The 461,373-nt window shown below is 50.9% G+C and carries 418 protein-coding genes, 7 pseudogenes, 4 riboswitches and 1 other annotated feature (1 of these 430 running past the window's edge); of the genes and pseudogenes, 74 read left to right on the top strand and 351 right to left on the bottom strand.

Annotated features, from left to right (window positions below; genetic code table 11):
* From B212_RS0107935 to B212_RS0107830, 22 genes are all read right to left on the bottom strand, one after another.
* Positions 1-319: the 5' end (the start) of a DnaD domain protein gene (locus B212_RS0107935; RefSeq protein ID WP_019910033.1), read on the bottom strand. Its footprint begins 452 nt before the window's first position; the window shows 319 of its 771 coding nt (coding positions 1-319); its start codon is at positions 317-319; its stop codon lies off the left edge, out of view.
* 20 nt (positions 320-339) lie between these two features.
* Positions 340-1,635 (bottom strand): asparagine--tRNA ligase, encoded by a 1,296-nt coding sequence (asnS, locus tag B212_RS0107930; protein WP_019910031.1) that lies wholly within the window; start codon positions 1,633-1,635, stop codon positions 340-342.
* A gap of 29 nt (positions 1,636-1,664) precedes the next feature.
* Positions 1,665-2,867 (bottom strand): acetate/propionate family kinase, encoded by a 1,203-nt coding sequence (locus B212_RS0107925; protein WP_019910030.1) that lies wholly within the window; start codon positions 2,865-2,867, stop codon positions 1,665-1,667.
* Positions 2,864-3,736 (bottom strand): 3-hydroxyacyl-CoA dehydrogenase family protein, encoded by an 873-nt coding sequence (locus tag B212_RS0107920; RefSeq protein WP_019910029.1) that lies wholly within the window; start codon positions 3,734-3,736, stop codon positions 2,864-2,866. Before B212_RS0107920 ends, B212_RS0107925 begins: the two co-directional genes overlap by 4 nt.
* A 132-nt stretch (positions 3,737-3,868) precedes the next feature.
* Positions 3,869-5,371 carry an AAA family ATPase gene (locus tag B212_RS0107915; RefSeq protein WP_019910028.1) on the bottom strand — a complete coding sequence of 501 codons (1,503 nt, stop codon included), beginning with the start codon at positions 5,369-5,371 and terminating at the stop codon, positions 3,869-3,871.
* On the bottom strand, positions 5,364-5,906 hold the full coding sequence (locus tag B212_RS0107910) for a hypothetical protein (RefSeq protein WP_028530682.1): 543 nt from the start codon (positions 5,904-5,906) through the stop codon (positions 5,364-5,366). The genes B212_RS0107915 and B212_RS0107910 overlap by 8 nt, the downstream gene beginning before the upstream one ends.
* 233 nt (positions 5,907-6,139) lie before the next feature.
* The gene (locus tag B212_RS0107905) at positions 6,140-6,658 is read right to left on the bottom strand and encodes a cell wall elongation regulator TseB-like domain-containing protein (protein ID WP_019910026.1); all 519 of its coding nucleotides are present in this window, start codon (positions 6,656-6,658) and stop codon (positions 6,140-6,142) included.
* Between the two features lie 42 nt (positions 6,659-6,700).
* Positions 6,701-8,002, bottom strand: a complete 1,302-nt coding sequence (locus B212_RS0107900) for an amidohydrolase (protein WP_019910025.1) — start codon at positions 8,000-8,002, stop codon at positions 6,701-6,703.
* A complete protein-coding gene (locus B212_RS0107895) occupies positions 7,989-8,642 on the bottom strand; it encodes a redox-sensing transcriptional repressor Rex (protein WP_019910024.1) in 654 nt (217 codons plus the stop codon). The genes B212_RS0107900 and B212_RS0107895 overlap by 14 nt, the downstream gene beginning before the upstream one ends.
* A 276-nt stretch (positions 8,643-8,918) precedes the next feature.
* Positions 8,919-11,780 carry an ATP-dependent DNA helicase DinG gene (dinG, locus tag B212_RS0107890; protein ID WP_019910023.1) on the bottom strand — a complete coding sequence of 954 codons (2,862 nt, stop codon included), beginning with the start codon at positions 11,778-11,780 and terminating at the stop codon, positions 8,919-8,921.
* 115 nt (positions 11,781-11,895) lie between these two features.
* The gene (locus tag B212_RS0107885; RefSeq protein ID WP_019910022.1) at positions 11,896-12,534 is read right to left on the bottom strand and encodes a hypothetical protein; all 639 of its coding nucleotides are present in this window, start codon (positions 12,532-12,534) and stop codon (positions 11,896-11,898) included.
* Positions 12,535-12,641: 107 nt separating this feature from the next.
* Entirely contained in the window at positions 12,642-13,025 is a 384-nt protein-coding gene (gene panD, locus B212_RS0107880) for an aspartate 1-decarboxylase (protein WP_019910020.1), read from the bottom strand.
* Entirely contained in the window at positions 13,018-13,908 is an 891-nt protein-coding gene (gene panC, locus B212_RS0107875) for a pantoate--beta-alanine ligase (RefSeq protein ID WP_019910018.1), read from the bottom strand. The genes panD and panC overlap by 8 nt, the downstream gene beginning before the upstream one ends.
* Before the next feature lies 1 nt (position 13,909).
* On the bottom strand, positions 13,910-14,776 hold the full coding sequence (gene panB / locus B212_RS0107870; protein ID WP_019910017.1) for a 3-methyl-2-oxobutanoate hydroxymethyltransferase: 867 nt from the start codon (positions 14,774-14,776) through the stop codon (positions 13,910-13,912).
* A gap of 808 nt (positions 14,777-15,584) precedes the next feature.
* The gene (locus B212_RS31020) at positions 15,585-16,385 is read right to left on the bottom strand and encodes a biotin--[acetyl-CoA-carboxylase] ligase (RefSeq protein ID WP_019910016.1); all 801 of its coding nucleotides are present in this window, start codon (positions 16,383-16,385) and stop codon (positions 15,585-15,587) included.
* Positions 16,372-17,790, bottom strand: a complete 1,419-nt coding sequence (locus B212_RS0107860) for a CCA tRNA nucleotidyltransferase (protein WP_019910015.1) — start codon at positions 17,788-17,790, stop codon at positions 16,372-16,374. Before B212_RS0107860 ends, B212_RS31020 begins: the two co-directional genes overlap by 14 nt.
* A gap of 14 nt (positions 17,791-17,804) precedes the next feature.
* A complete protein-coding gene (gene bshA / locus B212_RS0107855; protein ID WP_019910014.1) occupies positions 17,805-18,962 on the bottom strand; it encodes an N-acetyl-alpha-D-glucosaminyl L-malate synthase BshA in 1,158 nt (385 codons plus the stop codon).
* A gap of 67 nt (positions 18,963-19,029) precedes the next feature.
* Positions 19,030-19,731, bottom strand: a complete 702-nt coding sequence (gene bshB1 / locus B212_RS0107850; RefSeq protein ID WP_019910013.1) for a bacillithiol biosynthesis deacetylase BshB1 — start codon at positions 19,729-19,731, stop codon at positions 19,030-19,032.
* Positions 19,728-20,150 carry a methylglyoxal synthase gene (gene mgsA, locus B212_RS0107845; protein ID WP_019910012.1) on the bottom strand — a complete coding sequence of 141 codons (423 nt, stop codon included), beginning with the start codon at positions 20,148-20,150 and terminating at the stop codon, positions 19,728-19,730. The genes bshB1 and mgsA overlap by 4 nt, the downstream gene beginning before the upstream one ends.
* A gap of 17 nt (positions 20,151-20,167) precedes the next feature.
* Positions 20,168-20,971: a 4-hydroxy-tetrahydrodipicolinate reductase gene (gene dapB, locus B212_RS0107840; RefSeq protein ID WP_019910011.1), complete on the bottom strand. Its 804-nt coding sequence runs from the start codon at positions 20,969-20,971 to the stop codon at positions 20,168-20,170.
* Positions 20,972-21,003: 32 nt separating this feature from the next.
* A complete protein-coding gene (locus B212_RS0107835) occupies positions 21,004-21,525 on the bottom strand; it encodes a tetratricopeptide repeat protein (RefSeq protein WP_019910009.1) in 522 nt (173 codons plus the stop codon).
* A 59-nt stretch (positions 21,526-21,584) separates the two neighbouring features.
* Positions 21,585-21,914: a nucleotide pyrophosphohydrolase gene (locus B212_RS0107830; protein WP_019910008.1), complete on the bottom strand. Its 330-nt coding sequence runs from the start codon at positions 21,912-21,914 to the stop codon at positions 21,585-21,587.
* Between the two features lie 157 nt (positions 21,915-22,071).
* Between B212_RS0107830 and B212_RS0107825 the strand changes: the two genes are divergently transcribed.
* Entirely contained in the window at positions 22,072-22,944 is an 873-nt protein-coding gene (locus B212_RS0107825) for a YitT family protein (RefSeq protein WP_019910006.1), read from the top strand.
* Positions 22,945-23,111: 167 nt separating this feature from the next.
* Here B212_RS0107825 and B212_RS31015 read toward each other — a convergent pair whose 3' ends face one another.
* The 50 genes and pseudogenes from B212_RS31015 to ypeB form a co-directional block, all read right to left on the bottom strand.
* Positions 23,112-24,011, bottom strand: a complete 900-nt coding sequence (locus B212_RS31015; protein WP_019910005.1) for a sporulation protein YpjB — start codon at positions 24,009-24,011, stop codon at positions 23,112-23,114.
* A 56-nt stretch (positions 24,012-24,067) separates the two neighbouring features.
* Positions 24,068-24,703 carry a DUF1405 domain-containing protein gene (locus B212_RS0107815; RefSeq protein ID WP_019910004.1) on the bottom strand — a complete coding sequence of 212 codons (636 nt, stop codon included), beginning with the start codon at positions 24,701-24,703 and terminating at the stop codon, positions 24,068-24,070.
* 491 nt (positions 24,704-25,194) lie between these two features.
* Positions 25,195-25,569 carry a c-type cytochrome gene (locus tag B212_RS31010; RefSeq protein WP_019910003.1) on the bottom strand — a complete coding sequence of 125 codons (375 nt, stop codon included), beginning with the start codon at positions 25,567-25,569 and terminating at the stop codon, positions 25,195-25,197.
* Positions 25,570-25,988: 419 nt separating this feature from the next.
* On the bottom strand, positions 25,989-26,864 hold the full coding sequence (locus B212_RS0107805; protein ID WP_019910002.1) for a CPBP family intramembrane glutamic endopeptidase: 876 nt from the start codon (positions 26,862-26,864) through the stop codon (positions 25,989-25,991).
* A 197-nt stretch (positions 26,865-27,061) separates the two neighbouring features.
* Entirely contained in the window at positions 27,062-27,241 is a 180-nt protein-coding gene (locus tag B212_RS0107800; RefSeq protein WP_019910001.1) for an IDEAL domain-containing protein, read from the bottom strand.
* Between the two features lie 18 nt (positions 27,242-27,259).
* Positions 27,260-27,489 (bottom strand): annotated as a pseudogene (locus tag B212_RS35270) (gamma carbonic anhydrase family protein); the annotation flags it as partial.
* Positions 27,486-28,571: a hypothetical protein gene (locus B212_RS0107795; protein ID WP_019910000.1), complete on the bottom strand. Its 1,086-nt coding sequence runs from the start codon at positions 28,569-28,571 to the stop codon at positions 27,486-27,488. The gene B212_RS0107795 and the pseudogene B212_RS35270, both read right to left, overlap by 4 nt.
* A 91-nt stretch (positions 28,572-28,662) precedes the next feature.
* Positions 28,663-29,250, bottom strand: coding sequence for a histidine phosphatase family protein (locus B212_RS0107790; RefSeq protein ID WP_019909999.1), 588 nt, complete (start codon positions 29,248-29,250; stop codon positions 28,663-28,665).
* 157 nt (positions 29,251-29,407) lie between these two features.
* The gene (locus B212_RS0107785; RefSeq protein WP_019909997.1) at positions 29,408-30,001 is read right to left on the bottom strand and encodes an anti-sigma factor family protein; all 594 of its coding nucleotides are present in this window, start codon (positions 29,999-30,001) and stop codon (positions 29,408-29,410) included.
* A 5-nt stretch (positions 30,002-30,006) separates the two neighbouring features.
* Entirely contained in the window at positions 30,007-30,594 is a 588-nt protein-coding gene (locus B212_RS0107780) for an RNA polymerase sigma factor (protein WP_019909995.1), read from the bottom strand.
* A gap of 772 nt (positions 30,595-31,366) precedes the next feature.
* On the bottom strand, positions 31,367-32,107 hold the full coding sequence (locus B212_RS0107775) for an ABC transporter permease (RefSeq protein ID WP_019909994.1): 741 nt from the start codon (positions 32,105-32,107) through the stop codon (positions 31,367-31,369).
* Positions 32,108-32,124: 17 nt separating this feature from the next.
* Positions 32,125-32,832: an ABC transporter permease gene (locus tag B212_RS0107770; protein WP_019909993.1), complete on the bottom strand. Its 708-nt coding sequence runs from the start codon at positions 32,830-32,832 to the stop codon at positions 32,125-32,127.
* Positions 32,829-33,740, bottom strand: coding sequence for an ABC transporter ATP-binding protein (locus tag B212_RS0107765; protein ID WP_019909992.1), 912 nt, complete (start codon positions 33,738-33,740; stop codon positions 32,829-32,831). Before B212_RS0107765 ends, B212_RS0107770 begins: the two co-directional genes overlap by 4 nt.
* A gap of 125 nt (positions 33,741-33,865) precedes the next feature.
* Complete coding sequence (locus tag B212_RS0107760) at positions 33,866-34,978, bottom strand: sensor histidine kinase (protein WP_019909991.1); 1,113 nt, start codon at positions 34,976-34,978, stop codon at positions 33,866-33,868.
* Entirely contained in the window at positions 34,975-35,688 is a 714-nt protein-coding gene (locus tag B212_RS0107755; RefSeq protein WP_019909990.1) for a response regulator transcription factor, read from the bottom strand. Before B212_RS0107755 ends, B212_RS0107760 begins: the two co-directional genes overlap by 4 nt.
* A 106-nt stretch (positions 35,689-35,794) precedes the next feature.
* A complete protein-coding gene (locus B212_RS0107750; RefSeq protein ID WP_019909989.1) occupies positions 35,795-36,889 on the bottom strand; it encodes a prephenate dehydrogenase in 1,095 nt (364 codons plus the stop codon).
* Between the two features lie 46 nt (positions 36,890-36,935).
* Positions 36,936-38,033, bottom strand: coding sequence for a histidinol-phosphate transaminase (gene hisC / locus B212_RS0107745; protein ID WP_019909988.1), 1,098 nt, complete (start codon positions 38,031-38,033; stop codon positions 36,936-36,938).
* A gap of 56 nt (positions 38,034-38,089) precedes the next feature.
* Complete coding sequence (gene trpA / locus B212_RS0107740) at positions 38,090-38,911, bottom strand: tryptophan synthase subunit alpha (protein ID WP_019909987.1); 822 nt, start codon at positions 38,909-38,911, stop codon at positions 38,090-38,092.
* The gene (trpB, locus tag B212_RS0107735) at positions 38,911-40,107 is read right to left on the bottom strand and encodes a tryptophan synthase subunit beta (RefSeq protein WP_019909986.1); all 1,197 of its coding nucleotides are present in this window, start codon (positions 40,105-40,107) and stop codon (positions 38,911-38,913) included. The genes trpA and trpB overlap by 1 nt, the downstream gene beginning before the upstream one ends.
* Positions 40,104-40,784, bottom strand: a complete 681-nt coding sequence (locus B212_RS0107730; protein WP_019909984.1) for a phosphoribosylanthranilate isomerase — start codon at positions 40,782-40,784, stop codon at positions 40,104-40,106. The genes trpB and B212_RS0107730 overlap by 4 nt, the downstream gene beginning before the upstream one ends.
* Positions 40,777-41,607, bottom strand: a complete 831-nt coding sequence (gene trpC, locus B212_RS0107725; RefSeq protein ID WP_019909983.1) for an indole-3-glycerol phosphate synthase TrpC — start codon at positions 41,605-41,607, stop codon at positions 40,777-40,779. Before trpC ends, B212_RS0107730 begins: the two co-directional genes overlap by 8 nt.
* Positions 41,597-42,637, bottom strand: coding sequence for an anthranilate phosphoribosyltransferase (gene trpD, locus B212_RS0107720; protein WP_019909982.1), 1,041 nt, complete (start codon positions 42,635-42,637; stop codon positions 41,597-41,599). Before trpD ends, trpC begins: the two co-directional genes overlap by 11 nt.
* A 25-nt stretch (positions 42,638-42,662) precedes the next feature.
* A complete protein-coding gene (gene trpE / locus B212_RS0107715) occupies positions 42,663-44,216 on the bottom strand; it encodes an anthranilate synthase component I (RefSeq protein WP_019909980.1) in 1,554 nt (517 codons plus the stop codon).
* 349 nt (positions 44,217-44,565) lie between these two features.
* Positions 44,566-44,937 carry a chorismate mutase gene (gene aroH / locus B212_RS0107710; protein WP_019909979.1) on the bottom strand — a complete coding sequence of 124 codons (372 nt, stop codon included), beginning with the start codon at positions 44,935-44,937 and terminating at the stop codon, positions 44,566-44,568.
* On the bottom strand, positions 44,931-46,034 hold the full coding sequence (gene aroB, locus B212_RS0107705) for a 3-dehydroquinate synthase (protein WP_019909978.1): 1,104 nt from the start codon (positions 46,032-46,034) through the stop codon (positions 44,931-44,933). The genes aroH and aroB overlap by 7 nt, the downstream gene beginning before the upstream one ends.
* Before the next feature lie 2 nt (positions 46,035-46,036).
* Positions 46,037-47,206 (bottom strand): chorismate synthase, encoded by a 1,170-nt coding sequence (gene aroC / locus B212_RS0107700; RefSeq protein WP_019909977.1) that lies wholly within the window; start codon positions 47,204-47,206, stop codon positions 46,037-46,039.
* A gap of 198 nt (positions 47,207-47,404) precedes the next feature.
* A complete protein-coding gene (locus B212_RS34945; RefSeq protein WP_019909976.1) occupies positions 47,405-47,566 on the bottom strand; it encodes a hypothetical protein in 162 nt (53 codons plus the stop codon).
* Positions 47,567-47,680: 114 nt separating this feature from the next.
* Positions 47,681-48,487, bottom strand: coding sequence for a CheR family methyltransferase (locus tag B212_RS0107690; RefSeq protein ID WP_019909975.1), 807 nt, complete (start codon positions 48,485-48,487; stop codon positions 47,681-47,683).
* 27 nt (positions 48,488-48,514) lie between these two features.
* Entirely contained in the window at positions 48,515-48,958 is a 444-nt protein-coding gene (gene ndk / locus B212_RS0107685) for a nucleoside-diphosphate kinase (protein WP_019909974.1), read from the bottom strand.
* A gap of 208 nt (positions 48,959-49,166) precedes the next feature.
* The gene (locus B212_RS0107680) at positions 49,167-50,135 is read right to left on the bottom strand and encodes a polyprenyl synthetase family protein (protein WP_019909971.1); all 969 of its coding nucleotides are present in this window, start codon (positions 50,133-50,135) and stop codon (positions 49,167-49,169) included.
* Positions 50,132-50,992, bottom strand: a complete 861-nt coding sequence (locus B212_RS0107675; protein WP_019909970.1) for a menaquinone biosynthetic enzyme MqnA/MqnD family protein — start codon at positions 50,990-50,992, stop codon at positions 50,132-50,134. Before B212_RS0107675 ends, B212_RS0107680 begins: the two co-directional genes overlap by 4 nt.
* Positions 50,989-51,597, bottom strand: coding sequence for a UbiX family flavin prenyltransferase (locus tag B212_RS0107670; RefSeq protein WP_019909969.1), 609 nt, complete (start codon positions 51,595-51,597; stop codon positions 50,989-50,991). Before B212_RS0107670 ends, B212_RS0107675 begins: the two co-directional genes overlap by 4 nt.
* On the bottom strand, positions 51,594-52,469 hold the full coding sequence (locus B212_RS0107665; RefSeq protein ID WP_019909968.1) for a UbiA-like polyprenyltransferase: 876 nt from the start codon (positions 52,467-52,469) through the stop codon (positions 51,594-51,596). Before B212_RS0107665 ends, B212_RS0107670 begins: the two co-directional genes overlap by 4 nt.
* The gene (locus B212_RS0107660) at positions 52,462-53,214 is read right to left on the bottom strand and encodes a demethylmenaquinone methyltransferase (protein WP_019909967.1); all 753 of its coding nucleotides are present in this window, start codon (positions 53,212-53,214) and stop codon (positions 52,462-52,464) included. Before B212_RS0107660 ends, B212_RS0107665 begins: the two co-directional genes overlap by 8 nt.
* A 2-nt stretch (positions 53,215-53,216) precedes the next feature.
* Complete coding sequence (locus B212_RS0107655; RefSeq protein WP_019909966.1) at positions 53,217-54,086, bottom strand: heptaprenyl diphosphate synthase component 1; 870 nt, start codon at positions 54,084-54,086, stop codon at positions 53,217-53,219.
* Positions 54,087-54,200: 114 nt separating this feature from the next.
* Positions 54,201-54,740, bottom strand: coding sequence for a hypothetical protein (locus B212_RS0107650; protein ID WP_019909965.1), 540 nt, complete (start codon positions 54,738-54,740; stop codon positions 54,201-54,203).
* A 111-nt stretch (positions 54,741-54,851) separates the two neighbouring features.
* On the bottom strand, positions 54,852-55,100 hold the full coding sequence (mtrB, locus tag B212_RS0107645) for a trp RNA-binding attenuation protein MtrB (RefSeq protein WP_019909964.1): 249 nt from the start codon (positions 55,098-55,100) through the stop codon (positions 54,852-54,854).
* A gap of 212 nt (positions 55,101-55,312) precedes the next feature.
* Positions 55,313-55,585 (bottom strand): HU family DNA-binding protein, encoded by a 273-nt coding sequence (locus B212_RS0107640; protein WP_019909963.1) that lies wholly within the window; start codon positions 55,583-55,585, stop codon positions 55,313-55,315.
* A 284-nt stretch (positions 55,586-55,869) separates the two neighbouring features.
* Positions 55,870-57,348, bottom strand: a complete 1,479-nt coding sequence (spoIVA, locus tag B212_RS0107635) for a stage IV sporulation protein A (RefSeq protein WP_019909961.1) — start codon at positions 57,346-57,348, stop codon at positions 55,870-55,872.
* Between the two features lie 244 nt (positions 57,349-57,592).
* Positions 57,593-58,036, bottom strand: coding sequence for a hypothetical protein (locus tag B212_RS31005; protein ID WP_019909959.1), 444 nt, complete (start codon positions 58,034-58,036; stop codon positions 57,593-57,595).
* Between the two features lie 100 nt (positions 58,037-58,136).
* Positions 58,137-58,505, bottom strand: a complete 369-nt coding sequence (locus B212_RS0107620; RefSeq protein ID WP_019909957.1) for a 2Fe-2S iron-sulfur cluster-binding protein — start codon at positions 58,503-58,505, stop codon at positions 58,137-58,139.
* Between the two features lie 345 nt (positions 58,506-58,850).
* A complete protein-coding gene (locus tag B212_RS0107615; protein ID WP_019909956.1) occupies positions 58,851-59,126 on the bottom strand; it encodes a stage VI sporulation protein F in 276 nt (91 codons plus the stop codon).
* 66 nt (positions 59,127-59,192) lie between these two features.
* Positions 59,193-60,233 carry an NAD(P)H-dependent glycerol-3-phosphate dehydrogenase gene (locus B212_RS0107610; RefSeq protein ID WP_019909955.1) on the bottom strand — a complete coding sequence of 347 codons (1,041 nt, stop codon included), beginning with the start codon at positions 60,231-60,233 and terminating at the stop codon, positions 59,193-59,195.
* Positions 60,226-60,843 carry a glycerol-3-phosphate 1-O-acyltransferase PlsY gene (plsY, locus tag B212_RS0107605; protein WP_019909954.1) on the bottom strand — a complete coding sequence of 206 codons (618 nt, stop codon included), beginning with the start codon at positions 60,841-60,843 and terminating at the stop codon, positions 60,226-60,228. Before plsY ends, B212_RS0107610 begins: the two co-directional genes overlap by 8 nt.
* Positions 60,844-60,855: 12 nt before the next feature.
* Complete coding sequence (der, locus tag B212_RS0107600) at positions 60,856-62,181, bottom strand: ribosome biogenesis GTPase Der (RefSeq protein ID WP_019909953.1); 1,326 nt, start codon at positions 62,179-62,181, stop codon at positions 60,856-60,858.
* Between the two features lie 175 nt (positions 62,182-62,356).
* Positions 62,357-63,664: a 30S ribosomal protein S1 gene (gene rpsA / locus B212_RS0107595; protein WP_019909952.1), complete on the bottom strand. Its 1,308-nt coding sequence runs from the start codon at positions 63,662-63,664 to the stop codon at positions 62,357-62,359.
* Positions 63,665-63,832: 168 nt separating this feature from the next.
* Positions 63,833-64,420 carry a lysophospholipid acyltransferase family protein gene (locus B212_RS0107590; RefSeq protein WP_019909951.1) on the bottom strand — a complete coding sequence of 196 codons (588 nt, stop codon included), beginning with the start codon at positions 64,418-64,420 and terminating at the stop codon, positions 63,833-63,835.
* Complete coding sequence (gene cmk / locus B212_RS0107585; protein WP_019909950.1) at positions 64,417-65,127, bottom strand: (d)CMP kinase; 711 nt, start codon at positions 65,125-65,127, stop codon at positions 64,417-64,419. The genes B212_RS0107590 and cmk overlap by 4 nt, the downstream gene beginning before the upstream one ends.
* Positions 65,128-65,281: 154 nt before the next feature.
* The gene (locus B212_RS0107580; protein ID WP_019909948.1) at positions 65,282-65,935 is read right to left on the bottom strand and encodes a flagellar brake protein; all 654 of its coding nucleotides are present in this window, start codon (positions 65,933-65,935) and stop codon (positions 65,282-65,284) included.
* Positions 65,936-66,105: 170 nt separating this feature from the next.
* Complete coding sequence (ypeB, locus tag B212_RS0107575) at positions 66,106-67,464, bottom strand: germination protein YpeB (RefSeq protein WP_019909946.1); 1,359 nt, start codon at positions 67,462-67,464, stop codon at positions 66,106-66,108.
* Between the two features lie 62 nt (positions 67,465-67,526).
* Here ypeB and B212_RS34940 point away from each other — a divergent pair, with 62 nt between their 5' ends.
* Positions 67,527-67,784, top strand: a complete 258-nt coding sequence (locus B212_RS34940; protein WP_198015840.1) for a hypothetical protein — start codon at positions 67,527-67,529, stop codon at positions 67,782-67,784.
* 15 nt (positions 67,785-67,799) lie between these two features.
* Here B212_RS34940 and prsW read toward each other — a convergent pair whose 3' ends face one another.
* From prsW to B212_RS0107555, 3 genes are all read right to left on the bottom strand, one after another.
* Positions 67,800-68,495 (bottom strand): glutamic-type intramembrane protease PrsW, encoded by a 696-nt coding sequence (gene prsW, locus B212_RS0107565; RefSeq protein WP_019909944.1) that lies wholly within the window; start codon positions 68,493-68,495, stop codon positions 67,800-67,802.
* An 85-nt stretch (positions 68,496-68,580) separates the two neighbouring features.
* Entirely contained in the window at positions 68,581-69,195 is a 615-nt protein-coding gene (locus B212_RS0107560; protein ID WP_019909943.1) for a genetic competence negative regulator, read from the bottom strand.
* Positions 69,196-69,455: 260 nt separating this feature from the next.
* The gene (locus B212_RS0107555) at positions 69,456-69,827 is read right to left on the bottom strand and encodes a hypothetical protein (RefSeq protein WP_028530676.1); all 372 of its coding nucleotides are present in this window, start codon (positions 69,825-69,827) and stop codon (positions 69,456-69,458) included.
* A gap of 94 nt (positions 69,828-69,921) precedes the next feature.
* Between B212_RS0107555 and B212_RS0107550 the strand changes: the two genes are divergently transcribed.
* Positions 69,922-70,821 (top strand): polysaccharide deacetylase family protein, encoded by a 900-nt coding sequence (locus tag B212_RS0107550; protein WP_028530675.1) that lies wholly within the window; start codon positions 69,922-69,924, stop codon positions 70,819-70,821.
* 91 nt (positions 70,822-70,912) lie between these two features.
* Here B212_RS0107550 and B212_RS31000 read toward each other — a convergent pair whose 3' ends face one another.
* Genes B212_RS31000 through B212_RS0107535 form a run of 3 tightly spaced genes read right to left on the bottom strand, consistent with a single transcriptional unit; the run spans position 70,913 to position 72,731 of the window.
* Positions 70,913-71,761, bottom strand: coding sequence for a metallophosphoesterase (locus B212_RS31000; RefSeq protein WP_198015839.1), 849 nt, complete (start codon positions 71,759-71,761; stop codon positions 70,913-70,915).
* An 8-nt stretch (positions 71,762-71,769) separates the two neighbouring features.
* On the bottom strand, positions 71,770-72,141 hold the full coding sequence (locus tag B212_RS30995; protein WP_019909939.1) for a hypothetical protein: 372 nt from the start codon (positions 72,139-72,141) through the stop codon (positions 71,770-71,772).
* Positions 72,138-72,731, bottom strand: coding sequence for a CPBP family intramembrane glutamic endopeptidase (locus B212_RS0107535; protein WP_019909938.1), 594 nt, complete (start codon positions 72,729-72,731; stop codon positions 72,138-72,140). Before B212_RS0107535 ends, B212_RS30995 begins: the two co-directional genes overlap by 4 nt.
* Positions 72,732-72,796: 65 nt before the next feature.
* Between B212_RS0107535 and B212_RS0107530 the strand changes: the two genes are divergently transcribed.
* The 4 genes from B212_RS0107530 (at position 72,797) to B212_RS0107515 (ending at position 78,442) form a co-directional block, all read left to right on the top strand.
* Complete coding sequence (locus B212_RS0107530; RefSeq protein ID WP_019909936.1) at positions 72,797-73,702, top strand: hypothetical protein; 906 nt, start codon at positions 72,797-72,799, stop codon at positions 73,700-73,702.
* A 112-nt stretch (positions 73,703-73,814) separates the two neighbouring features.
* Positions 73,815-74,045 (top strand) — a binding site (T-box leader).
* Positions 74,046-74,267: 222 nt separating this feature from the next.
* Entirely contained in the window at positions 74,268-75,860 is a 1,593-nt protein-coding gene (gene serA, locus B212_RS0107525; protein ID WP_019909935.1) for a phosphoglycerate dehydrogenase, read from the top strand.
* A 184-nt stretch (positions 75,861-76,044) separates the two neighbouring features.
* Entirely contained in the window at positions 76,045-77,019 is a 975-nt protein-coding gene (locus B212_RS30990) for a helix-turn-helix transcriptional regulator (RefSeq protein ID WP_332258144.1), read from the top strand.
* Between the two features lie 202 nt (positions 77,020-77,221).
* Entirely contained in the window at positions 77,222-78,442 is a 1,221-nt protein-coding gene (locus B212_RS0107515) for an IS110 family transposase (RefSeq protein ID WP_019909933.1), read from the top strand.
* Between the two features lie 145 nt (positions 78,443-78,587).
* Here the strand turns inward: B212_RS0107515 and B212_RS0107510 are convergent, their stop codons facing one another.
* Complete coding sequence (locus tag B212_RS0107510; protein ID WP_019909810.1) at positions 78,588-79,829, bottom strand: ISL3 family transposase; 1,242 nt, start codon at positions 79,827-79,829, stop codon at positions 78,588-78,590.
* Between the two features lie 225 nt (positions 79,830-80,054).
* On the opposite strand from B212_RS0107510, the gene B212_RS0107505 reads away from it, so the two are divergent.
* The 5 genes from B212_RS0107505 (at position 80,055) to B212_RS0107485 (ending at position 85,599) form a co-directional block, all read left to right on the top strand.
* Complete coding sequence (locus tag B212_RS0107505; protein ID WP_028530674.1) at positions 80,055-81,305, top strand: methyl-accepting chemotaxis protein; 1,251 nt, start codon at positions 80,055-80,057, stop codon at positions 81,303-81,305.
* Between the two features lie 493 nt (positions 81,306-81,798).
* Positions 81,799-81,895: riboswitch (cyclic di-GMP riboswitch) on the top strand.
* 116 nt (positions 81,896-82,011) lie between these two features.
* Positions 82,012-83,655 (top strand): thiamine pyrophosphate-binding protein, encoded by a 1,644-nt coding sequence (locus B212_RS0107500; protein WP_019909931.1) that lies wholly within the window; start codon positions 82,012-82,014, stop codon positions 83,653-83,655.
* Positions 83,656-83,696: 41 nt separating this feature from the next.
* Complete coding sequence (locus B212_RS0107495) at positions 83,697-84,065, top strand: carboxymuconolactone decarboxylase family protein (protein ID WP_019909929.1); 369 nt, start codon at positions 83,697-83,699, stop codon at positions 84,063-84,065.
* A gap of 111 nt (positions 84,066-84,176) precedes the next feature.
* Positions 84,177-84,527: a hypothetical protein gene (locus tag B212_RS0107490; RefSeq protein WP_019909928.1), complete on the top strand. Its 351-nt coding sequence runs from the start codon at positions 84,177-84,179 to the stop codon at positions 84,525-84,527.
* 79 nt (positions 84,528-84,606) lie between these two features.
* Entirely contained in the window at positions 84,607-85,599 is a 993-nt protein-coding gene (locus B212_RS0107485) for a 3-oxoacyl-[acyl-carrier-protein] synthase III C-terminal domain-containing protein (protein ID WP_019909927.1), read from the top strand.
* A 96-nt stretch (positions 85,600-85,695) separates the two neighbouring features.
* Here B212_RS0107485 and glpK read toward each other — a convergent pair whose 3' ends face one another.
* From glpK to B212_RS0107435, 9 genes and pseudogenes are all read right to left on the bottom strand, one after another.
* A complete protein-coding gene (glpK, locus tag B212_RS0107475; RefSeq protein ID WP_019909925.1) occupies positions 85,696-87,189 on the bottom strand; it encodes a glycerol kinase GlpK in 1,494 nt (497 codons plus the stop codon).
* 125 nt (positions 87,190-87,314) lie between these two features.
* Complete coding sequence (locus tag B212_RS0107470) at positions 87,315-88,754, bottom strand: HAMP domain-containing sensor histidine kinase (protein ID WP_019909924.1); 1,440 nt, start codon at positions 88,752-88,754, stop codon at positions 87,315-87,317.
* Positions 88,755-89,471, bottom strand: coding sequence for a response regulator transcription factor (locus tag B212_RS0107465; RefSeq protein ID WP_019909923.1), 717 nt, complete (start codon positions 89,469-89,471; stop codon positions 88,755-88,757).
* A 77-nt stretch (positions 89,472-89,548) separates the two neighbouring features.
* Positions 89,549-90,668: pseudogene (gene ccsA / locus B212_RS33760) on the bottom strand (cytochrome c biogenesis protein CcsA); the annotation flags it as partial.
* Positions 90,565-90,789 (bottom strand): hypothetical protein, encoded by a 225-nt coding sequence (locus B212_RS34425; protein WP_019909922.1) that lies wholly within the window; start codon positions 90,787-90,789, stop codon positions 90,565-90,567. The gene B212_RS34425 and the pseudogene ccsA, both read right to left, overlap by 104 nt.
* Positions 90,790-90,966: 177 nt before the next feature.
* Positions 90,967-91,491: a thiol-disulfide oxidoreductase ResA gene (resA, locus tag B212_RS0107450; RefSeq protein ID WP_019909920.1), complete on the bottom strand. Its 525-nt coding sequence runs from the start codon at positions 91,489-91,491 to the stop codon at positions 90,967-90,969.
* A gap of 112 nt (positions 91,492-91,603) precedes the next feature.
* Positions 91,604-92,362 (bottom strand): pseudouridine synthase, encoded by a 759-nt coding sequence (locus tag B212_RS0107445; protein WP_019909919.1) that lies wholly within the window; start codon positions 92,360-92,362, stop codon positions 91,604-91,606.
* A 20-nt stretch (positions 92,363-92,382) separates the two neighbouring features.
* Positions 92,383-92,727, bottom strand: a complete 345-nt coding sequence (locus B212_RS0107440; protein ID WP_019909917.1) for a peptidoglycan recognition protein family protein — start codon at positions 92,725-92,727, stop codon at positions 92,383-92,385.
* Positions 92,728-92,795: 68 nt separating this feature from the next.
* Positions 92,796-93,905, bottom strand: a complete 1,110-nt coding sequence (locus tag B212_RS0107435) for a GerAB/ArcD/ProY family transporter (RefSeq protein WP_019909915.1) — start codon at positions 93,903-93,905, stop codon at positions 92,796-92,798.
* A gap of 170 nt (positions 93,906-94,075) precedes the next feature.
* Here B212_RS0107435 and B212_RS0107430 point away from each other — a divergent pair, with 170 nt between their 5' ends.
* Genes B212_RS0107430 through B212_RS0107420 form a run of 3 tightly spaced genes read left to right on the top strand, consistent with a single transcriptional unit; the run spans position 94,076 to position 97,044 of the window.
* Positions 94,076-95,587 carry a spore germination protein gene (locus B212_RS0107430; RefSeq protein WP_019909914.1) on the top strand — a complete coding sequence of 504 codons (1,512 nt, stop codon included), beginning with the start codon at positions 94,076-94,078 and terminating at the stop codon, positions 95,585-95,587.
* Entirely contained in the window at positions 95,584-96,807 is a 1,224-nt protein-coding gene (locus B212_RS0107425; RefSeq protein WP_019909913.1) for a Ger(x)C family spore germination protein, read from the top strand. The genes B212_RS0107430 and B212_RS0107425 overlap by 4 nt, the downstream gene beginning before the upstream one ends.
* Before the next feature lie 6 nt (positions 96,808-96,813).
* A complete protein-coding gene (locus B212_RS0107420; RefSeq protein WP_019909912.1) occupies positions 96,814-97,044 on the top strand; it encodes a hypothetical protein in 231 nt (76 codons plus the stop codon).
* Here B212_RS0107420 and B212_RS0107415 read toward each other — a convergent pair.
* The 4 genes from B212_RS0107415 to ytfJ form a co-directional block, all read right to left on the bottom strand.
* On the bottom strand, positions 97,041-97,529 hold the full coding sequence (locus tag B212_RS0107415) for a spore maturation protein (protein ID WP_051128262.1): 489 nt from the start codon (positions 97,527-97,529) through the stop codon (positions 97,041-97,043). The two genes, B212_RS0107420 and B212_RS0107415, sit on opposite strands and share 4 nt — an antisense overlap.
* A 52-nt stretch (positions 97,530-97,581) precedes the next feature.
* A complete protein-coding gene (locus B212_RS0107410) occupies positions 97,582-98,247 on the bottom strand; it encodes a nucleoside recognition domain-containing protein (RefSeq protein WP_019909910.1) in 666 nt (221 codons plus the stop codon).
* Entirely contained in the window at positions 98,244-99,437 is a 1,194-nt protein-coding gene (locus B212_RS0107405) for a D-alanyl-D-alanine carboxypeptidase family protein (RefSeq protein ID WP_028530672.1), read from the bottom strand. Before B212_RS0107405 ends, B212_RS0107410 begins: the two co-directional genes overlap by 4 nt.
* 201 nt (positions 99,438-99,638) lie before the next feature.
* Positions 99,639-100,133: a GerW family sporulation protein gene (ytfJ, locus tag B212_RS0107400; RefSeq protein WP_019909908.1), complete on the bottom strand. Its 495-nt coding sequence runs from the start codon at positions 100,131-100,133 to the stop codon at positions 99,639-99,641.
* A gap of 219 nt (positions 100,134-100,352) precedes the next feature.
* Between ytfJ and B212_RS0107395 the strand changes: the two genes are divergently transcribed.
* Entirely contained in the window at positions 100,353-101,231 is an 879-nt protein-coding gene (locus tag B212_RS0107395) for a hypothetical protein (protein ID WP_019909907.1), read from the top strand.
* 73 nt (positions 101,232-101,304) lie between these two features.
* On the opposite strand, the gene B212_RS30980 is transcribed toward B212_RS0107395, so the two are convergent.
* The 7 genes from B212_RS30980 to ribD all read right to left on the bottom strand — a co-directional run bounded on the left by B212_RS30980 (position 101,305) and on the right by ribD (position 107,333).
* Positions 101,305-102,027 (bottom strand): DUF2953 domain-containing protein, encoded by a 723-nt coding sequence (locus B212_RS30980; RefSeq protein ID WP_019909906.1) that lies wholly within the window; start codon positions 102,025-102,027, stop codon positions 101,305-101,307.
* 172 nt (positions 102,028-102,199) lie between these two features.
* Entirely contained in the window at positions 102,200-102,802 is a 603-nt protein-coding gene (gene scpB, locus B212_RS0107385) for an SMC-Scp complex subunit ScpB (protein ID WP_019909905.1), read from the bottom strand.
* Positions 102,771-103,562, bottom strand: a complete 792-nt coding sequence (locus B212_RS0107380) for a segregation and condensation protein A (protein WP_019909904.1) — start codon at positions 103,560-103,562, stop codon at positions 102,771-102,773. Before B212_RS0107380 ends, scpB begins: the two co-directional genes overlap by 32 nt.
* A 136-nt stretch (positions 103,563-103,698) precedes the next feature.
* Positions 103,699-104,166: a 6,7-dimethyl-8-ribityllumazine synthase gene (ribH, locus tag B212_RS0107375; RefSeq protein ID WP_028530671.1), complete on the bottom strand. Its 468-nt coding sequence runs from the start codon at positions 104,164-104,166 to the stop codon at positions 103,699-103,701.
* A 39-nt stretch (positions 104,167-104,205) separates the two neighbouring features.
* Entirely contained in the window at positions 104,206-105,459 is a 1,254-nt protein-coding gene (locus B212_RS0107370; RefSeq protein WP_019909902.1) for a bifunctional 3,4-dihydroxy-2-butanone-4-phosphate synthase/GTP cyclohydrolase II, read from the bottom strand.
* 62 nt (positions 105,460-105,521) lie between these two features.
* A complete protein-coding gene (locus tag B212_RS0107365; RefSeq protein ID WP_019909901.1) occupies positions 105,522-106,190 on the bottom strand; it encodes a riboflavin synthase in 669 nt (222 codons plus the stop codon).
* A 42-nt stretch (positions 106,191-106,232) separates the two neighbouring features.
* Entirely contained in the window at positions 106,233-107,333 is a 1,101-nt protein-coding gene (ribD, locus tag B212_RS0107360; protein ID WP_019909900.1) for a bifunctional diaminohydroxyphosphoribosylaminopyrimidine deaminase/5-amino-6-(5-phosphoribosylamino)uracil reductase RibD, read from the bottom strand.
* 219 nt (positions 107,334-107,552) lie between these two features.
* Positions 107,553-107,724: riboswitch (FMN riboswitch) on the bottom strand.
* A gap of 316 nt (positions 107,725-108,040) precedes the next feature.
* Here ribD and B212_RS33045 point away from each other — a divergent pair.
* On the top strand, positions 108,041-109,015 hold the full coding sequence (locus B212_RS33045) for an S-layer homology domain-containing protein (protein ID WP_019909898.1): 975 nt from the start codon (positions 108,041-108,043) through the stop codon (positions 109,013-109,015).
* Positions 109,016-109,259: 244 nt separating this feature from the next.
* Here B212_RS33045 and B212_RS0107345 read toward each other — a convergent pair whose 3' ends face one another.
* Complete coding sequence (locus B212_RS0107345; RefSeq protein WP_019909897.1) at positions 109,260-109,631, bottom strand: winged helix-turn-helix transcriptional regulator; 372 nt, start codon at positions 109,629-109,631, stop codon at positions 109,260-109,262.
* Between the two features lie 193 nt (positions 109,632-109,824).
* On the opposite strand from B212_RS0107345, the gene B212_RS0107340 reads away from it, so the two are divergent.
* Positions 109,825-110,400 (top strand): NAD(P)H oxidoreductase, encoded by a 576-nt coding sequence (locus B212_RS0107340; RefSeq protein WP_019909895.1) that lies wholly within the window; start codon positions 109,825-109,827, stop codon positions 110,398-110,400.
* A 155-nt stretch (positions 110,401-110,555) separates the two neighbouring features.
* Here B212_RS0107340 and B212_RS0107335 read toward each other — a convergent pair whose 3' ends face one another.
* From B212_RS0107335 to B212_RS0107285, 11 genes are all read right to left on the bottom strand, one after another.
* Entirely contained in the window at positions 110,556-112,172 is a 1,617-nt protein-coding gene (locus B212_RS0107335; RefSeq protein ID WP_019909894.1) for a gamma-glutamyltransferase family protein, read from the bottom strand.
* A gap of 22 nt (positions 112,173-112,194) precedes the next feature.
* The gene (cysK, locus tag B212_RS0107330) at positions 112,195-113,124 is read right to left on the bottom strand and encodes a cysteine synthase A (protein ID WP_019909893.1); all 930 of its coding nucleotides are present in this window, start codon (positions 113,122-113,124) and stop codon (positions 112,195-112,197) included.
* Between the two features lie 71 nt (positions 113,125-113,195).
* Positions 113,196-113,945, bottom strand: a complete 750-nt coding sequence (locus tag B212_RS0107325; RefSeq protein ID WP_019909892.1) for a class II aldolase/adducin family protein — start codon at positions 113,943-113,945, stop codon at positions 113,196-113,198.
* 41 nt (positions 113,946-113,986) lie between these two features.
* Positions 113,987-115,339 (bottom strand): LLM class flavin-dependent oxidoreductase, encoded by a 1,353-nt coding sequence (locus B212_RS0107320; protein WP_019909891.1) that lies wholly within the window; start codon positions 115,337-115,339, stop codon positions 113,987-113,989.
* Between the two features lie 15 nt (positions 115,340-115,354).
* Positions 115,355-116,410, bottom strand: a complete 1,056-nt coding sequence (locus tag B212_RS0107315; protein ID WP_019909889.1) for an ABC transporter substrate-binding protein — start codon at positions 116,408-116,410, stop codon at positions 115,355-115,357.
* Between the two features lie 40 nt (positions 116,411-116,450).
* Entirely contained in the window at positions 116,451-117,287 is an 837-nt protein-coding gene (locus tag B212_RS0107310; protein ID WP_019909887.1) for an ABC transporter permease, read from the bottom strand.
* A 19-nt stretch (positions 117,288-117,306) separates the two neighbouring features.
* A complete protein-coding gene (locus tag B212_RS0107305; protein WP_019909886.1) occupies positions 117,307-118,125 on the bottom strand; it encodes an ABC transporter permease in 819 nt (272 codons plus the stop codon).
* A complete protein-coding gene (locus B212_RS0107300; RefSeq protein WP_036669045.1) occupies positions 118,122-118,871 on the bottom strand; it encodes an ABC transporter ATP-binding protein in 750 nt (249 codons plus the stop codon). Before B212_RS0107300 ends, B212_RS0107305 begins: the two co-directional genes overlap by 4 nt.
* A 376-nt stretch (positions 118,872-119,247) precedes the next feature.
* The gene (locus B212_RS30970; RefSeq protein ID WP_019909884.1) at positions 119,248-120,459 is read right to left on the bottom strand and encodes an MFS transporter; all 1,212 of its coding nucleotides are present in this window, start codon (positions 120,457-120,459) and stop codon (positions 119,248-119,250) included.
* Between the two features lie 102 nt (positions 120,460-120,561).
* The gene (gene mscL / locus B212_RS0107290) at positions 120,562-120,966 is read right to left on the bottom strand and encodes a large conductance mechanosensitive channel protein MscL (RefSeq protein WP_019909883.1); all 405 of its coding nucleotides are present in this window, start codon (positions 120,964-120,966) and stop codon (positions 120,562-120,564) included.
* 78 nt (positions 120,967-121,044) lie between these two features.
* Positions 121,045-122,256 carry a helix-turn-helix domain-containing protein gene (locus tag B212_RS0107285; RefSeq protein ID WP_019909882.1) on the bottom strand — a complete coding sequence of 404 codons (1,212 nt, stop codon included), beginning with the start codon at positions 122,254-122,256 and terminating at the stop codon, positions 121,045-121,047.
* A gap of 161 nt (positions 122,257-122,417) precedes the next feature.
* On the opposite strand from B212_RS0107285, the gene B212_RS30965 reads away from it, so the two are divergent.
* Positions 122,418-123,758, top strand: a complete 1,341-nt coding sequence (locus tag B212_RS30965; RefSeq protein ID WP_019909881.1) for an MFS transporter — start codon at positions 122,418-122,420, stop codon at positions 123,756-123,758.
* 983 nt (positions 123,759-124,741) lie between these two features.
* Here the strand turns inward: B212_RS30965 and B212_RS0107275 are convergent.
* Positions 124,742-128,323: a collagen binding domain-containing protein gene (locus tag B212_RS0107275; RefSeq protein ID WP_019909879.1), complete on the bottom strand. Its 3,582-nt coding sequence runs from the start codon at positions 128,321-128,323 to the stop codon at positions 124,742-124,744.
* 347 nt (positions 128,324-128,670) lie between these two features.
* Here B212_RS0107275 and B212_RS0107270 point away from each other — a divergent pair, with 347 nt between their 5' ends.
* The gene (locus B212_RS0107270) at positions 128,671-129,426 is read left to right on the top strand and encodes a YwaF family protein (protein ID WP_019909878.1); all 756 of its coding nucleotides are present in this window, start codon (positions 128,671-128,673) and stop codon (positions 129,424-129,426) included.
* Positions 129,427-129,507: 81 nt separating this feature from the next.
* Here B212_RS0107270 and B212_RS0107265 read toward each other — a convergent pair whose 3' ends face one another.
* From B212_RS0107265 to B212_RS0107245, 5 genes are all read right to left on the bottom strand, one after another.
* Positions 129,508-129,939: a peptidylprolyl isomerase gene (locus tag B212_RS0107265; RefSeq protein ID WP_019909877.1), complete on the bottom strand. Its 432-nt coding sequence runs from the start codon at positions 129,937-129,939 to the stop codon at positions 129,508-129,510.
* 131 nt (positions 129,940-130,070) lie between these two features.
* The gene (lysA, locus tag B212_RS0107260; protein WP_019909876.1) at positions 130,071-131,405 is read right to left on the bottom strand and encodes a diaminopimelate decarboxylase; all 1,335 of its coding nucleotides are present in this window, start codon (positions 131,403-131,405) and stop codon (positions 130,071-130,073) included.
* Positions 131,406-131,586: 181 nt separating this feature from the next.
* Positions 131,587-133,293 carry a spore germination protein gene (locus B212_RS30960; protein WP_084673397.1) on the bottom strand — a complete coding sequence of 569 codons (1,707 nt, stop codon included), beginning with the start codon at positions 133,291-133,293 and terminating at the stop codon, positions 131,587-131,589.
* A 1,133-nt stretch (positions 133,294-134,426) separates the two neighbouring features.
* A complete protein-coding gene (locus B212_RS0107250) occupies positions 134,427-134,852 on the bottom strand; it encodes a stage V sporulation protein AB (protein ID WP_019909874.1) in 426 nt (141 codons plus the stop codon).
* The gene (locus B212_RS0107245; RefSeq protein WP_019909873.1) at positions 134,849-135,511 is read right to left on the bottom strand and encodes a stage V sporulation protein AA; all 663 of its coding nucleotides are present in this window, start codon (positions 135,509-135,511) and stop codon (positions 134,849-134,851) included. The genes B212_RS0107250 and B212_RS0107245 overlap by 4 nt, the downstream gene beginning before the upstream one ends.
* Positions 135,512-135,797: 286 nt before the next feature.
* Between B212_RS0107245 and B212_RS0107240 the strand changes: the two genes are divergently transcribed.
* Positions 135,798-136,832: a glycoside hydrolase family 53 protein gene (locus tag B212_RS0107240; protein WP_019909872.1), complete on the top strand. Its 1,035-nt coding sequence runs from the start codon at positions 135,798-135,800 to the stop codon at positions 136,830-136,832.
* Positions 136,833-136,937: 105 nt separating this feature from the next.
* Here the strand turns inward: B212_RS0107240 and B212_RS0107235 are convergent, their stop codons facing one another.
* From B212_RS0107235 to B212_RS0107220, 4 genes are all read right to left on the bottom strand, one after another.
* On the bottom strand, positions 136,938-138,659 hold the full coding sequence (locus B212_RS0107235) for an extracellular solute-binding protein (RefSeq protein WP_019909871.1): 1,722 nt from the start codon (positions 138,657-138,659) through the stop codon (positions 136,938-136,940).
* A 35-nt stretch (positions 138,660-138,694) separates the two neighbouring features.
* On the bottom strand, positions 138,695-140,335 hold the full coding sequence (locus tag B212_RS0107230) for a response regulator (protein WP_019909870.1): 1,641 nt from the start codon (positions 140,333-140,335) through the stop codon (positions 138,695-138,697).
* Positions 140,332-142,098 carry a sensor histidine kinase gene (locus B212_RS0107225; RefSeq protein WP_028530670.1) on the bottom strand — a complete coding sequence of 589 codons (1,767 nt, stop codon included), beginning with the start codon at positions 142,096-142,098 and terminating at the stop codon, positions 140,332-140,334. The genes B212_RS0107230 and B212_RS0107225 overlap by 4 nt, the downstream gene beginning before the upstream one ends.
* A gap of 195 nt (positions 142,099-142,293) precedes the next feature.
* Positions 142,294-143,283 (bottom strand): DMT family transporter, encoded by a 990-nt coding sequence (locus B212_RS0107220; protein WP_019909866.1) that lies wholly within the window; start codon positions 143,281-143,283, stop codon positions 142,294-142,296.
* A gap of 130 nt (positions 143,284-143,413) precedes the next feature.
* A riboswitch (FMN riboswitch) is annotated at positions 143,414-143,562 on the bottom strand.
* Positions 143,563-143,767: 205 nt separating this feature from the next.
* Here B212_RS0107220 and B212_RS0107215 point away from each other — a divergent pair.
* Positions 143,768-144,940, top strand: a complete 1,173-nt coding sequence (locus tag B212_RS0107215; RefSeq protein WP_019909865.1) for a PstS family phosphate ABC transporter substrate-binding protein — start codon at positions 143,768-143,770, stop codon at positions 144,938-144,940.
* A gap of 200 nt (positions 144,941-145,140) precedes the next feature.
* On the opposite strand, the gene B212_RS0107205 is transcribed toward B212_RS0107215, so the two are convergent.
* The 13 genes from B212_RS0107205 to B212_RS0107140 form a co-directional block, all read right to left on the bottom strand.
* Complete coding sequence (locus B212_RS0107205; RefSeq protein ID WP_019909864.1) at positions 145,141-146,649, bottom strand: carboxylesterase/lipase family protein; 1,509 nt, start codon at positions 146,647-146,649, stop codon at positions 145,141-145,143.
* Between the two features lie 19 nt (positions 146,650-146,668).
* Positions 146,669-147,823 (bottom strand): AI-2E family transporter, encoded by a 1,155-nt coding sequence (locus tag B212_RS0107200; RefSeq protein ID WP_019909863.1) that lies wholly within the window; start codon positions 147,821-147,823, stop codon positions 146,669-146,671.
* A gap of 88 nt (positions 147,824-147,911) precedes the next feature.
* Entirely contained in the window at positions 147,912-148,427 is a 516-nt protein-coding gene (locus B212_RS0107195; RefSeq protein ID WP_019909862.1) for a DNA topology modulation protein, read from the bottom strand.
* Positions 148,428-148,449: 22 nt separating this feature from the next.
* Positions 148,450-149,259, bottom strand: a complete 810-nt coding sequence (locus B212_RS0107190) for a GNAT family N-acetyltransferase (RefSeq protein ID WP_019909861.1) — start codon at positions 149,257-149,259, stop codon at positions 148,450-148,452.
* A gap of 130 nt (positions 149,260-149,389) precedes the next feature.
* Complete coding sequence (locus B212_RS0107180; RefSeq protein ID WP_019909857.1) at positions 149,390-151,273, bottom strand: DUF2264 domain-containing protein; 1,884 nt, start codon at positions 151,271-151,273, stop codon at positions 149,390-149,392.
* Between the two features lie 27 nt (positions 151,274-151,300).
* Positions 151,301-152,437, bottom strand: coding sequence for a glycoside hydrolase family 88 protein (locus B212_RS0107175; RefSeq protein WP_019909856.1), 1,137 nt, complete (start codon positions 152,435-152,437; stop codon positions 151,301-151,303).
* Between the two features lie 34 nt (positions 152,438-152,471).
* Positions 152,472-154,280 (bottom strand): heparinase II/III family protein, encoded by a 1,809-nt coding sequence (locus tag B212_RS0107170; protein ID WP_019909855.1) that lies wholly within the window; start codon positions 154,278-154,280, stop codon positions 152,472-152,474.
* A 27-nt stretch (positions 154,281-154,307) separates the two neighbouring features.
* Positions 154,308-155,915 (bottom strand): response regulator transcription factor, encoded by a 1,608-nt coding sequence (locus B212_RS0107165; protein ID WP_019909854.1) that lies wholly within the window; start codon positions 155,913-155,915, stop codon positions 154,308-154,310.
* Positions 155,908-157,716, bottom strand: a complete 1,809-nt coding sequence (locus B212_RS0107160; protein ID WP_019909853.1) for a sensor histidine kinase — start codon at positions 157,714-157,716, stop codon at positions 155,908-155,910. Before B212_RS0107160 ends, B212_RS0107165 begins: the two co-directional genes overlap by 8 nt.
* 97 nt (positions 157,717-157,813) lie before the next feature.
* Positions 157,814-159,223 carry an ABC transporter substrate-binding protein gene (locus B212_RS0107155; protein WP_019909852.1) on the bottom strand — a complete coding sequence of 470 codons (1,410 nt, stop codon included), beginning with the start codon at positions 159,221-159,223 and terminating at the stop codon, positions 157,814-157,816.
* A 351-nt stretch (positions 159,224-159,574) separates the two neighbouring features.
* Complete coding sequence (locus B212_RS0107150; protein ID WP_019909851.1) at positions 159,575-160,414, bottom strand: carbohydrate ABC transporter permease; 840 nt, start codon at positions 160,412-160,414, stop codon at positions 159,575-159,577.
* Positions 160,415-160,439: 25 nt separating this feature from the next.
* A complete protein-coding gene (locus B212_RS0107145) occupies positions 160,440-161,381 on the bottom strand; it encodes a carbohydrate ABC transporter permease (RefSeq protein WP_019909850.1) in 942 nt (313 codons plus the stop codon).
* A gap of 106 nt (positions 161,382-161,487) precedes the next feature.
* Positions 161,488-161,847 carry a (2Fe-2S) ferredoxin domain-containing protein gene (locus B212_RS0107140; protein WP_019909849.1) on the bottom strand — a complete coding sequence of 120 codons (360 nt, stop codon included), beginning with the start codon at positions 161,845-161,847 and terminating at the stop codon, positions 161,488-161,490.
* 149 nt (positions 161,848-161,996) lie between these two features.
* Between B212_RS0107140 and B212_RS0107135 the strand changes: the two genes are divergently transcribed.
* The 3 genes from B212_RS0107135 to B212_RS0107125 all read left to right on the top strand — a co-directional run bounded on the left by B212_RS0107135 (position 161,997) and on the right by B212_RS0107125 (position 165,107).
* Positions 161,997-163,586: an AraC family transcriptional regulator gene (locus B212_RS0107135; RefSeq protein WP_019909848.1), complete on the top strand. Its 1,590-nt coding sequence runs from the start codon at positions 161,997-161,999 to the stop codon at positions 163,584-163,586.
* Between the two features lie 102 nt (positions 163,587-163,688).
* Positions 163,689-164,696, top strand: coding sequence for an ABC transporter substrate-binding protein (locus tag B212_RS0107130; protein ID WP_019909845.1), 1,008 nt, complete (start codon positions 163,689-163,691; stop codon positions 164,694-164,696).
* A gap of 183 nt (positions 164,697-164,879) precedes the next feature.
* Entirely contained in the window at positions 164,880-165,107 is a 228-nt protein-coding gene (locus B212_RS0107125; RefSeq protein ID WP_019909843.1) for a hypothetical protein, read from the top strand.
* 1 nt (position 165,108) lies between these two features.
* Here the strand turns inward: B212_RS0107125 and B212_RS0107120 are convergent, their stop codons facing one another.
* The 9 genes from B212_RS0107120 to B212_RS0107080 all read right to left on the bottom strand — a co-directional run bounded on the left by B212_RS0107120 (position 165,109) and on the right by B212_RS0107080 (position 175,617).
* Entirely contained in the window at positions 165,109-166,206 is a 1,098-nt protein-coding gene (locus tag B212_RS0107120) for a GerAB/ArcD/ProY family transporter (protein ID WP_019909840.1), read from the bottom strand.
* Between the two features lie 46 nt (positions 166,207-166,252).
* On the bottom strand, positions 166,253-167,452 hold the full coding sequence (locus B212_RS0107115; protein ID WP_019909839.1) for a Ger(x)C family spore germination protein: 1,200 nt from the start codon (positions 167,450-167,452) through the stop codon (positions 166,253-166,255).
* Positions 167,442-169,019 (bottom strand): spore germination protein, encoded by a 1,578-nt coding sequence (locus tag B212_RS0107110; protein ID WP_019909838.1) that lies wholly within the window; start codon positions 169,017-169,019, stop codon positions 167,442-167,444. The genes B212_RS0107115 and B212_RS0107110 overlap by 11 nt, the downstream gene beginning before the upstream one ends.
* A gap of 158 nt (positions 169,020-169,177) precedes the next feature.
* A complete protein-coding gene (locus B212_RS0107105) occupies positions 169,178-170,218 on the bottom strand; it encodes an NAD(P)/FAD-dependent oxidoreductase (protein ID WP_019909837.1) in 1,041 nt (346 codons plus the stop codon).
* Between the two features lie 76 nt (positions 170,219-170,294).
* Positions 170,295-171,311 carry a FecCD family ABC transporter permease gene (locus B212_RS0107100; RefSeq protein ID WP_028530668.1) on the bottom strand — a complete coding sequence of 339 codons (1,017 nt, stop codon included), beginning with the start codon at positions 171,309-171,311 and terminating at the stop codon, positions 170,295-170,297.
* Positions 171,312-171,334: 23 nt separating this feature from the next.
* Positions 171,335-172,393 (bottom strand): FecCD family ABC transporter permease, encoded by a 1,059-nt coding sequence (locus tag B212_RS0107095; RefSeq protein ID WP_028530667.1) that lies wholly within the window; start codon positions 172,391-172,393, stop codon positions 171,335-171,337.
* A gap of 202 nt (positions 172,394-172,595) precedes the next feature.
* Positions 172,596-172,817: a hypothetical protein gene (locus B212_RS0107090; RefSeq protein ID WP_019909833.1), complete on the bottom strand. Its 222-nt coding sequence runs from the start codon at positions 172,815-172,817 to the stop codon at positions 172,596-172,598.
* A gap of 177 nt (positions 172,818-172,994) precedes the next feature.
* Positions 172,995-174,689 carry an oleate hydratase gene (locus B212_RS0107085; RefSeq protein ID WP_019909832.1) on the bottom strand — a complete coding sequence of 565 codons (1,695 nt, stop codon included), beginning with the start codon at positions 174,687-174,689 and terminating at the stop codon, positions 172,995-172,997.
* Between the two features lie 349 nt (positions 174,690-175,038).
* Positions 175,039-175,617 (bottom strand): TetR/AcrR family transcriptional regulator C-terminal domain-containing protein, encoded by a 579-nt coding sequence (locus B212_RS0107080; protein WP_019909831.1) that lies wholly within the window; start codon positions 175,615-175,617, stop codon positions 175,039-175,041.
* Between the two features lie 185 nt (positions 175,618-175,802).
* Here B212_RS0107080 and B212_RS33750 point away from each other — a divergent pair, with 185 nt between their 5' ends.
* Complete coding sequence (locus B212_RS33750; RefSeq protein WP_232231467.1) at positions 175,803-176,030, top strand: YdcF family protein; 228 nt, start codon at positions 175,803-175,805, stop codon at positions 176,028-176,030.
* Between the two features lie 40 nt (positions 176,031-176,070).
* Here the strand turns inward: B212_RS33750 and B212_RS0107075 are convergent, their stop codons facing one another.
* Positions 176,071-176,280 (bottom strand): zinc ribbon domain-containing protein, encoded by a 210-nt coding sequence (locus B212_RS0107075; RefSeq protein WP_019909830.1) that lies wholly within the window; start codon positions 176,278-176,280, stop codon positions 176,071-176,073.
* Positions 176,281-176,580: 300 nt separating this feature from the next.
* On the bottom strand, positions 176,581-177,594 hold the full coding sequence (locus B212_RS30955) for a DUF1835 domain-containing protein (protein WP_019909829.1): 1,014 nt from the start codon (positions 177,592-177,594) through the stop codon (positions 176,581-176,583).
* Between the two features lie 140 nt (positions 177,595-177,734).
* On the opposite strand from B212_RS30955, the gene B212_RS0107065 reads away from it, so the two are divergent.
* The 5 genes from B212_RS0107065 (at position 177,735) to B212_RS0107045 (ending at position 183,838) form a co-directional block, all read left to right on the top strand.
* Positions 177,735-178,403 (top strand): response regulator transcription factor, encoded by a 669-nt coding sequence (locus tag B212_RS0107065; RefSeq protein ID WP_019909828.1) that lies wholly within the window; start codon positions 177,735-177,737, stop codon positions 178,401-178,403.
* Positions 178,384-179,922: a sensor histidine kinase gene (locus tag B212_RS30950; RefSeq protein WP_019909827.1), complete on the top strand. Its 1,539-nt coding sequence runs from the start codon at positions 178,384-178,386 to the stop codon at positions 179,920-179,922. Before B212_RS0107065 ends, B212_RS30950 begins: the two co-directional genes overlap by 20 nt.
* Before the next feature lie 100 nt (positions 179,923-180,022).
* The gene (locus B212_RS0107055; RefSeq protein ID WP_019909826.1) at positions 180,023-180,889 is read left to right on the top strand and encodes an ATP-binding cassette domain-containing protein; all 867 of its coding nucleotides are present in this window, start codon (positions 180,023-180,025) and stop codon (positions 180,887-180,889) included.
* Positions 180,886-183,102, top strand: coding sequence for a M1 family aminopeptidase (locus B212_RS0107050; RefSeq protein ID WP_019909825.1), 2,217 nt, complete (start codon positions 180,886-180,888; stop codon positions 183,100-183,102). Before B212_RS0107055 ends, B212_RS0107050 begins: the two co-directional genes overlap by 4 nt.
* Positions 183,095-183,838 (top strand): hypothetical protein, encoded by a 744-nt coding sequence (locus B212_RS0107045; RefSeq protein WP_019909823.1) that lies wholly within the window; start codon positions 183,095-183,097, stop codon positions 183,836-183,838. The genes B212_RS0107050 and B212_RS0107045 overlap by 8 nt, the downstream gene beginning before the upstream one ends.
* 93 nt (positions 183,839-183,931) lie before the next feature.
* On the opposite strand, the gene B212_RS0107040 is transcribed toward B212_RS0107045, so the two are convergent.
* The 7 genes from B212_RS0107040 to B212_RS0107010 form a co-directional block, all read right to left on the bottom strand.
* Positions 183,932-184,690, bottom strand: a complete 759-nt coding sequence (locus B212_RS0107040; protein ID WP_019909822.1) for an ABC transporter ATP-binding protein — start codon at positions 184,688-184,690, stop codon at positions 183,932-183,934.
* Positions 184,691-184,694: 4 nt separating this feature from the next.
* Positions 184,695-187,025 (bottom strand): ABC transporter permease, encoded by a 2,331-nt coding sequence (locus B212_RS0107035; RefSeq protein WP_019909821.1) that lies wholly within the window; start codon positions 187,023-187,025, stop codon positions 184,695-184,697.
* Positions 187,000-187,941, bottom strand: coding sequence for a HAMP domain-containing sensor histidine kinase (locus tag B212_RS33040; protein WP_269637005.1), 942 nt, complete (start codon positions 187,939-187,941; stop codon positions 187,000-187,002). Before B212_RS33040 ends, B212_RS0107035 begins: the two co-directional genes overlap by 26 nt.
* Positions 187,942-188,165: 224 nt before the next feature.
* Positions 188,166-188,852: a response regulator transcription factor gene (locus B212_RS0107025; RefSeq protein ID WP_019909819.1), complete on the bottom strand. Its 687-nt coding sequence runs from the start codon at positions 188,850-188,852 to the stop codon at positions 188,166-188,168.
* Between the two features lie 287 nt (positions 188,853-189,139).
* Positions 189,140-190,954: an extracellular solute-binding protein gene (locus tag B212_RS0107020; RefSeq protein ID WP_028530666.1), complete on the bottom strand. Its 1,815-nt coding sequence runs from the start codon at positions 190,952-190,954 to the stop codon at positions 189,140-189,142.
* A 105-nt stretch (positions 190,955-191,059) separates the two neighbouring features.
* Positions 191,060-191,953, bottom strand: coding sequence for a carbohydrate ABC transporter permease (locus tag B212_RS0107015; protein ID WP_019909817.1), 894 nt, complete (start codon positions 191,951-191,953; stop codon positions 191,060-191,062).
* A 23-nt stretch (positions 191,954-191,976) separates the two neighbouring features.
* On the bottom strand, positions 191,977-192,936 hold the full coding sequence (locus B212_RS0107010; protein ID WP_019909816.1) for an ABC transporter permease: 960 nt from the start codon (positions 192,934-192,936) through the stop codon (positions 191,977-191,979).
* 261 nt (positions 192,937-193,197) lie between these two features.
* On the opposite strand from B212_RS0107010, the gene B212_RS0107005 reads away from it, so the two are divergent.
* Together B212_RS0107005 and B212_RS0107000 are read left to right on the top strand one after the other, a co-directional pair.
* The gene (locus tag B212_RS0107005) at positions 193,198-194,058 is read left to right on the top strand and encodes an AraC family transcriptional regulator (RefSeq protein ID WP_019909815.1); all 861 of its coding nucleotides are present in this window, start codon (positions 193,198-193,200) and stop codon (positions 194,056-194,058) included.
* A gap of 245 nt (positions 194,059-194,303) precedes the next feature.
* Positions 194,304-195,134: a nucleotidyltransferase domain-containing protein gene (locus B212_RS0107000; protein ID WP_019909813.1), complete on the top strand. Its 831-nt coding sequence runs from the start codon at positions 194,304-194,306 to the stop codon at positions 195,132-195,134.
* Between the two features lie 28 nt (positions 195,135-195,162).
* Here B212_RS0107000 and B212_RS30940 read toward each other — a convergent pair whose 3' ends face one another.
* From B212_RS30940 to B212_RS0106945, 9 genes are all read right to left on the bottom strand, one after another.
* Complete coding sequence (locus tag B212_RS30940) at positions 195,163-195,462, bottom strand: hypothetical protein (protein ID WP_019909811.1); 300 nt, start codon at positions 195,460-195,462, stop codon at positions 195,163-195,165.
* A gap of 106 nt (positions 195,463-195,568) precedes the next feature.
* Entirely contained in the window at positions 195,569-196,810 is a 1,242-nt protein-coding gene (locus tag B212_RS0106990; RefSeq protein ID WP_019909810.1) for an ISL3 family transposase, read from the bottom strand.
* Positions 196,811-196,877: 67 nt separating this feature from the next.
* On the bottom strand, positions 196,878-197,183 hold the full coding sequence (locus B212_RS0106985; protein ID WP_019909809.1) for a hypothetical protein: 306 nt from the start codon (positions 197,181-197,183) through the stop codon (positions 196,878-196,880).
* 213 nt (positions 197,184-197,396) lie between these two features.
* Positions 197,397-197,945: a CPCC family cysteine-rich protein gene (locus tag B212_RS30935; RefSeq protein ID WP_036669020.1), complete on the bottom strand. Its 549-nt coding sequence runs from the start codon at positions 197,943-197,945 to the stop codon at positions 197,397-197,399.
* Between the two features lie 357 nt (positions 197,946-198,302).
* Positions 198,303-198,887: a hypothetical protein gene (locus B212_RS0106970; protein ID WP_019909805.1), complete on the bottom strand. Its 585-nt coding sequence runs from the start codon at positions 198,885-198,887 to the stop codon at positions 198,303-198,305.
* 137 nt (positions 198,888-199,024) lie between these two features.
* Positions 199,025-199,447, bottom strand: a complete 423-nt coding sequence (locus B212_RS0106965) for a hypothetical protein (RefSeq protein ID WP_156830085.1) — start codon at positions 199,445-199,447, stop codon at positions 199,025-199,027.
* A gap of 205 nt (positions 199,448-199,652) precedes the next feature.
* Positions 199,653-200,168: a hypothetical protein gene (locus tag B212_RS0106960; protein ID WP_198015837.1), complete on the bottom strand. Its 516-nt coding sequence runs from the start codon at positions 200,166-200,168 to the stop codon at positions 199,653-199,655.
* Positions 200,169-200,524: 356 nt separating this feature from the next.
* A complete protein-coding gene (locus B212_RS0106950; RefSeq protein ID WP_019909800.1) occupies positions 200,525-200,995 on the bottom strand; it encodes a WapI family immunity protein in 471 nt (156 codons plus the stop codon).
* Between the two features lie 89 nt (positions 200,996-201,084).
* Positions 201,085-201,384: a polymorphic toxin-type HINT domain-containing protein gene (locus B212_RS0106945; RefSeq protein ID WP_019909799.1), complete on the bottom strand. Its 300-nt coding sequence runs from the start codon at positions 201,382-201,384 to the stop codon at positions 201,085-201,087.
* Between the two features lie 431 nt (positions 201,385-201,815).
* Between B212_RS0106945 and B212_RS0106940 the strand changes: the two genes are divergently transcribed.
* The gene (locus B212_RS0106940) at positions 201,816-203,036 is read left to right on the top strand and encodes an IS256 family transposase (protein WP_019909798.1); all 1,221 of its coding nucleotides are present in this window, start codon (positions 201,816-201,818) and stop codon (positions 203,034-203,036) included.
* 73 nt (positions 203,037-203,109) lie between these two features.
* On the opposite strand, the gene B212_RS0106935 is transcribed toward B212_RS0106940, so the two are convergent.
* The 9 genes from B212_RS0106935 to B212_RS34935 all read right to left on the bottom strand — a co-directional run bounded on the left by B212_RS0106935 (position 203,110) and on the right by B212_RS34935 (position 216,991).
* On the bottom strand, positions 203,110-203,427 hold the full coding sequence (locus B212_RS0106935) for a hypothetical protein (protein WP_019909797.1): 318 nt from the start codon (positions 203,425-203,427) through the stop codon (positions 203,110-203,112).
* 261 nt (positions 203,428-203,688) lie between these two features.
* Positions 203,689-204,069, bottom strand: a complete 381-nt coding sequence (locus tag B212_RS0106930) for a hypothetical protein (RefSeq protein ID WP_019909796.1) — start codon at positions 204,067-204,069, stop codon at positions 203,689-203,691.
* A gap of 539 nt (positions 204,070-204,608) precedes the next feature.
* A complete protein-coding gene (locus B212_RS0106915; RefSeq protein WP_019909790.1) occupies positions 204,609-204,971 on the bottom strand; it encodes a hypothetical protein in 363 nt (120 codons plus the stop codon).
* Positions 204,972-204,982: 11 nt separating this feature from the next.
* A complete protein-coding gene (locus tag B212_RS0106910) occupies positions 204,983-205,519 on the bottom strand; it encodes a hypothetical protein (RefSeq protein WP_019909789.1) in 537 nt (178 codons plus the stop codon).
* 529 nt (positions 205,520-206,048) lie between these two features.
* Positions 206,049-206,627, bottom strand: a complete 579-nt coding sequence (locus B212_RS0106900; protein WP_019909787.1) for a hypothetical protein — start codon at positions 206,625-206,627, stop codon at positions 206,049-206,051.
* Between the two features lie 14 nt (positions 206,628-206,641).
* Positions 206,642-213,586: a DUF6531 domain-containing protein gene (locus B212_RS0106895; protein WP_019909786.1), complete on the bottom strand. Its 6,945-nt coding sequence runs from the start codon at positions 213,584-213,586 to the stop codon at positions 206,642-206,644.
* Between the two features lie 25 nt (positions 213,587-213,611).
* Positions 213,612-215,675 (bottom strand): S-layer homology domain-containing protein, encoded by a 2,064-nt coding sequence (locus B212_RS0106890; RefSeq protein ID WP_019909785.1) that lies wholly within the window; start codon positions 215,673-215,675, stop codon positions 213,612-213,614.
* A gap of 51 nt (positions 215,676-215,726) precedes the next feature.
* A riboswitch (cyclic di-GMP riboswitch) is annotated at positions 215,727-215,819 on the bottom strand.
* A gap of 523 nt (positions 215,820-216,342) precedes the next feature.
* Positions 216,343-216,846 carry a hypothetical protein gene (locus B212_RS0106885; protein ID WP_028530665.1) on the bottom strand — a complete coding sequence of 168 codons (504 nt, stop codon included), beginning with the start codon at positions 216,844-216,846 and terminating at the stop codon, positions 216,343-216,345.
* Positions 216,836-216,991, bottom strand: coding sequence for a hypothetical protein (locus B212_RS34935; protein ID WP_198015836.1), 156 nt, complete (start codon positions 216,989-216,991; stop codon positions 216,836-216,838). Before B212_RS34935 ends, B212_RS0106885 begins: the two co-directional genes overlap by 11 nt.
* 414 nt (positions 216,992-217,405) lie before the next feature.
* On the opposite strand from B212_RS34935, the pseudogene B212_RS35895 reads away from it, so the two are divergent.
* Positions 217,406-217,684, top strand: a pseudogene (locus B212_RS35895) (transposase); the annotation flags it as partial.
* A 204-nt stretch (positions 217,685-217,888) separates the two neighbouring features.
* Here B212_RS35895 and B212_RS0106875 read toward each other — a convergent pair.
* The 3 genes from B212_RS0106875 to B212_RS34390 form a co-directional block, all read right to left on the bottom strand.
* Entirely contained in the window at positions 217,889-219,205 is a 1,317-nt protein-coding gene (locus B212_RS0106875; protein ID WP_019909784.1) for a hypothetical protein, read from the bottom strand.
* Positions 219,206-219,830: 625 nt separating this feature from the next.
* Complete coding sequence (locus B212_RS34395; protein WP_019909782.1) at positions 219,831-220,295, bottom strand: transposase; 465 nt, start codon at positions 220,293-220,295, stop codon at positions 219,831-219,833.
* 383 nt (positions 220,296-220,678) lie between these two features.
* Positions 220,679-220,840, bottom strand: coding sequence for a hypothetical protein (locus tag B212_RS34390; RefSeq protein ID WP_019909781.1), 162 nt, complete (start codon positions 220,838-220,840; stop codon positions 220,679-220,681).
* Positions 220,841-221,376: 536 nt separating this feature from the next.
* On the opposite strand from B212_RS34390, the gene B212_RS34385 reads away from it, so the two are divergent.
* Complete coding sequence (locus tag B212_RS34385; RefSeq protein ID WP_019909779.1) at positions 221,377-221,523, top strand: hypothetical protein; 147 nt, start codon at positions 221,377-221,379, stop codon at positions 221,521-221,523.
* A gap of 747 nt (positions 221,524-222,270) precedes the next feature.
* Here B212_RS34385 and B212_RS33035 read toward each other — a convergent pair.
* The 14 genes from B212_RS33035 to B212_RS0106790 all read right to left on the bottom strand — a co-directional run bounded on the left by B212_RS33035 (position 222,271) and on the right by B212_RS0106790 (position 242,702).
* The gene (locus tag B212_RS33035) at positions 222,271-222,894 is read right to left on the bottom strand and encodes a helix-turn-helix domain-containing protein (RefSeq protein WP_156830082.1); all 624 of its coding nucleotides are present in this window, start codon (positions 222,892-222,894) and stop codon (positions 222,271-222,273) included.
* A gap of 151 nt (positions 222,895-223,045) precedes the next feature.
* Positions 223,046-223,531 carry a hypothetical protein gene (locus B212_RS0106850; RefSeq protein ID WP_019909776.1) on the bottom strand — a complete coding sequence of 162 codons (486 nt, stop codon included), beginning with the start codon at positions 223,529-223,531 and terminating at the stop codon, positions 223,046-223,048.
* Between the two features lie 11 nt (positions 223,532-223,542).
* A complete protein-coding gene (locus B212_RS0106845) occupies positions 223,543-224,259 on the bottom strand; it encodes a hypothetical protein (protein WP_019909775.1) in 717 nt (238 codons plus the stop codon).
* Between the two features lie 112 nt (positions 224,260-224,371).
* Positions 224,372-225,610: an IS110 family transposase gene (locus B212_RS0106840; RefSeq protein WP_084673395.1), complete on the bottom strand. Its 1,239-nt coding sequence runs from the start codon at positions 225,608-225,610 to the stop codon at positions 224,372-224,374.
* A gap of 185 nt (positions 225,611-225,795) precedes the next feature.
* Positions 225,796-226,599 (bottom strand): recombinase family protein, encoded by an 804-nt coding sequence (locus B212_RS0106835; RefSeq protein ID WP_019909773.1) that lies wholly within the window; start codon positions 226,597-226,599, stop codon positions 225,796-225,798.
* Positions 226,600-226,920: 321 nt separating this feature from the next.
* A complete protein-coding gene (locus B212_RS0106830) occupies positions 226,921-227,718 on the bottom strand; it encodes a rolling circle replication-associated protein (protein ID WP_019909772.1) in 798 nt (265 codons plus the stop codon).
* Between the two features lie 1,522 nt (positions 227,719-229,240).
* Positions 229,241-229,933 carry a hypothetical protein gene (locus B212_RS0106825; RefSeq protein WP_019909771.1) on the bottom strand — a complete coding sequence of 231 codons (693 nt, stop codon included), beginning with the start codon at positions 229,931-229,933 and terminating at the stop codon, positions 229,241-229,243.
* A gap of 11 nt (positions 229,934-229,944) precedes the next feature.
* Positions 229,945-235,476 carry an RHS repeat-associated core domain-containing protein gene (locus tag B212_RS0106820; RefSeq protein WP_019909770.1) on the bottom strand — a complete coding sequence of 1,844 codons (5,532 nt, stop codon included), beginning with the start codon at positions 235,474-235,476 and terminating at the stop codon, positions 229,945-229,947.
* Positions 235,477-235,731: 255 nt separating this feature from the next.
* On the bottom strand, positions 235,732-237,282 hold the full coding sequence (locus B212_RS30910; protein WP_156830080.1) for a GBS Bsp-like repeat-containing protein: 1,551 nt from the start codon (positions 237,280-237,282) through the stop codon (positions 235,732-235,734).
* Between the two features lie 71 nt (positions 237,283-237,353).
* A complete protein-coding gene (locus tag B212_RS0106810; protein WP_198015835.1) occupies positions 237,354-238,031 on the bottom strand; it encodes a hypothetical protein in 678 nt (225 codons plus the stop codon).
* 119 nt (positions 238,032-238,150) lie between these two features.
* Complete coding sequence (locus tag B212_RS0106805; RefSeq protein ID WP_019909767.1) at positions 238,151-239,338, bottom strand: carbohydrate binding domain-containing protein; 1,188 nt, start codon at positions 239,336-239,338, stop codon at positions 238,151-238,153.
* 7 nt (positions 239,339-239,345) lie between these two features.
* Positions 239,346-241,340, bottom strand: a complete 1,995-nt coding sequence (locus tag B212_RS0106800) for an RHS repeat domain-containing protein (RefSeq protein ID WP_019909765.1) — start codon at positions 241,338-241,340, stop codon at positions 239,346-239,348.
* Positions 241,341-241,738: 398 nt separating this feature from the next.
* On the bottom strand, positions 241,739-242,209 hold the full coding sequence (locus B212_RS0106795; protein ID WP_028530662.1) for an FG-GAP repeat domain-containing protein: 471 nt from the start codon (positions 242,207-242,209) through the stop codon (positions 241,739-241,741).
* 40 nt (positions 242,210-242,249) lie between these two features.
* Complete coding sequence (locus B212_RS0106790) at positions 242,250-242,702, bottom strand: FG-GAP repeat domain-containing protein (protein WP_028530661.1); 453 nt, start codon at positions 242,700-242,702, stop codon at positions 242,250-242,252.
* Between the two features lie 594 nt (positions 242,703-243,296).
* Between B212_RS0106790 and B212_RS33030 the strand changes: the two genes are divergently transcribed.
* On the top strand, positions 243,297-243,494 hold the full coding sequence (locus tag B212_RS33030) for a hypothetical protein (protein ID WP_019909763.1): 198 nt from the start codon (positions 243,297-243,299) through the stop codon (positions 243,492-243,494).
* A 452-nt stretch (positions 243,495-243,946) separates the two neighbouring features.
* Here B212_RS33030 and B212_RS0106780 read toward each other — a convergent pair whose 3' ends face one another.
* The 8 genes from B212_RS0106780 to B212_RS0106755 form a co-directional block, all read right to left on the bottom strand.
* Entirely contained in the window at positions 243,947-244,189 is a 243-nt protein-coding gene (locus B212_RS0106780) for a hypothetical protein (RefSeq protein WP_019909762.1), read from the bottom strand.
* A 398-nt stretch (positions 244,190-244,587) separates the two neighbouring features.
* Positions 244,588-245,031, bottom strand: a complete 444-nt coding sequence (locus B212_RS33735) for an RHS repeat-associated core domain-containing protein (RefSeq protein ID WP_084673394.1) — start codon at positions 245,029-245,031, stop codon at positions 244,588-244,590.
* The gene (locus B212_RS0106770) at positions 244,965-249,542 is read right to left on the bottom strand and encodes an RHS repeat domain-containing protein (protein ID WP_156830078.1); all 4,578 of its coding nucleotides are present in this window, start codon (positions 249,540-249,542) and stop codon (positions 244,965-244,967) included. The genes B212_RS33735 and B212_RS0106770 overlap by 67 nt, the downstream gene beginning before the upstream one ends.
* Before the next feature lie 660 nt (positions 249,543-250,202).
* Entirely contained in the window at positions 250,203-251,474 is a 1,272-nt protein-coding gene (locus tag B212_RS0106765) for an NBR1-Ig-like domain-containing protein (RefSeq protein WP_019909759.1), read from the bottom strand.
* 74 nt (positions 251,475-251,548) lie between these two features.
* Positions 251,549-251,680 carry an RICIN domain-containing protein gene (locus B212_RS35890; protein ID WP_084673251.1) on the bottom strand — a complete coding sequence of 44 codons (132 nt, stop codon included), beginning with the start codon at positions 251,678-251,680 and terminating at the stop codon, positions 251,549-251,551.
* 21 nt (positions 251,681-251,701) lie between these two features.
* Complete coding sequence (locus B212_RS0106760; RefSeq protein WP_084673250.1) at positions 251,702-251,962, bottom strand: RICIN domain-containing protein; 261 nt, start codon at positions 251,960-251,962, stop codon at positions 251,702-251,704.
* Positions 251,963-252,043: 81 nt separating this feature from the next.
* Positions 252,044-252,136, bottom strand: coding sequence for an RICIN domain-containing protein (locus tag B212_RS35260; RefSeq protein WP_232231466.1), 93 nt, complete (start codon positions 252,134-252,136; stop codon positions 252,044-252,046).
* A gap of 294 nt (positions 252,137-252,430) precedes the next feature.
* Positions 252,431-252,646 (bottom strand): hypothetical protein, encoded by a 216-nt coding sequence (locus tag B212_RS0106755; protein ID WP_019909757.1) that lies wholly within the window; start codon positions 252,644-252,646, stop codon positions 252,431-252,433.
* Between the two features lie 323 nt (positions 252,647-252,969).
* Here B212_RS0106755 and B212_RS0106750 point away from each other — a divergent pair, with 323 nt between their 5' ends.
* On the top strand, positions 252,970-254,832 hold the full coding sequence (locus B212_RS0106750) for a discoidin domain-containing protein (RefSeq protein WP_019909756.1): 1,863 nt from the start codon (positions 252,970-252,972) through the stop codon (positions 254,830-254,832).
* Positions 254,833-255,336: 504 nt separating this feature from the next.
* Here the strand turns inward: B212_RS0106750 and sigF are convergent.
* The 15 genes from sigF to B212_RS0106665 form a co-directional block, all read right to left on the bottom strand.
* On the bottom strand, positions 255,337-256,092 hold the full coding sequence (gene sigF / locus B212_RS0106740) for an RNA polymerase sporulation sigma factor SigF (RefSeq protein WP_019909754.1): 756 nt from the start codon (positions 256,090-256,092) through the stop codon (positions 255,337-255,339).
* An 11-nt stretch (positions 256,093-256,103) separates the two neighbouring features.
* On the bottom strand, positions 256,104-256,559 hold the full coding sequence (gene spoIIAB / locus B212_RS0106735) for an anti-sigma F factor (protein WP_019909753.1): 456 nt from the start codon (positions 256,557-256,559) through the stop codon (positions 256,104-256,106).
* Positions 256,556-256,909, bottom strand: a complete 354-nt coding sequence (gene spoIIAA / locus B212_RS0106730; RefSeq protein WP_019909752.1) for an anti-sigma F factor antagonist — start codon at positions 256,907-256,909, stop codon at positions 256,556-256,558. Before spoIIAA ends, spoIIAB begins: the two co-directional genes overlap by 4 nt.
* A 173-nt stretch (positions 256,910-257,082) precedes the next feature.
* Complete coding sequence (locus tag B212_RS0106720; protein WP_028530660.1) at positions 257,083-258,276, bottom strand: D-alanyl-D-alanine carboxypeptidase family protein; 1,194 nt, start codon at positions 258,274-258,276, stop codon at positions 257,083-257,085.
* 459 nt (positions 258,277-258,735) lie between these two features.
* The gene (locus B212_RS0106715; protein WP_019909747.1) at positions 258,736-259,698 is read right to left on the bottom strand and encodes an ABC transporter ATP-binding protein; all 963 of its coding nucleotides are present in this window, start codon (positions 259,696-259,698) and stop codon (positions 258,736-258,738) included.
* Positions 259,695-260,672: an ABC transporter ATP-binding protein gene (locus B212_RS0106710; RefSeq protein WP_019909745.1), complete on the bottom strand. Its 978-nt coding sequence runs from the start codon at positions 260,670-260,672 to the stop codon at positions 259,695-259,697. Before B212_RS0106710 ends, B212_RS0106715 begins: the two co-directional genes overlap by 4 nt.
* Positions 260,673-260,990: 318 nt before the next feature.
* Positions 260,991-262,268 carry an ArgE/DapE family deacylase gene (locus B212_RS0106705; RefSeq protein ID WP_019909744.1) on the bottom strand — a complete coding sequence of 426 codons (1,278 nt, stop codon included), beginning with the start codon at positions 262,266-262,268 and terminating at the stop codon, positions 260,991-260,993.
* Positions 262,269-262,355: 87 nt separating this feature from the next.
* The gene (locus tag B212_RS0106700) at positions 262,356-263,957 is read right to left on the bottom strand and encodes an ABC transporter substrate-binding protein (protein ID WP_019909743.1); all 1,602 of its coding nucleotides are present in this window, start codon (positions 263,955-263,957) and stop codon (positions 262,356-262,358) included.
* A 104-nt stretch (positions 263,958-264,061) separates the two neighbouring features.
* Positions 264,062-265,006, bottom strand: a complete 945-nt coding sequence (locus B212_RS0106695; RefSeq protein WP_084673247.1) for an ABC transporter permease — start codon at positions 265,004-265,006, stop codon at positions 264,062-264,064.
* Positions 264,999-266,009, bottom strand: a complete 1,011-nt coding sequence (locus B212_RS0106690) for an ABC transporter permease (protein WP_019909741.1) — start codon at positions 266,007-266,009, stop codon at positions 264,999-265,001. Before B212_RS0106690 ends, B212_RS0106695 begins: the two co-directional genes overlap by 8 nt.
* A 243-nt stretch (positions 266,010-266,252) precedes the next feature.
* The gene (locus B212_RS0106685; protein WP_019909740.1) at positions 266,253-267,779 is read right to left on the bottom strand and encodes a PucR family transcriptional regulator; all 1,527 of its coding nucleotides are present in this window, start codon (positions 267,777-267,779) and stop codon (positions 266,253-266,255) included.
* Positions 267,780-268,055: 276 nt separating this feature from the next.
* Positions 268,056-268,712 (bottom strand): aspartate/glutamate racemase family protein, encoded by a 657-nt coding sequence (locus B212_RS0106680; protein ID WP_019909739.1) that lies wholly within the window; start codon positions 268,710-268,712, stop codon positions 268,056-268,058.
* 46 nt (positions 268,713-268,758) lie between these two features.
* Positions 268,759-269,703, bottom strand: coding sequence for an aminopeptidase (locus B212_RS0106675; protein WP_019909738.1), 945 nt, complete (start codon positions 269,701-269,703; stop codon positions 268,759-268,761).
* A gap of 16 nt (positions 269,704-269,719) precedes the next feature.
* A complete protein-coding gene (locus B212_RS0106670; protein ID WP_019909737.1) occupies positions 269,720-270,424 on the bottom strand; it encodes an AroM family protein in 705 nt (234 codons plus the stop codon).
* 63 nt (positions 270,425-270,487) lie between these two features.
* Positions 270,488-271,438, bottom strand: a complete 951-nt coding sequence (locus B212_RS0106665) for a DUF1177 domain-containing protein (RefSeq protein WP_019909733.1) — start codon at positions 271,436-271,438, stop codon at positions 270,488-270,490.
* A gap of 304 nt (positions 271,439-271,742) precedes the next feature.
* On the opposite strand from B212_RS0106665, the gene B212_RS0106660 reads away from it, so the two are divergent.
* Entirely contained in the window at positions 271,743-272,765 is a 1,023-nt protein-coding gene (locus tag B212_RS0106660) for a serine hydrolase domain-containing protein (protein WP_019909732.1), read from the top strand.
* 795 nt (positions 272,766-273,560) lie between these two features.
* Here B212_RS0106660 and B212_RS0106655 read toward each other — a convergent pair.
* From B212_RS0106655 to fur, 7 genes are all read right to left on the bottom strand, one after another.
* Complete coding sequence (locus tag B212_RS0106655) at positions 273,561-274,892, bottom strand: pyrimidine-nucleoside phosphorylase (RefSeq protein ID WP_019909731.1); 1,332 nt, start codon at positions 274,890-274,892, stop codon at positions 273,561-273,563.
* Positions 274,892-275,755 (bottom strand): purine-nucleoside phosphorylase, encoded by an 864-nt coding sequence (locus B212_RS0106650; RefSeq protein WP_019909729.1) that lies wholly within the window; start codon positions 275,753-275,755, stop codon positions 274,892-274,894. Before B212_RS0106650 ends, B212_RS0106655 begins: the two co-directional genes overlap by 1 nt.
* Before the next feature lie 199 nt (positions 275,756-275,954).
* On the bottom strand, positions 275,955-276,779 hold the full coding sequence (locus tag B212_RS0106645; RefSeq protein ID WP_019909728.1) for a purine-nucleoside phosphorylase: 825 nt from the start codon (positions 276,777-276,779) through the stop codon (positions 275,955-275,957).
* 26 nt (positions 276,780-276,805) lie between these two features.
* Positions 276,806-277,984, bottom strand: coding sequence for a phosphopentomutase (gene deoB, locus B212_RS0106640; protein WP_019909727.1), 1,179 nt, complete (start codon positions 277,982-277,984; stop codon positions 276,806-276,808).
* Between the two features lie 139 nt (positions 277,985-278,123).
* A complete protein-coding gene (gene xerD / locus B212_RS0106635) occupies positions 278,124-279,014 on the bottom strand; it encodes a site-specific tyrosine recombinase XerD (protein WP_019909726.1) in 891 nt (296 codons plus the stop codon).
* A gap of 155 nt (positions 279,015-279,169) precedes the next feature.
* Positions 279,170-279,403, bottom strand: coding sequence for a DUF4227 family protein (locus tag B212_RS0106630; RefSeq protein WP_019909725.1), 234 nt, complete (start codon positions 279,401-279,403; stop codon positions 279,170-279,172).
* 206 nt (positions 279,404-279,609) lie between these two features.
* Positions 279,610-280,077 carry a ferric iron uptake transcriptional regulator gene (fur, locus tag B212_RS0106625; protein ID WP_019909724.1) on the bottom strand — a complete coding sequence of 156 codons (468 nt, stop codon included), beginning with the start codon at positions 280,075-280,077 and terminating at the stop codon, positions 279,610-279,612.
* 175 nt (positions 280,078-280,252) lie between these two features.
* Between fur and B212_RS30900 the strand changes: the two genes are divergently transcribed.
* Positions 280,253-280,780 carry a hypothetical protein gene (locus B212_RS30900; RefSeq protein ID WP_019909723.1) on the top strand — a complete coding sequence of 176 codons (528 nt, stop codon included), beginning with the start codon at positions 280,253-280,255 and terminating at the stop codon, positions 280,778-280,780.
* Between the two features lie 29 nt (positions 280,781-280,809).
* On the opposite strand, the gene B212_RS0106615 is transcribed toward B212_RS30900, so the two are convergent.
* The 5 genes from B212_RS0106615 to B212_RS0106595 all read right to left on the bottom strand — a co-directional run bounded on the left by B212_RS0106615 (position 280,810) and on the right by B212_RS0106595 (position 284,036).
* Positions 280,810-281,025, bottom strand: a complete 216-nt coding sequence (locus B212_RS0106615) for a hypothetical protein (RefSeq protein WP_019909722.1) — start codon at positions 281,023-281,025, stop codon at positions 280,810-280,812.
* Positions 281,026-281,086: 61 nt separating this feature from the next.
* Positions 281,087-281,719: a stage II sporulation protein M gene (gene spoIIM / locus B212_RS0106610; RefSeq protein ID WP_019909721.1), complete on the bottom strand. Its 633-nt coding sequence runs from the start codon at positions 281,717-281,719 to the stop codon at positions 281,087-281,089.
* 54 nt (positions 281,720-281,773) lie between these two features.
* Positions 281,774-282,139 (bottom strand): hypothetical protein, encoded by a 366-nt coding sequence (locus B212_RS0106605; protein ID WP_019909720.1) that lies wholly within the window; start codon positions 282,137-282,139, stop codon positions 281,774-281,776.
* A gap of 110 nt (positions 282,140-282,249) precedes the next feature.
* Complete coding sequence (locus tag B212_RS30895; RefSeq protein WP_036668019.1) at positions 282,250-283,473, bottom strand: endonuclease Q family protein; 1,224 nt, start codon at positions 283,471-283,473, stop codon at positions 282,250-282,252.
* A complete protein-coding gene (locus tag B212_RS0106595; RefSeq protein ID WP_019909718.1) occupies positions 283,464-284,036 on the bottom strand; it encodes an NUDIX domain-containing protein in 573 nt (190 codons plus the stop codon). Before B212_RS0106595 ends, B212_RS30895 begins: the two co-directional genes overlap by 10 nt.
* 77 nt (positions 284,037-284,113) lie before the next feature.
* On the opposite strand from B212_RS0106595, the gene B212_RS33720 reads away from it, so the two are divergent.
* Entirely contained in the window at positions 284,114-284,287 is a 174-nt protein-coding gene (locus B212_RS33720) for a Z-ring formation inhibitor MciZ (RefSeq protein WP_019909717.1), read from the top strand.
* Positions 284,288-284,410: 123 nt separating this feature from the next.
* Here the strand turns inward: B212_RS33720 and B212_RS0106585 are convergent, their stop codons facing one another.
* Positions 284,411-285,538 (bottom strand): M20/M25/M40 family metallo-hydrolase, encoded by a 1,128-nt coding sequence (locus tag B212_RS0106585; RefSeq protein ID WP_019909715.1) that lies wholly within the window; start codon positions 285,536-285,538, stop codon positions 284,411-284,413.
* A 96-nt stretch (positions 285,539-285,634) separates the two neighbouring features.
* Between B212_RS0106585 and prli42 the strand changes: the two genes are divergently transcribed.
* Positions 285,635-285,736 (top strand): stressosome-associated protein Prli42, encoded by a 102-nt coding sequence (gene prli42 / locus B212_RS34370; RefSeq protein WP_019909714.1) that lies wholly within the window; start codon positions 285,635-285,637, stop codon positions 285,734-285,736.
* A 66-nt stretch (positions 285,737-285,802) separates the two neighbouring features.
* On the opposite strand, the gene lipB is transcribed toward prli42, so the two are convergent.
* The 5 genes from lipB to lpdA all read right to left on the bottom strand — a co-directional run bounded on the left by lipB (position 285,803) and on the right by lpdA (position 291,708).
* A complete protein-coding gene (lipB, locus tag B212_RS0106575; RefSeq protein ID WP_019909713.1) occupies positions 285,803-286,489 on the bottom strand; it encodes a lipoyl(octanoyl) transferase LipB in 687 nt (228 codons plus the stop codon).
* 55 nt (positions 286,490-286,544) lie between these two features.
* On the bottom strand, positions 286,545-287,963 hold the full coding sequence (locus B212_RS0106570) for a dihydrolipoamide acetyltransferase family protein (RefSeq protein WP_019909712.1): 1,419 nt from the start codon (positions 287,961-287,963) through the stop codon (positions 286,545-286,547).
* A 105-nt stretch (positions 287,964-288,068) separates the two neighbouring features.
* Positions 288,069-289,055, bottom strand: a complete 987-nt coding sequence (locus B212_RS0106565) for an alpha-ketoacid dehydrogenase subunit beta (RefSeq protein WP_019909710.1) — start codon at positions 289,053-289,055, stop codon at positions 288,069-288,071.
* A gap of 3 nt (positions 289,056-289,058) precedes the next feature.
* Positions 289,059-290,090, bottom strand: a complete 1,032-nt coding sequence (locus B212_RS0106560) for a thiamine pyrophosphate-dependent dehydrogenase E1 component subunit alpha (RefSeq protein WP_019909709.1) — start codon at positions 290,088-290,090, stop codon at positions 289,059-289,061.
* A 196-nt stretch (positions 290,091-290,286) separates the two neighbouring features.
* Positions 290,287-291,708 carry a dihydrolipoyl dehydrogenase gene (lpdA, locus tag B212_RS0106555; RefSeq protein ID WP_019909708.1) on the bottom strand — a complete coding sequence of 474 codons (1,422 nt, stop codon included), beginning with the start codon at positions 291,706-291,708 and terminating at the stop codon, positions 290,287-290,289.
* Between the two features lie 168 nt (positions 291,709-291,876).
* On the opposite strand from lpdA, the pseudogene B212_RS34365 reads away from it, so the two are divergent.
* A pseudogene (locus B212_RS34365) lies at positions 291,877-292,041 on the top strand (DUF2627 domain-containing protein); the annotation flags it as partial.
* Here B212_RS34365 and B212_RS0106550 read toward each other — a convergent pair.
* From B212_RS0106550 to B212_RS0106540, 3 genes are read right to left on the bottom strand one after another with little or no spacing between them, the layout of a single operon-like run.
* Complete coding sequence (locus B212_RS0106550) at positions 291,998-293,848, bottom strand: ABC transporter ATP-binding protein (protein WP_019909706.1); 1,851 nt, start codon at positions 293,846-293,848, stop codon at positions 291,998-292,000. The pseudogene B212_RS34365 and the gene B212_RS0106550 overlap by 44 nt on opposite strands.
* On the bottom strand, positions 293,829-295,574 hold the full coding sequence (locus B212_RS0106545) for an ABC transporter ATP-binding protein (RefSeq protein WP_019909705.1): 1,746 nt from the start codon (positions 295,572-295,574) through the stop codon (positions 293,829-293,831). Before B212_RS0106545 ends, B212_RS0106550 begins: the two co-directional genes overlap by 20 nt.
* An 18-nt stretch (positions 295,575-295,592) precedes the next feature.
* The gene (locus B212_RS0106540; protein WP_019909703.1) at positions 295,593-295,799 is read right to left on the bottom strand and encodes a hypothetical protein; all 207 of its coding nucleotides are present in this window, start codon (positions 295,797-295,799) and stop codon (positions 295,593-295,595) included.
* 184 nt (positions 295,800-295,983) lie between these two features.
* Here B212_RS0106540 and B212_RS0106535 point away from each other — a divergent pair, with 184 nt between their 5' ends.
* On the top strand, positions 295,984-296,553 hold the full coding sequence (locus B212_RS0106535) for a thymidine kinase (protein ID WP_019909702.1): 570 nt from the start codon (positions 295,984-295,986) through the stop codon (positions 296,551-296,553).
* A gap of 70 nt (positions 296,554-296,623) precedes the next feature.
* On the opposite strand, the gene B212_RS0106530 is transcribed toward B212_RS0106535, so the two are convergent.
* Positions 296,624-297,142: a DinB family protein gene (locus B212_RS0106530; protein WP_019909699.1), complete on the bottom strand. Its 519-nt coding sequence runs from the start codon at positions 297,140-297,142 to the stop codon at positions 296,624-296,626.
* Positions 297,143-297,279: 137 nt separating this feature from the next.
* On the opposite strand from B212_RS0106530, the gene B212_RS0106525 reads away from it, so the two are divergent.
* The 5 genes from B212_RS0106525 to B212_RS0106505 all read left to right on the top strand — a co-directional run bounded on the left by B212_RS0106525 (position 297,280) and on the right by B212_RS0106505 (position 299,350).
* Positions 297,280-297,945 (top strand): hypothetical protein, encoded by a 666-nt coding sequence (locus B212_RS0106525; RefSeq protein WP_019909698.1) that lies wholly within the window; start codon positions 297,280-297,282, stop codon positions 297,943-297,945.
* On the top strand, positions 297,926-298,444 hold the full coding sequence (locus tag B212_RS35885; protein WP_019909697.1) for an accessory gene regulator B family protein: 519 nt from the start codon (positions 297,926-297,928) through the stop codon (positions 298,442-298,444). The genes B212_RS0106525 and B212_RS35885 overlap by 20 nt, the downstream gene beginning before the upstream one ends.
* Before the next feature lie 2 nt (positions 298,445-298,446).
* Positions 298,447-298,566, top strand: coding sequence for a hypothetical protein (locus B212_RS34360; protein ID WP_019909696.1), 120 nt, complete (start codon positions 298,447-298,449; stop codon positions 298,564-298,566).
* 21 nt (positions 298,567-298,587) lie between these two features.
* Complete coding sequence (locus B212_RS0106510) at positions 298,588-298,932, top strand: LytTR family DNA-binding domain-containing protein (protein ID WP_019909695.1); 345 nt, start codon at positions 298,588-298,590, stop codon at positions 298,930-298,932.
* A 238-nt stretch (positions 298,933-299,170) separates the two neighbouring features.
* Positions 299,171-299,350, top strand: a complete 180-nt coding sequence (locus tag B212_RS0106505) for a sporulation histidine kinase inhibitor Sda (RefSeq protein ID WP_019909694.1) — start codon at positions 299,171-299,173, stop codon at positions 299,348-299,350.
* 90 nt (positions 299,351-299,440) lie between these two features.
* Here B212_RS0106505 and B212_RS0106500 read toward each other — a convergent pair whose 3' ends face one another.
* Entirely contained in the window at positions 299,441-300,532 is a 1,092-nt protein-coding gene (locus tag B212_RS0106500) for a hypothetical protein (RefSeq protein WP_019909693.1), read from the bottom strand.
* Between the two features lie 41 nt (positions 300,533-300,573).
* Positions 300,574-300,882 (bottom strand): hypothetical protein, encoded by a 309-nt coding sequence (locus B212_RS0106495; RefSeq protein ID WP_019909691.1) that lies wholly within the window; start codon positions 300,880-300,882, stop codon positions 300,574-300,576.
* 257 nt (positions 300,883-301,139) lie between these two features.
* Here B212_RS0106495 and B212_RS0106490 point away from each other — a divergent pair, with 257 nt between their 5' ends.
* Together B212_RS0106490 and B212_RS35255 are read left to right on the top strand one after the other, a co-directional pair.
* Positions 301,140-301,967, top strand: a complete 828-nt coding sequence (locus B212_RS0106490; RefSeq protein ID WP_198015833.1) for a FlxA-like family protein — start codon at positions 301,140-301,142, stop codon at positions 301,965-301,967.
* Positions 301,968-302,140: 173 nt separating this feature from the next.
* Positions 302,141-302,539, top strand: a complete 399-nt coding sequence (locus B212_RS35255; RefSeq protein WP_019909688.1) for a TM2 domain-containing protein — start codon at positions 302,141-302,143, stop codon at positions 302,537-302,539.
* A gap of 219 nt (positions 302,540-302,758) precedes the next feature.
* Here B212_RS35255 and spo0A read toward each other — a convergent pair whose 3' ends face one another.
* From spo0A to B212_RS0106355, 26 genes are all read right to left on the bottom strand, one after another.
* On the bottom strand, positions 302,759-303,574 hold the full coding sequence (gene spo0A / locus B212_RS0106480; RefSeq protein ID WP_019909687.1) for a sporulation transcription factor Spo0A: 816 nt from the start codon (positions 303,572-303,574) through the stop codon (positions 302,759-302,761).
* Positions 303,575-303,771: 197 nt separating this feature from the next.
* Positions 303,772-304,905 carry a SpoIVB peptidase gene (spoIVB, locus tag B212_RS0106475; RefSeq protein WP_019909686.1) on the bottom strand — a complete coding sequence of 378 codons (1,134 nt, stop codon included), beginning with the start codon at positions 304,903-304,905 and terminating at the stop codon, positions 303,772-303,774.
* Positions 304,906-305,019: 114 nt separating this feature from the next.
* Positions 305,020-306,747 carry a DNA repair protein RecN gene (gene recN / locus B212_RS0106470; protein ID WP_019909685.1) on the bottom strand — a complete coding sequence of 576 codons (1,728 nt, stop codon included), beginning with the start codon at positions 306,745-306,747 and terminating at the stop codon, positions 305,020-305,022.
* Positions 306,748-306,783: 36 nt separating this feature from the next.
* A complete protein-coding gene (ahrC, locus tag B212_RS0106465; RefSeq protein ID WP_019909684.1) occupies positions 306,784-307,233 on the bottom strand; it encodes a transcriptional regulator AhrC/ArgR in 450 nt (149 codons plus the stop codon).
* Between the two features lie 31 nt (positions 307,234-307,264).
* Complete coding sequence (locus tag B212_RS0106460) at positions 307,265-307,735, bottom strand: hypothetical protein (protein ID WP_019909682.1); 471 nt, start codon at positions 307,733-307,735, stop codon at positions 307,265-307,267.
* Between the two features lie 151 nt (positions 307,736-307,886).
* On the bottom strand, positions 307,887-308,777 hold the full coding sequence (locus B212_RS0106455; RefSeq protein WP_028530653.1) for a TlyA family RNA methyltransferase: 891 nt from the start codon (positions 308,775-308,777) through the stop codon (positions 307,887-307,889).
* Positions 308,778-308,823: 46 nt separating this feature from the next.
* Positions 308,824-310,728: a 1-deoxy-D-xylulose-5-phosphate synthase gene (gene dxs / locus B212_RS0106450; RefSeq protein ID WP_019909680.1), complete on the bottom strand. Its 1,905-nt coding sequence runs from the start codon at positions 310,726-310,728 to the stop codon at positions 308,824-308,826.
* A 99-nt stretch (positions 310,729-310,827) separates the two neighbouring features.
* Positions 310,828-311,679: a polyprenyl synthetase family protein gene (locus B212_RS0106445; protein ID WP_232231539.1), complete on the bottom strand. Its 852-nt coding sequence runs from the start codon at positions 311,677-311,679 to the stop codon at positions 310,828-310,830.
* 76 nt (positions 311,680-311,755) lie between these two features.
* Complete coding sequence (gene xseB, locus B212_RS0106440) at positions 311,756-312,013, bottom strand: exodeoxyribonuclease VII small subunit (protein ID WP_019909676.1); 258 nt, start codon at positions 312,011-312,013, stop codon at positions 311,756-311,758.
* The gene (xseA, locus tag B212_RS0106435; RefSeq protein ID WP_019909675.1) at positions 311,997-313,370 is read right to left on the bottom strand and encodes an exodeoxyribonuclease VII large subunit; all 1,374 of its coding nucleotides are present in this window, start codon (positions 313,368-313,370) and stop codon (positions 311,997-311,999) included. The genes xseB and xseA overlap by 17 nt, the downstream gene beginning before the upstream one ends.
* Positions 313,371-313,380: 10 nt before the next feature.
* Entirely contained in the window at positions 313,381-314,244 is an 864-nt protein-coding gene (folD, locus tag B212_RS0106430; protein WP_019909674.1) for a bifunctional methylenetetrahydrofolate dehydrogenase/methenyltetrahydrofolate cyclohydrolase FolD, read from the bottom strand.
* 309 nt (positions 314,245-314,553) lie between these two features.
* Positions 314,554-315,003: a transcription antitermination factor NusB gene (gene nusB, locus B212_RS0106425; RefSeq protein ID WP_019909673.1), complete on the bottom strand. Its 450-nt coding sequence runs from the start codon at positions 315,001-315,003 to the stop codon at positions 314,554-314,556.
* 457 nt (positions 315,004-315,460) lie between these two features.
* Positions 315,461-315,694, bottom strand: coding sequence for a DUF2273 domain-containing protein (locus B212_RS0106420; protein ID WP_019909672.1), 234 nt, complete (start codon positions 315,692-315,694; stop codon positions 315,461-315,463).
* Positions 315,695-315,709: 15 nt separating this feature from the next.
* Positions 315,710-316,249 carry an alkaline shock response membrane anchor protein AmaP gene (amaP, locus tag B212_RS0106415; protein WP_019909671.1) on the bottom strand — a complete coding sequence of 180 codons (540 nt, stop codon included), beginning with the start codon at positions 316,247-316,249 and terminating at the stop codon, positions 315,710-315,712.
* Between the two features lie 72 nt (positions 316,250-316,321).
* A complete protein-coding gene (locus B212_RS0106410) occupies positions 316,322-316,738 on the bottom strand; it encodes an Asp23/Gls24 family envelope stress response protein (RefSeq protein ID WP_019909669.1) in 417 nt (138 codons plus the stop codon).
* A 118-nt stretch (positions 316,739-316,856) separates the two neighbouring features.
* The gene (gene accC / locus B212_RS0106405; RefSeq protein WP_019909667.1) at positions 316,857-318,200 is read right to left on the bottom strand and encodes an acetyl-CoA carboxylase biotin carboxylase subunit; all 1,344 of its coding nucleotides are present in this window, start codon (positions 318,198-318,200) and stop codon (positions 316,857-316,859) included.
* Between the two features lie 56 nt (positions 318,201-318,256).
* The gene (gene accB, locus B212_RS0106400) at positions 318,257-318,766 is read right to left on the bottom strand and encodes an acetyl-CoA carboxylase biotin carboxyl carrier protein (protein WP_019909666.1); all 510 of its coding nucleotides are present in this window, start codon (positions 318,764-318,766) and stop codon (positions 318,257-318,259) included.
* A 207-nt stretch (positions 318,767-318,973) separates the two neighbouring features.
* Positions 318,974-319,849 (bottom strand): SpoIIIAH-like family protein, encoded by an 876-nt coding sequence (locus B212_RS0106395; protein WP_019909664.1) that lies wholly within the window; start codon positions 319,847-319,849, stop codon positions 318,974-318,976.
* A 174-nt stretch (positions 319,850-320,023) separates the two neighbouring features.
* Positions 320,024-320,665, bottom strand: coding sequence for a stage III sporulation protein AG (gene spoIIIAG, locus B212_RS0106390; RefSeq protein WP_019909663.1), 642 nt, complete (start codon positions 320,663-320,665; stop codon positions 320,024-320,026).
* 36 nt (positions 320,666-320,701) lie between these two features.
* Positions 320,702-321,496, bottom strand: a complete 795-nt coding sequence (locus tag B212_RS33020; RefSeq protein WP_019909662.1) for a stage III sporulation protein AF — start codon at positions 321,494-321,496, stop codon at positions 320,702-320,704.
* A 52-nt stretch (positions 321,497-321,548) separates the two neighbouring features.
* A complete protein-coding gene (spoIIIAE, locus tag B212_RS0106380) occupies positions 321,549-322,799 on the bottom strand; it encodes a stage III sporulation protein AE (protein ID WP_019909660.1) in 1,251 nt (416 codons plus the stop codon).
* A 49-nt stretch (positions 322,800-322,848) separates the two neighbouring features.
* On the bottom strand, positions 322,849-323,238 hold the full coding sequence (gene spoIIIAD / locus B212_RS0106375; RefSeq protein WP_028530650.1) for a stage III sporulation protein AD: 390 nt from the start codon (positions 323,236-323,238) through the stop codon (positions 322,849-322,851).
* A 9-nt stretch (positions 323,239-323,247) separates the two neighbouring features.
* Positions 323,248-323,451, bottom strand: coding sequence for a stage III sporulation protein AC (gene spoIIIAC / locus B212_RS0106370; protein ID WP_019909657.1), 204 nt, complete (start codon positions 323,449-323,451; stop codon positions 323,248-323,250).
* Between the two features lie 13 nt (positions 323,452-323,464).
* The gene (spoIIIAB, locus tag B212_RS0106365) at positions 323,465-323,983 is read right to left on the bottom strand and encodes a stage III sporulation protein SpoIIIAB (RefSeq protein ID WP_019909656.1); all 519 of its coding nucleotides are present in this window, start codon (positions 323,981-323,983) and stop codon (positions 323,465-323,467) included.
* On the bottom strand, positions 323,976-324,977 hold the full coding sequence (spoIIIAA, locus tag B212_RS0106360; RefSeq protein ID WP_019909655.1) for a stage III sporulation protein AA: 1,002 nt from the start codon (positions 324,975-324,977) through the stop codon (positions 323,976-323,978). The genes spoIIIAB and spoIIIAA overlap by 8 nt, the downstream gene beginning before the upstream one ends.
* An 84-nt stretch (positions 324,978-325,061) precedes the next feature.
* Positions 325,062-325,325 carry a DUF2619 domain-containing protein gene (locus tag B212_RS0106355; RefSeq protein WP_019909654.1) on the bottom strand — a complete coding sequence of 88 codons (264 nt, stop codon included), beginning with the start codon at positions 325,323-325,325 and terminating at the stop codon, positions 325,062-325,064.
* A gap of 290 nt (positions 325,326-325,615) precedes the next feature.
* Here B212_RS0106355 and B212_RS0106350 point away from each other — a divergent pair, with 290 nt between their 5' ends.
* Positions 325,616-326,482, top strand: a complete 867-nt coding sequence (locus B212_RS0106350) for a YitT family protein (protein ID WP_019909653.1) — start codon at positions 325,616-325,618, stop codon at positions 326,480-326,482.
* 85 nt (positions 326,483-326,567) lie between these two features.
* On the opposite strand, the gene B212_RS0106345 is transcribed toward B212_RS0106350, so the two are convergent.
* From B212_RS0106345 to B212_RS0106300, 9 genes are all read right to left on the bottom strand, one after another.
* Positions 326,568-328,799: a carboxylesterase/lipase family protein gene (locus B212_RS0106345; protein ID WP_019909652.1), complete on the bottom strand. Its 2,232-nt coding sequence runs from the start codon at positions 328,797-328,799 to the stop codon at positions 326,568-326,570.
* A gap of 248 nt (positions 328,800-329,047) precedes the next feature.
* Positions 329,048-330,301, bottom strand: a complete 1,254-nt coding sequence (locus B212_RS0106340; protein WP_019909651.1) for an aspartate kinase — start codon at positions 330,299-330,301, stop codon at positions 329,048-329,050.
* Positions 330,302-330,528: 227 nt separating this feature from the next.
* Positions 330,529-330,732 (bottom strand): hypothetical protein, encoded by a 204-nt coding sequence (locus B212_RS0106335; RefSeq protein ID WP_019909650.1) that lies wholly within the window; start codon positions 330,730-330,732, stop codon positions 330,529-330,531.
* A gap of 791 nt (positions 330,733-331,523) precedes the next feature.
* Positions 331,524-332,744, bottom strand: a complete 1,221-nt coding sequence (locus B212_RS0106330; protein WP_019909649.1) for an IS256 family transposase — start codon at positions 332,742-332,744, stop codon at positions 331,524-331,526.
* Between the two features lie 189 nt (positions 332,745-332,933).
* Positions 332,934-333,410: an antitoxin YezG family protein gene (locus tag B212_RS0106325; RefSeq protein ID WP_019909648.1), complete on the bottom strand. Its 477-nt coding sequence runs from the start codon at positions 333,408-333,410 to the stop codon at positions 332,934-332,936.
* A 7-nt stretch (positions 333,411-333,417) separates the two neighbouring features.
* Positions 333,418-337,818 (bottom strand): DNA/RNA non-specific endonuclease, encoded by a 4,401-nt coding sequence (locus tag B212_RS34925; protein ID WP_019909647.1) that lies wholly within the window; start codon positions 337,816-337,818, stop codon positions 333,418-333,420.
* 179 nt (positions 337,819-337,997) lie between these two features.
* Positions 337,998-338,555: an elongation factor P gene (efp, locus tag B212_RS0106310; protein ID WP_019909646.1), complete on the bottom strand. Its 558-nt coding sequence runs from the start codon at positions 338,553-338,555 to the stop codon at positions 337,998-338,000.
* Between the two features lie 45 nt (positions 338,556-338,600).
* On the bottom strand, positions 338,601-339,668 hold the full coding sequence (locus B212_RS0106305; RefSeq protein ID WP_019909645.1) for a M24 family metallopeptidase: 1,068 nt from the start codon (positions 339,666-339,668) through the stop codon (positions 338,601-338,603).
* 75 nt (positions 339,669-339,743) lie between these two features.
* Positions 339,744-340,235: a YqhR family membrane protein gene (locus B212_RS0106300; RefSeq protein ID WP_019909643.1), complete on the bottom strand. Its 492-nt coding sequence runs from the start codon at positions 340,233-340,235 to the stop codon at positions 339,744-339,746.
* 207 nt (positions 340,236-340,442) lie between these two features.
* Between B212_RS0106300 and B212_RS0106295 the strand changes: the two genes are divergently transcribed.
* Positions 340,443-341,390 (top strand): DUF1385 domain-containing protein, encoded by a 948-nt coding sequence (locus B212_RS0106295; protein ID WP_156830287.1) that lies wholly within the window; start codon positions 340,443-340,445, stop codon positions 341,388-341,390.
* A 7-nt stretch (positions 341,391-341,397) separates the two neighbouring features.
* Positions 341,398-341,736: a hypothetical protein gene (locus tag B212_RS0106290; protein WP_019909641.1), complete on the top strand. Its 339-nt coding sequence runs from the start codon at positions 341,398-341,400 to the stop codon at positions 341,734-341,736.
* A gap of 83 nt (positions 341,737-341,819) precedes the next feature.
* Here the strand turns inward: B212_RS0106290 and B212_RS0106285 are convergent, their stop codons facing one another.
* The 3 genes from B212_RS0106285 to mntR form a co-directional block, all read right to left on the bottom strand.
* A complete protein-coding gene (locus B212_RS0106285) occupies positions 341,820-342,767 on the bottom strand; it encodes a patatin-like phospholipase family protein (protein ID WP_019909640.1) in 948 nt (315 codons plus the stop codon).
* 59 nt (positions 342,768-342,826) lie between these two features.
* Complete coding sequence (locus tag B212_RS0106280; protein ID WP_019909639.1) at positions 342,827-344,494, bottom strand: family 10 glycosylhydrolase; 1,668 nt, start codon at positions 344,492-344,494, stop codon at positions 342,827-342,829.
* Positions 344,495-344,663: 169 nt separating this feature from the next.
* A complete protein-coding gene (gene mntR, locus B212_RS0106275) occupies positions 344,664-345,089 on the bottom strand; it encodes a transcriptional regulator MntR (RefSeq protein WP_019909637.1) in 426 nt (141 codons plus the stop codon).
* A gap of 194 nt (positions 345,090-345,283) precedes the next feature.
* Between mntR and splB the strand changes: the two genes are divergently transcribed.
* Positions 345,284-346,360 carry a spore photoproduct lyase gene (gene splB, locus B212_RS0106270; RefSeq protein WP_019909635.1) on the top strand — a complete coding sequence of 359 codons (1,077 nt, stop codon included), beginning with the start codon at positions 345,284-345,286 and terminating at the stop codon, positions 346,358-346,360.
* Between the two features lie 15 nt (positions 346,361-346,375).
* On the opposite strand, the gene B212_RS0106265 is transcribed toward splB, so the two are convergent.
* The 22 genes from B212_RS0106265 to B212_RS0106160 all read right to left on the bottom strand — a co-directional run bounded on the left by B212_RS0106265 (position 346,376) and on the right by B212_RS0106160 (position 372,290).
* Positions 346,376-347,089, bottom strand: a complete 714-nt coding sequence (locus tag B212_RS0106265) for a cytochrome c biogenesis CcdA family protein (protein WP_019909634.1) — start codon at positions 347,087-347,089, stop codon at positions 346,376-346,378.
* Between the two features lie 62 nt (positions 347,090-347,151).
* A complete protein-coding gene (locus B212_RS0106260) occupies positions 347,152-347,955 on the bottom strand; it encodes a metal ABC transporter permease (RefSeq protein WP_019909633.1) in 804 nt (267 codons plus the stop codon).
* A gap of 541 nt (positions 347,956-348,496) precedes the next feature.
* Positions 348,497-349,357: an IS3 family transposase gene (locus tag B212_RS0106255; protein ID WP_232231538.1), complete on the bottom strand. Its 861-nt coding sequence runs from the start codon at positions 349,355-349,357 to the stop codon at positions 348,497-348,499.
* An 11-nt stretch (positions 349,358-349,368) separates the two neighbouring features.
* Positions 349,369-349,686 (bottom strand): transposase, encoded by a 318-nt coding sequence (locus B212_RS0106250; protein WP_019909631.1) that lies wholly within the window; start codon positions 349,684-349,686, stop codon positions 349,369-349,371.
* Between the two features lie 354 nt (positions 349,687-350,040).
* Entirely contained in the window at positions 350,041-350,790 is a 750-nt protein-coding gene (locus B212_RS0106245) for a metal ABC transporter ATP-binding protein (RefSeq protein ID WP_019909630.1), read from the bottom strand.
* 33 nt (positions 350,791-350,823) lie between these two features.
* A complete protein-coding gene (locus B212_RS0106240) occupies positions 350,824-351,798 on the bottom strand; it encodes a metal ABC transporter solute-binding protein, Zn/Mn family (protein ID WP_019909628.1) in 975 nt (324 codons plus the stop codon).
* 576 nt (positions 351,799-352,374) lie between these two features.
* Positions 352,375-354,399 carry a methionine--tRNA ligase gene (gene metG, locus B212_RS0106235; RefSeq protein ID WP_019909627.1) on the bottom strand — a complete coding sequence of 675 codons (2,025 nt, stop codon included), beginning with the start codon at positions 354,397-354,399 and terminating at the stop codon, positions 352,375-352,377.
* A gap of 344 nt (positions 354,400-354,743) precedes the next feature.
* Positions 354,744-355,007, bottom strand: coding sequence for a membrane protein insertion efficiency factor YidD (yidD, locus tag B212_RS0106230; protein ID WP_019909626.1), 264 nt, complete (start codon positions 355,005-355,007; stop codon positions 354,744-354,746).
* A 2-nt stretch (positions 355,008-355,009) separates the two neighbouring features.
* The gene (locus B212_RS0106225; RefSeq protein ID WP_019909625.1) at positions 355,010-355,471 is read right to left on the bottom strand and encodes a Fur family transcriptional regulator; all 462 of its coding nucleotides are present in this window, start codon (positions 355,469-355,471) and stop codon (positions 355,010-355,012) included.
* Between the two features lie 156 nt (positions 355,472-355,627).
* Positions 355,628-357,868, bottom strand: a complete 2,241-nt coding sequence (locus B212_RS0106220; RefSeq protein WP_019909624.1) for a stalk domain-containing protein — start codon at positions 357,866-357,868, stop codon at positions 355,628-355,630.
* 275 nt (positions 357,869-358,143) lie between these two features.
* Positions 358,144-358,935 (bottom strand): response regulator transcription factor, encoded by a 792-nt coding sequence (locus B212_RS0106215; RefSeq protein WP_019909622.1) that lies wholly within the window; start codon positions 358,933-358,935, stop codon positions 358,144-358,146.
* On the bottom strand, positions 358,913-360,775 hold the full coding sequence (locus tag B212_RS0106210; RefSeq protein WP_019909621.1) for a cache domain-containing sensor histidine kinase: 1,863 nt from the start codon (positions 360,773-360,775) through the stop codon (positions 358,913-358,915). The genes B212_RS0106215 and B212_RS0106210 overlap by 23 nt, the downstream gene beginning before the upstream one ends.
* 27 nt (positions 360,776-360,802) lie before the next feature.
* Positions 360,803-361,633, bottom strand: coding sequence for a carbohydrate ABC transporter permease (locus B212_RS0106205; protein ID WP_019909620.1), 831 nt, complete (start codon positions 361,631-361,633; stop codon positions 360,803-360,805).
* Positions 361,633-362,517 (bottom strand): carbohydrate ABC transporter permease, encoded by an 885-nt coding sequence (locus B212_RS0106200; protein ID WP_019909619.1) that lies wholly within the window; start codon positions 362,515-362,517, stop codon positions 361,633-361,635. The genes B212_RS0106205 and B212_RS0106200 overlap by 1 nt, the downstream gene beginning before the upstream one ends.
* A gap of 95 nt (positions 362,518-362,612) precedes the next feature.
* Entirely contained in the window at positions 362,613-364,013 is a 1,401-nt protein-coding gene (locus B212_RS0106195) for an extracellular solute-binding protein (RefSeq protein WP_019909618.1), read from the bottom strand.
* A 319-nt stretch (positions 364,014-364,332) separates the two neighbouring features.
* Positions 364,333-365,070, bottom strand: a complete 738-nt coding sequence (gene pflA, locus B212_RS0106190; protein ID WP_019909617.1) for a pyruvate formate-lyase-activating protein — start codon at positions 365,068-365,070, stop codon at positions 364,333-364,335.
* A 130-nt stretch (positions 365,071-365,200) separates the two neighbouring features.
* On the bottom strand, positions 365,201-367,462 hold the full coding sequence (gene pflB / locus B212_RS0106185; protein WP_019909616.1) for a formate C-acetyltransferase: 2,262 nt from the start codon (positions 367,460-367,462) through the stop codon (positions 365,201-365,203).
* 264 nt (positions 367,463-367,726) lie between these two features.
* Entirely contained in the window at positions 367,727-370,348 is a 2,622-nt protein-coding gene (gene adhE, locus B212_RS0106180) for a bifunctional acetaldehyde-CoA/alcohol dehydrogenase (protein ID WP_019909615.1), read from the bottom strand.
* A 286-nt stretch (positions 370,349-370,634) separates the two neighbouring features.
* Positions 370,635-371,018 carry a LytTR family transcriptional regulator DNA-binding domain-containing protein gene (locus B212_RS0106175; protein WP_019909612.1) on the bottom strand — a complete coding sequence of 128 codons (384 nt, stop codon included), beginning with the start codon at positions 371,016-371,018 and terminating at the stop codon, positions 370,635-370,637.
* A gap of 21 nt (positions 371,019-371,039) precedes the next feature.
* A complete protein-coding gene (locus B212_RS33715; RefSeq protein WP_019909611.1) occupies positions 371,040-371,150 on the bottom strand; it encodes a cyclic lactone autoinducer peptide in 111 nt (36 codons plus the stop codon).
* Positions 371,147-371,671: an accessory gene regulator B family protein gene (locus B212_RS0106165; RefSeq protein WP_019909609.1), complete on the bottom strand. Its 525-nt coding sequence runs from the start codon at positions 371,669-371,671 to the stop codon at positions 371,147-371,149. The genes B212_RS33715 and B212_RS0106165 overlap by 4 nt, the downstream gene beginning before the upstream one ends.
* Positions 371,664-372,290, bottom strand: coding sequence for a hypothetical protein (locus B212_RS0106160; protein ID WP_019909608.1), 627 nt, complete (start codon positions 372,288-372,290; stop codon positions 371,664-371,666). Before B212_RS0106160 ends, B212_RS0106165 begins: the two co-directional genes overlap by 8 nt.
* A 479-nt stretch (positions 372,291-372,769) precedes the next feature.
* On the opposite strand from B212_RS0106160, the gene B212_RS0106155 reads away from it, so the two are divergent.
* Positions 372,770-373,489, top strand: coding sequence for a cyclic nucleotide-binding domain-containing protein (locus tag B212_RS0106155; protein ID WP_019909607.1), 720 nt, complete (start codon positions 372,770-372,772; stop codon positions 373,487-373,489).
* Between the two features lie 104 nt (positions 373,490-373,593).
* Here B212_RS0106155 and B212_RS0106150 read toward each other — a convergent pair whose 3' ends face one another.
* The 10 genes from B212_RS0106150 to B212_RS0106105 all read right to left on the bottom strand — a co-directional run bounded on the left by B212_RS0106150 (position 373,594) and on the right by B212_RS0106105 (position 382,608).
* Positions 373,594-374,085, bottom strand: coding sequence for an NUDIX hydrolase (locus tag B212_RS0106150; RefSeq protein ID WP_019909606.1), 492 nt, complete (start codon positions 374,083-374,085; stop codon positions 373,594-373,596).
* A 110-nt stretch (positions 374,086-374,195) separates the two neighbouring features.
* Positions 374,196-375,014 (bottom strand): formate/nitrite transporter family protein, encoded by an 819-nt coding sequence (locus tag B212_RS0106145; RefSeq protein ID WP_019909605.1) that lies wholly within the window; start codon positions 375,012-375,014, stop codon positions 374,196-374,198.
* 49 nt (positions 375,015-375,063) lie between these two features.
* Positions 375,064-375,384 (bottom strand): nitrite reductase small subunit NirD, encoded by a 321-nt coding sequence (gene nirD / locus B212_RS0106140; protein ID WP_019909604.1) that lies wholly within the window; start codon positions 375,382-375,384, stop codon positions 375,064-375,066.
* Between the two features lie 32 nt (positions 375,385-375,416).
* A complete protein-coding gene (gene nirB / locus B212_RS0106135; protein ID WP_019909603.1) occupies positions 375,417-377,828 on the bottom strand; it encodes a nitrite reductase large subunit NirB in 2,412 nt (803 codons plus the stop codon).
* Positions 377,829-378,042: 214 nt separating this feature from the next.
* A complete protein-coding gene (locus B212_RS0106130; protein WP_019909602.1) occupies positions 378,043-378,744 on the bottom strand; it encodes a hypothetical protein in 702 nt (233 codons plus the stop codon).
* A 173-nt stretch (positions 378,745-378,917) separates the two neighbouring features.
* Complete coding sequence (gene ric / locus B212_RS0106125; RefSeq protein WP_019909601.1) at positions 378,918-379,655, bottom strand: iron-sulfur cluster repair di-iron protein; 738 nt, start codon at positions 379,653-379,655, stop codon at positions 378,918-378,920.
* Positions 379,656-379,995: 340 nt separating this feature from the next.
* Complete coding sequence (locus tag B212_RS0106120; RefSeq protein ID WP_019909600.1) at positions 379,996-380,721, bottom strand: hypothetical protein; 726 nt, start codon at positions 380,719-380,721, stop codon at positions 379,996-379,998.
* A 156-nt stretch (positions 380,722-380,877) separates the two neighbouring features.
* Complete coding sequence (locus B212_RS0106115; RefSeq protein ID WP_019909599.1) at positions 380,878-381,195, bottom strand: winged helix-turn-helix transcriptional regulator; 318 nt, start codon at positions 381,193-381,195, stop codon at positions 380,878-380,880.
* Positions 381,196-381,321: 126 nt separating this feature from the next.
* The gene (locus B212_RS0106110; protein ID WP_019909597.1) at positions 381,322-381,645 is read right to left on the bottom strand and encodes a hypothetical protein; all 324 of its coding nucleotides are present in this window, start codon (positions 381,643-381,645) and stop codon (positions 381,322-381,324) included.
* A gap of 27 nt (positions 381,646-381,672) precedes the next feature.
* Positions 381,673-382,608, bottom strand: a complete 936-nt coding sequence (locus B212_RS0106105; RefSeq protein ID WP_019909596.1) for a Gfo/Idh/MocA family protein — start codon at positions 382,606-382,608, stop codon at positions 381,673-381,675.
* Between the two features lie 129 nt (positions 382,609-382,737).
* Between B212_RS0106105 and B212_RS0106100 the strand changes: the two genes are divergently transcribed.
* The gene (locus B212_RS0106100) at positions 382,738-383,415 is read left to right on the top strand and encodes a TVP38/TMEM64 family protein (protein WP_019909595.1); all 678 of its coding nucleotides are present in this window, start codon (positions 382,738-382,740) and stop codon (positions 383,413-383,415) included.
* Between the two features lie 95 nt (positions 383,416-383,510).
* On the top strand, positions 383,511-384,464 hold the full coding sequence (msrB, locus tag B212_RS0106095; protein WP_019909594.1) for a peptide-methionine (R)-S-oxide reductase MsrB: 954 nt from the start codon (positions 383,511-383,513) through the stop codon (positions 384,462-384,464).
* Positions 384,465-384,550: 86 nt separating this feature from the next.
* Here msrB and B212_RS30870 read toward each other — a convergent pair whose 3' ends face one another.
* On the bottom strand, positions 384,551-385,675 hold the full coding sequence (locus tag B212_RS30870; RefSeq protein WP_019909593.1) for a DUF4349 domain-containing protein: 1,125 nt from the start codon (positions 385,673-385,675) through the stop codon (positions 384,551-384,553).
* 348 nt (positions 385,676-386,023) lie between these two features.
* Here B212_RS30870 and B212_RS33710 point away from each other — a divergent pair, with 348 nt between their 5' ends.
* Positions 386,024-386,176 carry a DUF1540 domain-containing protein gene (locus tag B212_RS33710; RefSeq protein WP_019909592.1) on the top strand — a complete coding sequence of 51 codons (153 nt, stop codon included), beginning with the start codon at positions 386,024-386,026 and terminating at the stop codon, positions 386,174-386,176.
* 50 nt (positions 386,177-386,226) lie between these two features.
* Here the strand turns inward: B212_RS33710 and metE are convergent, their stop codons facing one another.
* The 5 genes from metE to B212_RS0106060 all read right to left on the bottom strand — a co-directional run bounded on the left by metE (position 386,227) and on the right by B212_RS0106060 (position 393,001).
* A complete protein-coding gene (gene metE, locus B212_RS0106080) occupies positions 386,227-388,536 on the bottom strand; it encodes a 5-methyltetrahydropteroyltriglutamate--homocysteine S-methyltransferase (protein ID WP_019909591.1) in 2,310 nt (769 codons plus the stop codon).
* A gap of 243 nt (positions 388,537-388,779) precedes the next feature.
* Positions 388,780-389,640 carry an undecaprenyl-diphosphate phosphatase gene (locus tag B212_RS0106075; protein WP_019909589.1) on the bottom strand — a complete coding sequence of 287 codons (861 nt, stop codon included), beginning with the start codon at positions 389,638-389,640 and terminating at the stop codon, positions 388,780-388,782.
* Positions 389,641-389,667: 27 nt separating this feature from the next.
* Positions 389,668-390,291 (bottom strand): DedA family protein, encoded by a 624-nt coding sequence (locus tag B212_RS0106070; protein WP_019909588.1) that lies wholly within the window; start codon positions 390,289-390,291, stop codon positions 389,668-389,670.
* 15 nt (positions 390,292-390,306) lie between these two features.
* Positions 390,307-392,256 (bottom strand): ABC transporter permease, encoded by a 1,950-nt coding sequence (locus B212_RS0106065; protein ID WP_019909587.1) that lies wholly within the window; start codon positions 392,254-392,256, stop codon positions 390,307-390,309.
* Positions 392,231-393,001 (bottom strand): ABC transporter ATP-binding protein, encoded by a 771-nt coding sequence (locus B212_RS0106060; protein WP_019909586.1) that lies wholly within the window; start codon positions 392,999-393,001, stop codon positions 392,231-392,233. Before B212_RS0106060 ends, B212_RS0106065 begins: the two co-directional genes overlap by 26 nt.
* 257 nt (positions 393,002-393,258) lie before the next feature.
* Here B212_RS0106060 and B212_RS0106050 point away from each other — a divergent pair, with 257 nt between their 5' ends.
* Entirely contained in the window at positions 393,259-393,528 is a 270-nt protein-coding gene (locus tag B212_RS0106050; RefSeq protein WP_019909584.1) for a PQ-loop domain-containing transporter, read from the top strand.
* Between the two features lie 11 nt (positions 393,529-393,539).
* Here the strand turns inward: B212_RS0106050 and B212_RS0106045 are convergent, their stop codons facing one another.
* The 8 genes from B212_RS0106045 to B212_RS0106010 all read right to left on the bottom strand — a co-directional run bounded on the left by B212_RS0106045 (position 393,540) and on the right by B212_RS0106010 (position 402,054).
* Positions 393,540-394,514, bottom strand: coding sequence for a sensor histidine kinase (locus B212_RS0106045; protein WP_019909583.1), 975 nt, complete (start codon positions 394,512-394,514; stop codon positions 393,540-393,542).
* 1 nt (position 394,515) lies between these two features.
* The gene (locus B212_RS0106040; protein WP_019909582.1) at positions 394,516-395,214 is read right to left on the bottom strand and encodes a response regulator transcription factor; all 699 of its coding nucleotides are present in this window, start codon (positions 395,212-395,214) and stop codon (positions 394,516-394,518) included.
* 519 nt (positions 395,215-395,733) lie between these two features.
* The gene (locus B212_RS0106035; RefSeq protein WP_019909581.1) at positions 395,734-396,525 is read right to left on the bottom strand and encodes a TIGR00266 family protein; all 792 of its coding nucleotides are present in this window, start codon (positions 396,523-396,525) and stop codon (positions 395,734-395,736) included.
* Positions 396,526-396,691: 166 nt separating this feature from the next.
* Positions 396,692-397,363 carry a YitT family protein gene (locus tag B212_RS0106030; protein ID WP_019909580.1) on the bottom strand — a complete coding sequence of 224 codons (672 nt, stop codon included), beginning with the start codon at positions 397,361-397,363 and terminating at the stop codon, positions 396,692-396,694.
* A gap of 339 nt (positions 397,364-397,702) precedes the next feature.
* Positions 397,703-398,203, bottom strand: coding sequence for a Crp/Fnr family transcriptional regulator (locus B212_RS0106025; RefSeq protein ID WP_019909579.1), 501 nt, complete (start codon positions 398,201-398,203; stop codon positions 397,703-397,705).
* Between the two features lie 171 nt (positions 398,204-398,374).
* Positions 398,375-400,300 carry a PTS fructose transporter subunit IIABC gene (locus tag B212_RS0106020; protein WP_019909578.1) on the bottom strand — a complete coding sequence of 642 codons (1,926 nt, stop codon included), beginning with the start codon at positions 400,298-400,300 and terminating at the stop codon, positions 398,375-398,377.
* Positions 400,301-400,348: 48 nt separating this feature from the next.
* On the bottom strand, positions 400,349-401,260 hold the full coding sequence (gene pfkB, locus B212_RS0106015) for a 1-phosphofructokinase (protein ID WP_019909577.1): 912 nt from the start codon (positions 401,258-401,260) through the stop codon (positions 400,349-400,351).
* A gap of 32 nt (positions 401,261-401,292) precedes the next feature.
* Positions 401,293-402,054, bottom strand: a complete 762-nt coding sequence (locus B212_RS0106010) for a DeoR/GlpR family DNA-binding transcription regulator (protein ID WP_019909576.1) — start codon at positions 402,052-402,054, stop codon at positions 401,293-401,295.
* A 320-nt stretch (positions 402,055-402,374) separates the two neighbouring features.
* On the opposite strand from B212_RS0106010, the gene B212_RS0106005 reads away from it, so the two are divergent.
* Positions 402,375-402,656, top strand: a complete 282-nt coding sequence (locus B212_RS0106005) for a hypothetical protein (RefSeq protein ID WP_019909575.1) — start codon at positions 402,375-402,377, stop codon at positions 402,654-402,656.
* Positions 402,657-402,929: 273 nt separating this feature from the next.
* Here B212_RS0106005 and B212_RS0106000 read toward each other — a convergent pair whose 3' ends face one another.
* The 3 genes from B212_RS0106000 to rnhA all read right to left on the bottom strand — a co-directional run bounded on the left by B212_RS0106000 (position 402,930) and on the right by rnhA (position 404,775).
* Positions 402,930-403,334, bottom strand: a complete 405-nt coding sequence (locus B212_RS0106000) for a hypothetical protein (protein WP_019909574.1) — start codon at positions 403,332-403,334, stop codon at positions 402,930-402,932.
* Positions 403,335-403,365: 31 nt separating this feature from the next.
* Positions 403,366-404,034, bottom strand: a complete 669-nt coding sequence (gene ung / locus B212_RS0105995) for a uracil-DNA glycosylase (RefSeq protein ID WP_019909572.1) — start codon at positions 404,032-404,034, stop codon at positions 403,366-403,368.
* A gap of 75 nt (positions 404,035-404,109) precedes the next feature.
* Positions 404,110-404,775 (bottom strand): ribonuclease H, encoded by a 666-nt coding sequence (rnhA, locus tag B212_RS0105990; RefSeq protein WP_019909570.1) that lies wholly within the window; start codon positions 404,773-404,775, stop codon positions 404,110-404,112.
* A 291-nt stretch (positions 404,776-405,066) separates the two neighbouring features.
* Between rnhA and B212_RS0105985 the strand changes: the two genes are divergently transcribed.
* A complete protein-coding gene (locus tag B212_RS0105985; RefSeq protein WP_019909569.1) occupies positions 405,067-405,612 on the top strand; it encodes a hypothetical protein in 546 nt (181 codons plus the stop codon).
* Between the two features lie 52 nt (positions 405,613-405,664).
* Here B212_RS0105985 and B212_RS0105980 read toward each other — a convergent pair whose 3' ends face one another.
* From B212_RS0105980 to B212_RS34350, 4 genes are all read right to left on the bottom strand, one after another.
* The gene (locus B212_RS0105980; protein WP_019909568.1) at positions 405,665-406,219 is read right to left on the bottom strand and encodes a hypothetical protein; all 555 of its coding nucleotides are present in this window, start codon (positions 406,217-406,219) and stop codon (positions 405,665-405,667) included.
* Positions 406,216-406,752, bottom strand: coding sequence for a GNAT family N-acetyltransferase (locus B212_RS0105975; RefSeq protein WP_019909567.1), 537 nt, complete (start codon positions 406,750-406,752; stop codon positions 406,216-406,218). Before B212_RS0105975 ends, B212_RS0105980 begins: the two co-directional genes overlap by 4 nt.
* 17 nt (positions 406,753-406,769) lie before the next feature.
* Complete coding sequence (locus B212_RS0105970; protein WP_019909566.1) at positions 406,770-407,891, bottom strand: hypothetical protein; 1,122 nt, start codon at positions 407,889-407,891, stop codon at positions 406,770-406,772.
* A 122-nt stretch (positions 407,892-408,013) separates the two neighbouring features.
* Positions 408,014-408,169, bottom strand: a complete 156-nt coding sequence (locus tag B212_RS34350) for a hypothetical protein (RefSeq protein ID WP_019909565.1) — start codon at positions 408,167-408,169, stop codon at positions 408,014-408,016.
* A gap of 162 nt (positions 408,170-408,331) precedes the next feature.
* Between B212_RS34350 and B212_RS0105960 the strand changes: the two genes are divergently transcribed.
* The 7 genes from B212_RS0105960 (at position 408,332) to B212_RS0105925 (ending at position 416,485) form a co-directional block, all read left to right on the top strand.
* Positions 408,332-408,550, top strand: coding sequence for a hypothetical protein (locus B212_RS0105960; protein ID WP_019909564.1), 219 nt, complete (start codon positions 408,332-408,334; stop codon positions 408,548-408,550).
* Positions 408,551-409,234: 684 nt separating this feature from the next.
* Positions 409,235-410,230: a LacI family DNA-binding transcriptional regulator gene (locus B212_RS0105950; protein ID WP_019909561.1), complete on the top strand. Its 996-nt coding sequence runs from the start codon at positions 409,235-409,237 to the stop codon at positions 410,228-410,230.
* A 130-nt stretch (positions 410,231-410,360) separates the two neighbouring features.
* On the top strand, positions 410,361-411,773 hold the full coding sequence (locus B212_RS0105945; protein ID WP_019909560.1) for a tagaturonate reductase: 1,413 nt from the start codon (positions 410,361-410,363) through the stop codon (positions 411,771-411,773).
* A 23-nt stretch (positions 411,774-411,796) separates the two neighbouring features.
* Positions 411,797-413,284 (top strand): UxaA family hydrolase, encoded by a 1,488-nt coding sequence (locus tag B212_RS0105940; protein ID WP_019909559.1) that lies wholly within the window; start codon positions 411,797-411,799, stop codon positions 413,282-413,284.
* 32 nt (positions 413,285-413,316) lie between these two features.
* On the top strand, positions 413,317-414,720 hold the full coding sequence (gene uxaC, locus B212_RS0105935) for a glucuronate isomerase (protein WP_019909558.1): 1,404 nt from the start codon (positions 413,317-413,319) through the stop codon (positions 414,718-414,720).
* A 75-nt stretch (positions 414,721-414,795) separates the two neighbouring features.
* Positions 414,796-415,482, top strand: a complete 687-nt coding sequence (locus B212_RS0105930; RefSeq protein ID WP_019909557.1) for a rhamnogalacturonan acetylesterase — start codon at positions 414,796-414,798, stop codon at positions 415,480-415,482.
* Positions 415,483-415,642: 160 nt separating this feature from the next.
* Entirely contained in the window at positions 415,643-416,485 is an 843-nt protein-coding gene (locus B212_RS0105925; protein WP_019909556.1) for a sugar phosphate isomerase/epimerase family protein, read from the top strand.
* Between the two features lie 186 nt (positions 416,486-416,671).
* On the opposite strand, the gene B212_RS0105920 is transcribed toward B212_RS0105925, so the two are convergent.
* The 3 genes from B212_RS0105920 to B212_RS0105910 all read right to left on the bottom strand — a co-directional run bounded on the left by B212_RS0105920 (position 416,672) and on the right by B212_RS0105910 (position 421,613).
* A complete protein-coding gene (locus B212_RS0105920; RefSeq protein WP_156830073.1) occupies positions 416,672-417,016 on the bottom strand; it encodes a hypothetical protein in 345 nt (114 codons plus the stop codon).
* Between the two features lie 80 nt (positions 417,017-417,096).
* Complete coding sequence (locus B212_RS0105915) at positions 417,097-420,333, bottom strand: alpha-mannosidase (RefSeq protein WP_019909554.1); 3,237 nt, start codon at positions 420,331-420,333, stop codon at positions 417,097-417,099.
* Between the two features lie 239 nt (positions 420,334-420,572).
* Complete coding sequence (locus tag B212_RS0105910) at positions 420,573-421,613, bottom strand: LacI family DNA-binding transcriptional regulator (protein WP_019909553.1); 1,041 nt, start codon at positions 421,611-421,613, stop codon at positions 420,573-420,575.
* Positions 421,614-421,749: 136 nt separating this feature from the next.
* Here B212_RS0105910 and B212_RS0105905 point away from each other — a divergent pair, with 136 nt between their 5' ends.
* Positions 421,750-423,687 carry an NAD(+) synthase gene (locus B212_RS0105905; RefSeq protein WP_019909551.1) on the top strand — a complete coding sequence of 646 codons (1,938 nt, stop codon included), beginning with the start codon at positions 421,750-421,752 and terminating at the stop codon, positions 423,685-423,687.
* Positions 423,688-423,793: 106 nt separating this feature from the next.
* On the opposite strand, the gene B212_RS0105900 is transcribed toward B212_RS0105905, so the two are convergent.
* The 7 genes and pseudogenes from B212_RS0105900 to B212_RS0105870 form a co-directional block, all read right to left on the bottom strand.
* Entirely contained in the window at positions 423,794-424,222 is a 429-nt protein-coding gene (locus tag B212_RS0105900; protein ID WP_019909550.1) for a GreA/GreB family elongation factor, read from the bottom strand.
* Between the two features lie 156 nt (positions 424,223-424,378).
* The gene (locus B212_RS0105895; RefSeq protein WP_019909549.1) at positions 424,379-425,287 is read right to left on the bottom strand and encodes a class I SAM-dependent methyltransferase; all 909 of its coding nucleotides are present in this window, start codon (positions 425,285-425,287) and stop codon (positions 424,379-424,381) included.
* Positions 425,288-425,309: 22 nt separating this feature from the next.
* A complete protein-coding gene (locus B212_RS0105890) occupies positions 425,310-425,708 on the bottom strand; it encodes an Rrf2 family transcriptional regulator (RefSeq protein ID WP_019909548.1) in 399 nt (132 codons plus the stop codon).
* A 135-nt stretch (positions 425,709-425,843) separates the two neighbouring features.
* Complete coding sequence (locus B212_RS33015) at positions 425,844-426,365, bottom strand: hypothetical protein (protein WP_019909547.1); 522 nt, start codon at positions 426,363-426,365, stop codon at positions 425,844-425,846.
* A 24-nt stretch (positions 426,366-426,389) separates the two neighbouring features.
* Positions 426,390-426,950, bottom strand: coding sequence for a PadR family transcriptional regulator (locus B212_RS0105880; protein WP_019909546.1), 561 nt, complete (start codon positions 426,948-426,950; stop codon positions 426,390-426,392).
* A gap of 23 nt (positions 426,951-426,973) precedes the next feature.
* Positions 426,974-427,267: pseudogene (tnpA, locus tag B212_RS30860) on the bottom strand (IS200/IS605 family transposase); the annotation flags it as partial.
* A 477-nt stretch (positions 427,268-427,744) separates the two neighbouring features.
* Positions 427,745-428,191 carry a hypothetical protein gene (locus B212_RS0105870; RefSeq protein ID WP_019909544.1) on the bottom strand — a complete coding sequence of 149 codons (447 nt, stop codon included), beginning with the start codon at positions 428,189-428,191 and terminating at the stop codon, positions 427,745-427,747.
* A 197-nt stretch (positions 428,192-428,388) separates the two neighbouring features.
* Between B212_RS0105870 and B212_RS0105865 the strand changes: the two genes are divergently transcribed.
* Both B212_RS0105865 and B212_RS0105860 read left to right on the top strand, forming a co-directional pair.
* Positions 428,389-429,540 (top strand): YhgE/Pip domain-containing protein, encoded by a 1,152-nt coding sequence (locus tag B212_RS0105865; RefSeq protein ID WP_019909543.1) that lies wholly within the window; start codon positions 428,389-428,391, stop codon positions 429,538-429,540.
* A gap of 68 nt (positions 429,541-429,608) precedes the next feature.
* A complete protein-coding gene (locus B212_RS0105860; protein WP_019909541.1) occupies positions 429,609-430,136 on the top strand; it encodes a PadR family transcriptional regulator in 528 nt (175 codons plus the stop codon).
* Positions 430,137-430,239: 103 nt separating this feature from the next.
* Here B212_RS0105860 and B212_RS0105855 read toward each other — a convergent pair whose 3' ends face one another.
* From B212_RS0105855 to B212_RS0105810, 9 genes are all read right to left on the bottom strand, one after another.
* Positions 430,240-431,853, bottom strand: a complete 1,614-nt coding sequence (locus B212_RS0105855) for a sensor domain-containing diguanylate cyclase (RefSeq protein WP_019909540.1) — start codon at positions 431,851-431,853, stop codon at positions 430,240-430,242.
* Positions 431,854-431,969: 116 nt separating this feature from the next.
* Entirely contained in the window at positions 431,970-433,802 is a 1,833-nt protein-coding gene (locus B212_RS0105850) for an acyltransferase family protein (RefSeq protein WP_084673243.1), read from the bottom strand.
* Positions 433,803-434,290: 488 nt separating this feature from the next.
* Positions 434,291-434,599 (bottom strand): DUF6809 family protein, encoded by a 309-nt coding sequence (locus B212_RS0105845; RefSeq protein WP_019909538.1) that lies wholly within the window; start codon positions 434,597-434,599, stop codon positions 434,291-434,293.
* A 1,132-nt stretch (positions 434,600-435,731) separates the two neighbouring features.
* Positions 435,732-439,172 (bottom strand): DUF5695 domain-containing protein, encoded by a 3,441-nt coding sequence (locus B212_RS0105835; protein WP_019909535.1) that lies wholly within the window; start codon positions 439,170-439,172, stop codon positions 435,732-435,734.
* A 483-nt stretch (positions 439,173-439,655) separates the two neighbouring features.
* Entirely contained in the window at positions 439,656-441,503 is a 1,848-nt protein-coding gene (locus B212_RS0105830; protein ID WP_019909534.1) for a histidine kinase, read from the bottom strand.
* Between the two features lie 571 nt (positions 441,504-442,074).
* Positions 442,075-443,622, bottom strand: coding sequence for a response regulator (locus B212_RS0105825; protein ID WP_019909533.1), 1,548 nt, complete (start codon positions 443,620-443,622; stop codon positions 442,075-442,077).
* Positions 443,623-443,637: 15 nt separating this feature from the next.
* Positions 443,638-444,471 carry a carbohydrate ABC transporter permease gene (locus B212_RS0105820; RefSeq protein WP_019909532.1) on the bottom strand — a complete coding sequence of 278 codons (834 nt, stop codon included), beginning with the start codon at positions 444,469-444,471 and terminating at the stop codon, positions 443,638-443,640.
* On the bottom strand, positions 444,468-445,430 hold the full coding sequence (locus B212_RS0105815; protein WP_019909530.1) for an ABC transporter permease subunit: 963 nt from the start codon (positions 445,428-445,430) through the stop codon (positions 444,468-444,470). Before B212_RS0105815 ends, B212_RS0105820 begins: the two co-directional genes overlap by 4 nt.
* Positions 445,417-446,844, bottom strand: coding sequence for an ABC transporter substrate-binding protein (locus B212_RS0105810; RefSeq protein WP_019909528.1), 1,428 nt, complete (start codon positions 446,842-446,844; stop codon positions 445,417-445,419). The genes B212_RS0105815 and B212_RS0105810 overlap by 14 nt, the downstream gene beginning before the upstream one ends.
* A 202-nt stretch (positions 446,845-447,046) precedes the next feature.
* Between B212_RS0105810 and B212_RS0105805 the strand changes: the two genes are divergently transcribed.
* Positions 447,047-447,802, top strand: a complete 756-nt coding sequence (locus B212_RS0105805; RefSeq protein ID WP_019909527.1) for a hypothetical protein — start codon at positions 447,047-447,049, stop codon at positions 447,800-447,802.
* 347 nt (positions 447,803-448,149) lie between these two features.
* Here the strand turns inward: B212_RS0105805 and B212_RS35880 are convergent, their stop codons facing one another.
* The 7 genes and pseudogenes from B212_RS35880 to B212_RS0105780 form a co-directional block, all read right to left on the bottom strand.
* Complete coding sequence (locus B212_RS35880) at positions 448,150-448,389, bottom strand: S-layer homology domain-containing protein (RefSeq protein WP_442950109.1); 240 nt, start codon at positions 448,387-448,389, stop codon at positions 448,150-448,152.
* A 6-nt stretch (positions 448,390-448,395) separates the two neighbouring features.
* Positions 448,396-450,534 (bottom strand): annotated as a pseudogene (locus B212_RS35250) (Ig-like domain-containing protein); the annotation flags it as partial.
* Between the two features lie 180 nt (positions 450,535-450,714).
* A pseudogene (locus B212_RS35245) lies at positions 450,715-454,635 on the bottom strand (DUF5695 domain-containing protein); the annotation flags it as partial.
* A gap of 312 nt (positions 454,636-454,947) precedes the next feature.
* Positions 454,948-456,909: a glycoside hydrolase family 127 protein gene (locus tag B212_RS0105795; protein WP_019909524.1), complete on the bottom strand. Its 1,962-nt coding sequence runs from the start codon at positions 456,907-456,909 to the stop codon at positions 454,948-454,950.
* 56 nt (positions 456,910-456,965) lie between these two features.
* Complete coding sequence (locus B212_RS0105790; RefSeq protein WP_019909523.1) at positions 456,966-457,823, bottom strand: carbohydrate ABC transporter permease; 858 nt, start codon at positions 457,821-457,823, stop codon at positions 456,966-456,968.
* A 3-nt stretch (positions 457,824-457,826) separates the two neighbouring features.
* Positions 457,827-458,750 carry a carbohydrate ABC transporter permease gene (locus tag B212_RS0105785; RefSeq protein WP_019909522.1) on the bottom strand — a complete coding sequence of 308 codons (924 nt, stop codon included), beginning with the start codon at positions 458,748-458,750 and terminating at the stop codon, positions 457,827-457,829.
* A 113-nt stretch (positions 458,751-458,863) separates the two neighbouring features.
* Entirely contained in the window at positions 458,864-460,222 is a 1,359-nt protein-coding gene (locus B212_RS0105780) for an ABC transporter substrate-binding protein (protein WP_019909521.1), read from the bottom strand.
* A gap of 224 nt (positions 460,223-460,446) precedes the next feature.
* On the opposite strand from B212_RS0105780, the gene B212_RS0105775 reads away from it, so the two are divergent.
* Positions 460,447-461,337 carry an AraC family transcriptional regulator gene (locus tag B212_RS0105775; protein WP_019909520.1) on the top strand — a complete coding sequence of 297 codons (891 nt, stop codon included), beginning with the start codon at positions 460,447-460,449 and terminating at the stop codon, positions 461,335-461,337.
* The last annotated feature ends 36 nt before the right edge of the window (positions 461,338-461,373 follow it).

Genomic DNA, 461,373 nt, shown 5'->3' with positions numbered 1-461,373 from the left:
TATAACGCTCATAGTGAATATCTCTCAGCTCGTCGTTATCTTCATCAATACCGATGAAGCCTTCCTTCATGAGCTTCTGCAGCTCTCCGGCGATAGCAGGTATGCTGCGTCCCGTTACAGCCTGCAGCTCCTCCAGTGAAGGAAACTCAATTCCCTCCACCTGGCGGAAGGAGAGCAAATGAATCAGCAGCATAGCTTCACTGCCGGACAGGTTCAACTGCCGGTAGTACTTCAAGAGTGCGTAAGGAATGACGGCCATTCCGTTCTGGAGGCCAAAAGCCACACCTTCGCCCCAGGTACTCCATACTTTGCCGTCCATGCGCGCCCTCCTTTATTTCCTTAAGGATACAGGCGGTACAACGTACGAGGGAACGGAATCGTTTCCCGCACATGATCCAGACCGCAAATCCAGGCCACAGTGCGCTCAAGGCCAAGACCGAAGCCGGAGTGAGGCACGGAACCATACGTGCGCAGGTCCATGTACCATTTATAGGTATCCAGCGAAAGATTATGTTCTTTGAACCGCTCTTCTAACAAAGCCGGATCGTCGATACGCTGTGAGCCGCCGATAATCTCTCCATAGCCTTCAGGAGCAATCATATCCGCACAGAGCACAACCTCAGGACGTTCAGGATGCGGCTTCATGTAGAAGGCCTTGAAGGAGGCCGGATAATGCGTAATGAATACCGGTTTGTCGCTCATTTCGGCAATCGCCGTTTCATGCGGCGCCCCGAAATCATCGCCCCAGGCAATGTCATAACCCTTTTCATTCAGGAATGTAATGGCATCATCATAGGTGATTCTTGGGAACGGAGCTTTGATATTCTCCAGCTTGGAGACATCGCGGCCCACAGCTTCCAGCTCCGCACGGCAGTTCGTAAGCACCGACTGCACCACAAAGCTGATGAAGTTCTCCTGGACGCGCAAGCTTTCCTCATGGTCCGTGAAGGCCATTTCCGGTTCAATCATCCAGAATTCAATCAAGTGGCGGCGGGTCTTCGATTTCTCGGCACGGAAGGTAGGACCGAAGGAATACACACGGCCAAGCGCCATTGCGGCGGCTTCCATGTAGAGCTGTCCGCTCTGCGTCAGATAGGCGTCCTCATCAAAATACTTGGTGTGGAACAGGTTCGTTGTGCCTTCTGCCGAGGTAGGCGTCAGAATCGGCGGATCTACCTTTGTGAAGTCGTTCTGGTTAAAAAATTGCTGAATCGCGCGGATAATCTCTGCACGAATGACCAGCACTGCCCGCTGCTTCGAGGAACGAAGCCAGAGGTGACGGTGATCCATCAGGAAGTCAACGCCATGCTCCTTCGGGGTAATTGGATAATTCTCTGTAAGGTGCAGGACTTCAATACCCGTAACAGTCATCTCGTATCCGGATTGACTGCGCGGCTCCTCACGGATGATGCCGGTCACGTACAGGGAGCTTTCCTGGGTAAGGCTCTTGGCATCTTCCCATACCTGCTCCGGCACTTCCGATTTCACCACAACACCCTGGATATATCCTGTACCATCGCGAAGCTGCAGGAACTGAATTTTACCGCTGGAGCGCTTGTTGTTGACCCAACAGCCGATCACAACGCTCTCTCCCACATGCTCATTCACGTTCTTGATTACACTCTTGTTAGACATTCCAACTAATCTCTCCTCTAATTTAGCCGTTAATTCCCTTGCACAATACGATACGTATCGCGTGCAATGACAAGCTCTTCGTTTGTCGGAACCACGAGCACCTGAACCTTGGAATCAGCCGTTGAGATACGGCGCGGATCACCGGAACGTACCTTGTTAGCTTCAGTGTCCAGTTCAATTCCGAGGAACGTAAGGTTATTCAGCACTTTGGCGCGCAGCACAGCCGCGTTCTCGCCTACACCGGCTGTAAATACAATTACGTCTACGCCGTTCATCGCTGCCGCATAAGAGCCGATATATTTCCGCAAACGGTACTCATACATATCAAAAGCAAGCGTAGAGTTAGGCTCGCCTTTCTCTGCACCATCAATAATATCACGCATGTCGCTGCTGACGCCAGAGATTGCCAAAAGGCCGCTGTGCTTGTTCAGCATGGAATTCACTTCACCAACGGACAGCTCTTCCTTGTTCATTACGTAAGGAACGATAGCCGGATCAAGATCACCGCTGCGGGTACCCATCATCAGTCCTTCAAGCGGTGTCATCCCCATCGAAGTGTCAACAGACAATCCGCCGTCAACAGCAGTTACGCTGGCACCGTTACCGATGTGGCAGGTGATAATCTTCAGATCTTCAAGCGGACGATCCAGATATTCGGCAGCAGCTTTGCTGACGAAATCATGTGAAGTACCGTGCGCGCCATAACGGCGGACCTTGTACTTGTTGTACAGCACTCTTGGGATAGCATACATGTAAGACTTCTCAGGCATTGTTTGGTGGAACGCAGTATCAAAAACAACGACCTGCGGTACGCCAGGCATATTCACTTCAGTTGCCGTAATCCCCATCACTGCAGCCGGGTTATGAAGCGGTGCAAGGTCGAACAACTGGCGGATTTTGTGTTTGGCATCACCGTCAACCAGTGCGGATGCTTTAAAGAATTCGCCCCCGTGAACCACGCGGTGTCCTACAGCATTGATCTCTTCGATGGAAGCAATAACCCCATGCTCCTTGTCGGTCAGACAGGCAAGCACTTTACGGATCGCAGTATTGTGCTCCAGAATTTCACTGACTTCCGTAACTTCCTGCTTGCCGGTAGGCTTATGGTTCAGAATGGAGGAATCCATCCCGATGCGCTCTACCAGACCTTTGGCAAGCACAGACTCATCCGTCATATTGTACAGTTGATATTTCAAAGAGGAACTTCCTGAGTTAATAACTAGAATATTCATACACGGTCACCATCCTTGTCGTACTTGAAGAAGCCTTCGCCCGATTTCATGCCCAGTTGTCCTGCACGCACCATTTTCTTAAGGATGGTAGACGGACGGTATTTCAGTTCGCCGTATTCACGGAACATATTCTCCAGAGCGGCAAGCACCGAATCCAGACCGAAACGGTCAGCCATTTCAAGCGGTCCATGCTGGAACTGGTAGCCGATACGCATCGCATCGTCGATATCCTCCGGGGAAGCGACGCCTTCTTGCAGCAAATGCATAGCTTCGTTAATGAACAGGCAAATGAGGCGTGAAGTTACAAACCCCGGGGATTCGTAAATCAAAACGCCTTTTTTCTCAACAATTTCATCAACAAAAGCTTTCGTATCTTCAAAAGTGCTGTCGGAGGTTTTCAGTCCGCGCACGATCTCAACAAGATTCACCTTCGCTACCGGATGTATGAAATGCATGCCGATGACGCGTTCCGGGTACATTGTAGAGCTGGCAAGCTCCGTCAAGCTTAGCGTGGACGTGTTGCTGGCCAGAATAATGTGGCTCGGACACACCTGATCGAGCTGATTAAATATCATTTGCTTTGCTTCCAGATCCTCGGTAATGGTCTCAATGACCATGTCGCAGGAGCTTAGTTCCGCGAAATGTGTCACTTTTTGGATACGGCTGAGAATCAGTTTCTTTTCTGCTTGGGTGATTGCCCATTTCTCGAGCTGTTTGTCGAGACTTGTCTCGATCATTTCGTAAGAGTAGTCCAGTCTTTCAGTGGTTTTCTCCACCAGCATAACATCCAGGCCTTTGGCTGCCAGCATTTCAGCAATACCTTGACCCATTGTGCCACCGCCGATGACGCCGATTTTCTTAAAATTCATGTAAAAGTCTCCATCCTTTCAGGTATCTATACTTTTGTATTGTACCTTTTCTGTCGTAAAAAATATGTAGCCCGACATATAATAATATCTTAGCATGTCTGAAAAGTAAAAAAAAATAACCGGCATAAATATTTATGCCGGTAAAAGGACGCTGTCACGAAATTGACAACGAAATTGTTCTCCGGACAGAACTTCCTCCTTCATCAAAATGTCAAGGGAGTAGTCAAATACATTCCGCTGCTTTCCGAGCAGCTCATGGGTGCGGAGCATCAAATCGTCCAAAATTTTGCTGTTTTCCTTCATTAATTCCTCTGTGGTAACCATTTGCAGATTGGCAATCCCCAGGGAGGTCAGCCCGGATTTCATCATCGTTTCGACAATATTCAGCGCCTGGTCAAAATCTCCGCGAGATCCGGTGCTTCTGCCGCCGTAGAACATTTCTTCAGCAACAGCTCCGCCTAAAGAAATCATGATCTGATTCTCCAGATAGTCTTTGGTATACAGGTACTGCTCAGTCTGCGGATTATGCCGCACATAACCCAGCGCTTGTCCGCGCGGCGTTAGCGTAACCTGACTGACGCTGCCAGGACGCAGAAGCTCGGCCATAATGGCATGCCCAAGCTCGTGGATAGCCACCCGTTTTTTCTCTTCGTGGTTGGTCTCACGGTCCGTCTTCTCACCCATCATCACCTTGTCGATAGCCATCGACAGATGACGCTGCTCCACTTCCGTCAGATTCTCGCGCATCATGTAGATGGCGGCTTCGTTCATGACGCTTTCGAGCTGGGCACCGGAGAAGCCGTAAGCCTCTTCAGCAATTTTGTCCAGATCCACTTCTTCATGCAGCGGCTTGTTCTGGGCATGCAGGTCGAGAATGGATTTGCGGCCCTTCTTATCCGGCATATCGACCTGGATGTGGCGGTCGAAGCGGCCCGGACGCAGCAGCGCTGAATCGAGCATTTCCTTACGGTTCGTAGCTGCTACAAGCAGAATACGCGGAGTGTCGTTGTTGTAGATCCCATCCATTTCGGTCAGAAGCTGATTGAGCGTCTGATCATATTCGCGCTGCTGTCCGCCTTCACGTTTGCCGCCAATGACGTCAATCTCATCTATGAAAATAATGGCGCTTTGTTTATTTTCTTTGAGTGCGCGGGCCCGGGCATCCTTGAACAGATCGCGGATACGTCCGGCACCGACACCAACGTACATCTCTACGAATTCACTGCCTGATGCGGCCACAAAGACGGAGTTGGTATAATGGGCCGCTGCTTTGGCCATCAGGGTCTTACCGGTCCCGGGAGGGCCTGTGAGCAGAATACCTTTTAGCGGGCGGATACCGAATTTGCTGATTTCTTCATGCCGGATCAGGAAGTCCAGCGCTTCACGCAGCTCCTGCTTCGCATTGTCCTGTCCGCCGATTTCTTCGAAGGTCAGCTTCGCGGGCCCGTTCTTCTTCCGATTCTTGTCGCCTCCGGCGCTGACCGTCATTCCGCCGCGCAGATGGGCAATAAGCAGCAGCGCGCCTACCATACCTGCCGCGATAATAACCGGGAATATATTAACCCCGATAAAAGCCATAAAAATCAGCAGTACAGGAACAAATCCGGCCAAGATCTCTTTCCAGAACTTAGGCATTATTCCACACTCCCATCGTTGCCGCAATGCGTGGCAGAATAATAAACTTGCTTTCTTTGCCATCGCTCAGGCTGACATAAACATTGTTGTCGTCGATTTCGGTTGTTGCCGTCACAGCGCTGTATTTGGAATACTGAACCTTAAGTCCATCCAGCTTAGCAGGTATCAAAGTATATTTATGGCTCTCCATCGCTTCAGCGACCGAGAACATCGCTTGATCCCAATATTCGTCCAGCAAGGGGTTTGAATGCTGCTCCACATCAAGCTTCAAGGTCCGGCCGTCAATAGCCGATTTACCTTCAGTAGATACATACTGCACCAGCTCACGCAATTTTGTACCCGGCTTGAGATCAAGCTTCAAAGTAACCTCGCTCCGATCTATCGAAATATGGGAATTCTTCACTCCCTCATAGGATGACACAATCTTTTGCAACGGCTCCTGAACAGCGAACTGACGATAGGCATACCAGCCGCCAAACAGAAGTGCTGCAGACAGCAAAGACGTTAGCAGTACAGGCATTAGACGTAGTTTCAAGAAACGTCCTCCTCTCAAGGTATGATAACGCGTCACAAGCCAATCCGAATCTTGCATACTATTAAGCTAGTCTGAATACATGAAGTAGTATATCACAGGTGTATATACGATTTCGCAGAAAAGTGTGAATATATTTAAAATTTTCGATACTAATTTCTGGACTTTCGTGTATATAGCAAAACAGCGGGCGGACAGAATACTGTCTCACCCGCTGTTCATATGTTCACGCCTCTCTATCTGTTCGGCAAGCTGTAGCCATCACCGATCGCATTGCCGTCGACAAAGCGGTAAAACTTGAAATAATAACGTCCATCTTGCTTATAAAAAAGCTGCCAGGCATATTCCCCGTTGTACACTCCCGGCAGCAGCCGCTTAATCGTACTCCCGGGAAGCTCCGAGGCTATAATCGAGCGGATCTGCTTCTCGGAGGTTCCTTTGTCCACCTCTTCAGCATACACATCGTTGTTGCCTCCGGCCGGTTTGCCGTCCACGGTAAACCGGACCCAGACCATAAGCTGCTTTCCGGCTTCATTTTTGCCCGTCAGCACCCAATACACCGAATTTTCATCCCAGACCGATTTTTGGGCCTTGGTTACCTCTGTCAAGCCCGCCCTCGCTTTGGCGATATCCTGGGCTGCGCTGCGTTCGTTCCACTGGTCCTTCATAATGTAAGCATAGAACTGGCTTAATCCGAACAGAAGGAGCAGAAACAGGAATATTCCCAGCAGAAGCCATTTTCTCCTCTTCTTCAAAGTACAGCTCCCTCTCCATATAAGTGCTTAAGTCGCGCTAATTTACCGTTTCAGGAGCCCTTCAAAGGTCTCTTGCGCTTTACGGCGGATTTGTTCCTCGTCCAGCGTCAGGCACTCTCCGTTCTTCACAACCTGCTTGCCGTTCACCCAGACATGCGCCACATCCTTCGCACTGGCCGAATACACAACATGCGAGAGCAGATCAGAATGCGGAAGCAAATGCGGCTGATCAATATCAACGGCAATGAAGTCGGCCTTCATCCCCGGGGCGAGCCGGCCTATATTGTTCAGGAAAATGGACTGTGCGCCGTATTCTGTCGCCATCATGAGCGCTTCCGGGGCCGGAACCGCAGTCGGATCACCGCTGACACCCTTGTGGATTAGTGCGGCCAGACGCATCTCCTCGAACATATCCAGATTGTTGTTGCTTGCTGCCCCATCGGTTCCGAGTGAGACCTTAACACCTGCACGCAGCAGCTCCGGTACGCGGGCAACCCCGCTGGCCAGCTTCAGGTTGCTGCCCGGATTATGGGATACACCGACGTTGTAGCGGGCAAGGATCTCGATCTCCTCATCATTCAAATGCACACCGTGAGCTACAAGGGACGGGCGTGTGAACATGCCGAGCTTCTCCAGATGCGCTACCGGACGCAGGCCGTAATCTGCAGCATTCTGTTCGACCTCGCGCCGTGTCTCGGACATATGCGTATGCATCGGCAGGTCCAGATCATGAGCCGCCTGCACGAATTTTACGAAAAAGTCCGGAGGGCAGGTGTAAGGCGCATGCGGCGAAATCATCGCCGTAATTCTTCCGTCAGCCTTGCCGTGCCAATTGCGGGCAAACTCAACCGCTTCCGCCAGCTTATGATTCTGCACCTCTTCCGGGCATAGGCCGATTACGCCGCGCATCAGCACAGCACGGATACCCGACAGCTCCGTAACCTCCGCGACCCGGTCCATATGATCATACATGTCCAGGAAGGTGGTTGTCCCGCCCTTAAGCATCTCCAGCACAGACAAGGAGGTTCCCCAGTAGACATCCTCTCCGGTGAATTTTTCTTCCATCGGCCACATTTTTTCCTGCAGCCAGCTCTGAAGAACCATATCATCCCCATAGCCGCGCAGCAGCGACATTGCCGTGTGTCCATGTGTATTCACAAGACCCGGCATGAACAGCAGACGGCTGCCGTCTATAGTGTGTGTATCAGCTTCAAGAGCAGGCTTCTCTTCCCCTATGTAAGTGATAAAATCATTTTCTATGGTCATATAACCGCTCAGCACCGGCTTAGCCGTTCCCGGAACCAGAAAACGTCCGTTGATAATAACTGTCTTATTGCTGCTCATCTTCCACTTCGTCCTTTCCATCATGCAAATAATAAGCCAGGCTCTGCAAATCAGTTGTAAAGTCAGCGGCATGAACGCGAATATTGGCCGGGGTCTTCAAAATGACCGGTGCAAAATTCAGGATCGCTTCAATGCCTGAGTCTATCAGGATGTCAGCCACGTTCTGAGCTTCGCTGTCAGGCACCGTGATAATTCCGATACGGATTCCCTGTTCACGGATCGTGCTGCCCAGCTCCTCCATGGGCTGTACGGTAAGGGAGTTAATCATCTGCCCCACCTTGGGTGCAAAGGAATCAAATACCGCGGTGATTTTCATGGTGTCCTTCAAATAAGCATTGTAATTGGATAAAGCGTGTCCAAGGTTACCGGCTCCCACAAGCGCCACGTTGATTTGCTGGTCCAGCTTCAGAATATGGCGGATCTTCTCAATCAAATAAGACACATCATAACCGATGCCTTTTCTGCCGAAATCACCAAAATAGGCCAAATCCTTGCGGATCTGCGCCGGATTAAGATCGAGCTTCTGCCCCAGCTCCTGAGAAGAGACGGTGGGAATTTCACGCTTCTGGAGATCGTTCAGGAACCGCAGGTACACAGGGAGTCTGCGAACGACGGCCTCTGATATTTTATCTGATTTCATATTTTCTCCTCCTCAAAGTTTTGTTAGCATTTGACTTCCTGATTACACTTCGTACAAAACTCACTTCGTAAGCATCCGCTTAAGTTTTGTTAGCAATTAACTTCCTGATTACACTTCGTACAAAACTCACTTCGCAAGCATTCGCATAAGTATTTGTTAGCGCTTCGTAAGTATAGGACCGTCCTTTAGCCTCCCATACTGGGCAGGCTGCTAAAGGACGGAATTAACAAGCAAATCCGAATATGATGACAAAAACAATAGCAGGATCAAGAACCTTCAAGAAACGCCGCCGTCCTCAAGCCATTCGGCAATCCGCGGGACCATCTGGTCAGTCAGCATATGCTCCATCTTGGGTCCGGGCAGCGAATACAGGAAGTACTTTCCATAATAAGATTCAATAACTCTGGTATCATATACGATTACGATGCCGCGGTCATGCGCAGTGCGCACCAGCCGTCCAAAGCCCTGTTTGAACCGGATCACCGCCTGAGGGACAGACAGCTTCATAAAAGGATTCTTCTTCTGCGCTTGCAGCAGTTCCGCCTTGGCTTCCGCAAGCGGATGGTTTGGCGGTTGGAAGGGCAATCTGACGATAGCCAGACAGGTCAGCGCCTCGCCCGGAATATCCACGCCTTCCCAAAAGCTGCTCGTCCCCAGCAGCACAGAAGCGGCGCTGTCCTGAAAACGCCGGATCAGCTTGCTTCGGCTGCCGCCCTCTACACCCTGCCCCAGTACACTGATATCCTCTGAGGCGAGCGCCTCCTTCAGCGGGTCATACACCTGGCGCAGCATTTTGTAGGAGGTGAACAGCACCAGCATACGGCCCCGGGTAGCTACCGCAGCCTCGGCCAGCGAATGCACCAGCTTGTCGACAAAACGGGCATCGCCCACACTGCCCTTGACACTCGGAAAATCGCGCGGGATGACCAGCAGCGCCTGCTCCCGATACTTGAACGGCGAGGGAAGCAGGGCAGTCATCAGACGCCCTTCCGCAGCAGATTCGCCAAGTCCAAGATTATCAATCATGAACTGGAAGGATTTATCTACAGAGAGAGTGGCGGAGGTCAGCACAATGCTTTTCTTTTTATCGAAAAACAGCTCCTTGAGCTGGGCGCTGACATCCACCGGAACGGCATAAAGCTGCAGAGATTTACCACGGTAATTGCTGCTGCCCTCCATCCAGTAGACGTTATTCTCGTCATTCAAATTCATAAAGAACCGGACCTGCTCACGAATAGAAGCCAAGTCCTTGAACAATCCGCCGATATCGGTTACCAGACTGTCCGAAGTGGACTGGCTCTCCGTCTCACGCATCTCGCTGAGCATTTTGTCGCCTTTACGGATAATTTCGCTGAGACTGAGATTGAAGGTGTTCTCAATCTGGGCCAATTCCTCCCACGCCTCCGGTTTGCTGCCCGGCAGAAGACGTGTAACGAGTTGTCCCGCTTCGCCCGCTGCGGCATCGCTGCGCTCCGGCAGGAGGCCAAACAGCTTATCGCTGAGCATGTCCCAGGATTCCTTCACTGTAAGCAGATCAGGATAGATCCGATCAATCACACTGCTCCATTCGGAAGCCTGCTCGCTGCCTGACGACTGCAGCATTTGCCGCAGCACCGGGAGCTGGCCGCTCTTGCTGTCCTTATACAGACGCGTGAGCGTATGGGCAACAGTGAAATATTTCATTTGCATCCCCAAGTGCTTGCCGGCAATATCCTCCAGATGATGGGCTTCATCAATGACGAGATGCTCATAGGCTGGAAGCAGTTGATGGCCGGCCTTGACGTCCGCGAACAGCTTCGAGTGATTGGTTACAACGACATCGGCAATGCCGGCTTCATGCTTGGCCCTGTGATAATAGCATTTGCGGAACCACGGGCAGCTACGCCCGAGACATGAATCCGTGTCACTCGCCACCGTCTCCCAGAAATCGCCATTGCGGCCGTTCAGATTCAGCTCCTCATCGTCGCCCGACTCCGTTTGAGTCAGCCATACGATCATTTGGGCCGCCGTCAGCACTTCCTCCCGGGCGCTTGTGAAATCCTTTTTATTAATTTTATGTTCAAACTTGCGCAGACACAAATAGTGCCCTCTGCCCTTGAAGATCGCCGCCTTAAACGGGAACGGCACGACACTCGTCAAAAGAGGGATGTCGCGCTCACGCAGCTGGTCTTGAAGGTTGATGGTATGCGTGCTGACCATTACCTTTTGGTCTGTGCGCACACTGTGATAAATGGCCGGGAGCAGATAGCCGAGCGATTTGCCGGTGCCGGTTCCCGCCTCAATCAGCAGATGCTTGTCCCCCTCAAGCGCCGCCATGACTTCACCAATCATAATATCCTGGGCTTCACGGCTTTCGTATTGGGGCAAGGTATCCTTGAGCCTCTTGGTCACCTCTTCCATATATTCCTTAAAGGTAATATTCTGCAGCGGATTGCCAGTTCCTGCCTCTCGGGGAGGCGCCAGCTCGGTCCAGTCCCCCACCGCCAGCGCAAGCTGACGATACAGGGTAAGGTCGCCTTCCGGCTGGAAGGTCTCCATTTCCCGCTCCCGCTGCAGCCCGTCAAAAAACCAGGCCAAATCACTGTCCTCATCCGCGAACAGCTCATTCAGGCGCTGAATGGTCAAGAGAGGCAGGCTGTACAGCTCCTCCAGACATCTGAGCAGCACCAGCGCGGTAGCCAGCGCATCACTGTCCGCCTGGTGCGGACGCTCATGGGTAAGCCCGAAGTGGGCGCTGACCGCCCCAAGCTGATATGTGGTCAAGGATGGAAAACAAATTTTGAGAAAATCAATGGTATCCAAAATCCGGCCCTGAAACGGCAAATACCCGCACCGGTCCAGCGCACTCTGCAGAAAGTGAAAGTCAAATGCGACATTGTGACCTACCAGCACGACATCGTCGAGCAGCGGCACAAGCTCCATCATCATCTCGTCCAGCTCCGGCGCATCCTGCACATCGCTGTCCGTTATCCCGGTCAGGCCTGTAATAAAAGGAGGTATCGGCGCTCCTGGCTTGACATAGGAACCATAAACCCTGGAGATAGACCGGTCTTCTTCTATAATGGCAAGGCCAACCTGGATGATCTCACCCACGGATTGGGTTCCTGTAGTTTCAAAATCAAGCACGGCAAATTTCATTATAAGTTCAATTCCCTTTCACTTGAGACTCCTTATCAGCATAACAGAAGTTACGAAAAAAGGCGATGTACCCCCTAGCCAAGCAGGATGCACCGCTTCATATGGATGACTATGATTATAAAAGCGAAACCAGCTCATTTCCAAATTCAAGCTTCCCTCCCCGCCTGCGGCAAACCTCCAAATTGACGTTTGGCTCACGGAGCATGGGGTCATGATGCAAGGAAAGGACAAACAGCTCCTGAGCTTCATTGAAGCGCTCCTGAGAGGCCCTGATGCAGCCCATCGCGTTGTAGACCATTGCCTTCAGCTTTCGCTCACGGATCAAGGCCAGCATGTGGTCCAGATGACCCCAGGCAGCATCATAGCTGCCCTCCTGCAAATACGCCATCGCCAAATACAAACGCGCCGCCAGACTGTCCGGATACCGTGCAATGACCTCCTTAAATTGGTCAATGCATTTGCGGTACATCAGCAGCTTGTAGTACCCCTGTCCGCGGACAAAGGAGTCCATCGCCAGCTCGGGTGCTTCCGCTTGCGGCTCCTCCACCGGAGGAGCTGAGAAATCCGCACTTTCACGAAACTCGCTCAGCTTCTCGGCAAAGGCCAGCCACTCATCCATCACTTCATCGGATAGTCTGTGCAGCATGTTGTATTTGCATAAAAGATCATTTCTGCGGTCACCCTCCGCAGCAGGGAAGTCTTCGGCGATTTCCTGAAGCATCTTGTTCATCTCAGCAAATAAATGTTGAAACACGGAGCATCCCACCCTTACTGAAAATGAAATCAGCTTAAGCTTGCCTGCCTTCATTTTTCGCAAGAGGGGGCTGCTTCATCCCTGCCATTGATTGCATGGCTGAGCTGTCAGGCGATTGTGGCATGAACCTCATGATCCGCCAGCTTGACCGGCTTATTGTCCCCATCCACGAAAACTACCGTCGGCTTATGGGCTGCCAGCTCCTCGGAAGACAGCATGGCATAGGAGATGATGATCACGGTGTCACCGGGCTGCACAAGACGTGCAGCAGCGCCATTCAGACAGATCACGCCGCTGCCGCGCGGACCGGGAATCACGTAGGTTTCCAGCCGGGACCCGTTGTTGTTGTCAACAATCTGCACCTTTTCATTTTCCAGCAAATCGGCGGCTTCCATCAGATCCTCGTCGATTGTAATGCTGCCCACGTAATTCAGGTTGGCTTCGGTGACAGTGGCACGGTGGATTTTGGATTTCATCATATGTCTAAACAAGGGCGTGAACCTCCTTGGGTGTAAATACATTATTATCAATCAGGCGGGTTCTGCCGAATTTCACGGCAAGCGCCATGATGATCTCTCCCTCAGCATTGCTGATCAGTGATCCGCCTTCCAGAGCTTCAAGGCCCGGAAAGGTTAAAATTTCTACATAGTCGATAACCGCAAGCGGCGAAGTCGAAATAACCGAAGCCAGCAGTTGCCGCGCTTCATCTGCGGTTGTGACCTTGCCTGCCTCTATTGCCTGCCGCGTCTCGCGGAGCGAACGGGACAGCACAAGTGCCTGGGTGCGTTCCTCGCCGCTCAAATAGACATTCCGGGAGCTGAGCGCAAGCCCATCCCCTTCCCGGACGATCGGACAGGCGACGATTTCCACATTCATACTGAGATCAGATACCATCCGGCGCAGCACCGCTACCTGTTGAGCATCCTTGAGTCCAAAAAAGGCATAATCCGGCTGAACCAGATGGAACAGCTTGCTAACGACTGTAGTCACACCGTCAAAATGTCCCGGGCGTGATGCCCCGCACAACTGGGTGGTAAGCGCGCCTACCGATACTTTGGTGAGAACGGGCTGCGGATACATCTCTTCCACACTAGGAATAAACACGATGTCGGCCCCTTCACGCTCGGCCAGCTCCAAATCACGTCGTTCATCGCGCGGATAGGAGGCGAAATCCTCGTTAGGTCCGAATTGCAGCGGATTGACAAAAATGCTCATCACTACAGTGCTGCTCATTTCACCCGCCCGGCGGATCAGGCTGGCATGGCCTTCATGCAGATAACCCATCGTCGGCACAAATCCGATTGGAGTATGTCCTCCCATACGCATATATTCCAGCGCTTCGCGCAATTCCTTAGTGGTTCTGACTACTCTCATTTTATTTCGCTCCTTTTCCGGCAGCGCCGTATAAAGATTCCAGCACATGTTCTTCAGCGTTAAAAACATGGCTCTCCGCCGGGAATGAGCGGTCCTTCACTTCCCGGACATAGCTGCTGATCCCCTCACGGATTAGGCTGCCCACATCTGCGTAGGTTTTGACAAAACGTTTCTCTCTGTAGGGCGAAGCATAGCGCAGAAGATCATGGAAGACCAGCACCTGTCCATCGCAATACCGGCCTGCGCCAATCCCGACGGTCGGAATGCTGACAGCCTTGGAAATTGCCTCTGCCACCTCTTCGGTAACCAGCTCCAGCACAATCCCGAACGCTCCGGCCGCTTCAAGCGCCTTGGCTTCGTCCATCAGCCGCTGTGCATCCTTGGCATCCTTGCCCTGAATACGGTAGCCGCCGATCATATTAACCGACTGCGGGGTAAGGCCGATATGGCCCAGCACAGGCACGCCGGCTGCAACAACGGCTGCTACCGCGGCACAAATTTCCTGACCGCCCTCCATTTTGACGGCATGGGCCTGTCCTTCCTGCATCAGTCTGCGCACGCCGCGCAAGGTCTCGTCAATACTGCCGTGGTAGGTCATAAAAGGCATATCCGCCACGATAAAAGTGTTCTGCGCCCCGCGCTTCACTGAACGGGTGTGGTAAACCATGTCCTCTATCGTCACAGGCAAAGTAGTATCATATCCAAGCACTACATTTCCAAGTGAGTCACCAACCAGAATGATGTCAATGCCCGCCTCCTCAGCCAGCAGAGCCGAAGGATAATCATAAGCGGTCAGCATGCTCAGCGGCACACCGTCATTCTTCATTTTTTTCATTTTTACAATGTTCAGCGCATTCTTGTCAGCCATTTGCTCCCATTCCCCTTTTCGCGATTAATATGCGCGTAAACGCGCAACAAAAAAACCTTTTAGCATGGTCCGCTAAAAAGGTCCGATGGGCAAAAAAGAGTCACTCGCGATCGTCCCTTCTGTCTCGGTCCTTACGGCTCAGAGCAGAATCCAACGTAACCGTGAAATACAGTTATGAAGGTAATTCCAAAAATTAAAACGGTGTATTCATGAGTACAGTTCGACCAAGCGATACCGCCTCTGCCCCTAGTATACCAAAATTCTCAAGCAATTACACTAAAAAAAGTTGACAAGGCATGGAACCTTGTCAACTCATAGGCGTTCAACGCCCAAGAAGGACCAATTGAACTTCGACAAAATGAAGTGTGGAGTAATTGCGCACGAAGTGTGGAGAAATTCCGCACTAATAGAGCGTCAGATTAAAAAAGGTGGAATATGGGCGTGGGAAGCCCGAAGGACGGAAGGCGTGGAGCGATCCTCCTTCAGGTGTCCCCATTCCCAAACGGGGTTCGTTCTTAAATTGGCGTTTGGCTGGGGCGTTACGGACTGAGGTGCGCTTAATTCGGTTGAGAGTCACGGCTTGGGTAAGTTACGGACACCACAGGCCTTATAATCGAATGTTTCGCTCCTGAACGTTCCTTTGAGAGACCATAAGCGCGCTGCGGTCCGTTAAGCCGCAAAAAGTAGCGTTTTCTTGAGAATAACGGCCCTCGGGTCCGCAAGGAGCCGAACTTGGCTGCTGCGGTTTCTCTTCACCAACCCCTGAGGGGATGACCGCATCCACAGATTTAGCTCTGATGATGCTGGACTAAATCATTTCAATTTCACCTGACAGCACGCTGGTGATGTTTCCTGCACCGTCCTCAAGCAGCAGCCCGCCCTTGTCATCCATGCCCACCGCCTTGGCCTCGAAGCGCCCCTGGGGGGTGTTGTAGCTGACCTGGCGGCCAAGCGTGACCGACATCGACTCCCATAGCTTCCGGATGGGCTTGAACCCTTGCTCTACGTATAGATTGTACAAAAATTCAAGCTCGGTGAGCACCGCAGCCGTAAGCTCTGAACGGTCAACAGGAATTCCGCCGCCTTCGATCAACAGCGAAGTGCCAACTCCCTGCAGAGCTTCGGGGTAATCCTCCTGCGTTAAGTTAACCGCAATTCCGATTCCGGCAATACAGTAATGAAGCTGGCCTTCCCGAAGGGAGGATTCCAGCAGGATTCCGCAGATTTTTCGCCCGCCGGCCAGCAGATCATTGGGCCATTTGATCCCTGCCTGCACACCTGTTACTTCGCGGATGGCCGTGCAGACGGCAACTCCGGCCAGCAGTGTAAGCTGCGGAGTCAGGGACAGCGGAAGCTTGGGACGCAGCACTACGCTCATCCAGATGCCCTTACCGCGCGGCGAATGCCATTTCCGGCCCATCCGGCCCCGGCCGCCCGTTTGTTCTTCCGCCAGAATAGCGGTGCCTTCAGGCTCGCCGTTTTCGGCGAGCTTCTTGGCCTCCTCCTGCGTGGACACTACCGTCTCCAGATGATGTACGCTTTCCAACCAGCCGGAAGTAAAGGCATCCCGGTTCAGCACGCCCTGCGGCCGAGTGTCATCGCTCTTCATGTAGAATCATCCTTTTTGCTTCCGAAAGCAATAATTGATTGTCGTTAGGGATATCACCCACGGCTGCGGCATGCAGCAGCCGCTGCAGCAGCTCGCCGAGCCAAGGCCCGGGGCGTTGCCCCAGGGTCCCGGCCAGCTCGCCGCCCGTCACCGCCAGCTCCGCCAGGCTGTGGAGCGGCATCCCTGCGGTCCAGGACCGCAGGAGAGCGATTGGCGGCGCGGCAGCATAGGCCGCCGCGTGTGGCCGCTGCGCGGCAGGTGCGCCGCGCTCCGGCGCAAGCTCCGCAGGCGGCTCCGCCACGCCTGCACCAGAGGACGCGGCTCCCCTCGCCGCGTGTGGCCGCTGCGCGGCAAAGGCGGCGGCCTGCGGCAGCGCCGCAAGCACCGTCAGCCACCCTTCGGCGGCTGACGTGCCGCAGGCGAGCACGGCGGCGATCCAGCGCCGCCTGAGCGCCTCAGTGCCGCCTTCCCCCGGCGGCACCTCCACAAGCGCCGCGTCCCACGCTTCGCGGACGCGCAGCACCCCGGCGACGGCGCTGCGCGTCGCCCCGGGGAACGTCCATGCCCGCAGCAGCTCGTCGGCCTCCGAGGCCGACCGCTTCAGGGCATGGAGCAGGAGCGCCCACCGCAGGTGGGCGTCCTGCAGGTCCCCGATCCTGGCCGTCAGGGCGGCGGCTGCCGCCATGTCGCTGCCGGTCCAGGGGAACGGCGCTTTGCCGCGAGGCAGCAGCCCGCTGCGCGCAAGCAGACCGAGGCCGCGCAGCGGGTGCGGGCCGAGGACGATGCGTTCAAGCTCCGCGCGAACGCGTTCTACAGCAATATGCGCCAGCTTGTCCCGCTGGCGCAGCAGTCCCCGCCAAGTATTCTTGGCGATGGCGAAGTCCAGTACAGAAGCGAAGCGGACGCAGCGCAGCATCCGCAGCGCATCCTCATCGAAGCGCTCCTCCGCAGCGCCAACACAGCGGATCAGCTTCCGGCTTAGATCTTGCTCCCCGCCGAACGGATCAACCAGAATTCCATCCAGCGCAGAGCACATTGCATTGATCGTGAAATCGCGGCGGCGCAAATCCTCTCTTACATCCTTTACAAAATCAACATGCTCCGGACGGCGGTGGTCGGCATAGCCGCTCTCCGTCCGGTACGTCGTCACTTCAAAGCTCCAGCTATCCTGCAGCACTGTAATTGTGCCATGCGCAAGACCCGTCGGTACACAACGCGGGAAGATGGACAATACCTCTTCAGGAAGCGCAGAGGTCGTCAGATCCATATCATGCACCGGCCGGTCCAGCAGCTCATCCCGGATGCAGCCGCCGACAAAGAAGGCTTCATGTCCGTGTTGAATTAGGGCTGCCAGCACTTTGCCTGCCGCTTCAGCCATCCCGGCAGGCGCCATTGTCCAATCCATCAAGCGAGCACTCCTTACTTCTGGATCATATCCAGTCCGCGCACCTTGCGCCCAAGCACACGGTAATATATATCCTCATATTGATTCGTAATCATATCCCTGCTGAAATCATTGCACGACCGCTCCAGACACGCTGCTCTGAACTGCTCCGCCATGTGATCATCGGACAGCAGCTTAACGGCGTACTTCGCCATTGCAGCCGTATCGCCTATCGGAGCCAGAAACCCGGTCTTGCCGTGCTGAACCAGCTCCGGAATACCTCCGGCCTGCGAGCCGATTGTCGGCACACCGCATGCCATCGCTTCCAGTGCCACGAGGCCGAAGCTCTCCTTCTCCGAAGGAAGCAGCAGCAGATCCGCCAGAGAGATGACCTGCGCGATTTCATCCTGCTTACCGAGAAAACGGACCTTATCCTCCAGGCCCATCTCACAGATCTTGGCCTGAATCTTCGGCAGATCCGGCCCTTCACCGACGAGCAGCAGCCTTGACGGCAGCTCCTGGTTCACCTGGGCAAAAGTATCCACCACATCCGCTACCCGTTTGACCGGCCGGAAGTTGCTGATATGCATCAGAATTTTCTCATCCGGGGAAGCAAAATCCCCCCGCAGCTCCGCGACATCACGCGGATAGTACACACGCTTGTCGACAAAATTATAAGTCAGGTCGATGTCACGGGTAATATCGAGCACTTGCCGTGTCTCCTTGATGAGATCGCGCGAGACCGCCGTAACCGCATCGCTCTCATTAATGCCAAGCCGGATCAGATCCTTAAGCGATTCATCCTGGCCCAGCACCGTAATATCGGTTCCATGCAGCGTCGTTACCACCTTCATATCATTTCCAAGCATCTGCTTGGCGAGAAAGGCGCAGACTGCATGCGGTACCGCATAATGGACGTGAAGCAGGTCGAGCCCTTCCATTTTAGCAACTTGAGCCATCTTGGTGGCCAGCGCCAGATCATAAGGAGGGTAGCGGAAGACATAATAATCGTTAACCTCAACCTCATGATAAAATATATTTTTTTGAAACGTTCCGAGCCGGAACGGGATACTGTGCGTAATAAAATGGACCTCATGACCCTTTTCAGCCAGAAGCTTGCCCAGTTCAGTCGCCACTACGCCCGATCCGCCAAGAGACGGATAACAGGTGATGCCAATTTTTAACCGGTCCATCGTTCCGTCCCCTTCGTATAACATATGATTATTACTTCATGTAATAATATGAATTTATTATAGCCGTTCATTCCGGTTTTACAAACAAATCCACCGGATACGGAACCTTGCTGGCGAACCCCTCAGCGTAAGGAATGAGTCTCCGTTGTCCCAGCAGCATATCCCTTGAGCGGACGCGTTCAATGTAGCCTTCATTTAGCGGAGTGGACACTACATCCTCCCCCGGAGCCTTCTCAAATTGGGAACGGTAACAGGACAACGCCCGCTCCTTGAGGCCGTATTGTTCGGTTACATCGACAATGAGATCGGTACGCCCCAGATCATTAATGAAATAGAAGTACAACTGCGGCGCAGGCACAGCAGGCTTGTCCGGCATATATTTGCGCAGCTTGGCATTAAAAACTGCCTCCTCTACAAGCTTGCTGCAGGCGATATGATCCGGGTGCCGGTCTTCCCAATAAGGCGCAAAAACAACATCCGGAGCAAACCGGCGGATTTCCAAAGTCACCGCGGCCAAATGCTCCTCCGTCATATACAGGCCACGGTCGGGAAGCCCCAGGTTGGTGCGTACGGACGCACCCAGCAGTTCAGCCGCCTGCTGCGCTTCGATTTTGCGGCGTTCTACCGTTCCGTTCGATGACATCTCCGCGGCGGTCAAATCACATAAGCCTACCTTCAGCCCTGCGGCGGTATGCTTGGCGATGGTTCCAGCCATACCGATTTCGGCATCGTCCGCATGTGCTCCGAATACCAGGATGTCCAGCTTCATTCATCCACACCCGGCTTGTACTTATGTACCAGCTCACGCCAGGCGAAATCCCCCCGGTCAATCGCCTTGACCAGAATTTCCGCAGTGGCGATATTCGTCGCTACGGGAATGCCGTATACATCGCAAAGGCGAAGGAGTGCTGTAATATCCGGCTCATGCGGCTGTGCCATCAGCGGATCACGCAGGAAAATAATTAAATCCAGTTCATCTGTCGCCACCAAAGAGCCGATCTGTTGGTCCCCGCCCAGCGGACCCGACATATAGCGGTGGATGGAGAGCTTGGTTGCTTCCATAATACGCTGACCGGTGGTTCCGGTAGAATATAATTCATGCCCGATAAATACATGCTCATATGCTGTTACGAAATTAACCATTTCATCTTTTTTTCGGTCATGTGCGATAAATGCGATCTTTAACATGGTGTACTCTCTCCCGTCTATTCTATAAAATGCTCGAAGCCATAGATCAAGCCGGTGTAGCCCATTACCTTCTGGACACCGATTTTGACCCCAGGCATGTAACCTGCCCGTTCATATGAATCATGGCGAATTTTGAGCGATTGCCCATAGCCGCCGAAAACCACTTCCTCCTGCGCAAAAACTCCGGGAAGACGGACGCTGTGAATTCGGAACCCGTTATAGTAGGCTCCACGCGCACCTTCAATCACCTCTTCTTCCTTAGGATTGCCCTGACGCAGCTCCTGCCGTGCTTCAGAAATCATCTCTGCTGTTTTGATCGCAGTCCCCGACGGGGCATCCAGCTTCTGGTCTCCATGATACTCTATAATTTCCAGATGAGGGAAGTACTTTGCCGCCTGCGCTGCGAATTTCATCATCAGAATAGCACCGACGGAGAAGTTAGGGGCAATCAGGCCGCCAATTTCCTTTTCCTGGCATTGCTTGTCCAGCTCGGCGATCTGCTCAGGAGTGAATCCAGTAGTACCGATAACCGGACGCACCCCATATTTTATCGCTAATTGCGTATTGGTATAGGCCGACTGCGGAGTTGTAAAATCAACGAGCACATCTCCACCGCTTTCTGCCAGGGCAGCTTCCAAATCTGCGGTAACTTCGACTCCGCTCTCTTCAAGCCCAACCAAACGGCCGGCATCACTGCCGCTACTCGAACGGTCAATCGCTGCCGCCAGCTCCAGCGCATCGTCCTGCAGCACCAGCTTAACAACCTCTTTGCCCATCCTGCCACCTGCACCGGACACAATAACTCTGATCTTGTCGCTCACCCTTATTCCTCCTCGCTTTCACTGGTTCAAAATTATTGTATATATTTTTGCAACGATTTCTGAAGATCCTTCATGAGCTGCTGCAGTCCGGAATCATCCGGGTGCAGAGCTATAACTTCTTTTAATGCTGCAATCGCCTGCACATGTTCATTCATTCTGCTGTGGGCAATTGCCAGCCATACATAAGCGTCCCCATACAAAGGATCGAGTGCTATCGCTTGTTTAAGCAGCGTAATTGGATGATAAGGGTTGCTTGCTCCCGTAATTTCATCCTCCAGATGACGTTTGGCCTCGCGCACAAGCTGCAGCGCTTGCAAGTGATGAAGATGCAGCCGGTACTCCGGCCTTCCTCCATCGAGCTTCAGCGCAGCCTCCGCATGCTCCAGGGCACTCTCCAGCATGCCGCTGCGGGCATACGTTATGGAACAGCGGTATCTCACCTCAGCATCGTCCGGCTTGGCTGCAATCGCAGCTTCGAACAATGTGATCGCCTCCGCAAAATGACTTTGCAAAATAGAGCGGTATGCCGCTTTGACGTAATCGTTATGATTCATATACTCACCATCCTCACGGCTAAATCCCGGTCGTTTGGTACAGCATATGTTGTAGAAGCCTATTCGGTGTTTTTCAGTGTCCAGCGCCCGGCATCACGCGTGTTGAACTTATGCATCACCTTATTGTGCGCTTCCGTCAGATCAATTCCGAGCGAGTTAGCGAAGCAAATTGTGATGAACAGGATGTCTCCCAGCTCCAGCTCAATGGAGTTATCCGCTTCATCAGCTTTTTTCGGTTTCTCGCCAAATTGATGGTTGACCTCCCGGGCAAGCTCGCCTACCTCCTCAGACATCCGGGCCAGCATGGACATCGGGCTGAAGTAGCCTTCCTTGAACTGTGAGATATAGGCATCGACCTCACGCTGCAAATCAGCAAGACTTTTATCCATAAATTTGTATCTTCGCCCCCTGTATGTTCTTGCCTTCTGTTTGCCCCTATGTTATCGTAAAGACGTTTTGAAGACAAATCTTTTTTAAATAAACCTAACAAAGTTAATCACGATTTATTACATTCTGCCCCATTTCCGGGGTTATGCGAGGGATTACATGAATTCATCATCCAAAATTGTCTCTATCAGTAAAACGGTAGCGCCCATCCTGCTGGGAGCTGCGGTGTATGCTTTCGGGCTGCTGTACTTTATTGTACCGAACCAGCTCATGGAGGGCGGCGTAACCGGGATTACGATCCTGCTTAACTATGCCTTTGGCATCCCCATCTTCTTAACCACACTGCTGCTCAACCTGCCGCTGTTCCTGCTGGGCTGGAAGGTGCTGGGTGCGCGGCAAATCGCGTACACCGGTGTAGGAATCGGCGCGTTGTCCTTTTTCCTCTGGCTGTTCGAAAGAATGATCAACGCCGGGTGGATCGTGACGTTCGGCACAGAACGCGACTTTATCCTTGCTTCATTATATGCAGGAGTAACGCTGGGGCTGGGACTCGGTATTGTCTTCCGCTTCGGAGGCACCACAGGCGGCGTAGATATCGTAGCAAGAATACTCAGCCGCAAATTCGGGTGGAGCATGGGACAGATTATACTCGCGGTCGACGTTATTATTATCGGCGCTTCCCTGCTGTATATTCCCCGTGAAAAAATACTGTATACCCTCGTTGCCGTCTTTATCTCGTCACGGGTCATTGATTTCATTCAGGAAGGCGCGTATGCTGCCAAAGCCTTCACGATCATCAGTGATCATGCCCCCAAAATCGCGGATCTCATCACAGCAGAGATGGACCGGGGGGTAACCCTCATCCCTGCCATCGGCGCGTATTCCAAACAGGCGAAGCATATGGTATATTGCGTGGTTTCCAGACAGGAGATCCGCCGGCTCAGCCAGCTTGTCAAATCGGTCGATCCCACGGCGTTTGTCATCATCAACGATGTTCACGATGTGCATGGCGAAGGATTCCGGGAGACCTGATCAGCACTGACCACCTAAATGCACGACTTAAAAAGGCTGTCTCACTTGCAGTTCATCTCTGCAGTGAGGCAGCCTTTATTATTGCAAAGCCAATTTTACAGCATTTTTGCCGTTATTCGCACACGGCGGCAAATTGCCTTCGAACCCCATGCTTACTTTACCACTCTCTAAAACGGCTTCCATTCCTCATGCTCCCCCCGGTATTTACGGTAGGCAACATAGGCTAGCGTGGCTATGATGAACCCTCCAGCCAGCAGGCCCCAGGCACCATATCCCTTGGGAGCGAGAGGCAGTGTCAGTGCCGGTTCATTCCGCTCTTTGCCGAACAGCACCCGGGCCGCATCCTGGCCGTAGGAGACAATCTCCAGCAGTCTGGCACGCTGTACGGGCTGAGATGAGGAAGGAATCCCCGCTGCATAGGACACCCAGGAATCAAAGGCGTTCACACTCTCCGGCGTGCGGGAAATGATCACAGCGGGCCGGAGAGTGTCATATCTGCCCTGCAGCCGTTCAAGGGCTGTCTGCCAGCCCTTGAGGTCGTTCGCCGCAGCGCTTTGCTCCATATCGTTCAGATCCTCCCGGATCAGCTTGTAATATTGCAGCCACATCGGCTGGCGCGGATGGTTCAAGCTGTTGACGGCAAGCCGGAGTCTTGCGGCAGCAGCTTCCCATTTTTGCGGGGAGATTTGCACTGCCGCCAGCGTCCCTTTCAAGTCAATGATGACCGATGACAACGCGTTCACCCCTTCTACAGAGGTCAGCCCCTCGAAGGACGAGGAGATAAAAATCTGTGAAATCTTCCCGCTCTCCCCCCTAGCCTTGACTACATCGCCTTCCTGCACATATCCATATAAGGCTTCAGCCGACTCTTCCAGCTTCTGCGCAGCGTTCTTGGCGGTAAGCGGCGGCGCAACACTGCCCGCAGTACTTCCTGCATGCAGAGACACCCCATTGCCGGTAACCTGTGAGGCTGCCTCAGCCTCCGCATAAACACTGCCTGCACTCATGGCGGCCAGCAGCCAGATCAGCACCCAACCTGTCAGTACAACATACCTTCTGCGTGGCATGAGACATCCCTCCTACCGTAAATGTATGGCAGAAGGACAAGAGTTAGAACAGCCTGTCAGTACCGGCTCCGGGACTTGTCCAGGGAAGCCCTTCCTCCAAACAGCCAGGCTGCGGCGGCGCTGAAGAAGGAAAGCCCGATTGTGGCATATTGCACACTTGTCACATCATCCTCCAGAACGGAGGGAAGCCAAGGATAGACTCCTTCAGAATAATCCACCATATCATTGGCTAAGGTCCAGAGCAGCGCCAGGGGCAGCATTCTGCGGAAGGAGAAGAAGCGGGCGTAGATCAGCGCCTCAACCGCCATTCCGGTATGCGAAACCACCAGCATCCAGTCCTTCCAATCCAGTGAATTGCCCTGATAACCTCCGGCAAAAATAATGCCAACCGCCCAAATCCCATATTTCACTGACGTAACAACCGCCAGCGCTTCAATCAGCTCACGGATGAGCGTTCCTTTTAACCCTTTCGGCGGATAGAGCAGCAGCAGCAGAGCAAGCGTAAAAAACAAGCTTGCCGTCGGGCTGTCCGGAACAAAGGGGAGCAGCCAGGCAGGATAATTTTTTGCCGTAAATTCCAATTGATTGGCATACCATATGTACCCGTAAATCGTGCCGAGAAAATTCACAATAAAGAGCAGCCACATAACTCCCCTGTGCTTGAACAGCTTATCGAACCATTGAAACGGCATATACAATCCTTACCTCCCGAATGTGGCAGCTTAATATGAATGTACACAAAAAACCGACCGCAAATACGATCAGGTTAGTACAGCAGCAGAGCTAAATCTGTGGTGAGGTCATCCCCTCAGGGGTCAGTGAAGAGAAGCCACAGCAACTGAGTCAGTTCCTTACGGACCCGGGAGCCGTTATGTTCAAGAAAACGCCACTTGTTGCGGCTTAACGGACCGCAGCGCGCTTATGGTCTCTCCAAGGAACGTTTAGGAGCGAACTATTCGATCATAAGGCCCATGGCGTCCGTAACTAACCAAGATCGTGACTCTCATTCGAAATACGCGCACCACAGTCGTAACGCCGAGCCAAACGCCCGATTTAAGAACGAAATCCGTCTGGGACGGGGTACACCTGAGGGAGGATCGCTCCACGTCTTCAGTCCTTCGGGCATCGCAGGCCCCTGCTCCACCCTTCAAATCTGATGCTGTACTAATGCGTCACCATTATTTTACTGTTCGCTTTTTTGTTTGGCAAGCCAGCCCGCCAGGCTCTCGATATCCTGCCCGCTCAGACCCGCGGACGTCGCTGTCTTCGCCATCGGCGGCATCTGGCCCCGGCCGTTTTTGACGATCGTGAGAATCGCTTCCTTATCCAGCCTGTCTCCCACTCCCCGCGGCGATGGCCCTCCGGCACCTTTGAGATCCACCGCATGACAGGTCACACAGGTGGTCTGCTTGAACAGCGCCATTGCGGGATTATCCTTGTCCACGATGGCAACCTTTTTGACCTTCACCGCACTTGCGGCTCGCAAGCCCTTGACTTTGTTCTCGGCCGCCTTCTCCTCACGCTGCACATCTTCAGGGATCTGTCCCGTTTCAGCCATCGAATCGGCTCATGCTCTTATTATGGCTGCTCATATGGTGTGTAATCCCCGCCCACGCCCCATCCCCCGTCAAGAATATTGTCTAAATTGTGACAAGTGCATCTTTGTCTTTTTTAATAAATTGTTGATTTTCTGTCACATTTAATCCATCTTTTCTGCTGTCGCATTACTAGTATTTTCTCCCTTACATAGCTGCTTACTGAAGGAGCCTGAAAGGCCTGAATATCAGCCTGAGAAAGGAATAAATCGCTTTCATGATTCCGTTTCCAATAGGGAAGCATTCGCTGTCAGCCCAACTACCGACCTCGTATACACGGTTACAAATGACAGCAGGAGGTCTGCGCCAAATCTCACTCAGCGTGTCTTTTAACCTCGATGCCTTCCTGACCAACCGCTTCCCAGTCAATAATGAAGCTGGGTTAAGACTTCACACTCAACGTTTTCCCCCGAACGGGTACAAATATTATCAATCCGAATGCCAGCCCAAGCACAAGCGTGGTAATGACGCTCCCCTCCGGACCAAAGCCGCCCCCACTTAACCACTCAGCACCATGCAACTGAACGGCATAAATACCTTCTGCTGCATATCCGCTTACGGGGGTGCTGAATACATAACCCTGGAACAAATTCCAGGCGATGTGGAACGTGATGGCGAAATAAAGATTCCCCGTCCGAATCGTCATAACGGAGAAAATCAGCGCCACAAGTCCAATGTTAAGCCCACTGATCCAAGTGAAGTCACCATTGGCCATATGCAGCAACGAGAACAAGGCTGATGTGATCAGAGTTCCCCAGAACAATGACAGACGGCTGGAGAGCAGATGCTGAATGTACCCCCTGAACAGGACTTCTTCACAAATCCCAGCCACGAATGCCGTGATGAACATGCCGGTAATATCTATCCGGTTCCAGTGCGGGTTTGACCACTCCCCTTGTAATTCTGCAAGATCAACGCCCAGCATAATGACAATGACAGCAGTCAGTAAAAACGCCCCGCTTATCGAACCTGTGCATAACCTTTTAACGTCCGGACGTGTAAGACCAATAGACGCGAGAGAGTGTTTGTGCACAACCTTGACGGCAAACCACACGGCAACCAGTATATAAGGGCCAAACCCGTAGAACAACCTCGTCCATCCTTGCTGGTCAAATAAATACCCGGAATCCGTATGCAGCGCCACAATTCGCGACCCGCACAGCGTCAAGGCCAAGCTAGCCCCTATCACCAGCAGAATATCCCATCCTGCCCGTAATTGATTTAAATCATTTTTAAAAATACTCCGAATATACCGCATAAACAAGCAACCTTCCTTCATTAAATCAGCATCGCTTGTTAGACGAAGTAAATCGAATGCCCACTGCAAACAATTTGCCGGCAGAACGGCAAGAGTCGAAATTCGGCCCCCTGTCTGCAAATGCTATCTGTTAGCGTGAAACATAAAAAAACTTAAAAAAAAAAAGAAATGCGCCGGGCGCATTTCCCTTATTTTTCTTATGCCAGACTTTTCAGTTCTTCAGTCAAATTGCGGAACGCCGCCTTATCACCGGCAGCCAGCGCCGTGTCAATCTCCCGGTACAAGATGTCGGTACGGCGCTTTCGAAGCGCTTCATCCCACACCATTTCTGCCATAAGTCCTAGCATCACTTCATAGGTAGCCTTCATTTTGTCCATTCGATACACCTCCGCTGTCTAAATAATTCCATATTCCTGTGTTTTTCTCACATAACTCGCGTTTGTACGTAACATCCTCAGCAGTTCATTCACGGACCACCTTAGCCGGTGAAGCAAGGGAGTGGGTATAGGGCGGTATGATTTTGATTTCGGTTACAATTGTTCCGGCTCCTACTAAAGCATATTCACCAATCTCTGGTCCGTTCAATACAATCGCACCCATTCCGAATTAATGTGCCTTTGCCTAGCTAAGCTGCTTCGGATGAGCTGCCTCCGCTCCCCAAGGAGTGATCATGACTGCTGGACCCTCAGAGGTCTCGCCTAACCGCAGCATCCCAAGATGCAGCATCATCCGCAGTATGCGCTGTTCCAGAATCGAAGCGGCATCATCGTAATAAAACGGCTTAATCAGCCAGCCGATTCCCGCAAGCAATGAGGTAACAGTGACCCATTTCCCCGCGCTTACACTAATCCAGTATACGAGGGATGAGAGATTGGGAACAGCGCCTTTATACAGTTTTAACCAAAAGGAATATAACTGCATCAGCTTTTCCGCATTCCCCTCAGACACCTGCTTCTCTCCTGCCACGGTAAGCTTTAAGCGAAAGCCCTCTTCCGAGGTCCAGCGGCGGTGACGGGCATAATCAACCATAAGGGCCAGCCTGGGCGGATAATGCTCACCCGCTCTGCCATAGCCGAATTTCCAGCCGCCTTTACCCAGCAGAGGTTCAGGAATCTGGATGGCGTTCATTACCCCCTGCTGATATCTTTTGTACAACGCGCCTTCCTGGTTCAGCTCCGGCTCATTTTCCTTGACATAGCGCAGAAACAGCAGCAGATCACCGGCCAGCATCTCCCCCTCGGCCCGGTATATTGCAGGCTCGGCGCTGAAGGGAATACGTTCTTTAAGATATTCGCCCATTTCTTCACGAAAGCGCTTCTTCAAATCCTGAGGCACTTGGAACAAATACCTGTTCTGCTGGGAAGCGCCGCTGAAGAGCCAACCGCCATTTTTGAACCGGCTGATCATTTCGCGGTAGCCCTCATGTTTGCCGGGAACGGCATCGAACGAGGCAAGCCTCGCAGCAGCCAGCAAATCTTCAAGACTGTAATGGCTGCGCTCATCGAACAGCAATGTGTTCAGAAACCGCAGCTCCTCGGGGGCGCATTCACGGATATGGGATTCCATGAAATTCCGGCTTCCCAGTGTGATCAATATACTTTGAATCAAATCATGTTTAGAATTTCGTTTGCAATCACACCGGTAGTGTCCCGCTATGGCGGTAAGCTGACCAATGTCCGCGTAAGTGAGCATATCCGCCAGATTCATCTTTTATCGCCTCACCGTTTTACTACCATTATGGGAAATACAGCCCTTTTTATTCCTTATTTCTCAAAAAAAAATAACCCGAAGGGTCGGGTTAATGCTGATTTTGCAGGATATGCCGTGTACAATTGTACAGCAGCGGGTTCCACTCCTGATCATTTTTCTCCAAAATGGTAAGTGAAAGGTTGCCCAAACGTTCTGAAAATTTATCCTTATACAATGCAATGTATAGCTGTGCCAAAAAACCGCCATGGGAGATAACGAGAATATTCTTCTCCGGGTGACGCGCCGCAATCTCTTCCATAAAGTCCAAGGCACGCGCCTGCAATTGCTCATCCATTTCTTGTCCGAGCGACAATTGATTCCAATCCTTGCCCCATTTCTCTTCGCGCTGCGCTGCCGTCATTCCCTCAACCTGGCCGTAGGCACGCTCACGGATGCGATCGTCCGGTTCAAGTAATGGAATACCGAGCTTACCGGCAATAATCCGGCCTGTCTCTGCTGCGCGGGAAAGACTGCTGGTAATGCAATAGTCCCAGCGGTAAGGCTCCTGCAGAAGCCGTTCCGCCAGCATGTCAGCCTGCCTGCGGCCTTCGTCATTTAGCGGAATGTCGCTTTGCCCCTGTATTCTTCCCTCCACATTCCAATCCGTCAGCCCATGGCGTATTAAGCCGATCAGCATCGCCTATCACCCAGCCCTTTCTTTTATGTTTGCTTACTAATGTAACACGAATGAATACAAATGTCTTCATGCTGAAGATTAATCAGGTATATTCATTCAGTCTCCGCAAAATAGAAAAACAAAAAAGCCCGCTTTACCCTTAAGGTAAGTGAGCTTTCTAATGTCTGCGGTAACGGTTCAGCCTGAACAATAAAAATATCGACAGCCCTACTCCCAGCATGGACAGCATCATCCAATATTGCGGGTGGGTTGGCCCCATGCTTACAACGAGCGGTTCAATAATGCCGCCTCCCGCTTCTGAAGCTGGATAAGAGGATGACCAGTCCAAAGACATGCCGGCTACACCCGTGTCCACAATACCGCTCTGGGCTGAAGTGGTATTATCAGGTGTTCTGAACATTGTGAAATAAAGAAAGCTGGAGATAAAAACCGCTAAAAAGCAGGCGATCCAAAGGCTCAGCCGACGGCGGAAAACGGCAGAATTCCCGGGAGACTTACCATCGCCAGGCAACAGCCAAGGACTTTCCAGGTAAATCCGCTCCATCACCCGAAGATTGACTGACTCCGCACGTTCTTCGCTGACTTCAATCTTTGCTGCTTGCAGAATCTCGCTGCTCTCCTGCCAGAGCGCCCACTCAGCGCTGCAGTAAGGACAGCCGGCAATATGCCTTTCCAGTTCAATCCGCTTCGGGTCGGTGGGGGGAGCGTCCCACAGAAGCGGAAAGGAATCCTGCGCTTCCCTGCAATTCATTGGCCTTACACCCTCTCAGCCTGCTCTTCTGCCTCAGGCTCATAAAAATAGGATTCGAGCTGGAGCTTCACACTGCTCCTGGCACGGAACAATAGTGACTTCACGGAGCTTACACTCTGATCCAAAATCACAGCAATTTCCTGATAATCCATCTGGTCATACTCCCTCAGAATAAGCGCCGAGCGCTGCTTCTCCGGAAGGTTATTGATCGCCTCACGAACCAGGTTCATCCGTTCTTTACGCAGCGCGGCCTGCTCTGGAGCCACTTCAGAAGGGGCTACAGGCGTATAGCCGCTCTCCTCCAGAGACACATTGCCGGAACGGTTCTTGCGCAGCTCGCTAAGCACCGTATTCCGGGCGATTGTGTACAGCCACGTTGAGAAGGATGCATCGACCTCCCGGAAGGAGTGAAGGCTGCGGAAGGCCTTATAGAAGGTCTCCGAGCACAGATCCTCGGCGAGCAGCTCCAAATGGGAATTCTTGAGCATATGATAGACAAAAGCCAGTATTTTACGCTGGTAACGCCGCATTAATTCTGAATATATTTCTGTATTTCCTTGCTTAATTAGCTGGATCAACTGGGAATCCGTCATGGTGAGATCGGCCCTCCTCGCCCTTGCACGTTTAATCCCGTCCGGTCCATACTTCCTTATACCGGGCAGGGCTCAAAAAGTTGCGGTAACATTCCAATTTCACAGCATTTAAACGCAGATACTTCCTATGTATATTCAGGCACCCCAAAAATAAGGCATGCATATCCACTGATTTCCATGCAACTGATTATCGGGTCCTTATGTATGTACCTGCTGGAAGTCTATAAACATACTAAGCTAGTATAACATATATTCCTACTGGATGACATTAGTAGACTTGAGCCGCCAGGAATAGCATTCTAAGCGCAAAATTGAGTCGAAAATAAACAACACTTAGTTCAAATTACTTTTGAATTAAGTGTTGACAAAATGTAAACGGATACATATAATAAAAGTACAGTATGGTTTCTCTCCACTCCTATCCAAAAACTACACGGTTCCAAGAAATTGTGAACTGTAACCGCTTATTATGTAAGCGGTCTTTTTTTTGTCCATTTTTACCGCCTGTTAGTGAAAAAGAATAAATACTTCTAATTTGAGGACGACCTATCAGACCCATCAGCAGCACGTGGTTAAGTTCAGGCATCTTATTGCTATTCCTTTTTCCCAATTCTGATAAGGCACGCGCGGGCATTCCCACACCTAATTGGGATACGCTTGATAATCATTCCCTCTCCGCACCAAGTAAATAGAGCCACACCAAAATCCCCTCCTTATTTTCCATAAATCAGTCAAACGAAAGGATTTTGGGTTTCAGTTTATAAAAACCTGTCTATAGCTGAGCCCCGCGCGTAAGTGAACGGCGGCCCGCCCAGATGTACAGCCCGGAAGTTACGGCTACAATAAGAATAAACGGAATTACCTCCAGCCGGGGGGACAAGGCCGTTCCTCTTGGATACATAGCATAGTAGGCCGTCGTAGACGGAAACCAGGCACCGATGGAAGCGTGAAGTCCGGTAAGCACAATGTTGGCGATAACGATCGAGGCCGATAAAATCAAGGAAGACACAAACGACCTCAACCGCGTGGATACCCACAATTGCAGCGCCGCAAACGGAAGTATGGCTAGCCAGCCCCCAGCCGTACCTATCAGCAATTCGGCAAAGTCCAAATCGTTCCCCAATTGAAGCAGCCCGCCCGCAAGCAGATACGTTCCGGCAAACAGCAGTTGAATCCAACCCAGCAGCAGCATCAGGGTTCCCAGTTTGGCAAAGTAAAGGCGGGAACGGCGGACAGGCAGACAATACAGTTGTTTCCAGCCTCCGTTCATATGCTCATAGCGGCAGAGAAGGGACGCGAGCACCCCCGTATACAGCGGATACAAAAACAAACCGTGAAAGCTGGACATATGCAGATAAAAGGTTTTCCACCCGTGTACATAAAAGCCGACAAAATTTTCTGAATTCAAGCTGTTAACTCCAAGCATCACCGTACCTAGAGCACCGGTGAGGAACAAGCTGACGATCACAGGATACTGCAGCTTCATCCGTTCGGCTTTTATCAAGCTTCCCATAATTACACCTCTTTTAATTAGAATTGTTTATTGTTGAAATGCAGCGCTCCAGCGGTAAGCAGTATCGCTCCCAGCCCCACGCTAATGGCAATCCACATCCCGGCACCTGGCATGAACGGGCTGGACAGGGTCGGATAGGCCCATGGCCACAGCCTGGCCCACACCGCCCCGCTGTCGCGGGCGATGAAGAGACCGGACACGGCCCCCAGGAAGCCGATGGACATCGGAATGGACTGGTTGGCGAGCTGTGTGGACAGCCACATTTGCAGCCCCAGCACCGCAGCGGAAGCAAGGAAGCTGTACATGATCTGTTGAATTAGAAATTGGAATGGCAACGGCTCTGAGGTATAACAAATCCATAGCAAAACCATTCCGCCAATAATCAAAAATGCGGTGCAGAGCAACAGGAGCAGAACCCAGATCGCCTTGGCCCAGTACAGATAAGGGCGCGCAACGGGCAGGGTCAGGAGCTGCTTCCAGCTATTGGATTCTTGCTCCACACCGGTAAGCATACCGGTGAACAGCGCGGTATTCAGCAGCATTACGAACCCCAGAAACAAATACATCACATTAAACGCACTATATACCCCTCCCGGGCCTTTCCTGAAATTGAGATACCATTCCAGGGCCATGAATGCGATGAACAGCAATGAGCTGATAACCGGCAGCCAGCAGGCCGCCGGTTTGAGCTTCATTCCTTCGGCCCGCAAAGCCCGCCAAATCATAAGCTTCCTCCTTTTCCTGTCAGCTCCAGAAACAGCTCTTCCAGCGACTTGCCGGTTTCCTGTACCTTCATTATCCCGTAAGGGCCCAGCAGCTTGAACAATTCCGCCTGTGGCACACTGCCCTCCTCCGCTGCTATCGACAGCATGTTGCCATCCCTCTCCACAATGAATCCTTGCAGCCCGGGCAGGCGGAGCGCTTCCTCCGGCGACTCCAGTTCGAACCGAAGCACCCTTCTGCCGAACCGCTCCAGCAATTCCAGAGCTCCCTGATAGACAAGCCTGCCGCCGCTGATAATGCCGATCTCGTCCGCAATCGAATCCACCTCGCTCAGCAAATGACTGGATAACATCATTGTCATTCCCTGCTCATGGGCCAGCTCCAGCATTAAATGGCGGATTTCCTGAATGCCTGCGGGATCGAGGCCGTTGGTCGGCTCATCCAGGATCAGCAGCCGTGGACTCCGAAGCAACGCGGCTGCTATGCCTAGCCGCTGCTTCATGCCAAGCGAATATCCGCCAACTTTCCGGTTCGCGCTTGAGGTCAGCCGTACAATCTCCAGCACTTCGCCGATACGCCGGTCGGGCAGCTCCAGCATTGTGGTCAGTATTTTTAGATTTTTGTAGCCTGTCAGATGCCCGTAATAGGAAGGATTCTCCACCAGTGAGCCGACCTTGCGCAGAATGTCCAGACTGTGTCCCGGCATTTCTTGTCCAAAGATACGGATCGTCCCGGCATCGGCGCGGAGCAGCCCCAGCAGCATTTTGATTGTCGTCGTTTTCCCCGCACCGTTCGGCCCGAGGAACCCGTATATTTTCCCTTCGGGCACCTCCAGGTTCACCTCATTCACCGACACCTGCTCGCCGAAGCGGCGGGTCAGCCCTTTTGTCTCCACTATAAGCTCTGGCATATCCTGTCACCCCATGTCTTTGATATGGGGATAATATTAGCCGCCGGAAGTAGCAGCCAGGTAAAGAAAAGTAAAAAATAAGTAAAAAAACAGGCCGGTCCCACTACAAGCGGGAGCCTGGCCTGCTATTTTGCCAAATCTAAAAAAAACGAAAAGTAAATAGTGATTTGTGTCCCTTGCTGCGGCCTGCTGTGTACAGTCATTCTGCCGCCGTGCCGTGTTACAAAATCTTTAGCCAGCGCCATGCCCAGACCGGAGCCGGTTAGCCTGGCCTGCGCCGACAGTAAGTTGTTCTCCCCCGCATTCAGCCGCTCCAGCGCCGCCTCGATTCCAGCCCCGTTGTCGCGGATCTCGACCAACAGCCCGTCCCGTTCCAGCCGTAGTTCCGTTTCAATGTGGCAGCCCGCTGGATTGTGAACCACCGCGTTCCATACCAAATTATGCAGCGCTCGCCGGATCAGGCGGCTGTCGATCTCGATCTGCTGTTCAAAGCCAGCGTCAAAAGCAAAGGTATGGCGCGCGGACAACGGATGCTCGGCAATATCGGCAACGATCTGCCTGATAAATCCGACCATCTCCACAGACTCCCGCTTGAGCGGAACCTCGGAGCTGTCCAACTGATAGGAAGCGTTCATATCTTCAATAAGCTGCTCCGCCTGGATTGCCTTTTGCTCCATGAGTGCGCCGAACTGGATAATTTCTACACTAGACCATGCATATTGATCAGTTGCCGCAAGCATGGAGCCGTACCCGCGAATATAAGCCAGCGGAGTTTTCAGATCATGCCGCACGCCGGCGATCCAGTTCTTGCGGTTCTCATCCAGCTCACGCCGTTCATACTCCGTACGCTGCAGCGCCCGGGTCAACGTAGACATCTGCCCGATAATTTCCTTAAAGAGCGAATACGGCAGCGCGATGCGGTTACCGGGAACAGGCCGGCCGCGCCAATTGCTCCGTAAAGGTTCGTCATATTGACCCTGCGCCAGCCGCTTCAGCCAGGTCAGCATATACAATACCGGCTTCGTCAAACTCCACAAATAAAGAACAACCGCAGCCAGGCTCAGGATCAGGAAGCTCCAGATTTGATAATGCCACATTGCGATCACTTTCAGCCACGGAATGATTTCCCTTGCAAAAGCAAATACGATAAACAAAACCAGCCAAGCCAATACCACGCCCAGAACCAGTGCCACTAAAAAAAGCAATAGCCGCAGGACGACACGAAGAACCCCTTTCATACCGGATTCACCGGCAAGGGGTTTGGAATGAATTTATACCCGAGTCCCCGGAAATTAACGATGTAGCGGGGCTGCTTCGGGTCCTGCTCTATTTTATTGCGGATCTTGGAAATATAGATAACAACCGTCTTATCATCGCCAAGCTGCATTTGGTCCCAGACCAGCTCATAGAGCTGTGCCGCCGTGAACAGCCTGTTCGGATGCTCGGCAAAAAAAAGCAGCAGTGCAAACTCCTTGGCTGTACAGCGAAGCTGCTGGCCGCGTACCGTCAGCCCGCCGGTATCCTTGTTGATTTCAAAATCGGCAAAAGTGTAACAGAAGGATGGAGCCTCCTGTATATACAGCCTCCTTCTGGCAAGCTGCGCCTTGATCCGCGCCACCACCTCCAGAGAGTTGAAAGGCTTCGTTATGTAATCGTCACCGCCCATTGCAAATCCGGTCAGCTTATCGTAATCCGCAGTGCGGGAAGTCAGAAACAGGATGGGGGCATTCGTCTTTTGGCGCAGCTCCAGACACAGCTCGAACCCATTGCAGTCCGGGAGCATCACATCCAGCAAAATAATATCCGGCCCCCTGCTCTCCAGCAAGCCCAGCGCCGCAGCTCCGGTGGAGACGGTGCGGACCGCCGAATAGCCTTCCCTGGCCAGCAAAAGCTCCAGCATCCCGGCAATTCCGGCTTCATCTTCTATGATCAATATCTCGTCGTTCATCGCCTGTTTTCCTCCTTTTGCCATCCTATTATACCGCAAAATGGAGTTTCTGCCAGATGAGGCGACTGTGAGGCGCACTAAAAAACCGGGGCTTTTCGCCCCGGCGCTATACATAAACGGTATAATCGTTGTTCTGCAGCAGAATCTTGGCCCGTTCCATATCGTTCTCCTGGCGGAAGGACAGGCGCATAATGCCCGGAACATCCTCACGGCTCTCGATAATCTGCACGTTGCTGAGGTTGATGCCCTGATCCCCAAGCTCTGTTGCAATACGCCCGATGATCCCCGGATGATCAGGAACATCAATATGCAAATCGAACAGCGGAGTGATCATCCCCTTGCGCCGTTCCGGCAACTGGCTGCGGAAATCATTCGCCTCATGGAATGCAGCCTCAATGCCTTCCCCATCCGCCTCTTCCAGCAATTGAACAAACGAGGAAATCTCCTCATTCCAATCCTTGAGCAGACGAAGCATGACCGGACGGTTATTCAGCAGGATATCGCGCCAGATAATCGGATCGCTGGAGGCAATCCGCGTTATATCACGAAAACCTCCGGCAGCCAGCGTACTGTACAAAGAGTCCGTATCGTCATAGGCCCGGATCTGATTGACCAGAGCCACCGCAATGATATGCGGCAAATGGCTGATCGCTCCGACAATCTCATCGTGGCGGCCAGGCTGCAGCCGGACGATCTGCGCCTTGGTATGTAGAAGCAATGCTTCAAGAGCCTGATAAGCTTCCTCCGGCACTCCGGGCGGCGGCGTCAGCACATAATAAGCATTCTCGAACAGCAGCGAAGAGGCGGCTTCCACACCGGAACGCTCAGAGCCAGCCATCGGATGGCCGCCGATGAAATGCACCCCGGGCAGATCAAGGGCCACTGCGCAAGCGGCAATCGTAGCCTTCGTGCTGCCAACATCCGTTATAATGCAGCCGGGCTTCAGCGGAAGCTTGCTTAGGCGTTGTAAATAGTCCTCCAGCATACCCACAGGCACACATAAAAAAATGAAATCGGCGTCCAGCGCCGCTTCCTCAATAGAAAGTGTGGCCTGATCGACCACACCTCTGCTGACGTATTTTTTTGCCGATTCAGGACGGTGGGCATGGCCTACAACGGTCAGGCCCTCCTTGCCTTTGAAGCAAAGGGCCAGTGAGCCTCCGATCAGACCGACACCGAAAATTGCTATTTTTGTCGTCATGTTCTTTGAACTACCTGCCTTCTATGAATTCGTCTTGCAGGCGCCCTTAGGCCCGCACTTCCTGTTCCTGAAGCACCTGCTCCAGAGCAGCGATAAATGCCTTATTCTGCTCCGCAGATCCGACAGTAGCACGAATATAGGTCGGGTAGAGCTGATGTCCCGCTCTGATAATAATCCCTCGCCGCAGCAAGGCATCAAATACCTCAACTGCCGGCTTCTGCACATCCACCATGATGAAATTGCCATGCGCCGGGAAAGAAGCCAGGCCCAGCCGTTTGAATTCATCCTGAAGCTGCACGATGCCCGCACTGTTCAGGCGGCGGCATTCCTGTACATACTCCTGGTCTGCCAGTGCAGCCAAAGCTCCAACCTGCGCCAGACGCGTTGTATTGAACGGCTCACGAACCTTGTTAATCAGGGAAATAATCTGCGGGCTTGCCACGCCATAGCCGATGCGAAGTGCTGCCAAACCGTAGATTTTGGAGAACGTCCGCAGTACAACCAGATTGGGATAAGCGTCCAGCAGCTTGATTCCATTCGAATAGGAAGGATCGGTCACATACTCGGAATACGCCTCATCCAGAACAACCATCACTCCGGCAGGAACCGCGTTCAGGAATTTGATCAGCGCCTTCTCCGGCACAATGGTTCCGGTTGGATTATTGGGATTGCAGATCCAGATCACTTTGGTACGGTCGGTCACCCGGGCCAGCATAGCGTCCAGATCATGCGTACCTTCTGCAAGCGGCACTTCTATGGAGACCGCACCTTCAATTTCGGCATTGCTTTTATATACAGAAAAGGTCTGATCCGCCATTATAGTCTCGTCTCCCGGCAGGAAGAACGCACGGGCTATCAAGGCGATAACCTCATCGGAGCCGCAGCCAAAAATAATGTTGTCGCTCTGCACTCCAAGGTGAGCGGCTACTGCCGCCGTCAATTCGGCAGCCGAACCGTCGGGGTACAGATACAGATTGTCGAGCTCCGCTACGATGGCGGCTCTTGCGCTCGGTGATGACCCGTATGGGTTCTCATTGGAGGCCAGCTTAATAACATCGTCTAAGCCAAGCTCCTTCTTGACCTCCTCGATAGGCTTCCCGGGCTTGTATACAGGGAGGTTAACGATATTTGGTTTCGGATTCATGAACGGTCCTCACTCTCCATAAATAGTAGAACTGCTTCAGCCCTGACAGCAGAGCGTTATGGTCTTAATTGTGCCACAAATTCACGAATTTGCAACAGCCCTTCACTTCGGGTGGCAGGATTGTCCAGCAGCGGAATGACATCCTCCACCTTGCGGACGATTGCGCTGCCTACCACTACACCGTCGCAGATACGGGCAAAACGGGCCACCTGCTCCCCGGTGGAAATGCCAAAGCCTACCGCCACAGGAAGGTCCGTAGCCTGGCGGACAGATGCGATAAATTCCTCTACTCCGGCATGAAAGCTGGAGCGCTCCCCCGTTACACCCAGCGAAGATACACAGTATACAAAGCCGCTGGCGCCGGACACGATTCTGGCGATGCGTTCGCTGGAGGTAGGCGCCACAAGCGGAATGAGATTCACCCCGGCAGCGCGGCTGCGCTCACGCATCTCCTCCGACTCCTCCACCGGCAGATCGGGAATAATCAGGCCGCTGATCTCATGGGCATCCAGCGCAGCAAAGAAGCTGTCCAGCCCCATCTGCATGACCGGATTATAGTAGGTGAACAGAATAAAAGGCAGCTTGCTGCCCGCCTGCCGGGCCTTCAGGGCCGTTTCCATACAGGTGCGCAAATGGATATTGCCGCGCAGCGCTCTGGAAGAAGCACGCTGAATGACCGGCCCGTCCGCAAGCGGATCGGAGTATGGGACGCCCAGCTCCAGAATATCCGCACCCGCCGCTTCCAGTTCAGCGATAATATCAAGGGTCGTCTCAAGATCAGGGTCTCCTACCGTCAGGAAAGGAATGAGTGCCGTCCGCCCCCCTTCCTTCAGCTTACGAAAGGTCAAATCCATCCGGTTCGTTGTTTCGGTTGTCATCACTTCCCCGCCCTTTCTGTGTAGGCCATGATCGACTCAACGTCTTTGTCTCCGCGTCCCGACAAGCAAATAACCACGATATCGTCCTTCGTCAGGGTTGGTCCAAGCTTCACGACATGGGCAATCGCATGAGCGGATTCAAGCGCCGGAATAATGCCCTCTGTAACACACAGCAGCTCCAGCGCATCCAGCGCTTCCTTATCCGTAACCGGCACATATTGTGCCCGGTGAATGTCCTTGAGATAGGAATGCTCCGGGCCAACTCCGGGATAATCCAGACCCGCCGAAATGGAATGCGCCTCCTGAACCTGTCCATGCTCATCCTGCAGCAGATAGCTGAGCGAGCCCTGGAACACTCCCTGGGTGCCTTTGCTCATGGTGGCTGCATGGAATGGAGTATCTACGCCTTTGCCGGCAGCCTCTACTCCGATCATGGCGACCTGTTCATCCTCCATGAACGGATAGAACATGCCGATCGCATTGCTTCCGCCGCCCACTGCCGCTACCAGCAGATCCGGGAGCCTTCCCTCAGCTTCAAGAATCTGGCGCCGCGTCTCATCGCCGATAATCCGCTGGAAATTGCGGACCATCATCGGATACGGGTGTGGTCCCACGGCAGAACCGAGTACGTAGAACGTATCCTCCACGTTGCTGACCCAGTAACGGAGCGCTTCGTTTCCTGCATCCTTAAGGGTCCGGGAGCCGGAGGTTACCGGGATGACTTCTGCTCCCAGCAGCTTCATGCGGAAGACGTTCAGCGCCTGGCGGCGCGTGTCCTCTTCTCCCATGAATACCTTGCACTCCATTCCCAGCAGCGCTGCCACTGTAGCCGTCGCCACGCCGTGCTGGCCTGCGCCGGTTTCGGCAATGACCTTGGTTTTGCCCATCATTTTGGCGAGAATGCCCTGACCGATTGCATTGTTGATTTTATGAGCACCTGTATGGTTGAGGTCTTCACGTTTCAAATATATTTTGGCTTCACCCAGACGCTTGCTGAGGCGCTCCGCATAATACAGCGGTGTCTCCCGCCCGGAATATTGCTTGAGCAAATAATCTACTTCCTTCTGAAAAACCGGATCAGCCGAATATTTGCGGTAAGCCTCCTCCAGCTCAATAAGCGCATTCATCAAGGTTTCAGGAACGAAGCGGCCTCCAAAAGAACCAAAACGTCCATTCTTGTCCGGTACTTGTATCATGATTGCTTCACCCTTTCCACAAAAGCTGTGATTTTGACGATATCCTTTATTCCATCGCTCTCTACTCCGCTAGAGACATCTACTCCATATGGTGCATAGCCCTCCAGCAGCTCATGCACATTATCCGGGTGCAGTCCGCCGGCTATAAATAAAGGCAGGCCGTACGCAGCGGCTGCCTGTTGATAAGCCGGAATCTTCTCCCAGTCAAAGGTCCGGCCGGACCCGCCGCTGCCTGACGGATCGTATGTATCCAGCAGCACGGCGTCGACGGCCCCGGCATAGGGCTTCAGATCATCGGAGCCGCCTGCAGCGGCCTCTCCCGCAATTCCTGCCACAGATAGAGCCTTCCATACCTGAACCTGTGGAAAAGCCTCTCTAACAGCCCGGCAATATTCCGCGCTCTCCTGACCATGCAGTTGGATCACATCCAGCCTCACGGTGGTTAGAAGCTCCTCCAGCTCCGCCAATGTAGGATTCACAAACACTCCTGCGGCAAGCGGAGGGTTCCCGTTCTCCCAGCCGGCAAGCTCGGCAACAAGCTTTGCCGCACGCTCAGGGCTTACCTTGCGGCGGCTCTCAGCAAATACAAACCCGACAAAATCCAGAGGTAATCGCTTCATAGATTTTAGCACTTCAACGTCCTGAAGTCCACAGATTTTTACCATTGTATCAGCCATGAGTGACACGGTCCTTCCCTTCGGGCAGCGGACCCAGCAGCTCATTCACAGCCTGTTCGACATCCGGCTTGCGCATCAGGTACTCTCCCACCAGGACACCTATAGCGCCGGTAGTTCTCAGATATTCGATATCTGCCGGTCCGGTTATTCCGCTCTCACTGATGACGGGAACACCCGCCGGGAGCAATGCGGCAAGCTCCGCTGTAGTGGCAAGCGCCGTTTCGAACGTGCGGAGATTGCGGTTGTTGATGCCCAGCAGCACGCCAGGATGCTGCGCCTTTCCGGTAGCCAGCACCGTTTCCAGTTCGCTGCGGTCATGTACCTCAATCAGGATATCGAGTCCGAGCGCTGCTGCGGTATCCGTGAATGCAATTAACTGCTCAGACGTAAGAATTGCTGCAATCAGCAGTATGGCATCGGCTCCAAGCAGACGCGCTTCATAGATTTGCCGTTCGTCAATGATGAAATCCTTGCGCAGCAGCGGCAGGCCTACCGCCGCTCTGACCTGCTGCAAATAAGCGCCGCTGCCTTGAAAGTAATCCTTATCCGTCAGGACAGACAAGCAATCGGCTCCGCCCGCTTCATATCCCTTGGCAATGGATACCGGATCGAAATCGGCACGAATTAGGCCTTTGGAAGGCGATGCCTTCTTCACCTCGGCAATCAGCCCCATCGACCGGTTACGGGAATGCGTAAGCGCATTGCGGAACCCTTTTGTAGGCGGCATTGCTGCAATTTGACGTTTGATTTCCTCCAAAGAAAAGGTTTGGCTTAAGGCTTCTACTTCTTTGATTTTGGTGGCGACAATCCGGTCAAGATACATATTCAAGCTCCTTCGTCATGGCTTTTAGCTGTTCCAGCTTCTGCAGCGCCGCACCGGAATCCACTACTTCTCCCGCTTTATCTACACCCTCTTGTAAAGTCTCAGCCAGTCCGGCAACATAAATGCACGCACCCGCATTGGCCAGTACAATGTCACGGTAAGGATTAAGCTCCCCCCGCAGGACTCCCATAATAATCGCAGCATTCTCCGCCGCATCTCCGCCCAGCACATCCTCAAGCGGATGCGTGCTGAGCCCCAGCGCCTGCGGTGTAATCTCGTAGGTGGTTACAACACCATTTTTCAGTTCGGACACCTGTGTAGGTGCCGAAATGCTGATTTCATCCAAACCGTCCAGACTGCTGACAATCATCGCCCGCTTTGAACCGAGCTCTTTCAGCACGCTTGCCACAATCTCTGTTTTGTCTCTGTCGTAGATTCCCATCAACTGGCGGTCAGCCCCTGCCGGATTCGTCAGCGGGCCGAGCATATTGAACACCGTACGTACGCCAAGCTCTCTCCGGGGAGCTGCCGCATGCTTCATCGACGGATGATAAATCTGTGCGAACAGGAAGCAGATGCCGATGCTGTCCAGACACTGCCGGGCCTGCTCCGCATCCAGATGAATGTTGACGCCAAGCGCCTCCAGCACATCGGCGCTGCCCGCCCGCCCGGAGGCGGAACGGTTGCCGTGCTTCGCCACTCTTACGGAAGCTGCGGAAGAAATGATGGCCGAGGCGGTGGAAATATTGAACTTATGAATACCGGAGCCGCCCGTTCCGCAAGTATCCAGCAGTTGTGAGCGTTCTGTAACCACATGCGTGCCGAATCCCCGCATTGCTTCTGCGAAGCCGGTGATCTCATCAACGGTCTCCCCCTTGATCCGCAGTGCAGTCAGCAGCGCGCCAATCTGCGCAGGGGAAGCCGCTCCTTCCATAATCGTCCCCATTATCTCACGCGCCTGCGGACGGGTAAGATTATGGCCCTCAATTAGACTTGCGATACCTGATTGTATCAATTGGCTTGCATCCATTGCTGTCTCCTCCTAACGATTATAATCAAGGCGTATATTCGTACATGTAATCCTGATTGATGACCTGCTTCTCTTTCACTTCAACCGGGAACATCGCTTCCGCCATCCGGATGGCCTTCAGCATCGCTTTGGCCTTATTGACCGTTTCCTCGTATTCCTTCTCTGGAACCGAATCCCAGACAATCCCCGCTCCCGCCTGCACATAAGCCCGCCCTTTACGAAAAATAATGGTCCGAATGGTGATGCAGGAGTCCATATTTCCTGAGAATCCGAGATACCCAATCGCTCCGGCATACGCGCCTCTTGCTTCCTGCTCCAGTTCGGCGATAATTTCCATCGCCCGCAGCTTAGGCGCACCCGAGACGGTACCGGCCGGCAGACATGAGAGGAAGGCATCGAAGAAATCTTTACCTGTGTCAAGGGTACCTGATACATTGGAAACCATGTGCATTACATGCGAGTACTTCTCAATTTCCATAAAAGAATCACATTTGACCGTACCGAACTTCGATACCCGACCCAGATCATTGCGGCCCAGATCGACCAGCATCAGATGCTCCGCCCGTTCCTTCTCATCCTCCAGCAGTTCTGCAACCAGTGTTCGATCCTCCGCTTCATTCGCGCCCCGCGGCCGCGTTCCGGCAATCGGCCGTGTCTCTACCCGGCTTCCGTCCACCTTGACCAGCGCCTCCGGGGAAGTGCCGACGATGATCTCCTCATCCATTTTCAGATAATACATATACGGTGAAGGGTTCAGGGTCCGCAGCATCCGGTACACGTGAAGGGGAGAAACTTCGGTTTCTATATGCAGACGCTGCGACAGCACCACCTGAAAAATATCGCCCGCCCGTATATACTCCTTAGCCCGCTCTACATTGCCCATATATTGCTCCTTGGTGAGGTTCGAATGAATCTCGCCAAGCTCGATGTCCTGGGGAATGCTGCGCCGGTTGACGTTTTCCTTCGGCCCTTCCTTTTGAAGCTCTTCCGCCATGTTCTCTAAGCGCTGGCTAAGCTCTTCATAGCCTGCGCGGATATCGGAATCCGTATCGCCGTCCTTGATGTGCAGGTTGCCCACCAGTAGAATCTGCTGCTTCACATGATCAAACACAATGATGCGGTCACAGAACATAAAGCGGATATCATCCATGTTCAAGTCATCCACCGCATGCGCGGACAGCTTCTCATAATACTGCAGGAGGTCGTACCCGAAGAATCCAATGGCACCGCCTGTAAAAGGAGGCATCTCGGCCAACTTGGGACTGCGGTAGGAGCGCAGCAGCGCCTTAAGCTCCTCGATCGGTTTGCCGAGCAGACGTTTCTTCTCACCGCCGACCTCGACATGGATCACACCTTTTTTGCCGGAGATCATCAGGAACGGGTCACTGCCGATAAAAGAATACCGCGCCCACTGTATCCCGCCTTCTACACTTTCCAGTAAAAATGCCCGGTCCTGCCCGGCAAAACGCTGGAACAGCCGGATCGGCGTCTCCATATCAGCGAGCAGCGTTTTCACTACAGGAATCAGATTATATTCCCGCGATAAGATCAGCACTTCTTCTACTCTTGGATTCGTCACTTGGGATACCTCCTTGGGATATAGGTTTATATTGTCCGAAACACAGAAAAACCTCTACCGAAGTAGAGGTTAATGGAAGTAAGTATGTGAAAAAGCGCAAATGAGCGACATAATACCAAGATCTAAAAATACACTTCTCCCATAACAGAATACAGCTATAGTGCAAACCTGCACTAAAGGGTATTCCAAAAAAAAGAGAATTGCATTACGTATGGTATGCCTGTACTCAACTAAAATTCTGCACTCTGCTCAACTATACTCATCTCAGCTAAACTAAACTCTGCTTCACTCGGCTAACTACACTATACATGATGGGGATAGATAATGGCAACCCCGCACAATGAATTTGTTACTTCTTCTGTGAGAGATCGGGACGAAGCCTCTGGGCCTCATTCAGATAGACATGGCGGATCTCCCGCTGTGATTTCTCCGTGTTCACCTGCACCATCAGCCGGATGCACTTCGGCAGCCCGCCCTTGACAGGAATTTCTACAGAGCACATCAACGGCACCCATTCCCAGCCTTCAATCTCACGAATGGCTCTTGCCGGAAAGGTGGCATCCAAATCACCCGTTACAGTAATCCACACACTGCATATATCCTCGGCGATCACATCATTGCGCTCAACAATCTCCCGAAGCAGCACAACCGTCTCACGCAAAATCTCGTTTTCCTCATTATGGACTACGGTTGTAGCACCGCGTATTCCCCGGTTCACCACGGGCTTCCCTCCTTCTTAAGCTGCGCGAGAACTTCTCGCACAGCACTCTGCTGCACCTCATTCACGATGCTGACGGCCCCGATGGAATCCGGTACGACAAAGGTCATCTTGCCTTCCTTGAACTTCTTGTCGTGCATCATTGCTTCCATCAGCTCGTCCTCGCTGTACTGCGCAGGCAGTCTTACCGGCAGCGAGAGTGCAGACAGCATGGAAACAGTATCCTCATAAATCGCCTGGTCGCGGCCAAGCTTAGCTGCGAGAAGCGCCGAACCGGCCATGCCGATAGCAATGGCTTCGCCGTGGAGAAATACGCCGTACCCTCCAACCGCCTCAATCGCATGACCGATCGTATGTCCCAGGTTCAGAATTGCCCTTTGCCCGTGCTCGCGTTCGTCATTGCCTACCACTGCGGCCTTAATCGCGCAGCCACGTTCCAGGGCGAAGCCGAGCGCCTCAGGGTTCAGGGCAAGCAGTTCACTTGCATGCCCACGGCACCAGTACGCAAATTCGCGGTCCAGAATCAGACCGTGCTTCACTACCTCAGCCAGTCCCGAAGCGACCTGGCGCGGCGGAAGTGTACTTAAGGTGTCCAGATCATACAGCACCATTGCAGGCTGATAGAAGGCTCCGATCATATTTTTCGCCAGCGGATGATTGACCGCCACTTTGCCGCCTACGCTGCTGTCATGGGCAAGAATAGTGGTGGGCATCTGAATAAAGCCTATTCCCCGCATATAGGATGCAGCTACAAAACCCGCCAAATCCCCCACTACGCCACCTCCAAGCGCCAGTACTGCTGAGCTGCGGTCCAGACCGGCCTGAATTGCGGTTGTAATAACCTCTTCATATACAGCCAGCGATTTGGAGGCTTCGCCTGCCGGGATAACATGGCTAACCACCGTGTAGCCGCGCTCCCGGAGCGAAGCTTCGACCATTGGCAGATAGCGTGGGCCGACTTCGCTGTCACTGACAACCAGGATTGGACTGCGGAGCGGAAATCCCGCTTCCACGCATCTGCCGCCGATTTCACGCAGCAGGCCGCTGCCGATATGAATCGGATAGGAGCGTTCACCTAAGCTTACTGTTATGCTGCGCATAATTAGTAGCTCTCCAATTGCGCCTGATAGCTGGCATAGTTGGCCCGGATTTCTTCCAGGGAATCGCCGCCGAACTTATCTAGGAAGGCTCTGGCGATTTCCCAGGCCACCACATTCTCCAGCACAACGCAAGCTGCCGGAACGGCACATGCGTCCGAACGTTCCACCTGGGCGGTGAAAGGCTCCTTCGTGTCGATATCGACACTTTGCAGCGGCTTATACAGCGTAGGAATCGGCTTCATTACGCCGCGAACCACAATCGGCATGCCGTTGGTCATTCCGCCTTCAAAGCCACCCAGGCGGTTGCTTGCCCGGTAGTATCCCCGGGAAGCTTCATACATGATCTCGTCATGGACCTGAGAGCCGCGCAGCTTGCCTGCTTCGAAGCCGATGCCGATTTCAACACCTTTGAAGGCGTTGATCGACATCACAGCTCCGGCAATGGCGCCATCCAGCTTGCGGTCGGACTGGACATGGCTTCCCAGACCAACCGGAAGGCCCTCAACGATGCATTCCACGATGCCGCCGATGGAGTCGCCTTCCTCCTTGATCTTGTCTATGTAAGCTTCCATCTTCTGCTCGGTTTCCTTATCCACGACCCGCACAGAAGATGCTTCCGTCTGCGCGATCAATTCATCAATCGGAAGATCATTCGCAGGCGCTTCAATTTCACCGATACGGATTACCTGTCCGGCAATCTTCACGCCGAACGCTGCGAGGAGCTGCCGGGCCACCGCGCCTACGGCTACTCTTGCCGCTGTTTCACGCGCGCTGGAACGCTCCAGCACATTACGCAGATCCGTCAGATTGTATTTCAATCCGCCATTCAGATCGGCATGCCCGGGACGCGGACGGTTCCCCCGCCGCTTCTCTTCGTCACTGCCGGGAATCGGCTCGATGTTCATAATATTTTTCCAGTGAGTCCAGTCATTATTCTCAACAACCAGTGCTACAGGAGCCCCTGTTGTGAAGCCATGACGCACTCCGCCGACGATCTGTGCGGTATCCTTCTCAATCTGCATCCGGCGTCCGCGTCCGTACCCTTTTTGCCGGCGCTGGAGCTGAAAATTCAACTCTTCGAAATTCAGTGTCAAATTGCTGGGCAGTCCTTCAATAATAGCTGTAAGCTGGGGACCGTGCGTCTCCCCCGCTGTCAAATAGCGTAAACTCATGCTGCGTTCCCCCTTCACACTTTTAAACTGTAAACCGCTAAAATGTTAAATGTCTTTGCTCATTATAGTATAGCGAATCGGCTTTGACAAGAAAGGGATACGGCTCAATTAAGTGACACCCGCCTGTAAAAGAACAGCGCCGCCCCTACTCTTTCGAGTAAAGACGGCGCTGCTGTGTGCCCCGGGCAAAAACTCCAGTCATCCGCCGATCCGCCGGCTCGGTGGATGAAAGTCTGCCTTGCTCTCCTCAATCGCAAGCAGCCGCTGGAGCTGCCGTTCTTCCATACCAAGGATTTGCCCGCATTCGCGGATTGTCAGAAAGCCCCGCTTGTAAGCCTCAATGACCTTGCTTTTGTCCATCTGAATTAACGACCTTTCGCATGGCACGTAATCTAATCTACTTTCAGTATCACTGAAAATATACAAAAGTATACGTAGCGGCATACGGTAAGCCTGTGGGGCAAGAATACGGATTTATGATTTCTTCCGATAGAAAAAGGTTTCCGTGGACTCGAAATTATACTGTGCCGGTGTGAAGATCTGCTCGGTGCTGCCCACGAACAAATACCCGCCCGGACGCAGGCTTGCCGAGAACTTGTGATATAGCTTATTCTTGGCCTCTTCCGTAAAATAGATCATCACATTGCGGCAGATAATCAAGTCGAAGCCGTCATCGAACTTGTCCAGCAGCAGGTTTTGCTTGCGGAAATCAATATTTTTCTTCAACCCTTCATTGACCTTGAACACCGGTCCTTCGGGTGCAAAATAACGTTCGGCCACATCTTTTGGCACATCTTTAAGAGAGCGCTCCAGATAGAGTCCCTGCTTCGCTTTGGCCAGTGCGCCGTCATCAATGTCTGTTGCCAGAATCCCGGTCTGCGCCAGAATATTTTTGTCAGACAGGATCATCGCCAGCGTATAAGGCTCTTCACCGGTTGAACAGGCGGCGCTCCAGAGCTTCAGCCTGCGGCCTGAGCGCTGCAGTTCGGGCAGAATAACATCGCGCAGCACCTCCCATCGGTTAGGGTTGCGCCAGAACTCCGAGACATTGATGGTCATGCGGTCCAGAAATTCATAGAATAACGCCTTATCCTTCATCATCGCGGCAAAAAAATCACTAAAAGAATTATAACCGTTCTTTGTCCGCAGCGTAGTTAGCCGTCGCTTCATTTGTGCTTCTTTGTATTGAGACAGATCAATTCCGGTGCTTTTGTTGACATTATGAATAAAACCGGTGTAATCCGGGTCCGCAATCGTCGATACTTCATCTCTTTCAGCCATATTACTCCCCTGCTTCCCGCCCGGCTGCTATATCCAGGCTGCGATGTCTTTATTGTAATCTGCCAATTCAGCCGGAGCGAAGAAATTCGCAATCTCGCGTTCTGCGCTTTCCGTAGAGTCCGAACCGTGGATCAGGTTAAGCGGCGTATGACTGGCAAAATCTCCGCGGATTGTACCCGGCAGGGCTTCCCCTACCTTGGTTTTACCGATCAGCAAGCGGGATAACGCCACGACATCATCACCTTCCCACACCATGGCAAATACAGGACCGGAGGTAATGAACCCCACCAATTCCGGAAAGAAATCTTTACCCTCATGCTCTGCATAATGTCTCTTCGCTTGCGCTTCTGTAACCGTAATCAGCTTTGCGGCAACCAGCTTAAACCCCTTGTCCTCCAAACGGGCGACGATCCGCCCGATCAATCCGCGCTGCACTCCATCCGGCTTGATCATCAGATACGTTTTCTCCATAGAGTCACTCTCCATTTTTTATTGTTCCGAACAAGTAGAAACGGCTACGCCGTCCTTCAAAAGGACGGTATCCGTTTCAGCGAGAAAGAGAAGGATAACTTATAGTGTGAAACATATAAATGCTTATCTTTTGAAAAATAAGCTGTTTTTCTGATAGTATCAGAAACCTTGCCATCTGTGAACGCTTAAATTTTGAACCCTTGGAAGCTTAGTAGGCCCGGCCTGTTACAAAATGGGCAATGTCACGCAGATTGCGCTTCGTCCGGTTGCTCGGCAGCTCGTCCAGCGCAGTCAGCGCTTTATTTATGTACTGTGAGGCCAGCTCCTCAGCGCGGGCGATGCCTTCACCTGAGAGAATCAGCTCAATGGCCCGGCCGACACTGCTGTGCCCTTCACGGATGGAAGCCAGCTCCTCCAGCAGTGCGCCGCGCAGCCGCTGATCCTCCAGACTGTAGATCACGGGCAGCGTGATGTTGCCCTGCCGCATGTCGCTGCCCGGCGGTTTGCCGATTTGCTTCTCTGTCCCGGAAAGATCGAGCAGATCATCACGGATCTGGAACGCCATGCCGACGTTATATCCGTAATTATAGAGCAGCCGGGCCGTCTCCGGCTCTGCGTCAGCAGCCAGTGCACCAAGCTGGCAACTGACAGCGATAAGCAGCGCCGTTTTGCGGCGGATTCGCCGCAGGTAGTGGCGCACGGTCTGCTCGGTATTGAAGAAGTCTCGGATCTGCTCCATCTCTCCGATTGACATTTCCACCATCGCTTTGGAGAGAATCTGGTGTATCCGGGGATTTTTCAGTTCTGTGGTCATAACCAGTGCCTTCGCATAAATATAGTCACCGGTATACATGGCGATTTTGTCGCCCCACTTCGCTTTGACAGTGGGCTCGCCGCGCCGCAGCTCCGCATCGTCGATTACATCATCATGAACGAGGGAAGCGCTGTGAATAAGCTCAAGCGGAATCGCCACACGCTTCATTTTCTCCAGATCGTATTGCCCAAATTTGCCGCCCATCAGCACAAATACAGGACGGAGCCTTTTGCCGCCTGCCTTCAGCAGATGAAGGGAGGTCTCGGTCAGCAAAGCGTCGTCCCCCTGCACACTGCGGTACAGCTCCTTTTCAATCTGATCCATATCCTTGTTAAGCATGCCGAACATTTGGATTCGTTTCATTCTTTCACCCGTGTCAGCAGATTGTGGCTCCAAAGCTCCATCTTCACTTCCTGCGGCAGCAGGCCCAATTCATAGGCATAGCGGAAATAGAGGTTCAGACCTTCCTGCTGCCTTTCCCCAAAGTCATAACTCAAATTACGAAAGTATCCGTCCCAATAGGCTGCCGTTCCCCCGATAACCCTGCACGCCTCACGGATAATGGGTGCCAAATCGTGTTGGCCGCGTCTCTTGCTCTCTACAAAAGCTTCGGCAATCTCGGCTATCGCCTGCGGTTTATCCTTCACAGCCTCACGGTTCACTGCCCAGACGGCAAAAGTCATGCTTAGGCCTGTCCACTCCTTCCAGAGCTGGCCGAGATCGGTAACGATATAGCCCTGATTCTGCCATGAGGCTCTGATCGCATTGTCGCCGATGAGCAGACAGGCATCAGCCTGAGCCATCATCGAATCCAGATCAGGAGCGGCGCTGACGTACTCCGGTTTGCCGCCAAACGCCTTTTCCATCAATACTTTCAGCAGATTGACCGAGGTCGCGGAGGTGTTCGTTACGGCAATCCGGCCTGAGGAAATCTGTTCCAGCGGCTTCCGCGAAAATAACAGAATGGATTTCACCGGACCGTCGGCGCTGACCGACAAATCCGGCAGCAGCAGCAGCCGGTCGCTGGCAGCGGCATAAGCGAAGGAAGACAAAGCGCCTACATGAATGCTGCCCTCCGCCATGCCCTGGTTAAGAAAGGCAGGCACTTCACTCACCATCTTCGCCGGGTACTTCAGCAAAGAAGGATCGAAATTGTGAAATACCGGCCATGAGTTGGTGTAACTAATTTTACCGATAACGGTATATTCCGGGCGGCTCATGCCTCTTCCCCCCATCTGCGAAATAACGTATGCTCGATATTCAAGCTGTCCAGCACCTTGCCCACCATAAAGTTGATCAAATCATCTACAGATGTCGGGCCAAAATAAAATGCGGGCATCGCCGGAATAATTTTCACCCCGAGCCGGGAGAGCTTCAGCATATTCTCCAAATGAATCGCATGAAGCGGCGTCTCGCGGGGCACCAGCACAAGCGGACGTCCTTCCTTCAGCATTACATCCGCAGCGCGCGTCATCAGATTATCGGAGCTTCCGTGCGCCACTGCAGACAGGGTTCCCATCGAGCATGGCATAATGATCATTCCCTCCGTGCGGAAGGAGCCGCTGGCAATGGATGCCCCGATATCAGCAGCAGGGTGATAATGAAGAGAACCGGGATAGCCCCTGAACTGTTCGTTCAAAAAGCCTTCCCGGTCTGTGACGGCAAAGCCCAGCTCTTCTTTGAACACGCGCCAGCCCGCACTGCTGATCACCAAATGAACCGAATGGCCGAGCGAGAGCAGACTTTCTATCAATCGGACGCCGTAAATGCTCCCGCTCGCACCGGTAATGCCCACCACGAATTGTTTCGGACTTCGTTCTGTCATTTGTAATACTGCACCACCAGGTCAATCAGAGTGAACGAGAATACGACAATGCTCAGCACGCCATTCATCGTGAAGAAGGCTGTCTGCAGCCGGCTGAGATCACTTGGAGATACAATATGATGCTCATAAAAAAGGATGATATAGGCTATGATCATTCCTGCCACATACCACCAGCTCAGGTCGGTCAAAAAGAGCAGCGAGACAAAGCCGATTCCCGTTAGAATGTGGAACACCTTAGCAATAGTTAGCGCACCCGCAACTCCAAAGCGGACAGGAATGGAATAAAGGCCTTCCTTCTTATCAAACTCAACATCCTGACATGAGTAAATGATATCGAAGCCTGCCGTCCAGAATACGATGGTGAAATAGAATACCATAGCCACAGAGTCCACTGTTCCTGTTACGGCAACCCAGCCCCCCAGCGGAGCCAGAGCGATGGTTAGCCCCAGAATCAGATGGCAGGCCCAGGTAAATCGTTTGGTGAAGGAATAAAAAACAAGAAGAAAGACGGCGATTGGCAGCAGCTTCGCTGACAAAGGATTCAGTTTAAAGGCCGCCCAGAACAGCAAAAAGAATGAAAACGCGATAAACAGAGAAACTTCTCCAACCTTGAGCAATCCTGCCGGAATCGCTCTTCCCGCTGTGCGGGGATTCTTGGCGTCACTGATCCGGTCGATCAGCCGGTTCAGCCCCATAGCCGCGCTGCGTGCGCCGAACATGGCGACCACAATCCAGCCGATCTGCCCCCAGGAGGGCAAAGAGTGGGACATAACAACTGAACCGAGCAATGCGCCCATAAATGCGAAAGGTAATGCAAAAACTGTATGCTCAAACTTGATCATTTGAAGAAAGATGCCGATTTTCTTAAACATTTGCGTTCTCCTTGAGCCCAATGTGTAGTGCCGCGATGCCTCCGGTCAAGGGGAAGGATTCCACTTTTTGCAGTCCGGTTTCACGGAAGATCACCTCAAGCTGCTCTCTGTCCGGGAACAGGGCCAGTGATTCGGGAAGCCATTTATATTGCTCATAGCGTTTGGCAAACAATTTGCCAAGCAGCGGAAGCACACGCTGGAAATAAAAATAATAGATGCCTTTGAACGGCTGCTTCATCGGTTTGGACAGCTCCAGGCAGACAACCATTCCCCCCGGCTTCACCACACGCTTCATTTCATTCAGCACCTGAACGGGGTCTGGCACATTGCGAAGCCCGAAGCCTATCGTTGCATAGTCGAAGGAATTGTCACCGAACGGCAGTTGCATGGCATTGCCCTGCACTAAAGAGATGCGGTCCTGAAGATTCCGCGCCTCCACCTTGCGGCGGCCGACCTCCAGCATCCCTGCGCTGAAATCAAGCCCTATCACGTTGCCGGTCTTGCTTGCATCAGCGAGGGCGATGCTCCAGTCGCAGGTGCCGCAGCATAAATCAACCGCTGAATCTCCGCGCTTCATTGCCATCTTGCGCATAGTGAACTTGCGCCAGGCTTTGTGGCGGCGAAAGCTCAGAATGTCGTTCATGATATCGTATTTGCCGGCAATGCTCTCAAATACGGAATGCACAAATTGTTCCTTAGGTTTGATGTCTTTATCACCTATTGTTGTAGTTTTCTCTATAGTCATTCCTAACCCTCCACAGCAGCTTGTCCGGAAATTTTCATCTGCAGGAGAAGGCGGTCAAGCGCAGCGCTAAGCTCGCTGATCAGGTTCTCATCCTTAACGCCTTGCAGCAGTCCCTGTATAGACTGGAGCGACCCGTGCAGTTTGTCCATCAGCAGGGAGTCACATTTAGATTTTAGCTTCAGCTTCTTCCAATCCTTGAGATCAAGGTCCTGCTCCAGGAGCAGCCGGCGTTCATCTTCTGTTGAGGTTTCCAACACTTTCCAGTAGCAATAGCCCTGGGTGGCGCTTCCCGCATCCGAGCCGCGCCGCAGCTCCAGAAGAGCGGTCTCACACTGGCTGAATTCGGCCAGCAGCATCTCCCACAGCTCTGCAAGCGAATCCTCAATCATCGGTGTAAAAGAAAGAAACAGCCTCATATTGAGCTGTACCGTGTGGCGCAGGTATTGTTCTGCCGATAGGAGCATCCCTTTCATTTTGCTGTACAAATGGGATTTCATTACATTAAAGTCTGCTATGGCTGTGCTTAGAACGCCCACCATCTCGATCTGCCCGCGCTTTGCCAGCAAGTGGTAGAACCAGCTACTGAAGTAATCTCCGGCCAGCACCTTGAGCTGACGGGACCGCATAGGATCATCCCCCGGCTCATCCTGCGACCGGTCGATACTCTCATGGGTATCCAGTCCAAGCTGCACAAGCCCGGTTACAAGTGTAAACAGCTCTCCATTCTGCGGACCGGCAGAAGAACTGTGGTTAAGAAAAATATATAACAAATGACCCCGCCCGTCTGAAAACGGCGGCAATTCCGCATGCCGCTGAATCATATCATAGTCGGTGTAAGGTTTAGCCAGTTGGGGTATGCGGTACGGTTTCATTTCAGCCTCCGAAGCCATTGACGTTTTGGCAATATCTTTGTTCACAATCTTGTCTATTATATCACATGTTTTTTTGTCACGCACTCTGGACCGTTCTAGTTTCTTTTACCCAGATTAGGGATAAATAAACTGCTTCTTCCAGAGCTCGCTTTCACTTATGCGGAAGCCTTTCTTGATGTTCTCCGGCAGCGGTCTGCTCCCGGCATTCTGCAGAGCCTCCTGCAGCTCCAGCGACCATTCGCTCCGGCGGATATCACCTGCAAGCAGCAGCCGGCGGCTGTTCAGCCATTTATCCTCCGCAACGATCCGCAGCAGCAATTGATCCACATTCGATGTATCCTGAAAGGCAAAGGAAATAGCCATAGCCATGTTCTGATACAGCTCCTGCGGCTCTGAATCATTCGCAGTCAACTTCAGATCCAGAGTCAGAACCTGGCTTTTCCAGCCAACCCTGTCAATGGACAGGGTCAGGGGAAGCTCCGCCAGCCTGTCTACGAGGTTGTCATTTCCCAGAACCGTACTGCTGCCGCCCAAGGTCTCAAGCACTGCATGCTTCCCGGCAACGATAGGCTCAACCGCCGCCAGTTGCGGCAGCAGTAGTACGGAACCCACGGATATCAGCATTACTGTTCCCATCAGCCAGCTCCGGTTCATGACAAGCCTCCTTATCCTCCATCGTTGCCGCCTCGTAGTGCGAATATACGGAGACACGAGACTCGGCTATCCTTAGTTATATTGTTAAAAAAAGCAGGCTATGCCTGCTTTTCAGCTTTCACTTTCCATTTGTCCGTGTTTGCTCCATATTTCGGCCTTGCCGCGGATTTTTATCGCTGAGGTATGATCGGTGAATTGGGCGATGAGCACCTCGCCTTTGTCCAGCTTCTCCGTGTGGTGAAAACGCGTGTCCAGCCCTCTGGTAAGCCCGATGACCTGAACGCCATTCTCTTTGGCTTTGATTACAACGTAGTCGCTGTCCGCCGGGGCGGAATGATCGCCACTATTCTTCTCAGTCATATTCAATCCTCCTTAAAGTTTTGTTAGCGCCTGCCCCCTGATTTCCTTCGTACAAAACTGACTTCGGAAGCATCCACTTAGTTTTGTTAGCGTTACTTCAATGAACTACGCTTAGTCGGTGAGTATACGCGGTCCTGTCAAAAATAAATGCCGCCTTTGCGGGCGGCATCGTAGTTACTCAAAAAGATTATGGGATAGATATGTAGAAATCTCTATTTGATTCCGTCTTTAAGAGCTTTGCCCGGTTTAAATGCCGGTACCTTGCTCGAAGGAATTTCGATTTCTTCACCAGTTTGCGGGTTCCGGCCTTTACGTGCGGAACGTTCGCGCACTTCAAAGTTTCCGAAGCCAACCAGTTGAACTTTGTCTCCGCTTTGCAGAGCTCCTGTGATTGCTTCGAAAACGGCATCTACCGCTTTAGTAGCATCTTTCTTGGGAAGTTCAGTTGCTTCTGTTACCACATTGATCAAATCAGATTTATTCATGTCTTCTCACCTCCCTGAGCAAATTTCCGGTATCATACACTGTTTCCGTTTCAACGCAAAATATACGTGATAATCCCGTTTTTTACTAGATATTAGCGCCACTCTTCCTAGAAGCGCAACAAACTTATAGTAATACAGCCCATTCATAATTTCAAGGCGTTACTCAAAAAAGGAGCAGAAAGTAGCATTTTTTGCCCGGTAAGCCCCCTGCTTCCGGTCTTCATTTACGCAAAAAGAGAGCGGGGTTTCTCCCGCCCTACTCTCTCTTTACGTATAGCTTTAATTTACAGAATGATAGCAATCAATCCGCCCGAGCCTTCATTGATGATTCTTCCCAGCGTTTCCTGCAGCTTGTAGCGGGCATTGTCCGGCATCATGGCGATTTTGCCCTGGATGCCTTCACGCACAATGGAGTGCAGGGAGCGGCCGAAAATATCGGATTCCCAGATCTTGATCGGGTCGTTCTCGAAATCCTGCATCAGATACCGCATCAGCTCCTCGCTCTGCTTCTCCGTGCCGATGATCGGCGAGAATTCCGATTCCACATCTACGCGGATCATATGAATGGATGGCGCTGTAGCCTTCAGCCGCACCCCGAACCGCGCGCCCTGGCGGATCAGCTCCGGCTCATCCAGCGCCATTTCGGCTAGCGACGGGGCAGCGATGCCGTAGCCTGTAGTTTTGACCATTTCCAGCGCTTCCGAGAAGCGGTCATATTCACGTTTGGCATGTGCGAATTCCTGCATAAGCTGCAGCAGATGATCTTTGCCGCGGATTTCAACGCCGACAACCTCCATCAGAACCTGATCATACAGCTCTTCAGGCGCGTACAGATCAATCTCCGCCACACCCTGGCCCATGTTCATTCCGCTGAGTCCTGCTCTATCAATGAAATCGTATTCCGTAAACTGGGATACCAGCCGGTCGACATCGCGCAGCCGGCGGATATCCTTCACGGTATCACGGACGGAATTCTCATAGCTGCTGCGCAGCCAGTGATCCTCACCGAGCACCATCACCCAGCTCGGCAGATTCACGTTAACCTCATGAACCGGGAATTCATACAGGACTTCGCGCAGGACGCCAGTCACGTCCTCCTCAGTCATGCTAGCTGCACTTAGCGTCATGACCGGAATATCATATTTGGCGGCAAGCTCGCCGCGGAGCTGCTGCGCCTCTTCACTGCGCGGCCGGGTGGAGTTGATCACAAGCACAAACGGCTTGCCAACCTCCTTCAGCTCAGCGATAACGCGCTCTTCAGAATCCACATACGAATAACGCGGAATTTCAGCAATGGTGCCGTCTGTAGTCACGACCACACCCAGCGTGGAATGCTCCTGAATGACTTTACGCGTACCGATTTCCGCCGCTTCCTGGAATGGGATCGGCTCCTCAAACCAGGGTGTAGAGATCATGCGGGGACCATTTTCATCCTCATAGCCCTTTGCGCCCTCAACAGCATAACCTACACAATCAACCAGGCGGACGTTGACCTCCAGCCCTTCAGCGACCTTGATCTGCACCGCGTTGTTCGGCACAAATTTCGGCTCCGTTGTCATGATTGTTTTGCCTGCCGCGCTTTGCGGAAGCTCATCTACCGCTCTTACCCGGTCCGACTCGCTCGTGATGTTCGGCAAGACGATGGTTTCCATGAAGCGTTTAATAAATGTTGATTTCCCTGTGCGAACCGCGCCGACGACGCCAAGATAAATATCTCCGCCGGTACGCTCGGCAATGTCCTTGAAAATATCCACTTTTTCCAAAAGAGATCCCCTCCTCATAGTACTCCGAAGAAAAAATGCCTGAAGAGCATCGACTTCGCGTTCCGCCGGCTATCTGACCCTTGCAGGACATCCACCGGACTTGACATTGCCCGCCAGGGAGCCTAGCCTGCCTTATGGGCGGAACCTTCTGCCCCGAAGCTAAACTCCGAATGCTCGGACATGCATTTGGACTAGTATCATCATATGTATCCAGAACGGATTTATGACCCGCTACCCGCGCATTTCAATCGAAATTCTTAAAATCTGCCACTGCGCGCCGCAGAGCGTCACGACGCCCGGAAGCCTTCTCAGCTAGCATATGAGGGAGAATGTGAGGATAGAACTTTATTTTGGGAGAAGGATGGGGATTTATATCTGAGGGGGCTGGGGAACCACCGGCCTTGTCAATAGCAGTCATGATATCGAAACTATAATCGGCGTATACCGTACCGTTCTTGTCCATGATGAACGCCAGCGGCTGGCCGGAATAGATGCTGCTTAATGTTATGGAGCCTGTTCCTGCTTGCTTTGATGCAATGACATAGAGGCCCGGATGCAGCGTCACCCCTTCAGGCAATCTGCCTCCATGTACGGACTTATAGCGGTCCACCTGATGCTGAATATCATTGACCTTCTGCACCGTAACCAGATCCATCAGCTTGACTGCGGGAACCTCTTCTTCATCCAAAATCAGAAAATACGCACTGCCGCCTTTCCCGAAGGCAGCAGCCCTTCCTCCTGATGCCGCCCATTAAGCCCGCCTCCTCCGCTTATTACAGCAGCAATTGCTACCATAACTCGTCTTCCTCTCCACGCTTCGCCGCCTCCAGTCTGCGCCGCACAGCAGCCTTAAGCGGATCTTCCGGGAGATGGACGGTCACATCATTCCATACAGCAGCTTGACAGGCCAAACGTACCCCCTCCTCCAGCAAACTTCCCAGCTTGCGCTGCTCGGCATCCTCTGGAGGCTTTAGGGCCGCAGCGCAATCATCTTCCACTTTTACCTTGCACATCAGACAGCCTGCCTTGCCTCCGCAGCGGGTGGTTAGAGCCACTCCGGCTTTGCGCGATGCTTCGAGCAGCGAGGTTCCGTGCTTAACTACAGCTCCACGCCCGCCCGGCTGAAAGGTGACCGTCCATCCCTTTTGCGTTTTCATGATTCAGCTTCCTTCCTTGGACCTATGATCTACATCTCTGCCTAAATTCAATGTAAATGCTTACATAATTGAAGCCGCTCCGCCCAGTAGACCGATTAACATAACAAGGAAAGCAACAACGGACAATCCCATAACCAGAATCCCAATCAAAGATAATCACATCTTCGGCATTGGGTCCATGTCAAAGCTCCCCCTGTTGAGTTAAAATGGATTGCGATCATTATAGCATGGATTCGATCCGTTTCAGCCGTAAATAGAATCATGTGCAGCACAAAAAAAGAGCAAACATTCGCGGAATCTGGGGGGACTCCGAAATCTTTGCTCTTTGCTCACCAAAAAATCACGCTATTTTTTCAGCATCATTTTCATTAATGAATCCATTGTGCCTGTGTTCGCGCCGCCTTTTTTGACCGCGTTGATAATTTCCTGCACAGTAGCTTCACTGACTGGTACCTTCGCCATTGATGACACCTGCTTGATTAACTGGCGGAGCTGGGCTTCATTCTGTGTGGTTCCCGGCTTGACCGTAGCGGCCAGCTTTTTGACGGCACCTTCCGTAATGTTCTTGCCCGCCTTTTTGTTGATGGCGTTCAATGCATCCTTGGAAAAATCTCTGCTCACTTTTCATCCCTCCTCCGTCAATCCCCTTACAACATATGAGAATTTCGGGAAAAAGGTGAACGCTCATCAGGAATGCCACTGCTCCCAGGTTTCCTGGGAAATAGCTTCCATCTCCGTCTTGCGGTCTCGGCCCATCAAGGCTTCAACCGCTCTGCGCGGCGATCTGCCTTTGAACAGCACATGATAAATCTGATCCGTAATGGGCATCTGCACATTCAGCTTGAGCGAAATGGCATAGGCCGCTTCCGTTGTGCGGATTCCTTCAACCACCATTCCCATAGAGTCCAGCACCTCAGCCAGCGGCTTGCCTTGACCCAGCATCGAGCCGGCGCGCCAGTTGCGGCTGTGCTTGCTCGTTGCGGTTACAACCAGGTCTCCTAATCCGGCCAATCCGGCAAAAGTTAGCGGATTCGCACCAAGCTCCACACCAACGCGGGAAATCTCGGCTAAGCCCCGGGTGAGCAGCGCCGCCTTGGCATTATCGCCGAAGCCCAGACCGTCAGACAATCCGGCACCGAGGGCGATAATGTTCTTCAGCGCTCCGGCCAGTTCCACCCCAACCTGATCCCGATTAGTGTACACGCGGAAATCATTGTTAATGAACAGCCCCTGCGCCGCTCCCGAACGAACATCATCCGGCGAGGCCACAACGACCGTGGTCGGACACAGACGCACCACTTCTTCAGCATGGCTAGGACCGGAGAGCACAACAATCTGCCCTTCAGTACAGCCAAGCTCCTCAGCAATAACCGTTGACATGCGTTTCATAGTCTCAGTCTCGAACCCCTTGGTGGCGTGAATGCAGAGCATATCTTCCTTCCAGAACGGCTTAAGGCTGCGGGCTACCTCCCGCATTGCAGAAGACGGCGCCACAATGACAACGGCCTTGGACCCTGCAACAGCCGCTTCCATATCCGTGGTGGCCACAATATTCGCAGGCAAGGTAACTCCGGGCAGAAAATGTTCATTGGTATGCGAGGAATTAATCTCGGCAGCTTGTTCGGGCTTCCGTGTCCATAGATAAACTTCCGAGTGGTTAGCCGCCAGCACTGTAGCCAGCGCGGTTCCCCAACTGCCCGCGACCAGCACGGTTACTTTATCAGACAACGCGGTTCCCCTCCTTGACCTTTGAGCCTATTTTATTCTCCCGGCCTTGGATAATCTTCACAATGTTGCTCCGGTGCCGCCAAAAGGCAAAAATGGCAATAACAATACTGCCCCACAGCTCAGGCGGAGTAAACCCGGAAAAGATCAGAAACACCGGAGTCAGTGCCACGAACAGAAGCGAGCCCAGGGAGACATATTTCGTGATTACGATAGACACAATAGCAATGATGCCGGCAATCAGCGCAGGCCAAAAACAGAGCGTCGCCATTACGCCAATCGTGGTTGCTATACCTTTACCTCCGCGAAAGTGGAAATATAGCGGCCAGTTGTGCCCGATAATGGCAGCGATACCACAAGCAACAGCAACCCATGTCCCCCAGCCGCCTGCCCAGGTTCCGAGCCAGATTGCGGCAATCCCCTTCAGTACGTCCAGAACCAGCACCAGAATGGCCGGTCCTTTTCCCAATACGCGCAGTGTGTTGGTAGCTCCGGCATTTCCGCTTCCATATTGGCGGATATCAACACCTTTGAGAAGCCGGACCAGCAGCACACTGAAGCTGACAGAGCCAAGCAGATAGCTTACAACGATAACCAGAAGTTCAAACGCCACTGATTTTCTCCCCTAACCTTCGTTTTCGGATTTGCGCCGTGTAAACAGACGAATGGGTGTGCCTTCGAAATTGAATGCTGCACGGATCTTATTCTCCAAATACCGTTCATAGGAGAAATGCATCAGTGAAGGGTCATTAACGAACACCACAATCGTAGGCGGCTTAACGGCAACCTGCGTCACATAGTTAATCCGCAGGCGGCGTCCTTTATCCGTTGGCGGAGGGTTGATGGCGACTGCATCGGATACCACATCATTCACAAGATGTGTCGTAATGCGCAGCGCATGCTGCTGAGCTACGTGCTGAACAACCGGCAGCAGCTTCTGCAAGCGCTGTTTCGTGAGTGCAGACAAGAATACTACCGGGGCATAGGTCATGAACAGGAAGTGGTCGCGGATCGTGTTCTCGAAGTTCTGCATCGTCTTATCATCCTTCTCGACAGCATCCCATTTATTTACCACAAATATCGAAGCCTTGCCTGCATCATGGGCATAACCGGCAATGTGTTTGTCCTGGTCGATAATACCTTCCTCACCGTTAATCACAACAAGTACAACATCGGCTCTCTCAATTGCACGCATGGCCCGCATAACGCTGTACTTCTCCGTAGTTTCATATACCTTGCCGCGCTTGCGCATTCCCGCAGTATCAATCAATACATAACGTTGTCCATCCCGTTCAAAAGGCGTATCAATAGCATCGCGCGTAGTACCGGCGACATCGCTGACAATTACGCGTTCTTCCCCCAAAATAGCATTCACCAAGGATGATTTACCTACATTCGGACGGCCAATCAGAGCCACGCGAATGACATCATCATCATATTCCTCGTCAAGCTTCTCCGGCAGGCGTTCAGTTACCGCATCCAGAAGATCGCCGATGCCGGTGCCGTGACTGCCGGAAATACCGATAGGATCACCAATTCCAAGGCTATAGAATTCGTAAATATCTTCTGTCCGTTTCATGTTGTCCACTTTATTGATTGCCAGAACGATTGGCTTGCCGGAGCGGAACAGAATTTGCGCTACCTCTTCATCCGCATTCGTAAGTCCGCTCTTCGCTTCACACATAAAAACGATGACATCCGCTTCCTCAATCGCCAGCTCCGCCTGAACGCGGATGGACTTCAGAATCGCATCCTCACCGTCAATTTCAATCCCTCCGGTATCAATCACACTGAAGGATTTGCCGTTCCAATCCGAAACGCCATAGATCCGGTCCCGTGTAATCCCCGGTTTATCTTCTACAATGGCCAGTCTATCTCCGATCAGCCTGTTAAATATCGTCGATTTACCGACGTTAGGCCTCCCAACAATGGCCACAACGGGTCTTGCCATATTCATTCCTCCTGTCTTTCTTACGTTTCTCATCATAGCAAAAAACCATGAAATTGGCTAACACCCTTACAGGATGGCCACTCTGAATCAATTCTCCGTAAAAGACAATCGGCGAACCCCCGTATCGAGGGTTCGCCGATTACTTTACCCATTAATGAGTGTAAATACAAAGGGATTAGTTATTACCCTTGAATTTGTCCAGCTTGTCGCCGAAACGTTCAGCAAGGGTGAAGCTGAGTCCTTCATTGCTGAGCGACACGTTAGGATTGTTTAGCACTTCTTTTGGTGCTTTGTCTCTGTTGTTGGTGCGTTCTGGTCTAGCCACAGGAGCCGGAGCTTCTTCGGTTTCCTTGATGCTCAAGCTAACACGCTTCTCGGACGGATTGAAGTCCAGAACCTTGACCTGTACCTCTTGCCCTTCCTTAAGCACTTCATGTGGAGTACCAATGTGCTTGTGGGAAATTTGCGAAATATGCACAAGGCCTTCCACACCTGGAAGCAGTTCAACGAAGGCTCCGAAGTTCACAAGGCGTTTAACTTCACCTGTAACTACATCACCGATGTTGATTTTGCCGGCTGCAGAGTCCCAAGGTCCTGGAGCAGCAGCTTTGATGCTGAGGCTGATTTTTCCTTTTTCAGGGTCAACCTTAAGTACTTTTACGCGAACCTTATCGCCTTCTGAAACTACATCGGAAGGTTTGTCAACGTGAGTCCAAGCGATTTCGGATACGTGAACCAGACCGTCAACGCCGCCAACATCCACGAATGCGCCGAATTGAGTCAGACGTTGCACAGTACCTTCAATGATTTGTCCTTCAGACAACTCAGACATAATCTTCTGCTTGTTCGCTTCAAATTCTTCTTCCAGCACTTCTTTGGCGGAAAGAATAACCTTGCTGTTCTCGCGGTCAAGCTCTTTCACTTTCACACGCAATGTGCGGCCTTTGTAGTCACTGAAATCTTCAACGAAATGACGTTCAACCATGGAAGCCGGAATAAATCCGCGCGCGCCAACATCAGCCACGAGGCCGCCTTTGACAACGTCAGCCACAGTAACTTCAATCACTTCTTGGGAAGCAAAATATTTCTCAAGATCTTCCCATGATTTTTCGCTGTCGATTGCACGTTTGGAAAGCACCAGGCTTTCCTTGTTGTCGTTGATGCTGACAACCTTGCATTCCACTTCTTGTCCAACTTCAACTGCTGCTGCAGCGTTGTCCAGTTGAACGGAAGACAATTCGCGAATCGGAATCACGCCGTCGTATTTATATCCAATGCTTACATAAGCTTGGTTATCTTCGATTTTGACGATTGTTCCTTTCACGGTATCGCCTTTTTTCAGAGAAATGATTTCCAAACCTTCTTGGCTAGTCACTTCCTCTTCGCTACTGGCAACTGCTTCTGCTGCGGTTTCCACAGCTTCCACGGCTTCATTGTTGTCAACATTTGCCGCAGCTTCCTGATTTCTAGTTTCTTCAGACATGTGATTACCCTCCTCGATTCAAAACCCCATTTATTTAAACCCGCGTAGAGCAGAGTTCAAAACAAGCATTGCTTAGTGAGATCACTTGCACTTTCAGGATAGTATGTTCCAAAAAATAGCGATTATGCCATTATATAATCAGCGGAACATCCGCCTGTCTGCCATTGCTTAGTTCGCAGTAGGCTTTCCGGTCTTCATCATCTCGTGAATGCGTCCCATAATAACATCGGTAACCTCTTCAAGAGAGTCGCTGCCCGCACCGTCAAACGAGCTGAGATCTATGGGAGCCCCATAAATAACCGTCATCCGGCGAAAAGGCTTATAAGACCCGATAATAGCGGCCGGAACAACTGCTGCGCCGCTGCGAAGCGCAAAACTTGCCGCACCCTTCTTGGCCACACCGGAATCAGAGTTGCGCGTTCCTTCCGGGAAGATGCCCATAACATGTCCGCCGCGAAGCGTATTAAGGGCCGTTTTGATGGATTCCTTGCTTACGCCGCCACGTTTGACAGGAAAAGCGCCCAGCTTGTTAATGAGCCAGCCCAGCACAGGAACCTTAAAAAGCTCCGCCTTGGCCATATACTTCACCTGGCGTCTCAGCTTAATCCCAATCGTCATCGGATCGAGCAAGCTGATATGATTGGCGCACAGCAGCACTCCGCCCTCCTTCGGCACGTTTTCTCTCCCTATGATTTTAAGCGGAAACAAAACGGCATAAATCAAACGAAGCAATCCAACGCAAATGGCATAAATCATAAATGATTTCTCTCCCCATCAACATGAGCTCTGCAGTGGGAGACAATAGCTTCCACAGCTTGCTGGATATCCATATGCGTCGTATCCAGAAGAATGGCATCCTCGGCACGGCGCAGCGGTGAAATCTCCCGTCCTTCATCAAGACGGTCCCGCGCGGCAATATCATGTTCAAGCTGCTGGAGCGTCACTGTTTCCACATCTTTCAGTTCCTTGTAACGGCGAAGAGCCCGTTCTTCCACACTTGCCGTCATGAATATCTTCACTTCGGCATCCGGCAGCACGGTCGTACCGATATCGCGGCCATCCATTACTACTCCCTTGCGGAGCGCCATTTGACGCTGCAAATGACTCAGTCTGGATCTTACGCCTTCAATCTTCGAATACTGCGACACTTGACCGCTGACCTGGAGACTGCGGATATGTGGCGTAACATCCTCCCCATTAATCAGCACCTTCTGCACATCCTGCTCCGGAATAAGCTCAATCACCATATCGCGGACCCTTTGATCCACCTGTTCATGATCTTCAGCCGGTATGTCTTCACGGATCATATACCAGGTAATTGCCCGGTACATTGCACCCGTATCAACATAAATGTAAGACAGCTTTCGGGCTACCAATCGGGCTACAGTGCTCTTGCCTGCCCCGGCAGGTCCGTCGATGGCGACGTTAATTCTGTCGTAAGTATGTGTCCCCTGCCTATCCAACGGGGCATTCCTCCTCAAAACACCTAGACTTGCTGATATTATCAAGAAAAAAGCAGGCATTGCCTGCGACTTATAAAATTATACCACAGTTTAGAACTCAGTGCAAAAGCGCACAGAGTTATTTACACAGAAAAAAGTGTCGATTTATACCTTTTCAGCGGTTGCGGAAATCAAACTGGCGCTCAAAGCAGTAACGGATTATTTTTTGCCGCTCGGAATCGGAAATCTCCGCGAACTTCAGCATTACAAGACTACGGCCGTTCTCAAGCTTCTTAATCCGCACAATCTCACCTTCGAAGTTCGCATGCTCGGTGCTGCCGTTGCGGTAATTGATGAGCACCCAGCAGGTCAGCCTATCCCCTACCTTCAAGCTCGACTTGACATCGCTGAGGAACGATGTGCCTCCCCCGCCAATATCCTCTGTGTGCACCAAAAAGCGGCCTCCCAGAGAATCCTTCACTGCCAGCTCAAGCTCGGCATTCACACGCAAAAAGCTGCGGCGCTGAATTTTGAAAATTGCGTCCTTCTCCGGCTTGCGGACCCGGACCATACGGATAACATCTTCTTTAAAGCCGATCACATGTGTGTTGAAATAATTTTTGATTCCGCCTTCTGTCAGAAAATACACGGAGAGCTCGTCCCCGATAAACAGCTTTTTCAGCCGCCCGTTGCTTTCCTGCATGGGGATTTCAATAAGAAAGGCTTCATCCTCAGTCTCTGCAATTCTCGATCTATATTCTACTTCGGCTTCAGCGGCATCGCTTGAAGCAACTTGTATGTATAGATATTCGTTGATTTTGGGATACAAACATGTCACCGCCACTTGATTAGTAATATATGCTAGAGCTAATTATAACATGGAGGCCCAGCACCCGGTGAGAAAATATTATTCTGTACAGGCAAGCAGCATACAACAGAAAAAAGGGTATCCCAATGGAACACCCTCCTTTTCCAGCTATAATCTCCAAGCAGCCGCATTTACTTATTCTGGGCCCCTGAAGACGTTCTGACTTGTTCTACAGCTTCTTCGTTTCCGTCTGTGGCATTTAAATAGATCCGGTATTGTGCGCCGTTGATTTTGCCTCCGAACTCATAGGTAAGCATTTCCTCGGCATTGTCATTTTTGATCCAGGCCAGCCGGTTGTACAGCTCCTTGAATTCCGGATTGAGTTTTTTTCTGGCCGCGGCCAGAGATAACACCGGTTTGGGAATCTGCCGCTTCTCCTGACGCTCGCGGACATAGTCACTGGCCTGAAAGCCGGTTGGATCACCGGTATCCAGCCCGACACGCACCGTTAATTTCTCCGGGTAAATCAGCACGCCGTTTTTGCTGGTTACAAAGGTCAAATTGCCCAGATTGTCGTATCTGTCAGCGCTGACCGCCGTCATGCCGGGATATCCCTTCTTCTTCAGGAATTCCCCCGCCTTCACAACAGCCTGCCGCATCGTGATTTTAGCCGGACCAACCTCACGGTTGTCGTTATAGGAGATCAGCAGTCCGCCATCCACCGTGAAATCCATACTGATCGCCTGCTTGTGGTTATTTCCGGTTACTGTGGCGGTATATGAAGCCCATTCTGTACCCTTGCCGTTCTCCTTGATTTCCACGCCTGCGTTTCCGCCTAGATCCGCGAACTTGATTGCTTTGCGCTTTACATCCTCCGCGGTGACAGGCTTGCCGCCCAGCTTTTTCACAGACCGTTTGTCATAGATGCTGGCTACGGAAGGGCCATAATCCAGTTCGGGATAGGCTGCCACCCGTTTATCCACTGTTTTGAAGCCGTCGATAATCGTATTGTCCTCTGCCTTCTCCTCAGTCGCGAGTGCCGACTCTACATCCATCCAGCGCAGCCGGTTGCTGATGACCTTGTGCTGAACCTCCTGCAGATCCTTGGAAATTTCACCGGAGTTCTTGTAGAGAGCTTTTAAATTGCCCATTTCGTTTGTGGTCAACGGTTTCTTGGTGAAGTCGCGCACCGCTGCTTTGTAGGAAAAGTTAGAAATTTTGGAGAGGAACTCCTCGGTCTTGCTGAATGGCAGCAGGGTAAGCGGGAGCTGATTAATCTCATTCTGCGCTTCACTGGTCAGCCGCCACACGTTAACCAGTCCTTTACGGTGCATGCCACTGGAACCGGAATTCACCGCCAGGGTATTCCCGAGCTCTCCATGAAGCCGCTCCACGTGATAAGAGAGGTCATGAAAAGCCCGTTGGTACTGGTTCTCCGCTTTAATCAAAATTGAATTTTTCTCCTGATTCTCCTGATACCCCCAGAGCAGCGCTCCGACCAGCAGCAGAGCAGTGAGCGGGAACATTATGGCACTTAATCTTCTGTACATAGGGCCGCAAGACTCCTTTCGGTAGCTTATTGCCGTTAGTTTGACAATAACTGAGAAGTCTTATGCACCGGACCGGCCAGCAAAATAAAAAGAACGTTTCAGAAGCAGAAGCCTCATGCCCGTTCTTCAATCTCAAAGCCGCTGCTGCTGTTGCACAGACATTGCTTGAAGCCCGTCTGAATAACGCCCTGCTCCTTGCTTCCTCTCAAAACGTAGCTCTCACCACACTGCTTGCAGATAATCCGCACTTTTACACGCAAAAAAAAGACACCTCGCTCTTTTCTGGAATTCCTTGCTACGGAACTGCCCTTCAAGAATAAGTGTGTCCATCTCTGTTATAGCTTAACCTCTTCTTCACGCTTCAGGAAGCGGAACGGAGAACGGCTGTTGGCCAGCTTCACCTTTCCCATGCCTCCATACCATAATAAAGCCATCAATGGAACAATAAACCAAATCCAGTAATTGGCCATAGTCGTAAGAATGAAGTCATAGATCCCATGCCACAGCCACGGCAGCAGAAGGGAAATAAGCAGAATCCCCCTTGTCTTAACGCCGCCCGAAAACTTGGCCCTGCCCATGTGATATCCCATAATAACACCAAACATCGCATGTCCCGACACGGGAAGAAGCGCCCTTACAAACATAGTGCCTATTGAAGCATGGCTGTACCAGGCATACATTACATTTTCTATAGTTGCGAAGCCAAGCGAAATCGCCACGGCGTATAGTATCCCATCATATGGCTCGTCAAATTCGGTATGATTGTAAATCATATGGTACAGCACAAACCACTTCAGGCACTCCTCCACACCAGAGGAGATGAGGAATGAATCCGCATAAGGCCCGCCGTTCAAGCCAAGCGTAAGGCCCCTTTGGATAATCATTACAGGAAAAACTATCAGCAGGCCAAGCAAAAATACCTTAATGACCATATGAAGCGGTTCTTGATCGTACTTGTCCTTCAGATAGAAAAAAGTCAGCAGCGCAAGTCCCGGTGCCACTGCTGACGTAATTACCGATAACAAAAGCACCGATTCCCCTCCCCGCGTCTTAACTTTTGAAAGAAAACTGAGGATAGGCGCAAGGAGCTCGCACTTCCAGGGCCTATCCCTGCCGTCATTGCTGGCGTTTGAAATGAGTGCAGATCAGTTCAATTGCATTCTCCGGCATTACTGTCTTGCCGTATTCCGACAGAACAGCTTCAGTAACCGGAGATGAGTCTCCGAACTCGGAGAGCACTCCAACAAGGCCAGACAATGCAGATTCCTCAAATTCCTTCGGATCGAAGTAGAGATACCATATATCATTATAAGAATACAGCTTTCCTTGAGAAGTAATATTGCCGATGAGCACATGTGCCGCTTCAACCAGAGCTTCAAAATCGCGGAATGCATATACAATGGAGTCGCTTTGTTCGAGAGTAACTTCCATTTCATAAATCTCTTCAGGCAATTCTTCTTCCCCGGATGCACCGTACTGATGGTGATCATATTTTCCCCGAGTCACTATAACGACCATACCTTGCGCCGGCAAAGCGAATACTTCCACGGCAAGAGGACCGGTAGCATCGAACCCAAGTTCACTGTACGCCTGGTCCATCATTTCCGTAAACAAGTCATGCACCTTGGGAACTTCCTGCCACATGTCTTCCTTCTGGATGCCTCGCTCGCTCAGGTCGTCAAAAGTGAGGAAAATCCGTATCTTATCTTGACTTAATCGCTCTATTCTCATGACAGGATCCTCCTTTTGCAAGCTCATTTATTATAATGTATGATGAGTCCCGAGTAATGAGCCAAAAATGGTTACTATGTATGTATGTTATCATTTTGCCACAGCAATTGCACGAAAATAAAAAATAATTCTTGACCCATTTATGCTGCAAGCAGAAACGGATACGCCATCCATAAAAGGACAGTATCCGTATCAGCGAGAAAAAGAATCATTTTGCGGACAGCTACATCCCCAAAATGATTCTTCACAGCCTATTGCGGCTACAGCCCCGGTATGACGGTATGGGTATCCTTGAGAATCTGCTCGACCTCATGCTTCACATCAGGATTGCTGCGGATGAAATCCTTCAGCATCTTGAGATTGGACTCCTTGGATTTAACCGGAGACTCCTCCTTGTGCTTGTCATTGTCATGCGGGGCATGTGCACTGTGATCCTGCTCGCCTCCTGCTGCCGTGCTCCCAAATCCGGTCTTGGCCATGCCTATAATTTTGTCCTTCGCTTTCTCTCCGGCCCCGTACATCGCATCATCTGACCGGAGCAATGAGGACATCATGGCACTTCGTTTTCTGGACATCATCATGCCGGCAGCCGCACCCAGCAGCATTCCGCATAAAAATGACGAAGTATTCATAACTCTAACCTCCTTGTATGGTAAAATCATGCTTAGTGTTCGCGGAAAGATTCCGGCTCATGCAGTCAAACAACAAGAAAGCGAGATGAAAAAAGTGGGTAAAGCTACATCAGCGCTGCTGCTCGCCGCTCTGCTGCTGACAGCCTGCAGCAACAGCGGCGATAACAAGAACGCAGGAGCCGCCAGCACAGAACAGCCCGCCGCGGCTGCCACGCAAAAGGCAACAGCAGCCCCAACAGTACAGGAGAGCGCAAGTCCCGAAGCCAGCGTTTCACCTGAAGCGTCACCTTCCAGCACTCCCGGCACGGACGGGAAGGCAGCCGGAAACAGCGCCGCCTCTGCTGAAGTTCCGCTCCTGTACCATATGAACAAAAATTACGACGTTGTTCCTAATGAAGCGGCAACAAACAAAAAAGTCATCCTGCTGACCTTCGACGACGGTCCAAAGAAAGCGGACATGATCAATCCGCTGATGGATACGCTGGATAAGCACCACGCGAAGGCCATCTTTTTCGTGAACGGCTACCGGGTAAAGGAGCATCCCGAGCTGCTTAAGCTCATTCATTCCCGCGGCGGAATTATCGGCAATCACAGTTGGGATCATATTGTCCTTAAAGACAAGTCCTACACGGAAGTGAAAAAGCAGATCGAAGACGTACAGAATATCGTAAAAGAAGTCACCGGCGAAACCCCGCATTTCTTCCGTCCGCCGCATGGCGCCGGCGGTGATGTCGGCAAAAAGGTTGCGGCCGAAAACAACCTGCTCTATATGACCTGGTCCGTAGGCTCGCTCGACTGGCAAATGAAGGAGAAGGAAAGCGGCAAAACCGCAAAGCTGATTAAGAATGTAACCGATCAGCTTCACTCCGGAAGCAACATCTTAATGCATGAGCTGCCCTGGACTGTAGAGGCGCTCGACACACTGCTTACTACGCTGGAAGGCAAAGGCTACAGCTTTGTTGATCCGCGCAGCATCGAGCTAAAAGCTCGATAAACATTGAATAAGCGTCCGCTGATTTGTAGGCGCAACAAAAAAGGTATCCCTGCTGCATGCGGGATACCTTTTTTGCGGTTCCTTAAGCCGCTTATCTCCCGGCTTCCGGCAGGTCTTGCTGCTTCTCATCACTGCGAAGGGTCAGCACATGCATTTCAGCCGGACTGCCCCAGCGCAGCGGAAGATGAGCGGTGCCGAAGCCGCGGCTGATGAGCAGCTTGGCTTCCTTTCCTGAGCCGTCTTTTCTCGGAAGCACATAATGCCCTGCGTTATATTCGCGGTAGAAGGGGTCCACATGCCTGTGGCCGACAAAAGGCAGGACAATCTGCCCACCATGGGTGTGCCCCGCCAGTATAAGATCCGCGGGAGGCCCGGTTTGCTGCGTTAGCCAGAGCGGATCATGAACAAGAATGATCCGGAACAACTGAGCTTCTGAAGGAGTCGGTGACGGTAAAGGTGCGTAAGCCCGCTTCCCGCCCTTTGGAGGGAAGTCTACACCCGTCAGGAGCAATTCAGCTCCCTCATGTTCAATGATGATATTCTCATCTATCAGCAGCCGCACCCCGCTGCCACGGAGGATATCATCGACAAGCGCTGTGTTCGCCCGGTAATCATGATTGCCATGGACCGCGTAAGCCGGGGCCAGGGATGCTGCCAGCTTCATATTATCGCTCAGCCGGCTAATGGAGCCGCCCTTGTCCGTCATGTCGCCGCCCAGAAGCACAATATCCACTTTTCCTTTCATCGGCTCAAGCAGCCTTTTGGGAAGCCGCCGGCGGTGGATATCCGAGATAAACAGAATACGGAAGCCGTCAAATTCCTGCGGAAGAGACTCCAGGAATATTTCCTCGGCAATAATCTGATTTCTGAAAGCAGCCGCCAGCATGAGCATTCCAACCGCTATAGGCAGGAAAGCACATACTATTACAAAGACAAGCAACCAGACGGTCACCATATGGTCCTAAGCGGCGGCGCTCCTTCAAGTCCCCACCACAGAAGCGACCCGAGCAGCAGCACAAAAATAAAGATCAGTGAATTGATGAACATCTTGCTTAGGCGCAGACGCTCAGAGGGGTAGGTCTCAGAGCGGGAAGGCGTTGCCGTTTCCTCATCGGTCCGGGGTACTTCCCGCTTGACCGATTTTTTCGCTTTTGCCGAAGAATGGCGGCTAGTTCTGGACAAGGTACCGGAGCTCATTGCAGGCGCTTCATTTGACGCGTGCGCGGGAGACTGTGATTTTTCCAGACCTTTGACATCAAGCTCCTCTTCGCCCTTATATTTTTTCTTCCGGGATTTTACCCGGCTTAATTCCTCGCTCATGATGCCCTCCGGTAGCGGATCATTAGACCTGAGAACAGGTCAATGACAAAGTGGCAGACAATCGGTGCCCACAGGCTTCCAGAATGAATGTAAATATAACCAAGGCCGTAGCTGCTGAGAAACACCCAGCCTGTGGGAATCCAGTGGCGTAAATAGCGGACATGAATAACAGCGAACAGGATGCTTGTCCAATAGGGACCCAGCGAATACTGAATCGCTCCGCGGAACAAAAGCTCCTCGCAAATCGCCACAATAGCTGAAATGACAATAATATGCCACAATGGCCTTTTACCGAACAGCAGATTGTTTATGCCTCCGTCATCCATGCTTTCCTCTGGAACAATGTAGGTTAACAGGAAATCAACAATGAGCATAATTCCCGCCAGTCCGAGGCCCCAGTACACAAATTGTACGTTTTCCGGAAAATTTAATATGTGAATAGGATTTCTTTTCTGTAATAATATCCATATCAAACCGATAATTAAAGTAAGGCCCTGTGTTATATACAAATTAAGTAAAAGCAGCCTGTCGGTTAACTGCTGAGGGTCGGCTTTTTTTATCTTGATTTCGCCAAATTTGAATTTTTTCATCGCAACCTGCCTGTTCTATATTGTTTTTACATAAGATAATTTCCCTAGACGAAGGAGCATTAATTATGAACAGCCGTACCTCCCGCACTCAAATGTTATACACCTTAGGATTTATATGTTTTCTGATATCTGCATTCGCCGCTTTTTTTACGGGAGTGAAGGTTGGAGCAGACAAGACAGAAGCCAAATACGCTCACCTGAAGCAAGAAGGGGCCGCACAGGAATTCTCCGGATCTTACCAGCAGCAGGATCTTGTTACATTCTATCATAACGTATTTTTGCCTTATCGGGAATTCAAGCGCAACTGGAACAGCGAATTGGATAATCTCTCCCGCAGCACAGGCGCCCGTGAGAATGCAGCCATACTGAAAAATCTCAGCATTCTGGCGGACAAGCAATATGACAAGGTTACCCAGGATTCCATCTTCACCAATTCGCCGCTGCTGCATGAAGCCCAGCTTAATATTCTAAAAAGTCTGACCCTCTTCTCCCAGGCCTCCAGCAAGGTATCTGCAGGCGCATCCGGCGCTGAGACAGCCAAGGTGCTGGAAAAAGACAATTTCACGGGTAATGCAGTCAAATTCGGACTTCTGGCGCAGAAAAATTTCTATGACTCCATGCTGAAATGGGGAGCCAAGGCCAACAATAAAATTCCGAGTGAAGCCGGAGAGCTGAAAACCCTCAGCTTCATTCAATGGAAAAAGATGCCGCTGCTGCTCAAAAACGCTTCTATTGCGGGTATGATGCTCAACCGCAGCATCTACGCCGGCTACGATCCGCAGGATATTACCGCCAAGATCGACGACATGATCTATTCCGGCACGGCCAGCTCACTGAAGCTGAAGGATGTTCAGTCCTCGGTAACCCTGCTAATCTCTACCGGAGCGGTACAGGAGCAGGATTTCATCAAATGGCGCGAGCAATATTACGGTAAGGAAACAATGCCGCAGCTCCCGTTTTTTTATGAGTAAGACCAGCTATTGCATCATAACGAAAAAAGAACCGCACTTCAACTGGACCCGCTTAGAATAAGACTATTGACACATCTGGCATCACCATGTTACATTATGAAAAATTAATCAAGCAAAACCGATGATGGAACAAAGATTCTGCAAGTCTTCAGAGAGCCGGTGGGTGGTGCAAACCGGTGGCGGCCAGAACTCTTTAGCGCTCCTGAGATATTGTGTTGAACCCTTATTAGTAGACACAATCGGATCATCTCCGTTACCAGTGTGGCCTTTGCAGGCCAATGAGGCTGCATCTTTATAAGTTGCAGTGAATTAGGGTGGTACCACGACAACTCTCGTCCCTTACTACGGCAGTAGTATGGGGTTGAGAGTTTTTTTGTTGATCATTTTAGGCTTAATTCTCTTGATTCACCGTATTTCTGCAGCATTTTTCTTTGGTGCGACAGCGCGTTACTTCGTTATTTTGACATGTTTTTTTCCCGTCTCAATGCTTCTGGTACTGTGGACTGCCTCTTCGGGGCATCCTTGGGCATATAAAGCTTTCCACATTTAAGGAGGACAAGAAACCATGTTTAAAGTATTAGTATCGGATCCGATCAGCGATTTGGGCATTCAGCAGCTAATGGACGCAAGCGATGTGACTGTAGACAAGAAAACTGGATTGAGTGAAGATGAGCTTATTGCCATTATCGGCGAATATGACGGCCTCCTCGTCCGCAGCCAGACAACTGTAACAGAGAAGATTATTGCAGCAGGCAGCAAGCTGAAGGTTATTGGCCGTGCCGGAGTAGGCGTTGACAACATCAAGCTGGAGGCAGCTACACAGCACGGTGTTGTGGTCATTAACGCTCCTGACGGAAATACGATTACAACCTGTGAGCATGCCTTTGCAATGATGATGGCGCTCGCCCGTCACATTCCACAAGCCTATGCCAAAACCATTTCCGGTGTATGGGATAGAAAAACGTTCCTCGGCGTAGAGCTGCGCGGCAAAACATTGGGTGTCCTCGGTATGGGCCGGATCGGCAGCGAAGTGGCTAAACGGGCCAAAGCCTTCGGCATGGACATTCTTGCTTATGACCCGTTCCTTACTGCCGACCGTGCGGAGAAGCTGGAAGTGAAGCTGGCTTCCGTAGACGACATTGTACGCGGCGCGGATTTCATCACTGTGCACACTCCGCTGACCCCGGAAACACGCAACATGATTTCCCGCCCGCAGTTTGAAGTTATGAAAAAAGGCATGCGCATCATCAACTGTGCCCGCGGCGGTGTTATTGATGAAGGGGCGCTGGTTGAAGCCATCGACGGCGGCATTGTTGCCGGAGCGGCTTTTGACGTATTCGAGAAGGAACCGCCGCAAGCGGACCACCCTTTCCTCTCCCATCCGAAAATCATCGTGACCCCGCATTTGGGCGCTTCCACGATTGAAGCTCAGGAGAATGTGGCCATCGACGTATCGGAGCAGGTTCTGCACATTCTGCGGAACGAACCTTTCATCAATGCCGTGAACATCCCTCCGGTTGCTCCAAGTGTGATGAACAAGCTTCAGCCGTACTTCACACTCGGCGAGAAGCTCGGCAGCTTCGTGACCCAGCTTACAGAAGGCGCGATCCGCGAAATCCATGTAGAGTACGCAGGCGATCTGTCGGATGTGGATACCCAGCCGTTGACCCGCTATATTGTGAAAGGCGTGCTCACACGCCACTTCGGCAATGATGTGAACATCGTCAATTCGATGCATCTGGCCAAAACCCGAGATGTTAATGTTGTCGTGACAAAGGCTTCCAAGACCAAGGGCTTCACCAACCTGATTACAGTCACAACAAAAACAGAACATGAACAAGACTTCCTGGTCGCCGGTACATTGCTGCAAGGCTACGGGGAACGGATTGTTCAAGTCAACAAGTTCCCGGTCGATATCGCTCCAGAAGGCCATCAAATCTTGATTTCGCATAACGACAAGCCGGGAATCATCGGGCATGTCGGCACCCTGCTCGGCCAGAACGACGTCAACATCGCCTCCATGCAGGTGGGACGCAAAATTGTCGGCGGTGCAGCCATTATGCTGCTGACCGTTGATAAGGCAGTTCCCAAAGAAGTGCTTGTGAAGCTGGCCGGATTGCCGGAAATCAACACAGCCGAAGAAATTATTCTGCTCTAAGATATAGCGGCACTTAACCCTTATTTCTAAAAAAATCGCTCTTGGAATGGCGGCGCAATCCGGCCATTTCCAAAGAGCGATTTTTTGTTGCCCGTTTGCTGCCTGATAGAGCTGTGGAATCATTCGGGAATCGGGAATACTTATCGCCTTCCATATTCATCATAAATCTTATATATGACAACAACTGACATATATTTATGATAAGCTTGAAATATACAGTTTACGCAAAATCACCGCCAGGGAACTGGCGCAGACTCTGGAGGTATCTGAGCGGACAATACTCCGGGACATGGAGTCGCTAAGCGCTTCAGGTGTGCCCGTGCTCGCTGAGAGGGGCCGTGATGGCGGCTGGATGCTCAGCGAAGGCTACAGAACCTCCCTGACCGGCATGAAGCCCCAGGAGATCGGATCGCTGCTGCTGACGGCTGATACTGCTATCCTGAACGCTCTGGGGATACAGGAGGACTTCTCCTCCGCTGCCCGCAAGCTGGAGGCCGCAAGCTCCAAGCTTCCTGATTCTCCGCTTGCCTATCTAAACCAGCGGATTCATATTGATGGCGCAGGCTGGCACCCTTCAAGCGAATCTTATCCGTTCCTCTCATTGCTGCAGGAGGCGCTCTGGGAGAACCGCCAGGTCAAGATCAGCTACATGCGTGATGGAGAATGCAAGGAGCGGCTAATTTCGCCGCTGGGGCTGGTAGCCAAACGCGGAGTATGGTATGTCGTTGCCGGAACCGAAGGAGAATTCAGAACCTTCCGGGTCTCCAGGCTGGCCTCAGCCGAAATTACAGAAGAGACATTTGCGCGCCCGGAAGGCTTTGAGCTTGCCGCTTATTGGGAGCAATCCACAGCTTTGTTCAAATCCGCGCTCCCCCGTTTCCCCGCAAAGCTGCTGGTGAATGGCAGAGCTATGGAGGAGCTGGAGCGGGAACGCTATGTGTCAATTACTAACAGCAGCGCAGCAGCCCAGCCAGAATGGCTGTCCGTGGATGCCGAATTCAACACGCTGGATTCCGCCTGCCGTATTGTGCTTTCACTTAGTCCGGATGTCATTGCCGTGGCTCCCGGGGAGCTGGTCGGACGGATAGTATCCACTCTCGCAGAAACCGCAACACTATATAAGACACCCATGCCGCTGCGCGGCATCACTGAGGAATGAAAATATTGTCTATACTGGTTACTGGGCTGGCGAAGGTAGGTCGGAACTTCTTGGTGTTACGAACCCGAATATAAGACGGACCCCAACGACCCGGTGCATCACAGATTGTTGCTCCCTCCGGGGAAGCACGCAGGGCAGAATAACCTTAGCATTGGTCTTTGCACCAGCCTTAATAAGCGCCAGCAGGCAGGAGACAGAAAAGATGGAGATCCTCATTGAACGTTGTTGTGGATTAGATGTACACAAGAAGAGTATCACAGCCTGTATCATCACCCCGAAAGGAAAGGAGATTCGAAGCTTTGAAACGCTGACTCGCCGGCTAGTCGATTTAGTGGATTGGATTAAAAGCGAGCGGTGCACCCATGTCGCGATGGAGAGCACCGGAGATTACTGGAAACCGATTTATAACCTGCTTGAACTGGAAGACGTCAAGCCGGTTGTCGTGAATGCGCAGCATATCAAAGCCGTGCCCGGACGCAAAACAGATGTGAAAGATGCGGAATGGATTGCGAAATTACTCCGGCATGGGCTGGTGCAAGGGAGCTATATTCCGAATCGGGAGCAGCGGGAACTTCGGGAAGTGATCCGGTATCGGCGAAGTATCATCGAAGAGCGAAGCCGGGAAGTGAACCGATTGCAAAAGGTGCTGGAAGGAGGCAATATCAAGCTCTCGTCCGTGGCATCCAATGTGCTTGGAGTGTCAGGACGAAACATGTTGGAAGCGATGATTCAGGGCGAAACGGATCCTTCGATTCTAGCGGACTTTGCGCAAAAGAAGCTGAAAGCCAAGAAAGAACAATTAAAGCTGGCACTAGAGGGAAGCCTAGGTCCTCATCAGTTGCTCATGCTGGAGAAACAATTAGGACATATTGACCAGTTGAATGGGTTGATCACTGAACTGGATGAAGAGATTGAGCGCCGAATGGCCCCTTTTGCAGAGGACCTGAAGTTAGTGGATACCATTCCCGGTGTCGGTAAACGAACCGCCGAACAAATTCTGGCGGAAATTGGGACCGACATGACACGGTTTCCGAGCGCAGGGCATTTATGCTCTTGGGCAGGTATGACTCCAGGTCACAATGAAAGCGCGGGGAAAAAACGATCAGCAAGGACACGAAAAGGGAATAAAAAGCTGCGAAGTGCACTGGTGGAATCGGCGCGAGCGGCAGGACGAAAAAAGAACACCTACCTGTCGGCCCAATATCACCGGATCGCAGGCAGGCGAGGGAAAAACAGAGCAGCCGTAGCCGTCGGGCACAGCATTTTAGCGATAGTCTATGTCTTGTTAACGCGAAGACAAGCATATAAAGAATTAGGGTTTGACTACTTCGACCAACGAAACCGCGAGATGGTAATGAACCGATCCATAAAACGCTTGGAATCGCTCGGGTATCAAGTAAACCTGAGTGAACAATCGGCCTAACGGCCAATTTCAAAAAAATAAAAACATGGGGTTTGTTTTGGTATGCGCACTTTTGGTTCCTTAGAGCAACTTTATTTTCAGGGCAGAAGTTCCCACAAAAAAACACAATTAAATAGGGTTCAACCTCAGAATCAGTGCTTGATTATTAGCACAACATCCGATGGCGGTTACATTCGATCAGAATACCCGCCTTATAGCGACTGCGATTCCTTGTAAAATAATGGCGGCGTTGAAAGGCTTTAATTCGATTGTGGCGGCCCTCTACGGTTGCGTTTGTCCATCGGCATAGATGGTAATTTACGATCTCCTCTTGCCAATTACGCATGGTCTTTAGCGCACTTTGGACGGCGGCGTGGTCGATCTGATCGCCTTGCTTACACCAACGCTCAAATCCCAGCATGGCAACGACATAGCTAGGCGAGCAATCATACCAAGTCGTGAACGCTTCTTTCCATTCCCACACGCTGCGCAGCAGCGGGGAGTAGCTCAGTATGGCGTCCAACTTCTTTTTGCTTTCCTCGTTCAGCGCTTCGGCAGGCGGATTCAGGAGGCGATGGTTCGCTTTCAGGTATGCTTTGGCACGCGGCGACAGTGTAGGCTGAACGGTTTTCCGAACTTCTTGCACGCTTTCAATTACATAACCGTGAACATGAAACCGATCTGCGATGCGAATCGCTTTCGGAAAACACTCGCCAATCCAAGTGTGGTAGGCCTGAGCCAGATCCATAACCACTGCCTTCGGGTGAAGCAGAAGGAACTCCGGATGTGCCTGGGCATACGCCCGCAGGGCTTCCAGCTTTCGGCCCGGCAGCAGGTCCAGCATCGTCTCGCCTTTAAGGTTGTGAATGCCGGTGTTATACGTATGACCTTTCTTGATCGCGAAGTCATCGACACCCAGAACCAATTCAGACGTTCCTTTGGCTTCTTCCCACACTTGTTCGTAGAGCGCATCGCTAACGTCAGGAACCGCCTCGTTATGCATACGTTGTACGGTACTTGCCGGCGCTTGCTGCATCCTGGCGCTATGCGCGGCCGTGGATCCAAGAGCCTGTTCGACCGTGTGGGAGCGAAGAAGCCTGCTGTAACGTTGTTTGGGACCAACGAAATCATATATCCATACGAACCCGGCTTCGCAGCTATTACAAAACATGCGAATAGTCGGCACGTGCAGATAGGTTTTCTTTTCAAAAACGGATAGATGTCGGACGGTTCGCATACCATTGCTTCCCTTCCGAATGACTTCTTGATCCGAAGCGCAGCATGGGCAGATTTGCTTGTCATCTAACGGCACGGCTTCTATGTGAACTTCATCCTCATGAACGGATAACAGTTGGTGAATCTTTAGCTCTGGTATGTCGAGCAGTTCGTTGATATACTGAGTTGGCATCTGTCTATTCCTTTTGTTGTGGGTGGGGACTTACAACAATACAGGATTAGCAGATGTTTTTCCAATTTTATCCGATATTCATTTCGTCAAGCACTGATTTCTGTTTTGAGCCTTAAATAGGCTTAAAAATGGTTTTATGTCAGTTCTTACAATAGACCAAACCTCCATGATTCGCCTATAATATTACAGTAAACAACTTAATTTTATTTAGGGGGAACTTTTATGATGGCCTGGATGAACAAGCTTCCTTTAAAACAAAGAATTATTGCCGGATGTTACCTGATTGCCGCTTTATTCGCTGTTCCTGTTCTGATCACACTCATTGTGATGGGCAAAATCGTTATCGGCGTTATCCTAATAGCGGCACTGGCAGCCTTAACTTATCCTCTTGCACGACTTATTGAGAGAACGCTTACATCCTCGTTCGAGGATATCTCCAACGTGACTCACACCATAGCCAAGGGGGATTTTACCAGCCGCGCTGACGAAAGCGGTTCCATGGGTGATGTCAGCCGTTCCTTCAATACTATGATCGACAAGCTTAAGAAGATTCTCACCGAGGCGTCGCAAATCACCCGCCAGGTCATGGATGCGAGCCGCGGCATCGAAGACAAGAATCAGAACCTGAAGCTTGTGATGGCCCAGGTTGCCTCCTCCTCCAACGAGCTGGCTCTTGGCGCTAATGAAATCTCTGTAGATATCGCAGATATGACAGATTCGATCAAGGATATAGAAACCAAAGTCTCCAATTACACAAGCTCCACCAAGGAAATGAACAGACGCTCCGTACATACGCTGGAATTGGTTGAAAAAGGCCGTCAGTCAGTAGATACGCAAGCGGAAGGCATGCGTAAAAATATACAAGCCACCCAAAAGGTAGCCGACACGATTGAAGCACTCTCACATAATGCCCGCGGCATCACGATGATCACCAAGACGATAACGGAAATCGCCGAGCAGACGAACCTGCTGTCGCTCAATGCTTCCATCGAAGCCGCCCGTGCAGGCGAACATGGCCGGGGATTCGCGGTGGTGGCCCAGGAGGTCCGCAAGCTTGCGGAGGAATCCACCTCCTCGACCAAGGAGGTGTTCAGTCTGGTGCGCAGCATTGAGAACGACATTAAGCAGGCGATTGAGCACATTGCCATCAACGAGGAAGTCGTTCAGGTACAGAATGAAATGATCATTGAAACGGCTAATATTTTCGCTCAAATTGTGCAAAGCGTTCAATACATAACCGAGCAAATTGCTTCATTCTCTGCAGAAAGCGACCTCATGCTGGAGGGTGCGCACAGAATTTCCGGGGCTATCGAAAATATCTCCGCAATTACCGAGCAGACTGCCGCAGGCACCGAAGAGGTCTCCGCCTCAATGAACGAGCAAATCAATGCCCTCAAATCCGTTGCCGAAGAGACAGAAACAATGACCAAGGCTGTATTCCAGTTGCAAAAAACAATCCATATTTTCAAATTTTAGGCACATTCAAAAAACTGCCGCATGAGCAAAAAATGCTCACGGGGCAGTTTTTTTGTGTTTACAATTTCCTTGATGTAATATTCACCAAACACTGAATTTTTGCAGTATAAATTGATAATTTCAATTTGTATTTATATCAGTATAAGTTGAACCTGAAAAATGAACTCACAGGACGTTAGTAACGCAAGGAGAACCTGTACACTTACCGATCGGGTATTTGTAAGTCTAAGTATTCCCGCAGTTAAGACTATCGTCCGTGAAGACTATCCATAGCACTATGGTCTGGTATATAAAATCCCGTTTGCATTTTAGGACTTTTTCACCTGGGACTTTATTATTTAATTTTATGCATTAAAATTCATTTTGCATGCAAATTAGAAAATGTCTCTAATCGTTATATTCGTCAATTTTCGAGCTTATTTGATCAAATATATTGACAAAAGCAGCGCTAGGAATATATTGTAAAGTAAAATTATGCTTTATTTCATTAATAAAAATATATTGGCAAAATTCTCCGAAAGGGAATGACGCAAAGCCATGGATCTACAGTCTCATGCTTTTACCGGGACCATGACAGCCAGGTTGCTCAAGAACCGGAACGTCTGCATTATGTTTCTTTCGTTCAACATGGTTATTTAGCGGCTGCCTGTGCTCTTCCGAGTGCAGGTTTTCTATTTAAGCTAAATAAATAATAACATTGGGTGGGGTGGATTTTCTGAAAACAGTCGCAGATTATATGGCTCAGGCACTACGAAACCTCGGTGTAACACATTCTTTTGGCATAATCGGCAAGTCTATTTGTCCTGTAGTTCTCAAGATGGTTGATCATGGCATTGAGTTTATTCCCGGAAGACATGAATCCAGTTCTGGGTTCGAAGCCGCAGGTTATGCTCTAAAAACAGGCGGCCTTGGAGTAGCCTTTGGCACCTCCGGTCCAGGCGGAACCAATCTGCTCACCGCTGCAGCGCATGCCAAGGCGAACAACCTTCCTGTGCTGTTCATTACCGGCCATCAATCCATCAAGGAGCTGGGGATTCCCCAGTGCCAGGATTCTTCGGCCTATCTCGCCGATCTGGCGGAAATGTTCAGACCTGCAACTCTTTTCAGCAAGCTGGTTGAACGCGGCGATCATTTCAGCACCATTTTTAATCATGCTATTTCGACGGCCTTAAGCGGCAAGCGTGGCCCTGTCCACCTGTGCATCCCTTTTGATGTGCAGACAGAACTCCTTGAAGAGTGCCGGATTGTGATCCCTGAACGGGAAAATCTGATCAGCCACAGTAATTTCGAGCGGGTGATCTCGGCTATTCATCAATCCAGCCATCCTCTCATCATTGCCGGCAAAGGCGTCAACCGCTCCGGGGCGCATAAAGAGCTGGTTCAGCTCGCAGAGACATTCAATATTCCTGTTGTGACTTCTCCAGGGGGCAAAGGCGCTATTGCCTGGGATCATCCGCTATATCACGGTCCAATCGGTGTCGGCGGCTGCAAGCATGGGGATGATATGCTGAACCGCAGCGATTTGTTCATCGTGCTCGGCTCGCGGCTGAGCGATATGACAATCTGCAATCTTAAGGCGGAGAACCATCCGAATACCCTGATTCAATTTGATGTCGATCCTACGTTTGTCGGGAAAATATTAAACTCTCCCACCATTTCTGTCAGTGGCGATTTGCGTGATAATCTGGCGTTCTATCTGGAGAATGTCGATACCAGCAGCATTCCGGCACGTGAAACGGAGACAGGCCCTCATTACAAAGAAGAGCTGCCTGTATTGTCCAAGCTCTCTCTCGCTTCGATAATGAGCACAATGAGCGAACAGCTCCCTTATAACAACACCCTCTTTGTCGATGACGGAAGCCACGGGTTCAATGCTGTGAAATGGTACAACGTGAAGAAACCGGGAAGTTTCGTCTTTGATGCCTATTTTGCCTGCATGGGCAATTCAATTGGCATGGCTATAGGCGCTAAGGTGGCCTCTCCTGAAGAAACCATTGTCTGCATTACCGGCGATGGCTGCTTTATGATGCTCGGAACAGAAATCAACACCGCTGTGTGCAAGGATATTCCGGTCATTTTTATTGTAGTAAACAATATGCAGCTCGACATGGCATTGAAGGGCATGCAAAAAACTACAGGCCGGATTGACGGCACCCTCTTCGAGGTTCCAATGGATGCGGTAAAATTCGCTGAATCGCTGGGAGCCACGGGGTATAGATGCGAAACAGCAGAGCAGTTTGCTTCGGCGCTGAATGAAGCAGTAGCCTCGAACCGCGTCGCTGTTATTGAGCTGTTGACCGACCGTGACGAAGTGCCTCCTACGGCCCACCGCACCTTGAATCTCAACTAAGAAGAAGCATCTGCACCATCACACTATAGGGGGCGTCTTTCGTGAAGAACAATATCAACAGCGGTTTTGAGCATTTCTCCAACCTGTCCGGTGATTACGGCGCTAAGGCGCTGGCTCCGGTGAAAGAGCATTTTCCCGAATTGGCTGAGTTTATTATGGGCAATGCCTACGGAGATATTTTCCAGCGTACTGCTATCGGTTCTGATTGGAAGGAAATCGCCGTCATATCCTCGCTGATTACGATGGGACAATACGAGCAGTTGGGAGTCCATTACGTGATGGCGCTCCGCGTAGGAATGACCGTAGAGCAGATTAAGGGCATTTTACTACATCTGGTACCTGTTATCGGTGCTCCAAGAGTCATTTCGGCCTTTAATGTGCTGCTCGAAACGCTGGAGGAAATCAAATAATCCGTTTGCCCAAAACAAAGGTTTTACTGTCGAATTTCGACATATCAATATAAGTTTTAGAATGCTCATACTTATGCTTCACACAATTTAACTATTGGGAGAGATCAGCACATGGGAAAATTTATTTTGAACACCGATTCTGTTAAAAAGGTCATTAAAATTGAACTGGAAGGCACTTTCTCTAACGATGATGGCCTTAAGTCAATCCAGGCGTATCAGCAAACCATCAATCCAATCACACCTGCTGATTATGCACTTGACATTGACTGCAGAAAGCTGAATGTAACCGCTCCTGATGTTGTGCCTTTGCTTGAAAGCTGCTTTGTTATGTTCAAGGCTGACGGATTTGATAAAGTGAGCCTTACTCTGGAGAATAACCCGATCCTGAAAATGCAGCTTGCCCGTCTGGGCCGCAAGGCAGGACTTGAAAACCTGGAGATCATTTCGACTGTTTCTGCTTAATTAAATATTTCCAAAGCAAGTTTTGTTCGAAGAGAAGTATCAGGAATTTTATTCTCACAAAACTTTGAGGAGGATTAATATGGCCGGAATTCGAATTAAGGACATTGATATCTATCATCCAAGCAAAAAGATTGGCAATGATTTTTTCATACAACATTTTGATGAAAAGGGTATTGATATCCGTGGTCTTCTGGCTACTCTGGGCCGTGAAAGCCGCTACAGCATTGACAGCAAGGATGAGAACTCTCTGACAATGGCTTTTGAGGCCGCGAGCAATGTGCTGGATAAGACGGGACTGACCGGGGCCGATATTGACCTTATCGCTTATGCGAGCCAAACTCCTGAATATATTTTTCCTACGAATTCATTGATGATCCATCGTCTGATCGGCGGGGCATCGCATACGATTTGTATCGACAGCAATGCGAACTGTGCGGGCATGACGGCATCGGTGGAGCAGGTTAGCCGGCAAATGATGGCCAACCCGAGAATCCGCCGCGCGCTGGTCATCGGCTCCGACCATGTTGCACCGCATGCCAACAAAAACGATCCTGTCTATTACGCCAATTTCGGCGATGCCGCGGCTGCGCTCATTCTGGAACGTGATGAGAACTCCGTAGGCTTCATTGATTCCATCTACCAGACAGACACCTGTGTATACGGGAACTCGTTGTTCCCTGCAGAGGGCTTGGCGAACCTTGGACGCAGCGGCGTGGATGCGGGAGAGTTCAATGTGAGATTCATTCCCTTTGATGATTCCATTTGTGTGGACGCAGCGTCAGAATCCATCAACACGCTGCTAAACATCAATGAGATTGCCCCGGAATCCATCAAAGCAGCCTGCTTCTCGCAATTGTCACTGCCCAACATCCGCGCGGTTTCCGAGAAGACCGGCATCGACAGCGACGTTGCCGTCTACATCGGCGATGAATTCGGATACACTTCGACAAGCAGCCCTTTTGTCGCTCTGCACAAAGCAGTAACTACGGGACAAATTGAGCGCGGCGACAAGGTCCTCTTCTGGACCGTTGGCGCAGGCTGGCAAAACGTAGCTTTTGTAATTGAGTATTAAATGACAAAAAAGCGGGCTGCAAGCAGAAATTCTGCTGCAGGCCGCTCTTTTTTTCCCTGGCACGCCCCGTATTCAATTCCCGTTGGCCTGTTGCCCTCACCGATATCCTTCATGCTTTTCCCAGCCCATAGTGCGCGATACAGCATCCTGCCAGGCTTCGTAGCGGCGTTCCCGCTCCGACTCCTCCATATACGGCAGGAAGACCTTCTCGGCCTTGTTAAAGCGCTCAAGCTGCTCCCTGTTCCAAATCCCCGAGGTCAGACCGGCAAGCAGCGCCGCCCCGAGTGCTGTCGTCTCGGCATACGTTGTCCGCGTAACCCTGCTCCCGAGAATATCTGCTTGAAACTGCATAAGCAGATCATTACGCACAGCGCCGCCATCGACCCTCAGCCCTGTCAGCGGCATGCCTGCATCCTTTTCCATGGCTCCGATCACGTCGCGTGATTGAAAAGCAAGCGATTCCAGTGTAGCCCGCACCAAATGCCCCGCTGTAGTCCCGCGGGTCAAGCCGAAAACCGCGCCTCTGGCATACATATCCCAATACGGTGCGCCAAGCCCGGTGAAGGCAGGGACGACTACAACCCCTTCACTATCCTCTACCTCCCCGGCCCGCTCCTCTGAGTCCGCCGGTCCCTCAATAAGCCCCAGCCCCTCATGCAGCCACTGTACAGCGGCTCCGGCTACGAACACGCTTCCTTCGAGAGCATAATACAATTCGTCTCCCATGCCCCAGGCCACAGTGGTCAGCAGTCCGTGGCTGGAGGCAACGGCTTCAGTCCCTGTATTCATGAGAATAAAACAGCCCGTGCCGTAGGTATTTTTGGCGCTGCCGGCCTCAAGACAGGTATGTCCGAACAAGGCGGCCTGCTGATCGCCGAGCACAGAACGGATTGGAATCTCCGCTCCGAACCAGTGAGCGTCAGCCGTTCCAAATGCTCCCCCTGACATTCTGACCTCCGGCAGAATGGAGAAGGGAATTCCGAGTTCTTCGATAAGGGACATGTCCCATCTTCGTTCGTGCAGATTAAACAGCATGGTCCGTGAAGCATTCGTAACATCCGTGGCGTGTACAGCGCCGCCTGTGAGCTTCCAGATCAGCCAGCTATCAATAGTCCCTGCCAGCAGTTCCCCCTTGTCCGCGCGTTCTCTGGCGCCTGGGACATGATCCAGAATCCAGGCCAGCTTGGTGGCTGAGAAATAGGCATCCACAACGAGCCCCGTCTTGGCGGCAATCTCTTCGGCCAGCCCCCTCTGCTTCAGTTCCTCGCACTGCTCAGCCGTGCGGCGGTCCTGCCATACAATAGCCGGATATACCGGTTCACCGGTCGCCTTGTCCCAGATCAGCGCGGTTTCCCGCTGATTGGTAATGCCAATGGCGGCTATCGCGGATGCCGCCCTTCCACTTCTGCTGATGGCATCTCGCGCTGCCGCAAGCTGGCTTTCCCAGATTTGCTCCGGGTCATGCTCTACCCAGCCTGGCCGGGGAAAGATCTGCCTGATCTCATATTGCCCCTGTGAGACCATACGCGCTTCATGGTCGAAGAGAATCGCCCGCGAGCTGGTAGTCCCTTGGTCTAGTGATAAAATCATAATGGTGCGCCTCCTAAAACTGCCTTCGATCGCTTGGAATATGTTCCACGATGAACAAGATTAATGTGGTGATTTCAACAAAAAGCACCTCTGCTGTCAGAGGCGCTGTCACACATTGTCTGGCTTTACTGTTTTTCGACAGGGAGCCGCAGGGTGAAGGTCGTTCCTTCTCCCAGCTTGCTGGATGCCGAGACTGTTCCATGATGCGACTCGACGATATTTTTGACAATCGCCAGTCCCAGACCGGTTCCCCCGGATTCGCCGCGTACCCGGGCTTTGTCCGCTTTGTAGAAGCGGTCGAAAATATAGGGGAGATCCTCGGGCGGAATGCCCATCCCTTCATCCCGGATATCAATCTCCAGGAAGCGGCGTCCTTCAAGCACCGTAGAGCGGGACAGCATGGAGATATGTTTATCCGCAGGCGTGTGCCTGAAGGCATTATCAAGCAGATTGGTCAGCACCTGCTCCAGCTTGTCTTCGTCCGCTGCCTTGAGGATCAGGGCATCACCTGCGGGATTCAACTCAAGAATAATCCCTCTCTCCTTGGCCCGTACGGAAAATTTGCGGTACATCCGTTCCAGCAGCTCACCCATATTCACCTGAGTCTTTTTCATATCGGTGTGTCCTGCCTCCATGCGGGCAAGATCCAGCAAATCCTTCACAAGGCGTCCCATCCGCAGCGATTCATCATGAATAACCTGCACCAGCTCGCTGCTCTCCTCTGGAGAGGAGGCCATTCCATCCAGCAGCGCCTCACTGTAGCCCTGCATCATCGAGAGCGGTGTACGGATTTCATGCGAGACATTGGCAACGAAGTCCCGGCGCATTTTCTCCAGCCTAACCTCCTCGGTGACATCACGCAGAACAGCAACGGCTCCCCGGATCGAATCCTCGGAATACAGCGGAGCCATATGAACAGACCAGACGCCCTGGCGCACATGCACCTGGGAGCGCTGATCTCCCCCCTGATTCAGAGTGCTGTCGAACAACCGGCGCAGCGGCGGCGGAACCTCACCACTGCCCATTCCTTCTGGGTACAGCTCGGATTCGCTCTCCGCTTCCCAGCTCAGATCGCTCCAGGTCTCAAGCAGTGCCTGGCCATGCGGGTTCGTCAGTATAATCCGCCCTTCTATATCAAAGGTAATTACAGCATCGCTCATGCTCCGCAGCACACTGGATAAATGACCCTTTTCGTGATTCAGGCTGCGGATATTCTTCTCCAGCTCCTCCGCCATGTGATTGAAGGACGTGGCAAGCTGGCCGATTTCATCACTGGTGACCAGCGTCAGTCTGGTCCCGTATTCGCCGCGGCGGATATCGTTGGCCGCTTCAATTACCTGGTGCATCGGCTGGGTTATTTTGGTAAACAGAAATAAGGCGAAGAACGTCGTCAAGGAAAATCCTATCATACAGGCATACATAAACAAGCGTTTGATCGCCCCGGAATTGGCGAAGTTACTGTCGATATAGGGCAGCAGAAAAAGCCCCAGCGTGATCAGCACGACAGCAACCAGACAGATGATCGTGATCCACAGCTTGCCGACAAGACTTCTCCAGAAATTCACCTATTTGGGTACCTCAAGCTTATAGCCTACGCCCCATACTGTGGTGATCATTGCTGCCGATTCCGGTGATACCTTGTTCAGCTTCTCGCGCAGCCGTTTGACATGCGTATCCACTGTGCGCAAATCTCCGAAGAATTCGTAATTCCACACATCCTTAAGCAGCTCCTCGCGCGAGAACACCTTGTCCGGCGAGATAGCCAAATAATGCAGCAGCTCGTACTCCTTCGGAGTGAGGCTTACCTCCTGGCCTCCGGCGGTTACGCGGTGTGCATCATGCTCAATGATAAGGTGGGGAAAGACGATATTGTTGCTGGAATTGCTCTCTTTGGATAAAAAGGCTGTTGCGGAGGAGCGGCGCATAATCGCCTTCACCCGGTAGATCACTTCGCGCGGACTGAACGGTTTGACTACATAATCGTCAGCCCCCATCTCGAAGCCCTGTACGCGGTTGATCTCCTCACCCTTGGCTGTCAGCATCAGGACCGGGGTCGATTTGACCCCTCTGAGTCTGGTCAGCACTTCAATCCCGTCAATTCCAGGCAGCATCACATCCAGCAAAATCAAGCCATAATCATTGGCTGTAGCTTTGCGCAGAGCGACTTCGCCGTCTTCCGCCTCATCAATCTCATAGCCTTCTTTTTCAAGATACATCTTTAGCAGGCGGCGAATGCGTTCCTCATCATCCACCACCAGAATTCTGTTCAAATGCTCTGCCATTTCACAACAACCCCTTCATCAAATACAGTAGAACGTTACCCTTAAGTTTAAGTGCTGCATCAGCAGGTAAAACCTCCTCAATCCGTCCCCGCATATGTATGAAGTCCGGCGATGACCAAATTGACGCCAACCAGGGTAAACATTACGACCAGAAAGCCGAGTACGGCGAGCCAAGCGGATTTGCTCCCCTGCCATCCGCGTGCCAGCCGCAAATGCAGGTAGGCGCTGTAGAACAGCCAGGTGACAAGTGCCCAGACTTCTTTGGGGTCCCCTCCCCAAAACCTGCCCCAGGCCACCTGGGCCCATATCATTGCAAAAATCAAAGCCCCCAGCGAAACATCGGGAAGCCTATGGCAATCGCCCTGTACGTAATTTCATCGAGATCATTCCCGTCAATTCCATCCAGGACCGGATGAATAGCTGCGCCCAAAGGCCTCCGGGCGGCCAAACGGAGAATTCCGTAAAGAATTGCTCCGGAAATCAGCGACCAGATTACTGTATTGAATTTCCGCCCGGCATTTACGCCCTTCATCCATGAAGGCGCTTCGAAAAGCGGTTCGCGCATCCCGAGAAACGGCTGGAAGCTCTCAATTTCGCTATGGTAAGGTGCCACAATGGGTGGCATTTTATAACTCACTTTCTCTATTGTACTATCTCCCTGCCCGGGGCTGTCAATCGTAACGTTCGAACGGACAAAAACAGCTTCGTATCCGGCGCCGCGAAAAGTAAATACCGGCCCAAGAAAACCAATTATAACAATGATTGAGAACAGAGTAAATTCAACCAGACGCTGCTGCTTGCGGTTATTCCGCTCCACGCTGTGGAAATTCACAGTGCGCAGCAGGTACATAAGACCGGCCGCAAAGGCGACAGCGAGGGAGGTTTCCCCAGCGCAGCCAGCGTGACATGAATGTTCAGACAGATTGATTGGAGCGAAGGAATCAGCGGCTGAACCTCTTGCGGAAAAACTGCCGCGTAAGCCATCACAATAATCGAAATCGGTACCGCAAAAACACCGAGGATGATTTTACGGTAGATCGCATAGATCACAGTAAAGGCTACCATGATCATCATGGATAAAAATGTCATGCACTCATACATATTGCTGACCGGGATATGCCCAGACCCGGTCCAGCGGGTACTGAAATAAGCCAGATGGCACAGCAGACCCAACGAAGAGATAATAAAAACGATTTTTCATGTCCAGCTTGAATTTGCCGTATACCTCTCCGTTTGACATATTTGTCAGCTCAGGCTGCACCGAACGCAGCACAGGGGTCAGGTCATAGTCAATCTGATACGCTTTCAAGCCTTTCACGAGCAGGGTGTTGAACCATCAGGATTCGCAGGTGTGCGAAAGGCCGAGTCTGTAATAAATCTCCCCGGCTGTTCCGTACGTTTCGCCATAATAGGCCGAAGCGTCAATATTCAAAAAGATGCTCTCCCGGGGGAATATCTTTCCCAGCATGGAGCCCGGTCAGCGGTACGCGCTTGTTCACGGCTTCACCAGCTTCCCGATACTCTCATCAAGCGAGCTGAGATCAAGCTGGCCGATATGAATGCTGTCCACCCTGCCCTTCGCATTGATGAAGAAGGTGGTCGGGAGCGGCGACACGCCATAGCTGCGGACAGCATCGCGGCCCGTATCCATGACAACCGGAAAGTCAATATCGACAAGCTTGACGAAATTCTCGACCGTCATCTGATCCTCGCCGACATTTACGCCCACAACTACAACGCCCTGGTCCTTCCATTTCTCCCACTGGGCCTGCAGAGCGGGCATTTCCTTGACGCAGGGGGCGCACCAGGACCCCCAGAAATTCAGCACAACGGACTTGCCCTTGTATTCGTCCAGCGTATGGGTCAGGCCGTCAAGCCCAAGCAGTTCAAAGGACGGCGCTTTCCCGCCTTCCCTTGGCTTGCCGTCTCCTCCGAACACGGAGGAGCTGATTGCATAACCTCCAAGCAGAAGTATCACGAACAGAATGACGATTTGCACCGGCTTTCTTGCTCTACCCATACGCCAAGCCTCCTTCTGTGACGCAACTCATTACTCCAGTTGTCAGATGTGAACATCTCATGAACATTATAACGAATGTGGTCACAGTTTTAGGAGGGGGAATTTGTGAACATTATGTGTCTTTGCGGGTTTGGTTTGATTTCAGCATGCCAGCTTTGGCAATTTGCTGGAGATGGTTGATTTCATCCTTGGTCAGGTGGCGGTAAGAGCCGCGTTTGAGATTCTGCAGCAGAATGTCACCGAAGGAAATCCGTTTCAGCCGGATAACGGGATGGCTGATCGCTTCGAACATCCGCCGGACCTGCCGGTTGCGGCCTTCATGAATGGTAATGCTGATGACCGATTCTTTATTCTCTTCGTCAATATCCTTGTATTCCACTTCCGCCGGGGCGGTCATTCCGTCCTCCAGCTTGATACCGGCCTTAAGCTTGTCCAGCGCTGTTCCGTGCGGCACACCCTTAACCGTGGCCAGATATGTCTTCGGCACATGATGCTTCGGATGCGTCAGCAGGTTCGCGAACTCGCCGTCGTTCGTCAGCAGCAGCAGTCCTTCCGTATCATAATCCAGGCGGCCTACAGGGTACACACGCTCTTTGATGCCTTTCAGATAATCTGTTACTACCTTGCGGCCCTTGTCATCGGAAGCGCTTGTAATGACACCCTTGGGCTTGTTGAACATGATATAAATTTTACTCTCGCCCCGGATCAGTTTTCCGGCGACCTTGATTATATCTGTTGCGGGGTCCACCTTCGTGCCAAGCGTAGTTACGAGTTCCCCGTTGACTTCCACTTTACCGGCCAAAATCATTTCTTCACACTTGCGTCTCGACGCCACACCTGCCTGCGCCAAAATTTTCTGTAATCTTTCCATTTTTGACTATTCACCTCAGGTTAATGATAACCATCAGCGGGATAAATCACAAGTTCATTCCATGGAAAAAATGCTCCGGGACAGGTTTTTGTGTGGGGTTCAACGACCAAGGGGGAGATCTGATACCGCGCCGCCAATTCCAAAATGAGCTTGCCTGCGGCAAATAGCTGATCCTTGCGCCCGGAGAGCACTGGAAGCGCATCCTCTTCCCCGTAATTACCTTCCAGGCAGATATGGATATAATCCGGGTCCGTCAGCAGCGGCGCAGCATAGACCGACCCGTCCTCCCCAATCCAGAAGTCGAAACCTTTGCCGTTAATAGAGGAACAGCGGGAGTGGTGCAGAACAAAGCCCTTGTATTCCATCGGATCGCCCTCCCTCCATATTGCTGCAATAGCATATGTTATACGGAGGATTGGGGTGTCGTACTTTTTTATGATGAATTAGCGCCCATCCGTTTCCTGATAGCGTGGACAATCAGCATAATCAGCGGCAGCACGAAAGAATAGGTCATATCCCAATCCACCCAGTAGGCAGGGATTTCTTTGACATAGAATATGATGTCTTTCGCAATCAATTCGGAGAGGCCGTAGATTAGAAATGCTGTCGGGAAGATCAGAGGGACATGGCTTTTGAGCTTAAACAATTGAGCTGTGCCCAGAGTAAAGGCGTAGAAATACATCGCTGTTTTGAAATAGGTGCTTATAATCCATGCAGTTGCCAGGAAGGCTTCAATTCTTTGCAGGAAATTCCCGATATTGATCTTCTGGGCGAGAATATAAGCGGCATAAAATTCATGCTCCGTGAAAAAAACACCCAATACCGTCAGCGACAAAAATAACACAATGTTCAGTACCAGTGATCCAAACATAAGTGAGATTAATATATCGCGCTTTGTACTTTTCTGTTTCTGTGCATAGGGGAACACCATAGTAAATACACACAATTCTCCAAAGGGATAGAACACACCGTACATGATTGAATGCAGCATATCAGGCATAGATGTTGTTACGAGTATCGGCTGAATCCGGCCCAAATCAACCTGCGGGAACAGGAGAATCATCAGCGTCGCCAGAAAAAATATAAACAAGGGTAAAAAGATCTGCGCGGCGCGGCCCAAGGTTTCCAGCCCCAGACGCACGCCGTACACCAATACAAAAATCGCGATAAACCGGATAACCCCTCCAGGTGTTGCCTCATAGATCTGCGTCGCCATAAAATCTTCAATTTCCCGGACATAGGTAGAAGCCGCAAGCAAAAAAAAGAATAAGTAATACAACGCAACCGCGCCGCCTATCCATTTTCCCAGAATTTTCGAACTAATCTCCACCAGGTTTTTCCCCGGATTAAGCTTTAGAAGCTGCACCTGCAGCATGGTAATGGCTACTCCGAACGGAATAGCGATCAGGCCGGCAATCCATGCATCCTGCTTGGAGCCGGCGCTTATCGCCGCCGGGAACACCAGTGCCATATCTCCTATAAGTGCGAACAAGCCGAGAGTAGTCATTTGCTTCGTGCTGATCCGGCCTTTCTCCAGACTCATATTGTCCCTCCTCTTATGGGCATTTAGACGCACTGCCTTCCTATGTGCTTTTCTTAGTATGGCTGCAGTTTCCAGAATTATGTTATCGGGTTTAGACAAGGCACAGGAATAATTGTGGATATAGGAACCAAACTACAGATAGCATTTTCATAGGAAATGGAGGGGGCAGCATGAAAGACACGGTTTCAGATGAGCTTTCAACCCGGCTGGATATCAGTCATAAGCAGCTACTGCAAATGCTGGGCGGCAGCACCGATGTGATCGTTAAGGAGTATCTGCTGGAGGAGAATACCCGGATCGCGCTGTTTTACATAGACGGTCTGATTGATATGAATTTGTTCCATACCTCCGTTCTCTATTCCCTGCTGGAAAACAGCTCACCCGAGCTCAACCGGCTGGACCCGGAACAAAAGATAGAACTGCTGAAGTCACGCATCCTGATGGCCGGCAGTCTGTCTGTCATTCATGGATACAAACAGTTCATGCACGATCTGCTGTCGGGCAATGTCATGCTGCTCCTGGACGGCAGCTCCTCGGCTCTGCGGATGGGACTTCCCGGCTGGGAGGACCGCAATGTCAGCGAGCCCAACTCGCAGGCCGTGGTGCGCGGCCCGATGGAAGGCTTCAATGAATGTCTGCGGGTCAATACCGCTCTCGTCCGGCGCAAAATCAAAAGCAGCCACTTATGGCTGGAAACCTTTCAGATCGGTAGGGTCACGCAGACGGATGTGTCGATTATGTATCTGAACAACATCGCTAATAAAGAGCTGGTCCAGGAGGTTAAGCGCCGCCTGCAGCAGATCGACACAGACAGCATTCTCGAGGGCGGATATATCGAGGAATTTATACAGGATACTGCTCTTACTCCCTTCCCGACCATCTATAACAGCGACCGTCCCGATACGATAGCCTCGGGTATTCTTGAAGGGAAGGTAGCTATACTTGTGGACGGAACCCCGTTTGTACTGCTCGCTCCCACTTTTTTTATAGCTTTTTTCCAGTCGGCTGAGGATTACTATCAAAGAGCAGACATCGCCACTCTGCTGCGGTTGATCCGGTTTCTGGCTTTTTTCCTCACCTTGCTTGCACCTTCGTTTTACGTTGCGGTTACCACGTACCATCAGGAGATGATCCCCACCACCCTTGTCATCAGCCTGGCCGCCCAGCGCGAGAGCGTGCCCTTCCCCGCCTTTGTGGAGGCGCTGATTATGGAGCTGACCTACGAAATATTGCGAGAGGCGGGCGTACGGATTCCGAAAAATATCGGCCAGGCCATTTCCATTGTCGGCACGCTTGTGATTGGTCAAGCAGCCGTTGCAGCGGGCTTCATCTCCTCCGCAATGGTCATTATTGTCTCCATTACTGCGATTTCAAGCTTTGTCATTCCAGAGTCGGGAATGTCAATAGCCGCACGGATGATCCGTTTCTTGTTCATAGGCTTGGCCGGATTTATCGGGCTGTACGGAATGATCTGCGGGGTGATTATTCTGGTGCTGCACCTGGCAGGCCTGCGCTCCTTCGGAATGCCTTATATGAGCCCGCTCGGCCCCTCTGTCCCAAGTGATATGAAGGATTTCGTGGTCCGTTTTCCCTGGCCTAAGATGCGCACCCGCCCCGCAGAGAATAAGACTCAAAATCCGGTCCGGCAAAGCACACCCAAACGGAGGAAACCTGAGTCATGATCATTAAACGGTGCAAGTCTCTATTCCGGGTATTGCTTGTCTTGCTTCTGCCTATCGTACTGAGCGGCTGCTGGGAGAGAAAGGAACTCAATGAAATGGCATTTGTACTGGGACTGGGACTGGATAAAGCGGAGGCCGGCTATAAAGTCAGCATGCAGGTAGTTATTCCATCGGCAATCACCTCGCAAGCAAGCGGGGGGAGCGGAGGGGGAGGCGTACCGGTGGTCCTATATAGTTTTACGGCTCGCACATTTTATGATGCGCTGCGGCAGTTCAACCTGGTCTGCTCAAGAAGGAGCTACCTCGGCCATATCCGCGCATTGGTTATCGGGGAGGAGCTCGCCCGGTCCGGAGTTGGCGAAATTCTGGATGTGATCAAGAGAAGCCGTGAACCGCGAATGGATTTCTATGTTATGGTGGCCCGGGACACCACAGCAGAGAATGTGCTTAAAGTGCTTACGCCACTGGACAAAATACCGGCAAACAAGCTGTTCAATGCGCTGGATAAATCTTATAAAATTTCATCCAGGACCGTCGCTGTTACTCTCGACAGATTTATCGAAGACTTATTATATGAAGGGGAAGCTCCGGTGTTGACTGGAGTAGAGATAAAAGGAGATGTCGACGAGGGGAGCAAGAAGAGCAACATAGATCAAACGGCGCCGAAAACAAGGCTGCGTTACCAGAATGTTGCCTTGTTCAAAAAAGATAAACTCATTGGCTGGCTGACTGGGGAAGCAACAGCCGGCTATAACTATATCATCAATAAAGTCCATCAATCTTCAGGGTACGTCTTAGGAACAGACGGCCAGCCCGTTGTGATTGAAGCGCTCCAGACGTCGACAAAGCTCAAGGTCCAATTCATTGACGGGAAGCCTCATATTTATATAAAAGTTAAAGCGACCTGCAACGTGGAGGAGGTCCAGAGCAAAGAGAATCTTGAGGAAGAAAATTCCATCCGAGATTTGGAGCGAAAAACGGAAGAAACGATAATTATGCGAATGCAGGATGCCGTGGAGGAAATAAACAAACAATTCAAAGTCGATGCAATGGGGTTCGGGCAAGCCATTTACCGTGCAAATCCCAGGGTCTGGGCAAAGCTGAAGGCTGAACAAGGCGACCAGTATCTGCAACGATTGCCCGTCCACTATAAAGCCAGTGTGAGGATCAACCGGATCGGCACGATGGATAAAACTTTCCTGGATGAAATCAAGGAGTGAAGCCGCATGCTGTTTCTGTTATTTGTAGTCATTGCCGCCGGGTGTGTAGCATTAGAGTTGCCGGCCCTCATCCGCAAGCGGAGGCCGCTTGACCTCATAGTCTATTCCCTATTCTGGCTCGCCGGTCTTGCTGCCACCGCATGCTCCGTATACAAAATCAATATGCCCAGCCCGCTGCTGCTGGTCGTTATGATCTACAAGCCTTTTAATGATCTGTTCACGTATTGGTTTCTCTAACCAAACACCAGCAGACATACAGCTATGGCGGCCACGAAGCCGACGATGTCCGAGAAGAGGCCGACCTTAAGGGCGTAACGGCCGTTTCGGATGCCTACTGCGCCGAAATAGACGGTGAGCACGTAGAGCGTGGTGTCGGTGCTGCCCTGGATGGTGGAGGCGATCATCCCGATCAGGGAGTCCGGTCCGTGGACACGGATCAGATCGGCGGTATAGGCGAGGGAGCCTGTGCCCGTGAGCGGGCGGAGCAGGCCGAGCGGCAGCACCTCCGGCGGCACGCCGAGTCCCTGCAGCGCGGGGGCGATGTAGCCCATCAGGAAGTCCAGTGCGCCGGAGGCGCGGAAGACGCTGATGGCAACGAGCATGCCGACGAGATGCGGAATAATGGCGATTGCGGTGCCAAAGCCGTCCTTGGCCCCTTCAACAAAGGACTCATAGACCGGTACCTTGCGCGTAAATGCGTATAGCGGAATGAAGGTAATCATGACGGGAATCGCCCAGGCTGAGATAAGGCTGATTAGCTGGAACAAGGCAAGCTCACCCTTTCAGTGAAGAATGCGGGAGCGCAGCGCGCCCTCCGGCAGATTTGCCGGACCTCAGGGCAGGCGGTCCCGGCGGCCTGCGCATCAGAGCACGGCGGCGGCACAGCCTGTCTGCAGCAATGGCCGCAAACGTCGCCACCGCAGTTGCGGCAAGTGTCGTGCCGACGATACCCGCCGGGTCTGCCGAGCCGTAATTCAGGCGAATCGCTATCAGTGTAGCCGGGATTAGCGTAATGCTGGCCGTATTCAAGGCGAGCAGCGTACACATTGCCGGAGTAGCGGTATCTTTGTCGGGGTTAAGGGTCTGCAGCTCCTGCATCGCCTTGATGCCCATCGGCGTTGCCGCATTCCCGAGGCCAAGGAGATTGGCGCTCATATTGGAGAGAATGTAGCCAATCGCCGGATGCCCCTTCGGCACATCCGGGAACAGGAAGGCTACTACCGGTCCAAGCACCTTGGCGATTTTCTTCAGCAGGCCCGCATCCTCGGCCACCCGCATAATGCCCATCCAGAACACCAGCACACTGATCAGACCGAAGCTGACTGTGACTCCGCTCTTCGCGCCGTCGAACACAGCCGCGGTGAACTCATCCATCCTGCCGTTCACGGCGGCAAACACGAAGCCGATCAATATCATCCCCAGCCAAATTCCATTGATCATGATGCTCTCCCCCCCATTTCAAACAATGCCCGAAGCGCGCTTCCCAGCGCCTGCAGCCAGTGGGCCGCGGGATAAGCGGCAGCTCCTGCCGGGCTGTATCTCTTCTCATAGGCTGTGTGCTCCGGCGGTAGCTGCTCCGGAGCATAGACCGGAACCCGGCCTACTTCCTTGCCGCCAAGCTGCAGCACCAGCACCCCCTTGAGGCCAAAGCTGCCCCCGCTGCGGTTCTTCGGCTCATTCAATACAAGCTTCGTCACAAGGCGGGCTTCCTCTCCCTGCCCAAGCGGATATGCAAACTTCGTGCCGGCTACAAAATTGTAGCCGCTGATGCCCTCTCCGCGTTCAACCAACGTCTTGAGCGGATAGTGATTGAACCCGAAATCCAGCAGTGCAGCATGGTCATTCCAGTCATTGCCGTCATTGAGCGTAACCGCGACGAGCTGCTGTCCGTGACGGGTAGCGGAGCTGACCAGACAGCGCAGCGCTTTTTTGGTATAACCGGTTTTCACTCCGTCCGCTCCTTCATAAAGGCGCAGCATTTTATTTTTGTTGCTCCATTTGTAGTCCCATTTCTCATAAGGGTTATCCGCCGTCTTTACTTCCGTTCTCACGATTTCTTTAAACACAGGGTTATGCATGGCATAGGCGGTCAGCACAGCCAAATCATTGGCGCTCGAATAATGCCCCTCGGCATCAAGCCCGTGCGGGTTGGCAAAGTGTGTATTCCGTAAACCAAGCTCCTCCGCCTTGGCATTCATCATATAGACGAAACCTTCCTCCGATCCGCCGACATGCTCGGCAATCGCTGTTGCCGCATCATTGCCTGAACGCAGCATCAGACCGTAGAGCATATCTTCGAGCGACATTTCTTCCCCCTGCTTCAGGAACAGGGAAGAGCCTTCCTTGGCAAAGGCATTTTTGCCGACCTTGACCCTGGAATTCAGGTTTCCATTCTCTATAGCCACGAGTGCGGTCATGATTTTGGTCAGGCTGGCAATCAGCATCCGCTCATCCCCGCGGCTGCTGTACAGAATCCGTCCGGATGCCACATCAATCAGCGCTGCCGCCCGGGCATGGGTATTGACGGTGCTGTTCTCGGCACGGAGCAAAGGCAGCGGAGACGCAAAAAGCAGCAAGGCGCACAGTAAACCCATCATCGACGATTTGAATGGTAGTGTCTTCATGTTCATCCTCCGGCTTCTATCAGTTCTTAATCAGGGAATACAGGCAATCCCGGTTATGTTGTACAAGTATATGCGGCGCGGCGGGTGGGTATGTCCCTCTCTTGAAGCAGCGTCTGCATCAATGCTCTACACGATCAAAAAAAGGGACACCGCCCCACTCAAGGCGACATCCCCATTTCATGTAGTATCCGGGCAAAAAGCTGCATGCTAGTGAGTCGATGAATCCGAAGAGGCAGGCTCATGTTTAACCGTTGTTTTCACCGTCGGGGTCACAACTACTTCCGCCCCTTCGTTTGTGCCGTTTGGAAACATGCTTTGAATTTTATCAATCAGCCCCGGGGCTGCATCAATAATTTTCTCAAACAAATGAGTCTGATTGTCGAGCGGCACCGTATGCACACCTTCCCGGCCCACTACAAGAAAAGCAATTGGACGGATGGATACCCCGCCGCCGCTGCCGCCCCCGAACGGAAGCATCTTGACACCCGCACCTGCTCCTGTACCGTTTACTCCCGGTCCGTCATCCTCTACCCGGAAATCACTGCCGCCTGCGGCAAAGCCGAACCCCACTTTGCTGATCGGCAGAATGACGCTGCCATCGGGAGTTTCCACCGGGTCACCAACAATTGTATTGACATCCACCATGCCTTTAATATTTTCCATAGCGGTCTGCATGAGACCTTGAATCGGGTGATCTGACATCAACTACTCCTCCTCATCTGTCTGAAAAGTAAGGGAATAACCTACTCTTTTACAGTTTGCTCATCTCACGGGCATGATATGTACAGCATGAAGAAATTCATCCCCCCCCTTGCCCCCTTGCCGCCTAAAATAATCCTTCTTGAATTTGACCCGCATAATTATCAACAGCCAAACTAAAAATGAGCGGGTATTCAAAACTCATCACCAGGAGGCAAAAGCATGATTTTTCATGAAATCTGGGAAGCCGATATGACAAGCAACGGCGTGCTGCCGCTCATCAAAGGTGTAAGTGAAGACCCGAAAAAAACGGATACGGGTTATGTCATTGTCGATATGAATCCGATGCCTGAACCTGATTCGTCAGCGAATGCAAGCGAGCACAATAAAATATCCGTCTTCAAGGAAGTGGTAATTCCGGCAGGCAAGCAGCGCTCATACGACTTGTTCATGAAGCTTCATGACAAGACCACTTCCACCGGAGCAGCGGAGATCAACGAATTTCTTGGGTTCGCAGCCAACACGCCGCCTATGCGGCTCGCACGCAAATATGCGGAGGATAATCATCAGCTCAAAGCAGGCTGTTCTATGGAAGAGTGGATTCAGTTTCTGAAAGCAATCTGGTTCGAACCCTTCAAGGGCAGCAACACCTGTTATTTTGAGCAAGTATTCCTCGGCGGGCAGGGGGGCAAACGTCATAAACTTGGCGGACAGCTCTTCTGGTATCACTACTATGTTAATGACGGACCGTATGAGGCGCTCAAGAAAGCGGATTCCATCGTCTTCATCAAGCATGTGGAGGTAACCCGGACCGAAGAAAGCAAGCTTGCAGAAGTCATATCCATTAAATATACATTGGAGGAACAGGAGAACGGAGGGCAGTCACAGATTTCGATAAAAGATGCCGGCGGTTTTTTTGTCGGCACCAGCGCTGAAGGGCTGATGGCTATGGGGACGGTAGCTTCCCTGGATGGGCGGGAACATATTCCAGTAGAGCTTAATGGAGAAAGCTTTGATTTGACTGTTGTCCATATGAAAGAGAACGGTAAAGATCTCGCGAGAACCTTTTATCCTGTGATTAAAGAAGCTGTTCCGGTCTGAGCCGTTTCCGGCAAAAAACAAAGGCAGCATAGCGGGCACACCCGCCTTGTCACGCTGCCTTTTGCCTTGCTTGTTATTCTGAATTCTCCCGGGATCTGCCCGGCTTGTTGCGGCTCAGCAGCTTCTTCCACTGGCGTAGTCCTCCCTCTTCCTTGGAAATACGGCGAAGCAGCCGCAATCCTGCATAACATGCGTAACCCACAGACATTTTTCCGGTCAATACCGCCTCTGTAGAGAAACACAGCTCATCCTGAAAAACAGGGACAACAAACAGCCGTGGAGCTTGTTTCATCCGGACCTGTTGTGACAGCCAGCCAATGACGCTCCCTTTAACGCCCCACAGCGCTCCCGCTGCTACGGCCGTATCTGCGGCATCGCCCAGAGAGAAATCGGTAGACCAGTCAAGCTTGGTGATCTGGACATGGGACAGCGTAGCTTTCATCCATTGCTTCAAACCACGGGTCGCCTTCAGCGCCTTGCGGAAATTATCCAGCCATGTCGAAATCCACTCCTTGTTGATTTGCTCCTTATGATCTTTATCCTTTCTGAACGGCGCAATGCCGCTCTCCTCCAGTTTAACCATGATCCCCTGTTGAATGTTCTCAAAAACCAGCGAAGGCAGCTCATAATGAAACTTAACCAGGCCAAATACGGCTTTGATGTCAAATTCCACCCGGTCATCCTTCCCAAGCCTGAATAACCGAAAATGAAAGTGAATACCTGAGGACAGAATCAGGAGAATCAGTGCAACCGCAAGCAGGAGCAGGGCCAAAGGTATTGCCAGCCATAATGCCACGAAAGTAACCTCCATGCAACCTTATTCATTGGGAGCCTTTGGATTAGTATGGCATGTCACTCTGGAAAAAATTCGGTGTCCGCGCAAAAAAGCCCTCTCCCACCATTTCACGCCGCCTTTGGGCATTGTAAATGACGGAAGAGGGCTTCACAGCGATTTCCATAGTTGTATTCTATGATTGCTCGACATCATCGAAGGTCATCTGACTGTCCAGCTTGCTGAACAGAAGCTGTGTTTCCTCCTCCAGGTCTTCAGAGCTATCGAAGTTCGACGGCTCCGGCAGCTCCTTCAGATCAGCCAGTCCGAAGCTCTCCAGGAAGGATTTGGTCGTTCCGTACAGAATCGGACGGCCAACCGCCTCCGCACGGCCCACTTCCTGGATCAAATCCTTATTGTTCAGCGTATGAATTGCCCGCTCGGACTTCACGCCGCGAATCTCTTCAATTTCCACTCTGGTAATCGGCTGGCGGTAAGCAACAATGGCGAGTGTCTCCAGCGCCGCCTGGGATAAGGAAGATCTTGAAGGCGAATAAGCCAGCCGCTCAAAATAAGGCGCATGGTCCGGAAGCGTAGCCAGCCGGTAATTCCCGGCTATCTGCACCACCTGCAAGCCGCGTTCCTGCGTAACATAATCTTCTTTCAGCTCCTCCAGCGCTTTCCCGGCGAGGTCAGGCCGCTGCTCGGTAATCTCGGCAATTTGACGGACGGATAATCCTTCGTCGCCGGATAGAAACAGCAGTCCTTCAATAATTGATTTCAGCGTTTTGTAATCCACTGAATGCTTCGTCTCCTCTCCACTCCATCACAATATCGTCGAACAATTTCTCCTGGTAGCAGTAAATCGCCTTCATCTTCATGAGCTCCAGGATCGCCAGGAAGGTAGCCACAATCTCATACCGGGCCATGTCGTCATGCAGCAGGGAAGAGAAACGCAGCCTCCCGCCCACGCCCTTGCGCTGCAGCGCTTCTGAAACGTCGCGAATCCGGTCCTTCACCGAAATCTCGTCACGCATAATCCGCTGGTAAGAGGATCTTCTCGCCGCTTTGCTGAGCGCTTTGCGGAATGCGGCAATGAGGTCTGCCGTATGCAGACCCTTCAGCGTATTGTCGATTTGTGCCGGCACAAATGGGCCCAGGTCCTCCGGCTCCTTGGTGAAAATCAGGCTGCGCTCGCTCTCCATATCCAGGAGCTGCACGGCGATGCTCTTAAATTTACGGTATTCAATCAGTCGCTGAACCAGCTCCGCACGCGGATCGTAGCCGTCGTCCTCGTAATATTCGAAATCCTCGATCTCAATAACAGGCGGCTTCGGAAGCAGCAGCTTGCTCTTGATCGACAGCAGCGTTGCAGCCATTACCAGGAATTCACTGGTAATATCCAGCTCAAGCTCCTGCATGCTCCGCAGGTAATCCATGTACTGCTCGGTGATTTCGCTGACCGGAATGTCCTGGATGTCGATTTCCGCCTTGTCAATCAGGTGCAAGAGCAGATCGAGCGGACCTTCGAACGTCTCCAGCTTGTACAATACCGTCACGCGGTTTCCTCCCGCCAAAAAAAAGTAAAGTGCAGCGCCGCACGGGCGCTACACAAGTAGAAAGTTCTTATTGACCATGCTTTCTTCTTATACATATAAATAAGCACGATTGAGGCCCGTTCGTCAAGTGGCTCTCTTATTTAAAAAGCTTATTGAGGTTCGCCATTTCAATGGCAGCGGTCGCAGCATCCCAGCCTTTGTTGCCGGCTTTGGTTCCCGAGCGTTCGATGGCCTGCTCGATATTTTCGGTTGTAACTACGCCGAATATAGTTGGAATGCCAGTCTTGAGGTTGATCGCCGCAACGCCTTTGGCAACCTCATTGCACACATAGTCATAATGGGTTGTAGATCCGCGGATAACAGTACCGAGCGTAATTACCGCATCGTATTTGCCGCTCTCGGCCATTTTTTGCGCGATCAAAGGAATTTCGAATACGCCCGGAACCCAGGCCACATCCACTTCATCATCGGCTACACCATGACGCTTGAAGGCATCGAGCGCACCGGACAGCAGCTTGCTTGTAATGAATTCATTGAAACGTCCTACGACTACCCCATATTTCAGTCCCTCGGATACTAAATGTCCTTCTAAAATGTTCGGCATAGTATTCATCTACCCTTCATTAGTAAGTTATATGGATTTTTAACGCTTGGCATCCTCATTTTGCTCAATGTCGTCAAAAGACAACAGATGACCCAGCTTGGCCTGCTTCGTATGGAGATACTTGGTGTTGTCCTTGTTCTCCGGCATTTGAATCGGCACACGCTCCACAACCTCAAGACCGTAGCCCTCCAGGCCTTTGATCTTGCGCGGGTTGTTGGTCAGCAGCTTGATCTTGCTGACGCCAAGGTCCTTAAGAATCTGCGCTCCGATACCGTAATCGCGCAAATCCGCCGGGAAACCCAGCTTCAGGTTGGCGTCTACGGTATCCAGACCTTCTTCCTGAAGCTTATAGGCGCGAAGCTTGTTGATTAGACCGATGCCTCTGCCTTCCTGACGCATGTAGAGCAGAACCCCCCGGCCCTCCGCTTCAATCTGGCGCAGCGCCGCTTCGAATTGCGGGCCGCAGTCGCAGCGGTGGGAATGGAACACATCACCGGTCAGGCATTCGGAATGCACCCGCACCAGCACCGGCTCCTCCCCGGAAATATCGCCTTTGACCAAGGCGACATGCTCTTTGTCATCCACCTCGTTCGTATAGGCAATGGTCTGGAAATCCCCGAAATCTGTCGGCAGCTTCACCGACACCTCGCGGGTAACCAGATGCTCCTTCTCATTACGGTAATGAATGAGGTCCTTGATGCTGATCAGCTTGAGATCATGCTTGCGGGCAATCTCCACCAGATCCGGCAGGCGGGCCATTGTCCCGTCTTCCTTAACTACCTCGCAAATGACGCTGGCCGGATAAGCGCCGCACATCCGGGCAAGATCGACAGCCGCTTCCGTGTGGCCGGAGCGGCGCAGCACGCCGCCCTTCTTGGCAATCAGCGGGAACATATGGCCCGGTCTGCGGAAGTCGGAAGGCTTCGCATTCGGGTCCATCAGCGCCTTGATGGTCATGGATCTCTCTCCGGCAGAAATCCCGGTGGTGGTGTCCTTGTGGTCGATGGAGACGGTAAAAGCGGTGCCGTGGTTATCGGTATTGTTCGCCACCATCGGCTTCAAATCCAGCTCCTCTGCCCGCTCTGCCGTAATCGGCACGCAGACGAGCCCGCGCCCTTCCGTGATCATGAAATTGATCACTTCCGGTGTGGCGCGTTCAGCGAGGGCGATGAAATCCCCCTCGTTCTCACGGTCCTCATCATCGACCACGATGACGACCTTGCCGCGCATCAGGTCATAAATGGCATCTTCGATGGGGTCGAGGATACTATCCTTCTTGTCTTGCTGGCTCATATTTTCTGTCCTCCTGATAGCTGTACGAAGCCCTGACGGGCTTGGCGTCAGCCAAATCTTATTTATACAAACCCGTTAGCCGCGAGAAAATCATGGCTGATCCGGGAGCTGTTCTCTTCTTCCTCATTGCCTGAACGGGAACCGTAGCTCAGCAGATGGTCAACATATTTGCCGAGCACATCGCATTCAATATTGATCCGGTCTCCCGGCCGCTTATGCGCAAGCACTGTTTCACCAAGGGTATGTGGAATCACCGAAACGGTAAACAGGGAAGACGACGTGCTAACCACCGTCAGGCTGATGCCGTCAATCGTGATGGAGCCTTTGGGGATGATATATTTGAACAGCGATTTACGCTCCGGGGCAATCTCGAATACCACTGCGTTCTGGTCGCGCTTCACGCTGCGGATTTCCCCGGTTCCATCCACATGGCCCTGAACGATATGTCCGCCAAAACGCCCGCCGGCGGCCATCGCCCGCTCCAGGTTCATCTTGCTGCCGCTGCGCAGCTCCTTCAGCGTGCTGTTGCGGTAGGTCTGCGGCATGACATCAACAGTGAACGAATGGTCGCCGAGCGAGGTTGCCGTAAGGCAGACTCCGTTGACGGATACGCTGTCGCCGATTTTCAGATCATCCATGATAAGGGAAGCGCCGATATGCAGCACCATCATCTCGCCTCCGCTGGTGACACCGCGCAGGACGCCGACTTCCTCAATCAAGCCTGTGAACATGAGATCCCCTCCTGAAATATGGTTAGGCTGACACCCGCATGGTTAGCGGATGGGCGTGCCGCTGATACACACATTATCCCCGAGCACTTCCACTTCCAATCCCTCCAGCGTAATCGCATCACGCATCAGCTCGACGCCCGGAAAGTCGAAGGTCCCTGGCGCAGCCACGCCGCCTCCCACGATCTTCGGAGCGAAGAAGAGGATTACGCGGTCCACAAATCCATTCTCCAGCATCGCGCCGTTCAAGGTTCCGCCGCCTTCCAGCAGAATTGAGCCAATCTCCAGCTCTCCGAGCGCCATCATCGCGGCTTGCAGGTCCACACGTGGACCTGCGCCGCTGACCACGATCTGGACACCAGCATCCGTAAGCGCCGCACGCTTCACCGGATCAGCGGATTCTGTAGTGACGACAATCGTTGGCGCCTGCTTGTCGCTTACTACAGACGCGTCCAGCGGAATGCGCAGCGTGGAGTCGATGACAATACGGACCGGATTCAGTCCCGGCACTTCCATTCGGGTTGTCAGGGACGGATTGTCGGCAATTACGGTGTTGACGCCGACCATAATTCCCTGATGACGGTGCCGCAGCGTATGTACAATTTCCCGGGCCTGACCGTTCGAAATCCATTTGCTGTCCCCTGTCCGTGTCGCCAGCTTGCCGTCCAGTGTGCTGGCGCTTTTCAGCGTAACAAAAGGCTGCTTGGTCAAAATGTATTTGATAAACTTTTCATTCAGCCTGAGCGCACGGCTGCGCAGCAGCCCTACTTCGACCTCAATCCCCTGCTCACGCAGCATGGCAACTCCCCGGCCGGCAACCTGAGGATTAGGGTCCTCACAGGCTACAACCACCCTGGCAACACCTTCATCAATCAGCCTCTGGCTGCAAGGCGGTGTCTTGCCATAATGGCTGCATGGCTCCAGGGTTACATAGGCTGTGCTGCCTTGCGCTTTGCCTGCGGCCATATTCAACGCATGCACTTCCGCATGTCCTGTCCCGCGCTGGAGATGGGTTCCAAGTCCAATCATGGCTCCATCCTTCACGACAACACAGCCGACAACCGGATTGATGCCTGTCTGTCCTTGTGCTCTTTCCGCCATATCCAGCGCCAGCGACATATAAAACTCGTCATTCATTTTATCCATGCCTTGCCTCCGATCACATTGATGTAATACTGAAAATCCAGTTCAAACAGAAAACCCGTCTCAATCTCCAGGAGGAGTTCAAGACGGGTTATACGAGAGTTATAGGGCAGTTCAAATAAAACCGTGCGATCCAACAGCCAAAAGTTACTCTTGTGAAAGTTCGCACATAATATTCGAAAACACTGCTCCACGCCTGCCTACACAAGCACAGCACGTCAATCTCTCCTTCTTCCATCCAGACTATACTGTCGGTCCCGGAATTACACCGGGTCCACCGTCCGTATGAACCATACGAAGCGGGTAGCGGACTGAGCAGCGCAATCAGCATTCTCAGCTAATGTACAGCAGCATCACCGCCGGTAGGGAATTGCACCCTGCCCTGAAGGATAATCACATATTTAGTTCGTTGTCTACCACAGGCTTAACTTAGCGAAAATATTACCACTGCTGCTCCAAAAACGCAAGTATTTCAGTTTTATTTTGCATATTACTGTGTCGATGCTTGCTGCGACCAGATGACCTTATCCACCTTGGAAGCCTTGGACGAGCCGGCCTAATTTTTTTACATTTAATGCAACTAAATAGCAAATTCAGGAGTTATATACTTTGAAGGTAATCTCCTCAGAAAGGAGTACAATAGGAATCAGCACATTCGTCCTCGGTTCACGAAGCGTATTTATTTTGCGAAAGGAGATTGGAGAATCGTTATGAAGAAATTATTATCATGTGTCTTGGGCATTCTTCTCGTTATTAATGCGAACATTGCCTTGGCGGACCAAGCAAGGTTGTTCAAGGATGTTCCTAATCATTTTTGGGGACAGGAGTATATCGAAAGAGCAATTACAAATAAAATAGTTGAAGGCTATCCTGATGGAACTTTTAAACCGGATGCGAAGGTAAGTCAAGGTGAATTTCTTGCCATGCTTATCAGAAGCTATCAGCCCTCCGATTTTAGTTCAAACCAAAAGACCCAAGATTGGGTGAAACCTTATCTGAGCTATATCAATAAATTGGGTTGGACAGAGCTGCAGCCTTCTGAGCAGATCGCCCTGAACAGAGGAAATACGGCTCGTTACCTAGCCAATGCAGCCGGCAAAAACTTTACCGTTGATGACTCCATTCAGTACCTTTTGGATTCTGGGTTAGCAAAGGGAAAAACGGAAAGATCCATACAAGGCTTCATGAAAAATGCCCCCGTTACCAGAACTGAAGCATTGGTCTTTATAGAACGATTAAAATATAGATTCGACAAGTTGGAGGCTATTCCCAAATCAACAGAACAGTATCATAGTGATCTTGCACAAAAGGATATTATTACAATATCCGAACAACATATAAATATCCAGTTACCGCCACAATGGAAGGGCAAATATGAAGTAGTGACCACCACTAATGCGGATCTAAAAACGAAGAGCTACAAATTTGTTGATAAATCAAACAAGAAAAATGGCGGATTGCTATTTACGTTGACCGCTTGGCCCAAAGAAGCGTGGTCTGCAGAGGGACCGGAACTTATGAAGAACGTTCATATTTACAAAATCGGCGAAAGAGAAGAAATAATCTTCACGGTAGATACACCAACGGATGTACAATATGGCACAGAGAATTCAGCTTTAAAATCAGAATATCTGAACTTAAGCAATGATGTGCAAGCAAAAAGAATTGACTTTATAATTGATTAAGCTGCTGCTCTTTCCTATAACAATGGAGTTCATAAAAAAACAATGTTCAGCCTCCTCGTTTTCAACTTTTGGATATGCACTCAACTTGATCTGTCTCCTTTTGGGAAGCCTATTTCCCAATTTACCGACAGTTGCCTTGATCCAGCCCATTAATTGTCGTCCGTTCTCTGCTGCTGTTTGTCATTGGCACCCGGATTTAGAGTATAAAAAAACACCCGAAGGTGCTTAAATTCATGAATTGATCTTAGAACTCTTCCAACACCTTGGATTTGTCTCCGTGCATCTTGTCCAGGTGATCCTCTCCCCAATGGCATAAAAGGTCTAGCGCGGGCTTTAATCCCCAGCCGTAGGGCGTTAACTCATACTCCACCTTTGGAGGGATCTCATTATAAGCCTTTCTTGTGACGATCTCATCCTTTTCCAGGCCTCTAAGCTGAGTGGTCAGCATTTTTTGAGTAATGCCCGGTATTAAACGGCGAAGCTCAGATGTTCGTTTCCGTCCTGTCATTAAATGGTATATAATCAAAGGCTTCCATTTTCCTCCCATTACTTCTAAAGCCGCTTCCACTCCAACCTGATACTTCTTTTGCACGCCGTTTTTCATTTGTTCACTCATCGCTTAACCCTCCGTTACCAGGTCAGTTTCCAGGGAATCCACCCGGGTACTTCCATGTTCCTATGGCACCTGTATCATCCTATAGAACTTCAAAGTGCGTACTTCCAGAACATTTTTCTACTGTTTATAATAGCATCAGCCATTGATTAGGGCTAGAAGCTAGCTGCTCAAGAAAGGTAGTGAAGATACAGGCATGAAAGTATTAACCGTTGTTTCACACCCGAGAAAAAACTCATTAACCTTTGAGGTGGCCGCCCGATTCGTACAAGGTCTTGCCGAGGCAGGCCACGAGTATGAGATATTGGATCTGCACGGGATAGGTTTTGATCCTGTATTAAAAGAACCGGATGAACCCGATACGTCAGTTGCGAAGCAGTCTTTTTCCCCTGAAGTGGAAATGGAGATACTGCGGATGAAGGAGCATGATGCGTTGGCATTTATTTTTCCGCTTTGGTGGTGGCATTTACCGGCTATGCTAAAGGGGTACATTGACCGTGTATGGAACAATGGGTTTGCGTACGGTTCGGACCACCTTCATCATCAGCATGTCTTGTGGATTAGCTTGGCCGGCGTATCAAAAGAACAGATGAAAAAGCGTAATTATGATGAAATGATTGCTCATTCGCTGAATGTGGGGATTGCAGATTATTGCGGTGTTTCCAATTCTAAGGTTGAATTCTTATATGAGACCCTGGATTCAATTCCCAGTCATTACGAAATGCTGCTGAACCAAGCTTATCTCTTAGGTTTGAATTATGCTAAAGGATGAAGTGGATAGTGCAAAAGCTTCAACACTTCGTGCACAGCTTCGGCATCCGTTTTATGCGGCGGACAATATTTCATAGAATGACAAAAACGGTTAAGCGCCCAATACCCGCTTAACCGTTTTTGTGTTAACAGGAAGCATGTGCTGCGCACCCTGCCTCACCAGACGGCAACCGTCCCGTCCGTGCGCGAGTCGGTGCCGCCGCAGAGCACACCGCTGGCCGGATCGCGCCAGATCATCTGCCCGCGCCCGAACGAGCCGCCGTCCAGTGCATACTTGATGTCATGACCAAGCCGCGAGAGGGCCTGCGCCGCCGCAGCGGGAAAACCGGGTTCAACCAGCACGCTGCGTCCTCCCGTCCATTGCCAGCGTGGCGCATCCAGCGCCGCCTGCGGATGAAGGCCGAAGTCAATGCTGTTCATCAACGCCTGTACATGCCCCTGCGGCTGCATCAGGCCGCCCATCACACCGAACGGGCCAACGGGCTCGCTGCCGCCGTTCCGGGTGAGGAAGCCCGGAATGATCGTATGATATGTCCGCTTGCCCGGCTCAAGACGGTTCACGTCCGCTTCGTCCAGCGAGAAGCCAGAACCGCGGTTTTGCAAGGCGATGCCCGTTCCCGGCACAACCAGCCCCGAGCCGAACTGCATGTAATTGCTCTGAATAAAAGATACCATCCCGCCCTCGCCATCCGCCGTTGCCAGGTACACGGTGCCGCCGCCTGCGGGCTTGCCGGCTTCCGGCAGTCCGGCCCGGTCGCCAATTAGCGCTCTGCGCTGCTCCGCGTACTGCCCGGCGAGCAGCGCCTCAACACTCGTCCGCATATACTGCGGATCAGTAATGAAGTGCTGCCCGTCGGCAAAGGCCAGCTTGATCGCTTCAATCTGCTTATGATAGGTATCGACCTCGCCAGGCCGCAGGCTGTCGAAGCCCTTCAGGATGTTAAGCGCCAGCAACGCGACCAATCCCTGGCCGCTCGGAGGCAGCTCCCACACCTCATAGCCGCGATAGGAAATGCTGATCGGGTCCACCCACTGCGGGCGGTACCGCGCAAGGTCTTCCTCGGACAGGAAGCCGCCTGCCCCGCGAACAAATGCCGCAATATCCCGGGCGAGCCCGCCTCTGTAAAAAGCCTCCGCTCCGCTGCGGGCAATCTCCGCCAGTGTGCGCGCATGCGCAGGGGAGCGCCACAATTCCCCGGCAGCAGGCGGACGGCCACCCGGCGCAAACGTATCGAACCAGGGGCGGAATGCTTCGCCGCGCAGCTCCTTGCTGTACAGCGAATACGCCCTGGACCAGTTCCACGCAGCGGTCGGTGACACCGGGAAGCCGTCCTCCGCATACCGGACAGACGGCTCAAGCACCGCTGAAAGCGGCAGCCTGCCGAAGCGCTGCGACAGCTCTGCCCAGGCCGACGGTGCGCCTGGCACGGTAACCGGCAGCGGGCCGAATTGCGGCATCCGGCTGTGCCCCGCAGCCTTCACTGCCCCGATTGTGATGCCTTGCGGCGCGGGGCCGCTGGCATTGAGTCCATGCAGCCGCCCGCCGGACCATACAAGCGCAAAAGCATCGCCGCCAATGCCGTTCGAGCACGGCTCCACTACGGTCAGGGCGGCAGCGGCGGCAATGGCAGCATCAACCGCGTTGCCGCCGCGCTTCAGGATGTCGAGCCCGGCCTGGGCTGCCAGAGGCTGCGAGGTGGCAACCATACCCTTGCCGGCATACGCTGGCACGCGGCAGGCGGGATAAGGGTGATAGAGCGGGTCAAATTTCACAGGTATATGTCTCCCCTCCTTGTTATTCGTCGGCGAACATAGCGGTGCTGAGATAACGTTCCCCGTTGTCCGGTGCGATGCACAGCACCCTTTTGCCCTTGCCCAGCCGCCGGGCCTCCTTTAGGGCTGCCCACACTGCCGCACCGGAGGAAGGACCCACCAGAATGCCCTCGAAGCTGGCCAATTGGCGGGCTATGTGTACAGCATCCTGGTCCGATACTTGTACAATCTCGTCATAGACCTTCTGATTGATAACTCCGGGAACGAAGCCCGGCCCGGCACCGATCAGCTTATGCGGCCCCGGCTTGCCGCCGGAGAGCACCGGCGAGCCCTTCGGCTCAATGACAACGATGCGGATATCCGGCAGCTTCTCGCGCAGCACCTCTCCGGTGCCTGTAATCGTCCCCCCCGTACCAGCCGTAGCAACGAACGAGTCGAGTCGGCCATCCATTTGCTCCAGAATTTCCAGTGCCGTCGTTGTACGATGAATGTCCGGGTTCGCCGGATTCTCGAACTGCTGCGGCACGAAGCTGCCCGGGATCTGCCGCTGCAATTCGATTGCCTTGCGGATGGCCCCGGTCATTCGTTCGCCGGCGGGCGTCAGCACAACCTCTGCGCCGTAAGCCTTGAGGATATGGATGCGCTCCTTGGTCGCATTATTCGGCATTGTAATAATAAGACGGTAGCCTCTGGCCGCCGCATTCATCGCCAGACCGATACCGGTATTGCCGCTTGTCGGCTCAATAATGGTTGCGCCCGGCTTCAAGCGGCCGGAACGCTCGGCCTCCGCGATCAGATTGAACGCCGCCCGGTCCTTCAGACTCCCGCTTGGGTTGAAATATTCCAGCTTCACATACACCTCGGCGTCATTGTTGCCGACCAGCCTGTTAAGCCGGACTGCCGGCGTCTCGCCAATCAGATCCGTAATACTGTTCACTCTTCTTGCAGTCATACTGCTCCCCCTGATTCTATCCGGTCCGGCAGCCCGGACCGGTTCATTATTCACTAACACATAGCCCTGTGTTATTTCAGCAAATCCGGCTGTGCATCTACAATCGCCTGGTAGTAGGGCTGAAAATTTAACCAGCCGAACTTCTCGTCCGTCCAAGCCGCGATTGACTCCGCTCGTTCATCTGCAATCAGCAAGGGCTTGCCTGCCGCTTCAGCGAGCAACTGGCCCTGGCTGGCCTTTTCGAACGAAATGAACCAGTAAGCGGCTTCCTCAACGCTTTTGCCAAGCGACAGGATACCGTGGTTTTTAAGCAGCAGCACCTTGTTGCTGCCGACCGCCTGAGCCAGATTGTCACCCTCTCCATGCTCGAAGCTGTCATAAATCGCATGGCGCTTGTAGAATACCGCCGCCTCCGCAGTCAGCGGGTCCAGCAGCCGGCCGAAAGCCGACCAGGTCCGGCCGTAAATCGAATGCGTATGCGCCGCCGAAATAATATGCGGGTTGTCCCGCAGAATCGGCAGATGCAGCAGAATACCGCCAGGATGAACAAGCCCGTTGCCTTCGACCACCTTGCCACCGAAATCCATCAGTACCAGATCGCTTGCCTTGATCAGTCCGAAGCCCAGTCCAAACGGATTAGTCCAGTAATGATCCGTCTTAATCGGGTCGCGTACCGACATATGCCCCATTACGCCTTCCTCGTACCCCAGCTTCGCGAACACACGGAAGGCGGCGGCCAGCCGCTCCTTCCGGTACTGCCGCTCATCCTCCGGGTGCGAAAATTCCGGCCGCTGGTTAATTGTCCCCGCATCAATTGCCATCGTTTTTCCCCTCCATATCGGTTGCTTCTATAATAGATCTGTTATAGCTGTCGAGCCTGTTCTACCGCCGCTTGCCGTCTCGCGAGCGCATACGTATTCTCCGGGAATGGAATGCCCAGATGTCCGCGCAGCGTATCCGCCTCATATTCGGTGCGGAACAAGCCGCGCTCCTGGAGAATCGGAACAACCTGCTTCACGAAGTTGCGCAGATTATGGTGCGAGCCTGCGATGATAAAGCCATCCACCGCACGCTGCTCGAAATAATGCTGGAACTTGTCGGCAATAAATTCCGGTGTGCCGACAAAATCGCCGCGCGGATTGGTCGCACGGTAGGCAAGCTGCCGCAGCGTCAGCTTCTCCTCTCTGGCGATGCGCAGATAATACTCCGCCGTCGAGCGGAAGCTGTTCTGTCCGATGTCGCCAAGCTCCGGCAGCGGCTCATCAAGCGGAAATTGGGAGAAGTCGAAGAAGCTGAAATAACGGCTCAGGAACTTGACTGCATATTGGGGATCAATGAACCGGTTGCCTTCTTCATATAATTGCAAAGCCTCTTCCTGTGTCGGCGCAACAATCGGGACAATCATCGGGAACAGGAAGATATGATCGGGGTTGCGGCCATAGCCCGCAGCCCGCCCCTTGATCTCCTTGTAGCGCTCCTGCGCCTTAACCAGATCGGCATCCTCGAAGCTCGTGAACACCGCATCCGCATAACGCGCCGCCAGGTCGGTCCCTGACTCGGAAGCACCCGCCTGGAAGATTATTGGATGCCCTTGTCTGGAACGCTCCATATTCAGCGGCCCCTGCACCTTGAAGAACTCGCCGTTATGGTTAAGGGTATGCAGCTTCTCCAGTTGGACATATTCCCCCGTTTCCTTATTGCGGGGGAACGCATCGTCCTCCCAGGAGTTCCATAATCCCTTAACCACCTGAATATACTCATCCGCAATCCGGTACCGCAGCGCATGATCATGCAGCTTGTCATGACCGTGGTTAAGGGCCACGCCCTCCAGCGCGGAGGTCACGGCATTCCAGCCCGCCCGTCCGCCGCTGATAATGTCGAGCGAAGCAAGCTGCCGCGCCGTCGTAAAAGGCTCGCTGTAGGACGTGGTGAAGGTTCCAACCACTCCTAAATGCTTGGTCACCGCCGCAACCGCAGAGAGAGCGGTCATCGGTTCCAGACGGCTGAGGAACGGAATTGTGGAATCCTTGGTAATATAGGCCGAGTCCGCAATAAAACCGAAATCGAATTTGCCCTCCTCGGCAATGCGCGCGTATTCCTGATAAGCCTCTATGCTCGCTGCTCCATCGGGGCGTACATCAGGCTCACGCCAATGTCCGCCTCCGCCCTGCAGGCCGATTCCCAGCTTGAGTTGTCTTTTTTCTGAATGACTCATGCCTATACGTCCCCCTTATTGGATAATCCAATCTTCTATGCTGAAATCCTTCTTCGCCAGCTTCTCCCCTACGAGAAAATCCTTGGAGGCTGTAATACGTTCAATCCCTTGCGCAGACAGCCGCTCGGCCGGCAGACCTTCGATCGGAGCAATCTCCTTCAGCACCTCGGCCGGTGTACCGGTAGACTCGGACAACCATTTGTAATATTCATCCGGCTTCGCCTTAAGGTCCTCGTACGACTTATTCAGCGCCTCCCGCCATACGTTCTGGAAGCCCGGGAATTTGCTCAAATAATCCTCCGTTGTATATACAACGCTCACGCTCAGCAGACTCGGAATCTCCTTCGCTTCAGCCAGCAGCGGATTTCCATCCTTCAGCAGCTTGTAGCTTGAATAGAACGATTGGGCCCCCCCGTAGGCGTCGATCTCACCCCGCAGCAGAGCAGCCTCTGTGTCAGGGATACTATTGATGTTGATAATTTCCACATCCTTATCGAGGCCCTTCTCCTTCAGGTAGCCAACCAGGAAGCGGTACATTAACGAGCCCTTGACCACCGCGACCTTCTTGCCCTTCAGTTCCTCCACCGTCTGCGGGCCGTCCTTCCGGCCGATCAGTTGGGAATTAACCTCCGTGTTCGTAAAGTTGAGCAGCCGGGTAGCTGCACCATTTGAATGAGCCAGGATAGCAGGCGTATCGCCGGAATTCCCGAGATCAACTCGGCCGCTGATGACCGATTCATTGAGATCGGGACCGGTCTGGAACGGAACCAGCGCAACATTGGTGACGCCGTACTTCTTCAATTCCTCCTGAATAATACCGGTGTGGAAGCCCCAGCCCTCAATGCCGGCCGGCTGGTTGGTGCCGACAAAACCAAAGGTCAGTGTATCGGTCGAGGCGGCCGCAGACTCTACAGCTCCGGCAGATGGCTGCGCGGCGGAAGATTCACCTGCCGTCCCGCTCTCACCTTTGGCTCCGCAGGCCTGAAGTAACAGCGAGAGCAGAAACACAAGTGCCAAACCGGCCAGAGGCCATTTCGAGTGCGATACCGTTGCTTGCTTTTTAACTGACATGATTTATTCCCCCAAATTTTATTAGAATGTTTTCATTTCTTTACTGTCCGTTGAAGCTGCTTCTCCAGCCCAGCACCCTGCGCTCGACGGCAACCACGAACATGTCGATCAGCTTTCCGACTACAGCGAAAATAATGACGCCCACAAACACAATCTCCGGTTGGGAATTCTCCTGGGCATGGGCCATCAGGTAGCCGATGCCGCTCTGCGAGCCAAGCAGTTCTGCTACCACCAGTCCCAGCCAGCCGTAAGCAATGGACAGCCGCAAGCCCGCCAGTATGCCGGGCATCGAAGCCGGCAGCACAAGTCCCGTGAACTGTTTGTACCGCCCGTAGGCAAGTACACGGGTTACCTCGGCCAGCTTGGTATCTACCCCGCGGATGCTCTGCACCGTGCTCATATAGAGCGGAAAAAATGCACCCAGAGAAATAATGACAATCTTCGAGGTCTCACCGAACCCGAACCATAAAATAAATAGCGGTGCCGTTGCCAGACTTGGTGTCAGCCGAAGCAGTTGTATAGTAGGATTCAGAATTTTTCTGACCCAGGCGGACAATCCAACCACCGCTCCGAGCAGCAGCGCCGCCGCCGATCCATACACCACACCGGTTGCCGCCCGCAGCATACTGCGGCCCAGATGCACGAGCAGTTCGCCGGACAGGAGCAATCTGACGAACGCTTCAAATATGGCAGCCGGCGAAGGCAGCAGCAGCGGACTGACCCGGCCTGTGCTGCCCGCCCACTGCCAGACCATCAGGATCACCGCCGGCAGCAGCGCAGCCAGTATGAAATGAAGACCGAAGCCGCCGCGGGCCGGACCACGCCGCTTTGCAGACGGCAGCGATTCATTCCGAAGCAACTGCACTTGCTCACTCATATCTTTTCTCCTCTCTCTGTTAGCCGCTGAAGCTGTCGCGCCATCGCAACAAACGTCGTTCAAGGGCGGTAACAATCAGGTCTGTTATAATGCCAAGTACAGTGAACAATAAAATTCCGACGAAGACAGTAGACGTATCGCTCATTGCCCGGGCATCCATCATCAGGAAGCCCAGTCCGGAGCTTGAACCCATCATCTCCGCTACAACAAGGCTTCCCCAGGCAATGGCCAGCGACATCCTGACGCCAGTGATAATACCGGGCACCGACGCAGGCAGCACCAGACCTGTTATCTGCTTGAATCGGCTGTATCCGAGCACACGCGTCACCTCAAACAGCCTGCTGTCCGTCCCCCGTATCCCCAGAAACGTGTAAATATACAGCGGGAAAAAGCACCCTTTGGCAATCAGCATCATTTTGGAGGTCTCGCCGATGCCGAACCACAGCACAAACAAAAATGTAACCGAAATATGCGGAATCATACGGACCATTTGAATCGTTGAATTAAGCAGCTTCTCTGCAAGACGGGACAGTCCGACCAGCAGGCCCAGCGCAAGCCCGAGACCCGCTCCGATACCAAAGCCCGCCAGCATCCGGTACAAACTGATGGCGAAGTTGTCCGCAAGCACCCCCGAATTCCACATCCATACGAGCGATTCTGCAATCACCAGTGGAGAGGGAAAAAGCAGCGGAGAGATGACCTCCGCCTCGCTGAGCAACTGCCACAGCACCAGGAAGCTTACGGGAAAAAGCAATCCCCAGGTGATGTCTGCCAGCCGGCCTCTATAGCGCCATCTCTGCCTGCGCGCTTGCTCCGTAGAGACAGCCTCGTTTCTCATATGCCTGCACCCGCTTCACCCATTGTCAATTCATCGACCTGTTCGAATTCTCTTAACACCTTGTAGCGGAAATCCTGAAAGCCTGAGCCGGACTTTTTGCGCGGATAAGGCAAATCCACCGTCACGCGCTTCTTAATCTCACCGGGACGCGGCTTCAGAATGAGAATCGTGCTGCCCAGGAAAACCGCCTCATCAATGTCATGGGTTACAAAAATCATCGTCGTGCCATTGCGCCTCCAAATATCCAGCAGTACTTCCTGCATATGCGATCTGGTAAAAGCGTCCAGCGCCCCAAAGGGCTCATCCAGCAGTAAAATCTTCGGACTCCGCAGCAGCGCTCTCGCAATGGAGACCCGCTGTGCCATCCCCCCGGACAGCTCCTTCGGATAAGCCTTCTCGAAGCCCTTCAGCCTGACCAGCTCAATCAGCTCGTCAACACGGCGGCGAACCTCCGGGTCGCGCAGTGACAGGTCTGCAGCAATGTTTTTCTCCACTGTCAGCCACGGGAACAAACGCGGCTCTTGAAAAATAAAGCCTTTATCAATACCCGGACCGGTAATCGGCTCACCGGCAAGCCGGATGCTGCCCTGCTCTCCCTGCTCCAGCCCTGCAATGATCCGAAGCAGCGTGCTTTTGCCGCAGCCGCTTGGCCCAATAATCGTGACGAACTCCCCTTCCTGCACATCCAGCTCAATCCGGCGCAGAGCCTGAACGGATTTCCCGTCCATCGTAAAGCTTTTGTTCATCTCCCGGATTTCCAGCAACGCAGAGACTGCACCGATGATAACCACCCCTTTCTGCTTGTCAGGTTACATGTCTTACGGAGACCATTCGACAAATAACCAAGTAATCTAGTAGGAATATAGTGAAATTCTTGAGTGTACTCTATCACCGACTATTCCGATTGTCAATATAGGATTCATAATAATTACAGTGATTTTTTTCACAAAATAAACACTAGATAATGCGATTTTATGAACGACCGCGTAATGAACGCTTCTTTTTGCACACAATAAAACCGCCAAAATCCCTTGATATGACAGGGTTTTGGCGGTTCATTTTATCAGGGGCACTCTTTCTGCCCTGAAGGAAAATCACATATTCAGTTGTAGTGACCGTTCTTCATTCCCCAGTCTCCTTGCTTGGAGTTACGGCGAATAAGGACAGCATTCCACCGGCTGCCCCCACGGCGGCCATTGTGCCAAATAAGACCCAATGAGCCCGGTTCATCAGGAGCGAAACAACCGGCGGCCCCAGCGCAACCCCGATAAACCTCATACTGCTATAAAGGGAGGTGATCGTACCCCGGTTGTCTTTTTCAATACCCTCCGTAATTAATGCATCCATACAAGGCAAGACTGCCCCAATCCCAATGCCGCTAAGACATAAGAACCCTACAATAAAATAAATATTTTCGCCAAAGCAAGCAATGAACATTGCCGCAGTGAGCAGTGCCATTCCACCGAAGCCAAGCCATTTCATTACTATTTTATTCTTCCCGATGATCTTTCCGCTCCCGTAAGAAGCCAGGCACAGCAAGGCAAGGGGAATAGCCAGCACAAATCCTTTTGAGGCTCCATGAAGATTATGCTTTGCTTCCAGGGTCTCGGATAAATAGAACAGCACCCCGAAGGTTACAAACATACATATTCCGCCAATCGCGAATATTGCATACAGCCAGCGGCCCTTCTCATGCAAGATTTCTTTTATAGCGGTTAAAAATTGCCCAAGGCTCTTTTTGGCAGCCTGCCCGCCTGTCTTTGGTTTTTGAACAAGAAGCAGAACCAGCACAAAAGAAATCAGACAAAGGACCGGAATAGCTATAAAAGGCGCATACCACAGCAATGTACCCAAATAAGCACCCAGAATTGGACTTAATACCTTTCCGAAGGTATTGGAGGTTTCAATGATTCCCAAGCCTTTACTGACCTGCTTTTCATCCTTGAACAGATCCCCTACCAAAGGAAGTACAATCGGAAATGCGCCTGCTGCTCCAACCCCCTGAAGCAAACGCCCCCCCAGTATTATCCAATAAGCGATCCCCCCGGTAAAGAACCAGGCAGCTATAACACAGACCGTTCCACCTAAGGCAGCGAGGATGAGGCTGGGCAGAATCACGATTTTGCGTCCAAAACGGTCAGATAAATACCCGGCAATTGGAATCATCAGGATGGCTATAAGGCCATAAACGGTAATGATCATACTGACTTGAAAAGCATTGATACCCAGCTCTTTGGATATTTGCGGCAATACAGGAAGCAGCATGGAATTCCCAAGTGTCATAATCAGCGGAATAGAAGCCAGAGCAATCAATGCCCCTTTTATACCTTTCATGGAAAAACCACCTTATGTGAATTCACATCCTGCTTATTGTGAAATCTCAAGGCTGAATTTATTCACTCTGTACCCGGTTGTATTCAAAAAAATGCTGCTTCCTCACTCCGGGTCAGCTTCATTCCGCTTGCCGGCGCTGAGCAAATCACGAATTTCCGACAGCAAAGCCACCTCCGGTGTTGGTGCAGGCGCCTCAGCGACCTCTTCTTTTACCGTTTCCTTGCGCTTAAACCGGCTCGCCAGCTTGATGACCATAAAGATCGAGAAGGAGATGATAAAGAAATCAACAACAGACTGCAGGAATATCCCGTAATTGACACTCGCCTTTCCATAATGAAAATTAAGCCCCTTCAAATCTATGCCTCCAGTAAGGATACCGATAAGCGGCATAATGATGTCCGTAACCAGCGAAGAGACAATTTTACCAAAAGCCGCCCCAATCACTACCGCAACCGCCAGATCAAGCACATTTCCTTTCAGCGCAAAGCTTTTAAATTCCTTCCACATTCTCTATCCCTCCGAAATCCTGAATTTAAAGTTATTATAGCATTTCTGCAGACTTTTCAAGAAAAATTTAAGACAGGCTTAAGGGTGCAGCTCCAGGAAAGTGGCTTCGATAAACTGGGTGTATGCGGAAGGAGGATATTCTCTTACCCGTTCGTAAGCAATCTGCGACTGCTGGCGCGCCTCCTCCATCTTCCCGTGTCCGGCGTAGATTTTGGCTTTGTAGGCGTAAACGGTGAAAAAGCCTGCACGGTCCAGCGGATGGTAGGCATCATCAGGCAAAGTAACTTTGGAGAGATTCGCCAGCGCTTCCTCATCCCGCCCCAGATGATACAGGGCAATTCCGGTCTGAAGGTACCAGTTCGACTCATACCTGCTTCCCTTGATTTGAGGCCGAACCTGCTGTGCCAGCAACAATGCCTCTTCATAGCGCTGCTCCACATTAGCCTGTCTGATCTCGGACAGCCGGACAAGCTGTATTGACAAGTCATCCTCTGTAAGCTGCACATACAGCCCTGCTTTAACCAGGTACATTTTCGCCTCATCCAGATTCCCGGACAACTGGGCAAGATTGGACAACACGCGGTACAAATGGTCCGTTAAATAATAAACACCTTGCTCCCGTGACAGCTTAATTGCTTCGAGCGCAGCCTCCCGGCTCCCGTCATAGTCACCCAGCGCCGATAAAGTAACGCTGTGCGCATAATGGAGCTCAATTTCGAATAAAAAGTCGTTGCCGACTTTTTTGCTCACATAATCTTCCCTAAGACGGAGGATCAGCTCAAGACTGTCCTTGTACCTGCTTTGGGCGAACAGTAGCGCATAAGCCATATACTGGACTTTGACACTTTCCACATATAGATTGAACCGCTCATAGATCTCCACTGCCCGCTGAATCACCTCTTCCCAGCCATCCTCTCCTGTGTAATAACAGGCGTCCACGTAGAACTCCATCAGCCGGGCGGCATCCACAGTCATTGGCAGCTTCCCTTCCATAAGCGGTTTAACAGTGAGAACAATCGACTGGTAATTCTTTTGCTTATGCATGGCCTCAATGTCGCGGACCAGGCGGGGCAGGTCCCCGCTCTGCTCCTCTTCAAGGAAATAACCCGCATCCACTCCAAGCCGTGCAGCCAGTATTTGCAGACTGCGCATGGAAGGCAGCGCCCGGCCGTTTTCGATTTGGCTGAGCATACTTTTGGTCATGTCTTCTCCGGCCAGGTCACTCTGCGTAAGCCCCTTGGTTCTGCGCAAATGCTTGACTTTATCTCCTAGCGTTAGTTTGGTTGTCATATGAGTGCCATCCTTTTGTCCGTCTTAATCTCCAGTATAGCGTACCAGTAAGCTCTATAAAAGTTAAGTTAAATAATATTAAACTTTATGTTGCGAAATTAGCTCTTCGAGTTTAAAATAAGTTTAATTAAATTTAACTTTTGTTGAATGGAGTGATTCACATGAGCACTAAAAACGCTATTTTCCCGTCGCCAAGCAACCGGAATATGCTCCTGTTCTTCGCCGGCAAGCTGGCCTCCATGCTGGGCTCCGGAATGTATACCTTTGTAGTAGGGTTATATATCCTGAACCTCACAGGCTCCGGCGGAAGCTTCGCCATTACAATGGTATGCGGGCTGCTGCCCCGGATTCTGCTCGCGCCTTTCGCCGGTGTGATGGCAGACCGGATGAACCGCCGCATGCTGCTGATCTGCTCTGACCTTGCTGCCGTACTTACGCTGCTGCTTGCTTTTCTGACCGTCTCTGTTGAAGGCGTCTCTCTGATTCCCATCTACGCCTCTTTGGTTCTGCTGGCCATATGCTCCACCTTCTACGGAATCTCCGTCTCTTCCTCCCTGATGCAGCTTGTGGATGAAGACCAGATCCAGCGCGCCGGCTCACTCAATCAAATCGCCGGCTCCATCGGCAACCTGCTCGCCCCCGTACTAGGCGGCATGCTGTACGCCATCGTCTCCCTGAAGCTGTTCATGCTGCTGAATGCAGCCGGCTTCGCCGTTTCAACCCTTATGAGCTGCGGACTGCGGTTCAAGCCAACTGTGGATACGGCAGATCACGGCGAAACCTCCCATTCGGCAGCGGAAGAGCCAGCCCCGCAGGTACGCTCACATGTGCTCGCAGAGTTGCGGGACAGTCTTGCCGGGGGCATCTCCTATGTTTTTAAAATGCCCATCATCCGCGCTGTAATTATTATCGTGTTCTGGGTCAATTTTTTCGTCGTATCCCTAGATATTGTGCTGCCCTATGTCGCTATACAGCTTCTCTCGCTCACTTCCGGGCAATATGGCATAATTGAGGCCATGCTGGGAGCGGGCATGCTGACTATGTCCCTGCTGCTGACCGTCCGCCGTCAAAGCAACAATCCCACCGGCTCCCTGATTCGGGGCCTGTGCACACTTGGTCTGCTGTTCCTCGGCATGGCGTTTCCTCTGGTATTTTCCATTAGCAGCACTTCCGCTTTTATTCTCCTGCTTGTACTGATGTTTCTTGTCGGCGTCACGGTGATGAATATCAATATTCCAATTCAGGTCTATTTGCAGCAAATAATTGAAGAGGAGTATCGCGGACGGGTGTTCGCCGTTGCCGAGACAGCATCCGGGGCAATCGCGCCGCTTGGGATGATTCTGTTCGGAGTACTCGTGGACCGGATTCCGTCCGAGTTCCTGTTGCTGGCTTCCGGATTAGCAATTCTAGTTGTCACTCTGCTGGGACGGAGAGGACTTAAGAGCGGCAGCGAGCAGGAGGCAGTGCAGAAACGCGAAGCCGAGGCACGGCTTCATGCCTGAGGGCCATCGCCTGCTGCACGGGCAATGCAGGCCGGCGGGAAAACCGCCGGGCTGAAAGCAGGCGGCGGGAGTGCCCCTTAGCCTCGCGGAACAAGCGGCCGCTGGCTTCTATCAACGGCAGTTTTGACGTTGTCCCGGGCTAGCCGAGGGCTCAGCTTCTATCAACGGCAGTTCTGACGTTGTCCCCGGGCTAGCTGGTAGATCGGCTTCTATCAACGGCAGCTCTGACGTTGTTCCGGGCTAGCCGGTGGTTCGGCTTCTAACAACGGCATTTCTGACGTTGTTCCTGCGCTGGCAACAGCTATTCTTCCCCTAGCAACCCACTGCCCCATTGAACATAGGCCTCGAGTATAATTCATGTGCTAGCTAGTACATATCAGTTCTACATCTGCGGCTTAGGACAGAGCCTTCGTGGTTGGGTGGGAGTGGCATTCGTCGATATCCATCCTCCTGTTCCTTACGGACCGAAAAGCCCCTATCTTCCCGAAAAGGATACATTTAGCCGGGCTAACGGACTGTAACGCGCTTATCGCCACTCCGGCAGGTACATTTGGGGTGAATGTTTATCCATAAAGGCTCTGGAGTCCGTTCACTTGCGGAAAAATGACTTCCAGTGGAAATAAGAGCGGCTCGGTCCGTTTACAAGCATACAACCAGACAACCAGACAACCAGACAAGCAGGCAAGCAGGCAAGCAGGCAGACTCTTCCGATCAGGAAATGATTCTGTTCGTGGAGCCTGATACGACACGCCTGCAATGGGTTCTCCACGCCTAATTTGTTCGGAGGAGAACCGTTTGAACTCCTACATGTATAGTCTGACGATCTAGTAGCTTTGCCTAATATCCACCAAAGGGGGCTTGGGTAAACCGCATAGCAGGTGGTCTTTTGATTCCCACGCTTCGCGTGCTCATCAGGCTGAAGCCCGCCAAAAAAAGAGCACACAGCAGATGATCTGCCGCGTGCTCTTTAGCTAGCAAATGGTCTATTCTTTAGACCGTTTGAATACCCGGCTGAGAATAAAGCCGGCAAGAATCAGTCCAAGACCTGCCAGATAGATCGGCATCGGGCTGCTTTCTCCGGTCTGCGGCAGCTTGCCTCCGGTCTCTGGCAGCTTGCCGCCGCTTGCAGGGTCTTTAACGGCGCCTACCGGAACCTCATCATCGTCAATTTCAACCCCATTATCTGCTGGCGGTGTTGGTGAAACCGTTGGTGAAACCGTTGGTGAAACCGTCGGTGCAGCCGTCTGAGCAGCACCGGCAGGAACAGGATCATCATTAATAATTACTCCGGGGATCTGGGAAGCTCCCGGTGTTGGTGCGACAGTACCGACAGGACTCACCGCAGTGGGTGCTGCAGTAGGTGTGGGAGACGGTGTTGCAGGCGCTCCCGGCGTTGGTGCCACAGTAGGAACTGCACTCGATCCTGGTGACGCAGACACTACCGGCGTTGCCGACACTACCGGTGATGCCGATACTTCCGGTGATGCCGACACTACAGGCGTTGCTGACGCTATCGGTGATGCCGATACTTCCGGTGATGCCGATACTACTGGCGTTGCCGACGCTATCGGTGACGCTGACGGCGTTGGTGTTGGCGTCGGAGTCGGCGTTGCCAGCTTCGTATTGAGCACAGTCAGGTTGATATTGGCCGAAGAGCCGATAGTAACCGGGTACTCTTTGGTATCGAGCGCATACCCTTCCGGGGCCTCCTTCTCAATCAGGATATAATTGCCCAGCCACAGATTATTGAACACCGCATTGCCGGCGGCATCGGTAGTCCGGGTGTTGACAAGCACCCGTTCCGCAGCGTTCAGTCGGTATAGCTCAAAGGTTGCGCCGCTAAGCGCAAGCTGATTATCAGCAGCGTCCAGCTTATGAACAGTCAAGGTTCCACGGACACCGCTGCCTGTTCCCGAGCCGCTGGAGACACCTACAATAACTTCTTTGGTCGTATACTTGGTTCCCCATGCGATATTAATACCGTCGAAAAACACTGAATTGACCAGCTTATCGCCTGAGTTCGCAACGATTAGCGATTGATACTCCAGGATATAAGCGGAGTTGATATCATGCAGGAAGCTGAGCACGAAGCTCTGCTTGCCATCCGCATCCATACTGATGTTCAACGTATAATCGGCATCCTTCACCAGTTCAGCTCCGCTTTTTGTCACCTCTCCGTTCGCTGCAGCCGCAGCAGGATAGAGGTGGAGGGAAGCAGGCAGCAGAATCTGATTGGAGCTGGGATAATCCCTGACTACTGCATTTTTTACATAAGACTGCGTGCGGTTGATCGTAATCGTCCAATCCAGTTTGTCGCCATTTTGCCGGCCTTCTTTATGGACATATTCATCTCCGTGGGGGATGTTCACAGATGCGGTCAGATTCTTGGAGACTTTCTTCGCACCATCCAGCAGCTTAGCCGTATTGAAGACTGAAGTGCCCACCAACTGTCCTTCAAGACTTGTTTTGAAAACAATATAATACGGTGAGCTGATAGGCTCCGCAAATACTACCTTAAGCTCATTGCCGCTCACGCTGTACGAAAAAGCGCTGCTGCTGACTTCGGAGCCCTGCGAAGGATCGCCTTTGGCATTGACATTCATATTGTAGACTTTAAGCGAGCCTGGGACCAGGGATTGCCCCGAATTCAGGATATCTGTGACATTTGGAGCAGCAATTTCTTTGCTGTTGTAATTGACGCCTACGGTCCAGGTGATTTCTTTGGCGGAAGCATTGTAGTTCCCCGCTTTGAAGCCGTTGTTCTTCATTTCAGAACGGGGAATAAATAATCCCTGGGCTTCTGTCCAAAGAGGCGGACCCTCAATATCCTTCCAGTCTACTCGTGCGTTGTTGATAAAATTATCGGTGTTGCCGTTTAACCAGTCATTGTTGAACTGCGTTGTATAAGTGATGGTATAAGTATCTCTGATCGGCGAAGCAAACTTCAGCTTGAACCCGGCATTGGGCTGCACCGGCGTACTATATTCCAGGGTATAGGCTGAAGCATTCAGCACCGTACCTAAGAGGTCCCTTACAACCAGCGTTCCCGGAACGAACTTCAATCCCCCTTGCGGGAAGGAGTCCGTAACCGCGACTTCTCTCATCGGATAATTATCGCCGTTCACAGTGATTTTCCAGACTGCTGTCTTATTCTTATAATCTATACCGGACAAGTTCTTATAAATAATTGCCGGACGGATCAGTTGTTTCGCCTCAGCGCTGTAGGTGCTGTCCGATACTGTGTTGGTGATGGTTGTGTCTTTGAATACGCGGCTCTGCGATATAGTCTGATATTCAATCCGGTAAGCTGAAGAAATACCGCCTGTGAACTCCAGCTTGAAGCCGTTCTTACCGACAATGCCAAGCCCTGTTATAGTGTAGTCCACATTATTTACAAGAGGAGTACCCTTTGTGGCTGTCCCGGCAGCATCCAGGGTTACCGGATAGACTACTACTGTACCTATCGCAAGCCTTTGTGAAGCGTCGAATAAATCCTTTAGAACCGCGCTGCCTTGCGGGATTTTCTTGTTGTTGTAATTGTACTCGATTGCCCAGAAAACGGTCTGGCTGCCCCAATCATAGGCGGTTGCCATTTTTTTGAGGCTTCCGCCGCGCTCAACCGTTACCGTTGCCGAGGAGCTTACAGGATCACGTCCATCTCCCGTAAACGCTGCCGTGTTGGTGAAGCTCGACCGTGAGTCATCCACAATCGCTGTGGTATAAGCAATCCGGTAAGCACTGCCTATCACAGGATCGGTAAAATTCACGGTAAGCTTCCCGCCGGAAACCTCAGCCGTATATTTGCTGCTGTCAAGCAGAGCGCCTACAGTAACCGTACCATCGAGCTGAACTCCAAGCTGATACACTGCAAGGGTAACCGTACTGTCCAAAGACAAACCGGACGGGATCGGGTCGGTGACAACAGCGTTTGCTACATGCTCCAGCTTCTTGTTGACATCAACGGTCCACTGAATATGGTCTGCATTGAAGCCGCTGGACACACCCTTCTTCTCAATCGTCGAGCCAACGGACGGCTTGAAGATGACCGTTACCGTCTGTATCCCGCCGCCCACAGGGAACTGGATCTCCTGCACCGTGCTTCCGGTAATTACCTGTTTATCAAATTTCGTATTGATGCTAAGCGTTCCCTGTACGTTGTCATGCGTTTCAATGTAGTTATTGAAGGTCATGACCACCTGGTGTGTAGACTGGCTTACACTGAAGCTGCCTACCTCGCCATCATCCGAAACCAGTGGTCCGCTGATGTCATTAAACAGTTCGAATTGTGCGGGGATCTGAAAGGTAAAGGTGTCTCCGGCGCTATAGCCATGGCCGTTTGGAAGAGACCAGGTATAGTCCAGCTTGACATTCGCCCCCACCTCATACACATTGTCTGTAACAGTCTGTCCATCCGCCCCGTACACCGCCATGGAGACACTGGTAATGATGTCTCTATCATTTTCAATGGGTGCTGCCTTAACTTGCGTAGTAAATCCTATGCCGTATGCATATTGCACAAACAGCATAAGGATTACGACGGCCATGCTTAATCTTTTTTTCACCATTTACTAAAAGCCCCCGTTCCCCAAAATATTGTGGGATTCAATGAATCCTGCTTGCAGCTCATCCCCTCTGAATACACATAGGTATGTTCAGAAAACGGCCAGAATACCAAAGGTCTTATGAAGATCACCGCCGAATGCCCCTGTAGAGACATACTCCGCTAAAAGGCCAGTTATGTATTCTGGAAATTCTACGTTCATCTTATGAGAAATTTGTATCTGATCCTGTTCTGGCCAGAGTCTGCGATATATACTTATATCACCTAAGGATAGATCTTTAGAATCAGAAAATCTTAAAATTCGGATAATTATTTTTTGGTAATATTTTTTTAGGCCTAAGGAGGCAGTTTGTGGACTTTAAATCTTTCTTTAACCGGCAGCACGATACTGATTTCATCATGTTCTCCCCCTCGCATCTCATTGCCCTGTCTTTAGTCGCATGTTTCGGTCTGCTGCTCTATGGGGCGCGTTTTACGCTTCGCTCACATTCTGGTTCAAGGAGATTCATCCGGCGGCTGCTGGTGGTCATCCTGCTGTTGTCAGAGGGAACACTGCAAATCTGGTACATTTCCCAGGACATGTGGAAGAAAGACGCGTCCCTGCCGCTGGAGCTGTGCGGAATCACGCTGCTTCTCTCTATCGTTATGCTGCTTACCCGCAGCCGCCTGCTCTATTCCTTTCTTTATTTTGCCGGCATTGGCGGCGCATTCATTGCGCTCATTACACCAAACTTGGTGTATCCATTCCCGCATTTCCGCTTCCTGCTGTTCTTCATCGCCCACGGTGCGATCATCCTGGCTTCGCTGTATATGACCTGGGTCGAAGGCTATAGGCCAACCTGGAAGTCACTGTTCTTTACGATGCTCTGCCTCAATATTGTCGCTGCCGCGGTCTATGCCGCCGATAGAATCCTGGGGTCCAACTACATGTTCCTGGCGCATAAGCCGAGCACTTTTTCCGTGCTGGATTATTTTGGCCCTTATCCGTATTATCTGCTGGTGGAGGAGGCGTTTGCTTTTGCAGTCTTTGTGACGATGTATCTGGTGTTCTTCCGGCTGCCGAAGTGGTTCAGCACCCGCCATGAGCACCGGAGAAGGATATTGTAAGAAAAGCACGCACAAAAACAGCAGGCCCCCATACCGGAGACCTGCTGTCTTTGTCCTGCTTATTTTGCTATTTAGTGAAAATTAAGCTTCGATAATTTCCACTGAAGTCATTTTGTCGCGTCCTTTGAAAGCATCTACTTGGTCCATGCCGTCAACCACTTTGCCGAATACAGTGTGAACGCCGTCAAGATGTGGCTGTGGCGCGTAGCAGATGTAGAACTGGCTTCCGCCTGTGTTTTTGCCGGCATGTGCCATAGCAAGCGTTCCGCGTTCATGCTTGTTCGGGTTGATCTCACAGTCGATGGTGTAGCCAGGGCCACCAGAGCCTGTACCATTTGGACAGCCGCCTTGAGCTACGAATCCAGGGATTACGCGGTGGAAAACCAGACCGTTGTAGAAACCGTCTTTAGCCAGCTTTTCGAAGTTGGCTACTGTATTGGGAGCATCCTTTTCGAACAGATCCAGCAGCACTACGCTGCCATTTTCAAGAGTAATTTTCGCTTGCTTTGCCATATGTAAATGACCCCTTTCGGAATTTCAGATGTTGAACACTTTTCTTAGTGTACTATGAAATCACGCACAAAGCAAAGCAGACGGGAGTTCTCCCGCCTGCTGTTTTGCGCTTCGTATCTGCTACTGCAAATCTATTTCACAACCGCCTGCTTCGCAATGCGGGCCGGTACAATATCGTTGGCGACAATGTCCTGGTGGCTCTCACGGCGCACGACAAGGTCGCTTTGCCCGTTCTGGACGAAGACTACCGCCGGACGGCGAATCCGGTTATAGTTGCTGGCCATGGAATAGTTGTACGCACCGGTGCAGGCTACAGCGAGCAGATCCCCGCTCTCCACCTTCGGAAGCTCCACGTCCCAGATCAGCATATCTCCGCTTTCGCAGCATTTGCCGGCAATCGAAACGGTCTCTTCATTCGCTTCGGTAGCACGGTTGGCGAGCAGCGCCTCGTATTTGGATTCATAAAGCGCCGGACGCGGGTTGTCAGTCATGCCGCCGTCAACAGCAACGTATTTACGTACGCCGGGAATTTCTTTGCTTGTGCCAACGGTATACAGCGTAGTTCCGGCATCGCCCACAATACTGCGCCCCGGCTCTACCCAGATTTGCGGCAGCGTCTCGTTGATCCCTGTAAAATGCTTCTTCACCGCGCCTGTGATCGCCGCTACATATTCGGATACCTGCAGCGGGGTATCCCCTTCCACATAGCGGATACCGAAGCCCCCGCCAAGGTTCACTACGCGGAATTGAACGCCTAGATCTTCTTTTACTTTACGGGTAAAGTCGGCAATCCGCTCAACCGCCAGCTCAAAGCCTTCCGTTTCAAAAATCTGCGAGCCGATGTGCGAATGAACGCCCAGAAGATGCAGATTGCTTTTGCCGGAAGCCAAACGCACTGCTTCTTCTGCGGAGCCGTTGCCGATATCGAAGCCGAACTTCGAATCGGTCTGTCCTGTTGAAGCGTAAGCATGATGCGCATGCGCCTCCACCCCAGGCGTGACGCGGAGCAGAATATTCACAGTCACTTCCTTGCGCAGGGCAATGGCCTGCAGCATGCCAAGCTCAACCAGATTGTCGGCTACGAAGCAGCCGATTCCGGCATCAATCGCCATTTCGATCTCATCAGGTGTCTTATTGTTGCCGTGGAAGTGAATGCGCTCAGCCGGAAATCCGGCTTGCAATGCGGTATACAGCTCTCCATCAGATACAACGTCCAGCGACAAGCCCTCTTCGTCAGCAACCCGGCACATCGCCATTACTGAAAAAGCTTTGCTCGCGTAGGCAACCTGAAATTCAAGTCCGGATGCTGCAAAAGCGTCCATATATTCGCGGCAGCGGCGCCGGATCAATTGCTCGTCCACTATATACAGCGGGGTACCGTACTCCGCCTTCAAATCTGCAACATCGCATCCGCCGATCTCCAAATGCCCACTATCATTAATTCGGCTCGTCCCGTGTAAAAACATTTTGCGCAGTCCTCCAATTTCTGTGGAAACTCAAATTCCACCCTGTCTAGTGTATGTTTTGTGGTCCCGAAGTGTTCCTTTCAGTCTGAAATGAACGCTTACGGGGCTATTTAGTGTATTCAGTATAGCAGACAGAGGGAACGCCATAGAATGGACTAATTTGCAGTTGATTTGTATTTTCCTACGATTTGTTTTTATTCCCCGCGTTAGGCGGCATCCGTGTGTTATCTCTGGTTTTGTTGAAGGAAGGCCTTGTTAGGGAGGTCAGCACCGGGCGGCGCAGGATGATCTCACCCATCGCCTTTGCATTAAACGGTATAAATGGCCACAAATAAGATGAATTATAGGAACGGTGTGTGGTCAGCAGAATTATCAGCAGCGTAGTGCCGATCATGAATCCCTGCACCTGAAACGCAGCTACGGCAAGCAGTAGGGCAAGCCTGACAATCCGGTTCGCCAGCCCCAGCTCATAGCTAGGTGTTGCGAACATGCCTATGGAGGCGACCGCCATATAGAGCACCACTTCGTTAACGAAGAGACCGGTCTTTACAGCGATGTCCCCTACCAGTATTGCGGCAATTAAGCCCATCGCTGAGCCTAGCGGAGTTGGTGTATGCACCGCAGCCATGCGCAAGAGATCAACCCCAAGCTCGACGATGAGGAATTGGGCGAGGATCGGGATTCTGGCCATTTTCTGCGGTCCGATAAAATCCAGCGCCGCCGGTTTCAGCTCGGGATGGATGACAAGCAGCATCCAGAGCGGCAGCAGGAACATCGAAGCAAAGATCCCGATAAACCGCACCCAGCGCAGATAAGTCCCCATAAAAGGGGTCTGGCGGTTCTCCTCCGCATGCTGGCAGAGATCAAAGAACGTTGTCGGCAGAACCATGACGCTGGGCGAAGTGTCGACAAAAACCACCACCCGGCCTTCCAGCAAATGCGAAGCGACAACATCGGGGCGCTCCGAATAACGGACCATCGGATACGGATTCCATCCCCCGCCGACAATTGCCTCTTCAAGCTGCTTGTCCGCCAGCGGGATGCCGTCGATATCGAGGCTTTTAATTTTATCGGTAACGGCCTGTACCTGGGTTTTGTCAACAATATCGTCAATATAGGCTACGCAGACATCGGTTCGCGTCCTACGGCCAACCTGGTGCAGCTCATATTTTAATCCGGGATCACGCACCCGTCTTCTGACCAGCGCGACATTGCTCAGAAGTGTCTCTGTGAATCCGTCGCGCGAACCGCGCACCACCCGTTCAATGGAGGGCTCATCAGGATTTCTTGCAGGATAGATGCGCGTATCCATTATAATAACTTCTGTTTCCCCTTCGATAAAGAAGACGCTCATACCCGCCAGATATTTGTTAAGACTCTCGCTCAGAATGTCGCCTTTTTCCACCTGAATATGGGGAATGTATTCGTTCATGAAGCTGATCAGCATATCGGTATTAATATTCTCCGGCGTCAGATAGGATAAGCGCTTCAGGACTTCAGCGATGATCGTATCCTTGGCAAATCCGCTGATGCATAGCAATGCCGTCCTGCGCCCGCAGAAGGTCATCTCGCGGAATATCACATCAAAGGAGGAGCCCAGGCCCAGCACCTCGGTGAGTGTTTTTTTCGTTGCCTCAAGATGAGGCGAAATTTGATCATTGCCCTGCCAGTAAATAATCGACTGCTCCAGGGAATCGGACTCCTCATTGTCGCGTTTCTGTTGCAGCGGATCTTTATTCTTGTTGTCTGCCGCCCCGGCCTTCCCGGTTTTCTTTTTGCTTTGCTTGGGTTTATCCGGCTGCTGCGCCTGGTCCTTAGCTGACTTCCCCGGCTGTGCCTGCTGCGCTGTTGACCCGGAGTCTGAATCTGGATCAGATTCATCTTCCATATCTTCGTCGTCTCCGAATAATCTGGCAAAAAAACCTTTTTTGCCACTCTCCGGCTCCCCGGTTCCCAGTTCCCCGGCAGCTTCCGTGTCCTGCTTGCCGGGGCTGGTGCCGGCGTGCGCCGGCCCTCCTGCCTGTGCGTCAGCTCCGGTGTCTGGACCTTGATCAGCTCCTGCTGTTGCGTCAGCTCCAGCCTTTGACCCTTGATCAGCTCCTGCTGTTGCGTCAGCTCCAGCCTTTGACCCTTGATCAGCTCCTGCTGTTGCGTCAGCTCCAGCGTTTGACCCTTGATCAGCTCCTGTTGTTGCGTCAGCTCCAGCCTTTGACCCTTGATCAGCTCCTGTTGTTGCGTCAGCTCCAGCGTTTGCCCCGTCGCCAGCTTCAGCTTCTGGCGCATCGCCGCCCTCCTCGTCGTCCGTTTCTTCATCGTCACCGAACAGTCTGGCCAGGAATCCTTTATGGCCGCTCTGCGGCTCCTCTGCTCCCGGCTCGCTGCCCATTTCCGCATCCTGCGCCTGACTGCCCGCAGCCGCGTCAGTATTCCCTGCATCCTGCTCTCCGGGATTTGCACCTTCTTCCCCCGCGGTTCCGCTTGCTCCCGCAGCCGAATCTGCTCCAGCTCCCGTTAAGCCACTGCCGGCTTGAAGGGCAACATCGACATCCGCCGCTGCCACTACCGAGGTGCTGTTGGCCGATATCGCAGCTTCCATGCTGTTGTTGGCTTCCGTGCTGCCACTGGCTCTTCCACCGCCACTGAACTCAGTGCTGCCATCAGATTCAGCGCTGCTACTGGCTTCAGCACTGTCATTGGTCCCCTTACTGCCATCGGCTGACGCGCTGCCACCAGCTTTCCCGCTCTCGCTGGCCCCCTTACTGCCATCGGCTGACGCACTGCCATCGGCTTTCCCGCTGTCGCTGGCCCCCATGCTGCCACCGGCTGACGCACTGCCGTCAGCTCCCCCACCGCCATCGGCTTTCCCGCTGCCGTTCGCTCCCTCCCCGGCATCTGCCTTCGCGCTGCCATCGGCCTTCACGCCGCCCTGCTCTAAGCCTGTCGTGCCAGGCTTGGCTGAATCTTTTTTATTTTCAACATAGTCCCCGCTGTGAATATACTTAACCACTCCGTAACCCCCTTTTACTGTCGGTACACAAACCAGTCGAACAAAGAGCCTGCAACCTTGCCGCACACCATCGCCATCAGCAGCCCGAACAGCAGATGGGTCATGTGCAGGCGTTTGGCCAGGATCGGCAGCACATTCAGCACCTCCGTAAGCGCTGCGGCAAGCATGCCGATAAATACGCCGTCAAACAGCCCTACTCCCAGCTCCACCAATGGCCCGGCGGCAATCCGCCAATTCCAGAAGTCACTCATGGTGCCGAGCAGCGAGCCACCTACCATCGCTCCTTCGTACCAATGCACTTTATCATAGGAGGAGGTAAGCTGGGCCAGCCGTGGAACCACATCCAGCACAATAAAAAGAGCAATCACCCCGCCGCCCACGGCGATCCCCCCGGCAATGCCAAGCAGCAGATTCAGACCCATCGACAGTTGTGCGGTCATACTCCTTCCTCCGTGTGCCTATCAGCTTCTGCCTCATGGCGTTTCATTTTGCTGTACTCTTCGTTGACTACATAAAGGTCGATATTTTTCTGATAAAGGAACATTTCCACTTCCAGCGGAGTCGGCTCTTCGTTCCATTTTTTCTTGAACAGATGGTTGAAAAAAATGACCATACCAAACCCGATGCCCAGGGAATAGGCGATCTGGAACACATAGGGGTGCTCATCCCGGCGTCCGGTCAGCATCTCGACAATCCGGATTTGCACCTCCTCCATGCTGACGTCGGCATGAAAATTCATAATCGTCAGCGCCGAGCCGAAGAACAGCAGCAGCCACACCAGCACAAATAGCGCTATGGAAGGCTTACGGGCTTCAACCGGGCCTTCAATCTGCACAATGGTACGACCCTCGCCAATCGGCTGAATATCCGCTTCGGGCAAAAGCTCATGAATCCGGGGAATAACGGTCAGCAGGTCTATCAGAATCAGATTGCCGTCGCTATGTCTCGGCTCCAGCAGCATCAGCGAATACAGCGGCTCCCTCCACTCCGGCTCCGTTATCAAATAAGCCACATCACGCAGCAGCACACCTTTGCCTTTTGACACAGTTACCCGGTTTTTGAGCTGTATGTAGATCGTTGGCGCCGTACGGGCATTCATCCGCGGATACCTCCTGACGGTTGTGATGTGAAGCAGCTTGAGTGCAAGAATAACGGTAGTATGGCAGAAAAGGCTTATTTTTACTCTTGGGCCGCTCAAATCGAGCGGATCTACAGTCCAGATTAGGATCAACAAGTTTCCAAAAATGCTTGAATATTGACTTTTTATGGGTATCAGAATAAACCTGCTTCTCTTACACTTTTAGTAGAAACACAAGGAGGGGATTAATTGTAAGCGCGTACAAGATAGGGGCTGTTTATATTATTATCATTCAGGAGGGTATTACATGTACAAACCGGAATCAAAGTCATGGATCAAGCTTGTCCTCTGCCTGGCGCTAATGCTCGGAGGGGGATTCAGCTACTTTACAGCTAAGCCTGCGGAGGCTGCGGCCTCTTTTGCCAAAGGTGCGGATGTCAGTTGGCTGTCGGAGATGGAATACTATAATTGGTCCTTTTACAATGACAGCGGGAAGAAGCAGGATTTGCTGCAGATTCTCAAGGATCATGGGATGAACTCGATCCGGCTGCGGGTGTGGGTCAATCCTTCGCTCAATTTTTCCAATAAAGCGGATGTGATCAAGCAGGCTGTCCGGGCCAAAAACATGGGCTTCCGCATCCTGATCGACTTCCATTACAGCGACACCTGGGCAGACCCGGCCAACCAGAAGAAGCCTGCCGCCTGGGCCAGCAAAAACTTCAATGCGCTGAAGACAGCGGTCTATGATCACACTTACGATGTGCTGAGCTCGTTGAAAAGCAGCGGCGTAACTCCAGAATGGGTGCAGGTCGGCAATGAGACCAACAACGGAATGCTGTGGGAGGATGGCAAGGCATCGGTGAGCATGGGCAATTTTGCCGCACTTATTAATTCAGGCTACAGCGCGGTAAAAGCGGTCAACAGCAGCACCAAAGTTATCGTGCATCTGTCCAATGGCTATGACAACTCCCTGTTCCGCTGGATGTTCGACGGGCTCAAAGCAAACGGTGCAAACTATGATGTCATCGGCATGTCACTCTACCCAAGCACCAGCGATTGGTCCACGAAGAATACGCAAACTCTGACCAACATGAATGATATGGTCGCCCGCTACGGCAAAGAGGTGATGATTACCGAAGTCGGCATGGACGTCAGCGCTCCGGCAGCCGCCAAGTCCTTCCTGGCCGATATTATCAGCAAAACCAAATCCGTCAGCGGCGGCAAAGGACTGGGCGTGTTCTACTGGGAGCCTGAAAGCTATGGCACATGGTATCAGTATACCAAAGGAGCGTTCGATTCCTCCGGCAAACCTACGGCTGCGCTCGACGCATTTCTGAACTAAGCCCATCACAGCACATCACAAAAAGGCAGATTCGGGTCACATCCCGGGTCTGCCTTGCTTATTGCGTCCGCTTAGACCCGTACCGCGTCTATGCTGCATTTTGACTCAGTTGCCGCCTGCTCTCATCTTATCGTACCATGCATTCACTTCTCTGGTGATCCGTTCGCCTCCGCCCGCCTTCCAGTCAGCCACAAAGGAATCGAAATAGTCCAGCGGCTGCTCGCCGTAGATGATGGCACTAAGCGCTTCGCTCTCCAGGTTGTTCAAGTAATCCAGCTTCGATTTCATCGTTTCTGTAGCAGGTCCTGTGAACATATTCTTGAAGGACTTCTCCTTTTGCTGCAGGAGCACTTTGGCTGCCGCAGGAGTGGCCTTCCCGTAGTTAACCGCCACATCCTTCTCCAGCCTGGAGGCCGGCTCCATACCATCCGCCAGGTGCAGCATCGCCTTCATTTGGGCATCGGGGATGCGCGCCCCGTCACGCACCAGCAGGTAACGGATACTGTTGACATAACCTCCGGAAATTTTATCACTGGACAACATCCTGCCGCTGGCGCTCAGCTCATAGTCATACCCGGCAAAAAGACCGTTATCCAGCCCGCTGCCCGGCTGCGGGTCCGCAAAGTTGTCGAACAGATAGTTCTCATAGGTAAAGAACGCTTCCGGGTGCTTCATCTTCCTGCTGATCAGCGTGACGCCATTCGCATACTGAGTCCCGTGCCGCATGACGGTTCCATCCGGTCCAGCCGGGATTACTCCAGGTACCCACACGGCATCCGGCACATTCTGCAGCGTATCCTTCAGCGGCCAGCCGCTCATCCAGTAGGGGCCGGGAATAATGCCCGCCGTTCCTGCTACGGCCGGCTCCGCCGTCTTATTCTCATCCCATAGGCCCGCTTCCTGGGGAATATAGCCTTTTCCGAGCCATTCCTTGAGCTTCGCAAGGCCTTTCTTCATCCTTGCATCCACGGAGCCGTATTCCAGCTTGCCGTCCGCCCCTAAGTTCCACTGCTGCGGAAGTGTGCCATAGGCGCCGAAGATCCAGGAAGGGTCACCCATCCAGGTGTTCATCGTTGTCTTGAAGCCGATACTCAGCGGAGTAACCTGCTCCGGCTTCAATCCGTCAGGATTGTGGTACTTGAAGGCTTCCATAACCTCCTCCAGCTCCTCAATCGTAACAGGAACCTGTAAATGCAGCTTCTCCAGCCAATCCTGGCGGAACCACAAAATATAATCATGATTGTACGCATAATCGAGGACAGGAAGGCCCATTTTTTTGCCGTCACGGATGTAGGGGTTCCACACACTCGGGTCCTCTGCCATCGCAGCCTTCCAGGTGCCGGAGGCGTATTTATCGAATAGGCTTCCGACCTCCGCATACATGCCGGAATCTATCAAATCCTGTGCAACCGCAGCGTCAGCCGTACCGATAGTCACAATATCAGGCAGCTCCTGACCGGAGGACATCGCGAGGCGCAGCTTCGTGCCAAACGCTCCGCCCGTATCCGTGATGGACCAAAGCGATTTGACGTTGATGCCGAACTTCTCCTTGGCCCACCGGGTGGCTACATTATACTCGATGGATTCACCGTTCTTGAATTTAAGCTCCGGGTCAACGCCCCACACAGTAGTTATCGTTACCTCAGGATCGTATTTATCCTTGTAGACGTTGCCGGCAGTTACTGCGGGCCGGACATTGACGCCGGATGCACCATCGTTAGCGTTAGAGGATTCCCGGCTGCCGTTGCCCTCGCAGCCTGCAAGGCTGACGGCCAGCACGGCGCTTAAGCCCAGGAGCCGGAGCCATATTTTTCTTGGAGTGCCCATTGTCTTCCCCCTTGGATTCGCTTATCATCCGGCCTCTAGCCATCCCGAAATTCATTCGGCGTCATGCCATAGTGCTTTTTGAACATTTTGCTGAAGTATTGCGGATTCTGATAGCCCAGCTCTGTGGTGATTTCATAGACCTTTTTGTTCGTATTCTTCAGCAGGTAAAGGGCGCGTTCCATCCGCATGCGGATGATATAATCCCCCAGTCCTTCTCCCGTTTCGGCTTTGTAAATCTTGGACAAATACACCGGATGCAGATATACCTGCTCGGCAATCGTCTTCACCGACAGGTCATGGCCGGAATCGCTCCCCACCAGCGCATGCACCTGCTTGACAATATAACTCTTCGTATTCTGGTCGCTCTCCAGCAGTTCTGTCTTCAGCCGCTCCAGCAGCTCGAATGCCCACACCTGCAGCTTGTCAAACGAAGAGATGATATTCTGGGCAATGAGCGGATCAAACGCGTGCTGGTCAATCTGCAGAATGAATTGTCCGCTCTTATGAGCAATATACATGATGGCATTGGTAATGGACAGAAACACCTCGTACAGATGCTCTCTGGAAAAGCGCACGCCCTCCATATCCCGGAACACGTCTTCAAGCTTCTGGCGGGCGGCCTCCCACTGCTTGGACTCCAGCAGATGAATCAGCGTCGGCGGGCGATACAGGCTGTCCAGCGGCCTTATGGCCTGCTGCTCCTGCAAATGGCTGTCCTTCAGGAACAATACATAGCCGGAATCATTATGCGCTGCCAAATAAACGGTACTGAGCACACTGCGGTAGGCAGCGGTCATTTCATCGGGAAAAGCAAACCATTCCGAGACGACGAGCGAGATTTCGCCTTTCAGATAATCGCTGACACTTTCGCGGAAGCTGGCGATATTCGCCTTGAGCAGCTCATGCCGGATCTCTTCGTAATTATCCAGCAGTTCGATCTCGTTCAGCGTCTCTCTGCTCAGCTCCGCCAGCAGAATCAGGCAGTCATGCGGCGCTTTGCTGAACCAGACACGGAACCGGTGCCCGAACAGCTCTTCCGCAATATTGCAAATGGCGTATTCCATCAGTGAGATGGAGCCCGGGTCCATTGCCGTGTAATGCTTGCCAAGCTGAATGAGCAGCATCACCGCTTCCGCTCCGGTATCGAACGGAATCTCGTATTCCTTAAGCTTCAAGGCAAGCGTCCGCTCAGACATTCGCTTCCCCAGCAGCAAATCATGCATCAGCTTGCCGCGCAGCACGCTGTAGTCGGCTTTGCGGTTATACAGCAGCAGGTGGTAGCGGTCATGCGCCTCCCACTCATCCCTAAGCGACTCGATGGCGCCGGAGACACTCCGTATGAACTCCTCGTCATTCACCGGCTTCAGAATATAATCGAAAGCCTGAAGCTGAATCGCCTTCCTGGCATAATCAAAATCGGAGTATCCCGTAAGCAGAATGCAGCGGAGATCCGGCCAGCGTTCGCTTGCCGTCTCGATCAGTTGCAGTCCGGTCATGCCGGGCATGGAAATGTCGGTAACGATAATGTCGATGTTGTGCTGCTCCAGAATTTGCAGCGCCCCGGAGCCGGAAGACGCCTGATACACCTGCTCCACTCCCAGTTCCCCCCAGGGAATTGTACGGGCCAGACTCTCTGTTACATAAGCTTCATCATCAACCAATAATAGCTCGATCATTGTTTCCCCTCCTGGGTGCTCTTGTCAGAATGGACGTTGGGCAGCAGCCAATGAATGGTGACCTGCAAGCCGCCGAGCTGCGAAGGTGCAAAGGTGATGCCGGATTCTTCGCCGTAGCGAAGCCGCAGACGCTGATGGACATTCCATAATCCGCAGCCCATTTCTTCATCCATCGGCTGGTTCAGCATTTGCTCCAGCTTGGTTATGCTCTCCGGCTGCATGCCCCGCCCATCATCCTCCACCGTGAGCGTCATCCTTCTGCCGCTGCAGGTGCCCGTTATCCTCAGCCGCCCGGCATCCGCCGCCGGCTCAATGCCGTGCAGCACCGCGTTCTCCACCAAAGGCTGAAGCACAAGCGGAGGAATCTCAAGCCTGCGCATTTGCGGCGGTATACTCACCGAATATTGCAGGCGGGTCATTCTCATATTTTGAATCTCCAGGTAATGGGTCACAAATTCTACTTCTTCGGGCAGCGTCACCAAATCGCGCTCCTGCCGGGTAGTGTACCTGTAATACCTGGACAGATTATGCGACATGCCGATTACAGCTTTGGTATTGTCCAGCTTCGCCATACTTGTAATAAAGGAGAAGCAATTATAGAAAAAATGCGGGTTGATCTGCGACTGCAACTGCTTCAGCCTGGCTTCGCGCACATGAATTTTCTCCATCAGCACGTTCTCAATCAGCTCTTGCATCTGCTCGACCATGCTGTTGAAGCGGACGGAAAGGAAGCTGAACTCATTCCTGCCTTTAATACCTACACGCACGGAATAATCACCCTGCTTGAGCTTCTGGAACCCTCCCACAAGCTGTCTGACAGGGACCTGCACCTGAACGTACAGCAAGTAAGCCACAAGACTGCTCATAAGCAGCAGCGCCCCGACTGAGAAATAAAATAACCGGTTCGAGGTATGTATCGGCTGCAAAATTTCCGAGAGCGGCATGTAGTCGATCAGATACCAGCCCATTTTAGCGGAATATACGATATTGACACTGTAGGATTGCCGGCCGATATCCAGCGTCCGGTTGCCGCTGCTGTTCAGTTGCCCCTGCTCCAGCCGCTTCACCAGTTGCTCCGCCAGCGTCCGGTCGCTGCTTCGGTTGAAGATCAGTCCCGTACCCGGCTTATAGTAGAAAGGGTCTCTTCTGCCGTCGCTCTTGAATTTATCCAGCATATCCTCAATGTTGCGGCTGTCGAACTCCACCTTCATAATCGTGGTTGCCCGCTGCGGAGAGAACTCGGACATATACGGCGTAAAAGAATACCAGGAGAACAGGAACCGCTCCTCTCCCTGATCCTTAATTTTCTCTACATGCCAGCCGCCGGACTTCACCTCACGCTGCAACTCCTCGTCACTGTACAGCAGGGCATCGTTTTCGGTTACCATCCGGTGAACAGAAGGGGAATACAGAAACAGCTTGCTGTTCCAGTTGGAAGAGCTTTCCTGGATACTGATTTTGGTTTGAATCCGCTTTACCAATTGGATAGCATCAAGATTCATTTGCCCTTGCGCAAGAGAAATGTCCTTCAGCCTAAGAATATCCGGATCATGAATCAGCAGGATCGGCCAGGAGGACAGCAGCTCCATATTGGTCTCCACCTGGCTCTGAAAAAAGCTGAGCTGGTTATTGTTCGATGTGTTCAGCTCGCTGCGCAGCACATCGGTGGTCGTCTTATTGGAATAGAAGTAGAGAATGGTAATTGGAATGAGCATAATGACCATGATACCTACGATTTTGCGGAACAAATTAGTTCTGTACATCCTGCTTCACACCCCGCACTAGACATCGTTATTTCAGATAGAGTCACAGCTTTTATTGTACAAAGTTTCTTCCGGGACGCAAAGGTAATAGCTGGAATACTGCAAGCGGAATCATCAGACAAAAAAGATGCCTCCCAAGCCGCAAACGGCTGCCGGAGACATCTTTTTCTTACTAGCACCCTGGGGTCAGTCCCCTCAGGCGCTGATTTTATTCGTTTTGGACAGATCAAGCGCGGCTGGTTCAGCCTGCCGGCTCTGCTGGCTTGAGATGAAGAAAAGCGCCGTCCAGATCAGCGCAAAGCCGATAATTTGCGGCAAGGTTACAAGCTGGTTGTATACAATCCAGTTGATCAGAATACCGGTCATCGGAAAGCTGAGCTCGGCCAGTGTTGCAAATGAGGCCTTGGTGGTGTTAAGCCCTTTGTAATACAGCAGCATACTGAATAGTCCCGGCAGGAGAGCCTGAAGCAGCAGGTTGAGGCCAATCAATGCCGATGTGCTTAGGCCCCCGTTGATCTGCCAAGGCGCCCCCTCCATGCTTGTAATGACGAACAGCAAGGGCAGAGCAAGAATGAAGCGCAGTGAAGTCACCGTCTCGTATTTCATCGAACCCAGCAAATAACGGCCCATCACCGTAGAAGCGCCCCACAATGCAGCCGCTCCCAGCGCGAGCAGACTGCTGACGCCGATAAAGCTGTTCATATGGCCGAAAGGAATCGTCCAGCCGAAGGTGAGCAGATAGGTTCCGGCAAGAGCGACAACGATTAATACTCCGAAATTTTTGGGCAAACGCTCTTTAAGAATTACGGCGGCAAGACCGATGGCGAACAGCGGCTGCAGCTTTTGCAGCAGAAGCACGGCATTCAGGTCACCGCTGGACAAGGCTTTGGTGAAGAGGATCGTTGCCACGGCAGAGCCGCCCCACGATACGATCAATAGTGCCGCGGCCTGACGCAGGCGGACAGCCTTCAGCTCGGCGCGGTGGCGCCACAGCACCGGTGCAGCAGCCAGAAACAGCACAACATGCTCCAGCAGCACAATCTGGGAGGAGGTCAGTGATTTGAGCAAAATGATGCGGAACAGCGGATCGACGCCCCATAACGCCGCTCCCAGCACAACCAGCCAGAATCCGCTGCGCAGCGGTGCAGTGCGTGTTCCTGAAGATGAAGCAGTGACTTGACTCATAATTCATTTCTCCTTGTCGATACAAACCCTCGATAAGAGACCAAAACCCCCGAATCACCTGAAACAAACAGGCATCATTCGGGGGTTATTCAGAGCAAAGACAGCAGAAATAACCCTGTCGCCTATGCCTTATGATCCTCTCCCATCCGGACTTTACCGTCGGCTCTGGAATGTCACCAGATCAGTTCCTTCCCCTGTAGACAGAGGAAAGAAGTCGCGGGCTTAGTTCGCTTGAACATCACCGCCGGTCAGGAATTTCACCTTACCCCGAGAATCTTGTATTCCGTTATTATTTTCACAACCTCAGAATACCTCCGTTCCTGCGTTTCGTCCAGTCTTTTATGAAAATCTTCACATTTCTTTCATCTGCAACGCATTTTTGACATATGATCCTCTCATTATCTGGAAGATATTCTGGCAGAGTTCAGATATAATAGAAATGTGTTTTTTATCCATATTTTAGCTACAGGAAAGAGAGGCCGCTGTGAAAAGATCCTTTGGAACGAATCTGCTCTATTCGATTCTGGCGCTGACCGCCCTCGTTTTCTCCGGATTCATTGCGTATATTATCGTCTCACTAACCGGTGGACTTGTCTTTTACGCGCCGCTTGTTGTGGTTATTGCCGCCGGGCTGGCTGTCTATGCCGTGATCGCGATATTTCAACTGCTCTCCCGGCGGACCCGTCACATCATTCTTGCAGTCTTCACCGGGCTGTGCCTGCTGGCTACCGCCGGGTATGAGCTGAACAAGCTGTATATCAACAGCCTGACTGTGGTAAAGGACCGCGAAGTGGATTTGAACCAGTATACACCGTTTGCCCCGGACTCCAAGGCTGCTGTTATGGATCATACTGCCTCGTTGCACATAGACGACAGCCTTCCCCGGCTTGACGGGGCAACTGCGCTCTACCCGCTGTATGCGGCTTATGTGCAGGCCGTATATCCCAAAGGCAGCTATAGTCTGCATGGAACGGATGAAGGAACGGTTCTCTGCTCCACAACCCCCGAAGCCTATAAGCGGCTGATCGCCGGAGAGAGCGACATTATTTTTGCCGCAGCCCCTTCCCTTGCCCAGCAGCAACAGGCGAAGCAGACCGGAAAGGAGCTTAAGCTTACTCCAATCGGGCGTGAGGCCTTTGTCTTTTTTGTGAACAAGCATAACAAGGTTTCCGGGCTGACCACAGATCAGATCAAGGATATCTATGCCGGGAAGCTGACGAATTGGAAGGAGGCCGGGGGCAAGCGTGAGAAGATTCGGGCTTTTCAGCGCGATGAAGGCAGCGGAAGCCAGACCATGCTGGAGAAAATCATGGATGGCCGCAAGCTTATGACACCACCGCAGGATGATGTTATGGATGTTATGAGCGGAATCATCTCCCAGACAGCCGACTACCGTAATTTCAAGAACGCCCTGGGTTTCAGCTTTTTGTTCTATGCCTCCGAAATGAATGGCAATGCTGACATCAAGCTGCTGGAAATCAACGGCGTTAAACCCGACAAAGAGGGCATCCGCAGCGGAACATACCCTTTTACCGCCGAGTTCTACGCCGTCACAGCAGGAAGCGCCAACCCGCACGTCCAGCCGTTCCTGGACTGGATGCAGTCGGCCGAAGGGCAGGAGCTGGTGCAGAAGACCGGCTATACGTCGTTAAAATGATCTTTTGGTGCAGCCGGGGTTGCGGCGTTTGTCCGGGCATGCAAAAAAACCGCAGCGCCGCCAGTTTGTTTGGCAGAGCTGCGGTTTAGTATATTGCGGCCGCGGAATGCGCAGCAGCATGTTTATACTCCTGCGACTCCGCCATACTGGCGGAAATCCCAGCGGCTGCATCACACCACAATTTCGTACGGCTACAGCCGCTACCCCCGGCTTCTGGACGCGGCTGGCGCAGGCCAGCTCGAAGCGGAGGAGAACAAGCGCGTGCGCTTTTCCTGATCAGGGTCCTGCACCACCCGTACCTCCTGGTCAAAAATCAGCGTGGCACGGTCCGTCAGCGTGTACTGCGGCCACGCCAGGCCGGCGGCAGACGGATCGCTCCGGTGGGCGAATGCTGTCCAAGTCATCTGCATCGCTTCCGACAGACGCTCCATCTCTGGAGTAACTGTAAGGCCGTAATGCTTCAGCAGATGCAGATTGCCGAACACATACAGGATCTCCGCACCGTGCACGGCCTTTTCCAGAAGCGGATGACCGGGAACCGTCCAGTCGAACCGGTACATCCATACCGGCGCTAACCCTAGCTGGCTCTCCGCGAGTGCAATCGAGCTGCCCCAGAAAAAAAGGTCTGTCAGAAACTCGGCCTGGCCCTCCCATGACTTCGGATAGCCCTTGGCAAGCTCCGCCAGATCCTCTATCCCCATCAGCAGCTCCAGCGATTTCAGCGATTGGTCGAAGCTCTCGCCCGGCCGCTCTTCCCGGAAGAACAGATTCCCTTCATGAAGATTGGTCCCTATCAGCAGCGAAATCCCGCTTGCCGAACCGCTCGCTATAGCTTCAGCGGGTTCCACCGGCAAGGTGGAAGGCTCCACTACGGGCTGGAAAAACATACTGAGCGCTTCACCGGACAGCTTGTACGTCATACGCGCGCCAGCTTCCAGAATCCGCGCTGCCGGAAGAGTATCCAGCAGCGCGAGGTCGCCGCCGGGGGCCAGCCCCAGCTCGGCAAGAAGCGCTGCGGCAATTTCTTCCCCCTGCTGAGGCTGCAGGCTCTGCGCGGCACCGCTCTCCATAATCGCTGCCGCGAACTGGCCTTTGGCGGCAGGCATTGCCAGCAGTGCGGCGATGCTCATGCTGCCCGCCGACTCGCCGAAGACGGTAACGCGCTGCGGATCGCCGCCGAAGGCGGCAATGTTCCCCTGCACCCATTCCAGCGCGGCAATCTGGTCCAATAGGCCAACATTAGAGGCCAGGCCTCCGCCGAGCGGGGACAGATGCAGGAAACCGAACGGTCCTAGCCGGTAATTCACTGTAACCAGGACCACTTTGCCGTTACGGGCCATATTGGCACCGTCGAACATCGGCTGGCTGCCCGCACCGGTGACAAAGGTTCCGCCGTGAATCCAGACCATCACGGGCAGCGGTTCGCCCTCTGCGGCAGGAGACCAGACGTTCAGATAGAGACAGTCTTCCGAATACGCCGGCGACAAGCCGCCGAACCGGGTGCCGCTGGTACTTACAGGCTGGTGGCTGACCGGCCCGAACTCCAGCGCATCTCTGACAGCGCTCCAGGATTGCGGCGGCTGCGGCGCACGAAAGCGCAGCTTGCCGACAGGCGGCGCCGCAAAAGGAATCCCGCGCCACACATTTACGCCATCCTCTTGCGCCCCCTGCAGCTTCCCATATAATGTGGTTGCCAGTGGTGCTGTCATGTCAATCATCCTCTTCCTGTTATTCCTTATTCTCTGTAATTTGCTGGTATAAACCGGAGCGGAGGCGGAACCACTGGAATACATGGGTAACGACCACTTTAAGCACGGCGTATCCCGGTACTGCCAGAATGATGCCGAGCACCCCAAACATTTTACCTGCAAAAATAATGACAAAAATGATCGTAATCGGATGAACCTTCAGCGACTTGCCCATAATCTGCGGAGAGATGAACTTCCCTTCAATGAGCTGAACGGCGGTCCATACAAACACCATCTTCAGCAGCATAAACGGAGAGGTCACCAGGGCAACGATCAATGCCGGAGTGATGGCAATCGCGGGGCCCAGATAAGGAACGACAGCCGTACAGGCCGCGACAATGGCCAGCACCAGTGAATATTCCAGCCCGATAATCAGATAGCCGATATAGAGCAGAAAACCGATGCAGCAGCTTACGATAATTTGCCCGCGGATGTAAGAGGCCACCTGGCTGTTCATTTCCGACATTACTTCCCGGGTCTGCGGCCGCAGGGCGGTAGGAATGAACCTCATCAAATAATCAGGCAGCTTTTTTCCGTCCCGCAACAGATAGAACAATATAAACGGCGTGGTTGCCACAGCCAAAATAATCTCCGTCAGCGCTCCAACGAAATTACCCACACCGCTAACGGCATTGTTCAGAAAAGTGGTTCCCCATGTGGTCACTTTGCTGGTAATATCCTTGATATCCGTGCCGACATTTTCCTGAATCTGCCCAAACAGCTCACTGCCGGTCAGTCTGACGAATTGCTCCTGAATCTCAGCGCTGTATTTGGGGAAGTTATCAATTAAGCCAACTAGCTGGCTACGGATAATCGGGATCACCGTAAGCAGAATCAACGTGACAATCCCGGCAATCAGCAGATACAAAATGACAATGCCGTATGCCCGTCTGATCCGAAACCTCCGCTCCAGCCGGTCCACCAGAGGATTCAGCAGATAGTAGGAGATCCCTGAGAGCAGCAGCGGTGCAGCGACCGTATTCAGAAGCACCGATACCGGCTTAAAGACGAACGGAACCTTCGAGAATACCAGCACATTGATTCCGATCAGCAGCACAATAAGCAGAGATACCACAAATCTGTTATTCAGAAAAAATTTCTTGAACTTCTCAGGCCATACCTGCAGCCTATCCATCGTCCCCCACCCCTTACCACGTTTGCCTCATTGGTATGTAAAATTCATTTGTACTATGTAATAGCATAGTCAACGCCGGGGCCGCAAGTCAAATTTGGCGGGTGAGGGAACTGATGAAGTTTTGGATGCTGTGGCGGCTGTCGAGGATAATCACCTGCTTCTCCTCCCCGCACGCTTCAAGCTTCGCAATTACCTTGCTTCTGCTGCGCTTACGGTAATTCCAGATCCACACGATAAACGGCCAATCCAGCCGCTCCGGACAGCCCTCGTTCAAATCCGGCCGGGTCCGGCCCCGATACTGAATCCGCCGTTTAATTACGCGGTACAGGCACAGCAGCCTGGGCATATCGAGAAAAATCACCGTATCCGCCCGCTCCAGCCGCATATCCAGAGTTGCTGAATAATTTCCGTCAAGTACCCAGGTGTCTTTTGCCACATGGGCCTTGACGACCTGCTCCCATTCCTCGCGTTCCGTGGCTACCCAGCCAGGCTGCCAATAAAAGGCATCCAGATGAATTACGGGAATATTCAACGCTTCGCCAATCCTTCGGCTTAAGGTCGATTTACCCGCACCTGCGGAGCCGATTATTAATACTCTTTGCATACAACCTCCTAAGTTAGCACCTTCAGTCAAACTTGATGTCGGCAATTTGTCCGGCGTGCTGAAAGCCAATTGACTGATAGACCTTATTGGAATCGGGGTTTTTGCCATCTGCATAGAGCACCGGGGTCAGGCCTTCGGCAAGCAGCAGCGCACACAGCTCCGCAACCAGCCTACTGGCATAACCTTGCTTGCGGTGGCTGCGCGGCGTAAATACGTCATTAATGCGTCCATGCCGGGCTGTGCGGTGAGTGATTTTGGCCATTGAAACCGGCGTACCCTCCACGATCCATAGATACAGATTCCCGGAGAGCACAACCTCTTCAGCAATCTTCAGGAACTCCTCCGCCTGCCCCTTCTCGCCAAAGGCATCCTCCATGAAACCGGCCATAAACGCTGCAATTACCGGAATAAATTTGGCCTTCGCCTGTATCCGTTCACCCTTGACCTGTGCAGGCTGCCGCACCTCCGGGCATTGATAGGCTTCGAGTATCATATGGGTATGATAGAGTTTCCCTTTGGCTCCGCAAAAAGCCTCTGCAAACGTCTTCGCCGTCTCCGGCTGTGCAGAAATCCCGGGGAAATCATAATCGCTTACCCACTCTGCCAGCTCCTGCACCAGCGTGGTCTGCTGCTGATTATCAAGCCCGCCCGAGACCCACAGCCACGGATTATACCCGCCGGATTGAGCGAGAATCAAATTGCGTTCTGTTGAAGTCAGCCGGACCGCATCCGTAAATTGGACGATCATGTGGATCAGGTTATTCGGAACCTCCTCCCGGACGAACCGCTCATTCTCCAGTACCCGATCATCCGCTTCAAATCTCTCAAACATTTCCTCTCCCCCTTAATCTCCCTTTCCTTCAATCATAATCCTCCCTTCTGCAAAAATAAATGCCACGCTGCCAACATTTTCCGGCAGCGGGGCATTATACGATATAAGGTATCCGGCGCATTCGCTTGAATTAATCCAGCGGAAGAATAACGCTTCGGCCATTGCCGGCCGTAATGCTGATCTCCTCATCGCTGATCTGAACTCCCAGAAGCTGTAGCGGATCGCCTTCATGTTCAGCATGGCGCGCAGCAGTCTCCGCGCTCATTGTGCCCATATCAGCCTGCTCTCCGTAGATTGCCGAGATGAGCCAGTGTGTGCCGGGAGTGAGGCTGGCGAGCAGTGTCGGAATAACAGTCCGGGGCATCAGCACGTTAGTATTGGTGTTCGGACGGATCATCACAGCTTCTCTGTGGCCGGCAAGACTAAGGACTCCACTGATGCCGTGGCTGCTGATTGCAGTAATTCCGTTGCCTCCGGCAGGGGCGATTTCCTGAAGCCCAGAGTCCAGACTGGCAGCAAAACCGCCTTCAGCGGCATCCAGCGCTCTTTCGGTCTGGAGGCGGTGAATACGGATATGCCAGGGAAGACCCGCCACAATCCAGGTCTGCACTTCAACATTCGGCCACGGCTTCCAGCGGGAGTACAGAATATTGTCTTCGATCCACGACTCCTCATTCTGTCTTCTTACGCGGTACAGATTGTCTCCCGCCTCGCTGAGGGCCAGCATGGAATCGAACGCGCCCTGGCCAATCCCCCATTCCGAGCGGGGCACACTGAAGCCGAAAGCCGTGGAATATGCGAACTTCTCATATTTAGCCGAAGTATGCGTATGATCATTGGTCGAGAGATGCCCGCTGTTGAAGGCGACAACATGACCGGTATCAGGCTGACGGCAAATAACCAAATGCGCAGGCTGCTGCACAGCCAGCGTCTCAAGCTCAGGAAGCGGCAGCTCCCCGGCAATCCAGAAGGGGTGCTCGTCCGGCAGCGCCAGCGGCATGAAGTATTTCAGGGACCAGTAAGGCGAGCCCGGAGAATTATAATTCTCCGCCATCACCAGATTCGGATAAGCATATCCAATGGTCAGCACGCCTGCTTCATTGAATATATCCTGCTTGAACCACCACCGCAGATTGCGCAGAATGACCCCCTTGATTACACCGTAAGGCAGCGCCTCGACTTCGGCATACGCCAGCGCTCCCCAGAATGCGGATTGCGCGAAGCGGTATGCCAGGCTTCTTCCATACGGAAGGGCTGAGCCGTCCCCGGCAAACCAATGAATGAATTCACCGGCAAACTTCCCGGCGCGTTCCTTGAATACACGTGAGCGTTCAGGGTCCTCATTATCCATCAGCTTGGCATACAACAGACCATAGAAATGAATGGCAAACGGACCATAATAATCGCTGTGCCCGCCGATTCCGTCGCTGTACCAGCCGTCCGATAAATAGAAATCATCTATGCGCCGGAGGTTGGCCTCCATCTGCTGCGCGTCATAGGGAAGCCCCACCTTGCGGAAGCCCAGATTAACCAGCACATTGAAGAACAGCCAATTGCAATCGTAGCAGGGATGCGAATTCATCTGATTCAGCCAGGTGTACAGATTCGAGCGCTCCCTTTCGTTCAGCGGGGTCCAGATCCGCTCCGGGATCAGTGACAGCGCATAGCCGAATGCCGCCATCTCCACAAGCCGCTGATCATAGTCGTTAACAGCGCCCCAATATTCCTGATGCCCGGGGTCAGTACCATTCCTGATGCCTTCCAGAAGGCTATCCCACAGCTCATCTTCACCGCCTCCGGCAAGAAAGGGCACGAACCCCCACATTACCCGTGAGAAGCCTTCCATCTCCGCAATATCCGGGCCATAATGAACGCCGGTCACCCCCAGCTTCAGCCGGGCATGCCCTTCGCTGTAATGCGGCTTCAGCGGATAGACTAGCTGCCGGAAGGCTTCCTGCATATCCGCTTTGGTAACCAGCGGATTCTCTTTGATCTGCTCCAAATGCTTACTCATCATTTACCACTCCCATAGTGAGCTTGTTTATTCCCAATAAAATGGGCCAAGGTTCTTTAGACGCGCCAGACCTTCAACATAGAAGTAATCGCCGTAAATCAATGGAACGTCAATGTTAGTGCCCGCCGGATAATGGCTCGTCCCATGAAGAATCAGCCCTTCCTCGGCATCATTGCTCCAGGTGCCGTAATTGCGGTACAGCGACTCCAGCATCCTGACCGCAGGCTCGCGGTATACCGGCGCCTCGACCTCCCCAACCTTCCCGGCAAGCAGCAGAAGTCCGCTGGCGGCACACGCGCCGGCCGATGAATCGCGGAATTTCCGCGCCTCATCCGGTGCGCGGAAATCCCAATGCGGCACATGATCCTCCGGCAGGCGTGCCAGGAAGAAATGGGCCACCTTCTGGGCCGTATGGAGATACGTGATCTTGCCGGTGTGATGGTACGCCAGCGTCAGCCCGTAGATCGCCCAGGCTGCTCCTCTGGACCAGGCGGACTCAGCCGCGTAGCCTTGGCCGCCCAAGCCTTCAATACATTCCCCGCTCTCCGGGTCGAAGCGGACGATATGATACACGGAGCCGTCCGGGCGGATAAAATGCTTCACGACTGTATCCATATGCGCCTCAGCAATATGGCGGTACCGCGGATCTCCAGTGACCTCGGCAGCCCAGAAGAGCAGCGGCGTGTTCATGCAGCAGTCGATAATGGCGTAACCCCTGTTGTCCTCGCCTTCGTACCACGGATTCCAGGCCCGGATGAAGCTGCCCTTCAGATTGAAGCGCGCAGCCAGGAAATTTGCCGCCTTCAGCGCCCTTACCTTCGAGACCCCGCTGCCCAGCAGCTTATAAGAAGCCACGCTGGTCAAGGTCCACATGAACCCCAAATCATGGTCCAGATGCACATAATCATTCAGCACCTGGTCGAGCTGCTCCTCGCACTGCTCGGCCAGCGCCCGCAAGGCTTCATCCTTGCTGCCGTTGTACAGCAGCCATAGCTGGCCCGGCCAGAAGCCCGCCGTCCACCAGTGCGGCTGCTCCAGCACATAGGTTCCGCCTTGACTGGCATGGGGGAATCCCGCGCCGATCCGCAGACTGTTCCGCTGTGTTTTCTCCAGCGCCTTGCTCCATGCTTCTTCTACCCACTCCTGCTTTGTTTCCGCTGTCATCTTGAGCCACCGCCATTCATGGATTTGATATCATCTATAAGTTCATGAACTGAAACTTAAATTCATATCTTGCCTGCTTGTCCAGCTTCCCTAAGGCATGATAATCGAGACCATACCAGGTCTTAACCGCCCCAAAATGGTCATTGTAGGTATGTTCCGTAATTTCCGCGTTGAGCGGGCCGCCGCCACTACATATGCGCAGCCTCCGCCCGTCTTTGCCTTCCAGCACAATACTGCCTTCCTCCAGCACCGGCCGGCAAAAGGTCACGAACCGCTCGGTCAATGTCTCCGGCACTCCCCCAAACCGGAATTCGTCGATCAGCTCCAGCACCGGCAGTTCCCCCTCTCCATGCCACCTGAAGGAACGTGTCAACCGCTCCAGCGGCACATGGCCGTAGGCCCGGGTTAAATCAAGCTTCAGCACATCTGCGCCTCCGCCCGCAGCAGCCTCCAGAACCTCTGCATAAGCATCCGCTCCCGGACGCTGATACTGGCCGTCAATAATCGGAACACTATGGCCCTGCGAGCCGTTGCAGTCATAAGTGTACCGCGCTGCGCCGAAGTAATCCGCGGTGTACTCTCCGCATCCAAGGTCAGAGAGGTAGACCGTCCCTTCTCCGAGCAGAATGAACTGGCCGAGATCATTGTGGTTGTGAGGCTCGGCATTGTTCCCGCCCTTCGCGGCAAAGCCGAACGCTCCCTCCGGTCCGATTCGGCGGGACAGCAGCCACGCTGCATCCGGCAGATAGCTGCTGGCGCTGCCCCATTCGCTGCTGCCCGCCTCCGGGCAACGCCAGAGCAGATTGCGCAGCGCCGGAGCCCAGCGGCTGCAGTGGTCGTCCGTGTAGGCGGCCCGAAGAGACGCGGGAGGCGGCTCCACTTCGGGATAAGCCACAGCAAGATAATGGCTTAGGCCCAGGAACACACTGCCATTCTGCTGCGAATCGGAGAAGTTCGCCACCAGGTCCCCGCCAAGAAAGCATTTCTGCTGGAACGAAGCGATGCTGCCCACCTTATCCCGCCCGAACCAATCCAGCGCTCCCTTGCTTCTGCGGCGGAGCAGATCGGCATAATAGACGAAATAACCAAAGCCGTAATTCCAATAACCCAGCCCCTCCAGACAGGCGCCGTCCTCTCCGAAGCCCCGAAGGTAATATTCCATCGTGTCCTGTACCTTGATGAGAATATCTGTAAGGACTTCGGGGTCCTTTATCAGCAGCAGGGCTGCCGAACCCATCGAGCCGGAGCAGACAGCGGCCCAGTTATGCGTTGCCGTCTCCCAGTGATAGGGACCTGAGGTCAGGTAGGGCACGAACAGGCGCTTATGTACTTCTTCCTGTATCCGGGCCTGCAGCAGGGCCGGAAGCCGGTCCCCGAGCAAGCAGCGGATTTCACTAAGCGCAAAGCCGGTCTCAGCCGAGAACAGATCAATGGTCTCCGATATTCCGCTCTCTCCCACATGGGCGGGCAGGCACCAGGTATTCTCGCCGCAGATGCTCCATACAATCTCACATACAGCGCTTACATGCGACTCCTGCTCCGGCTCCAGCAGTGATAACAGCACAGCCGTGTTCAATATTCTTCTCCGCTCGAAATAGACCCCTTCATATTCCAGCCTGGAACCGGTACGGCTATAGATGGAGAACAGCTCATACGTAAGCCCGGGGATCGCCGTTCCCTTCAGCCTTGCTCCTTCTCCGCGGATTTCCGCGACCTCCTCTGCATAGGCAGCTAGCTGCCTAACCCCGGACCAGAAGCGCTTCGAGTCTCCTTCAGGATAATAGAGCCTCTCATCGGCTTCCGCCATATTTCTGACTGCCGCGAGCAGTTCGGATCGTTCCATTACGCGCCGCCTTTCCCGCCATGCAGGCTAACCCCGGTATTCCGCAGGCGTTACCCCCGCATGGACCTTAAATGTCTTAATGAAATAGCTCTGATTGTCATAGCCGAGCTGTTCGCAAATTTCCCCCACCGTGGAATGTGTCCCATCCAGAAGCTCCTTGGCCCTTTCCATTTTTAGCCTGGTAACATATTCGATAAAAGTAGTGCCAGTCTCCTTCTTGAACAGCCTGCTGAAATAACTTGCGTTAAGATGCAGATGATCCGCCACCTCATCAAGACTGATCCTTGAACTAAGGCGTAACGAGACATACTTGCAGGCTTCTGTTACTTCAGCCCTTTTGCTGCCTCCGGCCCCCGCGCCCCTGGCGGCGGCAATGGATTCCAGATGGTTATCCAGCCACTCCCGCAGTGCGGACAGGGAATCAATATCCACGATTTCCTTGTGCAGCGTATCCGCCGAATATGCTGGCCGGATGGACTGCAGGGAGTGCAGCTTCAACTTGAGGTCCAGGAGGAGCTTCAGCGTCCAGTCCCTGACGCATTCCGGTGGATACTTCTCATCACGGATGAGCGATATCCACTTCTCCGTCACGGTCCGCGCCTGCTCTGCCGGCCTGCCGAGCAGCACCTCCCGCAGCTCTGCCGCTGCCTGATCGTAATAAGCGAAGAGATTTCCCTGGCTTCCAGACGGGAGCACAGGCTTTCTTTTGGCAATTTCACCTTGCACCAGATAGAAACGCTGATCATCGGCGTCCAGCAATTCACATAGCTGCTGCTTGAGCCCCTCCGGCGTTCCTGTGCCCTCTCCCGTAATGAAGGACATGCGGACCTTCAGCACTCTGGACAAGGTGGACTGGACAGCCTGCAGTCCGGCGGCAGCCTCTGCATAAATATTGCCTTGCAGCCCTAGCTTATAGGAGAACAGCAGGAATGAGGTTTTCACATTATAACCAATGTAAAGTCCGCGGGGCAGCATCCCGTCAAGTACCTCGTTCATCACATTGCTCACGGCAAAATGCAGGGTCTGATCCGAGGAGAAACGGTATTTCACATGCCGGTAATCCTCCAGGCAGGCGATGACAGGCAGGCAGAATTCCCCCCGCTGGAACAATCCGTATTCAGCAGCCTCATCCATCCATTTCCCCGGGGACAGCAGCGGCTGATGGATGAAATTCTTGAAGCTGCGCTCCTTGCGCAGCTCCCTTGTCTCTCCGAACAAAATCTTCATCCGGGAATTCTCCCAGCCTGCACGGTTCTCCTCATCCAGCGATTCCTTGAACCGCAGCAGCAATTGTACAAGATTCTCCGGGTCAAGCGCATCCTTCAGCAAATAATCCTGCACATTCAGGCGCATTGCCTGCTGGGCATACTGAAATTCATTATGGCAGGATAGAATCGCGATCCGTACGCCCGGCTGCAGCTCCTTGACACGTGCGGACAATTCGAGTCCGTTCATCCGCGGCATACCGATATCGGTAATCAGAATATCCGGCATTTCCTGCTGCGCTTGCTCCCAGGCGCTTGCCCCATTCTCATGCGTGCTCATCAGATCAAAGCCCAGCTCTTCCCAGCGGATGCTCTCGGATAACAGCTCTATAACCGGATAATCGTCATCTACAAGCATGACTCTATACATCCCGCATCTCCTCTCTGTACGGAATATGCATTTCAACTGAGGTGCCTGTACCTTCTTCGCTGCGGATATCAATGGCAAATTCCCCGCCAAACAGCATCCGCATCCGTTCCGCTACATTGTGCATGCCCATGCCGGAGAAGGAAGCTTTAGGCTCAGGATCAGAAGCGTTCCAGGTCCCTTCCTCCACCCGGCTCTTGATGAATGACAGCTTGCTGTCGTTCATCCCCCGCCCGTTGTCAGCAACCACGAGAACAATCCCCTTCGCCTCCACTGCCGCCCGGATGCTGATGATCCCCGGCTGTTGGCTGAGCCCGTGAATCAGCGCGTTCTCCACCAGCGGCTGAAGGAAGAAGCGCGGCACCTTAATCAGAAAAGCCTTCGGATCTATCTCCAGTTGCAGCTCCGCCTTCTCCTTCTGCCGCAAATTCATCAGGCCGACATAATGCGAGACCAGATCCATCTCCTCATGCAGGAAAATCTCATCCTCCTCACGGCTGATCGTCATCCTCAGCAGCATGGACAGCGAGCCGATCATTTTGGCGCTCTCCGGGTCTCCGCGCTTCATCACCTTCATGCGGATCGAGTTCAGCACATTGAACAGAAAATGAGGGTTGATCTGGGCCTGGAGCATTTTCAGCTCCGCCTTTCTCTTGCGCGCCTGGGTGTCCGACACCTCGAATATCATCTCCTTCACCCGGTCGAGCATCTGGTCGAACAGCAGGCCAAGCCGCCCGATCTCGTCATTGCCTCTGACCCCGGAACGAACCTCCAGATTGCCCCGCTGTACCGCACTTGTCACTTTGCCTAGCCTTACCAGCGGCTTCGTGAAGGTCCGCACGAGTGTAATCAGCAGAAGAAGAAATAAGAAGAAGGAGAGCAGTTGAATAATAAACACACGGTTAAAGATCGAGCTGATATCGACGATGCTCATCTTATAGGGCTGCATCAGCACCAGACGCCAGCCGTTGAAGGAAAGCTTCTGCTGCACCACCAGGTACCTGTCTCCGGCAATCGTCACCACCCCGGAACCGTCTAACCGGTCCACAGCAGCCGCATACGGAAAAGGCTGGCCAAGCCGTTCCGAAGCCGCCTCAGACACAATATTGTCTTCGCCGTCCAGCAGCACTACCTTTTGTCCTGCTGACAGATTGCCAAAGATATTGTGCAGTTGGTCCTCCATAATCGTCACTACCGCATAGCCGTAAATCTCCGTGCTGTCCAGACGCAGAGTCCGGGCCACGGTGATCTGATAGGGATGATCAAATTTATCATAGGAAAATGCCGTCGGCTCCACACCCGCCCAATAGGACTCCAACCCCTTCAGCTCCGTCATCTTGCGGAACCAGCTCTTCTGCTTGATATCCAGCGGATTGTAATCGCTAACAGAATAGTTCATGAAATACGTATCATTCGTCAAAAGGATCGTGACATAGCTGTTCTGTCCAACGACTGTAAGGGTATCCAATTGTTCCAGCACCCGGTTCGAATCCATAAACCGTTGATACTCGTTGCCGCTGACATTGTTGGTCGCCGCCAGCTTGAAATAGGCTTTCAGGCCGGGATTGGTCTGGACGTAGTTGGCGATGGTCAGCATCCCCTTCAGGCTGTTCGTCACCGAGCCGTTCACCAGCTCCAGGGAATCCTCCGCATTGGCAATCGCCTGCCGTTTGACGGCCTCCTGGGTCAAGGAATTGTAAATAAGCAGCGTTAGGGCAGCCGGAACGAGGATACAGGCTATAGAAGCTATGATCAGCTTATGCCGGATTGATTTCGGGGTAAGCTCCCTGAGTCTGCCAAGCATGGCTGTATCCCCCCAGACAAGTAGAAACGGCTTTGCTCTCCCATTAAGGAGGGCAGGCCGCCCCACAATCACTTGAATTTGTTAACATTATATCAAATTATTTTTTGTTGGCCGCAATTATTTTATTAACACGGTCCTGAGCGTTTTGAACGGTCTTATCCACATCCTGATCGCCAAGAATCATCTTCTCATATTCCTCGTTAATCGCTTTGTATACCTCAGCCTGATAGGTGGCCGGTGGAATGATTGCCGATGCTTTGGAAGCTACGAGCGTGTCTACGAGTGATTTCTTGTCAACCTTCTCCGGATTCTTCGTGCCGGCAAGGATCGTGTCAATAATCCCTTCCACCTGATCACTTGTCACCTTGCTCCAGGCCGGAATGTTTTTACCTTGGACAAGCTGGCCTTCCGTGGTGTACCAGCGGACAAATTTATAGGCGGCTTCCTTGTTTTTGGATTTGGCGGCTACAGCCACATAGTCTGTAGTCACTGGCGTCAGACCATTTTCATCACCAGCGTTGTTCTTCGGAAACGGCGCTACCGCGAGATTAAAGTTCAAAGGCACCTTTTCTGTTCCGCCGATCTCCGTGTTCATCCAGCTTCCGATCAGAATCATACTGGCCGACTGGTTGAAGAATTGTGTACGATAAGCCAGCTTTTGCGAGATCATGTCGGTGTAAGGCACCGAGGATTTATCCTCTTTTTCCATTCTCAGCCTGAGCTCAAGCGTTGCCTTGAAATTCGGGTCCTCCAGATTGGAGGTGCCGTCTGCCTTCAGAAATTCAGAGTTCTGCGGCTGGTTCTCCATCTTCAGCTTCAGGAACTCCATCCAGCCTCCTGCCTGCGGACCGTGGAAATACGCGCCGTAACGCTTCTCAGCACCTTCGCCCTTGGTCAGCTTCTTGGCATAGTCGGCAAAATCATCCCAGGTCCAATCAGTTGGAACCGCAAGACCGGCTTCATCCAGATTGTCCTTGTTCAGCAGCACATACCACGGATTGAATTTGCCTGGCAGCGAATAGACCTTGCCATCGAGACGGGTATCCACTTTATAATCCTCTTCTACCTTGAAGCCGTCCTTGGCGATATAATCATCCAAAGGCTCAGCCATGCCAAGCGCCACACGTTGTGCATATCCTGCCGCATCGCTAAACATCAGGATGTCCATTTGCGCAGAGGATGCCGCCTCCAGATCAAGCTTCTTGAACGCTTCCTGTGTATCGCCTTTCTCACTTAACTGTACCAGTTCAATGGTGACCTCCGGATTAGCTGCTTCATAAGCCTCCAGCGTATGCTTCCAGTTGTACGCTTCCTCCGTCCCGTATGTATAGAGCCGAAGATTTGTTTTCTCTGTACTGCCGGCGGCGGCTCCGCTTTCCGCCTGATTCGCCGCGCCATCCGTCCCGCCGCTTGCGGCGTCATTGTTGTTATTGCCGCCGCAGCCGGCGAGCAGGCTTAACATCAGAACACCCGAAATTGCTGTTCCCCATACTTTTCTTTTGATCATTTTAGAACCCCTCCTCAAAAATATCAGTGACTTATAACCGAATTATAGAATACGCTTTCATTTGACACATGAAACAATATTTACTTTTATTGAATTATTTTTACTTGTATAAGCAAAAAATCTACATAACGGGGCTTGGTCGTGACTGCGGGGAATGTTTGGACTTCCGGCCGCTGTTGTCTTCAAATTTCTTGATTTATACCGCTCTTAGCGGATGAAATTCGAAGACAAAGGCGGACGCTACCGCTCCTACAGTTCCAAACTTCCCCTCCGTCACTCCGCCCTTTTATGAATTCTTCAAATTCATTTTATACACCAGTTTGCGGTTGTAGCAGCAGATACTCCTCACATTCACCCCTTCACTCCGCCCAGCGCGATGCCCTCAATAACGTTCTTTTGACCCAGAATGAAGATAATGATTAAAGGAAGAATCGCCGATACTGCCGCAGCCATAATCAGTGAATAGAATTCCCCGCTCATCGAAGTGAATTTCTGGATGGCAATCGGAAGGGTCAGCCATTTGTCACTGCGGATGAAGATTAGCGGGTTCTGATAATCGTTCCAGGTCCAGATAAAGCGCAGAATCGCGTAAGTGGCTACCGCAGGCTTCACCAGCGGCAGGGCAATCGACCAGAAAATACGCGGATGTCCGGCACCGTCGATTTTGGCCGATTCAATGAACTCCTGATGCAGCCCCATAAAAAACTGCCGCAGCATAAAGGTCCCAAGCACACTGAAGGTCCCGAGCAGAATCAGCCCCAGATGGCTGTCGAACAGCCCGATATTACGGTAAATAATAAACTGCGGAATCAGAATAGCCTGTCCTGGAATCATATAGGTAACGAGCACAATCATAAACAGGATATTGCTGGCGCGGAATTTGATCTTGGAGAAGCCGTAGGCAGCCATAGCCGAGATTAGGCAGGACGCCGCAGTCGTAATCACCGCCACCTTAATCGAGTTCCAGTAATACAGCGTGAACGGATAATCTCCGAACCAGACCTCCTTGTAGTTCTCAATCGCATTCCAATGCTTCGGCAGCCACTGAATCGGATAAGCGAACACTTCCGACTCCACCTTGAATGAAGTAACCAGCATCCATATAAAAGGCAGCAGGAACAATATACTTCCGGCAAACATTACCATTGTAACGAGAATTTTACCCCAATCGGGGCCTGTACGCGTTTCCATAGGTTTTCTTCCCTCACTTCTCTGTCTAGTAGTTGACCCATTTCTTCTCTGCCAGCCATTGGCCGAACGTAATCAGCATGACGAATATGAACAGCACTACAGCAATGGCGGAAGCATACCCAACCTTCAGATTGACAAAAGCTGTATCATACAAATACCAGACCATCATTGTTGTAGAGCCAATCGGTCCCCCCTGAGTCAGGACTGCTATAATATCAAATACCTTGAAGGTGGCGATGATACCGGTTACAAGCAGGAAAAAGGTCGTCGGCGACAGCAGCGGGAAGGTGATCCGTCTGAACTTGGTCCAGGCATTTGCTCCGTCAATATCGGCAGCCTCATATAAATCCTTCGGAATGGACTGCAGTCCGGCAATATAGATAATCATGTTGAAGCCGATAGAGATCCAGATGGAGATCATCATAATGGAGATAAGTGCAAAATGCGGATCGGCAATCCACTTCGGCGGATCGGAGATTCCGATGGCCTTCAGCATTTCGTTAATCGGTCCGTAGGAGGGCTGGAACAGCACCTGCCATACAATGGCTACGGCAACGGTCATGGATACATAAGGGACGAAATAGGCGATTTTAAAATAGCCCTTCATATACACGTAGCGGTCAATCAATATTGCCAGCACCATCGACACCAGTAAATATACCGGCACTGTCAGCAGAAAAATAAAGTTGTTGCGCACCGAGCGGATGAACATATCATCCTGCAGCAGATTGGTGAAATTCTGCAGCCCCACCCAGTGGATGCCGTCAAAGCCCTGCACAAAGTTCCAGTCGGCAAAGCCGAGCACCAGCGTGGCAATGATGGGTATCAGCACAAGAATCGTTACCCCGATCAGCATCGGGCTTACGAACAGCAGTCCGGCCAGCGTCTCGCCCCTTTGCAGCGACCAGGCCCTGCGCCCCCGCACAGCCGGCGGCTTTTTCGTTAAAGTCTCAATATTTTGCCCCATGTCTTAGCACCTCAATGGTTTCGTTATAGGTCTTGCCCTCTGTGAACATTATAAAAAAAATACCGTCAGCGCTTTGACGGTATTTTGATCTTATTCGATGTAATTTTTACTTCTTCCTTTTACCCTTGGCACCCTTTTCAGTCGCGGCCCGCAGCCCTCCGTCATAGGTGTATAGCATGTGATCTTCCAGTTGCTCCCCCTGCAGCACCTTCCGCACCAGCTTTTTGCCCGCTTTGGGCGTCATCTCCTTGTACCATACCCCTTCAGGATAGGAGATTACGATACAAGCATCCGAGCATCTTCCGTTGCACTCGGTCACGGTGGTGTGTATCCTGCTTGCCGCGCCCTGCTTCTCAATCTCATCCTCTATGGCTTCGGCTACCTCTTCACCTTTATGTTTCCGGCAACTGCTGCCGCCGCAGATTAGCAAATGGTTGACCGTCCCTTGCAAATTCCAGGTCGTCATGAATGGCCACGCCCCCTTCTGAGCACTAATACCCGTCTGATAAATCATTCTCAACTCTAGCCATTATTCAGAGGATCGTCAATAGTGTGAAAGACTGTTATACTAATAATGAGAATGATTATCAACAACGAAATGAGTGACTGAGACCTATGCATTCCCGGCATTCCGGCAGTAGATTTCCGAATCCCCATAGTTTCTATGTCCCGGAGAAGATAGCAGCGCTTAACGGACTATCCGTTTCCACAGAACCAGGCATCCGGCAGCCCTCCTCGATATTAATGATTGTAACGGGAGGCAGCGGCGATATTCAGATTGATGGAGAAGGCTGCAAAATATCCGTTGGCAGCGTGCTTTGCTGTGACAGCACCCTGGACATTGAACTGCGTCCGCAATATGAGCTTCAAGGCGTGTGGATTGAATACTCTGTTATGCCCCTGCCAGCAGAGAGCACCAGCCCCTTGAACAGCAGTGTCCCGCTGGGCAGTTGCACGTCCAATGCTTGTGCTCTGGCATCCAGGCTGTTCAAAGCCTGGAATGAACCTGAAGCGCAGAAACCCTTTGCCGTGCAGCTACTGTTCACAGAATTACTGGCCGAGCTGCACAGTACAATACTCGAAAGGGCCGATTCGCCGCTTCACTGGCTTGAACAGGCGCTGCAATACATAGAAAATCATTTTGACGAGGATCTGACCAGAAGCCATATGGCAGAGCTTGCTAAAGTAAGCCCGGAGCACTTCTCCCGTGCCTTCCGCAGGAATACCGGCCAAACCTTCAACAGCTATGTAACACTGCTGCGTATACGCAGAGCCCAACAGCGAATTCTGACCGGCGCGCCGAATCTGACCGCCTTGGCACTGGAGGTCGGCTATGGCGAAGGCACTTACCTTAGCCGGAAATTCAAGCAGGTAGTGGGCATTTCCCCTACAGCTTACCAGCGCAAGAGCAAACGGATCGTATCGTTGAATTTCAACCATACCGCCAGCCTGCGGGCCATTGAGGTGATGCCCTTATTAGGCGTCTACTCCGCTTGGATGGAAAGCCTGGAGCGGGTATCCTCCGCGCAAAAATTGAGATGCGAGGCCAGCAGCGCGACCTCCATTTACGAGTCGGTTGCAGCAGCCCGTCCCGATGTCATTATCAGCTACGCTCTTCCCGAAGAGAGCAAGCAGCTTTTGCCATTGGCTCCGCTCATTGAGCTGCCGTACATGCAGATGAGCTGGCGTGAACAGTTCCGGCTGATTGCCGGGATTGCCGGCCGTCAGGCCCAGGCGGATGCCTGGCTGAGACGATACGATGAGCTGTGCCACGACGCCAACATAAGGCTGGACCGGCTGATTGGCCCGCGGGGAACAGCCATTGTCTGGGAGTTCGGAGAAGAATCAGCATACTGCTTCAGCAGCAGCTATGGGCATGGCAGCCAGATCATATACGGAGATCTTGGATTTAAGCCGCCTCTAAGTCTGACCGGGAAAGGCCTCATTAGCAAAGGCTATGTTGAGACTTCTATTGAAGGCATTGCCGACTATCCGGCCGACCATATCTTTATTACCAGCGGCCCTTCGTCCCCACAAGGTGAGATGCGGTTCAACACTCTGCTGCACTCCAGCCGTTGGCTGGAGCTTGATGCAGTCCGCAACACACAGGTATACCACTTGAACGAGCCTGAATTGTTCTATGGATTTGATCCTCTCTCCTCTTTGGCCCAACTGAAGCTCCTTATGCAGCACCTGATATCATAAATTTACATGAGGAGAGATCACATCAAGACATAGCCATTATAGAGTGCACTCTGTAAAGTGTTATTGAGAATGATAATCGTTCTACATAAGGAGGCATACTCGTTGAAAATCTTGCAACAGCGCAGCATAACCCGGAAACGCTGGCTCGTTCTCCCCTTGCTGCTGACACTGGCCATTATGGCTACAGCCTGTGGAAATAATGCAGAGGTAAATCCGCCGGCAGCAAATACGAGCGCTACGGAGGCTCCTGTACCCTCTGCTCAACCGACTGAAACTGCCGGGCCGGCTACATTCAAAACTGTAACTACTGTTAACGGAGATATCAAAGTTCCTACGGCTCCGAAGCGAATTGTAGCCGAGGAATACCTTGGCAGCTTGATCGCGCTGGATATCATCCCCGTTGGGGCACCTGGCCTAACCCTGCAAAATATATATTATAAGGATTCACTGGCCGGTGTGGCAGATACCGGAACCTATGGGAAGATGTCGCCGGAGAACATCATCACACTTGATCCCGATCTGATTATTTCCGGAAATGCCGACAGCTACGAGACTTTAAGCCAGATTGCGCCAACAGTTATTGTCCCTTACGGAGAACTTAAGAACGCTCATGAGGAGCTGACTTATTTCGGAAAGCTGCTGGGCAAAGAGCAGGAAGCGAAGGACTGGCTGGCGGAATACGACAAGCGGATTGCCGTTGCCAAAGCCAAGGTGGATGCGGCCATTCCCGCAGATGCAACATTTAGTATTATGGAGCATGCCGACAAGTCCACATGGGCTTATGGCGATAATTTCGGACGCGGCGGACAGCCGATCTATCAGGCGCTGGGACGCAAGCCCCCAAGCGGAGTCGCTGACGAAATCATGAAGAAGCAGTGGATGGAATTATCTACAGAGGTGCTGAGCAAATACGCGGGAGATTATATCATCCTGACGGATAACCAGCGAACCGTTCAGGACTATAAGGATGATCCCATTTGGGGCAGTCTTCCTGCCGTCAAAAACAACCGCCTCTATGTGTGGAAAGAGGAACGGTCATGGTATTATGACCCGATTGCCGTTCTGTCGCAGACCGAGGAATTAGCCGATTGGCTGACCAAAGCACAATAAGCATCCTGCACGAGTCTGGACGGATTAGCCTGCACGGTTGATCCGTCCTTTTTTTATAGGGAGAATTTCGGTTTCCATTGAAGCAGCCAGCCAAAGATTTGGTTATCAGCTTCTCTAGCTGGGGATAATATCTTTATCCTGCCGGGTCACACGGCCTTATCAAGGGAAAAGGAGACTAACCTTATGAAAATTCTTTTTATATACCTGGTGCTTGCCATACTGGGCTTAACCATCGTGATATCCATTGATTGGCTGACCGGAACCCCGTTTTCCAAGTCGTTCAACTTTTTAGGTTCTGTCTTTGCCACTACAACGTTTCAGGAGCTGGTGATCCTCATTGCATTTCTCTGTTTCCCCGTTGCCGTTACAGCATGGGAGGCGCTTAAGAAGAACAAGAAGTCCCGCTCCTGAGCTAATCGTACCAGCCAAACCGTTTACGTATATGGTGGACAACAAATAGAAACATGGGAATATACGCACATAATACAGGCAAAATATATTTCAGGAATTCCTTTCCCTCGTTCAGATGACTGGAATAATTCTCCGCACTGACAAAGGAGCAGAACAGAACAACCACACACACAGGCACAACCACTCTCCGGTAATCCTTAACCTTAAATAAATCTGCAGTGATTACCGTTGCCGCGAAACTATAGATCGACATTTTAAAAAACACGCCAATAATCAAGGTTAAAATGACAAGCGCATCCAGCCGTTGGATAAAATTGGCTACGTTCACCAGTGTAATAGTCGTATATATTGGAAAAGCCGCTCTACTGTACATATCCTCGCCAAGCACCGATATTTCAACCATATGGGTAATCGTGAGCAGCAGCCCGCTTAGTATCACTGCCGTTACGCCTACTCTCTTCGCTTTATTAACCTTGCTGAAAAATGGAAGTATCGTTGTGACGCAGACCAATTCTCCAAACGGAAAAATCCAGATGCTGGGGTATGCCGAGCTTAAAGCGTCCCGTAAATCCTTGATCTGAAGCGGAAACAGGTGCTTGAAATCAACCAATCCTGCAGCAATTACTACAAAATTGCAGATAACCCCCATAATCATCATGATCCAAAAATATATTTCAGCAGTTCTGGCATATACCTCGATGCCTTTGTTCAGAATGAACATTACAGCAATGACCATAATCGAAGTGATGATCAGGATCGGTGTACGGTCATAGGATGCCGAGATGAGGAGGTCGCCCGCCTCCCGCAAATTTCTGGAGCTATTGAACAGCAGCACCGGAATGTACAGCAGGCTCAGCGGCCAGCCGATAGCCTTGCCAAGTATTTTTTGGGTATAGCCGCTGATGGTCAGACCCGGAAACTGCCGGTATAGATCATTGTAGATCAAATACAGCACTACTCCTCCAGGCAAGGCCATCAGTATGGACAGCCATACCGCACGGCCGCTTTCCAGGCCAATAGGAACAACCAGCGCCGTTCCGAATTCAAATAGCACGATCATAGAAAATAACTGACTTGGTCCGACGACTTCTTTTCTCATCGCTTAGCTCACCCTATCTGTTCATTAGAAACCAAGCGCTCCTCTCTCAAGGGGCCGCGAACGGGGCCAGCCTCATTCCGGTACCGCGGATATAGGCTTTAATCTTGAGATCAAGCGTTCCTTTGGCAAATAATTGTTCCCAATCCTTCTCTACAGTTGCCCATACGTCCGGGTTAACGCGTTTTAATTCATTTCCAAAGTTCAAATAATCGCATTCCATATTTTGCGCCGCCTGCACAGCCTGTTGGATTTCGACCCTCGTCTGCTTTTCCAGGGCCGCTTCCAGCTTCCTGATTTCCGCATTTTTGCTCAGATCCACGAAGGTCTTCGTTTCATAAATATTTCCTTCCTCAGTGATGAGGACATGAAAAACCGGCAGTCCTTGCACGATCTCTACCTTGACCTTTGATTTGGAAAACAGCACATTGACGGCAACGGCATTCTTCATATCACTAGTGTCAACGTTCAAATTGGTTTCCAGAATTTTGTTGACTACCCATCCCGCGCCTCTCGCTTCCGGGCCTTCGATCCAGCCTATAAGCTTTCCCTTCTTGAACACGGCTTGACCGCTCATCAGTATGGCTGCCTGTACCTCAGATTGATCCAGATTCGTTTTCTTCTTGCCATCTTCCACGCTGCCTATAATCCGCACCCCGCTGATGGTCATACCGCCATTTCCGGTGATATCATTAATTACCTCAAAAACATTGATCTTCTGGTTCTCTCCCCACACCTTTGCAGTGTTGTCCGACTTTTTGACCAGCCCAATAGAAGGAACGCTTTCCTGCGCCAATAATACCTTTAGAACCGAAGCCGCATCCGTATCCCTGGAGACCAGCACTGTCGTGTTCAGCCTGAGCTCATGCGATCTTTCGAAGATGTCGAAGACATCGTTGATCCCGTCTTTTGCCAGAGATTCTCCGAGCACTAATAGCTGAGTATGGGCAAAAAACAGCTTCCGGGTCGCCCGCTTTGAGGTTCTGCGAAGCGCTCCGTAGATGGTGCTGTCGGTTGAGGAATAAATAGTAATCGACGATTGGCCGCTGCTTGCCCCTTGACTGGTGTTAGAAGCCGATGGGACCACTACCTGAAATGAAACCCGATATTTATCCGTGCCAGGCACCATATCAATCCCGATCCCGCTCACAATCGCCAGGTCGTTCAATTCCCTGCTGTTCCAGCAGCCGGTCAGCAATAGGGAGAGTCCCAAATATAGAGCCATGCAAGCGATCATTTTAGCTCTCATTGCTATTTCCCCGGCCGCTGCCTTTGCCCGCCTTCTTGCGCACATTATTGGACTTGTCTGCCAGGCGCGGCCTGATCTTCATGAAATGAATAGGTGAACGGATAAAAGTGTCCTTCTGATCCTGCGGGGCAAACGGAGCCATAGGCGACATATAAGGAACTCCAAGTGAACGCAGACTGCATAAATGGGCTACCAGCATCATGCTGAATATGGCTATGCCATACAGCCCCATAAACGCGGCAATAAACACGATAACAAAACGCAGCATACGTACAGAGAGCGCCATATTAAATGCAGGAGTGGTGAAGCTTGAGATCCCCGTTAATGAAACTACGATAACCATGGCTGGAGAGACAATTCCCGCCTGAACCGCCGCCTGTCCAAGAACCAAACCTCCAATAATAGATACGGTTTGTCCGATCGGTGAGGGCAGGCGGATTCCCGCCTCGCGGATAATTTCAAACGTAACCTCCATCATCAAGGCTTCGATAAAAGCAGGAAATGGAACCCCTTCCCGTTGTGAAGCCAAATTAATCAGCAGTGGAGTAGGAATCATCTCCTGATGAAAGTTCAGCGCTGCAACAAAAATGGCAGGGCCAAACATAGAAATGAGCAGACAGAGAAACCGTAGTAAACGGATCAATGTCGAAATATCAAACCGCTGGTAATAATCCTCTACGGTATGGAAAAACATAAAAAAAGTTGTAGGAGCAATAAGTACAAAAGGCGTTCCATCCACAAAAACAGCAATTCTTCCATCCAGCAGATTACCGGCAACGCTGTCCGGCCGTTCCGTGTTATATAACGTAGGAAACGGTGAATACCCGCTTTCTTCAATCAATTGCTCAATATAGCCCGATTCCAAAATCGAATCTACCCGAATTTCCTGCAGCTTCTTCTTCAATTCCCCAAGAATCTCCTCGTTCACAATTCCATGCATATACATAATCGCTATATCCGTCTGGGTCACCGCACCCAGCTTCATCGACTCTACCCATAGATTCGGGTTCCTGATTCTCCGGCGGACAAGAGATATATTAGTTGAAATCGTTTCTGTAAAGCTTTCCTTCGAGCCGCGGATCGACACCTGGGTTCCCGCTTCGGAGACACTGCGGACCTCGCCTCCGCTTGTGTTGCTGCTGAGCGCTTCATCCTGACCGTCAATCAGAATGATGGTGTTCCCGGATAATAGAGCGGCAAACAGCTCGCTTAGATTTGTGACAGGCTGCTGCTTACCGACATTCAGCGCTTTTTCCTTCATGTAATTTAGAACATCCATGCCCGTTAACCCCTTGGGCTCCTCTTCACCGCGATACGCTTGAAAGGACATGGCATGTGAAATGAAATCATCTACGGTTTCTTTATCGTTAATGCCTACCATATAGACAGCAGCAACCTGAGGCGCCCATTCAAGCGGCTCGAAATGACGTATCGTCAGATCCAGGCTGTCGCCCAAACCTTCTCTGATCTGCTGCAAATTATCCTCAAGACTGTGGGAGAGCGGGGAGTTTTGACTGCTGTCATCAGCTTTTCCGGTTGTTTTCGGTTCTTTTCTTCGAATAGCCATTATCAGCACCTCCTGATCATACTATTCGCCCGCTATCCCCTTTTTATGCAGCTTATGGAATAGGCTCAAGCACAGAGCAGCAAGAGGCCGCCTGCATGTAGAATTCTCTACACACGGGCGGCCTCTTAGCGTGCCGTACTTCCGTAATACTATGCCTGCTAGTGTTCGTCGCTTACACCAAGCGCTTTGTTCTTCTCCTTGAACCGGTCATTATGCGAGGAGACATAGGCTACCTTGGGAGCCTCAGGATCTATATACAGCTTTGCACTGTTCAGTGCCAGTACCGCATCGGTGAAGGTACCGGCAATCAGCCGGACCTTGCTGGTGTAGTCTACAAAGTCCCCTGCGGCAAAAACACCAGGCAGGTTCGTCTCAAGTCTCCCGCTGACGTTCGCACACCATTCGCCCATATCCAGTCCCCACTCTCTCAGGGGGCCGAAATCACTCTTCAGACCATGGTTCACAATCACTGCGTCCACCTCAAGCTGTTCACTTGCGCCGGATTCAACATGGCTGACCGTAACCTTGTCAATTTCTTCCCCATTGGTGCTGTGCAGTTGGCTAACCGTATGCAGAACACGCACATCAACGGAGGAAGCCTTCATGCGCGCGATGTTCTTCTCATGGCCGCCGAACTGATCGCGCCGGTGTACAATCGTCACGCTGGCAGCAATGGACTCCAGCTCGTTGGCCCAATCCACCGCCGAATCCCCTCCGCCGGAAATCAGCACCCGCTTGCCGCGGAACGGCTCCAGCTCCTGCACAGTATAATGGAGGTTCGTCACCTCGTAACGGTCCGCTCCCTCAATCTCCAGCTTCGCCATCTGCAGGATACCGTAGCCGATGGTAAGAATAATTGTACGCGTCCAATGCTGCTCACCGGTAGCCGAGGTCAGAAGGTATGTGCCGTCCTCCTGCCGCTCCTGGGCAATGATCTGCTGCCCCAAAATGATCGTTGGATCAAAGGTCCGGGCCTGCTCTGCGAGCTGGTCAATCAGCTTCCGGCAAAGAATCGGGGTAACGCCTCCCACATCCCAGATCATTTTCTCCGGATAGATAAGCATTCTGCCACCCAGCTCTTCCTTCGCTTCAATCAGCTTCGTCTTCAAATCTCTCATACCGCTATAGAAGGCTGTATACATCCCGGCGGGACCTCCGCCAATAATGGTCACATCGTATAACTCCAGTGGACTCTTCATGATATCCCTCCATAGGTATAATGTAAGTCTTCAGTTGTACAAATCTCAGCTTCTAAATTCAGTTCAACTGATATAGTTAGGCCTTGGTCCGGGCCAGCAAATAAAGAAAATAAGGGGCGCCGATAACGGCTACAACAATCCCGGTCGGAATTTCGGAAGGCTGTAGAATCCAGCGGCCAATCGTATCCGCCGTAATGACCAGCAGCGATCCAAGCAGCGCCGAAGCCGGAAGCATCAACTGATGCTTTGGACCAACCAGCCGCCGGGCGAGATGCGGTCCAATCAACCCAACAAACCCGATTCCGCCGCTCACGGCAACACTTGCCGCCGCCAGCCCTACCGCCGCTGCAAGCAGGCGAAATTGCTCCCTGTTTACTGCCGCTCCAAGACCGGTGGCGGTCTGCTCGCCCAGATTCAGTACATTCATCACCCTCGCTTTATAAAAGACAAAGGGTAACAGAATCACAATCCAGGGCAGCAGGGAAAGCACGAATTTCCAGTTGGTTCCCCAAATACTACCCGCCAGCCAAGTAGCGACAAACTGATATTTGTCCGGGTCCAGCCGCAGGGTCAGCACAATCATTGCTGCACTCATGCCCGCTGCAACAGCTACCCCTGTCAGAAGCAGCCGAATCGGGGAAATGCCCTGATGCCGTTTGTAAGCAAGAATATAAATCAAGGCAGCCGTAAGGGCCGCTCCGGCAAATGCCACCAGCGGCAGCAAATATACAGGCGCAGCGGAGGTTGTCGGATAAAAGGATACCAGCAGCATTACCATAAGGCCCGCTCCGGCGTTAATCCCCAGAATTCCGGGATCGGCAAGGTCATTGCGGAATACCCCCTGCATCACCGCGCCTGAAACTGCTAGCCCCGCACCAATCAGAACGGAAATGACGATCCGCGGCAGCCGGAAGTCAAACAAGATCAGCTCCTGCTTGTCCGTTCCCTTGCCGAGCATCGTATCCAGCAACTCGAGCGGAGTCAAGCGTATGTATCCTGTATTCATACTGACAATAAACACAATCACAATCAAAGCCGACAAAACAGCCAGCACCTGCAGTCCGCGTCTGCGTCTAGCCGCATCGGAGGACATCGTTCTTGTTGTTCTCTGCACCATTACAGCTCCCTTCTTTCTTTGCGGGCCAGATACAGAAAGAAAGGAACGCCGATAAGCGCAATAATCGCGCCCAGCGGGGTTTCATGCTGCGGAATGATCATTCTGGAACCCAGGTCGGCCAATACCACCAGCAGACTGCCAAGGATAGCAGAGCAGGGAATAATCCACCTGTAATCCACGCCTACCAAATGCCGCGTCAAATGGGGAATAATCAGGCCTATGAAGCCAACAGCCCCCACGACAGATACCGACGAGCCAGCAAGAATCAGAACGAGCACAGCGCCCGCCAGCTTAACCAGGCCGGTGCGCTGCCCCAGCCCCTTAGCAATGTCCTCACCCAAACTGAGCATGGTAATGGAGCGGGATAATACGATTGCCCCAAGAATTGCCCCGAAGACCCAGGGAAACATAATCTTCAGTTGGAACCATTTCGTTCCTGCTACGCCTCCCGCATACCAGAAGGCCAAGTCTTGTCCGATTCGGAAATACAGTGCTATACCTTCGCTAAGTGCCGAGAGCAGTGCACTGAAGGCCGCACCTGCCAATACCAGCCTTGCAGGCGTAAGTCCGCCTTTGGCGAACGCCCCGATGCCATAGACAATACCTGCACCAGCTCCCGCCCCCGCAAAAGCATATAGAATCAAATACATAAACGACAGATTCGGATAAAAAGCAAAACAAAGCGCCAGCGCAAAGCCTGCGCCCGAATTAATGCCCATCAGCCCTGAATCCGCCAGCGGATTGCGGGTCATTCCCTGCATAATCGCTCCCGCTACTGCAAAGCTCGCACCGATCATAGCACCGCCAAGCACGCGCGGCAGCCGAAGCTCACGAATGATCTGATGATCCGTAATATCAGGGTTGAACTGAAAAATAGCGCTCCATACCACGGACAGCTTAATATCCGCAGCGCCGAACGAGACCGATACTGCAATGCCCAGCACAAGGGCAATCAGGCCACCGATCAGGATCAGCGTAGCTGCCCAAGGGCGTGAACGAAGCTTCACGTCATTCTGTCGCTGGCCAGCCTTATTACCGGCTGCTGACTGCAGACTCATACCTTCCACCTTTTCCTCATGAAATTGATAATCATTATCATTATAGTATTGTAAAGGAAAGAGCCGTATTTTGGCAATGGGCAAATGTAAACTCCGGGCGGCATCCGCCTTTGAGCACAGCAAAAAACCCCCGGCAAGCATCCTAGAATAGCGACTTTTGCCCGGGGTTTTGGTTTTGAAGTTTATGGGTAATGCTTGCACTCTATCTGGTGTAATCCTCATACTCATAGCGCCGGCTTGTTTTGCGGAACATATACTCATCATTCTTCAGCTTGTAGATCTGGCCCATCCCGGCAAAGATGAAGAACAGCACCAGGATTATGGAGTACGCATACGTAAACTTGTCAAAATAGAAGCACAGCACAATAGCCACAAACGTCAACAGCAGCAGTGCGACTGCGATTCTGCCCAGTATCTTTTTCACAGCGGGTCCCTCCAGAGGAAATTTTATATCATAATAGCACTATTTTCTTCAATAAGATGTCGAAAGATGTCACTGGTTATGATTTTTAATTCTCTTAAGAAGAGTCTTGAGCCGATGCGCAAAAAAAAAAGAAGTCCCAATTGCCAGCAATGGCTCTCAGGACTCCTAATGTTCATGTTACAGCAGCTTCGAAATAACCGTTCCCGATAAAAGCTGGCCCAGCGTCTGGTCAAGTGGCAGCGGCTTGTTGCCGAGACAGGTCCGTACGGCGGTCAGCAGCACACGCACATCGAATTTGCTTGGATGTACAGGAATCACTTCTTTTTCCAGCGCCAGCAGGCTGTAGACGGCCATCATCGCCGATCTCACCGAATATTCCACGGTAAACACACAATCGTCCGGCACTTCGGCGAATTGGCCGAGGAATGCCAGGTTCGTGCTGCCCTGCGGTACAACCTGCGGACGGTCGCCGGCAACGCGCGGCATGAACTGTGAGGTGATATAAGGCATCATACAAGGAATGACGTTGGTGGTATGAGCCAGAATTTCCGGGATGCGGTCCTTCAGCCCGATGTGGTAGCACAGTTCCTCCAGCAGCTCGCGTCCGGTACAATCACTCATTTTCTTTTGGATGTAGTTGCCTTGGGCATCCGGGAAGAGGCCATACGCCCACAGCACCTTCACATTGTCCGGCTGGTTAATGAAATGCGGCTGCTTCGGTGCGGTCCACGACATCATCCAGTTGGAATCCTTAATCGTGACCACGCCGCCCATCCCCGGCAGATCGCCGGTCAGCTCCAGCAGGTAAGGGAATACGATTTCATCATCTGTAAAAGTCATCGTAAAAGAAAGCCATTTACTCTTGTCGATATCCCCGCAGAACACTTCAGGACGGCCGAAATCCGGGGATTTGGCGGCAAGCTTCTCCCATAGACTCCAGCAGCCGCGCTCTGTGACCGAACGGTTGAGGATCGCCGGATGCTCCAGGTCGCCAAGGGTGGAATTCTCTGTCATGGAGCCGTTCGTTACCATCACCAGATCGCTGCGCGAGGTTGAAATCTTCTTCGGAGCTCCGTTCACCAGGACATGAATCGCTGTAACGGTCTTCTCGCCGCCGCTGAAATCCACATCCAGATCGGTAACCTGGTGCCCTTTGTCAAAATGAACGCCCTTGCTCTCCAGCCATTTCATCAGCGGAAGAATCAGCGAATCGAACTGGTTGTATTCCGTATGCAGTATGCCCTTCAGTTGATTCATTCCCGAAATCAGGTGCATGAACCGTTCCATGTAGCGCTTGACCTCAACCACGCTGTGCCAGTTCTCGAAGGCGAACATTGAGCGCCAGAAATACCAGAAGTTCGTTTCCAGAAAGCTTGGGTCAAAAAACTGCTCAATCGTCACCGCACCCAGCTTCTCTTCGGTCACCATTGCCAGCTTACCCAGTTGCAGCGCATGCGCCGTAGACAGTCCGAGTGAGGAGAAATCGGCCTTCTGACCCGCATTTTCCACCAGACGGCAGTGGGATTCAATCGGCTCGGCAAGGTTCAGCTCACGGAATTCGTCCAGCACTGTCCGGTCGGGATTGGTCAGCGATGGAATGAAGCCGAACAGCTCCATGAAGCATTCAAAATGCTCCTCGATCTCGCGTCCGCCCCGGGCGCTGTAGCCATCCTTGGCATTGCCTGCTCCGTCCATCGAACCGCCATAAACGGCCGATTGCTCCAGAATGTGAATGTTCCGGCCGGGTATATGCCCGTCACGGATCAGAAAAGCCGCCGCCGACAGCGAGCCGATGCCTCCTCCGATCAGATATGCTTTTCTCGATGCGATGCCTTCCTGTACCAGCGGGTGAATTCTTTGATAAGTTCCCATAGTTTCCGTCCCTTCCTCTATCGCCAGGTTAAGTGCCTTTGAATGGCTTCACTATACCCGGCGGGAGAAAAGAATTCTATGGACAGCTACCCGCTTCTGTACAGGGTTTACACATACGGCGGGAATTGTGTCATTTATTTGGATAAAATGAGCTGAAGCTTTGGGGTCTTCTTGGTGAATGGCCGTAACTGCGGGGAATGTTTGGACTTCCGGCCGCTGTTATGTTTGGATTTCCTGATTGAAACCGCTAGCTGCGGTAGAAATCCAAACATAAAGGCGGTCGCTACCGCTCCTCCAGTTCCAAACTTCCCCTCCGCTACTTCTCACCTTTTCAAGTATAGTATTTAGCTCATTTTATCGCAGCGGTTTGGTATTTAGCCAGACTGCGGGAGATGCTGCCGTCCATAATCCGGGCGACCTTGCCCACGATCTGGGCCGGGTCGGAGTTCGCTCCCGCTTTTAGCCAATGGATCACCTGCTCCAGTATAGCCAGTGTATAGAAATCAGCGATTTCCTGCTTGGCCGGGACGTTTGCCTGCACCTCCTCCAGCGCATCCAGCTCCTCCACAACCTTGATCATGACGCCATAAATCACGCCGTACAGAAACTTCTCCAGATGCTCACGCCCCAGGGAATGGAAGGTGTTCAGGCAGATGGTTTTGTTGCTCTGGGTATAGTACAGCACGCTCAGGAACCCTTGCTTCCAGCCGGCGGCATTGCGGTATTGCTCAAGCCCTTCAATAATTTCGGTCTGATAAACCCAGCCCAGCAGCTCATAGATATCCTGAAAATGATTGTAAAAGGTATGCCGGGTCACGCCGCAGTCGGCGGTAAGCTGCTGAATGGTGATTTTGTGGAGCGGCTTGGTGAGCATCAGCTTTTTGAGTGAGCGGGCCAATGCATTTTTGGTGACTTGTGAATAGGTCATGCCTGTTTTCTGCCCCCTTTTGAAAAATGCGGCTAAAAACTGCCCTTTCTGCCATCACTAATTATCATTCTATGTAAAAGATTACTTCCCCTTCCATCTTAAATGCAATAGGAGCAAAGTATTAAGCTAAAATATGGATTATACCGATATGAGAGGGGAGCAGCTTTATACCATACCATCAGGGATTGGCGCCTTTTGTACTTCCTTCAGGAGGTGCAACCCCTAATGCGGGGACAACGGAGTGGGCATTTTTACGGGATGAAGGGGTCCGGTTAGGAATACCCAAAGATGCAATACTGCAAGAGGATCAAGCGGCAAATACCTTTCAGAATTCCAGACTGTCCCTGGAGGTCCTGACACAGGCCGGGATTTATACTAACGTCCGAGCTGGAGAAGGTTACACGGTATTTTAAGCACCACATTCCCCATTGGATTGAGTAGCACTTGCAAGGGTTAGCCTATCAAAAAATCAAGTATATTCAATCCGGTGGACGTGTTCGCCTTATACAGCTCAGTGTAGCCGCATTCCTGGCAGCTAATCGTTATGAATTTCTTATTCTGAACATCAAAAAGCTTCGCAAAGTTGCCGCCGGTAGCCTGGAATTGATCCACAGCGTAATCTTTACAGCCGCATTTACTGCAAATAAAATGTTTTCTAGCCATGGTACTCTCCTCCAAAAGGTTACTCTGTTTAGTTTTTGTTTCGCCCGGTAGTTATTACATCGGCTTAATCAGTTTAGAATATAATCTCATTGGCTTACAATGATTCCAAAGGCACAAAGCTGTATTTTTTTTCACTTAATGACGTAGGCCGTATTTCATTGCCCACTGGCGGATTTATAATCCAATCATACCACCCATCATTTTCTCAAACCAGTTAATTGGTAAATATAACAAAAGATCCCCTTGCAGCAAGGAGATCCCTCAGCACCCTTTTCCAAAACCCTTCGTCAGTTGCAGCCGTTAAAATGTTCTCCCTGCCAGCCTCCCGGCTGAGCTGTCCCACCGCCACGGCACGTCATCCCCCTGTAAATGCAGGCCTCCATACCACTCGTCTATCCCTTGAACCGCTACGCGGTCTGCCGCTCCGTCCAATATTTGTCCCCCCAGCTCAGTCAGGGCCACATGACGGTTCAGAAAGCCCGGGATTCCCCTGAAATCCTCCACCTTTATCACGCCGTCAATACTGATTAAAGGATGGCTGCCCACCGCCAAGGCGCGGAGAAATTTCCAATATTCAAGATCCCCCATGCCGAGAACATGCAGCGTGTCCGTAACCTGACGGAACAGCTCCAGCGGCGTACCGACTCCAGCCCGTACGGCTTCAAGTGTTGTCTGTTCCACGATCCCCAGACCGGAGCGTAGCGAAGGCAACCGCGATAAATGGGCTCTGAAGGCTTCGTAGGCAAAAGGTAGGGCAGAAGCTTCCAGGTCCGCTCTCTTCTTTTCCAGCAAATCAGCCATTAGAACGGGGTCTGGAGATGCGTATGCCTGCCACAGCCCGCTTCCAAGCTCCATTTCTTGCCGCCCGATCGTCCGCCAGGTCCCGGATAAGGTTTTGAGCTGGTCCGGCGAAAGCTGGCCAAGACCGTGGAACCGCTCAATTCCCGGAAACTCTCCGATACAGAGCAGACTTAGCTTCGTGCGGTCAAGCTTATGCCTTTTGAACCAATGCAGCAGGTAAGCAAGCATGCTCTGATCGAACAGGTCATGCTCAAACCATAATACGATTTCGTGGTACCGGGCTGAATTGCGAAGCTTTTTCTCTTGTTCCTCACAGTTCGCTATGTATTCAGCAGAGGGGATGCCGAGTCTTTGCTCCAAGTATTGGGCACGCCCAATGCGCTCTTTTGGCCCGGAAAGTTCTTCAAATATGGGACCGGAAGAGTAAATTTCTCTCCATACCAGCACATCGCCCTGGACGATCCCCTTCTTCAGCATGTCGCCGACAACATCACCGTTGACAATATGCAGCATGTGCCTGCCTCCTTCATTATCTAAGTGCCACGTTCGCGGGAAAAGGTTACCTATCATTATATAGTCAACAATCCCCGAATGACCAGAATCCATCCAATTTCCAAATTTATACGCTATACTTCAAGGTGGGAGTGATACATATGCAACGAATTCTAGTGATTGAGGATGAACCGGATATACAGGAAATGCTCATCGCGTATTTGAGGGACTCAGGCTACCAGACGGGGGCTGCGGACGACGGAATTATGGCTTTGGATCTATTTCATCATGAAAAGTGGGACCTGATTCTGCTGGATGTCATGCTGCCAAAAATTGATGGCTACGGGGTCTGCGAGCTGATTCGCCGTGAATCAAGCCTTCCCATCATTATGCTTACCGCTCTGGATGCGGAAGAAAATCAGCTCAGAGGTTTCGATTTAAACATTGACGATTATGTAACCAAACCCTTCTCCATGCCGGTTCTATTGCGAAAAATCGCCGCAGTTCTGCGCCGGACGGGCAGCGACGAAGCGGATAACCACCTGCTGGTTTACAAAGATCTCGTATTAGACCTGGACGCCTATCAGCTTAACGTGGACGAACAGCCGCTGGATTTGACCAGCCGGGAATTTGAATTGCTGAGGGAGCTGCTGCAAAACCAGGGGCGGGTATTGACCCGTACGGTTTTACTAGGCCGCTTGTGGAATTACGATTTTTTTGGCGATGAGCGGATTGTGGACAGTCACATCAAAAACCTGAGAAAAAAGCTGGACAGGGACTATATTGAAACGGTCCGGGGGGTGGGATATCGTGTTGCAAAAACAAATTAAGGAGCTGCGTGGCAGCTTGACGGCACGGGTATTTATGATTACGGCGCTGATTCTCGCAGCAGCCTGCGGCATAACCTATGCTTTTATCGTTTGGACCACCCCGATCACCTTTACTTCCATCGTCAAGAATGATCTGGAGATCCGCTCTGTCCGGCTATTGAATGATTTGGAGCAGACTGTACTGAAGGATAGCGGGCCAATCTTAGAGCGTTTCATGATTGAGACCGGAGCCGAGGTAGTGGTTCTGAATGCGGAGGGCCGCGAAATAGACCTGCCTGTTTCCGAAGGGATTAGCGGAATCCTCAGGGATAACCCGAACATTTCTGTAACTGCTTCCATCCCGAATAGCCCGGGAGACAAGCTTGATACAGCTACCACACAGGCAAGCAGTGTTGAGGTCATGAGCCCGGATAGCGACAATGCTATTTCTATAACACGCGACTCCTCTTCGTATCCCTTCACTTTTCGGGGTTCAGCCAATCCCTATACTCTGACGGTTTTTTCCGGCCTGACAGTCGTAAACCGCACAAAACAAGCGCTGACGCAGGTCTGGCCTTATTTAGCACTGGTCGTGCTGGCGATTTCATTGCTAGGCGCGATGTTCTATTCCCGGCATATTACAAAACCCATTGTCCGCATTAGCGCGATTTCGCAAAAAATGGCCGATTTAAACTTTTCATGGCGATGCCAGGAAAATCGTACGGATGAAATCGGGGTGCTGGGCCGAAATCTGGACGAGCTGTCAAATCGCCTGTCCTCCGCTCTTGCCGAATTGCAGACGGCCAACGCCGCCCTGCACGAGCAACTGGACAGGAAGATGAAGCTTGAAAGGCAGCGGATGACGTTTTTTTCCGCAGCTTCCCACGAATTAAAAACACCGATTACCATCCTGAAGGGACAAATATCCGGGATGCTTGCAGGCGTGGACATTTACCGGAACCGTGACAAATATCTGCTGCGTTCCCTCGCTGTGACCAACCGTATGGAGGGCCTCGTCGGCGAAATGCTGGAGATCTCCAGATTGGAGAATACCGGCTTCACCCTGAAGCGGGAAGCCGTCGATTTGTCCTCGCTCATCCTCTCTCAAGCTGAACAAGCAGCAGAATTGGCTGAACAGAAGGAGCAAACGCTGGAAGTACAAGTAGCTCCGGGACTGGCAGTGCAAGGTGATACGGCGCTGCTGGGCCGGTCAGTGGCCAATCTGATCACCAACGCCATTTTTTACTCCCCCAAGGGTGCTTCCATCTCAGTGTCCCTGTCTGCAGAAGACAGCCTTCCCGTTCTGATCGTCAAAAACAGCGATGCCTCGATCCCTGAGAATGACCTGCCGCATCTATTCGAAGCGTTTTATCGGGTTGAGTCTTCACGCAATCGCGGGAGCGGCGGCAACGGCCTGGGGCTGCACATTACCAAAATCATTCTGGATCGCCACGGCGCGAAGTGCCGGATCAAAAATTCTGACAATAGTGTCGAAGTGATAGTAACCTTTAATTATAGCTCCATACAATCTACAAGTTAAATCCAACGCTGATTCAAATAAAGTCTCTATTATTGTCAGCAACAGGGTGCAAGTCTCCCTGCACTCTAAGAAGCTCTACTCAGAAAGGAGCACTAGCAACATGCAAATAACTGTTGACCACCTGAGCATGACTTATCCTGCGGGCAAACAAGCCTTGCGGGATGTAAGCCTTCAGCTCGAAACCCCTAATCTGATTGGTCTGCTGGGACCAAACGGCGCCGGCAAATCCACGCTGATGAAGCTGCTGGTGGCGGGTCTCCTGCCTACAGAAGGCTCCATTAGGATTGACGGCAAACCCCTGTCAGCCTGTGAGAAGACTCTAAAGTCCAAATTGGGATATTTGCCGCAGACCTTTGGCCTGTTCGACGAGCTTACCGTGTGGCAATTTCTGGACTACATGGCTGCACTCAAAGGCATCCCGGACAGCAAGGGGGCGATCAACAGGGCGATTGCCGACACCGGTCTGGAGGATAAGCGCAAAGCCCGTATCCGCACGCTCTCCGGCGGACAACGGCAACGCGTAGGCATTGCTCAGGCGATGCTTGGGGAGCCGGAATTTCTTATTTTTGATGAGCCGACTGTAGGACTGGACCCTGAGGAACGCATCCGCTTCCGGAATTTCTTCTCCCGGATGGCCCAGAACAAGATCGTGCTGCTCTCCACCCACATTATTGAAGATGTGCAATCCGTGTGCAATCTGCTTATCGTCATAAATGACGGAAAAGTCCTGTTCACCGGACGCCCGGAGGAGCTTATCCGGCTGGCACAAGGGCATGTGGGCGTCTTTATGGAAGACGAAGCCAATGACGATGGCCTTACGATTCTTATTACATCCCGGGTCAACACCGCGCGGGGCGTGTCCTGCCGGGGCGTGGCAGACCGACTGCCCGGCTATGCCCAGCCGGTAGAGCCAACGCTGGAGGATGCCTATCTGTTTCTAGTTGAACAAGGAGGCGCCCTGCAATGACTTTTTATTCCCTGCTGCGAGTGGAAACCCGGCGGCTCCTTCAGGACCGGCTTACCTGGCTGCTTATGGCAGTCACCGTAGTGGCACCAGCTTTGGGGGTGTGGGTCTATCGCCCGTTACCCTCCTACTCGGGCAGTAGTTACCTCACCTCTGTCAACGGAACCTATCTGGGTAATCCCGCAATGGCGGGTGCACTGGCAGGAGCAGTTTTGTTTGCCCTGCTGACGGCCCTTGAACTGAACCGGGTGCATCGAACGCGCACGGACGTGCTGACAGATGCTATCGTGTCGCCCTTCAGTGCGGCGGCAGTCCGAACCTTGGCATTAATACTGGCTGCCGCTGCTGCTCAAAGTTTGACTCTGCTGGCCTGGTTTCCTTTTACACACGCGCAGGCCGGTGCTGTGTTCCGTTTAGACCTTTATGTAACGGTATATCTGGCCGTTATGCTACCTGCCATGATCTTTGCCGTTTTGTTCACGGCAGCGGCTTATCACATCACCCGGCGGCTGGATCTGACGCTGGCTCTGTTTGCCGCATTTGTACTGCTGAGCTTACTAGTCTGGGATGAGCAGTGGCTGCTCCGCTGGATTAATCCGTCAATAAGCTATTTGTCCGATGTGTTTGGAACCTCCCGGCTGCTGAGGTCGGTGTGGTGGAACCGCCTGTTCTGGCTGCTGCTTCTCGGCGCCGCCTGGATTGCCTCCTTTCTCGGTGTGCGGCGATATAACAAAGGTCTGCTCAGTTCATTGGCCTTGAACCTCCGCAAGCTCTATGTGCCACTGCTGGCGGGAGTACTGGCGGTTGGCGGATGCCTGACCTACACCGCACAGCCCTTTGTGGACCATAGCAAGAAGGAGATCAATATGGCTGCGAATGACAACATCCCATTCAATGAACAAGTCACCATCTCGTCTATTCATGTAACAGTGAACCCCGATCTTGCCGCCGGACGCCAGCGTGGCGGAGCCGTATTCAAACTGCTGAACGCCAGCCGCAAGACCCAGACCGTTTCTTTTTCGGTCAATCCGGGTTACACCTTCACATCCGCTACCGCCAACGGCAAGGCCGCTTCCTTCCGGGATTTGGCTGATGACGAGTTGAACGCAAAAACGATGGAGGTGGATATTCCCGCCGAAGAGAACATCGAGCTTTCCCTTGAATACGGGGGATTTCCGCAGGAATGGAATATTCTGGATCTTACTCAAGGTGGAACTGAACAAATCAGCAAAGATTATGTTTATTTGGCCAATCAGAGCTTCGCTCCCATTCCTTTGAACTTTGACTGGCAACCGGATGGCAATCCTGACTCTATCATCGACCTGTCACTGCCCTCCGGCATGACGCCGGTGTTCTTCAGTACGGAAACCGCAGTGCAAACCGGTGAACATTTGGACGGCACTGTGCAATGGAGAGTTAACACGAGCAGAAGAAGCGCTATCCTGTATGCGGGTGACTACGCTTCGCACAGCATCAAAGCCGCAGACATTGACGTGGATTTTTGGTACAGCGCCAAGCATGCGGCCATTATGAAGCAATTTCGTGTGGATGACGTTATCAGACAAGTATTTGAGTACTGCACTACACATTACGGGCCGCTGCAATTTTACAAGGACGGCAGGATGAGAATTGTTGAAATCGGATCGTCGGGTGGAGGTTATGCCGGCAACGGGGCCAGTGTTATGGGAGAGGACAGCTTTAGCGAGCAGGGGCTTAAGGATTCCCGCAAAGGCGCTGGCGGCAATGAGGTGCTGGCGCACGAAATTATCCATCAGTGGTGGGGCCTCGGCAATATGTTCTCCCAGGAAGACCCGGAAGGAATCTGGACCTCGGAAGGGCTCACAGTCTACACTACCTATCGCCTAATGAAGGAGCTGTACGGGGAAGCGTACGCCAAACAAAACTATGTGGACCACTGGCAGGCCGAGGTGGACGGCTACTACCAGAATTTCTACATCCGCAATCCGGAGTATATGGAGAAACTGCCGAAATCCTATCGGACGGAACTGGCCAACAGCTTGTCTCAGATGAGGCAATACTCCGAAATGCCGCTAATTGTTTTGAAAGCAGAGCAGCTTGTCGGCGGGGAGAAGAACATGGATGACATATTGAGCGGTCTCTTCAACCGGGACATCGACCCTAACGCTCCGTATTTGACCTATCAGCAATTCTTGGATGCCTGCGGCTTAACGAAGGAGGAACTGAAGCTTGAATAAGATCTTTTGTTATGAACTTCGCATGATTGTATGCAGCAAATTTTATTGGGGCTTTGCCGCAATCTCTCTCTGTTTGGGCTGGCAGATTCTCAGCACCGGGACGGTCCAAGGCGTGGGGCATACCGCCCCCTTCTCTCCCTGGAGCTTTGGCAGTTATCTGGCCCAAATGCTGCCCCTGTTGTCCGTCGCGCTGTTCTTCTTGTTGTGGAGCTTTTTCTCCGGCAAGGCCCGCCGTGTCGAGACACTGACAGCCGCAACGCCGATTCCACCCGCACGGCATCTCGCGATTAAGTGCGCTGCAGCAGCTACCGCATGGCTTGTGCTCGCTTTTTGCACCGTCTTGCTGGGCATCGTTTTCTTGCTTGTTCTATTTGGAGCATCTGTACCTGTAACTGCACTGCTGGCCCCAACCTTGATGGTTCTGCTGCCGGTGCCCGTATTTCTGCTGGGACTCGGCCTGCTGCTGGGCTCCATCCGCCCGGCATTGCTGCTGTTTGTGCTGATTCCTCTGTTCCTTCTGCTCTATCTGCTGCCGCTCCCGGCAGCGGTTGACCTGCTCGGCGCAGAGTTCTTCACTGCCTATCCGCTATCGCTCAGCACGCTTGACCCCGGCTTCTCTGTTCCCGGCTCCGTTATTATGGGCAAGCTTACATATACGCTGCTGGGCGGAGTTTTGCTCTTGTATACCTTTCTGTATAAGAAAGGCAGACGGATGAAATCAGAGTTGATGAAGTAGTAGAGAGTGGGATACAAATTGGACTGTTTCAGAGGGATACAAGAAAGACCTTGAGGTGTTTTTGCCTCAAGGTCGGGGTTGTATTAATAGCATTTAAATACCCATAGCCGCCATCTCAGCGAGTACCTTTTCCCCTCTCGCCTCCATGTCCCAGCCGCTGAGCTTTTGTAGCGGCAGATCGGAAACGATCTTCCCGTCCTTCGTAAACAGAACCCTGTCAGCCCTGGCTGCGACTTTCGTGTCATGGGTCACTAGCAATATGGCTGTGCCTTCTTTGTTGATGTCCACCAGCAGCCCCATGATTTCCTCCGCCGATTTCGAGTTGAGCGCACCGGTCGGCTCGTCGGCAAAGAGAATCTCCGGCGCATTGATCAGGGCGCGGCAGATACCGGCCCGCTGAAGCTGGCCGCCTGAAACCTCCGTAGTATCCCTGCTTTCAAGTCCGGCAATCCCTGTTTTCTTCATCAGAGCTTTTGCCTTTTGTGTGAGTTTTGCTGTATCCTTTCTCCCTTCATGCGCGGCGGGGAGGATGATATTATCCAAAAGATTCAAGTTTTTCAGCATAGTAGGCTGCTGAAAGACAAAGCCCATTTTTGTCCGGCGAACATCAGCAAGCGCGTTTTCGCGAAGCTTAGATAGTTCGGTATCGCCAAATTTCACCGACCCGGATGTAATCCCGTCCATGCCACTGAGTGCGAACAGCAGTGTGGATTTTCCCGAACCGGACGGCCCCATCACGGCAACGAACTCACCCTTTGCAATTTCCACGTTTACTCCGTTCAGCACCTTGACCTGCTCCTCACCCTTGCCAAAGGTTTTCACGATATTGTCACCTATAATAATATTATTCATATTGTTAAACCTCCTTAATATGTTTGGAAATTGTTAAGGCCTGGATGCCGGAAATGCCCAGCGTAGTGGCGGCCACGACGCAACCCGCAATCAGCAGAGGTGAAACGAGGTAGGCAAACCATGAGTTTACCGAAAAATGGAAGGTTGTTGCACCGAAGGAGGAAACGATGGCCACGCCGACAAGCTCTCCCAGCGTGTTTGCCAGAATTGTGCCGATGATTATGCCCAGCGCCAGCACGGTAATCGAGCGCGTAAGATACTGCCCGCGAATGTCCGCACCGGTGAAGCCCATTGATTTCAGTATGGCAATGGGATAACGGTCTTTCGTCACCAGCATTTTCATAAATAGCACTGTGACCAGTATTGTGAGCAGGACGGTTGCCCCGATAGCGACGGCGGAAGCCATTTGGATGGTGTCCCGCATAGAGCCGAGCATCTGCCCGATGCTTTCGTTGATGCCGGTAACCTTGGCGAAGGGGAACTGTTCCCTGTACTGTAATATTGCCGCTTTTACACTCTGGCGGTCATGGAACGTGACCGCTATGCCGACACTCAAAACATCTCCGTTATTTGCGTCAAACATGGCTTGCGCCGTTCGGCCGCCGTTGGTCACATCGGAGTATATCCCACAGACCTTCAGGTGCTTTTCCGCGCTGTCAACGATTACAATGATTTCATCCCCAACGGTTTTTTCAAGGTCTTTGGCATTGAGGACGGAGAGAGCGAGTTCCGATTCCGACTGAGGCGCACGGCCTTTGGAGTAGGTGATAGGAAAGGCGGAATAGTCACCAAATGTCACCCGCAGCTTCTCCATGGTTCCGTCGTCCGCCTTCCGGTCTAACATCTTGCCGGTGAATAAAGCATACTTTTCAACATTCTTATCCGCCGCCAGCACTTCAGCAACTTCTCCCGCCTTCCCCAGAACGTCCTCTACCTGTGTCCGCATCACCCCGATATTAACGTCGGAAATTCCCATGCCCATGTAGGTGATGAAGCTTTCCGCAGAAATGGTGCTGCTGATATTTTGCGGTACAATCATAATGAATGAGGAAATGACCAGCACCACCAGCATGGTGACATACAGTTTTTTTCGGGAAAGAACATCCTTGATTCCAAGAAAGATATTCCGGGAAAAGAGCCTGTTATTACTCAGCCGGAGGATTCTGGCCGATTTCGATTTTTCCTGCGGCGCGCCGAACCGCACCGCCTGCGCCGCAGATATTTTACGGAAGCGCTGCAACACGCCGTTCACATACAGCATGACAACCCCGCAGATTACCGCCGCCCCCAAAAGCCCGCAGAGCAAGCCGGGTAACGGGCTGCCGCTTTCGCCCATGTACAGGCGGATGTTTTGCATGAAAGCCGTCTGGAGTGGCAGGGAGGCCAGGAAGCCCAGCGCGCAGGCCGTACCTGCGATAGCGCCGTATTTCGCAAGGTAGAGCTTTTTAATCTGTGATACCCGCATCCCAACGGCCTTCAGTACACCTATTTCCTTATAATCCTCTTCGATTTTTGCCAGTAGTGTAAAGCGGATGCACAAAAACGCCACGATGATGACAAGGACGCCTATCAACACCAGCACGGCAATCATGATGCCGTCCGTAATGCCGTTTATCATCTTCACTTGAGTGTAAGTGATAGCGGGCGGACCGTTTGCCGGAAGCCCCGCGCCCTGATAGGCCGCCTCGAAAGCCGGGAAGGAAACGTCCTCTGCCAACCGGAACTCAATAAGGTTTTCTAACTGTCCGAACTCACGGACTTTTTCAAAATCCGCTTGGCTCACAAGGAACCGCTTGGAGCTTACCATCGCCGCGTTCATGATAGAATCCCGTAAAAATCCCGCGACGGTAAAGGAAATGCCGTGGATTGTCACCGTATCGCCAAGTGCTGCGTTTCCTTCCCGCATGTAATAGATGGGGACATAGATTTCGCCGTCAGCGGGATGGATGACTTCGCCGTTTAAGTTAAGCAGGAAGTCGAATTTCCCGCCCTGCACTGAAAGGCCGTTGTCCTGTATGCTTCCGGCAAGGGAATCGTCCCCGATGACAATGTCCGCGCCCTCAATGTTGAGGAACTCCAGCACCTGATAATCCTCTACGCTGTCACTAGCGTCCGCGAAGCTCCGCAACTGTTCCAGATCTACGTCGCCTGTGTGCATCTGCATGTAATGGGGCGACTTTGCCGAAAGAAGCATATTGTCGATAGCGCCGAACAGGTTTACTGTCAGCGATGTCGCCAAAGCGGTCAGCATGGCGGCAACGAGGATAAACGCCGTAATCGTCGCGGTAATCAGCTTATTTTTGCGTATATCATTTTTGATAATTTTTTGATACATATTCTCCCTCCGTCTTTCGGTGTCCTGAAACTTGTGGGAAACTCAGGACAAACATCTTGGTATAAGGAGAGGGGGCGTCCAATACGAAAACCTCGCCGGAATGCTGTTCCATTACCTTGTTCACAATGGCAAGTCCAAGTCCTGTTCCACTGCTGGTACTTCTTGAATCACTGCCGGAAACAAAAGGCTCGAACAAATTTCCGGTGATGGCCTCCGGGATAGCCGCTCCGCTATCGGCAATGTGTATCTCAATACGGCCGGGTTCATCCGTCAGCCCCACGTACAATAGACTGCCCGCCGGGTTATGGCGGATTGCGTTTGTCAGCAGATTGCCGATAGCACGGTTGGTCTCCAACGAATCCGCCATGCAAAATACTGGATTGTCCGGCAACCGCAGCTCCAATTTCATCTGCTTGCTTTCGATTTCACCAAACAAAGTGGCGCAAGCTACACGAAGCAGCTCTACAAGGTCAACCTTCGCAAAATTCATCCGGTATTGCGGCGTACCCAGCTTGGAATAAGAAAGCAACTGGTCAACCAATTGGTTCACCTGCCCGGATTTTGCTTTTATCGCCAGATGGTATTCCCGCTGCTTATCCGGCTCCTCCACCATACCGCTAGCCAAGGCCCCCGCGTATCCGGAAATCGTTGTCATGGGGGTTTTCAAGTCATGGGCAATGTGTGAAAAAAGCCGCATTCTCTCATTTTCCATTATCATTCGCTTTTCTTCGGAGTCTTTCAGCTTTCGCGCCATAAAGTTGAAAGCATCCCGCATTTCCCCAAATTCTGTTTCTGTTTCAAAGTCCAGCGTAGTGTCCAAATGACCGGCAGTAACCTCCCTGAAGCCCTCTTCCATTTTCTGTACAGGCTCCATGATTTTCCTGTTAATTCCGCGCCCAAAAAGGACAATCCCCATAAAATATACCGCAACTGTGATAAGAATCCAGAAAACTGAAAGCGTGATTTGAAGGGTTTCTGTCCCCTGGGCCAGCGGGGATGACGCCAGTTCCGAGAAGTTCATCCCGTTATTCCATGTAAACAGACTGAATAAGAACTCCAATACCAGAAGCGTCAGTGCAATTCCAGTGGTATAGCCTATGTACCTGTGCATGATGATTCTTTTGAAACTGCGTCTTTTCTTCATGTACGCATCTCCAGACGATACCCCAATCCCCGGACGGTTCCGATAGATATTGCGCCGTCCCCGGGAAGTTTGCCGCGCAGCTTGCTGATGGCGACCATCACCGTATTGTCGTCTACGATGGCTGTCTCCTGCCACGCAGCTTCATAAATCTGCTGTTTGGTGTATACACGTCCGGGGCTTTGCATAAACAGCTTCATCATGTTAAATTCCGTGGCGGTAAGAGGGATTATCCCGCTGCCGAAGCTAAGGATGCAAGCGGAAACATCCATACACAGCTCACCTGCCGTCAGTAAAGCCGCTTCGGAATTTGCCGCGCCTCCGTCATAGCGGCGTAATTGAGCTTTGATTCGGGCAGTGACCTCCAAAGGGTCAAAAGGCTTTGTCACGTAATCGTCCGCCCCAAGGTCAAGCCCCAATATTTTCTCATGATTTTCTGTTTTGGCGCTCACAACAATAATGGGAAGATTGCTGCGTTCTCTCAACCCTTTGATAAGCTGATAGCCGTCTAGCTCCGGCATCATAATGTCGATGACAGCCAAATCAATCCGTGCGGACCCAGCCTGTTTAAGCGCCTCCAAGCCATTTTCAGCCTGTATCACGCAATAGCCATCCTTTTCTATGTATAACCGCAGAAGCTCACGAATTTCCTTCTCGTCATCTACAATCAGAATCGTTTTGTTCATGGTTTCACCTCTCTTCTTGCTCATCACCTTCGAGCTGTAAGTTCATCTTAGTTGTCATACCTTTCAGTTAATCAGGGTTAACCTTAACATTACCTTAAGATTTCTCCTGCAATCGGGCTGCCAATGATGAATATATCTGTCCAGTGAATTCCTGATGATCATAACAGGAATTCACTGTTAAATCATCCCAATAATCAACAAAAAAAAGCCATGCTCAAATCCCACCGCTGGATTGGACTTCCTGAAGAAGGTCCAAGCGGCAGGAGATGAACAATGGCTTCTAATTATTATTTGTAGAGCGTGAATACGGTTTTTGTCGTCTGGTCAAGCTCCCAATTGATTACATCGTCATAGCCCATACCTTTAGCTTTCGTAATCATCTGCTGCTTCAGGCTGTCATATTCGGTCTGATCCTTGGCGAACATCATCTTCCAAGAGAATTCTTTGATTACCTTGCCCACCTGGCTATGCTTTAATTTGATATCCGAAGGTTCTTCTACAGGCGCCTGGCCATTGAAGAATGGCTTGGAGACTGCCACTTGATTGTTTTTGACAAACCATTCCTTATCAGTCAGCACACCCATTGCCTCACGCCAGCTTTTCGTAACCGGATCAGGATTTCGTGTCAATGTCGAGTTCCATAGATTGAAATCATACGGCTCTCCGGTTTCAGGGTTAATGCTAGAAGTAATCAGGGTTCCATTGTTAAGCTTACCGAAGTTACCCGCTCCTTCACTCCAGATCCCTCCGCCATATTCATCCGGAAGAGGGGTATCAGGATTGTACATGGCCTGCTGTCCCAGCTCGGTTAAGGTTGGTTTGCCGTTTGCATCCAAATCCCAAGCCATGCCTTTGGGACCATTGTAGCCTTCTTCAATACCTTCCGGTGAATACATCCAATCGAGGAATGCCATTACCCGTTCCGGATACTTTGTCTTGGCCCCAATCGACCACATCCAACTGCTCCCGTAAGGGTTGAAGCCGCTGGAGTAAATCTTCTGCTCCGCGAATGGAACCAATGCGAAGCCTTTTCCTTCTGAGGTATGATTCGGCGTATTATACGTATTGACCAGCCAAGGGAATTGGGCGAACAGCACCTGGCCGTCCTTAATTTTGTTCGACACATCACCGAATTTCTGGGTCAGGGAATCCGGATCGAGCAGGCCCATCTGATTCGCATCGAAATAGAATTTGAGTCCTTTCATGTAATGGCTATTGTCATCCAGAATCGGTTGATATTTAGCTTCGTCTGCTTTGACAAGAATCAAGTTACCAGAGTTAAACCCGTCTGTTTCTGCATATCCGTAAAACTGTGCTGTGACCTTAACCAGCGTGGAGAAATCTCCATCCCAGTCTGACCAGAGTGAGAATCCGTACGTCTTCTTCCCCGCTTCACTCTTCGGCTGCAGCTCCTGCATCTGCTTCAAGACAGGAAGATAATCATCCAGGGTCTTGATCTCGGGACTGCCGAGCTTCTGGTACAAATCCCAGCGAAGATACGGGCCGAATGTCATGGTAGCGCCTTCACTTGGCCCCTCACCATTGCCTACATTGTTGCCAATCCCGTAGATGGAGGTATCGTTACCGTATTGCTTGCTGTTTGCTTCCAGCGCCTTTGGAGCATATTTCTGCATGTTCTTGCCGTATTTATCAAGCAGGTTATCCTTTTTCCAATCCAAGAGCATGCCCGCTTTTATAGAGTCGGTGAAGTTTTTGCCGCCCATCCCGACAATGAGGTCGCCTAAATCGCCTGACGCCATCTGTGTAGCGACCCGGTCAGTGCTTCCTTGAATGATATTCAATTTGATGTTGAATTTGTCTTTAACCAGCTTGGCGAACCAGCCCGGCTGCTCGCCGGAATAGTTGGCCAGAAGGGAGAATACTGACAGGGTCACTTCCGGCTCCTTGGACCAGTCCGTAATAACATCGCTCTTTGAGGATGTGTCTGTACTGCTGTCTTGCCCGCCCGAATTCGATTGAGAAGGCGATTGACTGCTTCCAGCTTCAGATGCATTATTACTACTATTGTTACACGCAGTGGCAAAGACCATAACGAGACACAGGAGTAACATGATAAATGACCGCTTTTTTTGTCTCAACATACTTGCAATGACCTCCCTGAATATGGATTAAATCATAAAACCATCGTGCTGCAATTGCCTGGAATAAGGTCTCTCACCTCCTTACACCGTCTAAAGATGATCGCACTAGCCCTTGATCGCACCTATCATAATACCTTTCACAAAGTAACGCTGAAAGAAAGGATAGACGAGCAGGATAGGAACGACGACAATAATTGAGACTGTCGTACGGATCGAGGTGGGAGTCGGCAGGATAGATACGTTGCCTCGCATGCCTGCGCCAGCGGATTGTTTCATAATTTCAGCAATCGACAAGGCTTCGTTCATATACCGCCACAGAATAAACTGCAGGGTAAACAGCTTTGAATCCGTCATCAGAAACAAGGTGTCATAGAACTGATTCCATTGCCCCACCGCGCTAAAAATTGTAATCGTAGCCAGAATAGGTGTGATCAGCGGCATCACGATTTTCCAAAAAATAGTCATATATCCCGCACCATCAATCTGTGCAGACTCCTGCAGAGCAATCGGCGTTGATTCCACAAAAGTTTTGACCAGGATGATAAAGAAAGGCGACACAATGCCGGGCACAATATAAGCCAAAAAATTATTCGTCAATCCCAGATTCCGCATGGTTAGGTACCAGGGAATTAACCCTGCGTTAAAATACATGGTGATTACCAAGAATCGGTACCAGAACCGCCGCCCCCACATCTCATTTTTTGTAAAAAGATAGCCTAGCAATCCCGATGCAGCAACTGTTAAGGCAGTTCCTATCACAGTACGTGCCATAGTAACACCGGCGGCTAGGGTAAGACCGGGAATCTGGAACACGTGCTTGTAGTTAGAGAATTGGAGGCCTTTGGGGTAGAACATTACAAGTCCTTTGCTGCTAAGGTCGTTATTGCTTATTGTATTGATGAGCAAGTAATAGAACGGAAAGACGCAAGCCAAGGTGAACAAGGCCAACACTGTATAGTTGAGCAGATCAAATATACTGAACTTCTTTTTTCTAGCCACTTCATTCGTCTCCTTTCTCAGTGTCAGATAATGCTCTCGCCGCGGACAACCTTGGATAATCCGTTAGCCAGAAACAGCAGGAACAAACTGACAACCGATTTCATAATGCTTACAGCAGTGGCAAAACCGAAATTGGAATTCGCCATCCCAATGTTATACACATAAAGATCCAGCACTTCGATATTATTCATGTTCATTGCGTTGGCAAAAACGAAATATTGATCTAGGCCGTTATTAATGAAATTCGCGATGGATAAGATCAGCAGTACGAAGTAGGTGGGGATGATTCCCGGAACGGTGATGTGCAGAATCTGCTTGAAGCGGTTTGCTCCGTCAACTCTGGCTGCTTCAAATAATTCAGTGTCTATCCCGGTAATGGCTGCGATGTACATAATTGCTCCCCAGCCCAATCCCTTCCAGATTCCCCACAGCGTCATGGCCAGCCATGTATGCTTGTCGGATGCAAGAATATTCATCGGTGTATCAATCCAGCCCAGATCCAGCAGAAGATTATTAACAAAACCGTTATCAACAGAGAAGATCATGAACGCAAACGAATATACCAAGACCCAGCTAATAAAATTGGGGAGTGTTGTAAACGTCTGGACCATTCGCTTGAACCTCGTACTCTTAATCTCCTGCAGCAGAATAGCAAAGATAACTGGAAGCACAGAGGTCAGAATCCCAAGCGAGCTTATAGCAAACGTGTTGCGCAGAACGCGGACCATCTCGGCGCGCTGTACCTCATTGGAGACCATCATGGTGAACCAGCGCAGACCGACAAATTCACTTTTGGACAATGGAATCGCCGGAAAATAATCATATAGTGAGTAAATCCAGCCATACAGAGGCAGGTAGGAAAACAGAAACACAATTACTAAAAAGGGAAATGCAATCAGGAACAGTTTATATTTTCCTTTTATATAGCCCCCTTCTCTCCCGCCCAATGGAGTTTTCGCTGCTTTTGGCGATATGGCACTCATCTAACTCCCCCTAATTGCATAATTTGCTGTTCAAGATATGAATTTGAAGAAGACTTAAGAGCGCTTTCATTTATCCTCGACTTCAGCTCATATCTTCGATACAAATAGTATTATAGTGAATCAAAATGGTGATAACCTTGATTATTCCGTATCAAAATAAGCACAATCTAGACATCTAATTACACATTTTAATCCTTGATTTTGTAGCCCGACTTAGAGCATGATTAAGACATATTTTCACAAGAAATGGGAGGGATAGTAATGAACAGCGTATACCTGGACTGGTTTACAAAGGACGAGCAATTCCCCTTTTTTATTCAATATGGCGGGCATGATGATAATACATTTTTGCATCAGCACTCCGGATTCTCTGAGCTTGTAATTGTGTTGAACGGGCATGCAACCCACATCGTCAATGACGACACACATTTTATTAAAAAAGGAAATGTATTTGTCATAAGCGGGGAATCTGTTCATGCTTATAGAGACCCTCATGAGTTCAAAATTTGCAATATTATGTATAAACCCGAAATATTACGGGCCATCGGTCAGGACCTGAGAATCTCCAGCGGATATCAGGCCCTTTTCGAAATTGAGCCATTCTATCGCAACTATCATTCGGATGCAGCTACGCCCAGGCTTTGTATCCCCAATCTGGAGCATATTTTTTCCGTAATCTCAATTATGATCGAAGAATTTACGAATAAGCTTAAAGGATACCAGTCCATGATCCTTTCACAATTTATGGGGCTTGTTGTCTATTTATCCAGGCATTATGGCAGTCAAGTAACCAGCATACCTAACAATCTGATGCATTTGGCGAATACGATCTCTTATATTGAGGATCATTACCTTGAATCCATTACTTTGGAAAATATCGCTAATCATTCGAACATTTCTGTCCGGTACTTAAACCGGATTTTCCAAGCTTATTATCGGACAACACCCATGTCTTACCTCATACGACTTCGCTTGGACCGGGCTTGTACTCTCTTGAAACAGACCAGACTACCGATAACAGATATTTCCTACCAATGCGGGTTTAATGACAGTAACTACTTCACGCGGCAGTTTTCCAAGGTGTACAAGCAGTCGCCAAAGGCTTACCGGGATGACCATTAAGTTAAGCAAAAGTCAGAAAGCATTTCCCAAAAGGAAAGCGCTATCATCCCAATAACGTACTGATGAATGAGGGTAACTACTGTTAGTCATAGCCACCTGATCAACTCAGCACTGTGTAGGCCATAAAAAAGACCTTGAAGGACATTCTCCTCAAGGTCTTACAGCTTACATTCTTTTCAAAGCAACTCCCAACGCTTGAAATTTCTCAATAACCGCCTGAGAGCAGAATTTGAAGGGAGCTATTCATGTTACCTCAAGTAGTTGAACGAACTATGAAAAAGTTGTGTGATTCTTTAAGTGTGAAAAATTTTAATATAGCAGCAGTTTACATATATGGTTCGGTTGCATTAGGAGACTATATTGAAGGTTCTAGCGATATAGATTTTATTGCAATTCTTCGAGAGCCGCTTAACATTTCCGATATCCAGGCAATTTCCGCAGCTCACCGAGAGGTCGAAAATGTGTTTCCACAGGCTGACATTATGGGAGCTTATTTGCTTGATAATGATTTAGGAAAACCGCAAAGTGAAATTAGTCCTTTAATAACCTACTACAATAAACATGTGCATTCAAATGGGTACGGTGCTGATATTAATCCAATTACGTGGTGGACTTTAAAAAATCATGGAATTAAGGTCTTTGGATCGGAACAATCCTTAAATTATGAGGTAGAAATTAAATCTTTACTCGGGTATGTAATTGATAACCTAAATAACTACTGGGTTACTTGGATAGAGCGATTAGAGAAGCAATTGTTATTATCAGACCAAGAGCGTTTTACTAAGCAGCTAGATGAATCAGTTGAATGGTGTACACTTGGTATGTTACGGCAACTATACACAATAAAAGAGCATAATATAAAGAGTAAAGTCGAGGCTGGATATTACGGAATTACAACTGTTCCGCAACACTGGCACAGGCTAATCTACGAAGCAATAAATATTAAGCGGCTCCGTCCTGAGCGTTATTATTGTTCAAATGAAAAGCGATTAACTGACTTAGTGGCTTTGCTTCGTTATATTCACCTAGAAGCTAATCGTGTGTTTGATGATTCGAACGGGTTGTTGAACAAATGAAATTTGGCAATTCAGATTCCACAACATTTCACTCCAATCTTTTTGAGACTCCTTTCTCAATATCCACCTCAAATTTTTCTTCTGGTATACCTAGATCTTCAGTTGTATTTAGAATATAACGGTCTGGTTCATTAGTCGGCTCAAGGTATCCCCAATGAGTTCCATAGCTTTTCTCTGTATAAACTACAATGGTCCTTGTGCTAATTTCGACATCAATATTCTTTATTTCATCTGATACAGCATCCCTAACATATAACCTTGCATGGCTATTTTTTTGAAACATATTAATTAGGTCTAATCTATATTCATATTTCTGATCGGTGGTCATTTTTATATCGTCACTTGTAATTTTTTCTGTTAGCCACCCCTCAGTATTGGTGTTCTGAAATAAACTAATCGAAAAAAGGTTCAACCTCAGAATCAGTGCTTGATTATTAGCACAACATCCGATGGCGGTTACATTCGATCAGAATACCCGCCTTATAGCGACTGCGATTCCTTGTAAAATAATGGCGGCGTTGAAAGGCTTTAATTCGATTGTGGCGGCCCTCTACGGTTGCGTTTGTCCATCGGCATAGATGGTAATTTACGATCTCCTCTTGCCAATTACGCATGGTCTTTAGCGCACTTTGGACGGCGGCGTGGTCGATCTGATCGCCTTGCTTACACCAACGCTCAAATCCCAGCATGGCAACGACATAGCTAGGCGAGCAATCATACCAAGTCGTGAACGCTTCTTTCCATTCCCACACGCTGCGCAGCAGCGGGGAGTAGCTCAGTATGGCGTCCAACTTCTTTTTGCTTTCCTCGTTCAGCGCTTCGGCAGGCGGATTCAGGAGGCGATGGTTCGCTTTCAGGTATGCTTTGGCACGCGGCGACAGTGTAGGCTGAACGGTTTTCCGAACTTCTTGCACGCTTTCAATTACATAACCGTGAACATGAAACCGATCTGCGATGCGAATCGCTTTCGGAAAACACTCGCCAATCCAAGTGTGGTAGGCCTGAGCCAGATCCATAACCACTGCCTTCGGGTGAAGCAGAAGGAACTCCGGATGTGCCTGGGCATACGCCCGCAGGGCTTCCAGCTTTCGGCCCGGCAGCAGGTCCAGCATCGTCTCGCCTTTAAGGTTGTGAATGCCGGTGTTATACGTATGACCTTTCTTGATCGCGAAGTCATCGACACCCAGAACCAATTCAGACGTTCCTTTGGCTTCTTCCCACACTTGTTCGTAGAGCGCATCGCTAACGTCAGGAACCGCCTCGTTATGCATACGTTGTACGGTACTTGCCGGCGCTTGCTGCATCCTGGCGCTATGCGCGGCCGTGGATCCAAGAGCCTGTTCGACCGTGTGGGAGCGAAGAAGCCTGCTGTAACGTTGTTTGGGACCAACGAAATCATATATCCATACGAACCCGGCTTCGCAGCTATTACAAAACATGCGAATAGTCGGCACGTGCAGATAGGTTTTCTTTTCAAAAACGGATAGATGTCGGACGGTTCGCATACCATTGCTTCCCTTCCGAATGACTTCTTGATCCGAAGCGCAGCATGGGCAGATTTGCTTGTCATCTAACGGCACGGCTTCTATGTGAACTTCATCCTCATGAACGGATAACAGTTGGTGAATCTTTAGCTCTGGTATGTCGAGCAGTTCGTTGATATACTGAGTTGGCATCTGTCTATTCCTTTTGTTGTGGGTGGGGACTTACAACAATACAGGATTAGCAGATGTTTTTCCAATTTTATCCGATATTCATTTCGTCAAGCACTGATTTCTGTTTTGAGCCCGAAAAACAAAAAAGTATAACAATACCAGAAACAATAAGTGCATTAGCCACTAAACTAGATGGATTCCACCCTTTAATTAACAATACAACAAATACCAAAACGATTAGTAAAACGGGACCTCCAATAAAGACTAAATTTACTGCCCCCACTAAGTCTAGTCCTCTCTGGAAATTTGCCGTTGTACCCAATATTGACCATACAATAGCAAATAAACCTATTAAAGCAGAAATAATCCATAAAATTCTAAACCAAATATTCATATAATAACCTTTCCCCCGCTTTTCCTTTCGATTTCAAAATAGGCTCAGATTGCGTCCACGTATTGCAATTCTATTCAGCTCTTCAACTCATTTTCAACATACAAAAAAACTCACTCCTATTCAGAGTTCAAGCTGATTTAAAAGATTTCCGTCTAATTCCCCACGAATAAAATATCCATACCCTTCTCCTATCCGCTCTATCTCTTTAAGCGGCTATTTACAATACAATTCAAATCTATCTGACGTAAGTAATCGTAACGAAGACTCATCCACAGCACCAAACTTAATAAAGTTATCACAAGCCTGAGCTAGAGTCATATGGTTAGGTGAACTATAATAATTTGGATCTCTGTTTCCGTCATCTTCCCAATAACATACTGGGCAAATATAGTATTCACCTTTTGTAGGAAGTGTCTTAAATTCACAACACGGACAACTATAAAGTTCTTCCTGTAAACCCTCAACCTCCTGATTAACCTGTAGGATTACTGACACAATCTTCGATAAATACTCATTTCTGACCCCAAGATACTTTTTTCTTAAAGCTACAAATAACAACGCATTATAAACTTCATCCATTGCATCTCTCTGAGGTTCATCAAATTGGAGCATCTCTGATTGTAATATTTCAGGCAACTTATCGAATTCGGGATCGTCCTGGTCTATCCCCCACCAATCAATTAGGATTTCTTCCCTTTCTTCCTTAGACAAATCTTCAATCGCTGATTTTAAAATAGCAGCTATTGCTTCTTCTCGATTCATGTTTTCGACCTCACTTTTTGCCGCCACTGAGTGATTTTGCAAGATCAATCGCGGCTTGGAATGGATCGCCAACTCTACCGTCGTCTTTATAAAACGTTCTGATTTGTCGATCTTTAATATAGCCCACAAGTACACGGCGAGTTGAAGGATCGTAAGTATTAGAGCCATTTGGCCATGCTAACTTATGTGGGTCAAAATTATTATGTCCCTGAACTTTTTTTCTTTTCACTACATCAACAAGAGATACTATTTACGATACTGACACCCTTGGAGGCTAAGATTAAAGAAATGATGTTGGTTAAGTTGCCCTTGTTGAAAAAGGAAACCCTGGAGTGTTATCCATGGGCCAAATGAATTCTAGGACTTCTTATCCCATACAAGACGATCACTCTCTATATAATCGTTTTCTTTAAGCACACTAACCATATCCTCATTGGAAATGATCCACCTCACTATATTGTGGCTATTTTCAAAGATGTTTCTAAATACATTGTCATACTCAATAACTGATTCTACTCCCATTGTTGCAAGTAAGAGATTCTTTGATATTTTTTCAGAAAGCACGATTTTTGAAATGGAGTCATAAAAACTTTGATTAAAACTATTAATAATCCCATTATCTAAATTTTCCATCAATTTTGTGTCTATAGATATCCTTGTGTCAAAAATACCATTTTCAAGTTTGTCAATCATAATTCCAAAATAGTACGTTGCGATTATCAACCCACTTATTAAAATAATATCACCAGAATCAACTAAATCCTTAAGTGATTTAGCGCTTAGTTTTAAGGCGTGTTCTCTTAAATTTTCGAATTCCCAATTCTTTATAGTTTCAACTTTTTGAATCATGACTGATAACCCTAAAACATTCAAAGCTTCAATTATTTGATCAATGTCTATAAAATCTATAGAAAATAAAACAATATTTAAGTTTGCGCTCAATCTTTATCATCCCCCATTAGATATTGCTGTTTTAATTATTGTAGAGTCCGTCCCCCGGGTACAAACCGACATTCATTCGGCACTGGGTAGGGGTAAAAGAATGACCTTGAGGACTTTTACCCCCAAGGTCAAATCTATCATTGTATTTGCTTTGTTAAATCCTCAACATCATCAGTTACCCAGTTTTTAGCATTCAACTCTTTAAGCACTTTTCTTGAAGCCTTTACAATTGATTTTTTCAAAGAGTCAATTTCCGTGTCTAGTGATGCAATCACCTCCAAATTAGCCTTATTTCTCCGAATAAAACTTAATGTGATATGCAAGTTATCTTTCTTTACACCATGCACATAGAATGGTCCATCCAAGAAATTAAAATCTTGTGATGTTCCAGCAGATGAAGTTTCAAGTAATTTTATGGACTTATTCCACCAAGTCAGAATAACCACAATAAAATCATTCCAATTACAATCAGGAAAAAACGCATCTCCAAATTGGAAATAAACCTCACCAGTAATTGATTTTCGATTGCTTATTTCGAGTGTAGATTCTTCAATTACCACACTAACCAATTCCCCACCTCACGGTATTATCCGGGTAAATGATCCGGATGCATTGGCCAGTTTACCGCATAGTATAGTTTTCGATTTAAATGTTCGTACATCCGATTTCAGAAAAACTTGGTGTAGGTATTGCTGGGGTAATATGTGGAACTAATTGAATGATGGAGTTCACTCGGCACTGGGTAGCCCCTTCAAAAAGTATTTTTCACACCATGAAACTTAATGAATCATTCAATTGTATTGTTTCTTCGTTTGATAGCCCCCCAACCTTAATAAAACATAATTCGTCTAATTCGTTTACACCAAATATAACTTTACCAGAATGAATACATTTAGCTACTTCGCCATCCCTAAATGAAAGCAATAAATTATTACTAAACATATACACCTCTAACTTACATTCAACATCCAATGTCCCTTTTTCTTTCATCTGTGTCAAATCAAATACTAGAATCCCTTGTTCATTGTTGGTTAAGTTATTAACCTTGCCCACAGAATCCAAAACTACCTTATTTGAATCAACGAGGGTTATTGAACGAATCAATCCAGTATTTGAACCCACTCCAATTTCTAAAAGTGATTTTTTGAAGTCTCCCAGTCTAAAATAATGTGTACCTTCCTCGGCTTCATTCCAAGTCCCCCATTTAATATCAATTGGGATATATGGGTCAATAGTTATTTCTTCCTGCAAGCACAACTTTTCCACACTAATTTTCAACAACTCTGTCACCCCTTTGTACCTATTCTCATCAGTTACCCCATCCATTGAACTGGGCGTGTTTTACAACCGGAAGTTGCCCCTCTCCTCTAGGAGGACTAAATTTGAATTCCCAATTGCCAGCACGAATAAGCTTATCATACTTGATGCCATTTTTTGTTGCCTGCTTTAACGCACCCGAAAAGTCATCAAGTAATAACTGTGAGTAAAATTTTGGGTTAATGCCAGGAACCTTCATTTGTTTTGCAACTTCTTCATATATGTGTTTGCTTATCTCTGGCCGCCCGATTTATTGGGCTCCAGGTGGGTGTAAAAAGAAGACCTTGAGGATTACTGCCTAAAGGTCTTCTTCCAATTTCCTACTTTAATAGGTGATTTAATTCTTGCTCAAGGTTATCAGTAAATTCAATCAAAGAGTTTAATGCAATATTAAATCTAAAACCTCTTTGGCAGTTTTGTATCACTCCATTTGTCCTAATAGCCTCAAATGTCCATACTGTACATTTAATTTTTCCATCTTCTTCAAGATCATAGAATTCCAATTCGTAGAGAAATTCAAATGTTGAAATCTCTACCTTACTAAACTTATTAGTTAATTGCATCTCAGTAATTAATGACCTTAATTTTGAAAACATTAAGTCAATTTCAAACATATTAAGTTTCGGGTCTACTTCAGGGTAAATATTATATTTTTCACTATACACTGCTAGTTCGAAATCAATAGGTATCCAATTATTGATTTTGTCATCATAATTAGTGATTATTTTCGTTCTATTATGAAAAGACAGATTCAAAATAATAGTACCTGACGTGTCGATTAACCTGGCCATCTTATCCCTCCACTGAAATTAGTAACCGAAAGGGGATTCAGAAAACCCGCCTTGATTAGTCATCATTCTCTAAACAGTGTCCTAATTTTTCAGAGTGTTGCTTTGTTCCTCACATAGAACGGATGATTGAATATCGATTCAATCGTCTGCCCACCTACATGAATCGTGTAAATCTCATCCTTCTCATGATTGAACGTAGCCGTAACCTCTTTGCGTACTACCTCTCCAGTCGTTTCATCCTTAAAGAAAACCTTATCCCCGACTTCAATGTCCTCGATATTCTTCTTCCCTTCGTCTGTTTGAACCTTAGTGCCAGATACAAAGCAATTACATCCTGTTTGAGACTTGCCACTCAACTTACTCTGCTTGCCTACAGTGGGGTTACGCATACTGACTCCTGCAGCAGCTCCCAGAGCAATATCCGCAATATACTTTGCCTCATTTTTTTTATAAAAGTAAGCGTCAAACTGCCAACACCTCCTTAATAAGATGTAGGCTGAAACCTGAATAAAATTAAGAAGTTGCAACCCGGCAGTGCAGAGGAAGATCAGCGGACCAAGGCAAGAATGGAGCCAAGTCTTGCGGGACAGTCCACTCTTCCAGTTTGCGGTAGCTGCTCGAATAGAAACGTCAGGTAGCGCAGCGTGATAAAGGTTAGGTCCCTTCAGGAAGTGCCACCCGATTCATTCGGCACTGGGTGGGAAAAAGAAAGACCTTGAAGGTTGGTCCCTCAAGGTCGAAGTTACAGAGTCTGTAAAATATATTGTGTAAACTCTCAAACCCATTAAAATGGAAATAAGAGAGAGGTTGGGGAGAACACATGGGACTTTGGTCAAAAGAGCAACTTCGGGAATTCATTAAGCAGAACAACTTAGTGACCGCACAAGATGCACAGAATGCCTTAAAAGACCTGTTTGCTGAGACGATTCAGGAGATGCTAGAAGCCGAAATGGATACTCACTTAGGCTACGGAAAGCATGAAGTGAAGGCGAAGCTCACACCAAACAGTCGCAACGGAAAGAGCCGTAAAACGGTAGTGAGTGAGTACGGCGAACAGGAAATTGCTATCCCACGTGACCGTCTGGGTGAGTTTGAGCCCCTTGTCGTCAAGAAGCATCAGTCGAACGTAACGGGCATCGAAGAGCAAATCATCGCCCTGTACGCCAAAGGGATTAGTACCAGAGAAATTCAGGATCACTTGGGGCAGATGTATGGCATTGAGGTGTCGCCTACGCTCATATCCAATGTGACGAATAAGATCGTTCCTCTCATTAAAGAATGGCAGAACCGGCCTCTGCAAGGCGATTACGCCATCGTCTATCTGGATGCAATCCACTTCAAGGTCAAGCAAGACGGAGCGATTATCAACAAGGCCGCCTACATGGTCATTGGTATTGATCTGGATGGAAATAAGGATGTGCTGGGCATGTGGATCGGTGAGAACGAGTCCTCTAAGTTCTGGCTGAGTGTGCTGAATGAACTCAAGAATCGCGGAGTTCAGGATATCCTTATTATCTGCGTGGATAACCTGTCGGGATTCTCCCAAGCCATTGCAGCCTGCTATCCTCAAACCGAAATTCAGAAGTGCATTATTCACCAAATCCGCAGCTCAACCCGGTACGTGTCATACAAAGATATTAAGAAGGTGACTGCCGATTTAAAGCCCATTTACAAAGCAGCTACGGAGGAGGGGGCCTTGCTTGAACTCGACCGTTTCGAGGAAGTTTGGGGAGCGAAATATCCCCTTATTATCCGTTCCTGGCGGACAAATTGGGACGAACTCGCTACCTTTTTTAAGTACCCGCCTGAGATCCGTAAGCTCATCTACACCACGAATATGATCGAGAGCTACCACCGTCAGCTTCGTAAAGTAACCAAAGGAAAGAGCATCTTTCCTACCGATGAAGCTCTGCTAAAAATGCTCTATCTGGCCACCGTCGATGTCACTCGAAAATGGACTGGACGAGTCCAAAACTGGGGACAAATGCTGCTCCAGCTGTCGGTCTTTTTCCCCGATCGGGTCGGTCAACACTTGCGTTAGATCGCAAATTCCCCCTCGGGGGAATCTATGCTTAAAAGAGTTTACACAAAATTATTGACAGACCCAAGTTACATTAAGCTAAACCATGAATTCCAATATCGACAGGTTTAAGATGCTTAAAATACCCATCATCATAAAGCCGATAAATGACTTCCTTGATATTTTCAGTGTTTACTTCAGTCACCAACACTAAATTAGTTTCAGTAGAATAGTACCCATACTCCTTAACTTCACTTTCAAAATCCTGTGTCAGTCTAATAATGTCGTATATTCTGAGGTTGTAATAATCATCTTGAATCTTCACAAAAACATCATTCCGATAACCTTTATTTACTGCTTCATATTCGGCTAATTCGGTATCATCAGTAAATATAACTGTAAAATTACTCACGTTTGTCCTCCTTATTTTACTGGTCGAAGTGCTTAACTCATGTAACCATAATCGACCTGTTTTATGCAACGGAATAGCATTATTAAGGTTACAAAATTAAAGCATTTGATATACATACAACAAAATGGAGAAATCTTAATATGGGTATTACATTGGTTATTTGTGTTGAAAGATATATTCATTTGGCACTGAAGAGCCCAACCTAATAAAAGAAACCTTGACTAGTGGAAAACTAATCAAGGTAAGAAATGTGGTTCAGTTCTATCTATTATCGATGTTGTAACCACCCTTATTTGGTAACATTTCTTCAAAATCACACGATGCTATTGCCTTATAACCCACTCTCCATAAACCTTCGAGTAAAAGTGACACTGTAGTTATATATGTTTCTGTACCAACATCTTCATTGGGTTCAATTTCAATTAAATATCTTGAAAACAAAAATCCGTCTGATAATTCATTTCGTCTTTGCTCATGAAAATCTTCATTTCTTAATACATCAAGATTACAGATATCATTTGTGATGTTTGATCGTTCCAACACTCCACCAATATTTTCTTTAATAGATGCTAGAACGATATTTCTATCAAAATCGGTATCCAAAAATATTTTACAATAAGGGTCAAAATCATCATTTAACATATTCTCACCTCTGTCTTGGTAATGGTAGATCATTACCGTTCAATGTGAATTTTATCATTCTTTGGTTTACCAAATCATAAACAGTCATATATCATCTCTTCCTTTAGTGAATATTTTTAAATCATCCAAATAATCAATCAACATTGACGTTTCTCCATTTGGTATAAATCTGTCTTTCCTAATCAAAATAAGAATTATATGAACAATCGACGATATTTCCTTCCTTAATTCAACTTCATTTGTCATGGAACCCACCCCACTATCGCATTTATTGGAATGTATTTACACACCGATACCCAACTTCCATCTTATTACATTTCAGCCGCATATCCGGCACCATATGGCTCATACACTCCAAAAAATTCATAACGACGGAGTCAAAATTCCGCGCCTGCGCATGGGAGTAGCCGCTGTAGTAATCATAGCCCAGGCTGATGTAGCCGAACAAGTTGTCCGGGTTTTCGGCGATTTCGGTGAAGCAAAGAAGACCACAAACGAGGGTTAGTCGCTTGTGGTTCACTTTCGCTTTTTGCTGCAAGCTAGTACTTCAAATTTTCAAATGGTAATTCAAATAAATCCAAATCATTTTCAACTATTTTCATTATACTAGAAACAACTAAATAACGATTTCCATTAGACAACAAAACAACTATGTCATTAGTTTTAGTTTCTTTTTGTAGCTTTTCATCCACATATTTAACATCCTCATCGCTCGCTTCCTCAATTTTTAAATCAGGTAAGAATCTAGGTAATTCCACATATTTAACATCAAAAAACAATATATCAATATTTTCAGGGTACTTATCACTCTTCGGACTTCTAATAAGTAATTCTCCATGACTCACTTTATAGTGCCAGAATTGAAATTTTCTTTTTTCTAAATTACTTAAAATAGTAATCATCTTCTTTCTTTTTATTGGAATGGATTTGGAACCTCAATACCATCAATAAACCATTTAATTTTATCCCACCATTGTAAATTATTCTTAATTTGCAGTAGTTCCCAATCTGTGGGACCACCAGCACCTCTTGCTGCTCTTGTAACACCAGCCCAAACATTTACATCAGTTAAATTAAAAACAATTTGCACATTGGGATTCTTAAGATTATTCAATACTGTAGATTGCCAACTTTCCACATTCGGATAGTTCTTCCAAGTCTTTGCTCCGTGAACGGATGCAAACTCGTCTAAATAATCTGTTAAACCTAATGCAAATCTTTCTGTCTTGCTTCCAACTATTATGCTCGCGGCTGTATCTTCTACAATTACTGCTGCCCTGGGAACAACCTTGACCAATTGTACTTCAGGTAAAGCAAATGACCAAGCATTTAAAGTGTCATTGATCTGCCAGCTTCTTTCTTTAGCGAACATCGCAGCCATTACATTTTCAGCCCAGCCTGCTTTTCCATCCGTGTTATCTTTCGGATTATTACTGGTCTTTGTAGCCATGTTGAACAGGTACTTAAAGTAGTTATTATTGTCTTTTTTTGCGTTCGGGAAAAATCATTTAGCTTGCGAACCAAGCCATGCTTTAGCATCCCAATATACTTTTGAACCTACTCCTCCAGCACGAGCCTTCTTGATCTTAACTTTAACCGTGCTGGCAGAGGAAGCAAATCCCATACCTAATTTCCCAGAAATTTTATGTCCACTTGGATCTGTATATCTTAACGGATTATTCTGCACATACGTATACAAATTCAACGTCTAGGGATTATTAATATCTCCTTCGTACGTATCCTCGCTGATAAACCGCCCGACACTGGAGTCAAAATCCCGTGCCTGCGCATGGGAGTAGCCGCTGTAGTAATCATAGCCCAGGCTGGTGTAACCGAACAAGTTGTCTGGGCCGGACCAGTTCAGGTCGAATTTCTCCGGATTCTCGGTACGTCTGGCACAGAGCGTGTTCTGTATAGATTACTATCGACAAAAGAAAACCACACATAGTTATAAACTACGTGTGGTTGATACAGTACCTTTATAAATAATCTCTCCAAACATTAAACAAATCAAAAAGGCGATTACCGTCTGGATCTTGTTCCAATTCTATAAGCGAACAATTGTTAACAACTGTCACAGGATTTAGACCGGCATTTTTAAAGCCTATTACTATAGGTTGATTTACATACACATATTTTTTAGGCTTGTGAACTATCCCCCACTCCAATGTTTGTATTTCATTTATAAACACTGATCCAAAATAGATACCCACATCAATAATTAATGAACTGGTTATCTCGCTGAACTTCAAGGTGTTGCTAGAAACTTCTTCTTTAAGCCAATGTGGAACCCTGCCTATCTCTTCTTCCAGTTCTTCTTCCGTTTTCGGCACCATTTCTATCCGCTGGGTGAACCATGTCCAGAGTCTAATCAGTGATTCCTGTGATAAATTTAATTCCTTTTGCTCCCCACCCATCGTATCTACATAATGTGCAGTTAATGTCTTAATCCTAATTGGTATCTGTGAAATAAACCAATCGAAGTAATGCTTGGCTTCTTTTTTTGTCATCATTTCAAATGGAATAATTTCAAATGGCGCAACTAACTTCGGATACAAAATAGCTCACCTCATTAATCGTATATAATATATTTTATCCCCCGTTTGGTTAACTCATCCAAAAAGCGTTGATCAGCACCTATTTTTCCAGTTCTGGAACTCCTGAAGAAGTACCATGTTGCTCCCTTTATTTCTTTTTTATTAATAAGTTCAGCATCCTTCAACATCTGTTTCCAAGCAAGACTACTAGGCGCATATTGCACATAACCAACTTTAGATTCGTAAGCAATTCCTTCTGATAAAACATCAATATATCTTCCTCCAAGACTCGTGCTGAAATATTCATTTGCTCTTCCACCTCCAATTATTTGCGCAAGTTTTACTTCTCCTCCTATCCCTAACTCGGCAATGCTCACATAAGAACTGGTTTTAGGCATTTTAGGCATATTCAGGTCTAATGTAACGAGTAGACCACTTAAATACATATCAAATTCAGCTAATTCATAATCACTTTGACGTTGAAATGCCTCTATTAATATTTGTTTGGCCCAATCAGCTTTGCCAAGTGTATTATCCGATTGAATAACACTGGTCATTGTTGCCATATTATAAAGATATTTAAACGTATTATTTCCATCTTCCCTTGCATCAGGGAAAAATTTCAAGGCTTGTCCCCCTAGAAAGGATCTAATATTCCAATACGATTCAGAATTTTTCCCTTTCTTTCTAGCAAGTTGTATTAAACTATCTACTACATACCCTTCCGATGTATGCCCACTTGGATCCGTATACCGCAACGGATTATTCTGCACATACGAATACAAATTCAAGCTCAGCGGATTTGTCACTTCCCCTTCGTACGTATCCTCATTTATAAACCGCCCCACACTGGAGTCAAAATCCCGCGCCTGCGCATGGGAGTAGCCGCTGTAGTAATCATAGCCCAGGCTGGTGTAGCCGAACAAGTTGTCCGGGCCGGACCCGTTCAGGTCGAATTTCTCCGGGTTCTCGGCGACGCCAAATTCATCGTAGCGGTACCGGGCGGAAACGCTGCCGTCCTGGCCTTCCAGCCCGATGACACTGCCTTGGGCATCACTGAGATAAAAGAGGGTCTTCGGCGCACCTGCCGCCGCACCCGCTCCGCTGGCTCCTGCAGTCTTCTCCCAATCGTTGCTCTCGTCCCCGCTGACCAAATAACTCATGCTGATCCGCTCTTCACCGGCTCCGTAGACATAGGACTGCTTCCAGTTCTGTCCTTCTGCTCCGGTTGCGGTCAAAGGCTGTGGAATGCTCATGGTGATGTCATTGGTGAAATAAATGTCCAGTTGCCGCTTCTTGAACTGCGGCTCCCAGCCATCCCGGTTGCCCGCAGGATTGCCGGACGGGTACGCATCCTGAATCGCACCGTCCCCGATGGCGGTCCGCATGCTGACACGGTTGCCGTCACCGTCATACTTGTAGGTGGTAATGTCGCCGGATACGTTGGTGTTGCCGATCAGGCGGTTGGATGCATCCCAGCGGTTGCTCTCCAGTACCTGCGGGCCTGCTGCCAGCGCAGCCTTCAGCAGATCTTCGGGATTCAGTACTTCGTCTGCCCCGTAGACCTCTTCCGTTACCCCTGCTTTCAGCTTCGCATCCGGCAGTCCGGATGCTGAAGCTCCGGCAGGACTCGAGGCTGGATCTGCAAGCGATGACAGCGGATCTAATCGCCCGGGTCCACTTGCATCCGAATCCGTATATACACTATCTGGAACTGTAATCTTTTTCGCGTTGGCTTGTGCCGTGAATAGGCTCAGTGCCGCTTTGCTATCTATGCCGGTCACTTCCAGCAGATTGCCGCGCTTATCGTAGGCATAATCCTTATAGTCATTGCCTTTTTCAAAATGGGTCAGCTTGTTCGCAGCATCGTAAGTGTACTGCTCTGTAGCGGTAACTCCGGCTTCTGTTGTTTCTTTACTCAGGCGGTTACCCACGGTGTCGTAGGAGTAGACGACTTGGGAGCCGTTCTGCTTCTGTACCTGAACCAGTTGGTTCAGTGCATCGTAGGCATAATCCGAGATGTCTGCCGGACGCTGTGCGCCGGTCGGATTATCCTCATCGCTGCCACTTTCCTGGCGTTCCATATGCGTTTTGTTCCCTACAGGATCATAGACATAGGTCAGTTGCTCCAAAAGCGCTCCGCCCGGCGCCTCATGCTTCATCTCCAGCAATTGTCCAGCGCTGTCATAGCTGTAGGTACTCCGGCCGCTGTTGGGAAGCAGCTTCTCGGTCAGGCGTCCGGCCGCATCATATTGGTAGCTGGTGATCCCGTTCTGGGCATCTGTCACCTGCTTGATCCGGTTAAGCTTGTCGTAGTCATAGCTGACCACGGAGTTGTCCGGGTAAATGATCCGGCTGCGTTGGCCGGTTGCGGTCCATTCATACCGTACGTTGTTGCCGCGCGGGTCAATGACCGACGTTAGCCGGTTTAGCGCGTCATACGTATACCGCGTATCCCCGGTGCTGTCTGTCATTTTGGAGCGGCGTCCCGCGAGGTCATATTCATATTTTACTGCGGGATCGTTACCGTGCTTAACCTGCTCCAGTTGATTGCCTGCATTATAGGCGTATACGGTTGTGTTGTTGTCCGGTTCAGTGACCTTCAGCAGGTTGCCGTTCTCATCATAGGTCAGCGAAGTCTTTTCCAGCAGCGGGTTCACCGATTCACTTACACGGTTCAAAGCATCGTAACGGTAGGAGGTCTTGGCTCCAAGAGCATTAGTCTTGTCCAGCAAATTGCCGGAGGCGTCATAGGAGTAGTGGGTGCTGTTGCCCTCTGCATTCTTCACATCTGTTAACCGGCCAAGCGGATCATACGTAAAAGCAGTTTCATGATGATTCGCATCCATAATTTTCTCTACATTGCCTTGGGCATCGTAGATATAGGAGGTTTCATACCCCAGTGCATTACGGACCAGCGTATTCCGTCCCAGCGCATCGTATTCGTAGGCGGTCTTCTGGCCTGCCGCATCTGTGAATTCGGTCATCAGCCCCCGCGCATTGCGGGCAACTTCCGTTTCTTCATTCAAAGGATTAATCGTTCCCGCATCCAGACCCCGGCTGTCATATTTGGTTGTCCAGATGGAATGGTTAGGGTCAATGACAGCGGTCTGGTTGCCGTTCTTATCATATTGATATTCGGTCACGGCCCCCAGCGCATCGGTGACTTTTACCCGTTGCCCAAGCGCATTGTAGTCGTAGTATGTGCTGTTGCCCAGTCCATCTGTTTCTTTAATCTTGTTGCCTGCTGCATCATAGCGATACCGGATCTTGGCCCCAAGCGGATCAGTTACACTTAGAAGCTCATTGCGCTTGCTGTAAGTATAGGTGGTGGTATTGCCTTTCCCGTCCTTCTTGGTGAGCATATTTCCGTTGTCATCGTAGGTAAAAGTGTTGGTCTGGCCGTCAGCATCAGTAACCTCTTTCAGTTGACCAACACTATCGTAGCTGTAAGCTGTTGCGGCTCCAGCCTCATCCCGTTCTTCAGTGACCCGCCCAAGCGCGTCATAAGTTGTGCTGGTGCTGTTCTGAAGCGCATCCTCCGTACCGCTTAAGCGGTATACCTGATAGGAGTTGGTCGTCTTGGACCCGACTTCATCTGTACGTTCCTCCAGATTGCCGTTGGCATCGTAGGTGACGCTGCTCTTTTGGTCAAGCGCGTTGGTAACGGCAACTGCACGGTCTTTTTTATCATATTCAACGCTTTGCAGCTTGCCTTCATCATCGGCTATTCCAATCGTGCGGTGTAGGCTGTCACGCTCAATTATTGTGCTGTATCCGCTCGGGTCCTTGATTTCCTTCGCGAAGCCATCAGCATCGTTGGTATACGCCGTTGTATGCCCTTCGGCATCTGTTACGGAGACAGGAACTCCTTTGCTGTCTCTGGCTATGGTTACTGCGCTGCCGAGCGCATCCGTGCTTTTGACAAGATTGCCTGCTGTATCGTACGCATAAGCGGAGCGTTTGCCGAGAGCGTCTATCTCTTCAACCGGGCGGTTCAGAGCATTATAACGTGTGAGAGTTGAGTGACCATTCTCGTCCGTCGTCTGCGTCATATTCCCGCGCTCGTCATACGCTAATTTCTTTTTGTTGCCGCTCGCATCGGTTATCCCGGTGACACGGTCGCTGGTATCATAGCTGTATTTGACAATAGCTCCATTTGCCGCTTGACGCTGGGCGACCTGAAAGTTGTTGTTCCACACATATGTTGTATCCTGTTGAAGCGCATTGGACCATGTGGTCTTGTTGACGGTGGTGGCGATGGATGTAGCTAGTCCGGCGGCACTGGCCGATTTTGCATTCCCGGAACTTCCACCGCTTGCACCGCTCTCCGAATAGGTCAGAATGGTTTTACCCGACCCTACGCCCGTATGAACGATAGGTGTCTGGTTCGGGGTCATATCTCCGCCGATGGCGAACAGACCGCCTGTCTGCACATTCAGATTATTGTTGACACTGACGTTATCACGAACAAACAAATCTCCGCCCGTTACAGTCAGATTCGCGGTCTGGTTATTCGAGACAATGCCGCCAACCACCATTTCCTGGGCAATGTTCATCTCTACACGGGTGTTGATCGACAAATCTCCGGCGATTAGAATCCGCTGTGCATCAATGGTAAGTCCACCGCTGTTGTAGGTCAGACTGCCAGTTTGCAGCGTATCCGCTACAGTAACGGAGGAATCATTATTGAGATGTATCGTTCCGCCGGACCACAGATTGCCGTATAAGCCTTGCACCTTCTGCACATCCAGCGCCAGCTTGGTATTGGCATTCAGGCCCTGCTTCAAAATCAGTGTCCCGTATACACGCACGGTAATATCGCGGTTCGTATTCATCCCGTCCACAATCAGAACTACCGGCTTGCTTGGCGATCCGAAGGTCACACTCTCTTCTACATTCAAATGACCCGCACTAATGACAACCGGAGAAGATTTGCTGGCAGCAATCGCTTGTTGAATTGCCGGAATATCTCCGCTCCCTATGGAAACTGCAGAAGCCATAAAAGAATCCCGCTTGCCTTCAATGGTTCCAATGCTGCCTGCAAGATAGTCGGCAATCAGCGGCTTCAGTCTATCTACCTTCCGGTAAGCCGGAGCGTGAGCCAAATTGTTCATTGTACCTGATAAAATCACTTCAGCCGCTTCCGGAATGTCCCGGCCGCTCTCAGGATCAATCTTCGTCTCCCCGTTCTCAGGCTCGTCCTCCCGGACAACAGGAGCTACACGGCCTTGATAGCTTGACGAACTCGTCTCTCCATAATAGTCGGTTAAGCCGGTCACACGCTGATGGTCATCATAGGTGACACTCATCTTTGCGGTCCCTTTGGCATCGGTTACGCTAAGCACATGATGGCTGTCATCGTAAGTAAGCGAAATTGTAGCCCCATCCACATCGGTGTAGGAGGTCATATCTCCGGTCGCCGGATCGTAATGGAACGACATTGTGCGGCTTGCTGGATCACTTACAGAGGTCAGCTTACCTGCTCCGTCATAGCTTAAGTTCAGGGAAGCGCCGGCGGTACTTACCGCAGTCAGCTTGGTTCCCGTGTACGAAAAAGCAATCGAATTTCCATTCAAATCCGCAATGGATTGCAGCAGCCCCTCGGCATTGAACTTGTACAAGTCTCCTTGCGGTGACGACAGGTTATAGACGCCAGCAGATGGCGCATTCAGTGTCCAGTCTGTTCCGCGAGGCGTTAGATAACGTCCTCCAGACAAAGGCACATATTCAAAACGCGAGCCATTCGGGCTCATCACCTCTACCTTGCCGTCAGCTACCGGAGTCAGCTTCCATTCATAGCTGTGATGCCAGCCCAGTCCATTCGCTCCCTTATAGGGATCACGGCTTAAATAGTTCAGCCCGAATTGCAGCGGCATCAAAGCCTGCAGAGTGATCGAATCGGTAGCGTAGACAAAATCCCCCCGGGCCGGATCAACCGGCGACTGTCCAGACGGATTTACAATCCGCAGACGGTCCTTCAGTGCGGACTCTGTGAACTGTGCCAGATCCCCGCTGGCGATATTCGCACTGGTCTGGGGATTGCTGACCAGAATGGAGGTCAAGCCGCTGACTGTTCCAGACGAAGTTGCCGACTGATTTAGTACCGCGAGCTCCTGCGCTTTTTCCTTCATGGCCTGCACAGAATCGAGCTTATAATAATAGGCTGCCAAGGCCTCCCAGGTCACGGAAAAAGCAGGCATAGGCGCACGAAGCACCGCCAGTGGCTCCGAATACCCGGACAGCCGGCCGTCTATCGCCGCTCTCGCTGTGATATGCGTGGTCTCACTGAGCGGAATGCCGATCTGCTCGCTCCATTGTCCAGCGCTGTTGACTGCAATATTCTTGTACAGCTTCTCTTCGCCGCTGGATGAATCATAAAGCTCTACTTCCAGTGTGGCTCCCGGTTTTGCTGTTCCGCTGATCACAGATTGGCCCGAAGCTGCCGGGCGGATCTGCAAGGCTGCCGGAGGAGGCGTCTCAGCGCCGCCCAGAATCTCAAAGCTGGCGATTTGACCGTAATATACGCCTACCCCGTTATATTCCGCAGGGGAGATGCAGATATTGTAACGCCCTTCATCCAGCGGTACGCCCCCGATTTTCCCGTCCCATTCGTATTGATGCACAATGTAGCTGCCGTTTGCTTTTGTCGGATATACACCGCTCGTGATCAGCTCCCCGAGAAGCGGGGCAGATCCGTCTTTTTGCGGAGTACAGAGGTTGATCTTCGTATCATGCTTCTCCTGGCCGTCATCCGCCGCGTTGAAGCTGAACGAAATTTTGACCTTGTCACCCGATTCAGGGTTCAGCTCACTCGGCTCAATCCGCATGTTCGTAGCCGCATAGGCTGAAGATGTGAATCTATCCAGACTTGGAATAACGGGAATATAAGAAATCACCAGCAGCAGCACCAGTGAGAGATTGATTTGCCACTTCATATTGCCGCGGCGCCATTTCCTTAAGGAAGCTCGAATTTTCATCGTTTCATCTCCTGTCTCTTATCCATTAGAGGAATTTCAATTCAGCGAGCAGCTTGTACATGACCATTGCCGCTTCGGCTCTTGTCGATGAATCTTTAGGTTTCAAAAGCTGTCCGTTACCCTGCACCAGCTTCCGCTCGGCCGCCGCAGCAACGGATTCCCGTGCCCAACTGCTCACGCTGCCTCCATCCTTAAATGCAGAGAGTCCGGCAGCAGGCTTAACGTTATTCGCGGAATCCGGGGTAACCTCAGTGCTTCGGATCGCCCGCATCAGCATGACCATCATCTGCTCGCGGGTCAGCGGATCATTTCCCCGGAAAAGCCCGGCTTCCCCGGTAACAATTCCGGCTGCCGCTGCCGCTTCGACATACGTGTAAGACCAGTTCGCAGCCGTGACATCACGGAAGGTAGGTGTTTCCGGCTGGATCGGCTTCAATTGAAGAGCTGCCGTCAGCAGCTTGGTGAATTCGGCACGGGTCAGGATGCCTTTTGGCGCAAAAGTAGTTCCATTCATCCCGTCCACAATTCCCCTTGCCGCCAATACCTCTACTGCCTGCTGTGCCCAGTGGCCTGACATGTCTTTAAAATCGGCCTGACGCAGCATGACCGCATACAGCCCGGAGGCTGTAATCTTGGCTTGAACATAGCCGTCTTCCGCCGCAGTCACTCCGCCAATATAGGTCCATGCAGATTTTGCCGGATCGTAGGAGTAGATTCCAAGCTTTTCACGCCCCGATGTCCAAGGCTCCTCCTTCGGGTATCGGACCGCCAGCTTCGCGGGGATCTGGAAAGGCGCACTTGCTTGAACCTGCCAGGCGGAGCCTGCTTTCTGCAGTTTTTTACCGCTCTGGTCCAGCAGTACAGCCGTCTCCGGCTCAGCTTGGGCCAGGCTCACTTTGGTATTCTCCGGGAATGTCCCTGCCGAAATCTCCAGTCTCGCCCATCCGTCCATTACAGACAAGGTTCCGCCCGCGCTGCCAATGCTCTGACTGTCTTTAGCTCCGGTTACCACAGGAACCGTCACTTCAGGCGTTGAACCTGGGTTCGGGGCTGTGCCTGGGGATGGCGTCGTGCCTGGACTTGGAGTTGGAGTGGTGTCTTTTTTTAAGTCTAACGATTCTATGTAGTCATCCTTCTTGCTGTACAGCAGTTTATCTCCGCTAATTCCGATCAGCTTCGCTCCTGCCTCTATCGCCGGAAGCGATTGTACTGCATATGTAGAGAGGTTAACTTGCTGCAGCGTAGTTTTACCGTCCACTTCGTCCTGAAACACCGCATGCCCCTTAGCTATGGACATAAAGGCATATTGTGTGCCTCCAGCCTTCAATTCAGTGAGATCGACTGGCTGAGCTGTCAGGTCCTTGATGTTCAGAAGCACATATTTGCTTTCGGAGGCACCGTTTGTTTGCTTGAACAGCACATGACTGCCATTAAAAACAAACCAATCTACAAAATTTGCTCCACCCAGACTAACAAGCGCGCGCCTAACCCCGCTGCTCAAATTCAGCAGACTAAGCCCTCCGTCACGGGCATTTTTGTATACCACATTTCCATCCGCCAGCACCGGGAACCGTCCTTCGCCAAGATCCGCCTCAACGCCGGTAGCCAGTTCGTGGTAGATCATGCTGCCGTAATTTTTGCGCTCATACCAGACCACGCCTACACCGTCAGTCGTCGGATTGCCGTATTGACCGGATTGCTTATTGAGCTTAGTCTTCGTGCCTGTCACAAGATCTGCACTGTAGATGTCCCAGTTGAGCGAAGATTCCGCTTCGCTACCTTTATCGGCCCATACGGCAACCGTGCCATCCACATAAGGCGCATCCTTGGCCGATGAACTCGACGTAAGAACCGTACTTGCCCCGTTGGTCTGATTCAGCGCGTGCACCTGCTTCACTCCGCCGCTATCCGCTTCGAGCCATACCAGCCGTTCTCCCGACACGCTATAGTCCGTCCGGCCCGGATCTGCTGCGGCGGCTGAGACCTGCATCGTGCCACCCGCACTAGGCAGCAGCCCTACAAGCATGCTTACCGCCGCAACTACGGCCACAATCGTCTGCGAAAACTTCCTTTTCCTTCCGAACCTCATTCACTTCTCTCCCCCAGCGCTATTTTTAGGCACGCCAAAAAACCAAGTGCCTTGAGCGGCCCGGCTGCCCTAACATCCCTCCCGGATGAAGTAGACCCGTGGCTTTGCGTCTCCGACTTTCGTACGGATTTGCCTTTGTTCCAAACTCGGTTTTTCTGTCCCTTTTTGAAATTGTAGGTATGACTTTGGATGTATAGGACTTCCTCTATTATCGGAATTTATTCCTGTGAAATTAAGATGTTCTATTTTTTCCTTTTTTAGGGGGATGAAAATGAGGGAAAGGTGAGTCGTGATTTCTATAGGGGAAAATAGTTTATACGTAGAGTATAGGAATTTCCATGCATCTTCTAAATATGGGATCCGTAAGGACTTGTCCATTCAAATTGCAATTGACCTGAGTCACAGAATATTGCCATTCGTCTCCAATGAGAGTCTGAGTCATATCTTAACTTCATCTCTTATCGGTATATTTTTACAACTGAAGACCAACCTAGAATTCCAAGCATTCCAAATTCGGAGGGGGGGGGGGATGAAATAGTGATGCTAAAATTTCGGATTGTTTGTGCTCGTCCAACTGCTGATTCAAGCCGAAGTAGAACAAAACAAAGAGTAGGCCTTTCTCATATTGAAGGAGAAGTTCTGCTCTATATACTTTCTTGTGATTTGATTATTGTTGTAGGCAGCTGCTGGATACTCCAACGCTCGCTCTATCAGGGTGATTCGGGTTATTTACTGTTACCGTTGCTTTAATGTAGTATTTACCTGGCTTTGTTCCAACTTTAATTTTGCTAAGATAAGCATTCAACGTAGTACCATTCTTCAGCGTTTGAGGGAAACGGGTATGCCGCGATCCAATCGTATACTCAGCAGTTATCGCCCCGCCCGTCTTTACCGATAAAGTATTGGGCATCACAGCAACTCGAACATAATCACTTGAAATAATGTCTTCACCGTTGTACTGGTATTGCGCCCATAGCTGTCCGCTCTCCGTCAGGTTGAGCTTAATCGGCACGTAGTCCGTTGGCTGTTCCACAGGAAGGGTGACACTTTGGATCGCTATCCGTCCATATCCATCGTCGAGTATAATATCTACGTCTTTGCCCAAAATGGCGGCAATTTGTTTGGCGCTGATCTTGACCGTACCAGCGGCCGTCTCCTTGTCAGAATACATGGACGAACTTACCTCCTGTCAGGCTCACTGCTTGGCTAAGATCAGGAAAGGCCCCCTTCTTGACCGCAATCAACCGGATATCCCTTTCACTGTAGCCATAGCCGGTGTAGTTGATGGTTAGTTTGCTCCCGTTGGTTACTTTCATCTGCGGCCATGCTGAAACTGTGTACAGAGCGCGGTAGGTATTTGCATCTACTTTTTGCGCTCGATCAAACTTGATTCCCATGCGTTGGATAACGCCCGCCGTGCGAAGAAAAGAATATACTCTTTGAACCTTATAAAAATACTCATGCCCTGTTGTAAAAATCGGATCGTCCGCATTCTGGAGTCCGTTGGACGGGAAACCATACGCCAAACGTTAAAAAAACGAAACTTAAGCCTCATTTAAAAAAACAATGGTGCATACCCGCAAAAGCCAATACTGAATTTGTCGCCCGCATGGAAGCTGTGCTTGAAACCTATGCCCTCCCGTATGATCCGAGATCCCGCTCATTTGTATGGATGAGCAGCCTGTGCAACTGCTGAATCACGCCCGCCCGCCGGAGAAGACTATGAATACGAGCGTAAAGGTAGTTGCACCCTGTTTTTATTCACAGAACCTTTGGCCGATTGGCGCCACGTTTGTGCGAGCCAAAGACTGACCAAGTCGGATTGGGCAGAACAAATCTGCGAATTACTCGAAGTCCACTATCCAAAGGCGAAGCGTATTCGACTTGTCATGGATAACTTGAATACATATACCCTCTCATCGCTGTATGAAACCTTTTCTCCTGATGTAGCATTCTCGTTAGCAAAGCGTTTGGAGATCCACCACACACCGAGTATGGAGGCTGGTTAAACATTGCTGAAATTGAACTGAGTGCAATGTCGATACAATGTCTGCACCGCCGAATTAGCTCAATTGAACAATTACAGCAAGAAGTAACGGCTTGGAAAGTCAAGCGCAACCAGGATCAAAAATCATTCCAGTGGCAATTCACAACCGAGGAAGCCAGAGGTAAATTAAAACATTTGTACCCTAAAATCTAAAGCGGTCAAGGTACTAGAACTTTAAAATAATAGAGTCCACTAATATTGACCCGGCTCCTCCGGCAGCAGTTGCATTTAAGCCTGCATGAACCCTTATCCTTTTTGCATCTGCTGGAATAGTTCCGTCTATGCTTAATGTCTTATAATAATTAAGAATTCCGGGAGGCATGCTAGCTGTACTGGTACGTAATAGCTTATTGGAAGCATCGAAAAATTGAATAAGGAGCTGCACCCGGCTATTTTGCTGAGCCTCTACGTAAAATTGTCCGCTCACTGTAAAGGGTTTGTTCCCCTCTACGATCACATCCTGCAACGCCCACACCGCAGTGCCAGTTGGCATTCCCGAACTGCTTACTTTTTGGGCCATTGTCCCTGCTGATACAGGTGTGGAGACAACTTCGAACTTGTCTGCACTATGGGTGTCAGACCAGGTGCTCCATCCGTCTGCTATCTTTTGAGACGTCGCGCTATCTACCCCGCCATTAGTAAGCCGGTTCCCTTCCGGATCGTATCTAAAAGAAATGGAATCCACGATAAATGACCCCGACCCGCCTGCCGCAGTTGACACCAAGCCTGCATGGACTCTTACTCTCTTCGTTCCTGTTGGTGTCGTCCCATTAATGGGTAACGTCATGTAACTGTTGTTATACGTGCTTGAAGGCATGCTAGCTGTACTGGTGCGCAGCAGCTTATTGGAGGCATCGAAAAATTGAATAAGGAGCTGCACCCGGCTATTTTGCTGAGCCTCTACGTAAAACTGTCCGCTCACTGTAAAGGGTTTGTTCTCCTCTACGATCACATCCTGCAACGCCCACACTGCTGAGCCGGTTGGCATTCCCGAACTGCTTATTTTTTGGGCCGCTGTCCCTGCTGATACAGGTGTGGAGACAACTTCGAACTTGTCTGCACTATGGGTGTCAGACCAGGTGCTCCATCCGTCTGCTATCTTTTGAGACGTCGCGCTATCTACCCCGCCATTAGTAAGCCGGTTCCCTTCCGGATCGTATCTAAAAGAAATGGAATCCACGATAAATGACCCCGACCCGCCTGCCGCAGTTGACACCAAGCCTGCATGGACTCTTACTCTCTTCGTTCCTGTTGGTGTCGTCCCATTAATGGGTAACGTCATGTAACTGTTGTTATACGTGCTTGAAGGCATGCTAGCTGTACTGGTGCGCAGCAGCTTATTGGAGGCATCGAAAAATTGAATTAGAAGTTGCACCTGACTATTTTGCTGAGCTTCTACGTAAAACTGTCCGCTCACTGTAAAGGGTTTATTCTCCTCTACGATCACATCCTGCAACGCCCACACTGCTGTGCCGGTTGGCATTCCCGGACTGCTTATTTTTGGGCCGTTGTCCCTGCAGATACAGGTGTAGAGATAACTTCAAACTTGTCTGCACTATGGGTGTCAGACCAGGTGCTCCATCCGTCTGCTACTGTTTGATCATCTTTGATATTCTCAAAACTGGGATTGTTGATAAGATTCTTATTTGACAACTTAGAGAGGAGATTTCCATTCTTATCATAGTAGTAATTAATTACGTTACCATTCGAATAATGAGCTGTCTCTAGTTGTCCGCTTGGGTTGTAATAGTTGGTGATCTGTGAATCGGCATGTACGTTACTGATGTTGGTAATGAAACACAAGAAAATTAAGACTACTATTTTTAAATACTTCAATTTGAGAAATCTCTTTTTCGACTCAGTTTGGATTATGTACTGTGGGTAAAGGCGCTTCAGGTTGATCCGAGCGTCATTCGTCGTGAACTGCCAGTCTACCCCTTTCTGGCTTTGATTACGAGAGTACTCCCGAGCAGCCCATTCGCCAGATAACTCTGCAATGGAGGAGGTACGCCGGCCTAAACATTGGTGCAACATCACGTTAAGCTCAATCTCAGTGATGTTGAGCCAACTGCCATGCTTGGGTGTGTAATGAATCTCCAGTCGTTTAGCTAAGCAAAGACAGTTTGAGGATCAAACACCTGGTACACCGAAGCGATGGAATGCGTGTTCAGGTTATCCATAACAAGCTTGATTTTAGGGGCATGGGGGTAGTGCTCATCCAGCAGGGCTTTCACCTGCTCTGCCCATTCAATCCGCGTTCGTCTGCTCTGAACCTCGATATATCGCCACCCTGCCAAAGGCTCGGTAAAGATGAAGATACTGCAAGTTCCATTTCTTTCATATTTACTGTCTTCCCGCAGAGGCTTAGCTGGTTTCATCGGAATCGGCTGTCGGACTTCATTCAGAAGCTGAAACGGTTTTTCATCCATACAAATGACGGGGCAATTCGGATCGTAAGATTCGTGATACACTTCTAGCACATCTTCCATCGCGGCAACGAACGCCGCATTCTGCTCGGGCGGAATGCACCAGCATTTATGGATAGATTTTCTCCAACCATTTTTTCTTTTCATTCAGTTTCCTTGTAGCTCTAGCCCAATCCTTTAATTTCCCAGTAGGAGAGTACTCCAAGGAAAGCAAGCTATATTTACTTCTACTTGCTTTAAGATAACTCCGAATGATGTTATAGGGCCTATTATGTACTAAATACCCGACAGAGAAAAAAAGAACTAAATATATAATTATGGATTCAAAGAGCAAGAAAGCTGGAATTAGATTAAAAACTGATACAGCTAAAGCCTTTCCCCCTACTCGAACTTTATTAAATTTCTGTTTGCTTGATAAATCTGTTTCGATGTTCCTTTTCATCTTATTGGCGAATGAACTGCCTTAAAAATATGAAACCAATAACATAAAGAGTATAAGCAAAATTGAAGACCAAATAAAATTATTCAGTTCAATCTTCTCCCTCATACACTACTCCCCTGTCACTAATGAGCTTCACATTATCTTGCACAACAGAAATCTTCTCCGTTGTACCTATATAAATCTCCTCATATTCAGTCGAAATACTCACAACTTGCTGTTTCTTCATGGCCATATTCAGTTCTTTTAGCACACCTTAACGCCTTCCTTTATAGGAATTAATCCCCTGGAAAATAATACTTAATAACTATTTCGGCAGAATTTCCGGAAAAGTTTAGAGAACCCAGAAAAAGTTATGAGTAGTATTATGTTGAATTCTTGAGATGTCCTTTTGACAGTTAATTGCTCACAGAAGATTGCGGAATTGGGGAAACGATTACGATCCAGCGGCTGAGCTAGATGGATGAGACACGGTTAAACCCTTCTACATGTGGATTCGAAACTGAAGCCGCGCCACTTCAAGGTGTAAGTCGAAATTTTACCGTATGACGCGAAACGGCAGTTACGGGAGATTTAACTCATGTGGGACATACATTTGTTTCAGCCGGTCTGCGTGATCAATGAGGCTCATTTGCTGACCGGGAGATGTTGGAGGAACTGTGTTTTTTGCTGAACCTGAAAATGGATTCGTAGAGCCGGTTGGAGCGGCAAGCGTATGCGGCGATCCGTCAGCGAATTGATATGCAGTGTTATCTTTCACATCTAGACCGCGTAGAAATGGGAGCTTATATGAAGAGGCATCTGAGCGCTGCGGGTGCAGCGCACGAGTTGTTTACGGAGGCGGCGATAGATGAAATCTACCGTTACTCCAGCGGAGCCGCCCGGCTGGTGAACACAAGCTATGCACCGGCGCACAGAACAAGCACCGAATTGTAGACGACCATGTGATGAAGCGTGTGATCTAGGGAGAATTGTTATGATTCTCCCTGCTTTTCTATCCTACTGCGGACAGATTGATCGTCAATAGCAGGACATCTCATGCCGTCAACCTCTGGACATTATGGGTTAGCAGTAACACTTGGTGTGATCAACAGGGAAGTCTTTACCTCAGGCAACTAATAAGTATTATACGCGTTGCTTATCAGCCACGTGTTACATTCTCTGAAAAACAAAAAGCACCTGAACCTGCCCATATTGGCAGAATTCAAGTGCTGTAAGGTTTTCGAAGGTGTTTAGGTCTGATCTTTATGACCGTCCGCTGCATAGCGATTGTGACATATCGCTCGGTAGACTGTCAAGACTGATTGTTTCACCCGGCTGCGCGTTCGTCTACGGATGAGTGACTACTACAATCGTCAGAGGCTGTCTCTTTCACAAATAATCTAATGCCAATGTTGTACCTGCAAATCCTAATTTGTTAGCTTTTCATTGTGTATCTTATAGCTTTTGTTCAAGGCACCTGTTTCTTCGCTATAGAATGTAGTTTATATTGATTCAATATAGCTGAATCAATAGGAATAATCTTGCATTCAGTATGATAGTGTCAAACATAAGAAACCTTCTTTCATTTCTAGTAGTCTAAAATATTGGATGTGATTGGGGATGTTATAAAAACGAGAACCAACAGTTGGAGTTGGTTTATTGTCAACTCGTGTCAATCTTTTTCATTGTATTAACCACCTATCAAGGTCTAATTCCAGTTTCCTCTAACAACTTGTCTAGCTTCTCAAAGAACTGTTTCTGTTCGTATTTCGCATAATCTGGATGGACTCCCCATTCGTTATCTCGGTGAACGAGATAATATAAGACCAATTCCAATACTGCCTTTTTATTACGATTCTGTTCTTGGTATACCGTAATTACTTCTTCAAGCCGTTTAAAAGTCTCGTTTTCTTCGCTATTGACCAGTACTTCCAACTGCTCAATCAGCCGTTCCTTTTTTTGTTCTTCATAAATATACTCAACAAGGTGCCTATTGTGTGAATAGTGCCCTGTTGTTGTATATCTGTATCCTTCATCATTAACGCCTGTCAGCTCGATTTCTTCATGTTCATCTGTTCTGGTTAAGTAAATCATCAGAATTTCCGACTTTTCGGATGGAAGCAGTTCCTTCAGAAACAAAGTTTTATCCTCGATCCCGAATAACTCAGACAACTGCTCAAGACGTGGTCCAGGAATCTTCCGTCTTTCTTTAATCCAGTCCTGAAATGTTTGCTTGGAGACCCCGATGGCTTCTGCTACCGATTTGTACTCCATGTGAAACGAGTCAGCTATAAATTGTAATCCGATCATCTCATCCACCGCCATACCAAGTATGCCTTACGAGATTGATTATATTTAGACATACTCAATATGTCAATTACTTTTCCAAACAAAAAACCACATGGAGCTTTCGCTCACATGTGATTTCTTTTTGTTTTTTCTCAATTTGAATAATTCTTCAATATCAAAAAAATCATTATTTTTTTTTGAATACCCATTGATTTCTGGAAAATTGTTCGTCAATCATGTTATTATACATTTCCTCTGTCAAAACTTTCACTCCCCGCTCCAAGTATGGTTTCAACCTGGTCTTAAGCAGTTCCTGGAAATTTCCTGATCTGAATTCTGTAACCATTAATTCAATAGATTCTGGGGCTTCAACAATACTGAGTTTGAATTTACATGAATCCATCTCTTTGTCTTTCACCAACACAATACAATTAATAACAAAGCTATCGTCTATCTCTCTTTCCTCTTTTTTATTCTTTGGTCGGAACCATATTCGATTTGTGTTGTCTTCAAATATTTCAACTCCTTCTTTGGAAAAAGATCCCTGATATGAATACCCATATTCAAAAAATAAGAACTCATTACACTCTGGAATACTAAAAACAAGATCCAACAAATTATCTAAAGGATCACTACTGCCTTGAAAAACATTACTTAAATAATATACAGGCATTCTGATTCTCCTCACCACGGATATTCGTCGTCATCACCAAAAAGATGCATATCTGGGTTTACTGTAGGATGGAAGTGATCTTTAAAATAATAATTACCTCCTCGTTTATTAAATGGCTGTCCTATGTGGAGCTCTCCAACTTTAGCACCGTTACTATCAAGCACGTTTATTTTAAACATGTCTGTTTCTTTTATTCTACCAAATGTATAGCCGTTTTGGGACATATACGCCCTGAGATCACCAACATTTTGCCACAATGGGTTGTTTTTACTTGTATCTATATAATTTAACGATGCAGTCACATTCATATTACTAGTTAGAATTCTGAGGATTGCATCTTTTTCACTTAGAATTCCTCTTTGCTGATCTAAGATAAGAGTAGTACTTGTTCCTTCTTCAGAAGTATAGTTAATAGCTAAAAAACCATCTCCTGTGTGTACAAATTTTGCACTTCCTCCTCCACAACCTTCCGACAGGTAATTACATGCATTATTCCGTACCTCACTTGCGCCAGCTGCCATTGAAGCTTTGGATTTCCCGTTATCCTTAACATATTTATTATACTGTTTAGAACTCATTTGGTTTAAGAGGTACCAACCTGTTTGATAATCTTCGACGTCTTTCCTTGCGACAGGATTCAAGAATTTATCATACCCATAAGATTGTTCAATCTTATGCCCGCTTGGATCAGCATACCTCAACGGATTATTATGCACAAACGTATACAAATTCTGACTCAGCGGATTATCAATCTGCCCCTCATACGTATCCTAGTTTATAAAGCGACTATTCTAAAATAGAGGACGGCAACTGTTTCCAATCGCCGCCATCCAGATTATATCAACCAGCTTCTGATATGGATACTTCTGGAATAACGTATACCTTCTTGGTTTTCATCAAGTAAAAGATCACGTTCACTAGTTTCCGCATAATGCACACAACGGCTTGCTGTTTGGTCTTCCCTGCGGCCAACTTCTGCTCATAGTACCAGTGAAAGTACGGGTTCTGGGGTACCTTCGTAGAACGTGTAACCAGAAGCTGACGGATCGCAAGAGATTTAATGATGTCGTGTAATACTCTGTTCCCCTGCTTACTCTTGTAGTTTCTGACCTTGTTTTCTGAGCCAACGATTACCGGAGCGATTCCGGCAAATCGGGCTAGCTTATCGGGCGTAGCAAAGCGATAGATATCACCAATCTCTGCTACCAGCTCCGCTGCCGTGACAAGGTCAATGCCTGTCATGCTTTCCAGTTGGAAACCTAACTGGTCCGTCAGCTTCCTGATCTCTCCTTCGCCCCGTCTCATTTCCCGTTTGTAAAAGCGGATGTTTCGCACAAGGCCTTTGACAATAAAATCCCGCTTGTCTTGGAAATCACGTGTTGTGTCGCCATCATCTGCGATAAGAGACAGGATCTGCTCTGCTTTTTTGGTGGATAAACCGTTATTACTCAGCTTTCGGAGATACAGGGCCAGTTCCTCCACCTTCATACCTGACAGATGATTTGGGGAAGGGTACTTATGCCAGAAGGCTAAGGCGGTTTTCCCATCAATTTCTGAGAAGAACTTTTTGTAACTTGGATAGTGATAGCCTAGCTGCTGATGTAGCCGCTTGACTCCATCAGTCAAATTCTTAGACTGCCAATTACGCTGGGTGACTAGCTGGCTAATGGCCCAGTACAGATCAATCGGCTTGGCATCCGGTAGATTGTGCAGTTCATCCCGTAAGACCTTAGCTACACATTCTGCATCCCAGGAGTCTGACTTCTGGATGGTTACGTGACTCTTACGTCTATTGTTCGCCAGTTTCGCATTAACTTCCTTCACGAAGCAGCCCTTTTCAGTCAAGTAGACCGCTAGTGCTCTACCGTAGCCGCCCACATCCTCTAACCCGTATACCGCAGACATTCTCTTTGGGGTATGCTTTTTCACTTCCTTTTCGAGTAGCGGGAAGGCTGTAGGCTTGTTATCGAACTTAATTTCTCCTAGCTTATGATTCCAACAATCCAAAATGACGGCTGTGTGGTGCTGTTTATGTAGGTCAACACCTACATACACTAACTGATCCGGCTTTATTATGATTGCCCACTCCTTGAAGTCAACCGGGAAATCAAGAGTGATGAAACAGGTCTGCATCCTCAGTTCGAGCGGACGGGCCGCAAAGATACGTTAGCAAAATCCTGCTTCTCCCTCATGGCTTCACACGGCTCTTTATTTCATCGACTCATAAATCAATTTCTGTTTTAGCCACTCCTTATGCTCTTACATCAATGAGAGATGCTACTACTCTCCAATTCCAGGATCGCTGGATGGACATCGACAGCCTTCACGTTTCCGTAGCGGTATATCCCGCCGTAAAACTCTTTACGATCAAGGATTCGCTTGACCTGAACCTTCGTGAACCGTTTACCTTGCTGGGTGGTGAAGCCCTCAGCGTTCAAGCGTCTCGCTAACTCTGCCAATGTCCAATCCGAATATCGCTCTCTCAGTTCAAACAGCCGCCTAATGGCTGACGCCTCCACTCGGTTAATCTCCATCACTTTCGTGCCTCGCTTGGCTGAATACCCAAAAGCTACGCGACCCCCGGCATATCCGCCTTGCTGTGCTTTCTTATTCCTTCCACGACCGAGCTTCAAGGCAATTTCCAATCTCTGATACTGGTCGAGCAGTTCCATGAGTCCATTCATCAGAAAATCATTCGGGTCTTTACAATGAATACTATATGTGGGCTGCTCAATACTCCTGATATCTACACTGTATTTCCTGAACTCCCGGTGGACTAACACTTTGACAAGATCACTTCGCCACAGGCGATTTGTATTCAAGACAACTACATAATCCACACCCCCTGAAGATAGTGCATCCAGCATCATCCGAAAACCTTCTCGCTCTACCTCCATGGCCTCTTCATCCACCTTAGCGCCGCTTACTCCGGCATCCGTATAGATCGTGATTAAATTCCACCCTCGCTCTTTGCAGTACGCTTTGATTTCGTCCTGCTGATACGATAGGCTGTATCCCTCTTTGACTTGCCCTTGTGTTGACACGCGAATATACCCAACTACGTTCATCTGCCTTCTCCCAATCGCAACGAAAATTTTAATTACCGTAACGGAAGCTTAGTTTAGCGCCTATTATTTGGTAATTAATTCCTTTTAATAAAAGCAAGCATAGTACGCTCCGCAGAAGAGTTCAAGCTTTCTTTCCTTCGGTATTAATTGGTATTAAGTTCCCATACAGGCTATCCAAGTAGCCTTCGGAGAGCTTAATTCCATACAGAAACTTTAGCTTAAGCTCTAAATTATAGCCACCTTAACAGCTCGAACCCAAGTAGGTGTAAGGGCCTGGAGGGACTCATTATACACGTCTCGTTAAACTGTTAGGCTTCATGTTCAAGCAATAATTTGATGTGTTTCTAACCGAATATAATCCAAATAGTCCACAGGAAATTGTCTAGATTCCACCAACCTCAGCTCAACCCCCATATTCCGTAAGCCCTCCATAAGCTCGTCATAGTTACCTTTAAATATTTCAGGCAGCTTTAGGTTCTTGCTTTGAAGGAACAGTCGCTTGCCATAGGAGCGCTCATCCGTTTTAAATTCCTGAAGGTTCTTCAGGAGATACTTCTTAAGCTTATTTCTCCGATCTCCTGCAGATAATTCGTAAACTTGCTTAAAGTCAACATTTCCGTGGCCCCAGATAGCCCTAAACGTACCATCCGCCAGTTCCTCCCTCGGTATTCGGGGAAGATTTGCCAGTATGTGAAAGTGAATCGTTCCTCTGCCTTGAAATGAGCGTACTGCAAGATATTTAAAGTCGCCATATCGCTCCCGCATCCGCTTCACCCAGTTTTCAAAATTTTTACTGGCTTCGGCCAGCGAAACGTGATCTTTCCCATACGTTAGGGTGATGTACTTGTGACCCTTGGCAAAGTTCAGATCCATCAGATTTTCGAATCGTTCTCGTTCTGCCAATAACAGCCGTCTTGGCTGTGGGATGCTGTTACATTGGGATAAATTTTTATTATCCAGCGACTCAGGAATCAAGGGAAGATTATAATTACTCCCTTCCGCTTGACGCTTAGTCATCGTTTGGTAAGGTTTCATGAGGACAGGGTATATAGGTTTCCCATACATCTTCACCTTCAAGTAGTTACCAATCCATGTTGCCTGACAGTTATACGCATTCATACTCTTCTTCCTCCTTAGGGTAAGGCCCCTTTGGGGTAGCCTTTGTCTTAATAAAGCAGGGGGAGAAGAGTGTACTCCGTGTGTATACCATGGGTTGAAGAGTATTTTTTGACGGATTTGTTACGGTTAATTTGGGAGATGCTTGGGGGTTGAGCTTTTGCGGGGGGCATAAATGTATACAGCGGATTATAATAGGGCAAATACAAGCGTTATTGAAAGTACGGACGTTTACCTTACTTACGAATGCAAACACCTCCTACAGCACCTTAGATAGGTATCGTGCCCATCTAAACGCAAGTGAAGGAGGAACGTTGGTACTGATCCTCCTCGCTGCGCTCGGAGACTCCGCTTCGCTTCGTCCAGAGTTCGGTTTAAGAAATTAAAGTGGTTACAGACGATTTATACCAAGCGGTTTACGAATTTAATGCTTATTCAGTCGGAAGTTCATGTTTAGAAAGATTTGGCCATCTATATTGATTTCTATTTCGTAGCATTCGTTTCTATCGCCGCTTAGGGACTGAGTACTTTCTATACGGCCTATTCTATTTTGTTAATTAGAGTCCTTCATGCAGGTGTTTTTCCGAAAACTTTTTATTTTAACTCATCTTTAAGTGTTCGGAGATGAATGAGTGAGTGAGGTGGAGGTAGTCCATTAGCCGAGAGAAGCGTGTATAAATAAATTAAAATAAAAGTCTATTCCAAAATGACCTTTGGTTTTCTGTTTACTTGTTCGAAAACAATATAACCTGTGGTTATGTATGTACAGACATATCAGCAGAACATTATACGGTAGTAATGAGGGATATCTTCTAAAACTCTTTGTCTAATCCATAGGGCGCTGGATAGAACTGTATTTAAAAAAAGATACTACGTGGAGTATTAATCATATGTAGTTTGAAAAATACGTGGTTTAATCACCTATTTCTGTAAAAAATGTTTTACCAGTAAGTTATCTTTATACTCCAATTACAAAAATTCTATTTTTAATTTGATGGACGTAACCACGATCTGAGATTTTCTCAGTAGAAAATACAGAATCCCCCTCGTTTGCATCCCATTCAACAAGGATAAGTTTTTTATTTGGGTTACCCTAGAATAACCTTTTATATTTAATACTTTCTCTAGGGCTGTCAAATTTGGACCTTCGTCAGTCTCTTTTGAATTACAGTTAGAAAAGATAGCATCAGTTTACTTTCCTGTTCTTCAACGATGATGTATTAGTAAGCTTTTGCTCCGCCCGCCCCCCCCCCCCCGACTTCTTAAATTCTCCACATGATGGTATCAAAATCGCATCATTTTTGTACGAGTAAATTGAAAGCAATTTATAGTCATATAGTATATTCTGCACCTCACTATTTTACAATTGCACTATAAATTAAAGAATTATTATACACACACGTATAAGATTTCTGCTCAGCAATTTCTTGATCTGCCCCTCAAATGAATCCTAATTTTTAAAGCAGAGTTTTGAATAAAGCAGGTGGTAACTGAGAAGATATTCCCAATCACCACCCAATAAAATTTATCCCCATTGCAATTGAGCTATTAAGTCCTTCCAATTAAGCACCTGCACATAGGATAGATCTTTTTCAGATGTTTCGTTAATTTCCTCTTTATAGATAAAATAATCCGGCTCTCCTTCTTGATTGTTTACTACTCTAAAATCGCTCCAATCTTTCTCATAGACATTTTTTAGTACAGCTCTTTCTTTTGTGGCTAAATTATAAAAAACTATCTCAGTTACATCGGGAATTCGATCTTCTGAAACAAAAATTACATATGAATCGTCTGCTGATAAAAAACGATGAAAATAAAATGGGTTTACTTTGAAACAAAAATCATTATCGAGTGTTGCTCTATTTAATCTCCATACTTCACCGCTAAGATAGTCATTTTCAAGCAGCAATCCATCATTATCTTCATCAACTATTTTTACATAATATAGATAATTCACCGTTAAATAAACATCATTAATATCAAATTCTCCACCTTTAATAATTTCTTTTTTCCTATCGGTTTTACGATTGACCATCCAAATCGATTTGGTACTTATTTTGTCTTCATTATTTTCGATTACATTTCCATTGAAATCAATTTTTCTTATAGTAGTCTTTGAAATAAAAATTTCATCATTAGAAAATGCAAGGAAATTGATTTCTTCTTCCAATGAAGTAGAGAAAAGCATTTTGTTCGTGCTGAGATTAGATATATTCATATTTTTTCCTCCTATGGCGCTAATAAATTTGCGGGCAGCGTTGGCCACAATATAGGTATTAATGAAGGTAGGAGTCTTATTCCTCTATAAGCAAGATAGCCTCCACCAACTACATACAAACTTGTTTCAATATTATCATAATTCATAGAATTTGTAGGTAGAGTAGAGTTAACTTCATTCCACTTAAACCTTGTTTTCTTTTCCATTTCTTTCTGTACCCATTTTGGTGGTGACCCAGGACTATTTCTATTAGCATCATGGATAGTTCCATCTAAATTGCGCGACCATTCTTCCCCTTTGGGTCCGAAAATATGTCCATGTCTTTGAGTACCACTACCATCATTTTGTGCATCAACTCTCCCCTTGTACCCTGCACTCAGATCTACATTTTTCCCAAAAATGTATCCCGCACTACTTGCAGCGTCAATCTGCGTTTGTGTTGGGTTTTCAATTGTACTGAAATAATTAAATCTTATATTTTGAGCTGCACGATGTATAGCAGTTTGAAATGCTATAATGTTCATCCTAGTTATATTGCTGGCTGAACTATTATCTAATGATAATAGTTGTCTCTGTAAATCTTCCCAACCAGCTGTTAGAGGTGCAAGTTCATTAAGAACCTGTTGAGGAAGTACATGATCGCTTTCCATACTATGACCAGATGGGTCTGAAAAAATTAATGGGTTATTTCCTACATACGTATACAGATTCTGCGTCAGCGGATTATCAATCTGCCCCTCATACGTATCCTCATTTAAAAACCGCCCGATGCTTGGATCATAGTACCTTGCCCGCAGATAATAAAGCCCGGTTTCTGGATCATAGCTCTCTCCCGCATACTTGAAGGAGTTGGAGGTTCCCTCCACTTGGCTCGTGATGTTGCCCCATTCGTCGTAGGTGTAGGCATTGACGACCGCTCCGCTGGTATTGACGATCTGCACAACATCTCCGTGACCATTATACAGATAATAATAGTCTGCCGATGCCTTTTTATCCTTCTTCACCAGAACGCGATCCCCACGGACAAAGCTGGCCTGTTCAACGAAGCTACCATTAGTAACTTTTTCTTCAGCAATGACCTGCCCGTTTAGATTGTAGTTCACTTGGGTCTTGCTGTTTCCCGTTGTCTTCGCATACCGCAGTCCATCCGCATAATACTCAAAGCTAGTCGTACTCCCTGCTTTCGTAACCGAGGTCAAGGTATTTTGCAGATCATACGTATAGCTGGTATCTGCGATATCTGGGCCTTGTCCTCCCGTATCCGACAAGGTTTGGCGATTGCCGCGCATATCATAGCTATAGGTGATTTTTCTTCCATCCGGTTTTGCTATGGACAACAGACGATTCAGTGCATCATATGTGTAGTGAGTAGTCTGCTTCGTGTCACCTGTTCGGTACTCCGTAACAGCAATCTGGTTCCCGTTGTTATCGTATTCGTAGATGAAACTAGAGAGAGTCGAACCTCCCTTGACATTTTCCATGCTCTCGATCCAGCCCAAAGCTTTCTTATACGTATACGTCGTAGTCAAGGTACTTCCATCTGTCAGAGTTGGATACGTAATGGAATTGACTAGGTTATTCGGATAATAGCTGTATTGTACATTGACGGATGCATCATTACTGAGTGTCGAGCTACCGTTTGTTTGCACCTTCTGCAGTTGTTGTTTGTTGTACTGATAATTGGTGTAGAAGCCCATGTATTGATCCCGTACTCGCGTGATACGGCCCAATATATCATACTGATTCAGAATATTGGATGAATGATTCCCTGCCACAGAATACGTGGATTGTACCTGATTTAAGCTATCCACAACCTGTGTTTGTGAAGCAGTCTGCACGTTGTTGGTAAAAGTTTTAATGGCGTGATTTGTAGGCCCACCCTCACCAAAAATGTTGCTTATTTCCTGAGACTGAACCGCTCCATTAACCATTCCGGTAATCTTGGCGGATTTCAACTGACCACTTTCATCATAAGTATACGTATACGAGCTGCCATTACGGTCCATTTTGCTGCTTAATTGGCCCAGTGCATTATACGTATAATTCTCGCTTTGCGAGGCTCCGTCCTGTTTGGAGGTGATCAAGCCAAGTTCGTTATACGTTTTACTATTCAGCGTTTGTTCCGAGCCGTTTTTGGCTTGAACCGTAGTCTTGGCAATTTGCCCGTTACCATCATACGAATACCGTGTCGTTTGATTTAGGGCATCCTTTACAGCCGCCAAACGTCCTAGTACATCATACGTAAAGGAGGTTGTTACACCATCCTCATTCAGATTCCGGTTAGGATCAGTATATCCTACCACATTTCCAGCGAAATCATACTTGTATCTTTCTGAAATTTGCTGCTGATTACTAGGCCAATCTTTATAGGTAGCTACTCCCGTTTTATTGCCCCACGCATCAAAGCTCGCTTCTACGTAATTCCATTTCTCCGTCGAATTCTTTGGCTGGAGATAGCTAATGTTGGTGCGGGACTTCAGCGAGTAGTCGCTGACAAACAGGTCTCCCTTCGCATCCGTTGCACGATTCTGTTTTCCCCAGGCATCATAGCCAACTGTTGTTTCATTCCCAACTCCATCAACCATATACACCGGACGTCCGGAATCGTCGTAGTGATACTGGGTAAAGATCCATTTTCCCTGATACTCGTCCCAGTGTTCTTCCAAGAGCGCGAGACCTAGTCCGTTATATAACGTGTTCGCATATGTTCTTTGTGTACTTCCGTTTGATAATTGCACGGTTTTGATAGAATCTACTTTTAATGTAGACGTTCCCGCGTTAACAGCATCATAATTTCCTGAAATAATTCGGCTATAATAATTGTATTCCGTTACTTGGCTGTACTTCTCACCGTTGGCATTAGTGATTACAGGTTGGGTCTGCTTTTTCAACCGGCCTAGACTATCATATTCATAAGAAACGGCCTGATTATCTCCATCCCTCTCCTGAATCACTTTTCCCGTTCCCATATCATAAGTCATCGACTTCTTGACGATCTGCGGATTGGCGGAGCCAATATTGGAATAGGCTTCTTCGACCGTCGGATAGGCATAATTCGTATCGGAACCATAGGTGACAACACTTTTGGATACGTTCTTGCCCCCAGCCGTTTTCATCGCCGTCACTTTGTTCACCCGATTTAATCCATCCGGGGACATGTCATAGCTGTAGTTCGTTATCTCACCAGCCGCATTAGTCAAGGTCAACACCCTGCCTTGTGACCCATAACTATATAATTCAGACAATGGGGCATTCGCATTCTCGCTTGAATACCAGCTTTTAGAAGCCATTAACTGAAAATTGGGTTCATAGGTGTATGTCGTTTTATTTTTACTCAGCAGTGTTGAATTATATCGTTGCTCCTCAGTCAATGGGCGAGTAGTGGATAGAGGATTTCCCCAATCATTGTAATCCGTATAGGTATACAGCTTATTGGCTGTGGCATCTGTATCTCCGGCCCCATACTCCCACGTTTCCGAAGTAGTTGGCAAGGTATCAATCAAGGAATGAAATGCTGTATTCTTCTGAACAATCCTCTCTCCATTAGCTGCTACATTCGTAGTAGACAGCATCTGTCCTTTTCCACTAAAAACATAAGTGGTCTGCAAATTGTTGGGTTCAGTAGCAACCGTTGTTGAATACTGATAGTCTTTTGGTTTATTGTCGTCATAATAATCAGGATACCCGTCATAGCTCCCCACATAGCTGTAAGTGGCCTTGTTATACTCCCCGCTATAAGCGCCGTTTCGAATGACTTGGTCATACCGGGAGGCGATTACGCGCTCGATCATCCCTCCTTGAATCCCGTAATTCCGATATTTATCCATATATCTGTATACGGTCTGAGAATGAGGATATTCGACCTTTTCCAGTTGATATGCTTTAAGCTGAGAAGTGCCATCATCCCCATCCTTGAAGTCCTTAAGTTTCCAATTGGTATAAATCGGGAGTCCGTTATATCCAAATTTGATTTGCTCACCACTTTGATCTGTAATCGTTTTAAGCGATAAGGTCGTATCCCCAACCCACGTATAGAGCGTTTGACCGGTAACAGGGGAGGTCCAATATTGCATATATCCGCTCCTGCCCCGGGTATAGGTTACTTTTTGTGTTTCTTGCCCCTGCAAATCCAGAACAGAAACGACAAGGTTCTCATCGGCTACGCTTTCGCCACCATTGTTCAAATACCGTTTATCCCTAGGGTCATATTTGAAGATGACCTTCCGTCCGAGACTGTCTGTAATCTGGGTAAGCAAATAAGAGCTTGGGTAATAATATAACTTATCGTATATTTTAGTATAGTTAAATACAATTTGATTGCCGAACCGATCTACGATTCCCAGCAACCTAAGGTCATCTCCACCAAAGTACTCTCTTTTTTTATCTGCGTACTCCAGGTAATACCTTGAGAAGTCTTGACCGTTCGTAAATGAAGATCTGTCTTCTACAAAACGCATATTTTTGCTTTTATAATCTTTAAGACCTTGCGGCGCCCAAAGTTGTACCTCGTAAACGGCACCTTCCCCGTCATGGTAATACAAATCACTACTACTAGAGGCCCGTTGTAAAGACGGAAAACGAAACCCCCAGCCCACACCAAGCTCATATTGATTTGACAGGAAATTATAATTAGCATTCACACTTTGACTTGAGCTGTACATGACACCCACATTTAAATCCAGCCCGTCTCTCCCTGGCAAGCTGATCTGATTTTCTTTCCACACCAAGGACCCGGAGGCAGGATCTATCAATTCACTGCTGTCACTCCGGTCTGAATACTGTGGCTTGTTCGTTTGGTTAATAGACTGCATCTCCGCATTGGAGATCACGCCGTTAATCTGAGCAAGCAGCGTATTGGCTGATGATGCTGTAGCTAGACTGTTCAGAAGAAATGTATCAGGGAAGAGTTTATCCGTTAACCCATACACCTCTGTGGTTACACCATACACATCATTGATAACAGAAGATGAAACAGGCTTTTGTCCAGTTGTGGATAAACGCAGTTCATCCCAGCTTTGATTTTTCTCCGTTTTCACCTTATATAGCTTGACAGGGTCAATCCCTGATTCCTGACTCAAATACGCTGCCTCGTAAATATCTTCAACAGAAGCGCCTAAGATCAGTAATGTGCGAATTTGTTCCTTGCTTAAAACTGGCTCCTGGGATGAAAACAAGCTGCTTTTCGTCGTCAATTTTTTGTACTTAGCCTTGATCGCCGAAATGTTCAGCATCTGTACATCAACTAGGTCTGATTGATCATATACAAGGGACTGTACACTAGCCGTTTTTGACGAAATTGATTTATTCTCAAGTAATGATTGCTGAACAAGTTCCTTCTCCTCTGGAGCCTTTACCTCGGGAGCAGGATAATAGGAGGGTTCAGTAGGTTCCTCTCTTACTGGCGAAGGAATAATGGGTGGTTCATGAGACTCCAGGGCATTTTTAGATAGAGTAGCAGCAGACACATACGTATTGATTCCTATTTCGGAAGTCAATAGGATCAAACAGATTAATGATATTAACAGCTTAGATATTTTTTTCATTTGTTCCTCCTAGTGAAATGTCTATAAATTTAAATGAAGAATTTCAAATTTTTATAATCCCAACGTCATCTAGTGATAAAGATCCCCCAAAGTGGATTCCCCATATGAAAATAATATTGTGACGAGTCTCCAGTTGTAACTATCACAGATTTATTTTTTTGATGTTCCTACCGTTCAAGTCCATGTTGTGAAACCTTTATCACCTATCATGTAGGCTTCTAAGTTTCTAGTAAAAAAGTAAAACTCCGAATAACTCTAATTCTTAACTTCCACCGACAGCATCCCAATAATCCTACTGTTCCCGTATGCATCATATGAATAAATATGGGTGTTGTATGCACCAGTCTCATTGTTATGTTTGTAGTATGGTATACGAATTCTCCAGCTTGTGCTGGTTAGCCGCTCTCCCTCAATCCACGGGTTTTCCAGATCATCCTGACCATTTCTTTCGGTCCAGGTTGGAAAACGCACCGTTGTTACGTTAGAAGGAACTCCGTCGATCGTGATGTCGTAAAAACCGCTACTGAGGTAAGCAACGGTTGGATAGGTGAATTTCAGTGTGTTAACGACTGTAAATTCCCACACTCCTGCAAATGTCCCATCGGCATAAATATGAGTAATATATTTGCCTAGTTCCGAGTTATGCTTGGAGTAAACCACCGTTGCTTTCCATACCCCATTCCCCACCTTGACTCCGTCAATCCACTCGATGTCATCCTGATCCTTATATGCCGTCCAAGTTGGAAATTGTACTCTCTGGACTTTTGGATCTAAACCATAAATAAAGACATCGTAGGATACACCGGTAATATCTGTTTCTTTCGATCCTCCCGTCCCCCCCTTGACCGAAATGGTCGTACCTCCAATACCAGTTCCATTTCCGTATTTGTCAAAAGAATAGATATGAGTGAAATAATTTCCGGTTTCAAAATTATGCTTGGCAAACGGTACACGAATCTTCCAAGTGGTATCATTCACCTTCTCACCCATAATCCATGGGTTCTCCAAATCATCCTGTCCATTATTTTCGGTCCACGAAGGGAAACGCACCTCTCTCACGGTTCTGGAAACCCCTTCTATATTCACATCATAAAAACCATCGGCAAGATATGCTGTTGAAGGAGATATGATCTTAATTGTGTTTTGGAGTTGAGCCGTTACGCCTCGAACCATTACACCATCTACGTAGATATGTGTGTTATAAATCCCTGTCATTCCGCCGTGCCTGGAAAGTACTACTGTGCACTTCCATAAGCCCGGATTAACTTTTTCACCCGCTATCCATTCAATGTCATCCTGACCGTATAATTCTGTCCATGTTGGGAAGTTGACTCCGCGGACACTCTCCGGTACATTCTTTAAATAAATATCGTAGGATACAGCCGAAGTACTGAACACATAAGGCTCTACTGAGTATCCCTTCGTTCGCTTGAGCAAATTCCCGTTGGCATCGTATGTATATTGAATCATGGAGTTATCCTGCAGAATCTCTGTTTCAAGCCTGCCCCGGTTATAGACAAAGATCTTTTGCTTCTGTGGCGTTCCCGCCATATCCACTATGATGTAGCTGGAGGTTTTGATGTCCTCTGCCCAAGCTACAGGGGAATGTAGTACTGAAAATAAGTAGATTAAGAGACAGCTTAAAAGTAAAGTTCTAAATTGCTTTATTCTGATGCATGAGATTCTCATAATAGGATCATTGTTCCCCCTTCTATCTATTGATTTTTTTCTTGTTCCCCTGTCCCGTGATGCTTTAAAAATAAAAATGCCTCTTTTAAATCTTTCAAGGGGTACTCTTTCATTCAACAAACTGCAATATTCTAACCGGGTTAATCTCACCTAGATGTATGAAGCCTATAAGGAGGAATCTCGGATCCTTATCGAGCATCTAAATATCCAATAACTGAGTTCCAGCGAGTTGCATCACACAAATTAGTACCATTCTTGTTCACCAGGAAATATATTGAATCACCTGCATTTACTGCAACGGTTAACCCAACCTCATAACCCGTTGAATCATTGTAGTTCAGTTTCTTGGACCATAATTGAATGTTATTTTTCATTATCTTTACGTTGACTCCATCTCCTCCCACTGCATCATACATCGCTACATTTCCTGCGATTCGTACCAATCCCGATTTCGGAGCCACCCATTTTCGGACTGCGTCGGTTTCATCTGGATGCATTGCCTCTTTTATGAATAATGTGACAGGGCTACTACCCAGCCACTGCCCTTTCTTATAACTCATATCCTTATAACTTGTTCCATTCCATTCTTGGTAGTACCAGTTTTGATTGCCTTGAACACCGCCATATGCATCGTAAGATGAACTAACTTCAATAGGTTTATATTTTCCATTCAAATTGCCTTCATTTGATTTAGAAAGTAAGTTCCCTTGAGGATCATATTGATAGCATTCTCTGTTTGATCTAGACTCGATGCAATTTAGACGTCCAATAGAATCATATTCATAGTTCAAAGTGTTATCTGGATAACTATTGGCTACTAGGAATACTACAAAAAATAACAGAAAAGCACAGATAAAGAAGGCCAAGAGGCTATTCATTTTTTAAAATTATGTTCTATACAAAAACCTCACTACTTGTTCCACTCCCTTCATTTAATAAACATTATTATGGTAGCGGGGTATTTAAGTCCTCTTACCTAAATAATCTAAAAGCTCTTCACTGAGATATTATCCAGATATACTGTCCCTTGAGCATTACTTGCGGTCGCGCTTAGGTGAAGGTGAATTCGAGCTGAGACTGCATTAGCTGGGGAGGTCACATTCCCGGAGAATGTTGCCCAATCTGCAATGTTTTGAGTATACTCAACTGGCGTTTGTCCTCCGATCAATTGATTATTCGCATCATAAAAGAACACAATGACCGAGAATTTTGCATTCTTCATGTTCGCCAGCTTCAGCATCCCTTTTACGTTATAACTTTCATTGTCTTTGATTAACATCACCTGTGAGACGTTTGCCCCATCTCCAGCATTCGGAAATGAGGTTACAGCTAGCTTTTGGGCTTGTCGTCCTTCAACTGCCGCTCCGGTTATGATTTCGTAAGCTCCGCTGACTTCTGGCGCCATGTACTTGTCCCAGCCATCGGCTCCCCCATCATGTCTTTTATCTGATTCAAAACCACCATTGAACACTAGATTTGAGTCTTTTTGTAATGTGGCGGTTACTCCATCCAGATACACCGTCCCTTGGGCATTACTTGCCGTCGCGCTTAGGTGGAGATGCACTCGAGCTGAGGCTGCATTAGCTGGCGAGGTGACATTCCCGGAAAACGTCGCCCAATCTGCAATGTTTTGAGTATACTCGACTGGTGTTTGTCCTCCGATCAATTGATTATTTGCATCATAAAAGAACACAATGACCGAGAACTTTGCATTCTTCATGTTCGCCAGCTTCAGCATTCCTTTTACGTTATAACTTTCATTGCCTTTGATTAACATCACTTGTGAGACATTCGCGCCATCTCCAGCATTCGGAAATGAGGTTACGGTTAGCTTTTGGGCTTGTCGTCCTTCAACTGCCTCTGCAGTTAGGATTTCGTAAGCTCCTCTGACTCCTGGCGCCATGTACTTGTCCCAGCCATCGGCTGTATTCTCTGAACCCGAATAATTTTCAAATCCAGAATTAGATAATAGATTATCGGCTGTTGACTTGCTCACTAAGTTTCCATTTTTATCGTATTTCAACTCAAACGAGCCGTTCGAATTAGTTAATTCAACGAGCTGTCCATTTTTGCTATAAATATAAGTTGTTCCTGATTTTGCTCTTACAACAGGTATAGCTAATACGAAAATTATTATTGAGCAAATAAATAAAGAAGCTAATTTTCTTAACATCAATACTTCAATCCACCTTCGTACTTATTAAATTCCCGTTCCGGTCATACGAGTATCTAACAACTTGATTATCCGGCATTCTCACTTGCACTAATCTTCCATTCGCATCATACTGATAAGTTGTTAATTGCTGGATGACGATATCATCTATCGAGAGGGCACCGCCCCCGTGAATTCCCCAAAACATATAGTAATTATCTTGATTTCCTGTAGTGAACGTTACGGTTTTCGTGCCTTTCGTACCTGTGACATCGTTCCATATGGTCCAGCCTTTCATTTCGGTGTTATCCATTCCTCGGGCAGTAAAATAAAAATAGCGATTGTCATCACCAGGCTGCATGTCTATAGCCTTATAAGCAAAGCTCACAGTGTACGTCGTATTGGGCTGAAATTTCACTTTGTTTGAATCCGTGCATACAAACTCATTTCCACCCTGGTCTGTAGGGGGACTTAAGTAAGCGGAGTATAATCCGTTGACTACTTTCGCAGGATCACTTGTGATTATTCCAGAAACCGGCAAAAAGTTGGTTGCACTGTATGAGCCCTGTTCGAAGGATTCACTGACTTTTTCAATTTTGATATCATCCAGCGATAAAGCTCCGCCTTGATGTATCCCCCAGATTAAATAGTAGTTTGCTTTACTCCCTGTAGTGAACGTAACCGTCTTCTTGCCTTTATTCCCCGTTGCAGCCTTCCAAGTCATCCAGCCCTTATCTTCCAGATTATCGGTGCTCCTAGCCAAAAAGTAGAAAAATCGCTCATTCTCCGAAGCATCCATATCTATTGATTTATAGGAAAATGTCACTGAATACGTTGTATTCCCTTCGAATTTGTATTTATTCGGGTCACTATATGTGAATTCTTTCCACACCTCACTCAACTGTGATGTAAGATAGGCAGAATATTGTCCCGTAATTACTTTCGCAGGATCATTTGTAATGGTCCCGTAACCCGCAGTAAAATTTGTATTCGTATACGCACCGCTTTCAAAGGATTCATTGGTCTTGGTGATCTCTATATCATCTATCGAAAGTGCTCCACCTTTGTAGATTCCCCAGATCAAATAGTAATTTTCCTTGTTTCCCGTTGTGAATGTTACTGTACGGGTTCCCTTGTTTCCGCTGACCTCATTCCAGGTCGTCCATCCCTTATCTTCTGAGTCATCAGTACTCCTTGCCAAAAAATAGAAACAGCGATTCGCCCCTGCTGGCTCCATATCAATAGCCTTATATGCGAACGTAACCTTATATGTAGTGTTTTTTTCAAATTTCACTTTATTCCTATCTGTATATGCGAATGCCTTAAAGTCCTCTGTCCGCAAGGAGCTGAGATACGCCGAGTATTGTCCGCTCACTATTTTCGCAGGATCACTTGTAATTACACCGGAGCCTGCCAAAAAATTAGTGGAGGTAAAAGAACCCTTTTCGAAAGATTCGCTGCTGGCAGGAGTGGTTTTTACAATCTGAATGTCATCCATGGAGAGTGCGCCTCCGCCGTGAATCCCCCAAATTAAATAATAATTGTCTTTATTTCCGGTTGTAAAAGTCATCGTTCTGATCCCGCCATCCCCGCTTGCATCCGTCCAAGAGGTATACCCTTTGTCCTCCTGAATATCATTATCAGTGCTTCGGGCAAGAAAATAGAAAAAGCGGTTAGCATCTGCTGGCTTCATATCTATGGATTTATAGGAGAAAGTCACTGCATAGGTCGTATTCTTCTCGAATTTAACTTTACTTTGATCCGTATAATTGAATTCTTTCCAGACTTCTGACGGAAGGGCGCTTAAGAACGTAGAGTACTTCCCATTCACTACTTTTTGCGGATCACTAGTAATCGCCCCATAGACTGGAACATAGCTGGTGCCAGCATAACTTCCACTCTCAAATGTTTCTCTAGGTACGATTATATTTTCCGCTGCAAATGCCTTACTCTGGTTAATACTTAGCATAAAAATAAAAAAGACGGTCTGTAGTAAATAGATGAATAATCTGGTTCTTTTCAAAAGCTTCACACTCCTGAGATTGAGATAATCTGAAGTCAAGCAGCAGATACTTAGCATAGGCCATATTAACAAAATCAGCTTTGAATTCATCCAACTGAAATAGCAGTTTCTTAAACCCAGAACTCCTCAACAATCATATGACACTCGCCTAATTTTGAAAATGGTGGTAAATTGTCGAAAAAACTATTGTATTGTCGAATTCCTCTGTATATTCGACACAATTTTCTTACAAATCCACCCAATCACCTATATATAGGATTATTTGTTGTTTTAAGGAATACCCAAAAACTTGGGATTGAATTTTAAACACTCATTCTTTCCAGTGAGTTATCAACGGGTAGGCGCATACCAGCCCCCCACTCGGGACTTTCATCGACGAGATGATCATGCTGGGCGTACTAAAAAAGCTCTTGTAATTCAATCCATGAGCTTTTTCGGCTTCTTACATTTATACGATTATTTTTTCTGCAAATTAAATTCCCATTTTTGTCATATTCATAGCAGATTTTTTTCCCGTCGGGATACGTTATTTTCTTGAGCTGTCCCGCAGCATTGTACTCGTACTTCGTTTTTAATGGACCTGCGCTCAAAGAAACAAAAACATACCCTGCCGTAGGCCCAGGTGCCTCTCCTTTAGTTATTACGTCACTCTTCCCGTCCCCATTAACATCTGCCAACCATAAGCTTGCGGTATTGTTAATAATCTTTCGGCCTGAGTACCAAGTCCAGGGTTCAAAGCCTGTTCCGGTACTTAATGAAAAATATAACCAACCATCATTAATCGCTCCGGCTTGTCCAATGGTGAGCAATTCTGTTTTTCCGTCCCCATCTACATCTTCAAACCACATAGTACTGTTGTCATCAATCATACGGGAGCCCAAATCCCATCCGTCTACCTGAATTCCAGGTTCAAGACGGGTAACTACTCCCTGTGCTTAAGGAAACATATACAAAACCTGCATTCGCAGCACCAGCTTGACCTTTGATAAGCAGATCGGTCCTGCCATCTCCGTTTACATCTGCAAGCCACATGGTACTGTTATCATCAATCATTCGTTTCCCCGAACTCCACGTCCATGTTGGGTAGCCAGTTCCGTTGCTCAAAGCCACACATACAACGCCTGCATTCCATGCTCCGGCTTCACCTTTAGAGATCAAATCCGTTTTACCATCTCCATTAACATCATCAAGCCATAGCTTGCTATTGTCTTCAAGTACTCTTGCGCTCGAATTCCAGGTCCACCCCGAATATACTTTTCCATTACTAAGAGATACATATATATATCCTGCATTCCATGCCCCTGCCTCACCCTTAGTAATCATATCTGCCTTACCATCTCCGTTTACATCGGCAAACCACATATTGCTGTTGTCCTCAAGTATTCTTGCGCTTGAATTCCAAGTCCAAGGTGTTTAGCCTAGCCTGTTGAAGTCGTGGCACTTATTTTATCAGCGCCGAGAGTTGAACTCATAGTTAAAAGTAAACCTAGTGCTAAGATAAAGCGACTAATTGTTCCTAGTTTACCTGAATTTGGCCACATCTTAATATTCACAAAAAAACCTCCACATTCATTTGTTTGCTATGTATGTATTAATCGAAAGGAAATTACTAGTATAATGTAACAGATATCCCCTTCTAATTATAGTTAAATCTACCTGTGGTTTCAAAACAGACGCCGTGCCACTTCAGGGTGTAAGTCATAACTTTACCGTATGACACAAAACGGAAGTTAAAACGGGAGATTTAACTAATGTGGGGCATTCATTTGCTTTAGCCGGTCGTGGTCAATGATGATCATTGGCTGACTGGAAAATCCTGAAAGAACTACAATTTCTGCTGAACTTGAAAATGGATTTCGCAGAACCGGTTGGGGTTATTTGCGTATGCGGCGATTCGCCAGCGAATTGATATGCAGTGTTATCTTCGCACGGACCATGCGGAGATGGGGGGCGTATATGAGCCTGCATCTTAGCGCGGTGGGTTCAGAGCATGAGTTGGAGGCGGTGATGGATGAAATCTACCGCTTTTCCAGCGGAGCCGCCCGACTGGTGTACAAGTTGTGTACCCACGCCTTGCTCTACGGTACACAGCACAAGCGCCGGATTGTAGATGACCATATGGTGAAGCGTGTGATCCAGGGAGAATTGGCATGATTCTCCCTGCTTTTCTATCCTACTGCGGATAGCATGGCCGTCAATAGCAGGACATTTTATACCGTCTATCTCTGGACATTATGGATTAGCAGTAACAGGTGGGTTTATTCAACACAGGATCGCCCTACTAAAAAAAGAAACCTTGAAAGGCAAAAGCCGATCAAGGTTCTTAATACAAAAATATGATTTTGCAGCAGCAGATCTACTTATGCACCAAACATTTTTTAATAAACTAATTAATTAGTCGTTATAGCAATTGTTCACATTTTATTTGTTCTACCTGTAAATTTTCAAATACTGGCAAAATACTATCCAAATACTAACTAAAATCAGTGATGTCGATATCATCTTTTACTTTAATTTTCTTTCTTGCTACCGATAAACTAAACATCATATGATTGGTATTAAATATTAACAATTCACATCCAACTTCTGAATCTGCTCGCATTAATTCAACTCCAATTATCTCCTTTTGTTCCTGCTTTTTTTAAGATATCAAAGAGTGTGTCACTATTGAGAGTGGCAGAGGTCCAATCGAAATCATCAACATCACCTAAAGGTAGTATTGTAACCTCCCCATTACTGTTTACGTAATCCCAACCTTCATTCACAAAATTCTGAAATAAATCAGGAAGTGATAAATTTGCACGACTACGCTCGCCTAAATGAATATTTATTGAGGCTGATATTGACATAAGTTCCCTCCTTCTTATTACCACTCAGTAAATTTAATACCCTTTGAGAATCTTTAATCGCTTCTGGGATTGGAGTGTTAGAGTGCAGCTCATATGCTGCACCATTCTAAGTTGCAATTTTCAATCTACTTCCCATGTCTGATTAAACTTACTCAGTCTATCAGTTGAACTTGTAATCTGATTTCAATATCCTCCAGATTTTGCTTCACACCAAATATTATCTACAGCCCCATCAAATTCTCTACCTTGCATCTTGAAGCTTCCTCTACCTTGCAACGTTTTAACTAGAAAATCCTCAAAGTCTTTCCCAATTAACCCCTTTGCACTGTTTGTCGTAGCCTTAACAGCTTCCTCAGCTTTTATCGCTTTCTTCGCGCCATTTATTAATGCTTTGATACCTAAACAGCACCATTTTCCACAAGCATGAAATTTCTCTTTATAAACTCCGCTGCCGCTGAACCTCTTACATCCATGGAATATCTATCGTCTCCCATGATTTGAGTTAGCTCGAACTGATTCATTTCAGAAAAATACTCAAACTCCTGACCTTCACCATATGAACTATCATCTGCCCCGATACTGTTAGCCCCTCTAGTATTCATATATCCAGTAGGGTCTGTATAAATTAATGGATTATTTACAACATACGTATACAAATTCAAACTCAGCGGATTATCAATCTGCCCCTCAACCGTATCCTCATTTAATAACCGACCGATACTTGGATCATAATACCGCGCCCGCAGATAATAAAGCCCGGTTTCTGGATCATAGCTTAGCTCACTCCCGTGTACTTGAAGGAGTTCGAAATCTCCTCTTTCTGAGAAGTAATATCCCCCCATTCATCGAACACATAATTGTTCTTAATCTCGCCGTTTGTGTCAACAATCTGTACGACATCTCCGTGACCGTTATATAGGTAATAATAGTCCTTGGATGCCTTCTTGTCCTTCTTCACCAGCACCCGGTCTCCACGGACAAAGCTTGCTTGTTCCACGTAGACGCCGCCTACGATCTTTTCTTCCGACAAGACCTGCCCATTTAAATTGTAGTTGACCTGTGTCTGCGTATTTCCGTTTGTCTTCATGTACCGCAGGCCATCGGCATAATACTGGAAGCTGGTTGTACTCCCCCCTTTGGTGACTGAGGTTAAGGTGTTCTGCAAGTCATACGCATAACTCGTATCTGTGGTATCCAAACTCAAACTGCTCGTGTCGGATAAAGTTTGCCGATTGCCTCGCAGGTCGTAGGTATACATGGTTTTCCCACCATCTGGACGCGTAATCGACACCAAGCGGTTTAGCGCATCATAGCCATAGTTTGTTGTTTGTGCCGTGTTGCTGCCTTTGCGCAACTCGCTTACCGTAACTCGATTGCCATTGTTGTCATAACCATAGCTATAGCTCGAAAGAACAGAAGTCCCCTTCGTATTACTCATGCTCTCGATCCAGCCTAGCGCTTTGTTATACGTGTATTCTGTCTTTAGTATACTGTTATCCGTGAGCGTCGGATACGTAATCGACTTCACCAGATTGTTCGCCAAGTAGCTGTACCTAACATTGTTGGAAGCATCACTGGTAAGCGTCGAACTGCCATTGGTTTGTATTTTGTCCAGTCGCTGTTTGTTATATTGATAGTTCGTGTAAAATCCCATATAGCTGTCGTTGATCTGTGTCATCCGTCCCAGTACATCTCTCTGATTCAGTATGAACGCTGAGTGATTACCGCCAACTGAGTAGGTCGAGCGCACTTGACCCAAGCTATCCATCACTTGCGTTTGGGTGGCGGTTACCTGGTTATTCGTGAGAGTTTGAATCACCTGGTTTCGCGGATTATCCTTGCCGAAAATCACATTCGTTTCCTGGGTTTGGGCCACATTATTAATTGTACCGTTGATCGTGCTTTTTATCAGTTGCCCGCTTTCGTCGTAAGCATACCCAAACGTACTGCCGTTGCGATCTGTTTTGCTTATTAGTTGACCTAAGCTGTTGTAGGAATAGCTTTCACTTTGCGAGGCTCCATCCTGTTTCACGGCAAGTAAGCCCAGTTCGTTATACGTTTTTGTGTTCAGCGTTTGCGGCGTGCCACCCTTAGCTTGAATGGTTACCTTGGTGAGCTGCCCGTTGCCGTCATAGGAATAGTTAGTCGTCTGATTTAGAGCATCTTTTACCGCAGCTAAGCGGTTTAACGTATCGTATACAAATGAGGTCGTGACTCCATCTTCATTGAGGTTATTCTTCGGGTCCGTGTACCCGGTCACCTTGCCAGAGCTATTGTACCGGTACGACTCGCTAATCGGCTGATTCCGGTTCGGCCAATCCTTATAGGTTAGACTAGACGATTTGTTCCCCCAAGGATCATAACGGTCTTCCGCATAGTTCATCTTCTCGCCGGTGGTCCCGTCCTGAATATAGCTGGTATTCGTGCGCGCTTTCAGGGAATAGTCACTGATGTAGAGATCTCCATTGGCCGTGGTTGCCCGGTTCTGCCTGCCCCAGGCATCATAGCCTACAGAAAGTGTATTCCCCGCTGGATCAATGGAGTACACTGGGCGCCCCATATCGTCATAATGATATTGTGTGAAGACCCATCCCACGTTATCATCAAAGTGCTCCTCCAACAGAGCCAGCCCCAGCCCGTTATAGAGCACGTTGGCATAGGTTTTAACCACACTGTTATTGGAAAGGTTCGTAACGGTGCGAATAGAATCGACTTTTAAGACCTCTGTCCCTGAATTGATGGAATCAAAATTCCCAGAGGACTGATTATAGTAGTTGTAATCGGTCACGTCACTATATCTTTCCCCGTTGGCATTGGTTCGAACAGGATGTGTTTCTTGTTTTAGACGGCCCATGGCATCATAAGTATAGGTTGTCGCATGCTGCTCCCCATCCTTCTTTTCTGTGACTCTCCCCGTACCCATATCATAGGCCGTCGATGTTTGGACGATCTGCTGATTTCTCTGGCCGATATTGAAATAGGCTTCTTCTACCGTTGGATAAGCATACCCTGTTTTCTCTCCATAGGTCACGACAGACCTCGCAACCGTTTTCCCGCCCGCTTGCTTCTCTGAGGTGGCTTTGTACAGTGGGCTAGTTCCATCTGGTGCATTCTGATACGTGAAGCTTGTCATTTCCCCCACCGCATTCGTAGCTGTCTGCACACGTCCTTGTGCGGTATAGGTGTAGCTCTCCGAAAGAGCTGATGAATCATTTTCGCTGGCATACCATGATTTCGAACTTAATAAATGATAATTAGACTCATAGGTAAAGGTTGTAGTGTTCCTCGCCTTCAGCGTGGGATTATTGCGCTGACTGTCCGTGAGTGGGCGAGTGACTGCCGTGACATTTCCCCATTCATCATAATTGGTCTCACTGTACAGCTTGTTCGCCGTGTTATCGGTGTCCCCAGGGCCATACTCCCAAGTCTCAGTTGCTGTAGGCAACTGAGTAATCACGGAGTGGAATACCGTATTTTTTTCGATCTTCTTTTCACCGTTCGCCGCTTGGCTCACTGCCGACAGGAATTGCCCTTTGCCATTAAAGGTTCGAGTGACACTTAAATTGTCGGCAACGTTATACATAACGCTGGAGTAAGTGTGAGAAGCCGGAACTAAATTGAGTCCATAATACGTTGCATATCCGTCATAGCTACCGTTATAGCTGTAAGTTGTTTCGTTGTATCTTCCGCTATACACACCGGATGTAAGAACTTGGTCATATCTCGTTTTGACAATGGGAGTATCAATGCTTCCATAGGGACCCATATTTCGTGCCTGATATCCCATTTCATAGACCGTACGGGAATGCGGATATTCAATTGAGGATAGCAATTCGTTTCCAGCTTCATAGCTGAAATTCTGTTTGATATCCAGCTTTTCCGGCTTGAATTTGGTGTTATATACATAATCTCCACGTACATAATTGAATTTAAGCTGTTCCCCGTTTTGTAATGTGATGGATTTGAGCTCCGGTGAGGTTTTTTCTTCCCATTCTCCATAGTATCTATCCTCACCGTCAATGAATCCCAAATATTTCTTAGTCCAATACCCTACTCTAGCCCGAGTATATACTACCTTCTGACTAACCATTTTGTTCAGATCTTTTACTGTAATCGTCAAATTCTCATCTGGAAGGTCCTTATTGGCTTCAGCTTTCCTAGAATTAATCCAGTCATAATTAAAATCAATGACTCGCCCAACGCTGTCAATAATCTGGGTGATCAAATGTTTGGATTGCCAGTTATCCGTATGCCAATACGCTCCATATTTAAAAGTAATGGTATTTCCGAAACGATCCACTATGCCCAATAGGCCAGGCTCTCCAAAATATTCTCTCTTTCCATCCGCATATTCAACATAAGTTGTTGACAAAAAATCTCCGTTGCTGAATGAACCACCATCTATAAAAATACGCTTGTCCTTGCCTTTGTAATCGTAAAAGCCTCCCTCCAACCCATGGATCGCATCCGTGTAATATCTATAGGTGCCGCCTTCCCCATCATGATAATAGTCGGAAGTAATAGAGGGGAACCGGAAACTCCACCCTGTACCCAAATCGTATTGAACATTACGGTTTAGATTGGGGATATTAGAATCACTAATGAATTCGGAATCGTTGGAATTGTACATAACGCCAATATTCAAATCAAGTCCATCCCTTCCGGGCAAACTGATCTGCGTATCCTTCCAAGTCAAAGTGCCAGAAGCGGGGTCTACGCTTTCACTACTTAGGTTCCGGTCGGAATATTGCGGTTTACCGACTTGGTTAATGGCTGCCATTTTAAAATCGTCAATCACACTGGCAATTGCCATGTCCAGCGTCGATACACTTTTCGTGGAAAGAGCAGCAAAGGATGAAATTGGATTGATAATAAGATCTTCCAGCTTCGAGTAGACGTTATCCGTTACCCCGTAAGCTTCCTCCGTAACACTGGTGGAGCCACCTTTCGCCTTCAGGTTCTGCCGGAGTTCATCCCAGCTTACTCCTCTTTTTGTATAGAGCGCTAGCAGTTCAAAGGGATTAAGACCGGCTTCAACGCTTAAATAAGCAATTTCGTAGACATCCTCAACCTGTGCGCCTTGGATCATCAGTTCACGAATATCCTTTTTACTAAGGAGAGGCTCAGTAACGGCTCTTTTCATTTTCAGGCTTGGTTTTGCATATTTGGCTTTGATCGCATTAATACGTGCTTGTTCGCTATCTTCAGTGGAAAGGCGTGTCGAATACGCTGCAGCCTCTTCGGGGGTAAGAATCAGACCATCCGGCAACCGACTCTTAGCTTCCGAATACACGTCTTTAGGAACCGAAGACATATCCGGAGTCGGTGTCGGAGTAGGCACTGGTTGTTCCAACGCTTTCTGTACCGTGTTGGGATTCCACGGCGTAGGTGATGGTAGTACCACATCTTTTGGTTTTGCATCGTTCTTTCCGGCCGTTACCGTTTTACTCAAATCTGTTGCAGCCAGTACATTTCCCGCATACTCTGGTGTAAGCAGGCTTAATATTAAGAGAATGAGGACGAGCTTATAGCCTATTTGTTTAAGCTTCAAAAAAATCTCCCCTTAGGATGGTTTGTAAATATTAATCTATATACGAGATCACAGGATTCCAATTCGCTCCATCATAGCTACTGTCTCCACTTCTATCGACTCTGAAGCAAATTGCATCGCTGGCGGTAATTATCATTAAGCTCTGCACAGGTAGAGTTGTTAAAGGCAATGATTCGTTCTCAGAGCCGTGTACCATTCTTCAGTACCGTAGCGACGATCCCGTCTCCGCTGCGGTATTCTTTTTGGCAACATTGCCTGTAATGCGAACTGTATCTGAGTAAAGGCCGCACATTTACGGACTGAATCAGTCTGGTCCGGAGGCTGGAAGTCATTCAATATTATGGTGACTGCCGATGAACCTACCCACTGGTTGCCCTCATATTGAAGGTTTGTGTAACTGTGCCGTTCGTTGCTGATAATAATCGAACTTCATCATCTACCCCGCGTTTCAAGTGAAATCCATTATCGCTTCTCTTTGCGAATCAGGTTGCCATTGACATCATAGTAGTAGTAGATGGTTTCTCCGGTGGGTAATTTGACATATTTCATTCTTCCGGCAGCATCGTAATCGTAATTAACCGTTCTGGAGGGATCAACTACAGTAACTGTCTGAGTGAGCACCTCACCAAACCAGGTCACCGCCTCTTGCAGCATACTCCAATCGCTTATGTACACACCTGCTGCTGAAGGAGCCTTCATTTGAAATTTGAATGTATACTTCTCACCCGGTGAAACAATAACACCTGAAGGTAAAAAAATCCGGTGTATTGTAAACGGGTCACTGTCCCCTACACCACCAAGTCGATATTTCCCCACTGAAGTACTATCTTCATACCAACTGGTATTTCCGGTATTCCTGACTGTGATAGAGACATCATAAGTTTTTCCGGCCTCCATTATAGACGGTATGGTATGACTGATCATAGAAGCATTCCGTGTTCCATCCGTAACCTGCACATTTTTGGTCAACGTGGAACCAAACCAAGCAACCCCGTCCTGCACCATACGCCAGTCTGTGGTATACGTTCCCGCTGCATCAGGTGCTTTCATTAAGAAAGTGAAACTGGTGGTTTGTCCTATTATTACCTGCTCATCCAAAATATTTTGTCGGGTATTTGCAAAGGGATCATTATCCCCCACTCCTCCTAAGCGATAAAAAGCTTCTTCATACCATATTCCTTGACCATCATTACGTACAGAAATGGTTACAGGATAACTGTGTCCTTTAGCCATTACATCGGGGATCGTATCAGAAATAATAGTAGCTGCATTTTTGGCTACTGTATTCGATAAAGATACATTAAAGGTTAAAGTATCCCCAAACCATTCAACTCCATCCTGTACCATGCGCCAATCCGTGGTAACGACTCCAAGCTTCCTGGGTGCTGTCATTGTAAAGGTGAAGGTTACGTACTCCCCTGAATGTACTTCCCTGCCGTCAGGTATAAGCTGCCTGGTCGTAGACAATGGATCGGAATCTCCCACCGCTCCAAGGCGAAAGTGATCCTTTTCTGTCCACACCGAAGGCCCATCATTTCGTACAGTCACGGTTACGGTATAGCTCGTCCCCATTCTCATATTAGAAGGTATGGTATGAGATATAATGGTCGCTGATCTGGCAGCAGCATGTATCTTTTCAGGAACAACAGCGGCGAACAGTGCACCGAAGATCAACACACATGCAAAAATTGTAACTATTCTGTTCAGTAAAAATCGCTCTCTGCTAATGTTCAAATTGCTCTTCCTCCAATTGATCAAGATCGCTATACAAGCATTGAGTAACGGATGTTATTGGATACTTGTTTCAATCAATTTTTCCGTATAAGCTTCCACTGCTGCGAGGTTGTCCCATTCGCTGTATGAATCTGAAGACATGCCCCGTCCGCAATATTTCCTCCCGGAATATCTACCACTTTATTGCTGTTCGTATTAATCAGAATGAAACTATCTGATGCATCCTGCTATATGATCCAACGATGAGTGGTTGTCCCATTATCCGGCCATACTTGAAGTAGCGCTCCATTGTTCTTGGAGCCCTTGGCTACTTCAAGCGTTTTTCCACTGTTCACATTCTTAAGCTTGTAGCCTGTCATCCCGGTGTCATAGACGATCCATCGCTGGGCCGTTGTTCCATTACCAGTCCACAAATGAACGGCTGTTCCATTATTCGTTCCTCCACCCGCCACATCAAATGCCTTCCCACTGACCGTGTGAGCAATCAACCCCGCTCGGAATCGCCCTTATCAACTTCCATTTCTGGGATGTCGTCTGATTGCTTGTCCACATTTGCAGCAGATTTCCATTCACGGTGCCCCACCTGAGACATCCAGTGCTTTGTTGCTGTTCACGTTGATGAAGGTGACAGTCTTATCGCCATTGTCCGTCATCTGTTTCACGCTTGCGCGGTTCTCGCATTTGTCGTTTCATCCTTGACTACGAACTCCCATCCACCAACCGCTTTTCCGTCTGCATAGACACATAAAGTCCCCACTCGGAATTATGCTTACTTTAAACTACAGTCGCTCTCCACACTCCCGGCGCAGCCTTCTGTCCCTATATCCACTCAATATCATCCTGACCACCTGTTTCTGTCCATGTGGGGAACAGTACCTTTTGGACGTTCATGGAGACACCGAGCACATAAAGGTCGTAAGACACGGCTGACCATATACGAAACAGTTAAAATACTTTTATTTTTCTTGAGAAGGTTCCCATTGATCCGGCCAAATCTCTGTTTTCAGTCTGCCTTTATTGTATACATAGGCTTTTTGTGTTTCCGTCGTTCCCGGACAATTAATAACAATATAATCGGTTGTCTGCACACTGGCTGAATGTACGAAAGAGACCTTACTTGCAACGATTACGGCCAACACAGCAAAGCTGAGCCATATAAATCTCCAATTCATTAAGGCTCATGCTCCTGTCATTCTAATCTTTCCATTGTGTCTCTCATTGCTATAACTGGCTCTTCCCCCGTTCTTTCAGTTAATTTAAAGCTAACTTTAAGTAAATTTTCAGCTAAGTCTCTATTTTGCATCATACGACAAAAATAAATATTTGGATATAGAGGTAATTTGTCGAAATTTATCATTATATGTCTAATTTCATCAAAAGTAATAACTGAAATAAAAATCTTTCTCAATCGGCTACTTTCAGCTTGACCATTCCCAGTACTACAATCCATAATTCAGTAGATTACATACCTATTATTCTTATGAGGAGCTTCCTGATGAACTATCGCTATAGCATCGTAACCCTACTGTTTTTAATGCTTACGTTTTTGAACAAACCAGCTTTAGCTACTGCCGAGGCCGCTACAGTCGAATCGCTAAACAATTCTAAAACATATTACCAATATGACTTAGGAGGGACGAAGCTGATTTACACACTCACTCCTTACAACACCGTCTACAATGTGTATGATGCCAATGGCAACATGTTACGCACTATTCAATCCGATATGCCTGCTCTGTTCACTTCTTCGACGTTCACTGGCTGGGAGGCTTATAAGCTAGGGGATGGAAATGCGGAAAGTATCTGGTCGAGTCATGGACATCCGGTTGAACAGGGAACGGAGTGGGTAGCAGCAGACTTAGGCGACGTTCATTTTATCGGGGGAATCAGTCTGACTCCACGCAGCACTATGGGCTTTCCTAAAGATTTTCGTCTGCAATCCAGTACCGATGCGATTAATTGGACGGATATCCCTGGTCAGACTTACACAAACTATTCTAACAACGGAAGTATTCAAAATTTCACCTTCAACAACTCTATTGCTGCCCGGTATGTTCGAGTATTCGCTACAAAATTAGGTAAAGATGATATGGGGAACTACTATTTTCAATTGGGAGAGTTTAATGTTCATCTGAGTAAAATCACCGCCTCCTCCAGCCTTCCAGGTTGGCCCGCCTCACGGTTAATTGACGGGAACAATGCTTCATACTGGTCTAGCAACGCCCGTGGCAATGAGGCGAGTATTGAGTGGATTGCTGCAGATGCCGGAGACACTACATTTATAAGCGGAATCAGTCTGACACCACGCGGCACTTTAAGCTTTCCAAAAGATTTTAAGCTGCAATATAGCCTGGATGCTGTTAACTGGACGGATATTCCGGGACAGGTTTATACCAATTATGCGAATAACGGGAAAGTACAAACCTTCTCTTTTGACCGTTCAGTGATAGCAAGGTATGTTCGGATTTATGCAACGAAGCTAAGCAAAGATGATATGGGGAATTATTATTTTCAGCTTGGGGAATTTACACTGAATTCTTCAAAGGTCGCTGCCTCATCCAGTCTGCCGGGATGGTCAGTGGCCCGGTTAACCGATAACGATACTACCTCAATCTGGTCCAGTAATCCACATGGAACGGCAACAGAAAGTGAGTGGGTGGCATTTCATTTGGGCCGGGTAGAGACAGTAGGAAGTGTGACGATCACGCCGAGAGCAAAGTATGCTTTTCCGGTAGATTTCAAATTCCAAGCCAGCAATGATGCCGTAAACTGGACGGATATTAAAGGGCAATCCTATACCAATTATATTAATAACGGCAATGTGCAGACGTTTACTTTTGAAAGCTCAGTCATCGCCAAGTATATCCGGCTTTATGCAACGAAGCTCAGCAAGGACGATGTGGGCAACTACTATTTTCAATTAGCGGAACTCAAAACCAATCTGGTTAACGCAGCCGCCTCTGCTTCTTTGACCGGTTGGCCGGCAACCCGTCTGATAGATAATAATACAAACAGCATCTGGTCCAGCCCTTACCATGCCAGCAGCATCGCTACAGAATGGGCTGCGCTTGATCTGGTAAGCAGTCAGTCGGTCAAAAGTGTCACAGTAACGCCAAGAGGAATACTCAGTTTCCCACTAGATTTCAAGCTGCAATATAGTAATGACGGCATCCGGTGGCAGGATATACCGGGGCAAAGCTATACCAATTTCAGCAATAACGGTTCTGTGAGGACATTTACGTTCACTCAGCCGATATTAGCTCGATTTATTCGGCTGTACGCGACGAGACTGGGTGTGGATGATAGGGGTAACAATTACTTCCAATTGGTTGAAATGAAAGTAAATCTTGCATCTTAGCAATAATGTGAAGGAACATGCAGGCTTGTTTTAGCTTCGACACAGACATTACCATTCCTCGCAGAAACTAAATTGCAAATTCCTGCGCTTCTTCAATTGTTGCATGCCTGAATTTTTCATTGGACACCAGGAACATAAACATAATCATATTTGTTTGTTTATTAAAATTCATGATTCGATCAAATCTCAGCTTGTTCGGAATTAGAAGTCCCGTAAGACGGAGAATATAAAATAACAGAAAATGCTTCTATAGTCTTTCCAACGACTATTAAACCATTGTGATAAAGTTTATACTACTTCGGGATATAAATAAAAACACCCTTAAACCCACGCCAAAAAACCGCCCCTCCCGAGGCGGCTTCCTGCATCAACTTGCACCCGTCACATTCACTGCTCATACCTAACTGACTGTTAACGCTTATTCCCTACTTGCTCTCTAGCAGTCACCCTGGCTGCATTACACTCGACCTGCTCCTGACAATTGCCCTGCTCCTGACAGCCGGACTACTGCGCGATCTGCTCGCGGATGCTCGCGAGGATTTTCTTTTCCAGCCTCGACACCTGGACCTGCGAGATGCCGAGGCGGCTGGCGACTTCGGACTGAGTCTGGTCGCGGTAGTAGCGCAGGTAGACGATCAGGCGCTCGCGTTCGGTCAAGGCCCCGATGGCTTCATTCAGCGCGAGCTTGTCGAACCAGCGCTCCTGCGACTCGTCGGCGATCTGGTCGATCAGGGTGATCGGATCGCCGTCGTTCTCGAAGACGGTCTCGTGGATCGAGGTCGGCGGCTTGTTGGCCTCCTGGGCGAAGACGATTTCTTCGGGCGTCACGCCCAGCGCCTCCGCGACCTCGCCGATGGTCGGCAGGCGGTCCAGCGTTTTGGACATTTCATCCTTCATCTTGCGGACCTTGTTGGCCATTTCCTTGAGCGAGCGGCTGACCTTAAGCGTGCCGTCATCGCGCAGGAAACGCTGGATCTCCCCGATAATCATCGGGACCGCATAGGTGGAGAATTTGACCTCATAGCTGAGGTCGAATTTATCGACGGACTTCAACAGTCCGATACAGCCGATCTGGAACAAATCGTCAGGCTCATACCCGCGGTTCATAAACCGCTGCACCACCGACCAGACGAGACGGATATTGCAGTTGACCAGCGTGTCGCGGGCCAGAGTATCTCCGGCTTGACTGAGTGCAATCAGACGTTTGACCTCCGCATCGTCCAAATAGGTCGGCGGAGCTTTTTTTGACTCTGCATCCATGGCTCCAACCCCTAATTGTATAAAGCTTTTTTCGAGACGATGGTTTTCTTCATTGAAATGGAGGTACCGCGCCCCGGTTCACTTGTGACTTCGAATTCATCCATGAAATTTTCCATAATCGTAAACCCCATGCCCGACCGTTCCAGCTCCGGCTTGGACGTGTACAGCGGCTGCTGGGCCAGTTCCAGGTCCTCAATGCCCTTGCCATTATCCTCAATGGTGAGATGCACGGTTTCATGCTCGATGGAGGCTGAGATATTGACAATTCCTTCGGGATCACTGTCATACCCGTGGATAATGCAGTTGGTGACCGCCTCGGACACGACCGTCTTCAGGTCATTCAGCTCATCCATCGTAGGATCGAGCCGGGACACAAAAGCCGCCACCACCACGCGCGCGAACGATTCGTTCTCCGACAGTGCGGCAAACTGGACGCTCATGAAGTTACCCGCTTCGCTTTTTGTCATAACGCAACCTCCAAATCCGAGAGTGCAGCACTCTCGTTGTCATATAGGGGCATGATTTTGAACAAGCCCGACATTTCCAGCAGCCTTTTTACAGGTGCGGTGGCATCACAGACAACCATTTTGCCGCCTTTGCTGCGGATCAGCTTGTACCTGCCGAGAATCACGCCAAGCCCGGAGCTGTCCATAAACTGGAGTTCCTTCAGGCTGAGAATCAGATGCTCCACTTGACCCCGCATAATCGCTTCATCCATATCCATACGTACATATTCGGCTGCATGATGATCCAGCTCTCCAGACAGCCGGACAATCAGCACACCCCGGTGATGCTCCATCTCCACATGAGAATTCATGCTTGCCACTCTCCTCTTCGTTGCTTTCAAAAACCGCCTGTACATCAGTTCTTTCCCCTACAAGGACAAGGTTTTCTACGCAGCAATTCAGGAATCCTGCCTCACGACAAAACTAGAAGAAAACCCCTACGAATCTACAGAAGGCAGGGGATCAATCTACAAAAAACAAGAAATTAATCAAACTTGAACAGGGAACCCGTTGACCGTTTGAACAGCTTCCACCAGCCCGCCTTGGCGACATTCGCGTCCGCCTTCAGCTCATATTCTTTAAGCACATTAGTGCCCTGATAGACTACCAGCTTGCCCACCGTTTGGCCTGCGGTTACCGGAGCTTTGATGCTTTTCGGAAGCACCACCTCGTGACGGATGCCTTCCTGGGTGATTCCTTTGCGCAGGAGCACACTGTATGTTTCCTTGGCGGTCAGCGGCAGCTCCGTCTTCACACCCTTTTCAATCTTCACCTTGCCGATGGCGTCCCCTGCCTTGTGGATGGTGTGTACCTTATACTGGGAAAAGAGATAATCGAACATCCCCGACACTTCGCTGTTGCGCGTCTTGGTGTTGGGTTCGCCCAGCACGACAGCGACGGCACGCAGTCCATCTCTGGCCGCAGTCGCGGAGAGACAGAACTTGGCTTCGGATGTATAACCTGTCTTTAGACCGTCAGCCCCCGTATAAAAGCGCACCAGTTTGTTCGTATTCACCAGCCAGAACGGCTTCGCTGAGTCCTTGCGCAGATAATCCTGGTAAGCGCCTGTATACTTAATAATCCGCTCATGCTTCAGCAGCTCCTTGCTGATGACGGCAATGTCGTGGGCGGAGGAATAGTGATTCTCTGCCGGCAGCCCGTTACAGTTGGCAAAATGCGTGTCCTTTAAGCCAAGCTCCTCGGCTTTCTTGTTCATCTGATCGACAAAAGCGCTCTCCGAGCCGGCCAGCTTCTCCGCCATCGCCACAGAAGCGTCATTGCCCGAGGCCATCGCGATGCCCTTGAGCATTTCGTCCACAGTCATCTCTTCGCCAGGCTCCAGAAAAATCTGCGACCCGCCCATTGAAGCGGCATATTCACTTGTCCGCACCTTGTCGGTCAACTGCAGCCTGCCTTCGTCCAGCGCTTCGACGGTCAGCAGCATCGTCATAATCTTCGTAATGCTCGCCGGCGGCAGCTTGTCGTGGCTGTTCTTCTCATAGATGATGGTGCCGGTGTTCGCATCCATAAGTATGGCGGAACGTGCTCCCGGGGCTAGATCTACAGCAGCGGCGGTTTTACCGGTGCCTTTGGGTTTGGCCTTTTCCTCTGCGTTCGCGCCGGATGCCGCTCCCAGAACCGAGGCAGCAACACAGAGCGCAAGCAGTGCATAACGCATTTTTCTCACAATGGTCCCCTCCTGAACATTAACCTTCATTTCACAGGTACTGTGTTCCAGTATGGTCAGAAAAGGTGAAAATTATTCCATTTGTGAACTGTTAACTGTATTTCATACAACTACAAACCAATACTATGGCGCGTTTTGAGCTTTAATTGCACTTCCTGCAGCTAAAAAGTAAGCATTTCGGCAAAAGAGAGCTATCTACGATTTTTAATTGCACCCAATGCAGTTATTCCTAAAAAAACTTATTTATCATTGTTTTTAACTGTACAAAATACAACTACCAGGACAAACAAGGTAATCGTTGCATCGCCGCAAATAGCAGTGACTCCACATCCACCAATAATGCACAAGCCCTCACAAAAAAACACCATAAAAATAGGCCAACCAGAAATATCCGGCTGACCTAATAAAAACGAAGACCACCCGCTCCCGGATGGCCTCAATACTTCTTCCTTAATATAAATGGCAGGAAACCTGGTGCCCCGAGTCCTGCTCGCGCAGCACCGGCTCGTCCTTGCGGCATTTGTCCATCGCAAACGGACAACGCGGATGGAAGGCGCAGCCGGTCGGAGGTGTCTCCGGGTTCGGGACATCTCCGGTCAGCACAATCCGTGATTTTTTCAGTCCCGGATTCGGCACCGGCACTGCCGACATGAGCGCCTGAGTGTACGGATGCAGCGGCTTGGCGAACAGCTCCTTGGTGGGAGCAAGCTCGACAATACGTCCCAGGTACATAACTGCAACCCGGTCGCTGATGAATTTCACGACAGACAGGTCATGGGAAATGAACATGTAGGTCAGACCGTACTGCTCCTGCAGGTCCTGCATCAGATTGAGCACCTGTGCCTGAATGGAAACATCCAGGGCAGAGACCGGCTCGTCACAGACGATGAACTTCGGATTCAGCGCAAGCGCCCGGGCAATGCCGATGCGCTGCCGCTGACCGCCTGAGAATTCATGCGGGAAGCGGTGCGCCTGGTAAGGCGAAAGGCCGACGACCTCCATCAGTTGCTCGACACGGCTTTTCAGCTCGCTGTTCTTCGCCGCTTCATGCGTCCGCAGCGGCTCCTCCAGAATGCGCTGGACGGTCCAGCGCGGGTCCAGCGAAGCATACGGGTCCTGGAACACCATCTGCATATCGGTGCGGAACCGCCGCAGTTGTTCGGTATTCAGACTGCGCACATTTGTGCCGTCAAAGAGGATTTCGCCGTCCGTCGGCTCAATCAGGCGCAGAATGGCCCGCCCCGTAGTAGACTTGCCGCAGCCGGATTCACCGACAACGGCAAGGGTTTCTCCCTTCTCTACAGACAGAGTGATGCCGTCCACCGCTTTGACAGCCCCGACCTGCTTGGCAAAAAAGCCTTTGCGGATCGGATAATGCTTCTTCAGGTTGCGTACTTCAAGAATCGCGCTCATGATACTTCCTCCTCCTGCAGCAGACAACGGCAGCTATGCCCCGGCCGGGTCTCAAGCAGCTCCGGACGCTCCGCCCAGCAGCGCTCAACCGCTACCGGACAACGCGGAGCGAAGCGGCAGCCGGTCGGCAGATTGGCCGGATTCGGCACCTGGCCCGGAATCGAGGGCAGCCGGTCATTCTCTCCGGCAAGCTGGGGCAGCGAAGCCAGCAGTCCCCGGGTGTAGGGATGCAGCGGCGTGTTAAACAGGGTGGCGACATCCGCCTCCTCTACAATCTGGCCTGCGTACATAATGACGACCCGGTCACACATCTCCGCAACGACCCCGAGATCATGGGTGATCATCAGGATGGACATGCCCTCAGTCTGCTGGAGCTCGCGCATCAGGTCCAGAATTTGTGCCTGAATTGTCACGTCCAGAGCAGTCGTAGGCTCATCGGCAATGAGTAGCTGCGGATTGCATACCATCGCCATTGCAATCATCACGCGCTGGCGCATCCCGCCGGATAATTGATGGGCATACTGCTGGGCTATTTTTTCCGGACGGGGAATCCCGACCTTACGCAGCATCTCCACCGACCGTTCTTCCGCTTCCTTCTTGCCGAGCTTGAGATGAAAACGCGCGGATTCCGAAATTTGCCGGCCGATTTTGAAGACCGGATTCAGCGAGGTCATCGGCTCTTGAAAGATCATCGCAATCCGGTTGCCGCGGATATTCCGCACTTCCTTTGCCGGCATCTGCAGCATATCCTTGCCTTCAAAGCGGATTTGTCCGGCGGCAATGCGGCTGATCCGCTTCGGCAGGAGCTGCATGATGGACAGCGAGGTAATGCTTTTACCGCAGCCCGACTCCCCGACAATGCCCAGCGTCTCCCCCTTGTGCACGGACAGGCTGATTCCGTCAACCGCACGGATCGTACCCGCAGCCGTTACGAATTCGGTAGCCAGCCCGGATACTTCAAGCAGTTCTGTCATCTTGATCCCTCCCCGCGGATTTTCATATTAGGGTACTGGTCGTAACTGCGGGGAATGTTTGGACTTCCGGCCGCTGTTGTCTTCAAATTTCTTGATTTATACCGCTCTTAGCGGATGAAATTCGAAGACAAAGGCGGACGCTACCGCTCCTACAGTTCCAAACTTCCCCTCCGTACTCCTACCTTTTTTATGATTTTTTTAACTTCAACTTATATAGAAAGCCCGTTCTTCTGCTGTAGAAAATGCAGTAGTTTGTCTCTCAACCAATCGTAACATCAATAGTACTCATCGGCTTAACGTAAAATTTGTCAGTTTACCTTACTCTTCTACCCCAAGGTACTTCAGCGCTGTCAGCGCATAGACCTTGGCGCACTGGATAATCTGCCAGACCGGCGCTTTTTCATTAAAATTGTGGATGGTGGACAGCTCGGCAGGGCCGTATTGCAGCACCGGAATCTGGTGGGTGCGGAAATGGCGCGCATCGCTGGAGGCCCATTGCAGCACACCGTACGCTTCCTCGCCGCTCACCTCGCAGATGCTCTCCACCAGATCACTGACAACCGGCTCTTCCGTAGCGGTCCAGTTGGCATTGCCCTGGAAGCCGAAGCCTTTGACCTCGGACTCAATCCCTGCTTCAAGCAGCAGCGAACGCGCCCGGTCCAGCACATCCCGGTAATCGACGCCAAAAGGCACCCGGGAGTCCACCTGCACCGTGCAGCGGTCGGCTACCACGTTCACCTTGGTTCCGCCCTGAATTGTTCCAATGTTGACCGTCACATGATCGAACACCTGATAGGCGATAGAGCCGTCCTGTTCACGCTCCTTCACATAATCCTGGGAGATGCGGATAATCTCCTTGACCTCCTCAGGGATGTCCGGCTTGATGTCCCATAACCGCTGAAGCGCTTCAATTCCCTTGGCTGCTTTGACAATCGCACTCTCCCCGACCACCGGCGCAAGACTGCCGTGTCCCGGCGTGCCTTCCACCGTGAACTCGAACCAGCAGCTTCCCTTCTGCCCAATCGTCGGATTCAACGGGCCGGATGGCTCGGCAATGACTGCTGCCGTTCCTGCAACCAGGCCACGCTCAAGCACCCACGGCACGCCGAGATGACCGCCCGTCTCTTCATCCGGCACGACCAAGAGCGCCAGATCGCCGCGCAGCGGAACGCCGAGTCGCGACAGCAGCCCCATGGCGAAGATCAGTCCGGCAAGTCCGGCCTTCATATCGGAAGCGCCTCTTCCCAGCAGGTAGCCGTCCACGATATCGCCGCAGAACGGATCGAAATCCCAGCGGGACAAATCCCCGGCAGGCACGACGTCCGTATGTCCGCAGAAGATCAATTTTTTATCGGAAGGCGCTTTGGCCTCAGTTTTCAATGTGGAGACGAGGTTCAGCATCGTTTCGGTCGCCGGATGCACCTCTGTATCAATCCCAGCCTGCTTCAAATACTCCATAATAAAAGCACTTATATCGCGCGAGTCGCCCGGAGGGTTCTCGGAAGGAAACCGGATCAACTGCGAGCACAGCTCCAGCAATTGCTCCTGCTCTTCATCTATCGCGCTCAGCACCTTGCTCTTCCAATCTGTCACCATGATCTGTCTCCTTTTCACACGCTGTAATTTGGAAAAAGAGGGACCGCAGCCGCGTTGGCCCGTCCGCTCTTTATTCAAAACAATCTCCTATTCCGTTACCGACAGCGGGTAGAAGCGGATGACCTCATCCGGGTAGAACGCATAACCGCTGATTTTGTTGCTCATACCGACAATCCGGTTGTATTCATACAGGTACGCCCAAGGTGCTTCCGTTGTAATAATCTCCTGGGCCTTTTTGTACAGCTCAGCCCGTTTGGCCGCGTCCGTCTCTGTATTGGCCTGCTCCCACAGCTTGTCTACTTCCGCATTCTCATAGTTCTGATAGTTGGAGGAGCCTTTGCCGTACATCAGGAAGCCAAGATGATAGCCGGGATCGTTGACGAAAGAAGTCCATTTGGAGATGTAAGCCGTCAGCTTTTTCGTTTTCTGCTGCTCCAGGAACTGGGCACGGGCCAGCTTGTTGATGTTCATCGTGACACCGATTTTGGCCAGCTCTGCCTGAATCAGCACCGCATCATCTTCCCAGTCGTCAAAGCCGGAGCCAAGCGTGAAGTCAAACGTAAAGCCTTTTTCATAACCTGCTTCCTTCAGCAATTCCTTTGCTTTGTCCAGATTATGCTCATAGACATAGCCTGCATCGGTGAAGCCCGGGGTATTGCTGGCAACCGAGCTCTTCATCTGCTTGGCCTGTCCGTACATTACACCAGTCAGCAGCTCGTCATAAGGAATCGCATAGTTGATGGCCTGGCGGACCTTTTCATTGTCAAAAGGCTTCACCTTGTTGTTCATTGCAAAGTAGAGAATCCGGTTGCTCGCGTTCGAGGCTACGGTCAGACTGCTGTTGCTTTTCAGCGAATCAACATCCTTCGGCGGAATTTCAATCGCCATGTCTACATCGCCTTTATCCAGCAGCAGTACGCGGTTAGAGGCTTCCTTGGTGAACTTCAGGGTTACCTTGCCGAGCTTCGGCGCACCCTGCCAGTAGTCTTCGTTCGGGGTAAAGACCGCTTCGGTGGCCGGGTCCCATTTCTCAAGCTTGAAGGGGCCGGAACCGGCAGCATTTGTATTGAGGTAGTCGGCGCCTTGCGCTTCGACCGCCTTCTTGTCCACGATGGAGAAGGTGTACATCGCCATAATTTGCAGGAAATTATGATTGGCATTCGTCAAGGCGATTTCCACGGTGGAATCATCCTTGGCCGTAACCGACTTGATTGCAGCCATGCCGTAGAGGAAGCTGCCGGAGCTGGATTTCGCAACACGGTCAAAGGAATACACGACTGAAGCCGCATCTACCGGATTGCCGCTCTGGAACTTCACGCCCGATTTCAGCTTAAAAGTGTAGAGCGTATTGTCGCCGGACACCTCCCAGCTCTCGGCAAGCATCGGCTTGATATCCTCAGTATTTGCGATATTCGCCCCGTTTTCTGTTTTGACGCCATAGGTTACGAGCTGATCATACGCCGCAAGCACCAGGGTATCCGAGGTCAAGTCATTGGCCTCTGCCGGATCGAGTGTCGTACCGCCTTCGGAATAAGCAACGGTCAGGAAAGGCTTGGCTGCTGGAGCCGGCGCTGCGGTTCCTTCAGCCCCCGAAGTGGCAGCCGGCGTCTGCGGATTGGCGCTGCTTGCGCAGCCGGCCAGCAGGATTGAAAAAGCGACAAGCGTGGACAGCAGTTTTACTCTTTTCATCAATAATTCCTCCCTTTTCTCCTGGCTCCTAACATAGTGCTGCTGATTTATATTTACCGGGAAATAATATGGAGCCGAGGGGATCAGACCGCCTCTGCTCTTAGCTATTTGCCCGACCGCAACCGTGGATCAAGTACATCCCGGAAACCGTCTCCGAGAAGGTTAAAACCGAGAATGGCGGTAGCAATTCCAAGGCCCGGGAAGGTTACCAGCCACCACTGCCCGGAGATGATATACTCTCTGCCTTCAGAGATCATCGCCCCCCACTCGGCAATCGGAGGTTTGACCCCAAGACCGAGGAAGCTGAGGCTGGAAGCCGTCAGGATGGCGAAGCCCATGCCCAGTGTCGCCTGAACCATCAGGGGAGCAAGCGCGTTCGGCAAAATATGACGGTAGAGAATAACCGAGTCCTTCACGCCGATGGCCCGGCTGGCCTCCACATACTCCTTCTCGCGGAGCGATACTGTCTGGCCGAACATCAGCCGCGCAAACTCCGGAATGCCGACGATACCGACAGCAATCATTGCTGTGGTCAGCCCCGCTCCGATGGAAGCGGCAATCGCCATAGACAGCACCAGCGACGGGAAGGACAGCAGAACATCCATCAGCCGCATAATTATGCTCCCTGTCCGTCCGCCGTAGTAGGCGGCAATGCCGCCGAGCGGCACACCGATCAGGAATGAAATGGCTACGGCAATAAGGCCGGTCCAAATACTGATTCTCGCTCCATACAGCACACGGCTAAAGATATCCCGGCCAAAGTTGTCCGTGCCGAACCAGTGGCTGCCCGACGGCGCCTGAAGCTTATTCGCCATGTCCGTAACGTACGGATCATGCGGGGCAATCCACGGGGCAATCAGAGCGGTCACGGTCCAGATCAGAATACAGACAAGACCGATGGCGGCAAGCCGGTTATGCAGGAGCAGATTGAGTAAGGTTTTGGGTTTGTGTGCAGCAGCGGGTTTCGAAGGATTGCCCTGCGCTGACTGTGCTGCCGTGCTCAATGGAAATCTCCTCCTTTTCCGAAACGTACGTAAATGCTTATTCATAGCGGATTCGTGGATCAATGAGGCCGTAGATCAGATCGACTGCCAGGTTGATTCCGCAGTAGAGGATGGCGCTGACCAGGGTAAAAGCTTGAATCGGTGCGTAATCCGCAGCCAGAATCGAATCCGTAACATAACCGCCGATGCCCGGCCAGGTAAAAATCGTCTCCGTAATGACCGCGCCGCCCATCAGATAGCCGAACTGCAATCCGAGTACAGTAAGCGTAGGTATCAGCGCATTCACAAGCGCATGCTTGTAGACCACAGCGGATTCGCGCAGCCCCTTGGCCCGGGCCGTTCTGACAAAGTCCTGATCAACAACCTCCAGCATGCTGGAGCGGGTCATGCGGGCCACGATGGCCATCGTTCCTGTGCTGAGGCAGATCGCCGGAAGCACCAGGTGGGCGATGCTGCTCTTCAAAGCGAGGATATCTCCGGATAAAATGCTGTCCAGCACATACATCCCGGTGATGTGAACCGGAGGATTCAGGTCACCGCTGATCCGCCCCATCGGCGCAGGCGCCCAGCCAAGAATTGAATAAAAGACATAAATGAAAATCAGGCCCAGCCAGAAGATCGGCACGCATGCGCCAATCAGCGAGAAGACACGCGAGATGTGGTCGAGGATCGACTCCTTGCGGGTTGCCGCAATAATCCCAACGGGAATGGCCACCAGAACCGCTATCAGAATGCTGGCAATCGTCAGCTCCAGTGTGGCCGGAAAACGTGTCGCCAGATCGCTCGCCACCGAATGTCCCGTATGATAGGCATAGCCGATATTCCCTCGGAACAACTGCCCGAAATAACTGAAGAATTGAATGTAGAGCGGCTTGTCCAGACCCATGTCCTGGCGGATTTTGTTCACCGTCTCCTCCGGGGCCTGTTCCCCGGCCAGCATGATCGCGGGATCACCGGGCAAGACTCTGGAGAGGATGAACGTAATCACGATAATGCCGAGCAAGGCCGGAATCATCTGTGCCAGTCTTTTTAATGTGTAAGCAAACAATGAATCAACCCCCTTACGCTTCTGTAGCCAGCGGCATATCCAGCCTGCAACCGAGGTTCCATGTCAGGTACCCTGCGGTTTCTTGGTTCTCTTTAGTAGTTGTGCTAATTCTACATAGAATTTAAGCTCCACTCTACGTCCCGTTCAGCTAAAAAAAAGCACAACCGTTTGTCGATTGTGCACTATTACTGCGTTTAAATGTTACTTTTTCTAACACGCCACTCCATAAAATTGCCATTCCGCTTATTTTTCCTGCAAATAGTAGTAGATCAAGCACAAATGGCATACAAATTGCTCGCGTGGATCATTCAGATCAAAACCTGTGATGTCACGAATCCGCTCCAGCCGGTATTTAACGGAATTGCGGTGGATGTACAGGCTGTTCGCCGTCTCAATCAGGCTCCCCCTGCACTCCAGATAATGGTAGAATGTCAGCAGCATGTTGCTGTCATGCTCCTGGTCATACTGCCGCAGCTTGCCCAGCTTGCGCTCGAACAGGGCGGCGAAGCCATCTCCGCTAAGACCTTCCAGCAGATGGTATACCTCAATCTCCTCGTAGCGGGTCACTCCACCCGCCCCTTGACCAAGACGTCTTGCCACGGAGAGCGCCTTGCGCGCTTCATTGTAGCTGGTCTGAATATCCCAGAGATATTCCTGAGTCCCTACTCCCGTGCGGTAGCCTCCCAGCCCTTCGGCTTTGTCCTGAAGCCAGCCTTCAAGCGTCGCCGCCCATGTCTCCTCCCCCTCACCGGCAGTATTGAACCTGCGGCCATCGGGGGTCGGCAGGAACAGCACCGCTCTATTCGAGCGGAATTCCGCGTGAGGGGTTACCCCGCGTTTCCGGGCTTCCCGGTCCAGCAGCCGGTTCACCGTCTCTTCATTTGGCGCCGTCTCCCCTTCAATTACGGCAACCTCCCATTTGTGTTCAGGGTTCATCCCAAGCTGGCGGGCCCGCCGCTCCACCTCATGCCTGGAGGGCAGGGGAGGCGTCAGCAGCTCATCAATAAAGTTGCCCCGCAGCCGGAACTCTGTATCCTCAGCCACCTTTTCCCGCATCAGCTCCAGAGCGAACACCAGACGGGCCTGCTCAATCCCGACCTCCTCCATCTCATCCAGCTTCTTCTTATCCACCAGCAGTCTTGCAACTGTCCGCCGGTCCACATGAATATTCCAGCTTAGCGGCTCCTCAGCCATCGACCAGTCGAACGCTGACGGTGAAGAGACAATAACCTTCCGCTCCGTATTGACCAGGGCAACAGGCGCCTTTAAGAATTCAGCCACGTTGTCGCTCACGGCCTGAATCCCGCTGTTCTCCAGCACCATCGTCGTCAAGGTCCGGTACACCTCCTCTGCGCGGCGCAGCAGCATCGCTTGACGCCCGAGCAGCAGTTCCATCACCGGCTGGGTAATATCCGTGTACGGAATTTCCGGCGGAATCTCCACAATCGGCAGACCACAGATATTACTGGCCTCAATGGCCCCCTGGGGAATCTCTTTGAGGAAGCGGGCCGGCTTAATCGCCAGCGCGGCTGCGCCCAATTGATCGAGGGTGTAGACCAGCTCGGTCAGCAGCGAAGGATCGTGGCGGATCGAATAGGCTGTGGTCAGCAGCATTACGCCTTCACTGATCCAGCCCTTCAGATCAGGGACCTCCATAATATCCACAAAGCGTACCACCCGGTCCAGTCCCTGAATGCCGCTGATGACGGTCGCTTTGGACAGAACCTTAAGCTCCATCAGCTCTCTTAACGTAATGCCCCTAGTATTCAACAATCCTTCCCCCTTCTGCTGTCTACAGTATTTCTTGTTTTTTCCTGAACTATGCCAAGCTTGATTTCTCGATAGTTTATCAGAATTTGTCGAATAACCAAAAGGAAAAATTTATAAAGTTCATGTAACTGCTTATTTCCGACATACCAAACAGTCTCACAAAAAAGAAACGGGCACCGCCCTTGGGATAAGGCGTCACCCGTTTCTGGAGTCGTACAAGTTAAAACGGCACGCTGTCCTTTAAAAAAGGACGTTTCCGTTTCAGCGAAAAATCATTTATATTCTGCTTGACCGGTCCGGCGATGAGGCCGCCGCAGCCACGGCGGCTCCCAGCGACAGGATCGGGTCCAGCGCACGGACACCGAGCTTCTCTTCCAGCTCAGCGGCCAGCCCGATGGTCGCAAAGCCTGTACAAGCGAGCACAATGGCTTCCGCTCCACGCTCCACCAGCCTGGCCGCTGCGGCCAATGCCCCGGCGCGCCCCTCCGGCGTATTCAGATCAAGGGTCGTCGTAACTCCGTCCGGACGGTCCATGCCCACATACGCCGCTCCAAGAATGCTGCGTATAAACGGCGGAACCTCCGTGAGAATCGTCAGGACGCCCACCCGGCTGGAATACGCCATCGCCAAATGCGCAGCACAGGAGCCTGCACCAAGAACAGGCACCCCTACAGCGGCTCTGGCTTCCAGCAGTGCGGGATCAGCCGCGCAACTGATTCCAATGGCGGTGCAGCCGCTGCGCTCCAACTCGCGGGCCAGCGCAATGATCTTGGGAACCGATTCCGCTTCCGTTGCGTCATTGAATACGCCCAGTGGCTGGTCCTGTATACACCGGCTCATGACAGGCAGCCCGAAGCGGCGTTCAATCAGCTTCCCATGCAGATGAATGGAAGCCTCCTCCTCCAGTGTGATGACACGTATGATTCCCAGCAACTGTATCCCTCCTGTCAGTCAGCCTTCGCAAGACCCTAAATATAATCTATAGCAGCTCTCCTGCACGCATAATGAGCTGATCATCCAAATAAACGTCCGGCTTCATCACCACGGCATCAATGTGAACGCCTGCCGCTACGACTCCGCCAAAGGTATTGTTGCTGCCGAAGGCCACATGAATTGTGCCGTAGACCTTCTCATCCTCCAGTACCACACCGGTTATTCTCGCCTTGTTATTAGTCCCGATGCCGAATTCGCCGAGCAGCCGGCCATCGCCTGTACCCAGCATCTCCAGCAGCTTGTCTCCGCCTTCGCCTTCGGCAGCGGTCAGCCGCCCTTGCTCTACTGTAAGAATCATCGGACTGCTCAACGCGCCGATTCCGGCAATGGAGCCGTCCACTTTAATCTTTCCTGTGGCAGTACCCTCCAGCGGTGCAATGTAGGCTTCACCTGAAGGCAGATTGCCCGACTCTCCCGGATTCAGGTACAGGCCGGTGCTGAGTATGCCATCCCGCCCTTCGGTCGAGAAGGACAAGCTTAATCCTTCCTTCTCGATCCGGACGCTGCTGCTGCCGGACAGCAGCGAGGCCACCTGCTCGGTTAATGCCTTCACCTGCCCATAATCGGCGGTAATCGCCCCTTGACTGAACATATCGTCCGTCATGCCAGGCATGGTGGCTACGCGGGTTCCCGCCGCAGCCGCCTGCTTGCGGGCCGCAGTATGCGTCATGGAATGGGTCGTAATACACACGGCCACATCCGACTTGGCCATCGCCGAGGCGATGGCGGCAGGCGGTTCTTCGCCGGAACGGGTCCGATTGCTCATAATCAGCAGCACCGTCTCGGCGCCAAGCCGTTTGCCGGCCTCATAGACCGATTCGGCAAGCTCCCGCTTGTCATCATCTGCCACTACGGCTAGTTGCTCATGGCTGCCAAGTCCCAGGCAGTCCTTCAGGACATTCATACTGATATTAATCCGCTCTTCACTCATGTTCATTTCCTCCTGATTACACCATTTCAGCGATCAGCTTCCCCATCAGCGCACTCGACAGCACGACAGGGATTCCAACTGAAGACGCCCATGCTCTATGCTGCTCCACATAGCCCATACAGTCAAGTACAATCAGATCGGCACGGCCCTTCAGCTTCTCCGCAGCAGCCCGGAATTCGGCTTCGCTTCCGGTATAAGGTGAGACGGAGGCAAAAGGCAACCCAGAACCAGAATCCGAACCAGAATCAGTCCCGCGATCCGCAGCGGCCCCAGCAAATTTCTCGTTCATATGCTTCTCCTGCTCAGGCAAAGGGCCAATCAGCCCCAGGCGGCGTTTTCCGGCCAGCGCCAGGACTACAGGAGGAATAATCCGGTCCGGTTCTATCAAGTGGGCGCGGGTTGTGCGCAGACCGGGAAATTCACCGGTGCACAGCAGCAGAATCGTAGTAATTCCAGCGGCTTCCATGGCATCAATTTTCCCTTGCAGCACCGACTTTATCCGCTCTCTGGAGACTACAGCAGCAGATCCGTCCGCCATCCGGGAGGTCAGCACATATTCTCCCTCTCCGGGTCCATAGTTCGAGCGGACCTGCGCTTGAGTGAAGCCATCCAACACCCCGGACTGAAGCAGCGCTGCACGTCCCTTCAGGTACTTCTCAAGAATTGGAGCCACATCGGTCCTTGGGGCTTGGCCAATGGTGATCAGCCCTATAGTCTTCAACCTGTTCCCTCCTCTACATCCGTGCCGAAGCTAACGCGACGTTATCTCAGCTTGCCTGCCAGTTCAGGCTGTAGGCACCGCCGGTTTGCCCGGAGTCTGCAGCACCTTCATGGAGCCATACAGCTCCGTAATGCGGGCGAATTCGGCTTGGTTATAGAACGAGCACTGACCTTGGCTGAATTCCTTTGCCGTCTCAATCGCAAAACGGACCGCTGAAGCAATATCTACCTCGTGGCTTGCACCGGTTCCACAGCCGGGCACCATGGATTGGGCGGTAATCGCCAGACCGACAACCGGAGCATCCGTCGCTACTGCCGGCTGAAGAATCGAATTAATATGGTAAAGGTCGTTGCCATATGGAGTGATGTCCTGCGTCGTAACCGGAAACGTAACCGGAAGCTGGCCTGTCGTCATTTCCAGAAGCCGCAGCAGATCCTCGCTTACCCGCAGGATGTAGCCCTCCTTGACAGTAGGGGAAATCGCGATGCCCTTGTGATTGATTACCCGGTTGCCTTTGGTAGTATCTATGGACAGAATCGCCTCCATCTCAGGAAGCACCTCATGCTCATTCATTTGCAGGATATCAACAGGAGAATCCATGAAATCAACCGGCTCATGCGGCAGCGTCGGCGCATCCGGGCAAATATGCGTGGTGATCAGCACGTCGCCTTTCAGCACATCTCCTTTAGACTGCATGTCGGCCAGCTTCAGTGCCGAAGCAACGGCGGCTACCGCACCGTCGGCATCGGAGACAATTCCGATCCGCCCGGGACGGGCGCCGATGCCGCCCAGTCTGCCCACAATGCCAAACGTCGGGGCAGAACCGCCCCCGGCTTTGCCGTTGCTGCCCGGAATGGTGATTTTTACAAATTCAGTGCTTCCTTTATCGCCCTGTACCTTTTCAACCTCGACTTTAACCCCAGGATAAGCCACGAACAACTGCCTGACCTGCTCACCGCTGGCATAAGCACTGTCCAAAGTATTCAAAACCGTTATTGTCTGATGAAGTGCCATTATAATTCCTCCCCGGATGTACTGTCTCTAATTTAAGTGTTTCTAATATTAGAGTTATACTATCTCAAATTCCAAACGGTCCACAATGTACCGCCCTGCCAAAACTGAACTGCTTTTCTTGTCCTTAGCAGATAAACCTTACGCACCGCGTAGACTATGCATTCCGCACTTCCAGGTAGAGCCTGTTGCTCCACAAACGGTTATATATGAAGTCTGCCTACCTTTTCAAATCAGCCCATGATATCGTAGGTTTGATAAATCAGATAGCCTGAGGGTAGATCAAGCTATACAAGGAGGACACAACGTGCTTCATGAACAGCTAGGCAACAAAATTGATGCAGAGGCTGAAAGAACGGGTTTTTCGGGAGCCTTACTGGTTAAAAAAAACGCCCATATTATAGCTTCCGGCGCATATGGCTACGCCAATAAAGCGGAACAATGGCCGAATCGTCCGGACACGCGTTTTGGCAATGCTTCCGGCTCCAAGCTGTTTACAGCGATAGCCGTCTGCCAGTTGGTGGAGCAGGGCAAGCTTACGCTGGACAGCAAAGTCATGGATATTCTGGAGCAGGCGGATTTCCCCCATTACAGCCGTGACATCACCGTTCATCATCTGCTGACCCATAGCTCGGGAATTTCGGATTATTTTGATGAAGAGACGATGGATGATTTCGCTGCACTCTGGACAACCCGTCCAATGTATCTGCTGAAGCAGCTTGAGGATTTCCTGCCGATGTTCCGCGAATTGCCGATGAAGTTTGCCCCGGGAGCCAGATTTCATTACAACAATGCCGGGTATATTCTGCTCGGTCTGCTCGTCGAGAAGCTTAGCGGGGTAGCATTTACGGATTATGTGGAACGGCATATTTTTACGCCTTGCGGGATGGCTGATTCGGGGTATTATTCGCTGGATGCTCTCCCGGGCAATACGGCCCTTGGATACATAGTGCAGGACGATGGAACCTGGACAACCAATATCTACTCCATTCCCGTAAAAGGGGGCGCGGACGGCAGCGCATTCGTCACAGCTCCCGATATGCTGCTGCTGTGGGAGGGCCTGCTCCAGCATAAGCTGCTGGGTCCAGAATTGACCGACCTGATGCTTACTGCACATATTCATGAGGAAAAAGAGGAGTATTATGGATACGGGGTGTGGATCACCAAACGGAATGACGAGGTGTACAAATACCATGTAATGGGCTACGATCCCGGGGTATCCTTCCACTCCGCCTACTATCCCTCAAGTGGAGCCACAGCCGCCGTGCTCTGCAACCAAAGCCGCGGCGCTCACCAGATGCTGAAGATTATCGAGGAGTGTCTGGCGTAGCCACAGGGCAATCGCTTACGGGATAAAAAATAAGGAAGCGAAGGAGAACCGTGAGGTTGGGGGATTCGAGCTGAAATTGCGGCAAAATTGCCGCTGTTGAAGCGATCTTGAGCGATTTGTGCTGAATGAAGCAGTCTCGGAGATTCGTGCTGAATGAACAGCAGTATTGCCGCTGTTGGAGCGATCTCGGGGATTCAATTCAAACCAATCTGCTTAGAACAGCAGCAGAGCTAAATCTGTGGGTGAGGCCATGCCCTCAGGGGCTGGTGAAGAGAAACCGCAGCAGCGCAGTCAGCTCCTTGCGGACCTGAGAGCCGTTATTTTCAAAAAAACGCCACTTGTTGCGGCTTTACGGACCGAGGGGCGCTTAGGGTCTCTCCAAGGAACGATTAGGAGCGGAATATTCGATCATAAGGCCTGTGGTGTCCGTAACTTACCCAATCCGTGACTCTCATCGGAATTAAGCGCACCTCAGTCCGTAACGCCGAGCCAATCGCCAATTTAAGAACGCCCCCCCCTGGAAAGGGGGACACCTGAGGGAGGATCGCTCCACGCCTTCCGTCCTTTGGGCGTCCCACGCCTCTACTCCACCATTGTAAATCTGACGCTCTACGAGTTAACACAGCAATTGTCACCAAATATTCATTTGTGAAGCTCTACACGCAGTAACCCCAAAAAATCCACAAACGATTGCCCTGAGTATAGCCGGCGAAAGATTGATACGACAAAAAGCCGTACAGAACAAAAGTCGCTCTGTACGGCTTTTATATGTTGGGCCTTGCAGCCCCGCCAATTCTAGTACCGCGTTACTCCATCCTTGGTAACGAGTGCGAACACAAGCGGCTGCGGCGGAACGGGTGCGGCGGAGATCAGGTAAGCTTCCAGCACCTTGGCTTCCGCTTCCTGTACCTTGTTCACTCCGGCGTCGTTCACATGCAGCACAGCAAGAGTTTCCCCTGCGGCTACCGCATCGCCGACCTTCTTGGACAACTGGATGCCAACCGCCAGATCAATCTCCGATTCCTTCGTTTCGCGTCCGGCTCCGAGCAGCATGGCAGCGATACCGATCTCCTCGGCCTGGATGCTCTCCACATAACCTGCAGCCACTGCCTTCACTTTGATGAAGGTCCGCGCAGACGGCAGTGTCTCAGGGGAATCGACCTGTGTAACGTCTCCGCCCTGCGCTGCAACGATTTGCTTGAACTTAGCGAATGCGCTGCCGTCCTCGATATGGGACTTCAGAATCGAACGCGCCTCTGCCTCGTCCTTGGCTTTGCCGCCGAGCACCAGCATTTGGCTGCCGAGTATCAGGCAGACTTCCTCCAGATCCTTCGGCCCGTGGCCCTTCAAGGTTTCGATCCCTTCCTTGATCTCCAGGGCGTTGCCGATGCCGTATCCGAGCGGCTGGTCCATGTCGCTGATGACCGCAACCGTGTTGCGGCCAAGATGCGTACCGATATCGACCATGGCCTGAGCCAGGGCGATGGAATCGTCCAGCGTCTTCATGAACGCGCCGCTGCCGGTTTTGACATCGAGCACGATGGCATCTGCACCGGCTGCGATCTTCTTGCTCATGACCGAGCTGGCGATTAGCGGAATGGACTCCACAGTTGCGGTAACATCACGCAGCGCATACAGCTTCTTGTCCGCTGGCGTAATATTACCGGACTGGCCGATAACAGCCGCGCCGATCTCACCAACCTGGGTGAAGAAACGTTCGCGGTCCATCTCTACAGAGAACCCGCTGATGGATTCCAGCTTATCGAGCGTGCCTCCGGTATGTCCCAGCCCGCGGCCGGACATTTTGGCAACCGGCACTCCGGCGGATGCGACCAGCGGTGCAAGCACGACCGTAGTTTTATCGCCCACACCGCCGGTGGAATGCTTGTCCACCTTGATGCCGGCAATCGGACTAAGATCAACCTGATCGCCCGACATGGCCATTTCCAAAGTCAAGTCGCCGGTTTCCCGCGCGTTCATCCCTTGGAAATACACAGCCATTGCCCAGGCTGAGATTTGGTAATCAGGAATCTCACCTTTACTGTAGCCTTGAATCAGGTAGGCAATCTCCTCGCGGGTCAGCTCGCCGCCGTCTTTCTTCTTCTGAATCAGGTCAACTGCCCGCATTATGCCTGCACCTCACGGACAAAAGCGCGCACCAAACCGATAAATTTCGGCTTCGTCAGGTTCGCCACCTTCACCACCTGCTCATGCGTCAGCGGCTCAAGCTCATCGCCAATCGCCATATCGGTGATACAGGTAATGCCGAGCACACGCAATCTGCTGTGGCTGGCAACGATCACTTCAGGCACAGTGGACATGCCGACGGCATCTCCGCCAAGGTAGGCGAGCATTTTCAGCTCCGCAGGCGTTTCGTAGGTTGGACCGCTGATTCCGGCATAGACACCTTCCTGCAGCACAAGCGTTTCGCCGTCCACACCTTTTACCTCACCTGCAAGCTTTTTAGCCAAAGCAATATATTCAGGATCGTACGCACGGGACATATCCGGGAAACGCACACCCAGCTCCGGATCATTCGGTCCGATCAGCGGGTTGTCGCCGGTCATGTTCAGATGGTCCGTAATCAGCATGAGATCACCGGCTTTGAACGAGCGGTTCATGCCGCCGCCAGCATTGGTAATTACCAGTGTTCCGACGCCCAGCTTGGCCAGCACATATACCGGCAGCACAACCTTGCGCATAGCATAACCCTCATAATAGTGGAAACGGCCTTGCATAATAATGACATCCTTGCCTTCCAGCTTCCCGATCACGAACCGTCCGGCATGGCCTTCCACCGTCGAGCGCGGAAAATGAGGAATTTCTTCATAAGGCAAATACACTGCATCTTCGATTTGGTCGCCCAGATCACCGAGCCCCGAACCCAGAATAAGTCCGATGGTTGGGGAGTAAGCTCCCAATTTGGATTTGATATATTCAGCCGCTTCTTTGACCTGCACACCATAAGGGGCGTTAGCTTGTTGTGTCATATGTTAATCCTCCCGGAGATTAATTGTGTAATGCAAGTGGAAACGGCTACGCCGTCCTTTAAAAGAAGCCTAAGCTTCCGAAGCAGCGATACTCCGTATCACTTTCAGGTATCCGTTACAGCGAGCAATATAAAGATTGTTTATAGTGTGAAACATATACATTCTTATATTTTCAAAAATAACCAGCGCGGCATCCGGCCTACATCTTCGGAATAAACGCCAGAACCAGCTTCAAAAAGTGCTCGCGCACCCGTTCCGCCGTCTCCATAACCTCCGCATGGTTCAGCGGCTGATCCAGAATACCGGCAGCCATGTTGGTGATGCAGGAAATGCCCAGCACCTCGATACCGGCATGGCGGGCAACAATCGTCTCCGAAACCGTAGACATGCCCACCGCATCTGCTCCCTGGCGGCGCAGCATTACGATTTCGGCAGGTGTCTCATAGCAAGGTCCGAGAAGTCCGGCATACACGCCTTCCTTGAATTCAAACCCCTGCGCAGCCGCAGCCTCCTTAGCCGCTGCAATCAAACGCGGGCTGTAAGGGGTGGACATGTCCGGGAACCGCACACCCAGCGCATTGTCGTTAGGTCCGATCAGCGGATTGCGTCCGGTCAGGTTCAGATGGTCGGTAATCAGCATGAGATCGCCGGGTGTGAACTCCGTATTGACGCCACCGGCAGCATTGGTTACGAGCAGGCTCGTTACACCAAGCTCCTTCATTACGCGTACGGGAAAAGCCGTCGTCTCCGGTCCATAGCCCTCATACATGTGAAAACGGCCTTTCATCATGACTACACGGCGGCCTTCGATCATGCCGATCAGCAGCTCTCCCTCATGTCCTTCCACCGTGGACACCGGGAAATGCGGAATTTCGTTATATGGAATTACCACCTCATCCGTAATCAGATCCGCCAGTACGCCAAGGCCGGAGCCGAGAATAAGGCCGATTTCCGGGGCAACCGTACATTTATCCTTAATATAAACTGCTGCTTCTTGAATGTTGCTCTGAGTCACTGTGCTCATGGTCTTTGCCTCCTGAAAGTTTGGTCTTACTTCAATTCTGCCAAAAAGCTTGTCCCATACTTCGGCACCTTCGCCCCGAAGTTGTCGGCAATCGTCGCCGCCACATCCGAGAAGGTCTGGCGGATGCCCAGGCTGGCCGGAGCCGTGAATCTTGGGCTGTAGATTAGCAGCGGCACATACTCACGTGTATGATCCGTTCCGCTGTGGATCGGGTCATTCCCGTGGTCTGCCGAGATAATCAGCAGATCGTCTTCGGTTAAGGTGGACAGCAGCTCAGGAAGCGCCTGATCAAATATTTCCAGCGCACGTCCATACCCTTCAGGATCACGGCGGTGACCGTACAGGGAGTCGAAGTCTACCAGGTTGGTGAACAGGAAGCCATCGAATGGCTTGCGCAATTCCGCAATTGTAAGCGCGATGCCGTGCTCGTTGCTTTTTGTCGGATAGGCTGCTGTAACCCCTTCACCGGTGAAAATATCATTTATCTTGCCGACAGCAATGACGTCCTTGCCGATATCCTTCAGCGCGTTCATCACCGTTGGTTCCGGCGGCTTCACCGCATAATCATGACGGTTCGGCGTGCGCACGAATTTCCCCGGTTCGCCAACATATGGGCGGGCGATAACGCGACCTACCGAGAATTCAGGAGCCATCGTCAGCTCGCGGGCGATTTTGCAGGCTCTATACAGCTCGTCCAGCGGAATAATCTCTTCATGAGCGGCAAGCTGGAACACACTGTCCGCAGAAGTATACACGATCCATGCGCCGGTCTTCATTTGCTCTTCGCCGTACTCCACCAGAATCTCCGTACCGGAGGCTGGCTTGTTGCCGATTACCTTGCGGCCGGTCGCCGCTTCGAACTTCTCGATCAGCTCGGCCGGGAAACCGTCCGGGTAGGTGTTGAACGGGATTTCAATCTTCAGTCCCATCAGCTCCCAGTGGCCGGTCATCGTATCCTTGCCTACCGAAACCTCCTGCATTTTACCGTAGTATCCGGTTGGGGCAGCTATGGGCTCAAGCGGCGGCAATGGTGCAATATTCGCGAGTCCGAGCTGCTGCAGATGAGGGAGCTTCAGCCCCGGAACCCGCTCCAGAATATGTCCCAGCGTATGGGACCCTTTATCTCCAAAACCTTCGGCATCCGGCGCTTCACCGATACCTACGCTATCCAGCACAATAAATCCGATTCTTTTAAATGAGGACATGCTGTCTCACTCCTTCGTTGTATGCATCACTCAGTCTATTTCCATCATAACGGTCTTACTCCCAAAAAGCATCTTTTCTGGCCCGGTGCCGGGCATCATTCACTTATGCTATGTCTCGCATCCAGAATACTTGGGGTTATCACGCCCGGGGATGGTGGCTCTCATAGACTTCCTTCATATTCTTGCGGGCGATGCCGCTGTAAATCTGGGTGGTCGAGATGTCGGCATGTCCAAGCATCTGCTGCACCGAACGCAGGTCGGCCCCACCCTCCAGCAAATGCGCGGCAAAGGAGTGCCTGAGCGTATGCGGTGTAATATCCTGTTCAATGCCCGCTTCCCGGGCGTATTTCTTTATGATTTTCCAGAAGCCCTGCCGGGTCAGCCGTCCGCCCAGACTGTTCAGGAACAAGGCCGGCTCCTCCGCGTTGCCCCGCAGCAGCTTGTCCCGCAGCCCGGCGGCATACGCCGCAACACTCTCCGCAGCAATCGTGCCAATCGGAACAATCCGCTCCTTGCCGGAAGCTCCGGTGCAGCGGACATACTTCATTTCTGTATGCACATCGTCCACATTCAGGGAGATTAGCTCCGACACACGGATGCCGGTTGCGTAGAGCAGCTCCAGCATCGCTTTATCGCGCTTACCCTGAGGGGTATCCCCGCCCGGAGCACCCAGCAGCCGCTCGATCTCCCCGACACTCAGCACCATTGGCGGCTTGTGGCTTGGCTTTATTTTGTCCATATCCAGCGTTGGGTCCTGCAGGGTCAGACGTTCCTTCAGCAAATAATGAAAAAAGGCACGGAGTGACACCGTATTCCGGTTCACCGTTGCGGCTGCCCGCCCTGCCCCTCGTTGTGCCGCAAGATACAGCATGATATGCGATCTTCTGATCTCTTCCGGCGACACCAGCCCCCGCTCCTCGGCAAAATCCAGAAACTGCGAAATATCCCGCCCGTAGGATTCCAAAGTGCTTGGCGACAAGCCCTTATCTTCGGACAGATACTGCATAAACGGCTGCAAATGTGACTTCATCAATCCACGCTCCTGTCTCACTCAGGCTGCTCTTCACGGTTCTGCAACATTTAGCCATCGGGTCCGGCGGCAGGCTCCGTATGTTAAGCCAGGTCTGGCCCCGCCTTAGCTTCTTTCGACAAACTTTTAGCTTTTTCCTGCTTGTGGAGGAGCATTCACTCCCCGTACCAGTAATAGAACCGCAGTCTCTCGCCTGTGTTCAGTACCTCCGCGCTGCGCGGAGCCTCCTGAAAGGCCTTGACGGCAGTTCCTTCCGGTATATCATAATTCTCAACCGGGCTAATCCAGCCACTGATCCAGCTCATAGCATAATAAGCAGAACAACTGAGCGCAACCAGCAGTGTCATAAAATACAGCCGGCGCACCGTTTTGGGCACAGAGACGATCATATGAATGCCTCCCTTATATGACAGGTTTGCCCCACTTCATTGCAGCTTCGCGGAGAACCTGCCTGGAATAACGTTCGCAAGACTCGTCCTTCAATGTATGCGCCGGGGACTGAAGTTATGTATGTAGCCCTTGTACATCATTTAAAAAGCCCCCTCCGGTATGCTGCACCGGTGAGAGCTTATGTGGCAAATCTTCATCTATAAGCTTATTCGGAAGTATTGCCGTCCGTATTATTCTTATCCTTGCAGCGGTGGCAAATTCCATGGAAATCAAGTCTATGATCAAGAACTGTAAAATTGAATTCCTTCTCCAGCCGCTCTTCCAGCGGGCCCAGCCAATCCTCACGAATCTCATCCATCGAGCCGCATTGCACACAGATGAGATGATGGTGATGATGCTTCGCCGTATCTGTCCGCAGATCGTAACGGGCAACGCCGTCTCCGAAATTAATCTTCTCCACGACATGAAGCTCGCTCAGCAGTTCCAGGGTACGATAGACAGTGGCAAGACCGATCTCCGGAGCTTTTTCCTTCACCAGCATGAATACGTCCTCTGCACTCAGATGATCTTCTTCATTCTCCAGCAGAACTCTTAGCGTCGCTTCCCGTTGGGGTGTGAGCTTGTATCCTTGGGATTGTAGCTGTTGCTTAATCTTATCTATCCGTGCTTCCATTGTCTGCCTCCCCCTTGGAAAATTACCGCACCGGGCATGAAATCACTTCTTCCATTATAGAGGGAGTCGCTTTGAGAAGTCAAACGCTTTTAGAACCTTACATTTCTGTCATTTGGCAAGCCTATTATTCCTCTGATAGACTTATTCTGTAGACTTTAAATCAGGGAGGAACAAGGTGAACAAGCCCCTTTATAAGAAAAAAGCTGCGCTTCGGCTGACGGCAGCCGCCCTGATCCTCCTTGCCGTCATCTGGCGGCTGGCAGCAGGCTCAGATTTAGCCTCATTCACCTCGGAGGAGTATGCCGTCTCGTTTGAATATCCGCGCGTATGGGAAGCAATTTCCGCTGACGCTTCAAGCTTCTCAGGCGATAGCGGCTTCATAGAGCTCTCCGCCATGTCCGGTGAAGGCCATACCCTTAAGGAGGCTTCGGCGATCATTGCTTCTCATGCGCTGCAGCCCTACGGCTCCGCCCCGGTCGTCTCGGCTATGAACATACAGGGACATGAAGCCAGCCTGATTATGCCTTCCAGCGATCAGGGAGAGGAATGGGGGCATAAAGCGTCACTTGTCATTCAATACCCGGAAGCAAGGCATATCGGCGGCTCCGTATACCGCTATTTTATTTTGACAGCAGACAGGGAACATATCAAAAGCATAGGGCAGACGGTCCGGTTCAAGAACCAACAGGGAACATATCAATAAGAGCGGCACCGTTTAATCCGCATGGTACTCTACTTTCCGATAATTTTACTCACAGCATACAGTCGCTTTATCCCTTCGGTACCTGCCCATCCGCCTGCACTTGCCAAGATAATATTATGGAAAAGCTTCATAGCTATCGAATAAGTCATTGTACCGATGATGATCTCAATCACAAAAAACCTCAAAACATCCCCCTTGGTTACAACGTAAACCTGGAATTCTTGATGATGAAGATTTGGTCTCATTATCCACCTCTATAGTGTTTATGTAACCAATATGCTTCATAATGTTTGTCTAATTCCGTGTTCAGACATTGTTAACAAGCATGGGCGTGACCCAGCGCATCATCGACGGCGTAACCCAGGCCTCAAAACCGGAGACCCCCAGCACCAGCACCGCCATCCCGAGGGACAGCATCGTGTACATCGCAAACGGACGGCTGACTGGGGAACGCCGCTGGCCCAGCACCCGGCTGCGAATCATCTGCAGAGAAAAGCCAATCGCCGCCGCACTGCATACGAGCAGCACCGGAATCAGCACAAGATTATGCGGCGCAACCGAGACCAGCGCGAACAGCATACCGTGCCAAGAATACTCGCTGACGAGCGTGCCGACTGTAAAGCCGATCAGCACCCCTTTTAGAAAATCAAGGATCAGGATTCCCGGCAGCCCGATCACGGACAACCCGAGAATCCAGACCAGCCCGATCCATTTCAGATTCAACACGGCAATCTCCCAGTAGGAATCCGGCGCAGCCGGCAGTCCCTGCTGATCGACAGTAACGAAGAAATTGCCCAAGTAATCTCCAAGCTCCTGCTGCTGATCCAGAGTCAACGCACTGACAATCAGCGCTCCGAAAACAACCCCAACCAAAAACAATACCGCAACAAAAATATAAAGAGGCGTCTGCTCCTTCATCATCAGCCGCAAACCGCGCATCGGGAAATTCTCCTCTCCGGTCATATGTTACACCATATGAGGGAACCTCCCGCTCTATGACTTGTCCCCGGCAAGAAGAAGCTTGCCGCTGCGAGGTCTCCTGCGGGCTTTCACGCCCGCAGTAACGGCAAAAATGCCGTTGTTGGCGCTCCCGCGGGCTTTCACGCCCGCAGTAACGGCAAAAATGCCGCTGCTGGCGATCCCGCAGGCTTTCACGCCCTTAGTAACGGCAATTATGCCGTTGTTGGCGCTCCAGCGGGCTTTCACGCTCTCAGTAACGGCAAAAATGCCGTTGTTGGCGCTCCCGCAGGCTTTCACGCCCGCAGTAACGGTAAAAATGCCGCTGCTGGCGATCCAGCCGGCTTTCACGCCCGCAGCAACGGTAAAAATGCCGCTGCTGGCGATCCAGCCGGCTTTCACGCCCGCAGTAACGGCAATTATGCCGTTACTCCCGCTCCCACTGGCCTCCGCGCCGCCGCCACAACAAAAATACGCCCCACCCGCAGTAGTCCTGCTGATGGGGCAATTCTTTACTGCTCAGTGCAGCTTGTTGCTGCTCCCTTGGGTTTCAGCACCTTGCCGTAGGTCCCGCCGCCGCCCGAGGATAGCTCAAGTGTGCCGGAGCGGGCCAGGACGATCTGCCCGGCCAGCTCGGTTCCGGCAACGACGGCAAGCTCGGCTTGACTTGCGGTGTGCAGAATCCTCATCTCCGTGCCAAAAGCCTCCAGCAGCGCCTCCAGCTTGCGCTTGCCCAGGCCCGGGATGAACTCAAGCGGCACCTGGTAATGATAGGCTGGCCGGTGAGCGGGAATCGAAGGCCGATCCCGGTCCGCGATCGCAAGAATCCGGTCAAATACGCCCTGCACCAGCTTCTGTCCGCCGCAATACGGGCAGCGTTCCGAGGTGGCAAATGCTTCGTCGATAATACTGCCGCAGCCTGCACAATACGTGCGGTGGTACTTGCCAAGCCGGGGATTCAGCCCGAAATTGGCGCTGACCCGCCGTCCTTCCCGGCGCTCCAGGGCCAGCCGCAGCTCACTGAACGAAGGCTGGGCCATTTCGATAACGTTGTATTCACGGCCGATTTTACCCAGCGAATGGGCATCGGAATTGGTCAGAAACGTATAGCCGTCAAGCTCGGAAATATACCCGGCCATCTCGGAATCAGCGCTTAGACCCAGTTCAACCGCAGCGATGCGCTCCAGGTCAAACAGCTCCGCCAGCCGCTCCGCAGCACAGCCGTACAGCCCCTTGTGCGGCGTAAAAATATGCGCCGGAATCAAAATACCGCCCCGCCCGTAAATCTCATCCTGCAATTCCCGGGCAGGAGCATACAAGCGCTGGGAGCTGAGATTAATATTCCGCATATGCTTGGCCATCCAGCCGCTGAAATTCTCCATAGCCGCAAGATCCGGCATAAAGGCGAGGACATGACATTCTTTTCGCCCGGGCTCACGGATTTCGATTTCCGCCCCTAACAGGATCGTCGTCCCCCGGTAAGCAATTCCGCCGCCCTCCGCTTCGTTCATCTCGCCGGAATCAAGCAGCGCGCGAATATCCCGCAGCACCCCCGGAGAATGGCTGTCGATAATGCCGATCAGCTCGATCCCCTTGCGCTCCGCCGCTTCTTTGGCGATGCCCTCGAAGGTGAGGTCGCGGCTGCCGCTGATTTTGACCGCCTGCCCTTCTGAGGTGCGTCCGATATGCACATGCAGGTCGCAGTAGTGGCTGGACAGCCTAGATTCTAGTGCCATTGACCTGTCAAAGTATACAAATGCCAGGCGTACACTGCCATCATTGTCTTGGCATCGGCAATGCGCCCGTCTGCAATGTATTGGTAGGCTTCCTCAAGCGAAAGCTCGGATACCTCCAGAAATTCATCCTCGTCCAGCGCCATCTCCCCCGGCTGGGCATTGTCCGTCACATATAAATGGATAATCTCATCGGCGAAGCCGGGAGAGGTGTAGAACGACTTCAGCAGCTTCAGGTCGCCGCTGTGATACCCTGTCTCCTCCTGAAGCTCGCGTCCTGCCGCTACCAGCGGGTCTTCGCCCTTATCCAGCTTGCCTGCGGGAATTTCCACCTCAGTGCGGTGCATCGGCTGGCGGTACTGCTCCACGACCAGCATTTTTCCCTCATTCAGCGCAAGGACCGCCACGGCACCCGGATGCTTCACAACTTCACGGGTCGCGGTATTGCCGTCAGGCAGCTTGACCGTATCCACCTGCAGCGTAATAATTTTGCCCTCAAAAATCGGCTGTGTGGACAGCGTTTCCTCATCCAATAAAGGATTGCGGTTAATTTCAGCTTTTTTCATAGATTCATGGTCTCCTTTGGTTTCAATCTGCATAGGGTGTATTATAGCAAACTTAAGAGGAAAGAAGGAATGCAGGCATGAACGACATCCTTGTCCGTACAAGCTCATCCGGCGTAACCATGGTAGGCAGACCGGAGCAGATCAAGGCCAAATTGGCCGAGTGGATCAAGCAATATGGGCGTGATATGCCGCTGGCCTACATCCTGCTGCTGCACTCTGAATCCCGGAGCAACCCTTACAAGGCCGGATAATATTCCGCTTGCGGAACAGGTCTCAACAAATTCAGCAGGCGTGTAAACATAAGGAGCTGTTCCCGGGGGTATCCCACGGAGACAGCTCCTTCATGCCATCCAGAGCCGCGAACGCTGCCGGAATTAGCCTTTTACGCTTTCTTTTACAATGGCTATAACAAGCTCAGCCACTTTGACAATATCTTCGGCTTTGATCCGCTCCTTGGTGGTGTGGATATGCTCATAGCCGATAGCCAAATTCACTGTTGGCACCTTGTGGCCGTTGAATACATTGGCGTCGCTGCCGCCGCCGGAATGGAACAGGCGAGTAGTCAGGCCAAGTGAGCTGATCGCACGGTCTGCAAGCTGTACGACAGGATCATGCTCAGTGAAGCTGAACGCCGGATAAATAATCTCACTCTGGAATTCGCTTTGCGCACCGTACTCACGGGCCGTGGTCTCCAGCGCTTCACGCATCGAAGATATCTGCAATTCTACCTTATTCTGCACAATGCTGCGGGCCTCCGCATCCAGTTGTACATAATCACAGACGACATTGGTCGGTCCGCCGCCGGCAAATTTCCCGATATTGGCCGTGGTTTCACTGTCAATGCGGCCAAGCTTCATCGCTGAAATCGCCTTGCTGGCGACCTGAATGGCGCTAATGCCATCTTCGGGGTTTACACCCGCATGAGCCGATTTGCCGAAAATCTGCATCTTTACCTTCGCCTGGGCCGGGGCAGCAACAGCAATCGCCCCCACCTCACCGTTGGAGTCCAGGGCAAAGCCGAAATCTGCATCGAGCAGGTCCGGGTTCATGGACCGTGCGCCCAGCAGTCCCGATTCTTCACCTGCGGTGATCACAAATTGAAGCTGTCCATGCGGCAGCTTCTGCTCCTGAATGACGCGGATCGCTTCGAACAACGCAGCCAGTCCGGCCTTGTCGTCTGCACCAAGGATTGTGCTGCCGTCACTGGTAATCCAGCCGTCTTCCCCAAGGGAAGGCTGAATATTCTGCCCGGGAACCACGGTATCCATATGGCAGGTGAACAAAAGCTTCGGTGCAGAAGCTCCGTCCACTGCCGGCCAGGTAACAAGCAGATTGCCTGCTCCGTGACCCGTGCGTTCCTGTGAATCGTCTTCGGCAGCGGTAAGGCCGAGGGCGCTGAATTTTTCTTTTAAAACATCGGCAATTTGCCGTTCGTTTCCTGTCTCACTATCAATACGGACAAGCTCCATGAATTCCTGAATCAAACGTTCCCCTGATATCATCGGACTTTCCTCTCTTTCCCGGATACGTTACAATAGTAGTAATGTTTGAATGGGTCTGTACGCTCTTACCTTAAACTAATTTCAAAGGAGTCACACATGCAACATAAAAAATGGTTCCGTATCTTTATCTACGTTATGCTGATCGCAATGATCGCCTCAACTCTGCTGGTTGTCCTAGAACCTTTTCTGGCCGGTTAATGACCGGACTGCCCGTTAATAATAGCGTCCGGAGATTCCGGACGCTATTTGACTTGTCACACATGTCTATATCAATCTATAAGGGAAATGCCTCAGGAAATAAGGGACCAGCTCCCCCGCAACTTCCCCAAGGTCAAAGGAACAGCCTGCGCATTCCTCAAGCGAGGTTACACCGTATTCCGCAATGCCGCAAGGGATGATCCCCTGAAACCCCCGTTCTCCGATCCCCGCCGAGATGTTGAACGCAAAGCCGTGGCTGGTGATAAAACCTCTGCGGAACCTGCTTTTGTTGAACTTAACCCCGATGGCGCAAATCTTCTCGTCACCCACCCATACACCGGTATATTCCGGCTTCCGGCTCCCCGTAATTCCATAGGCGGCCAAAAAGTCAATGATGACGGACTCCAGCCGCCGCAGATAGCCGTGCAGGTCCACCTTGCCGTTCTCGCCAAGCCTGAGCAGCGGATAGCCGACAAGCTGGCCGGGGCCGTGATAGGTGATATCTCCCCCCCGGTCAATTTCAAACAGCGTTATGCCTTGTTCCTTGAGCTGTTCGGCGCTGAGGAGCAGATGTTCAGGATGATGCTGTGAACCAATGGTATAGGTTGGCGGGTGCTGCAAAAGAATCAGCCGCTCGCTGGCCGTTCCGGCGTCAATGGCCTGAACAGCTTCCTTTTGCAGCTCCCAGGCGGCTCCGTACTCCATCAGGGACAGGTATGAAACTTCCAGTAGGCTTATATCCGGGCTGCTCATGTTTTTCAGGGTCCCCTTTATATTCCTGTCTCCTGTTGCAGGGCCACACCGTTCATTAATACAACTGGCTATCCGGCGTGTAAGCCTCCACATTATCCTTGACGCGCTGCAGGAAGCGGCCGCAAATGACTCCGTCCAGAATCCGGTGGTCCAGGGACAGGCAAATGTTGGCCATAGAACGTATGGCTAGCATATCGTTGATCACAACAGGCTTCTTCACAATGGATTCGAAGGTCAGAATAGCGGCCTGCGGATAGTTGATAATCGGGTAAGACACAATGGAGCCAAAAGATCCGGTATTGTTGACGGTAAAGGTCCCGCCTTGCATATCCTCCAGGCGCAGCTTGCCTTCCCGGGTCTTCAGAGCCAGCTCGTCGATTTCGCGGGCAAGCCCGGCGACATTTTTCTGATCCGCTTTTTTGATGACCGGCGTCATAACGGAATCCTCGGTGCCGACGGCAAGCGAGATGTTGATGTCGCGTTTGACGATGATTTTGTCAACGGCCCAGACCGAATTCATAATCGGATAATCCTTAATCGCGCTGACCACCGCCTTCATCAGAAAAGCAAGATACGTCAGGTTGATGCCTTCCTTGCGCTTGAACTCATCCTTCAGCTTGTTGCGCAGGACGACAAGATTGGTCACATCGACTTCGATCATCGTCCAGGCATGCGGAATCTCAGAGACACTCTGGCGCATCTTGGTAGCGATGGAGTTGCGGATCGGGGTTACATCAATCAGATACTCCGAACTGCTGCCCCGTCCGCCTTCCACTTCAATTGTGGGAATCCGCGGAGTTTCGCTGAGATGCAGGCCGGAATGACGGACCGGCGCAAGCACCTCCTGCGCCGGCTGGGGCACAGCTTCAGGCACGTGCTGTACGGCAGAAGCTGCCGGTGCAGCAGCAGAGCCTGCGGCGGATACGCCGCCGTTCTCCAGGAAGGTCAGCACATCCTTGCGCGTGATGCGTCCGCCGAGACCGGTTCCCGGCACAGCCGCAAGGTTAATGCCATGCTCTGCGGCAAGGGTCTGTACCGCCGGAGAATAACGCGAGCGCATCGGTGCGCTGGCATCAAAAGCGGCGGCAGGCACAGCGGGTCTGCCCGCTGCCGGAGCCGGGCTTGCTGCTGCCGGGCGTGACGCGGCCCCAGCCTGAGGCGCGGCGCTCGCCGCAGGCGCTTCAGCAGCCGGTGCTGCCGGGGCGCTTGGCGCGGCGGAACCGGCTACGGCGATGCGGGCGATAACCTCGCCTACGCTAACCGTCTGGCCTTCTTCGGCCAGCAGCTCTACCAAAGTACCGTCTACGGTAGCAGGAAGCTCTGCGTTCACTTTATCCGTAATGAGATCACACAGCGGTTCGTACTGCTCTATAGCATCGCCCGGCTTCTTCAGCCATTTGCCAATCGTTGCCGACACCAGCGACTCCGCCAGTTGCGGCATAATCACATCGGTCAGCTTCCTATTGTCAGACATGTTGTCACTCCTTAATGTTTGGTAAGCATTTACCTGTATAGACACTCATGCCGCTCTTTCGCGGCATTTCAGAACATTGTTCGGACACCGTTATTTCAGGAGGGTTCAGTACTGCGCCAGACGCAGCATTTCGGCCTTGACCTTATCCTTGCTCAGCATAAAGAACTTCTCCATCGGCGGGCTGATCGGCATCGCCGGCACGTCCGGTCCGCACAGGCGGAAGATCGGCGCATCCAGCTCGAACAGGCAGTGCTCGGCGATAATCGCCGCCACTTCACCGCCGATGCCTCCAGTCTTGTTGTCCTCATGGACAATCAAGACCTTGCCGGTCTGCCGGGCGGCGGCAATGATTGCGTCACGGTCCAGCGGCTGCAGGGTACGCAGGTCGAGGATATGCGCGGTGATGCCTTCCTCGCGCTCCAGCTCCTCCGCCGCCTGCATCGCAAAATGCAGCGGCAGGCTGTAGCCGATCACCGTAATATCGCTGCCTTCACGCAGCAGATTCGCTTCGCCGATCGGTACGGTGTAGTCGCCTTCCGGCACGTCTTCCTTGATCAGCTTGTAGCATTTCTTGTTCTCGAAGAAAATTACCGGATCGGGATCACGCACAGCCGCCTTCAGCAGCCCTTTGGCGTCGTAAGCCGAATACGGAGCTACAATCTTCAGTCCCGGCGTGCCGAAGAAGATCGACTCCGGGCATTGGGAATGATACAGGCCGCCAAAAATCCCCCCGCCGATCGGCGCGCGAATAACTACCGGACAGTTCCAATCGTTATTGGAGCGGTAACGGATTTTGGCCGCTTCGCTGATGATCTGATTAGTTGCCGGCAGCATGAAATCGGAATACTGCATTTCGGCAATCGGCTTCATGCCGTACATCGCCGCACCGATCGCCACACCGGCAATCGCGGATTCCGCCAGCGGCGTATCCATTACGCGCTCCGCTCCGAACTGCTCCTGCAGCCCTTTGGTGGTGGTGAACACGCCGCCCTTAACGCCGACATCCTCCCCCAGCACAAATACCGATTCATCGCGCTCCATCTCTTCCTTCATTGCCAGCCGGATGGCATCAATATATTCCATCATCGCCATGGGTTATGCCCCTCCTTTGAGGTCAGATTCGCTGTACACATGCAGCAGCGTATCTTCCGGTTTCGGAAACGGCGCATTCTCAGCGTATTCAATAGCTGCTTTCAGTTCCAGATTGAATTCGGCAACAAGATCGCGTTCCTTCTCGTCGCTCCATAATCCAAGGCCGGTCAAATAGTTGCGGAAGGCGGCGATGCCGTCCTTTTTCCAGTTGGCATCCACTTCCTCCTTGGTCCGGTAAGCCAGATCGTTGTCCGAAGTGGAATGCGGAGACAGGCGGTACATCATCGCTTCAATCAGCGTCGGCCCTTCTCCTGCAAGGGCGCGCTCACGCGCTTCCTTCACCACGCGGTACACCTCCAGCGGATCATTGCCATCCACCCGGATGCCAGGGAAGCCGTAGCCCAGAGCACGGTCACTGACCTTGCCGCCAAGCTGCTTGTGGGCCGGAACGGAAATCGCATACTGGTTGTTCTGGCAAAAGATAATTACCGGCAGCTTATTCACCCCGGCGAAATTGCACGCTTCATGGAAATCCCCCTGGTTGCTGGAGCCTTCCCCGAAGGTAACGAAGGAAACAAACTTCTTCTTCTGCATTTTGGCAGCCAGTGCGAAACCTACGGCATGCGGCACCTGGGTTGTCACCGGACTTGAGCCGGTCACGATCCGCAGACGTTTGCTTCCGAAGTGGCCCGGCATTTGCCGTCCGCCGCTGTTGGGGTCCTCTGCCTTGGCAAATACGGACAGCATCAGCTCCCGCGTGGTCATTCCCACGGACAGCACAAAAGCATAATCACGGTAGTAAGGCAAAAAATAATCATTCTCCCGGTCCAGCGCAAAAGCCGCCGCCACCTGCGCCGCCTCCTGACCGATGCCGGAGACATGGAAGTTGATCTTCCCGGCGCGCTGCAGCAGCAAACTGCGCTCATCGTATTTCCGCCCTAGCTGCATATATCTGTACATATCAATGACCTGACCGTCACTGAGTCCAAGCTGCTTATGTCTGTTAACGGTTTCTACAGTACCTTGGGATTCCATATGAGGTACCTCCTAAAAATTTTATACAACCAATATATGCCCTGATCTTAAAACCAGGTACTAAATTTCGTTCCAGTACATTATAATCCCTTTCCAGCCAAAAAGAAAAGCCAAGAAAAGCCGGTATGAAGCTATTTAGACGTATAACGCGCCTTAAGCTCCCTCCGGCCTTCGCTTCTTGGGCCTTGATCGTTTGCTAGAATCCGATTGCTCTTCCATCCACGGCCAGCATCGCTTCACCGATAACCTCGGAGAGCGTCGGGTGGGCATGAATCGCCTCACCGACCTCCCACGGTGTGGCATCCAGCAATTGCGCCAGCGCCGCCTCGCCAATCAGATCGGTAACATGCGGGCCGATCATCTGCACGCCGAGAATATCGCCGCTGGTGCGGTCGGCAACCACCTTGACGAAGCCGTCCTTCATGCCATAGACAATGGCTTTGCCGATGGCCGAGAACGGGAACTTGCCGGTAACCACATCTGTTCCGAGCGCCTTGGCCTCTTTCTCCGTGTATCCGACGCTTGCTACCTCCGGCCGCGTATACACACAGCGAGGCACCAAATGCGGATGATACGGATGGAGCGCCTCGCCCGCCAGATGATTAACCGCACGAATGCCCTCGTGGCTGGCCGCATGAGCCAGTTGCAGTCCGCCGATGCAATCGCCGATGGCATAGATATGCGGCTCTGCCGTCTGCATATTGTCATTAACCTCAATGACGCCCTTGGCAAAATGAATATCCGTATTCTCAAGTCCGATGTTCTCCACATTGGCGACTCTGCCGACAGACACCAGCAGCTTCTCAGCAGACAAGCTCTGGCTCTGCTCTCCCTTGCGGGCCTCAATGGTAAGCCCGGATTCCGTGATCACACAGGTCTCAGCATCTACCGTTGTTCCGGTCAGTACCTTGACGCCACGCTTCTTCAGCAGACGTTGCAGCTCACGGGCGATCTCTTCATCTTCAAGCGGCAAAAGCTGCCCGGCAGCCTCCACCACCGTGACCTGCACCCCGAAATCCGCCAGCATCGAGGCCCACTCCACACCGATGACTCCGCCGCCCACAATGATGATGGATGATGGCAGCGCTTCAAGCGTCAGCGCTTCTTCACTGCTCAGAATCACCTTGCCGTCCGGCTCCAGCCCCGGCAGCACACGCGGACGGGAGCCTGTAGCGACAATGAGATGGGTTGAGACCACCGTCTCCATATCGCCATCCTCAAGCTCCACAGCCACCGCGCCGCTGCGCGGAGAGAAAATCGAAGGGCCGATAATGCGCCCCTTGCCCTTAACCACCTGGATTTTATTTTTACGCATCAGAAACTGTACGCCTTGATGCAACTGCTCCACCACAGCCTCCTTGCGGAGCTGCACCTTCGGGAACACCAATTGCACTCCGGTTGTTTCTATGCCGTAGCTCTCACTTTCTTGTATCTCAGCGTATACCTCGGCACTGCGCAGCAGCGATTTGCTCGGAATGCAGCCGCGGTGCAAACAGGTTCCGCCCAGTTTGTCCATTTCGATCACCACGACGGATTTTCCAAGCTGTGCTGCGCGGATTGCCGCCACATATCCTCCGGTCCCTCCGCCAAGTATAGCCACGTCACATGAAATAGTCATGATATGTATCCTCCAGTTCTTACTCACAAGTCTAAACAGCCTATACCATTGTACTCTCTTTTGCATCTATAACAAAACTTACAAATATCATATATACGCGGACTTTTATTGAATAAAGCGTTATCATATGGGTGAATTCAGAAGCAACAAAAGATGAGGGGGAACCCGATGAAACTGCTCATTTCGCGCTTTATTGCGATTCTGATTCTGGTGATTCCCGGTCTGCCCGCAAGGAAGGGCGGCTGGATTCTGACCCGTGACCGCAAGCGCAACTATGCCGGTCCCCGGTTTAAGAAGAAGCAGCAGGCCCGGCAGCCCCCTTCACCAACTCGCTGTACAGCCCGTCCTGCCGCAGCAGCTCCTCATGCGAGCCCTGCTGCAATAGGCTTCCGCCTTGAAGCACCAGGATTCGGTCGGCGGCGCGGATCGTTCCCAGACGATGGGCGATCACGAAGCTGGTCCGGCCCCTCATCAGCGCCTGCAGCCCTTCCTGAATCTTGATTTCAGTCACGGTATCAACACTGCTCGTCGCCTCATCCAGAATCAGCATAAATGGGTTAGCGAGAATTGCCCGCGCAATCGACAAGAGCTGCTTCTGCCCCTGACTGATTCCGCTGCCGTCCGCAGACAGCAGCCTCTCATATCCGCCCTTAAGCCTCATAATGAAAGTGTGGGCGTTCGCCAGCTTAGCCGCCTCCTCTACCTCTGCGTCCGTGGCATCCAATCTGCCGTATCGGATGTTGTCACGAATCGTTCCTTTGAACAAGAAGGAATCCTGCAGTACAAAGGCCATGTGGCTCCGGAGGCTCTCACGGCGGATCGAGGACAGGTCTCTGCCATCCAGGGTAATGCTTCCTTGATCCGGGTCATAGAAGCGGGACAGCAAGCCGATCAGCGTAGTTTTTCCAGCCCCGGTAGGACCAACCAATGCGATCATTTCTCCCGGCTTCGCCTCAAAGCTGATATCCGCAAGCGTGTCTGTCTCGCCGTCATAAGAAAAGTATACGCCGGAGAACTTCACCGCACCCTCCACATGCGCAAGCGATACCGAAGCGCCCTCATCCTTCGACTCCGCTTCTTCTTCCAGGACCTCGAATACCCGCTCCGCACCCGCAATTGCCGACAGCAGCGTGTTCCATTGATTCGCCAGATCATTCAGCGGACGCGTGAACTGGCGCGTATATTCCACAAATGCGATAATCACACCAACTGTAACCAAGCCCCGAATGGCCAGCAGGCCGCCAACTCCGGCGACAATCGCAAAGCTCAGGTTATTCAGGCCGTTCATCAGCTTCGGAATGAATCCGGAAATCGCCTGTGCCCAGTACCCCGACAGCATGATGCGTGTGTTGCGCTCATGGAAGCCGGCAATGACATGCTCCTCCTGCGAAAAAGCCTTGATGATCCGCTGGCCGGACAACGTCTCCTCAATGAATCCGTTAAGCTCTCCCATATTCCGCTGCCGTTCCTTGAACAGCGGACCTGTCCGCCGCGTAATCCAGCGCATGCCGAGAATCATCAGTGGCACTACGACGAAGGTCAGCAGCGTGAGCAGCGGGCTAAGCCACAGCATCACACCTACCGTTCCCGCTAGCGTCAGCACACTGGAGAAAATCTGAATGGCCGAATTGTTCAGCGTGGAGCTGATATTCTCAATATCATTGGTGAGACGGCTCATGATCTCACCCTGCTGCCTGCGGTTGAAGAAAGAAATCGGCAGCCGGTGCAGATGTTCGAACAGGTCGGCGCGCATCCGGTATACCGTCTCCTGCGCAATCTCGATCATCCAGATATTCTGCAGCCAGGTGGTCAGCGAGTTCAGTATATAGACAAGGGCAAGCGTAACCAGAAATACCGCCCAGCTTCTGCCCCCATCTCCCTCCAGATAATGATCCACCGCTCTGCTAATCAGATATGGCCCCAGAAGGGCCAGGCCGGAGCTGAGCAGCACCATAGCCAGCACCAGCATAAGCTTGGCTTGGCGCAACGCCAGATAGCTCCAGATATTGCGGACTGTGGCTGACCAGTTCTTGGCCTTTGCTCTCTGCTTGCGCCCTCCCGGTGAACCGAAGCTCCGGGCATCGCCATGCCCAAGGCCCAGCCTCGGATGGCGGAAAGGCTCAATTAAAGCTCTCAACATGCCGAAGCTCCTCTCCAGTCTGAGATTCATAAATTTTCCGGTACAATGCAGATTTCGTCAGCAGCTCCTCATGCGTGCCCTGCGCAGTCAAACAGCCTTCATCCAACAGCAGAATGAGGTCGGCAGACACCGTGGAACTGATTTTTTGCGTAATAAGCACAGTAGTACAGGACATTTGTTTCAGTTCGGCAAGCAAACGCCCCTCTGTTACAGTATCCAAAGCGCTGGTACTGTCATCCAGAATCAGAATCGCCGGCTTCCTTACCAGTGCCCTGGCTATCGTCAGCCGCTGCTTCTGCCCGCCGGAGAGATTGACTCCCCGCTGCCCCAGCATGGTGTCGTAGCCGTGCGGGAACTCTTTTACCGTATCATGGATTTGCGCGGCGGCAGCCGCCTGTTCAATCTCCTCCTGCGTAGCGTGGGGATTGCCCCAGGCAATATTATCCCGGACTGAACCGCTAAAGAGCAGCACCTCCTGCGGTACATAACCAATGGCTCTGCGCAGCTTCGTGACATCCAGCTCTGTATTCGGTATCCCGTCAATCCGGATGATTCCGCTATTCTGCTCATACAGACGGGGAATCAGCCCGACCAGTGAGGATTTGCCGGAGCCGGTTGCCCCCATAATTGCCACCCGCTGTCCCGGCTGCACCGCAAAAGAGATCCCCTCCAGAATGGCAATCTCACTGTCCGGATATTTGAAGTCCACCTGCTCGAACTCTACCTCGCCCCGGATTGGCAGCGACTGGGCCCTAGTATCCTCAGCGCCGGCTTTAGCGTCCTGTTCATCTGCCGACATCACCTCCTGAATCCGCTGCGATGACGCCCGTGCCCTGGAGATTGTCGCCATAATCCAAGAGAGAGCCGACAGCGCCCCAATCGTCCGCAGAGAATAGTTGATGACAGCAACCGTTTGTCCCAGCGTCGCCTCCCCGGCGGTAATCTCGATTCGACCTAACCACAGCACCAGCAGAATATCCACATTCACAATCATCATGATGAGCGGGGCTGAGGTTTCCGTAAGACGCAGCGCCGCTACAGTAGATTTCGTCAATTCCCTGCTGAATGCGGCAAACCGGCTAATCTCATGGCTCATACGCACAAACACGCGGATTAACCGGATGCCGGTTAGATTCTCCTGAATAACGCTGTTGACTCCGTCCAGCCGAATCTGCACATTTCGGAACAACACCGAAGCCCTTCTCATCACCCAGAGCAGAAACAGAATCAGCACGGGGAGCGCCGCAGTCAGCAGCAAACCCAGCTTCACATGCACCACCAGCGCCATAATGACACTTCCCGCTACAACGAGGGGGACACGCGTCATAAAGCGCAGACCCATAAAAACCGTATCCTGAAGCTGCGACACATCCGCCGTAAGACGCGTAATCAACGATGAAGTAGGGAAGCGTTTGAACACTGTATAGGTGAAGGACTGGACCTTCTCGTAGAGCTGCCCGCGCAGATCAAGGGCAAAGCTCTGGCTGGCATGTGACGCAAAAAAAGAGCTGAGCACACCCGCGGCAAACGCCACCACCGCGCTTATGATCAGCACAACACCCCACAGCCAGACGATCCTATTGTCCTTCCCCCTAATCCCTTCATCAATAATCTTGGAAATCAGAAGCGGCTGGGACAGCTCCACCGACAGTTCGATCAGCATCATCACCAGTGCGGCGGCCGCGGCCACCCTGTATTTCTTAAGATAACGAAAAAAGATGTTCATCAGCATTACCCCATTTGTCTATTCGTAGAGCGCATCCCGCAGGCGCGTGGACATGGATGTGGACTGCCCTTTCAAAATGGCCCGGCGCAGCGCCTTATTGCTGCGGTTCATTTCCGCCATTTCGTCCAGCATCTCCGTCAAAAGGCTAACCGTGTCCGCAGTCAGCTCCCCATTTTCTTGCAGCGCCGCTATTCTTACTTTGTAACTGTCCAAGTTCTCTGTCAACTGTAAGCCCTCTTTCTGTGAACATTCTCTGTCAAGCCCTAATAACCAGCGTTAATTATAGCACCCTTTGCCCATTCCCCGAAATGTTTTCACTGGCTACTTTTAGGGCGAATATGATACTCTATTGAAGTCGCATTTTTCGGATGATGATGCATCAGGCTGATTAACGAAAGGATAGATGGACGTGGCACAGTTGTTTTTCAAATATGGGGCAATGAACAGCGGCAAATCTATTGAGATACTCAAGGTTGCGCATAATTACGAGGAGCAGGGCAAATCGGTGCTCATTTTTACTCCATCCATTGACGACCGGGACGAAGTCGGCTATATCTCCTCCCGCATCGGGCTGCGCAAGCAAGCCATTCCTATTGACGAGAATACCGATATCTATAATATCGTCAGCAGGAATCTTCCCAAACCCCACTGTGTATTGATAGATGAATGTCAATTTTTGACCAAAGACTGCATTCTTCAACTGGTACGGATCGTGGATGAGCTGAACATTCCGGTGATGGCCTTTGGGCTGAAAAATGATTTCCAGAACAATCTGTTCGAAGGCAGCAAGTACATGCTGATCTACGCCGACAAAATTGAGGAAATGAAGACCATTTGCTGGTTCTGTGAACGCAAGGCTACGATGGCGCTACGCGTGGAGGATGGCAAACCCGTCTACAGCGGCAAGCAAATTCAGATTGGTGGAAACGAAGCCTACTACCCGGTATGCCGCAAATGCCACAAGAACCCGCCGCTCTAAAATAATGCAACGCAAAAAGCATTCCGTGGCCCTTAGGGGTGGAATGCTTTTTGCGTTTGAATACTGGGTTTTACTGCAAGTAACGCTCCTTAAGCACGGCCAAATGATGCAGCTCATGCCCGATGATGACACAGGCAATCGCTCTGACGGAAATAGGAGCACTGCTGGCTGTGCCCATCCGGGACCAGGCTTCTTCAGGCAGACTCTCCAGGAGAGCAAGTGTGGACTGCCGCACCAGCTTGTATTGCCGCACCAAATCTTGCAGTGTGAACCGGTCAAAGTCCCCTGCTGCCGCATAACTATTCTCCTCATAACCAGGCAGCGGTGCTTGCTCACCTCTGGCAATAGCAAGCAGACGATAGGACATAATCCGGTCATTGTCGGTCAGGTGGCCGATCAGTTGCTTGACGCTCCATTTGTCCGGGGCATAACGGTAGCTTCCCTGCTCCTCAGTCAGTCCACCCAATAGCTCAAAAGTCAGATCAGACTGCACCCTAAGGATGGTTGCTAACTCCCCTTCAGAAGGCACCAAAGAGACATAACGGGCCGTATAATCACTGTATTCGCTTCGTTCCGGACGCTGGATCATAGAATTACCCCCTCTATTAAATTTTTTATTGAAATATCTGTCGAAAAAGCAAGAAATGCTGTTGTTGTATTTTATTTCATTATGTATAATATTTTCAAGATTAATTAATAATTACTCTGATCTTTGGGAGTGTACGCATGCTGGAATTTGTGCTCTATATGGTGTTTTCAGTGTTGGAAACATACGCCATGTTTTATCTCGCTTTCAAGATATTCAAGATTGATTTTTACTTTAAAGAGATGATTTTTGCAGGAAGTATCATGGCCTTTTTTTCATATGTTATTCGTGTCGATTATCACCGGGTGGAAGCAGATATCATCATTCAATACCTCTTAATTTTCTTTTTCTTCTGGATGCTATTCCGTATCCATTGGTTCTACGCAGCTATTCTTACTGGAATGACTTATCAGGCTTACATATGCGTTCAATTAGTGTACATTCTTCTGTTTGATCAGATCGGCTTTTTCTCAGCTCATGCTTTCTATGGAATAGACATTAGTACACATCTGTTACAAATTTCATCGTCTGTCACCGCCATAGGAATCGGTTATTATATTGGACACAAGCGCAAGGGATTCGATTTTATTCCGGACAAACCTAACGGCTTGATTAAAATAACAATACGTGAGAAAATTCTTTTCATTCTTAACCTGCCTACAGCAGCTATTGTAATCTCCATTATAAATCTATTTAATACCAAGTATTTTTTAGTTGTTATTCTAGTGTACATCATGCTTCTATTTGGTTATATCTATTTAGCTTATAGAAAAGACAGGAGCGAAAATGAATATATTCAGCTATAAACTCGCAGCTACCATCAAGCGATCCAACCCTCAAGAAACAAGTTCTATTGAGATCATGCAATATGCATTAAACATTATACTTAACACTCTGTTAATTATAATAACTTCCTTGATTATAGGATGGGCAACTGGGAGTTTGACTGACACGGCTGTCTCGCTATTCAGCTTCGCAGTTTTAAGATCCTTCTCTGGGGGACTGCATCTAAAAACTGCGACAGCCTGTAATATTTTTTCAATAACATTATGTACTTCAATTCCTCACCTTTCTTTCCTGATAAAGGATCATCTGTGGATTTATAATGCATTCTCTTTATTTCTGATGCTATTATTTGCACCTAATCCGGATGCCAATGTTCAAATTTCACAACGCTCGTATCCTTTAATGAAACTAATCGCTGTATTGTTAGTAGCCACTAATTTCTTCATTCACTCGTCTGTCCTAGGATTGGCTTTTCTGGCCCAATCCCTAACAGTAATCCCTTTAGAAAGGAGGAAATAGGTATGAAAGAAAGTATTGCTCGTTACGCATCTAAAACTTTGACTTCATCCGCCCGTCTTTTCGCGGTTATATTAAAGCCCTTGGTTCACAGTCCAGAAGCCCCTAAAGAACTGCGGAAGTAATCATACAAGGATGGGGAGAACATGCGGGTCTTGCTAAACGACGGAGCCTCCCGGGATATCCGGGAAGAAGATATATTGTATTTCTCAAGCTATAAGAATGCAATATTCGTCCATACGAAAGAAGGCGAGTTTGTTCTCCCTACTACACTTTCCGATCTTTTGGCTGCTTATAAGGGCAATGGCTTTGAACGTCTTGACCGAAGCAATGTCGTAAGTCTCAACCAAATTGACTGTTATGACTCTGAACGAAAGATTGTTACGTTTCAACAGGGAGAACAATTTGCTACAGTATCCGAACCTAATGAACCACGGCTCAAACGATTTTTAGCTTCTCGAACGAAGGATTCATCCGAATCATCAAAATGATGCTTTACGGCAACAAGTCCGATACCACTTAGGTGTCGGACTTGTTGCTGTAACCAGAAACGTACTTTTATACATATAAAAGTTAAAATAAGCCAAATATTATCCCATAATGCCTATGAAATGTAAAGATATATTCACAGGGCGAATGCCAGGAGACGGATCTGCTTCCAAATGGTACCATTTAGGGTGGGTTCGCAGTATTCTCACAATCTACTAAAATAACCGATGGAGGAATCTAATGGATTATTACTTTCATCCTTCTCCGCGCCCCTCATCTCTGGAGCTATTGTCTGACGAACAATTGTTGAACATCTACGAATTAGCGGTGGAGGCCAACGCTTCACCTGATTTTATTGAGATTATCCAAACCGTTCTCACCGGAAGAAAACTGAACGGTACCGATCACTTGGATGCTTAATCGCTATTATTTCAGTACTCCCACATATACACCTTTCCAAGCGTAAAACAGCCAGCCTGCACTTTATCGTGTAGACTGGCTGTTTTGTTGTTATTTTACAGGAACGGATGTAATGGATACCTGAGCTTGGGAAGAGGAGAAGGTTGCAAAATAAGCCTTCTGCACTGCGGCATCATACCCTATGAAATGAGCTGTACTGTTGGCCGCAACCGCTGGTGCAGACTGATTTGACAATACACTGCGACCAGTCAGATCATACAGTGACCAGGTATGGTTCAGCAAATTCTTGATGTACATTTGAGAGCCAAAAAGTTCACTCTCCCACCCGGAAGCAGTATCGAATTTCTCTTCAAACGTACCTTTCAGCATTACAGTCGAGGCTGCGGTCTGCAGGTCAATCAGGCTAAGCAGCGGCTGCTCCTTATCAGACTTCGGGTGCTCAACGTTAGCAGGGAACGGGTCTTGATACCACCAGTTCGTAGTCACTGCAAGCTTGCTGCCTGTAATCTGGAGATTCAGATAGGGGTTCTGATCAATCCCAAGTGTATGCTGCGAATTATCTTTCATATTCACAAGGGTTAGATACCGCTGGCTGCCCATAATTACTGCACCGTCATATTCCAATACAAGGTATGGTGAAGAAGAGGCTCTCCAGTCTATCACATTGGAATATTCATAAGCGGTATCCTTGTAGGTAGAGTCAAAAGACGCTTCAGCCTTGAGCCAAGGTGCCTTGTAGACAGAGAACAGCTTGTCCCTCTGCACCCACACCTGTTCAGGCGTATTTGCGGTTGAGGGAGTCCACTGGGCTCTTCCCTGCTCACCAAGCGGAATGTTGATGAAGCTTTTCTGCAGCAGTTTGCCATCTGTGGAGAAACTGTACTTGAGAATCTTCCGTTCCTTCGAACGGGTCAGGACAATTATTTTGTCCGGATAGCTTAAGGTCTTCACATCGAGGATCGGTTCGTCAGCGCCTATGCTCAGATTGTGCGTGTGCTGTGTTCTGGTATTCAGCAGAGTACCATTCAGTACTACAATTCCCCCGCCCGCGGCTACAATGCTGGTTCCGTCAATGGTCAAGACCTTATGGGGAAGGTTGACAACGGTAGCACCTGAAGCAGAGACCGGGTAAGCAAGGAGCACAGCAGATAACAAAATAATAAAAGCCATAAGTTTACGCATGCAGCTTCTCCTTCTGTACCCTGAAACAAGGCAATGAAGATCTACTCGATGAACTCCGTTTTGAAGACATTTTCCAGCTTACCGCCCAGTCTTTTTTTCAGCGGAACCTTAACGTCACGGCTCAATTCCTTGAAAAAGGTGTCCGCATCGCAATTCACATTCTGCGCCATCGCAATAATGATTCCGTCACTCACGATATTCTGGTTCACTTCAAGCGGCACATCCACTTCAATGTCATATTTCTTGGTTAATGTTCTGATATATCTTGCGAAAATCTCCAGCAGCTCTTCGTTGTTAAAATTCTCTATCGCCGCTTTACCCTTGCTGGTAAACTTCATGTTGATTCTCATTATGGAATCCCCCTCTTCTGTGTTCGTTTGTGGATCAAGATGAATAAATGGCTGCAAGAAAGGGCAATTATTCATTTTCAAAAACTGACAATCACTTCACTTCTAATCATAACACAACAAAACAATTCATGTTTCATAATAACAGTTATTGCCTTAATCAATTTGGAATAATTCTCTATACTATTTATTTTCTAGCCCGCCTTTACCGATATAGCTTATACATGGTAATTAATTCTTTAAATTGGGAGGAAATTCTTGTGGCATCCATCTCATCCATATCCAAAAACTCTACCCCTGTCCCCTCCACCAGCTCTCAAGCCATTCCAAAATCAAGAGACAAGGAAATCCAAAGTCTAATGGACCGGAAATCCCAGCTTAATGAACAAATTGAAACGGTCAGATCCAATGAAACGATGGATAAAAAGCTGAAGCAGGAACGTATTCAAGCCCTGAAAACCTCCATACAGGAGACTGACGCCCAGATCGCCCAAATCAAAGCCGAGGAAATGCAGGAAAAAATCGAAAAAGCCCAGCCGAAAAAAGAGGAAACCAAACAGCCGGAAGCAAACGCTGAAGCAAGTCCTGAAACCAGTGCCGTTGCCCAGTCGATGAATGTGATCATTAAGAGCCACACCACCTATGACCGTCTGGGCAAGCTCGTTGGGCTCAGAAAGCAGATGGAGGGCTCGATTAAGCCGATACAAGGTGAAATTAAGCTGGAAGAGGATCGGCTGTCCAATAATCCAACAAATGATGTTGGCAGAACCCTAATGCTGGAGAATGCGGAACGGACTGTTCTTCAATCCAAAAGGGAGCATATCCAGGATATCAGCTCAAGTATAAACGGCATCAACAACAAGATCGGAGCTTTAGTCTCAGACCTGAAGGACAACAACAACGAAGCCTCCACAATAAAAAATGGTTCAGCCTCACTCCACCCCGCCGGGGATAAGGACGACAAGGAGGTTAAATATAACTCTTCCAAAAAAAGCAAAGACAAGAATGCTGCTGCCGAAGCTCAAGCCCCCAGCCCAAAAACAGAGCCTGCAGTTCCTGCTTGGCCGTCGATTGATGTCCGGGTGTAGGTGCAAAATCTAAGAACCTGAAAATCGGTACATAAATAATAAGCAACTAATAAATGAGTATTTTGAATTATCTGAATGACCAATATACTAAAATTTTCCCTTTGTTTCAACAATATATGATAATATACTACTAGGTGAAATTACCTATATTATTATTGCTGGGGGAGAATAAAATGTCAGGTTCAAATCTAGGAGCAACAAAACCGAATCTTTCAGATCAAACTAAGTTTTGCAAACACTGTGGAGAAAGAATACACCTCAAAGCGGTCATTTGTAATAAATGCGGACTGCAGGTTGAAGAGTTGAACGGAGGCAGTTCTCAGCCTCAAATCGTGATTAACAACTCAAATATGAACACTAATATTAATAACAACGGAGGCTACGGTAATAAAAAAGACAAGTGGATTTCCGTTTTACTCTGCTTCTTCTTGGGAGTATTCGGTGTACATAGATTTTATGAAGGAAAAATCGGTACAGGTATCCTGTATCTTTTTACCTTTGGATTAATGGGAATCGGCACCTTCGTTGACTTCATCATTCTTTTATTCAAACCAAATCCTTATTACGTTTAGTTAAAACCAACAATTACCCCGGCTCGTATACAGCCGGTTTTTTTTATTTTTGTTGGGCTATATTCTGATACCGCTTTTTTTGATTTTTCTGGACATTCAAAATGATCCACCAACACACAAAATACCGCCCTTCATCAGGTTTTTGACAAACCCAACAAAAGACGATATTGGTTAGCATTATGATTTAAAATCCCCTTACGTATCCTGCTCCTTACCCCTTCAAGACACCTTATGCTCAATCCGCAGCTTGTCTGCGACCATGGCAATAAACTCCGAGTTGGTTGGCTTGGATTTGGAGATGTTAATGGTGTAGCCGAACAGGTGGCTGATGCTGTCGATGTTGCCGCGGGTCCAGGCGACTTCGATGGCGTGGCGGATGGCACGCTCGACGCGTGACGGTGTGGTTTTGAATTTTTCCGCGATGGCCGGGTACAGGGTCTTGGTGATGGCACCAAGGATCTCGATATTGTTGTACACCATTGTAATGGCTTCGCGTAAGTATTGGTAGCCCTTGATATGCGCAGGAACGCCGATTTCATGGATGATCGAGGTAATGTTCGCATCCAGATTCTTGCCTTTGGAGAGCGGCACTACATTATTCGCTCTGGAGCCGGAATAGCCGGTTACGCCGGATGATGTGCTCATGCTGCCCTGTGTGCCGACAAGCTGACGCACGCGGTTGGCCAGTACCTCCATATCGAACGGTTTCAAAATATAATAAGATGCTCCAAGCTGCACAGCACGCTGAGTGATGTTCTCTTGACCGAAGGCGGTCAGCATAATGATCTTCGGCTCCGGCTTCAAATCCATATCGCGCAAGCGCTCCAGAACACCTAATCCGTCCAGGTGCGGCATGATGATATCAAGGATAAGGACATCGGGGATTTTGCGGGCTTCGCTCAGCATTTGAAGCACTTCTTCCCCATTATAGGCGATGCCTGTCACAGTCATATCTTCTTGCTCTGTAATGTACTCGGCAAGCAAATTCGTAAACTCCCTGTTATCATCTGCCAACAACACTTCAATATTCTGCACTGGCTGCTTCCTCCTTATTTATCTCTGCTATTCGAAAATAACATTTATCTTCGCTCCTTTACTGTTTCGACATGCCAATTGAATATCCTTCTGTCGAAAATTATTTTTCTTTATTTTTTTTCGGCGTTAGATTATAATTAAATATTTTGTTTCATTGTTCGATCTTTCTCGTTGCCCTTCGACAAAAAATCTTAAGGCTAAACCGCCTTAAGATTATAGGGAAGATTATATCCTTGCTGGGCAACGCCTGAATCCTTGAGCATCCACTCGATAAAGCAGCCGTAACCTGATTTGGGATCATTGACGAAGACATGGGTCACAGCACCAACCAGACGGCCATTCTGCACAATTGGACTGCCGCTCATCCCCTGAACTATACCGCCGGTCTTATCAATCAGCCGGGGATCGGTAATGCGCAGCACCATGCCTTTGGTGGCAGGTGTCTCTTGATGGGCGACATGGATGATTTCCACGCTGAAGCGCTCAACCCGCTGTCCGTCTACAACCGTAAGAATTTGAGCCGGTCCTTCTTTGACCTCATTGCTCATGGCGACCGGAATCGGCTCCTGGTAAAGACTGTGATCCGGGTTGCGTGTCATTTTGCCAAAAATCCCGAAATCCGTGTTGCTCTCCACATTTCCAAGAACCTGGCTCTCCTTCAGGAATTGGGCTCGTTTCTCTCCGGGATCTCCGTCTTGGCTTTTGGAAATGGAGGTGACGCTCGATTGAACAATGTGTCCGCTGCCGACGACAATCGGTGTTCCGGTATTCATATCTGTGATGACATGTCCCAGCGCGCCATACACTCCCTGCTCTGGAGCATAAAAGGTTAAGGTGCCTACACCTGCTGCAGAATCGCGGATATACAGACCGAGCCGCCATACTTTGTCATTGCGGTCATATGCCGGCTTGAGCTTCGCTGTGTGCTCTTTCCCGGCACGTTTGAATACAATGGTGAGTGATTCATTTGCTTTGCCTGCACGCTCCACCAGCTTGGCTACCTTGGATACCTCATCCAGCTTCACTCCGTCAATGGAGGTCATTAGATCACCGGGCAGCAAACCGCTGTTCTCGCCGGGTGAAAGCTTGGATTCCTGCGATACTTCAATCAGATGATGGCCTACAACCAACACGCCTGCGGACTTGACTTTTACACCAATGGTCTGCCCTCCCGGGATGACCTTAAGATTCCGGGTCTCCCCCTGTACGGCTCGGTCAGGCGGAATATCCAGCGGTGCGGCATAGCTCTGAATAGGTCCCGTTATGCCCGATAAGCTGAGAAAGAAGGCAAATAAAAGGCCGGGGATTAACTTCCTGAGGTTCGGCTTCAATGGCTGTCACGCTCCCTTTTGCTTCTTTCGCTTGACGAAAAAGGTGGTCGCCAATTGCGTACCTATAAGATAACCTTGCCCCCAGGCTTTTATTACTGTCAATCATTGTCCCGCTTACCCTGCAGCCGCTTTGCTGGCCTCGGCCAGACCGAGCATTTCCTGTGCGTGATGTAAGGTTTTTTCGGTAATTTCCACACCGCCCAGCATCCGGGCCAGCTCCATAACCCGGCCTTCATCCGAGAGCGACTCGACTTCGGTCATCGTGCGTCCGTCCTCGACTTTTTTGCGGATCAGATACTGATGGTCGGCCATGCAGGCCACCTGCGGCAGATGGGTTATGGAGAACACCTGGCAGGTCGACGAAAGCTTATACAGCTTATCGGCAATCGACTGGGCCGCACGTCCGCTAACCCCGGTATCCACTTCGTCAAAGATTAGAACGGGAATGGCATCATGCCGGGCAAAAATACTCTTCATCGCCAGCATAATCCGCGACAGCTCCCCGCCGGAGGCAATCTTACCCAGAGGTCTCAGCGGTTCGCCGGGATTCGGGGAGATCATGAACTCTGCACTGTCGATCCCCTGCCGGGTCAGCCGGTAACGGCGGTCCTGGTATTCAACGCCCCGCGGGTCCTCCAGCGTATCCATTTTGACCTGCAGCGAGGTCCGTTCCATCTGCAGGTCCTTCAGCTCACCTTCTACCTGGGCCGCCAGATCGGTTGCACATTGCCGCCGGGCCCCGCTTAATGCTTCGGCTGCCTCCATTAGTGTATTTAGAAGTCCATCCCGCTTCACCGTCAGCTTCTCGATATACTCATCCTTATTCTCCAGCAGATCGGTCTCACGGCTAATTTGTTCATAATAGGCCAGAATCTGCTCTACGCTGTCCCCGTATTTGCGCCGCAAACCGGAGATCAGATCCAGACGGTTCTCGATATCCTCCAGACGCGCGGGGTTGAATTCAATGTCCTCCCGGTAGTCGCGAAGCTGAAAAGCAACATCCTCCAACTGGTAATAGGAGGACTGAAGCTGATCGAAGACAGCCCGCAGCCCTTTTTCATCATAACGCACCGCATCATCCAGCTTGGAAATCACATTGCCGATCAGCTCCAGACCCTGCCGGTCATAGAGCAGCTCATATGCCCCCGATACGGAATCCATCATTTTCTCGCTGTGGGATAGTTTGACCCTTTCTTCGGCAAGTAATTCATCCTCACCCGGTTTTAGTCTGGCGGAAGAAATTTCCTCTAACTGAAAACGGTATAAATCAAGCATCTGGTAAGCCTTTTGGCTGGATTCCTGCAGCTCCCGAAGCTCTTTCTCCACCTTGGCAAAAGCGGTATATTTCTCTTGATAGTCAACCTTAAGCGGTCCGATTACAGCCTCGCCGTATGTATCCAGCAGCCCCAGATGGCGTTCCGCCTTCAGCAGATTCTGGTGCTCATGCTGCCCGTGAATATTAACGAGCTGCTCGCCGATCTCCCGCAGCATGCTGAGATTCACCATTTGCCCGTTGACGCGCGAGGTGCTTTTGCCAAGGGAGGTGATCTCACGGCGGATAACCAAATGCTCCTCAGGCTGCGCTGTGATGCCCAGACGCTCCAGCGTTTCCCATACGGGATGGCTGGCTGGCAGACTGAAGAGCGCCTCCATCTCGGCCTTCTCCGTTCCGTAGCGGATGGAATCCGCAGAGCCACGACCTCCGACCACAAGCCCCAGCGCATCAATGATTATGGATTTACCTGCTCCGGTCTCCCCTGTAAGCACATGAAAACCGGGATAAAAATGCACATCCACCGCTTCAACAACGGCGAGATTGCGGATCGACAACGTATCTAACACGAATACAGCACCTCCGAAAAGATGTATGCAGGATGATTAGGATATATATCCCATGATTTGTGAAATGACATTCTTGCTGTCCTCCGGCTGGCGGCAAATAATCAGGATGGTATCATCGCCGGAAATGGTGCCCATAATCTGCGGCCAATCAATATTGTCGATCAGCGCTGCAACAGAGTTAGCCGTTCCCGGCAGGCATTTCATCACCACAAGGTTGGCGGAATGATCAATATGCACAAAATTGTCCACCAATACACGCTTCAGCTTCTGCGTCGGATTATAACGCTGGTCTGTAGGCAAGGAGTATTTGTAGCGTCCGTCGTCCATAGGGACTTTGATCAGCAGCAGCTCCTTAATATCCCTCGACACTGTAGCCTGGGTCACCTGGAAGCCGGCCTCACGCAGCGCCTCAACCAGATCATCCTGTGTCTCAATTTCCTGTTGCGTAATGATTTCACGTATTTTAATGTGCCTGTGTCCCTTCATTGTTGCCTCCCATATTATAAAAGTTTGCGCCTTAATTGGACTCTCCATCGTCTTTACCGAGCTTAATCTCATGGATCACGGAGGTAACGGTGTTGACATACAGCACTCCACTGCATTCAGGGTAGATCAGCAGGTAGGGCAGCAGGGCGTCGCGAAGTCCGCTGCCGGTAAGCTCCAGTGTTTTGCGCGGGCGGGACAGTATCACCAAATAGAACCTGTCTTCTTCCTTGCAGGCCACGTAATCAATGAACAGCCTGCTGTACATGGAAGTCCCATCCACCTTGAAGGACAGGGGGATTTTCAATTTGCCGCCAATCACTTCATAACCTGCCGCTTCCAGCACATCAATGGATGGTGAGGGCAGAATATCCTTGTTGATCGGCACCCGGTCCTTCATAAAAGAACGCGGAGAGCTTTGCAGCCAGATGTAAATCCGGTAAATGACAAATATTGCGACCGCCAGTCCAATTAACACCATCACGGCCTGATCCGAGCCCGCCAATTCCATCACCTCGGTGACTAATTCGCTTGAGGGCCGGTGAAATCCTGCTTATCAGAGCCTAGTTTGCCCAGAATTCGCAGATGGGGGAAGACAAGGGTCTGGTCGCAACTGCGGGGAATGTTTGGACTTCCGGCCGCTAAGCAAAAGAAACTCATCGTTTCTTCGATGAGTTTCCAGAGTTACTGACTTTGAAGGTGTTCGCGGCTTCGCTGATCACTGTATCGGCGAGCGCAGTGAAGTCCTCCGGCTTACGGCCTCCGGCTGCATCATGCTCCCCTGCTGCAGTCTCCGCAGCATCGGGAAGCAGCTTCCAGTGTGCCAAAAACTCTATATTCCCTTCCCCGCCGGTAATCGGAGAGAAGGTTAAGCCTTCCAGGCGGTAGCCCAGCTCTGCGGCCATGCCCAGCACATTCATAAGCACTTCCTTGTGGACAGCCGATTCACGGATTACGCCGGATTTGCCTACCTTCTCCCGTCCGGCCTCGAATTGCGGCTTAATCAGCGCTGCAATATCTGCCGGACGATTAAGCAGCGCCTTAAGCGGCGGCAGGATAATCTTCAGGGATATAAAGGAGACATCTATACTGGCAAAGTCAGGAACCGGCCCCTGCAGATCAGGAGGCGTCATGTAGCGAAAATTCGTCTGCTCCATCACTGTTACCCGCTCATCATTGCGCAAGCTCCAGTCCAGTTGGTTATAGCCGACATCTATGGCATAAACATGGCTCACTCCATTCTGGAGGGCACAATCGGTAAAGCCGCCTGTAGAAGAGCCGATATCCAGCATGGTACGCCCGTTCAGATCAATGCCAAACTGCCGCAGCGCCTTCTCCAGCTTGAGTCCGCCCCGGCTGACATAAGGATGCACTGCACCTTTAACCCTCAAGGTTGCGCTGCGCGGCACCTTCATGCCGGCCTTCTCAATCCGCTCTTCATCTGCAAGCACAAGACCGGCCATAATGGCGGCCTTGGCCTTCTCGCGGCTCTCGTAAAAGCCTTGTTCCACTAGCAATACATCTATCCGTTCTTTTGGGTGTTCCATGGTCATCTCCTGATTGTTCTTCATGTTACCGCTTCGACGTTCCTCTTCAGGAGGTTGAAGTTGTCTTGTAGGAATACGCGCTTGATGCCTTCATAGCCTTAATCCGGCCCATCACGGCTTCAACGGTAAGTCCGGTATCCTGACGCTGTTCCTTGACGGAGCCATGTTCGACAAAAACATCCGGTACACCCATCAAATGAACGCGCGCATCATAAATTTCATGCTCCGCATAAAATTCAAGCACAGCGCTGCCAAGGCTTCCCGCCTGGCTGGCTTCTTCCAGCACGATCATTCCTGTTCCGGCTTGGGCCAGATCCAGCAACATGGAGCTGTCAAGCGGCTTCAGGAACCGCGCATTGACAACCCCCACCTGAATGCCCTCACGCTTAAGCTGCTCCGCTGCTTCCTCGGCCACCTGAACCATCGGGCCGCAGGCCAGCACAGCATAATCATCGCCAAGGCGCAGACGCTCCCAGGAACCGATCGGCAGAACCTTCAACTCAGCATCCAGCGCAACCCCTGTTCCGTTAATTCGCGGATAACGGTAGGCAATCGGCCCATCGTTATACTCCAGTGCCGTCTTCATCATATGGCGCAGCTCATTCTCATCCTTCGGCATCATCATTACCATATTGGGGATGTGGCGCATAAAGGCGATATCGTAAACCCCTTGGTGTGTCTCACCGTCGGCACCGACAAAGCCCGCACGGTCGATGGCGAACATAACATTGGCGTTATGACGGCAGATATCATGCACAATCTGATCGTATGCCCGCTGCATAAAGGTCGAGTAGACGGCATATACCGGCTTCAGCCCTTCCATCGCCAGTGCCGCGCAGAGCGTAGCCGCGTGCTGCTCGGCAATGCCGACATCAATCATCCGGTCAGGAAACTCCTTGGCGAACGGGAACAGGCCGGAGCCGCCAGGCATCGCCGGAGTCACAGCAATGAGCCTCTTGTCCCCGCGTCCCAGCTCAATCAGCGTCTCGCCGAACACTTCGGTGTACATCGGCGTGCCTACCGCTTTTAGGGACTGGCCGGATTCAATCTTGTAAGGGGAAATCGCATGCGATTTATAGAAATCGGTTTCAGCAGGTTTGTAGCCTTTGCCTTTCGTAGTCAGAACATGCACCAGGACAGGCCCGGATACATTATCCGCCTGATGGAAGGTGTCAATCAGCTTCTCCACGTCATGGCCGTCAACCGGTCCAAGATATGTAAAGCCAAGCTCCTCAAACAGTACACCTGGAACCATCATATATTTAAGACTGTCCTTCACATTCTGAGCGGTCTTGGCCAGCCTTCCGCCGATGGCGGGAATTTTCTTGAGCAGACCTTCTACTTCATCCTTCGCCCGCAGGTAATGGCGGTCCGAACGGATTTTGCTCAAATAATTGTGCATCGCCCCTACGTTCGGAGCAATGGACATCTCGTTGTCATTCAGAATAACCATCAGCTTGCGCCGTTCATGGCCGATATGGTTCAGCGCTTCAAACGCCATCCCGCCGGTCAGCGCCCCGTCCCCGATCACTGCGATAACCTTGTTGTCCTCGCCTTTCAGGTCACGGGCCATCGCCATCCCCATCGCTGCGGACAGGGAAGTGCTGCTGTGTCCGGCTTCCCACACATCGTGCTCACTCTCTGAGCGCTTCACGAAGCCGCATAACCCGTCTTTTTTGCGCAGCGTGTCAAACCGGTCCTGGCGGCCGGTCAGAATCTTATGCACATAAGCCTGATGGCCAACGTCATAGATCATTTTGTCCCGGGGACTGTCGTAGCAGTAATGCAGGGCCAGCGTGAGCTCCACTACCCCGAGATTCGATCCGAGGTGTCCGCCAGTTACCGTAAGCTTCTCGATCAGAAACCGGCGGATCTCCTCCGCAAGGGTAGCCAGCTCCTCGACTGACAAAGATTTAAGTTGCTGCGGATCATTTATTTGTGGAAGCAGCACGAGTATTCCCCGCTTTCCTAGATGTTGTAAATTATATATAAATCCCATTATAACACAAATGAAACGGCCGTCGAAACACAGCCGCTCCAGAATTTGCTGCTAATGATCACGCGCCATAAGATATTCCGCAATGTCCAGCAGACGCGTATTGTCCTGAAAGCCTCCATCCAGCACTGCATTTCGTGCGGCTTCCGTCAGCCGCTTCACCTCTTCGCGGGAGGCTTCCAGCCCGATGAAATAAGGGTACGTGACCTTGTGCTGCTTGATGTCGCTGCCTGTTTTTTTGCCTAGCTTGCCTTCGTCGCCAACGAGATCAAGAATATCATCCTGAATCTGAAAAGCCAATCCAATGTGGGTCCCAAAGTCACGCAGCGCCTCAAGCTGTCTGCTGCCCGCACCTGCGATCCGTCCGCCGGCCATCAAGGAGAAAATGATCAGATCCCCCGTCTTGTGACGGTGGATATACTGTAGCTGCTGCAGATCGGTAAGCCCCTGCTCGCCTTCCATATCGGCGATCTGGCCTCCGACCATGCCGCGCGGCCCGGACATTTCAGCCAGATCCTCAACGATGGAGAGTACACTGTCCGCAGAAGCGCCATGTCTCCGGGAAGCTTGAACCACACTGTAAAAAGCATGGGTAAGCAGCGCATCCCCAGCCAGTATAGCGGTGGCTTCTCCGAATACTTTATGGTTTGTCAGCTTGCCGCGCCGGTAATCGTCATTATCCATAGCCGGCAGATCATCATGGATCAGCGAGTAGGTATGCACCATTTCAATTGCTGCGGCTACCGGCAGCGCCGCCTCGCGGCGGCCTCCGAGCGCTTCACAGGCGGCAACGACAAGCAGCGGGCGCAAGCGTTTGCCGCCAGCCTGCAGGGAGTAATTCATCGCATCCTTCAGCTTGCCTGGAACCTGCCACTGCAAAGGGAGGGTGCTATCCAGCTCATTCATAACCAGGCCGCTGATCTCGGAGATATATTCGCCTAGCGTCTGGCGCTCTTCAGTCCCCTCCGCTCCCGCCATCTGCTCAAAGCGGCTCATCGCTGTCACCTTCCAGCCGGGCACCGAACGGTTTCTTGCGCAGCTCCCCGTCCATTTCGGTGATCATTTCGATCTTGCGCTCCACCTGCTCCAGCTTGCTCCCGCAAAGCTGCGACAGCTTCATCCCCTGCTGGAACAAATCAATTGCCTTCTCCAGAGGAACGTCGCCATGCTCAAGCTCACGCACGATTTCTTCCAGCCGTTCCATCGCGCCTTCAAAATCCAGTTCAGCTTCCTTCGCCATTCGTTATGCCACCCTCCTTCATTCCCCATACCTGACAGCTTAGCTGTCCGTCGTTCAGCTTTATGTTGACCACATCGCCAAGCTCTACTTCCTTGAGCGATTTGATTAGATGCTCTTCCTTCTCGTCATACACGAGACTGTAGCCCCGCGACATTACCTTAAGCGGGCTGAGCGCGTCGAGCTGGCGCAGTTCGGCGACGAAGCGCGAGCGCTTCGCCTGCAGGCGCGCCTGCATGGCACCCGCAAGCTCGCGGGTGATGCTCTCCGTGCGCTGCCGGGCCGCATGGACACTGCCCAGCGGGTGGAACCGCTGCAGGCTGTGATGCAGCACGGCCTGGCGCTCCCGCGCGCGGCCGTGCCGGGTCTCTGCTGCGCGGCGCAAGGCTGTGCGCAGCATGTCCAGCCGCTGCGCGTGCTGGGCTAGCTGGCGGCGTGGGCCGACCAGCGCCAGCGAGCGCTGCAGCGAGGCCAGGCGCTCGCCGCCGCGCTGCGAGCGGCGCAGCAGCCCTTGCCGCAGGCGCTGCTGCGCTGTGCGGAGCTGCGCCGCCAGCTCGGCGGCGTGCGGCACAGCCAGCTCGGCCGCCGCCGTAGGGGTCGCCGCCCGAAGATCGGCGGCGAAGTCGGCGATTGTGAAGTCGGTCTCGTGGCCGACGGCCGAGATGACCGGAATGCCGGAGGTCGCAATCGCCCGGGCTACGGCCTCCTCGTTGAAGGCCCACAGCTCCTCCAGCGAGCCGCCGCCGCGCCCGACAATGAGCACATCGGCTTCACCCATAGCATTCAGGTTCTGGATGGCCTTCACTATGGAAGGCCCCGCGCCCTTGCCTTGCACCAGTACAGGGTAGAGCACAATTGCCACCTGTGGAAACCGCCGCTGCAGGGTGATGATGATATCCCGCACCGCCGCGCCCGTTGGGGAGGTGACTACCCCGATACAGCGCGGAAACCGCGGCAGCGGCCGCTTGCGGGCCGCTGCGAACAGTCCTTCCAGCTCCAGCTTATTCTTAAGCTGCTCATAAGCCAGATACAGGCTGCCGATTCCATCGGGCTGCATATGCGTTGCATAGAACTGGTACTGACCGTCCCGCTCATATACAGTCACATTGCCTCTGGCAATGACCTTGGCGCCTTCCTTAGGCACAAACGGCAGCCGCTGGTTATGGGATGCGAACATAATGGACTTGATCCGGCTGCTCTCATCCTTAAGCGTAAAATACATATGCCCGCTGCCGTGGTGTGTAAAATTGGAGATTTCTCCGCGAACCCACACATCGGAGAGAACCACATCCGAATCGAGCTTCATGCGGATATAACGGTTAAGCTCTTTTATCGAATAGACCTGCCGCTCTGCCGCCATAAACGCAGACCTATTCCTTATCCAGGCCGCGGCGGCGTTTCGCTGCAACCAGCGTGTTCTTCATCAGCATCGTGATTGTCATTGGCCCAACACCGCCCGGTACAGGTGTAATGTATCCGGCAACTTCCTTGGCGCTCTCATAGTCCACATCTCCGGCCAGCTTGCCGTTGTCCAGACGGTTCATTCCAACATCAATGACAACCGCCCCCGGCTTCACAAAAGAACCGTCGATGAAGTTGGCGCGCCCGATAGCTACGACCAAAATATCTGCCTGACGGCTAAGCTCAGCGATGTTCGCCGTACGCGAGTGGCACATCGTTACCGTAGCATTCTCGCGCTGCAGCAGCAGGGAGACCGGTTTGCCGACGATGTTGCTGCGGCCGATAACAACCGCATGCTTGCCGGACATTCCGGTTCCGGTCCGCTTGATCAGCTCGATCACACCGGCAGGGGTGCACGGAAGCAGACTGTCATCCCCGATAACCAGATTGCCCACGTTGATCGGGTGGAAGCCGTCAACATCCTTGTCTACCGCGATAGCGTTAATTACTGCCTTCTCGTCAATGTGCTTGGGCAGCGGAAGCTGCACCAGAATACCGTCAATTTCATCACGGCTGTTCAGCTCCGTAACGAGCGCCAGCAGCTCTTCCTGGCTAGTGGAAGCATCCAGTCTGTGTACTTCGGAATGGAAGCCCAGCTCTGTGCTCGATTTCTCTTTATTGCGGACATAGACCTGAGAAGCCGGATCTTCACCGACCAGCACGACAGCAAGACCGGGCTTGACACCCTTCTGAGCAAGGAAGGCAACCTCCCGGGCAATGTCAATACGAATTTCTTCAGATACTTGTTTACCGCTGATGATTGCTGCTGTCATGTAATTCTCTCCCCTTTGATCTGCTTTTGAGATTTCGCCTATACAAGTTGAACTATAGAATTCATACTGGGGGCTGGACGGTAACTGCGGGGAATGTTTGGATTTCCGGCCGCTGCCCGTCACAAATTTCTTGATTATACCGCTCTTAGCGGATGAAATCCGTAGACAAAGGCGGACTCGTCCGCTCCAAAAGTATCCAAACTCCCCCTCGTCACTTCGGCCCTTTTCATATTTTCTGAGGTTCAACCTATATAGCTTGTACAATTCTATAGTGAGTCCGCTTTAGTGAGCAGGCGACCGGTCATTTGCCTACAGCTCTGTCTTCAGTGTATCAAGCTCCTGAATCATCTTGCCCAGCACGCCATTCACGAATTTACCGGAATCCTCGGTGCCGAAATGCTTGGCCAAATCAATCGCCTCATTGACGGCAACCTTGGCCGGAACATCATTTCCAAATACCATCTCAAAGGTAGCCAAACGCAAAATCTGGCGGTCCACCCGTGAGAGCCGGCTCATCTGCCAGCCCTTCAGGTAATGCTCCAGCATGTCGTCAATGGCCATCTTATGCTCCCACACGCCATTCACATGCTCGACCACATAAGCCTTCAATTCGATTTCATCGGTAATGACATGTTCGGTCTCATTCTCCTCCGAAGCTTCCGCAATCAGCATTTCTACCGCTTCCGCACTTTCCACATCATTCATTTCCATCTGGTACAGGCTTTGGACAATAATTTCTCTCGCTAAACGTCTTTTCATCTGATCCTCCTACAATCTTCTTTCGCAAACTTTATGTTGGTGTTCCATTGTTTCTTATACAAACGGTCAGGTGCTAAATATAATTGTATTTCCTGCAACTATTTTAAGCCTAATGAAGCAGATTCTATCCCTAATTGCATTTCGTACAATTAAAAATCAGAAAAAATCCATTTCTTACGTTCGCAGCCGCATTTAATTGTACGAAATACAGTTAAAACAGAAATGAGGCATTACAACAGGATTTTAATTGCACAAACTGCAACAACTGCACAAAGATACAGTCTTTTCTTCAAGAATTCTCAGCTTAACCCTTCTCTATCAGAGATTGGCATTCACAGAATAACATATTCACGTTCACGGCAAGCCCCAATTAAAAAAACCGCGCAGCTCTTCTTCCGGCAGATCAGGCAACTCAGACGAACGGGTTCCAGGCTCCGGGAGAACAAGCTATCGCGGTTCACTTGAAGGGACGCCAGCGTCCGGACAGCCGCTCAATTATCTCCTGCCACTTAAACAGGGGAGCCTGCGCGGTATCCTTTCTTTTGCCGAGCGTATATCCGATGAACACTACCAGTGCAAAGAACAGCATATCCCAAAAACCGCTAATCAAATAAATCAATCCGAGAACGACGCCGAAGGTGACCCCGGCAATCCTACCCCCGTGACTTTCCCATAGTGCTTTCCAAAACATAAGGGAAACTCACCTCTATTCCACTCGACTTTTGAAGCTTGGAGACTGTGTGAGGTTAGCAATGTATACCGAGACATCAGCCACTGGAATCCCGGTCGTTTCCTGCACAAAATCATGCACCTGGCGCTGAACCTCTGTAGTCAGCAGCGGCAGGGAATGCTCTCCGTCCACAACTGCGCGGATCATGATCTCAAGCCCGGCCTGGGAGACGCGGATGCGGGACTTCAGATCTCTGATTCCTTTGACTTTGCCGGCTGCCTTCAGGCTCAGATTCTCAATCGTTTCCATGGAGATTTGAATATCCCCGTATTCTGTACGCTGGTCAACCGAAGGCAGGGAAGCACGGTCGCGGCGCAGGGAAATGTAGAAGAACCGGAGGCTGAGCAGGAACAGAATGACTGCAATGGCGATGGCGGCAATATACGCGGCTGGCCCATCCTTTATCTCAAGGGAGTCAGGAATGGCGCCGCTTAAGAGGAGGATGGCAATTACAGATAATATTCCGATGCTTAAGCTGTACAGGAACAGCAGAAGCCTGTCCAAAATTTTTGCCACGAGTCTCATAACCTCCTTAAATTAGAGTAAACCCTCGACGGTGCTGTCGGGGGTTTATGGAAGACGCTGGTCTTATTTCACGCGGAGAACCGCATCCGTTTCTTCGTTCTTGTCAGAAGCGCTGGTGGTCTTGAACTGCACGTCATGGATATGCACATTCACTTCAACAACGGTCAGACCGGTCATGGTCTCGATGGAGCGTTTCACGTTGCGCTGAATTTCTCCAGCCACTTCCGGCAGACGGTTGCCGTACTCGATGATTACGGACACATCAACGGCAGCCTCACGCTGTCCAACCTCAACCTTTACGCCTTTGGACATGTTCTTGCGGCCGAGAAGCTCTACGATGCCTCCGGCAAAACCGCCGCTCATGCCTGCCACGCCCTTAACCTCTACGGTTGCCAAACCTGCGATCACCTCGATTACCTCAGGAGCAATCTGAATCTCGCCAATTTCCGTACGTTCGAATTCTGTCGGCAATGTACTCATTATGGACTTCACACCTTTCAAAGAAAAAGTTGTTCAAATATTTTAAGCGCAAAGCACGTCTCTTATTAAACATACTATATCATTTGACGAACTTTATGACAAACAAAGCGAGGCCGTCCTAAATTTCATATTCCTCCAGGAATTTAATATCGAAATTCCCGGCTAAGAATACAGGATGCTCCAGCAATTTCTGGTGGAATGAGATCGTGGTATGTATGCCATCCACAGCAAATTCCGAGAGCGCACGCTTCATCTTGGCGACAGCTTCCTGGCGGGTCGGAGCCCAGACAATCAGCTTCGCAATCATCGAGTCATAAAATGGGGAAATCGTATATCCAGGATATGCCGCGCTGTCCACCCGTACACCCAAGCCTCCAGGCGGCAGGTAAAAATTGATCTTGCCTGGCGACGGCATGAAATTCTTCTCCGGATCTTCCGCATTGATGCGGCATTCAATGGACCAGCCATTAATAACGATATCGTCCTGGGTAAATGACAGAGGATTGCCTTCCGCCACAGAAATCATTTCTTTGATTAAGTCAACGCCCGTGACCATCTCGGTCACCGGATGCTCCACTTGAATCCGGGTGTTCATTTCCATGAAATAAAACTGCCCGTCCGGTCCAAGCAGGAACTCCAGCGTGCCCGCGCCCGAGTAATTCACGGCCTGTGCTGCGCGCACAGCCGCCTGGCCCATGGCTTCGCGGATTTCAGGTGTCAGAACAGAGCAGGGCGCTTCTTCAATGAGCTTCTGGCGGCGGCGCTGCACCGAGCAGTCGCGCTCTCCCAGATGAACGACATTGCCGTGTTTATCGGCAATAATCTGAATCTCCACATGCTTCATGCCTGTGAGGAATTTCTCCAGGTACACTCCGGCATTGCCGAAGGCCTTCTGGGCTTCCTGCTGGGCAGCGGTAATCTGCTTCACCAGCGATTCCTCATCCTCGGCAATGCGGATCCCCTTGCCTCCGCCGCCTGCGGTTGCCTTTACGATGATTGGATAGCCGATATCCCGGCCCAGCATTACAGCCTCCTCCACATCACCTACAAGCCCGTCAGAGCCCGGAATAATCGGAACTCCGGCCAGCTTCATGGTTTCTTTGGCGACCGCCTTGTCCCCCATGCGGGTAATAGCGTCTGGTGAAGGGCCGATAAAGGTAATGTTGCAGGATTCACAAATCTCTGCGAAATCCGCATTTTCAGCCAAAAATCCGTAACCCGGATGAACGGCATCGCATTCCGTCAGCGTGGCCACACTCATAATATTGGTAAAGTTCAGATAGCTGTCCTTGGACGGCATCGGACCGATACAGTATGCTTCATCAGCCAGCCGGACATGCAGCGAATCCCGGTCAGGCTCCGAATAGACAGCGACGGTGGAAATGCCCAGCTCACGGCAGGCCCGGATAATGCGGACCGCGATTTCTCCGCGATTGGCAATCAACACTTTTTGAATGTTCATTCGTTTCCTCCCAAAATTTAACGAAGCTTGCAAGCTCCTCTTGATTCTCCCGGCAGTTATTCCGGTCTCACCAGAAACAGCGGCTGGCCGTATTCCACAAGCTGGCCGTCCTCCGCAAGTACAGACACGATTTCGCCTCTCACTTCTGCTTCCAGCTCATTCATCAGCTTCATGGCTTCAATGATGCAGACTGTCGATTTCTCGCTGACCCGGTCGCCTACGCTCACGAAGCTCGAAGCTTCCGGGGAAGCCGCACTGTAGAAGGTCCCTACCATCGGGGAGACGATTTTATGTAACGCGCCTTCAGCGGAAGAAGCCGGGGTATGCTGTACTGCCGGAATCTCGGTGACAACCGGAGATGCTGCATGCTGCGGATTTTGCGGCTGCGGGGCTGGCGTAAAGGGCTGGGCATAAGGAATCGCCTGAATTACCGTTCCATCAGCTTCGGGGCGATCCGGTTTGCGGATAGCCAGCTTCATTCCTTCGCTTTCGATCTCCAGTTCGTGTACGGAGGAGGTCTGGTCCAGCAATTTAATTAATTCCTTAATCTCGCTTAACTTGAACATTTGATCGTTCACTCCTTCAGCTTTCTCTCAAAGCTTGCGATTTCACTTGAATCGCTTTCAGATATCCGCTTCTTACAACACTTATTCTACTTACATTCCCAGATAACTTTATGTATTATATCATAAACGCTAGAAATGGAAAGAGCCCGGGATAACCCGAGCCCTTTCGGCAAATTCTTCTATTTTATCCAGCGGTATATTGCAGTATTATTGCTCGGATACATATTGGACCCGGATCTTATCCTGCGTGATGCTAAGCTCCTTCATAACAAGATCAACGATTCCGACAGCCTGCTTCACATCAAGCTTATTGCTTTGGACCACAACGGTATACGTATTGCCGGACTCCTCCTTGACAATCGCTTGACCGTATTTTTGCTGAAGCTTCTCTTCGATTCCAGTAATTTTGGATTCTTTTTCCTCCAGCTTGCTGAGCTGTTCCTTGGCAACCGCATTTTCAGCCGGGGTCTTATCCATGTCATTAATCACAGCGAGCAGATCATTGTAGTCCTTCAGATTCTGTTGTTCGCGATCATAGAGATAATTGTTGAACATGCTGCTGGCCGATACGCTTTGGGAGGCGACTTCGTCCAGAATTGCAGCATCGTCTTTTGCCGGAGTCTTCCCGGTATTGGCTGCGGCGGTATCTTTAGTATCTTTTGAGCTGTCAGCGGCAGTTTTTTTATCTTCTTTGGATTTGTTAGCGGCATCCGCCGTTTTGCCTGTATCCTCTGTAACGGTATTAGCAGCGGTTTTTCCGGCATCTGCAGTGGAGCTGTCTTTAGCAGCCGCAGCAGCCTTATCATCAGCGGAAGCCGTCTGCTTGCTGTCATCTGTACCGGCCCCGTTACTGCCTGCATCGGCGCTGACCCCTTGTGTAGCCACTTCGTTAACAACCAATCCACTGTCAAGAGCGGGGGACTGCGCCCCATCCTCGCCCTTCAGAGTGTCAACTTGAACGCTGCCCGCTGTTTCTTTTGGAAGGGAGGCTCCTGTGTCTTCCGTGAATAAGTAGTAGGCGGAGAGCACCACCATCAAGCTGAGCATGGAAACCAACCAAATTGTTTGTCTTTTGCCCTTCATTTTTTATTCCTCCTCAAAGTTTTGTTAGCATACGCTTCGTGAATCCGCTTCGCAAAACTGGCTTCGGAAGCATACGCTTAGTTTTGTTAGCATCTACTGCCATGAACCTGCTTCGCAAAACCGGCTCCGGAAGCATACGCTTAGTTTCGTTTAGCTGCCTGTTATGCGGGCTTGCTATTCCTGCTTGCGCGGAACTACGGAAATGCGGTAGCCCGGCACGTTCAGGCCTTTTTCGATTGCCTGTTCTATGAGTCCGCGGACGACTTTGTTCTCCGCTCCCTTGGCGACAACCAGCACGCCGCGCACCTGGGGTTTAATCCGTTTGGTAATGATCGGGGTTTCGTTGCCTGACTGGCTGTAAGTGACAATCTCGCCATCCCTGGTGTACTGGGTGGTATGCCGCTTGCCGCCGCTGGCATCCGTCTCTTCGCTCTGCTGCTGCGAATCGTTCATGTTCCGCTGTACAACAACTTCCTCTGTGGAATCCACTGTGACCATAATGTCCACTGTGCCGACACCGACGATTTTTTCCAGGATTTCCTTTGTACGGTCCTCCAATGCCTGTTCTATGCTGTCAAAAGAATCTGAGGCTGTGCCACCCTGCTGCAAGGCCGACTGCGAGCTTTCTACCGGCGGCGGCTCACGCCCCGTATTCTCGCTGTCCAGCTTCTTCACATTCACAAAGGAGTTGAACAGCATGATCGCTACGCCGAGCAGTCCGAGGATGATTAGCCAGCGGAAGGTATGACTCCGCTTAGCACTGCCGGACCCGCCGCCTCCTGCCCATTGCTCCAATTTTTTCAGCCATTTGCCCATCTCTTATCCCTCCTGCGGTAACGCTGTAGGTAAATCTTATAATTTCGCTGCACCGGTTCCGCTGCTCTTCACCTCAATCACTTTCCGGTCCAGATTCCAATTCTGCTCCAGCAGCTTGATGATCGACTCGGTTTGACCGGTGTCTGTACCGGCCCCCGCAGTGCCGCTGCCGTTATCCGCCGAACCCTCGGAGGTTGCCCGGGATGCGCCATCCGCTTCCTGGCCGGCGCCAACGTTAACCTGTACCGGTGCCACCGGCGTAATAACAATCGGCTCTGAAGCGGCTGATCCGGCAGTAGCGCCGGAAGCTCCCCCGTTGCCGCTGCCTGCTCCGGCAGCCGGAACCGCCGCCGGCAGGGCGACGGTCACCGAGGCGATCACGGGAACCAATTCTCCCCCAAGGCCGACTTGGGATTTCCCCATGCCCAGTGTTACTGTGACCTTGGCTCCCTGTACGCCAGTGCTGGAAGCGATCTGATCCCGCATCTGTCCAGCCACCTCTTCCGCAGCAAGCTTCAGGCTTTGCTCTTGCGCACCTGCTGCCAGCATCCTGCCGTCCGCCAGAATCTTCTCCAGGGAACCGGCGCCCTTTCCTGCTCCTGACAGCCATCCGCCGTCCTTCTCCTGCTGCTTCATGGCCAGACTCAGCTCTCCTGTGGCATCCCCCTTCAGCATGGACACGATTGGGCTCAGTATGGTCATTAGCACCAGCAGGCTAAGCACCAGCCTGGCGTAACGCTCCATGGATTTGCTCGGCAGCAGCATTTCCACGAAAGCAGCCATCAGCACCACCAGAATAAGTTCCCGCAGCCACCCGCCCAACCAGGTCATCGTTGTACCTCCTAAAGGTTTTGTAAGCCCCCGAAAGACCAAATCCTCCGCCTCACCTCATCATGACGGTGACATTGCCGGCGGTCAGCATTATCGTGACGGCCAGGAAGAACATCAGCGATACGGCAGCCAGCGCTGCGAAGACGTAGATCATGCTTTTGCCGATGGTCTGCAGACAGGACACAATCGGCGTCTCTCCCAAAGGCTGCATCACGGCGGCCGCCACGTTGTAGATCAAGGCGAGCACCAGTATTTTAATGGCCGGAAAAGCGCACAGGAATAAAATGATAATGACGCCCGATAGCCCGATGGCATTCTTCACCAGGAGCGACGCCGAAATGACGGTATCGGTAGCGTCCGCGAACATTTTGCCGATGACCGGCACGAAATTTCCTGATATATATTTGGCGGCGCGGATGGTTACTCCGTCCGTCACCGAGCTGGTAATCCCCCTAACGGAGATCACGCCAAGGAACACGGTCAGCAGCACCCCCAGCAGTCCGGCTCCGACATTGCGCAGCAGATTGGCGAGCTGGGTCAGCTTGTATTTATCCGACATCGCGCTCACCAGATGCAGCACCGCCGAGAAGAACAGCAGCGGAAAAACTATGGTATGAATGAGCGAACCCACAGTGTGGATCATGAAGACAATCAGCGGATGGGTGACGGATACCGTGACGATATTTCCCATGGAGGCCAGCAGGGCGAACAGCAGCGGAATCATCGCCATCATGAAGTCGATCATCCGGTCGATAGCATCCTTGGCATAGCCGATAGCGATATTGAAGCTGTTGACGGCAATGACCAGCACCACCATGTAGCAGAGCATGTAGGCGATTTTACTGACGGATTTACGTTCAAAAGCGGTCTGCAGCGTCTCCAGAATCATACTGAGCACGCTGATCATTACAATCGTGACCAGCAGCTTACCGTTGTACAGCACCTCATGCCACATAAAGGATGTAAGCCCGGACAGGATGCTCTTGAAGCTCAGGCCGTTATCGCCCGGCAGAAGCATATCCATAAGCGAAGGCGTTTTGCCGTCCGGAAAAAATCCCCCGTAATCCTTCATCAGTTGATCCCAGTACGATTCCACTTCACCTGTGGGCAGGTTCTGCACCTGGCCTTTTACCCACTGGTCAACCGGGGAGGAGGAGCCTCCCTGGCTTGAGGGCTGCGGAGAAGGAGACGGGGCTGCTCCGGCAGCCAATGCGGTTCCTGAGCACCACAGCAGCAGCAGACAAGGCAGAAGCAGCAGGATCGTTTTAAGTTTTGGAGGGCGAAAAATGAGACGCGCCTGCATACCTTTTCCTCCCGCCTCCGAATTTGGTTACCTTCTTATGTCTCACGGGTCAAGCGGGCAGAAGCTTCATCACCGTTTCGATAATAATGCTGATGATCGGCACGGCCAGCACCATGATCAGCACTTTGCCTGCCAGCTCAATCTTCGAGGCAATCGACTCCTGCCCGGCATCGCGCACAATCTGCGCCCCGAACTCTGCGATATAGGAAATCCCGATGATTTTGAACACGGTTTTGATATAGATCATTTCCATCCCGGAAGACTCAGCCACCCGCTCCAGCGTCCCCAGAACCGTTCCGATTTTGCCGATCAGGAAGAGGAAGATCAGAATGCCGGCGGCGGTGGTCAGCAGGAAGGCGAACATCGGCTTTTGTTCCTTCAGGACAAGGATCAGGACGGTCGACAAGAGCCCAATTCCCACCACTTGAATAATTTCCATAGCCTTGGCCTATTGAAAAAGAAAAATGGATTTGATTTCATGCAGCAGGCCGTCCAGCATGCGGATGACCATAAAGAGCACGATGATAAAGCCGACAATCGTTACCCAGTGGGCGATTTCTTCTTTTCCCATCTGCTTAAGCACCGTGTGGATCATGGCAATGATGATGCCGATGCCGGCAATCTGAAAGATCGCGTTGACTTCAATATTCATTCCTGGCACCTCGCTAAAAGATCAATATGACGATCAATGCTCCAAGCAGCAGACCCAGGCTTTTGCTCATTTTTTCATATTTGCCCTGATCTTCTCTGGCCACTGTCTCCTCCTGCTTCAACTGCTGCAAAGCCAGCTTAATATGAGTGCTCTGATTCGACCTGTCGCTGGTGCCCAGCGTGCAGCTAAGCTGCCGGAGAATTTCCTTCTCCGTTCCTTTCAGGGAGGCCGCCCTCCAATGGGCATCCATCGCCTTGCGAATCGCCTCTTCGGCGCTGCGGTCCAGCGGCGGACTCATCTCCGCGGCGGCTGTGAGGAAAAAGGCCTGCAGCGGCTCCTTCGACTGCTGCCCGATCCGGCGGAGCGCCTCCGGCAGCGGGGTGAAGCCGTACTGGATTTCAGTCTCCAGCCGCTGCAGCGCTGCAATGAGGCCTCTGATGTGCCTGGGCCGGTCAGCGTATTGTGCAGCCCTTTTGAACCCCGCCAGCGTAGCGGCCAGTACAATTAACACGGCTCCGAACAGTTTAAGCATGGCGGTCACCGCCCAGCCGTTCCTCGGGCGAGACCAGCAGCAGCCCGCGCTTCTGCCCGTCCAGAATGCGGAAGGACAGCCCCTTCTCAGTGCGGTGGAGAATGACATAACGCTCGAACATCCGGTGCTCCAGCAGTCCCCCCAGGGCGGGCCGCCGGGCCAGCTCGGACACCTCCTTGCCATGGGCCGAAGCGACAACCGTAATACCGGCATGCAGCGCTTCGGTTACAGCTTCGGCGTCCTCAGCACGGCCGATTTCATCCGCGATGAGCACATCGGGCGAGAGTGAGCGGATCATCATCATCATGCCTTCGGCTTTGGGACAGCCGTCGAGGATGTCCGTCCGCGGGCCGACATCAAAAGCGGGTATCCCCCGGCGGCTGCCCGCGATTTCCGAGCGCTCATCGACGATGCCGACCTTCAGTCCCGGCCGGATGCCCTCGCGCCCGCTTCCTCCTGCGGAGATCTGCCGGGCGAGATCGCGCAGCAGCGTGGTTTTGCCGTGCTGCGGAGGGGAGAGGATCAGCGTATGCAGCATCCGCTGCTGTCCCCTGTCGAAGAGGTAGGGCAGCACAGCGTCGGCAATGCCGGGCATCTCGCGGGCAATCCGGACATTGAAGCCGGTGATGTCCCGCAGATGCTCCACGCCTCCGCCGCTCAGCACAGTCCGGCCTGAGAGGCCGATCCGGTGACCGCCGGGAATCGTGATGAACCCTTTGCGCAGCTCTTCTTCCATCGTATAGAGCGAATGATTGCTGATCAGGTCAAGGAGCCGGTGTGTATCCTCCCGGTCCGGCTTGTACGCTTCTTCGGGTCTTATCGTCAGACCTTTGTCCGTGCCGAGAAAATGGTATTTGCCGCCGGAATAATTAATTTCCAGCGGACGCCCTTCGCGGACGCGGATTTCCTCCACCTTGTCCAGCAGCGAAGCCGGGAGGGCGCTTAGCAGCGCTCTTACTTTTTCGGGAAACAACAGCAGCCAGTCATTTGCCATACAAAGTACCCCCAAGTTGTCCTCATCTGTAAATAGCTTTAATCCATATTTATGCTTGTACGTGATCTTTATGACTATCATCTATCATTTTTTTAGAATTCCGATTAAGAGAAAAGCTACCCCGCAGCCAATCCAGCCCAGCTTGCCCCACGACAGCTCCTGTGCCATCCCCGTCAGTCCTACCGCTGTGGTCAAAACCAGAATAGTAGGTCCAACCAGCGCCAGCCCGGAATTGACCGCCAGCGCCTTATCCACCTGATTCAGCTTCAGCATGAGCAGCGCCGCCATGATCTCCACACTGCCCGAGAGCAGCCGCAGCGTTGCCATCCAGCTCACATACTTGTCCAATCCGCTTCACTCCTTTTCCGCCAATCTATCGGCTGATAACCATAGATATGCAGCTCAGGAGCACTTTAGACAACAAGAAATAGGCGGTTATGCCAAGCTGTGAAAGAAATCATAGTGATTCCCTCTATAAAAAAATATCATCGGTATGATAAAATAAACTTTGCACTTATCATGTAAGACGATCTGGAAAATATAAGGTCCGTCTGTTGGACAAACTAAACGCACCTGATATTTTCAAGCAGCATCCAAATCGTAGATAAAGACATCGGGAAGAAGAGGGGATTTTTGTCATGCAGGTTCGTAATTTCGTAGTGCCGCTCGTTTCAGGAACGGTAGCCAAGCAGGTTAAGGAAGTCGCCATTATCATTATCTCGGCATTTCTGCTTGCAAGCGGGCTTCGCCTGTTCCTCATTCCGCATCAGCTTCTCAGCGGCGGTGTGGCGGGAACGGCATCGGTCATTGGTTATTTAACAAATCCAAAGTACATTTCGTTGTATTATTTCGGCATCAACCTGCCGATCCTGATCTGGGGTTTTGTAGCCGTAGGGAAAAAATACATCTGCTATAGTCTGCTGTCTGTCGTGTCCACCACCTGGTTTCTGAACATCATTCCTTTGGTCAAGCTGACCAAGGACCCGATTCTGGCAAGCATCTTCGGGGGTGTCATCATCGCCGGGGGCGTCGGCTTCTCGCTTCGCGCAGGGGGGTCTTCCGGGGGATTTGACATTCTGGGCTCCATCATTACCCGCAAGCGGGATATTCCGATGGGCTCGGTGCTCTTCGTAATGGATGGGCTGGTTATCCTGAGCTTGGGTTTCTTCAAAAGCTGGGACTCCGCCCTGTACGCCATGCTCTGTATCTTTGTCAAAAGCCGTGTGGTCGACATGATTCATATCCGCCACATCAAGCTGACCTGCTTCATCGTCACGAAGGAGCGGGACAAGATGCTGAACCGTCTCAACCGCCTGCCGCACGGGGTCACCGTGGTTAACGCTGAGGGCGGGTACAGCCATGAAGGCAACACCATGCTTATGACGGTAACCACCCGCTACGAACTGGCCGAGCTTAGAAAAACGATCCTGGAAACCGATCCCAAATCCTTTGTCAACGTATTGGAAACGGTAGAGATTCTTGGGCGGTTCAAACGGCTGGGCTAGCTTTCACAATCTACAACGCAAAGAGGACAAGCATTTTCGCTTGTCCTCTTTCTTTTCTGATTGCATTACGGATTGATCAGATCGACTATTCCCAGAAGAAACGGCCTGCAAACACTTTTTCAGTCAACAGCCTGTAGGTTTCTTCATTTAATTCCTTCTTCATCTTGGCCAGCACAGCTTCCTTGCCCTCATAGTATTGCGCGGACATACCGATTTCGGCCTTGCTATTGCTGGCATCCAGGCGCATTATCGGCGTTTTCGCTTCCTTCATCCACGGTGTCCATGCCGCCAGTTCACTTGACCCTCCGTTGCCCGGGCTGCCTGTATAGAGGAACTGTTTCAGGTAAGCAGCCGTAGCAGCAGACAACTCTTCACGGCCCGGCTTGTTGGCTTCACTAAAGTAGCCTTGCGGGAAATAGGCTGCAATCCCTGCCGCATGACCGGTGTAGAAATCCATATCCGCTCCATGCGGCGCACCGAGCAGCGTCCGCAAATTATCGGAAATGACTCCAGGCTGTGTCCCCCAGGCGAACCGGTATGCGTAGACCGGAGGCTGCCCCGCTACTTTAGTAAGGCGTTCTGCAACCCGCTCTGCATTAAATCCTGCATAGGCCTCACTTCCATATTTTAGCGCTGCTTCATATTGGGCGAGTTTGACGGAATCAGCAGCCAGTGAGCCATCATTAATGGAAGCGGAGAAATTCGGATCTCCGAAAGCAAATGCTGCAAATTCTGTATCCAGACTGCCCAGCAGTACAGGTACTTTAACGTAATTTCCGCTGTCCAGGGCGGAGAAGCCTTCCTTCGGAATTACAGTTCCGTCACGGAACAGATGCGGGAAAGGCTCCATACGGATGGCCGTCGAACCGAACACCTTTACCAGCTTGTCAGCAGGAACCCCCCGCAGGTAATCTTCCAGTTGGGCCTTGCTTTGCTTGCTGATCCAGGCTGCAGCTTCTTCCGCAGTTGCCGCTTTTCCCTCTTCGATAAGCAGCTTCGAAATTGCCTCAGCCGATTTCGTCTCTCCTTCTGCCGGAGCGGCCGTGGTCAGCCCTCCGCTGAAGGCAATAGCTTTCTGAAATAAGCCTTTCCCGAGGGGAGAGATCAGTGCAGCAAGCACATCCCGCGCCCCAGCCGACTGCCCGGCCAGAGTCACATTACCTGTGTCGCCGCCAAATCCTCCGATATTCTCCTGCACCCATGTAAGGGCTTCGAACGCATCCAAGAGTCCGTAGTTGCCGGAATCATCAAGAGCGTTGCCGGTAGCAAGTGCCGCATTCTTGAAGAACCCAAGCGCTCCAAGCCGATAGTTGACCGAAATAATGATGCTGTTCGTGTTCCGGGCGAGCTGTTCTCCCTGAAAATCCTTTCCTGATCCGGTCATATTACCGCCACCGTGCAGGAATACCATGACAGGCAGCTTGGAGCTGGTGGTATTTGGCCGCCAAATATTGAGATAGAGTGAATCTTCACTGCCCGCTGTTCCTTTGCCGGATATCTGCAGGCTGTTCGCGGCAAATGCCTTGGCCGATCTGGTTTCTGTCCATGCCTCCGGCTTGCGCGGCGCTTTCCAGCGTAACTCGCCAACCGGCGGCTTGGCATAAGGAACTCCCAGCCAGCCCAGCGTCCCGTACACTTCATAGGTTACGCCTTCGATAGGCCCATACTTGGTCTGCTGTAAGGTCTGTGGAACGAAGGCTTTGTTCTGCTTGTGCTTTGTCCAGCTCTGCTCCAGTGTTCCTTGTCCGCTTTTAAGCTGAACTCCCAGTGCTTGAGCGGTAGCCTCTGCCATCTGCCGGTTCGTCAGCTCGCCAGATACCTGAAGCGCTTTCATTCCTTTGCCGACCGCAACAGCAGCGGCTTCCCCCGGCTTGTAATCTGTACCTGATTCATAACCCAGCGCTTTGAGCAGCACCCCCGCAAAAACTTCGGCCGTAACCGGGGCGCCTGGCTCAAACCGGTCATTTGCTGCCAAACTCCCCTGTAAATATGGTTGCTGCTTCAGATATCCAACAACGCTCTCGAGGTGCTTGCCAGCTTGTGAAGCATCTGCATAAGTATCCGTACCCTGATAGGCAAGTGCCTCTTCTTCAAGCCCGACCAGCCGCAAGTAAAGCACTGCCGCCTGAATTTTTGTCGCCTTGGTCCCCAGATAAGCCGCATTGACCCCCTGACCACTGCCGCGAATCAGTTCGGCCTTGACCAGTTTATCCACTGCGGAGGAAGATGAGGCGGAGCTTGCCGCATGGACCGGCAAACCTGACACGCATAAGCTCAGAATTGCTGCTGCTGCAATGGAACGTTTGATTTTTTTCATGTTTTTAACCCCTCGCTGCCTGTTATTTGTGAATATATATAAAAAAACCTGAATCGAAGGCAGAAAGACATCGCATAAGCATTGTCTTCTGTCATCAATCCAGGTTTTGCCTAATAAAGTAACAACCCTGTTTATAAAAGAATATTAGCACGGAATGTAAGCGATTGCAATGATTTGTGCCGATAAACTTGTTGATCACGCAAATGACCCCCGCAGCCCTCGGCTGCAGGGGAGGATTATGCGGCAGATTACCTGCGGTCCTTAGGACCTCCGACAAAAGCCTGCTCTTCCGTATCCAGATTGTAGGCGGTGTGAAGCGACTGGATGATCTGTTGCAGATTTGCGGAATCAATCACACAGGAAACCTTGATTTCAGAGGTGCTGACCATCTTGATGCTAACGCCCTCATTGGAAATTACCTCGAACATTTGCGCGGCTACGCCGGGATGGCTGACCATGCCCGCTCCCACGATGGATACCTTGACCAGATTATCCTCAGAGGTCACTTCACGGTAAGGCAGCACGCTGTGCAGCCCCTCGATAACCTCCTTGGCATGAGCCAGCTCACTCAGCGCCACCGTGAAGGAGAAGTCCGCTTTATCATTCTGTACGCCGCTTTGCACGATAATATCGACGTCCACACCTTCTTGAGCCAGCTTGCCGAATACCTGAGCGAGCACCCCCGGCTCATCAGGCACTCCCAGAATACTGATCCGTGCCACATTTTTGTCATAAGCGATTCCGCTAACTACGACACCCTGCTCCATGCTTGCTTCCTCCTTCACAACAGTACCTTCATTATGATTAAAGCTTGATCTGACGACCAGCTTCACTTGATATCGTTTGGCATATTCCACGGCACGCGGATGAAGCACAGCCGCACCGAGATTGGCCAGCTCCAGCATCTCATCATAAGAAATTTCCTTCAGCTTGCGCGCGGTCTTCACGATGCGCGGATCTGTGGAATAAATGCCGTCCACGTCGGTATAGATTTCGCAGACATCCGCATTGATCGCTGCGGCCAGCGCTACCGCTGTAGTATCGGAGCCGCCACGGCCCAGAGTCGTAATCTCGCCATCCACGGTCATCCCCTGAAAACCGGCAACTATGACAATCTGCCCGCGCTCCAGCGAATCCAGAACCCGCTGCGGGAGGATTTCATTAATCCGTGCCCGGCCATGCGTCTCATCCGTCCGGAAGCCGGCCTGCCAGCCCGTATAGGACACAGCGTTACGCCCAATCCCGTGCAGGGCGATGGAAAGGAGTGCGACGGAGATTTGCTCTCCTGTAGTCATCAGCATATCCATTTCACGCGCGGGCGGCTGCCCGTTCAGCTTCTTCGCCTGATCAATCAAGTCATCCGTGGTATCTCCCATAGCGGATACAACCACAACGCAGCGGTGCCCCTCATCCTGCTTATCTGCGATGCGCCCGGCGACACGTTTCATTCGTTCAATGTCGCCAACGGAGCTGCCTCCGAATTTCATGACATAAAGTGACAAAGTCTCATTCACTCCCTATTTCGGTCTATGTAGTTGCTCTAATTTAGTTTCGTGCTTTAAATCAGTATAATACGAAAAACCTCTCATGCGTTAATGGTTTCACAAAAAAAACCGCCGATTTTCAAAGCAGCCCGTCTTCCCGCGATAAAAATTCCAATGATTTCAAGTGAGAACGAAAAAACCACAAATCAAACTTATCCGGCTTCGGACATCCTCCATTAAATCTTTTAACACACTACCTTCTCTTCCAGATCTTCCGCCACACTGCCGCTCTTGGAGGCCAGTTTGACTCCGATTCTCAACAGGCACTTGATGCCCTTGGCTCCTGCGCCCGCGACTGCTTTCACCCCTTTGGGGTTTTGCTGCACCTTTCTTCCGGCTTGTCCGGCCTTCTTAAGCCCCTTGCCGAGGCCCTTGAAGCCCAGCTCCATCGCCAGCCTATTAGGCTATATCAGTTGAACTAAAGAAAATATATAAAGGGTAGGAGTACGGAGAGGAAGTTTGGAACTGTAGGAGCGAAGCGACCGCCTTTGTCTTCAAATTTCATCCGCTAAGAGCGGTAACAATCAAGAAATTTGAAGACAACAGCGGCCGGAAGTCCAAACATTCCCCGCAGTTACGACCAGACCCCATTATGAAAATCTAAAGTTCAACTTATATAGCTACAAAATAAGGTTTGAATTCAATAGAGGAAACGTAGTAGAGCGTCAGATTTACAATGGTGGAGTAGAGGCGTAGGATGTCCGAAGGAATGAAGGTGTGGAGCGAGCCTCCCTCAGTCTCCCCCCTTCCCGGGCGGGGTTCGTTCTTCAATTGGCGTTTGACCCGGCGTTACGGACTGTGGTGCGCTTCATTCGGATGAGCGTCAAGGCTTGGGTAAGTTATGGACACCACAGGCCTTAGGATCGAATATTCCGCTCCTAAACGTTTCTTGGAGAGACCATAAGCGCCCCTCGGTCCGTAAAGCCGCAACGAGTGGCGTTTTCTTGAAAATAACGGCTCGCCGGTCCGTAAGGAGCCGACTTCGCCGCTGCGGTTCCTCTTAACCAAACCCCTGAGTGCAGGACCTCATCCACAGATTTAGCTCTGATGCCGGAGTAGGAGGAAGGCATAATAACAGGTTGACTATGGAGTCACCTCATCATAATCAACCTGCTGGGTCTGTCAATAATTTTGTGTAAACTCTTTTAAGCATAGATTCCCCCGAGGGGAAATTTGCGATCTAACGCAAGTGTTGACCGACCCGATCGGGGAAAAAGACCGACAGCTGGAGCAGCATTTGTCCCCAGTTTTGGACTCGTCCAGTCCATTTTCGAGTGACATCGACGGTGGCCAGATAGAGCATTTTTAGCAGAGCTTCATCGGTAGGAAAGATGCTCTTTCCTTTGGTTACTTTACGAAGCTGACGGTGGTAGCTCTCGATCATATTCGTGGTGTAGATGAGCTTACGGATCTCAGGCGGGTACTTAAAAAAGGTAGCGAGTTCGTCCCAATTTGTCCGCCAGGAACGGATAATAAGGGGATATTTCGCTCCCCAAACTTCTTCGAAACGGTCGAGTTCAAGCAAGGCCCCCTCCTCCGTAGCTGCCTTGTAAATGGGCTTTAAATCGGCAGTCACCTTCTTAATATCTTTGTATGACACGTACCGGGTTGAGCTGCGGATTTGGTGAATAATGCACTTCTGAATTTCGGTTTGAGGATAGCAGGCTGCAATGGCTTGGGAGAATCCCGTCAGGTTATCCACGCAGATAATAAGGATATCCTGAACTCCGCGATTCTTGAGTTCATTCAGCACACTCAGCCAGAACTTAGAGGACTCGTTCTCACCGATCCACATGCCCAGCACATCCTTATTTCCATCCAGATCAATACCAATGACCATGTAGGCGGCCTTGTTGATAATCGCTCCGTCTTGCTTGACCTTGAAGTGGATTGCATCCAGATAGACGATGGCGTAAACGCCTTGCAGAGGCCGGTTCTGCCATTCTTTAATGAGAGGAACGATCTTATTCGTCACATTGGATATGAGCGTAGGCAACACCTCAATGCCATACATCTGCCCCAAGTGATCCTGAATTTCTCTAGTACTAATCCCTTTGGCGTACAGGGCGATGATTTGCTCTTCGATGCCCGTTACGTTCGACTGATGCTTCTTGACGACAAGGGGCTCAAACTCACCCAGACGGTCACGTGGGATAGTAATTTCCTGTTCGCCGTACTCACTCACTACCGTTTTACGGCTCTTTCCGTTGCGACTGTTTGGTGTGAGCTTCGCCTTCACTTCATGCTTTCCGTAGCCTAAGTGAGTATCCATTTCGGCTTCTAGCATCTCCTGAATCGTCTCAGCAAACAGGTCTTTTAAGGCATTCTGTGCATCTTGTGCGGTCACTAAGTTGTTCTGCTTAATGAATTCCCGAAGTTGCTCTTTTGACCAAAGTCCCATGTGTTCTCCCCAACCTCTCTCTTATTTCCATTTTAATGGGTTTGAGAGTTTACACAATATATTTTACAGACTCAACCTGCTTCAATTAATGCTTAATACTCTTAGGTGAATGCTCATGCTGTAACTCTAAAAAATTGTCGCGGAATTCTCCCTATAGTTTGTCATCGTTAGGTTAGTTCTATAGGGCCATTAATCTTGACTTTTTATATAGTTCTCTACAAACAGTTTATTCTTTTCATTCTCAGGAAGTAGCCCTAAATATAGAAACTCAAAAATCATTTGTCTTTGAGTTGGGGTTAGTGTTGAAGCCATTATATCTTTGTAATCATAACGAATCTTCAACTTACCCGGATACTTCAATGTTAAGGTTAAATTAGTCCACGGGTCTTGACCATTGTCTATAAATATTTGTCTTAATTCTTTAAATCTTATTTGCAATTCTAATAATAATTTGTCGTAATCCTTTTCATTCACACAATATTTTTCAGGAATATCATGGGAATATATGAAAGCCTCATTCTCAGAAGTATTGAAATAAAAATATACTTCTCTAGATCCATCCAGTATTTCGGCATATAAGTAAATCTCGTTCCAGTTGTCATCAGGTATCATACTTAAAACATGTTCTGCTATCAAGGGATATAGCTGATCCATCTGGTGCTCCATGATTCTATCAACCTCCAATTTGATTTTCTATTGTGATTTTCTTTTTCCTGCCGCCATCTATTGAATACTCTATTATAAAACTATCAGGTCTAGCAGAACTACTCGTGTATTGGGGGGTTATTTTTACTTTTACGCTTTCTTTTCTGTCTAACGCCGATGCCCATTCTTGCTCCATCTGATGCCATTTCCCACCAGCTTCATTAATTTGGGAATTCATTGGAACTAAGTTATCAATGTCCCCAGAACCTTTAAATTGACTACCAATTAAATGACCACCATCATCTCTATTCGGGTAATTACCTCGGATTCTGTCTGTCTCTCCCACATTACCTTGAGCGTATTGATTTCTTGTTCCTTTGCCGAGTTGTAAATCAGCCTCGACACTTTCAATACGTCCAAATTCATTTGTTGCATAATTATATCCTTCTGGTGTTGTGTACTTTGCATTTGGTTTTAATATTTTTTTATTACCGACTTTTTCAATTTGTTGCCCATAATGGATTACAGTCTTACTAGCTTCATCCGTCCCTTTATTAATATCCAAATCAAGCTTACTCTTATCCCCATCCGCACCCTCGGAGATCTTTGCCCGCTGATCCTTATCTAATTTATTGAGTTTTTCTAACTCCGCATCGCTAAGGGGAATTGGTTTCTTGCCATCGCGTTCAAGCTGCTTCAGTTTTTGTTCATCGACGTTGTCTATTTCACCGTCAATTAGCAGTACCCAAGGATTAACCTCACCATACAGACGGATGTGCTTACCCTTGCGCTCCAGCTTAAACTTCTTGAACTTGAACTTGACAAGTATCCTGTCAAGCAAACCCTTGAGCTTCTTGGTTCCCTTCATCAGCCCTTTTTGCAGGCTCTTGATCACAATTTTGCCGTTACGGATGATCATGCTGCCGCTCTTAGAGGCTAGCTTCGCTCCCGTTTTGAGCAGACTCTTGATGCCCTTGGCTCCTGCGCCCGCGACTGCCTTCACGCCTTTGGCGGTGGCTGCTGCGCCTTTCTTCACGGCTTGTCCGGCCTTCTTGAGGCCCTTGCCAAGGCCCTTGAACCCCAGCTCCATCGCCAGCTCCACCAGGCCCATCGCCAGCGCTGTTGCCAGCGCGATAGCCGCCGGTTCGATCAGCTTCTGCCAGCCTTGGCTCAGGTACGTGCCAATATAGCCCGAGGCCTGTGCGAGGGTTTGCGCCACGGATACAATCGCCTGCGCTTCCATGACGGTCATGACAATATTCATCAGGACCGGAAGAAAAGCCGTGACCGCTCCGCCTGTGAGAATTTCCGCAGCCACAACGCCGACCAGTATCCCTACAATGGCGGCCAAGAGCTGTAATCCATGGGCTTTCATCCATTTTATTACATATGTTTTGATCTGGTCAAACACCATTTTGGCATTGTTTGCCCGCAGCGATACGCCGTCTGCGATTTTGCCGCCGAGGCTTTGATCCGCTTTTCCGGTATCAAAATCCGCCATGATGCTATCCATCGTATGCGGATCGCTGCTGCCCGGAAGCTGCTTGGTTTCGCCGTCTTTGAGGTTCATGTCCTGAACCAGCTCAGGGTCCATTTCGCCCTCTTCCACCGACTCCATTTCGATGTCGTCTGCGGTAAGCTTCTCTTCCGGCTGCGGCTCTCCCGCTTCCTGGGCCTGCTCTGCTCCGCCTTCTGCGGCACCTGCGCCTAGCGGCTTCGAAATGTCCACACCGAGCAGATACTCCCACATCTTGCCTTCCAAATGGCTGAACGACCGCTTCGCTGCCTTGCCGAGCGCCCCGATCCGTTCCATCACATCGAGGAACACAGCAATCAGGAGGTTGCCTATGGTGGAGATTAGTTTCGTGTAGAAGTTCTGCACAACCGCCAAGGCCTGATCCACTTTGCTTGCCAGGAAGTCCATGACCTGGGTGACTTTCGTTTTGAGCTTCTGTGCGAGCTGGTTGACGGCTTTGACCGCTTTGTTCACGACGCCGTCAATTTTGCTGCAAATCTTGGCGGCGATGCCCGGGAATTTGGCGAACACGACGGAGACCAGCTTTTTGAGCAGGGTGCCTAAGCCTTTGATCAGGGTGGTGATCAGCTTGCGGCCCAGCTCAATAATGCCCAGCACGGCTTGCTTTGCTTTTTCAAAAATAAACTTCACGGCTTTTCTCAGACCCTCGAAAATGAAGTTGACGGCCTTCTTGACGACTTCGACTACCGCTTCGAGCTTGTCCTTCACCCAGCCGAGGAAGCCGCCTTTTTTCTCTTCTTTGGCTTTTTCTTCTTCATGTTTTCCGTCGACCTCTTTTTTGGCTTTGCTATAGGCGGTCGTGGCTTCTTGTTCGGCTTCGGATTGCCGCTTTTGGGCTTCACGTTCTTTTTCGGTGCGCACCGTGTTGATTTCGCTTTTTTTCTGCTGGGCTGCGGCTCCGGCTTGCCCGGCATAGTCGGCTTCCGCGGCATCCAGTTCGCTCTTCCACTCGCCTCTCAGGTTATCCACTTCGGCCTTGGCCCCGGCCTGCTGGTTGAGCTGCTGTTCCTTGGCTTCGGCTTCCGCCTGCTGGATTTGCGAGTGGCTGTCGGCTTTGGAGAGCATAACTTTGTTGTCGAATTTTTCTTTTTCTTTATGGTATTCGGCTTGCTTGGCACCGAGCTGCTTGTTCATTTCCGGGGCCAGCGTCTTGTTGAGGCCGGCGGTCATCTCGCCAGGGATGGCTAAGGATGGCAGCTTTTTGGCAGAAGGAGTGTTGCCGCCTTGCAGCTTTGCGTCCGCCTTCAGAGTCGAGCCATCCGGTTCGGGGAAGATGTCATTCTCACCGAACGGGGTGCTGATCTGGCCCATCTCCGCTTGCTTGGCGGCACCTACTTGCTGCGTGGCTTCTTGGCTGAAGCCCTCCACTTGGGAAGGATCGGCTTCGCCAGTCATGCTGATGCCGGGCGGCTGGGCTGCGGCGGAACGGATTTCGCTCATGATGGCTTCGGGATTTCCCTCTGAGCCGGAGGAGCCGATGTTCATCCGCTCCAGGTTTCCCGGAGCTGCGGCTCCCCCGGTCCGCTTGCTCTTATAGCTCTCTGGAGCAGCGTGCTTCAGCGGCACCGGCTTTCTCCGGGCTTGCAGCACTTTCCCTTTCAGTCCTGTCGGCGCGGGGATCACCGGGAGGGACTGCTTCGCCTTTTGCTTCTGCTTCGCAAAAGCTCCTGCGGAAACGTCAACAGCCTGAGCATACGCATCCCCCATCTGGGTAGGCTGAACCTGGGTCAACTGGTCCAGAATCTGCCCCGGATCTTCGCCGCGGATATTGACCTTCTTGGCCTTGGCCGGGGTTTCCTTGCCGTCCCCGGCTATGGCGCCGAGGGCCGCTCCCAGTGAAGGCTCCTTTGAGGCGGCTGGCTCAGCTTTTCCAGCCTTCTCTGAGGCCTCCTTAGTGTCCTTAGCAGCCTTGCTTTCTTTGGCAGATTTTCCTTCCTTAGCATCCTTAGCATTTTGGGTTTCCTTGGTTTCCTTGGTTTCCTTGGTTTCCTTGGTTTCCTTGGTTTCCTTGGTTTCCTTGGTTTCCTTGGCGTCCTTACTTCCCTTGCTACCCCTCGATTCCTTGCTCCCCTTTGCATCCTCGCCAGCCTTGCCGTCCTCCACATCCGTTGACTGCGCTTTAGCCCACTCTGCCGCTGATTCATTCCCGCCGTCCGTAGCTTTGGAAGCGGCCCCTGCTTCTCTCCTCTGCTGAGCCGCTGCTGTTTTACCCTCTCCAGCAACCGATTGCCCAGCGCCTTCCATACTGCCAGCCGAAACGCCCCCCTTTACAGGACTCTCCAGCAGCTTCTTCTGTAGAAATTCCTTTATTTTCTCGCTTGGCGCAGCCTTCCGGCTCGGCTGCTGCTCAAGAACAGAACTGCTCTGTTTCACAGCCGCCTGTGCCACACTCTGAGTCTGCCGCACCTGCGACTGCGGCTCACTCGCCAGTTGCTCCACCTTAACCACCGGCGTCTCTTCCAGCTGTAGAGGTGGAGCAGGTTGTTCAGGTTCCGATTGTGCAGCTTGCACGGGTTCAGCTTGTGCAGCTTGAGCCGCCTCTCCCCCTTGAACCTCCTGCACCTCCTGACCCTCACCGGCCTTATCCAGACCTCCCGGTCCCTTCCCTTCCAGCTTTCCGCCCGCCCCGTTAACCTTCTTGTCCTCTTTCTTGCCGTTCTTCTTCAACTCAGACAACAATTGAATAACAGCGCGGTTGCCCAGGGTCCGCTGGAGCGCCATCTGATCCTCCCGCGTCAACGAAGACGGGTTCTTGCGGATACGCCGGATAATTTCCACCGGGTCCGGCTGCCGCGCAGCCGCTGGCTTCCTATACGTCTGCTCATAGCTGTATGGTTTATGATGAACGGAAGTCTGTTCCTTTTCCTTGCTCACCTTTACCTGAGTCTGCAAGCTAAGTCCCCCCTCTGTAAAAATCAGTCCTATAGAAGATGTAAATTCTATAGCGCTTTTTACAGCCGGGCGGATATTTAATTAATCTATGTATTGGTTTCATTTCAATATTGTCAAATGACAAAAAACCTCCACCGCAAATGCGGGGAGGCCAATATAAATATAAAATTAAGCTCTCCCTACGCGCGGGAGATGTATTTGCCTTCGCGGGTGTCGATCAACAGAACGTCGCCCTCGTTGATGAACAACGGAACTTGAACCGTCAGCCCTGTCTCAACGGTAGCCGCTTTGGTTGCGCCTTGAGCCGTGTTGCCCTTCACGCCTGGCTCCGTTTCCGTAACCTTCAGATCAACGCTGGTAGGCAGGTTAATCCCGAGAATTTCACCCTGGTAGCTGACGATGTTCACAGTCATGTTTTCCTTCAGGAAGTTAAGCTCCCACTCCAATTGCTTGGCGGACAATTCGAACTGGTCGTAGGTTTCGTTGTCCATGAATACATGATCCGAACCGCTTGCATACAGATACTGTACACCGCGGTTTTCAATAATTGCGCGGCCAATGGTTTCACCGGCACGGAAGGTACGCTCAACGGTGTTGCCGTTGCGCAGGTTCTTAAGCTTGGAGCGCACGAATGCGGCACCTTTACCCGGCTTAACGTGCTGGAAATCGAGGACGGTAAAAATATCCCCCTCTACCTCTACTGTCAAGCCTGTTTTGAAATCGTTAACTGAAATCACTAAAAATCCCTCCTGAAATCAATAATTTACCTGATTAAAGCAGCCTTACAGTACCAAATAATCCTTCGAAGAATGAGTCAGCAGCATAATACCGCTTTCGGTAATTAAGATATCATCTTCGATCCGCACACCGCCAAGACCTGACAAGTAAATGCCCGGCTCTACAGTCACGACCATGCCCGGCTCCATGATTTCATCCGCCAGCTTGGACAAACGCGGGTTTTCATGAACCTCCATACCCAGGCCATGCCCTGTGCTGTGGCCGAAATATTCACCGTAGCCGTAACGGGTGATAATATCACGGGCCAATGCATCACATTCCCGTCCGGTCATGCCCGGCTTGATATTCGCCAGCGTATGTAGCTGCGCTTCAAGCACAACATCGTAAATTTCCTTCAGCTTAGGGTCCGGGGTCCCAAGAGCAATCGTACGCGTTACGTCCGAGCAGTAGCCGTCCAGCAGTGCGCCGAAATCGAAGGTTACGAATTCATTGTTCTGAATGACCTTGCTGCTGGCCACACCATGCGGCATCGCTGACCGTTCGCCGGAAGCGACAATCGTATCGAACGATGACGAGGTTGCGCCGTGGGTGCGCATGTAGAATTCCATTTCCAGATCCACATCACGTTCAGTCATGCCGGGCTTGATCACCTTCACGATGTGGTTGAAGGTGGCATCCGCCAAATCGGCAGCACGCTGCATTACCGCCAGTTCATCTTCATCCTTGAACATCCGCAGATTCTCCACAGCCTTGGAGACCGGAACCAGCACCGCCGGCTGCAGGGCAGCCGCAAAAGCTGTATAGGCGCTGAAGGTCACATCATCCTGCTCGAAGCCAATGCGGACATTTGCGCCATTCAGCAGCTCGCGGACAGTATCAATGAACTTCGGACCATGCTGAATAACCTTCATGCCTGTCACCTGTTCCGCCGCCTGCGTCATATACCTGAAGTCAGTCAGCAAATAGCTGTCATCGCCGGTGATAAGAACATAGCCGGAAGAACCGGTAAAACCGCTCAAATAGCGGCGGTTAATGCCGCTGGTTATTAACATCGCATCCAATCCCTGTTCCTGCAAAACCTTACGCAGCTTGGAGACACGTTTGTTGCCCATTTTCATTCTCCTCTCGAAATAGCCACATTGTATTTTAACATAGGGCCATGCCCTTGAGAAGTTTTTTCGGACCGCTCAGGCAAGGTTTGTCTGCTGCTCGCGTTTTCGTTCATCCGTGTACTCATTTGCCGCCGTATATCCGATGAACAATCCCCAGAGTAGAAAGAGGCAAAACTCACTGGTTACCGAGTTCCATGGAAGCCTGAAGGGGGGCTGCTGCAGGAATAACCAGGAGCCTGCAAGAAACACCGCCGACCACCATAAGACTCCGTAGACCATGCCGGGCCAAGGCCCTTTCAGCTTGCGGAAGAGCAGCACGTAGAGCAGTGACGCTATCACCGAGAAGGCGATGAAAAATAGATAGCCCATGAGCTGTCCGGCTGCTGTCACCAGAAATTCATGCTTGAAAAAAGGCTCGGCCAAAAAGCCGGGTATAACCTTGGTAAAATGCAGCACATACATCAGCCAGCGCGCCCCTCCCCAGATCAGTCCGGCGAAAAAGCCCAGCTCCATTGCGAAGAACCAAGGGTTTGTATGCTCCGATTTTTGCTTATTGGAATTGCTCATTCTGCTGCCTCGCTTTCAATAAATAGACTGCCAAGCCGCCTCCCTGCTCCCCTGTTCCTAGTATGTACAGCAAAAGGCAATCCAACTAGCAATGTGGTCATAAATTAGTTACAATGTAGTATATAAATCACATTAATACACGGGAAGGTGAATTGGTTGTCCCAGGAAACTCCCAGTTACGGCGGCCAAGCCGTCATTGAAGGCGTTATGTTCGGCGGCAAGCATATCAACGTAACAGCCGTAAGAAGGAAGAATCAGGAGATCACATTTTTGGAGGTGCCGAGAAGCGATAAGACCTGGGTCGTTAAGCTGCGCAAGATTCCGCTTCTTCGCGGCCTTGTCAGTATTATAGATTCCAGCGCCAAAGGCTCCAAGCACCTGAATTATTCGGCGGAATCGTATGCCGAGGATGAGACAGAACCGGAAGAAATGGCTGAGAAGCAGGAGAAAGCCAAGAAGAAGGAAGAGGGCTGGAGCCTGGGGATGATGTTGGGCGTGGCAGTCATGGGTATTTTATCCTTCCTCGTCGGCAAACTGATCTTTACTCTTGTCCCTGTTTTTGTTGAAGATTTTCTGTTCAAGAATGCATTCAATAACTACATTCTGCACAACCTCGTAGAGGGCGGCATCAAGCTGGTTCTGTTGCTCGTCTATTTGTGGGCAATCTCGCAGACCCCGGTGATCAAGCGGCTGTTCCAGTATCATGGAGCCGAGCATAAGGTCATCAGCGCCTTTGAAGCCGGCGAAGAGCTTACTGTAGCGAACGTACAGAAGTACAGCCGTCTGCATTACCGCTGCGGAAGCAGCTTTATGATGCTGACGATTATCCTCGGCGTCATCATTTATTCGGTGTTCCCTTGGGATAACCTAGTGCAACGCGTAGTACAGCGGATTGTTCTGCTGCCGGTCGTTATCGGCATCTCGTTTGAGGTTCTGAAAGGAACCAATGCCGTAAGAGATATTCCCGGGCTCAAATACCTGGGCTATCCCGGGCTGTGGCTGCAACTGCTCACAACCAAGGAACCAAAGGACGAAATGGTGGAGGTCTCCATCGCCTCGTTCAACCGGATGCGGGAGCTGGATGCCGCAATTGAAGCAGGAACATATACTGAAGCAACTGTGTCAGGCGGAATATTGGACCCTGCGAAAGGATGAGTGATCTATGATCAAGCATGCTTTGATTTTTTGGATAACCGTATCGCTGGCTGTACTGGGTTTGGTTACGAATTTTATGATGATCGGCTTCCGCGCGCTGACTCCTTTAATTATTCCGCTGCTGCTCCTTGGGGTTGTGTTCTATGCATATAGAGCGAACTCCCTGGGCTCTGCACGGGCAGCCGGCAGACCGCGGGTCAAGGTGAAGCCTTCCTCAAAAACTATGTCCAAAGTCGCCGCCATGCGCAAGCCCCAATCCACCCCCGGCAAACGCAAAACCTATCCGTTCCAGGTGATCGAAGGCAGCAAGGGTAAAAATGACGAACATCTGCCTAAATATCATTAACGGTGCTTGCTATCCGGCAAACGCTGCACAGTAAAAGGCATCTCCGCTTGACGCGGGGATGCCTTTTTTTAATATGAACAGACTTAGACAATCCTGGGTTTCCGGTGCGGCCGCCAATGCTCAAAGAATTCTTTCCCCGCCTTAGCTCCCGCCGCATACAGCTCATCACTCTGCTCCGGCGAAATATGAAACTCAGTCATCGAGATGCCGAGGGTGGGAATTTTGACGGTTCGCACGAACTTCTCCTTCTCAATGTAACGCTCGTCATGGGCATTCAGCATGGTGCTCACCATCGCCTGCAGCATGCTGAACGGTCCGGTAATCCGGTTCGGCTGCGGCTCCATTTTACCGACTAGCTGGTAACCCACCGTAGGGGTGTTTAGTCCAGGGCTTTTGAATCCCCCCTCCTGCTCATCGAACAGCCACAGCGGGAAATTGCTGAGCATGCCTCCGTCCACCATATAGACAAATTGCTCGGAAAATGACTTTCCTCTGGCGGCCCCGCCGTTCAGCCGCAGCATCACCGGATCAAAAAAATAAGGAATGCTGCAGCTCATCCGCACCGCCTTGGCAACTTCAAACGCTCCCGGGGAGATGCCGTACTGCTCCAGTCCATCCGGCAGCACAACAATCCGCCCGTTCGTAATGTCGGAAGCGATGATTGACAGCTTGCCCTGGGGCAAATCGCTGAATGTGACAATCCCCTTTTCCCGCAAAATCCCGCGTATCCACGACTCCAGCGCCTCACCCGAGTACAGACCTTTTTTGATCAATACACGCAGAGCGGGTCCGATATAGGCAGTATTATAAATAGCTCCCCGTTTCAAAAAAGAGGTAAAGGAAGTCTTCTTAATAATCCGGCTCATCGCTTCACCGTCATAGCCCGCTGCCAGCAGCGAAGCGATAATGGAGCCCGAAGAGGTTCCGGCAACTCTTTTAAACGTAACCCCCGCCTGCTCCGTGGCTTCCACCGCTCCAGCGAGCGATATTCCCTTCACGCCCCCGCCTTCAAATACGGCATTAATCTCCATAGACAGCCATCCCCCGTTCCATAGATTCTACCCTCTTATCTATGAGCACGGGGGATATTTCATGACTTAAAATAAAAGGTCAATAAGCTGGCAAGCCCGAACGGGTCACGGCTGACAATATCATTTGCCCTGAACATGATGCTGCCGGCTACTGCGTCATATTTCTCATTATATTTCAACTGGTTGATAATCTGGTCGCCGCTCTGCCACTCTGCGCTTTTGTCGGTTCCGACCTTATACGTGGCCTGCCCGATGTAGAGCTTCACCCCGGTGCCCGCAACCTCATTCACCCACCAGTCAACCAGCTTGTCGTAACGGGCTGTGTTAAAGGAGAGGCTCCAGTAAATCTGCGGTGCAATATAGTCGATCCAGCCGCTGCGTATCCAGGTCCGTGTATCAGCGTACATATCATCGTAAGCCGAGACACCTGCTGTGGTATCCGAACCAGTGCTGTCGGCCTTCTTATTGCGCCATACGCCAAACGGGCTTACGCCGAAGGACACCCCCGACTTCACTCCATGAATGCTCTGGCCCAGCTTGCTGATAAAATCATTGATGTTGTCCCGCCGCCAATCCGCTATGGAGCTGATCCCCTTGGGGTTGTAAGTTTTAAATGCTTCACTATCGGCAAAAGATACACCGGATGGATAAAAGTAATCATCCAGATGCACGCCGTCAATATTGTAGCCCTTCACCACTTCCATCACTACATCAATAATATGCTGGCGCGCCTCAGGAATCCCTGGATTGATGTACAGCTTATTGTCCGCCTTGACGATCCATTCCGGGTGGGCTTTCGCCACATGATTGCTCGCGAGGCTCGTCGTACTGGCATCCGTTGTAGCGCGGAACGGGTTGAACCAGGCGTGGAACTGCATGCCGCGCGCATGGGCTGCGCTGACCATATATTCCAAGGGATCATACCCCGGATTCTTGCCCTGTGTTCCGGTCAGCACCTTGGACCAAGGCACAAGCACGGAAGGGTACAGGCTGTCCCCTGAGGGTCTGACCTGCACGAATACTGCATTGAAGCCGGTGGCCTGGAGCTTGTCCAGCAGGCTGTCGAACTCCTTCTTCTGTTTGTCCGCATTGCCGGCTGTAGCGGTCGATGGCCAATCCAAATTGAACACGGTGGAGATCCAAGCGCCTCTCATTTCCTTGGACGCCTTCACTCCCGGAATGGACGGCACGGTTGGTGCCGGTACGGTTGGCTTTGGCACGCTAGGCGTCGGTACAGATGGCACAGAAGGCACAGCCGGGGTTGACGGACTTGACGGTCCAGTAATCTCCGTATTCGAATAAAGCGCGATATGCCGGGTCGCCTGATTCCAGACCACCTGTAGGCCAAGCTGCTCGCTCACAAAACGAATCGGCACCATCACCCGCCCCTGAGTGATCTGCACGGAGGTATCCAGCCCCACCGAATTCCCGTTGACAAGCGCGGTGTTCCGTCCGCTGGTCAGCATAAGCACATTGTCGTCTTTGCTGATCGTTGCTGTCTTACTGCTCTGACTCCATTCAACCTTGGCATTCAGCCCCTTGCTGACTACCCCTACCGGCACCATAGTTACACCTGATGAGGTTATGTACGGCGGCACATCACTGCTCAGACTTTCGCCATCCAGCTCAATCGTAATTTGTGCAGCAGCCGCACGCACGCCGGGTGACGCTGCTGACAGGCATAACAGAAACACTAGCAATCCTAACATCCATTTTTGGTAATTCATAGTTCCTCCCCAGATATGATTTTTTACAAAAAAAACAGCCCTCTCGTCCTTATTAAAGGGAGACGGCCGTTTCTCTTCTCAAACGGAGTCCTGAACATAAAAAGAACGCTATCCGTTTTGACGTAAAAAAACTGGAAAGGTTGCGGTAAAATTAACAAAACAATTTCATTTATGAGTCGCTGACCAATTCAAGATGGATATCGTATAAGGTCTGCAGACGCGCTTCATCGCGGCGAAAATACTCCACCAGCGTCTCAATCCGCGTAATGGAGTCCCAGCTCAAATGATGCTCGATGCCTTCAACATCCTTATAAATATGCTCCTGCTGCACTCCGATCAGGCCGAGGAACTCCTCCAGCAGTTGGTGACGGTCAACGAGACGTTTTCCTACTTTTTTCCCTTTGCTTGTTAGGACAAGCCCACGATATTTCTCATAGATGAGATATTCGTCCTTATCCAGTTTTTGGATCATCTTGGTCACAGAGGAGGGGTGTACTTCCAGTCCCTCGGCAATATCCGAGACCCGCGCATAACCTTTCTCGTCGATGAGCTTGTATATGCGCTCCAAATAATCCTCCATGCTGGGTGTTGGCATTCAACTTTACCTCTTTTCTATAATGAGCGTGGCGCGGGGGCCGAGCCTTGCTCTAACAATGATACATGTTTCTCCCGCTCCTTGGCAAGTCCTTCGGCTGAAGTCCTCCCCTTCATTAGCGATGTTTACCAAGGTTTTTGCTGACCACAAACCGGCACACTAACAGTAATCTCACTGATTGGGAGCGTGATTTTATGACCGTAGCATTGCCGAAGCGTCCTGCCGCCAAGAAGCAAAGAAAGCCCACCAGCCTGTTCATTCCCGAGCTTGTTTTTTTTGAGCCGGAGGCTCTGAACTACCCAAAAGGCAAGCAAATTATGCAATGGGTCCAAGCACAGAACATTCCTTACCGCATGACCACCTCGCATAACCGCATCACGAATCTGCCGGGCGAAACCGAAGCCGAGCAATATAAAATAGCTAAACGAACGCTGGTTGTGGGCTTGCGCAAAACCTTGACCTTTGACCAATCCAAGCCGTCCGCCGATTACGCCATCCCTATTGCAACCGGCTGTATGGGACACTGCCATTATTGTTATTTACAGACAACCCTGGGGGCCAAGCCTTATATCCGCGTCTATGTAAATACTGATGACATCATAAACTCCGCCAAAAAATATATTGAGGAGCGCGCACCGGAAATCACCATTTTTGAAGCTGCCTGCACCTCCGACCCGCTTGGGCTTGAGCATATCACCGGGTCACTGGCGGAATTGATCACCTTCATGGCCGCCGAGCCGCTCGGACGGCTGCGGTTTGTCACCAAATACCAGCACGTCGAGCCGCTCCTCTCTCTGAAGCATAACGGCCATACCCGAATCCGTTTCAGCGTAAACGCGGACTATGTGATCAGAAATTTCGAGCCTGCCACTTCAAGCTTTGAGGAACGGATTGAAGCCGCCGCCAAAATTGCCCGTGCCGGTTATCCGCTGGGATTCATCATTGCCCCCATCATATGGCATGAAGGCTGGGAGGAAGGTTATGCAGAACTGCTTGCGAAGCTCGCACAGGCACTGCCGCCGGAGGCCGGCAAAGACTTAACCTTCGAGATGATCCAGCACCGTTTCACCAAGACCGCCAAGACCGTTATTGAGAAACGTTATCCGAAATCGAAGCTGGAAATGGACATTGAAAAACGCAAAAAAAAATGGGGCCGGTGGGGGCAGAACAAATATGTCTATCCCGACGAACAGCAAAAAGCCCTGCGGGAGTTCATCACAGAGCGGATTTTCGAGCATTTCCCGCAATCGGGAATTGATTATTTCACCTGATTTTTCAATGCATCTTCAAAATTTCAGCCACTCCGGCGTGATGCCCTGCAGCCATATTGTAATGCGGAACATCTGATCCGTGAACAGCAGCAGGCCCATGCAGACCATAAGTCCGCCGCCCAGCTTCATCAGCAGATTGGAATATTTCAGAATACGTCTGGCTCCGCCAAGGAAAAAAGCCAACGCGAAGAACGGTATAGCGAACCCCGCGCTGTAAGCCGTAATCATAGCAAACCAGGTGCCCGGATTACTTGCGGATAGGGCAATAATCGCCGTCAGAATCGGCCCGATGCAAGGCGACCAGCCTGCAGAGAAGCCAATCCCAAACACAAAGGAGCCGACATAACCTGCGGGCCTCCATGTAAGCTCAAGCTTGCGCTCGCGCAGCAGAAACTGCGGCTGAAAAATCCCGAGCAGAAACAGCCCCATGACAATGATCAGAATCGCCGACATCTGGCGGATCAAGTCACGCTGCCCGTTGAAGAATTGCCCGAACAGACCCGCTCCGAAGCCGAGCGTATAGAATACCGCAGAGAAGCCCAGGATAAAAGCCAACGTATGTGTGAGTGTGCGGAACCGGACCTCTTTCCTGCCCCCGCCGCTCCTCAGCTCCTGGACGGACAGTCCGGTGATATACGATAAATATGAAGGGTACAGCGGCAGACAGCAAGGCGAAATAAAGGACGCTACTCCGGCGGCAAAAGCAATTCCTGCATTCAGATTGGACAAAGTGGCTTCTCTCCTTCCCGGTTCGGGGTCACTTCGCAAAACGGAACACATAGGGCTGAATCTTATGCTGGCAGCCCTTTTTTGCCGATCAAGGTCAGGGCCAGCAAAGCGATCAGCAGCAGAACAATCGTCGCACCGGGAGCGAGGTTCCACACCCCTGCAACCACCAGGCCGCCAACAACAGCTATTTCAGCAATAATTACAGATAACATCACCGACGATTTGAAGCTGCGCGACAGCAGCAGGCTAATCGCTACCGGAATGGTCAGCAGTGCAGACACCAGCAGTGAGCCGACGATTTTGATCGCTGTGCTGATCACAAGCGCCGTAAGTACCGTAATCAGCATATTGAGCATTTTCACCGGCAGACCGCTTACGCTTGCGGCATCCTCCTCAAAGCTAAGCAGGAAAAATTCCTTAAAGAACAGCGTAACCACGCTGACCACAGCAACTGTCACTATGCCGACTACCACGAGATCGGTATTATCGAGCGTATAAATGCTGCCGAACAAGTAGCTCATCACATCTGCATTATAGCCTTTGCCCAAGGTGAAAAAAAGTGAAGCCAGCGCGACCCCGCCCGACATAATGATGGCGATGGACAGCTCGGCATAGCTTTTGTAGGCCTTGCGCAGCTTCTCGATCGCAAAGGAAGCCGCCACTGCAAAGAGCAGCCCCGCTCCCAGCGGATAAAAGCCGGTCAAAAAACCGAGCGCGACCCCGGCGATCGTGACATGCGCCAGCGTATCACCGATCATGGACAGGCGGCGCAATACAAGAAAAACGCCGATCAGCGGCGCAGTAATACCAATCATCAGCCCGCCCGCAAGCGCCCTCTGAAAAAAATCACTGAATAGAATTTCCAAGATTACTATCTCCTTTAGTTTTTCGATCCCTCCCAAACCCTCCCTTCCAAGGGAGGGCCCCAAGGGCTCTGCCCTCTGGACACACGACTAAGTGCAATTAGCGTTGGAGTGAAGTTTGATGGAGCTTGGAGACGGAGGGTGAAAGATCGCTTTTCGTCCCTGACGGGACACGCTTAACGATTACGGGATCTAGGTACGTTTAAGAACAAAAGACGTAAATAAGTAATTTTTAGAAGACGCAAATGCGTAATACCCTAGAACCTAAAAGCGTAAGTCAAAGGCAGGGTCGTCCTATGTTGTACTATGGTCGACCAAAACCTAAACCAAAGGACAAAGGCAGGTCGTCCCATGTTGTACTATGGACGACCAAAACCTAAACCAAAAGGCAAAAGCAAGGGTAGGCCATCCTATGTTGTACTATGGTTGACCGAAACCCTAAAGGCAAAGCAGGCATCCTTTGTTGTACCACACGACCTCGCAACATCCTTCTGTAACTGTATTCTTGGACCTCCGTCAAGAAAGTGGACACAAAAAAAGTGGATTATGCGGTTTTTCTCGTTTGGAACTTGGCCGCAAACTGGACAGGGGAAACATAACCCAGCGCACTGTGGATTCGCTTGCGGTTATAAAAAAATTCAATATACTGGAACATCTCGTCCTGCGCTTGCTGCTTCGTTTTGAACTTGGTGCAATAGACAAACTCTTTCTTTAGCACGCTATGAAAGGATTCGATGCAGGCATTGTCATAGCAATTCCCTTTGCGGCTCATGCTCGCCTTCATGCGGTACTTTTTTAGACGTTTACGGTAGTCGGCAGAGGCATACTGCGATCCCCGATCCGAGTGATGGATGAGTCCCTTCTTGGGCCGCTTTGCCTTGTAGGCATCGTCCAGTGCACCTAGTACCAGATCGGTCGTCATTCGCTCTCCGAGCCTCCAGCCTACGATCTCCCTCGTACAGAGGTCGAGTACACTGGCCAGATACAGCCTTCCTTCCCGGCAGGGGATGTAAGTGATGTCCGTAACCCAGACTTTGTTGGGTTCAGCGGTCTTAAAGTCTTGGTTCAGCAGGTTCGGGGCGATGGGCAAATCGTGATTGGAATCGGTCGTCATCACGCGAAAGCGTTTGGCGACACACGAGCGTAACCCCAGCTCTTGCATGTACTTTCCTACCGTCCGCTCACTAACGGTGTAGCCTTCTTTCTGTAGAAGCTTGGTGATCTTGGGGCTGCCGTAACGTCTCTGGTTATCCTTGAAATGATAGGTGATTCGCTGGAGCAATAGTGCCTTACGCTCCGCTTGGGGGTTGGTCGTCGTGTCGCGCCATTTGTAAAACCCGCTCCGGGAGACTTCGAGAACTCTGCACATCTTCTCCATTCGAAACTCGGAGCGATGGTTTTCGATGAACTGAAATCTCAGTTCTTTGGTTTGCTGAAGATGTGCACGGCTTTTTTTACGATGGCAAGCTCTTCTTCGACGTCTGCAATTCGCTGCTCTCTTGCCCGTAATTCTTTTTCTTGTTCAGCCAGCCGCTGCTCGAGTTCGCGAACCTTTTCCGCATGGTTTACAGGTTCATTGCCGAACTCCCGATACTTCGCCAACCAGCTATGCAGCACGCCAGGGGAGACGCCTAGCTCCTCACCAATCTCCACCACCGTCTTTGTCTGTTGCTGAATATACTTGACGGCTTCTCTTTTAAACTTTTCATTGTACCGTTTCCGTTGTTCACCCATGTGAACACCTCCTCGTTAAGTTCATTATTCATACGTTCTTAACGGGTGTCCACTTTTTATTCTAATTGCATCTATACAGCTATTTATCGCTGTTCTAGCTGCATTTTGATTTTAAATGTACTCCATACAGTTAAAATAAGTGAAAAACATCGAGTTAGCCTGTTTCCTCCAAAATAAGTGTACGAAGTGCAATTATACCCGCTCCAGCGCACAAAAGTTAGTTTTTAATTGCACAAAGTACAGCTAAGCTGCTTTTGCGGACAAAAAAACCAGCAAGCTTACCTCCACACTCCAATGAACAGCAAAGCCACACCCACCAGCACTGCGCCTCCGAACACTTCAACCCAGCCCGGCTTACGACAGCGTATGCTGCAAATTATCCTCTACGCAATCCTGGGCGTCGTGGGAATGACGGCAGTAGAAGTTGATCTTGCCGTTCTTTTGCACCGGCTCCTCGCCCAGGTAGTTCTTGATCATGTCGATATCATGCGAGACCATCAGGAATGTCATGTGGTGATGGGCATGCATATGCATAATCAGCTCGAAGAATCCAGCCTGCGTCTCGGCGTCAATGCCGACCGTAGGTTCGTCCAGAATCAGCAGATCGGGATGATTGATCAATGCCCGGGCGAGGAACACACGCTGCTGCTGGCCGCCGGACAACTGGCCGACTCTTTTCTCCGCGAGATCCTGAATCCGCATAACCTCCAGCGCATCCTCGCACTTCTGCTGCTGCGCTTTGGATACTCTGCGGATCAGATTCTTGTTGTTGTATAGCCCCGACATGACGACCTCGCGCACAGTGGCGGGGAACAGGGGGTTGAAGGCGTTTTTCTGCGGCACATAGCCGATCCGCTCCCAATCCTTGAACCTTTTGACAGGCTGTCCGAATAGCTTGATCTCGCCGCTGGTTGCGGGGAGCAGGCCGACGATCATTTTGAGCAGCGTAGTTTTGCCTGCGCCGTTGGAGCCAATAATACCTAAGAAATCCCGTTCCTTCACGGTATAGTTAAGGTCCGTAATCACCTTCTGCTCACCGTATGAGAAGGAAAGGTCCTGTATTTCGATCATATGCTGATGGCAGTCCAGGGATACCGATTGCATGTAAAGTACCGCCTTTCACTTAATCTTTCCTTTTTATTGTAAAGCCAGAATCAGATTTTGCAAATTTTTCTCCATCAGCGTGAAGTAGTTGTCTCCGTTCTTATCCTGCGCCTCTGTAAGCCCTTCTACCGGATTCAGCACCATCGTCGATACCCCGGCTTCACCTGCCAGTGTCTTCGCCAGCTTGTCGGACACCAGCTCCTCGAAAAAGATATAGCGGATGCCCTCCTTCTTCACCAGATCGGCAAGCGCAAGCAAGTCCTGGCTCCGAGGCTCCGCATCGGCCGATAAGCCCATAATCGCATGCTGCTTCAGCCCGTAGTCCCGGGCCAGATAAGCAAAAGCCTGATGAGATACAACAATCTCATGGTTCGGCAGCTTGGAAAGCTCCGCTGTAAATTTGCTATCCAGCGCCTCTAAACGCTCGGCAAGCTTGTTGAAACGCTCCTCATATCCCTCTTTATGGGCAGGGTCTACAGACTGTAGACTCTCCTTAATATTTTTCGCCATAATAAACGCCGACTTCGGGCTTACCCAGGTATGGGGGTCGGTATGCAGGCTGTCCGTGTGCCCTTCTGCTTCTCCTGCACCTTCTCCACCATGATCATGCCCATCTTCTTCATCCGTCATAATTAAATCCACGCCTTTGCTGACCTCAACGGATTGGACTTTACTGTCATTGTCCAAGCTTTTCAGAAAATTCGGCACCCAGCCCTCAAGACCAGCCCCGTTGTACAGGAACAACTGCGCTTTGGAGGTGCTAATAATATCCTGACTGCGCGGCGTCCAATCATGCGGCTCTACACCGACCGGCAGCAGATTGATGGCATTGACATCCTCCCCGCCAATCTCACTCGCGAATTCATATATTGGATAAAAAGTAGTAACTACATTTACCTTCCCCTCTACGATACTCCCGCTGCTCTTCGGGCCACATGCGGCAAGCAGCAAAAATACCAGCAAAGTCAGCGTAAGCAGCACGCCCCTGTGCAGGCTCTTGGTTAACATTTTATGAATCGACTCCTTAAATCGTAAATTTTACTATTGGCATTATAATAGTAATCGTTACGATAAGTCAACACCACAAATCCATATTGCTGAGAAAAGGAGACCGTACAGTTCAGCCTCAATGCTAAATCTGTGGCTTAGGACGGAGCCTTTGTGGCCCAGGAGAGAAGGATTCGTCGTCTCAATCTCCTGTTCCTTACGGACCGGAACGCCTTTATTTCCTTGAAAAGGGTACATTTAGCCGGGCTGACGGACCGTAAAGTCCTTATGGCCTCTTCGGCAGGCAGATTTGGAGAGAATATCCGCCCATAAAGACTCTGGAGTCTGTTAACTTGCAGTAAAATGACTTCCAGTTGAAATAAGAGCGGCTAAGTCCGTTACAAAGAGGCAGACTTTTCCGATCAGAAGATGATCCTGTTCGTGGGGCCTGATACGCCTCCAGCGTGATCTCCACGTCCTGTACCATTTCGCGGAGTTCGTTTGAACTCCAGCATTTAAACGATCTCCTAACAAAAAAAGAATGCCCAGCCGCCTTCTACGGCGGTGGGCATTCCTTCAGGCTGGATCAGCCCCAGCCTACTTCACAATCGCTCCGTTCGGCATGCTGTCCGGTACAGTGGCAATCGTCAACTGCTCGCCCTTGGAGGCGGCCAGGATCATGCCTTGCGACAGCTCGCCGCGCAGCTTCACCGGCTTCAGGTTGACGATGCAGATCACCTTGCGACCCACCAGCTCCTCCGGTGTGTAGAACTTCGCAATGCCAGAGACCACCTGGCGCTGCTCATAGCCAAGGTCAAGCTGCAGCTTCAGCAGCTTGTCAGCCTTCTTCACCGGCTCGGCGGCGATGACCTGGGCGACGCGCAGCTCGGCTTTGGCGAAATCGTCGATGCCGATTTCTTCCTTGTGCTCCTCCTCCGCCTCCGCTGCGGCGGCTGGAGCGGCTCCGGCTTCAGAAGCAGGCGCAGCTTCCGCTGCCGCAGGTTTGCCGGCGCCCATCGCTTCGGCGATGTAGGCCACCTCCTGCGCCACATCCAGGCGCGGGAAAATCGGATCGCCCTTAACCAGCTTCGTTCCCGCTGGAATCAGGCCGAAGGACTTGCCGCTGTCCCAAGCCGTCAGCTCGCCCGGCTCAATGCCAAGCTGCTGCCAGATCTTCGCCGGCGCTTCAGTCAGGAAAGGCTGCAGCAGGATTGAAGCTGTACGCAGGCCTTCAACAAGATGTCTCATCACCGAAGCCAGCTCGCCGGTTCTGCTCTCATCCTTCGCGAGCACCCAAGGCTGGGTCTCGTCAATATATTTATTCGTCCGGCTGATGAACGCGCCAATGGCGGTGAGCGCCACCGAAAACTCCATTTTTTCCATAGCTTCTTCTACCTTGGCATAGGTGCTCTGAGCCGCAGCCGCAAGCTCACCGTCAAACGCCGTCACATTGCCCTCGTAAGCCGGAAGATCGCCTGCGAAATACTTTTCCACCATGGCTCCGGTGCGGTTCAGCAGGTTCCCCAGGTCATTAGCGAGGTCATAGTTGATCCGGTCCACAAAGCTCTCCGGCGTAAAAGTACCATCCGAACCGAACGGCACCTCACGCAGCAGGTAGTAACGCAGCGCATCCAGACCGTACCGGTCGATCAGCGTCACAGGGTCCACCACATTGCCCTTGGATTTGGACATTTTGCCGTCCTTCATCAGCAGCCAGCCATGCGCGAAGACCTTCTTCGGCAGCGGCTCGCCAAGCGCCATCAGAATGATCGGCCAGTAGATCGTATGGAACCGCACAATCTCCTTCCCGACAATGTGCACATCCGCAGGCCAGAATTGATCATACAAGCTGCGGTCCTCCGAGCCGTAACCAAGAGCTGTAATATAGTTCGTCAGCGCATCAATCCACACATAGACCACATGCTTGTCATCGCCCTTAACCTTTACCCCCCAATCAAACGTTGTGCGGGAGACGGCCAGATCCTCCAGTCCAGGCTTGATGAAATTGTTGATCATTTCGTTCTTGCGTGATTCCGGCAAAATAAACTCCGGATTCTCGTCATAGAACTGCAGCAGCCGGTCAGCATATTTACTCATGCGGAAGAAATAGCTTTCCTCCTTGACCAGCTCCACGGGATGTCCGCTGTCCGGGCTTTTGCCTCCGGTAATATTGCCTTCCGCGTCACGTTCGATATCCACCAGTTGCGTCTCTGTGTAAAAAGTCTCGTCCGAGATGCAGTACCAGCCCTCGTATTCCCCTTTGTAAATATCGCCCTGCTTCAGCAGCCGGTCAAAAATATCCGCCACCACTTTTTTATGGCGCTCCTCCGTGGTGCGGATGAAATCATCATTGGAGATATCCAGCTTGCGCCACAGGTCCTTGATGCCTGTGACAATCCCGTCCACGAACTCCTGCGGCGTCTTACCGGCCTTTGCAGCCTTTTCCTCAATCTTCTGTCCATGCTCATCCGTACCGGTCAGATAACGGACCGCATAGCCGCGCAGCCGTTTATAGCGGGCCATCGCATCACCCGCAACCGTAGAGTAGGCATGCCCGATATGCAGCTTGTCACTTGGATAATAGATTGGGGTTGTCAGATAAAATGTTTTCTTGTCGCTCATTCCTAGTCATCCTTTCGTCTTGGCAAACAAAAAACTCCCGCCCCGTTATGGGGCGAGAGTAAACTCACGCGATACCACCCAAAATTCCCCGGCTCCTCGCAGAGCACAGGCTTCGCCAGTTCCCGCAGGGGAACTGTCCATTAACGCTGGATCACGCTGTTATCTTACGCAAGCCATCTTTCCCAGCTTCCGCTCGAACACAGTTCCTCCCGGACCATATTCAATCCTCGCACCATACCGGCTTTCAGCATTTCCCGGCTCTCTGTGATGGTTGTCCCGATCTACTCATCCGTTCCTCGGAATACAAACTATTATTCAAAATATACCCATGTGCAGCCGCCATGTCAAGTTGTACGGGCTGACTTACTCCTTGCTGCCTTCTCTTCGCGCGGCGGCACCGGATCAAGTCCTCCCGGATGAAAGGGGTGGCATCTGGCAATCCGCTTCGCCGCAAGCCATGAACCCTTCAGCGGACCGTGAACCTCCACCGCCTCCAGCGCGTAAGCCGAGCAGGTCGGATAGAAGCGGCAGGTCGCCGGTTTAATCGGTGAAATAAACTTCCGGTACACACGAATCGGCGCCTGAATTGTTCTGCGTCCAATGCTCATGATTAATGACCTTCTTTGCCGTGAGCGGCAACAGCGGGATCTTCTTCCCTATTTTGCTCACAATCCTTGCAGTAGCCGAACACCTCAAATTTATGCTTAACCACCCGGAACTGGTCGGGAGCATCCGTTAGATTCATCGGACAGAAATTAATCGGGTAGGTCTTCATGCATTGGAGACAGATCATATGATGATGGTGATGCTCCTGATTACAGCTTCCTTTGAATTTAACACCATCCTCGAACACCACCTGCTCCAGCACGCCAAGCTCCTCCATTACCCGCAGATTGCGGTACACTGTATCGAAGCTGAGCCCGCTGTATTTGCGTCCCATGTGCTCATAAACATCCTTCGCGGATAAATACCCCGTATTCTCGCCGAATAGCTTGGCAAGCGTCTTGCGCTGATCGGTGATTCGCAGTCCCTGCCCCGACATGGCTTCCAGTATTTGATCTGTCGACAGCATTCGCTCATCTCCCATAACATGGTCATTTGAATTACACTCTCTTTATAATGCCCCAAAATAAAAGCCCCGTCAATGAACCGGACTACACCAGCGGCAAAAGGCCCGCCAGCCCTCCCGCTTGGGAGAGCTGACAGGCCTTCGAGCTAATGCAAGGCTTTATTTTTTGGCCGGAAGCGGTGTAAAGACAAAGTTCACCGGAAGATTGCTGCCGGAAGCTACCGAGAACACGATATCTACCGGACCTTCATAATCGCCGGAACGATAGACAACGGCATTCATATCATTGCTGTCCAAGCTCCCTTTATTCGGCAGATTGACAATCGTTCCGTTAACCATCACGGATCCCAGATATTTACCCCCACGCGGATTGAAGGTGATGAGTGTATTCTTGGCGACACGCTCCAGTCTGATTTTATACAGAACACCGAAGTTGCCGGCGTTGGATGTCTCTGTTCCGTACATCGGATCAATCCCGACCAGATTCATGTCTTTGCTGTTGTCACCGAGCACCAGCCTAGATTGCGTAGCTCCAACCAGATCGAACACGCTAATTACACGGGTAGAGTCCGGATAGGTTCCCCGGTTATGCACTCCATCCTTGTCCAGAAGAGGCAGTGTCCATAGAAGGGCTACCGGGTCCTTGGACTGTTCCACCATTACGACATTATATTGCACGGCCAAATCACTGAACAGGTCGGCACTCAGTGAGAGCACCTCACCCGGCTTCATGGCGATTTTGCTGATATCGGTCATAATAGGCACACTTTGCCCCGGCTGAAGTGTAATTGTTCCATAACTCGAGTTGTTCAGCATGGAATTATAATATTTCTGGATTGAAATTTTACCGGTATATTCCGGCGATGTGACCGGACCTGCAATTCCCAGATATTGGGTTGTAATGGTCGTTGGATACATGTTGTTGTTCGTTGCAATAACATACAGCTTCTGTCTAGTAGACATATTGTTCAAATGATGGACCAGAAAACGTGTTGCGCCAACTGAGGTTTCACGGTACAACACACCCTCGGAATTAACGGTTTCAGGACTGTTGCTGCGAATCAGCGTATAAGGCTCGGAAGAGAGGTTATACTGCAGATTAGGCAGACTAGGAATCATTCCCCCGTCCATAGAGACAATATCCCCCGGAGCGGTGAACAGCTTCGCAACCTCATCCTGGGTGTACAACTGCTCACTGGTGATGTTAATTGTCTTCTCAAAGGTGCCGCTCAGGCCATGCTTGTCGGTCACCTTCAACTGAATCGAGACAGGTCCCGGAGTAAAAAAGGCCAGCGCCCGATTCGTCCATTCAGCCGTCAGTGCTTCTCCTTCAGGGTCATAGCTCTGATCGGTTAGCGTGATCGGTTCACCCATTTTGTACTCTTCTTTGTCTGTGGAGAAATTGGCCACAGGAGGCTGATTCGGCTGAATAACCTTGATGGTCACCGAGTAAGGATCACTCCACTGCTCATTTGCATCCTTAACCGAATAAGTTACCGTATAATCTCCGGGCTGATCGTAAATATCTCTCTTGTCGCCTCCCCACTGCTGGTCAACAATGGCAGTGCCATTGGGCGAGGAGCTGGAAGTCACATAATTAACCGTAGTTTGACCGGCATAAATTTCTGTCGGCTGCACAGTAAAGGAAGCTGTCGGCTTTGTGATCAGCGTCAGAATAACACGCTTCTGTACATTATCCACCGTATAAGGAATCCCCAGCGCTCCGGTAATAGAGGTCAAAGGAACCATGAACGTACCCTTGTACTGATAAGCCGGCCCCTTCATAGTCACCTTGCTGCCATTGACGGAATAAATTTTGCTGTCCGTCTTGAAGCGCATGATGCTGTTGCCTTTGGTCACAATGACTTCCTTCGTCTTAGCGTCATAAGTATACTTGACACCCACCATTTCCACCATTGCCCGGATCGAAACGTAGGAAACTCCGTACTTTACCGCCATAGGCTGATTAGCAGTATACTGAACGCCATTCTTATACATTACGTTGCTGTTCATCATGAGAATCAACTGATTGGCGCCTGCAGAAGGAATAACCTGCGCAGCGTTGTAACTATTCGGCGCAGTGATTCCTGGCGTCATGTCCGGAACTGCTGATGCCGCCGGCTGAGGTGTAGCAGTAGGAAGTGCAGTCTCGGCTGGAATTGCCGTTGCTGCCGCTGCAGGTGCAGGTGTTGGAGTCACAGAGCCTGCCGGAATTTCACTGGACAGCGGACCTGTAGTAGCCGCAGGCTCTGACACCGTCGCAGGCGTAGAAGTTGCCTCGGCTGCTTGAACTGCAGCGGATGTTGATGTTGTACTAACAGGGGCGGCAAATGCCGGCACTGCTGCCGCAACCTGCGATATAGCCAGGATTGCTGCTAACGATAGTTTTTTCAAATTCATGGTATGACTCCTTCTGCTCCTATTTGTAGTATACAAGGAAAGTAAGATTCTCATCATCCTTATATTACCCGCAAAAACGCAGCCGCCCATATGGACGGCAGATGAGTTTTTGTCACGTTCATTTTTACAAAACATAGTATTAGACGCATGACAGCATAAAAAGTTTCATTAACTGTTAAGAAAAGATTAAAATTCATTCATCCCGCAGCATCAATTTGTCCGCAAAAAAAAGAAACGATTGACCTTTGGAGCAAGGTAACCGCCTCTAAGCTGGTTCAACGCGTATCCGTTTTCTTATGCCGGTCACGATATTCTTTGGGAGTCATCCCCGTCTGCTTCTGGAATACCTTTGTAAAATACCTGCGCTCCTGATAGCCCACCCCCGAGCTGATCGCCGTGATGCTTTTGTCGCTGCTTGCCAGCATAAATTTGGCGGCCTCTATCCGCTGAAGCGTCACATATTCCACAAAAGTCATGGCAAAACGGTTCTTGAACAGCAAGCAGAAGTAGCTGCTGCTAATGCCTATCGTATTCGCCACTTCCTCAATGCCAAGATCGCAGCTTAAGCGCTGTGAGATGTACTGGGCTGCCTGGTTCATTAGCTGATCCGCTGTTTTTCTCGGGGAATCCTGTTCCGGCGGCGGCTCCTGAAACAACGGAATGCTGTTATACAGCTTATCCTTATACTGTTTGTTCCGGATTCGTACGCCAATTTCCCGCACCTTGCTGCCAAGCTCCTCATAATGAATCGGCTTGCAGATATATTCCTTCACACCCAGCCGGATCGCCTCCAGCGCATAATCGAATTCCTGATAGCCGCTGAGCAGCAGGACTTCGCTCTCAAGCCCCATTTCCCGCAGCTTGCCGATGAACGTCAAGCCGTCCATTACAGGCATACGAATGTCGCAGAGTACAATATCCGGGGGCTGCTCCTCAGCAATGCGAAGGGCCTCCATCCCGCTGCGGGCCATGCCGGCGATCTCCATCCCCATCTCCTGCCACGGCAGCACCCGTCTCAGATTGCCCAGAATGGGGGCTTCATCGTCAACCAATAATACTTTTAGCATAATGATCTTCCCCCTGCCCGTATTTAGGTATGACGCATTGGATGATTGTGCCTTCCCCGGGACTGGCGCAGATAAAAATCCCATACCTGCCGCCATATTCAATACGGATGCGGTCTGCCACACTCCTCACGCCAAGGCCCCGCCGCTCCAGATGAAAGCCGTGCTCCGGCTTTTCTGTAGTGATCTGTTCTGCTGAATCGCCCGGCTCGCCCACCATATACTGGAACATAGACAACTGGGCTGAGGTCATCCCTATTCCATTGTCCTGTATGCGCAGGATCAGGTTGCCCCGCTCTTCCCAGCCCGTGACACGGACCAAGCCTTTGTAGTCAATCCCCTCGAACCCGTGCTGAATGCTGTTCTCCACCAGCGGCTGGAGTGTAAGCTTGAGAATCCCGCAGCCAAGCAGCTCCTGGGGAATGTCAATCTCATAATCGAATACATCCTCAAAGCGGAATTTCTGAATATCCAAATAATTCCTCAGGTGTGTAACTTCCTCTTCCAGCGTAATTTCATCCCTGCCCTGAATACTAATCCGCAGAATGCTGGCCAGCCTGTAGACCATCTCGCTGACCTTCCGTCCTTCATTCTGCACGGCAAGCACATTGATGGACTCCAGTGTATTGAACAGAAAATGCGGCTTGATCTGCGCTTGCAGCACACGCATTTCTGCCTGGTTTTTGCGGCGCTGCTCCAACTGTACCCGGTGGAACAGGCCATTGATTTTGTCCATCAGATCATTGAAGCCCTTGGCAAGCAGCGTCATTTCATCGTCGCCCTTCTCTTCCACCCTTGTAGTGAGATCGCCATCCTCGACCCTCCGCATAAAACGGACAATCACCGCTATGCCGCCCGTAATCCGGTTCATGAAGAACAGATTGAAAATCACTGCCCCGAGCAGGCACAGAAAGATAACAACCACAAACCAACGGGCAAAAACAGTGACCTCATGCGACAGGGAGTCCCAGGACGTTATGGAGACAAGACTCCAGGGGTAATCCTTCAGATGGTAGACCGAGAGAATGCTGTTCTCCCCGGCGAACTCTGTTTTGAAGCTTTGGAAGCCTTTATGAAAAGCAACATTTTTCGCCGTAAACGATTGGAAATCCTGGCCGTCCAGCTTGCGGTCCGGATCGAACAGAATCATACCGTCATCATTCACCAGCCTAAAAGAAACCTTTTGGTCGCTGTCCCCGATTTTAAGATTACGGAAGATCGACTCGAACTCCCAATTCTTGATCTGCACCACCAGAATGCCGATATTCTGAAAAAAGCTGAGCTCCTTCACCAGCCGGATTTGCGTAAACACCGCTTCCGTTCCCGTAAGCTCCGGGTATTCGTGCGGCGCAACCCATTTGGGCACACCATTCAGCTTCATGACTTCCTGGTATAACTCACTTCCCTTGAACTTGTCGTAGGGGAGCGGCTGAAAATTCTCCTTATTGAACACCGAAACGATCTCCGAACTGCCTTTTCCATTAAAATTGTAGAGAAAAGCATAGCTGATCGACGGATGATTGTATAACAAGCTGCGGAAATTGCGCTGACTGGCATTCAAATTAAGCTGCTCGGCAGCAGTCAAATCCTGCTTGGACGGGTCCTCCGCACTAAGGGCCATATGAAACACTGAAGTGGCGATTCCGTTGTCGGTCACATTGTCCATGTCCTTAAAGACATTTGAGATGCTGTAGCTGATCGCCTTGAGCGAATACTCCGACTGCTGGCTGTACTTCTTCTCAATTGAATTATAGGTTACGAAGAACATAATCATGCCAAGAATAAACAGAGGAATGATAATCAGGCCCAAAAATGCCGTAAACAACTTGTAGCGCAAATTCATCGGCTAGTGCCCCTGACTTGAATGGAATTATCCTTTTACGCTGCCCGCTGTAACCCCTTCAATAATCTTCTCCTGCAAAATGGCGTAAATAACCACGACCGGCAGCACACTGTAGACAATGCCTGCAGACATCTGCGCATAATTCATCTGATACTGATCACGGAATTGGACCATTCCCACCGGAAGCGTGCGCAGCTCGTCATTCGAAAGAAAATAGTTGGCCAGCAAAAACTCATTCCAATTTCCCAGGAAATTAACAATGAATACCGTAACCATGGCGGGAACCGTCAAAGGTACAATAATTCTAGCAAAGATACCCGGGGCCTTCAAGCCATCCACAACCGCAGCTTCTTCAATTTCACCGGGCAGCGAACGCATAAATGCAGCCAAAATAATAATCGTGAACGGGATCGCATTGGCAATATAAGGAATGATCAGTGCCCAGTGCGTATTCAGAATGTGCAGCTTGCGCACAATCGTATAGATCGGCAGCATCAGCGCGTTATTCGGGATCAGCATTCCGATAACCACAAGCGAGAACAGAATCCCGTTCCACTTGCCCTGCCGCATCCGCGTAACAGCAAACGCAAACATCGAGGCCAGCAGAATCGACACGACAGAAGAAAGCACGGAAATATACAAGCTGTTCAAAAAGTACGTGCTGATCTTAGCATTAACCCATGCCTCGACGTAATTGTTAACAATAAATTCCTTCGGAATGCCAAACGGATTCAGTGCAATCGCATTATTGTCCTTCTTCACCGAAGAGAAAAGCACGAACAGGAACGGAAACAGCACAACTACGAGATAACCAAGTAGTGCCGCATGAGGTATACTCTTTTTCAAAGTGCGCGCCATTAGTATTCAATCCTTTCATTACGCCGGGCGAAGAGTAGCTGATAGAGCGCCGTGACCACAAGAGTGAACAAAAAAATGAGAACAGCAATGGCGTTCCCGTACCCATATTTAAAGTTCGTGATTGCATATTTGATCATGTAGGTAGCCATCACCTCAGTCGAGCCTGCCGGTCCGCCCTTTGTCATGACGATGACAATATCCGCCGCCTTCATCGCTCCCGCGATGGACAGCATAATCACAACAGAAATGATCGGCACGATCAGCGGCAAAGTAATGCGTGTAGCCCTTTGGAAACCAGTGGCACCGTCAATGGCAGCCGCCTCATCCAACTCACCGGGAATGGATAATATCGCTGCCAACACCATTACAATATAGAATCCGGTCCACTGCCAGGCATTGGTGATCAGAATCGACAGCATGGCGAACCGTTCATCCGACAGCCAGTATACCGGATTAATGCCGAAGACTCCCAGCAGCTTGTTCAAGAGGCCAATATTCGGTTCATAAATAAAGCCCCACAAAATGCCGATAACCGCCGTAGACATGATAGATGGCATAAAAACCGCAGTCTTATACAGTCCCTTCAGCTTTTTGACATTAGCAATTAACAAGGAGAAAAGAATGATAAGGGGGACCTGTATAAACACAGAGAATAAGATAAACCAGCCGTTGTTCTTAACGGAAACCCAAAAGCGGTCATCGTGAATGGCCTTATCAAAATTGCGCAGTCCCGTGTATGCAACAGTGTCTGAAACACCGTTCCAACTGGTCAGGCTGTAGTAGACCGAACTAAAGATCGGATAAATAAAAAATAACAAAAACAGAATCAACGCCGGAACGACGAATAGGGTGAACACCAGGGGATTTCTGAGTGATTTATTCATGACTACCTCCGATTGCTTGAGAATCAGCGAACTCCGGGCAGATTGTAAAAATGCACCCTGGAGCAAGCGCCAGGGCACATTCCAATGACCGTTCCTTATTCCACTGCCGCGTTGGCTTCTTCTTGAACCTTTTGCAGAGCATCGCCCATTTTCTCAGGTGTCGTCTGTCCGCCAATCAGCTTTTGAATCTGGATATTGCTGATTTCGGTAGTTACATCCGCCTGTACCAGCGAGTCGAAGGCCGGGAACGAAGACTCGGAGTTATTCAGAACAGCCACAATTTCACTCATCAGATCGTCAGTAATATTCTTGTTCAGCACGGCCTGATCAATTTTCATGGCCGGCAGCACGCCATCCTCAACCAGTCCGCGCAATTGCATTTCTTCATTGTACATGTTTTTGATGAACGACTTTACTGCAGCCAACTGGCGTTCATCCTTACCTGCAGCAGCCGAGAAGCCATAGCCGTTGTTCACATCACGCATCAGCGCTGTCTGATCGCCAACTCCGCCGTCTACAGGTGGAATGTTGAAGAAACCCACCTTGCCGATCAAGCCTTCACCGGATTGGCCTGTCTTGAAGACAGAAGACTTCCAAGTGCCATCATACATCAGGATCGCTTCGCCACTGGTGAACTGGGTCGTATATTCAGCATACTCGAAGCCAAGCTCGCCTTTTTTGAAATATCCTTTATCTTCCCATTCCTTATATTTAGCAAAACCTTTAACCACATTGGGATCACTCCATTTGGCTTCACCGGTGGCAAATTTAGCAGTTACGTCCGGTCCGGCATAACGTGACCAGAGGTGGTTAGCCAGCATCAAAGGCACCCATCCGGCTTTGGAGGCGCCTGCCAATGGCACCTTGCCGTCGGCTTTGATATCCGCCAATTGCTGTTCCAATTCGGCAAAAGTTGTCGGAGCCTTCCAGCCTTTGCTGGTGTAGTATTCTTTATTATAGAAGAACCCTTCACCCGAGCCGCCAATCGGCAGTCCGTAGATTTTACCTTCATACGTAAACGGGTCCAGATTTGAGAACTTGTCTTTGATGCCCAGTTCTTCAAGGATCGGTGTCAGATCAAGCAGCTTGCCTTCCTTGGCATATATTTTGGAGTCAGGACTCCCGAACAGATCGAAAATTTCCGGGGGATTTCCTGCCGCCATTTCACCGCGCAGCTTCTCCTTACGGTTTACATCGGAGTCCACACCATCAAGCTTAAAGGTCAATCCCGGCACTTCAGCCTGCACCTTTCCAACAACATCCTCCAGGATAGCCAGACGTTTCTGTTTGTCTGCCCCCACTTGAGTATGACGGATTGTCATTTCGAAGGGCTCGCTGCTTGCAGGCTCTTCTGTCGCTACAGCATTCGTAGCATCAGCCGTGCTAGTCGCGGCAGCGCCGCCATTGTTGTTAGCAGAATTATTATTGCCACAGCCAGCCATTACCGCAGAGCTTACGAACAGCAGGGACAACAGCAAAGTTACGCTTTTTTTCATTATGGGTGACCCTCCCTATATATTGATTTCCCTTACAACTCTTATTATAAAAAACAGGTTCAGCAACGGTAAGGTTAAGATTCATCTACAACAGGGATAAAAACGTCTAATGTAAGCGAATACATATGTATTTAATAACATATAAAGTTATATTATATAACATAGCATAAAATAATCATGATTAAAAAAACAACTCATAGGGCATGATATGTCATAAAAATAAACACGAGTTTCCATATTCAGATCTGTTAGTATACTCAAAAGCCGTTCCCACAGCACTACATCTACTGTTGAAACGGCTTCTTATTCTTCACGGTCATTATACCAGTGCTGTCTGCTTGCGTCCTTCTTCAATCAACCGGTAAGCGCGCGCTACTTCTTCTTCAGTTGGCGAAGGCACCCCTTCAAGCTCGTAAGGTCTGCCAAGCACTTCCCATTTATAGATCCCCATCTGATGGTACGGGAGAATTTCGAATTTCTCCACACCGTTCAAGGTTCCAATGAAACGTCCCAAATTGAGCAAGTCCTCTTCACGGTCATGAATTCCTGGCACATACACATGACGGACCCACATCTTACGGCCATGGTCAGACAACCAGCGGGCCAGCTTTAACGTACGGTCATTAGATTTGCCCGTCAACTTGATGTGCGCCTCATCGTCAATATGCTTCAAATCAAGCAGCACCAGATCAGTCAAATCAAGCAAATCGTTAATTTTATCGCCTTCATTATACCCGTTAGTATCGAGTGTAGTGTGCAAATTCCAGCGTTTCTTCACTTCGCTGAACAATTGCTTCACAAAATGCGCCTGTAGGGTAGGTTCGCCGCCCGAAACGGTCAGTCCCCCACCGGAAGTACGATAATAATTCAGATAAGGCTCAATTTCGGCGAGTACCTGTTCGATACTCATTTCTCTACCTTCATTGAGCCCCCAGGTGTCCGGGTTGTGGCAATACTGACATTTCAACAGGCAGCCCTGCATAAATAGAACAAAACGAATACCTGGTCCGTCAACGGTTCCGAAGGTTTCTAAAGAATGTATATGTCCGTTAGCCATATGATGTCATCCTTCCGAAATTTAAAATTTAAAACAATTTTGAACAAGAGAGTACCGCCCTTGAGACAAGGGCGGTACCACCTTGCAGCTATTACACTGTAACCTAAAGCTTAAGCAATAAGCTTAGTTATTACATTGTACCGTGGAATGTACGGTTGATAACGTCCATTTGTTGTTCGCGAGTCAGCTTGATGAAGTTAACAGCATAGCCGGATACACGAATTGTCAATTGTGGATAGTTTTCTGGGTGATCCATAGCGTCGAGCAGTTGTTCACGGTTAAATACGTTAACGTTCAAGTGCTGAGCGTTATTGTGGAAGTATCCGTCCATCATGAAGACCAGGTTGGACTTGCGGGATTCTTCTTCTTTACCCAATGCCTTAGGAACGATTGAGAACGTATTGGAAATACCGTCTTGTGCGTCGGAGTACGGCAGTTTGGCAACAGAGTTCAGGGAAGCCAGGGCGCCTTTCTTGTCGCGTCCGTGCATTGGGTTAGCACCTGGAGCGAACGGTTCACCTTTCTTACGTCCATCAGGAGTAGTACCTGTCTTCTTACCGTATACAACGTTCGAAGTGATCGTCAATACCGATTGGGTAGGCATAGCATCACGGTAAGTTTTGTGTTTGCGGATCATGGACATGAAGGTTTCAACCAGTTCAACTGCAATGCTGTCAACAGCATCGTCGTTGTTGCCGTAGCAAGGGAATTCACCTTCGGTTTCGAAGTCGATTGCGATACCTTGTTCGTTGCGGATCGGTTTAACCTTAGCGTATTTAATTGCGCTCAGGGAGTCAGTAGCAACAGACAATCCGGCAATACCGCAAGCCATCGTACGCAGAATGTCGCGGTCATGCAGCGCCATTTCGATACGTTCGTAGGAATATTTGTCATGCATGTAGTGGATGATGTTCAGCGTATTAACATATGTCTTAGCCAGCCACTCCATCATTGGTTTGAAGCGTTTCATAACTTCGTTGTAATCGAGATATTCCGAAGTGATTGCCGGGAATTCAGGACCAACCTGTACGCCGGATTTCTCATCTACACCGCCGTTAATTGCATACAGCAGAGCTTTTGCAAGGTTGGCGCGGGCGCCGAAGAACTGCATTTGTTTACCGATACGCATTGGGGATACGCAACAAGCAATCGCGTAATCTTCACCCCAGTATGGACGCATTACATCGTCATTCTCATATTGGATAGCGCTAGTCTCGATGGAAACCTTAGCACAGTATTTCTTGAACGCTTCAGGAAGTCTTTCAGACCACAGAACAGTCAAGTTTGGTTCTGGAGCTGGTCCCAGGTTGTACAGGGTATGCAGGAAGCGGAAGCTGTTCTTAGTTACGCGGGTTGTTCCGTCTTCAGCCATACCGCCGATGGACTCAGTTACCCAAGTAGGGTCACCGGAGAACAGTTCGTTATAGTCAGGCGTACGCAGGAATTTCACGATACGCAGTTTCATTACGAAATGGTCAACGATTTCTTGTGCTTGTTCTTCAGTAAGAGTACCTTCTTCGAAATCACGTTGTGCATAGATATCCAGGAAGGAGGATACACGTCCCAGGGACATTGCGGCACCGTTTTGTTCTTTAACGGCTGCCAGATAACCGAAGTACACCCATTGAGTAGCTTCTTTGAAGTTGTTAGCCGGTTTGGAAATATCCATACCGTGTGCAGCAGCCATTTCTTTCAGTTCGCCCAGAGCGCGAATTTGCTCGGACAGCTCTTCACGCAGACGAATTACTTCTTCAGTCATGGAATCAACTTCAAGCTCGGCTAGTTGTTGTTTCTTGTCTTTGATCAGGAAATCAATACCGTACAGAGCAATACGGCGGTAGTCGCCGATGATGCGTCCGCGGCCGTAGGCATCAGGAAGACCTGTGATAACGCCTGATTTACGCACGGCTCTCATTTCTGGTGTATATGCATCAAATACGCCTTGGTTATGCGTTTTGCGGATATTCGTGAACATTTCAACAATGTTGTTCGGAAGCTCAAAGCCGTAAGCTTTGGTGGCATCGATCATCATTTTGATACCGCCGAACGGTTGAATGGAACGTTTGAAAGGAGCATCAGTCTGTACCCCAACAATTTGTTCTAAGTCCTTGTTGATGTAACCTGGTTTGTGGGATGTAATAGTGGAGACAGTATCCAGGGAAATGTCCCATACGCCGCCTCTTTCTCTTTCTTCTTTGCTCAGTTGGGAGATAATCTTCCACAGTTCAGTTGTGTTGCTGGTAGGACCTACGAGGAAATCTTCGCTTCCTTCATAAGGCTTGATGTTCTTGGAAATAAATTCATTAACATCGACTTTCTTAGCCCATTTGCCTTTTACGAAACTTCTCCAACCCGATTTTACTTCTTGTACATCTTTTTCAATCACCGACATGCTAAATCCCTCCATTTATATTTATTATATTTGTAGAGATCGCGGGCTTGAAGGTTAATCCCGTGTCTCGTGATCCCAAAGATATGGTTGGTTGTAAAAAAATTCACAATAGCTTCTTCATAACCGGGATCGTTGTTTATATAAACATTTTAGTTTATTTTCTGGAAATGGACTGTGACAAATATCACTCTTTCGGTGATATTTGTCACTTACATCCAGTCCCATATTACCCTATAAACTACTTGTTTATCTAGCGGTTGCTAATTAGTTTTCGAATTTGCCGTAGAATGCATTACGGTATACGTCAGCAAGCTCGGAAACCAGCGGCAGCTTAGGGTTGGCAGTTGTGCATTGGTCTTCAAATGCGCGGTCAGCCAGATAATCTACGCGGGATTCGAAGTCCTTAGGATCAAAGCCAAGCACTTGGAACGACTCTTCGATGCCGAGTTTTTTGTTCATATCGCGGATTGCATTGATCAGGCTTGTTACGCCTTCTTCAGTTGTGCGTGCAGGCAATCCCAGGATGCGTGCGATCTCCGCATAACGCTCGTCAGCTACAAAGTGCGAATATTTAGGGAACGAAGCGAACTTCGTAGGTTTCTTAGCATTGTAACGGATAACGTGCGGCAACAGGATGGCATTGGTGCGTCCATGAGCTGTGTGATATTGACCGCCCCATTTGTGTGCCAAGCTGTGGTTGATGCCCAGGAATGCGTTGGCAAAAGCCATACCAGCAAGTGTAGAAGCGTTATGCATTTTTTCACGGGCCAGCTTATCGCCTTCGAGCGCCGATTTTTCAAGGTATTGGAATACCAATTGGATAGCCTTGATAGCCAGACCGTCAGTGTAGTCACTAGCCATTACGGAAACATAAGCTTCGATGGCATGTGTCAATACGTCCATACCTGTATCGGCAACAGCAGTTTTTGGCAAGCTGTATACAAACTCAGGGTCGATGATTGCAACGTCTGGAGTCAGCTCATAGTCAGCGAGCGGGTATTTAGTATTATTAGCCGTTGTTTTGTCTGTAATAACCGCGAACGAAGTCACTTCAGAACCTGTACCCGAAGTTGTAGGAATCGCTACGAATTTCGCTTTGTTTCCAAGCTTAGGGAATTTGTATACGCGTTTGCGGATATCCATGAATTTTTGTTTCAGGCCGTTGAAATCAGCGTCCGGATGTTCATAGAATAACCACATGCCTTTTGCAGCATCCATAGGGGAACCGCCGCCAAGTGCGATGATGCAGTCCGGTTGGAATCTGTTCATCATGGCAGTACCTTTTTCTACAGTAGTTGTCGATGGGTCCGGTTCAACTTCCGAGAACACTTCAATTGCTACAGGTGTTTGACGTTGACGCAGATAATGTTCAACTCTTTCCACATAGCCCAGTTTAACCATCATAGGGTCAGTGACGATAGCAACCCGAGTGATGTCAGGCATTTTGGCCAGGTATTGAGTAGCGCCTTTTTCGAAGTAAATCTTGTCAGGTACTTTAAACCATTGCATATTCACGGTACGACGGTTCACCCTTTTCACGTTGATCAGATTGATGGCAGTAACGTTCTGCGATACCGAGTTGCGGCCGTAAGATCCGCAGCCCAGAGTCAATGAAGGGATGTTCGTATTGTAGATATCGCCGATTGCGCCGTGAGTCGATGGCGAGTTGACGAGAATACGTCCGGTCTGCAGACGGTTAGAGAACTTCATGATTACTTCTTCATTGTTCGAGTGGATAGCCGAGCTGTGGCCCATACCGCCAAACTCAACAATTTGTGCTGCACGTTCGATACCTTGATCAGCATTCTTGACTTTGTAGCAAGCAAGAACCGGACTCAATTTCTCAGCGGACAGCGGATATTTAGTACCTACGCCCTCAAGCTCAGCTACCAGGATCTTAGTGCCTGCCGGAACTTGAATGCCGCACATTTCAGCGATCTTCACTGCGGATTGACCAACGATTGCCGGGTTCACTGCGCATTTTTCAACGTTCATTGCGCCGCTTGTCAGCTTAGCAGCTTCTTCTTTATTAACAAAGTAGCAGCCGTTGGCGATCATTTTTTTCTTCACTTGATCAAAGATGGCTTCTTCAATGATAACAGCTTGCTCGGAAGCACAGATCATACCATTGTCAAAAGTCTTCGACAGAATAATATCGGTTACCGCCTGATCAATATCGGCACTCTTTTCAATGAAGGCAGGCACGTTACCAGGACCTACGCCAAGAGCCGGTTTACCGCAGCTATAAGCTGCTTTTACCATTGCCGATCCGCCGGTTGCCAGGATAAGCGCAACGTCCGGATTGTTCATCAGTGCGTTTGTTTTATCCATCGTTGGCAGTTCGATCCATTGAATGCAATTCTCAGGAGCGCCGGCTTTAACGGCTGCATCATGAAGAATTTTTGCTGCTGCGGAACTACACTCTTGCGCAGATGGATGGAAACCGAATATAATAGGATTACGTGTCTTCGCTGCAATCAGTGCTTTAAACATCGTGGTGGATGTTGGATTCGTTACAGGAGTGATCCCCATAATGATTCCGACTGGTTCAGCAATCTTTTGGAAGCTGTCATATTGGTTGTCTTCAACAACGCCTACTGTTTTGTCGTATTTGATTCCGTGCCAGATATATTCAGTTGAGAAGATGTTCTTCGTAATTTTGTCTTCGTATACTCCGCGGCCAGTTTCTTCTACAGCCAGCTTAGCCAGGTACATATGCTTGTCGAGACCTGCGAGTGCCATTGCATGAACGATTGTGTTAACTTGCTCTTGATCCAGCGCCATGTAAGCTTCTTGAGCTTTCTTTGCTTTATCCACCAAAGTCTGAATATACTCTTCAGCGGTGGTTTGTTTCACTTGGGCGGCGACTTCGTTCTTAACTGCCATCTCCCTCGTCCTCCTGTCAATTTTTAGGTTGTTTTTCTCTACACATTTATCTTATCACATTCTCTTCGTCTTGCATAGTGAAATCTTTCACAAAGTATAAAGTTTTTTTTGATTCGTTTTCAAAGCGCTTTCATTTATTGAAATTAAGGGGTAATTCCCATATTATATGTGCTTTTATTTATGAAATTCATCATTTCCCGTTACTATCCCCGCATTCCCTCGGGTATGTACCTGCGCATATCCAGAAAAAAAGGAACTGTCATTGGACAGTCCCCTAGCATTAGCCTCAACAAACGATGATGTTTGGATTCATTCGGGTTAATTCTTGTTCTACAAGTCTGTAACGGTGATAGGCAATCGTACAGCTAATAGAAGTCTGACTGCTCATATTGTCAAAATAAGCAACCTTATATGTTCTCTCCAGACGCTCCACGTTATCAATGTTGACCGCAGTTCCCCGATCTACGATGCTGAAGTGGCATCCGGTGCTGTTAAGCGCGTTCACCCAGTAACGCAAGGGCCCCATGATGTAATATACGCCATCCCTCGTATGTACCAGGATAGACTGTGATTCGAAGGTATTGCACTTAAGAAACAAGATGCGCTCTAAGCCAACAGTGATGATCCCGGCAGATCCGTCAGCAGTTTCAGTAACGGATATAGCATTCATGGAATCAACCTGCTTTCTCAACTATTTTTTTAAAAGTTCAGCCGGGATGTCCCCTTTGTACCAAAATAAAAAACAATTCGTTCCTACCGTCGCCTCTGCAACTTTGGTCAGTATGTTTGCTACCAGATTCATGATCTCACCACCTTTCCAAGCACCAGCGTAACGCTCTGGGCGAGAAAGCTGAGCGCAAGCACCGGTGATAAAATGAAGTAATTGGAAGCAACAAGCAGCAGGGCCGCAAGCTTCATATAAGGAAAATACTTTGGAGGAATCCTCGATTGCTGATCTATGCCTACCGGAGCCAGGAGCAGAATTGCAAGCAGGGCCGCTGTTGTTGCCAAAACAGTCCATAACTCAGGTAAAACAAGCAATGAGATGCCAGTAAACGTCAATGTGGAGACAACGGTGCACTGCAGATTAGATTTGAGATGAATGCCTCCTGTTAATTGGCGGAGCAGCGCGAACGAGATAAGGATTGCTGCAGCCTCCCCTGTGTGACCGGTAAAGAGGGAGATGCCCAAAGTCGCGAGTACAATAAATATCACATTAAGCATCATCGCAATCGCAAATTTAAAAACTTCGACCGAGGATGGATGATCCGGTACGGAGCGTTTTAGCGAAAATGCCATTTTTGCAGCGAGCAGCTCAATCATTCATTTTCTCCTTTCTAATTGAGTAGTACATTAAAAAGGCAAAGGCGCTTATGAAGAAAAAAATGTACCAGCCTATCTCATTCTTGTACATGATCAAAGAGAACAGCAGAAAGAAAATCACAATCAGTAAAGCCACCAGCGTTCCCTCCCAGCGCAGCCTCAGCCTTTCAAAATCAAAGGTAAAGCCAATGCCGAGCTTGAAACAAAACCACGCCAGAAAAATGCTGGTCGAACCCGATATGAATTGACCTCCGTATTCGTTAATTACCGAGGTCTGTGAATGGGAAATGGAGCCAAAGAACAATAAGACGAGCAATACTTGTATGATGCTAAATGCCAGATAACCAAAAATGGCTATAATAGAAGACCATATAATTGGAATTCTAATGACTACTGTCAGCAGAAATATAAAGAGCATAATGTTAATAATCGGAACCAGAAAAGACAGATTGAGATCATTCCGCAGCACAAAGCTCTGCAGGTTCATCAGCAAAATAATAAACAACGCAGGCCAAGTATAGTCCGTCGCCTTCAACCTGAAGAACGACATCATCATGGCGAATATCCCCACCCCCTCAATGGTTGAGAAAAACATAAACCCCGCCGGTTCCCATGACAAATGGCTTCACCACCTGACATTTTTATGGTTAATAATTACATTATATTACATGCTTGTCCAAACAGTACAGCAAAAATTTAGCGTATAGTAACAAATTTCATCCAATAAGCAAAGACCTCCCATTGAGTCAAGCAACTCGTGAGAGGTCTTTGGTTACGAGAACAGAGTTGAAAAATCCTTGCCCGTTGCGCTATGATCAAAAAAGCTGAATCATCTTGAGTATGGAGAAAGCCAATTGGGTAACGTTTCTCATTATCTGTGCACCACAGGAAACAACTTCCATAATATGGTTTTTATTATATTTTTATTCCAATTCCAGCTCAAAAACATATTAAATATCACACTTTTGAAGTGAAAATTATCACAATGTTAAAAATTCGACACTTTTTCGCGAAAATCTTTACCCATAAAGAGGAATTTCAAGGTATAATTAATTTAAAATTTACTGAAAAACTGAGGGAATAAAGGGGATGTCGATTATGATCAAGGAACATTACAATGTTATCGAAGCCCACGGAAATACAAACTGTTTCTCCGAACAGAACTTTAACCGACTTTTGGTCACAATGAAAGAACGTATGGTTCCAGAAGGCTCTCATTTGTTCTGGGAAGGCGACTATTCGGATAAATTGTTTTATATCAAACGTGGACGTGTGAAGCTAACCAAATCTACTGATGAAGGCAAGGAACTCATTCTTTATATGTACCAAGCCGGTGACATGGTAGGCCAGGCCGACCCGTTCTTTAGCACCAAGCACAGCTTCACAGCCGAAGTAATTGAAGAGAGTGAAGTTGGAATCATTGAGCAGAAGGATCTGGAGATTCTGATCTGCCAGCATTGTGATTTTGCTATCGACTTTATGAAATGGATGGGTATCCATCACCGTCTCACCCAAACGAAATTCCGTGATCTGATGATGTACGGCAAACCTGGCGCACTCTGCTCCACACTGATTCGGCTCGGCAACACCTACGGCGAGAAGAACGGCGACAGCATTCTGATCAACAAAAAAATTACGCATACGGATCTGTCCAACATGATCGGCGCTACCCGTGAGAGCGTCAACCGGATGCTGAGCGACCTGCGTAAAAAGGATGCTGTAGAATACGAGAACGGCATGATCGTCATCAAGGATCTTGCAATGCTCCAAGAGATCTGCCATTGTGAACTTTGCCCTAATGAAATTTGCCGCATTTAATTTCCTAACAACAATACCCTCTATTCACCTCACTGAATCATATATGACCCTATCATTCGTATTACCAATAGAGTGGTCAAAGACGCCCCGTCCGGCGTCTTTTTTTATGGAGTTGGTTGGTTCTTCGTTTCCCAATCATCATAATACCTCGTCTCAGTTGGCAGGATTCCATTACTCAGCCATTCCGCCGCTGCTACCACCACAGGTGAAGAAGAGTCGAGTGTAATCTCTGATAAGTCCACCCACTCGGCCCCCAGAGAATCCTGTTCCGCAAACTCCACAATCTTGGCAGGCCTTCCTTCCCCGGCAATTTCCACTGTACATAGAGCGGCTATATGGTGCATATGGGTGAAGGCTTCCTCTTGAAAACGCACAAAACAATCGAATGTTCCCGAATTGCTTTGTACGCTTACCGTGAGTCCAGTCTCCTCCATAAACTCCCGAACCAGCCCATCCCTCAGCCCTTCGTTCTCCTCAAGCCTTCCGCCTGGAAGGTCGTATCTTCCCGTATAAGGGCCTTTTCTTTTACGGATCACCAGCAGCTTGCCCTCACGCTGACAAATCCCGTAAACGCCAAAGTGATTGAAGCTCAACACTCGCGGACAACTCCTTCATTCAATTCCCCCCAAGCTTAACACATGCATGTTCCGGCTGCAGTGACAAAAAAAAGGCCCTGTGGTCTATTCGACCACAGGGCCAGCAGAGGTTAGCTGATCCGTTGCTGCTTATCAGGTATAACAGCTGCACGGGCTGCACGTACAGGAGAAATCAGCCAGTATGCCATGCCGACAAACACGCCTCCGCCGATGATATTGCCCAAAGTCACCGGAATCATGTTATGCACCCAGCCTGCAACTGAAATTGTCTCCGGATGATTTGGCAGCAGCACCGCTACGCTCAGCAGCGTCATGTTGGCCACACTATGCTCATAGCCGCTGGCAATAAAGGCGAATAAGCACCACCAGATCAGCACCAGCTTAGCGGTCTCGCTTTTGGCGCGTGAGGCCATCCACAGAGACAGGCAGACCAGCCAGTTACAGAGAATGCCGCGGAAGAACAGCTCGGAGAATGGAAGGCTCATTTTTTTGGCGGCTGCGGTAAAGATCAGATGATCTACCGGGGCTGCCTTGAATAATCCCGTCCCTTGGATCAGCAGAGCCAGTATAACCGCACCGGCAAGATTACCGGCAAAGACGATGATCCAGTTCTTCACGGTATCCCACACGCTGGTTCGACCGGCAAGCGTGCTTACGGTTAAAAACATGTTGTTTCCGGTAAACAGTTCCGAGCCTGCAAAGACGACCAAGGTCAAGGCAATCCCGAAGGACGCTCCCATGATCAGCGGCTGAAAAGGGGATTTGATCGCCGCAAGTGGCGCTCCCAATGAAAAAATCAGGATGATGCCAATTCCCACATACGCTCCGGCTAAAAGCGCGGCAAGAAAATACTTCGGCAGACTTTCATTCATTTTGTCACGTTTGCCAACCGCTGTCTCTACGATGTTCTCCACGCTTTGTGTAAACATCCTTCCACCCCACCATTATTTATTTGAAATAATTTGCTGAACCTTCTCTCTACAAGCTGACCTTCACTAAATCGCCGTCCAGCACAACCGGATATGTTGCTACCTTGCCGTGATCCGGGGCCTGGACTTCTCCGCTGCGCAGGTCGATCTTCCAGTCATACAGCGGATCGTACAGATAATAACCCGAAACGATTCCTTCCGCGAGCGGACCGCCCTTCGGATGAGGACTGCGGTTCTCTATGGCATAGACCGCTCCATCCGAAGTCCGGAAAATAGCCAGCTCCACAGATCCGGCATTGACTACCCGGCCAATCTGCAGCAGGAAATCCTGCACTGCTCCAACAGTAAATTCTTGTTTGGTGGATTGCATTGTTTTCTCTCCTCTCTCCTAGTCGCTGTGAATCAGACTCTTGCCTGCTCAAAAAGCGCAGTACGCGTATCTTTGTCGTCAAGCATCTTTTTCCAGGGATCAGAAACCTGTGCCAGGGCAAAATCAATCCGTGCAGCCAGCTCCTTACGGTTGTCTTCATTCTCCAGAATCACTTGCTGAATCTGCTCCAGTCCCATACGCTCTACCCACTCGGAGGTTCGTTCGAGATAGTTGCCGGTTTCGCGGTAAAATTGCATCACAGCAGAGCAGACCTCGATTAACTCTTCATCGGTTTTCACTTTGCAGAAGGAGTCAGCGATACGCGGCTTAATTCCGCCATTTCCGCCGATAAATACTTCCCAGCCTCCGTCATTGCCGACGATGCCGATATCCTTCGTGCAGGATTCCGCACAGTTGCGCGGACAGCCGTTCACTGCCATTTTGAACTTGGCCGGAAAATCTAGCCGTTCATACTTGCGCTCAAGAATAGCTCCCATACCCATAGAGTCCTGTGTGCCAAAGCGGCAGAACTGCGAGCCTACACAGGTCTTTACTGTACGCAGCGATTTCGCGTAGGCATAACCGGATGGCATATCCAGCTCTTCCCATACCTTGGGCACATCCTCTTTTTTCACGCCGATCAGGTCCAAACGCTGTCCGCCGGTTACCTTCACAACCTTCACATCATATTTCAGGGAGACATCGGCAATTTTCTTCAAATCTTCCGGTGTCGTAACCCCCCCGTACATACGCGGAACAACGGTAAAGGTACCATCCTTCTGAATGTTGGCGCTCATCCGTTCATTGACGAAACGTGATTCCTTCTCATCCTCATGGGTGTCCGGATAGATCATTCCGAGATAATAGTTCACTGCCGGACGGCATTTGGAGCAGCCTTCGGCTTGTTTCCAGCCCAGCACATTCATTACCTCTTTAGTTGTTTTCAGGCCTTTGGCTGTAATTTCTGCCACGATTTCATCCCGGCTGAGCGAGGTACAGGTGCAAATGCCCTGCTTCGCGCTTTGCTGGAAGCTGTCGCCAAGCACAAATTGCAGAATCTGCTCAACAACCGGCTTGCAGCCGCCGCAGGAGCGGGTAGCTCCGGTGCAGGCTTTGATCTCATCAACAGTGGTAAAACCATTCTCGGTAACGGCATCGACAATCGCTTTTTTGGTCACGCCGTTACAGCCGCAGACAATCTCTTCATCAGCCATAGCTTCGACGGACAAGCCTTTCTTGGCTCCGCCGCCGCCCATAACCTCACCATAAATTTCGTCGGTCATTTCCGCACCCTGCTTGACCAGCTTTTGCAGATTGGCCGATTCCGTAACATCGCCGAACAGAACCGCACCGACGATGATGTTATTTTTGAGCAAAATCTTCTTGTAGGTCCGCTTCCATTCATCTTTGGCAGAGATTACTGTGTGCTCCGCAGTTTCAATGAATTCACCGGCTGAGAAGACATCCACTCCGGAAATTTTCAGCTTGGTCGATACGACCGAGCCTTCATACGGCTGGGTAGGGACACCGGACAGATGCTTGGCCAGCACCATACCCTGTTCAAACAGCGGAGCTACCAGACCGTAGCAAATCCCGCGGTGTTCTGTACACTCGCCAACGGAATATACATCCGCCATCGAGGTCTGCAGATAATCATTGACCACAATTCCGCGATTAACGGTGATGCCGCTCTCTTGGGCAAGCAGCGTGTTCGGCTTAATTCCGACCGCCATTACTACAAAATCTGCGGCCAGTTCCGTTCCGTCACTGAAGCGCAGCCCGTTCACACGTTCTTCCCCGGTCAGTTCGACGGTCTGCTTGCCCATGGCAAATTTCACACCCTGGCGCTCAAGCTCGCTCTGCAGCATCGAAGAAGCATTGCGGTCCAGTTGCCGCTCCATCAGATCCTCCAGCAGATGCACGACTGTAACATCCATCCCCAGGTTCACGAGTCCTTTGGCCGCTTCCAGCCCCAGCAGACCTCCGCCGATAACCGCTGCCGTTCTGTACTGCTTAGCCGCAGCCAGCATAGCGTCGCAATCCGCAATATCGCGGAAGCCTACAACGCCTTCTTTGTTGTTGCCGGGAATAGGAAGGATGAAAGAATTCGAACCCGTTGCGATAATAGCTTTGTCATAAGGAACGGTCATTCCGTTATCCGTAATGATCAGCCGTGCCGCTTCATCAATCCGGGTGACGGTAGCTCCTGTATGCAGGGTAATGTTGTTATCCTCGTACCACTTGCGGTCGTTAAGAATGATGTCCCCGATTGTTTTACTGCCCTCAAGGACGTAGGACAGCATAATCCGATTGTAATTGGGATGCGGCTCACTTCCGAAGATGGTGATATCATAAGCACCGCCCAGCTTCAATATTTGTTCAATAGTGCCTACGCCTGCCATCCCATTGCCTATAAGTACTAATTTTTCTTTCTCCACTGTCACTTTTAAGACCCTCCTTCAAGCTCCTGGACTTCGTCACAACTTCCTATATAGTGAAATTATACGGTTGAAATTTGAAGGGTATTTGTGATTCCAATCACAACAAATGTGAAACATTTCACACCTTTTCGGGATCAATAGTTATGTGCGCATACAGATAAAAATAGCCAGCTTCCTATGCCATAAGCAGTAAGAAAGCTGGCTATACAATCCTAAATCAACGTAACGCAAGCAGAATTTCCAGTGTATCCTGTGGCCTAAGCTTCATATCAATTCCGCTGTCCAGCAGCGGCTTGCCATTCACCTTCAGCTTCCATGCCTCATTGCTGAGCGGAGCATAATCCATAACCGTTGTCACCGTCCTGTTGTCTTCAGCCAATTGCACCATTTCGCTGCCTTTCAGCATGCTTCTTACAGTCAGGTCCTCCGTATATGGCTGCACATATGAATGCGTCAGCTCCGGCTGCTCGCTCCCTCCGTTGATGGAGAGCAGGACCGGCTGCAGCTCAGCACCGCCCGCTGCCGGCTTCGCCGCAATAATTATGCTGTCATCGCGGTCAACATTACTATTCCAGTCGGTTATTTTTTTGCCGTCCATATGAATCTCCCAGACCCATTCCGGACTCAGGAACACCTTGTTCACGCTCAGAATACTTAAGCCGTCTGCGGCAAATGTGGCGACTCCGCTGCTCTTAAGCAATTCAAGCAGCGAGATTCCAGACTTGTAGGCTTCGCTGAGCTGTCTGCCGGAGCTTCCGGCCAGCTCACTGTCTCCGACCATCAGCGAAAATGTCGGTCCATCATTTCGGGCTCCCGAATTGCTCCCGTCAGCCGTGGTACCAAGAACAGAAGAGCAGCCGCCTGCTGTTGCAATGATGATAATTCCAAGCAATATCCGCCACAGAAATCTTGAGGGCATTTCTGGCACCGCCTCTCCCGCCCGATTCCAGCCTCCGCAGCTATTCAGGCACTTAATTATTATGTATATAGTCCTTTTAAGAATAACGCAAATAAGACCGGTTCTCAAATTTTGCTGCTTTCTTACTATATAAAAAAAGCCCCCGCAGGGACTTTGGACGCAGCACAAATATTTTACTGGTAGCGCAGGAATAAAATATTGTTCTCCAGATGCACATGCTCAAAGGTCATTCCTTCCAGCTCCTCCAGCCGCGCGTAGGTTAAGCGATAAGTCGTGCAGGCATGCTCCGGTGGTGTGAAATCATTTGTAACTCTCCGAAGCTCGCGTAGAATTTCGCCAGCTCCGTCATGCTCCTCTTCCAGCGTATGCAGCAGGCCGTGCAGCTCAGCCAAGCCTTCCGGAGTCGGATGGTTCGAGTAAGCCAGCATTTTCGGAAATTCGCTCTCCTCTTCCTGAGCCGTATGCTGAAGCAAGTCCTCCCGCAGCGTATGGAACAGGCGGTAAACCTCGGCCAAATGCGGAGAATCCTCACCGTGCACGCGGAAAACCTTGGTTACATTCTGAGCGATTAGCGGCAGCTCCTCACGCAAATAACGGTGGTGCTTATTCACGATATAATTAACCAGATCTTCGGAAGAGGCCTCGTTCCAGGCGGTGTCCTCCCCCTCCTCCAATACCGGATGTTCCTCCAGCAGCTTGTTCAGATCCTGGATGACTGACTCCGTATCAAGCCCCTTCTCTGCTGCCGCCTCCGTAAGCGGCTTAGCTCCTCCGCAGCAAAAGTCAATCCGCTGTGCTTTGAAGTAATCCGCAGCTTTGGGAAATTGCAGCACGATATCTCTGACCATTGCTTCACCGGAAAAACCGTCCTGTACTCCCGTAGTTGTATTATTCATTTGTTTGGCCGCCATGTTGGCCCTCCCTCAGGTTGTTGGTTTAGGTTTCTTCTTACCCCTTCACCTTAACGCCAGCGGGAGAGCCAGCTTGTGATTGTACGCACTAAATATAAAAAAATTTAATGAACTTCAGAACTATATAAGTTGACTATAGATTTCATGTTGGGGTCTGGTCGTAACTGCGGGGAATGTTTGGACTTCCGGCCGCTGCCCGCCTGCAGATTTCTTGATTATATACCGCTCTTCGCGGTGGAAATCCGCAGACAAAGGCGGTCGCTACCGCTCCGTAAGTATCCAAACTTCCCCTTCGTCACTTCGGCCCTTTTCATATTTTCTTTAGTTCAATTTATATAACTTAACCCGATACCGTAGCCCGCATATACGTCCGCTTGCCCTGCGCATCCTTCAGATAGGGGCCCAGCCCGGCAAAACGGGAATGATCCACATAGACGCCGGTCATCCAGCGGCCTTCGGTCAGTCCTCCGTTCCACTGAAGCACCAGGTCGGGAGCGGATAACCATTCCTGGAATATTCTAATGTTCTGTTCCTGATATTCTTTGCACGGCTTGCCGTTCTCGATCAGACGCTGCTTGCTCAGATAGGTGGGTACGAAGTATGTGGAGATCGTATCCAAATCGTCCGCATCCAGAAAAGCCTCGCCGCCCAAATAGGGCTGGAAAAGCACCGTATTCTCATACATGGACCAAATCACCGCCTGAAGCACCATGCTCTGCCGAACTCCGTTGTGGAAGGTGAACAAACGCTGCTTACCGGAAGAGGGGATCACCGGACCTGCAGAAGGCTCAAGGCAATGCCGTTCACAGCCGATACATTTCCAGCCTGAGGGACTTTGAATCCATTTTTGAAAAACGCTGCCGCTATCGTTATCCCCCTTGTACAAGGAAGAAATAATCTCATAAGGTACGCCAATCCACGCATCCCACACAGAAGCAGGAAGGTGGCTGTGGAGCATGAACAACACTTTGTCGTAAATGAGCTGCACTCTGATCGAAGCGTTCTCAAGTATTGCAACATCTTCTTTTCCATAGGTTATTTCCCGGGAAAACAAGGTGGTTGTCATCTTCCTCGCCTCCTTGATGAGCAAAGTTTTTTTCTATTATATTATATTCTACTGTCAAAAGTGCAAGTTTTCTTTGTTAAAATCAAGCAAAAAATTGAAAAAGCCCCTCTCACAGACTGTGAAAAGAGGCTATCAACGGACTCTCTAAAGCGGGTGCTACTCAACCCAGCTCTCGGCCCAAGTCTGAATCTGCTGCATGACCGGCTCAAGCGCCCGGCCTTTGGTTGTCAACTCATACTCGATGCGCACGGGTGTTTCCGGGTACACATGGCGCACCAGAATCCCTTCACATTCCAGGTCCTTCATTCGTTCGGACAGCATCTTATCGCTCATGGATGGGATCAGACCGGAAATATCCTTGAAACGCTTCGGTCCGCTCATCAATGTCTGAATAATAAGTCCATTCCAACGCTTGCCTAAGAAGGAGAAGGCCGTTTCGAATCGAGGGCACATCGTCAACTGATGTTCTTCCATTATTCTCACCTCTCACTTGTCAAACTTACAATAAGTTAGTATATATAATTTTAACACATTTATAACACAATGAACATCGTTTGCCAAAAAAAAGTTCACCCGGCCATAGTTAGTATATCCCGGTTGTCAATCCTTTGTTCCTAGTGGCGGTTTTCTCCCGGCAATTGCCTGGGTTACCGCATAAGCCAGATCATCATTGCTGTAAAGAGACAATACCCCAAGAACCGTATCGTCGGATATATCTCCGGCTTCCTCCTTGGGAACCGTCAATGCCAGTGCGTTGCTCAGCGCCACATTTCCTTCCTGCTGCGGGTAGGCTTGCAGATACAAAACGTGCGGGTCCAGGCTATTGTTCACGCACCACTGGGCAAAGACCAGGATCATCATTTCCTCATCCCGCTTGTAGCTCTCGATAATTCTTTCTTCCATTGATTTGCTGTAATCGTCCATGCTGCTTCCTCCCTTCTGCTCCTCATGTCAATCCGCAAGCTTCGCTGCCAGCTCATGACTGGACAGGACGGCTGAAGCAGAAACCCCGCATTGCTCCGGGGTGTTCAAGTTATTCAAAAAATCATTTACCACACCGCTGAACCCTCTGCGCTCAAGGATGGTATCCCAGCTTCCAAAACCCTGCGTACGCGGAAGCTTTCCGTTCTCATAGAGTGTTGCCCGCTCCATATCCACAACTTCCACGGACCGGCCGTGGCCGTGCAGCTCCAGCTTCTCCAGATCTGCACCGGCGTCCCGGACCATGCTGTACATGCCGGTTGTACCATGATTCCAGCCGAGCACGCCGGAGGACTGAAGCAATCGCCCGGCATCGTCAGATTTGAGGCTGCCGTACAGCAGTTCTGCATCCCCGCCGCACAGCCAGAGCAGCAAATCCAGCATATGAATCAGATCATCATGGACCGTCTCACGGCTGCTGCCGGCTTGCACCTTCGTCCGGTGCTTGAACGCATGGCAGGCGCTGATACCGCCGGCTTTTTCCAGCCAGGCTGCGGCGGCCATATACATTGGCGCGTAGCGGCGGTTAAAGCCTACACCCAGCAGCAGCCCCTTATCAGCGGCCAGCTCTGCCATCCGCCGGGATTCCTCCAGATGATAAGACAATGGCTTATCCACATATACCGATACGCCGTGGTTCAGGCATTTCATAACAATATCATAATGGGTAGTTGTAGGGCTATGCACAAATACTGCATCCAGGTCCCAGGATAGCAGCTCCTTCAGATCTGTTGTGCCTTTTGGAAAGCGGTAAGAATGAACCGTACCCTGCACAGTTGCCGGAGAGTGGCTGAGCACGCCTACCACTTCTGCCTGATCATGACGGGAGAGCAGCGGCAGATAGACTTTACGGGCGATGCCGCCGATGCCGATGATAGCTACTTTTTTGCGTTCAGCAATGTTCATGAGTGTATCTCCCTTTGGTTTATAGAAGTATTATATCGTGACTAGGCCCGGCAACAATGAACTTTGCTTCATTAATTCGCTTTTTTTCAGTATGATGAGATGAACAAGCGGGAGAAAGGGCATAATTAAATGAGAAAATGGCTGACTATACTGCTATATCTTTTGGGGATTGTCCTCGCCTTCATCTACAGAAACGACATCCTCGCCTGGCTGCGGGAGGATCATAATGTATTCCTTGGCATTATTGCAGCTACTGTAATAGCTCTGTTTCCTGCCGTTCCTTATAAGCTGATCATCGGATTGTACGGCTATGCCTACGGCAGTCTGGCCGGTGCAGTAATTTGCTGGAGCGCGTCAACCCTTGCTGCGGCGATTATGTATAGCATCGTGAAATATATGTTTCGCAAGCAGGGCGGGAATAATAAAGAAGCTGCAGAGCGTAAAAGAGGCACATCTTTATATTTGGACAAAGCCAGCGCATATCTGGCTTCTGTACCGGCCCTGGACAGGTTCACCGTGGCTGTTCAGCGGCGTCCCTTCGCTTCCGTTGTGCTGGCCCGGCTGGCTCCGTTCATTCCGCAGGCTGCCGTTAACATATATGCCGGAACCGCGGGCTTGCCGTTCTGGAGCTATCTCGCCGCATCCGGGCTTGGCAAAATCCCCGGCATCGCCTTATATGCTTTTCTTGGCGGTCAAATGTTCCAGCATCCGCGAAGCGCTGTAATAGCCATCCTGGTCTACATTGCTGTGTTAGGACTAGCGGCTTTATCCCTGCGCCCCGGCTTCCTGATACCAAAGAAAGACTAAGGCACGAATCTAGGCGGCGCTGGCAGGCAGCGGATAATTGTTTTATAATTACATTGTGACATATTTAATTGCATTCTGTGAATGGAGGGATATTAATGACGGAAAAAGCAACATTTGCCGGAGGGTGCTTCTGGTGTATGGTATCCCCTTTCGAAGAGCTTCCGGGCATTATTGAGGTCGTCTCCGGGTACACGGGTGGACATACTGTCAACCCAACCTATGAGGAGGTCTGCTCAGAAACCACCGGACATGTGGAAGCGGTACAGATTACGTTCAATCCGGATATCTTTCCATACAGCAAGCTGCTGGAGCTGTTCTGGCAGCAGATTGACCCTACCGATGCCGGAGGCCAGTTTTATGACCGCGGAACCTCATATGGCACAGCCATTTTCACCCATTCTGAAGAACAGCGGCAGCAAGCGGAAGCTTCCAAGGCGGCGCTGCAGGCAAGCGGACGTTTTTCCGCTCCCATTGTGACACCGATTCTTGAGGCGGGACCCTTTTACCCTGCCGAAGAGTACCACCAGGGCTATCATCACAAGAATCCCGGGCACTACAAACGGTACCGCAAAGGCTCAGGCCGGGATGCTTTTATCGAGGAGCACTGGAAATACAAAGAGGATTCAAGCAGTCTGAAGGCAAGGCTCACCCCGCTGCAATATGAAGTAACCCAGAACAATGCAACCGAATCGCCTTTTCGCAACGAATTCTGGGATCATCACGGGGATGGAATTTACGTCGATATTGTATCCGGCGAACCGCTGTTCAGCTCCGGGGATAAATTCGATTCCGGCTGCGGCTGGCCGAGCTTCACCCGGCCGATCCGCGATTATTCGGTCAAGGAGAAAACCGATCTCAGCCACCTGATGATCCGTACCGAGGTACGCAGCAAAGCAGCCGACTCCCATCTTGGGCATGTCTTCAACGACGGCCCCGGACCGGGCGGCTTGCGCTACTGCATCAATTCGGCGGCGCTGCGGTTTGTACCGAAGGAAGAGTTGGAGCAGGAAGGCTACGGCGAGTACCGTGCGCTGTTCCAGCATGCTTGAGAGGATGACAGCCTCAATCTGCAAAACCTCGCACCCGTCAGCTTCGGGTGCGAGGCTTTTGTGTTATTTGCGGCGGCTGCTAACCATTACTCCGGCTTCTTCTCTTCCTTTTCCTCATCATCCTCAGGGCTTGACGTTGGTTGCTTGCCGCGGTTCAGCTCCCGGAGGCGCCGGATGGATTCATCATCCTTCCGCTTTGCATTTCTAAAGAACCAGAGCACAACCGCCACGATTACCGCAGCAATAATCAGTACCGGAAGCGCGCCGGCCAGGAACACAAACAGCCACTGAAACATCACCGTTAAAGCCTTCATACTGCCCTGGAGCGCATCAGAAGCACGGCCCAGCAGCGGATCTTGCTCCTTCTCCTTCTTAACATCTGCACTCTTATCTGTCTCGTACAGACGAAGCTCCACCGTTGAAAAGGAGACATTCTGGTCAATGTAACGCATTCTGCCCTTGATTTGTTCAATTTCCTCCTGAATGGTGCCAAGCTGGTTGGCAAAGGCCACAAGGTCCGAGGATTTGGTCGCTTTTTTCATAAACTCAATATATTGGCTCTCCATCAGCTCCTTGGCTTTGAGGCGTGATTCGAGGTCCACATATTCCTCCGAAACATCCTGTCCCTGAATGCTGCGCTGAAGCTTCTCATGCTTCACCTTCTCCAGACTGTTCAGAAAAGATGAAAAGCCGGAGGCCGGGACTTTGAAAATAAAGCTTCCGCCCTGCTCATATTCGGACAGGTCTTCCTTAAATTCGATAATATAGCCGTTCGCAAGGGTAATCATATTCCGCACATCCGTCTGTGCCGCGCCATAATCCGCCACTTCCATGGTTAGGTTAGCGTGATAAATCAGCTTCTTGTTCAGTCCAGCCACAACATCGCTGCCGGTAAACCCCGCCGCCCCTTTTGCCGATTGCTCCGCATCCGGGCTCTTCACGGCCTGGCTTCCGTCACCGGCAGCCACAGCCTGGGTTGTATCGAGCGCCGCCGCTTCGCTCTGTTTACCTTTCGCCAGCGGCGCACCGTCCGATGCAGTGTTTGCAGCCGCTTCGCTGCTAAAGTCTTGCTTCATCGTGGAAGTGTCTGCCACCGCACCCGAATCGCTCGCAGAATCGCTGTTGCCTCCCGCCCCGCATCCCGCCAAAACCACTGCAAGCATCAATAACCCGAGTACATAATGCAGATAATGCTGACCCCGTTTGTGCATGCTCATTCCTCCAAAAGTGTAGTGAAAAATCCGCTTCTTTTGTACAGATTGCTGCGGCGAGATGAGCTCTTTGTCTATTAGTCTCTTTCGCCTTATTTCTCTGACGATCCAAAAGCTGGAAGGTTGCAGAATACCGGAAATTTTTCCAGCCGGGAAACCGTTTCCTGTTTGCGAAATGCCTGGGTTATCTGCTACAATGATGGTGTCTCTTGAAGACAAACCACGCCAAAAAACCCTATATCCATACGGGATAAGGGTTAGGCTCTGTTCGGACAAGCTCCACCTTGCCGATCAGAAGAGTTCATGTAAGGATGCCGCCATTCCACAATAAGGGGAGGTGAGACCCTCATGGCAAAAGACGTAAAATGCGCTGTAAATTCCTGCACCTATTGGGCTGAAGAGAACAAATGCAACGCCGAATCCATCTTTGTTGCTTACCACAGCTCCAAGCAGCCTTCACAAGCTGATGAAACAGACTGCAAAACCTTTGAAAGCAAATAAGCTACAGCCCAGAAGGAACCCTCCACGGTTCCTTCTTTCTTGTTCTCATTTTAGCAAGATTGAGAATGATTATCAAGTGTTTTCTCCCGCACCAGCCCTGCCGCCTGCACCATGTTGCGCAGCGCAGCCTCCGTCTCCTCCCAGCCGCGTGTCTTCAGCCCGCAGTCCGGATTAATCCAGAATTGCCCGGCATCCAGCACGCGCAGCGCCCGCTCAATATTCTGGGTCATTTCCTCCACCTCCGGCACACGCGGACTATGGATATCATAGACGCCAAGGCCAATGCCTTTATCGTAATCATCTTCTTCAAAAGCGGCGATCAGCTCCCCGTGGCTGCGCGAGGTCTCAATTGAGATTACATCGGCGTCCATGGCGGAGATGGCACCGATCATATCATTAAACTCGCTATAGCACATATGGGTATGAACCTGGGTTGTATCCTTCACATGATTCGTCGCTGTGCGGAACGACCGTACCGCCCAATCCAGATAATGCGCATGGTCCTCCGCCTTCAGCGGCAGGCCTTCGCGGATCGCCGGCTCATCGACCTGTATCATCTCAATTCCGGCATCCTCCAGCGCCTGCACTTCATGGCGGAGCGCAAGCGCGATTTGTTTGGCCACCTCTTCCCGGCTAAGGTCATCGCGGACGAACGACCAGTTCAGAATCGTTACCGGCCCGGTCAGCATGCCCTTCACCGGCAGTCTCGTCAGCGACTGGGCATAGACGCTTTCCTTGACAGTCATCGGCTCGATAAAAGCGACATCCGCGTAGATGACCGGCGGCTTCACGCAGCGCGAGCCGTAAGACTGCACCCAGCCGTTCTGGGTGAACAGATAGCCCGCCAGCTTCTCGCCGAAGAACTCGACCATGTCGGTCCGCTCGAATTCCCCATGCACCAGCACGTCAAGGCCAAGCTCCTCCTGCAGTGTAATGGCTTCAGCAATCTGGCGGCGGACAAACCCGTCATAGCGCTCCTGGTTCCATACGCCTTTGCGCCACTTGAGCCGCGCCTGGCGCACCTCGGCCGTCTGCGGAAAGCTGCCGATGGTGGTGGTCGGCAGCAGCGGAAGCTTCCACTTCTCCTGCTGCACCTTGAGGCGCTCGGCGAAGATCAGGCCGCGGCTGTCCGGCAGGCTGTCCAGCCTGCGGACCTGCTCGGCCACATCCCGGCGCCCGCGTTCCGGGAGTGCGCGGAAGACGGCAAGCGCATCACGGCTCTCCGCGAGCTGAGCGGCGCAGTTCGCCGTATCGCCGCCTGCTGCGGCGGCAAGCAGATCAAGCTCCGCCAGCTTCTCGTCAGCGAAGGCCAGCGCCCGCTTCACGGCGGGCTTCAGCTTGACTTCGCTCTGCACCGTTACCGGCACATGGAGCAGGCTTGCGGATGGCTGGAGAATCAGCCGATCCAGCGGTACATGAACAGCCAGCTTCGCAATCAGCCCCAGCTTGGCATCGGGATCGGCGCGCCAGATGCTGCGTCCGTCAATAATGCCTGCACCCAGATACTTGTCCGCAGGCCAGCCAAGACGTTCGATAGCCTCCAGGTTGGCCCCGCCATCATGAACGAAGTCTAGGCCTATGGCCTGTACTGGCAGAGCCAGCAATGCTTCCAGCGGCTCGGCGGCTTCGAAATACGTCTGCAGAATCAGCTTCAGGCCAGGAACCGCAGCGGATAGTTGCCGGTAGATCGTCTCAAGCAGCGCAATGTCCGTTTCGGTGAGTCCGGTCACAATAGCCGGCTCGTCGATCTGCACCCACGCGACTCCCTCCTGCTGCAGCTCCTGCAAGAGCTGCACATATACCGGCAGGAACCGGGCGGCGACTTCCTGGATTTCAGTAACCGGGAAGCCTTTGGACAGCTTGAGGAAGGTATAGAGTCCGACTATAACCGGCTTGCCCTCAATGCCGGCCTGATCTTTGGCGAAGCGGTAGGCGGCAAGCGGCTTGTTCTCGGTCAGCCGGGGGTTCTGGCTGCCGATCTCCGGTACGATATAATGGTAATTCGTATTGAACCATTTGGTCATTTCACAGGCCGGTGCGGCAGCATTGCCGCGCGCCATTGCAAAATACAGGTCAAGCGGCACGCGGCCGCCGTCATACGCATATCGCGGCGGGACAATGCCGAACATTACGGCGGTATCCAGCACATGATCATAGAAGGTGAAATCACTCACCGGGATCAGATCCATGCCGGCTGATTGCTGAGCCTGCAAATGCTGAAGCTGAATATCCGCCATCTCGGCGCGGAAGACTTCCTCACTGATTTTGCCCGCCCAGTAGGCCTCAAGCGCCTTTTTCCATTCGCGGTTTTTGCCGATTCGCGGATAACCAAGGTTGCTGGTTATGATTTTGTTTGCCATATTATTTTCTCCTCGCATTCTTAATGGGTTATAGTTTTGTTCCGCCTGGTTGTCTCCGAATAAGATCAATCTGTCTTTCGTCCGAAAAGCTGATGCCATCATACTGTACCGCTTCAGTCAGCCGCAACAGATTCCGGTCAATCCGGTTATACACATTCCTTATAACAAACAGAAAAGGCAGGGTCTTCGGATTAAGAAGACTCTGCCTTTTCTTACAGTAGCTCAGCTATAAGATTAATAGATTTAGAACCAGACCAGGTAGACCACTGCGGCGAGAATAATCCGGTAAATGGCAAACGGCATCAGCTTAATCCGGTTGATCAGCTTCAGAAAAAACCGCATGGACAGCAGCGCGAACAGAAATGCGCTAATGAACCCCGCAATGAAGAAGGGCAAGGCATCCAGCGTGAAATACTGCCAATTCTTCAGCAGCGAAATCAGGCTGGCTCCAGCCATAATCGGCACTGCCATAATGAAGGTAAAGTCGGCGGCGGCACGGTGGCTCATTCCCAGCAGAACGCCGCCGGAGATCGTCGAGCCGGAGCGCGAGAACCCCGGCCAGAGCGAGAAGCACTGAATGAGGCCAACCGATAGCGCCTGCCTATATGTAATTTGATCGACGCTCTCTGTCTTGATCTTTTTAGGGCCGAAACGGTCCGCACAGATCATCAGAATTGCCCCGATCACCAGGCCGACCAGCACAGTTGAGGTGGAGAATAAATGTTCATCTATATAATCCTCGAACAGAAATCCCAGCACACCGGCAGGAATGAGGCCGACAATCACCTGCGCCAGCTTCAGCCGCCCCCCGCCTTCAACCGGAGATGGACCATCCGGCACCGCCGTCAGCTCCCTGCGGCTGAACCGCTTCAGGCCCAGAAGATCAATGAACCGGTTGCGGAAGATCACCACCACAGCCAGGATCGAGCCTAGCTGAATCACTACCTTGAAGGTATTCGCTGTATATTTTCCGAGAAATTCCTGAGATTTCAGCCACATATCATCGACAATAATCATATGGCCCGTGGAGGATACCGGAGCAAATTCGGTCAAACCTTCTACAATTCCCAATATAATAGCTTTAATAATGGTTAACAGCTCCATGTACATTCCTCCTTATATAGGTTTTGTCTATCCCCGGGTTTTGCCCGCAAGCTGGCGTTTGCGGAAATACAGCAGTCCAAGCACGACGGCTCCTCCGGCAATCAGGACATACACAATACTGGAATAGGTATTCATGTATACTCCGATTTCCTCCCAGGACTCACCCAGCGCAGCCCCCAGCAGAATCAGCAGTGTATTCCAGCCCAGCGTGCCAATCGTCGTAAACAGCAGGAACAGTCCGAACTTCATTCCTGACATCCCTGCCGGAATCGAAATGAGGCTGCGCACCAGCGGCACCATCCGGCAGAACAGCACCGTCCAATAGCCGTATTTGTCAAACCAGGCGTCCGCCCTGCGGATATCGCTCTTCTTAATCCGTATCCACTTGCCCCAGCGGTCCACAATCCGCTCCATTCTGCTGACATCCAGCAGCCGCCCGATCCAGTACAGGATCACCGCACCGAGCAGCGAGCCCGCCGTTGAAGCAAGGAGCACACCGGGAATCGTTAGCCCGGAGTCAATGGTCATGAAGCCGCCGAACGGCAGAATGACCTCCGAGGGAATGGGCGGAAAAATATTTTCCAAAGCCAGCATCAGAAAAATACCAAGATATCCGAACTGCTCCATAAAATCTGTAATCCATAATTTCATTCGTAACCCTCCGCATCAGACGAGATTTTTCTTGAGATTGCGTAAATAGCGGCTGCGGATGAAGAAGAAATACAGCGCCTGGGCTGCCAAATAGCCGGCAAGCACCGCCCCGGTCTCGGCTGCAATAGAGAGGTAAAACAGCCGCTGCAGCGCGATAAATGCAAATAAACTGTGCAGAACCGCCAGCAGAACAGGTACGAAAAACATCAGGGCCAATTGCAGCGTGGCAACGCGGTCCAGCTCCTTGTCCGTAAGGCCCAGCTTCGACAGGGTCGAATACTGCAGACGGTCATGATCCAGGTCCGTATAGAGACGGAAATAGAGGAAGCTCCCTGCCGCAATGAAGAAGATTGTGCCGACCAGCAGCGAAGCAAACAGCATCGTGCTGTACAGCGTACGCTGTACCTCAAACAGAGTGCCGCTAACTACCACGGCATAAGAGGCGTCTGCCTCGTAGGCCACCTTTCCTTTGGGGGCAAGCGCCGAGGCTACTTCTGCCGTCCGTATGAAGTCCTCCACATAGAATCCGGTATACCGGTCCTGCTGCACCGGGACAATCCGGCTGTACAGGCTGTCGCTGATCACCAGTCCGCTGAAATCCCCGCCAAGAGTGCCATCCAGCTCCGGGAGCAAATATTCGGCAATCGGCACATGCCCGGTGTATCCAATTTCTTGAATGTATATCGCTTGCTTAAGCTTATACGTTGCTTTGACCCGTTCAGAAATCAGGCTGCGGTCACGCTGGGAGCCGATCATCACCAGCCCCTCGTTCCCCCGCAGCGGCGGCTCATTCGAGATAAAACCCGCATGCCGCAGCGCACGCTTATAATCACTGTAAGCCATCAGCGGCAGCCGCTGAGTCCGGTCAGGTCCCGTCTGTGATTCTACCGCCGCATATTTAAGCGGAACTTCAAGTGCTTCGTAAGGAATCCCAAGCTCCTCCAGCTCTGCCGCAATCCCCTGCAAATCCCGCTCCTCTGTGGAAGCCCGTTCGCCTCCCTTAGCCACATAACCAACCGCCGCCGGATAGTCCAGCTTCAGCTCCCGGGACAATGTATGGATCGAGGCGAACACGCCCACGGAGGTGAAGGAGACCGCCGATACGATGGTGACCATAAAAAACATCCGGCCATTGTCCTTCCAGCGGTGCGACAGTCCCGAGAACATGAGAATATGCGTATGTTTCCAATAGAAGCGGCGGATCTGCCGCAGCAGCCCTACGATGTACAGGCTGAGCTGTGTGTAAAAAAGATACGTCCCGGCAACTGTAATCAGCACAACAGGAACCATCATAGTCTCTACAGTAGTCGCTGTTGTAGCAGCCGCGAGGCCATATCCGGCAAGCAGCAGCAGACCTGACAACAGCGCCAGCCACCCCGATCTCGCGGGCTCCGCCTCACCTCTGCCCGCACCCTGGAACAGGCCGCGCGGCGATTCATTGCCGATGAAGGCAAACGTTGACAGCGAGATCAGCATGAACAGCAGAACAAAGCTGCAAATCGTCAGCACGGGGGCTTGCCAGCTCAGGTGAAATTCCAGCGGAGGGATTCCGAGGAAGCCGGAGCCGATCATCAGGAACAGCTTGCCAAGCAGCAGTCCGAGCACTGTGCCGGTGAGTATGGCAGAACCGCCGATCATCATATTTTCCAGGAAAACCATCAGATATAGCTGCCGCTTCGTCATGCCATGCATCAGCAGAATGCCGAATTCAAGCTTGCGTGACTGCAGGAAGGAGCCAACAGATACCAGCACGAACAAGGAACAAAACACATAAATGATCCCTTCGGCCACCAGCATCGTGTTCGCCGCCGTGCTCAGAATTCTGTCCCGGGCAATCGCCGGATGGAAGATAAATAATGCGCACAGAAAAAAGACCATCACCGAAAAGGCGCTGCTGACAAAATAAGCCGCATACTTCCGCTTGTTGCGTGTTACATTCCTATAAGCGAACTGCCGAAAGGTCATGGCCCGCTCCTCCCAGCAGCGACAGCATGTCGATGATGTTCTGGAAAAAAGCTGATCTGCTGCTGCCCCGGTACATCTCGCTGTGGAAGCGCCCGTCTTTGATAAAGATTACCCGATGGCAAAAGCTTGCCGCCACCGCATCATGCGTGACCATAAGCACCGTTGTTCCTTCCGCCCCGTTCACTTCCGCCAGTAGACTCATGACCTCTGCAGCGGTTCTGGAGTCCAGACTGCCTGTCGGTTCATCCGCCAGAATCAGCGCAGGCCGGTGAATCACCGCCCGGGCGATCGCCACCCGCTGCATTTGTCCGCCGGAGATTTCATAGGTCCGCTTAGGCAGCAGTCCGCCGATGCCCAAGCGGTTAACCACCTCATGCAGTCTGTCTTCTATCTCCGGCACAGAGACTCCCGCAAGCGTCAGCGGCAGCACGATATTCTCCTCTACGGTGAGCGTATCAAGCAGATTGAAATGCTGAAATACAAATCCAAGCTCCTTGCGGCGAAACAGGGCTTTGTCCTTACGATCCAGACTCTGCGGGTTCCGGCCATTAATCATAACCTCCCCGGAGGTGGGCTCGTCGATGGTGCCGATTACGTTGAGCAGTGTGGTTTTGCCGCTGCCTGACGGGCCCATGATGCCCACGAATTCCCCCTTCTCCACGGCAAAGCGGATATGGTTCAGCGCGTGGGTCGACACCTTGCCCTCATATATTTTGGATAAATTGTGGACGTCTAATATGGGCAAGCACTTCCGCTCCTTCGTTCGCCTGGATTGCTTTCATTATACAAACAGTAAACAGCAGCCGCTATTTCTGAAACTTACAGTCACCTTACAGTATTGTAAGCCGGGAGGGAACCCTTATGGGCCGCTCGGAATACAACAATATAGGAAGAGAAGGTTCCGGCGTGCTCCAGGAGAACCGGCTCATGGGGTTAATATTAGGAAATGTATTTAATGTAGAGCGTTACAAACTGTAGATGATAATATCGCGGGGGTGTACGATGCTGTTTTCGGTAATGCAACTGGTTGGCGGTCTGATCCTGTCGCTCGGATGGATTCCACAGATTGTGCAAATTGTTAGAACGAAGTCCGTTGCCGATTTAAGCTTAAAATCATACCTCTTGATGCTGCTGGGGATTGCCCTCATGGAGTCATATGCGGTTAACCTGACGTTAACAGGGGTTGGCCTGGCTTTTTTGATAACGAATACCTTGTCTTTGGCTGTGGTGTCCACAGTCATTCTGCTGATCATCCGCTACCGTAAGCAATAAGCGATGAACCTTTAGAAAAGCACCTTCACCGCCGTCCCTTTCCCCACCTCCGAGGATATTTCCACCCTATGCCCCAGCTTGCCGCAAATCTGCTTCACCAAATAAAGCCCCATCCCTGTGGATTCCTGGAAGCTGCGCCCGTTGACGCCGGTAAAATAAGGATCGAACACGCGGGGCAGATCTCCCGGAGGAATGCCTACTCCTTCATCGCGCACCTCCAGCACAGTTCTGCCCCCGTCATCGGCATAGCCATGAAAATGGACAAACCGCCCCTCCTCCACCGTATAGCGCAGCGCATTTGTAATTAGCTGGGTCAGCACGAACGACAGCCATTTTTCATCGGAAGTAATGAATATGCCGCTGTCCACCGCAATCGCCGGGAATATCCGCTTGCGGATGAACAGCCGTTTCTGTTCCGAGGTTACACCCCGCACGATAGCCGCCAGATCAAGCCGTTCCACATAGAAGTCATGCTCAAAGGTGTCGAGACGCGCGGTGTAGAGCACGGTATCCAGCCCTTTTTTGAGACGGTCAAGCTCATCGCCAAGCGCCGTAAAAGGTGGACCGTCCTTGTCCTGTATAATCAGATGGATGACGGACAGCGGAGTCTTCATCCCATGCACCCATTGGTTGATAAAATGAATATGCTCCTCCAGCTTGTGGCGGTAGCTGTGCAGATCATTCTGGTACAGACGGAACTGATGGGCCAGCAGACCGCGCAGGCTCTCCGCCAGCGGTGAGGTTTGGGCAGGACCGTTCGATTCCTCCAGCGAAGCGGGAAGATTCAGCAGGCGTTCGTAAAAGGAACGGTTGGAGATGAAGCGGTACGCCAGATAAGCCAGCAGCAGACAGGTGCTGAGCAGCCCTGCATATAAGCTGACGTTCATCCCGCTGCCGCCGTCCAGCCGGTATACCAGCGTGATCATCAGAAGCTGGGCCAGATAAATGACAATAAGCGGTGTCTGTTCCCGCAAAAACAGCTTCATGTTACGCCTCCCCCCAATTCTCGCACAGTATGTAACCTTGGCCGCGTACGGTTTGCAGGCCGTCCGTGATGTCCAGTGCCGCAAGCTTTTTACGCACCCGGGTCACGTACACATTCAGCGTATTGTCATCCACAAAAGCCTGTTCGTCCCAGATTTTCTCCAGCAGCCGGTCGCGGGTAACCACGGAGCCGGCTTTCTGCATCAGCTCATCCAGAATTTTGGCTTCCGTATGGCTCAGATCAATCTTGGCGTTGCCGCGTGAAAGAACCAGCCGCTCCACATCCAGCAGCAGCCCAGCCACCGTTAAGCTGCGCTCATTGCCGCCCCCGGCGTAGGAGCCGTAGGCCCGGCGGAGGTGGCTTTTAATTTTGGCGAGGGCAATCTCATAATCGAACGGCTTCGTAATATAATCATCGGCTCCGTTTTCCAGCGCCATCACCTGGTCCATCTTGCCGTCGCGGGCGGAGATGAACAGGATCGGACAGGTCGAAAGCCCGCGGATTTGGCGGCACCAGTAATATCCGTCAAATTTGGGCAGATTCACGTCCAGCAGCACCAGATGCGGCGCAAATTGCCCGAACTCGCTCCGCACATCTTCAAAATCATGCACCGCCTGTGTCTCATAGCCGAACTTATGTAAATACTCCTGGAGCAGCGTCACCAGTCCACGGTCGTCTTCGATAATAAAAATTTTGAACATTTCAAGCCTCCGGTCTGCAGCCTTATCCGGCTAAGGGGTTTGCCCCCTAATATAACCAGTCGCTGGGGTGTAGTCAAATATGAGATGTAACAGTTCCTGCCAGAGCACAATAGAAAATTCTCAGTATGATTGCACTTTCTGCAATAGATTTCTTATTCTGCGGCGGAAAATCGTATCCTGCTGTATTTCGTACAATAGAATTCTACATTCCCTACGCTAACGGATCTTTTTCAGATATTCTACTGCACAGAATGCAGCAGATTTTGTTTTCGGATAACTTTGGGAGAAATCAAATGCAGAATGTGCAATAGATGCGGTTGCCGGGGGATGGAGCACCATTCGCACAGTGCTTCTAGATTCACGCGGGTAACAAGGATGCTTGATCAGCACACAACACAAAAACAGCCGCCTCTCCAGAACTAACCTGGCAAGGCGGCTGTTTCTTCGAAATTAACTTAATCAGTCCCGGTAAGTAAGCCACCGCCAATGGCGGCGCCGTGCCGCAGCCTGCCCGCTGGCCTATTTGCCATCCAGCAGATTGCCCAGGCCGCCTAAGATGCTTCCCTCTTCCTTGCGGCCGGTATTGCCGGCAGCCGACAGGATGCGGTCCGCCATCCGGCTGAACGGCAAAGACTGCACCCAAATCTTGCCCGGGCCGCGCAGGGTGGCGAAGAACAGGCCTTCACCGCCGAAGAGGGCTGTCTTTACACCTTTGACGAACTCGATATTGTAATCGACGGAAGCGGTCATAGCGACCAGACAGCCGGTATCGAGCTTAATCGTTTCTCCAGGCTGCAGCGTCCGCTCCATAATATAGCCGCCGGAGTGGACGAAGGCCAGTCCGTCTCCTTCGAGCTTTTGCATAATGAAGCCTTCACCGCCGAAGAAGCCGACACCCAGCTTGCGCTGAAATTCAATGCCGATGGTGACACCTTTGGCTGCACAGAGGAACGCATCCTTCTGGCAGATCATTTTACCGCCGTATTGCTGCAGATCGAGCGGGATGATCTTGCCCGGATATGGAGCGGCAAAAATGACACTTTTCCTGCCATAGGGTCCGGCATGCGTGAAGATGGTCATGAACAGACTTTCCCCGGTCAGCAGGCGTTTGCCCGCCCCCATCAGCTTGCCCATCAGTCCGCCTCCGCGTGATCCGGTTCCGTCGCCGAAGATGGTCTCCATCGAAATCTCCGGGTCCATCATCATGAAGCTTCCGGCTTCGGCGATAACGCTCTCTCCGGGATCAAGCTGCACCTCGACGCACTGTATTTCCTCACCCATTATCACATAATCAATTTCATGAGCGCTCATCAATAATTCCTCCTTAATGTGTGCTATGTAATCCTATGTCTCTACGGCTGATATATATACGCCTCCGTGCTTGTGAGGTTCCAATCCTCCACAAACCAAAAAGGCCAGCCGGATAAATTCTGACTGACCTTTCGATTATCCCCGAAACAGGGCTGTTCTGAAATTGTCACATTACTGTACCATCATGCGGCTTGTTGAGCTTGGGTTGGATTTTTGGAGTTTGGCTCAGCTTTGGTCTGCCAAGAGAGGTTGTAAATGTAATGACATAACCGGCAACAACTACTGCCATTACAGTGTACAGCGTTTCCTTGAGAGGCATATAGAAAAGCGATAACGCCAGAACGATAACATCCATCAGGATAAATACGGTTCCTACCTTAATTCCTTTCCATTCACTGATCAGCAGCGACAAAATATCGTCACCGCCGCTCGCCCCGCCGCCGCGCAGGACCATTCCCGCTCCCAGACCCGTCAGTACGCCGGACAACAGTGCCGCAATCGGCAAGTTATCCTGCAGGTTGATGACCCATCCGGAATAATGCTCCATCAGGCTGTAGAATACCGTGAAGGCACCTACAGAGACGAAGGTGTTCAATACGAATGCTCTGCCTTTGAAGATCATAGCGACTATGAGTACTGGAATATCCAAGAATAGAATGGATAATGAAGGCGAAATGCCCAGCACATACTTACCGAGCAGGGACAAGCCTACAAATCCGCCCTCGGTTAGATGGTTCTGATAATTGATGTGATAATAAGTAAATGCAAGCAGAAATGTTCCGGACAAAATGACAGTTAATCGAAGCGGCAAGCTCATGCTACCGTCTTGTTTCCTCATACAGGTCTCCCCTTATCGTAAATGGCGGCTTAGACGTCCTTCAAGCCTCTACGACGGGTCTGACCGGAGGAGATGTTGCTCCTTCGCATATACAATACTCCCTTCCTCGCAGAGGCGGTTTCGTCAAAAAGCAACGGTATGCGCACCTTCTACAGGGAAGCTAAGTATAAGACAGATCATAACGTTTCCAAATCGTCCTTTGGGGAATCGTCCTTCGGGGACACATGGTATCCTGATCCTTTCTCTAATTTGATGTATTCTTATTTGATTATACCACGCGGCGCTGCTTCTAAATACTGTTTTCCATTAAAAAACATCAAGCATAATGTAAAATGCACGTCAGCCTTGATTGCGCAGCAGACGATTGACCGTCTCACGCCGTACGCCGATCAGTTGCCCGATCTCCTCTTGTGTCAATAAATCCGTCAGCGGTGCGCCATGTGTGTATTCGTTAAACCAGCGGGTTAACAGCTCAAGCCGCTCGCCCGGTGTTCCGACGGTAAGATGATCGAGGCGCGTCTGCATAAAGCGTACCTTCTCCTGGAGCAGCAGGGCAATCTTAAGCATTTTATCCGGCTCCTCGCGAATCTCGCGGTACCATTCGGCTGCCGGAATCACCTCCACCTCGCTTTTCATCATCGCTACTGCCGTTCCATGCGCCTCCTTCGGGGAAATGAGGGAATGGTGGGGGACCGTCTCACCGGGATAGAGGAGGTTGAACAGCACTACGTTCCCGTTCTCATGCAGCCTTGTTACCTTAAACAGCCCGCTTTTCACCCTGTACAGATTCTGGCCGCCGTCTCCCTGACGGAACAGGACCTCTCCTTTGTGCAATATCATTCGCTCTCTCCTTCGGCTTCTCGTTATGTATATGGGTAATTATACAGAAATACGACTGAAAAATGGAGCGCACACAGACAAAAAAAGAATAAGATCATCCTAAAATGAAAGCCCCGCGAACCACATCAGGTGGACCGCAGGGCTTGTTGTTTGAAAGATTTTACAAGAGAATTACTTCGCCGCCAGCGTCTTCTTCCACAGTCCCAGCATCAGCCCGGAAATTACGGAGCCGATCAGAACCGCAAGAATGAACAGCAGGGCATTGCTGGAAAGTGCCGCTACAAAAATGCCGCCATGCGGAGCAGGAACATTGATTTTCCACAGTTGTGTCAGACCGCCGGCAACAGCGGAGCCAATGATACACGAGGTTAGAACACGCATCGGATCGGCTGCCGCAAAAGGAATGGCCCCTTCCGTGATGAACGACAAGCCCAGCACATAGTTCGTCAGACCGGATTTGCGTTCTGTTTCGGTAAATTTATTTCTGAAGAAGGTAGTAGCCAGAGCGATAGCCAAAGGAGGCACCATACCGCCCGCCATAACCGCAGCCATCATCAGACCGTTGGTGTTGCCGCTGGAGGTGAATACGCCAATCGCAAAGGTATAAGCCGCTTTATTGAACGGTCCGCCCATATCAATCGCCATCATTCCGCCAAGCACCAGACCCAGCAGAACGGCATTTCCTGTACCCAGGTTATCAAGTACGCCGGTCAACGCTGTATTAAGCGCACTAAACACAGGATCGAACAGGTAGAACATAATACCGCCGGTAATAAGCAAGCTGAAGATCGGGTAGAGCAGAATCGGCTTCAGGCCGTCGAGTGTTTTGGGCAGGCCCGTAAAGGCTTTGCGGAGCATAATCACCACGTAACCGGCAAGGAAACCGGCAGCCAGACCGCCAAGGAAGCCGGCATTGGAATTCAGGGCCATATAGCCCCCGACCATACCCGGCATCAGGGCCGGACGGTCACCGATGCTGAGCGCAATAAATCCGGCCAGAATCGGAATCAGGAAATGGAAGGCGCCATCGCCGCCGCCAATGGTCTGAAGCAGCTTAACAATCGGATTGTCCACACCGGCAGTCTGCTCGAACAGGAAGGAGATCGCCAGCAGAATCCCGCCGCCGACTACAAACGGCAGCATGTGCGAGATGCCGTTCATCAGATCCTTGTATATTTTGCTGCCGACACTGCCGGATTTCGCTGACGCTGCTTCATCGCCGCTGCGGCCTTCGCTGCGGTAGACCGGAGCATCGCCGTTCATGGCTTTGGTGATCAGCTCTTCGGATTTCCGGATGCCGTCGCTCACCGGTCTTTGCAGCACCGGTTTGCCGGCAAATCGGTCCATTTCCACTTTTTTGTCGGCGGCGACAATAACACCGCTGGCCCGGGCGATTTCATCAGGAGTCAGCACATTCTGTGCGCCTTCTGAACCGTTCGTCTCCACACGGATGTTGACGCCCATTTCCTTGGCTTTTTTCTTAAGCGCATCTTCAGCCATATACGTATGGGCGATACCCGTAGGACATGCCGTCACAGCAACAACGAACTTCTCCGTATTCGGGTTGCCGGTAATTACACGTGCGGCCTCCGGCTGCTTGGTCCCGCTTCCTTGTCCTTCTTCCTGTGCCTTAGCCTCAGCTTCGGCCTGTTTGGTATTGAACAGGGCAATCACTTCATCTGGAGTCCGGGCATTCATCAGTGCTTCGATGAATTCGCTTTCAATGAGCAGCCTGGACAGTGCAGCCAGTGTCCGCATGTGCATATTTCCAGCACCCTCCGGGGCGGCAATCATAAAGAATACTTTTGCCGGTTCATCATCGAGGGAGGCGAAGTCCACCCCCGCTGCGCTTTTGGCGAACACCACGGTAGCTTCATTAACGGCTTTGGTCTTGGCGTGCGGCATAGCAATCCCGCCGCCGATTCCGGTGCTGGACTCGGCTTCGCGCGCCAGAATCTTCTCTTTGAACAGAACCGGATCATTGATCCGGCCGCTGGCCGCAAGACTGGCGATCAGCTCATCAATCGCGGCCTCCTTGGTCACGGCCTTGAGGTTCATGATCATGGTATCTTTTATCAGCAAATCTGTAATTTTCATTACAATCAACTCCTTATATCACTTGTATATTGCTTGTATATTGCTTGTTTATACCTGTGTAATCTCAATCTGAGGCTTAAGCTGCTCAATGAGCGCTCTGTCCGCCAGGTCGTCGGAGAATGCCGTCGCGCTTCCTGAAGCTACTCCTGTACGGAAAGCCTCCAGCACATCTCCGGTGAGAGACAGTGTGCCCACAAATCCGGCGATCATGGAATCGCCTGCACCCACTGAATTCCTCACTGTGCCAGATGGTGCACTCGCATAATACACGCCTTGATCCGAGATGAACAACGCCCCTTCGCCTGCCATGGATACCAGCACATACCGTGCGCCTGACTCCATCAGCCTGCGTCCGTAGGTGATAATCTCTTCCCTGGTCTTGATGGTGACACCGAACAGCTCTGCCAGCTCATGATGATTCGGCTTGACAAGCAGCGGTTCCAGAGCCAGCGCATCCTTCAGTGCCTGACCTGTTGTATCAATCACGAATTCAGCCTTTTTCCGTTTGCATACGGCAATCAGCTTGCTGTAGAAATCGCCCCCAAGCGAAGGCGGAGCACTCCCGGACAGAACGAGCGTATCCCCGGCTTGCAGCGCCTCGAGCTTAAGCAGCAATGCATCTGCTTCCGCATCCCGGATCACCGGACCGGTTCCATTAATCTCAGTCTCTTCTGCGGCCTTGAGCTTGATATTGATCCGGGTATCGTCTGCGACGGATACGAAATCACTGGAAATCTTTTCTCCGTGCAGCCAATCCTTGATATATCGCCCGGTAAAGCCCCCAAGAAAGCCGATTGCCGTATTCTGCACCTCAAGCTGGTTCAGCACACGGGATACGTTGATCCCTTTGCCTCCGGGCAGCTTCAAATCCCGTGTCATGCGGTTAAGACCGCCTAGTGTCAAGTCATCCACTTCCACGATGTAGTCAATGGAAGGATTAAGCGTTACTGTATAGATCATTGTTATCCCTCTTTATTTATGTTTTCTCGCCCCTACGCCAAGGTAAAGCCAACGTCCAGTCCTTCCAGCCCGCGAATGAAGCTTTCGGGTGTTTGCGCATCCAGAATGCAGTGATCCATTTCCCGCAGATCTGCCACCTTGCAAAAGGATACCTGACCAATCTTGCTGTGGTCGGCCAGCAGAATCGACTGCTTCGCCACTGAAATCATCTTGCGCTTGGTTGCCGCCTCCAGCATATTCGGAGTGGTGATGCCATCATGCAAATCCAGCCCGTTCGTGCCGAGAAACGCTTTATCCACCCGGACCATTTCCAGCGAGCGCTCCGTCATCGGCCCTACAAAAGCTAACGTATCCGGCCGCAGCAGCCCGCCTGTAATTGAAACTTCAATATTGCGGCAATCCTTCAGCTCGTTCAGAGCAATCATGGAGTTGGTGATAACCTTAAGGTTCGTAAATGTCTTCAGCGCTCTTGCAATCTGCAGTGTGGTTGTTCCTCCATCCAGTAGAATGGCATCGCCTTCCTGTATCATCTCCACAGCTTTGCTTGCTATCCGCAGCTTCTCATCGAGGAACCGGTCCTCTTTATCGGGAAATGCCGCTTCAAAATTGACGCTTTGCAGAGAGACCGCTCCCCCATGTGTGCGCTTCAGCAGCCGCGCTTCCTCAAGCTCCTTGAGGTCCCGGCGAACTGTGGATTCAGAAACGCCCAGCTCCTGGCTAAGCTCCTGAACCGAAGCCCTTGTATGCCTCTCGACAATGTGTACGATACTAGCCTTGCGTTCCTCTTCAAACAAGGGTAGCTCACTCCTCTCTGCAAAGGCGTTAATGACCATTTGTGATCACTTCTGCTCATTCATGATTGTAACAGCGTTTACATGCGCTGTAAAGCGCTTTTTTTTGGTTATTTTTCTCTTAAGGCAGCCATAATAACCCCGCTTTGCTCCACATATTGGGCAAGTGTGCTTCAATGACCGGCAATGCTCATTTGTGCTCATTTGCTTCATTATTAGTTTTTCAAATGAGGCTTAGAAATATCCTCTCAATTGCCTATTTCATCCCGGCAGGGTTTTACATATTTTATAGTACATACGGGGAAAAGCGGGTGAAACTTGAGATGGCCAAAAATAACAACAATTCCGGACACGGGAACAACAGCAATAATAACCCTAATAAAAGTGACAGTGGCGGTCCTCTCGAAATAGATGAGCTGGACGCTGAAGATTATGCGATCATTGGAGCCGGGCTAACCGCTCTTGGGGATTTCTTTGCCTTCCTATCTCTGGTCAAAGCCAAGCAAGTCACCAAGCAAACCGGAGGCCAGGCTGATCTTGAGCCGGTTCTATTCATTAGATCCAGAAAAAAAGCGGTGGGACGCAAAGCCCGTCCACGGCGTTAACCGACGATATACAGGCAAAGGCAGGAAGAAGTCCGCGGAAACGCTTAATGCTGTTCAGCCTGGAGCTTACTTCCCGCCGACACTACTATTAAGGCTCTGCACCAAGCCCTCCACCAAGCTGGGGACAAGCCTGCGTTGACCTTCTTCATGAAAGCACCGGGATAGATTGAATATGCAAAAGAAACCATCTTTTGGTAACTGCATTTTACCAAAGGATGGTTTCTTTTTTGTGTCTTAAATCTCAGGCATCCATTGCATGGCTTTGGGGGCATGTCAGCCCCTCAGGGAGCGTACTACAAAGATATGGCTACCTTTCAGCAGGCTCTGCCCGTCCTGAAGCGTAACCGAGCCTTTGGTATGCGAGAGGATCGTCGTATTGAAGGCGATCAACTGGTCGCCCTTCCATACGGTCACAGCCGATTTGAAATAAACCGCATTATCGAACTGCTGGCGTTCTCTCATGACGTATCCGACAGAATGCAGAACCGGAGGGAAAGCTCTCTCTTTAGGAGTAAGCGCCTTGATGAATACAATGTCACGAAAAGGCACAGAAATTTCCTGGTGGCCGATTACGGCCACTGAAGCTGCAGGGTCCCATTTGCGCAATACGCCCTTCATGACTGTGTAGGGCTCTTCTCCGCAATACATTATGACTGGTCTGCCTACCCAATGCTTCATTGCCCCACCCCCTCCGCTGTGTCCAAGCTAACTATATATTCGGTATAAACCAGTCTATTCCCTGTAAGCCTTTCGATTCCAGGTATCCGTTAGCCCGCGAAAAAGGATGGCTGCCGAGAAATCCCCGATGCGCCGAGAAGGGGCTTGGATGCGGAGACTGGATAACCAAGTGGCGGCTGCGGTCGATATAAGCCCCTTTTTGCTGGGCATGGCTGCCCCACAGGATGAACACCATCGGCTCCTGCCGTTCATTCAGCCTCTCCATGACTGCGTCCGTGAAGGTCTCCCAGCCGAGCCCTTTGTGGGAGTTAGGCTGACCTTCACGTACCGTCAGCACTGCATTCAGCATCAGGACGCCCTCCTCCGCCCAGTGCAGCAGCGAGCCATGGTTCGGTACAGACACACCCATATCTTCCTGCAGCTCTGTGTAGATGTTGCGGAGTGAGGGCGGAATGCGCACCCCCGGTTTGACCGAGAAGCTGAGGCCATGCGCCTGGCCCGCTCCGTGATAAGGGTCCTGGCCCAGAATAACCACCCGCGTCTTATGGTAAGGTGTCAGCTTCAGCGCCGAGAACAGATCTTCTTTGGGCGGATACACCTTGTACTGCTTATATTCCCTGGCTAATGCATAACGAAGCTCCTGAAAATAGGGCTTTTGCGTCTCCTCCTGCAATACCTCATTCCAATCGTTGCCAAACATTCCCGTTCTCCTCCCGATTACTGCGACATATTCATCATTGCCTGATGACTGCGATATTATCTTGCATCCTGCCGTTTATTTCCGGCCGTAGTCCGCCTTGATCTCTCCCCACTCTTTGGTCTGCCATTTCAGCAGCTTGTTGTCATATGTATTACTCTGCAGCCACCGCTCCGCACGGTCAATCAGCGTCCATATTTCCTCTGTCGAAGCATCGCGCGGCAGGGTTGTAGCCACCTTCTTCTGCTTGACCCATTTGAGCGCATTCACGGAATCACTGTAGACCGTTCGGCTGCTGCCCTCTTTCTTAAGATGGGCCAGCGCATGGACGATAGCCAGAAACTCCCCGAGATTATTGGTGCCTTTCTTAATAGGGCCGCAGGAAAAAATAAGTTCTCCCGTCTGCGTATCCACCCCCTTATACTCCACCGGTCCCGGATTTCCCCGTGTCCCCACATCTACCGAAATGCTGTCATATTCAATCTCCGCCGAGGTTTCCACAGATGCGCTGCGCTTAAAAGCTCCGCCTGAAGGCTTGCTCTTCGCCGCTCCTGAAGCGGCGGCTCCAGTTCCCCAGTTGCCCTTCCAGCCAGCCTTATAGGCGGCCTCCGCAGCGGCTTTGGATTCGTAAGATTTATATTTTGCTCCGGTATAGTGGTCTGTCTGCGCCTGGCATTCCGCCCACGTGCCGTAGACTCCCGGCGTCTTGCCTTCCCATACCACATAATATTTCTGCTTAGCCAAGGGTACAAGCTCCTTTCATCGACAATGAACTATTCAGAAGAATATTGTAATCCAAACTGCGCTTATATAGAAGCAATAATAGTTAGCCCGTATCCGGTGTGCCGGAATTTCACGGATAATTAGGCGGTTACAGGCTCATAATATTCCCATAGCTTTGCCGGGTCATGTCCGAAATTCAGCCCTCTGCTTCCGCCAAAACCAAGCTTCTGTCCGGGCTTATTTTATCATTTATAGAACGGCTGGTAAATTTGACTGGCGAAATATGTAATCCTGCCTAAGGAGGTTATTCACATGAGAAAGCTTGCAGCGCTGGCTGCAGTATTCCTTCTGACTCTGCTCGTTGGATGCGGGAACGCAGCCAATAACAATGCAGCCGTGAACAATGGAGCCGCCGGCAACGCTACTGCTGCTCCCGATGCGGTTACATCGGCTTCCGTAGTCGATAACGGAGAGGATTTCAAGAAGGCGATCAGCAAGGATGGTACCTGGATTGCCGCGACCCTGAAGGATTTGACCTTCACGGAGGAGCTTGTCTTAGACGGCCAGTTCATCCATAAGGATAAGCCGGCACGCAAAATCGCCCTGTACACCCAGGATGCGGATCACAATATCACCAGCTCCTTTACTCTGACCGCTCCCAAAATCACCATCAAAAGCGAAAATGCCCAGATTCAGGGCGGCACCTTTGTCGGCGACGTATACGTGGAAGCAAACGGCTTCAAAGTCGTGAATGCAACGATTCAGGGCAACGTATATTTTTCGGATGCAAAATACCAGGCCACCTACAGCGCGGCTGACCAGGGAAAAGTAACGGGTGTGACTGAAGTGAAGAAATAGAAGCACAAAAAAGCGGACCTCCTTGAGTTGGTGGAGATCCGCTTTTGACTGTTCACTCATATCCGCCCACCGCTTCAGGCAGGGCTTGGTACTCTGATCTGCTTGTGACCAGCTCAACAATAACATTCCGCAGTTCCTTCAGCTTCCGGGCATCCGAAGGGATCTGACAGTGCTCTTCACTCCAATCGAGCGGACGCTGCTCCCCGTTGATTTGAATCAGCCAATGCTCTTCCACATAGGGTACCTGGGCGCAAGCTTTGTCCTCAACCTCCAGCTTCAGCTCTCCCAGTACGTTCAGTTCACGCATCCGGTTGTAAATATCGGTCATTTCAGCGTCCGTCAGCTTCAAATTTGCCGTTGCAGTTCCACTAGAGACCAGATCCTTTGTTACCGTGCCATTGAAGGTATTGATCTCATTCTTCGCGGTAACGCCATAGCGGACAGAAAAGGCGAAATCCGCCGGCTTTTGCTCCGGCATGGCAACGGCAGGCGTGGCTGTTGTGGAAATAGGGCTTGACTTCTTAGCCCCTTCGCAGCCCGCAAGCACCAGGATAATTAGCAGCGACAGCAGAATTAAAGCTCTTATGAAGGCTCCGGTTATTTTCACTGTAATTTCCCCTTCACCACCGAGTACATATTCGTATCATAAGATACGTCATCCTGTACCATATAACTTCTCAAGAGGCCTTCGTGTTCAAAGCCAAGCTTCGTCAGCAGCGCTGCTGACGCTTCGTTCCCGGTAAAGACCACCGCACCGATGCGGGTCAGCTCCAGCGCTTCAAAGCCATAGGCTACTACTCTTGCTGCCGCTTCTCCCATGTACCCCTTCCGCCAATGCTGCCGATTCAGCTCGTAGCCGATTTCCGCACGTTTATGCTTCGGCGACCAGGCGTTGAACCCGATTGTGCCTATTAATTCCCGGCTGTCTTTGCTTTCAATTCCCCAGCGGATGCCTCTGCGGTCACGGTAGCTTCCCGCGAAGAAATCAATGAACTCCGCTGCCTCATCCATCGTCCTCAGAGGTGCCTGCCCGTAATAGCGCATGACCTCCTGATCGGAGAAGCAGGCAAAGATGCCTTCGGAATCTGCTGCGGTAAGCTCTCTCAATGTAAGCCGGTCAGTCTCAAGGATTGGAAACATTCTTCTACCTCCAGGATTCATTCAGCCAGATCATCAGGCGGCTCAAGCTCAAGTACCGCTGTTGCCGTTTCGCGTCCATTGACCAGCAGAGAAATCGTATGACTGCCCGCATAATGGCGGCGGGTGGTCAGGTCCGCCCAACTGTGGATACGTTTCCCGGTCAGGCGGGTCCCGCCGGGAACGGTTTTGTCGGACAGCAGGAACAGCTTGCGGGAGGTCTTGCCCCCAGCCTTCACAAAATCAATTCCGTATTCAATGCGGATACGAACCGCTTCCCCCTCGCGGATGGTAAGGGCGTAAGCCAGCTCACTGCTGCCGCCGATCCGCAGCACGGAAGGCTCAACGAAGAGGGCTGCACTAACCGCCAGCGGGGTATCGTCCGCCTGTTCGGCATAGCCAAACAGAGCCATTACAGCAGGGTCCGCTTTACGGATCAGCGTGCGGCAGCCATGCCGGATAATCCAGTCGGTATGCGCACTCTGACCCTGCCAGCGCCGGGCAGTCGCAATCACGACCTCAGGATGATCCTTGGCGATGTCGTTCAGGTTGTTGGCTACGCTTTTGCGGACATATAGTGACGGGTCGGCCTTAAGCTGCTCCAGCACCGGCAATACGGGCGACGGATCGCGCTTGAACACCGGCAGTGCCTGGGCCCAGGGCAGGCGGGGACGGCAGCCTTCACTGGACAGCCGCCGCACATGCTCATTTGGATGCTGCGACCAGCTCAGCATTTGGACCATCATCCGCTGCGGATCACGCAGCAGAAACGGCCGGACGGCGAATTCCGCCGACGATTTGGGCGTGAACCGCTCCAGCGCTGCCATTGACAGGTCCCAGTGCTCTCTGTCCCCTCCGAATACCTCAACGAAATCCGGAAAAATCAGGTAAGGAAATCCGACACATTCCTCATCTATTGCAAATAGTATTTTTATAGCATCCTCATAGCTCTGAGGCAAAAAAGCGCCCATCGTCTCCGTAACCCGCCGCATCCGGCCTTTAAGCTCCAGCTCCTCCCAAGGGTCCTTCAACGCCGCAGCGACGAAGCCCTCCAGCTCAAACTCCTTGTATGCGGACTTAAGCTTGCTGCCGAAGCTGCGCAAAAAATCTTCATTGTATATTGCTTTTAGCGGTTCCGCCATGCCATTCTCCTCCTGACCGACGCTAGTCTGATTTGCCGTGCTGCTATTCTCAAGTGTAACCAAGAAATCATAACACAGATAACCGGACAGCCTTATGTCATATTCGACAAGTATCGTCCGAATCAGTAGGGATCAAGGGGAACAAGGTGCTTCAGATAGGCGGTCACCCTGTGCGCGTAGACGATTTTTGCGGCCTGCACGTACACTATGGGGGTAAGCACGATTAGTACAGCCAGAACTGCCAGTATGATAGCGAGCGTTCTTTTTGCAGGTCTCAATGAGGTCAACACTCCCTTCGTTTGCAAATTCAAGCGTTATTTTCACACATTCTGCAAATTATTCTTGTTTTCAAAATACAAAGGCTGTCGTAAAATAGGTAAAAAGCTTTGAGCTCAGGTCACGTTGAAGCGCTAAAGCTAACAGAACGGAGGAATTCAGCTATGCCGCAGACTCTTGTCAAAAATGTTGATTTTTTTGTCGCTGCCCTTTCGCAAACCTTTGTGTCCGCGCTGCAGCTTGACCCCGATGGTATGTACTCCCAGGTTGGCACCGGAATTGTTGAGAAATTTGCCGAGGACTACGTGCGGCTCAAAAGATTTGACGGCAGTGTCTCCCACTATGACCGGGAAATCACAAAGTTCCAGCATAACAGAGCCTAGCAGATCGTCAGACTCTATATGCTGGAGTTCAAACGATATGCCGGACGGATTGGAGCGTAGAGATTACGGTGCAGGCGTATCAGGCCCGGCGGAGAATCATCTTCGGATCGGAAGCAGCTACACGTTTGTAACGGACTGAGTCGCACTTATTTCCGCTGGAAGACATTTTTCCGCAAGTGAACGGACCCCAGCGCCTTTACGGGCGGACAAGTACCTCAAATTCACCTGCCAAAGAGGCGATAAGCGCCTTACGGTCCGTTCCTTGGCCAGATTTATCCCTTTCGGAAAAATAAGGGCTTTCCGGTCCGCAAGAATCAGGAGGATAGATACGACGAATTCCTCCCTCCCCGAACCCCAAAGGCTGCGTCCTACGCCACAGATTCAGAATTGATGCTGTACTAGCTCTACTAAAAGTATATTCCGCCTATCTTCCCCATTTCCTGCTTCTGGAACTTCAAACTATCCATTGCCCGCTTCAGCGGGTTTTTGGGCGTGGATAAAGCTCTTTGTGCCAGAAAGCGCCTCAAAGGTGCATGGATGTGCGGTTAGCTGTTCCCTGAGGAGATTTGAGGGCAGCTTTTCGCCATAAAATTTTCACGTGTGCATTTGAATAATTTCTTGACTTGACTGTGTGGAGGACGTACACTGAAATCGTTAACAATTCCATTTTTCCGGAGAGATGTTATGATCACCATCAAAGATATTGCCCGCGTCGTCGGCGTCTCCCATACAACGGTGTCCAGAGCGCTGAACGGCAGTCCGCTGATCAAGAAGGTCACCCGGGACAAAATTGAGAAAATCGCCGCAGAAATGAACTATGTGCCGAATTACAGCGCCAAAAGTCTGGTCACCAAACGGTCCTTCACCATCGGGCTGTTCTTCTCCAGCATTGAGCAGGGGACCTCATCCAGCTTCGTCGTCGATGCGATCAAGGGCATCAGCCATGTCCTGGATGAGAACTACAACCTCACCGTGAACGGGATCGACGGCGTCCACAATTTCGGCAATATTCAGCCGCAGCGCTTTGACGGCATTCTGGTCATGAGCCAGAGCGACGAGGACAACGCCTTCATCTATCACGTCAAGACGATGGGCATCCCGCTCGTGGTGCTGAACCGCCAGTTGGAGGACCCGGGCATTATGAACGTGGTGGCGAATGACCGCGAAGGCGTGAAGGAAGCGATGGATTATGCCATTAGTCAGGGACATCAGAAATTTGCGATTATTGAAGGCAAACCCGGCTTCAAGTCGTCAAGCGAACGCAAGCAAGGTTTTATGGACAGCCTGATCGCGAAGCGGCTTCCGCTGAATTCCGATTATTTTGTGCAGGGGGATTACAGTATTGAGAGCGGATATGCCGCAATGGCCGCATTGATCGCACTGGGTGAACCGCCGACAGCGGTGTTCTGCTCCAATGACGACATGGCGATCGGCGCGATGAACGCCTGCTATGCCCATAAAGTTGACGTTCCGCAGCAGATTTCTCTGATCGGCTTTGACGACATCATGTTTGCGCGTTATACGAACCCCGCCCTGACAACGGTCCGTAAGCCAATTGCCGAGATCAGCGAGCTGGGCACCAAAATGCTGATTCAGTTGCTCCTGCACCCGGAGAGCACACCGCAGCAACTATTCGTGAAGACCTCGCTTGTCACCCGCCAGACTGTGGGAGAAGTATAGACGGCGGGCGGCGCTGAGTGCATCGCCGCAGAGACTGAGCTTAGCTCAGTCTCAGGCGCTCTCTTTTTTTTCAAAAAATGTTCACGTGTGCAATTATCAAAACCATCATAAAGGAGATTAATGAACGCTTATGACACAACGTTTATCCAGAAGCGCAATGCCCGAACTGCCGCAGTATCCTGCACGGATGATCCAATTCGGTGAAGGGAATTTCATGCGTGCCTTTATTGACTGGCAGCTCCAGCAAATGAACAAGCAAGGGCTGTATAACGGAAGCGCGGTTGTGGTCGTGCCCATCGGAGAAGGACTCGGTGCTCTGATGGCCGAGCAGGACAATCTGTATACGGTGCTGCTGAGCGGCATTATGGGACAGCAGCCGGTCAACTCCCGGGAGATTATCACAAGTGTCAGCCGGGTGATCAATCCGTACAGCGAGTATGAGGAATACCTGGCACTGGCTGAAAATGACGAGCTGGAGTTCATCACCTCCAATACCACTGAAGCGGGCATTGCCTATCACCCCGGAGACCGGCTTCAGGATGCGCCGCCTAAAAGCTTCCCCGGCAAGCTGACCTCCCTGCTCTACCGGCGTTTTGAACTGGGCAAAAAAGGCTTCGTGATCATTCCCTGCGAGCTGATTGACCGCAACGGCGAGAAGCTGAAGGAGATTGTGCGGCAATACGCCGCAGACTGGAATCTTGGCGGAGATTTCCTCCAGTGGCTGGATGCGGAGAACACCTTCTGCTGCAGTCTGGTTGACCGCATTGTTCCCGGATACCCGCGTGACAAGGCTGCTGAGCTGGAAGCCGAGCTGGGCTATCTCGACAAGCTGATGGTGACCGCAGAGCCGTTTCTTTTCTGGGTTATTGAAGGGCCTTCATGGATAGCAGAGCGGCTGCCGCTGGCGAAGGCGGGGCTAAACGTGGTTGTTACGGACGATATGACGCCTTACCGCGAGCGGAAGGTGCATCTGCTGAACGGCCCGCATACGGCGATGGTTCCGCTGGCGATGATGGCGGGTCTGGAAACGGTGGAGGATGTAATGAATGACGAAACCTTCTACCGTTATGTGCGCGGGCTGATGGAAGAGGAGCTGCTTCCGATGCTGGATCTGCCCAAGGAGGAGCTGCTGTCCTATTCCAGCGCTGTGCTGGAGCGGTTCAAGAATCCTTATATCCGCCACGAGCTGGCCTCCATCTCCCTGAACAGCATCTCCAAATTCAAAACCCGGCTGCTCCCTGTTCTGCTCCGGTATCAGCAGGAGCGCGGGCAACTGCCGCCGCTGATCACCCTGTCCTTCGCCGCTCTGCTGCGCAGCTACCGGGGAGACCGCGTGAAACGTCAGGACAGCCCGGAGGTGCTGGCTGTTTTTGATCAGGCCTGGAGCAATCCGTCCGCCTTTACAGCAGCGATTCTGAAGGAAGACAGCCTGTGGGGGCAGGACCTGAATCAGGTGCCTGGACTTACAGAAGCGGTGAACAGCAAGCTGCAAGAGCTGGAAGGCTCTGACAGCCGCGCTGCGCTGGAGCAGTTCGTGAGTTAAAACATACTTTTAGGAGGGACAGCATGAAACGATTAATGAAAATGAATCCCCGGGATACGGTAGCCGTTGCGCTTCGCCCCATTTCCTCCGGTGAGCGGATTGTCTTCGAAGAGCTAAGTCTTGAGGCTGTACAGGATATTCCGCAGGGCCATAAAATCGCCTTGACTGCTTTTGCCGAAGGGGATGTCGTTACAAAATACGGATATCCCATCGGCCATGCCACGGCTGCGATTCAGGCCGGTGACTGGGTCCATACCCACAATATCAAGACGAATCTGGCCGGCGAAGAGGAGTATGAGTACCTTCCCGAGCTTCATCCGGTTACTTATCCGCAGCGCGGTCTCACCTTTCAGGGCTACCGCAGGTCAAACGGCAAGACCGGCATCCGCAACGATCTGTTCATCATCCCCACGGTGGGCTGTGTGAACGGCATCGCCGAGCAAATGCTGCAGGAATTCAAGGCCGAGCACCCCGACCTTGGCGGCTTCGACAACCTCACCGTGCTGAAGCATCCTTACGGCTGCTCGCAGCTCGGTGATGATCACCGCATGACCCGCAGCATTCTGCTGGATGCCGTGAATCATCCCAACGCCGGAGGCGTGCTCGTCTTTGGCCTCGGCTGCGAGAACAATATTGTCTCCGAATTCCGCAGCATGCTGGGCGACTATGACAAGAGACGGATCAAATTCCTCGTCGCCCAGGAGGTGGGCAACGAGGTGGAAGCAGGCCGCGCGCTGCTGGAAGAGCTGTATGAGGCAGCGAAGAACGATGTCCGCGAGCCGGTTCCGCTCAGCGAGCTCAACATCGGCCTGAAATGCGGCGGCTCCGACGGCTTCTCCGGCATCACGGCCAATCCGCTGCTGGGCGCCTTCTCCGATTTTATTATCTCGCAGGGAGGAACCTCCGTATTGACCGAGGTCCCTGAAATGTTCGGCGCAGAGAAGGTGCTGATGGCCCGTGCCGAGAACCGCGAGGTCTATGAGGACATCGTCTCTCTGATCAATAATTTCAAGCAATACTTCCTTTCCTACGGCGAGCCGGTGTATGAGAACCCTTCCCCCGGCAACAAGGCCGGCGGGATCAGCACTCTGGAGGACAAATCACTGGGCTGCACGCAAAAGGCCGGCAGCTCGCCTGTCGTAGATGTGCTGCAATACGGCGTGAAGCTGCGCCGCAAAGGCCTCAGCCTGCTGCAGGCTCCGGGCAATGATCTGGTGGCAGCCTCCGCCCTCGCTGCTTCGGACTGCCAGCTTGTGCTCTTCACCACTGGCCGGGGAACACCGTTCGGGAGCTTTGTGCCGACGGTGAAGATCGCGACCAACAATGATCTTTTTGCCAAAAAGGGGCATTGGATGGATTTCAATGCCGGTCCGCTGCTGGAGCGCCCGATGGCGGAGGTGCTTGAGGAATTTATCAATTACATCATCCATGTGGCCAGCGGCGAAAAGACGCGCAATGAGCAAAACGAGGTCCGTGAGCTGGCTATTTTCAAGAACGGAGTTACGCTCTAATTCTTTTAAATTGAAGTAAAGGGAGACTTACGATGTTTTTAGATGATAATTTTCTGCTAACCAGTCAAACGGCGCAGCTTCTCTACCGTAATCATGCCAAAGCTATGCCGATTATTGATTACCACTGCCACCTCGACCCGAAGGAAATTTATGAAGATAAGGCATTCCGCAACCTGACCGAAGCCTGGCTCGCCGGAGACCATTACAAGTGGCGGCTCATGCGCGCGAACGGGGTTCCTGAATCCCATATTACCGGAGACGCCTCCGATTATGACAAATTTCTGGCCTGGGCACGCACGCTTCCCAAAGCTGTCGGCAACCCGCTCTATAGCTGGACCCACCTGGAGCTGCGCCGTTTCTTCGGCATTTCCGAGCCGCTGAACGAAGCTTCCGCCCCTGCCATCTGGGAGGAGGTTAACCGCAAGCTCGCTGAACCAGCCTATACCCGGCGGAGCCTCATAAGGAATTCCAATGTTAAAATCGTCTGCACCACCGATGATCCGGCGGATGCACTGGAATATCACCGGCTGCTGAAGGAGTCGGAGCAGGCCTTTCAGGTCTTCCCTACATTCCGTCCCGACAGGGCGCTGAATATCGGCGCCGAAGGCTTCGGTGCTTATCTGGAGCGTCTTGCGGCAGCAGCCGGACAGCCGGTTACCACTTATGCGGAGCTGGTTGAGGCTCTCCGCAGCCGTGTGGAATTCTTCCACGACAATGGCTGCCGCCTGTCCGACCATGCGCTGGATGTGCTTCGGTATCAGGCTGCGGCTGACTTCGTCGAGGTGGAGCACATCTTCGCCATACGCCTGCAGGGCGCTGTGTTAACGCCGGAGCAGATTACCGTCTACCGCACAGAGCTGCTGTCCGCGCTGATTGGAATGTACCATGATAAGAACTGGACCATGCAGCTTCACCTGCACGCCTATCGCAACAATAACACGCCGATGTTCCGGCGGCTGGGACCGGATACCGGATATGACGGCCTGAACGATCTGCCGCTGACCGAAGCGCTCTCGAAGCTGCTGGACCGGGCCGAATGCGGCAAGGGCTTGCCGAAGACCATCCTCTACTCGCTTAATCCGGGCGATTATCCGGCCCTGCTTGCCTTGATGGGCTGCTATCAAAAGGACACCGCAGGCAAGCTGCAGCTCGGCTCCGGCTGGTGGTACAACGATACCCGCGACGGAATGCGCCGCCAGTTGACCCTGCTGGCGGACAACAGCCTGCTGGGCAACTTCGTCGGCATGCTGACCGACTCGCGCAGCTTCCTGTCCTACACGCGCCATGAGTATTTCCGCCGCGTACTCTGTGAGTGGATCGGCGAGCTGGCGGGACGCGGCGAAGCGCCGGATGATCCGGCGCTGCTGGGGCAACTGGTGGAGGATATCTCCTACAACAATGCCGCTGGCTATTTCGGCTTTGCCTCCGGCAGATGAGCATAATGACATGGAAGCAGACAAAGCGGACAAACACTGGCCGCACATCTACAACAAGCAGAGAGGAGCCGGAGGATGCCTACGCTGTTTATCGCCGGTGACTCGACCGCTGCCCAGAAAGGGGCGGGCGAGAAGCCGATGACCGGCTGGGGGGAATACCTCCAGCAGCATTTCAGCTCTGCGATTACCGTGGATAACCGCGCCATTAATGGGCGCAGCACCCGGTCCTACCTGGCGGAAGGCCGCCTGGACGACATCGGGAAGGACTTCCGGCCCGGCGACTTCCTGCTGATCCAGTTTGGACATAACGATCAGAAGAAGGAAGACCCGGCCCGTTATACCGAGCCGGATACAGATTACCGCCGCAATCTGCTGACGTTCGTCAATTTCGCCCGCAGCGGCGGCGGCTTCCCTGTACTGCTGACCTCCGTCAGCCGCCGCCGCTTCACGCCCTGCGGCGAGCCGGACCCGCTCGCGGTCGGACTGTACCCGGAGGTGATGCGCAAAGTTGCTGCGGACACCGGTACGCCGCTGCTGGAGATCTTCGCCTCCTCCCAGCAGCTATACCGCTTGCTGGGAGAAGAAGGCTCACGGCAGCTATTCATGCATCTGCCCGAGAACGGGCATCCCAACTATCCGCAGGGCATCACGGATGATACCCACTTCAGCAAGGAAGGCGCTGCCCGCGTAGCCGCTCTGGTCGCAGATGCAATTCGTCAGTCTGCGGAGCTGCGCGGCTTGAGCGAACATTTGTGCGAATAACCTGGAACACAGATGAAGGCAGCCTCCCGCGCATGTAAAGCTCTCTCCACCCGCAAGCGGCGAGGGCCTTGAAGATCAAAATCCGCAAGCTTTCCAGCCTGCGGATTTTGTATTTTACGGAAATAAGAGATCGTATATTGAACAATAAGGAGGTATTGTCATGACCGCTCCGCTTCATTTGGGCATCCGCGCCCATGATTTTGGGCAGTTGCCCTTGCAGGAGCTGATCTTCAAGCTTAAGCGGTATCATTTTCCCCATATTCAGCTTGCTGTACAAAAGTCATTTCCCGGGAGTGTTCCCGCGCTATCCGCGCTGAGCCCCGGAACGGCTGCCTATTATGGTGAAGCCTTCCGCCAGGCCGGAATCCGTATTGCAGTCCTTGGCTGCTACGTCAATATCATCGACCCCGATTCCGGCAAAAGAGCACTGGCACTGAACGCATTCAGCACCCATCTCCGCTTGGCCCGCGACTTCGGCGCAAGTCTTGTCGGAACTGAAACGGGCAGCATGCAGATGGGCTACACGCCGGATAATTTCACGGAAGAGGCCTTCCAGCAGGTTGTCGTCTCGGTAAAAGCTATGGTGGAGGAAGCTGAGCGCTTCGGAGTGACGGTGGGTATAGAAGCGGGTACAAATCACCCGCTCTATACTGCGCAGCTCGCACATCGGCTGCTCACGCTGGTGCCCTCCAATAATCTGCAGATCATTCTCGACTGTGCTAACCTTATGACCGCCGACAATTATCTGCAGCAGGATGCCATTATTGCGGAAGCGCTGGAGCTGCTTGGCGACCGGATTGCCGTCCTGCATCTGAAGGATTTCACCGTCAGCGACGGTAAGATCATCATTGTTCCTGCCGGCCAGGGGCAACTACACTTTGCGCCGCTGCTCCATTACATGAAATATAAGCGTCCGCATATTCAGGGCATACTGGAGTCTACGCCTGAGGAGCATGTACAGAATAGTGTAGATTTTCTGCGGCGGCTGTACGAGGAAGTCTAATAAATTCTCAGGACACAGCAAGCACTGCTGGCTGAATAGCTGCATCGGCAAACAGGCATCCCTTTTCTCAGCGGAAAGGGATGCCTGTTCTGCAATAATTGCTCCATTCTTCCCAGGGCAATCGCTTACGGATTATTTTTGAACCCTTGCGCTCAAAGTTTCAGCAATAAATGGTTTGGGAGGCATTTACCTTATTTTCCAGGTACCTGAGGTGGAATTTCCCCACTTCCCCCTCCTCACTTCAACAAGGGCATTTTTGCCGTTATTTCTGATCGGACTACCCGATCTTGCTCCAACAACGGCATTTTTGCCGTTATTTCTGACCGTACTGCCAGATTTTGCTCTAACAACGGCATTTCTGCCGTTTTTTCTGACCGTACTGCCAGATCTTGCTCCAACAACGGCATTTCTGCCGTTATTTCTGACCGTACGGCCAGTTCTTGCTCCAATAACGGCATTTTTGCCGTTTTCTCTGACCGGACCACCCGATCTTGCTCTAACAACAGCATTTCTGCAGTTATTTCTGATCACACCAGCCTAACTTACGGTTTTCCTTGTTTTCCCTGTTTTTAGTTCATTTCGTAAGCGATTGCCCTACCATTCTCCCCGGCTTAAACGGAGAATCGAACTATAAAGGTGCTGATTTCATAAGGCTTCATCTCAAATGTAACCGATGAGCCCGGTTTGGCTTCGTCAACCGGCCGCTCCAGCAGATCGCATTCCTGCCAGGAATGCACCGGATAGTTGCTGCCGAGCGTTACGGTGCTGCGGGCTCCCGTGTATTCATGCATACGGACAATGCAGCCATCGCCGTTCTCCGCCATTTTGACTGCATCAATGGCGACCCCTGCGGCATCCGTCTTGAAGAGGGATTTACCGGCTCCGGCGTGATAGCCGCCCTTAACCGCACCCAGCGGATTATTCAGCGACCAGGCCTCATGCACCGTACCGGCCGCTGCCCAGTCCCCCTTATGCGGCAGCAGGGCATAGGTGAACCGGTGCTCCCCTTGATCCGCCTGCCAGTCCGGCTCGGTGGCCGATTTGATCAGCGACAGCCGCATTACATGATCCTTAATATCATAGCCGTACTTACAATCGTTCAGCAGACTCACGCCATAGCCCCGCTCCGATAAATCCGCCCATTGATGGCCCACACTCTCGAACCGGGCATAATCCCAGCTCGTATTCCAGTGGGTCGGCCGTCTGACGTTGCCGAACTGGATGTCGTAGGTAGCCTCTGTTGCCCGCACCGCCACTGGAAAAGCGACCTTCAAAAGCTGATGCTGCTCATGCCAATCGACCAGTGTCTCGAAGTCGATCCGGCGGCTTGCGGCATATACCTTGACCTGCTGGATAATAGAGGAGTCCATATAATTCCAGGTGAATTTCAGCACCGCCGCCAGCTCGCCGCAATTCGTCAATTCCACGGAGCGGAGGCCTTTGATTTCCCGCTTTTTCTCCTGATAATACAGATCAATATCCCAGGCATCGAACATCTTCGGCTTATCCTCAAAGACCTGCAGCACATTCCCGTACTCGCCCGTTGCCAGCACTTCCCGCTGTTCCTGGCGGTCATAGATCCGGCTGAGCTGCCCCGCCCCGTTCCATTCCAGCACATAAAATGGCGTAGTAAGCCGGGAATCCTGCCACTCGAACGGAACCGGACCGTCTGCTATCAAGGCAACCTCTTCCCCCGTTGCCCTGCCGCTGGCCGTAGCTGAATCCGCGAGAGCAGCCGCTCCAGCGGCAGGCCTGGAAGTGATTACCGTGCTGCCCAGCATTGGAACATTAGGAACCTCAATCAGCCACTCCTCGCCGACACGCTGGGCCGGAAGCCTTGTGCCGTCCGCAGCAGTCCATACGACATCTCCGTCTGGTGCATCATAAGGGACTGCTGCCAGCTCTGTCCGCTCAAAGAAGGCACTGTTAAATACAGTGAAGTCCGTGCCCAGCGGCGAAGCTGACTGCTCCACCTGTTCCATCTGCCCGACTTGCTTAGCCAGCACCTTCGCAGCCCCCTCTATCGCCGCTCTGCCGAGCCGCTCCGCTTCTGCATACTCCAGCCGCGAATCCTCATACACCTCGCGGATGGAGGAGCCGGGGATAATATCGTGGAATTGATTGCGCAGAATGATCTGCCAGCCCTCCTTCAGTGATTTCACAGGATAATCGCCGAGGCTGCCCGTTTCCGCTGCCAGCAGCATCTGCAGCCATTCCGCCTCACGGTATAGCAGCTCCAGCTTCCGGTTCATCCGTTTGTTATAAGCCTGGCTGGTATACGTGCCCCGGTGGTATTCCAGGTACAGCTCCCCATCCCAAGTATGAACATACTGGTCGGTATTCTTGACGGTATCATTTAGACGCTCGAAATACTCATCTGCCCGGCCTGTTTGCACATTTGGAATGCCCGGCATCCGGTCCAGCCTGCGGCGCATTTCAAGCATTTCCCGGTTAACCCCGCCTCCCCCGTCGCCGTATCCGTAAGAGAGCAGCAGCTCGCGGTTCAGGCTCTTGTCCCGGTACTGATCCCAGATTCCCTGTACGGAAAAGGCCTCAATCAGACCATTGTAGGTATAATACCAGGCAGTGGAATCAGGCGCTTCGGGCGTGGTGATGAAGTGGGTGAGCACTTCGCTGCCGTCAATGCCTCTCCAGCGGAACGTATCATGGGGCATCCGGTTGTACTGGCTCCAACTGATTTTTGTAGTCATGAATGTATCAATTCCCGATTTGCGCAAAATCTGCGGCAGCGCCCAGCTATAGCCGAACACATCCGGCAGCCACAAATAGCGGCACTCCACGCCGAACTCCTCCCGGAAAAACTTCGTCCCGTACAGAATCTGACGCACCAGCGACTCCCCGCTTGTCAGATTGCAGTCCGCCTCCAGCCACATCGCACCTCCGGCTTCCCAGCGCCCTTCCTGAACCCGCTTGCGGATTTCGTCATAGATGGCCGGATAATCCTCCTTGATGTAGGCATATAGCTGCGGCTGGGTTTGCAAAAAAACATATTCCGGGAACTGCTTCATCAGCCGGAGCACGGTGGAGAAGGAACGCGCCGCTTTTTCCCGGGTATGGGCAAGTCGCCACAGCCAGGCAACGTCGATATGCGTGTGACCGATAGCGGTTACGGTAACAGGATGCTTACGCTCCAGCAGTGCAAGCTGCTCCAGCAGCAGCGACTCCGCCTCTTGAACGGAGCTGTAGAAATCTCCGCTGCCCGGCTTCGACCAGTCCAGCCTGTTAAATGCCCGGTTGAGCGCAAGCAGCAGCTCCTGCTTCTCCGGCTGATTGTCCGCAAGCTGCCTGTAAGCAGCCAGAGCCGCCCGGCCCGTAAAATACAAATTATCCGCCGCCTCATCCAGCCAGGCCAGCTCCGCCCGGATCATCCGGTGCTCCTGGGGAACCGGGAGGCCACCGCCCTCCAGCCCCGACCATAAGCGGAAGGTGAAATCCAGCTCCTGTCCAGCCGCATCCTCCTCCAGAAAAACCTCCCGGTGGTTGGAATCCACCCCCTGATAAGGCTTGCCGTCCACAAACAGCAGCGACTCGAACCCGCTATTGTTGCCGCCGCCGGTTCGGCCAAAATCAAAAAGCCCCACCACACGTCTCCCTTTCCATTCAGCAGGCACTTCAACCGTTCTCTGCAGCCAGAGATAGACATCTCTTCCGGTCCAGTAATCCCCCAGCCGCAGCCTGTGGTCTCCGGCGAGCGGTTGCGGATACTCCCCGTTCGCTCCCTCCTTGTCCTCCACCATCAGCCAATCATTCAGCCCGGTTAGCCCGCGGTAACGGTACCCTTCCAGCTCACGAAGCCTTGCAGCCAGCTTCTCCTCAGTCCAGAACATTCCTTCGTCCTCCTTATATAACACGTGTTATATACACTGGCAAAAGGGCTCCTCCGTCTCTTCAGCAGACGGAGCCGCTTCTGTCAGAAATATATGAGATATAACGCAATACATAATCCCGCTTCCCGCCGACAAGTAAAAACGGTTGCCGTCCTTGAGAGGAGCCAATGCTTCCGAAGCAGCGATACGGAGTGTCGCCTTCAAGTATTCGTTGGAGCGTTGCTGCCCTTCAAAAGCGCTTACGCGCTTTCTCCCGCCCTTAGGACGGCGGGCAGCCAGATTGTCCCGGCAGCCTCTTCCGCCGTGCTGCCGTCTATTTGCTTCAATACGCGGCGGACCGCCTCTTCTCCCATGCCCACATAAGGAATCTCCACACAGCTCAGCGACGGCAGGCTCAGCCGGTGCCCCTGAATTGTATTGTCCGCCGCCATCACCCGCAGGTCTTCGCCGATGCGCAGACCCAGCTTGTGCGCGGCCCGGTACAAATCCGGGATGCCGCTTGACCAGTTCACCAGAAGCGGCGGGGCGGGCTTGCTGATATCCGTAAGCTTCATGAGCCACTCCTCCCATTTCACCCGTCCTTTCCGTTCGGGAAGGCGGAACGAGAACGGGCTCATGCCCCGTTCGCTGCACCAGCCGGTGTAGGCATCCCGGCGCGTCCGTTCGGCCCAGCTTCGGACACCGTCATGATACACCTCGGCATACAGGGGAGCCTGCAGTTGCAGAGCGCCTTCGCGCATCAAATAATCAAGCGCAAGCTGCACACTGCCTTTGTAATCGGCCAGCACAGAGCAGACCCCCTCCGTCTCGGCATACCCTTCGACGGAGACATAGGGAACCCCCGCATCGCTAACCTTGGCGGCCCATACCTCATCGTGATAGCTGGTGCTGTCCAGCGTCACGATTCCGTCAATCTTCCGCTGGTGGTACAGATCCACCAGCTCCTCTCTGGCCTCGCCGTCCGGCCTGTGGCCCGGCGAGCAGAGCAGAATGTGATAGCCATGCGCCTCACATTCACTCTGCATACCCTCCAGCAGCCGCATGAACAGCGGATGCCGGGTATCCCCGAACGCCGCCAGGCTCATGCTGCGGCCGGTCTTCATGCTGCGCGCCTGGGCATCCACATGATAGTTCAGCTCCCGGATCGCCGCCAGCACGTTCTCGCGGGTCTCCGCGCTGACGCCGATGCCCGGCGTATCATTCAGCACGGCAGAAACCACGCTGCGGGACACGCCTGCAAGCCTGGCTACGTCGTGGCTGGTTACTCTTTTTTTGCTCATAGCAGCACCTCGGCAAGAGTATAACACGTGTTATTTCAGGTGTATAGTAGAATTGCGGACATGGACTTGTTACCAGTACCAAATCATGGGTACAATTAATAGTACGTGTCATTCATACAAAGGATAGGTGAAACAAATGCAGAATTTCGGATTTGCGAGAGTTGCCGCCGCTTCCCCTGAACTGCGGGTTGCCGACTGCGCATTTAATGCAGAACAAATCATTGAGGTCATCACACAAGCGGATAAGAAGCAGGTCGAATATCTGGTCCTGCCTGAGCTCTGCATAACCGGCTATACCTGCGCCGATTTATTCCTTCAGCCCACGCTGCAGGCGGCCGCCATGGAGGCGCTGCTCAAAATCTCCGCAGCCACAAAAGGGCGCGACCTGATCGTCATCGCCGGGCTGCCTGTCTCGGTCAAGAGCCGGCTGTTCAATTGCGCAGCCGTAATGCAGCACGGCAATATCCTGGGCCTGGTGGTGAAGACCTGCATCCCGGGATACAGCGAATTCTACGAGCCCCGCTGGTTTGCCGGAGCCGAGGAGCTTGAAGTAACGGAGCTGCGCATAGACGGAGCTGCCGTTCCCATCGGCAATGACCTGATCTTCACCAGTGAGGGAGACGGCAATTTGTCCTTCGGCGTGGAAATCTGTGAGGATCTCTGGGTGCCTGTTCCTCCGAGCAGCCTGCTGGCCCAGGCCGGAGCCACGCTGCTGTTCAACCCCTCTGCCAGCAATGAGCTGGTAGGCAAAGCGGATTACCGCCGCCAGCTTGTCTCCAGCCAATCCGCTTCCTGCGTGGCCGGCTATGTCTACGCCGGCTGCAATACCGGCGAATCCACCACCGATGTCGTGTTCGGCGGGCACTCGCTGATCGCCGAGAATGGACAAATGCTCGCCGAATCCGAACGCTTCACCCATGAGAGCCGGATCATCGTTGCCGACATTGACGTGCCGAGAATCCAGTATTCCCGCACGGTGATGGGCACATTCCGGGCCGGCAAGGGCGGCCGGAATTACCGCGAGGTGCTGTACGCCCCTCCCGCCGGCAAGCATAGTGACCGGGAACTGATCCGCAGCATGGCGGTGAACCCGTTTGTTCCCGGGAACCCGCAGCAGCGCGACGAGCGCTGCCGGGAGATTCTCTCGATTCAGACCTCCGGCCTGATGAAGCGTATCCGCCACATCGGCACCAAGCAGGCCGTAATCGGCATTTCCGGCGGTCTCGATTCAACGCTGGCGCTGCTGGTCGCCGTACGGGCAATGGAGCTGCTGGGCCGTCCGGCCAGCGATGTGCTGGCTGTGACCATGCCCGGCTTCGGCACGACAAACCGCACCTACGACAATGCCGTAGGACTCATCAACGCGCTTGGGGCCTCGCTCAAGGTTGTGGACATTAAGGCTTCCTGTCTGCAGCATTTCGAGGACATCGGCCATGACAAGGACGTTCACGACCTGACCTATGAGAATGTTCAGGCCCGGGAACGCACACAGATCCTGATGGATCTGGCCAACAAGAACGGCGGCATCGTCGTTGGCACCGGCGATCTGTCGGAGCTTGCACTCGGATGGTGCACCTATAACGGAGACCATATGTCCATGTACGCCGTCAATTCGGGGATTCCGAAGACACTGATTCAATATGTCGTCGCCTGGTATGCCGACAACGAAGCGGACGATACGGTGAATAAGCTGCTGTACAGCATCATCGACACAGGAATCAGCCCGGAGCTTCTGCCGCCTTCCGCCACCGGAGAGATCGTCCAGCTTACAGAGGATATACTCGGGCCTTATGTCGTGCATGATTTCTTCCTGTATTACATGCTGCGGACCGGCGCTTCGCCAGCGAAGATATTCTATCTCGCGCGTCATGCCTTTGGCGACACCTATACCAAAGAGCAGCTTACAGACTGGCTGCGCGTATTCATCAAACGTTTCTTCACCCAGCAGTTCAAGCGTTCCTGTCTGCCGGACGGTCCTAAGGTTGGTACGGTCAGCCTCTCGCCGCGCGGCGACTGGCGCATGCCAAGCGATGCCTCCGCTGCCCTTTGGCTGCGCGAAGCGGAGGCATTATAAGCACAAGCCTGCCTGCCCAACAGCCAGCTTGAACAGTAGAAGCAGCAACGGCTGCGCCGTCCCTGAATGGACGGCGCAGCCGTTTTAGCGTAAACCTCTTATTGTCCTAAACGTACATATTATTCAGCACCAGCACCTGATCGCTGCCCAAGGGCGTATGAACCGTTACCGTCTCACCGGGTTCAGCCAGGAGCAGCGCCCTGCCCATCGGAGACCACAGTGAAATGCAGTGCTCATCCAGTCCGGTGTCCTCCGGAATTACAATCGTGTAAGACTCCTTCAGCGTCTCCGGGCCAATCTTCAGAGATATCCAAGAGCCGATAAGCACTACGGAGCGCTCCAGATCATCGCCGGCACCGGACAGAATCCGCTGCACACACTCTTGATAAGTCTTGATCATCGCCCGGGTTTCCGCTCTTTCCGCAGCCGATTCCTGTGCCATCCGGTCAAGTATGGCAAACATATGCTCATCGAAATATACCAGTTGGCGCACAAGCTCCTCACGCATGGGAAACGTAATCAGACTATGGCTCATAGTAGATTTCACCTGCCTTCTTCATCCGGTCCTGCTCGAAAATCTGATCTTGCCCTCTCATTTCCATCATTCCTTCCGTAATAGTAAAATAGATCCCGCGGTGGGGATCTACCTATAACATATCATCTTTTGTCAGAAATACAAGGTCCGGCCGGTTTAACCGCGCTTACCGCTCTCCGCTCTGCTGTACATATTCAGCTCCTGCAGCCGGATCAGCACCTTGCCAAAGCGTCCGCCCTGGCGGATGGCGACCTTGCCGTCAGGATAAGTGCTGTGAACATACTCTGTAACAATGTTGCGGGAGGTATTATCTGCGGGCAGCCCGTGATGCTTCAGCAGTTGCATCGCTTCCTCTATGGCTTCTTCGCGGGCGGCTTCGCCGGTCTTCATCTCACGGGTCACCAGCGACTCGAAGGAATAGCCCTTCAGATACAGCAGATGATTCAAATAAGCCATATCCGAGCTCTCTATAGCCAGCTTCTCTCCGGACAGCAACGGGACAACCTCATTCATCAGACTATGCTCCCTGCGCCCCGCCATCAGACTAATATAGCAATATTGACGCGCACAGCTAAGCAGCCTCTCCACACTCTCCCAATCGACAACCACGGGGCACATGGACACAAATACGAGGTCGAAGGCTCCCATCCAGCCTTTGGCGGCAATATCCACCTCCTCAAAAGCTTCATGCACCAGCTCCACCCGGCCCGGCGCGAACTTGGATGTATTCTCCAGAAACAGCCGGGATAACGGAAGGTTAGGCTCAACGGCTGTAACCCGCGCTCCCCGCTCGGCGAAAGGAACCGTGAAGCCGCCCGAGGCCGCGCCCACATCAAGGACAGACAGCCCGGAGAAATCCACCCCCTGGCCCTCAAGCCAGCCGATAATCCGCTCGCTTCTGCGTCTTCCCGCTGCACTGAACACCTCTTCGTTAAAAGCTTGTGCCTTGTGGTCAAACCCATGCGTCGGGTCCATCCCGGACTTCTTGAGGACATTGCCCATCGCCGCCGGGTCCTCCTTCCAGTCCTTTTCCCATACGGCTGCATTAAATAACTCGTTATTCATTTCGGCTCATCCCTTTCCTGGGTCAGTCCACCGTTATTTTTCCGGCAAGCTCGGAGATCTTCCTGTTCTGCAAATACCGCTCCATCTGCTGCTCCGCTTCAACCATTTCCCTCTGGATCAGACATTCACTGGAATGATTAAGTGTGCAATCAAACAGCGACGCCGTGCCTTCAATGGCATGAATAATGTCCAGAAAAGAAATCTCCTCCCGCTTGCGCTTGAGCCGGTACCCGCCATTAGCTCCAGATGCGGATTCTATCAACCCCGCCTTGACCAGCTTGGTTAATATCTTGGACAGATAGGTGGGCGATACCCCCTGCCGCTCTGCCAATGTCTGAACCCCTATCGGCTTGTTCGGAGCGGCAGACACCAGAAAAAGCATCGTATGCAGCGCATAATCGGTTGCCTTTGAGTATTTCATATGCCACCTCCATTACAGACTTTACATATCTATAATAACTCTCAATTAAGCAAAAAGCAAACAAGGGGCATTCTCCGTCTGCTGCCGCTGAAGAAATGCCCCTTGTTTGTCATTTTCGCCTGTCATTTGCGCCTGTCACTTCTCCAGCTCCTGAGCCTTCTGCTTCAGCAGCTCGGCATATTCCGCCTTGTATTGCTCCAGCTTGTCCTTCAAGTCAGAGTTGCCGGAATCCAGCTTCAGCTTGCTGCTCGTGGTCAGGATATTATCCACTACAATATCAATTTTGCTGTCAATCGCCTTGATCGCACTTTTGACTGTCACTGCTTCAGCGTCCGGGGTCGGTGTCGGCACCGGTCCAATAGTGATGCCTTTGTTCCTGTCGGCCGGCAAAGCTGAGGACTTGTCCGTTTTCTCATCGAAACTGATGGTCTTGTCTGAGAGCGTAACCTTGTACCCTGCCAGCTCGCCAATGGCCCTTACCGGGGCGTAGCTTTTCCCGTCGATCACAATAGCCGGAACAGCCAAATTTTTACCGTATACCTTTACGGTGTATTCCGCCTGAATTTTCTTGCCTACTAGACTCACTGAGGCACCAATTGCCTGTGTGCTTACCATAAGTACCGCCCCGGCCAGGAATCCGGCAGCAAGCTTTTTCATATGACATTCACTCCCCGTAAAGTATTATTCGTCCTCCTCCAGCTCACGCCCCAGAAGCTCCTTCGCCTCCTCCGCCCAATTCAGATAGGCCTTATACAGATGCTCCCCGAAGAGAACCGTCAGGTAATAGTATAAATGATCCTTCTCCGTATGAAGAATAGGCTCAAGGTTGCTTTTGAACATCTGAATCATCTGCAGACTCTGCGTATGGCGTTCTTTGAATTCATCAATCCGCGCCAGATTGCTCTCATCCGGGACCAGACTTCCGAAGAACAGCTTGAGCATGATCTCATATTTGGTGTACTCCTTCTGCCCGGGCAACTGCACCCATTCCCGCAGCACCTCCCGCCCCTTATCGGTAATGGCATAGATGTATTTGTCAGGTCCCTTGGAGCCGGCGCCCTTCTGCTTCACCACCAGCTCCTCCGTGACAAGCTTCGCCAGAGTAGGGTAAATTTGCCCGTAGCCGAGCTCCCAGAAGCCGCTGATCATCACATCTATCCTCTTCTTGATATCATACCCGCTAAGGTCCTCATGGTTGAGCAGTCCTAATATAATGTAGACCGTCGTATTTTCCTTGGGCATCTCTTTGCTTATACTCCCTCCGCATGGCTGCGTTCTGCAAACTCTTGACGCAAATTCCTCGATGTTGCACCTTTCAATTTCCCCATAATGTCTGCTGGAGCATCGTTTGGCAGTACGTTCTGGAATAGATGAACATGGTCAGGCATCACTTCCATAGCAGCAATGGGCCAATCGTTTTGCGTGCAAGGCTCCTGTACAAGTTCTTTAAATCGCACTTCTGCTTGCCCTGTCAATACGTTTCTGCGGTATCGTGGGCAAAAAACAAAATGATAATTGATGAGCGATACGGTTGTTGTTGCATATGCCGATTGTATCAATTCAAATTTAATACAGCAACAATGCAACCGGTAGAAATGTAGTCCAGCAGCAGAGCTAAATCTGTAGGTGAGGCCATGCACACAGGGGTGGGTGAAGAGAAACAGCAGCAGCGAAGTCAGCTCCTTGCGGACCTGAGAGCCGTTATTTTCAAAAAAACGCCACTTGTTGCAGCTTAGCGGACCCACGGGCCCTTATAGTCTCTCCAAGGAACGTTTAGGCGCAGAATATTCGATCATAAGGCCTGTGGTGTTCTGTGGTGTCCGTAACTTACCCAAGCCGTGACTCTCATCGGAATGAAGCGCACCTCAGTCCGTAACGCCGAGCCAATCGCCAATTTATGAACGAACCCTTCTGGGAGGGGGGACACCTGAGGGGGAGCGCTCCACGCCTTCCGTCCTTCGGGCATCGCACGCCCCTACTCCACCATTGTAAATCTGACACTCTACTAGTATAAAAATTGCAGCCCTACGCAAAAACTATAAATAGTTCATGCTAGTAATCACAATATGAGTAATACCAAAAATAGCACAGGGAATGAGCAGAATATAGTTATTCATCCAAAGCCCAACAAAAAAGAAATATAAAGGCGGCATGGAAGCAATTCCAATGATAAGTAACCACGGAGCAACGACTCCACTATAGTAGAAAATCCAAGAAATATAATATAACAACAAAAACAAGGCTGCCATCCCCATATAAAGGGTACTATTGCTGCCTTCACCTTTATGTATCAGAAAAATCATCAGAATAACGGTCAGTACACCAAATAATCCCTCAATAATATTAAGTATATTATAGGAAGAACTGTTTTTGGAAAGCACATTATTTGCTGGAGGCATCAGCATCCAAATGATATTTGGAAGTAACTGCAATGCGTAGAACAAAAGCCCCACCGGCGAAAATTGTATTCCATACTTTCTCATATTACCCTCCAATGTTTATGATGAGTGAATCACAGTATATCATGATGATATAGTACAACAATATCAAGATGATATAACTGTGTCAATGGGCGATTTGCTGTCCATTTATGATTATTTTCGAAACCGTTGACAGTTTTCATGAAAAGTATTACTTTAATTAAAGTAATATAAATAAAGTATTAAGGTGGCGTTGGAGAATGAAATCTTTTTTCAAGAATAAAGCGATCGCAAGCGGCCTCTTTATGATGGTTTTTTACCAGATCATAATGATTGGAATTTTCATGTCCGGGTATAGTGCGGTTCCAAAGAACATTGATAAGCTATCCGTAGCTATTGTGAATGAGGATCAGCAGTACGGGAAGAAATTTGTTCAACAGCTTGGGCAGGAGCTTCCTTTTCATGTGCTGACGTATAATAATTTGGAGACCGCCCGGAAGAAGCTTGAAGACCGGGATATTTACCTGATTATGCACATCCCTCAGGATTTCACACAGAAGCTTAACGTTCAGGACCAGCAAGTAAAGTTGGATTATTACATCAACCAGTCCAATCCGGCCACTACTAACAGTACTGTGCAAAATGTAGTGTCACAGCTTACCGCCAAAATCAGTGCCGAGCTGCAAACCAGCAGCATTGAAGGCGTACTGCAAAATATGAAAATGCCCGCGGCGCAATCCAAGGAAATTGCCGAAGGCATCGTAGACAAAGTAAGCTCCAACGTGGTAATCACAAATCCGCAGCCTGCCGGCATGAGTAATCAGATGGCTCCAATGTTCTTAACGATGGCCAGCTACGTGGGGGCGATGATCTACTCCATGATGTCCGTCGGCGCATTGAACCAGCTTAAGGGCAAGCTTGGCAAATGGAAGGCCTTCCTCTCTCTCCAAGGAGTCAATGTCATTCTCTCCCTGACAGCTCCGCTGTTCGGACTTGGCATCTATTTCTCCATTCACAGCTATAGTGCCGGAACCTTCACACACATGTGGCTGCTGCACGCTCTGGAATTGTTCACCGCGATTCAATTTACAAGCATTCCCTGCCTGCTGATGGGTCAAGGAGGCATGCTGCTGAATCTCCCGCTTATGCTGGTTCAGACCATCGCCAGCGGCGCAGTCCTGCCACAGGTCATGATGCCGGGAGTCTTCAAAGCTGTCAGCCATGTTTCGCTGATGTACTATACCGTCCAACTGGACTATAATACGCTGTTCGGAGGGGGCCGAACGGCCGGACTGCTGCTCGGACTTGGCTTGATCACCCTCTTAGCACTTCTGGTAAATGCAGTAATCCATTATTTTAAAGCTTATACGGCAATGAGCAAGGATGCTGCGCCACAACCTCTATTCATGTAAAATAGAAGAAGCCGGCATCCCTAAATAAGGCCTGCCGGCTTCTTGATATACATTGAAGGAGGATTTACATGTCGCTGCAGATATTTATTCTGGGGGTTTTGAGCGAGGGGGAGCACCATCCTTACGATTTGAAGAAACAGGTCTTCAAGCCGTTGGACCACTACACCTCCATAAACGACGGAACGTTGTATTATAATTTCGAAGTGCTTACAAAAAAGGGGTTTATCCAAAAAATCAAGGTTATACAGACTGACAACCGCCCCGAAAAAACAACCTACGGGATAACGGATAAGGGACGCGAGGCACTGGCTGAGGAAATCTATGCGATCTTCCAAAACTTCACTCACATCACTTCATTATATTCCTCACTCCTATTTCTAGATAAGGTGGACCGGCAAAAGCTTGGATTTATCATAGAAGCAAGCATCAGCCGGTTGAACAAAAAGCTGCAGCTAATTGAAAGTGCTGATTCTAAGTTATCGGATGCCCCAGATACCCAGCAAAAAGCTGTTCAGCTCATGGCAGAGCACAGCCATCAAAGCCTTCAAAATGATATTGCCTGGCTGCAAAAGCTGCTGATCGAGGTACGGAGCTGATCGCGGAGCCCGGATTAGCCAAGCACATCGCCAGCGCCGCTCCCGCCCCGCACCAGTGCCTTTAATTGATAAGCATTGATGAGGGGCTTAAGTTTGTATATTTTTATGCATTTCGGGTAATAGTCCCATCTTCAGCAGACATAGTCCTGTTTCTGCCGTTGCTTTTGGCCAGATACAATGCCCGGTCCGCCTTCTCCAGCAGCAGCCCCGGTTCTGACGCATGCTGCGGATAATGGGCGATGCCTTGGGAGGCTGTAACCCGTGCCGGAATCGGCATCTGGCTTACTTCCAGTGCGCGGCGGACCCGCTCGGCTACATTGAAGGCTTCATCCGGTTTGGTTCGGGCCAGCAGAATAACGAACTCTTCACCCCCGTAGCGGTGGCAGACATCGTCCGGCCGCAATGAGGAGACAATAACTCCGGCCACATGCTTCAGCACTTCGTCGCCGGTGAGATGGCCATAGGTGTCGTTAACGAATTTGAATTTGTCCACATCGAGCACAATGAGCGAAAACGGCTTGCCTGCCGCTATCCACTGATTTATCGTAAGCTCAAGTGATCTCCGGTTCTTCAAGCCGGTTAGAGCATCTGTTGCGGCTTCCTGGGTTAATGTATCCGTCTGTTTCTGAATTTCCGCCACGGCAAGAAGGACAGCCTTGGTCAGCAAATCGGCCTCCCGGCTCCAATGCGGCTTTACTTCCGGCAGTACAACCTTCTCCTTGCCCACCTTGCTTACCAGATCGGCCAGAGAGACAAAAGGCCGTGCCAGTCTTCGCGCTACAAGAATGACGCCCATCAGCAGAATCACAAATGGCAATAACGAATAAGCCAGAATGGTCCGAATGTGGCTCATCAGTTGATTATGAATGATACTGATCGGAGAGGCGACCACAATTCCCCAGCCGTTCGCGGGAACACTATAGTACCCTGCAAGCACCTCGGTGCCAAGGGTGTTGCGCACCTGCTGCTCCCCGCTTTGCCCTTTCATCAGCTTCTGGACAACCTCATTGCTGCTGACGTCCTTTCCGATGAGCTGCTTGTCCGGGTGGTACACCAAATGACCGCTGGAATCGACAATATAATAATAAGAACTGGAATCATTCACGTTGTTGTTGCCGAAAATCTGGGACAGAACATTATTCTCCTGCAGATACAGCGTACCGCTCAAAATACCCAGATATGTACCCGTCTTCCCGAAAACCGGCTGGCTCATAAATACGATTAAGCGCTTTGTGTTAGGAGTCATGTACGGGGCGGAAAGGTAAGGCTGCTCCAGCGACAAGGCTTCCGTTGCGGCTTCGGAAGTGATATGCTTGCCTGCCGTTCCTATTGCGCCCGGCTCTACGTTGCGGACGAGCCCGGTGCTGCCGACCACTGCGATGGAGTTGAAGAAATTGCTGCTCTTGCGCATTAATTCCAGGCTATTGTCCACTTGCCACGGTGTCATGGCATCAATACCGGAGAGTTCAGCGGCATTATACTCCAGACTGGCGCGCATGGATTGAAATAAGGAATCCATTGTCTTCGACATGCGGTTAGCACTGGCGTAGTTCAGATGGAGCGTCGTCTCCATCAATGATTGTTTCTTGGACTCGTAAGAGCCGATCAGAAGAATACTTGAGGTAAGCAGAACCACCAGCGTCACTAGGCCTGTAAGCAGCGAAGTGAAGCTAAGCTTCTTACTCCGGCGCGGCCCTGCCCTTCTCAATGTCAGCACACTATAACCCTCCCTGGTTCCTGCAACTCGTTAAGATCATAATACAACAAAATAAGCTGTTATTCGACAATGATCCGTGAGATCTTGCGAACCAATGGAACGGGCATACGGTCAGATTATAATTTGATGCTTTTCTCGATAAGTGAAGTAAGCGCCTGGGCTCCTTGCTTATTTAAATGAACGCCATCCTCGATAAAATAGGATGTTTTCCCTTTGCTGGCAGCATACCAGTCAACCAATGTGATTGTCGGATTTTGGGCTGCGGCATCAGCCAGCGCTTCATTGACAGCATGCTCCCAGGGCTTCGGTACACGTGTATTCACCAGCAAAATTTGCTTGCTGTCTCCAAGAGCAGCGATCAGGGATTGCATTTGCTTCTTCGTAAATGCCCCGTTGGTTCCCATTTCGACAATCACATAGCTGCCTAATTTTCCTTCCTTGCGCAATTGGTTTACCAGATCTGCAGCATCCCATAATTGGCGCCCGATTTTACCGTCAATTACCACATTCGCGAAACGCTCCTTGAGCTCTGCTTCCAGATAGGGCTGAATATCCAGCATGACGGAATCTCCAATTGCGGTGATGGAGGGGATGTTACCGGCATTGCCGCCGCTTTTGGCGGGAAGCTTATCAGGGAGCTGGGGTACCGGCTGCTGAAGTGCCGGCTGCACGGCAGACGCTGCCTCGCTGCTTTCTTTTCTAGCATCCAAGGTTCTGAAATTGATTACAATAATAACGGCTGCAAGCAGGAGCAGACTAGCCTTGACCGCGCCATCCCCCTTGAACCTTCTCTCGGTCAGAAGGCTCCGCAGCTTATGCAATGCTCTTCTCATTCCCATGCGCCGAACGGGTTCTTCCACATACCGCCACGACAAAGCGGCAAGCAGCACAGTAAGCGATACCTGAACCAATGCCCGCAGGACAGTAGTCTCGCCTAATGCCGCAGCCGGGGTTGTCAAAATAATGACAGGATAGTGCCACAGATACATTCCATAGGAGCGCACGCCGATCCACTTCAGAGGCTTATATTCCAGAAGATATGCAATCCGGCTGGCCGGATGAGCGATGGCGGCAATCATCACTGCGCAGATCAACGACAGGAGGAACAGACCTCCCTTGTACAAAAAAGGCTGATACTGGTTCGTATACCAGCAAGCCAAGCCCAGCAGCAGCAGACCGCCTCCCCCTGCATAATCCAGAATCCGGGCCGCTTGAATCGAAACCTTTTTTTTCAGCTTTTGATAAGGCCATACCAGCGCCAGCGCTGCGCCGGTCAGCAGGGAGAATAACCGGGTATCCGTTCCATAATAGATGCGGCTTGGATCTGCACTTGGATTATACAGAAGCAGCATCTCCAATGCCGATATAGACGCAAGTATAATAACAAGTAGAGCCAGAGAATTCATCTTGCGCATATACCGGAGTCCGGCGGCAAGCAGCAGCGGCCACAGCAGATAGAACTGCTCCTCCACCGCCAGCGACCAGAGATGCCCAAGCGGCGATTGCGGCCCAAAGCTGTCGAAGTAGGATACTTTACGCGCAATGAACTCCCAATTGCTTACGTATAGTAAAGCCCCGGGCAAATCCTTGATGTAGGGCGACCAGAATCTGGGGGCAGCCAGTACAATCCAGGCCCCGGTCCCGGCAATCATGACCAGCATCGCGGGAACGAGACGTCTTACACGCCTTATCCAGAAATCCTTGAGATTCAGGTCTCCACTGCGTTCCCAGCCGTTCAATAGAATAGTAGTAATGAGATAGCCTGACAGCACAAAAAAAATACCGACCCCGAGAAGTCCTCCCGGCAGCCAGTCGGAATGAAGATGATATAGAATAACTGCAGATACCGCCAGCGCTCTAATTCCGTCCAAGCCTGTTATATATGCTCTACTATCTGCTGTTTTCCGGTTATGTATCCGTGCGACCCTTGAACCCTTTGACTCTTCCATGCTGCCCTTACCTGCCCTTGTCTGAATTTATACGATAGTCTGTGTAGTTAATTATAAGTACCCGAAAACTGAAACAAGTTGCAAATTGGTTAAGATCAGCGTTTATTTCTGTAATGCTGGAGGTAAAAAAAATAATGGATGACCGAAGCCACCCATTCTTGTAAATATATCTTTAACACAAAAGGAAATTTCACAAAGACTTTTAAAAGATGATATTTTTTTCAAAAGATCGTTACGTCTCTTTATTATCAAGCCAAGTAAAGATCATAAACACTAATGTGGGTTATAGGGCTTTCATCACTCCATTCATTTGTTCCTACATATATACCATGATATTTCGGGAAAACTATCCCACAATCTATATCTTCTTCATCAAACTTGTATTCTATTATTCCATTTAAATTTGACAGGACAGTCCCTATTCCTATCAAATCAAGAAATTTACCCTTGAAGGTCCCAAAAACAGAAGTCATTGAGTCGCTGTTTAGTCATAATGACTTGCTCGAAGAAGCATTCTGAACCAACTCCTCGCGTGCGGTCATTACTTCGATCATAATAGAGGACCCAAGCTTTAATCCATGAAGAAAAGCTGCTTCGATGTGCATACCATCAGACCTGTCACACAAGTCGAACAATTCCTCAAGCTCACAAAACTCTTCCTCGCTCAGTCTTTTTTTCCATTGTTCCGTCATAGCTGCAATTTGTCGTCTTAACGGTCGATATTCAGGATGAGACGGTACAATCGCCTCTTCGGGATGAAATTGCCCTCTATATAGTGCTTCTAGAATGGAATTCATGCTCAACCTCCTATGAGATTTTTTCCAGGGCAATCGTTTACGGATTTTTTCAAACCCCTGTACTCAAAGTTTTAGGAAATAATGGTTTCGGAAGTGCTCACCCTATTTGCCAGGTAACTGAGGTGGAATTTCCCCACTTCACCACTCCTCGTCCCAACAACGGCATTTCTGCCGTTATTTTTGGTCGAACCATCCGATCTTGGTCCAACAACAGCATTTCTGCCGTTATTTCAGATCGAACCATCCAATCTCGCTCCAACAACGGCATGTATGCCGTTATTTCAGATCGAACCGCCCAATCTCGCTTCAACAACGGCATTTCTGCTTTTATTTCTGATCGGACCAGCCAATCTTACCGTTTCACTTGTTTTCCCTGTTCTTAGTTCATTTCGTAAGCGATTGCCCTCAGATTTTATCTCCGTCGCTTGAATGAGATTGCTGCACATGATAGGATATTTATGCGATCTGCTCATTTGGCGATTGCGTTCAGGAAGTGGCGGTGTTCTTCGCGGGACGCGCCGCTTCCTTCTTTATTTTTGGAGATCATCATACATCTTCTCAATCCCTTTGCGAACGATATCCGAACGAGTAGTATTCAACTTTTCTGTGCATGCATCAAGTTTACTCAAGGTAGCTTGATCGACACGTATCCGAATAATGTCGCTTTTGGGATTGTCAGATGGAGGACGCCCCATCTTTTTGGACGACATATCTTCACCTCACTTTTTGTGTCCACAATAAATATAATATTGTAGACACAAAAAGTCAATCCACTCGTTTTTAGCCCCCTTCTTTTTTCTCGACAGGTCAGAGTATGTCTCGTGTTGTAGCAAGCCCTGAATCGGGATATACAAATTCGCTTTTAGGGGCATGCCCCTAATACCCTGCCACTATCAGAATATAGAAAGAGACACACTCTCTAAAGAATGCGTCCCCTCTAAACCCATTGATTGCCTATTTATATTATTCCTCGGAAAAATAGAATACTGGGTCGTTATGAAAATATGTGTACAAATTTAGGCTTAAGGGAATATCAATTAGTCCTTCATACGTATCTTCATTTATGAATTCTCCTATTTTAAAGTAGGGTGTCCCAGCCAGTTTCAAGGCTTTCGAGACACCCCCTTCATCCTTAATGATCTGCGGGCTGCGCTCCCTCCGTTTCTTGAGCAGGCGGTTGGGAAGTCAGCACATCGGCGCTCTCCGGGGCAGCGTTCTGAATCACTGCTCCGCTGAACAGGGAGGCGATTTCGGAGGCGCTGAGCGCACGGCTGTAGATGATGAAATCATCGACCGCACCGTTCAGGTTGGGATCGCCATATTGGGATTTGCCAATATAGTTCTGAGTGGTGTTGCCGAGACTTGCGGGCTTCAGCGTCATGCTGGTATTGACGGCAACCTGCACGCCGTCAACATACAGGCGGCCCGTCGTGCCCGACAATGTCACAGCCACATGCTTCCATTGCCCTACAGCAAGCGGAGCAGATGCCGTAAGCTGCTCTTCGGCACCGTTGCCTCCGGTTGTAATGGCAAAGCGCATGCCGCCTCCCCCGATCTGAGGAGCCAGGAACATATTAGTCGTCGTATCGGTGCCGAAATCAAAGATTCGCGCCCAGTCGCTATTGGCTGTAATCCGTACCCAGGCCGAGATTGTAAAGTCGCTAAGCTGGCTGACAACTCCGGCAGGCAGAGTGGCGTAACCGCTAGTGCCGCTAAGACTCAGCGCATTGCCTGCTCCGGTGCGGCCGGCAACCCAGGAAGTCGTTCCCGTCAGCGTTGCATGGTTACCGCCGTACGAGGAATCCGTAACCGTTGTTCCCGAGGTCTGGTTCATGTTGTATTTGACGATGATGTTTGACACCGGAGCAGGCGTTCCCTGCTCAATCTTCACATCATAGCTTGCAGCCGTACCGATATTCAGGCTGGCTGTTGCCGTCTGGCCGGCTGCTGCCGTGAAGCTGCCGGAGGCCGCATTGTTGATGGTTACGTTATAGGTTCCGGCGGCAAGCCCGTTAAATGCCACCTTTGTGGTGTGGGCTGTACCCGGCGTTATATTGCTGAGCGTGAAGCTGACGGCGTTCTTCGCTTTGGCGACTGTCGCCAGGCTGTATCTGTCGCGTTCCAGGGTCATGCCCCATTTTTCCGTGATCAGATTCAGACGTTGAAATACCCCGTCTTTAGGAATGACAATATAATTACTGCCGCTGTCGGTTACTTCGCAGCCATACCCGTAGAGGCCGAAGATCGGGTCAACAGCCACATCGGAGCTTAGAAGCTTGATTGCGCCGAACAAACCGAGATCCGCTTCACCGGACATTCCCCGCCAGCCGTTGAACAATGGGCCGCCGTCAAGGCCGAGCGCACCATTGTTGCCTTTCATGGCTTGATACGTCCAGGACACAGCCCCGATATCCGCCGGATCGCTGCTGATCTGACCGGAGTTGATGGCATTCAGATTGGCAAGCTTGGCTGCGTAGCTGAGCCGCTGCTCAACCTCTGGAGTCGAGGAATTGTTGCGCACCCAATCATCCATTGCGGTACCGGCCAGAGAGGCCGTGTACTGGAATTGCCACCAGGGCTCCCCGTTGATGGTCACCGGATCGGTATAGAAATACCAGACAGGCATTTTGCCGCGGACCGCGCGGGTTTTGGTATTGATTTTATTCTTGATGGTGGTGTTGTTCTTCATCTTGGCAAGCATGTAAACGGCTTCTTCACCCGTGTTGTCATAGTTGTATTCCGAGCCGTACGGATAAGTGGTATTGGCAAAATTGTTGTATTTGGTATTCATTTTCGCGATGATGTCGTTAGCCTGGGTGGTGTACCCTTCATCCTGCAAGGCTTTGATAATATCGGGTGTGGTCACCTCTCCCATCAGACCGGTGTTCCAGTTGTAGGCGACAGGCCCGTCATACAGCGCTTTCATAATGTTGTAGGCCCGCAGCAGATAAGTGGTTCTCGGCTCTTTGTAGGTGATCAGGCCGGGATAGAGCTTGGAAATCTTATACATGCTGAAATAGGTGTTGTAAATATGCGGGTAAGCATACCCCCGGTAGGTTGGGGTAGTGTTCGGCGGCGCCATGAGGAAGTCGGGCACCAGATAATCGGTATGATGGTCAGCCATCAGATTCTTCCAAATCGTTATATCCAGATACTGATCCAGTGCAGTGATTTCGGAGGCGATTGGCTTCTGGACGTTCTTCTCGGCAAGGAACTGGGCATGCGTGTAACCCCAGTCATCGCCCCAACCCCAGTACCCTGCAAAGTTATTGCGTTTGGTGTTGGTCTGCATCATCCAGTCGTCGAACGCCTTATCCCGGATATCTCCCGGCACGTTCCACTGCTGATTGTTCACCATGAAGGTCGCATGACGCTGGAGTGCCGCATCCACCGCTTCGATGGCGTAGAACTGCAGAGTTGTCTTTTCCCCGCTGCCGTAATTAACAGTGATGTTGTTCTGGCCCAGGTGACTCATCTGCAGCGAATACAGCTTGTGGTCGCCGGAGGTTGTGCCGAGCGAGGTTACAGTTGTTTCAGACGGATATTGTGCGGTAACGGAAGTGATCGTCTTGGAGGTGCGGAGATCGAATTTGGCGGTCTGGTTGGCCGGCACAATCATGCCCGGAACTACGGTGGTGTCGATCAGCCCTTCGGAATACAGCCGGTCCTTGGTGGCTTGCTCGCTGGCCGATTTGAAAAATTTGAAGCCATACGTCTTGCTTGCTCCCGGCGCGAGTGTCAGGCTGCTGTTGGGCAGGTAGCCTCTGCCGGTGCTTTTGATTACATTGGAGTGGATGTAGTAGACCGAGAGACCTTCCACCCAGCCCCCCTGATCGCCCGCCCATTTGCTGCCGGGATGATCCTCGATGCGCCAGTTGTCCATATACTCAAAACCTGCTCCGCTTGTGGCATCAGGGACTAGCAGGAGGGACGGACCGATGCCGCTTGGCCGCTGTGCAGTGACATAAGAGCTGTTATTGCCGATGAAGGATTGCGTAACCACGCGTGTCTCATAAATCTGCTCATTGCTTCCTCCGGTCCAGAATTCATTGAAGGGAAGCGGCAGGCCGAAGTCACCGATCTCCAGTGTCTGTGAGCTGGTGTTGGTCACTTGAATCTGCCAGAGCAAGTAATCGTTTACAAGAGAATAGCTTTCATTCACCCGGAAATTACGGATTCCTTCGGCATTGCCGGAATTTTGATAGACAATGTTGACTGAGCTGCCGGATTGGCTCTGCGTGCGGGCATCGGCCGACTTGCTGGTCCAGGCTTTGGTCCAGGCGCCGTTATTCAGCCGGTAGGTGAACATCAGCTCGCCAAGCCATTGATGATCCGCTGTGTTCTGGTTGGGGGCATTGCTTGCATTCATAACGTAGTTGGTGGGAAAATTGTCTCCGGTCAGCTTCAGGCTGGATATGTCGCCGTTTGATCCGGTGCTGATCTGGAAGGTGCTGTTTGACAAATCATATGCATAAGCAGGTCGGGCAAACCATAGAAAACTTAAGGCTGCAGCAATGAAGATTACACTTAAAGATGTCCTTTTCACGAATGGGACTTGAATCTTCTCCAGCATAGATTGAACCTCCTTGGAAATCGGAATGTACAGTACGTTTCCTCTTCCTCTACGTTGCTCGAAGCCTTCTATGAATCTACCGGTTTCTCCTCCTCTCTTGGTTTTTTTGCCCTCAATTGCGATATTTCAAAAATATAGCAATTCATCTACAATAATACATGCTGTACCGTAAAAGAAAATCATAAATTCCAACCTTATTTTTAATCATTTCAACCTGCTATATAAATGAACTATAAGTTTTATAGACAACATAAGTTCCGTTTGCCTTCGCGTCCAGCTTTGCACGCTCTCCCGTTAACTTAATGAGCTTCCTTAAATCATTGTTGGCTTCCATACTTGAACACCCCATTTCTTAGAGAATACCCTTATAAAAGGATGTTTGCACTTATACGAGTTTTACATCAAACCCTTATTCATTATATAGCCAAAAAACATTAAGCTAAGAAGCAGGTTATTTGGAGAATAGGCAGGAAACATGCGAGTTTAAAAAGGAATTACTACGGTCACGGCCGTTCCCGCCCCGATCTCGGATTGAATCTGCAGCTCCGCCATATCGCCGTACATCAATTTCAGACGTTTTCTGACATTTCTCAGCCCAATGCCTCCGGCATCATGGATAAGCAGCGCCTCGATATGCGTTTTGGACATCCCGGCTCCGTTATCCGAGACCGAGAAATACAGCCGCTCCCCAGCTTTCCGCCCGGTAATCATAATCTGCCCGTCACGCTCAGCCGCCTCCATGCTATGGATAATTGCATTCTCAACGATAGGCTGCAGGAACAGCTTTGGAACAACGGTACCGGGTGGCATATCCTCCACATCATATTGAATCTGTAAAATGCCCGCATAACGTTTCTCCATAATATGAGTGTAGCTCTTCAGCCAGTTCAGATCATCCACGAGCAGCACCTCCTCCTGTCCGTTGTTGACGGTGTACTGGAGCATGGTGGAGAGGCTGACGATCATTTGACTGATTTCATTTTCGTCCCGCTCCAGAGCCATCCAATTGATGATATTGAGCGTGTTGTAAAGGAAGTGGGGATTAAGCTGGAGGTTGAGCGCCAGCATCTCTGCTTCTTTTTCGCGTCTGGTGCTTTTGTAATTTTCCTCTATCAGCTCAAGAATACGCTCATTCATCTGATTGTACCGCTTGACGAGAATGCGAAATTCCAATTGCGACTGGTCGGGAAGCTTGGTGGAGAAGTCACCGGCCCCGGTTAGTTGAATCGCCGCCATGATTCTTTTGATCGGCCTCGTCAGGTGGCTGGAAATCACATAAGAAATGGCGACCGACAGCAGAAGCAGCACCAGCGTAACCAACAGATCCGTATAGCTGACGGTGGGCAGGTTGCGGAGCAACTGGCGGTAGGGGACAACGTATACGGTTACCCAGCCGGTAACGGCGGAAGAAGCATAACCAATCAATACATCCTCCTTGCCTGCGTTGACGAGTGCAGTGCCGGAAGCGGATTTGAATTGATTTTTATACCACTTATTCCCGTCCGTCATGCCTAGCAGTGAATTGTCCGGGTGGGTGACGATCTGCCCTTCCCTGGATACCACATAGAAATAAGACCCCTGCACGGCAGCCGTCTGAGCCATCAATTGCCGGTAATACTCTTCATTAAAATTAATCAGCAGCACCGGCCGCTCCACCTCCTGAGGCCAGCTTCGGCTCATACCGTCTATGATGGGAGAGATATTCAGCAGCCGTCCTGTAGAGAAGACCATACGGAATTTGGCGTCCATCCCGCCTAGCTCCGGCTGTGCGAATATTCTTGTCCAGTCGTATGTAGGGAACCACAGCAGGCTCCCTTTTGCCTCTGCGATTTGTTGGTAAATATAAGAATGCGTGAACCCAAGCGGAGGAACCGATACAAAAGTGGAATTGCTGGTATACGACGTGGCCCCGCCTCCAAAGCTATAGTAGCTGGTAACAAGCTGTACCGTATAGAAATCCTGCCCGTTGCGAAAATACTTGTTCAGAATTCCCGTGGCCTTACGGTCCATTTGCAGCAATTCAACATCGCTTTGCGGCCGCTGCCGGTTAAACAGCGTGAACAAATCCGGGTCGGAGATGAGGTCGATGGTTCTGGATTCGATAGTATTCAGCATCAGGTCGCTAATCTCGGTTTTCTTCCTTACGATCTCCAGGATGCTGTCCTCTGCATTGCTGACAATGATGTCTGAGCTTGTCTTATAGTTGATAACGGCGTTAGTCACCGAAGGAACCGAGATCAGCAGTACAAAACAGAGGATCAGCTTTGTTCGCAGCTTCATATTTTTCCACAAATTGCGGATTGTACTGTTCTTAAATCGGTATCCGGCCATAATTCCTCCAAAGGAAGCCCGGAAAGGCAAGGTCGCTAATGGACCCTTCCTTCCGGGCTCTGTATATCTGTCCTGGCAGAAGTAGATTGTCAGACTCTGAATGTCGCGATTCAAACGATGCTCCATTAGGGCATAGTGATCACACTGGCGGATCAGGCCCCGCGAACAGCATCATCTCCTGACCGGAAGAGTCTACCCGTTTCTTACGGACCGAGCCGCTCTTATTTCTACTGCAAATCCTTTTTCCGCAAATGTACGGACTCCAGCGCCTTTATGGGCGGACATTCACCCCAAAGCTACCTGCCGAAGAGACGATAAGCGCGTCACGGTCCGTTAGCTCGCTAAATGTATCCCTTTCGGGAAAATAAGGGCTTTATGGTCCGCAAGGAACCGGAGGATGGATACGATGAGCCCCTCTCTCCCCAAACCACAGAGGCTCCGTCCTAAGCCACAGATTTAGAACTGATGCTGTACAAGCTATGAACTAAAGAAAACATAAAAAGGGCAGAACTGCCGCAAGTCCAAGCATTCCCCGCAGTTACGACCAGACCCTAATATGAAACTCTATAGTTCAGCTTATATTGAATTCACTCTTGCTGCGGGTCAAGGCGCGGTATTCTTCCGGCGTGAGGCCTGTTTCCTTCTTGAATACACGGTTGAAATACTTCACATCGTGATACCCAAGCTGTTCAGCGACCCGGTACACCTTCACGTTTGAACCTCCCAGCATTTCTTTGGCTTTCAGCAGCCTGAGTCTCGTCACATATTGATTGAAGGTCATATGGAGCCGGCTTTTGAAATATTGGCAGAAATAGCCGGAGCTGAAATGAAACCTGGCCGCGACCGTTTCCTGGGACAGGTCCTCCATATAGTGGCTGTCAATATAATCAAGACACCGGGACATTACGCCTGCCTTCCGTTCGCGCTTCGCTTCGGCCACACTGCGGGCGATCTGCTCCAACAGCCCGGCTGCGAAAGCAATCAGCTCCGGGTAGCTGCTTATGCCATCCGTGAAGCAGGAGGCCTGCTGCAGATGGTTTCCCCTCACTTCCTCCCGTAAGCCTTCCAGGTCATAGATTACCTGGAACAGAAGCTGCCTGACTTCCCGCAGCAGCTCCTCCGGCATGGGCGGAGCCGTATCTCCAAGCAGCCGGGAGACCGCTCCCTCTGCTGCGGATTCAAGCCCGGCAGTCCCATCCCAGCAAGTAACCGCTTCGCATAACATGCTTGCAATCCGCGAGTCGGAGGCCAGCATCCGCCCGGCATCCAGCCCGCCCTCTGCCGCCCGATATACCCGAGGCTCGCCAGGCTGCGCATAGAAGCGGCGTGTGGCTGCATAAGTGGCTTCGGCATAAGCCTTTGCCACATCATCAATTAAATGCTCTGAAGGAGTGCTGATCCCCACGGTCAGCCCAAGCTGCGCGAGCATCTGAAGCATATCCGCGTCAGGCTGTGCGCCGCTTGCCACAACCAGCAGCCCCGGCTCAAGGCGGGGGGCAAAGCCCGCACTCAGACCATAGGGGCGCAATAAATCCATAACCTCACCGGGTGAAATTCCCCCCTCCGTACAGAGCACCAGCAGACTGCCGCTGCCGCCGAATCCAAGAATGCTCTGGACTTCCGCTTGGTCATCTGCCGTAAGGTGATCGCCTTCGAGCCATCTGTTCAGCAGCCGGTGGCGGTATGCCGGCTCCGCAGCATTCAGTCTGACGGCAAGCCGTTCGTATTTGTGCAGGGTGGCGTACTCCTGCTCCAGGCTTTTTTCCGTCTTCTCCAGCACCGAAATGAACTTGAGCGGATCAAGCGGCTTCAGCATATATTCGAAGGACCCGAGACTCATCGCCTGCTGCGCATATTCGAAATGGCTGTAGCCGCTTAAATAAATGACCCGGCGCGGAGTGGACTGAGGAGCAAGCTGCTCCAGGAAATGCAGTCCGTCCATAAGCGGCATCCTGATGTCGGTGATGATGATCTGGAAGCTGCGGGTGCTGCATTGATCCGCCGCCTCCCGGCCATTCCTTGCTGTGACAATGCCGTATTCCGGGCGCAGGCGGCGCAGCATCCCGGACAGCCCGGACAGGTGCGCCGGTTCATCATCGACCAGCAAAATATCGTACAAACGGTTCACCCCTTATCAGCCTTTGATCCCGGTCATCGCAATCCCTTCAATGAAATGCCGCTGCGCAAGCAGAAAAATGACCAGCGAAGGAATAACAATTACCGTTGTCGCTGCCATCATCAGATTCCACTGGGCCGAATAGGAGCCTTGGAATAACGTCAGTCCCTGCATTAACGTGTAATTTTTCTCAGATGTGATGAACGCCAGCGGACCCAGATAATCATTCCAATTGGCCAAAAAAGTCAGCAGGCCGATCACAATCATCGCCTGTTTCGCCAGCGGAACGATAATCCTCCAATAAATCCGGATATGTCCCGCCCCGTCCACCTTGGCCGCTTCATCAAGCTCGCGCGGAATGCCCAGGAAGAACTGCCGCAGCAGAAAAATATTGAACACCCCTCCGCCGAACCATGCGGGCGCTACCAGCGGAACGAAGGTATCCGTCAAGTGAAGCGCGTTCCAGAACACATATTGCGGAATCATGACTACGAAGAAAGGAATCATAAGTCCGGTTAAAATAACCCCGAACACCTTGTCTCGCCCTTTCCAGTCGATACGAGAAAAGCTGTAGGCGCATAACGAGCTGGAGAGCAGCACGCCCACGATAGCAAGTGACGTAATCACTACGCTGTTGACAAAGAAACGGCCAAACGGATAGGCGTCCAGCGCCGTGCGGAAATTATCCCAGTTGAATACCTTCGGAATCAGTCCCGGCGGAATCTGATACAGTTCTCCCAGGTCAATCAGTGACGTACGAACCATCCAAAAGATAGGAAACAGGCAAAACAAGCTTCCTATAACAAGCAGCAGATAGATGACGATTGTGTTAATCAACGATTGCCGTTTCACTGCCGTTCCCCCTTCCCTTCGTAATACACGAGCGATTTGGAGAAGAAGAAGATCAGAGCTGTAAACAGCGCAATCACGACAAACAGCAGCACGGAAATCGCACTGGCACTGCCCATCCGGGAGGATTTGAACCCTTCATTGAACAGATACAGCACATAAAAAAGGCTTTTATTATTCGGCCCGCCCTGAGTCATTACCGAAGGCTGGACGAAAGCCTGAAACCCGTTGATAAACGCAATCACCGTGTTGAAAAAGATAATGGACGACGTCATTGGAATGGTAATATAAATCAGCTTATGCAGCCGGTTGCCGCCGTCGATCTCGATCGCTTCATACAACTGCGAAGGGATTCCCTGCAGCCCGGCCAGAAAAATCACGATCGTATTGCCCAGTGTCCAGAAGCTGAACAGGATCAAGGTCGGAACTACCGAGCCTGTGTCTCCCAGCCATTGCGAAGTGGGCAGGTGCAGCGTCTCCAGCAAGTAATTGACAATGCCGAAATCCGGCTGCAGCAGCCACATCCATACCATTGAAGAAGCGGCTAACGGAATAATGACCGGCAAATAGAATACTCCGCGAAAAAAAGATCTACCTACAATTTTCTGATTCAGCAGCAGCGCAGCAAAAAAGGAGATTATAATGCCCAGCGGCACACTGACAAAAACATAATAGAAGGTGGCTTTGACCGCAGGGTAAAAGAAAGGATCAGCACCGGTAAAAAGTGTCTTATAATTGTCGATGCCAATCCATTTCGGCACCATCCCTACACTATAGTTGGTAAAGCTGAGATATATGCTTGCGGCAATCGGAACAAGCACGAACAGCAGGTATCCCGCCAGCACCGGTGAAGCAAACAGAAGGCCAAAGCGCAGCTCCTTGGCAGCACGCTGCCTGCTGCCGGAGCGTCTGAGAGGCTTGCGGGCTTGCGCCGCATTTGTTATTGGATCAAGGAGTGACATCATAACGTCCTTTGATTTCCGGCTGGATCTTCGGCTCCAGCTCCTTCATCGCTTCCAGGGCGGTTTTCCGGCCGAGCCATACCTCATCCATGCCGGAGAAGGTGATCGCATTGACTTTGGAGAAATTTTTAATATAGTAAGAGCCATTTGGAACTCCGTTCTTCAGCAGATTGTTCATCATCGCATCCTTGAAGCCGGAAGGGTGAGCCGGATTATTCTCTGCCCACTTCGCCACAAGCGCAGGATCGGTGTACCATTTGGTCATCGTAGGCATCCAGAGTCCGCCTTTATACAGATCAATAGCGCCTTCCGGGTTCTCCAGAAATTTCGTCAGCAGCCAGGCTTCCTTCTGATGCTTGCTGGACTTATAAATAACAGAAGCCCCGCTGATGCCCATGGGCACACTGCGCTTCATTTTCGGAAGTACACCTATGTCATAGTTGACTTTTGCCGCACCGAGATCGAGATTGATCCATTGCCCGTGCATCGACATGGCTGCCAGCTTCGATTGGAGCGCAACCGCCTGGGAAGGGATGGATTTCATCTGCACCGGCGAAGGCGCGACATGATGCACATTGATCAAATCCGCCAGGCGCTGGATCGCTTCCGCCGCTTCCAGCTGGCTGAACCCGAATTTGCCGTCTTTGGTCACCCATTCCCCTTCATTGTTAATGACTGTCGCATGGACGGGTCCATGCCAGGTCTCGAAGGAAACCCCATATTGCTTAATATTATTCGGGTCGAAACCGGGATCGCTGGCGTTTTTTCCATTTTTGTCGAGAGTCAGCTTCTTCGCCACTTCAACGAACTGATCCCAGCTCCAGGCTTGTTCCGGCTTAGCTGGTGGATACTCCACCTTGGCCGCATCGAAGAGGTCCTTGTTGTAGAACAATCCGAATGTCTCACCGGCTGTACTAATTCCATAGGCGAAATCCTCCGAGGACTTGAACCAGATATAATCCAGAAAATCACTGCGCTTCAGCTCTTTGTCGTTATCCAGCAGCTCGAACATATTGACGAACTTGCCGTCCTTCTGCCAAGGGTCTGCCAGCTCGCCATGCATATACCCCAGATCGGGCGCTTCATTCCCAGCCACCATAGCTGTAATCTTGGCATCATAATCCGCTTCCGGGATATGGATGGCATCCACTTTAATGTTCGGATATTTGTCCGTAAACGCCTGCGTTGCCTTCTCAATCGCCGCTTTCTCCTGCGGACTGCCCCAGAACGTAAATTTCAGCGTTACAGGCTCCTGTGACTGCTCTGCGGTACCTTGATCGCTTCCCGTTTTTGCCGGGTCGGCCTCTTTATTGCCGCCGGAGCTTGAACACCCCGCCAGCAGCGTTCCCGCCAGCAAAATGCCTGTCAACAGCCAAAACCGTGCTTTTCCCCGCTCTGTTCCTTTGCGCTTCATCATAACCCTCCCTATGAGTTTTGTAGCACACGCTATAATTTGTTGATTTGGTTCCTGACTTCATCATAGGGAATGCGCTTACAAACATAAATTCCAAATTTTTAATAATGGTGGATTATTTTATCGTATATAAATAAAGGGTTACACTTCAAAGCAGGGAACTTTATTCTTTATTGAAATTAATGCAAGGAGGCTATATGAAATGAAAAGGAAATGTTATTTTTCTTTTTTCCTCATCATTAATTTGTTGTTATTCAACTTTAGCAGCTTCATCTTTACTGACTCTTCTGCGCCGACTCCGGGTGATCAGATACAAACAAATATACAAAATGAATTCAAATTAAAGTATATGGATTCGCTGAATGTTGTGAAATCAGAATACGGAGTCGGAGACAAAGAAGATTTTGAACATGCACAATTAAGTTCAGGAACGGCTTATTACAAAATATCTGATGATCCAACTAGCAGTGAGTTAGTTTTTGCAGGTTATATCTTTTCAATAAAAGTGAATCACATAGCTGTAGGAACAATTTATGCAAACAATGACTCAGGCTCGTGGGAGATATTCAACATTTCGAATAATGTAAGTTATGAGCAGCCATTGTCAGCCGCACAATCATCCCTTAAAGACGGAGAAGAGGTGAAGCTTGTTAGCGACGTTAGATATGGTATAAATGTTCTGTACATCAACGGCATAACAGGGGAACGGATAGTTGATCTGAACAGCAGCAACGCTAAATCAAGCAGCCTCCGCACAGAGAATACAATATCCAAATCAGTTTTTGATGAAAAAATAAAAAGCATTAAGGAAAAACGGGCTGCTTCACCTGCTAAAGGCGGACTACTGCAAATGGGGTCGGGTCAAGTTGATTTCACTAATACTGAGGAGTCCTCTAACAGCAACCTTCCGGTAGATCCTCAAACTCTAAATGTTGGAGTTTATACAATTCTCCGCTGAACGGATGAGTGCGTGCAGATCACGGTGCAGGCGTATCCAGGCCCCACGGACGAAATCATCTCCAGATCGGAAGAGTCTGCCTCTTTGTAAACGGACTGAGCAGCTCTTATTTCTACTGGAAGTTATTTTTCCGTAAGTGAACGGACTCCAGCGCTCTTATGTGCGGACATTCACCCCAAATCTACCTGCCGAAGAGGCGATAAGCGCGTTACGGTCCGTTAGCTCGGCTAATGTATCCCTTTCTTGAAAATAAGGGCTTTACGGTCTGTAGGATGAAAAAAGGAAGATGCCCGATCCTTAAGACCCGCATCTTCCTTCGTCATTACGTTAAGTCTACAATCCTGAGTCTAGTCTACAGCACGTAAAAAATTATAAATGGCCTGCGTGGTCTGGGCCCGGGACACCAGTCCCTGCGGATCGAACCGTCCGTTCCCCAGCCCTTGCATAATGCCGGAAGCCAGTGCTTGCTCCACCTGCACTTTAGCCCAGGCGGAGATTTGGCCCGCATCGCTTACACCCTGTAAGTCACCAGCAGCGGCACTGTGCCCCTGCTTGTATTGGTAGGCCTTGACGAGCAGCACCGCCATTTGCTCACGGGTGATCTTGGCGCTTGGGGCAAACGATGTTGCAGTTACTCCTTGAATCAGCCCGGCATTATAGGCCGCTGCCACGGATTCGGCATACCAGCTACCGTCAGTTACGTCCTGGAACGGAAGCCCTGCGCCGGTGCTCTTCAGCTCAAGCGCTCTGACCAGCATAGCGGTAAATTCCGCCCTTGTTGTGGTTTCGGCAGGGGCAAACAAGCTGTTCGTCTTGCCTGTTGCCACATGTTTTGCGCTCAGTGACTGCAGTGCGGCAAATGCCCAATGGCCCGCAGGGACATCCGTAAATGTCTTCTCATAGGACAACACGCCATAGGTGCTGAAATGATTCAGCATAATGACCGCTTTTTTGCTGGCCTTATCCAGCTTGCCTCCCACATAACTCCACTGTGCGGTCTGTTCGTTCTTCAGATATACGCCCAGCAGTTCTTCATTAACCGCCGAACCGGAGTATGGAAGCTCGGCGCGGACCCCCTGTGTAAAGACGGACAGCGCTATTTCCTTTCCGTCTGCTGTGCGCAGCACCAGCCCAAATTCATAGGCCGTCCCTTGCTGGCGGTAGATGCCGCCGCCATTCCCGGCCGGAACCGTCCCGCTTGCAGCAGGTGCCAGCTTAACGACAAGGGCCGCTCCGCTGCGCTCTGCCTCTGTCAGCTTAAGTCCAAGCTCGCCCAGAACGGATGCCGGAATCGTCAGGGAAGCTCCTTTATCCCGGATCACAAGCGTTCTTGTGCCCAGCAGCGCTCCGGCGTTCACCGGCAGCGAGGCCCCGGTCTGTCCTTCACCCAGCGTGATCTCTACAGATGTTGCCTGCGGCTGTGCAGTGAGAACATCTGCGCCAACCACCTTCAACCCGGCAACTGGAGTGGCTGTCGGTGCTGGTGTTGTTGCTGTTGCAGGCACCGGCGTTGGTGTTGGTACAGGCGTCGGTGTCGGTGTTGGTGTTGTGCCGGTCACGGTCACAACGGCCTTGGCGGGCAAATCCGTGCCTTCTGCCGCGCCGGTCACGGTGAAGCTTCCGGCGTTCGCATACTGCTGCGGTGCAACCGTCTGCCAGACGACCGGAACCGCGAGCGTTGATGCGTCGCTGTACACTGCTGTTACCACCGACGGCAAGAGTGGTGCTTTGCCCGCAGTTGTTGTAACTTTCACTTCCTGAAGGCTGACAATTACAGGCGCCTCTGAATCAAACACGGACACCTTCGCCACTGCGGGCAGCTCCGTACCGCCAGCCGCGCCGGTTACGGTGAATGCTCCGGGCACTGCGTACAGCTTAGGGTCGATCTCCTGCCAGATCACAGAGGTCTCGCCAAGCGTATTGTCGGAGTACGTTGCCTGCACTACCGTCGGAAGATCAGGAGGAGTTCCCGCAGGGGTGCTGACATGCACTTCCTGTAGCGCTACGATTGTCCGTTCCCCGGCTTCCGTTACAGTTAGCGATGCTGTGGCAGGCAAAGCTGTGCCCTCCACTTGTCCGTTTACCGTAAACTCTCCAGGCTGTGCGTAGGCATCCGCCGGTACGCTGTTCCAGCTCACTTCGGCTGTTCCTTCGCTTCCGTTCTCGTACACTACCCGTACCGAGTCCGGCAGGACAGGAGCTACTTTCGCAGCCGTCTTCACGCTGACCGGCTGCACACTCTGAATGTCCTTATCCTCATACAGCGCTTTTACCTGCGCAGCGCTCATTACACCGCTGTAGATCCGGAAGTCATCCAGCCCGGCATTGAGCTGCGCCCCGTTGCCATAGCCGGAGACACCGATTCTTTTCACATCGTTCGTGGCTGTAATGGACCCCGGCGTACCATCCATGTCAACCTGCTGAGCGACACCGTTTCTGTAGATCACGCCGGTCTTGGTTGCCGCATCAAATGTAAAGACAACATTCGTCCATTCATTCAGCGGCAGGAAGTCCTCCGGCGACTGCTTCACATAGAAGCCGTTCGCCCCATCCACGTACACAATGCTGGAGTTGCCGTTGTAGGTGATAAAAAATCCGTTGCCGGCATAGTTCCCCTCCGGCTTGAACCATAGCAGCACATTCTCCTTGTCATTCATGGCCCCGGTGCGTTTGATCCAGTAGGACAGCGTCATGCTGCCTGGCTGCAGAGCCGGATCGGTGCCTGCGGATATATAATTGCCGCTTGTTCCACTGAAGGTGAGCGACCCGTTCTTGTGTCCGTCCGCTTCCCAGTTCAGAGCGCCTTGAATCGTTCCGTTACGTCCGCTTCCCGAAGCATCGGCAACCGTGGTTCCCTGTCCTTCGTCGAAGTTATAGCGAAGCGCAAGCTCTGGGAAAGGGGCGATCACCCGCTGGGTCACAGTAACTTTTGCCTGAACCGCCGTTTGTGTTCCGGTGACCACACCGTTCACGGTGAACGTGGAGCCTTCCTTGTCGTACAACGCAGGATCAACCGGACTCCATTGCACGGACACAACCGTCTGGGTTCCATCCTCCAAGGTTGCACTAACCGTAGAAGGAAGCTTCGGCGCCTGACGGGCCGGCGTTGTAAGCTCCAGCTTCTCCACAGAGACAATGTTGCCTGAAGGTGCAAGAAGCGCCGTAATTTCGCCCGGACTAAGCGCTCTGCTGTAAATGCGGAAATCGTCGATCAACCCGTCAAAATACGGGTCCGCGAACTGTGATTTGCCGATGTAATTGTTTTTGGTCTTGCCGAGACTGGAGGGCTTCAGCGTCATATGGTCGTTCCGGCCTGCTTCCACCCCGTCAATATACAAAATCCCGAGCGAGCCGGACAACGTTACAGCCACATGCTTCCACTCTCCGGCAGGAAGGGCAGGAGCGTCGATGGTCTGCTCCTGGCCAGGGGCATTTCCGCCAATTGAAATGCCAAACCGGGTGATGGAGCCTGCCTTCGGCGACAGGAACATATAGGTGCTTGTGCCGGTGCCGAAATCGAAAATCCGCGAATATGCGCCGATGCTGTCCATCTTGACCCAGGCTGACACCGTAATTTCATCCGCACGGCTCAGCAGGCCTTCGGGCATTTTCACATAGGTGTCCTGACCGCTCAGCTCAAGCGCATGATTGAGCTTGCCCGGAAGCCAGGAGGCTGCCCCAAGCACATTGCCGTCATTGCCGCTTCCCGAATGATCGGCAGCCACCTTGCCTGACGTTTCATCGAAGTTATAATGCACAAGCAGCTCTGGCAGCGGCGGCGGAGCCACAGCGACCACCGTAACCGTATCGCTGTTCGCAAGCTCCGAATCGCTTGCGGTCAGCTTGAATACATAAGTTCCCGGCTTCGTTGCCGTGAACGGGGTTTGCAGCGACTTACTGCTGCCGAACACGACCTCGCCGCCCGCTGGCCCGGATACAAGGGACCATTCCGAGGTCAGCGTTCCCTGCGGCAGGCCATCGTCTTTTGCCGTGCCGCGCAGGATGGCATCATCTACTTGCAGCGTGTAGGTGAAATCCGCTCCTGGGTCAACAACAGGGGCCTGATTGTCATCCGGCTCTGTCGCGCTCAGCTCTACCGTGTAGGCAACGGCAGGTCCGGCTTCAACCGTCAGCTTCGCTTCACCGCCGAACGCGTTCAATTTGCCTACAGGCGTTCCGTCGATCCGAATGAGGTAGGCTCCTTTGGCCAGACCGTTCAGGGTAAGCGTTGTTTCATGTGCGTAGCCCGGCGTCAAATTGCGCAGGCTGAACCTGGCATAATCCTTACTCCTGGACAATTTGGCTGCAGTAAACTGATCCTTATCCAGCTCTGTGTAGAGCTTCTCAGTAATGAGATTAATCCGTTTGAAAAGGCCGTCCTTAGGCGTAATATCGTAATATACAGCATCCGTTACGGAGACTTCCGCTCCATAGCCTGTGACCCCGAAGATAGGGTCCACGGCAATGTCCGCACTGAGAATCTGCAGCGCACCGAACAGCCCCAGATCGGCTTCGCCGGTCATGCCCTTCCAGCCGTTCAGCAGCGGAACGTTCCGGCCGCCGCCGGTTCCATTGGTCCCGTTATTGCCCTTCTCCGCCTGATACGTCCAGGCCGCAGCCCCATAATTCGCAGGATCATCACTGATCTGCCCGGAGTTGATCGCGCTGAGATTAGCCAGCTTCGCCGCGTAGGACAACCGCTGCTGTTCCTCACGCCCGGTGGCGTTTCCGTTGCGAATCCAGTCATCCATCGCATAACCGGCCAGCGATACGCTGTACTGGAAGTTCCACCAGCTCTCGCCCGTAATGGTCACAGGATCGGCGTAGTAGTACCATACAGGCATATGCCCCCGGGAGGCCCTTGTTTTGGAATTGATTTTACCCATCATTTCCTGCGCTTTGGCTTTTTCCGCGTCGTTTGTGCTTTGCATTTTGGCTAAAGTATAGACGGCTTCTTCCCCGGTGTTGTCATAGCTGTATTCCGAACCGTAAGGATATTTGTTGTTCTTGAAATTGTTATATTTGCGGAGCATCTTGGCCCGGACATCATTCGCTTCGTCCATGTAGCCCTCTTTTTCAAGCGCTTGAATAATATCCGGGGTCGTCAGCTCGCCCATGAGTCCAGTCTCCCAGTTGTAGGACACAGGCCCTTCATACAGAGACTTCAGGATATTATAAGCCCGCAGCAAATAGGTTTCCTTAGGATGCTTGTAGGAGACCAGCCCGGGGTAATTGGCGGCAATTTTATACATGCTGAAATAGGTGTTATAGATATGCGGATAAGCGTATCCGCGGTAGGTCGGGGTCGTATTCGGCTCCGCCATCAGAAAGTCATGAACCAGATAATCCTCATGATGCCCGTTCATCAGATTCGTCCAGATCGCTGTTTCCAGGTATTCATCCACTGCGGTAATTTCCGAGGCCACAGGACTCAGGGCATTTTTCTCGGCTAAAAATTGTCCATGCGTCAGCCCCCAGTCATCTCCCCAGCCCCAGTAGCCGCTGAAGTTGTTCCGCTTGGACTTCGTGTTCATCATCCAGTCGTCGAACACCTTGTCCCGGATGTCGCCGGGAAGGTTCCACTGCGTGCTTTTCACCATAAATTCCGCATGATCCTCCAGCGCCCGGTCAACCGCATCAATGCCGTAGAACTGCAGTACGGTTGTGAGACCGCTTCCATATTGGACCGTAACATTTTGCGGCCCCAGCTTGGTCAGGCTGAACTCATATATATTGTGGTCTCCGCTCTTTTGCTCAAGCAGCGGAATATCCGTCCCGTCGTCCAGCTTCACGCTGTGAATATCCGCCTTGGTGCGCAGGTCGAACTTGGCCTTCTGGTTGCTGGGCACAATCATTCCGGGAACAACGGTAACATCAACTCCCCCTGCCTCATACAGCTTATCCTTGGCCTCCTGCTCATCTGCTACAGCAAAAAATTTAAACCCGTAGGTCTTGCCCTCTCCCGGAGCCAGTGTCAGGCTTGTATTCGGCAAATATCCCCGGTTCGTTGATTTAATGACATTCGAATGGATGTAGAAAACATTGAGGCCCTCGATCCATTTTCCTTCATTGTCGGGGTTCCAGGCCCACTTGCTGCCCGGGTGCTCTTCATTGCGCCAGCGGTCCTGATACTCAAACCCTGCGCCAGTGGCAGCATCCGGCATGAGCAGCAGATAGGAGCCAATCCCGCTGGGTCTGCCGGCTGTTATATAAGAACTATTATTGCCGACAAAAGAGTGAGTCACCACGCGGGTCTCGTAGATGGCGTCACCGTAAGTCCACTGTTCGTTAAAAGGCAGCGGAAGCCCGATATCGCCGAATTCGAGCGTTTTGCCGCTGGTGTTGGCGATTTGAATGTTCCACTGCAAATATCCGTCCGGCATCATGGTATACGTCTCAACCAGCTTGAAATTGCGTACGCCCGCCGTGTTCGCAGAGTTCTCATAGGTGACTGTTACTTTGCTGCCGTCCTTTTCAATGCTCCGGACATCCTCCGATTGATTGGTGGATGCCTTGATCCACTCTCCGCCATCCAGGCGGTAGGTGAAGATCAGCTCGCCGAGCCACTGATGATCAGCCGTATCCTGCTCGGGTGATACCGTTTTGTTCATTACATACTCGGTCGGGAACGCGTCTCCCTTGATTTTCAATGATGAAATTTCACCGGATTGACCGGTTTCAATAATCAGCTTATCGCTTGTTAATTCATACGCTCCGGCCTTGGATGGAAGAAGAATAACGGATAACACCGCCAGCGTCCAGAAGACCGCCCCTGTCAGTATCCTTGTGTGCTTGAATCGTGGCGGATCTCCATCAGAAGACTTGAATATCATGCTTAAATCATCCCCTTCGTTGTTAGGTTGTGGACATCTTTGCTCTGTCATGGATCATGCTAAGAACGGCGTCACCCCCTCTCCGGGAGGAGCGGAGTTTCATATCCCGGCCTCCCGGAGCACTATAAAAGTTGAACTATAGATTTTCATATTGGGGTCTGGTCGTAACTGCGGGGAATGTTTGGACTTCCACGCTTCGCTCCGTAAGTATCCAAACTTCCCCTCCGTCACTTCCGCCCTTTTAATATTTTCTTTAGTTGAACTGATATAGATGTCATTTGCCAAAATCACGAATTATAGTTGTTATACGTATTATTTCTTATGCTCTTCTCCAACCCAGACGGACATTTCGCCCTCTCCGCGGTTGGCCCAAGTGAAATATGGAATGAATTTCAGCTCCTGCTTCCGGCTGCTCCAGGCTGAGCCGCTGGCGTACAGCTCCTCCCCCCAGCCTGCTTCCGGCTGAATTCGCTCTCCGGCGACCGATATCGTCTTAATACCCTTAGGGAAGCCGGGCTCCTCCGCAAGCGTATATTCGCTTTCGGACGGCAGGCGAAGCTGGTACAGTCTTTTACCGTTATCGGCCTCCTCCAGACAATAGACGAAAGGGCCGCGCTGCAGAGCCACCTTGGAAAAGGTCTGGCGGATATGCGGATGCCCCTTGACCCGCGTTACCGGCATGGCAAAACACAGCTCAACGGTGTCGCCGGATGACCACTCGCGGGTCAAGTGAATATACCCGTCCGCATTCCCTGTGTGATAGACCCGGGACTCACCGTTCATGGTTACCCGGACCTCCTGGCACCAATCCGGCAGCCGCAGCGCCACCGTGAACTTCCCGGCCCGCTCCGGTTCTACGACTAAGCGGACCTTTCCATCCGAGGTATAGCTGGAGAACTGCTCGACAGCTACCGGCACGCCGCCCACAATCATTTCCGTACGGCCCCCGATATAAAGCTCGACATACAAGGTATCACCTTGAGCGGAATAGATGTAATCTCCGAGCGAGGCCAGCAGCCGGGACACGTTCGGCGGGCAGCAGGCGCAGGTGAACCAGCCTTGGCGCACTGCTTTTACATGATTATAATTCTTGTTCTTGCCCAGCACTTCCGGGTACACCTCAAGCGGATTCACATAGAAGAACTTGGTTCCATCCAGGGACATTCCGCTGATTACAGTATTGTAGAGCGCCCGCTCCATAACATCCGCATATTTGCTGTTGTGTTCAAGAGCCAGCATACGCCGGGCAAAAAAGATCAGCCCCACGGAAGCGCAGGTTTCCGCATACGCCAGGTCCGGCGGCAAATCATAATCAGCCGTGAAGGATTCTCCCTGCTCCATAGACCCGATGCCGCCCGTGACATACATCCGCTTGTTTACGATGTTCTCCCACAGCTTCCGGCAGGCCGCCAGCATGGCTTCGTCCCCGGTCTCAAGGGCAATGTCGGCCATTGCTGTACACATGTAGACCATGCGAACGGCATGCCCCTCCGCAGTAGTCTGCTCCCTGACAGGCAGGTGGGATTGGCTGTACTGATGGTCATGAACCATGGAAAGCTGCGGAAAATGCAGCGTGCGGCCCCGCTTTTCCCATTCCTGTTCGAAATAATGCGGCTCGCTTCCGCGCTGGTTCAGGAAATAACGGCTTAGTTGCAAATACTTCTCTTCCCCTGTGGCGTGGAACAATTTCACAAGCGCCAGCTCGATCTCCTGATGCCCGTCATAGCCCTGCAGCTTACCGGGTTCCGTCCCGAAGACGTCAGCAATATAATCCGCATAGCGGCTGGCCAAATCCAGCAGCTTTCTTTTGCCGGTGGCTCTGTAATAAGCGGTTGCCGCTTCGATTAAATGTCCCGCGCAGTACAGCTCATGGCATTCCGCCAAATTGCTCCACTCTTGGCCCGGCTCCTTCAGCATGAAGTACGTATTCAGATAGCCGTCCTCCCGCTGGGCCGCTGCGAGCAGATCAACAACTTCATCCGCAATGTCCTCAAGCGCCGGATCACGCGCAGTTTCCAGTAGGTAAGCTACAGCTTCAAGCCATTTGCTGACATCGCTGTCCTGAAACACCATGCCATAGAACTCGCCTTCTTCCCGGCCTGCGGCAATCTTGAAATTACGGATCGCATGGCTGGGTTCGGCACCTGCAATCCGGTCATTCAGCGCCTCCCATTGATACGGAACCATGACCTCGCGGACCAGACGGATATATTCCGACCAGAAGGGATCCGCAATCTGAACCCTGCCGCGGGCGGGTGACATATTATCATTCATTTATGGAACTCTCCTCTCATCTCTGTAACAGATTATCTGCTGCTTCGGTAACAGCATCAGCCCTTGATTCCGCCAACCGTCAAGCCTTCCATGAAGAAACGCTGGAAAAATAAGAACAGAACCAGAATAGGCAAAATAGCGAGCACAGCTCCCGCAATCAGCGCTTCATAGTTATTGCCGAGCGGCGAGACGAAGGAAGCCAGCCCGATCGGCAGCGTGAACTGCTCTGTCGTGCGCAGCACAATCAGCGGCCACAGGAAGTTGTTCCAGCTATTCATGGCCTGCAGAATCGTAATGGCTCCGAAGGCCGGGGCCATGAGCGGCACCATGATTTTGAAGAAAATGCCGTATTCCGAGCAGCCGTCGATCCGGCCGGCATCCATGAAATCCTTGGGCAGACCCAGCGCGAACTGGCGGAAGAAGAAGATCGGCAGCGGCGACACGATAAAGGGCAGAATGACACCCCAGATCGTATTGATCAGCTTCAGGGAGATCATTAATTTGTAGAGCGGCAGCAGAATGATCTCCACAGGGATCATCATCACTACCAGCACCAGGGTAAAAATCAGATTCCGGCCTTTGAAACGGTACATTCCCAGCCCATAGCCAACCATTGAAGAAAATAGCAGGCTAAGCAGAGTGAACAGCGTGGTGATCAGCAGACTGTTCTTATACCAGCCAAAATAGTTGCCCGCTGCCCCTTTACCGGAAAAAATGCTATGGTAATTGTCCAGGCTCATCAAGCTGAAATCCAGCCGGACATTCAGGCCGTATCTGAACAATTCCGTAGCCGGCTTCAGGGAAGCCAGGAACAGGGCATATAGCGGAAACAACATTAGGGCCGCAAGAATAACAAACAAGACCAGGAGCAGCAAGGAGGATAAGGTGAATTTGGATTTCACTTTAGTGTGCATGGCTTAGTCCTCCTTCCTGAACATGCCGGTGAGTGTCAATTGCAGCAGGCTGACCAGTAAGGTGATGCCCAGCAAGGTGATGCCGATGGCGGAACCAAACCCGAGATTGAAATATTGGAAGCCCTGCTGATAGATGTAACCGACAATGGTTAATCCAATGTTCTGTGGTGAAGGCTTGCCTGCCCATAGCATATAGCTCTCGGTGAACATGGCATAACCGCCATATATAGTGATCGTCACGACATAAATCGTGATCGGCTTCAGCAGCGGAACGGTGATCTTGATTAATTTCCGGAAAGCGCCGGCCCCATCAATTTCAGCCGCTTCATACAGCTCGCCGGGAATGCTCTGCAGAGCGGACAGGAAATATAATATGTTGATGCCGATCCATCTCCAGCCGGCCAGCACAAGCAAGGCAAACATCCCGAGGCTTGAGCTGTACAGCCAGCGCTGACTGGATATGCCGAAGAGATGCAGAACCGAATTCATTAAAGCCCCGTCCAGCTCGCCAAAAATCAGACGGAACACAACACCTGCTACAACCACGGAGGTAAGCGCCGGAATAAATAAGGTGGATCTGAAAAAATTGCTCCAGGGCATTTTTTTCGAATTAAGCAGTACAGCCAGAACCATTGGCACCGGAATCAGCAGCAGCAGCGTCCAGATGGTATAACGGCTGCTGTTGTATAGCGCCGCGCCGAAATCTTCATTCCACAGTCCCTTGTAGTTATCGAGTCCAACAAACGACACGTCTCCCGGGAGCACTTCCTGAAAGCTCATCACCCCCGCATTTATCAGCGGGTAAGCGAAGAAAACGGCGAAGGACAGCAGAAATGGTAAAACGAACACATAAGGTGCCAATTTTTGCGAATTTCCCAGATGGTAGCTCCTTTTAGGGCTTTTGGTCAACTCTCTTTCTATCTGCATAACCAAACCTCCACTCTTTTTGCCGTAGATATAATTGCGGTAAAACTATGGCTGTAAAGGGGAAGAATATTCCCCTTTACAGCTTGTTTTCGCTTTCATTCATGAGGGATGAATTATTTCAAGCTGGCCTGCACTTCTTTCAGCACCTGTGCCGGGTCCTTCATGTCGATGAAGATCTGCGGCATTGCCTTGTTGCGGATCGCATCGAACACCTCCGGCGATTTCTCGCGGATATGAACCGGAGCGATTTCATCCTTGACGCTAAGCAGTGTATCGAAGATATCTGTGCCGAAATAATCGGTGAATTTGTTCGATTCCTTCATGGCCGGATCGCTCCATACATCCGTGCGGATCGGGTCGAAGCCAAGCTGCTTCCAGATCTGCAGGTTGCCTTCCTTGGACAATTTGGCGTAGGCCAGGAATTCCTTGATCAGATCAGGATTTTTTGCCTGATTGGTAATGGAGGTTGCGGTTCCGCCCATACCGGCGGAGCGGTTACCGCCTTCTTGCCAGGCCGGCATCGGACGGATAATGATTTTGCCCTTCAGATCCGGCATATGATCAGTGAAGCGGTTCATGAACCAGAAAGGCATGAAGACCGATGCTGCGCTGCCCGAATCCATATACCCGAAGTATTCCTCTGTATCATGGCCTGCGCCCGGAGCGACAGCAGCCACGCCTTCCTTCACCAGCTTCTGGAAGAATTCCATGGTCTTCACATTCACCGGCGTATCTACGGTAACATTGCCGTTCTCATCCACCTGGTCGGAGCCCTGCTGGCTGATCGCCGGCCACCAGGACCAGTTGCCGTTGCCTTCGAACGTGATCATCGGTTTGCCTGTTTTATCAAGCACCTGTTTGCCTGCCGTCTCGAAATCGGCCCAAGTCTTAATATTGTCCGGGTTCACTCCTGCCTTATCGAGCATTTCCTTGTTGTAGTACATCACGGTTGCGCCTACATGGTAATCAATGCCATAATATGTGTTGTCTTTGCTGTAAATCTCTACTCTGGACTTTACAATATTGCCAAGCTCAGGCTCCACAATGTCGTTCAAGGATACGAGCTGCGGGGTTCCCTTCATAAAGTTCGGAAACTTGCTCTGCTCGATATCGACCAGATCCGGTGCGCCTACACCTGATTGCAGGGCAACCAGCAGCTTGGTGTGCATGTCGTCATAAGGTATGGTTGTTGCTTCCAGCGCAATGGCCTTGTCCGGGTGGCTTTCGTTCCAGCTTGCCGCCATGCTCTCATAGAATTTCTGATGTGCGTCTACAAAGGTCCAGAAGACCACCTTTTGCGCTTCGGCAGCAGGTTTTGCCGTTTCGCTGCCTTCCGTTGCCTTGCTTCCGCTGTTGTTGGTTGCCGGCTGATTGGACGGGGATGTCTCTTTATTCCCGTTTCCACCGCAACCGCTGAGCCCCATAACCAGAATCAGCAATAATACCGTCGTGCACAGAAATGCTTTTTTCATTCAGCTTCCTCCTTGAACGATATATACTTAGCCCTATGCGGGGTTAAGCCGGTCAAAAAACTTCCGTTGCCAAGCAAATCCGATCCAACAAACCGGTTTCTTTTTTAAGCTTTTCAACTTTTCAGAAAGCGCTTTATTTATAATAATACATGTTGTATCATGAAAAAAAACACAGAATTCCAACCTTATTTTTAATCATTTCAACCTGCTTGGAGGAATGTAAAATGAACTCGCCCATTCTTCATTTTATCTCGCCGCCCATTCCTTACTTCGTAGATTGCGGACATGCCACATATACTGCGGGGGATTATCACATCAACCGCAACTGTATTGGCGTCTTCGATCTGATCGTTGTGCTGAAGGGCACTCTTCCGGTCGGGGAAGACGGCAAGCAGTGGGAGCTGCACGAGGGTGAAATTCTTATTCTCCGTCCAGACGGCCATCATTACGGCTCCGCTCCCTGCACCGGGGACACGAAGATCATCTGGATTCATTTTCAGACCTTTGGAAGCTGGAAGGAATGCGCGAGCATGGATGAATGTCTGGACAATCAAGGCACTCTAATCGAAAGCCATAAGCACAACGCCTATCTCAACCATGCCGATGTCTGTTCCATTTATATTCCCAAGCATATGCAGATCACGGGAAAAGCAATGGAGGTGCTGGACCTGTTTTTTGAACAGGAGCATGAACCGCAGTCCCTGCGCAACTGGAAACGCCAGGCTTCCTTCCAATCCTTCCTCCAGCACCTGGACCGTGACCTTGCCTCCCCCTCCGATGCTACCGCCATTCAGCTTGCCGAGAAGGTGGAGCTGTTCATCCGCCATAACTATACCCGGGACATCAACAATCCCCTGCTTCAGAAGGAGCTGAACTATCATCCGAATTATTTGGCCAAAAGCATGCTGAAAGCCTATGGTATGACGCCTATGGCCTATCTGCAAAACTACCGTGTGGAACAGTCCAAGCGCCTGCTTCTGCAAACCTCCTGGTCCGTTACCCGGATCGCCGAGGAGGTCGGGTTTCACCACGTCTCCCATTTCTCCTCCTGCTTCTCCAAGAAAGAGGGGCTGTCCCCCTCAGGCTTCCGCAGTAAATTTATTCAGAAGCGTTAGGCGAGGGGATCTAATCGTTTTAAAGGGCAGCTTTTT

This window comes from Paenibacillus sp. HW567 (assembly GCF_000374185.1).
GTDB lineage: Bacteria > Bacillota > Bacilli > Paenibacillales > Paenibacillaceae > Paenibacillus_AQ.
The sequence above is the reverse complement of the archived record's forward strand: the minus strand, read 5'-3'. Positions and strand labels throughout refer to the sequence as shown.

Excerpts from the sequence above, each read along its gene's own strand:
- B212_RS0107860 (WP_019910015.1), bottom strand. The coding sequence starts at position 17,790 with ATGGATTGGACAATGGCGCCTGCCGGGATGGCTGAAGCGGCAGGCAAA.
- pfkB (WP_019909577.1), bottom strand. The coding sequence starts at position 401,260 with ATGATCTATACAGTAACGCTTAATCCTTCCATTGACTACATCGTGGAA.
- B212_RS0106720 (WP_028530660.1), bottom strand. The coding sequence starts at position 258,276 with ATGCGTTATGCACTGCTTGCGCTCTGTGTTGCTGCCTCGGTTCTGGGA.
- trpC (WP_019909983.1), bottom strand. The coding sequence starts at position 41,607 with ATGTATCTTGACCGGATTGTCGCCACCAAAATCAAAGAAGTAGAAGCC.
- B212_RS0107795 (WP_019910000.1), bottom strand. The coding sequence starts at position 28,571 with ATGAATCTGGCGGATATGCTCACTTACGCGGACATTGGTCAGCTTACC.
- B212_RS0107410 (WP_019909910.1), bottom strand. The coding sequence starts at position 98,247 with ATGATCAATGGAATTTGGCTGGGGATGATATTGATCGGCTTCGTGTTT.
- B212_RS0106510 (WP_019909695.1), top strand. The coding sequence starts at position 298,588 with ATGCGGGTCTTGCTAAACGACGGAGCCTCCCGGGATATCCGGGAAGAA.
- B212_RS0106665 (WP_019909733.1), bottom strand. The coding sequence starts at position 271,438 with ATGGCACTTCATCAGACAATAACGGTTTTGAATACTTTGGACAGTGCT.
- B212_RS0107035 (WP_019909821.1), bottom strand. The coding sequence starts at position 187,025 with ATGTATCAAAAAATTATCAAAAATGATATACGCAAAAATAAGCTGATT.
- B212_RS0106875 (WP_019909784.1), bottom strand. The coding sequence starts at position 219,205 with ATGCCAACCGGCACAGCAGTGTGGGCGTTGCAGGATGTGATCGTAGAG.
- B212_RS35885 (WP_019909697.1), top strand. The coding sequence starts at position 297,926 with ATGAATATATTCAGCTATAAACTCGCAGCTACCATCAAGCGATCCAAC.
- spoIIAA (WP_019909752.1), bottom strand. The coding sequence starts at position 256,909 with ATGAATTCTCATGTGGAGATGGAGCATCACCGGGGTGTGCTGATTGTC.
- B212_RS0106000 (WP_019909574.1), bottom strand. The coding sequence starts at position 403,334 with ATGAAGCATTGGGTAGGCAGACCAGTCATAATGTATTGCGGAGAAGAG.
- B212_RS0106455 (WP_028530653.1), bottom strand. The coding sequence starts at position 308,777 with ATGGAACACCCAAAAGAACGGATAGATGTATTGCTAGTGGAACAAGGC.
- B212_RS0107055 (WP_019909826.1), top strand. The coding sequence starts at position 180,023 with ATGCAAATAACTGTTGACCACCTGAGCATGACTTATCCTGCGGGCAAA.
- B212_RS34395 (WP_019909782.1), bottom strand. The coding sequence starts at position 220,295 with ATGAAAAGAAAAAATGGTTGGAGAAAATCTATCCATAAATGCTGGTGC.
- B212_RS0107800 (WP_019910001.1), bottom strand. The coding sequence starts at position 27,241 with ATGGACAAAATGAAGGCTACCTATGAAGTGATGCTAGGACTTATGGCA.
- B212_RS0107370 (WP_019909902.1), bottom strand. The coding sequence starts at position 105,459 with ATGAGCCAGCAAGACAAGAAGGATAGTATCCTCGACCCCATCGAAGAT.
- ndk (WP_019909974.1), bottom strand. The coding sequence starts at position 48,958 with ATGGAGAAAACGTATCTGATGATCAAGCCGGATGGAGTGCAGCGCGGA.
- B212_RS0105780 (WP_019909521.1), bottom strand. The coding sequence starts at position 460,222 with ATGAAAAAAGCATTTCTGTGCACGACGGTATTATTGCTGATTCTGGTT.
- B212_RS0107760 (WP_019909991.1), bottom strand. The coding sequence starts at position 34,978 with ATGAAAGGGGTTCTTCGTGTCGTCCTGCGGCTATTGCTTTTTTTAGTG.
- B212_RS0107445 (WP_019909919.1), bottom strand. The coding sequence starts at position 92,362 with ATGGAAAGATTACAGAAAATTTTGGCGCAGGCAGGTGTGGCGTCGAGA.
- B212_RS0106650 (WP_019909729.1), bottom strand. The coding sequence starts at position 275,755 with ATGACACAACAAGCTAACGCCCCTTATGGTGTGCAGGTCAAAGAAGCG.
- nirD (WP_019909604.1), bottom strand. The coding sequence starts at position 375,384 with ATGCAATCCACCAAACAAGAATTTACTGTTGGAGCAGTGCAGGATTTC.
- B212_RS0106930 (WP_019909796.1), bottom strand. The coding sequence starts at position 204,069 with ATGTTAAATGATGATTTTGACCCTTATTGTAAAATATTTTTGGATACC.
- B212_RS0107320 (WP_019909891.1), bottom strand. The coding sequence starts at position 115,339 with ATGAGTCATTCAGAAAAAAGACAACTCAAGCTGGGAATCGGCCTGCAG.
- B212_RS0107785 (WP_019909997.1), bottom strand. The coding sequence starts at position 30,001 with ATGAATTGCAGGGAAGCGCAGGATTCCTTTCCGCTTCTGTGGGACGCT.
- B212_RS0105930 (WP_019909557.1), top strand. The coding sequence starts at position 414,796 with ATGCCTACGCTGTTTATCGCCGGTGACTCGACCGCTGCCCAGAAAGGG.
- spoIIM (WP_019909721.1), bottom strand. The coding sequence starts at position 281,719 with ATGCGCGGTTTGCGGCTGATGATGAAGGAGCAGACGCCTCTTTATATT.
- B212_RS0107200 (WP_019909863.1), bottom strand. The coding sequence starts at position 147,823 with ATGGATAGGCTGCAGGTATGGCCTGAGAAGTTCAAGAAATTTTTTCTG.
- B212_RS0107920 (WP_019910029.1), bottom strand. The coding sequence starts at position 3,736 with ATGAATTTTAAGAAAATCGGCGTCATCGGCGGTGGCACAATGGGTCAA.
- B212_RS33035 (WP_156830082.1), bottom strand. The coding sequence starts at position 222,894 with ATGGCGGTGGATGAGATGATCGGATTACAATTTATAGCTGACTCGTTT.
- B212_RS0106175 (WP_019909612.1), bottom strand. The coding sequence starts at position 371,018 with ATGAATGCTATATCCGTTACTGAAACTGCTGACGGATCTGCCGGGATC.
- B212_RS0106110 (WP_019909597.1), bottom strand. The coding sequence starts at position 381,645 with ATGGACGATTACAGCAAATCAATGGAAGAAAGAATTATCGAGAGCTAC.
- B212_RS0106410 (WP_019909669.1), bottom strand. The coding sequence starts at position 316,738 with ATGAGTACATTGCCGACAGAATTCGAACGTACGGAAATTGGCGAGATT.
- B212_RS0107315 (WP_019909889.1), bottom strand. The coding sequence starts at position 116,410 with ATGTCAGTTAAAAAGCAAGCAACGGTATCGCACTCGAAATGGCCTCTG.
- B212_RS0107660 (WP_019909967.1), bottom strand. The coding sequence starts at position 53,214 with ATGACTATAGAGAAAACTACAACAATAGGTGATAAAGACATCAAACCT.
- B212_RS0107765 (WP_019909992.1), bottom strand. The coding sequence starts at position 33,740 with ATGCCAGAGCTTATAGTGGAGACAAAAGGGCTGACCCGCCGCTTCGGC.
- B212_RS0107750 (WP_019909989.1), bottom strand. The coding sequence starts at position 36,889 with ATGACGACAAAAATAGCAATTTTCGGTGTCGGTCTGATCGGAGGCTCA.
- B212_RS0105915 (WP_019909554.1), bottom strand. The coding sequence starts at position 420,333 with ATGTTCTGGACTGAGGAGAAGCTGGCTGCAAGGCTTCGTGAGCTGGAA.
- B212_RS0107755 (WP_019909990.1), bottom strand. The coding sequence starts at position 35,688 with ATGAACGACGAGATATTGATCATAGAAGATGAAGCCGGAATTGCCGGG.
- bshB1 (WP_019910013.1), bottom strand. The coding sequence starts at position 19,731 with ATGAAGCTGGACATCCTGGTATTCGGAGCACATGCGGACGATGCCGAA.
- B212_RS33040 (WP_269637005.1), bottom strand. The coding sequence starts at position 187,941 with ATGGGGATTGTCCTTTTTGGGCGCGGAATTAACAGGAAAATCATGGAG.
- B212_RS0105845 (WP_019909538.1), bottom strand. The coding sequence starts at position 434,599 with ATGAATTCCATTCTAGAAGCACTATATAGAGGGCAATTTCATCCCGAA.
- B212_RS30965 (WP_019909881.1), top strand. The coding sequence starts at position 122,418 with ATGAGCACTAAAAACGCTATTTTCCCGTCGCCAAGCAACCGGAATATG.
- B212_RS0107000 (WP_019909813.1), top strand. The coding sequence starts at position 194,304 with ATGTTACCTCAAGTAGTTGAACGAACTATGAAAAAGTTGTGTGATTCT.
- B212_RS0106655 (WP_019909731.1), bottom strand. The coding sequence starts at position 274,892 with ATGCGGGCAGTTGACCTGATTCAGAAGAAGAAAGACGGCGGCGAGCTG.
- B212_RS0107670 (WP_019909969.1), bottom strand. The coding sequence starts at position 51,597 with ATGACAGAACGAAGTCCGAAACAATTCGTGGTGGGCATTACCGGTGCG.
- B212_RS0105850 (WP_084673243.1), bottom strand. The coding sequence starts at position 433,802 with ATGGAAGAGTCAAAGGGTTCAAGGGTCGCACGGATACATAACCGGAAA.
- B212_RS0107770 (WP_019909993.1), bottom strand. The coding sequence starts at position 32,832 with ATGATTTGGCGGGCTTTGCGGGCCGAAGGAATGAAGCTCAAACCGGCG.
- B212_RS0107275 (WP_019909879.1), bottom strand. The coding sequence starts at position 128,323 with ATGGTGAAAAAAAGATTAAGCATGGCCGTCGTAATCCTTATGCTGTTT.
- B212_RS0106075 (WP_019909589.1), bottom strand. The coding sequence starts at position 389,640 with ATGGAGCTGTTAACCATTATTAAAGCTATTATATTGGGAATTGTAGAA.
- B212_RS0107515 (WP_019909933.1), top strand. The coding sequence starts at position 77,222 with ATGGAGATCCTCATTGAACGTTGTTGTGGATTAGATGTACACAAGAAG.
- lipB (WP_019909713.1), bottom strand. The coding sequence starts at position 286,489 with ATGAGCAGCCCGGATATAAGCCTACTGGAAGTTTCATACCTGTCCCTG.
- B212_RS0107225 (WP_028530670.1), bottom strand. The coding sequence starts at position 142,098 with ATGTACAGAACTAATTTGTTCCGCAAAATCGTAGGTATCATGGTCATT.
- B212_RS0107405 (WP_028530672.1), bottom strand. The coding sequence starts at position 99,437 with ATGAACATGAAGACACTACCATTCAAATCGTCGATGATGGGTTTACTG.
- B212_RS0107775 (WP_019909994.1), bottom strand. The coding sequence starts at position 32,107 with ATGGGAAGCTTGATAAAAGCCGAACGGATGAAGCTGCAGTATCCTGTG.
- B212_RS33720 (WP_019909717.1), top strand. The coding sequence starts at position 284,114 with ATGAACGACATCCTTGTCCGTACAAGCTCATCCGGCGTAACCATGGTA.
- B212_RS31015 (WP_019910005.1), bottom strand. The coding sequence starts at position 24,011 with ATGCCACGCAGAAGGTATGTTGTACTGACAGGTTGGGTGCTGATCTGG.
- B212_RS0107590 (WP_019909951.1), bottom strand. The coding sequence starts at position 64,420 with ATGATTTATGCCATTTGCGTTGGATTGCTTCGTTTGATTTATGCCGTT.
- B212_RS33020 (WP_019909662.1), bottom strand. The coding sequence starts at position 321,496 with ATGACCTGGTTGGGCGGGTGGCTGCGGGAACTTATTCTGGTGGTGCTG.
- B212_RS0105795 (WP_019909524.1), bottom strand. The coding sequence starts at position 456,909 with ATGAATGATAATATGTCACCCGCCCGCGGCAGGGTTCAGATTGCGGAT.
- B212_RS0106705 (WP_019909744.1), bottom strand. The coding sequence starts at position 262,268 with ATGGTGACAGATTGGAAGAGCAAGGTGCTGAGCGCGATAGATGAAGAG.
- ypeB (WP_019909946.1), bottom strand. The coding sequence starts at position 67,464 with ATGTACAGAAGATTAAGTGCCATAATGTTCCCGCTCACTGCTCTGCTG.
- B212_RS0106195 (WP_019909618.1), bottom strand. The coding sequence starts at position 364,013 with ATGAAAAAAAGCGTAACTTTGCTGTTGTCCCTGCTGTTCGTAAGCTCT.
- B212_RS0106565 (WP_019909710.1), bottom strand. The coding sequence starts at position 289,055 with ATGGCGATGATGGAATATATTGATGCCATCCGGCTGGCAATGAAGGAA.
- splB (WP_019909635.1), top strand. The coding sequence starts at position 345,284 with ATGACCGTAGCATTGCCGAAGCGTCCTGCCGCCAAGAAGCAAAGAAAG.
- mtrB (WP_019909964.1), bottom strand. The coding sequence starts at position 55,100 with ATGACTGAGAAGAATAGTGGCGATCATTCCGCCCCGGCGGACAGCGAC.
- B212_RS0107675 (WP_019909970.1), bottom strand. The coding sequence starts at position 50,992 with ATGAGCCGCCCGGAATATACCGTTATCGGTAAAATTAGTTACACCAAC.
- B212_RS0107080 (WP_019909831.1), bottom strand. The coding sequence starts at position 175,617 with ATGACCTATTCACAAGTCACCAAAAATGCATTGGCCCGCTCACTCAAA.
- B212_RS0106215 (WP_019909622.1), bottom strand. The coding sequence starts at position 358,935 with ATGCTAAAAGTATTATTGGTTGACGATGAAGCCCCCATTCTGGGCAAT.
- B212_RS0107895 (WP_019910024.1), bottom strand. The coding sequence starts at position 8,642 with ATGAAATCAGATAAAATATCAGAGGCCGTCGTTCGCAGACTCCCTGTG.
- B212_RS0107240 (WP_019909872.1), top strand. The coding sequence starts at position 135,798 with ATGTACAAACCGGAATCAAAGTCATGGATCAAGCTTGTCCTCTGCCTG.
- deoB (WP_019909727.1), bottom strand. The coding sequence starts at position 277,984 with ATGTCCTCATTTAAAAGAATCGGATTTATTGTGCTGGATAGCGTAGGT.
- B212_RS0105975 (WP_019909567.1), bottom strand. The coding sequence starts at position 406,752 with ATGTTTCCAATCCTTGAGACTGACCGGCTTACATTGAGAGAGCTTACC.
- B212_RS0106100 (WP_019909595.1), top strand. The coding sequence starts at position 382,738 with ATGAGAAAATGGCTGACTATACTGCTATATCTTTTGGGGATTGTCCTC.
- B212_RS0106305 (WP_019909645.1), bottom strand. The coding sequence starts at position 339,668 with ATGGGCAACAAACGTGTCTCCAAGCTGCGTAAGGTTTTGCAGGAACAG.
- spoIIIAA (WP_019909655.1), bottom strand. The coding sequence starts at position 324,977 with ATGGCAAATGACTGGCTGCTGTTGTTTCCCGAAAAAGTAAGAGCGCTG.
- B212_RS0106715 (WP_019909747.1), bottom strand. The coding sequence starts at position 259,698 with ATGAGCGCGATTCTTGAAGTACGCAACCTGAAGAAGCATTATCCGATC.
- B212_RS0107230 (WP_019909870.1), bottom strand. The coding sequence starts at position 140,335 with ATGATCGAGCTATTATTGGTTGATGATGAAGCTTATGTAACAGAGAGT.
- B212_RS0105870 (WP_019909544.1), bottom strand. The coding sequence starts at position 428,191 with ATGAGAAAGTATGGAATACAATTTTCGCCGGTGGGGCTTTTGTTCTAC.
- B212_RS0106395 (WP_019909664.1), bottom strand. The coding sequence starts at position 319,849 with ATGAAGGGCAAAAGACAAACAATTTGGTTGGTTTCCATGCTCAGCTTG.
- B212_RS0106780 (WP_019909762.1), bottom strand. The coding sequence starts at position 244,189 with ATGTCAATATCAGCCTCAATAAATATTCATTTAGGCGAGCGTAGTCGT.
- B212_RS0107415 (WP_051128262.1), bottom strand. The coding sequence starts at position 97,529 with ATGATTACCTTCATTCCGCTATACGCATTTACGCGCAAGGTACCGGTC.
- B212_RS0105925 (WP_019909556.1), top strand. The coding sequence starts at position 415,643 with ATGACCGCTCCGCTTCATTTGGGCATCCGCGCCCATGATTTTGGGCAG.
- adhE (WP_019909615.1), bottom strand. The coding sequence starts at position 370,348 with ATGGCAGTTAAGAACGAAGTCGCCGCCCAAGTGAAACAAACCACCGCT.
- B212_RS0105940 (WP_019909559.1), top strand. The coding sequence starts at position 411,797 with ATGAAACGATTAATGAAAATGAATCCCCGGGATACGGTAGCCGTTGCG.
- panB (WP_019910017.1), bottom strand. The coding sequence starts at position 14,776 with ATGGCTGACAAGAATGCGCTGAACATTGTAAAAATGAAAAAAATGAAG.
- B212_RS0106710 (WP_019909745.1), bottom strand. The coding sequence starts at position 260,672 with ATGACAGAACTGCTTGAAGTATCCGGGCTGGCTACCGAATTCGTAACG.
- B212_RS0107835 (WP_019910009.1), bottom strand. The coding sequence starts at position 21,525 with ATGAATCATAACGATTACGTCAAAGCGGCATACCGCTCTATTTTGCAA.
- B212_RS31010 (WP_019910003.1), bottom strand. The coding sequence starts at position 25,569 with ATGGCTGAAACGGGACAGATCCCTGAAGATGTGCAGCGTGAGGAGAAG.
- aroC (WP_019909977.1), bottom strand. The coding sequence starts at position 47,206 with ATGAGTTTACGCTATTTGACAGCGGGGGAGACGCACGGTCCCCAGCTT.
- B212_RS0105810 (WP_019909528.1), bottom strand. The coding sequence starts at position 446,844 with ATGAAGCGCAAAGGAACAGAGCGGGGAAAAGCACGGTTTTGGCTGTTG.
- B212_RS0107300 (WP_036669045.1), bottom strand. The coding sequence starts at position 118,871 with ATGAACAAAAGCTTTACGATGGACGGGAAATCCGTTCAGGCTCTGCGC.
- B212_RS0107180 (WP_019909857.1), bottom strand. The coding sequence starts at position 151,273 with ATGAGTAAGCATTTGGAGCAGATCAAAGAGAATCCGCTGGTTACCAAA.
- B212_RS0105865 (WP_019909543.1), top strand. The coding sequence starts at position 428,389 with ATGAAATCTTTTTTCAAGAATAAAGCGATCGCAAGCGGCCTCTTTATG.
- B212_RS0107440 (WP_019909917.1), bottom strand. The coding sequence starts at position 92,727 with ATGGAATACAAGGGCTTTGTTCTGCACCACTCCCGCTGTTCCTCTATT.
- dinG (WP_019910023.1), bottom strand. The coding sequence starts at position 11,780 with ATGAAATTTGCCGTGCTTGATTTTGAAACTACAGGAACCCAATCCGTG.
- xerD (WP_019909726.1), bottom strand. The coding sequence starts at position 279,014 with ATGAAGTCACATTTGCAGCCGTTTATGCAGTATCTGTCCGAAGATAAG.
- B212_RS0107310 (WP_019909887.1), bottom strand. The coding sequence starts at position 117,287 with ATGAGTGAGCAAGTGCAGTTGCTTCGGAATGAATCGCTGCCGTCTGCA.
- B212_RS0106940 (WP_019909798.1), top strand. The coding sequence starts at position 201,816 with ATGGGACTTTGGTCAAAAGAGCAACTTCGGGAATTCATTAAGCAGAAC.
- B212_RS0106570 (WP_019909712.1), bottom strand. The coding sequence starts at position 287,963 with ATGTCTGACAATAGGAAGCTGACCGATGTGATTATGCCGCAACTGGCG.
- B212_RS0107075 (WP_019909830.1), bottom strand. The coding sequence starts at position 176,280 with ATGGCTAGAAAACATTTTATTTGCAGTAAATGCGGCTGTAAAGATTAC.
- B212_RS0107285 (WP_019909882.1), bottom strand. The coding sequence starts at position 122,256 with ATGACAACCAAACTAACGCTAGGAGATAAAGTCAAGCATTTGCGCAGA.
- B212_RS0107205 (WP_019909864.1), bottom strand. The coding sequence starts at position 146,649 with ATGACAGCACCACTGGCAACCACATTATATGGGAAGCTGCAGGGGGCG.
- B212_RS0107100 (WP_028530668.1), bottom strand. The coding sequence starts at position 171,311 with ATGTCCTCCGATGCGGCTAGACGCAGACGCGGACTGCAGGTGCTGGCT.
- B212_RS0106495 (WP_019909691.1), bottom strand. The coding sequence starts at position 300,882 with ATGAGAATCAACATGAAGTTTACCAGCAAGGGTAAAGCGGCGATAGAG.
- B212_RS0105960 (WP_019909564.1), top strand. The coding sequence starts at position 408,332 with ATGCCGCAGACTCTTGTCAAAAATGTTGATTTTTTTGTCGCTGCCCTT.
- B212_RS0106945 (WP_019909799.1), bottom strand. The coding sequence starts at position 201,384 with ATGCGTAACCCCACTGTAGGCAAGCAGAGTAAGTTGAGTGGCAAGTCT.
- B212_RS0107915 (WP_019910028.1), bottom strand. The coding sequence starts at position 5,371 with ATGCCTAAGTTCTGGAAAGAGATCTTGGCCGGATTTGTTCCTGTACTG.
- B212_RS0107265 (WP_019909877.1), bottom strand. The coding sequence starts at position 129,939 with ATGGCAAAGCAAGCGAAAATTACTCTTGAAAATGGCAGCGTAGTGCTG.
- B212_RS33045 (WP_019909898.1), top strand. The coding sequence starts at position 108,041 with ATGAAGAAATTATTATCATGTGTCTTGGGCATTCTTCTCGTTATTAAT.
- B212_RS0106120 (WP_019909600.1), bottom strand. The coding sequence starts at position 380,721 with ATGACAACCACCTTGTTTTCCCGGGAAATAACCTATGGAAAAGAAGAT.
- B212_RS0105775 (WP_019909520.1), top strand. The coding sequence starts at position 460,447 with ATGAACTCGCCCATTCTTCATTTTATCTCGCCGCCCATTCCTTACTTC.
- B212_RS0106645 (WP_019909728.1), bottom strand. The coding sequence starts at position 276,779 with ATGAGCACAGTGACTCAGAGCAACATTCAAGAAGCAGCAGTTTATATT.
- B212_RS33735 (WP_084673394.1), bottom strand. The coding sequence starts at position 245,031 with ATGGGGGGATATTACTTCTCAGAAAGAGGAGATTTCGAACTCCTTCAA.
- B212_RS0106790 (WP_028530661.1), bottom strand. The coding sequence starts at position 242,702 with ATGTGGTTTGCCGATGTAAACGGAGATGGTAAGGCAGATATGATTACT.
- msrB (WP_019909594.1), top strand. The coding sequence starts at position 383,511 with ATGACGGAAAAAGCAACATTTGCCGGAGGGTGCTTCTGGTGTATGGTA.
- B212_RS0107485 (WP_019909927.1), top strand. The coding sequence starts at position 84,607 with ATGGCCGGAATTCGAATTAAGGACATTGATATCTATCATCCAAGCAAA.
- B212_RS0107135 (WP_019909848.1), top strand. The coding sequence starts at position 161,997 with ATGCATTCCCGGCATTCCGGCAGTAGATTTCCGAATCCCCATAGTTTC.
- spoIIIAB (WP_019909656.1), bottom strand. The coding sequence starts at position 323,983 with ATGCTTAAACTGTTCGGAGCCGTGTTAATTGTACTGGCCGCTACGCTG.
- B212_RS30995 (WP_019909939.1), bottom strand. The coding sequence starts at position 72,141 with ATGAGCGAGGAATTAAGCCGGGTAAAATCCCGGAAGAAAAAATATAAG.
- B212_RS0107430 (WP_019909914.1), top strand. The coding sequence starts at position 94,076 with ATGAAAGACACGGTTTCAGATGAGCTTTCAACCCGGCTGGATATCAGT.
- spoIIAB (WP_019909753.1), bottom strand. The coding sequence starts at position 256,559 with ATGACAAAAAGCGAAGCGGGTAACTTCATGAGCGTCCAGTTTGCCGCA.
- B212_RS0107805 (WP_019910002.1), bottom strand. The coding sequence starts at position 26,864 with ATGCGGTATATTCGGAGTATTTTTAAAAATGATTTAAATCAATTACGG.
- B212_RS30895 (WP_036668019.1), bottom strand. The coding sequence starts at position 283,473 with ATGGCACTAGAATCTAGGCTGTCCAGCCACTACTGCGACCTGCATGTG.
- ahrC (WP_019909684.1), bottom strand. The coding sequence starts at position 307,233 with ATGAAGGGACACAGGCACATTAAAATACGTGAAATCATTACGCAACAG.
- pflA (WP_019909617.1), bottom strand. The coding sequence starts at position 365,070 with ATGGCTAACGGACATATACATTCTTTAGAAACCTTCGGAACCGTTGAC.
- B212_RS0106700 (WP_019909743.1), bottom strand. The coding sequence starts at position 263,957 with ATGAAAAGAGTAAAACTGCTGTCCACGCTTGTCGCTTTTTCAATCCTG.
- ytfJ (WP_019909908.1), bottom strand. The coding sequence starts at position 100,133 with ATGTCAGATCACCCGATTCAAGGTCTCATGCAGACCGCTATGGAAAAT.
- B212_RS0106595 (WP_019909718.1), bottom strand. The coding sequence starts at position 284,036 with ATGAAAAAAGCTGAAATTAACCGCAATCCTTTATTGGATGAGGAAACG.
- B212_RS0107620 (WP_019909957.1), bottom strand. The coding sequence starts at position 58,505 with ATGAAAACGCAAAAGGGATGGACGGTCACCTTTCAGCCGGGCGGGCGT.
- nusB (WP_019909673.1), bottom strand. The coding sequence starts at position 315,003 with ATGAAAAGACGTTTAGCGAGAGAAATTATTGTCCAAAGCCTGTACCAG.
- B212_RS0107680 (WP_019909971.1), bottom strand. The coding sequence starts at position 50,135 with ATGAAACGAATCCAAATGTTCGGCATGCTTAACAAGGATATGGATCAG.
- metG (WP_019909627.1), bottom strand. The coding sequence starts at position 354,399 with ATGAGCGACAAGAAAACATTTTATCTGACAACCCCAATCTATTATCCA.
- B212_RS0106750 (WP_019909756.1), top strand. The coding sequence starts at position 252,970 with ATGAACTATCGCTATAGCATCGTAACCCTACTGTTTTTAATGCTTACG.
- B212_RS0105970 (WP_019909566.1), bottom strand. The coding sequence starts at position 407,891 with ATGGCGGAACCGCTAAAAGCAATATACAATGAAGATTTTTTGCGCAGC.
- B212_RS0106825 (WP_019909771.1), bottom strand. The coding sequence starts at position 229,933 with ATGAATATATCTAATCTCAGCACGAACAAAATGCTTTTCTCTACTTCA.
- B212_RS0105895 (WP_019909549.1), bottom strand. The coding sequence starts at position 425,287 with ATGAATAACGAGTTATTTAATGCAGCCGTATGGGAAAAGGACTGGAAG.
- cysK (WP_019909893.1), bottom strand. The coding sequence starts at position 113,124 with ATGACTGCAAGAAGAGTGAACAGTATTACGGATCTGATTGGCGAGACG.
- B212_RS0106145 (WP_019909605.1), bottom strand. The coding sequence starts at position 375,014 with ATGTTTACACAAAGCGTGGAGAACATCGTAGAGACAGCGGTTGGCAAA.
- panC (WP_019910018.1), bottom strand. The coding sequence starts at position 13,908 with ATGAGAGTAGTCAGAACCACTAAGGAATTGCGCGAAGCGCTGGAATAT.
- B212_RS0106205 (WP_019909620.1), bottom strand. The coding sequence starts at position 361,633 with ATGGCGCGCACTTTGAAAAAGAGTATACCTCATGCGGCACTACTTGGT.
- B212_RS0107095 (WP_028530667.1), bottom strand. The coding sequence starts at position 172,393 with ATGAGTCTGCAGTCAGCAGCCGGTAATAAGGCTGGCCAGCGACAGAAT.
- B212_RS0106850 (WP_019909776.1), bottom strand. The coding sequence starts at position 223,531 with ATGCCTGTATATTATTTAAGTAATGTTTTTCAAGGCAGTAGTGATCCT.
- B212_RS0107105 (WP_019909837.1), bottom strand. The coding sequence starts at position 170,218 with ATGAAGAGTCCACTGGAGTTATACGATGTGACCATTATTGGCGGAGGT.
- B212_RS0105890 (WP_019909548.1), bottom strand. The coding sequence starts at position 425,708 with ATGAAATACTCAAAGGCAACCGATTATGCGCTGCATACGATGCTTTTT.
- B212_RS0106695 (WP_084673247.1), bottom strand. The coding sequence starts at position 265,006 with ATGAATAAGCATTTACGTACGTTTCGGAAAAGGAGGAGATTTCCATTG.
- B212_RS0106835 (WP_019909773.1), bottom strand. The coding sequence starts at position 226,599 with ATGAACGTAGTTGGGTATATTCGCGTGTCAACACAAGGGCAAGTCAAA.
- B212_RS0107175 (WP_019909856.1), bottom strand. The coding sequence starts at position 152,437 with ATGACAGCGGAAACAAAGCAGGAGTGGGTAGAAGAAGCATGGAGCAAG.
- B212_RS0106890 (WP_019909785.1), bottom strand. The coding sequence starts at position 215,675 with ATGAGGTTCGGAAGGAAAAGGAAGTTTTCGCAGACGATTGTGGCCGTA.
- B212_RS0106895 (WP_019909786.1), bottom strand. The coding sequence starts at position 213,586 with ATGAAAATTCGAGCTTCCTTAAGGAAATGGCGCCGCGGCAATATGAAG.
- ribD (WP_019909900.1), bottom strand. The coding sequence starts at position 107,333 with ATGGATAAAATGAATGACGAGTTTTATATGTCGCTGGCGCTGGATATG.
- B212_RS0107420 (WP_019909912.1), top strand. The coding sequence starts at position 96,814 with ATGCTGTTTCTGTTATTTGTAGTCATTGCCGCCGGGTGTGTAGCATTA.
- B212_RS30955 (WP_019909829.1), bottom strand. The coding sequence starts at position 177,594 with ATGCTGCATATTGTCAACGGTGATGTTGTCGGCGACATGCTGAAGAAG.
- B212_RS0106290 (WP_019909641.1), top strand. The coding sequence starts at position 341,398 with ATGATCAAGCATGCTTTGATTTTTTGGATAACCGTATCGCTGGCTGTA.
- lpdA (WP_019909708.1), bottom strand. The coding sequence starts at position 291,708 with ATGACTATTTCATGTGACGTGGCTATACTTGGCGGAGGGACCGGAGGA.
- B212_RS0106105 (WP_019909596.1), bottom strand. The coding sequence starts at position 382,608 with ATGAACATTGCTGAACGCAAAAAAGTAGCTATCATCGGCATCGGCGGC.
- B212_RS0106560 (WP_019909709.1), bottom strand. The coding sequence starts at position 290,090 with ATGGAATCCCAAGGTACTGTAGAAACCGTTAACAGACATAAGCAGCTT.
- accB (WP_019909666.1), bottom strand. The coding sequence starts at position 318,766 with ATGTTCAAGTTAAGCGAGATTAAGGAATTAATTAAATTGCTGGACCAG.
- B212_RS0106525 (WP_019909698.1), top strand. The coding sequence starts at position 297,280 with ATGCTGGAATTTGTGCTCTATATGGTGTTTTCAGTGTTGGAAACATAC.
- B212_RS0106250 (WP_019909631.1), bottom strand. The coding sequence starts at position 349,686 with ATGGGTGAACAACGGAAACGGTACAATGAAAAGTTTAAAAGAGAAGCC.
- B212_RS0106420 (WP_019909672.1), bottom strand. The coding sequence starts at position 315,694 with ATGTTTTGGAAAGCACTATGGGAAAGTCACGGGGGTAGGATTGCCGGG.
- B212_RS0106990 (WP_019909810.1), bottom strand. The coding sequence starts at position 196,810 with ATGCCAACTCAGTATATCAACGAACTGCTCGACATACCAGAGCTAAAG.
- B212_RS0105785 (WP_019909522.1), bottom strand. The coding sequence starts at position 458,750 with ATGCAGATAGAAAGAGAGTTGACCAAAAGCCCTAAAAGGAGCTACCAT.
- B212_RS0106585 (WP_019909715.1), bottom strand. The coding sequence starts at position 285,538 with ATGATATCAGGGGAACGTTTGATTCAGGAATTCATGGAGCTTGTCCGT.
- B212_RS0107340 (WP_019909895.1), top strand. The coding sequence starts at position 109,825 with ATGAAAGTATTAACCGTTGTTTCACACCCGAGAAAAAACTCATTAACC.
- B212_RS0106330 (WP_019909649.1), bottom strand. The coding sequence starts at position 332,744 with ATGGGACTTTGGTCAAAAGAGCAACTTCGGGAATTCATTAAGCAGAAC.
- B212_RS31020 (WP_019910016.1), bottom strand. The coding sequence starts at position 16,385 with ATGAAGAGCGATGACACTCGGCCGCAGGGCGTGCTGAACCGGGATGCC.
- ric (WP_019909601.1), bottom strand. The coding sequence starts at position 379,655 with ATGGCGGCCAAACAAATGAATAATACAACTACGGGAGTACAGGACGGT.
- sigF (WP_019909754.1), bottom strand. The coding sequence starts at position 256,092 with ATGGATGCAGAGTCAAAAAAAGCTCCGCCGACCTATTTGGACGATGCG.
- B212_RS0107145 (WP_019909850.1), bottom strand. The coding sequence starts at position 161,381 with ATGGGGCAAAATATTGAGACTTTAACGAAAAAGCCGCCGGCTGTGCGG.
- mntR (WP_019909637.1), bottom strand. The coding sequence starts at position 345,089 with ATGCCAACACCCAGCATGGAGGATTATTTGGAGCGCATATACAAGCTC.
- B212_RS0107220 (WP_019909866.1), bottom strand. The coding sequence starts at position 143,283 with ATGAGTCAAGTCACTGCTTCATCTTCAGGAACACGCACTGCACCGCTG.
- B212_RS30935 (WP_036669020.1), bottom strand. The coding sequence starts at position 197,945 with ATGAATCGAGAAGAAGCAATAGCTGCTATTTTAAAATCAGCGATTGAA.
- B212_RS0107325 (WP_019909892.1), bottom strand. The coding sequence starts at position 113,945 with ATGGCAATTGATGCGGGGACAATTAACCAGCGGCCGGAATTTTCGCAC.
- B212_RS0107640 (WP_019909963.1), bottom strand. The coding sequence starts at position 55,585 with ATGAATAAATCTGATTTGATCAATGTGGTAACAGAAGCAACTGAACTT.
- B212_RS33710 (WP_019909592.1), top strand. The coding sequence starts at position 386,024 with ATGGCAAAAGACGTAAAATGCGCTGTAAATTCCTGCACCTATTGGGCT.
- B212_RS0107690 (WP_019909975.1), bottom strand. The coding sequence starts at position 48,487 with ATGGCTGAAAGAGATGAAGTATCGACGATTGCGGACCCGGATTACACC.
- B212_RS0106050 (WP_019909584.1), top strand. The coding sequence starts at position 393,259 with ATGCTGTTTTCGGTAATGCAACTGGTTGGCGGTCTGATCCTGTCGCTC.
- B212_RS33015 (WP_019909547.1), bottom strand. The coding sequence starts at position 426,365 with ATGAAAAAGCTTGCTGCCGGATTCCTGGCCGGGGCGGTACTTATGGTA.
- serA (WP_019909935.1), top strand. The coding sequence starts at position 74,268 with ATGTTTAAAGTATTAGTATCGGATCCGATCAGCGATTTGGGCATTCAG.
- B212_RS0106280 (WP_019909639.1), bottom strand. The coding sequence starts at position 344,494 with ATGAATTACCAAAAATGGATGTTAGGATTGCTAGTGTTTCTGTTATGC.
- B212_RS0106035 (WP_019909581.1), bottom strand. The coding sequence starts at position 396,525 with ATGAGCGCTCATGAAATTGATTATGTGATAATGGGTGAGGAAATACAG.
- B212_RS0107170 (WP_019909855.1), bottom strand. The coding sequence starts at position 154,280 with ATGGAACGATCCGAACTGCTCGCGGCAGTCAGAAATATGGCGGAAGCC.
- B212_RS0107530 (WP_019909936.1), top strand. The coding sequence starts at position 72,797 with ATGAACAGCCGTACCTCCCGCACTCAAATGTTATACACCTTAGGATTT.
- B212_RS0107730 (WP_019909984.1), bottom strand. The coding sequence starts at position 40,784 with ATGGCTGATACAATGGTAAAAATCTGTGGACTTCAGGACGTTGAAGTG.
- spoIIIAD (WP_028530650.1), bottom strand. The coding sequence starts at position 323,238 with ATGGAAATTATTCAAGTGGTGGGAATTGGGCTCTTGTCGACCGTCCTG.
- metE (WP_019909591.1), bottom strand. The coding sequence starts at position 388,536 with ATGGCAAACAAAATCATAACCAGCAACCTTGGTTATCCGCGAATCGGC.
- accC (WP_019909667.1), bottom strand. The coding sequence starts at position 318,200 with ATGAACATTCAAAAAGTGTTGATTGCCAATCGCGGAGAAATCGCGGTC.
- B212_RS0106350 (WP_019909653.1), top strand. The coding sequence starts at position 325,616 with ATGCAGGTTCGTAATTTCGTAGTGCCGCTCGTTTCAGGAACGGTAGCC.
- glpK (WP_019909925.1), bottom strand. The coding sequence starts at position 87,189 with ATGATTTTATCACTAGACCAAGGGACTACCAGCTCGCGGGCGATTCTC.
- B212_RS0106500 (WP_019909693.1), bottom strand. The coding sequence starts at position 300,532 with ATGCGTAAACTTATGGCTTTTATTATTTTGTTATCTGCTGTGCTCCTT.
- lysA (WP_019909876.1), bottom strand. The coding sequence starts at position 131,405 with ATGTTTTTACACGGGACGAGCCGAATTAATGATAGTGGGCATTTGGAG.
- B212_RS0106065 (WP_019909587.1), bottom strand. The coding sequence starts at position 392,256 with ATGACCTTTCGGCAGTTCGCTTATAGGAATGTAACACGCAACAAGCGG.
- B212_RS0106675 (WP_019909738.1), bottom strand. The coding sequence starts at position 269,703 with ATGAGTGAAGAGCGGATTAATATCAGTATGAATGTCCTGAAGGACTGC.
- B212_RS0105950 (WP_019909561.1), top strand. The coding sequence starts at position 409,235 with ATGATCACCATCAAAGATATTGCCCGCGTCGTCGGCGTCTCCCATACA.
- B212_RS34360 (WP_019909696.1), top strand. The coding sequence starts at position 298,447 with ATGAAAGAAAGTATTGCTCGTTACGCATCTAAAACTTTGACTTCATCC.
- ribH (WP_028530671.1), bottom strand. The coding sequence starts at position 104,166 with ATGCCGAACATTTTAGAAGGACATTTAGTATCCGAGGGACTGAAATAT.
- B212_RS0106045 (WP_019909583.1), bottom strand. The coding sequence starts at position 394,514 with ATGAAGCTGTTTTTGCGGGAACAGACACCGCTTATTGTCATTTATCTG.
- B212_RS0107115 (WP_019909839.1), bottom strand. The coding sequence starts at position 167,452 with ATGAGAGCTAAAATGATCGCTTGCATGGCTCTATATTTGGGACTCTCC.
- B212_RS0105860 (WP_019909541.1), top strand. The coding sequence starts at position 429,609 with ATGTCGCTGCAGATATTTATTCTGGGGGTTTTGAGCGAGGGGGAGCAC.
- B212_RS0107125 (WP_019909843.1), top strand. The coding sequence starts at position 164,880 with ATGAAAATTCTTTTTATATACCTGGTGCTTGCCATACTGGGCTTAACC.
- B212_RS0107650 (WP_019909965.1), bottom strand. The coding sequence starts at position 54,740 with ATGAACCGGAGCTGGCTGATGGGAACAGTAATGCTGATATCCGTGGGT.
- B212_RS34940 (WP_198015840.1), top strand. The coding sequence starts at position 67,527 with ATGCACCGGACCGGCCAGCAAAATAAAAAGAACGTTTCAGAAGCAGAA.
- B212_RS34935 (WP_198015836.1), bottom strand. The coding sequence starts at position 216,991 with ATGAAAGTAACCAACGGGAGCAAACTAACCATCAACTACACCGGCTAT.
- B212_RS0105910 (WP_019909553.1), bottom strand. The coding sequence starts at position 421,613 with ATGAGCAAAAAAAGAGTAACCAGCCACGACGTAGCCAGGCTTGCAGGC.
- B212_RS0106245 (WP_019909630.1), bottom strand. The coding sequence starts at position 350,790 with ATGCAATCGGTATCCCTGGACTGCCATCAGCATATGATCGAAATACAG.
- B212_RS0107140 (WP_019909849.1), bottom strand. The coding sequence starts at position 161,847 with ATGACGACCTGGAATTTGCAAGGGACGGTCAACCATTTGCTAATCTGC.
- B212_RS35255 (WP_019909688.1), top strand. The coding sequence starts at position 302,141 with ATGTCAGGTTCAAATCTAGGAGCAACAAAACCGAATCTTTCAGATCAA.
- B212_RS0107395 (WP_019909907.1), top strand. The coding sequence starts at position 100,353 with ATGATTTTTCATGAAATCTGGGAAGCCGATATGACAAGCAACGGCGTG.
- B212_RS0107165 (WP_019909854.1), bottom strand. The coding sequence starts at position 155,915 with ATGTATAGAGTCATGCTTGTAGATGACGATTATCCGGTTATAGAGCTG.
- B212_RS34385 (WP_019909779.1), top strand. The coding sequence starts at position 221,377 with ATGAAGAGGCATCTGAGCGCTGCGGGTGCAGCGCACGAGTTGTTTACG.
- B212_RS0107195 (WP_019909862.1), bottom strand. The coding sequence starts at position 148,427 with ATGCAAAGAGTATTAATAATCGGCTCCGCAGGTGCGGGTAAATCGACC.
- spoIIIAE (WP_019909660.1), bottom strand. The coding sequence starts at position 322,799 with ATGCAGGCGCGTCTCATTTTTCGCCCTCCAAAACTTAAAACGATCCTG.
- fur (WP_019909724.1), bottom strand. The coding sequence starts at position 280,077 with ATGGAAGCACGGATAGATAAGATTAAGCAACAGCTACAATCCCAAGGA.
- spoIIIAG (WP_019909663.1), bottom strand. The coding sequence starts at position 320,665 with ATGGGCAAATGGCTGAAAAAATTGGAGCAATGGGCAGGAGGCGGCGGG.
- B212_RS0106345 (WP_019909652.1), bottom strand. The coding sequence starts at position 328,799 with ATGAAAAAAATCAAACGTTCCATTGCAGCAGCAGCAATTCTGAGCTTA.
- B212_RS0106220 (WP_019909624.1), bottom strand. The coding sequence starts at position 357,868 with ATGAATTTGAAAAAACTATCGTTAGCAGCAATCCTGGCTATATCGCAG.
- B212_RS0107815 (WP_019910004.1), bottom strand. The coding sequence starts at position 24,703 with ATGCCGTTTCAATGGTTCGATAAGCTGTTCAAGCACAGGGGAGTTATG.
- yidD (WP_019909626.1), bottom strand. The coding sequence starts at position 355,007 with ATGAGCATTGGACGCAGAACAATTCAGGCGCCGATTCGTGTGTACCGG.
- B212_RS0107365 (WP_019909901.1), bottom strand. The coding sequence starts at position 106,190 with ATGTTCACAGGCTTGATTGAGGAAGTCGGCGTCCTGCGCGGTGTCACC.
- B212_RS0106130 (WP_019909602.1), bottom strand. The coding sequence starts at position 378,744 with ATGCCCTCAAGATTTCTGTGGCGGATATTGCTTGGAATTATCATCATT.
- B212_RS0106005 (WP_019909575.1), top strand. The coding sequence starts at position 402,375 with ATGGCCAAAAATAACAACAATTCCGGACACGGGAACAACAGCAATAAT.
- B212_RS0107005 (WP_019909815.1), top strand. The coding sequence starts at position 193,198 with ATGAACAGCGTATACCTGGACTGGTTTACAAAGGACGAGCAATTCCCC.
- B212_RS0107655 (WP_019909966.1), bottom strand. The coding sequence starts at position 54,086 with ATGAAACCGTACCGCATACCCCAACTGGCTAAACCTTACACCGACTAT.
- B212_RS33715 (WP_019909611.1), bottom strand. The coding sequence starts at position 371,150 with ATGAATCTGGTAGCAAACATACTGACCAAAGTTGCAGAGGCGACGGTA.
- B212_RS0107665 (WP_019909968.1), bottom strand. The coding sequence starts at position 52,469 with ATGTTTAAGAAAATCGGCATCTTTCTTCAAATGATCAAGTTTGAGCAT.
- mgsA (WP_019910012.1), bottom strand. The coding sequence starts at position 20,150 with ATGTTAAAGATCGCATTTATCGCACATGACCGAAAAAAAGATGAAATG.
- B212_RS0106020 (WP_019909578.1), bottom strand. The coding sequence starts at position 400,300 with ATGAAAATTACAGATTTGCTGATAAAAGATACCATGATCATGAACCTC.
- B212_RS0106885 (WP_028530665.1), bottom strand. The coding sequence starts at position 216,846 with ATGTATTCTGACAAGGAGACGGCCGCTGGTACGGTCAAGATCAGCGCC.
- B212_RS0107535 (WP_019909938.1), bottom strand. The coding sequence starts at position 72,731 with ATGAAAAAATTCAAATTTGGCGAAATCAAGATAAAAAAAGCCGACCCT.
- B212_RS35880 (WP_442950109.1), bottom strand. The coding sequence starts at position 448,389 with ATGGCGGTGCTGCTCGTCAAGGCCTACCAATACAAGCAGGGGCACAGT.
- B212_RS34945 (WP_019909976.1), bottom strand. The coding sequence starts at position 47,566 with ATGGACAAAAGCAAGGTCATTGAGGCTTACAAGCGGGGCTTTCTGACA.
- B212_RS0107305 (WP_019909886.1), bottom strand. The coding sequence starts at position 118,125 with ATGAGAAACGAGGCTGTCTCTACGGAGCAAGCGCGCAGGCAGAGATGG.
- trpB (WP_019909986.1), bottom strand. The coding sequence starts at position 40,107 with ATGATACAAGTACCGGACAAGAATGGACGTTTTGGTTCTTTTGGAGGC.
- B212_RS0107065 (WP_019909828.1), top strand. The coding sequence starts at position 177,735 with ATGCAACGAATTCTAGTGATTGAGGATGAACCGGATATACAGGAAATG.
- B212_RS0106505 (WP_019909694.1), top strand. The coding sequence starts at position 299,171 with ATGGATTATTACTTTCATCCTTCTCCGCGCCCCTCATCTCTGGAGCTA.
- B212_RS0106755 (WP_019909757.1), bottom strand. The coding sequence starts at position 252,646 with ATGAATTGGAGATTTATATGGCTCAGCTTTGCTGTGTTGGCCGTAATC.
- B212_RS0106445 (WP_232231539.1), bottom strand. The coding sequence starts at position 311,679 with ATGAATGAGCTGGATAGCACCCTCCCTTTGCAGTGGCAGGTTCCAGGC.
- trpA (WP_019909987.1), bottom strand. The coding sequence starts at position 38,911 with ATGACAACCGAAACAACGAACCGGATGGATTTGACCTTTCGTAAGCTG.
- B212_RS30970 (WP_019909884.1), bottom strand. The coding sequence starts at position 120,459 with ATGAAAGGTATAAAAGGGGCATTGATTGCTCTGGCTTCTATTCCGCTG.
- uxaC (WP_019909558.1), top strand. The coding sequence starts at position 413,317 with ATGTTTTTAGATGATAATTTTCTGCTAACCAGTCAAACGGCGCAGCTT.
- B212_RS0106070 (WP_019909588.1), bottom strand. The coding sequence starts at position 390,291 with ATGAAATTATGGATTACAGATTTTATGGAGCAGTTCGGATATCTTGGT.
- rpsA (WP_019909952.1), bottom strand. The coding sequence starts at position 63,664 with ATGTCTGAAGAAACTAGAAATCAGGAAGCTGCGGCAAATGTTGACAAC.
- B212_RS30960 (WP_084673397.1), bottom strand. The coding sequence starts at position 133,293 with ATGGAAGATGAATCTGATCCAGATTCAGACTCCGGGTCAACAGCGCAG.
- B212_RS0106530 (WP_019909699.1), bottom strand. The coding sequence starts at position 297,142 with ATGATCCAGCGTCCGGAACGAAGCGAATACAGTGATTATACGGCCCGT.
- B212_RS0106550 (WP_019909706.1), bottom strand. The coding sequence starts at position 293,848 with ATGTTGAGAGCTTTAATTGAGCCTTTCCGCCATCCGAGGCTGGGCCTT.
- B212_RS0106545 (WP_019909705.1), bottom strand. The coding sequence starts at position 295,574 with ATGAACATCTTTTTTCGTTATCTTAAGAAATACAGGGTGGCCGCGGCC.
- B212_RS0106030 (WP_019909580.1), bottom strand. The coding sequence starts at position 397,363 with ATGAGGAAACAAGACGGTAGCATGAGCTTGCCGCTTCGATTAACTGTC.
- B212_RS0105815 (WP_019909530.1), bottom strand. The coding sequence starts at position 445,430 with ATGTCACTCCTTGATCCAATAACAAATGCGGCGCAAGCCCGCAAGCCT.
- B212_RS0106040 (WP_019909582.1), bottom strand. The coding sequence starts at position 395,214 with ATGTTCAAAATTTTTATTATCGAAGACGACCGTGGACTGGTGACGCTG.
- B212_RS0107150 (WP_019909851.1), bottom strand. The coding sequence starts at position 160,414 with ATGGAAACGCGTACAGGCCCCGATTGGGGTAAAATTCTCGTTACAATG.
- B212_RS0106285 (WP_019909640.1), bottom strand. The coding sequence starts at position 342,767 with ATGGAGATTAATGCCGTATTTGAAGGCGGGGGCGTGAAGGGAATATCG.
- B212_RS0106115 (WP_019909599.1), bottom strand. The coding sequence starts at position 381,195 with ATGGAAGAACATCAGTTGACGATGTGCCCTCGATTCGAAACGGCCTTC.
- B212_RS0105985 (WP_019909569.1), top strand. The coding sequence starts at position 405,067 with ATGAGAAAGCTTGCAGCGCTGGCTGCAGTATTCCTTCTGACTCTGCTC.
- B212_RS0106335 (WP_019909650.1), bottom strand. The coding sequence starts at position 330,732 with ATGGAGCTGGGCTTCAAGGGCCTCGGCAAGGGGCTTAAGAAGGCCGGA.
- B212_RS0107425 (WP_019909913.1), top strand. The coding sequence starts at position 95,584 with ATGATCATTAAACGGTGCAAGTCTCTATTCCGGGTATTGCTTGTCTTG.
- B212_RS0105880 (WP_019909546.1), bottom strand. The coding sequence starts at position 426,950 with ATGCCCAAGGAAAATACGACGGTCTACATTATATTAGGACTGCTCAAC.
- mscL (WP_019909883.1), bottom strand. The coding sequence starts at position 120,966 with ATGTGGAAGGAATTTAAAAGCTTTGCGCTGAAAGGAAATGTGCTTGAT.
- B212_RS0106820 (WP_019909770.1), bottom strand. The coding sequence starts at position 235,476 with ATGAAAAAAATATCTAAGCTGTTAATATCATTAATCTGTTTGATCCTA.
- B212_RS0107490 (WP_019909928.1), top strand. The coding sequence starts at position 84,177 with ATGGGAAAATTTATTTTGAACACCGATTCTGTTAAAAAGGTCATTAAA.
- B212_RS0107110 (WP_019909838.1), bottom strand. The coding sequence starts at position 169,019 with ATGGCTATTCGAAGAAAAGAACCGAAAACAACCGGAAAAGCTGATGAC.
- B212_RS0107825 (WP_019910006.1), top strand. The coding sequence starts at position 22,072 with ATGAATTCATCATCCAAAATTGTCTCTATCAGTAAAACGGTAGCGCCC.
- B212_RS0106910 (WP_019909789.1), bottom strand. The coding sequence starts at position 205,519 with ATGGCTACAAAGACCAGTAATAATCCGAAAGATAACACGGATGGAAAA.
- B212_RS0107120 (WP_019909840.1), bottom strand. The coding sequence starts at position 166,206 with ATGAGAAAAGAAGTCGTCGGACCAAGTCAGTTATTTTCTATGATCGTG.
- B212_RS0106240 (WP_019909628.1), bottom strand. The coding sequence starts at position 351,798 with ATGTTAACCAAGAGCCTGCACAGGGGCGTGCTGCTTACGCTGACTTTG.
- B212_RS0106300 (WP_019909643.1), bottom strand. The coding sequence starts at position 340,235 with ATGAGCAATTCCAATAAGCAAAAATCGGAGCATACAAACCCTTGGTTC.
- B212_RS0107465 (WP_019909923.1), bottom strand. The coding sequence starts at position 89,471 with ATGGCAGAGCATTTGAACAGAATTCTGGTGGTGGATGATGAGGAACGC.
- B212_RS0107190 (WP_019909861.1), bottom strand. The coding sequence starts at position 149,259 with ATGTTTGAGAGATTTGAAGCGGATGATCGGGTACTGGAGAATGAGCGG.
- B212_RS0107790 (WP_019909999.1), bottom strand. The coding sequence starts at position 29,250 with ATGCTGATCGGCTTAATACGCCATGGGCTGACGGATTGGAATGTGGAG.
- B212_RS0106200 (WP_019909619.1), bottom strand. The coding sequence starts at position 362,517 with ATGAATAAATCACTCAGAAATCCCCTGGTGTTCACCCTATTCGTCGTT.
- B212_RS0105900 (WP_019909550.1), bottom strand. The coding sequence starts at position 424,222 with ATGAGCCATAGTCTGATTACGTTTCCCATGCGTGAGGAGCTTGTGCGC.
- B212_RS0105905 (WP_019909551.1), top strand. The coding sequence starts at position 421,750 with ATGCAGAATTTCGGATTTGCGAGAGTTGCCGCCGCTTCCCCTGAACTG.
- B212_RS0107900 (WP_019910025.1), bottom strand. The coding sequence starts at position 8,002 with ATGAGCAGCAATAAGACAGTTATTATCAACGGACGTTTTCTGGTTCCG.
- xseB (WP_019909676.1), bottom strand. The coding sequence starts at position 312,013 with ATGGCGAAGGAAGCTGAACTGGATTTTGAAGGCGCGATGGAACGGCTG.
- spoIIIAC (WP_019909657.1), bottom strand. The coding sequence starts at position 323,451 with ATGAATATTGAAGTCAACGCGATCTTTCAGATTGCCGGCATCGGCATC.
- B212_RS0106630 (WP_019909725.1), bottom strand. The coding sequence starts at position 279,403 with ATGATCGTCTCTGTGCCCAAAACGGTGCGCCGGCTGTATTTTATGACA.
- B212_RS0107160 (WP_019909853.1), bottom strand. The coding sequence starts at position 157,716 with ATGCTTGGCAGACTCAGGGAGCTTACCCCGAAATCAATCCGGCATAAG.
- B212_RS0107010 (WP_019909816.1), bottom strand. The coding sequence starts at position 192,936 with ATGAGTGCCATATCGCCAAAAGCAGCGAAAACTCCATTGGGCGGGAGA.
- B212_RS0107250 (WP_019909874.1), bottom strand. The coding sequence starts at position 134,852 with ATGACCGCACAACTGTCGATGGGTCTGAATCTGCTGCTTGGCATTGCC.
- B212_RS0106225 (WP_019909625.1), bottom strand. The coding sequence starts at position 355,471 with ATGCTGTCGACAGATCAAATACTGGAAGCCATGTCGGGGCAGGGACTG.
- B212_RS0106165 (WP_019909609.1), bottom strand. The coding sequence starts at position 371,671 with ATGATTGAGCTGCTCGCTGCAAAAATGGCATTTTCGCTAAAACGCTCC.
- B212_RS0107435 (WP_019909915.1), bottom strand. The coding sequence starts at position 93,905 with ATGAGTCTGGAGAAAGGCCGGATCAGCACGAAGCAAATGACTACTCTC.
- B212_RS0106325 (WP_019909648.1), bottom strand. The coding sequence starts at position 333,410 with ATGGAGCACCAGATGGATCAGCTATATCCCTTGATAGCAGAACATGTT.
- folD (WP_019909674.1), bottom strand. The coding sequence starts at position 314,244 with ATGACAGCAGCAATCATCAGCGGTAAACAAGTATCTGAAGAAATTCGT.
- asnS (WP_019910031.1), bottom strand. The coding sequence starts at position 1,635 with ATGTCTAACAAGAGTGTAATCAAGAACGTGAATGAGCATGTGGGAGAG.
- B212_RS0106615 (WP_019909722.1), bottom strand. The coding sequence starts at position 281,025 with ATGAGACCAAATCTTCATCATCAAGAATTCCAGGTTTACGTTGTAACC.
- prli42 (WP_019909714.1), top strand. The coding sequence starts at position 285,635 with ATGCAACATAAAAAATGGTTCCGTATCTTTATCTACGTTATGCTGATC.
- aroB (WP_019909978.1), bottom strand. The coding sequence starts at position 46,034 with ATGCGCAGCATAACAGTAAGCTTAGGTGAACGCTCCTATCCGATTCAT.
- B212_RS0106985 (WP_019909809.1), bottom strand. The coding sequence starts at position 197,183 with ATGAATATTTGGTTTAGAATTTTATGGATTATTTCTGCTTTAATAGGT.
- der (WP_019909953.1), bottom strand. The coding sequence starts at position 62,181 with ATGGCAAGACCCGTTGTGGCCATTGTTGGGAGGCCTAACGTCGGTAAA.
- resA (WP_019909920.1), bottom strand. The coding sequence starts at position 91,491 with ATGGGTAGAGCAAGAAAGCCGGTGCAAATCGTCATTCTGTTCGTGATA.
- B212_RS0107510 (WP_019909810.1), bottom strand. The coding sequence starts at position 79,829 with ATGCCAACTCAGTATATCAACGAACTGCTCGACATACCAGAGCTAAAG.
- B212_RS0106210 (WP_019909621.1), bottom strand. The coding sequence starts at position 360,775 with ATGAATTTGCGCTACAAGTTGTTTACGGCATTTTTGGGCCTGATTATC.
- pflB (WP_019909616.1), bottom strand. The coding sequence starts at position 367,462 with ATGTCGGTGATTGAAAAAGATGTACAAGAAGTAAAATCGGGTTGGAGA.
- ung (WP_019909572.1), bottom strand. The coding sequence starts at position 404,034 with ATGTTTGGCAACGATTGGAATGAGGTATTGCAGGAGGAGACGCAAAAG.
- B212_RS0107245 (WP_019909873.1), bottom strand. The coding sequence starts at position 135,511 with ATGAATGCCCGTACGGCGCCAACGATCTACATACAGCTCAAAAACCGG.
- B212_RS0106295 (WP_156830287.1), top strand. The coding sequence starts at position 340,443 with ATGTTCGGCGGCAAGCATATCAACGTAACAGCCGTAAGAAGGAAGAAT.
- hisC (WP_019909988.1), bottom strand. The coding sequence starts at position 38,033 with ATGAATCCGAAACCAAATATCGTTAACCTCCCTGTATACAAGCCCGGG.
- B212_RS0107345 (WP_019909897.1), bottom strand. The coding sequence starts at position 109,631 with ATGAGTGAACAAATGAAAAACGGCGTGCAAAAGAAGTATCAGGTTGGA.
- bshA (WP_019910014.1), bottom strand. The coding sequence starts at position 18,962 with ATGGACCGGTTAAAAATTGGCATCACCTGTTATCCGTCTCTTGGCGGA.
- B212_RS0106155 (WP_019909607.1), top strand. The coding sequence starts at position 372,770 with ATGATCAAGGAACATTACAATGTTATCGAAGCCCACGGAAATACAAAC.
- B212_RS0106915 (WP_019909790.1), bottom strand. The coding sequence starts at position 204,971 with ATGATTACTATTTTAAGTAATTTAGAAAAAAGAAAATTTCAATTCTGG.
- B212_RS0107050 (WP_019909825.1), top strand. The coding sequence starts at position 180,886 with ATGACTTTTTATTCCCTGCTGCGAGTGGAAACCCGGCGGCTCCTTCAG.
- B212_RS0107505 (WP_028530674.1), top strand. The coding sequence starts at position 80,055 with ATGGCCTGGATGAACAAGCTTCCTTTAAAACAAAGAATTATTGCCGGA.
- B212_RS0107780 (WP_019909995.1), bottom strand. The coding sequence starts at position 30,594 with ATGACGGATTCCCAGTTGATCCAGCTAATTAAGCAAGGAAATACAGAA.
- B212_RS0107560 (WP_019909943.1), bottom strand. The coding sequence starts at position 69,195 with ATGAGAATAGAGCGATTAAGTCAAGATAAGATACGGATTTTCCTCACT.
- B212_RS0107025 (WP_019909819.1), bottom strand. The coding sequence starts at position 188,852 with ATGAACAAAACGATTCTGATTGTAGATGACGAGAAGGAAATTCGTGAG.
- xseA (WP_019909675.1), bottom strand. The coding sequence starts at position 313,370 with ATGGCGGCAGAGCGGCAGGTCTATTCGATAAAAGAGCTTAACCGTTAT.
- B212_RS0107020 (WP_028530666.1), bottom strand. The coding sequence starts at position 190,954 with ATGTTGAGACAAAAAAAGCGGTCATTTATCATGTTACTCCTGTGTCTC.
- B212_RS30870 (WP_019909593.1), bottom strand. The coding sequence starts at position 385,675 with ATGCACAAACGGGGTCAGCATTATCTGCATTATGTACTCGGGTTATTG.
- B212_RS0107555 (WP_028530676.1), bottom strand. The coding sequence starts at position 69,827 with ATGAATACTTCGTCATTTTTATGCGGAATGCTGCTGGGTGCGGCTGCC.
- B212_RS0107155 (WP_019909852.1), bottom strand. The coding sequence starts at position 159,223 with ATGATCAAAAGAAAAGTATGGGGAACAGCAATTTCGGGTGTTCTGATG.
- B212_RS0106950 (WP_019909800.1), bottom strand. The coding sequence starts at position 200,995 with ATGGCCAGGTTAATCGACACGTCAGGTACTATTATTTTGAATCTGTCT.
- B212_RS0105945 (WP_019909560.1), top strand. The coding sequence starts at position 410,361 with ATGACACAACGTTTATCCAGAAGCGCAATGCCCGAACTGCCGCAGTAT.
- B212_RS33030 (WP_019909763.1), top strand. The coding sequence starts at position 243,297 with ATGAGCCTGCATCTTAGCGCGGTGGGTTCAGAGCATGAGTTGGAGGCG.
- B212_RS0107085 (WP_019909832.1), bottom strand. The coding sequence starts at position 174,689 with ATGGGAACTTATCAAAGAATTCACCCGCTGGTACAGGAAGGCATCGCA.
- B212_RS0107235 (WP_019909871.1), bottom strand. The coding sequence starts at position 138,659 with ATGGGCACTCCAAGAAAAATATGGCTCCGGCTCCTGGGCTTAAGCGCC.
- B212_RS0107925 (WP_019910030.1), bottom strand. The coding sequence starts at position 2,867 with ATGAATATTCTAGTTATTAACTCAGGAAGTTCCTCTTTGAAATATCAA.
- B212_RS30940 (WP_019909811.1), bottom strand. The coding sequence starts at position 195,462 with ATGACCACCGATCAGAAATATGAATATAGATTAGACCTAATTAATATG.
- B212_RS0105830 (WP_019909534.1), bottom strand. The coding sequence starts at position 441,503 with ATGGCCGGATACCGATTTAAGAACAGTACAATCCGCAATTTGTGGAAA.
- B212_RS0105835 (WP_019909535.1), bottom strand. The coding sequence starts at position 439,172 with ATGCTGGAGAAGATTCAAGTCCCATTCGTGAAAAGGACATCTTTAAGT.
- trpD (WP_019909982.1), bottom strand. The coding sequence starts at position 42,637 with ATGGATGCAAGCCAATTGATACAATCAGGTATCGCAAGTCTAATTGAG.
- B212_RS0105790 (WP_019909523.1), bottom strand. The coding sequence starts at position 457,823 with ATGCACACTAAAGTGAAATCCAAATTCACCTTATCCTCCTTGCTGCTC.
- B212_RS0106830 (WP_019909772.1), bottom strand. The coding sequence starts at position 227,718 with ATGAATGCGTATAACTGTCAGGCAACATGGATTGGTAACTACTTGAAG.
- B212_RS0107830 (WP_019910008.1), bottom strand. The coding sequence starts at position 21,914 with ATGGATAAAAGTCTTGCTGATTTGCAGCGTGAGGTCGATGCCTATATC.
- B212_RS0106795 (WP_028530662.1), bottom strand. The coding sequence starts at position 242,209 with ATGATTGATGACAACAGTACTATGTGGTTTGAAGATGTAGATGGGGAC.
- B212_RS0106025 (WP_019909579.1), bottom strand. The coding sequence starts at position 398,203 with ATGATATTGCACAAAGGAGAGGTCCTGTTCCGTCAGGGAGACGGCGGC.
- B212_RS0107040 (WP_019909822.1), bottom strand. The coding sequence starts at position 184,690 with ATGAATAATATTATTATAGGTGACAATATCGTGAAAACCTTTGGCAAG.
- B212_RS0106805 (WP_019909767.1), bottom strand. The coding sequence starts at position 239,338 with ATGTTAAGAAAATTAGCTTCTTTATTTATTTGCTCAATAATAATTTTC.
- B212_RS0105805 (WP_019909527.1), top strand. The coding sequence starts at position 447,047 with ATGAAAAGGAAATGTTATTTTTCTTTTTTCCTCATCATTAATTTGTTG.